Origin of the sequence: Rhodoferax aquaticus (assembly GCF_006974105.1) — a bacterium.
Classification (GTDB): Bacteria; Pseudomonadota; Gammaproteobacteria; order Burkholderiales; family Burkholderiaceae_C; genus Allorhodoferax; species Allorhodoferax aquaticus_A.
In genome coordinates this window covers 4231571-4689430 of record NZ_CP036282.1, presented here as the reverse complement: position 1 = coordinate 4689430, position 457860 = coordinate 4231571, and the positions used below count along the sequence as shown (strand labels likewise).

Here is a 457860-nt window from a genome sequence, read left to right as displayed (position 1 = left end):
CTCTTGGGGCTGCGGCTCTTTGACCTTGACCACCATGTCTGCCTGGGCAAACACAGTGGCTGCATCGGCCACGATCTGCGCGCCCGCCGCTTGGTACTGTGCATCCGCCAAACCGATGGCGGCCCCCGCCCCGGCCTGCACCAGCACCTGGTGCCCGTGGGCGACTAGCTCGCGCACGCTCGCAGGCGTGAGCCCTACGCGGTATTCATGGTTCTTGATCTCTTTGGGTAGTCCGATACGCATGGTGTCTCCTGTTTTGGTGTTGTAGGAATGCGCAGTGTGTTCCTGACCCACAGGAATGAAAACAGAGATCAGTGCGTCAGCGGCAGTATTCGATTGGCTAATGCCTTTCGGGCACAAACATGGCAAAAAGTGGCTATTGCGCCCATGGGTATTGCCCAAGCAGCTATCAAATAAGAAGCAAAAAAGGGGATGCAATGGCATCCCCTTTTGTGATTTGCTTGGAACGTTCAGCCTGCACGCTCCTAGGGCTCACGCCACGGCCGGTTCCTGCTGCGTCGTGCAATGGATTCCACCACCCCCAGCGGCGACGCCGTCGACGTTGAGCTGCACGACCTCGCGCGTAGGAAAGAGGTCTTTGAGCGTGTCGCGCGCGTTGGCATCGGCAGCGCGGTCACCAAATTGGGGTGCAATGACCGCGCCATTGCACACGTAGAAGTTGATGTAGCCCGCTGCGAAGTCCTTGCCCGCGTAGTGTTCACGCACGGTTGTGGGCGCTTCCATCACGACCACTTCCAGTGGCTTGCCTCGCGCGTCTGTCATCTCGCGCAGCATGGCTAAATGCCGCGTAGTCACCGCATGGTCGTAGGAGTCTGGGTCTGGGTCATAGCCCGCGAGAACCACGCCTGGGGATGCAAAGCGTGCGTAGAAATCGGTGTGGCCGTCGGTGATGTCTTTCCCCTTGATGCCCGGTAACCAGAGAATCTTTTCCAGCCCCAGAAGGCGCTTGAGTTCAGCCTCGCAGGCGGCTTTTGAAACGCCAGGGTTGCGGTTGGCATTGAGCACGCAGCTCTCGGTGATGATGGCCGTGCCGTGTCCATCTACCTCGATGCCGCCCCCTTCTAGGACCAAGCTGGTGCGCATGCGTTGCGCGCCTGCTCGGCCTGCAACGAAGGCGGCTACCTTGGCGTCGTGTGTGTGCTTCTGCTTCTTGCCCCAGCCATTGAAATTGAAGTCGACTGCCGCCTTCTTGCCTTGCGCGTTGGTCACGAATACGGGCCCTGAGTCGCGCATCCAGAAGTCATCCACCATTTGTTCGACCAGTTCGACGCGCGATCCCTTCAACAGGGAGGTCGCCTTAGCCATATCGCTGGGGCGCACCAGCATTGACACGGGCTCGAATCGGGCAATCGCCATGGCGATGTTGGCCAAGTCTTGTTGTACAACGGGCAACAGCTCTGCACCCCAAATGTCAAGTTGCGCACCAAAGGCCATCCACGTTCGCGCGTGCGGCTCTCCTTCGTCGGGCATTCGCCAAGCGGCTGTGGCGGGCGTGTTCGCCAAGCTCGGCAGCGCCTGCGTCATGGCCATGGATAAACCTGCGAGCGATTGGAGTGTTCTGCGGCGGTTGAGCATTTTTGTCACTTAGCTTTCTTGAAAGCTACGAAGGCTTGCTGCATGCTGCTGCGCGCTTCCGCGCTGAGCGCGCCAGTGAAAATGAGTCGTTTGATTGCTTCTTCGCTCATATTGATGCTCCTGTTCTGCTGCACATCGGGTGTGAGCAACGCTGCGGCCGCGGTGTTGCCCGTAGGGTAGTTAAACCCATTGGTCATGGCCGCAGCGTACTCTGGGCGCAGATAGAAGTCCACAAAAGCCATTGCGTTTTTCACATGCTTGGCTTCTTTAAGAATGCCCATGGCGTCATAGAAAAAAATGCCACCGGTTCGGGGAATCAGTGCCTCGATGACATCGTTGGAGCCGTTCTCTTTGATTCTGGAAGCCGCCATATTGATTTCGCTGGACCAACCGATCGCGACGCACGCTTTGCCGCTGGCCAGGTCGTCAATCATGCCGCTCGAAAACATCCGTATGTCGGGGCGTACTTTGGCCAGCATGTCCGTTGCGGCCTGTAAATCCGCTGCATCGGCTGAGCTGGGGTTCTTCCCGACATGGTGTAGCGCCAGCGGGATCACGTCGGTCGAAGAGTCTTGAAAGGCAATGCCGCAAGCCTTGAGCTTGCGGGTGTAGACGGGGTTGAAGACAAGGTCCCACGCGTTCTCTGGCATGGGCAAGCCGCCTAGGGCTTTTTGGGCTTTGCTTGTGTTGATGCCCACCGTTGTGAAACCCCATGCCCATGGGATCAAATGGCGATTGCCCGGGTCATCCAGTGCCAGCTTGGCCATCAGGTGCTTGTCCAAGTTTCCGTACCGGGTCAACTTGCCAGTTTCCAAGGCTTGCATGATGCCCCCTGCAACTTGCTGCTTGGCAAACACGTTCCCTGTGACCGCAATGTCATAGCCCGTGTTGCCTGCAGCGACCTTGGCGTGCATGGCCTCGTTGCTTTCGTAGGTGTCGTAATTGACCTTGATGCCAGTCTCCTTCTCGAAAGCTGCAATCGTTTCTGGCGGTATGTAGTCGGGCCAGTTGTAGATGTTCAGCACCTTCTCTGCGTCTAAGGCTAGAGGCGGTGCGGCCGTATCCATGGGTGCCACGGTGGTGGACGATGGTGCGGGTGCAGGTGAGCAGGCGCTCAGCAGGGCGGCCATTGCCCCTATGCACAGAATGGGGGAGAGTTGCATGAAAAATTCCTTTGTGTCAAAACCACGGCGTCAGCAAGCGAGCACGCCATCGCTGGTTAGCAGCGTGCGGTACATGGCAGGTCGCCGGTCACGGAAAAATCCCCAGCTTTGGCGGTCGGCGCGCATGGCATCAAGGTCCAGTGTCTGGATCAATATGGCTTCTTCCGTCCGCCCTGCTTCCTGCAGCTTGGCGCCCGTGTGGTCGGTGATGAAGCTGCTGCCATAGAAGGTGCTGGTGAGCGGCGCTTGCTGTGCGTTGCCATTGCCCAGCCCCGTCTCCGTACCAATGCGGTTGGCCGCTACCACCGGCACCATATTGGCGGCTGCGTGGCCCTGCATAGTGCGCTGCCAGTGGCCGCTAGAGTCATAGGCGGGGTCCCAGGGCTCGGAGCCGATGATGGTGGGAAAGCACAAGACCTCTGCGCCCATCAGCGCCAAGCTGCGTGCGGTCTCGGGAAACCACTGGTCCCAGCAAATGCCGATGCCGATGCGCCCAACCTGGGTGTCCCACACCTTAAAGCCGGTGTCACCGGGTGCAAAGTAAAACTTTTCTGTGTAGCCGGTTCCGTCGGGAATGTGGGTTTTGCGGTAACGCCCAAGTACCCGCCCGTCCGCGTCGGCCACGGCCACACTGTTGTAGGCCACGTTCCCTGCGCGCTCGAAGAAGCCAATGGGGATCACCACTTTGAGCTCAGCCGCGAGGCGGGCAAAATGTGCAATGCCCGTGTGGCCTTCAAACGGCTCAGCCAGCGCCAAGTGCTGGCCGTTTTGGTCGATGCAAAAGTACGGCGACATGAACAACTCCGGGCAAAGCACCAGCTGTGCACCACCGCTAGCAGCCTCTCGGATCAGCCGCTCGGCTCGCGCCATGTTGTCTTGTAGGTTCCAGCTTCCAGAGGCCATTTGGACGGCGGCAACCGTTAGTTTTCGGGTCATGGGTGCGCTCCGGGTGAAGACCTTGAAATGCAGGCAGGTTGTTGTTGGGTCGAGCAGTGCAAGCTACCGCCGCCCATCGAAATGGCGGTCACGGGCAACAACTCCACGGCTCGCCCGGGGAAGGCTTGGGCAAACACTTTGCGTGCAGCGTCGTCCTCAGGCACGCCGAAAGCGGTGGACACCACTGCGCCATTGAGCAGCACGTAGTTGGCATAGCAGTCGCAATAGCGTTCGGAGCCAAACCGCTCGCTCACGATAGGGGAGGGAAGTTCCAAAAACTCGAAGTGTCGACCGGCAGCATCGGTCGCAAGCGCCAACGCGCGGCGGTTTTCTCGCATCACGCGGAAATACTCGCCCTGGTCGGGGGACGCCGACTGCACCAAGACACGCCCTTGGCCGATGAACGACGCGATGCCGTCCACATGCCCGTTGGTTTCTACTTCGCCAGGGTTGCCTGGCAGCCAAATGACTTTGCGGACACCCAGCATGCGGCCTAGTTCTTCCTCAATCTCCCGGCGATTCATGTGGGGGTTGCGGTTGGGGTGCAACAGGCAAGACTCGGTTGTTAACAGCGTGCCCTGTCCGTCCACGTAAAACGACCCCCCCTCTAGCACCATGGCGGAGTTGACGATCCGTACCCCTGCGGTGCGCGCCATGTCTTGCGCCAGCTGTTGGCAGCCATCGTGTGGTTGGTACTTTTCGCCCCATGCATTGAAACGGAACACCGCCGCAAGCAAGGAGCCATCTTTGCCACGCAGGAAGACAGGCCCACAATCGCGGATCCAATTGTCCTCAGCCGCCACTTCGACCACTTCTACCGTGGGTCCACACAGGCGCCGTGCTTGCTCGGCCCTGGAGTGGTGGGCGGTGACTTTGCAGGGTTGGTAGCGGGCAAAGGTTTGGGCTGCTAAAGCAAACTCTTGTTCAACCCGCGGGTAATGCGCACCCCACAAGGTTTCCCGGTCCTGTAGCACTGGCCAGCCCAACCACATGGCGGCCATGGGTTCCCATTCAGCGGGCATGTGGTAGCCCTGCAGACGGGCATCGAATCGACGCATAAAGCACTTCCAAAGTTGATGTGCTGCGAGTCTAAAAAGCATCAGATACAAATAAAAGCGAAGTTTTTTGCCTTTATTGATCAATAATTTTCATATGTTGCTGCCACGTGTTCCCTCCATGAAGTTGTTGATCGGCTTTGAAGCGGCCGCTCGCTTGGGCAATTTTTCTCGCGCTGCCGATGAACTGGCCCTCTCGCAAAGTGCGATCAGCCATCAAATTCAGTTGCTCGAAGCCCAGCTCGGCCAGCCGGTGTTTCGGCGCATTGGCCGGGGGGTGGAGTTGACCGTGGCTGGCAAAATTTTGCTCAGCAGCGTGCAAGGGGCCATCAACACACTGCGCAATGGCATGGGCCGTATCAACAGCTACCAAGATGAAGGCTTGGTGGTGTTGGTGTGTCCGGCGCCGCTCATGCATGGTTGGTTGCAAGCGCGCATGGTGCGGCTAATGGCCGACCTACCCGGTCTATGTCCCTTGTTGTCGACCGACGTTACAGCCCGCTATGTGGATGAGATTGATGTGGACATTTCCATTAGCGAACGCCCTCTCGCCCAGAGTGGACTCAAGGAGTCACCCCTGATGACTGATAGCTGGGTGATGGTCGCATCTACCGCACTGTTACCGAGCTTGGAAGGCGTTGCAGTTGATCAGCACCATGCGCATGTGGGGCTGGTTTGCATGGAAGATGCATTCACGGGCCAAGCAACGGCGGATGTGTTTCGCGAACATCTGCACCGCTTTCGCAAAAGAGTCATCTACGACGACGAACGCCTGCTGTTAGACGCAGCCCAGCGCGGACTAGGGCTGGCCTTCTTGCCACGTTCGCTTGCCCAAGAAGCGATGGATGAGGGGCGATTGCATGCGCTTGACGGGTACCCAGTGGTACCTGGCAAGACGTGGTGGATTTCTCGGCGGGCCGACGAACCGCGCAGCGAGCGCATTACCCAAATGCATGACTGGCTGCTTCGGGAGGGGCAAGCTGCGTCCTGAGAAGCCTTCAGATAAAGGCTGAAACGAGGATGCCGCCAAAAGCCGCGCCCAATCCCACCATGTACATCTTGAGCGTGACACGGTAGTGGGCCAAGGCGTCTTCCTGCGGCACGCTGGGCTGAAGCATGCGAAACAGCGCAGCGAACAGCAGCAGTGAGCCTACAAAACAGCCCACAAATACCACCCAGTCTGACCATGTGCGCAATGCGAAATCTGGCTCCGTCACCCATTGGCCTAAAAAGCCCACGATAAAGCCGAGGATCACGCCCAGTGAAGTCACAACGGGTTGGCGGTAGTCTTTGAGTTCGAAGGCCTGTGGGCTCATGGTGCTTTCTCCAAGGTGGATGGGGCGGTAGCGTGTGCGTCATGCATTTGCGACCGCTCCATGTTTTATCGATCTATTGCGCGGCTCATGCCCCGGTGGGCGATTCAGGTGTGGGATAGCCCGGGATATCGCGCAGGGCAGGGTAGCCGCTGATGGCGTGGGCGGCGAGCTTGCCGCCCATGACGGCACCTTCTACGCTCCCTACGTTCAGGCCGGTGTAGATCCAGTCGCCTGCGATGGCGAGGTTGCTAAAACCGCTGCCCCAGGCTTTGAGACGCGCGGCTGTGCTGCCGGGAGGGGATGTCACATAGCTCTCGGTGGGGTCGATGTTGGCGCGCCAGAATTGTTGGTTAAAGCGCTGCACGCCCAAGCCCGCGTTGGCATCGTCATAGCCTTGTAGCAGGCTAAAGTCCAGGCCCACGGGGTCGCCGGGAGGGCTGATCACGTTGGTGGTGGACTTGGGCAGCAGGGGCCCCATGCTGGCTTGCAGGTACTGGATGCACTGGGCCTTGACGCGGGCGTGGGCGCGCGCTGGGTAGTCGGTGTCGGTGAACGGCGGGGGCGCTTCGTACTCGGCCATGGCACCGCTGAAGTACCACAGCGATTTAGGTTCTTGGTCAGCGGGCCAGCTCTCCCAGGGCAGCAAGTGGGTGAAGTCCACCTGGCCGTCCAAGGGGTTGAGGTAGGTCGCACCGATCACGGTGTCGTGGGGGTTTTTGAACTCGATGTCCCAGCCCAGTTCGGTGGTGCTGCGGTTCATCCACAGTTGCATGGTTTGCGTTTGCACGGTGGTGACTTTGTCCACCATGTTTTGCCACTCAGGCTTGGCCGCCAACAGCTCTTTGCACAGGTAAGGCACTGCGCCTATGGAGATGGCGAACACAATTTGGTCAAAGTCTTGGCCAGCGACCAACTGGCGTTTGGCGACAGGCTGCCAGCCATTCCAGTAGGACTCCAAATCCACCTTGCCCGCCTTGAGTGCGTCGCCCTGCACAAGCTGGTCGAACATGGGCGTGGCGGGCCATGAAGGCAGACCTTTGACCATGAACAGCGGCTCGTACACCGCCTGCGGGTTCTTCAACGTGGCTTGCACGTCAAAGTTGATGGTGGCCACCGAGCCTTTGTCGGCGCTCAGGCCCAAGGACTCGACCTTGTGGAAGAACTCAAACTTCACACCGCGTTTGCGCAGCACTTCGTACAAAGGCGCAATGATGGTCTCGCCCGTGCCTGCCTCAAACAGCCACGCGAATGCACCCATATAGGCAAAGCTGCGTATCGTCCAGTGCAAGTAGCAGCCCGCGCCCATGAGCGCAGTGCGTGCGGTGTCGCCTTGGGGGTATTGGTACGACAGGTTGACGGTGTTGAGCGCCATCGGCGACGAGGCCACCATGACGGAAGCGCCGTGGCGGATCAACCAGTCGCTGAAGTTCTCATCGTCCAAGTGGTCAAAGCCTTTGGTGGCCACTTCGTCCTTGATGCATCCACGGATGATGGCCAGCAGGTACTCCCCCACGATGAGCAGGCGGCGAATCTCGGTGTTGTCGTCCAGCAGGTCCACCGCAGTGTCGCGAACCCAATCCCAGGCTTTTTCCAAAGCGTGGCTGACGCCGGATTCTTCCTCATGCAGATTGGTCTTCGCTTTTTCGATGCTGCTCAGCGTGTGTTTGATCACTTGGCGGCCCACGGCCCACTTGGCTTTGTCCAACAGCCCTTGCGCGCCGTGTGCCGCTTCATGGTGGTCGAACAAGCCTTCTAGCACCGCAGCGGTGGATGCAATCCAATGTTCTACAGAGCGCAGCTTGTCCAATGACGCGGGGTCGCTGGGCAACAAGCTGTTGGTGGGCGAGGTAAACGGCCAACGGATCATCTTGCCGTCGATGTACTCCCACATCAAGACAAAACTCTCGGGCTTAAACGCCTCTTCAAAAGTGGCCAAGGGCTGGCCCGGTGCGCGGCCCAGGGCGGCATAGCAGTCGCGCATCATGGGCAAGGCGTTGTAGTAGCTGCCCAAGAAACCGTGGATGCCGTGCTCTTCAATACGGTCATTGGGCCCACGGGCGGTGGCGCACTTGCCGCCCAAACGCCAACCCATTTGGTACAGCGTGATGTCTAGGGAGTCTTGCCACTGGGGCTGGCTGCTTAGTTCGAACGCGGTGGCGAGTGCCGAAATGCCGCCACCAAGAATGGCAACTTTGCGTTTGGCGTTGCTGCTGGGCAGTGTCGTAGGGTCTTGGGCCATGCAGGGTCTCTCTCTTTTTGGGTTGGTTGGGAGGTCAGGACCGCCTCCTTTAAGCCCGAAAAGTTTAAGGCTGCCAACCGGCCAAACTGAGTGCGTGCAAAAATTTATCCCGGTGCTTCGGCTCCACAAAGGGATGACCCAAGTGAAAGGCCCCCAAGTTGTAGGGCCGGTTGGTGAGCGCAGTGTTCAAACTCGCCTGTGCAGCCGGCAGGTTGTTGAGCATGGCGTAGCAAGCGGCCAGCAACAGATGGTTAAAGAACCAGTCGGGGCGTTTGGCAACCGCTTCTTTGGCGTAGCGCAATGCGTCCACATAATTCTCTTGGGTGAACTTTGCAATGGCGCGTGTGCGCACCCACAGGCTTAAGTGGGGGTCGTGCGGGCTGGAGTCTATAGCCTGCAAGACAAGCTCTTCTGCCTCGTCAGGCCGCGCAGAAAACGCCAGCAAACGACCCAATTCACCTGCGGCAGCCGCAAATTGGGGGTACAGGCTCAAGGCCCGCTCTAGCTCACCAATAGCAGCATCCATTTGGCCGCACAGTGACTGCGTAGTCCCCAAGGTAAAGTGGGCGTAGGCGTCACGGTCGTCATTGCGTACCGACATCATGGCCAGGCGGTAGGCCTCCCCTACCGCGGCTTTGGGGTCTTGGGACCAGCCACCCCACAGTTGGGCCAAGTAGGTAAACGCCATGAGCGACAGGGTGGGCGAATCGTCAGGTTTGCGCTCCAAAGCTTGGCGCAAAAGGTTTTGTGCCTTCAAAACGTGGTCGGGGGTAGAGCGCCAAAAATGCCAACGCGCCCGCATGAGCATGTCCCAATGCTGCATGTCTTGCTGCGCCACTTCGGAGGCCACGCGTTCTTCCCGGTGCAGGTATACCGGTTCGATGGTGCTCACCACGTGGGCAGAAATCTGGTCTTGTAGCGCAAACAAATCCGCCAAAGGCCGGTCGTAGCGGTCAGACCATAGCGTTTCTTGGGTAATGGTGTCCACCAATTCGGCCGTCATGCGCAAGGTGGTGCCCGCTTTGCGCACACTGCCCTGTACCAAATAGCGCGCACCCAAGGCCAAGCCAATCTGTGCATTGCCGAGGCTGCTACCCCGGTAGGTAAACGAGGAATTGCGTGACACCACCAACAACCACGGTGAACGGGTCAATTGGGCGATGATGTCCTCGGCCAAACCATCCGAGAAATACTCTTGGTCTGCATCGCCATTCAAATTCACAAAGGGCAGCACCGCAACGGTGCGCCTGTGGGCCATCAGGTCTTGGGCGCGGCGTTGTCCATGCACGCCTGCAGGCTTAGGGGCTTCTACGGCCCCCTCCACAGGAGCCGCCGCTGGCGTGACCGATGAAATTCGGGCCGTAAAGCGATAGCCCCGCCCGGATACGGTTGCAATCGTCTCGTTGCCCAGCAAACGCCGCAGCGTAGACACGTGCACCTGCAAATTGTTTTCTTCGACCGCAACGCCAGGCCATACGGCGTCCAACAGCTGCTGCTTGGTCACCAACTTGCCAGCGTTGTCAACCAGGGCAGACAGTACATCAAAAGCGCGCGCGCCCAAACTCACCGCTTTGTCATTGCACAGCAAGCGCCTTTCGTGGCGTTGCAGCACAAACGCACCAAACACACTGTCAGTAAGGGGAGAAGAAGGCACCTAAGAGAAAACTTTCGCGATACACCGGGTTCAGTGTGTAAAAAAATGTAGTTCCTTAGAACTCAGGGGCGGATTTTGGCATGTCAGCATGCATTTTTCAGGAATTTTCAGGTTTTCTTTGGGACTTTTGTCGCGTGTACGACGAAACTGCATGTCATATTTTTGACAAATGGCCCCCTAGTGGCCAATGGCACAAGGACTAACGATGCTGTCACACACCCAAACCGCTCCACGCGCTGCAGCGCGTAGTGAAAAAGCCTCGCGTTCTGCCGTCCCGGCCCAGGCCACGCCCGCAGCAACAGCGCAGCCTTTGTGGCGCCAAACCTGTTTGGTAGACAACCGATACGGTCGTGAAGAGGCCTTCACGATAGGGCCGGATGGCTGCGTGTGGAGCTTTTTTCCAGATGCCTTGGCGCAAGCCTTCGATGTGAGCTACTGCTTGGAGAGCCTGGGCATGCCTGCGGATGTGCTGGCTGTAGGCAAGGACGAATTCGGTAATTTGGTCGCAGTGGCGGCCAAGGGCCTGCAAGTCCAGTACCGCGTAGAACTGCCCCATGCCCAAGGCGCGCAAGCCCCGGCGGCGGCGGCACGCTGGTCAGAAGTTCGCCACGCCAACTTGCCGGCTATGCCGGGGGCCATTGCCATTGAACGCTTGTACACGCAAGACGTGTTTGGTAGCCACCACATTGCGGCCATGGTCAGAATGGATGCCTCGGTCGATGAGTCCACCGTGCGCTTGTTGTATTGCAACTGGACCGAACAAAACCCAGAGTTCTTTGCAAGTAACGAAGCGCGCGAACTGGGGCAACTCGCCCGCATACAAAACGCGCATTGAGCGCGGTACACGGCGGCCAGTACTAAGCCGCAGTGCGCCTTGCCTGCGTTAGGCATTGCCCGGCGCGCCCCTCAGTTTCCAGCACCCTTCGCGCGTTGAGGCTGCTAATAGGAATGCTGGCATCTTGCGGAATTCCGCCTGAGAGTTGCAGCGCCATGTAGCGACCGCAGCACACCCGCAAAAAAGACGCAAAGTTGTCTACCTCGCCGCGGTCTTGCACCAGCTCGTCATATAGCTTGGTGCACAGCTGGGGCACGCTCATGCCATCGCGCTGGGCAATCTCTAACAGCACCTGCCAAAACAGGTTTTCCAGTTTGATGCTCGTGGCCACCCCGTGCAAACGCACAGAGCGGGCACGGCTTTCGTACAAATGTGGGTCAGCACTGATGAACACTTGGCACATGACAACTCCCCATGAACACCCCTTAGGCAACGGGCCATATTGTCCCGCCGCATTAGCGCTGTCAATGCTGAATACGCGTACCCAGTAGCACCAAGAATTGCGCAATCCACGCCGGGTGCGCTGGCCACGCGGGGGCTGATACCAAGTTGCCCTCAGTGACCGCACTGTCCACGGCAATGTCGGCATAAATGCCGCCAGCCAACTCCACCTCAGCCCGGCAGGCGGGGTAGGCTGAGCAGGTGCGCTCTTTCAAAACCTTGGCCCCGGCCAAGAGCTGTGCGGCATGGCAAATGGCGGCGACCGGCTTGTTGGTGTCAAAAAAATGCCGCACCATGGCCACCACGGCAGGGTAGGTGCGCAAGTACTCCGGGCCACGTCCGCCCGGCAAAACCAGCGCGTCATACTGGGTCGCTTGCACCTCCGCAAAACTGGCGTTCAGCACAAAGTTGTGGCCGGGCTTTTCGCTGTAGGTTTGCGCGCCTTCAAAGTCGTGGATGGCGGTTTTGATGTGGTCGCCCGCCTTTTTGTCCGGGCACACCGCATGCACGGTATGGCCCACAGCCAGCAGCGCCTGAAACGGCACCATGGTCTCGTAGTCCTCGCAGTAGTCACCGCAAATCATCAAAATCTTTTTAGCAGCCATCGTGGTCTCCTCGTTGTAGTTGGGAGTTCCATTGTTGGGCGGCTCAAAGCGGCTTGGGTGTTAGCCGGTTACTACATGTTCAGATACAAAAAAGCCGGGCTAAAGGCCCGGCTTGGATGGCGACCAAACAGCGTCGGCTTACTTGGTACTCGGAAAGCTAAACACCGCCCCTTCGCGCACACCAGCACTCGGCCAGCGTTGGGTGATGGTCTTGCGCTTGGTGTAGAAGCGCACGGCGTCGGGGCCGTAGGCGTGTAGGTCGCCGAACAGGCTGCGCTTCCAGCCGCCAAAAGAGTGGTAGGCCACGGGCACGGGCAAGGGCACGTTCACACCCACCATGCCAACCAAGATGTTGTCGGTGAAGTAGCGGGCGGCTTCTCCGTCGCGGGTGAAGATGCAGGTGCCGTTGCCGTATTCGTGGGCGTCGATCATGTCCATGGCCTCTTGCAAGGTTTTGACGCGCACCACGCCCAGGACGGGGCCGAAGATCTCTTCTTGGTAGATCACCATGCCGGGTTTGACGTTGTCAAACAGGCAGGGGCCGAGGTAGTAGCCTTCTTCATGGCCGGCCACTTTCAGGCCACGGCCGTCTACCACCAAGGTGGCGCCTTCTTTTACGCCCTGGTCCACATAGCCCTTGACCTTTTCAAAATGCGGCTTGGTGACCAGCGGGCCCATGTCCATGCCGGGGGCGGTGCCGGGGCCGACCTTCATCTTGGCGATCTCGGCCTTCAGGCCTTCAATCACCGCGTCGGCGGTGGCATCACCCACGGCCACCACCAGCGGAATGGCCATGCAGCGCTCGCCGCAGGAGCCATAGGCCGCGCCCATGAGCGCACTCACGGCGTTGGCTACATCGGCGTCGGGCATGACCACCGCGTGGTTCTTGGCGCCGCCCAAAGCCTGCACGCGCTTGCCGTGCTTGCAGCCTTCGGCGTAGATGTACTCAGCAATCGGGGTAGAGCCCACAAAGCTCACGGCCTTGACGCGCGGGTCGGTGAGCAGCGTGTCCACGGCTTCCTTGTCGCCGTTGACCACGTTGAGCACGCCGGGTGGCAGGCCGGCTTCGAGCGCCAGTTCGGCCACACGCAGGGTGGAGCTGGGGTCGCGCTCCGACGGTTTCAGGATGAAGGTGTTGCCGCAGGCCACAGCCATGGGCCACATCCACAGCGGCACCATGGCCGGGAAGTTGAAGGGGGTGATGCCGGCGGTGACGCCCAGCGCCTGGAACTCGGACCAGCTGTCGATGGCGGGGCCCACGTTTTTGCTGTGCTCGCCTTTGAGCAGCTCAGGCGCATAAGACGCGTACTCCACGTTTTCAATGCCGCGTTGCAGTTCGCCCAAGGCATCAGAGAGCACCTTGCCGTGTTCGGCGGTGATCAGGGCGCAGAGTTCGTCAGCGTGCTTTTCCAGCAAGACTTTGAGGTTGCCCATCACGCGGGCGCGTTTGAGCGGAGGCGTGTTGCGCCAGGCCGGGAAGGCAGCTTGCGCGTTGGCAATGGCTTCTTCTACCGTGGCTTTGGGGGCCAGCAGCACGCGCTTCTCGGCTTTGCCGGTGGCGGGGTTGAAGACGTCTTGCGCGCGTTCGCCGGTGGTGATGATCTTGCCGCCGATGAGGTGGCCGACTGTAGGGAGTTGAGACATGGGTTGTTTAAGTGCCAAATGGGCTGCTTGCGCCCATGGAATAAGCGCAAGCAGCTATAAAAAGAGGAGTGAATCAGAATTGCCGCGTGGCAGGGTGTCAGGCCGTTTGGTTGAAGGTTTCGCCCAAGGCGTTGACCAAGCTGTCGATCTGCGCGGGGGTCGAGATAAATGGCGGTGCCAGCTGGATGGTGTCACCGCCGTAGCGCACGTAGAAGCCTTTTTGCAGCATGGCCATGGCGATTTCGTAGGGGCGGCGCGCGGGTTCGCCGGGCACTGCGTCAATGGTGAAGCCTGCTGCCAGCCCGTAGTTGCGGATGTCGGTCACATGCTTGCTGCCTTTGAGGCTGTGCACGGCGTTTTCAAAGTAGGGCGCCAAGGCCTTGACTTTGTCGACCATGTTTTCGCGCTGCAAGATGTCCAGCGTGGCAAGACCCACGGCGCAGGCCATGGGGTGTGCGGAGTAGGTGTAGCCGTGGGCAAACTCCAGCATGTAGTTGGGGCCGCCTTGCGCCATGAAGGTGTCGTAAATGTCCTTCTTGGCCAGCACAGCGCCCAAGGGTTGGGCACCGTTGGTGATTTGCTTGGCCACGTTCATGATGTCCGGGGTCACGCCAAAGGCCTCAGCACCTGTCCAAGCGCCCATGCGGCCAAAGCCGGTGATCACTTCGTCAAATATCAGCAAGATGTTGTTGGCAGTGCAGATGTCGCGCAGGCGTTGCAAGTAGCCCTTGGGCGGGATGATCACGCCGGCTGAGCCTGACATGGGTTCCACAATCACGGCGGCGATGTTGCTGGCGTCGTGCAGGGCAATCAGGCGCAGCAAGTCGTCGGCCAAGTCAGCACCTTTGTCGGCCATGCCGCGTGTGAAGGCATTGCTGGCCAGCATGGTGTGGGGCAAGTGGTCGGCCTGAATGCCTTGGCCAAACATCTTGCGGTTGGCCACCAAACCGCCTACCGAAATGCCACCAAAGTTCACGCCGTGGTAGCCTTTTTCGCGGCCAATCAGCAAGGTCTTGCTGGCTTGGCCTTTGGCGCGCCAGTAAGCGCGTGCCATTTTCAAAGAGGTGTCGGCAGACTCCGAACCCGAGCCGGTGAAGAACACATAGTCCAGCCCAGCAGGGGTGAGTTCCTTGAGCTTGTTGGCCAGCTCGAACGACAAGGGGTGGCCAAACTGAAACGCCGGGGAGTAGTCCAAGGTGGCCATCTGGCGGGTGACCGCATCCACCAACTCTTGGCGGCCGTGGCCTAAGCCGCTGCACCACAGGCCTGATAGACCGTCAAAGATTTGCTTGCCGTGTTGGTCGGTGTAGTAGCAGCCTTTGGCGCCCACCATGATGCGCGGGTTGGCTTTGAAGTCGCGGTTGCCGGTGTAGGGCATCCAATGGGCATCCAGCCAAGCGGCGTCGGTGCGGGGGGCGGCCAAGGGGGCTGCGTCATTCATGTTCATGGGGTGGCTCCAGTAATGGTGGTTTTCGCAGCATTGTTATGCCATCTGTTACTCTTATAAATGTTTATGTATCAATATTTGGTTGCTAGTTTATGCAAGTAAAAAGCCGAGCCGCCTTAGGCCAGTTGAGCGATATGGACATACGCCTCTTGCGCGTGTTCAAAAGCGTGGTGGAGTGCGGCGGCATGGCGGCGGCGGAGCTGGAGCTCAATATCGGCACCTCTACGGTGAGCCGCCATGTCAAAGACTTGGAGACCCGCTTGGGCTTGACCTTGTGCCGCCGTGGGCGTGCTGGGTTTTCACTGACCACCGAGGGCGAGCAGATTTACCGCGAGACCTTGCGTTTGCTCGCCGGGGCCGATGCCTTTCGTGCCAGTGTGGACGAGATCCACCGCCGCATGGGGGGCGAGTTGCATATTGCCGTGTTTGACAAAACCGCCAGCAACCCAGCCGCGCATATTGGCGACGCCATTGCCAAGTTTGCGGCACTGGCACCGGATGTGGGTTTGCACCTGCATGTGGCGCCCATCAACACCATTGAGCGCGGCGTGATCGACGGGCAGTTCCAAGTGGGCGTCATCCCGGGCCACCGCAGCTCGGAAACGCTGATTTACGAGCCCTTGTTTGACGAGACCATGCTGCTGTACTGCGGTGCCCAGCACGCGCTGTTTGGTGCAAAAGCCAAAGCCAAGGCTGCGGCCATGGGCTGGGACGACCTGCGCGCCCACCATTTCGCGGGGCTGGGCTACCACTCGCCCAATATGGACTTGAGCCAACAAGTGCGCCTGCCACGCAAAGCCACGGGCTACGACCAAGAGTCCATTGCTACGCTGATTTTGTCGGGCCAGTACCTGGGTTTTTTGCCCGACCATTACGCAGAAGCTTTTGTGCGCACAGGGCAAATGCGGGCCTTGAACCCAGCCGTGTTGAACTACGCCTGCAGCTTCTTCGGCATTGTGCGGCGCTCGCCCCAGGCATCGCGGGTGACACGGGCGTTTTTGTCGTGCTTGGCAGAGGCCCATGCCGCTGAGCAAGCCAAGCAAAACGGGTGCTAGCGCCCATGTAATATGCGCAGACAGCTATGTTTGTTGTAGCTGTCTGCGCTTTTTCTATGCGGGGTCCGGGCCTATTTCAATCAGCTTTCTGCGGGGTGTGTAGCAGCAAAGACAACAAGCCAGCTAGCGCGACAAAGCCCGCCGTGGCCCCAAACGCGGCTTGAAAGCCTTGTAGTTGCGCAAGAAGTTCTGTTTGCAAGGGGCTGTGTGCGGTCACACTGTGGGCCAGGGTCGACAAGATAGCGACGCCAAATGCTGCGCCCAGTTGTCTGGCGGTGTTGAACAGGCCGGAGGCCAGGCCCGCGTCTTTGGCGGGTACGCCATCTATCGCCGTGTGGGTCACGGTCATGACCATCAATCCCAGCCCCAAGCCCATGAGCACCATGGGGCCCAAGATGTCCGCCACGAAACCAGGTGCCAGTGGCAACACCGCCATCCAGCTGGCACCCGCCGCGCAGATCAAGCCGCCGTACAGGGGCAAGCGCTTCACACCACGGTCCATCCAGATGCGTGACATCACAGCCGCCGCCGCAAAGGTCACACCCAGGGGCAAGATCGCCAGGCCCGCGTCCAGCGCGCTATAGCCCACCACGCCCTGCAGCACCACTGAGCTTAAAAACGTGGTGGCGGTCATGGCAACGCCCATGCACATCACCAGCACATTGCCCACCCGCACGTTGTGCACTTTGAAGATGTCCATGCGCACCAAGGGCTGCGCTGCGCGCATTTCCACGCCCACAAACCAGTTCAGCAGCACCGCCGCCGCCAGCAAGCAGCCCAACACGGTGGCAGAGGTCCACCCTAGGTGCGCAGCCTGCGAAATTGCAAACAGCAAGGTGCCCATGCCCAGTGTGATGCCCACCGCGCCGGGCAAGTCCAGGCTGGGTTTGGGGCTGCGAATGGCGGCAGGCGCCAGGCTCAAAGCAATGCCGGCCATGAGCGCCACGCCAACGGGCACGTTCACATACATCACCCATCGCCAACCGGCTTGGCTGGTCAGCCAGCCGCCTAGCACCACACCCATGGCGGAGCCAATCGAGCTGGTGGCTGCCCACCAAGAAATAGCTTGCGCCCGTTGGCGCCCGCCGGGGTACACCGCGACGATGACCGCCAAGGTCGACGTGGCCAGAGCCGATGCGCCCAAACCCTGCACCGCCCGCGCTAGCAAGAGCGCGGCGCCGCTTGTAGCGATGCCGCCGCCTAAGCTGGCCAAAGTAAACACGGCCAGACCCGTTTGCAACACGGCTTTACGACCGAACAAGTCGCTGGCTCTGGCGGCCAACAACATGAAGCCGCCCAGGGCGAGCAGGTAGGCATCTATCACCCATTGCGTGGCCACGGCAGACAAATGCAGGTCGGCGCGCATGGCCGGAAGCGCCACATTCACAATGGCGCCGTCCATCACCACCATAAAGGAGGCAATGCAGGCGATGGCCACGGCCACCCACGGCGCAACGTGGGGATAAATTAAAGACGGCGCGCTGTGCGCCACAGTGGTAGAACTCACGAAATCACTCCTGTTGTTTGAACACAATGCAGTGTTGATCCGCACTGGAAAAATGAGATAACGTTGTTTGGACAAAAAATACTGAAAACAGGTCATGGCGCACGCACATCCCACTTCGTCTGAGCCTCCCTACACCCCGGCAGAAGCCCAGTTGGTGGAGGACAGCGAGCGCGCCGACGGTCCAGCCGTGATTGCCTTCGTGGGCGACCACGAGCCCGACAGCGACTTCCCCTTGGACAACCGCGAGCACGACTGGCACAGCCATGTGCGCGGGCAGCTGTTTTGTGTGGAAAGCGGCTTGGTGCATGTGCGCAGCGCCCATGGTTCGTGGATGTTGCCGCCCCACCGCGCAGGGTGGATTCCGCCTGGCGTGCCGCATTGGGTCAGCATTACAGGGGTGCTTAGCGGCTGGGGCGTGCTCATAGCCCCGCATGCCAGCCAAGTGCTGCCCACCACGCCCTGTGTGATCGGTGTGAGCGAGCTCTTGCGTGCACTGGTGCAGCGCTGCGTGATGTGGGCGGGCACCGAGCACTTGAGCCCGGAGCAAGACCGCATGACGGCGGTGCTATTGGATGAGCTGCGCAACACGCCGCACCAGCCCTTGCATTTACCCATGCCCACAGATAGGCGCTTGCTGCGCGTTGCCAACGCCGTGCTCAAAAACCCAGGCGATGCCCGCACCTTAGAGCAGTGGGCGCAATGGGCAGGCATGTCGCCCCGCACTTTGAGCCGCTTGTGTGTGACGCAAACGGGCAGCAGCTTTGCCCAGTGGCGCCAGCAAGCCGGCCTCACCCATGCGCTGGAATTGCTCGCCCAAGGCCGCAGCGTGGCTGACGTGGCCGATGCCTTGGGCTACGCAAGCCCCAGCAACTTCATTGCGATGTTTCGTCGCAGCTTTGGCGAATCACCCGGTCGCTTTTTTGCCCAAACACCCACCCGCCGTACACCACCATGACCCCAAACGATCTTCAAAACCGACTGGCGTTTTTGCGCGAGGCCGAGCAACTCAAAGACGTGCTGCGCAACGCCTACACCGCGCAGGGGCGCCAAGAAAGCACGCCGGAACACACTTGGCGTCTGTGCCTCATGGCCATGGTGTTTCAAGATGCGCTGCCCACGCTTGATTTCCAAAAGGTCTTGAAGATGTGCGTGCTGCACGACTTGGGTGAGGCCATTAACGGCGACGTGCCCGCGCCTCTGCAGGCCAGCATGCCCGACAAGTCAGCCCGCGAGCGCCAAGACTTGCAGCACCTCATGCGCGCCTTGCCCACACAACTGCAAGCCGAATTCTTGGCGCTGTGGGATGACTACGAAAACGCCACCAGCCCCGAAGCCCAAGCTGTGAAAGCCTTGGACAAACTAGAAACCATACTCCAGCACAACCAAGGCGCTAACCCCGCCGACTTTGACTACGCCTTCAACCTCGAATACGGCAAAAAGCACACCGCCACATCGCCCCTGTTTGCCCAAATTCGAGCGCTGTTGGACCAGGAGACAAAGGCGAAGTGCTAGCCCCCATGCAAAAAGCCCACACGCATGAAGCGTGTGGGCTTTTAGGAGCTGCTTAGCGGCAGTTTTTGCTTACTTCGAACGCGCCGCCATGATGGCTTCGGACACGTTGCGTGGGGCTTCGGCGTAGTGCTTGAATTCCATGGTGTAGGTGGCACGACCTTGGGACATCGAACGCAAGGTGGTGGAGTAGCCAAACATCTCTGACAAGGGCACTTCGGCCTTGATGGCTTTGCCGCCGCCCACCATGTCGTCCATGCCTTGCACCATGCCGCGGCGGGAGGACAGGTCGCCCATCACGTTGCCGGCGTAGTCTTCGGGCGTTTCCACTTCAACCGCCATCATGGGCTCCAGAATCACCGGGTTCGCTTTGCGGCAGCCTTCTTTGAAACCAAAGATTGCGGCCATCTTGAACGCCAGCTCGTTGGAGTCCACATCGTGGTACGAGCCAAAGTGCAGCGTGACCTTCACGTCCACCACCGGGTAGCCCGCCATCACGCCTTGGGTCACGGCTTCGTTGATGCCTTTTTCTACCGCAGGGATGAACTCGCGCGGCACCACGCCACCCTTGATGGCGTCAACAAATTCCACGCCTTTGCCCGCTTCATTGGGTTCAATTTTCAGCACCACATGGCCGTACTGGCCCTTACCGCCAGACTGGCGCACGAATTTGCCTTCAGCGTCTTCCACCGTTTTGCGTATGGTTTCGCGGTAAGCCACTTGGGGCTTGCCCACATTGGCTTCCACGCCAAACTCGCGCTTCATGCGGTCCACGATGATTTCCAAATGCAGCTCACCCATTCCGGCGATCAGTGTTTGGCCTGACTCTTCGTCGGTCTTCACGCGGAACGACGGGTCCTCTTGCGCCAAGCGCTGCAGGGCAATGCCCATTTTTTCTTGGTCGGCCTTGGTCTTGGGCTCTACCGCTTGGGTGATCACGGGCTCGGGGAAGACCATGCGCTCCAGCATCACGATGGCACCTGGATCGCACAAGGTTTCGCCCGTGGTCACGTCTTTGAGGCCCACGCAAGCGGCAATGTCGCCCGCGCGGATTTCAGACACCTCTTCGCGGTTGTTGGCATGCATTTGCACGATGCGGCCAATGCGCTCCTTTTTGCCGCGAATGGGGTTGTACACCGTGTCGCCCTTGAGCAAAACGCCGGAGTACACGCGCACAAAGGTCAGCTGGCCCACAAAGGGGTCGGTCATCAGTTTGAAAGCCAAGGCGGAGAACTTTTCGCTGTCGTCTGCTTGGCGCACCACGGGGTGGTCGTCCTCATCCACACCGCTCACGGGCGGAATGTCGGTGGGTGCGGGCATGTATTCAATGACCGCGTCCAGCATGGCTTGCACGCCTTTGTTCTTAAACGCTGAGCCACACAACATGGGCTGGATTTCACCCGCCAGCGTGCGTTTGCGGATTGCGGCCTTGATTTCTTCTTCGGTGAGCGCTTCGCCCTCCAGGTATTTGTTCATCAGCTCTTCCGACGCTTCGGCGGCGGCTTCGACCAGCTTTTCGCGGTACTCGGCGCACACATCGGCCAGGTCGGCGGGAATGTCACCGTAGACAAAGGTCACGCCCTTGTCTTCGTCCCAAATAATGGACTTCATCTTGACCAAGTCCACAATGCCTTGGAACTTGTCTTCCGCGCCAATCGGGATTTGAATGGCCACGGGGTTGGCCTTGAGGCGCAAGATCATCATCTCGCGCACGCGCAAAAAGTCGGCCCCGGTGCGGTCCATTTTGTTCACAAAGGCCAGGCGTGGCACCTTGTATTTATTGGCTTGACGCCACACGGTTTCCGACTGCGGCTGCACGCCGCCCACAGCGTCGTACACCATGACTGCACCGTCCAGCACGCGCATGGAGCGCTCCACTTCAATCGTGAAGTCCACGTGGCCGGGGGTGTCAATGATGTTGATGCGGTGCTCAGGGAAGTTGCCCGCCATGCCTTTCCAAAAGCAGGTGGTGGCGGCTGAGGTGATGGTGATGCCGCGCTCTTGCTCTTGCTCCATCCAGTCCATGGTGGCCGCGCCGTCATGCACCTCACCAATTTTGTGGTTCACCCCGGTGTAAAAAAGAATGCGCTCGGTCGTGGTCGTTTTGCCCGCGTCAATGTGGGCCGAAATACCGATGTTGCGGTAGCGTTCGATGGGGGTATGGCGTGCCATGGTGAATCCTTGGTGGGTAAACTGCACACAGAGATGAGGACGACGCGCGCCATCTCAAGGGTGCAGCTGGTGGTGCGCGAAGCATCCTATCCTACGCTTGTTACAAAAATATGTGGGCTTAGCGGACAATTGCTCACGACTTCTTGTGCCCCCATTTGCTCCTGCATTTCACCTCCATGCGCCCTCTATCACCTACCCCCCAAGACCCTGTGTCAACGCCCCTCACCGGTGCCGCGGGCTACGCCATGCCCGTTCGTGTGTACTGGGAAGACACCGACGCCGGCGGCGTGGTGTTCTATGCCAATTACCTGAAGTTTTTTGAACGCGCCCGCACCGAGTGGCTGCGCGCGCTGGGGGTGGAGCAGCAAGTCCTGCGCGATGCCACAGGGGCGATTTTTGTGGTGGCTGATGTCACGCTGCGCTACTTGGCCGCCGCGCGCTTGGACGACTTGCTCACCGTCAGCGTGCGCATGGTGGAGCGTGGCCAGGCCTCCATGCTGCTGGAGCAACAGGCGCTGCGGGGCGACACCGTGTTGGTGAGCGGCCAAGTTCGGGTTGGCTGTGTGCATGCCGACACCCTCAAGCCCAGGCGCATGCCCGCCCAGGTGCTGAGCGCGCTGGAGCGTCCATGATGGGTGTACACATCCCCGCTGGCTTGGTTGATTAACACCCACTCCCCCAGCCCCTCGCCCCGTCGGCGAGGGGAGTCCTGAACTGCCGATTGGATGGTTTTCCCCGGCAACAGGGCTACCCAAGCACCGTAGCCAACAGGGGTGGTGCACCACGGCCAGTGCATGCGGTTGTAGGGCCTCGGATGGGTGTGTACGCCCCCACTGGCGCGCTTCGCCGCCAGCGTTGGCAGGCCAAAGTGCATGAATTTGCAACGGTTTGCACTCGCTGTTGAAGAGTTGGCTTACTGGCTTGATCGTTTAACACCCACTCCCCCAACCCCTCGCCCCGTCGGCGAGGGGAGTCCTGAACTGCCGATTGGATGGTTTTTCTCCGGCAACAGGGCTACCAAAGCACCGTAGCCAACAGGGGTGGTCCACCACGGCCAGTGCATGCGGTTGTAGGGCCTCGGATGGGTGTGCACGCCCCCACTGGCGCGCTTCGCCGCCAGCGTTGGCAGGCCAAAGTGCATGAATTTGCAACGGTTTGCACTCGCTGTTGAAGAGTTGGCTTACTGGCTTGATCGTTTAACACCCACTCCCCCAACCCCTCGCCCCGTCGGCGAGGGGAGTCCTGAACTGCCGATTGGATGGTTTTTCTCCGGCAACAGGGCTACCAAAGCACCGTAGCCAACAGGGGTGGTCCACCACGGCCAGTGCATGCGGTTGTAGGGCCTCGGATGGGTGTGCACGCCCCCACTGGCGCGCTTCGCCGCCAGCGTTGGCAAGCCTAGGTGCATGAAATATCTACAACCGCATCGCATGCGCCGTGGCAAACCACAACGTCGGCAGCGCCACCCCTGTAGACGCGCGTCCGGCGACCAAAACCCAAATTGGCAGTTCAAGACTCCCCTCGCCGACGGGGCGAGGGGTTGGGGGAGTGGGTGTTCAAAAGGAGTGGGTGTTCAAAAACCAAGCGCCCCAGCCACCTACGCCAGCCCGTGGGCCAAGGCGCCTAGGCGTTGCAGGCTGTTGTCTACCGCGTCGCTCCAGGGGTAACCGGCGTTCAGGCGCAGGCAGTGTTGGTAGCGGTCGGTGGTGGAGAACATCAGGCCCGGCGCTATGCCTATGGACTCTTGCAGGGCCAGGTCAAACAGGGTGCGGGCATTGCGACCATCGGGCAGTTGCACCCAGAGCAGATGGCCGCCTTGGGGCATGTCGCACTGGGTGCCCGGTGGGAAGTGCTGGCGCACGGCTTGCACCATGCGGTGGGTTTGGCTCAGGTACGTCTGGCGCAGGCGGCGCAGGTAGCGTTCATAGCCGCCGGTTTGCAGGAAGGCGGCAATGGCGGCCTGCGGCAGCTCGGGCGTGGCAATGGAGCTGGTGAACTTGAGCATCTCGACCTTGGTGCGCCAGCGTCCGGCGGCCAGCCAGCCGATGCGCATGCCTGGTGCCAGCGTCTTGGTGGCCGAGCCACACAGCATGACGGTGCCTGCGTCACCCGCTGCATCCCAGGCCTTGGCGCAGCGCGGGCGGCGGTCTAGCGCGTGGTAGTGCAGGTCGCCAAACACATCGTCTTCAATCAACGCGATGTTGCGCTCGGCCATGAGCGCCACCAAGCGCGCCTTGTGGGCGTCTGGCATGAGGCTGCCCAAGGGGTTTTGAAAATTGGGCGTGACCACCACCGCCTGCACCGCACCCGGCGTGCTGGTGGCAAGTTCAAGCGCGTCCAAGTCCAGCCCGGTCACGGCATCGGTAGGCAGCTCCAAAGCGCGCAGTTGCAGGCTTTCCAAAATTTGCAGCAGCCCAAAGTAAGTGGGCGACTCCACCACCACCGTGTCGCCGGGCTGGGTGCAGGCGCGCAGTGCCAGGTTCAGCGCCTCGGTGCTGCCGTGGGTGATGAGCAGCTCGTGGGGGCGCAGCTCGCAGCCAGCGGCCAGCGCGCGGCGGGCCAGCTCACTTTGCAGCGCAGGCCAGCCCGTGCCAGTGCCGTACTGGGTGAGCAGCTCGGGGTGCTGGCGGCTGATGCGCGTCATGAGCCGCTGTAACACCGGCGTGGGGTAGACCGAGGGCGGGCCGGTGGCAATGTCCAGCCGCAAGCGGCCATGCGCGCGCGCCAAATAGGTGATGTGGGTGATGTCGTGGTTGCGGCCCACGTACTGGGCGGTAGGCAAGGGCGCGGCGAGCGCGTGGAGCTTGGCGATGGTGGCCGGCCGTGCCGGTGGTGCCACAAAGTAGCCCGACTTGGGTTTGGCCACCACCAGCCCTAACGCCTCTAAGTGGCGGTACACATGCAAGGCAGTGACCAAGCTCACGCTGTGCTGCTGCGCCAACTGGCGTACCGAGGGCAACCGCGCGCCCACGGCCAAGGCACCGCTGGCCATGGCGTCTTGCAGGCGTTGGGCCAAGCTTTGGTACAGAGGGCGCGGTGGGGTGGACATGGAGCGGTCGGGGTTGAAAAGGCAAATCGGCCAACTGTTATACCTAACAAAAGGTATTTGTGTATCTGTTAAACCTGCCGCGCATTTTCTACCATGCAGGGCTTGTGACTACCCAGGACCTCTGCATGACCTCCACCGTACCCATCCCCTCTGACACCCCGCCACCCCAGACCAGCGTGTGGGCCGATATGTCGCTCTCAGCCGTAGTCGCGGGCCTGATTGCGGTGGCGGTGTCCTACGCCGGGCCGCTGGTGCTGGCGTTTCAGGTGGCCGACAGCGCGCATTGGTCGCCCGCCATCGTGTCGTCGTGGGTGTGGGCCATTTCTACCGGGGCGGGTGTGACGGCGCTGGCCTTGAGTTGGTACTACCGCGCGCCAGTGATCACGGCCTGGTCTACGCCAGGCGCGGCCATGTTGGTTGGCGCTTTGGCGGGCGTGCCGTTTGAGCAAGCGGTGGGGGCTTACATCGTCAGCGCGCTGGTGGTGCTGCTGTTTGGTGTGACTGGCTGGTTTGGCCGGGTGATGGAGCTGTTACCTAAGTCCATTGCGGGGGCCATGTTGGCGGGCATTTTGTTGCGCTTTGGCACTGAAGCCTTTGCCTCGGTGGGGCGCGTGCCGCTCTTGGCGGGCAGCATGTGTGCCGCGTGGCTGGTGCTGCGCCGCTGGTCGCCGCGCTACGCCATTCCAGGTGTGCTGGCGCTGGGCGTGTTGGTGGCTTGGGCGCAGGGCGATTTGTCGCACGCGCAGGTCAGCTTGCAATGGGCCCAACCCGTGTGGACCACGCCGGTGTTCACCTGGTCAGCCGCGCTGGGCGTGGGCCTGCCGCTGGCGGCGGTCACGCTGACCGGGCAGTTTGTGCCGGGCGTGGCGGTCATGCGGGCTGCGGGCTACACCACGCCCGCCAACCCGCTGGTCACCAGCAATGGCTTGGTGTCTTTGGTGCTGGCACCGTTTGGGGCGCACGCCGTCAACTTAGCCGCCATCACCGCTGCCATTTGCACCGGCCCTGAGGCGCACCACAACCCGGCCAAACGCTACATCGCAGGCATGGCGTGCGGGTTCTTCTACCTGCTGATTGGCGCCTTTGGCGGCACCTTGGTGGCCTTGTTCACCGCCTTGCCCAAAGCACTGGTGGCCTGTGTAGCGGGGCTGGCTTTGTTTGGAGCCATCTTGAACGGCTTGTCCACCGCCATGGCGGATGAGAAGGAGCGCGACAGTGCCTTGCTGACCTTCTTGGTCACCGCCTCTGGCGTCACACTCTTGGGGCTGGGCGCGGCATTCTGGGGGCTGGTTGCCGGGGTGGCGATGACGGTGTACGGCCGCCGCAAGGCTGTGCACGCCTAAGGTTTGCTACGGTTTATATAGCTGCTTGCGCAGTATCTACGGCGCAGACCGCCTGTTTTACTCAAAACTCTCTCTGGCCGAGGCAACAAAGCGCTGCCAGACTGTGGGCGCAAAGGCCAAGCATCCTCGGCCCACGGGTGGGGGCTTGTCGCCCGCAGGACTTGGCGTTTGGCGCAATGTGCTCATACTTTGCGGCTGTACCGCGCGGCCTGATCAAGGTAGCGCCGCGCTACAGTGGCAAACACACACAACAACGAGGAGACTCCATGGCCATCATTTCCCCCGCAGCGGCGGCTGACCCCGCGCGCATGCAAGCGGTTTTTGAACGGCAGGCTGCTACGGCCTTGCGTTTGCGCGGCTCTAGCGCCCAAGAGCGCATTGCCAAGATCCGCAAGCTGCGCGATGCCGTCATTGCCAACACCCAAGCTTGGTATGACGCCGCCTATGCGGACTTCAAAAAGCCGCAGGGCGAGGTGGACTTGGCAGAAATTTTGCCCGTGTGCGTGGAAGCGAATGACGCCATCCGCAACCTCAAAAAATGGATGAAGCCCAAGCGCGTGTGGCCCACCATGCTCACCATGGGCATGCGCAGCTATGTGCAATACACGCCGCGCGGGCGCTGCCTGATCATTGGGCCGTTCAACTACCCGGTCAACCTCACCTTGGGGCCTTTGGTGTCAGCCATCGCTGCGGGCAATACCGCCATCGTCAAGCCGTCGGAGTTGACGCCCCATCTTTCCGCCTTGATCTGCAAGGTCGTGCGCGAGGTGTTCACCGAAGACGAGGTGGCCATTTTTGAAGGCGAGGCCGATGTGTCGCAGGCCCTGCTGGCACTGCCGTTTGACCACATCTTCTTCACCGGCAGCCCGATGATTGGCAAGTACGTCATGGGCGCAGCTGCCAAGCACCTGAGCAGCGTCACGCTGGAGCTGGGCGGCAAGAGCCCCACCATCATTGACGAGACGGCTGACCTGCAGCTAGCTGCTACCAACGTCATGTGGGCCAAATTTGCCAATTCCGGCCAGACCTGCATTGCGCCGGACTATGTGTATGTGCATGCATCGGTCAAAGACGCCTGGGTGGAACACTGCCGCGCGCAACTCCAAAAAGCCTATGGCACCAGCTTGGCCGAGCAACAAGCCAGCCCGCACCTGGCCCACATTGTTAATGCCCGCCACACCAGCCGTGTGAAGGGCTTGTTGGACGATGCCAGCGCCCACGGCGCACGCGCGCTCATTGGTGGCGGCACCAACGAGGCCGACTGCTTTATCCAGCCCACCTTGCTGGACCAAGTGGGGCCCAAGGCACGCATCTTGGAAGAAGAGATTTTTGGCCCTGTGTTGCCCATCATCAGCTACCAAGACATCAACGAGGTGATCGGCAACATCAACGCCGGGCAAAAGCCGCTGGCCTTGTATGTGTACAGCCGCAACAATGCCACCATTGACAAGGTGCTCACCCACACCGTGTCGGGCGGTGCCTGTGTGAACCATGCGCTCATGCAGTTCTTGCACGGCAACCTGCCGTTTGGCGGCATCAACAACTCCGGCATTGGCAACGCACACGGCCACTACGGATTCAAGGCCTTCAGCCACGAGCGTGGCGTGGTGCGTACCCAGTTCTCGTTTGTGGCCACGCTGTTTGCCGCTGGCGAGGTGCCTGGGTTGGTGCGCAAAGCCATGAAGTCGGCGTTTAAGTTCTTGTAGCCCGACTGCTGCTCCAGCCTACTGACACTACGTTGTCAGTAGGGGGTTTTTAGACTTCTCGTCATACCAACCCAAGGAGCTATCCATGTTTTTCCGCGAATTCAAAACTACCACCACGGCTTCCCGCGCTACCGTCTGGGCCCTGTGGTCTGACGTCAACCGTTGGTCCACCTGGAACCCCGGAGTCGAGCAAGCGACCCTGGTCGGCCCCTTTGCCGTTGGCAACAGCTTCAGCATGACGCCCAGCGGTCAGGACGCACTCACCACCCGGTTGACCCATGTGGAAGAAGGCTTAGCGTTTACCGACGAGACCGTGCTGGGCGACATCAGTGTCACAGTGGAGCACCGCATCGTGCCCCAAGACCCAGGCCTCTTGTCCATCGTCTACAGCGCCCGCGTCACCGGCCCTGGTGCCGAGCACATAGGCGCAGCCATTACCAGCGACTTTGATGAGGTGCTGGATGCGTTGGTGAAGTTGGCGGAGCGCGAGGTCGCCACAGCCTGACGCTTGCCAGTCCCCTGCAGCTGTTGCATGGGGCTGGTGATGTCGATGGAGGACAAGCCCGTGATGCGGGCAGCCCTTAGTAGCGTGTTGTCAGGTCAATGAGCCACATCGGCATATGGCTGGTTAGCACGGATTCAAGCCCCTTGTCCCCGCCGGTAAGCACCAAGCCACCGACCAGCAGCAGTCCCACGCCCATCATTTGCTTGCCGCGCTGTCCCACAGCGGCCATGGTTTTGCGTTTGTCGCCGATGGCAGCGCGTGAGCCGTAGGCCAGCAGACCCATGGGAACGGCAGCCCCCACTCCAAACGCGAACATGGTGACCAAGGCTTGTCCGGCCGAATGCCCGCCAGCGGCCATGGTGACTGCTGCTCCCAAGGTGGGGCCCACACACGGCGACCACACCAAGCCCAGCATGACGCCGAGCAAGCCTTGGCCCAGCACACTGTCGCCCCGAAACCCCGCAAGCTTGTTGTTGGCGCCGTCGGTCAAAGGCGCTACCAAGCGCACAAAGCCGCGTTGCATGGCGGGCACCAAAAACGTAGCGCCAAACAGCAGCATGAGCACGGCACTGGCCATGCGTACATGGCTGGTGTCTAGGCCTAAGCTGGTGCCAAACAAGGCCAGTAGCGTGCCGACCACGGTGTACGACAGCGCCACCCCCGCAAGTAAGGCAGCTGGCCCCAGCCGTGCGGTTTGCAGCGCGCTGGACATGAGGATGGGCACGATGGGCAGCACGCAAGGTGACAAGGTAGACAAAGCGCCTGCAATGAAGCTAAAGAACAAGGTAATCATGGTGCTGTGCCTACGCGCAGAGCCAATTACAGGGCCTTGCGGATGAACTGGCGAATTTGCTCTTTGTCGGTAATGCCGGTGACACGGTCAATCTCAAGCGGACCTTTGGCAGCAATCAAGGTGGACTGCATCTTGACGCCGAGTTGTTCCACCAAAGCTTTGTCGGCATCAAAGTCGATCTTGAACACCACCACGTCTTTGAACTCGGGCTCTTTCATCAGCTGTTCAATAACGGGGTTTTGCTTGGCACAGTAAGGGCACCATGTGGCGTGCACATGCATGATGATGGGCTTCTTGGCCGTGGCGGCGACTTTGTAAGCCTCCATATTGGCGGGAACGATCTCGCCAGCAGTGGCGGCACCTGCAGCAAGCCCAGCAAACATCACGGAAGCGGTCAGCGCCAAGACGTTGAAAGCACGGCGGGTGGTTGAAGTGGCAGTAGTGAATGACATCGTGTGTAAATCCGTAAACGAGTTGAAAAGGCACTTGCTTCGCTCTCTATGAACTAAGACAAGGTGGGTTTGGGAGCGCCTGGGCAATTGCCACGCGCTCTCCATGACCTAGAGGCGGCAGCTGCGCAAAAGGGTTCGCGCCAGGCAAACTTTTTGCGAACCAAGTTTTTTTTGCAGTTTTTTCGAGATGTGTGAATCCATTGCTTGATTTGCCGCCTCTAGGTAAGCGTCATCAACTTGAAAGCAGGAATTCACCATGTTCTTTTTAAAGCGTAATCTCCCCACGTGGGAGCGTGCTACCCGTGTTTTGGCTGGCGCAGCCATCGTCGCGGCGGTTGCCAGTGGCCTCACCCCGGCGGGTGTGGTGATGTGGGTAGCATTGGCCAGTGCAGCCACTTTGGTGCTGACGGCATTCGTCGGCTTTTGTCCCGCATGTGCCATGGTGGGGCGTCGTTACCTGGACCAATAACTATGCGAGCCCAAGCGCACCTGATAGAAGCGGCCCGGCAGGGCGACTCGGGGGCTATCTCCGAGCTGCTGACCGTTTGCCAGCCTGACCTCAAACGCTTTGCCCGGCGCACATGCTCTACCACCGAAGACGCAGAGGACGCAGTGCAAATCGCGCTGTGGCAGCTGTACCGTAAGGTGGGTCTTTTGCGCTGCGCTGCGACGTTTACTACCTGGATCTTTCGCATCGTAGAGCGCGAGTGCTACCGCCTGTATCGCACGGCGCGAGGCACCGAGCCCTTGGACGAGGTGCTGGAGCACGACCTTCCCCAGGCAGCCCTTGTGCCCACTGACCTGAGGCTGGACCTAGCCCGTGCCATGGAGCGCCTCACTCCGCCCTACCGAGAGGTGCTCTTGTTGCGCGATGTGCACGAGCTCACCGCACCTGAAGTTGCGGCCCAATTGGGCCTGAGCCTAGAGGCTGTAAAAAGCCGTTTGCATCGAGCCCGCACCCAAGTGCGCGAGCAGCTCTTGGCCAGTGGCTACTGGCTCAAAGACGGGGCGCCTGAGCCTCTACACAATGTGAAGGATTGATATGTATTGCAGCTCTTCCATCACCGTGCACCTCCTGCGTGGCGCCGCCGCCCTGGCCCTGCTGGTGTTTGCCTTGTTTTTCAACCCTTACGGCATGGTGCTGTCAGGAGTGGCGCTGGTTGGTGCTGTGGTCTTGCTGCGCGGCTGCCCGATGTGCTGGATGATGGGGCTGGTGGAGACCATGCGAAAGGGCAAGGGCCCGGCGTCTACATAAAGAAGCGCTGGGCGGCCACTTCAATCGCGGCCATCCTCAAATCTTAGGAATCCGAATCCGGCTGATCATCAGTGAGCCGGAGACGGCGAACATCAGCACCAAGGGATGGAGCTGGAAGCCGGCGATGTGGACTACGCCAAACCACATGTTGTCGCCGATGGCGTTCGCAGCGGTGGCCCAGGCCAGCACGCCGACCAGCACCAGCGAGGTGGGGATGGGTGTGCCTTCAAAGTACTTCACCTTGTCGCTGCCTTGGGACAGTTCTTCGGCGGTGATGTTGTAGCGCGCCAAGCGTGAGACGCCGCAGGCCACAAAAAACACCAGCACGATGCGGTCATACAAGCCCTGCATGCCGCAGCCGTAGGCAATGACGGCGGGCGCCACACCAAACGAGATGATGTCGGCCAAAGAGTCCAACTCGCGCCCCAGCGCCGAGCTTTGGTTGCGCCAGCGGGCAATGCGCCCGTCCAGCACATCAAACAAGAGCGCAAAGGGGATCAGGCCACACGCAAACCACAGGTGCATCACCTCTTTGGTTTGCAAATAGCTCATCACCGAGAACAGCGCACCCACGCCGCAAAACGCGTTGCACAGGGTGAACCAGTCCGCAAGATGGAACTCGCGGATCATCGAAAAAGGCTTTTGGCGTGGCATGGTGTGGTGCTCTTAAATGGCAAAAATGCAAGAACCCTAACCTTACACCGTATAGGTGGTCGATGCGGTGTTTCCGCCGCGCCCTGTCCAGTTGGTGTGGAAGAACTCGCCGCGCGGCTTGTCAGTGCGCTCGTAGGTATGGGCGCCAAAGTAGTCACGCTGGGCTTGCAATAGGTTGGCGGGCAGACGCGCGGTGCGGTAGCCGTCAAAGTAGCTCAGGGCCGAGGTGATGGACGGCGCTGGAATGCCATTGGCAATGGCAGCGGCCGCCACACGCCGCCAGCCGCCTTGGGCTGCGTGCATCGCGTCTTTGAAGTAGTCGTCGAGCAGCAGGTTTTGCAGATTGGGGTTGGCATCAAATGCCGTCTTGATCTTGCCCAAAAACGCCGAGCGGATGATGCAGCCCCCGCGCCACATGAGCGCAATACCGCCGTAGTTGAGGTTCCAGCCGTACTCTTTGGCCGCCTCGCGCATGAGCAAGTAGCCTTGCGCGTAGGAGATGATTTTGGAGGCCAACAAAGCGTGGCGCACATCGGTGATAAAGGCTTGCTTGTCACCCTCAAACTTGGGCGTGGGGCCGCTCAAAATGGTGGACGCCAACACGCGCTCGTCTTTTTGCGAAGACAGGCAGCGGGCAAATACGGCTTCTGAAATCAAGGTCAGCGGAATGCCCAAGTCCAGCGCGATCACACCGGTCCATTTGCCGGTGCCCTTTTGGCCCGCGGTGTCCAAAATCTTCTCCACCAGCGGCTCGCCGTTTTCGCGGTAGCCCAAGATGTCGCGGGTGATTTCGATCAGGTAGCTGTCGAGCTCGCCTTCGTTCCACTCTTTGAACACCTGGTGCAACTCGTCGGCGTTCAGGCCCACATACTCTTTGAGGATGTGGTAGGCCTCGCAGATGAGCTGCATGTCGCCGTACTCAATGCCGTTGTGCACCATCTTCACAAAATGGCCGGCACCGTTTTCGCCTACCCAGTCGCAGCAGGGGCTGCCGTCGTCCACCTTGGCGGCGATGTTTTGGAAAATCTCTTTCACAAACGGCCAGGCCTTGGGCGAGCCGCCGGGCATGATGGACGGGCCAATCAGCGCGCCCTCTTCGCCGCCAGACACACCGGTGCCGATGAACAGCAGCCCTTTGCTTTCCAGGTATTTGGTGCGGCGGTTTGTATCGGGGAAGTGGGTGTTGCCCCCGTCCATGATGATGTCGCCGGGTTCTAAGTGGGGGATGAGTTGCTCAATAAAGTCGTCCACCGGTTTCCCTGCTTTGACCATCAGCATGATCTTGCGCGGCTTGGCCAGGGAGGCTACTAACTCTTCGATGGAGTGCGCGCCGCGAATGGTTTTGCCCTGCGCGCGGCCTGCCAAGAAGTTGTCTACCTTGTCTACCGAGCGGTTGTAAGCGGTGACGGTGTAGCCCTTGCTGGCCATGTTGAGGATCAGGTTTTCGCCCATGACGGCGAGGCCTACCAAACCGATATCGGATAGATTTTTCATTGAAGCGGGTGCTTGTGGCACGTGTTTGACAGGCCGCCATTATTCACACCTCGGGCCTGCGGTGGTTACAGCCCGGGTTCAGGGGGGGTGGCAGGTAGCCAATGCGCCCACTAGCAGTACGCCTTGCGCTGCAAGCGCAAGGCGTCACGGTCAATGCTGGCCTGCAGGCGCTCCATATCGGCTGGGCACACGCCATGTTGTGCAAAGTGCTGCGGCCACTGGTCCACCGTGCGGGCTACTTGGCGGATCAGCTCAACGGCGCGCGGCTTTTTAATGCTGAACTCGCTGAGTTGGGACAGCGCATTCTCCAGCGTGGACTCTGCGCCAGACGCGCCGACGATGAGCGCCTGGTAGCCCAAATTTTGCAAGCTAGGCACCACGTCATACGCCGGAGACAGCGCGTAGTAGCCATCAAACTCTAGGCGCAGGGCGTGGTTGCGCTCATGGTCGTCGGTGTTGTCCATCAAGATGTTGAACACCATGCGCTGGAACAACTCTTCGCGCATGCGCACTTGGTGGTCTGGGTGTGCCAGGCGCAACACCACCGTGGCCAGCGCGGCATAGCTCTCAGGCAAGCTGGCAGCGCGCAGCACGGTGTTGGCAGACACGCAGTGCAGGCGCAAGTTCTCTTGGCGGTCAAACCGTTGGATCGTGAGCGCATGGCGTGCTTTGCCGTAGCGCGGCGCCAAGGGCAGCGTGCCGGTGCGCGCCACGGTGATACCCGCCAGGGCGGCCAAGGTCATGGTGGCGTGTTCAATCAGCGGTGTGTCTACCGGGTCATCCAGTTCGCTGAGCTTCACCACACACGGGCCGTCTGCCGTGTGCAGCAGGGCCTTGGGGTGTGCACCGCCTAGGCTGGCGCCGGGTTGCAGCAGGCGCTGCATGTCGGGGGCAATAGGGGCTTGCAGCTGAACGTCTTCAACGGCTTGGGCAAGCTCCGCCAGCTGGTTCAGCTGCGGATAGGGCCCCAGCTTGCGCGGTAGGTAGCGCTGTGCCGACACAGAAACCCCTAGCGCGCCAAAGCGGTCATCGCCCGCAAACAGCAGCATCTCCAAAATCGACAAGCGCGCTGGGCGGTCCACATGGCGAATGATGCGTTCGCCCCAGCGGTCTGGTCGGGCGTCGTCCAGCGCGCCGGGTGCACTACCACGCTCACCCGCGCTGTAAGTTTGCCCCGCAATGATCGGCAGGTCTTCGCTCAAAGCAAAGTGCCACCATGCCGGCGCATAAGTGAACATGGCACAGTCAGCAAGCAATCGCGACAGGCTAAGTTCCCCTACCAACACAGGGTTGCTCGGGTCCACCAGCGCCCAGACATACAGTTGGTCTTGCGGTTGGTAGGTGATAGGGTCAACGCCCAGCGCAGGGTCTTTCATAGCTTGCGAGATCCTGGTACTTTTGCTATCAACGCAGCCAGACCGGTGGCGGTACGAACAGAGCTTTCAGCGGCGCTGGCAAGGCGCTGTTGCTCTTTGAACTCTTCCAGTGCACCACGAGACCCTAAGCCTAGCTTTTCAGCAGCGCTGGCAAGGCGCTGTTGCTCTTTGAACTCTTCCAGTGCACCACGAGACCCTAAACCTAGCTTTTCAGCGGCGCTGGCAAGGCGCCGTTGCTCTTTGAACTCTTCCAGTGCACCACGAGACCCTAAGCCTAGCTTTTCAGCAGCGCTGGCAAGGCGCTGTTGCTCTTGGAGCTTTTCCAGTGCACCACGAGACCCTAAACCTAGCTTTTCAGCGGCGCTGGCAAGGCGCTGTTGCTCTTTGAACTCTTCCAGTGCACCACGAGACCCTAAGCCTAGCTTTTCAGCAGCGCTGGCAAGGCGCTGTTGCTCTTGGAGCTTTTCCAGTGCACCACGAGTCCCTAAACCTAGCTTTTCAGCGGCGCTGGCAAGGCTCTGTTGCTCTTTGAACTTTTCCAGTGCACCACGAGACCCTAAGCCTAGCTTTTCAGCGGCGCTGGCAAGGCTCTGTTGCTCTTTGAACTTTTCCAGTGCACCACGAGACCCTAAGCCTAGCTTTTCAGCAGCGCTAGCAAGGCTCTGTTGCTCTTGTAAGCTTTGCCGCATCTTGGTATGGCTGTCTGCTCTCTTCACGGGGTTATCTGCCTCTTTTGCGCGTGCGACTTCTGTATCTGCTGGCGTACTAGGGAGCGATTTCGATACGTTTTGTACACGGGCACGCGGCCGCACCTTGGCGACCTCGCGCTCTAGGGCAATGGCGTCATGTTGCGGGGCAATGAGATTGGCTATGGATGCGCTTGGGTTGATCAACCACACACACATCACGTAGGACGCCATGGCGACGGATGGGTCGCCTTTTTCAATGCGCGCCATGGTGGGCTGCGACACCCCAAGCCGCTGGGCCCATTGGGCTTGGGTTTCTTTGCGGCGTTTGCGCGCGACCACAATGTTTTGTGCCAACAGTTGAATCTGTTGGATAACCGCCTGCGGGTAGTCGGAAGCGCTGATATTTTGCTTTGGCATTCATAGATGTTACTTAATTTATCAATTTATGCAAATCTATGAATTTTTTATAGCGATTTCCCCGACTTTGCCGCGGGCGTTTGCAATGTCAATTTATTCATAAAAATAGCAAAATTCTATAAAAAAACAATACTTATGAATAGATTGATCAATTGCCGCTGACTGAATCTAGCGCTTCTGCGCCCCATCACAGGTGCTTAAAGGTAGCTGCCCAAGCGCAGGCCAACAACTAGGAACGTAGGGCTTAACTAGAGCGGCCACACACCGCACCAAGTGTCCAAGCGCCAAATCCAAATCAGCCTCCCGCATATGCCCATAGCCCAGTAGCACGCCGTGGTGGGGGCTGGGGGCGTGGGTGAAGCTGCTCAAGGGGTAGAGCTGCACGCCGCTGGCGCGCAGCGCGTCTTCTAGTTGGCGGCTGGCGGCAGGGGTGGGCATTTGCAGCAGCACATGCAGGCCTCCTGCGTCGCCTTGTAGGTGCAAGCCATGCGTCTGTAGCGCTTGCACTTGTGTGCGCACCAAGGCGCGCAAGGCCGCAAAGTGGCGTTGCAGACGGCGTAAATGGCGCTCTAGCTCACCGCTGGCCAAGAGCCAGGCCACTGAGCGCTGCACGGGCCAGGAGCAATGGCGGCGTTGTGACTCCACCAAGTCGCCCAAGCGTGCAGCAATGGCCGCTGGTGCCACCACAAAGCCCAAGCGCAGCGCGGGGCTGATGGCCTTGGCAAAGGTGCTCACCAAAATCACTTGCTCGGGTGCTTGCGCCAACAGCGGCAAGCTGTGCTCGCTGGCAAACGCAAACTCATGGTCGTACTCGTTCTCTAGCACCATGGTGCCGTGGCGCTGTGCCAGGTGCAGCAGCTGGGCCCGCCTGTGGGCGGCTAGCGGCACACCCAAGGGGTAATGGTGGGCAGGGGTGACATGCAGCAACGCAGGTGGTGTGTTGCCTTCAAACACCGCTTGCACCTGTGCGCCATGTGCGTCCACTGGCAAGGGCACCACCTGTGCGCCTTGTGCGGCAAATGCCTGGGCCGCGCGCAGGTAGCCGGGGTTTTCTACGGCGCACACATCGCCGGGGCGCAGGAGTAGCTGGGCTAGCAGCTCAATGGCTTGGCCCGCGCCTTGGGTAACCACAATTTGCGCGGGCGACACGGCAGCCCCGCGCTTGCGCTGCAGCCAGGTGGCAATTTCGTGGCGCAAACCCAGGTCGCCCATGGGGTCGCCATAGCCTGCAGGCGGCAGGGTGCGCCCCGCCTCTTTGCAGGCCGCGCGCCACACGCGCAGTGGTAGGCCCACCGTACAGGCTTGGCCCAAGCGCCAATCCAGCCCGGGGGCGACGGTTGCGGGCGCAGCGGCCGCCAAGCGCCGGGCAAGGTGCGGTGTGGGGGCAGTGTTGGGCTCAATGCCTAAGGTGTGACTGGGCAGTGGCGCCACAAAAGTACCCTTGCGGCCTCGGGCCTGTAGCAGGCCTTGGGCGCATAGCTCGGCATAGGCTTGCACCACCGTGTCGCGCCCCAGCTGCGCTTGCTCCGCCAGCGCGCGGCTGGGCGGCATGCGCCAATGGGTAGGCAGCGCACCACTGCGGATGGCACGGCTCAATTGCGCCAGCAGCTGGTGCAGCTGCGCTTGGCTGGGGTCCAGCTGCAGGGCAATGGGAAGGCGAGGGTCCATGGCGCGAGTATGCCCTTGCACGCTGTTTGGTGGGTAAATTTGCAGCCGTTTTGGTGGGTATTGGTGGGCCGAGGCCCGCACACTGGCGGCATGCAGATACGAATCATCACCGACGATTTCACCAGCGCCACCGACGGTGTGGCCGCCTTTGCCCAGCGGGGCTGGCCCACCGCAGTGGCCATGGGCGAGGCCTATGACCCCACCCTGCCAGTGCTCAGCGCCGACACCGACAGCCGCCTGTGTGCTCCTGAGGTGGCTGCCCAGCGCGTGGCGGCGTGGGCTAAGCAGTGGGCCACAGCGCCCGTGTTGGTCAAACAGTTTGACTCCACCTTGCGCGGCCCTTTTGCCGCAGAGTGCGCCAGCGCATGGACGCACAGCGGCAAGCCGCGCATGCTGGTGGTGCCCTCTTTTCCGGCGGCAGGGCGCACCATGCAGCACGGTGAAGTGCTGCTGCACGGCACACCGGTGCACCGCTCCGCCTTTGGCCAAGACCCGCACAACCCCGTGCGGCACAGTGGCTTGCTGGGCTACTTTGCCCCAGTGGGTATTGCGCTGCACCTCGTTGCCACGGTTGGCGAAGCGCAGGCGGCCTTTGCCGCAGGCCACACCGCCGTGGCGTTAGACATTGCTACCGACGAAGAACTGCAACACGCCGCTCGGCAATTTGTGGGGGATGCCGGCCTGCTGTGGGCTGGCTCTACCGGCATTGTGCGGGCCTTGGCGCAGGCGCTGGCCCCCGCGCAGCCAGTGGCTCCCAGCCCGTGGCGTGTCAGTGCAGCCCCGTGGGTGTTGGTGGGCAGTGTGAACCCCGTATCGCACGCGCAGGCCGCCACATTGGCTTTAGCCTGCCCAACCGTGCCACTGTTGCTGACCCGCCTGGTGCGCAGCGACCCATTGACAGCCACGCAGGCCTTGGTAGCCCAACTGGCGCAGGCCATTCAGAGTGGCCAGTGCGACGGCGTGGTGGTGACTGGCGGCGAAACCGCCAAAGCCTTGGCGCAGGCGCTGGGCGCCACGCAGCTGCGCGTGCTGCAAGACCTAGAACCCGGCGTGCCCCTGTGCCTGATGCAGGTGGCGAACCAGTGGGTCCCCCTTATTTCCAAAGCCGGTGGCTTTGGCGACTCCCACACCTTGGTGCGCTGTGCCCAAGCATTGATGAAAGGACAGGTATGACAACCGTCGCAGTGACCTTGGGCGATGCCGCTGGCATTGGCCCCGAAATTGTGGTTAAGGCTTTTGCCGACCCCGCGATCAACCCGGTCTGCTCCGCCTTTGTGGTGGGGCACGCAGCTACGCTGGAGCGCGCAGCACAGCGTTTCGCGCCTGGCTTGCAAGTGCGCCGCATCACCCACGCTGCGCAGCACCGCACCGCTGCGGGCGTGGTGGACGTGCTGGATGTGGGCGAGCTGCCGGATGACCTCCCCATGGGGCAGGTGAGCGCGCTGGCGGGCCAAGCGGCTTTTGAGGCCATTGACTGCGCCATTGGCATGGCGCTGCGGGGCGAGGTGGCGGCCATCTGCACCGCGCCCATCCACAAAGAGGCGCTGGCCGCTGCAGGGGTGCCTTACCCGGGCCACACCGAAATGCTGGCCGAGCGCACCGGCAGCACCGACACCGCCATGATGCTGGTCAACCCCCAGCTGCGCACCATACTGGTCACGGTGCACTGCGCCATGCGCCAAGCCCTAGAGCTGCTCACGGTGGAGCGCGAGTTGCGCATCATCTTGCTGGCCCACCGCAGCCTGCAAGCCATGGGCATGGCCCAACCGCGCATCGCGGTGGCAGGGCTCAACCCCCATGCAGGCGAAGGCGGCCTGTTTGGCAGCGAAGATTTGCAGATCATTGCGCCCGCCATTGCCCAGGCCCGAGCCATGGGCGTAGACGCCAGCGGCCCCCACCCGGGTGACACCGTGTTCATGCAAGCCCGCCGGGGGCGCTACGACATCGTGGTGGCCCAGTACCACGACCAAGGGCTGATTCCCATCAAGCTCTTGGGCGTGGAAGACGGCGTCAACGTCACCGCAGGCCTGCCCTTTGTGCGCACCAGCCCAGACCACGGCACCGCGTTTGACATTGCGGGCCAGGGCATTGCCGATGCCAGCAGCCTTAAGACCGCCCTGCGCGCTGCCGTGCAGCTCAGCCAAGGCGCGGCAGCGCGGTAAGCGCGCTCATTCATTCATCACTTATTTGAAAAAAAGGACACCCCATGAGCCGCTTCATCCTCATGCTCACCCATAGCGACCGCACTGTGGCAGACGCCCACGCCGTGTACCAAGGCCTGCGCGGCTGCCGCTTGGACTGTGTGGGTTTCAAAGACATTGGCCTGCCGATGGAAGACTTGGCCACGCTCACCCAGGCCATCCACGACGACGGCCGCACCGTCATGCTGGAGGTGGTGAGCAGCACGCGCGAAACAGAGCTGGCGTCCATCCAAGCGGCGGTGGAATTGGGGGTGGACTATGTGCTGGGCGGGCGCCATGCCGCCGAGGCCGCAGCGCTGCTGCGCGGCACGGGCATTCGCTACTTTCCGTTTGCGGGCCACACCGTGGGCCACCCCACGCGCTTGGTAGGCAGCATTGACGAGATCGTGGCCGACGCCCAAGCCCTAGCCGCTATCGAAGGTGTGCACGGCCTGGACTTGCTGGCCTACCGCTTCGACGGCAACGTGCCCGAACTCACCCGCCGCGTGGTGCAGGCCGTCAACATTCCCGTCATTGCCGCAGGCAGCATAGACCGGCTAGAGCGCATTGAAGCCATGCAAGCTGCAGGCGCTTGGGGCTTCACGGTAGGCAGCGCCCTGTTTGACGCCACCTTCGCCGTAGACCCCATCGCCGCCCAGGTGAACTGGATCTTGGCGCAAGAGGGAGTTGAGGTCTAAAACTGGCTGCTACGCCCATGGCATATGCGCAAGCAGCTATCAAAAATGTAGTGATCGAGCGGCGTGGATTGCCGCTGGCTTGCGGGGAAACGCTGGTTTCGCCCATTTTGGGCGGCTGAGTTTGCAAATTCACTCATATTTCCTTCACTGCACGCCACAATTTCACCTCGTATTTCCAAAGTGAATATCAAGGGTATTGCGCCCTGACAGATCGAGGGGAGCAATGGGCAGTCAAGCAAACAGTAATAGGACTCCAAAGTCAGCACTTGCCTTGGCGACTGCCATTGTCGTGCTTGCCTGTTGGTTGCAGGTTCGATTGCACCCCGAGGCCGAACACGCGGTGCTCCTACAGAACATTCAGTGGACTTTGGCATTTGCTGTGGGTGCATGGATGGCATGGAGCGGGTATCGGGCGTCCAGTCCCGAGTTGGCGATTGCCAAACGCCATCAATTCTTGGGCTTGCTATGCCTTGGTCTGGGGCAAGTGGTTTGGGACGTGCAGGCCTACGTAGCTTGGACGCCTTTTCCGGGGCCGTCGGACCTGGTCTTTTTCCCTTCCACGGTTTTCTTCCTTACAGGCTTTCTGGCATTGGTCCGCCGCGATAGGTGGACGCAGGTGCTTGCCGATGTTGCGGGCTTCGCCTTGGGTGCTGGGATACTGACCTTGACCTTGTACCTCTCCGTAGCGGGGGAAAGTCGGAAGTTTCAGCTGTTTGTGCTGTGCAGCTATCCCGTCGGTATGCTGAGCGCAGGAGCCTGTTTTGTGATTTTGCAACTGCATGACAGGCAACGGTGGCGGGTGGGCTCGCTCGCTCTAGGTATCGGTATCTGTGCACTTGGTTTGACATGGATGTCTTGGAACCTAGGGCAACTCAAGGGAGAGCAGCAACTTGGCACCATGACCAGCCTGGCGTTCTCTCTGTCAGCACTGACGATTGGTTGGGCGAGTTACGTTTGGCGGAGCCATGTGGACACGTCCGCCAGCTATGACCGTTTGTGTGAAGGAGTCCTGCGCCAGCTGCCTCTGGTGATGGTGGCACTTACGACCAGCACCTTAGGTCTCTTGGCCGTTGGTGATACGGTTCCGCATATTCTGCGCACTCCGCTGGTGTGGGCGGCCTTTCTGGTGTTGGTATTCGCTGTGTATCGGCAGACACGCTCGCTGAGCGAAAGAGACCGTCTGTTGGCGGCGGAGCGGGTGGTGCTGGAGAGCCAGGCGAAACTGCAGCATTTGGCCCACCACGATCCGCTCACGGGCCTGCCCAACCTCACGCTCTTGCGGGACCGGGTGGACCAGGCCACAGAAACCGCGGGTCGGCATGGCACCAAGTTTGCGTTGATGTTTATTGATCTGGACAATTTCAAAGAGGTCAACGACACACTGGGGCACGATGCCGGAGATGCGCTGTTGTGCACCATCGCCGAGCGATTTCAGTCACTGCTGCGTGCCACCGACACGGTGAGCCGCCAAGGCGGCGATGAGTTTTCGATTGTTCTTCATGAGGTACAAGACCTAGCGCAAGTCTCGAGCGTTGCCGAAAAGCTCAGTGAGCTTGCCAATGGGTATCTCTCCATTCAGCACCAGGAGATACCCTTGTCGTTTTCAGTGGGCATTGCCATGTTCCCAGACGACGCCAGCGATTTCGCCGGTTTGATGCGTTGTGCCGATACCGCGATGTACAAGGCGAAGGCGGCTGGGGGGCGCACGTACCGGTTTTACGATGCCAAAATGAACGACGAAGCCGCATCTCGCATGCGCATTCGATCCCATTTGGCACGTGCCGTCGAAAAGAACGAATTGAGCCTGCTTTGGCAGGCGCAGGTGGATTTATCCAATGGTTCTTTTTGCGGTGTAGAGGCCTTGGTGCGCTGGACTCACCCTGAGCTCGGACAGGTATCGCCGGCCACTTTTATACCGGTTGCAGAGACGACAGGACACATTCTTCCCATCGGAACCTGGATTCTCCATACCGCCTGCCGGCAGGCCGCGGCTTGGCTTGCACAAGGGCTGCAGATTTCCTCCATATCGGTCAACATTTCTATGGTGCAGTTCATTCGTGGCAATGTTGAACTCCAAGTAGCAGAGGCCTTGCGCAGCTCCGGCTTGCCCCCGTCGCTGCTGAAATTGGAGATTACAGAATCAGTGTTCATGCACGATAAAGACACTGTGCTGGAAACCGTCGATCGCTTGGTGAAATTGGGCGTGAAACTGTCTATTGACGATTTTGGAACAGGGTATTCGAGCCTTTCTTGTGTGCAGCGCCTCAAGGTAGATGCCATCAAAGTCGACCAGTCTTTTGTTCGTGGCCTACCTGGCAATGCAGGTTCTTGCGCCATCGTCAAAGCGGTCATTGACATGGCCAAAGCCATGGAATTGGCCGTGGTCGCAGAGGGTGTGGAAACACAGGAACAGTGCGATTGGCTCCGTCAAAACGGCTGCGGCATTGCCCAGGGCTACCTTTTTTCAAAGCCCCTTGGGGCTTCAGATTTTGAAAACTTGTGGGCTCACGCGGCATGGCGTAGCGCTAGTCAAAACAGGCTGCAGTACGGTTAACGCCTTCTTGGTCGTGCGAGGGATGTAAGCGCTGTGCGATGCTCGTGTGTGTCGTCAAACCGGTGAAGAGGGTTTGATGCACTCACCGTGGGGACCAAAGCCTTGGCGCCTTGCTCAAATGACGCAGTGAATATGGGGTCAAACACTGCGCTGGACCTCAAAGCGCTTTGTGTGGGCGACAATTTTGTTTTTGTTCTATCAAGCCCTCTATGCCTGGTTCATTTGACGAGCAGTTCGAACGCTCATTCGGTGCGGTTGCATTCATTGCCAACCGGCACATGATGGATCACATGCGTCGCCTGTCTGTGGAAATGGAAATGGATTTCGAGTCTGTGTATGTGTGGGGATTGGTCGCACATTTGGGTGCCATCAAGTACTTCGGCACCGGGAGAGACTCCGCTCAGGAGACGCCTGTCAACAGTGTTCCTCAAGAGGCGTTGCAGGGGGTGCGGCTTTCAGATCTGACCGCGATATCAGGCTTGCCCAGAGAGACATTGCGACGCAAGCTCGAGGCCTTGCAAGCAAGCAAAAGGCTTTTGCGGGATGACAAGGGTCTATGGGTATTGCATCCAGATGGGATTGAAGAGCGGACCAAGGAATTCACCAAAGAAACGGTGCGGCGCTTGTTGAATGCGGCCCGAGATATTGAACAGCTGCTATCGCGCAGCTAGCCAAGCGAGAGCCCCATGTAAGTCAATGCTGAAGGTCTGCTTCAGTGGAGTGGTGCGACCTTAGTTCCGGCTCGCCCTGGAGCTTTCGCAAGGTATGGGTTTATGCCACACTGGTGCTATTCCAGTTACGGAGTGCAGCACATCCATGTGGTCTGAAATCAGTTCACCCGAGGCATTCGCGCAGGCTTGCGGCCTGTTGCAGGCCGTGCTTGCCATCTTGATGTGGCAGCACCGCGCCATGCGACGCGGTTGGGGTTTGGGCTGGTTAAGCCTGTCCATGGCCACCGGTGCATTGCTGAATCTGGCGGCTCCTTGGTTGATTACGCCACTGCTAGTGCCCGATGCGCTGCGCCAGTCCTCACGGTGGTTGTTGGCCGTCGCCATGCTAGCGGGCTTTGGCAGTTTGGCGGCCATGGTGGCTGGCTTGCGCGCCTTCTGTGAGCGCCCGGGCTGGAAGCCAAGCACGGTTTTCCTTCTGGTATGGCTTACTTTGCCAGTGATGGTCATTCTGGCAGGCATGCTCAGAATTTCAGGCGTTGCAGATTGGGCGACCTTGGTGCTCTTTGCCTATGGTGCCCTGCTCTGTATGGACGCGGCTAAAGATGAGCGGGGTGTCGGGCATCCGTTGCTGGCGGCTGTGCTGGTGCTCCACCCCGTGATACTGATTGCCATGGGGTTTGCCTCCATGGATGTGGCTAGCGCGCGGTATTTCTCCTCTGCACCGTACACCATCATTGGCGTCGTGCTGTTCTCCGTTGCGCTGAACCGTATGCGCTTAGAGCGCGAACGCGCGCAGCAAGAGTTGCATGCGCTCAATGGCGCGTTGGAACAGCGTGTTATCCAACGTACGCAGGAAATTGCGCAACGCAATGAAGAGCTGGCATTCAGTCTGGAGCAACTGGAGCGGGCCCGTGAAGAACTTGCCAGCAGCGAGCAGCGCTTGCAGCATGTGATGACCGCCAGCGGTGAAGGCATCTGGGACTGGAACGTCCGAGACGGAACGATGTACAACAGCCCGCGCTTAAGTGAAATGATGGGCTTTCCGCTCGAAGAGCAGCACCGCAACATCTCTGTGTTTGACACGCTGACGCCCCCAGAGGAGCGCGCTGCCATTCAGGCGGCTATCGGCCATTGCCTGGAGGGGCACGGGCCCTATCGGTTGGAGCACCGCATGCGGCGAAAGGACGGTGGCATGTTGTGGGTCGATGACCGGGGTGATGTCGTGGAACGCGACGCCAATGGCGCGGCTTTGCGGATGGTGGGTAGCGTTGCGGATATCACGCCGCGCAAAGAGGCTGAGCAGGCGTTGCGAGCGGCCCAGGAGCGACTGGTCCACGCTGAAAAATTGGCTGCGCTGGGTGGGCTTGTGGCCGGTGTTGCCCACGAGCTCAACACTCCCTTGGGCAACGCCTTAACGACGGTCAGTGCATTGCACGATGGCCTACGGAACCTCTCCAATGCGCAGACCAGTGGCACCTTGCGCCGTTCCCAGCTAGAGGCATTTCTGGATGAAGGGCTGGCTGCAGGGGAGTTGGTCATGCGCAATGTGGACCGTGCGGCCCGGCTGGTTGAAAGCTTCAAGCAGGTCGCAGTGGATCAATCGAACCTGCGTCGGCGGACCTTCGATTTTGGCCTTGTCGTGCAAGACACGATCGCCATGTGCAGGCCCTCCTTTAAGACGAAACCGGTGACGATTGAGGTAGATATTCCAGCCGGTATGACGATGGACAGCCATCCGGGGCCGCTGGAGCAGGTGTTGACTAACCTCATTCAAAACGCCGTGGTCCATGGCTTAGGCGACTTGCCTGCGCTGCATCTGCGCATCACCGTTCAAGCTTTAGCACACGACGGGCAGCAGGGCGTGGAAATGGTCTTTGCAGATGACGGACAAGGCATGACCAGCGAAGTGGTCAAGCAGGCCTTTGACCCCTACTTCACGACGCGCTTTGGCCAGGGCGGCTCGGGGCTGGGGCTCTACATTGTGTACAACCTGGTGCAAAGCGCTTTGGGTGGGACCATTGCGCTGAAAAGCACCCCAGGTCACGGCGTAAAGTTCACCCTGTGGTTGCCCACCGTGGCACCCCAGTCTGTGCCAAGCGCGATCGATGACATGCCGTGATACTTTCCTTGACATGCCCTCAAGGGATGACTGATTTGAGCCATTCAATGCCGGTGTTCTGCTAGCTGGATGGATCTTTGCCAAGAATAGGGCGTGGTGCTATCCTCTTTTGACCCCACCTTGAAAGGCTCTCATGACAGTTCTGCGACGCAACAATGTGCATGTCTTAGAGGGCTCTGGCCCGACCTTGGTCTACGGGCATGGGTTTGGCTGCAGCCAGAACATGTGGGACCGCATTACCCCCGCCTTTGTGGGTGAAACCCAGCAGGTGTTGTTTGACTATGTGGGCAGTGGCCAGTCTGACATAGGCGCTTTTGACCCCCAACGCTACGCATCGCTGCAGGGCTACGCCCAAGATCTGATCGAGGTGTGTGACGCCCTGAGCCTGAAGGGCGATGTGATCTACATCGGCCACTCTGTCAGTTGCAGCATTGGCGTGTTGGCCGCCATTGCCAGGCCCGAGCTGTTCCGTAAGTTGGTGCTCTTGGGCCCCAATCCGTGCTTTGTGAATGATGCAGAAGGCTATGTCGGTGGATTTGAGCGCGCGGACCTAGAGGGCTTGCTGGCGTTGATGGATCAAAACTACATCGGTTGGGCCAACTACCTGGCGCCCGTCATCGCGTCACAAGACGAGTCGGGCGCAGTGACACGGGAACTCTCCAACAGCTTTTGCTCTACCGACCCGGTGGCTGCACGGGTGTTTGCACAGACCACGTTCTTTTCCGATAACCGGGCCGACTTGGCCAAAGTGGGCCAAGACTGCCTGGTCATTCAGCACCGACACGACACGCTCGCGCCCTTGGCCGTAGGCGAATTTGTGCATGCCCATTTGCGCAACAGCACCTTGAAGGTGTTGGACGTGTCGGGCCATTGCGCCCACATGAGCCACCCGCAAGCGGTGATCGAGTTGATTCGTGCATTCATTTAGGCACCGCTTACCCCTTGCAATCCTTCGACACACTGCCTTGCCCGGTATTGGTCACTGATCGATACGGACGTATCGCGACGGTCAACGCCAGTTTGCTGGACTTGGTGGGGGGTGACAGCCAGCGGTGGTGCGGCCAGTCCATGGAGGGCATGCTTCCGGTGCCCAGTCGCATCTTCTTGCAAACCCACTTGTTGCCCATGGTGCTGCACGACGGGCACCTTCAAGAAATCAAGCTGGAGGTGCTGGACCGGCAGGGTGCGCGTACGCCGGTCTTGGCCAACTGCAAACGCTGGCTCGATGGGGACATGGAGTTCTACCACTGGGTGCTGTTTGTATCGCGTGAGCGCAGCCGGTTTGAAGCTGAATTGCTAGAGGCCCGCAACCGTGCTGAGGCCAGCGCGCGTGCCCTGGCTGAGCGAGAACGTGCGCTGACCGCCTTGTCCAGTGAGTTGCTTGCGGCGCAAGAGAAGGTGCGATTGGCCACAGAGAGCAGTGGCATAGGTGTTTGGGACCTCAATTTGGTGACGGGGGAACTCATTTGGGACGCCCAGAGTTACCGTTTGCACGGCTTGGAGCCCTGCACAGAAGCCCGTGATTACGGCTTTTGGGCGGCTCATGTGCACCCTGACGATATAGGCGCGGCTGATGCTGCTTTCCAACGGACCTTGTTGACAGGGGCTGACTTTTTCAGCGAGTTCAGGGTCGTGTGGCCAGATGGCACTGTACGCCACATGCGCGGTTTTGGTCGACTCGGGAGAGACGCACATGGCCAAGCGGTGAGCGTGGTCGGCACCAACATTGACGTCACCGAGGCTGTTCACCATGCCCAATCGCTCAAAGAGGCCCGTGACCAGGCGGAGGCCGCCAGCCAGAGCAAAGGCCAGTTTCTGGCCAATATGAGCCACGAGATTCGCACCCCTATGAATGCGATCTTGGGCATGCTCGCCCTGCTGCAACACACCGACTTAACGTCGCGCCAAAGAGACTACGCCAGCAAGACCGAGGGCGCTGCCAAGTCGCTGTTGGGCCTACTCAACGACATTTTGGACTTCTCCAAGGTGGACGCCGGCAAGATGACGCTGGAGCGGGAACCCCTGCGGCCTGATGCCCTGTTGCGCCAACTGGCGGTGGTGCTCTCAGCCAATGTGGGTGCCAAAAACATTGAGGTGCTGTTTGACGTAGACCCTGCTTTGCCTGAGGTGGTGTTGGGCGATGCGATGCGCTTACAGCAAGTGCTGATTAACCTGTGCGGCAATGCCATCAAGTTCACCACGGTGGGGCAGGTGGTGCTGGCACTGCAAGTGCAGGCGTGCAGTGCCGAGGAGGTCACCGTGCAGTTTTCAGTGCAGGACACCGGCATTGGCATTGCCCCGGAGCACCAGCAACACATTTTTAGCGGTTTCTCGCAGGCCGAGGCGTCCACCACCCGCCGTTTTGGTGGCACCGGGCTGGGCTTGGCCATTTGCAAGCGCTTGGTCGAGCTCATGGGCGGACAGATTGGCATCAACAGCACGCCCGGTGTGGGCAGCACCTTTTTCTTCACCATCACGCTGCCGGTGGTCGCTGACCTGGAGGACGCGGAAAACGCGCAGGGCACCCAGTCGGCGATGCGCCGCGCATTGGTCGTGGATGACAACCCGATTGCCGGGGCTTTGCTGGTGCGCATGGTGCAGTCTCTGGGCTGGACTGCCCACCTGGCAACCAGCGGGGCGCAGGCCCTGGCCTTGGTTGCTGCTACCCATGGGCCCAACAGTGAGCCACCCTACGACGTGGTCTACATGGACTGGCAGATGCCTGAGATGGACGGCTGGCAGACAACAGCCGCTTTGCAGCAATGGTGTGCCCAAAGTGGTCTTGCGCCACTGCGCACCGTCATGGTGAGCGCCCATGGCCGAGAGAACCTGTCGCAGCGCTCGCCCGACGAGCAAGCCCTGTTGCACGGCTTTTTGGTCAAGCCGGTCACTGCTTCTATGTTGCGGGAAGCGGCCGATGAGCAAGCCCCGGGCCACTCTAGGGTCAGGCAGTCGGCGCGCGGGGGCAGCAGTTTGCGCCAGCTCAACGGCATGCGCATTCTGGTGGTGGAAGACAATCTGATCAACCAACAGGTGGCCGAGGAATTGCTGACCATGGAGGGGGCCGTGGTGTCCCTGGCCGCCAATGGGCTGCTGGGCGTGGAGGCGGTGCGCGCTGCCGCGCCCCCGTTTGATGCGGTGCTGATGGACATTCAGATGCCCGTGCTCGACGGCTATGGCGCAACCCAACGTATTCGCGAAGACTTGGGGTTGACAGCGCTGCCCATTGTGGCCATGACCGCCAATGCCATGGCCGGTGACCGCGAAATGTGTCTGGCCCGTGGCATGACTGACCATGTGGGCAAACCCTTTGACATGGCGCAATTGGTGTCGCTGTTGATTCGCACCACTCGGTTTACGCCAAGTAGAGGGGATACACATGGCGCTGTGCCAGAGGTATTGGCCGAAGCGGCCCTGTCCATTGCGGGGCTGGACGTGGGCACCGCGATTGCGCGCATGTCGGGCCTCAGGTCCCTGTATGTGCGCACCGCGCGCGATTTTTCTAAGGGGCTGGGCTCTGTGGTGGCGGACTTACGGGCGTTGGTTGAGACAGGTGCCCACCCGCAAGCCTGCATGCTGCTGCACACCCTTAAAGGCAATGCCGGCACGGTGGGAGCCACGGCGCTTGCCCAAGAGGCTGGCCGACTGGAGACCCTGTGCGCAGATGCCAGACCTGACACCAAGCCCCTGCCACTGACCACGCTGGAAGCCTTGGTCATCAGTACCGCCGCGTCGCTGCACCAAGCAATGGAGGCGCTGGAACCGGCGTCAGCCCCAACGTCGCCATTGGCTCTGGCAACCCCACAAGCGCACGCCGCTTTACAGGAGTTGGTCGGTTTGCTTCAAGCGTCGGATCTGGCGGCCTTGCAGCGCTTTGCCGAATTGCGCACCACGCTGCAGAGCCTACCTGCGGAGTCGCTCGACGGTCTGGACGAAGCGTTGCAGAACTTGGACCTGGACACGGCGCTGGCGCTGTGTCTCGCCTGCATGGGCAAGGGATAAGCCTCAGACATAAAGACGGTGATTTTGCTTTGCAGCCCTGCGGTGGCTGACAGCCCAACTCCACCGCTCACTCGGATGACGCTTCACCAGAACCTGCTCACGGCACCCAAGCCGGAAAGTAGCCCAAAGCGCCTTGCACTGCGCTGTCGTGTGCGGGCACTACTACCAAGTTGGGCTCTGCCTGCATCAGTGCGCGCACCTTTTCTAGGCTGCTTTGGGTCTGCTGCGCGTCGCCGTCCACCAGTTTGCCGGCCACCCAAAACTTGGGCTCGCCCTGCTGCAAAGCGGCCACGGTCCACGCCACGTCGCCTATGAAGAAGTACTGCGTGCCCGAGTCAGTGGTCACAAACAGGCCCATGGAGCCCGGGGTGTGGCCAGGCATGGGTACCAGCACTACTTTGCCGTCTTGGTACAGGTCTAGGCTTTCGGGATAGCCCTTGAATGGGACCGGTTGAAACGCCAGTGCGTCCCACTGGATGGAGGCGGCGCTGATTTGCGACTCCCAGGTGCCGCCAGGGCCGGTGCTGGGATGGCGAATGAGCGCCAGTTCTGCCGCAGCAACGCCTACTTTCGCTTCGGGAAAGTCTTGCACCCCGCCCGCATGGTCCCAATGGCTGTGGCTCAGGATCACACGTTTCAGCGGGGCGATGCCAGCCTTGTCGAGCTGCGCACGCGCAGGGACTACGGGCTTGTCGTACTTAAAAAACGGGCGCCACCAAATGGGCATGCCTTGTTGGTATTGGCCGTCAATCTGGCTGCCCATGCCGGTGTCAAACAACAGGTAGTCCTTGCCGTGCTTGATCAAAAAGGCTGAGAAGTTGGAGTCCACTTGTTGGGTGAGGCTGCCACCAGGTACCAGCAGCGCCTCCACCACGGCCACTTGCGATGTTTTGATGATGGCAACCCCCACTTCAGGCGCGGCGCTGGGCTTGGGGTTTGTGGTTTGGGCGTGCAGCGCGGCTGTTAAAACAACCGGCAACACGAGCGTGAGCAAAAGCTTGAAAGGGTGCAACATGGCTTGTCCAATGGGGTAAAAGAACCGAGCGTAAAGCTTGGTCTATGCTCCAATGTCAAGCATTCATCGTTCAGCGGTGTCGCCATGCCACATCGCCAACTCACCACGCATCCGCCACCATGAATATCAGTCAACTCGCCAAAGCCGTGGGGGTGTCCACCGACACCGTGCGCTACTACGAAAAACAAGGTCTGATTGGCGCGCCACAGCGACAAGCCAACGGTTATCGCAGTTACACCGAGGCGCATGTGGGTTTGCTGCGTTTTGTGCGCGGGGCGCAGGGGCTGGGCTTTTCATTGGCCGAGATTCAAACCATCTTGCCGCAGGTGGCCCAAGGTACCTTTGGCCGCACAGAAATTGAGCAGCAACTCAAAGCCAAGATGGCGCAAATCGACGCGCACATGGCCCAACTCAAGACCTTGAAGAAAGAGCTAAACGCCACCTTTGATGCCCTGCGCTGTGCGCCCACACAGCCGGTGTCCACCGCCCACGCCACCGCACCAGACAGCGGCAGCGGAGCAGGTGCTGCTACGGTGCGCCGCACGTTTGCCAAGCGCGGTTGAGGCGTGCCTCTGTGGCTTTGAACACTCCTAGGTTGCGCTAGCAGGTGATGCTTGAAGGCGGGTTTACATCGGGCATTGCAGGCTCACCGCCTGTAGCGGGGCGTTGGTCTGCACATCGCTGAGCACCAGGTTCACTTGCCGGGGGTGGTCGGCCTGCTGTGGGATGGCGGTGAACTGTAGCGTTTGCTTGCCCGTGTAGCGCCCCACCGGCACGTACTGGCGCACCACAAAGTCGTGCTGCAAAGTCTCGCCCGCGTTTTCTCCGGCCTTGACTTGTGAGCTGTGTCCGTGCTCAGTCACCGTCCAATACGCGGACCAGCGGCGGTTGGGGTCCAGGGGTTGCACCTGCGCTTCAAAACTAATGTTGTCGGCACTACGGCGCAAGGTAATTGTGGCCCCTGCCGGGCCTTCAGCTTGTGCAGCAGAGCCTTGCCGCCAGTTGCGCCAATCCAGCCCATCGCGAACCAATTGCGGTGTGTAAATACTGTTTAAGCCTTGCGTGGCCGCCTGGTCGCGTTGACGCTGGGTGAACTCGGGGGACGCAAAGCGGTCCTTCCAACCAATGTAGTCCCAGTAGGCCACGTGAAAGGCTTGCGCCACCACGGCCTTGCCCTTCAAGGTGGACAGCCACTTATCCGCCGGTGGGCAGGAGCTGCAACCTTCCGATGTGTACAACTCAATCACCGGCGTGCGCTGTGCACCAGACGTCATGCTGCATGCCAAGGGCGCAGCCATGGAAGCAATCGGCAGTAGCCAAACGATAGCGATGCCCGCTCGCCGCCAAGGCGGGTGTACGGGTGGCTTGTGCGTGCCGTGTGTTGATGCCCGTGTTGTCATGCCACTCACCCTCTTGAAGATTATGGCCTTTGGTCGTAGATGGGCGTGGTTTATTACAGGGGGCTGCAGACCATGGGGGGCTTCAGAGCAGTCTAAGTGATGCCGATGCGTTGCGTAGGCATGGGTATGGCAAAGCAAGGCGACTGCCTTTGCACGCGCTTTACATGCACGGCATACACTGGCCTAACAAGCGCAAACGATGCAGCTAACCGTGTGCAAATCATTACGGTAAATCTGGAGGTCACCATGAGAAAACAACGGGGTATGCGGGGCTTGGTTTGGGCCACTGTGGTGGCGCTTAGTGGCGCGGCCGTCGCGCAGACAGAGCCTGTGCAGCGCAGCGCTGGGGGCGGGTTGATGCCGGGCGCCATGGCGCCTCAGCGCGCCGATACCTCGGGCATCCATAGCAAGTTCTTGGATGTGCCGTATGCAGCCATGTCGCCTGCGCAGACGCTGGACTTGTACCTACCCAACGACGCCCAAGGTCCTTACCCTTTGATCATTGAAATCCATGGCGGCGGTTTTATGCTGGGCTCCAAGTCTGCCGACATCGGGCCTATGTTGCTGGGGCTGCAGCGTGGCTATGCACTGGCGTCTATCAACTATCGCTTAAGCAGCGAAGCAAAGTTTCCTGCTGCGGTGAATGACGTAAAGGCCGCCATACGCTTTTTGCGTGCCAATGCGGCGAAGTACCAACTAGACGCTAACCGCTTTGCCACCTGGGGAGGCTCTGCCGGCGGCAACCTGTCGGCCATGGCGGCTTTGTCTGGTGGGGTTCAAGCCTTGAGCGACCCTGCGCTGGGGCTGATGGATACCTCTGACAGAGTGCAGGCAGCCATTGTGTGGTTTGGGCCCATCGACTTTGGAGCAATGGATGCAGAGTTTGCTGCGCTGGGCACCAGCGGCAGAATGGGTGCTACCAACGCGCCATCTTCCGCCGAGTCCCGCTATTTGGGGCAGGTCATAGGCACCCCGCAAGCGCAGACACTGGTGCAAGAGGCCAATCCATTGAGCTACCTCACACCCGACGACCCGCCCTTGTATGTCCAGCACGGTACCGCTGACCGCAATATTCCGATCACCCAGTCCGTCAACTTTGCGGCCAAGGCAGGCGCTGTCTTGGGCAAAGACCAGGTACGCTTTGAGCCCATCGAGGGCGCAGACCATGGGGGTGCCCGATTCAACGCGCCTGACAACGCAGGCAAGATCTTGGACTTTTTAGACCAAGCCCTCAAGCGGCCGCGCGTGCCCGGCTGATCAGCTTGCCGTGCGGCAGGCTCGATAGGCGGCGATACAGGTGCCCACAGTAGCCTTTGATGGCCAAGCATTTGTTGATTTCGTCCACCGGCAGTGGACCGGAGACCACCACAATGTCATTGGCACTGTCATGTGCGCCGGATGCGCGCAACCGCCGCCGTGCCGAAGTCGCCCACGACTGAATGCGCCCAGGCGCCCCATGGTCGTGCAGCTTGCCGGTGCTGGCGTCAAAGGCAATGGCCACGGTGTCGGTCTTCAAGCGCAGCCGGTGCTCCCCTGTGGCCACACTTTGCGGTGTGCTCAGGTCATACAAACAATAGCTGCCCTCTTTCAGTTGGTATTGCAAAGCCATGCGATCTCCTCAGTTGCGCAAATTCTGAGGTTCCACCGCCAAAACTAAAGCGAGAACAAGCGGGGCATTGGGGGGGCTTTTTGAGAGTGATGGGGTTTTGTCTTGCCCCATAGCGACTACGACGCCCGCTTTATTTATGTCAACCGGCCCGTTAAGCGCCCTCCAGCACCTTCAACGCCTCCAGTGCCCAGGCGATGCTACCTTCCTCATACAGGATCCCCTTCTTGAGGATCAGATGCTGGAGTCGCGCAGCCCGGGACATCGCGTCGCCCCGTGAAAAGTCGCGCGCCTCAATAGCCCGGTAGTGCGCCAGCTTCTCGGTGTGCTGTGCCATGCGGGCGCGCAGCTCGGCACTCAAGTCCACCTCGTCCAGCGCCGCATCGGCACGCAGTTTTACGATGAATTCATCGCGCAAATCCATGGGCGCTGCGGGTTCGCGGGTCCAGCGCACCAGCTCGGCGCGGCCCGCAAGCAGCACCTTGTATTCGCGCTTGCGGGTGGCGCCGGCGTCGGGGGCGGAGTCGGAGACGATCCAGCCTTTTTCTTCCATGCGGGCCAGTTCGCGGTAGATCTGCTGGTGGGTGGCGTGCCAGAAGTAGCCGATGGACTTGTCAAACCGGCGCGCCAGTTCGTAGCCTGAGGACGGTTTTTCGATAAGGGAGGTGAGTACGGCGTGGGCAAGCGACATGGGGGTGAGTCTAAGGGTAGCTCTCTAGCTATGCAACCAGTTGCATAAACTTCGCTAGACTTCTACACTACTGCAACTGGTTGCATAGTTGCACCACAGCCACCTAACAACAACGGAGACCGCCCCATGACCACCGCCCCCACCTACCCGCACATGCTCCAGCCCCTGGACCTGGGCTTTACCACCCTGAAAAACCGGGTGCTCATGGGCTCCATGCACGTGGGCCTAGAAGAAGCCAAAGACGGCTTCAACCGCATGGCTGCCTTCTACGCCGAGCGCGCCAAGGGCGGTGTAGGCCTGATCGTGACCGGTGGCATTGCCCCCAATGACCGCGCCCGCCCCATGCCCGGCGGTGCTGCCATGACCACGCAAAAAGAAGCCGACAAGCACAAGGTAGTGACCGATGCCGTACACGCCGCAGGCGGAAAAATTTGCATGCAGATCCTGCACTTTGGCCGCTACGCCTACCACCCCGAGCTGGTGGCACCCAGCGCCCTGAAAGCGCCCATCAGCCCCTTCCGCCCCCATGCGCTCACCACTGAGGAGGTGAGCCAGACCATTGAGGACTACGCCAACGCAGCGGCACTGGCACAAAGCGCGGGCTACGACGGCGTGGAGATCATGGGTTCTGAGGGCTACCTGATCAACGAGTTCATTGCCAAGCAGACCAACCAGCGCGACGACGAATGGGGCGGCTCTTATGAAAACCGCATCCGCTTCCCGCTGGAAATCGTGCGCAAAACGCGCGCACGGGTAGGCGCCAACTTCATCCTCATCTTCCGCCTCTCCATGTTGGACTTGGTAGAAGGTGGCTCTACCAAGGAAGAAGTAGTGCAACTGGCGCAAGCGCTGGAGGCCGCGGGCGTCACCATCCTGAACACCGGCATCGGCTGGCACGAGGCCCGCATTCCCACCATCGCCACCAAAGTGCCGCGCGCCGCGTTTGCCTGGGTCACCGAGCAGCTCAAAGGCAAAGTGAAAATTCCGCTGATCGCCACCAACCGCATCAACACGCCGGAGGTGGCTGAGCAAATTCTTAGCAGCGGCCAAGCCGACATGGTGAGCATGGCCCGCCCCTTCCTGGCCGACCCGCTGTTTGTGCAAAAGGCCGCCGAGGGCAAGGCGGACCAGATCAACACCTGCATAGGCTGCAACCAGGCCTGCCTGGACCACACCTTTGGCGGCAAGATCACCAGCTGCCTGGTAAACCCGCGCGCCTGCCATGAGACGCTGATGGTGGACAGCCCCGCCCCCAGCAAAGAGCGCATCGCCGTGGTGGGCGCAGGCCCGGCCGGTCTGGCCTTTTCTACCGAAGCGGCCAGGCGCGGCTTTGAGGTGACGTTGTTTGATGCGGCCAGCGAAATCGGCGGCCAGTTCAACGTAGCCAAGCAAGTGCCCGGCAAGGAAGAGTTTTACGAGACGCTGCGCTATTTCGGCAAGCAAATTGAGCTGACGGGCGTGAAGCTGCAGCTCAACCAAAAAGTCAGCGCCCAAGACCTGACAGCGGCTGGTTTTAAGCACGTGGTGCTGGCTACCGGCGTGACACCGCGCATGCCTGAGATTGAAGGCATCACCCACCCCAAGGTGCTGGGCTACCTGGACGTGCTGCGCGACAAGAAGCCGGTAGGCAAGACCGTGGCGCTGATTGGCGCAGGCGGCATCGGCTTCGACACTGCCGAATACTTGCTGCACGAAGGCACTAGTCCAAGCTTGGACCAGGTCAAATTCTTTGCCGAGTGGGGCGTAGACACCACGTTTGCCCAAGCTGGCGGCATCAAGCCCGCACACATTGAGAAAACCCCACGCAAGGTTTACCTGCTGCAACGCAAGACCAGCAAAGTGGGCGACGGCCTGGGCAAGACCACAGGCTGGATTCACCGCACCTCGCTCAAGAACCGCGAGGTGGAAATGATCAACGGCGTGACCTACCGCAAGGTGGACGATGCCGGCCTGCACATCACCGTGGGCGGCAAGGACATGGTGCTGCCGGTTGACAACGTGGTGGTTTGCGCAGGCCAGGACCCGCAGCGCGCGCTGCAGGCTGAGCTGCAAGCCGCAGGCGTGAACGTGCACCTGATAGGCGGTGCCGATGTGGCTGCCGAGCTGGACGCCAAGCGTGCCATCAAGCAAGGTACCGAGCTGGCTTTGGCCTTTGGCGCTAAGCCTGCTCAGGCAGCTGAAGCCGGCGCTGCACCCACGCTGGCGCAAACGCTGCCCGCACCCGTGGCCGCCAGCCTCAAGCTGTGGCACCAGATGATTGCCGAGAACAACCTGGCCGAGCTGCCCACCATCTTGCACCGCAAGGCCGTGTTCCGCTCGCCCATGGCGCATACGCCTTACCCCAGCGCGCAGGCAGTGCAAGTCATCTTGACCAATGTGGTGCAGGTGTTTGAAGACTTCAAATACCACCGCGAGCTGGCCAGTGCCGACGGCCACAGCCTGGTTCTGGAGTTCAGCGCCAAGGTCAACGGCAAAGAACTCAAGGGCATTGACATGGTGCAGTTCGACGCTGAGGGCAAGATCACCGACTTTGAAGTGATGGTGCGCCCCATGAGCGGCCTGCAGGCGCTGGGGGACGAGATGGGCAAGCGACTGGCGCCCTACATGGCCATGATGAAGCCAGCCAAGACCTGAGCTTCTGATTCATCAATACTATAAAAATAGTAGCAGCTAGCGCACATTCCAACTGCGCTAGCAGCCTATTTGCCACCTAAAAGGAGACACGCATGGAGTTTGAAACCCTGAAAGTCACGCTGGACGCACACATTGCCACCATCCGCCTGAACCGCCCCGACAAAGCCAACGCCATGAACGCCACCATGTGGCAAGAAATCCGCCAGGCTTTTGAGTGGGTGGACCGCACCCCCGAGGCGCGGGTGGCGGTGTTGCAAGGCGAAGGCAAGTTGTTCTGCGCGGGCATAGACCTACAAATGATGATGGGCATAGGCCCGCAGATTGCCAACGACTGCGACGGCCGCATGCGCGAGAGCCTGCGCCGCATGATTCTGGATATGCAAGACACGCTCACCAGCCTCGAGCGCTGCCGCAAGCCGGTGCTGGCGGCCATCCATGGCGGTTGCATAGGAGGTGGCATCGACCTGGTGACCTGCGCCGACATGCGCTACGCCAGCACCGATGCGTTTTTCACCATCAAGGAGATCGACATCGGCATGACCGCCGACGTGGGCACCCTGCAGCGCCTGCCTAAGCTGGTGGGCGATGGCATCACCCGCGAGCTGGCCTACACGGGCCGCAAGATGGACGCCACTGAGGCCAAGAGCATCGGCCTGGTGAACCGCGTGTTTGAAAGCCGCGAAGCGCTCTACGCTGGGGTGCAAGAGATTGCCGCCACGATTGCGGCCAAGTCACCGCTTTCCATTCGCGGCACCAAGGAAATGATCACCTACGCCCGCGACCACAGCGTGGCCGACAGCCTGAACTACATCGCCACCTGGAACGCTGCCATGCTGATGAGCCAGGACCTGACCGAGGCTATGACGGCGAACATGCAGAAACGCTCGCCCGTCTTTAGGGACTGACCCGCCGCAGCGGCTACGCCTACCCAACATTGCTGGCAATGTATGAGCCGCTGTACGGCGCGAATAGATGCAAAAACCTACCTTGGCGCCCGTGGAATATGCGCAGAGAGCTACATTATTTGTAGCTATCTACGCAGAACCCACGGCCCTTGCCAGCGCTGCGCGGGCCAGTAGGCTGGTGGAATCTAGCTAAAGTTTTCAATCGCGGTTTGAAAATAGGCCACGCGTGTCGCTTGGATGGTGCCTGGCACCCTCGGCGCAAATGGTGCGATAGCACAAGGCAGCCCCTTAGTCGGAGCAGCCCACGATGACTATGTGTTGGGTCATGGTGTGCGATAGAGAGTTGAAACTGTCTGACTACGTGGCATAACGTTCAACGCAATGCCCATCATTTGAATCGTTACACCGCATGGCACTTAGCCTGAGTGGGCTCAAAATAGCGCCATTTACCACCGAGGTCTTTGTGAATTCACCCACTGCCCATGCCGCACTCATTGGCGCTTTCAAACGCGTGCAGGCCGATGCCACGCATAAGTTTGGTCTGATCCAAACCGTGGCCAAGAAGGGGCCCAAGGCCATACAGGCCGCGACGGACACCGCCGCCAAAGCGGCCAAGCGCAGAGATGCCTACGCCAAAAAGCTCAGTGATCTGGGCCTTGCGCTGCCAGAGTGAGTGGAATGCGTGGGGGCGAGCAGGTGGTGTCGGCCACCTCGCTGGCAACGCGAACACCGCAAAGCGCCCTTCACTGTTGCATTTCTAGCAATGGTGCCTTCGTGGCTAGCCCCTTTTTGCCAAAGGGGCGCAGACCTACAGTCACTCCATCGATTCCCGCCCCCACTTTCCTTGGAGCTCCCCATGACCTTGTTGTCTTCTCTGTTGCTTGTTAACCCGCGCACCTTGCGCATCGTGTCCGCAGCAGCCTGTCTGTTGGCCGCGTCCTTATCGCATGCACAAATGGCCCCATCGGCCCTGGCAACGCTGGAGGCCTTGCAAACATCGCCTGATGTCTGCGGGGGCTTTGGTGTACCGCGGTGACACGTTTGCCCAGCGCACACCCGCAGGGGACCCGCTGTACCGCTACGAGCGGCGCGTGTTGGCCGTCTCAAACGGCCTGTCGGCTAGCCACATCACCCGCGACCCCGCCGGGCGCGTGATCATTGTGGAGTCGGCACAGGTGTCGCCCAGCTACGCGCTGCGCAGCTTTGTCGCCACCAACCAGCAAGCGGGTTTTTCAGGCCGTGTGCAGATCAGCAGCGATGGACGCCGTGTGAACTACGAGCTCAATGACAACGGCAAGCTGAGCCAAGCGTCTGAAGAAGTGACAGACCCCGTTGTCAGCGGCCCCTCCATGTTCGGCTTTATTCTGAAACACTGGGAGCCACTCGTCGCAGGTGCCAAGGTGCCCGTGCGCATGCTGGTACTCCGCGACAAAACCACCTACGGCTTTGACGTGAAGCTTGAAAAGCAAGACAGTGGTCAGACCGCCTTCACCATCACGCCCAGCAGTTTTTTGATTCGCATGGCCATTGCGCCGCTGCGGGTGGTGTTTGACACCAGCAGCAAGACCGCTGTGCGCTACGAAGGCCGCGTGCCCCCCATGCAAAACGTGTCTGGCAAGCTCAAAGATTTGGATGCGCGGGTGGAATACACCACGCTTGCACCCACGTACCGCTGATTCCGCCCCCTACCGTGGACTGATGATGACTCACTTTTTTGCAGCGGTGCACCACCTGGCCGTGCTGACTCTGTTGGCCTGCGTGCTGATTTCTTTGCACCAACTGGGGCAGCCTCTCACGGTGCCCCATGCGCGCCGCTTGCGCGCCACCGATATGGCCAACGGCCTAGCCGCTACGGTGGTTCTGGTGGTCGGGTTGGTGCGCGTTTTCTATTGGGAAAAGGGCGCAGCGTTTTACTTTCACAATGGGCCATTTTTGGCCAAGTTGGGTCTGTATGGGCTGGCAAGCGTGCTCTCGCTCGTGCCTACGGTCGAGATGCATCGCTGGCGAACCGCACTCCAGCGTGGCCTGTTACCGGCCGTGAGTCGCCAAAAAATAGCTCTGTTGCGCGCCACTGCGATGCTGCAGCTGGCCTGCCTACTGGCCATGGCGATGTGCGCCTACTTGGCCGCCCGTGGGCGGGAGTGGCCCAGCTTGGGATAGTGGCTCATGCGATGTGTAGCGCCTTGGCGGGTCAAGGTAGGGCAGCTTGTGGATATGCTTGGCCCAAACTTTGATTTGGCAAACGTATGGCGAAACTTCCGATCCGCATCTTGGGCTGCCTGAGCGCCCTGCTTCCTGTCTGTGCGTGGGCATCCACTGTGGCTGGCACGACCACTTTGTACTGGGGCTTACCGGGGCTGTTGCTGGCCAACGGGCTGGCGCTGTGGCTGCGCACTATGCGCCCCACACGCCTGCGGCAAACCACCATCAAACTTGTGTACTACCCGGCGCTGTTTGTCGCCGCCCTGGTGGCTTTGGATGCAGTGGCCAGCGCGGTAAGCCGTGGCTGGTACGGTCTTTTGGTGGGGGCGCTGTATTTCGCACTTTTTGCTGGTTTGCTGTATCTGTTGCGCCAGCTGCTGAGTGCCGAGCTCGTGACCGACGCTTCGTCCACGCCGTAGTGCTGGGTTGCCCCGGGGCCGCATGGCGCTTGCCCAAGCGCAGTTGTAGGCGGCATGGGTGCCGCGCGAGGACCCTTGATCTGTAGCTTGCCCAAACGCGTGCGGGCCGACCAGTTTTTTATAAAACGTTGAGCGGAATCTTCAAGTAGGCCTTGCCATTGGGTTCGGGCGGGGGCATGGCCCCGGCGCGGATGTTGATCTGCACCGAAGGCAAGATCAGGTTGGGCATGGCCAGCCCTGCGTCGCGCTGGCTGCGCATGGCGACAAAGGCATCTTCGCTGACCCCATCGCGGATATGGATGTTGCTTGCGCGCTGCTCTGCCACAGTGGACTCCCAGGCGGGCTCGCGTCCGTCTGGCGGGTAGTCGTGGCACATGTACAAGCGTGTGGCGTCGGGCAGCGCCATCAAGCTGCGCACGCTCTTGTAAAGGGCGTGTGCGTTGCCGCCTGGAAAGTCGCACCGCGCGGTACCCACATCGGGCATGAACAGGGTGTCGCCCACAAACACGGCGTCACTGACCTGGTACGCCATGCAGGCCGGTGTGTGGCCGGGAACAGGCAGCGCATGGGCGCTCAGTGTGCCAATGGCAAAGGCTTCGTTGGCTTGGAACAAGTGGTCAAACTGGCTGCCGTCGGGGTGAAATTCGGGCTCTAGGTTAAAGATGCCCTTGAACACGCTTTGCACATCGGTAATGGCCGCCCCAATGGCAATTTGGCCACCGAGGTGTTTGCGCAGGTAGTGGGCTGCGGACAGGTGGTCGGCGTGGGCATGGGTTTCCAAGATCCATTGCACGCGCAGCCCTTGGTCTTGGATAAAGGCCATTAAGGTGTCTGCCGATGCGGTGCTGGTGCGGCCCGACTTGCTGTCGTAGTCCAGCACGCTGTCAACAATGGCGCAGTGGCCCCCCGGCTGGTCATACACCACATAGCTCACGGTCCAGGTGGCGGGGTCAAAAAAGGCCTGTACTTTGGGTTGTGCTGGGTCTGTCATAAAAGCTCCTGCAAGTTGGGTGTCGTTAATTAAGATGTGTATAGTTTATTGACAAATAGATTGTTTGTAAATAGAATATCGACATTGAAATTCAAAACGGAATCTTGACCATGCTCGCTGCACCCGAAGTTGCACCACCGCCCTCCCTCGATGTAGAGGCACTGCGCCAGTCTGCCAATGCGGCCTGTCGCCTGATGAAGGCCCTGTCCAACCCCGACCGATTGCTCTTGCTGTGCCAACTCAGCCAAGGCGAAAAAAACGTGGGTGAGCTCGAAGCCTTGGTCGGCATTGCACAGCCCACGCTTTCGCAGCAACTGGGCGTGCTGCGGGACGAGGGCCTGGTTACCACGCGGCGCGAAGGCAAAAACATCTACTACTGCATTAGCAGCACGCAGGCCTTGGCGGTCATGAACGTGTTGTATGCCCAGTTTTGCAAGACCTGAAAACGACTTACCTGGAGTACCTCTATGACGATTGATTGGAACCATTTCACCCCCTGGGCTTCGCTGGTGGGAGGCATCTTGCTGGGCTTGGCCTCTGCGGCATTCATCTTGGTGAATGGCCGTATCTTGGGCATAAGCGGCATTGTGGGCGGCTTGCTGCGCCCCAAAGCGGGAGACGCTGGCTGGCGCATCGCCTTTGTGCTGGGCATGTTGGTCGCGCCTTTGCTGTACATGCGGGTCGCTGGCCCAGTAGTCGCCACCATCGACGCCAGCTGGGGCGCTGTGGTGCTGGCGGGTCTGCTGGTGGGCGTGGGTACGCGCTATGGCTCGGGTTGCACCAGCGGCCACGGCGTCTGCGGACTTTCCCGTTTGTCGCCACGGTCGTTGGCAGCCACCCTGTCTTTTATGGGCGCGGGCTTTGCCATCGTTTTCGTCATTCGTCACCTGATCGCCTGAGCACAGGCCCATCCCTACCCATGGAAGGAGTATTGCAATGCAACACCGTGTCACCGAGTTTTTTGTGGGCTTGCTGTTTGGCCTGGGGCTGATCGTGGCGGGCATGACAGACCCTAGCAAAGTGCTGGGATTTCTGGACCTTGCGGGCCATTGGGACCCCTCCTTGGCCTTTGTCATGGGCGGGGCAATCTTGGTGGGCTTGGGCGCGTTTGCGGTGGCCAAGAAGCGCACCACCAACTTTTTGGGCGGCGCGTTGCACCTGCCGACGTCCACCGATATTGACAAACGACTGATAGCAGGCGGCTTGTTGTTTGGTGCGGGTTGGGGAATCGCGGGCTTTTGCCCAGGTCCTGCCATTGTTTCGTTAGGCGCGGGGCAACCGAAAGCCGCAGTGTTTGTAGTTGCCATGCTGGCCGGTATGGCCTTGTTTGAAATTTTGGAGCGCATGCAAGCGCGTAGAACAGCAGGAGCACAGTGATATGCACATTCCTACCCAATCCATCGCACCCGGTTTTGCCGTGGCCGCTCAGTTGTCTGAGGATCACATGGCTGCCGCAGCGGCCCAAGGGTTCAAATCAGTGGTCAATAACCGCCCCGACGGAGAAGGCGGTTCTAGCCAACCCTTGAGCCAGGCACTTGCAGTTGCGGCCCAGGCCCATGGTCTGCACTACGTGTACTTGCCCGTGGTCAGTGGTGCCATTACCCCTGAGCAAGCCTTGGCCATGCAAGAGGCCCTGAAGACAGCGCCCCAACCCGTGCTGGCGTTTTGCCGATCAGGCGCGCGGTCTGCGCAGCTGTACGCCCTTGCCCAAACGGCGGCCTGAGCCGCACCAAGGCCAACCATGACCCCGCGTAACGCCTCGTTGGTGTCTCTAACTCCCCAGTGGTTGCGCCACTACCAAAAGGCCTGGCTCGCGGGTGACCTGACCGCTGGACTGATCGTGACGGTCATGCTCATTCCACAAAGCTTGGCTTACGCCTTGTTGGCGGGTTTGCCGCCCGAAGTGGGCCTGTACGCGAGCATTCTCCCCATCGTCGCTTACGCCTTGCTGGGCTCTAGCATGACGTTGGCGGTAGGCCCTGTGGCTGTGGCTTCGCTGATGACCGCAAGCGCGATCGCCCCCTTGGCGGTGGCTGGTACTGCGGAGTACGCGGCTTTAGCAGTGCAGCTGTCTTTGATTTCGGGTGCCATGTTGCTTGCCTTTGGCGTCATGCGTCTGGGGTTTTTGGCGCACTTTTTGAGCCATCCCGTCATCAGTGGCTTCATTACCGGGTCGGCCGTGGTGATCGCCATTGGCCAACTCAAGCACCTGTTGGGTGTGCGGGTGCCCTCGTCCTCCACGTGGGAGACCCTCAAGGGTTTGGTCCTCGCACTGCCGCAAACCAATGTCGCTACCTTGGCGCTGGGTCTAGGTAGTTTGATTTTTCTGGTGGTCGCGCGGCGCTACCTGAGCGGGTGGTTGGTACGCATGGGCATGCCTGCCAAAGTGGCAGAACTGCTGACCAAGCTGGCGCCAATGGTTGCAGTGATTGCGTCCATCGCCGTGGTGGCACTGGCTCGCCTAGACCTCAGTGCCAAGGTGAGCGTTGTGGGTGTGGTGCCACAGGGCCTGCCGCACATGGAGCTGGCATTGCCGGGGCTTAGCACCGTGGGCCAGTTGTGGTTGCCTGCATTGCTTATTGCGCTGGTGGGCTTTGTGGAGAGCGTGTCCGTCGCGCAATCCTTGGCGCTGAAACGCCAACAACGCATTGCCCCCAATAAGGAGTTGCTGGGTCTGGGCGCGGCCAATATTGCCAGTGCGCTGTCGGGGGGCTACCCGGTGACGGGTGGCTTTGCTCGCTCGGTGGTCAACTTTGCGGCGGGTGCCAACACGCCCTTGGCAGGCGTAGTGTCCGCTGCACTCATGGCGCTGGTGATTGCATCCATGACGGGCGCCTTCTACTACTTGCCCCATGCGGTTCTGGCGGCCACCATCATCGTGGCCGTGGTGTCCTTGGTGGACTTTGACACGCTGAAAGAAGCGTGGCACTACGACCGGGCCGATGCGCTCTCCCTCATGGCCACAGCCTTGGGCGTGATTGCCATGGGAGTGGAGGTAGGTATTTTGATGGGCGTGGCGCTTTCATTGGGTGTGCTGGTGTGGCGCAGCAGTCGCCCCCATATGGCGGTAGTGGGACGTGTGCCAGGTACAGAGCACTTTCGCAACATCGAGCGCCACTCTGTGGAAACGGTCCCCGGATTGCTGGCCCTGCGCGTGGACGAGAGCCTGTTCTTTGCAAACGCCTCTGCCCTAGAAGACCGGGTGGAAGACTTGATACGTGCTGACGCCACAGTGCGCCGTGTCGTGTTGGTGTGCTCTGCCGTCAACCAAATCGACACCACCGCCTTGGGTGTGCTGACTGAGCTCCATGCGAGTTTGGCTAAACGCGGCGTCTCGCTAGCGCTTGCAGAAGTTAAGGGCCCGGTCATGGACCGACTGCAACACACTGCGCTGGGCCGAGCTTTGCAGGGGCGGGTGTTTCAGAGTGTGCATGCAGCATTCACAGCGCTACGTGCTGCGTAGCGCTTCTATCGCGGCCCCTTGCGCCCAGCGCCTCAGCGTGTGCGCTGGCCGGTTTAAGACAAGGCGGTGTAGGCGGCAACCAGCACCATGCTCAAACCGAACGCTATGCCTTGGGCCCGGATGGAGCGCGCACTTTGGATGCGGCTAAACAAAACTTGGCCACCGTAAATCCAGGCAAAGTGACACACCAAGCCCACAGCCACAAAGACCAGTGCAATCTGTGTCACCTGCATGGCAAGCGGCAAACTCGGCGTCAAAAACTGGGAGTACATCACCAAGATCATGGTGTGGATCTTCGGGTTGAGCGAGAGCGACAAGAAGCCATCCATAAAGCCCATGGGGGCTTGGTCTTGTCTCTCCGCCATGGATGTCGATTTGAAAAACCCCCACGCCAGATACAGCACATACAGCGTGCCGCCCCACTTTAAAAGGTCGTAGGCCACGGGGTAGGTTTTGAACAGCTCACTGAGCCCAAAGCCATACACCAAGCACCACACAAAGTTGCCCAACTCAAAGCCCATCCAAAAGGGCACGGTGCCACGCACGCCAAAGCGCCCACCCAAGGCGGCCAACACGGTATTGCCCGGGCCGGGGCTCAAAATCATAGGTACTGCAAACGTGAGCAGCAGACCCCAAACTTTCCATTCGATCATTTCCAAACGCTCCAAAGAAGGCGCTACGCAGGAGGGTAGCCAGGAGCCGCAATTACAAGCGGCGCAGCACGTTTTTCAAAACCATGGTTTTTCATGGGCTCGATTAGTTATATTGGGGGAATGTCACGCCGCTTACCCCCGCTCAACGCCATCCGTGCCTTCGAAGCCGCAGCGCGTCACGGTAGCTTTACCAAAGCGGCTGTGGAGTTGTATGTGACGCAAGGCGCGGTCAGCCACCAAGTCAAATTGCTGGAGCAGTGGTTGGGCCTACCCCTCTTTGAACGCTTTGGCCATTCCCTGACACTCACGGCACAAGGCCGCAGCTACTTGCCTGCGCTAAGCAAGGCCTTGGATGCCGTGGCCAGTGCGACCGAGCGCCTGGGGGCGGACGTTTTGGCGGGGCCTTTGCGGGTGACTGTGTTGCCTTCGCTGGCTAGCAAGTGGCTGATGCCGCGCTTGGGGGCATTTCAGACGCAATACCCCGAAATTGACCTCCACATCAGCACCAGTGCAGAGCTGCATGACTTTTCGGCGGATGCCTTTGATGTAGGCATTCGTTCTGGCCTTGGGCGCTGGGCAGGCTTGCGTGCCGATCTGATTGCCCACGAAGCACTCACGCCCGTGCTCAGCCCTAAGCTCGCAGCCACCCATGCGCTGCAAGTTCCCGCCGATCTGGCCAGCTTCACCTTGCTACACGATCAGCCGCGCGACCTATGGCCCCGGTGGTTGAATAGGGTGGGTGCCCATGAGATCAATGCCGCACAGGGCTTAAGTTTCAGCGACGCAGCGCTGGTGTTGCAGGCTGCAGTGGACGGGCATGGCATCGCCATGGGGCGGGTGTTTTTGGCGGCGAATGACCTCGCGGCAGGCCGACTGGTGCAACCGTTTCCGCAGACACTGGCCAATGACTTTAGCTATTGGCTGGTGTGCCCGAAATCAACAGCAGCCAAGCCACGCATTGCCGCATTTCGAACATGGTTGCTTGCCGAAGCGGGCGCTTCGGCATGGACCGGCTGACTGGCTGTGCGCAAGCAAACCAAACTGCGTGCCCCCCAAAGCCCTAGAGTTCAGTGCGTTGGATGAGTTCGATCTTGTAGCCGTCTGGGTCTGTGACGAACGCAATGACGGTATTGCCCCCTTTCACCGGGCCAGCCTCACGGGTCACTTGGCCGCCAGCGGCTTTGATTTTTTCGCAGGCGGCGTAAGCATCGGGCACACCCAAGGCAATGTGACCATAGGCGGTGCCTAGCTCATAGCGGTCCACCCCCCAGTTGTAGGTCAGTTCAATCTCGGCATGGTCTGGGTTTTTGCCGTAGCCAATGAAGGCTAGCGTGTACTTGTACTCAGGATTCTCTGAGGTTCTCAGCAATTGCATGCCCAGTACGTGGGTGTAGAAGTCGATGGAGCGTTGAAGATTGCCAACGCGCAGCATGGTGTGGAGTAGTCGCATGCGCGCATTGTGCCTTGGCGCAGCAGTTCCGTCCTAGGCTGTTTCTGTCACTTCCACTCGGTTGCGTCCAAGGCGTTTGGCCTCATACATGGCGGCGTCGGCCCGTTTCACGAGGGAGTCCATACCTTCATCAGCCCGAAAAACCGCTACGCCAAAACTGCCTGTGACCGCAATGGTTTTGCCCTCATAGAGCAAGGGGTTTTCGTCCAACATCTGCCGGATACGGTTGGCAGTTTCGCGGGCGCCCGTGAGGTGGGTGTTGGGTAGCAACAGTAAAAACTCTTCGCCCCCAAATCGCCCCATGGCGTCTACATTGCGTATCACCCCTTGGGTCAGGTGCACGGCGTGTTTGATCGCAGCGTCACCCGCATGGTGGCCATGCTGGTCGTTGATGTGTTTGAATAAGTCTAGGTCAAACAGAATACAGGTCATCTGTTCACCAAAGCGAACACACCGCTCGCGATTGAGCACAAAGCGGGCTTCAATGGAGCGCCGGTTCAGGCAGTTGGTGAGGGGGTCACGCTCTGCCAAGTCCTTGATGCGCATAACAAGCCGTGTTCCAGTGAGCATGCCCAGGGTGTAGTTGAGCAGTAAAAGCAGACCCAGCATGCTCCAAAAGAAGGGGGCTTCGCTGGCGTGCATTTCGACGGGTGATCCGTGTAGGCCAAGCGCACTTGCGCTGAGCAACAGCGCGCGCAGCAGCATGACACAGGCAACCACAAGGCAAGGCAATCCAATGGCGAGGCGGGCACTTAAGTGAAAGCGGTCAGCGTCCATGCCTTTGAAGCCGTCGGCAAAACCGGTCGCTGCAATCCATGCTCCTGCGAGTGACCAAACAATGCCCATAGCATGGTGAGACTCCGCGCTTGGGGACAGGGGCGCTGTGAAGATGATGACCAAGCCCAGGGGAAGCCAGTGTGTCCACGGTGTGTCATGCTGTTTAAACACCAGCTGATTGATGCCACTGCGAAACAAGGTCATGCCGGCCAACACAAGCCAGTCGGCTAGGTGAAAGTGCAGGTGGTCAGGCTGCGTTTGTCTGCCCAAGGTGAGCCATACCCCTGCGACCAGCAGCAAATTGGCCGTCGCAATGCGGTAAGCGGCGCGAGGCGCTAACTCCAGCACGGAGGCCATGATGGCCCAGTACGCGGCGCTGATCAAGGCGACCACCACCAGCACTTGCATCAACGTTTGATCCATGCAGCTCCCTTGCGCTTTTTCCTTGCACAGGTGTGCAGTCTGCCACTGATTCAGGCAAGTAGAAAGGGCTTTCTGGCCATGGGTTCATGGGTCTCTCTCTTTCTGCGCGACACGGTGCCCTTGGCGGCAAACGACTGCGAAACGCACAGGGGTTTTGCACTAACGATGCGATGCTGGGGTAGGATAGAACCGCCATACGCGGTGGGGCTTTGTAACCCTCCGTAGCATTCTGGAGATTGGTCGTGCTTCTGTTGTTCTTGCAAAAGCGTTGCGCAGTCCAGCTGAGAAGGGTGCTGCTAGTCATTGCGGCTTGCTTATGCGCCGGATGGGCCGGGGCCTCCCCGCCACCAACCCTGCAGTTGAGTGCAGAAGAACAGTCTTGGCTCACTGCCCAGCAGGGGAAAACTTACACCGTTGGTTTTGATCCGTTTGCCGGGATGGATAGCTTCGAGTTCCGCGGCAAGCGGGTCGGATTGCTGCACTCCTTGCTTGCTGACGTGCGTGGGCAGTTAGGACTTAACGTGGTGCCAGCCCAAGTGAAGGGGTGGGACGATGCCTACAGCCGTTTCGTGGCGGGACACATCGACATCTTGTATGGTGCCAACGTGACACCTGAGCGTGAACGCATCATGCGCTTCACCCGGCCTGTGTGGAAGTACCCGTACACCGTTTTTGCGCGCAATGACACTGCAGTGCAGACCTTGGGCGACCTCGATGCCAAACGCGTGGGCTTTATACGCAACGACTACGTGATCGGACAACTCCCCAAGGAGTTTCCCAATATTCGAGTTCAGGCCGTAGAGTTTGACGAACAAGGGCAGGGCCTGGCCGCATTGGAGAGCGGCAAGCTCGATGGTTTTGTTACGGCGGGCGGCGGCTTGGAGTATGAATTTTTGTACACGCACCCGAAGTTGGTGCTGGTGGCCGAGTTGCGGGCCATTACTTCGGACATGACCATGGCGGTTGCCAAAGACCAGCAGATCTTGGCAGGTTTGCTGGACCGCTACATTGCGCAGCGCGAGGCTTCCATACGCGACATGAAAGGCAGCGCCCAGCGCCTGTATAACCGCAAAATCTTGCGCCTCAGTGAGGCCGAGTTGCTCTGGCTTGAGAACAGCGCCAGCGCTGTGGTGGGCGTGGCGGAGGACTACCTGCCCTTTGACCATTTCTATCGCGGCGAGTACCGGGGTATTGCTGGCGAAATGCTTAAACGTATCGGCGACACGGTCGGTATCCGCTTTGAGGTGGTCAGCGCCCCTTTTGCCGACATCATGCAGAAAGCCACCCAAGGCGGGGTCGATGTGGTGAACATGGCCAAGACAGAAGACCGACAGAAAGATTTTCTATTTCCGCATGCCATCAGCACCGAGCGCGACATCATTGTGGGCATGAAGAGCAGCGCGCCAGTGCAAGATGTGTACGGTTTGGACGGGCGCAAGGTCGCTGTGATTGACGGTTTTTGGCACGAAGAGTACTTGCGCAAGAACCTAAAGAATCCCCACATTGTGCGCACGGCGGACATCATGGAATCGCTGCGCCTTGTGCGCAATGGAGATGTGGACTACATGATTGAAAACCCTACCGTGGTGGAGTTTTACATCAATGGTTTGGGCTATACCGATGTAGTCAAGCGGGGAAATACGTCCAAGGACTCGTTTGTGTACTTTGGGGTCAGCCGCCGCCAGCCGGAACTGGCCGCCATCATGGACAAAGTGATTCCGCTGATTCGCTTTGAAGACGCCAAGTACGCCGGAATTCAAAGTGTGCCGGCCCTGCGCAACGAGGCAAACCGCCGTTTGATCGTGATCGTGGTGGTTTTGGTGTTGGCATTGGTGGGCATCTTGGCGCTCGTCATCAAGGTGGTGCGCAACCTGGCCGAGCAAAAGGCACGCACCCAGTTTTTGACCGAGCGAGAGCATTTCCTTTACACCGATACATTGACGGGTTTTCACAACCGCAATTACTTCAGCCACAAGGCCGGTCACGGTATTGCGTCTCACTATCCCCAAGCCGTGGTCGTGGCGGATTTGAACAACCTCAAGCGTGTGAACGACAGTTGTGGCCACGCTGCTGGGGACGCCTTGTTGGTCCTGTTTGCCGCCTTGGTACGCCAGCAGTGGCCCGGTGGACATTTTTTTCGGATGGGCGGCGACGAGTTTTTGATTGTTTTGCCGGGCGTTGATGAAGCACGGGTGCAAACGGAGCTAGACCATTTGCGTCAACTTTGCCAGCAAACCAGTTTGCCGGATGCCCCCGGTGAGTGGGCTCAACCCAGCGCCGCTATGGGTTATGCCATGCGTGCCAGCGAAGAGGTTTCTGTGGACCTGTGCATTGCCGAGGCCGACCAACGGATGTACCGCGCCAAAGCCAGCATGAAGAAGCGCCGCACGGATGTGGACGCCGACTCTTTGGCCGCTCCCATCTGAGGCATGGCGTAAGCGCCAAGCAAAACTTGACTGCGTCAGACATTCACGAACCCCCTGTCCTGCCAAACCCACAGGCACGCGCACCGGGGCTAGAGTTTGCCCAGTACTGCCAGCCGGGGCGTGCAGGTGTAGAGATATTTACCGCGCGTTTTGTGCACCATACGTTTGACCCCCATACCCATGAGGCGTTTGGCTTGGGCGTCATTGAGCAAGGCGTAGAGCGCTTTCGCTACGCCGGGGCGGAGCATTTGGCACCGGCCAATTCTTTGGTGATGATTCACCCCGACGAAGTGCACACGGGCCGCGCTGAGACGGTGCAAGGTTGGCGCTACCGCATGGCGTACATTGACCCGCAGGTTTTGGAAAACATCAGTGGCCAAACGGGGTGGTGGTTTGCGCAGGCTGTCGCGCCAACGAGCGCGGCCCAAGCACACGCCGTTGCGCAAGTGCTGGAAGCTCTTTCCCACGCCGCAGAACCCTTGGCGGTTGACTGTCTGTTGCACCGCTTGGTGGACCACATGCGCCCTTATGCGCGCACGGCCTTGGAGCTGCCAACGCACGGCCGCCTGCGCTTTGCCCCGGTGCTCGATTACTTGCACGCCTACTACGCCGAGCCGCAAAACCTAGAAGGTTTGGCCCAGTTGGTGGGTTTGAGCCCCTTCCATTTTTTGCGGCAGTTTCAAAAGCAGTTCCATGTGACGCCACAGCAAATGCTCATGGCCATTCGACTGCACCGCGCCAAAGGGCTTTTGGCCCAAGGCGAGCCCGCCGCACAGGTGGCGGCTGCCACTGGGTTGACCGACCAAGCCCATCTCACCCGCACGTTTGCACGTCGCTATGGCATCACCCCGGGGCGCTACCAGCAGCAACTGAATGGCGCAGACCGCAATTTGGTACAAGACCGGATGTGAGGGCGTTTCTAGAATCGCAGCCAAGTCAGCTTTAGAAAGTGTGCAATGGTGCGTGGCGTCTTGTTTGCCCTAGCGGCCGGAATGATGTGGGGGCTAGCGTTTATTGCGCCCTTGTTGCTGCCTGGGTATCCAGCAGTTCTGCAGTCCTTAGGCCGTTACATCGCGTTGGGTGTGCTGTGCATACCGCTTGCCTGGATGGACCGCGCAGACCTGATGCATTTGCGTTGGAGCGACTGGAAGCAGGCTTTGGCGCTCTCTGTGGTGGGCAACTTGCTGTACTACTTGCTCTTGGCTAGCGCGATACAGCAAGCCGGTGCCCCCCTACCTACCATGCTGATTGGTACCTTGCCGGTGGTGCTGACGATTGCCGCCAAATTGCGGGCACGCCATGAAGATGGTCGGATGGCCTGGCGCAGCATCTTGCCATCGCTGGCCTTGATTGCTGCGGGTATTGCGTGTGTCAATGCAGCCGAACTGCGGGCTTTGGGGGACAGCTCCTCCCAGAACCTGATGCAGTACGCATGGGGCGGACTCTTGGGCGTGGGAGCCGTGGCTTGCTGGACTTGGTACCCCTTGCGCAATGCCGACTGGCTGCGCGAGCACCCGCAGCGCAATGCGCGGGCATGGGCCACTGCACAAGGTTTGGTGACTTTGCCATTGGCGCTGCTGGGCTATGCGGTATTTGCCTGGTATACCCATGGCCAAGCGAGCGAATTTGCAATACCTTGGGGGCCGCAGCCGGTTGTGTTTGGCAGCATCATGCTGACGATGGGTCTGCTAACTTCGTGGTTGGCCACGGTGTGCTGGAATGCTGCTAGCAGGCGGCTACCTGCGTCTACCTTGGCCCAGCTCATCGTGTTTGAAACTTTGTGTGCGCTGACCTACGCGTACACGCTGCGCGGTGAAAGGCCTGAACTTCTGACCTTGCTTGGCGTTGCCCTCTTAGTGGTGGGCGTGGTCATTGCGGTGCGTAGCAGCACCAAGGCTGCACGCACTGCTTGAGCAAAAAATGGCGTTTCCGCCCGTGGGGTATGTGTAAACAGCTATCAATTAAGTAGCATGACACGCAGCCATCTATCCTGAGATGGCGCATGCGCCCCTCTACACGCCGTAGAAGTTGAACTGCATCTCGGGGCGCTTGCCGTTGATCAGTTCGGCTATGGCTTTGCCTGAGCCTGCGCCATGGGTCCAGCCCAAGGTGCCGTGGCCCGCGTTGACCCACAGCTTGCCCACTTTGGTTTTGCCAATGTACGGAATGTTGGTAGGGGTTGCAGGGCGCAGACCTGTCCAGAAGTTGGGTTGGCCGCCTTGTGCTTCTAGGCGCGTGTCGCACACACCGGGAAACACTTCTTCAACGCGGCGCGCCAGCATAGCGCAGCGGGCGCGCGCCAAGCTGCTGTTCAAGTCCAGGTCGTAGCCACCCACTTCAATGGTGCCCGCAATGCGCAGCTCGTCGCCCAAGCGGCTCATGGCGCATTTGACCGAGTCGTCCAGCAAGCTGACCGTGGGGGCCAGTTCGGGTTTCAAAATTTTGAAAGTCGCGCTGTAGCCTTTGCCAGGGTAAATGGGCAAATGCACGCCCACGGTGCGCAACAGGGGCGCGGTATAGGAGCCCATGGCCAATACAAATTGGTCGGCCTGAAGTTGGGCCAGTTTTCCGGTGTTGCGGTCCCGTACGCTGACGGTTTGAACGCTATGACCTTGTGTGTTGAGGGACTCTACATCGTGGTTCCACAAAAACTGCACACCCTTGGCGGCGCAACGCTTGGCCAGTTCTTGGGTGAATACGCGGGCGTCGCCACTTTCGTCGCTAGCCGTGAAGGTGCCGCCAATGATGTGGTCGGCATATTGCTTGAATGCTGGCTCAATGGCGAGCAGCTCTTGTTGGCTGACCACGCGCCTTTTTACGCCGTACTTGGACATCAGGGCGGCAGCATCGGCCGCGGTGTCAAACGATTTTTGGTCCACGTAGTAGTGGGCAATGCCTTTTTCCAGGCGGTTGTAGCTGATGCCGGTGGCGTCGACCACGTCTTTGAGTGCTTGATGGCTGTAGGAGCCCAGTGCCACGAGCTGCTGCACATTGCGCTCGAAAGCCTTGTCGTTGCAGTTAGCCAAAAACTCCAAGCCCCAGCGGTATTGCAGCCAGCCCTCGCCCAACGGGTTTTGGGGTCTAAACAACAAAGGGGCTTCTTTGCTGAACATCCATTTCAGGGCCTTGAGGGGTGCGTCACGGTTGGCCCAAGGCTCGCAGTAACTCACGGAGATTTGGGCTGCGTTAGCAAAGCTGGTTTCTAGGGCGGCATCGGCCTGCCGGTCTACTACGGTGACCTCGTGACCCTGCTCCACCAAATGCCATGCGGTGCTCACACCAATAATGCCTGCGCCAAGTACAGTAATTTTCATGGTGGCAGTGTCGCGGAATCTTTCACTTTGTAAAAGTTAAATGAAAGTGTTTGCGAAAACATTAGGTTTGTTAATAATCTAAACCATGAGAAATTTTGATACAGATGCGTTGGAGTGTCTAGCATCCATTGTGGAAGAGGGTGGTTTTGAGCGAGCGGCGGTGCGCTTGTCCATCACGCAGTCTGCAGTGTCCCAGCGCTTGCGGGCATTGGAGGCGCAGGTCGGCACAGTGCTCTTGGTACGCAGCCGTCCGGTCAAGCCCACATCGGCCGGGCGATTGCTCATCAAACATGCCATGCAGCTCCGTTTGTTGCGCGCCGACTTAGACACGGACCTCAAAGACTTGGCCCCAGGCTCAGGTGCCACGCGCGAGGAAGACCGTATCTCTATTGCGATCAATGCCGACAGCATTGCCACTTGGGCACTATCGGCCCTAGACCCGTTGGTGCACGCGGGCTTGCCCATTGAGATCATTACTGATGACCAAGACTTCACCCACGACTGGCTGCGTGAAGGCCAAGTGCTGGGTTGTGTGACCACGCTCAAGCAAGCGCTGCGTGGTTGCAAGGTGTTGCCCTTGGGTGCGATGGACTACGTGGCCGTGGCAAGCAGTGCATATGCCAAGACCCATTGCCCCGCGGGTCTGACACCCCACAACTTCAGGCAAATTCCGTTTATTGCGTTTAACCGCAAGGACGATTTACAAACCGATTTTGTGAGCCGGGCACTGGGGCTTCGCCGCGTGACCTTGAGCCAACGTTTTGTGCCCAGCTCCGAGGGGCAAGTGCGCGCGGCCTTGGCGGGGTGGGGGGCTTCGGTGCTGCCGGAGTTGGCGGTTGCCCCTCTGTTGGCCAGTGGTGAATTGGTGAACTTGGCACCCACGGTGAGCTTGCCTGTCAACTTGTATTGGCACTGCTGGAACTTGGACTCGGAAGTGATAGACCAGCTCACCGCAGCGTTGTCTCAAGCTGCAGTCTCGGCTTTGCGGGTGAAAGATGTGTAGCGCCCATCAAATAGGCGCAACAAGCTACGAAAAATGTAGCGCAGATTGCTAACGGACTAGCAATACTGGTACTTTGCAGTGTGCCAGCACCTGCGTGGCTACCGAACCCATCACCAGGTTGCCGATCGCGCTGTGGCCATGCGAGCCCATGATGACCAAGTCAAAGTCCCCCTTCTCTGCAAACTTGGCAATGCTTTCACCTGCGCTGCCCACTTCAAAGGCGCTTTTGGCATCGATGCTATGGCGCAGCAAAAACTTGGTAACTGGCGCCAGCACCTTCTCGCACTCATCTGAGTAATACGCTTTGACAATGTCCTTGCCTACCGCCGCGCGTGCGCGTGGAGGAAGCGGTGGTTGTGCCGTGAACACGGTGTAGGCATTGCCTGCATTGAGAAATGTCTCGTGGGTGGTCAAGTAAGCCAGCATTTTTTTGCTGTAGCTGCTGCCGTCGACTGCGAGTAGTATTTTCATGGGGTATCCAAGTGTGTGATGGCTCAGTTTAAGTACGTCAAAGATTGTGCATTTTGCGCCACATCAAATCAAATGCAGGCGGCTTTTGAGCCTGTGTGTCACAGGGAAATAGTGTGGTTTGGCAAGAAATGGTCTTGCTCACTTTTGCGCGCATATCCCAAGGGGTTGGCAATCACATGGCAACCGTGGTACTGGTAGTTGCTGGGCGCATGCAGGTGCCCGTGCAACCACATGGTGGCGTGTGGCAATAGGTGGTCAAGCGCATTACAAAAACCTGCGGTGCCAGGGACCAGACCATAGCGCGGGTCCGCGCTGCGCAAGCTAGGTGCAAAGTGGGTGACCACCAAGGTGCTGCCCTCAAATGGGGTGAGTAGTGCTTTCTGCAGCCATGCTTGGCAGACCAAAGCCTGTTGTCGCATTTCTTCCGCCAGAAAGGGGGCCCCATGGCGGGTGGTTGCGGCCTTCTTGAGGTAGTAGTTGGCGGCGCGGTACGCTTTTTCACGCGCTTTGAGCTGATGCGCCAAGGGGTTGATGCCGTGGGGTGATGGGGCAGCAGCAGCTGGCGTGCTCAAGGCATCAAAGTCGCTCCACAGTGTGGTGCCGAGTATGCGGACGGGGCGTCCCTGCTGGTCGTGCCATGTCCCCAACACAGTCTGTCGTTCTAACCATGTAATGCCTAGGCGCTCGCAGGTGTCTTGCAGCCTTTGGTGGGTGGCATCAAAGTCTAGCCCGTCGTACTCGTGGTTGCCGGGTATGTAGAGCACTGGGGTGGGCCAACCCGCCTGCTTGGAAAACTGGCCTAGCCCGAAGTCCGCATCTTGCAGTTGTGAGCCGGTTTGGTAAGAGCCAACGTCGCCTGCGAGGACCAGGAGATCGGCGTCTGGTGCGGGTGTTGCGCGCCACTGGGGGTGGGTCTCTAAGTGCAGATCGGAGAGCAGTTGGATCTTCATCCGCTAAGTCCTTCTTTGGCGATCTCGATCACGCGGTCGCGCAGCCACGTATGGGCGTGGGAGTCGTCTTGGCGTTGGTGCCACAGTGCGTCCACCTGGATGGGGGGCACGATTAACGGAAGTTCGCGCAGAACCATTTGGCTGGCAAAGCCTGTGACATCGACAAAATGTCGTGGTAGCACCGTCAGCATGTCAGAACGGGTTACGACCTTGCCGGCGGTAAAGAACTGGTTCACGGTGAGCACGACACGGCGGCTGCGCCCCATAGACATCAAGGCTTCGTCAATAAAACCAAAGGCTCTGCCCGAGAAGCTGACAAGCATATGGCTTGCGCCACAGAAGCGGTCCAAGGTGAGCGGCTCATGCGCCAAGGGGTGGCCTTTGCGCATGACGCACACATAGTCACCCACGAACAAGCGGCGGTGCAGGTAAGGGACGCTGCCACCCGCTTGCGCGCGCGCTGTTAGATCCGCAATGACGGCAGGAAAGTGGCCAATAGCCAAGTCGGCGTGGCCTTCTTCCAAGAGGCGGCGTGGGTCTCGGGTGGTCAGGGGCACCACCCGCAAGGACAGGCCCGGGGCTTGTGCGGTCAGCACTTCAACCAACTGGGGCATGAGCTGCGCTGCGGTGGCGTCAGCCATGGTGAGCACAAAGGTATGGGTTGCGGTGGCGGGATCGAATACGTTGGGTAACAGGCAGGTGTGTAGGCGTTGCAGCGCGTCACGTACCGCGGGCCACAGCTCCAAGGCACGGGTCGTGGGTTCTAGGCCTCTGCCCTTACGCACCAGGAGTTCGTCGTCCACTGCGTCACGGAGTCGCCGCAAGGCGTTGCTGACGGCGGGCTGCGTGAGTGACAAGAGTTGCGCTGCCCGTGTGAGGCTGCGTTCTGCCATGACTACATCGAACACCTTCAGCAGGTTGAGGTCGAAGGTTCTCAGGTTAAGCGGGAGTGGCTTATTCATAAATTTGGTGAATACCAAATATAAAAAAGATAAAGTTGAACAATATTAGTGAAAACCCTAAGATTCACCCCTATCAAGCGTTTTCTTTCACCATTCACCTCACAAAGGAGTTGGCCATGACCAGTTTTGCATCGCCCCAGTTTTCTACTTTTTCCGCAACTAGCTACGGTTCCGCAGCACAGCGCATCGAGGCACGCAAGGTCAATGGCTCTAAAACCCTCGCAGGCATGTTGCTCGCTGCAGTGCTCGCGGCTTTGTTGGTAGTGGCCAACCAAGTGATTGACAGCTGGGCCAATGGCCACCTGTTGGCCGGTTGGGTCGCCTTGTGGGTGGTTGTGTTTGCCACCATTGCATTGTTGGCACCTACACTGCGCAAAACCTCGCATCAGTTGGCGGGCTTTATTTCCCGCTCGATCCAAGCTGCCGCACAGCGCAGCATGGAAGAAAAAATGTGGGAATACGCCAAGCGTGACCCACGTGTAATGGCGGAGTTGCAACACGCTTGGTTGCGTAGCCACCAAGATGCGTAATGCCTGCTGAACAGCAAAACGCTCCATAGAAAAAGCCACCCCTAGGGGTGGCTTTTTTATGTCCGCCCTTTATTCTTAGGCAGCCAAGCGCTGCTCTAGATGGGCTTTAGTCTCTTCGAGTTCCTTTGGCAAATGGTAGGCGAGCTGGGTGAACAGCTCCGTATGAAGCGCAATTTCTTGCTTCCAATCCGATGTGGTGAGGCTGGTGACAGAATCAAACTGGGCTTGGCTGAAGTCAAGCCCAGACCAATTGATTTCTGCATAGAGTGGGGCGACGCCGAAGCCTGTCTCCACCCCAGCAGCCGTACCTTCTAGGCGGTCAATCATCCATTTCAATACACGCATGTTCTCGCCGTAGCCAGGCCAAACGAACTTGCCGTCTTCGCCCTTGCGGAACCAATTGGTCGTGAAGATGCGAGGCAGGGTCGCTCCAGTTGCAGACAGCTTGGAGCCAATCGTGAGCCAGTGTTGGAAATAGTCACTCATGTTGTAGCCCATGAAGGGCAACATGGCAAACGGGTCCCTGCGCACCACGCCTGCTTGGCCCGTTGCCGCCGCTGTGGTTTCAGAGCCCATCGTAGCGGCCATGTAAACGCCTTCAGTCCAAGTGCGCGCCTCTGTGACCAAAGGGACGGTGGTGGAGCGACGGCCACCGAAGATAAACGCGTCAATAGGCACGCCAGCTGCATCGTCCCATTGGGGATCCAATGCGGGGTTGTTGCCTGCTGCCACCGTAAAGCGCGCATTGGGGTGCGCCGCTTTAGCGCCAGTTTCTTTGGCAATGGCGGGTGTCCAGTCTTTGCCTTGCCAGTCAATCAAGTGGGCTGGCAGACCGCCCGTGTCTTTCTCCATGCCTTCCCACCACACGTCGCCGTCATCGGTGAGGGCCACGTTGGTAAAGATCACGTTCTTATCCAAGCTGGCCATGCAGTTGGGGTTGGTGTGGAAATTGGTACCCGGCGCAACGCCAAAGTAACCCGCCTCTGGGTTGATGGCGTACATTTTTCCGTCGGCATGGGGCTTGATCCACGCAATGTCATCGCCGATGGTGGTGACTTTCCAGCCCTCGAACCCTTGGGGAGGAACCAGCATCGAAAAGTTGGTTTTGCCGCACGCGCTCGGGAAAGCCGCCGCAACATGGTACTTTTTGCCTTGTGGATTCGTAACACCCAGAATCAGCATATGTTCGGCAAGCCAACCTTGGTCGCGCCCCATGGTGGACGCAATGCGCAGGGCAAAGCACTTTTTGCCTAGCAAGGCGTTGCCACCGTAGCCAGACCCGTAAGACCAAATCTCGCGGGTTTCAGGGTAATGCACGATGTATTTGGTGGTGTTGCAGGGCCACTTCACATCCGTTTGACCCGCTGCCAAAGGAGCGCCCACCGTGTGCACGCAGGGGACGAAGTTGCCGTCTACGCCTAAAACATCAAAGACCGCCTTGCCCATGCGGGTCATGATGCGCTGGTTGACCGCCACGTAGGGGCTATCCGAGAGCTCAATGCCGATGTGGGCGATGTGTGAACCCAACGGCCCCATCGAGAAGGGCACTACATACATGGTGCGGCCCTTCATGCAGCCGTTAAACAGTGCGGGTGTGCCGTCCGCTTGGCCTTGCTCAAGCAGCGCGCGCATCGCCGCAGGTTCCATCCAATTGTTAGTTGGGCCCGCATCTTCTTTGCGAGCGCTGCAGATATAGGTACGGTCTTCCACCCGCGCGACGTCACTGGGGTCAGAGTTCGCAAGAAAGCTGTTGGGGCGCTTGGCGGGGTTCAGTTTTTTGAACGTGCCTGCATCGACCAATTGCTGGCACAGGCGTTGGTACTCCTCTTCCGAACCGTCGCACCAATACACGCTGTCAGGCTTGCACAGGGCCACCATGTCGGCCACCCAGGCAATGACATTGGCATTTTTGACATATTTCGGGGTGTTCAGGTGCAAGCCCTGCATCATTGGCGAGTTCATGAAAAGCTCCTAAGTTAAAAATCGTCTTTTCAAAATCAAGCGCAACGCTTGCAACCCCGCACTTTGAAAAAACGTTTTCAGCAACCATCTCGCCGCGTCAACATGCTGATCGCCACCGCCGAGGGTGCTAGTTTAAGAAGTGGTACTGAAGTTACCAAGCGTTTACGTCCAAAAGATATGCAAAAAAATCATTGAGAAATGCAAAAAAATACTTCCGACGGATGGCGATCATTGCTAACTGAGTCGGGAAAACCAGCGATGACGAGAAAGGGGCGTCCGCTTGACAGCTCGCACGCATCGACCTGCTATGCAATCAGGAGCGGTCTATCGAGATACACCGAGTGCAGAGTGATGTTGCCCGCCGTCGGGCATAGAAGACCCAGTTGGGTTCCGCAGTGCGGAGGAATGGTCTCAAGGAAATAAAGAACAGGACGTGCGAGGGCAGAACCCAGCAATTCTGAGAAGGCGAAAAAAAAGAGGCCTAAAGCCTCTTTTTTTTGCGGCGGTTGCAACAACCACCAAAGACCCACTAGCTTTACGCCATGAAGACCGCAATAAACGCCAACAAAAGCATCATGACGCCACCGACGATGGGTAACACGATGGGCATCAAAGGGACTACCGCGTCAACCGGGTCGACATGCGGTTCGGCGTGGTGAGAATCTGGAGCTGACATCGTGTTTCCTTCAATCAATCAAACGGGTTGTGTATTCGCGGATTTTAATGCGTGCCGGCTCCAAGTGCTCACTAATTAGGCCAAGCGCGCGTCAAAACCTGCATCGCGCAGCACGGCGAGCACGTCGTTAACGTGGGCGTGCCCACGGGTTTGAACCACCAGTTCAATCTCCGCATTTTGCACAGACAAGGTCGTAAACGCACGTTGGTGGTGCACTTCGTCAATGTTAGCGCCCGCTTCCGCCACCATGGCAGTGATGCGGGCCAATGTGCCCGGCACATCGCGAGCGCCTACACGAATGCGCGCTAAGCGCCCCGCACGTACCATGCCGCGTTGAATGATGGCCGCCAAGAACAAGGGGTCAATGTTGCCACCACACAAGACCAAGCCCACCCGTTTACCTTTAAAGCGCTCTGGGTACTTCAACAATGCCGCCAAGCCCGCCGCGCCGGCGCCTTCCACCAAGGTTTTCTCGACCTCGAGCAACATGACCAAGGCCTGTTCAATGTCGCCTTCGTCCACCAGCAAGAGGTCGTCCACCCTCGCCTTAATGACGTCTTGGGGCAACTGTCCAGGCGTCCCTACCGCGATACCTTCTGCGATTGTGCTGCTCCCCTGCGGATGGGCGGTGCCCTTGATCGCGTTGAACATGGCCGGAAATCGCACCGTTTGCACCCCGATGACTTCAATCCCAGGCTTCAGCGCTTTTGCCACCGTGGCCATGCCCGATATCAAACCGCCACCGCCGATCGCAATCACCAAAGTGTCTAAGTTTGGCACCTGCTCTAGCATTTCCAGTGCGACGGTGCCTTGCCCGGCCATGACTGCCTCATCGTCGTAGGGGTGTACAAAGCACAACTTTTCGGACTCCGCCAAGGCATAGGCATGGGCGCGGGCATCTTCCAAGCTGTCACCGTACAAAATGACCTCGGCGCCAAAGCCGCGCGTGCGCTCCACCTTCACGCCTGGCGTAAAGCGCGGCATGACGATCACCGCGCGTAACCCCAAGCGTTGCGCGTGGTAAGCCACTCCTTGCGCGTGGTTGCCAGCGCTCATCGCGATCACGCCCCGGGCCGACTGCTCCTTGGTCAACTGCGCCAACTTGTTGCACGCGCCACGCTCCTTAAACGAAGCGGTGAACTGTAAATTCTCGAACTTTAGGAACACTTGGGCACCGGTAATGTCCGACAGCGTTTGTGATGCCACACAAGGGGTATTTAGCAAATGGCCTTGTAGCCGCTGGGCAGCTGCCAACACATCTTCGTATTCAACCATGGTCATTGTTCCAATCTTCATAGAGGTGCACTGGCATATTGCGTGCACTTTCGTCACAAATACGCGACTTTGCAGTCACTTAAGGGTATGCAAAATCGAAACTGGGGGCGCAAGGTCGCAAATAAATGTGCGATCGGTACTTCCATCTTGCGCCTGACTGCGCTATCGTAAATCCGGCGCAACTCAGCGTCGGAGGCACTTGATGGCCAAGCGTTTGCTTTTTCAGCCCTTGGGGGGGCATCTTATTTCATCACCGGGTTTGCAGGACGCACCGGTGTTGGATCTGATGTGCTCGCACTTTGTGCTGACCTTGGCCGTTCGCCAAGGTGCAAACTTTAATGTGCGCCGCGACCTCAATGGGATCGTCGGTTTGGCCGGGCGCCACTTGATGTGGCCCGTGTCGGTGCTGGCTCGGTTGCGCGACTTTTTGCAGCGCCGTTGCTTAGGTAACGAGTTGTGGCGTGGCCACGAACAGCTGGCGGCTCAAGAATTTATGGCCCGCCACGGAACCTGGCGAGGCCAATATGACGAAGCCACCTTGTTCTTCTTCTTAGATGAGTACGCCAAAGAGCATGCAAAAGACCTCATCTCCGTACTGAGTGCAACTGCCGAAGGCTTAGCGGCCTCACTCAAGAAACAATCCACGATGGTGGAAAAAAACATCAACGCTCTGGCGGGGCTGTTGAAGCTCAACAAAGCCGAGCGTGCCTTGCTGCTCTATGGAACCTTGGCCCGTTACCAGCGCGAAATGCGCAGCATCTTGGTCGAGTTCAAGGTCCAAAATGCGCCCGAAGCCTTTGCTACCATGGCCCAAGTTGCCGGAGTGGACGCTCAAGAGCTAGGCGACGCGCTGCGCGCAGGCTCTCGCCTCGAACGTATTGGACTGGTAGAAAACCTGATCTCTGAGCACAACATTACCGACCTTGCCGACCTCATGAAGGTCAGCGAAAAGCTCCCCCCAGTTCTGATGCGCCATTACCGCGACCAGTCCGAGCTCATGGCGGTCTTTACCCGCCTGTCATCCAAGAGCACGCTCACCATGGGGGACTTTGCCTTTGTGGCTGAGGATGCCTTGGTCTTGTCACATCTTTTGGCGCGCGCAGTCGAGTGCAAGGAGCCGGGCGTCAACATCCTGCTGTATGGCCCACCCGGCACCGGCAAGACAGAACTTGCCAAAGTGGTGGCGCAGCATGCAGGCCTAGACCTGTTTGAGGTGGAGTACGCCGACCGGGATGGCAACTCCTTGAGCGGACGTGACAGATACCGATCTTTGCAAATTGCTCAGGTCTTCTTGAAGGGCAGCACCCAAGCGGCCCTGCTCTTTGATGAAGTGGAGGATGTGTTCCCTCCACTCTCAAGCGAAGCGGCGCAACTGTTGGCACGCTCGGACGCAAGTGCAATCCCAGTGGGAACCAGCGTCAACGGAAAGGCCTGGGTGAACCAGATTCTGGAGACGAATACGATCCCGACAGTATGGGTGACCAACCGCATCGAACAAATTGATCCGGCCTTTCGCCGAAGGTTTGCGTACCACCTTGAGCTTAAGTCTCCTCCTCCAGGAGCCCGGGAGGCGATCGTGCGGAAAACGCTCGCGGGAATTAATGTGTCCGACGCGTTTGTAGGCCGACTCACCGCGCGCAAGGGCCTGACACCTGCACAAATACGCACCGCCGCACGCTTTGCAGAACTCGCCCGCCATTCCAAGCAAGCTGGCGGTGCGGAGCACTTAGAGCAGCTCATGGAGCGCCAATTGCGTAATGCGGACATAGCGCTTGGCACGCGCAGCACACCCGTATATCCGCCTAGCATCACCCAGTACAAGCCAGCGCTGTCTCATATTGAAAGCCGCTACCAAATTCCGCGGGTGGTGCAAGCCTTGCAGGCGCGTGGGCATGGCACACTGTGTTTTTATGGCCCGCCCGGCACAGGTAAAACCGCGCTGGCGCAGCACATTGCCAACGAACTTGCTAAGCCACTCATGGTGCGCCAGGCAAGTGATCTGAGTAGTAAGTACATCGGCGACACTGAAAAAAACATGGCGCACATGTTCAAGGATGCCGAAGCCGATGGAGCCGTCTTGCTACTGGACGAAGCCGACAGCTTCTTGCAAGACCGCAGGAGCGCCCAGCGTACCTACGAGGTAACAGAAGTCAACGAAATGCTGCAGGGCATGGAGCGCTTTGCCGGCATCTTCATCTGCACCACCAACCTGATGGACCGCATTGACCAAGCGGCATTGCGCAGGTTCACGTTCAAGATTCAGTTCAAGCCGCTGACACGCGTCCAGCGCGAGGCATTTTTTATTGCCGAGGCCTGCTCTGACCAGTGTGAGCGCCTGACGCCCCCGCTATTGACGCGCCTGACCGCGTTGGATCAGTTGTGCCCGGGGGACTTTGCCGCAGTGAAACGCCAAGCCCATCTCTTGGACACTATCTTGGAGCCAGAGGAGTTTTTGGAGCAACTAGAAGCGGAACACCGCATCAAACCGGAGGTCCGTGAACAGCGGAGCATGGGGTTTTTGCAATAGATAGACCGCGGCTAACCGGGTTTGCGCCCCACGCTTCCCCAAAAACAGCCCCGCCAAGGGGCATTTTTTCGCGGTCAAGCATAGACCCGCGCACCTAAACCGTGATTTTTTGGGCTAGGTGTCAACCAAACCAAGCCCTCACGCGTGAAAGGTACAGGCAGGTACCAAAGCTGCTAGCTCCTCAAACCCCGAGCTGGCAGTTTTGAACCCGATGCTGAACGATTGTTTAACAAAAAGTTGGTGCAAATGCGTAAAGACCTCATTCAAGTCCCCGAAAAAGGAACTTACAAGTGGCAGCTGTTCAATTACTGGTCTGACGAGTTTCGTCAAACCCACGCAGACCATTCAGCCTATATTGCGCTGAACTTTGCGGGTGCGTTAGACGCCTGCCGCAACAAATTGCATGCGCTAGTACAACAGCACAGCCAGTTGGCACGCACTGCACCTAATGGTGCTCGCCACCAGCGCGCGATTGAGCGTTTGCAAAACACCATGACGGGTGCGGCTATCTCGTACGAGAGCTGCTTTCGCCGCCACTAGGCGTTCTGGGTCCAAGCTAGCTACTGTTTAGCAGTGCCTGCTTGGCTTGGCAGCAGGATTACTGGCTCTGCGCGAGCACACGCAGCACCTCCTGCGCATAAGCTTCCAGCTTTTTTGCCCCAATACCGCTGATACCTTGCAAGTCTTCTAGCGATTGGGGCGAGCGCTGCGCAATAGCGGCCAGCGTCGCATCATGGAAAATGACATAAGCGGGTAGGTTGTGCTCCTTGGCGACCTCAGCGCGCCAGGCCTTCAGCGCTGAGTACCGCATCAAAGCCTCGCTGTCCAACTGAATCGGGGCTTTCACAATGGCACCCAAGCGGGGGTTACGCTTAGACTTTCGCTCCGCCGGGCTAGACACCGACTCCCGTAAGCTCACTGCAACCTCACCCTTCAAAACGGCGCGGGCCTGCTCTGTAAGTTGCAGGGTGTTGAATGCTTGGGCATCTACGGTTACCGCACCCATCGCGATGAGTTGCCGTAAAACCCCTCTCAGTTGCAGTTCACTAAAGTCGGCACCGATGCCAAAGGTGCTCAAGCTGGCGTGGTTGTACTGGGTCACTTTGTCAGTGACTTTGCCCCGCACAATGTCCATCAAATGCCCTGCACCAAAGCTGATGCCACTCATCTGCTGAATGCGGTAAATGGTTGACAACAGCTTGCGTGCGGCGTCGGTGCCATCCCATACTTCAGGCGGGTTCAAGCAGTTGTCGCAGTTGCCACACGGCGTGCTGCTCTCGCCGAAATAGGCCAACAAGCGCACGCGGCGGCAGTCTGACGCTTCGGCTAGGCCCAAGAGCGCATCGAGCTTGCCACGCATGACTTGCTTGAATTCCTCGCTGGCCGGGCTCTCGTCAATCATGCGGCGCTGGTTCACCATGTCTTGCAAGCCGTAGGCCATCCACGCTTGGGCGCTCAGTCCATCACGCCCGGCGCGGCCTGTCTCTTGGTAGTAGCCTTCGATATTTTTGGGCATGTCCAAATGCGCCACAAAACGCACATCGGGCTTGTCGATACCCATGCCAAACGCGATGGTGGCCACCATCACGATGCCCTCTTCGCGCAAGAAGCGGTCTTGGTGCGTTTGTCGGATCTTGGTGTCCAGCCCTGCGTGGTAGGGCAAAGCGTTCAGGCCTGCATCCACCAGCGTTTGGGCAATGTCTTCGACCTTGCGGCGGGACTGGCAATACACAATGCCCGCATCACCCTCATGCTCCCGGGCAATAAAGCGCAAGAGCTGCTGGGTGCTGTCTTTCTTCTCGACGATGGTGTAGCGGATGTTGGGCCGGTCAAAGCTGCTGACAAAGGCGCGGGCGTCTTGCAGCTGCAAGCGCTCCAAAATGTCGGCCCGCGTCAGGTCATCCGCCGTGGCCGTGAGCGCCATGCGCGGCACGCCAGGGTAGCGCTCATGCAAGACCGTGAGCGCGCGGTACTCAGGGCGAAAGTCGTGTCCCCATTGGCTTACGCAATGGGCTTCGTCAATGGCAAACAGGCTGAGCGTGCCGCGCTCGAACATGGAGTCGAGCTGGGCCAAAAAGCGTGGAGTCGTGACCCGTTCCGGTGCGGCGTATAGCAGCGTGATCTCGCCGCGCAGCATGCGCTGCTCCACTTGGTATGCCTCATCACTGCTCAGTGTGGAGTTCAAAAAGGCAGCGCTCACGCCCGCTTCATGCAGTGCACCCACTTGGTCGTGCATCAGCGCAATCAGCGGCGAAATCACCACCGTGACCCCATGCCCGGCTTGCTGGCGGGCAATAGCCGGGATTTGGTAGCACAAGGATTTGCCACCGCCCGTGGGCATGAGTACCAGCGCGTCTCCGCCTGCGCCCACATGCTCAACAATGGCTTCTTGGGGCCCCCGAAACTGCGCGTAGCCAAAAACGTCGTGAAGAACCTGAGCGTAGGACAAAGTGATTGCTATATAAACAGTAGCTGCTTGCGCAGTATCTACGGGCGCAGAAGGCCAAAACTGCCTAAAGTCATACCGCAAACCAGCCCAAGCTCGTGGTTTGCAAGCGGGTGGTTAAGTGGCCTATTGTCTTCGACCTTGGCGTGACAGCGTTTGTTTGGCAAGACGTAAAGCAATTGCCTGCACTAAAATTCACGCTCCCAAGGGGCGCTGCAGCGGCTGAAGTGTGTTGCCACACTCCCCGCCAGGCTTGGGTTGGACAACCGCGCTCACTTGTTTGACATTCACCAGGTGAGCCCGCATGAAAAACATCACATACACCCGCGCCCAGCAATTGCCCGGCATCTTGGCACAACGCATTGCCATCTTGGACGGTGCCATGGGCACCATGATCCAGCGTTTCAAATTGGGTGAAGCCCAGTACCGTGGCGAAGGCTACACCGGGCCCGGTGGCCAAGGTGACCGGTTCAAAGACTTTCACCGGGACATCAAGGGCAATAACGAATTGCTGAGCCTGACCCGGCCAGACGTGATCAGTGACATCCACGAGCGTTACTTGGCGGCCGGTGCTGACCTGATTGAAACCAACACCTTTGGTGCCACCACCGTGGCGCAAGCGGACTACGACATGGGCGAGTTGGCCTATGAAATGAACGTGGTGTCGGCCAAGTTGGCGCGCGCAGCGTGCGACAAATACTCCACGCCCGACAAGCCCCGTTTTGTGGCCGGTGCCTTAGGCCCCACGCCCAAAACCGCCAGCATCAGCCCCGACGTGAACGACCCCGGCGCACGCAACGTCACGTTTGAAGAGCTGCGCGCGGCCTACTACGAGCAAACCAAAGGCTTGGTCGAAGGTGGCGCCGATGTGATCTTGGTGGAAACCATTTTTGACACCTTGAACGCCAAGGCGGCCTTGTTTGCGGTGGACGAATACTTTGAAGCCAGTGGTGAACGCCTGCCTATTTTGATCAGCGGTACGGTAACCGATGCCTCCGGCCGTATCTTGAGTGGCCAAACCGTGACCGCGTTTTGGCACAGCGTGCGCCACGCGCAACCACTGGCGATCGGGCTGAACTGCGCTTTGGGCGCTGCGCTCATGCGCCCCTACATTCAGGAGCTGCACAAAGTGGCACCGGACACGTTCATTAGTTGTTATCCCAACGCCGGTTTGCCTAACCCCATGAGCGACACCGGCTTCGATGAAACCCCCGATGTCACCAGCCGTTTGGTGCGTGAGTTTGCTGCCGAAGGCCTGGTCAATATCCTGGGCGGTTGCTGCGGCACCACGCCCGACCACATCGGCGCCATCGCCCAAGCCGTTGCCCCCGTTGCCACGCGTTCGCTGAATCGAAACTATTTCTACAAAGACGCGGCCTGAGGCTAATTCCGCTGATTTTCCCATGTAACAATGCATCCCTTTTTTCAGGGGGATAGATGAAAACTAAATTGTTAGCCCTTGCATTGGGGCTGGGCGGTGCACTGGCGCATGCGGATACTACCAATTGGCGCTTCTATGGTATGGCTGGCACGGGCTTTGGCGGTGAGTCCATCCTCAAGGGCGGCTACACAGATGGCTCAACTTGGAATGTGAAGACCGGTCTTGGTTTGCTGTACAAGGTTGGCATGGATTACCGTGTAGCACCAAAGTTCACAGTGCAAGGAACTTTAGGTCGTCAACGCACAGCCACCAATGCGTCGGACGCCGAACTCGCTCTGACTACTAACTCAGCGGAATTGATGGGCTTTTACGACATGGCGCCTAGCTGGCGTCTGGGGGCCGGTGTGCGTGTACTCACATTGGCTGAGGTGACTGGCACAGGTCTGGCTACGGGCCTTCCGGTTGTTGGTCGCTATGAGAGTGAGCCAGGCGCAGTGCTTGAGTTGCAGTACGTCTTGGACTCTACGCCCCCTAAAAAAGGCAATGATCCTGGCCAATTTGGTATCAGCTTGCGCTACGTGAGTGAAACCCTCAAGCCTGTCGCGGGCGGTGCCAGTAAAAATGGGGACCATTCCGAGCTCGGACTGTTCCTGTACTACTAAGCCATCAGAACCTATCCACGGTGTAACTGCAACCCCACTACCAAGGCAATTTTTCATGCAAAAAGTTCAGTGGGGCGTGCTCAGCACGGCCAAGATCGGGGTTCAAAAGGTCATCCCGGGCTTGCAAGGTAGCCAATGGTGCGAGGTGCGCGCCATTGCCTCGCGCAACGCCGCGTCTGCACAAGCGGCGGCTGACAAACTCGGAATCGCCCATGCGTATGGGTCCTACGAGGCCTTGTTAGAAGACCCCGCCATTGAGGTGGTCTACAACCCCTTGCCCAACGATTTGCATGTGCCGTGGACCTTGGCTGCTGCCCGGGCTGGCAAGCATGTGCTGTGCGAAAAGCCGTTTGCATTGACTGCGAACGAGGCCGCGCAACTGCGTGAAGTGGCGGACAAGGTGCACATCATGGAAGCCTTTATGGTGCGTTTCCATCCCCAGTGGCTGCGTGCACGTGAGCTGGTGCGCAGCGGCGCATTGGGTGAGGTGCGCGCCATTCAGTTGTTTTTCTCCTACTTCAACCGCGATGCGGCCAATATCCGCAACCGTCCCGATGCGGGCGGTGGGGCTTTGTATGACATCGGGTGCTATGCCTTGGTGGCGGGGCGGTTTTTGTTTGAAGCGGAACCGTTGCGCGTCATCACACTGCAAGACCATGACCCGCAGTTTGGTACAGACCGGACCACCAGTGCCTTGATGGACTTTGGCCAGGGCAGGCATTTGACGTTCACGGTGTCTACCCAAACATGCCCCTACCAACGGGTGCAAGTCATAGGCACCCAGCAAAGACTGGAGATTGAGATTCCGTTCAACGCCCCGCAGGCGGAAGAAACCCGTCTGTGGGTGCACGACGGAAAAAGCCTGCGCGATGGTGCCCAGCAGGTGGAAAACCTGCCCGCGGCCGACCAGTATGCGCTGCAGGGGGATGCGTTTGCGCAAGTGGTGCGCGGTCTGGTGGCCTTGCCTTACGGGGTGGAAGACGCCATTTTGAACATGCGCATATTGGACGCCATGGTGGCTTCCAGTACTTCGGGAGCTTGGGTGCGCGTTTAGCCCCCAAGTTCGCGCCCCTTGCGGCGCGTTAGCCCTTAAAATCGCGCCATCCAAGGAGCGTTGCAGCGGGAAACTTTGTTCCCGTCAGGCTTGGACAGTGCTTGACCCACCGCAACGACGCTCACCTGGCAAGATGTTTTTTACAGGTGAGATGCATGTCTTCTACAAGTTCCCCCTCTTTAGCTACGTCCGTTGCGCCCATGCTGCTTTCCGGCCTGGAGCCCGTGCGCATTGACGCCAGCTCTTTGTTTGTGAATGTGGGCGAGCGCACCAACGTCACGGGTTCCAAGGCGTTTGCCCGCATGATTCTGAACGGCCAGTTTGAAGAAGCCTTGGCCGTGGCGCGCCAGCAGGTCGAGAACGGTGCGCAAATCATCGACATCAATATGGACGAGGCCATGCTGGACAGCCAGGCGGCCATGGTGCGGTTTTTGAACCTCATTGCCAGCGAGCCTGATATCTCTCGCGTGCCGCTCATGATTGACAGCTCCAAGTGGAGCGTCATTGAAGCAGGCTTGCGCTGTGTGCAGGGTAAGGCGGTGGTTAACTCCATCAGCATGAAAGAAGGCGTAGAAGAGTTCAAACGCCAAGCCAAGTTGCTACGCCGCTATGGGGCCGCCACCGTGGTGATGGCGTTTGACGAGCAGGGCCAAGCTGACACCTACGCCCGCAAGATCGAGATTTGCGAGCGCGCGTACCGCATCTTGGTGGACGAGGTGGACTTCCCCCCAGAAGACATCATCTTCGACCCCAATATCTTTGCCATTGCTACAGGCATTGAAGAGCACAACAACTACGCGGTGGACTTTATTGAAGCCACCCGCTGGATCAAGCAAAACCTGCCCGGCGCCAAGGTGAGTGGCGGTGTGTCTAACGTGTCGTTTAGCTTCCGCGGTAACGACCCGGTGCGCGAGGCCATCCACACCGTGTTCCTGTACCACGCCATTGCTGCGGGCATGGACATGGGCATCGTCAACGCCGGTATGGTGGGCGTGTACGACGACCTGGAACCTGTTCTGCGTGAACGTGTGGAAGACGTGGTGCTCAACCGCCGAGCTGACGCCGGCGAGCGCTTGGTGGACATTGCCGAAACCGCCAAGAGCGGCGCTAAAGACGAGAGCAAGAAACTGGAGTGGCGCGGCACGCCTGAAGCCCCGGCTACGGTGGGCCAACGCCTAAGCCACGCCATGGTGCACGGCATTACCGACTTCATCGTGGCGGACACCGAAGAGGCATACCAAGAAGTGCTGGCCAAAGGCGGACGTCCTTTGCATGTGATCGAAGGCCCGCTCATGGATGGCATGAACATCGTGGGTGACCTGTTTGGCCAAGGCAAGATGTTTTTGCCCCAGGTGGTGAAAAGTGCCCGGGTGATGAAGCAGGCCGTTGCCCACCTGATTCCCTATATTGAAGAAGAAAAACGCCTGGACGAAGCCGCAGGCCGCGATGTGAAGACCAAGGGCAAGATCGTCATTGCCACGGTCAAGGGCGATGTGCACGACATCGGCAAAAACATCGTGACCGTGGTTTTGCAGTGCAACAACTTTGACGTGGTCAACATGGGCGTCATGGTGCCTTGCCATGAAATCTTGGCGAAAGCCAAGGCAGAGGGCGCGGACATCATTGGCCTCTCAGGCCTGATCACACCCAGCTTAGAAGAAATGCAGTACGTGGCGGGCGAGATGCAAAAGGACGACTACTTCCGCATCAAGAAGATTCCGCTGTTGATTGGAGGCGCGACCACCAGCCGGGTGCACACCGCCGTCAAAATTTCGCCCCATTACGAAGGGCCAGTGGTCTATGTGCCCGATGCCTCGCGCAGCGTGAGCGTGGCGCAAAGCCTGTTGGGCGACGGCGTGCAAACCTATGTGGACGAGCTCAACGCCGACTACGACAAGGTGCGCCACCAGCACGCCAACAAAAAGCAAACGCCCATGTGGCCGCTGGCCAAGGCCCGTGCCAACAAAACGCCGGTGGACTGGGCCAGCTTTGCGCCCACGGTCCCCAAGTTCATTGGGCGGCGCGTGTTCAAGAACTTTGACCTGACCGAGTTGGCGCAGTTCATTGACTGGGGCCCGTTCTTCCAGACCTGGGACTTGGCCGGGCCCTTCCCAGCGATTTTGAAAGACGAGGTAGTGGGCACCGAGGCCAGCCGCGTGTTTGAAGATGGCAAAGCCATGCTTAAGCGCCTGATAGAAGGCCGATGGCTGACCGCCAACGCCGTGGTGGCGCTGTACCCGGCCAACAGCGTGAACGATGACGACATCGAGTTCTACACCGACGAGAGCCGCAGCACCGTTGCACTCACCTGGTACGGCCTGCGCCAGCAAACCGAGAAGCAAGAGATTGACGGCGTGATGCGCCCCAGCCGCTGCCTGGCCGACTTTGTGGCGCCCCAAGGAGTTAAGTCAGACTACGCAGGCATGTTCGCGGTGACCGCGGGCATTGGCACCGAAAAGCGCGAAAAGATCTTCTTGGATGCGCACGACGACTACTCCGCCATCATGCTCAAAGCCATTGCAGACCGCTTGGCCGAGGCTTTTGCCGAGTGCTTGCACCACCGCGTGCGGACCGACCTATGGGGCTACGCACCTAGCGAAGCCTTAAGCGCTGAAGAGCTCATTGCCGAAAAATACCAAGGCATTCGTCCAGCCCCCGGCTACCCTGCGTGCCCTGACCACAGCGTCAAGCAAGACATGTTTGCGCTGCTGCAGTGCGAAGACATTGGCATGGCCGTGACCGAGAGCCTGGCCATGACGCCAGCCGCCAGCGTGAGCGGCTTCTACCTGGGGCACCCCGACGCCACCTACTTCAACGTGGGCAAGATTTCGGATGACCAACTCCAAGACCATGTGCGCCGCCGTGGCCGCACTGCCGCCGAGTTGCAGCGTTTGCTGGCACCGAACCTGTAACACAGACGGGCGCACCGTTGATCGGTGCGAGTTGGCGTTGCACGCGGCTGAATCGGTCTAGACGGCACATGTACTGTGCGCAATTAGCTATCAATACTGTAGCTTGCTGCGCCCGATTAGCGGGCGCTTTGGCTTGGTAATTGTCATGACACAAGCCATGGCAACGTGCTATTATTTTTGCCACAGCTCAAACAGGACTTGCGCATGACAACTGCCACCAGTCGCCCGGAGAAACTGCGCTTAGGCGATGTACTGGTGCAGCAACGCCTGATCTCGCAAGAGCAGCTCAAGCAAACCTTGGAGTTACAGCGGACCACCGGCAAGAAAGTGGGGCGCTTGCTGATAGAGACCGGCATCATCACCGAAGAGTTGTTGGCCAACGGCTTGGCGCGGCAGCTGCGCATTCCGTTCGTGAATCTGAAGACCTTTCCGTTTCGCGCGGAAGTCGTCAAATTGCTGGCTGAAGCCAATGCCCGCAGGTTCAAGGCGGTGGTGCTTGAAGACAAGGGCGACCAGTTGCTGGTGGCCATGTCTGACCCGCTCGACCTGTTTGCCTTTGACGAGCTCACGCGCATCCTCAAGCGCAACATCGCCATAGCCGCCGCACCAGAAAGCCAGCTGACCTTAGCGTTTGACAAGCTGTACCGCCGCACCGAAGAAATCAGCGGCTTGGCGCGGGCGCTGGAAAAAGACATCGGAGATGCGGTGGACTTTGGTGAACTCACCGCCAGCGTGGGGCTGGAGGGTGCACCGGTGGTGCGTTTGTTGCAGTCGCTGTTTGAAGACGCCATGCAAGTCGGTGCGTCTGACGTGCACATTGAGCCCCAAGAGGCGGGCTTGCAAATTCGGGTGCGGGTCGACGGTGTGTTGCAAACCCAAACCCAAGCTGACAAGCGCATTGCGGGTGCGCTGACCCAGCGCCTCAAGCTTATGGGTGGTTTGGATATCTCTGAAAAGCGCTTGCCGCAAGACGGCCGCTTCAGCGTGCGGCTCAAAGAGCAAACCATTGATGTGCGTCTGTCGACCCTGCCAGCCACCTATGGCGAATCGGTGGTGATGCGCTTACTCAACCAAGGCATCGGCATGCGCCGCCTCGATGCCATTGGCATGCCTGCGGCCATGCTGGCGCGGTTTCGTGAAGTGTTGGCTCGGCAGTCGGGCATGGTGCTGGTCACCGGGCCTACGGGCTCAGGAAAAACCACCACGCTGTATGCGGCACTGGCGGAAATCAATGCGGATGAACTCAAAGTCATCACCGTCGAAGACCCCGTGGAGTACCGCTTGCCCGGTATCACCCAAGTGCAGGTGAATGACAAGATTGAACTCACGTTTGCCAAGGTGCTGCGCTCCTGCTTGCGCCAAGACCCCGACGTGATCTTGGTGGGCGAAATGCGCGACTCTGCAACAGCCGAAATTGGTCTGCGCGCGGCGATTACTGGGCATCTCTTGCTATCTACTTTGCACACCCGTGACGCCATGAGCACGCCGTTTAGGTTGATGGACATGGGTGTGCCGTCTTACATGGTGGCCACTTCTTTGCAGGCCGTTATTGCACAGCGTTTGCTCCGCTTGAACTGCACCGAGTGCGCGGCTGCGCACACCCCAAGCGCCCAAGAGCAATCATGGCTGGACTCCTTGCAGGTCGGTACACCCACATGGCTGCCCCAAAAAGGCCTGGGATGTTCGGCATGCAACGGGTCTGGCTACTCGGGTCGCCAAGGGGTGTATGAGCTCATGGAAATGGATGTGGAACTGGCCCACAAGGCCACCTTGGCGGATCCCGGTGACTTTATGCGCAGCGCGCGCGAACGCATGCGCGGCCAAAGCATGGCCCACCATGCCTTGGAGTTGGTGAAGGCCGGGCGTACCACCCTTGCGGAAGCCATGCGGGTTGGGTATGACGTTGACGACTTGGATGTAGCAGGCACCCCCTGATGGCCATCTACGCATGGAAGGGGCGCAACAAACGCGGTGAATCCGTGAGCGGCAAGCTCGAGGCCCTGACCGAAGGGGGGGTGGCCGATCAGCTCCTATCGATTGGCATTGCCCCTGTGCAGATTGCTGTGGCAGCCGCTGAGCAAGACGCCAGCACGGAGGGGTGGTGGACCCGGCTGAACCGCCGCCCCGTGGTACTGGAGGATTTGCTGCTGTTCTCCCGCCAGATGTACACGCTGAACAAAGCGGGTGTGCCCATACTGCGCGCGTTTGCCGGTTTGCAAGCGTCGGCCAGCAAGCCTGCCATGGTGGAGCTGCTCCAGGACATACGGGCCAGCTTGGACCAAGGGCGTGAACTCTCTGCGGCCATGGCCAGACACAAAGATCTGTTTGGCAGTTTTTACATTTCCATGATCAAAGTGGGCGAGATGACGGGGCGCCTGACGGAGGTATTTTTGCGGGTGACCGAGCACATGGAGTTTGAGCGCGATGTGCGTGAGCGCATTCGCCAAGCCCTGCGTTACCCCACCTTTGTGCTGATCGCGATGGGCGTCGCGGTGGTCATCCTCAACCTCTTTGTCATCCCTGTGTTTGCCAAAGTGTTTGCCGGTTTCCATACCGAGCTTCCTGTGATTACGCGGGGTTTGTTGGCTTTTTCGGGTTGGATGATTGCTTGGTGGCCCGCGCTGATCGTCGGCATGGTGGGGGCCGTGTTTGCGGTTCGGGCCTATTTGCGTACCCCCAAGGGGCGCTACCGGTGGGACGCCCGCAAGCTCAAACTGCCCATCGTGGGTGAGATCGTGCGCAAGGCTACCTTGGCGCGGTTCGCCCGCAGCTTTGCGCTGTCTAGCCAAAGCGGGGTGCCCTTGGTGCAAGCCTTAACCGTGGTTGCGCAAACGGTGGACAACGCCTTCATTGGCAGCCGTGTAGAGGAAATGCGCGATGGCATTGAGCGCGGCGAGAGCATTTCGCGCTGCGCTGCGGCGACGGGCGTTTTCACACCCGTCGTGCTTCAAATGATTGCAGTGGGTGAGGAAACCGGCGAGCTCGATAGCTTGCTGTTTGAGATTGCAGATATGTACGAACGAGACACCGACTACAGCATCAAAGGGCTGTCCGCATCCATTGAGCCTGTGCTGCTGGGCATTATCGGTGTGCTGGTTTTGCTCTTGGCGCTGGGTGTCTTTTTGCCTTTATGGAACATGGGCGGGGCTGCCATGGGGCGGGGTGGCTAAGGCCACAGCCATGCGCCCCAATCGACTGTTAGCCCCGCTGTGGACCGGGCGTTTGAGAGAGTTGGCTGCTATTCAAACCACGGTAGGCGCCCTGCGAACGGCATTGGCAATGGACTACATGGAGCGTACGGCGCGATCCATGCCTATGTGTGGGGGGGGTGGACTAGTGGCGTTAAGCCCAAATCAAGGGGTTAAACACCGGTCAAACGCACAATGCGTTGGGTCAGCTTAGGTGAAAACGTAGACTTGAATTAGGATGTAGCTTAGCAATCACTTAGGCACCGAGTGTGCGGCTATGCCAAGGGCACGTAGCGGTTTTGAGGGCAGTCGGTTTCATCACATTTATCAACTTGGTGGGCACTATGAAAACAACACAGCGTGGCTTTACATTGATTGAGCTGGTCATGGTCATTGTGATCTTGGGCATCTTGGCAGCGGTGGCGATTCCGAAGTTTGTGGACTTGTCGTCCGATGCTAAGCAGGCAGCACTCAGTGGAACCGCTGGCGCACTTTCATCAGCGGCCTCGATCAACTATGCAAGCTGTGCTGCCAGTAACAATGTCGCTGTGGCAAACAAATGTGTCCAAGTCGCCAAGTGTTCGGACGTGGGTGCCTTGTTGAATCCGAGCGTGACGTTGGCTACCACTTGCAGCACCTCTTCTAACTATTTGACTGCCGACACTGCAGTGACGGGAACAGGTGCCGAGAAGAATGGTGTTTCTCAAGTCTGCACCTTGAACTATGGAACTGGTTCTACCTGTGCTTCGGGTGGGACAGCCACCTTCACGATCATTGGCGCTGCGAACTAACACCGACATGTCTTCAGGCCAAAGCCAGTGAGCGCAACCTCACTGGCTTTGGCTTTTTGCTTGGGGTTGCGCAGTGCATGCACCATCCGTACACGCTAGGTGTGCGGGGGCCGTTGAATGGCGCTGAATGTGTGGCTGGGTTCGCCCGGGTCACGGCCTGTGCAGGTCCTTGTATTTGGAGTCAAAAGAGCCTCTTATTCCTGATGCAATATGCGTAAGCAGCTACTAAACTCATAGCGTTTATCGACCCTAGCATGCCTCAGCCAACTCACGCAATGCATCCTATCCAACGCTGCGGCAGGCGTAGGGCCTTGCAGTGGGGCTTTACCTTGGTCGAGCTGGTCATGGTCATGGTGCTGCTGGGGGTTCTGGCGGTGTTTGCTGCCCCTCGACTGAGCAACACCAATAGTTTCAGCGCGCGAGGGTTTCACGACGAAACGCTCGCCCTGTTGCGCTATGCGCAGAAAACGGCGATTGCACAGCGCCGCAACGTGTGTGTGCAGCTTGACGACACAGGTCTTAGCTTGCGCATTTTTGCGTCAAACCCTGCGGTCGGCACATGCAGTGCGGCCGCGGTACTGCCGCCGCCCAGCACATTGCGCGGCGGCAGTGGTTTGGCGGGGCAGTCCGCTGGGGCTGCGCTCACGGGGTTTCAGTTCACCCCTTTGGGCAGCACGGACCAAGCGGGTGCCATCACCATTTCCATTGCCGACAGCACCCACATCATTGTCGAGGCCAGTACCGGCTATGTCCATGAATAGGCCTCAGCAGCATGGCTTCACGTTGGTGGAGCTGATCATTTTTGTGGTGGTGGTGAGCTTGGGCATGGCGGGCATTTTGTTGGTCATTCAGACCAACGTCAAAGCCAGTGCAGATCCCATGGAGCGCAAGCAGGCCATGGTGTTGGCCGATGCCGTCATGGAAGAAATATTGCAAAAAAGTTTTGCCCGTGACCCCAGCGCCCCGGTGGGTACCAATCGGGCCAGCTTTGACAACGTAGACGACTACAACGGCAAAACGCAGGCGGACTTTACCGATCTTCCTGCTGCCTTGGCAGGCTACACCCTGGCCATTGCAGTAGCTCCGGCGACACTGGAAACTGGAGTCAGTCTGAAAAAAGTGACCGTCACGGTCGCTAGGGGCAGTGCGAGCCGTATCACGATGGTGGGCTACCGTGCGAACTACTAAGCAAGCCGGATTCACCTTGGTCGAGTTGGTCATGGTGATCGTGATACTGGGTGTGCTGGGCAGCATGGTGGCCGTGTTCATGCGCGGCCCCATAGATGCCTACTTTGCCGGTGCCAGGCGCGCTGCCCTGACCGATGTGGCCGATACGGTGGTGCGGCGCATCGCGCGCGATGTGCAAGTGGCCTTGCCCAACAGTGTGCGCCAAACCAACAACCAGTGCCTAGAGTTCATCCCTACCCGTACTGGGGGGCGCTACCGAACGCAGCCCGATGGCACAGGAGCCGGTGACGCCTTGGACTTCTCCACCGCAGATGCCAGCTTTGACATGTTAGGGAGCAACAGCGCAGTCAGTGCGCAGGCCATTGTGGCTGGTGACGTGGTGGTGGTCTACAACTTGGGGATCAGCGGTGCGGATGCCTATAACGCGGACAACACCAGCCCTGTGCTGGGGGTGTCAGCAGGCAGCCTAGCTGGCGAGACCAAGATTCAGATCACGCCCAAGCAGTTTCCGCTGGCGTCTGGCAGTCACCGTTTTCAAGTCATTCCTGCAGACGAAAAAATCGTAGCCTATGTGTGCCGGGGCGGCAACCTGTACCGCGCCACCCACCATGCTTACAGCAGCAGTTGCCCGTCTACAGGCGGAACGCTGATCGCGCAGAACGTGAGCTGTGCCATCACCTACAACGGCTCGGACCTGCAGCGCAATGCCTTGGTGCAACTCACGATGGGCTTCACCGACAGCAGTGGTGAGGTGGTGAGCCTCTACCACGAAGTACACGTGAACAACACGCCATGAGCTGCTGCACTCCCGCCACATGGTCCTCCCGTGCGCAGCAGCACGGTTTTGCAGCGATTGCTGCTATCTTTTTGGTAGTGGTATTGGCCGCTATGGGGGCGTACATGGTCACGTTCTCCAATACCCAGCAGCTCACCTCCGCGCAAGACTTGCAGGGCTCTCGCGCCTATTGGGCTGCGCGGGCTGGCTTGGAGTGGGGTATTGGAGCCGTAGCGCCACAGGCCAGTGCGACTGCCACGTGCCCCAGTTCGCCACAAGCCTTGCCGGCTACGGGCACCTTTGATGGCGGCTTTACGGTGGTGGTGACCTGCACGATGACGAGCTTTAACGAAGCTTCGGCCACTGCCAACGTCAAACTGTTCCAGTTCACCGCAGTGGCGAGCAGTGGCGGATCGGTCGGTAGCGCAGGCTTTGTAGAGCGCAGCCTGAGCGCTGCCTTGGAGAAATAGCAATGCACCTTCTGCCGTCTCTGTCCCACGCCGCGTACTTGCTGTCGCGCCTGCACTGGCTGGTGTGGCTTTACTTGGCGGCGGCAGCCACCCCGGCAGGCGCGGCTACCTATGCCTATACCTCCACCACATTTACCTATGTCACGCCTTCCGCAACGGCGGGCACCGCAGTCTGGAATACCACCAGCAACTCCCCCGGCTGCACCCAGTTTCCCTATGGCGACGATGACTGGGCTGACGTGAGTTTTGGCAGCGGGTTCAAGTTTCGTTTTGCAGGCACAAGCTACAGCGGTTTGCGCATTTACGCCAATGGCATCTTGGCGTTTCCGCCCGATGTGTCAGGCTTTCACCGGGTGTACAACGCATCTGCACTGCCCATTACCTCAGCTTCACCGGTCTTCGGCTGGGGGTGCAGCTTGAGCGCTGTACCCAAAAACATCATGGTGCCGTATTGGCGTGACATCGTGGCGGGTACCGCCCAGAGCACGAGTGGTGCTGCGGTGCGCTATGAGTTGGTGGGCACTGCGCCTAACCGCCGCTTCATCGTGACCTGGAGCAACGTCAAGCTGTATGGCCAAACCGACCGCTACAACTTTCAAGTTCTGTTGCTAGAGGGGCCCAGCAGCCTAGACGGTAACTTCATCTACCAATACACCGTGGGGGCCTCTGATGGGACAGGTGCCTCCGTGGGGGTGCAGGTCAGTAACACCGACTACACCGCGTATTCCTTCAATCAGCCGTTCATTGACCCCTTGCGCGGCACCGCCATACTGTGGTACCCGTCCAACCAACTGGCTGGCAAAGGCGCGGAGTACCGGTTTGACGAGAGCTCATGGACCGGAGCGGTGGGTGAGGTGCGCGATATTTCTGGTAATTCGCAGCATGCCTCGCGACAAGGAGCCGTCACCAACGTGGCCGGCGGCGCTTTGTGCCGAGGGGCTTCGGTTCCGAGTAATACCTCCAACACGGTCATCGATGCCATAGCAACTCCCTTGGTCCCGGGCAGCAAAGGGTCGGTCAGCTTTTGGTACCGCTCCAACGTCAATTGGAATGCAGGCTCCAGCGATGCCATGCTCTTAGACGCCACTACTACGGCATCGCGCCCCTTCTACTTGATGAAACTTGCCAGCGGTGCCTTGCGTTTCACGATGAGTGACAACACCACCCCGAATGCGATCGTGAGCACCGCACAAACCAGCACCAACTACAGCTTTGCGTCAGGCACCTGGCAGCACATTGCGATTACATGGAGCTTCAGTGCCGGGACCAACCAGACCGTGCAACAGATCATTGTGAACGGCGCCTTGGCTACCACCACAGGGAGCACACCATTTCGCAGCACCACCAGTGGCGTGATCGCGGGGCTAAGTACACTGTATGTGGGTGATAACCGCACCTCCGGCGTGACCCCCAGCAACGGCACTCCCAACAGTGCCAATGGCATTGTGGACGAGGTGTACATCTACCCCACTGAAATCAACGCCAGCCAAGCCGCCGCCGACCGCAGCCTGACCCGCACGACCTGTACCAGCCTAGACCACTTTCATATCTTGCATGGCGGAGAGACGGTGAACTGTGGTGGTGCGGCTGCGAGTGTGACCATAACCGCGCACGACAGCGCCCACGCGCCCATTAGCCTGGCCGGTACGACGCTGAACTTGGCGACCAGCACAGGGCGCGGCACATGGTCCAACATCAATGCCATCAACCCGGTCAACACTACGGGCGCTGCCAACAGCGGTACGGCCACCTATGTGTTTTCGGGAGAGTCTCGCGTTGTGTTGGGGCTGGCCAACACCGTATCTGAGAGCGTGAACGTCAACCTGAGTTCAGGCGGGGTCACGGAGCGCTCGGGTACCGCTAGCAGCTGCACAGTACAGGATTACACCTATGGCAGCAGTTGTGACGCCGACCTGTCCTTTGTGGACGCTGGTTACTTGTTCAACGTGCCCAACCACGTGGCCGAGACGCTGCAAACCGTGGCATTCAAAGCCGTCAAGAAGTCTGATAGCAGCACCGCTTGCGTGCCCACGTTTGCCAACCAAACCCGAAGTATCACCTTCACCTGCAGCTACCAAACGCCTGCCACGGGCAGTAGGCCTGTGCGCATCGGTGGATCAGCGCTCAACAGTGGGGCCAGTGCAAGTGCCGCATGTGACAGCACCGGACAAAGCCTTAGCCTGAGCTTTGACTCAGCGGGTTCTGCCAGCTTGGCGGTGCAGTACGCCGATGTGGGCCGCGTCACCCTGAATGCCAGCGAAACTACGGCGGGCGTGACCATGGCGGGCACCGACACCTTTGTCGCAGCGCCCGCGAGTTTTGCCATCTCAGGGGTGACTGCTAGTCCCATCAAGGCAGGGGCAGACTTCAGTGCCACGGTCAGCGCGCGCAACAGTGCAGGGGTCACAACCCCCAACTTTGGCAATGAAACGCCCAAAGAAACAGCCACGCTGTCGTTCACCAAATACCAGCCGACCGGCAGCGCGTCATCCAACGGCGTTTTTTCCGGGGCCTTGGGCAGTTTTGTTGGGGGCAGCGCCAGCGCTAGCAATCTGTCGTGGACAGAAGTGGGGTCGCTGGACCTCACGGCCAGCTTGACTAGCGGCAGTTACTTGGGCAGTGGGTTGACCGCCACGGGCACTACCGGCAGCACGGGAGCCGGGGGGCGATTCATCCCCAATCACTTTGACACCTTGCTTACCCAAGGGTGTGCCGCCGGTGCCTACACCTATTCAGGCCAAGCATTTGCAGTGCAGGTGGTGGCGAGAAACAAGGCCGGCAACACCACGGTGAATTACGACGGCAGTGCCAACACCAGCCCCAATTTCGCCAAAGCAGTCGCGTTGTCGGATGCCAATTCAGCAGCTGGCACCATGGCGTCTAACAGCCTTGCCGCAGGCGCATTCACGGCGGGGGTAGCCAGTGCCAGCCCGGTGTTTACCTTTGCCACCAAGCAAACAGTACCTGCCAGCATCAAGGTCCGAGCGACTGAGACCGCAGCAGACTCGGTAAGCTCCGCTCCGGGTTCTGAAGGGCTGGCCGCACTGCGCAGTGGCCGGGTGCGCTTAGGCAATGCTTATGGCTCTGAGCTCTTGGATCTGCCCGTGTCGTTGCGAGCGGAGTACTGGGGGGGCAGTACCTCGGGTTGGCTGCTCAACACGGCGGACTCTTGCTCCACCACGGTCTTGCAATTTACGCCTGTAGGGACAGATATCACCGCATCGACCTGCGTGCGGGATGCAGTGAATTACAGCGGCAAAGGCTGCTCCGGGGCTGTGCCGGTAAGTAATCGCAGCTTTCTTGAGGGCGGCGTCGTGGGCACCGACAGCAATGGCGTGGCAGGGTTTGCGGGCAATTTCAACTTATGGCTTAAAGCCCCTGGGGCTGGCCGCTCTGGCTCCATCGACATCAGTGCCACGGTGCCCAGCTGGCTGCAGTTTGACTGGAAGGGGGCTGGCCCTGCCAACCCCACAGCCCGTGCCACATTCGGGGTTTACAAAAGCCCATTGATCTATAGACGGGAGAACTACTAGGTCTCTATCAAGAAATAAACGACACAATCCATTACGCCTTTGCGTGCCATGCACACAAGGGTTGGTTAGCTATATAAACTAGAGCAACTGTAGGCATTGGTTCACAACGCATGAAACACACGTTAAGCCTTTTAGTGGTGCCGACCTTCTGGAGGCAGCCTTGAGTCTGCGCTGGCCTTGGAGTCGCTCCAGCTCGACAGACCAGCTGGTGGTGTCTTGGGCCTCTGGCGCATTGGCGTTTGTGCGTGTTCGCCCGCGCAAGGGGGGTGGTTTCGACCTCGTGGCTGCGGGTATAGCGCACCAAGGTGAGCATGGCCTTGACGGCCTAGTCGACCAGTTGGAGGCCCACGATCTCAGAGGACTTAACGCCGCAGTGATGTTGCGGCCTGAGCAATACCAGTTCCTGCAGATTGATGCACCCGCTGTGGCCCCAGAAGAGCTGCGTGCCGCCGCACGCTACCTGATTCGCGACATGGTCCCCACCCACTTGGACGACATCACGCTGGATGTTTTGCGCGTGGGCGACGGTCAGCAAACCGGCACGCGGCATTTGTTTGTGGTGGCCACCACCAACGCAGTCATTCAAGAACTTATGCAGTTGGCACAACGCATGCAATGGCCTGTGCAGGTGATTGATGTGCAAGAGACCGCGCAGCGCAACCTGCAAAGCCTGGGTGCTTCGGGCCAGGCTACGCAGTCCATGGCGAGTGCCGCCTTGGTTTTGACGCCAGAACACCAAGCCATACTCACCATTTCGGCGAATGAAGAGTTGTTTTACACCCGTCGGTTTGATTTACCCGATGGGTTTTTAAGCCACGCATGGGGTGAAGTTGTAGATTCTGAAGTCAGTGCTATCGACGCCTTCACACCGGTCGAAGAGTACGTGCCGGACTATGCGGCACCTAGCCCAAGCGTTGACCTGGGCGTTGCGCCGTCACCCCTGACGGCAGACGATGGCCTGCAGCGCTTAGTGGTGGAAGTGCAACGCTCGCTGGATTTGTGGGAGCGCACGTGGTCCAGCAAACCACTCAGTGGCCTGCGTTTGTACGCAGGCGAGCGCAGTGCCGAGTTGGCAGACAAGGTTGGCCAGCAACTGGGGCAAACGGTGGGGGTGCTAGCCCTAGGCGCAATGTTTGCGGGTTGGTCAGACCTAGCGCCAGCGACCCAGGCGGCGTGCATGCCTTTATTGGGTGTGTGTCTGCGCACGGAGCCGCGAAAGCTGTAAGCCCAGTCCTATGCCACAGCAAATTAATCTCTGTACCCCTGTTTTTCTGATCCAGAAAAAGTACTTTTCTGCGCAAACCATGGCCGCCGCGTTGGGGGCGTTTGTGCTGCTGGGTGGTACTTTGTGCGCGGCATGGGTGTGGAGGCTGGACCACACGCGTGCAGGCTACCTCGGCACGATGGCTGCGCAGTCCAAGGAGATTGAGAGTCTGCAAACTGCAGTGCGTGTCGCCAAGGCTGGGGCAGGGCCTGTCGATAGCAGCTTGGTGCAGCAGTTGCAGACGCAGCGCCTTGCTGTTGAGCAGCGCACTCACCTCTTGCAGGTCTTGCAAGAAGGGGTTTACCGACCCGGGGCCGGGCATTCAGACCGCTTGCAATGGGTGGCGCGGAGCATTCCTGATACGGTGTGGATTACCCAGCTTACGGTGGATGCCGGGCGCTTTGAACTCATGGGCAATACGCTAGAGCCTGCCGCACTGAACGCCTGGGTAGAGCGCCTGGCCCAAGGTCCGCTGCTGCGCGGCTTGGAGCTGAGCAATGTCAAGGTCGAGCGTGTGGACACGTCTAGCCCTGTGCCCGCGGGTGGCGCGGCCACCCCGGGTGTGCGTCGTCCTATGTGGAGTTTTGTGTTGCTCCATGTGCAACCTGAGTTGCGGGTCACCGAAGGGAGCACGCCATGAAACAAACGCTGCTGATGTGGTGGACCCAGCAGGCCGCGCGCATTGATGCATTAAGCCAGCGCGAGCGCCTTGTCCTCTTTGTTACGGTGATCGTCAGTTGCCTAGCAGTGGCAGACTTGGCTTGGCTGTCGCCTGCGCAGTCGCAATACAAGCAGGCTGTCCAGCGTTTTGAGCTACAAAACGCCGAGCTTGCCAAGTTGCGCAGTGAACTGTCCAGCATTCCGGTAGCCTCAGATAGCAATCAGCCAGTACGTTCAGAGCTCGCCACAGCAGCGGCCAAGCTGCAAACGCTGGAGTTGCAGATACAAGCCTTGGCACCCCAAGCGCAAGGAGCGCCAGCCTTGGAGCAAGTCTTGGTACAGTTTTTAAAGCGGCAAGAGGGCCTGACCTTGTTGGGTCTGCGCACGCTTGAGCCGGGAGGAGCCGCTAGCGCGCCAGTCAATGCATCATCTCCTCACCCTTTGGCAAGCATGGCTTCAGCGCCGCCGGGCGTGATCCCCACTGCTGTGGGGCAGCCACAACTCGGGTCTGCCGTTAGCAAACGCGGCGTGGAGTTGCGTGTGTCGGGGCCGTATGCAGAGTTGGTGCGCTATGTGCACGTGCTAGAGCTTGCACTTCCCGGACTGCGGTGGGGACGCATGCAACTTAAAGCAGACAACAGCGCTCCGGTGTTGACCGTGCAAGTATTCTTGCTAGGGTTGGATCCATGAAGCTGCATCCTGTTTGCTTGAGTGTCTGTGGCCTTGTGCTTTGCATGGGGGTGTCTGCACAGGCTTTGCGTGACCCCACCCAAGCGCCTGTGGAGCAGCAAGCCCCTATTGGTGGCGCTGTGGGGGGCATAGACCCCACCGCTGGCGTGGCGGTGTTGGTGCGCAATGGTGTGCCCTACTTGGCTTTGGACACCCGGATTTATGCGGTGGGGCAATCGGTAGGCAGCGCGCGCATTGAGCGCATCACCGAGACCGAGGTCTGGCTCAAAGAGGGCGGCAAGGTGTACAAACTGCCCCGTTTTGCGGGCGTGCAGCGCAGCGCAGTGGGTCCAATGGGCCAAGAGAACGCTGTGAGCTGTGCTGCCGTGCCTAGAGCGGCAGCTGTTGCAAAGGCCCAGCCATCCCCTGTGGGTCCCACTGGGTCAACACGTCAAGTGACGGTGAGCAAGCCCGATCGTTCCAAGCCCGCTGTGCCTAAAACGGACCACTCTGACGCGGTGCTGCCACCCTGTGCAGCGCCATCCCCCTAAGAAACGCGAACATGCTTCAAAAAGTGAACACCATGAACGACACCCTATGCCGTACGCGTTGGCTCGGAGCCCTGGTGGCCCTCGGGCTGCTGTCTGCATGCGCCAACGACAGACCTTTACGCACACCCGATGTCAGCGCTGCAGTGCGAGCGGAGCTACCTGCTGCGCCGTCCAAACCCAGCAGTGTGGTGCCCGCACGGGTAACCGATGCCTTGGCCGAGCCTGCCCCCGCGCCGCTGGCCTTGCCGCCTGAGCCTCGGCTGGACTTGCTGGTGAACAATGCCCAGGCCCGCGATGTGTTCTTGGCCATCGTGGCAGACACCCGCTATAGCATGCTGATGCATCCCGACGTGACTGGCACACTGTCGGTCACTCTGCGCGGTGTGACCGTCACCGAGGCACTAGAAGCCATTCGTGATGTCTATGGGTATGACTTCAAGATCGATGGCCGGCGCATTGTGATTTATGCGCCCACGTTGCAAACCCGCATCTTCACCCTCAACTACCCTACCTCACAGCGCGCAGGAACGAGCGAGCTGCGGGTGTCGTCGGGGGCCAGTTTGCAAGGCTCCGGCACGAATTCAGGGGGGACAAGCTCCGCAAGCTCCAGCAGTTCGGGCGCACAGCCGGAGAGCAGCCGGGTCTCTACCAGTTCACGTTCAGACTTTTGGAGTGAAGTGTCTGCCGCTGTGAAAAGCCTGGTCGGTAATGGGGAAGGCCGTAGCGTGGTGTCTAGCCCGCAGGCAGGCATTTTGGCGGTGCGTGCCATGCCAGAAGAACTGAGGCAGGTGGAAAAGTTTCTCAAAGCCACGCAAATTGCGGTAGAGCGCCAGGTCATGCTGGAAGCCAAAGTCATTGAAATTGAACTCAGTGATGGCTACCAAAGCGGTGTGAACTGGGGCGCTTTTGGTAGCGACGTGAACGGACAGGCCGCGTTGGGGGTCATTGGTAGCAACATCAGCAATGGCAATGCGTTTTTGCAGGGCACTACGGTGGCCAAAGGCACCGTGCCCTTCCCTGCGGCGGCAAGTGGCAGTGGTTTGTTTGGTTTGGCACTGGCGACGTCTCAGTTTGGTGCGGTGTTAGGTTTTCTGGAAACCCAGGGCGATGTCCAAACCCTCTCCAGCCCGCGCGTGGCTACCCTGAACAACCAAAAAGCAGTGCTCAAGGTGGGTTCTGACGAGTTTTTTGTCACCGGAGTGACGGGCGGAACCGTCAGCAACAGCAGCAGTAGCACCAGTGGGGCCAACGCCAGCACCACCATGCCTACGGTGACGCTGACCCCGTTCTTCTCGGGCATCTCGTTGGATGTCACGCCGCAAATTGACGACGGCATCAATATCACCTTGCATGTGCACCCCAGTTTGACGACGGTCACCGAGAAGACCAAGCAGGTGGACCTGGGCAGTGTGGGCAACTACCGCTTGCCCTTGGCGTCTAGCAGCGTGAATGAGACTGACACTTTGGTGCGCATCCAAGACGGCACCATTGTGGCTATTGGGGGGCTCATGCAGCTGGAGTCCAGTCGCAATGCCTCGGGCTTGCCCGGCACGACCAGCATGCCAGGCTTGGGGGCTTTGTTTGGGAACCGCGCCACCGCAGGGCGCAAGAAAGAAGTGATTGTGCTGATCAAGCCCACCATCATTCGGTCTGCAGCCGATTGGGAGGCGCAAGCCCGACGCACCCGCGCAGCCCTCGATGAGATGGATGCGGCCCGCGCGCGGGTGATCCAGATTGACGGTAACGTCGCCAAGTAATGTATCTGGGCCATTTTTCGCTGCGAGAAGCTCCTTTCGCGATCACGCCCGATACCGAGTTTTTCTATCCGCACGAGGGAGTGCAGGCCTCATTGAACATGCTCCTGGTAGCGCTGCGCAGCGGTGAAGGCTTCGTTAAAGTCGTTGGCGAGTTAGGCTGCGGCAAAACCGTTCTGTGCCGCCAATTGCTCAAACTCTTGCAAAGCGAGTGCGTGACCGCCTACATCCCCAACCCCGATATGGGGCCCGATGACTTGCTCATGGCCTTGGTCCAAGAGTTGGGCATGGTGGTGTCGCGCCCCTTGTCACGCCACAAAATACTGGGTGCCTTGCATGCCTGCTTGTTAGGCCATGCCGCGCAGGGCCGCTCGGTGGTGTTGTGTATTGATGAGGCGCAGGCGATTCCCTTGCGCACGGTGGAGAGCATTCGCTTGCTATCGAATCTGGAAACTGAAAAACGCAAGCTCTTGCAAATCGTGCTTTTGGGCCAACCCGAGTTGGAGCAAAAACTTGCGCTGCCCGAGATACGTCAACTGTTGCAGCGCATCACGTTTAGTGAGTACCTAGGCCCCATGCATGCGAGCCGCGTGCCCGTGTACTTGCAGCATCGTTTGCAGGTTGCGGCCCTTAACGCACACACGGACACCGAGGTGTTTGTACCTCAAGCCGCAGAAGCGCTCGCACTGTGGAGCGGCGGCGTGCCGCGGCTTTTGAACATCATGGCGCACAAGTGCCTTATGTTGGCCTACGGAGAGGGCGTGTACCGGGTCAGCGCCCGGCATGTCTTGCTGGCGGCCCAAGACACGCCGGGCGTTCGGCGTTCTCCGCCACAGGCCAGCCCTTGGTGGCAGCGCTGGCGCGCCCACTGGGCGCTCAGGAGCAAAAGCGTATGAGTGTGATCAACACCATGCTGCGCGACCTAGACCAGCGCCGCGCTGAGCTGCGCTTGGCCGAAGGCGGGCTTTTGCAGTCCCCTGAACTGCAACCCTTGGGGCTGGCAGGCCATGCACAGACCGGCCCTCGGTTTGCCGTGCGGCGTCTAGTGCCGTGGCTCTTGGCAAGCGCCGTGGTACTGGGACTGGTCTATGCCTGGCTCACTCCATCTGCGCACCCTGGGGAGCAGCAGGTGCGGCTGGACCATGCCGCCGCGCCCCCTGAAAATGCGCAACCCACGGTGCCAGTGCCCGCCGTGACCATTGCACACGCTGCTGCTGCGCCACCCCAACACGCGCAAGCTGCCGCGCCCGCCAAGGCCGAACTTGTCAGCACTTCTCCTGACGGAGCGAGCAACCGTGCGAGCGCTGGCGCCGCAAAGCCCAGCGCAACGCCAATGGAGTTGGGCCTGCGGCTCAATAGCCAGGTGAACGCCCCTGTATCCAAACCTGCGCCGGTAGAGACCCACCCTGCCGAGCCCACAACCACTTTGGCGAGCAGCAAACCAGTCGGACCTGACTCGGCATCGGCCACCCAAGCCCCAAAGGCGAGTAGCACTGCCGGAGGTGCCATACCTGTCACGCCAGTGCCTGCGGCTGCCACACTCAGCCCGACTAAGCACAGTGCCAGTGCGTCCACCGCGTCAGAGCCTATGCCAACACAACGCCAAAACCAAGCTGCGCACGATGCATTGGCACAGGCGCAAACCTTGTGGGTGTCCGGTGCCCAAGAGGCCGCTATAGGTACTATGCAAGAGCTTTTGGTCACTACCGAACGGCTGGCAACCGCAAGCCCTACCGACAGCAACAGCCAGCTACTCATTAATGTCGTGCGAGAGCTCACGCGCATGCAGATGGCCATGGGCCGCACGGCCGCAGCTTGGGAGCTACTGAGCCGCTTGGAGCCTGCGCTCAACAGCCAGCCCGATCTCTGGGCTTTGCGTGCCAATGCGGCGCAAAGGCTGGGTCGCCACCAAGACAGCCTCAACGCTTACACGGCGGCGTTACAAGCCCGGCCTAACGAGCAGCGCTGGCTTTTGGGAATGGCAGTGTCCCTGGCGGCGTTGGGCCAGACCCATGACGCCAGCACCATGACCGACAAAGCACGCCAGCAAGGGCCTATTGGCAAAGACATTGCCGCCTACTTGCGTCAAGCCGGGGTGATCGTGAACGAGTAAGGCCGCAACCCGCATAGACTAAGCGCAAGATGCTACTTAATGCATAGCGCTGTGCGCTTTCGGTCCTGGTGCTGCGGGGGCTTCTAGTGGCTGGCGCGCAGAGCCCGGCGGTACTGCATGGCTTCGGCCACATGGGTGAGCAGCGTGGTCTCAGAAGCTGCCAAGTCGGCAATGGTGCGGGCGATCTTCAAGGTGCGGTGGGTGCCTCGGGCTGACCAGCCCAGCTGTGCGGCGGCGGACTGCAAAAATTTGGCGGCATCGGGGGCGAGCAAGCAATGGGCGTCTATGTCTTGGCCGGCCAAGGCGTGGTTGGGCTTGCCTTGGCGGGCATGCGCGCGTTCTCGCGCTGCGGTGCAGCGGCTCTGCACGCTCGCGCTGGATTCGCCCACGGTGGCGCCTAGAAGTTCGGGCGCGGGCAGGGCGGGTACTTCAATGTGCAGGTCAATGCGGTCCATCAAGGGGCCGCTGAGCTTGCTCTGGTAGCGGTGCACCTGGTCGGGTGTGCAGCGGCAGGCCCGTGTGTTGGAGCCCTGGTAGCCGCAGGGGCAGGGGTTCATGGCGGCTATGAGCTGAAAGCGCGCCGGAAACTCGGCCCGCCGCGCTGCCCGTGCGATGGTGATGGTGCCGGTTTCCAAGGGCTCACGCAGCGCTTCTAAAGCGGCTCTGGGGTACTCTGGCAGTTCGTCTAAAAACAAAACCCCATGGTGGGCCAGTGGTTGCGGACAATAAAGTCCTGTCCTCGAGCCGCAGCCAATTACAGGGAGATTTTGAAAAGTGACTTTTTGCTATGACAAAACAGTCTTGACCCAATTCTGCCGCTGCCTCGGGTTGCAGTGACAAAAGAGTTCTGACCTCAGATTGACGTCTCCCCCGGCGGCCTTTAGCCTAGCCCAACACCGCATTCAAGATGCCGTCAGCAGCATCTGAACGCGTCGGTCAATAGGACTGCCAGCAGCGAGCACCTGTTCCGCTTGAAGAAGCCACTCCCGCGCTGCCTCAGGGAGCATTGAGGAATCCCCGAGCCGGACCTTGATGTGTTTCAGGTATTCGATGCAAAGCTCAGCATCTCTCCAGGCGGTTGCCTCTTTGAGTAACTGCGCTCTGAGCTCTTCTTCCTTACGGCGCTTGCGCTCCCTCTCTTCGCGAATGCGGGCTTCCTCCTCCCAGCGGGCTTTCTGGCGAGCGTGTTCCTCGTTTCTGGCGCGTATGCTTTCAATGGCGGCGGCCAGGCCAGTTACGAAGTCCGCGAGCTTGTCGTCCAGGTTGTCGCGCTTGCCGTCTGCCCAGGACTTCTGACCGTCAAAATAGCCTTCGATTTGGAGGGACAGCTGACCGGTCATCGTGTACGTGTAAATCTTCCGGTCCATCCAACTGTACTTTGGGTCCTTGAGAACCTCGAAGGTCGAGGTGCACTTTTCAAACAGCTTGAAAGTCACAGCCACGCCTCCGCGCTCCACCTGGAGGCGGTTCTCCTTCGGCGACTTGTTCAGCTGTGCCCCAATCTCGGGCATTGCCAGTTCGATGGCATGCAGCAGTCGTGCTGCCCTCTCCACTGACGCAGGTGACACCTCGCAGCTGAAAACGTCTTCCCCATGACACGAGACGATGCCGCGCCCGTCTGGCTTAGCCTTGAAAAGACGCTTGAACGTGGCTGCCGAGAACGGTGCCAAGTGTTCGGTCGTGGAAGGCGGTCGAACTGTCAGGCGAGTACGCTTTAACTCTGCCACTGGTTCGGGAAGGGGCGGTAGTCGATAACGACTGGCGTCCAGGACGACGACAGCGTCGTCGCCCTTGGGCAGCGGCGGTTTAGATACAGGCTTGCCGTGCTGCACCTTGGTCCAATGGCCAACCGGCGGAATCGGAATCGCATGCTTCCGGCAGGCCTTGGCCAATCCAACATCCGAAATGTCGAACTCCTTGGCCAGGGTCCGGATAGGAGTCTCCCAGACCCGACGGTAGAGTTCAGCGCGTGAGATTTTCATTGGCGTCTCCTGGATAGCCACCAGCATATCGACACCAAAGTAACGGGCTTACATCAACGCCAAACTGATAGTTCCAGTCTATTCCACCGGATGCACGCAAATCTGCGCGCATCCGGTGGAAACTTATAAAAATCAACAAGTTACGAAGCGAAAAATGCGCTGTCGAGTCCCTTTGGCGGTATGTATTCCAATCCTCCTCCTTCCCGAACGTGCTTCAGCCGTTCCAAGACTTGGTCAAGTCGACCATCTCGTTGCCACCGCCTGAACGTCGTCGACAAATTCGTCTGGCTGAAGCCCGACGCCTGCGACATTGCTTTCCAGGAGCTGCCGCTAGAGAGCTTGTGCAGAATGACATCCAGCAATGCGCGTCGGGAGTGTGCTCTCTCTTTACGGCTATTTCCGTTCAGCAATGGCTCGATATCCACCCACTCGGTGCAAGACAGGGTGACCGTCCCGACAGCCCTAGAGGGGATTGAAGGAAAGGGGGATAGGGTCGTCACCTTGTGCCTAGCATTGAACTTTCGGTGGAAGACATAGGCCAGTCCCGCTCCGGTGACAGAATCTTCTGCTTCGACACTCGCCGCAATCATCGTTACCTTGGTCACGAAAAGGTCGTGTCCAACACGTCGTCCATGCATGACCAGTCGGAACTGCCCCAGGGGAAGAGCCAAGTCCAATCGCCCGCTCAGCGCGTTCATGAAAACGCTCTGGCAGCAGTCGCGGGCGGAACGTGATGAGTGAAGCCAGCGCAAGGGCTCATACCGGCTCTCAACTTCCCGCCGGTCAAGGTACTTCTCACGCTCCCTGCTCAAGACGATGACCGGTGGGGTGCTGGCATAGTTCACAAAGCCCAGCACATCAATATTGCCAGGGGAGAAGACGACGGGAAGAACCAATCGGTGGGGCTTGAACAGCGCACGAATGAGTGCGAGTGCGGGCACATGTACGGTTGTCCCATCATCAAGCGCATGGCAATAGACTGGATGTCCCGCTGTTAGCTGGTCTGTTGGCGAGAAGCCAAAAGCCTTCAGGTACTGCTCGGATGACGAGCGGACCCAAGTGGATAGGTCCCCTGTGTAGACCACGCGTTCTAAGGGGCCGGCGGTTGGAAGCCCCGCGCTGGCCAACGAACCGGCTTGAACATGCTCCGCGGAGCCATCTTGTGAAACCACCGAAAAATGCAACTGCCCGCCCATTTGGCGAGCGCTTGTGACCCAATCCATACGTCTCTCCTGTTAGAAAGACGTATAGGAAATTTAGACCGGCATAAATGGCCTGATGTATCAGCGGCGAGGCCGTCTGCCAGGAATCCGTGTTGATTGAGGCGACTTCTTGAATTGCTCAATCCAGGCCATCAGCGCGGGAATCCGGTGTTTCTTGGTTTTGACAATCGAATGGATGCCGGCGATGTCGTAGAGGTCTTCCAAATTCACCCGCGTACCGGCCTGTCGATGTCGTGACACTTCAGCGGTGAGGCATTCAATGGCTTCCCGCTCGATTTGCGGCCAGTCGCGCGTCTTCGGCTGACGCCGCCCCTCAAAGTCAATGCGGTTGTTTGATGGCGTCGGCTTGCTGTCCAAGAAGACTTGCAGCAGGATGTGCTTGAACGTGGTGCTGTTGTGAGCTGATGCTTGGAACATCTTTCCTGGCCAGCGCAGTCTCGGGCCGGTGTCCTCCAAACAGCCGTATCGACGCAAGAAGTCGGTGCCGTAGAAATTCAGCATGTCATGGGCTAGCAGCGCACCATGAACCTTTCCGCCCATGTAAACGTACCCAAGCTCTCTTGCACGCTGTCGATAGGTCTCGGCCAGACTGTGGGCGTCATAGACACGCCAAAGCGCTGCGGTCGAGGCCATCGCAATGGCAATTGAAATGGTGGGTGACGGCTCGGGGCTGGTCGTATGGGAGTTGACCATCTCATGGGGCGGCGGGATGCGTGGTGCGCGGGAAATCGCTGCGGGTGACGTGTACAACCCGACTTTGTGGTCGGAACAAATTGAAACCCCGCAGAGTTGGTGCATCCGATGCCAATAAGACTCGCCGTACCGCTTCAGCTCAAACTCAACGCACACTGGGCAGAACCGCAGCCACGCTTCACCAATCACCGCCCTTCGGACCAGTGACGCCGTCGCACGCAAAACAGTGTGACTGCGCTCCAGCTCCGCTACCAGCCGTAATCGCTCGTCCTCCTCCTGGAAAGCGGTCAAATAGGGAAAGACCGTGTGCTGACCCAGGAATGTCTCAAACGACATTCCGAAGGCGTGCGCGATACCAGCGTATTGGGTTATCAGAAAGGAATGTGCCGACAGCTTATGGCCTGTCAGTCTCCATAAGAGCGGCTCACGTCCGATGCCCAAAATCCGTTCCGTTCGGTGCAGCATGCTGCCGACGAGCTCATCCGGATAAGGGCGAGGGAGATACATGCTCAGATTTCGAGAACGTCCTCAAGCTGGGGCGCCATTCCGAGGCTCTTCAGCTGATGAAGAACCGTGACATTGGAGGTTTTGGCATGGGCAATGGCACGCCGATAGTCGTTTGGACGTTCGTCGAACCTGTCGACAGGCAGTTCCACTACGACCTTCCCTTTACCCCGGGCCTTCACGGGCTTGGGCTTGGTAAATTCAGCTACGACCTGCTTTATGCCATCAGCCAGATTGGCGCCAGGAGTCTCCGCGGCAAAATTCTCAGCAAGGCGGTTCGCCTCTTCCGCCTCTATTCCCACGGATTCCAAGCTAGACGCCAGGCGGGGGGTAAATGTCGGGTCGCTAGCCTTTACGCCGTAGAGTGGGGAGGTCATCCGGTCAATCTTGCGACGCACACTGTCTAGGTGCTCCTTGAAATTCAACGGAGCAATATCGTCGTACTTGGCGAGCATTTCAAAGTCGTCATCCCGAAGTGCTGAAATCATCGGGTGTAGCAGCTGGAACTCTTTCCGGTAGACGTCTTGTAAGAGTTCGGGGGTCAACGTCTCGCTGCCATCCCACATAGCCCGAGCCTGGGCTGAGACAAAGAGTTTGATGGCAAGGTCAATAACACCCTGACTCGCGTCGTACATGTAGTGAGCGAGCAAGGGCGTCAGCGCCACAGGACGCTTCATCCATTGAAATTGCCACAGGATTTCGAGGAAGACGTCCCACTCATCTGGCTCGGCAGCGGTGCCGGGTTGAAGGCGGTCCCAGGGGGCCAAACCAAACCCACTAGAGCGACGAGCCTGTCGGAACTCAATCCCCAAAATTTTGATGGCCTTGTTCGTGCCGACGAAGAGAGTGGGTACCTTGGTTATGTTGCATGCCGACACCAGTTCGGTCATCAGGGTTTGAGAGCCCTTGGGCGAGTTCGCGAGATTCTGCACTTCGTCGCCGATGAGAATCCCGACAGAATGCAGGCTCATCACGTGGGCCGCACTCTTCATTAACGCGTCGGTACCGCTTCGGCCGCTCTGCGAATACATCTTGTAGTAGTTGGAGCCCGGCAGAAGCTCGTCAATCTTGTGCAATATCCCTGTCGCAAGGCCATTGCTAGACCTTCCATCGGACGGCATCTCAATGTGGAGCGCTGGAATTTGATAACGGTGAATGTCAGGGTGATAAATCACCTTCGGTAGGTGCGCAAGCCAGCGTTCAACTGTCGTCGTCTTACCCATTCCTGAAACGCCAATCAGTGCGGAAGAGAGCTGTGAAGTCCGCGAATCCGCAGCCTGAGAAAAGGACTCCCCTGCCATCTGCTTGTCGTACAGCGCCTGAAATATTGCTGCGTCTCCAGGCGTTTTCGGGGCTCTGCCAACGTACCCACTGCGGAGTAATGAGTCCAGCGCACGACAAAGCTCCCTGTGCCTATTCATTGGCATCATGAAGTTTTGCAAGGTCTCAAGCATCATGAGCCGGTCAGCCGCAGGCCAAGCGCGCTGGGACTCGTGAAAGTCGGGCATCAAGGTCAGCGATTCTTCGAGGCCTTGATTGGTCATTGGCGGGGGCAGTGCTTCAATCAGCGGGTTGCCCTTGAACTGAGGGAGACGTTGCTCAAGGTACTGGGCATAGACGGTTTGTGCAGATGGAAGTGGGTGATTCATTTGTATCAAATTCGGAAATGATTTAGCGGGCGCTCATACGGGCAAGGATGGCTTTCAGGCGGTCCTGTTGGTCGCGATTGGCGGACGTTATTTCAAGGCGTGCAACCGACTCAAGTGCCGCATCAGGCTGCGGAACTGCAGCTTGCAGCTGCGCCGACTCTTGGCGCTCGAGTTGGCGTTCCTTAGCACGGGCAGGCTTTGTATCGGCCCTACGAGCTGAGCGGGACTTCTTGTTGCCCAGGGCCTTCAGTTCAGCCTTGGCGTTGTCGACCACAAGTGCCGTGCGATTGCGCAAGTCCAGGCGGCCCTGGAGGCGCTGCTCATCCGCTTCGGCACGTACCTTGTCGCGTAGGTCCTCGTAATATTTGACCTCTTCAAAGCTAAGCCCTGAATAGGCCTCGCTGCGCGTGGTCAGTGTTGCAATGTGCGGTTGGGATTTCCCATCTAGCGCGTGTACGTAGATTTGGTCGACCAAGCGGGTGTCGAAAGAGACCGTGACCTGAAAACGGTGTTTGCGGGCAGTCTCAAACCACTTTTGGGCAATCGCCTCCTGAGAACTGTAGAAGCACCCACGAAACTCGATGCCACGTTCCGTCACTCTAGCCCTTTCCTTTCGAAGCAGAGCAAAACGCACAGTCTCTTCGGAGAAGCGAGTCAGTAGGCCCGAGCGGGTCACAATGCCGTGATTCCACAGCTCAATCGGGCTGGGACGTACGCCGCCCGATAGTTCAGAGAGAGATAAGGGGTAGTCTTTCATTTCCCGCCGATTCGTCATGATGATGGCGTTCAAAATGAGATTGCCAAACTCCTTTACTGTGAGACAGGCATCTTTCTCATAATGCCTTCCGCGACGGCGCGTGGCATTCCAAGGTGGGTCATATGCCGGGGTGATGGGTCTGAGTACGCAATGTTCGATGCGGAAGCCGGATTCCACAGTAGGCTTCCAGTCGGGGCGCAAGCCCGGCACGTTTGTGACCGTTCCCTGAAGTCCTTCGCAAATATTCGTGCTCGGTTCGGAAATCATTTCTCCCATGTCGGCCAAAAATTCCACCGGGAACACCTGATGCGCCGGCCAGTCGTCAGGGTCGTACTCAACGCCATAGCGCGCACATAGAGCACGCTTATCTTCTGAGATAGTCAAAATTGCCGACAGTGCTGCAGCCCAGCTCGCGTGCTCAAGGCCGATATAGAAGCCCACAATGAGGCGGGATTTCCGGTCGATGATGAGGTAAAGCGTGGGCTTGCCAACAATCTTGCTACGGTCCTCAGCCGCAACGAGGAAAACGTCGGCGATGGTGGCGTCGATTTCGTAGAAGTGGCCGACACCTAGGCAGTCAGCCAGGACGGTGCCAATGACCTTGCGGTGGTCACGTTCGAAATCCTTGTTGCCTTCGCGACCGCGCAGTCGAACTTCAATGTTGTAGTTCTTCTTCAGAAAATAGAGAAACTGCCGAAGGCTGGGGCGTTCTCCTCTATGGTTTGCGAAAAGCGTTTGATTCCCGTCCGCATGTCGGAAGTGCTTGTTAATAAGTTCTGTATACGCATCGACAACCGTGATGCGCTTATCTACTAGATACGTGGCTTCGAGGACCCGCTTCATATGGGCAGCGTCGGCCGAAGTCAGCTGATATACCTTGTGTCCAGCTTTTGATTTACGGCCACGGCCAGCAGTGACGGGTAGCAGTCCGTCGCCGTCAGTCCCTTGGCGGCGCCCAGACTTGTCGTAGCCAGGCATCAAAGCAAGCTTGTTCTGGCCGCGTTGCCAATAGCGTCGCAGGTCTTTGCGCAGAGTACCGACCGAACATTTCTTCTCCTGTGCGTATTCGGCAATGAGGCGGTTGCGACGGCGTGGGTCATAGAGGTCATGCTCATGTGCTCGAAGGAGTGGCGCCAGTCGTGCCCATGACGCATCACATTTACGAATACGAGCTTCGCTAGGAGTCCCGTGCGTTACCTCTCCCTGTGCAAGGGAGGGTAGGTTGACGATTTCCAATTCGGGCAAGCGGACTGGCCAGGCAAATTCGCTATCCAGGGAAATGCACCAGATGGACTTGCTTCCACTATCCGGATGAAGGACGCGGTATCTCTCGCCGTCCAATTCAAACACATCGTTCTTGAACAGCATTACGCACCTCCTACAGCGCGCAGCTGACCAGCGCGTGAGGACATCAGGAACGCGCCGACAGGCTCGCGAGTCAAGTCCTTTGAATTCAAGTCGACCATCAATGCGCGTTCCTGCATCAGCAGGCGAGCAACACGTAAGCCTGCGCCTGGCTCAAGACCGTGGCGCGCGTCAAAGGTCTGGCAATAAGCTGCAAGAGGTACGTTCGCATCTGCGGGCGCCTGAAGTTCGCGTCCCATTCGGGATGCGAGTGCTGCGTAGTAGCCCTCACTTGGCTCAATCTCGCCATCTTTGACTTGGGCATCGCGAATCCAGGCAAGGTTCTTCACCTTCTGTTGGGGAATCTGGGAGTGGTAAATCAGGTGATGTGGTTTTCCGAGCAATTCGAAATAGGTACGTTGAATCTCGAGTTTCTGCAGAGACACCTCGTCCTCTGCCTCCTCATCGCGCTTGGTGTTCAGCGCCATGAAGTGCTCAGCGCCGTCTTTTACGATGGTGACGAGAAAGTCGACGGTCATGACGGTCGGTACATGTGTTCCCGGATAAAAGGGGTGGCGAATCTTCAGCTCGCTCGCGACCGTCTGGGTCAAGCCGCGGTCCAGCGGGTATTGCTCACGGATGTCGACAACCGACCGGGACCATTCACAGGCAAGAAATAGTCCGTACTCCACGTCCGAGAACGTGTGGTGGACACGTCCGGTTTTTAGGCCGTAAATGCGCCTTGACCTTCCCATGCTGCTGAAGTCGCCGACTTCAAGCCACGGCTTGTATTCCGGCCCGCTGCCCTGCCCGTACCCTTCTTTTTCCCAGTCGGCAATCTTCTTTTCAGTCCACTTGTGGCGTCCCATCTCAACCTCCAATCATTCCTATCAGTCATGGCCGCTGGCATGCACCAGCTTGAACTCAGCCCCCCACAAAATTTGTTGGGTCAGGAGTAAAGCGTCGGATTAGATGGAGGTGACAGATTTGTCACCTTCCTAGTAACATTTCCTGGGGGTGCCTTGGCGAAAGCTCCCAGTGCCTCGGGTAGATTTCGAAGAAGCACGCTTGACGAACATTTTTTGAAAGCCTGAGCATGGAAACAGACTTGGATGACCCCTGGAAGGAATTCGCGCGTCGACTTCTTTTGGATGCCGCTGCACTGCGGGGGTTGTCCACCGCGCGTCAGTTGGCCGACGTGCTGGCTGAGCAGGGCATAGTGATTGCGCCGCGAACACTGGCTCGCCGCATCAGTCGAGGCAGTTTCGACGCCGGGTTCTTCCTGCTGTTTCTGCAGGCGTTGGGAGTCAGCGAGATTGCGTTTCAAGGTCAGCAGTCGGCCGACGTTGAAATACAGAAGAAGCTTCGTCCACGGAAGCGGTGAAGGTGCGGGTTGGCGCAGTGCGTAATGACTGCGCTTCACCAGGCAACCACACAGGCTGGCTGTTGCCAGTCCAACTGCAATCGGCAATGCACGACATTCCATCTGCGTACCCCTTTCATAAAAAGGGGCCGTGCCTCTTCAATAAGAGACGCGGGCAGAGCTCAGCCGATGGTCACACGAAAATCCTACAGGGTTTCGCAGTCATTGAACAGTTCCGGAATGGGGCCTTCTGCGCTATAGAGCTTCGCAAATGAATCAAAGTTAAGTTCTCAACATAGACCGACGCTTAACTATTGCTGCGTCGTGTAGCGCCGAATGGCCTGTTTTGGAACTTCACAGGGGAATCAAAAAACAGTAGCCTCAAAGCTCGATTGACGAGCATGTGAGGAGGTCTCGATATGACAGCGGAGAGCGATGTCCCAGAGGACTTCCCGCGAGATTATTTTCTTGGCGGGGTATCTGGTTTTCAGCCCAAGTTGTTGGCTCGGCAGATAGATGGACGCTTTGTTGTTGGGCCCACGCTAGACGAAGTCAGGGAGCGTTGGAGCTGGGTAGAGGAGAAAGCGCAACAACTGGCAGAGGACACTCTTGAAGGCATGCGGATTGGCGAGATTCGCTTCCTGAGGGGGCACTACCATTCCTTGGAGCGTGGAATTCTGGCGGCTGGATGGGATATCACCCCGAAGGAGCGAGCTTGGTTGATTGAGCGTGTCAGCCAGCTTGTGGATGCGCAAGCTGACGGTGCCAGTGGGTGAAATCAGCTCTCTTGAATCCATGAATGAAAAGCCCTCGCAAGGAGGGCCTTTCCCGGGCACATCAATTAATCGCGCCGAGCCTAGTGCCAGTAGCGGTCCAAGTGATGTTGCCGTTGCCTACAACTGCAGCCCCGCCCATACCGCCAGCGCCGCCAGCGCCGCCATTACCAGCCACGCCCGTTGACCCAGTAGCTCCTAGAGCCCCACCATTTCCGCCTGAGCCACCATAATACGTGCCACCACCACCGGAGCCGCCAGCTCCGAAAGTAGATTTGGTGCCTGCCGTCCCTGCAGTTGCATTCGTCCCCCCGTTTCCCACCCCCGGAGAGCCCCCCGCGCCGCCGTTAAGCCCCATGCCACCCCCACCACCGCCTCCAGCCCCGTTTACCGCGAGAAGCGACCATACTTGAGTGCCGCCACCGCCTCCTCCACCGCCTCCTCCCCCGCCTATAGTGCCGTAGTTGGCTATGCTGGTAGCGTAAGAGGCTTGTAATGCCGGGCCACCTGCTAACCCAGCCGCACCCCCAGTTTGTCTCCCGCCTCCGGCGCCTCCGGCACCTCCCATACCAAGGATGTAGCCGTTGTTGGTGAGGGTAATCGTCGAGCCGCCAGGGAATCCTGTGCCTGTGTCAAAAGCTGGGGTGGCTGTGGTGTTGGCTGAAACCACCACCCCGCTGTTGATGGTGATATTGGCTGTCAACTTCTTCGTGCCGTTCCAGCCCGCAGCCAATGCCGCACTCTTCACGTTGTAGTTGGTGGCATCAGCAGAAATCGTGGGGCTGAACACGAAAGCGTCCACCACGCCGTTGCCATTGAGGTTTAAGGAGGCCGAAGCACCCGAAGCGGTAACCGTCAGAACGCCAGCTTGCGCGAGGCCGACCATCGCCAACGACCCGTAGAGAAGAACGGCTTTTAGCGTCCTCCGAAGCGACGTATTCACAACAGAGGCGGGGCTGCAGGCGAGGGTAGACGCGGAAGCAAGACGGGGTATGCGAAATTTCATGGGCGTACTCAACAAAGTGGATTGATACGTCGCGCGACGGGGCACTGTGCACAGCGCGCGATGGTCGTTTTACGTATAGGGTTGGACGACACCCATAAATCGCAAAAGCCTCGCGAGGCAGCGCTGAAAGTCCTCTTGCGCTCGAAGAACACCGTCAAAGCAGAAAAGCCCTCGCAAGGAGGGCTTTTCCGTGGCGTCTCTCTGGCACGTCAATTAATCGCGCCGAGCCGAGTGCCGGTCGCTGTCCAAGTAATGTTGGCGTTGCCTGTAACGGCAGCGCCGCCAGCGCCACCCGCTGAGCCAGAGGATGATGTAGCGCCAGCTGCGCCCAAGCCGCCGCCATTGCCAGCGGTTTGCCCGGAAGGGTTGCCGCTGGCATTGCCGCTGTAGCCCCCAGCCCCTCCGGCTGTAAGCGTTCCGGCAGAACCCGGCGCGTTGTAGGAGTTGCCATCGGAGTTCAATCCACGGCGCCCTGCCGCGCCTGCCGTGTTACCGGCGCCCCCGCCCCCACTCCCACCTGAATTCATAACGCCATAGTCGCCGCCACCACCACCACCACCGCCCCCAATGGTTCCATTGTTGGTAACCGAAATCGTGGCCTGGGCGCGAAACGCAGGCCCTCCTGGAAAACCTGCTTGCACCGACCAGATATACGGCGACTGGGTGCTGCGGCCATCCCCCCCAGCACCCCCGCGGCCCACGATGTAGCCGTTGTTGATGACCGACAGCGTCGTGCCGGCCGGGAACGTGACCCCGGTATCAAAGGCATACGCTCCCGTACTGCTGGAGCCCACCACCACCCCAGAAGCGACCGTCACCGTTGCCTTGAGTGGCTTGACTTGGTCCCAACCAGCGACAACAGCTGCTGCACGCAAGTTGTAGTTCTGCGTGTTAGCCGAAATCGTCGGAGAAAAAACGTAGACATCTGGTGCCCCGTTACCAGTGAGGGCCAGGGAAGCTGAAGCACCCGAAGCGGTAACCGTCAGAACGCCAGCTTGCGCGAGGCCGACCATCGCCAACGACCCGTAGAGAAGAACGGCTTTTAGCGTCCTCCGAAGCGACGTATTCACAACAGAGGCGGGGCTGCAGGCGAGGGTAGACGCGGAAGCAAGACGGGGCATGCGAAATTTCATGGGTGTTCTCAACAAAGTGGATTGATACGCCGCGCGACGGGGCACCTGTGCACAGCGCGCGATGGTCGTTTTACGTATAGGGTTGGACGACACACATAAATCGCAAAAGCCTCGTCGAGGCAGCGCTGAAAGTCCTCTTGCGCTCGAAGAACACCGTTAAAGCAGAAAAGCCCTCCTTGCGAGGGCTTTTCCGTGGCGTCTCTCTGGCACGTCAATTAATCGCGCCGAGCCGAGTGCCGGTCGCTGTCCAAGTAATGTTGGCGTTTCCAATCACTGCTGCTCCTCCTGCACCTGGCGTGCTTCCGGAGCAGGACTCGTCACCTCCTGCTGCTCCCCAAGCACCTCCTCCGTTATAGTAACCAGGCCTTGCGAGCCCAGCAGTGCTAAAGGTACCTCCGGCCCCAGAGAGCCCGCCGAATGTGCCGTCGCTGTACCCACCGGCAGAGTTCGTTCGTCCAGACCGACCGCCGCCACCGCCGTTTATGCAGCCCTCGCCGCCGCCGCCACCGCCGCCAATGGTGCCGGTGTTTGATACCGTCATAGCGTATTGAGCCTTAAGCGCTGGACCGCCAGCTCCACCAGAACCAGGCCCACCAATAAAACTACCCCCGGCACCCCCCATACCAATGATGTATCCGTTGTTGGTCAGGGTAATCGTCGAGCCGCCAGGGAATCCGGTGCCTGTGTCAAAAGCTGGTATGGATGTGGTGTTGGCTGAAACCACCACCCCGCTGTTGATGGTGATATTGGCTGTCAACTTCTTCGTGCCGTTCCAGCCCGCAGCCAATGCCGCACTCTTCACGTTGTAGTTGGTGGCATCAGCAGAAATCGTGGGGCTGAACACGAAAGCGTCCACCACGCCGTTGCCATTGAGGTTTAAGGAGGCCGAAGCACCCGAAGCGGTAACCGTCAGAACGCCAGCTTGCGCGAGGCCGACCATCGCCAACGACCCGTAGAGAAGAACGGCTTTTAGCGTCCTCCGAAGCGACGTATTCACAACAGAGGCGGGGCTGCAGGCGAGGGTAGACGCGGAAGCAAGACGGGGCATGCGAAATTTCATGGGTGTTCTCAACAAAGTGGATTGATACGCCGCGCGACGGGGCACCTGTGCACAGCGCGCGATGGTCGTTTTACGTATAGGGTTGGACGACGCCCATAAATCAAAGAAACCGCATTGAGGGTGCCTAAAGGCCGAGCAGAAATCCCACTGAGCTGGACAGTCAGTTTCAAAAAATCCAAGCCGTTCAGGTAGATTTGCCAATATGGCCGCAGAAATAAACAAAACTTGGGGGGCGTCCAGTTTCGGCAAGCTCTTTACTGGAGCACCTGACTGGCAACTCACCTTGCAAGGGGAGCAGTTCACTTTGAAGGTGAATCAGTCGACTCTTGCCGGAAACGTCTTGGAGCTCTCAGACGTCACGGTCAAGCGGGGAATCATCTGGTCGGCTATTGGCATGTCGAGGTCAGGAGGTCGGCGAATCAGCCTGGATGGAATTCCGAACAGCAATGCCGAGAGGCTGCGGCAAGAAATCCAAACAGCAGTAGAGCGCATCCGATACCAAGCACGGGTTGCCGAGCTGCTCCGGACTTTCAAGTCCTCCATCACGCCAGTGATGACCTGGGCAGCACAAATGATTCAGGCTGCGAAAGCGCAGCTGCAATCGAAGGGATGGCTCACGAGGGAATTCGTAGAACGACAGCAGAGGGACAAGCCAACCGGCTTGAGCGACCTGCTATCCGCACCCGAGGTGGTGAGGCATATTGAAGGTGAATCTGAGCAAGTCCAGAAGGCCTTTAAGCTCTGGAAACAAGACCTACAGGAATTCGCCCATGACGCTAATGAGCGTCAGCTTGCGAAGCAGCTCAGCGCCTCAAAGCAGTTTTTCGAGACGGTTGAAAAATCTCCCCTTACCCAAGAGCAGGCCAAGGCCGTAGTCTGCCTCGATAACCGTGTGCTCCTGGTTGCCTCCGCCGGGTCGGGAAAGACCTCCACGATGGTCGCCAAGGCGGGCTACGCGCTGAAGAACGGCTATTTCGAACCGGAGCGCATGCTTCTACTGGCGTTCAACTCTGACGCCGCCGAGGAGCTTGGGCAGCGCATCAAGGAACGGCTGACGCCTCTTGGACTGCCGGCAGAGCGCGTCGTGGCAAAGACATTCCATGCCTTTGGCCTCGATGTCATCGGGCAGGCGACCGGTAAACGACCCTCGCTGGCGCCTTGGGCTGAGGACAGCGGCAAGGACCTGGAGCATCTGTTGGCAATCGTTGATGACCTCAAGGACCGAGACGTCGTCTTCCGCGCCAGCTGGGACATCTTCAGAATCGTTCTGGGCCAGGACCTTCCCAAATTTGGGAAGGAGGAAGAGTCTCCGGATTCATGGGACGGAAATAGCAAGCAAGAGGGCTTCAGGACGCTGAACAACGAAGTGGTCAAGAGCCGCGGCGAGCAGGTACTTGCAAATTGGCTCTTCTACAACGGCGTCAAGTACGTCTACGAGTCAGATTACAAGGTCGACACCGCTGATGCGCAGCATCGACAGTACAAGCCGGACTTCTACTTTCCCGATGCCGGCGCCTACCTGGAGCACTGGGCGGTGAATGAAAAAGGCGAGACCCCTCCCTCATTCGTGGGCTACAAGGAGGGCATGACGTGGAAGCGGGAAATCCACGCCAAACACAAGACCAAGCTCCTTGAAACGACCATGGCTGACCTTTGGTCGGGCAAAGCCTTCCAGTACCTTGAGACAGAGCTACCGAAGCTTGGCATAACGCTGGACCCGAACCCCGAACGACCAGTACCAGGGCGGGCACCCATCGAGAACCCACGGCTTGCCCGAACCATCCGTTCATTCATCACGCATTGCAAGAGCAATCGCCTGTCGCAAAGTGAGCTGCGCGCTCGATTAGATTCCGGCGTTGCGGGGAACTTCAAGTTCCGGCATACACTGTTCCTCAGGCTGGCAGAGCGGATTTCCGAGGAATGGGAAGCTCGCCTGAAGCAAGCCAACTGCATCGACTTCGACGACATGCTGAACCTCGCCACCGATTGCATTGAACAAGGTCGGTGGACCAGTCCATATGACCTGGTGATGGTGGATGAGTTCCAGGACGCTAGCCAGGCCCGAGCCAGGTTGGTCGCGGCACTGGTAAATGCCCCGAATAAGCATCTGTTTGCAGTGGGCGATGACTGGCAGAGCATCAACCGGTTTGCAGGTGCTGACCTGGGCGTGATGACTGACTTCGAAAGTAAGTTCGGACGCGCGGTCACGCTGAAGCTGGAGACCACCTTCCGTTGCCCGCAGGGGCTGTGCGATATCAGCAGTGCGTTCGTTCAGAAGAATCCAGCTCAGCTGCGAAAGGTGGTCCGGTCATCACAGCCGAAGGTGGATGACCCTGTGAGCATTGTCCGGGTCGACGATGAGACTCAGATTCGAACGGCTGTGGCCAAGAGGGTTGCGCAAATCGCGGAAGCAGTCAGCCCGGGCCGCAAGCAAAAGGTCTTACTTTTGGGGCGATACCGGAAAGACAGAAGCTATCTACCGCTGGACTATGACCAGACTCGTATTGAGCTGGAGTTCATCACGGTTCACTCTTCAAAGGGGCTTGAAGGCGACCATGTCATCCTGCCGAGAGTGACTTCGGAGACTCTGGGCTTTCCGAGCGGCGTGGCTGACGACCCTGTGTTGCGGCTGGCGATGCCTGGAGGTGACGGGTATGAGTTCTCTGAGGAGCGTCGGTTGTTCTATGTCGCGCTGACCAGGGCTCGCAAGACGGTGACGCTGGTCACCGTGGCGCACAGGGAGTCTCCCTTCATCACAGAGTTGGTGAAGGAGCACCGGATTGGGCTACGGAAACTTGACGGGTCGGTCGGTTCCGAGGAGCTGTGTCCCCAGTGCGGCAAGGGATTCATGGTGCAGCGCCGGGGCAAGTATGGTCTGTTCATGGGGTGCAGTGCATTCCCAAAGTGCAAGCACACGCAGAAAGTCCAGCACGGCTCAGACAAATCTTCCGTGAGGCAACGAAATCGGTAGGGGGTGTCGCTGCACTTGAGACGTTCGCGCCACCAAACGGCAAATTTTTTACTAGGGGTTTACCCTGGGTAGACAGCGATAGGCCGTTTTGTCAAGCGTGCCACGCGGCATAAGTGTTACCGTCGCTCCCCCTCAGAACATAAGGAACATTTTGTGGATGGAGTGAAGAGAGCGCCTGCAGATTTCCCCCGAAAGAGCGCGCCAGTAAGCCTCAGTGGTGAGCAGTTAAAACAATTGCGACTCCCACCAGCCGACCGATTTAACTCAGGGGTAGTCGATGAGGCTGCTGTCTATCGTCGTTGGTGGTTTTGTGAGGACCTCGTTCAACAGCTAGTGACAAATACGGTCAATCGGATACGAGCAGGCCAAGTCACGAGCCTAGACGATTACGTCAACAAATTACACCAGTGGGTGATAAAACAGGAGTGGGCGCGGTTGAGTGTGACCGAACCAGAAGCGCTATGGATACGGGACAGAATTAGGACGCTGGTTGAGGCGAAAAGAAAGGCTGAGGTGATGCAGTTCTAACCAGGGAGTAACCTTGGTTTCCGATAGGCCATCGACCTAACTCGCTTCTCCGTGCGAGTTGTCAGGGCTCAGAAGGCACACTGCCAAGAAAACCGTAGTCAGTTGTAAACGCGGCTCAACTCACCCACTACTGTTTATGGCTGAGCCTAGATGGGCTGGCATCTTCACGCATTGCGGCATGCATCTTCTGAAGCAATGGCTCGACAACCAACTCAACTCCAGCCCATTCTTCCTCGTTCAGCAGCGAGTATTGTTTGTCGAGGACAAGTTCCTTGTCGAAAACAAAATCAGCTGCAGACTCGAGGCCAACAATGAGTTGCATGTCTTTCGGTAGTTCATTGGCAATGAACTTCAGAACTGTAGGCAGGTTGACATCGTCCTGCCCTTGCTGGTTTGGCGAGTCGATGACAACGGGGACGCTGTACGCTCCCAGGCTGCCGCTGCATGTGCGCCACAGCGCTGCGTAATAGGCCAAGATTGAACGTGGACCGCCGCTGCCGGAGAGGTCGGGGCGGCTGGTAAGCCGTATTTTGGCCATCTCTACGCTTGGCAGCGCCAACGAAATCCTGCCCGCAGCGTAGTAATCTCGAAATGCATCAAGGATGGCCTTGGACCTCTTTTTGCTCCGAAGCTCCTTCATGCGCTCATCCAAGGCGTCGACTGCCCCAAGGCGTTTGTCAATTTCCGTCTGGAGTTCTTTACGCTCTGCTTCAAAGGCGGCAAAAGCGCTTTCGGCACCCATGCTGTCAACGACATCTTTAAACTTGAGCTCACCCTTCCGGGTGTCCAAGACTTTTGAAATCCTCAAATAGTTTTCGTTAAGTGCGCCGAGTGCAGCTGCTGTAACTGCGTATCGACGTCGTACTTCATCAGCATCTGTGCGAAGTCGAGCGACTAAGTCTCTCAGCACCCGCGCATCTTCTGCATACGATAGAACGTCAAGAAACGACTTGCCATGTTCAGCGTGGCATACCGGGCAAACCAGGGGTTCATCCGGTTCCGCTCGTAAATACGTCGAGTCCCGGTCGTAGGAAGCCAATGCTTCTTCAGCCAGCCGAATTTGTTGCTGCAAGCTGCTCAGTAGGTCCTGCTCGCGCAGAGCTGAACTTCTCAAGCCTTCTTGCTGCTTATTGAGGATAGTGACCTCGTGGGTGAGTCGTTCAATTTCATGTTCAAAGTTTTCAGATTGCACCTTAGGGCCGGAGAGTGCCAATGTGCGACCAAAGCGCTCGCGAGTACGCTCCAGTAACTTGGCTTCACGCTTTTGTTCGTCAAGTTGTCGAGCTTCCTGGTCACGTTCCGCCTTTGCGCGGTAATACTCAGGTGGGCAGACGCCGGTGAAGTATTCGAGGATGGCTCCCCATGGAGCGCGGAACCTCTGCATCCCTCGAAAGGTATTCCATTCGGATTGCCAGCTTCCATCTTGATTAATGTAGAACGGCAGGAAGAAACAGTCAGGGGCCGCCGGCTTGACTTCAGATTCTTTGTCCGAAAACACCAAGTTGAATTCTGTTATCTCGCAAAAAAGCGCTGACCACTCGGCAAAGTTTGATGTCGTCGCAATTAACTCATTGTTCGCGTTGAACATTGCGCGGCGACCATCTTGATGCAAAGCGAAGTAGTGCTTTTTATCTACAGAGAATTCCACCAGCGACACTGAGCTTTCATCCCAAGACTCAAGCTTTCCTTCGGGTTTGGCTCCAAGGGTCTCAAACAGGCTTCGTATTAGGCTCGTCTTGCCTGTGTGATTCCGCCCCAGAATCAGGTTCCGGTGTGGATGAAAGTTGACCTGTCTCGCTCGCTTGTCGCGGTGCGAGAGCAGCCATATGTTTTCGAAGCGAAAGCTTTTCATAGTTTTTTGTTCTCAAACTCCGTACCAAGAGTCTTAAGTCGGGTCCACGCATGATTTGATTGCCCTCAGCGCGAAACGCGCCATTAATTCCGCATCCCTAAATCCAGTGAATTTGGTCTTCAGTGCTGCAAGGCCTGTTTCGAAGAAGGGAAGCAGTTTCGGCCCCGGTGGACTGGTCTTAATCCATTGGTCGCAGAATTCATTGATAGACTGGATGGTCGGCGTCGTAGTTGCTAACAATTTCTCGCTGTAGAGCCGAGCAGCTTGGCTACGAATTCCTGTTGCCAACATGAAGTCCATACCCTCCGTCTGCAGCTGCTTCAACCAATCCTCGAGGTACGCCAAATAGTCCGGAGTCGCTTCAAGTGCGCCTAAGGCGGCGACAAAGTCGCTTCTCGCAAAACCACGCTCTTTGACCAATTCTTCAAAGGATGCGCACACATCGGTGTGTCTGCCGAGTGGGGACACCTGAGTTACCAGAGATTCTGCGAATGACGCAGCTTGACCAGCATGTCGTGGGCTTCGATTTCTAAGGAAGTCCAAAGCAACATGAATTACATGGCTATTGGGAACATCAGGGTGAAGCGGAACCTTCTTCAACTTCAACCGGTGAAGGTCGGGCGGTTGCGCCCCTGTCCCGCACAAGAGTTGCAATGCATCTGTGAGCTGCGCCACATGCTGGGGAGCAAGGTCAGCTAACGTGCAAGGCATCGAAGTTGCAGCATTCCCGCCAGTCGCCAGGGGAAGGTCAAAGCCTGCATTTGAGATGAAATATCCATCAACGGGTAGTTGAGGAAAGGCTTCAAGGCTTAGATGGAGTTTCCCTAGAGGGCTACCTTCTACTTTTGTCTTTATCGGTGGTGTCGGCTTGGATTTACTGGACTTTGGGACAGTGGTTCCGGTTAGGTCGTTAAATGACCATTCGTTCCGGTCCTTCTTCTTTACTTGGTAGATGTGAGCGAATGTGGGTGTTGAAGCCGAATCAAGCTCCGTAACGTCCTGCACTGACTCAAAGAGGAGGAGGAAGTCTTCTGCACCGGATTGCTCAAGTTCGAGCATGCGAAGCACTGACCACCAACGTTGGAAGTCAACTCCTTTAGCTCCATGGCCACCGCCCGACTCAGTAAGTCCAGGTTTGTTAGCGACATGCAGTACTTCAGCGGCTCCACTAGATGTGGTCACAATGCTCCTCTCATTGGGGCTAGCATCTTGGTGCTAGGCTTTTTGAGGCCATTGTACGCAGAGGTGGAACAGGAAGATTTACCAGCGGCCTAGTGATTAGTGTTCAAGCTTGGGTGAAAAGTTTTTGATTCTTCTCTTGGAAGTGGCCGCCCCGATGGATGCCCTAAATCCGGTATGCGTGCTGGACAGGAGACCTGGCCACGAACAAAGCGCTATGGCTCATATTTCCCCACCAAACTCAGCACTCTCGAGCGCAGCGTGCAGGCGTTGCCAGTTAGGCATATGCCGAGCCACCAGCGACCAAAACGCCTTGGTGTGGCTTTTCTCGACAGTGTGACATAGCTCGTGGACGATGACGTAGTCCTGCACGCTGGTTGGAAGCTCCATCACTCGAGGGTGGAACTCCAGCACATTGTGGGCACTGCAACTAGCCCAACGGCTCTGGAACAGGCGAATGCGCGCCCCCCGTGCTTGCAAGCCGGTCTGTCGTTCCCAGTGACGTACTCTAGCCAACAGCTTCTCATGAGCTCGCTCACGATAGAAGCCCTCCATTAGGGGAGCGAGCGCTTCCGGCTGGATGCTCGGACCATCTGGAGTCTCGATGACGAAACGCGACGCAGTGAAAGTCAACTGCGGGCTATCCAGGCTTGGGGAATGGCGTACCTCGGTGAAGTAGCTCCTGCCGCAATAGCGCAAGCGACTTCCGGTGACGATGGCTTCATCGGTCCGAGGTTGATTGACCAGAAAGAGCTTGTCGCGAATCCAGCGAGCGCGGCGGCGTACCAGAGCTTCCTGTTCGGCCGTGTCCACCACCGGCCCGCGCAGCAGCACTGGCCGCCCACGCTCGACGGTCACGTAGTGCCGTTTCAGCTTGACTTCGGGCTGGAAATGCCACTCGATGGTGGATTGGCCGTACTGGAGAAGCGGCATCGTCAGTTCTTCAAAAGAATGTCGAAGATGCGCTTGGCATGTTCTCTAGCAACTGAACGCTCCCACCCAGCAAGTGGAATCAGCAGCTTGTGTAACAGCGACCGTAACTCGGGGTGTAGGTCATGCATCTGTTTCCAGTTAGCCGCTGCCATCGTGCGGCTTAGTTCGGCATCCTCGAACAGCTTGGTCGTGGCAATGCGGGCCGTTTCCTCGCTGAGCAGCGACGCCAGATAGTGATAGACCGCCGAATGGGCCGGGTGCTCGAAGCCGGTCTTGTCCTTGTCCGCGATGCGCTGCCCGAACAGGTCGAGCTGCTCCAAGAACTGGGCCTGACTGATGCGCCCGGCAGCTTCCTCAGCCAGCAGCTTCTCCAGTTCCTCAGCCAGCTTGTCGAAGAAGGCTGGGTCCTTGTCTCTGCCGGTGGCAATCGTGTGCTTCAACTGATTCTTCATGACCAGCGCTTGACTGCCGGGACTCGCCAGCTTCTTCAGGCGAGCCATGTCGCTGGCGTCCAGAATGGAGACCTCTTTGCCCAGCAAGCTCTTGGCCGGGCTGGCGTCGATGTACTCGTCCAGCAATTGCTGCAGCAGCGCGGATTCCAGTCGCGTGATGCGCTCGCGATGGGTCGCACCGGGCAGCTTGTCGCGCAGCATCAGCCGGATTTCAGCGAACAGCGTGAAGTAAGGCTTGAACGGCACGCCCCGCACGTCCGGCAGGATGATGTCGATGCTGCGGTTGAAGCGCTTCACCAAGTCGAGGAAGTCCTCTACCGCATCCAACCGCGTGGTGGGGTCGAGGAAACGCTCCGCATCGTCCTTGTAGTCCTCGCGCTGGCTGACCGGGTCGCGCTTCTTGGGCAGCAGGGTCAGGATGCGGTCAAGGGTCGCCTGCAGCTTGGGCAGTTCGCTTTCAACCCCCTCCCACACTTGGGCTGGTTGAACCTCACCGCCGTAAATCTTCAGCGCATGGTCGAGGTGCTCCACCACGCCGTGGTAATCCACGATGTAGCCCGCGTTCTTGCCTGCCATCGTCCGGTTCACCCTAGCAATGGCCTGTAGCAGCGTGTGCTCCTTCAGCGGCTTGTCGAGGTACATGGTGCCCACGATGGGGGCGTCCCATCCCGTGAGAAGCATGTCGGACACTATGCAAAGGCCGATGTTGTTCGCATGGGGCTGTCCGTCCTTGCCCTTGGACTCATCGCCGTAGGGCAGCGGGAACAGCTTGGAAACGAAGTTGGCAATCTGCTCGGTTGGCAGTGCGACGGGCTGCTTGCCCGCCTTGATTTCAGCCTTGACCCGCTCTTCGATGGTCTGAACCGCTTCCTTGTCCGCCCCACGGTCTGCGGCCTCTTCATGTTCGCTGGCGCCCGAACGTGATGCCGTGGCACTGGCCAGCGAGATGACGACGCGGCTTTCAAAGGTCGGCAAGCCCTTGGCCTTCCGGTCCTGCATCAGCCCATCCAACAGGTCCTTGTACTTGACCGCCATGTCGCGGCCGTCGCAAACCAGCATGGCTTTCAGGCCCTTGGCTTGCACGTTGGTGATGAAGTGCTCCACCAAATGTGCCGCCACCTGCTCCATGCGGTCTCCGGCCTGCCGCCACCGGGCCAGCAGTTCCTTCTTTAGGGCCTGCTGTCGCGCTTCATCTTCCTGCGCGAACTGGTCCTTGAAGGCTTGGTCCAGCTTGCTGCTGGGCGCGAGCTTCACCCATGCGTCTTGGTACTTGATGGGCAGCGTGGCGCCGTCAGCCACAGCCTCGTGCAGGCGGTATTCGTCGATGTAGGTGTCGCCACCGAACTCGGCCAAGGTGTGCTTGTCGTCGTTCAGCAGCGGCGTGCCGGTGAAGGCGATGAACTTGGCATTGGGCAGGCTGGCCCGCATGAAGGCCGCCAAGAAGTCGTACTGGCTTCTATGTGCTTCATCCACCAGCACATAGAAGTTCGGCTTGGCGCTCAGTACCCGGAAGTTCACCTTCTCCCGGCTGACCTCTTCCCACTTGGCGTCCAGCAGCACGCCGTCCTCATCGTGCTGGCCGTAGTTGGCATTGCGCTCCTCCAACATGAAGAAGTCCTTGCCCTCGCGCACCCGTCTATGCCGAGTGGCTTGCAGGAGGTCATCTTCCTCATCCGCCGCGCTGTCGCTGGCATCAGCGGCCGGCTCGTTCTCTTGGAACTTCTGCACCGTGCTGGTGAACACACTGCCGTAGTCATTGCCCAGCAGCTTTACCAAGCCGTCAACCGACACCGCCTGAATGGCCTTGATGCCCACGGCGTGGAAGGTGTCGAAGATTTGCTTGTCGAGGTCCTTGCGGTCGGTCAGCACCAGCACGGTCGGGTTGTTCAAGCCCGTGCTGTCCGCTCGCAGCATCCGAGCCAGCAGTGCCATGGTCAGCGATTTGCCGCTGCCCTGCGTGTGCCAGACCACCCCGCCGATGGGCTGGGTCGCCGTCAGCCGGTCGATGGTCTTGCGTACCGCACGCCACTGCTGATAGCGCGGCAGCTTCTTGACCGTCCTGCCATCACGAGTCTCGAACAAGACGAAGTGGGAGATGAGTTCCAGAAACCGGCTCGGCTCGAACAAGGCCCACAGCAGTTGGTCCTGCTCGCTCGGGTCAGCGCCCAGCACAGCGGTCACCGCCGCCAGTTCGGCGTCCTGCAGCCGGTAGCGTGCATAGAAGGCGGGCTTGGTCAGGATGGCGCCATACAAGCCTTGCCTGCGGTTGAGGCCCACACAGACCTGGTTGAACACGAACTGCGCCGGGAAGCTGGCTTGGTAGCCATCCAGTTGCGCCAGAGCTTCATCCAGCCGGTGGTGGCTGGCCTTGCATTCGATGGTCGCCAGCGGCAGGCCGTTGACGAAAAGCAGCAGGTCCGGCCGGAACATGTCGCCATCGGCATTCCTGCCGACGTACTGGTCCACCACATGGAAATCGTTGTGGGCGACCTTGCCTGCGTCGAAGAAGCGCACGCTGCGCGGCTTGCCGTCGGCATCCTTCACCTGAATGTCCGAGCGGTGCACCACCTGTTCCCAGAACGCCTTGTTGGCCGGGAGCAGTTCGTCGTTGACACGCTTGCGCAGTTCAATCAAGGCCGCATCCACCCCGCCGGGTGCCGTGGCCAGCCACGGGTTCAGGCTCAGCAGCCGGGGCCGGAGCACATCGTCAAGTACAGGGGCGAGGTGGCGGTGTTCCACCTGCACCGCATTGCCGGGCAGATGGGTGTAGCCCAGCTTGAGCAGCGACTCGATGGCAGGCGTTTCGACGCCAGTCTTTTCAGGTGACTGGCTCATGGACTTTTGTTCCCTTGCATGCTGGCTTCCTCCTGATGGCTGCGATACCAAACCTCGCCGCAGCCTTGTTCTATGTTCACCGTCCTGCGAATCTCGAACTGCCGAGACTCGTGGATGACTTGTCGCCAACTACCGCAGCCGTAGCGCTGGGGATGCTGGTCGGGGTGTTGTGCGCGAATCCAATTGGTCGCGGTGCTGAGCAGGGTCCAACCTTCAGTTGCAAGCCGATTTTCAGCATCTCGCAAGCAGCGCACGGCCCCGCTGGCAGACCAGTCCACCGTTCCATCTGGGGCTATGCCGTTGACCAGCAGGTCTTCGAACGTTGCCGTGCTCATAAACGATGCCATCAATGCTCGGGCCTCGTCCATGCCCTGCGCCCAGCCGCGCAAGGTCAGGTAGTGGCCGTCGATGGCCTCGTAGCAGGCGTCCAGATAGGCGTCCGCGTCTATGCAGCCCTGACTCTCCCAAATGTTGAATCTCTGCAAGAAGTGGTGAACTAACTCATTGCGCAGGTCCACCAACTCCTTCAATGCCGCTGTGGTGGCTTGATGTTGGCTGGCGTCGAGCCCCACCTGAAAACGAAATCGAAACCAAATGCCACCATCACCCTGCGGCTCATCGGTGCTGTCTTCCTCCTCGGCCGAGGTCAGATGGCGCTCGGTCAGCATACCGACCAAAGTGCCTAAGGTCTTCTTTTTGGCGCAGGCCAGCTGTGCGTCTCGCACCGCCTGCAGCCCTGCAGGTGGTCCTGCAATGTCGCCATGAGCCACTAATGCCTTGAGCAGGATTTCGTATTGCTGCAGACGAAGCAGGCACTGCCCCAGCTTGCGCTGCACATCACGCTGCAGTTCAAGCGGTGTGGCTGGGGTGAGCAATGCCTGCGACGCCATGCCGGTCCTTACGTTCCGGCCGCGCTGGCGTCCACGCTGACCCGCCATTCGCCGGTGAGGAGTTTTTGCATCAGGCCTCGCTTCACTTGCTGCAATTCATTCTGCTTGGCGCTCAGTGCGTTCAGCTTTTCGTCCGCAGTGGCAAGCACATCCGCTATTCGGGCTTGCTCCACGACGGGAGGGACCGGCACCAGCTTCTTGAGCCAATCCTTGGGCTTGAAAAGGAACTTCTCGATGTCCACGCCCTGACTGCACAGCATGAAGTACTTCGCGTACTTCAACTGCTGAACAAGGTAATTGAAGTACCGGACATCAACGGAGGGTTTCGCCTTGAGCACCAAGTACTCGTTGGACACCAATGCTCCGGCGAGCCAACTGGGAACAATGCCGCAGGCGCCATGAACAATCTGCCGCTCCGAAATCAGGAAATCACCCGCCTCCAGCGCAAACTGACTCTTGACCTTGATGTCGCTGCCTCGCTGTTCATCGCGAAGCTCAATGCCGCCGTACCGACGTTTTACCGTTACACGGCGATAGCTCTGTTCGTCGGCCATCCTGATTGCACGTTCGACTACCTCGAACAGTGAGCCAATAGACGAGACGCTCCATGCGGCTGGAATTGTTCCTAGCTCACAGTCCTTGAACTCAGCGTGCGGCACCCAGCGGCCATCAGCATCGTTGGCGCCGACACCCCGGCTGAACAGAGTCTGCATCAGGCCCTGCTTGAGGGTCTGGGTAGCTTCAATCTGGCGCGCAATTACGTCCAGCTTGTCGTCCAAGGCCATCAGGATGGCGGCAATTCTTTGTTGCTCAGGCAACGGCGTTCGCGGAATGGGCAGCGACAGAACCGTCTCTTTCGAGATGTTCTTCATGCTGTTGCTGGTTCCGGTTGCACCAGAAGCAATCAACCGGCGAATGCTTGAATGCTGCAACCAGTACGCCAGCCACCTTTGGGAATGTGGTCGTGGCGACGGCTCGGTTTGCCACAAGCGGTCTGGCAAGAACAGATTTGGCTCATCTGCGGTCACATAGCCCGATTCACCGACCAGCGCTGGCGTATTCATGCGACTGATGATGATTCGGTCCGCAACAACACTTGTTGCAACTCTATTAACATCTTCAGGCACAACTATTTTGTGCTGCGCTGGGAAGAACTTGCCCCGCAGCACTGCGCTTGTCTTCAGGACACCGACTTCGCCCTGAGCGCAGCCGGTGTCGGTCTCAACTGCGTTAACGCTCACGCCAGCCTGCAGCGCAGCCACAAAGTCACCGACAACGCCCATCTCCCAATCTGATGTGACCAGCCCGACAGACGTATCCCTGAGCGAATCGCCTCCCGGTGCTCTCATGCCCCGGTCTCCAGCAGCCCCAACTCGGCCAGATAACCATTCAGGCGCGCATCAATCTGCGCTTCTACCTCAGCCAGCGTCGCCAGTTGCGACAAGGTGGCTGCCACATCGACGGGCTCTTCGGTCTCGCCGTTGTCGATGTACCGGGCAATATTGAGGTTGCCGTCGTTGCTGCGGATTTCGTCCAGCGTCACCACGCGGCAGTAGTTCTCCACCTCGGACTGGTGCTCAAACGCTGCTTTGTGCGTGCTGGCGATGTGGGCGATGTCCTCCGGACGCAGACTGTTCTGGGCCTTGCCTTCAAGGTAGTCGCTGCTGGCGTCGATGATGATGACCTTGCCCTTGAGCGCAGCGGGCTTGCGCTTGTTCAGGACGAGCACGCAGGCCGGAATGCCAGTGTTGTAGAACAGGGCGGAGGGCAGACCAATGACGGCCTCGATGAGGTCGCCGGGTTGATTGCCGCTGGCGGCGTCGGTGCCGAACAGCAGACCCTCGCGAATCTTGCCTTCCTCGCCGCTGCGGAACAGCACCCCGTGCGGCAGGATGATGCCCATGCGGCCGTCTGCCTTGAGGCTGGCTAGCATGTGCTGGGCGAAGGCGAGGTCGGCATAGCCACGAGGTGGGATACCGTAGACAAAGCGGCCGTAGGGGTCGCTGACCTGCTTATAGTTTGGTGCTTTGGGTTTCTTGTCGCCCTCTTGTTCCGCCTCGTTGGCCAGTTCCAGTGGGGACCACCATTGCTTGGCCGAAAACGGCGGGTTGGCGATGACCCGGTCAAAGGTCCTCAGGTAGTCGCCATCAAGGTGCTTGGGTTCGACCAAGGTGTCGCCGCGCTCAATCTCGGCCCGCATGTTGTGCAGGTAGAGATTCAGCTTGGCGATGGCCCATGTACCGAGGTTCTTCTCCTGCCCGAAGAGCAGCACATTGGGCTTGTCGCCGAGCAGAGTGCCGCCAGGTAGAGTGGCGACGTGGTGGGCACTTTCCACCAGCATACCGCCGCTGCCACAGGTCGGGTCGTACACGCTGTGGCCGGGCTGCGGGTCGATGAGTTCCACCACCAGTTGCACAACGGCCTTGGGCGTATAGAACTCGCCGCCCTTCTTGCCGGCGTCGTCAGCGAACTGCTTAATCAGGTACTCATAGGCGTCGCCCAGCATGTCTGCCTTGTAGAGGTCGGCATTGCCCAGCTTGTATTGATTGAAGTGGCGTAGCAGACGCTGCAGGGTGGCATCCGACAGCACGCGCTTGTCACCGTACTGGGCGGCGGTCAAAACGTGCTGTAGCTCGGTGTTGTTCGCTTCGATGGTCGCGAATGCCTTGTCTAGAGCCTCGCCGATGTTCTCGGTTCGGGTAATGAGTTCAGGCCACCGTGCCGTGTTTGGGAAGTGCCCCCACTTGTCCTCGACCTCTTCTTCAGCTGCAGCAGCGCTCAGGCCTTCATCCTTCATCAACTGAACGACGCGCTCCTCGAACACGTCGTTGAAGCGCTTGAGGAACAGCAAGCCAAAGATGTAGTTCTTGAAGTCCGATGAGTCAATAGAGCCACGCAGGATGTTGGCGGATTCCCAGAGCCATGATTCGAGGGTGTCGAGAGTCAGTTGATTTGCCATATGTCACTGATTCTAGGGAGGGAAATAGACGAGACGTCCGATGTATTGCTGCGAACCGTCAAATCAAGCAGGGCTGGATACAGGCATTGCGCTGACGAACCGCTAACGACACTTCTGGTGTTTCTTTCGAAGTTGCCGACACTCGCTAGGCGGCATTGGGTCGGGATGGGCCCAGAGTCCTCTCTGTGTTGCCCTTGCCTCGCCTTCGAGGTGGGCGTAGAGCGCTCTCTCATCGGGCGTCTGTTCGCTTACAAACCTAACCGCATGCCAGGCCATGCCTTCGCGAATCATCGTTTCAGCGAGGTCGTTGCCCCGAGGGGACCTTAGTCGGCAAACCTGCCGTCCGTATTGGTCGGTCTTGTAGCACTCAGCGACCGTTCCTGGTGCCGCAATCTCGCGCAACTTGTCTCGAGCAACTCGCCAGTGAGCCTGTCCGGTTTCCGGCGCATCAAGGCCTGCGAATCTGACGACAAACGTACCTCGCTCGGAGTTGCTGACACATGTCAGGGTGTCGCCGTCGTGGAAGCCCTTAGTTTGGTCGCAGGTCGTAGTCCATATTTCGTGCTTGTAATCGCTGCCGAACGCTGACGGAGAGACCCAACCAAACGCGAAAATGAATAACAGAGCGAGGTGCCATCTCATAACCAAGACATCCATCCATGCTTTGGTATCCAAGGCATCCGCCCGTCATTCAAGATGCGATGGCCCCTCGCACATCGACCTCAATCTAGCTGCTGAACAGGGCACAAACGAGTCCAACGAGACCTAGGACCGCGAGGCCTGTGATTTGTGCGCTTTCCGGTCTGGCCGCACCCGCGATGAAGTTAGCGAAGTGCTCACAGTTGAAATCGAGTAAGTGGTAGGGCCGGACCTGCCCTGGAGCAGTTCTAGCGCGCCAGTGCGCCTGCCTGACTTCTTCCGCGGGGATGAGCCGTTCAACCTTGCACGCCCGGCCCTCCAAGAATCCCTGGATTGTTGTGTATCGGACGCCGGCGGGATGGAAGTCCACGACCTCTCCACCTGGAAAGTGCACGCCGAAGTGTCTGCCGCCACCGTTTAGCTTGTCCCGCGAAATGACGGCGGCGGTGTGGATGGTCAGGGGAAAAAAAGAAGGGTTCATTTCTTGGCTCCTAGCAACCAGATAAGTGCCGCAACAACCCCGGCACCGACCAGCAGGTTCTTGACGGTTTCCTCGGCCTGAGCTTTTTTGACGTCGGCAGTTTGGCGGAACTGATGCATGAGTGCGAGCTGGTAGGGGGTCGGCGTAGCTTTATCACGCTCCCATCTGCTGACGGTCATGGAATGAGCGCCAAAGAGCTGCGCGAATTCAGGCTGAGAAAGGCCCAAGTCCGTGCGGAGCTTTTGTATTTGCTGGCTGTTCATGTGAAGGACAATAACAGATGACTAATCTTTAGTCTAGTTTTTGGAGTAACTTTTTGTAGGATTTTGGGCTTTCCAGGTCTTTTGCCCAAAAGACTGGTGCTTGTGCGATTGGTCGAGGTGGCGTAGAGACTCCAGAGCTTGAGAATCGTGGCTCCAAAACCAGCCTGAGTTCGGGATGGAGCCAGGAAAAAGCCCCGCAGGATGCGGGGCTGAAGGGTGTCGCTGGTTAGAGCTTCACGTGCTTGCTGAGCAAGCGAAGGATGGCCTCGTAGTCTTCCTTTGCCTGCGAGTCGAGGTTGCCCTCGGGGCCGGCCATGAGCTCTTGCAGCGAGGCCTGCAGCTGGTCAGTCACAGGCGCAACGTAGCTCTGGCTGGATGTGTTGAAAACCAGGTCTTCAGCCCATGCCTTGCGCTCAGCATCCGTTTCGCAACCGGAATAGGATTTCTCAGCCATTTCCTGCGCAACCAATGCCTTAGCCTCGTCAGGACCAGTTGCCCAGGCCGTACTTTCGTACGTACCGTACTCGGGGTCGCGGGGGTGCCAGGGCAGCGTGACCGAGTAGAGCCTCAACTGGTCCTCATGGGAGTTAGATTTCACGGTTTTCGGCATGGTGTTTCCTTTCTGGGTGTAACCCGTTGATGTGCCTAGAACCGTATAGAGGTACATACGACGCAAAAACCAGCATGAGTTCGGGATGGAGCCAAGAAAAAGCCCGCGCTCGACATTGGTCGTGCGCGGGCTTCAAGTTGTTAAAACCTCAGCGAACCCGGGTGTAGTCAGCTGCCAGTTCAAATGGTCGAGATGACTCAGAGAGCCATATCTCCAAAAACTCCCCGTTTTCAGCTTGAACCACGGCACCCGTCACTGCCGGGTCAGCCGCACCAACAATCTTGGTGACCTGCTCAATGTCTTCAACAGACTGAACAAAGGTGTACTTATCGCCTTGCAGTTCGCTAAGTTTTCTCAGGTCACCAATTTCCGCGTTCACTGAGCCAGTGAACTCGCCACCCCCCGGGCCGCCAACCTGGAGGTCTTCATCCTTCTTTCTCGTTTCAGACATTTGTTTTTCCTTTTAGGGCGTAATTGCCTAATAGGTATAGGTCGATGCAGTGGTACAGACGCGAAGCCCGTGGAAAACCGCGTTACTCACACAAATACCGCAGCCCTCAAAGGCGCTCAAGTTTCTAGGACAGAGCTTTAATGTCACTCACGTTTTTAGGGCAGAACTTATTGTCAGAAGACCGCCAAAACGCCGGCATTGATGCCCAAAACCGAGTTTTTGAAACGCAAGGCGGAAAAGGCTGCTTGCGGGCGTAGGTTGCTGGATTTAGGGGGCAGTCCGATGCGTCAGACGGAGGACAGAACTATTTGTCAGCGCATTTGCCCGCTTTTGGTGGCTTGGGGACAGAACTATTTGTCTCAAAAGCACCAGAACAGAACTTATTGTCACAGGCCAGGACTTTATTGTTCGTAACCACCAGCGAGATTTCACCGGGTCTGGGCGGTGAGCCTCCACCTACTAGAGCCACGGCGCTGGCGGAGTGGTGTGGTGCACACGTGGGCCGTTGCCCCCAAGTTTCAATAGAGAACCTCCCGCTCAAGCTGCCAATGGCCGCACTTTCCAGCGCCTCGTCGGTGCTCATCTCCGGGAGCAAACCCGCAAAACGTTGCGCCAGCATGGATTTGCCAGACCCCGGTGGCCCCATGAGCAGCACGCTATGGCCGCCTGCCGCTGCAATTTCTAAGGCGCGCTTGGCGCCTGCCTGGCCTTTGACGTCGGCCATGTCGGCGATCGGGGATTTGCGCACTACCGGAGTGGCCAGCACCCGACACCAGCCCTCGTCTTCTAGCGTTTCTGGGGTGAGCACATCGCCTGCAATTGCGGAAGGCGCTGGGTCACCGGGCTCGCCCACAGTAGCAGGCGCTGGGCTGAAATGGCGCACTACATCGAGCAGGTGCTTGGCACTGTAAACCTGCGCGCCCGGCACCAAGGCTGCTTCTTGGGCACTCTCGGGCGGGAGTACCAGCTTGCTTTCCACCTTGCCTTGGTGCAAAGCCAAGGCCATCGCCAGTGCGCCACGAATGGGGCGCAAAGCACCGGACAGCGACAACTCGCCTGCAAACTCGTAGTCCGCCAAACGGTGGCCTTCTATGGCGCCGCTGGCCGCCAAAATACCCAAGGCAATGGGCAGGTCCAGCCGCCCCGAGTCTTTGGGCAGGTCGGCGGGCGCTAGGTTGACGGTGATGCGCTTGTTGTTCGGAAACTCCAGCCCCGAGTTCTGAATGGCGCAGCGCACGCGCTCACGGGCTTCTTTCACCTCGACATCGGCCAAACCCACCAAGGTAAAGCTGGGCAAACCATTGGCCAAATGCACCTCAACGGTCACTTCTGTGGCTTCAAGCCCCAGCAATGCGCGACTACGCACCAAAGATAAGCTCATTTCCGGTTCTCCCAACTTGGTGCGCCTGTGTCTTGTGCACCGCGCGGCGTAGCACTGTTATGGTGCGAACTGGTTATTCATACAGTTATCTTAACGCAGTCACCGGGTTTTAGGTTCACAAGCCTGTCATCCATCTGGCCTACAAGGTTGGCACGGAGCATGCTTTATGGGTGTATCTCCCGCATTCAGGAGAAACAGGAAAGCCAGCCCCGGCACCTGCAAAACCAACGTAATCAAGCTGAGGTGAACACATGAAACTCGTAACGGCCATCATCAAACCGTTCAAGCTCGACGAGGTGCGCGAGGCCCTGTCGGACATCGGTGTACAAGGCATCACCGTGACTGAAGTCAAAGGCTTTGGTCGTCAAAAAGGACATACCGAGCTGTACCGCGGCGCTGAGTATGTGGTCGACTTCCTGCCCAAGGTCAAGATTGAAGCAGCGGTCGACGAAGCCTTGGTAGACCGCGTCATCGAAGCCATCGAAGGTGCAGCCCGCACCGGCAAGATCGGTGACGGCAAGATTTTTGTCTACAACTTGGAACAAGTTGTACGCATTCGCACCGGCGAAACCGGCAACGACGCACTCTAAACCGCAAGAGAGTACTTCCATGAAAAAACTTCTCCTCTCCCTCACACTGGGCTTAAGCCTGCTGGGTGCTGCCACTTGGGTCCATGCCCAAACCGCCGCTGCCCCTGCCGCCACCGAAGCTGCGGCTCCCGCAGCAATGGCGGCTCCTGCTCCAGAAGCGAAACCAGCAGATGCCGCAGCCCCCGCTGCTGCGCCCGCTGCCGCAGAAGCCGCGCCTGCAGCCCCTGCCCTGGTGCCCAACAAAGGCGACACGGCGTGGATGATGGTGTCCACCATCTTGGTGATTTTGATGACCGTGCCTGGTCTGGCTTTGTTCTACGGCGGCTTGGTCCGCAGCAAGAACATGCTGTCGGTGCTCATGCAGGTCATGGTCACCTTCTCCATGATCGTGGTGCTGTGGTTCATCTACGGCTACAGCTTGGCGTTTACCGAGGGCAATGCCTTCATTGGTGGGCTAGACCGCTTGTTCATGAAAGGCATTTGGGACAACGCAGCCGGCACGTTTGCCAATGCAGCCACCTTCTCCAAGGGTGTGGTGATTCCTGAAATCGTGTTTGCCGCCTTTCAAGCGACTTTTGCGGGTATCACCTGTGCGCTGATCGTGGGCTCGTTCGCCGAGCGCATCAAGTTCTCTGCGGTACTGGCTTTCATGGTTTTGTGGTTCACGTTCTCCTACGCTCCTATGGCCCACATGGTCTGGTTCTGGATGGGACCTGACGCTTACACCGGCAAAGAAGTGGTGGACGCTATGACTGGCAAAGCTGGTTTGATCTGGCAGTGGGGCGCTCTGGACTTCGCCGGCGGCACCGTGGTGCACATCAACGCAGCGGTGGCTGGCTTGGTCGGTGCCTACTTCATCGGCAAGCGCGTGGGTTACGGCAAAGAGTCCATGGCTCCTCACAGCCTGACATTGACCATGGTGGGTGCGTCCTTGCTGTGGGTAGGCTGGTTTGGCTTTAACGCAGGTTCTGCGTTGGAAGCGAACGGCTTTGCAGCCTTGGCCTTCATCAACACCTTTGGTGCTACCGCTGCAGCCGTGTTGACCTGGTGCTTGGGTGAAGCATTGCTCAAGGGCAAAGCCTCTATGTTGGGCGCGGCCTCTGGTGCGGTGGCTGGCTTGGTGGCTATCACGCCTGCCGCAGGCAACGTGGGCGTCGGCGGTGCTTTGGCCATCGGCCTGATCTCCGGTTTTGCTGGCCTGTGGGGCGTGACTGGCCTGAAGAAAATGCTGGGCGCAGACGACACCTTGGACGTGTTTGGCGTGCATGGCGTATGCGGCATCTTGGGTGCTTTGCTGACTGGCGTGTTTAATAGCCCATCCTTGGGTGGCCCTGGCTACGTGGCTGACTGGGTGACTGCCACCATGGTGACTGCTGCGGATTACTCCATCGCAGCCCAAGTCTTGGTGCAAGCCAAGGCGGTAGGCTTGACCGTGTTGTGGTCTGGCGTGGTGTCTATCGTGGCTTACTTCATCGTGGACAAGACCATCGGTCTGCGTGTCAGCGAAGAAGACGAGCGCGAAGGCCTGGACATCTCTTCCCACGGCGAGACCGCTTACAACCGTTAATCTTCAGCAGCGCACCACGGTGCGCTTGCTACCCCAACAACAAGTGGTGTTGTGACTTTGGCCCGGCAGAACTTAGGTTCTCGCCGGGTTTTTTTATGGTCACGCACGCAGTGCACAATGCGCTCCCACCCACTCACTCCGAGGCCCACGCCATGACCGACTTGCTCACCCTGCAGTGCGACGCGCTGCGTTGCGAAATCAAACCTGCTTTAGGCGGATCGGTCGCGGGCTTGTGGTGGGGTGAGGTCCCTGTCTTGCGCTCGGTGGCGGGCGCCAGCATGCATTCGGTGCGGGATTCGGCCAGTTTCCCATTGGTGCCGTTTTCTAACCGCGTGGGCTACGGGCAGCTGCAGTGGGCGGGCACTGGCCACCCGCTGGTCAAGAACTTTGCGCCCGAGCCGCACACCATCCACGGCATTGGCTGGGAGCGGCCTTGGCAGGTGCTGGAGTCGGGCCCGCAGCTGGCGCTTTTGTCGCTGGAGCACAAAGCCGACGCCGCTTGGCCGTTTGACTTGGATGCCTCGCAGGCCTTCAAACTCAGCGCCACGGGTTTGGAGATGAGCTTGAGCTTGACCAACCAGTCCCACGCACCCGCCCCCGTGGGGTTGGGCTGGCACCCTTACTTTGCCAAGCGCCCCGGTATGCGGGTGCAAATGGGCACCACAGGCCGCTGGGAAATGGGGGATGACAAGCTCCCCACCCACCGCATCGCCCACCCCGGCTTGGATACCGACTTTGCAGCCCTCACGGTCGACCATTGCTTCGACGGCTGGGACGGCACGGTGGTGCTGACCGATGCTTTGATGCGAACCACCGTGCGCTCGGGCCTTGGCTATGTGGTGGTCTTTACCAACCCTGAGCGGGACAATATTGCCGTTGAGCCGGTGAGCCACGTGAACAACGCGCTGGCCTTGGCTGCGCAGCTGGGCGTGAGCCCTGAGTCGTTGGGGGTGCGTGTGCTGCAGCCCGGCGAAACCTTTTCTTGTGACATGACGATAGATGTGGAGCGCTTTGCATGACCAACCCTTGGCAAACTTTCAGCCCTGACTGCTACGCGTTAGGCGAGTCGCCCTTTTGGCACCCCCAAGAGCAACAGCTCTACTGGGTGGACATCCCCGGCAAAAAGCTGTTGCGCAGTGCAGGCGCAGGCGCTGCCGTGCAGGTGTGGGACATGCCCAGCGAGCCCGGCTGTATTGCCCCTGCCGCCAGTGGCGGTTTGGTCGTGGCGCTGCGCCACGGCATCTTTAGGGCGCGCCAATGGGGCGGCGCTTTGGAGCCCATGGCCACGCTGGACTATGACCCCGCTACCGTGCGCGCGAACGACGGCAAGTGCGACGCCCTAGGCCGCTTTTGGGTCAGCACCATTGACGAGCCCAAAGCCAAGCGGGCAGCCGCCCTGTATTCCATCGACTGCCGTGGCGGGCGTACTCCGCAGGTGGTGCGCCACGCGGGCGACGCGCTCACCGGCAATGGTTTGGCCTGGAGTGTGGACGGCCGCACCACCTACTGGTCGGACACCCCCAACCACATCACCCATGCTTGGGACTTTGATGTGCAGGCCAACACCCTGAGCCAGCACCGCAGCTTCAAAGACCACGCGCCCAAACCCGCAGGCTGGACTTTTGAAGACACAAGCTATGCAGGCCGCCCCGACGGTGCCACCGTGGATGTGCAAGGCAACTACTACGCCGCCATGTTTGAAGGGCGGCGCATCTGCAAGTTCGCGCCCGACGGCCGTTTGCTGGCCGAGTACCCCACGCCCGCCCAGTGCCCCACCATGCCTTGCTTTGGTGGGCCTGACATGAAAACCCTGTTCGTGACCACCGCCCGACACGGCCGTAGCGCCGCTGAGTTGGCCCAGTTTCCGCAGTCCGGCGCAGTGTTTGCCATGGCCATGGATGTGGCTGGGCTGCCTGTGAACAGCTTCGTGGATTAAATTTCTGCAGGGCTTGCGTTCAAAAAATTCACGCCGGCCGATGCACTCTGAGACCGGTAGCCCGCTTACCATTTGGCCCATGCACACCATGGACTCCGGGCTCGCCCTTATTCGACAGCAAATTCAAGACGCAGTGGCGGCCAAGACGCCACTGCGCATTCGCGGTGGCGGCACCAAAGACTTCTACGGCAACACACTGAAAGGCGTGGTGCTAGACACCCACGTGCTGTCGGGCGTGCTGGCCTATGCGCCCAGCGAGCTGGTGGTGACCGTGGGAGCGGGCACCCCCCTGCATGAGCTCGAGGCCCTGCTGGCAGAGCATGGGCAATGCTTGCCCTTTGAGCCGCCCCACTTTCGCTGGTCACAAGCACGGGATGCCACGTCGCAGGCCACCGTCGGCGGCATGGTGGCCGCAGGCCTGGCAGGCCCAGCCCGTGCCAACGCAGGGGGCGTGCGCGACTACGTGCTGGGCCTAGAAATGGTCAACGGCCGTGGTGAACACTTGACCTTTGGCGGGCAGGTGATGAAAAACGTGGCGGGCTATGACGTCTCGCGCTTGATGGTGGGGGCTATGGGCACTTTGGGGCTGATTACTTCGGTGTCCCTGAAAGTGCTGCCCGTGGCACCGGCGCACGCCACACTGGTCTTTGACATGGATCAGACGGCCGCCTTAGAACAGTTGCACCGCTGGGGCGCCCAGCCCTTGCCCTTGAATGCCAGCCGCTGGCAGACCGCAGAGGGCGTGCACGGTGCGAATGCAGCACCGGCAGGTACCTTGCACCTGCGCTTGGCTGGCGCAGTGGCTGCGGTGGAGGCGGCGTGCACCCAGCTGCTCGCCCAAATCCCCGGCCAACGCCTAGACGCCACCGTTGCTGATGCGCAGTGGGCCGCCGTGCGCAACCAAACGGCCGCCTTCTTCGAACGCCCTTCGCCGGAGCACGCCTTGTGGCGTGTGAGCGTGCCGCAAACCGCGCCCGTTTTGCCATGGGATGGTGCGCAGCTGGTGGAGTGGCATGGCGGCTTGCGCTGGGTGTGGGTGCGGCCTGAAGCCGCAAGCCCGCTCCAAGCGTGGGCCACGCAGCAGGGTGGAAATGCTATGCAATTTGTAGCTGCTAACCCAGTATTCATGGGCGCAGAAGACCAATTTGCCTCTAAAAATGTGGCTGAAATGGGCATTTCCCGTGCCTTGAAGGCCAGCTTTGACCCCCACGGCGTGTTCAACCCCGGCCGTTTGTTTGCAGACTTTTAAGCCCACGCCCCACCATGCAAACCCAGCTTGCCCCCGAATACCAAAACACCGCCGATGGCGAGGCCGCGCAGGCCATTCTGCGCAAGTGCGTGCACTGCGGTTTTTGTACCGCCACCTGCCCCACCTACCAACTGCTGGGTGACGAGCTAGACGGTCCGCGCGGCCGCATCTACCTCATGAAGCAAGTGCTGGAGGGGCAGGCCCCCACGCGCGCCACGCAAACGCACTTGGACCGATGCCTCACCTGCCGCAACTGTGAAAGCACCTGCCCCTCGGGCGTGGAGTATGGCCACTTGCTCGACATTGGCCGCAAGCTGGTAGACGCCAAGGTGCCCCGCCCACTCGGTGAGCGCGCGGTGCGCTGGGCCTTGAAAGAAGGCTTGCCCTCACCCCTGTTTGGCCCCGCCATGCAGTTGGGCCAAATGGTGCGCCCCCTGCTGCCCAGCAGTCTGAAAAACAAAGTGCCCGCGCGCCAAGACGCAGGCCGCTGGCCCAGCTCCACCCATGGCCGCAAAGTGCTCATGCTGGCGGGCTGCGCGCAGCCCTCTATGGCCCCCAACATCAACAGCGCCACGGCGCGCGTGCTCGATGCCGCCGGCATCAGCGTGGTGGTGCCCGAGTCCGCCGGGTGCTGCGGCGCGGTGAAGTTCCATTTGAACGACCAAGCCGGCGGCTTGGACCATATGCGCGCCAACATCGATGCCTGGTGGCCGCACATCGATCCGCAAGCGCCAGGCAGCACGGGCGTGGAGGCGATCGTCATGAACGCCTCGGGCTGCGGGGTCACCGTCAAAGACTACGGCCATTTGCTGCACGCCGACCCGGCCTATGCCGCCAAGGCAGCGCGGGTCAGTGCGCTGTGCAAAGACCTCAGTGAACTGCTGCCGGGGCTGGTGCCCAGTTTGCAAGCGCGCGTGCAGGCCGCCGGCGCGCCGCGCTTGGTGTTTCATCCGCCCTGCACCTTGCAGCATGGCCAGAAACTGCGCGGTGGGGTGGAGACGCACATGGCGGCCCTGGGGTTTGCGGTGCGGGTGGCGGCCAGCGAGTCGTACCTGTGCTGTGGCTCTGCCGGTACCTACTCGGTGTTGAACCCCGACCTGGCTTACCAGCTGCGCGACCGCAAGTTAGGCCATTTGGCCGCGCAGGCTGACGAGGTCATCATCAGCGCCAACATTGGCTGCATCACCCACTTGCAAAGCGGCAGCAGCACGCCGGTGAAGCATTGGGTTGAGGTGCTCGACGCTGCCTTAGCAGGCTAAAGCCTCCCACCCCATATTGCGCTTAGGCGGCCAGACGCTTAGGCCGCCAGCGCCGCCTCAATGTCGCTGGCCATGCTCTCGGGCGTGTCGGTGGGGGCGTAGCGCTTGAGCACTTGGCCGTCTTTGCCCACCAGAAATTTGGTGAAGTTCCATTTGATCGAGGTGCTGCCCATGAGCCCAGGCGCTTCTTTGCACAGCCACTGGTACAGCGGGTGGGCGTTGCTGCCGTTGACCTCAATCTTTTCCATCATCGGAAATGTGACGCCGTAGTTCAGCTGGCAAAAGTCGGCAATCTCGTCATTGCTGCCGCTGTCTTGTGCGCCAAACTGGTTGCACGGAAAACCCAGCACCACCAAGCCCTTGGGGCCATAGCCTTGGTGCAGCGTCTCTAGCCCGGCAAACTGCGGGGTAAAGCCACAGGCGCTGGCCGTATTGACGATGAGCATGGGCTTGCCCTTGAACTTTTTGAGCGCCACTTTTTTGCCATCAATTTGCAATGCGTCAAAGTCGTACACGGTAGACATAGGTGAGCCTTTCAAAGTTCAGAAGTTGCTCCGAGTGTCGCACTGCCGCGCTGCCCCTTGGCGCAGTGCGGTTGAATGCTGCAAATTCACTTGGAATACGGCGTGAAAGCTGGCAGTATTGCGCCACCACAGCACTCCACAGGGGCCAATGATTCGCACCACGCTGACACTGCAGGCATTGCGGGACAGGCTGCGCAGCACCCTGCAGCAATACCAAGCGATTCAGCCCGAAGCCACCTTGGAGTCGTTGCGGCGCTTTCGCGTGTTTGCCATGGTCACCTTGGTGATCAACGTGTTGTACGCCGTCCAGTTTCTTACCCATGCCGATGTGGCGCTGGGCCCAGCACCTTACGCGTGGACCATGGGTATTGGCCTATTGCACGCGGCCATGGCGTGCCTGATGGCCCTGCTGGGCTTTTTCAGTCACCGCGCCGTAAGGCATCCCCGGGCGAGCGCACGGTGGGGCTTCGCTCTGCAAATGCTGGTGTGTGCCACTGCCTTGGCGTTTGCCTGCGGGCTTATGGTGCTGGACCAATGGGTGCTCAAAAACAGCACGCCCTTTGTGCTCATTTGCCTGGTGGTGGGCATGATGTCGCTCATGCGTCCGCGCTTTGCGGTGCTGCTGTTTGGCGGCGCGTATATTGGGTTGTACTTTGCGTTGGCGCACACCCAGCCCAATGCAGAGATGCTGGCCCAAACGCGTGGGGATGCCCGTTTGGTGTTCATCATCAGCGCGGTGGTGTCGTATGTGGTGTGGCGTCAGTACGTGGTGGCCACTTTGTTGCGCCAAGAAGTTGCCACGGCCCAAAAAGCCTTGGCCGACAAACAAACAGCCTTGGAATACCTGGCCACGCACGACCCGCTGACCGGATTGTTCAACCGACGCGAGTTCTCGCGTTTGGCCGAGCAAGAGCTAGCCCGCGCCGCCCGTTACCCCTGCCCCACCAGCGTGGTGATGGTGGATTTGGATTTTTTCAAAAGAATCAACGACCAGTATGGCCACCCGGTAGGTGACCACGTATTAGTGCATGTTGCAGCCATTGTGCAAAAAATGGGCCGCAGCGTGGATGTGGCGGCCCGCTTTGGCGGTGAAGAGTTCATTGCGCTGCTCCCCAACACCACGGTGGAAGGGGCTATGACGTTTGCTGAAAACTTGCGCCAAGCCATTGAAGCCAGTGCCTTGCAGGCCGGAGAATTCACCGTGCGTGCAACTGCGAGCATGGGGGTGACTTGCCTACCCCTGGGTGCCACAGCATCGCTCGACACGCTGTACGCCGCCGCTGATCGTGGCCTGTACGCTGCCAAGCAAGCTGGACGTAACCGCGTGGAATTTTGTGCGTTGGCAAGGCTTGCGTAAACGATCTCAGGTGTTAACTGTGCAAAGCCTTGTCGTTGGCACTGGGCAGCGCTGACAGCAGCGCAGCCATTACCACCAGACCGCCACCCAGCAGCGTGCGGGCGTCCCATTGGGCAGCACCCAGCAGCACCGCCGACACGCTGGCAAACACGATTTCCGTCAGCATGACGATCGAAGTCACATTGGCCGGTAGCCGCGAGGCGCCGTACTGCAGGCCCAGATTGCCCGCCAAAATCAACACAGCCATGCCGCAGAGCCACAGTAGCCAAGGACCAGCCAAGCTGGGCAGTGCGCTCACCATGCCGGTTTGCAAGCCCAGCACCGCAGCCAAGGTTGCCATGACTGCGCCACCTCCGAACATGGCCAGCATGTGGGCGGCTGGGGGCGCAGCGTGCAGCTTACGCAAGAGCACATTGGTCAGGGCAAAGCTGAACCCGCCCATCAATGCCAACCAGTCGGGCAAGCTCTCAGGCACAGGCCAATCGGTGCCAGGCTTTTTGAGCACGATGACTACACCTAGCAATGCGAGCAACAAGCGTCCTACCGATGCGGCGCTTGGGCGTTCGCCCAAGATGGGCCACGCCAATAGCACCACCCATGCAGGCATGAGGTAGAACAAGAGCACCACGCGCACCACGTCGCCCACGGTCACCGCCCAGTTGAATCCCACGTTGGTGAGCCCCGCACTCAGCAGCAAGCACCACAGCAAAGGCGTCTTCAGCATGGGCTGCCAAGCGCGCGGTCGCACAACGGCAAGTGAAACCAAAGCAATGCAGTAAATGAGAGCGGTCGCCCATAGCGGATGCACGCCCAAGGCCTGCAACTCGCGAAATGGCCACCACGAGACGCCCCAAGCAAACGCGTTGGCCACCAGGCCCAACGCGGCCAGCAGCTTAGCCATGCAGGTTGTCGTTGCGCGCGATGGCTAGCAGGTGTTCTACCTCTGCACTGTGTTCACGGCAATTGCGTGCATGCCAGCGTTTGATCAGCCACATGAAGCCGGCCACGATCACACCAAACAGCGTAATGGCACCGAACGCCGAGAGGCCAAAACGTGTGGAGAAGGTAAACACCGCCCCCAAGCCCAAGATGCAGGCTTGCTCATTGAAGTTTTGGACCGCAATCGACCGCCCCGCCCCCATGAGGTTGTGGCCACGGTGCTGCAGCAATGCATTCATAGGCACCACCAAAAACCCGCCCAAGCCGCCTAAGAGCACCAAAAACGGTGCCGCCAGCCACACGTTGTCAATGAAGTTGAGCAATATCACCAGTACGCCCATGGCAATGCCCAGGGGTAGCAAGTGCACGGCTTGGTGCAGTCGCAAACGCATCGAGGCGGCCACCGCACCAATTGCGGTGCCCACGGCCACCACGCCTACCAAGGCGGAACCTTGTGTGTAGTTGTAGCCCAAAGCGGCGGCCGCCCAGGCCAGCACGATATAGCGCAGGTTCCCACTCACGCCCCAGAACAAGGTGGTCGTGCTGAGCGAGATCTGGCCCAAGCGGTCGCGCCACAGGCGCATATTGCAGTTCCAGAAGTCGGGCAGCAAACTCGCAATGTTGCGCGGCAAGGCCCGCATGGGCACACCGGTCAGAGGAATACGGGTGTTAAACCAAGCCGCCAAGAGATAGAGGGAGATCAGCACCGCAATGGCCGCTTCGGCCGGTGTGTCAACGCCGGTATCCAAGAACGGAAAGTTAAACGACAGCAACCAGGTCGAAATGCTCGGCCCGACCAACTGCCCTCCCAGCAGCACACCCAAGATGATGGAGGCAATGGTCAGTCCTTCAATCCAGCCATTGGCCTTGACCAATTGCGACGCTGGCAAAAGCTCGGTCAAGATGCCGTACTTTGCTGGAGAGTAGGCCGCAGCGCCCAAGCCCACAATGGAGTACGCCATCAAGGGGTGGGTGCCAAACAACATCATCAGGCAACCGATCACCTTGATCGAGTTGCTAAACAGCATGACCTTACCTTTGGGGTACGCGTCGGCTATGGCCCCCACAAAAGGCGCTAACACCACATAAAACAGCGCAAAAATAGGCACCAAAGCGGCTTGCTGCCAGCTCGGGGCACCTGCGGTCTTTAAGAGTTGAAGCGCGGCCAGAAACAGCGCGTTGTCGGCCAGCGAGCTGAAAAACTGCGCTGACATGATGGTAAAAAAGCCGCGTTTCATGGATCAATCTGGCGCGCATTAGTAGGCCTAATGCTTTGGGTTTTATGGTGGGACTTCAAATCTGCTGCGGTTATAGCACGCCCCCAGTGTCAAAATCTACGTTCAACTTCAGAGACCCTATCGCCCATGCCGCGTCCCATACTCGCCACGATTCACACCCAAGCGCTTCGCCAGAACCTGCAGCGATTACGCCTCGCGGCACCCGACGCCCGCGTATGGGCGGTGGTCAAAGCCAACGCATACGGACACGGCATAGAGCGTGCGTTTGAAGGCTTGCGCAGCGCTGACGGTTTTGCCTTGTTGGACTTGGCAGAGGCGCAACGCGTGCGAGCCTTGGGCTGGCGCGGGCCTATTTTGCTGCTGGAGGGGGTGTTTGAGTTGCGCGATTTAGAGTTGTGTTCGCGCCTTGACCTGTGGCACACCGTGCACTGCGATGCCCAGATCGACATGCTGGCGGCGCACAAAACCACGGTGCCTATGCGGGTGTTTCTCAAAATGAACTCGGGCATGAACCGCCTAGGTTTCCGGCCTGAGCACTACCGCTCGGCGTGGAGCCGTCTCAATGCCTTGCCACAGGTCGACGAGATCACCCTCATGACCCACTTCAGCGATGCCGATGGCCCCAAGGGCGTGCAAGCGCAAATGGCTACCTTTGCCGCCATCACCCACGATTTGCCTGGCGAGCGCACGCTGAGCAACAGCGCTGCCACCTTGCGCCACACGCTGGACGCGCAGCACGTGGCCGCACAAGCCCAGACCCTGGTCGCCTCCGACTGGGTGCGCCCCGGAATTGCCACCTATGGCAGTGCACCTGACTATCCGCTCCACACCGCGGCGGATTGGGGCTTGCAACCCACGATGACACTTGCTGCAAAAATCATAGCTACACAAGACCTATCGGTGGGCGACACTGTGGGTTATGGCTCTAGCTTTGTAGCCGATAAGCCCATGCGTATCGGGGTCGTTGCATGTGGCTATGCAGACGGTTATCCTCGCATTTGCCCAACAGGTACACCCGTCTTGGTGGATGGCACGCGCACGCGCACGGTGGGGCGCGTCAGCATGGACATGATTACCGTGGACTTGGACCCCGTGCCACAGGCCCAAATGGGCAGCGTGGTCACCCTGTGGGGCCGTGCGGCCAACTCGGTAGTGTTATCGATAGATGAGGTGGCGGCATCTGCGGGTACAGTTGGTTACGAATTGATGTGTGGTTTGGCGCAAAGAGTGCCCGTGGAGGTTACAGATTGAAATTCTTCCCTATCCCAGTCGCGCTGCTTGAGCTTGGCAAGCCACTGCCCGTGGACGTGTGGAGTGCGTCGGGCAAGCTTTTGCTGAAAAAAGGCCAGTCCGTCGACACTGAAGAAGACCGCGAGAAGCTGCGCGCACACAACGCGTCATCCACTTTGGCCGACGCACTGGCCTGGCAACGCAGCTATGAGCGCACGGTGCGCATGCTCTTGCGTGAGGGCGCTGACGTGCAAGAAATCGCCCGTCTTTATATGCCCACCGACATCCCCGAGATCGACCGCGTGGTCGATGCCGAGGTCAAGGGCGGCTGGCTCGATATGCAAGAAGTCTTGCGTGGCATCTTGTACCAGTGCGGCTTGGCCATCAATCCGATTCCACGTTTGGTAGGTATCGAGAAAAAGGTGTTCGATCTGTTGCAGGCGGACGTGGACGAAAGCCTGTTTTGTCTGTTTCAAGCCCTGGCGGATGACACGCTGGGGTATTGCGCTACCCACGCGCTCTTGTGCGCAGTGGTGTGCAACCTCACCGCAAATAAGCTGGGCCTAGACCCTGAGCAAAGCCATGTGCTGTTGCGCACCGCACTCACCATGAACATTGGCATGGCCCGCGACCAAGACCGCTTGGCACGTCAAAGCACGGCCCCGTCCGAGTCGCAACGTGAAATCATCCGCGACCACTCTGAGAAAAGCGTCGAGATCTTGCGTGGCTTTGGCATCGATGACGAAAACCAACTTGATATTGTGCGTTGGCACCACACGGCCCAGTCGAACGAGGGGCTTCCCCAAACGCTATCGAGCCGCCGCATTCTGGCCATGACCGACGGATTCGTAGCCAAAATGGCCGCGCGCAAAACCCGCTCGCCCATGTTGCCAGTGACTGCCGTGCGCTCCATGATCGTGGGCGCTCAGGGCGATGCCATAGGCGTGGGCTCCGCCATGGCCCAGGCGGTGGGCTTTTATCCGCCCGGCACTTATGTGCAGCTGGTCAACGGCGAAACCGCCGTGGCCGTGCAACGCGGTGCCCGTGCCAACACCCCGTGGGTGGTCAGCATCGTGGGCAAAGACGGCATACCCTTGGAAAAGTATGTGTGCAAAGACACTTCCAACCCCGCCTTCGCCATTGAAAAGCCCCTGAGCTTTGAAAAAGTGCGCGTCATGGTTAGCCTGGAAAAAGTGCGCAAAGCCCGCGCGGCTATCCCGCGTTAAACAGCCTTAGACCCACTGCACGCTTGGGAGCGGCGTCACCCCCTAGCCGCTTTAGCTGCGTTCAGCCCCTGCGCCATACCAGTCCACCCGGCGTGTGCCCAGCATGAACGCTGCCAACACCAAGAACAGCAAGACTGAGCCCAGCAACAAGGCGTTCTGCTCGGACTGCAAAATGCCATAGAGCGCGCCATACAGCGTGGCCATGGCGGCACCAAACCCCATGGCGCGCGGCGTGCTGCGCAGCACTGAGGCTAGGTAAGTTCCCACCAAGCCCACAGAGGCCACCGCCGCTGCGCCGTAAGCCGCTGCAAACGACAAGTGCTCCGACAAGCTGGTCAGCAGCAAGAAAAACACCGCCTGTGCCAAGCCCACCAAGGCGTACTGGATGGGGTGGATGCGCAACTGCTTGATCTGCTCAAACAAGAAGAAGCTCGCAAAGCTCAGCGCAATGAACAAAAAGCCGTACTTCACCGAGCGCATGGCTTGCTGGTACACGTCCACCGGCTCAATCAGCTTGACCTGAAAGCCGCGCGCCTCATGGGTACTGTCTGCCACACCGGTGGACGCCAAAGCGGTAGTACCCCACTGCGCGGTAAATGTGTTTTTGTCCAAGGTGCGGCTGCGCGGCAAAAAGTCGCCACCAAAGCTCGGGTGCGGCCAGTTGCCCGACAGCGTGGCAGTAGACACCTCGCCGGTGGGCACAAAGCCAAACGCGCTGGTACCGGCCAGCTGCATGTCCACGCTAAACGTCAGCGCCGTAGGGTTGCCGTCAACTGCCGTGGGGCCTGAGGCGTGAAACCCTGTTTTGAATGCCTCCGCCACGCTGCCACGCGCCGTGCTCAACTCCCGGTTGGCGAGCAACACCTTGGGTGCACCAGAGATGCCACGCGTGTCTGCCACGCCCACCGACAGCACGGGCACGCCCCACTTCAGCGTGGCGTTGGGGCCCAGTGCAGGCAAGGCACGCACACTGGGGGTCACAAACTGGCCGCTCAGCACCGCGTGCAACTCATAAACCGGCGTGCTGTACAGACCAAAGGCACGCTTCTCCACCACCATGCTGCCCTGAAAGTCCACCGACTCGGGCTGCACAGTGATCACGTGCGAGCGGCTGCGCCGGGCGTAGCCCTTCTTGCCATTCACCGGCGTCCAGCCGGAAATCTCTTCGTCAAACTCCTCTTCCACCTGCACCGTGAGCACAGGCCCCCACAGCTTTTGCTCACCCGCAGAACTGGCTGCAATGGCGTTGACCGCCTCCGCGCGGTAGCGGGTGCGCTCCTCAATGGTGTGCTCAATCATGCTCAGCGGCACCCACAAAATCAGCGCCAGCAAAGACACCAGCAGCCCCTTCATCAGCAATGCATTTTTCACTCTCAACTCCTATTCGGTCATGGAGCTGGCAGTGTCCGCAGCCGTGGTGAACGCAATGTGCGCTGCCTGTGTGGACGGTGTGAAGTGCGTGTGAAGCTCTGATTTTCTGAAATCATGTCCAAAAGTGCTACTGATGCCCATGGATATTGCGCAAGCAGCTATCAAAACTCTAGCAACCGGCGCTAACGGGTAGTTCTGAAGACAGCTCGCCCCTGATCCGTCGTCCCAAGTCGCCACGCGCTTGCATCATTTCTTCCAAATGGCCAAAGCGCAAGGGGCAAGCTGCGTACCAGCGGGCGCACACATAGCAAAGCACTCAACAGCAATTGCAAAGCCGTTTTTACAAAGACACGCCGTTAGCTTCCTCACAATGGCTGATTGCGACAGAACCGCTGCGACCTGCATCCGGTGATGCGCGATGAAGACCTAGGTTTGCTGCAAGGCAGCCTCAAGGCCAAAACCATCGGAATCATCACCAGCGGGCGGCGCGAGGGCGGTGGCTACTTTTTACCGCGTGCGGTATTTGAATGAAGGGGCTAACGATGCAACGAACGACTCAACGCGCATTCACTTGCGCAACCTTGGCCCGGTCCACCACGGATAAGCCACGGAGCTAAGCTATGCCCACCCCCAGTCTCACCAGCCTCACCACCCTCATCCCCGCAGAGCGCATCCTCACCATTAGCAGCGCCAGCCTAGAGGCCCAAGCCGGTCACGCCCAACTTCAAGCCGTGCGCTTGGAAGGCCACGAAGGCATCAACCAACTCTTTCGCTACCAACTCACCCTGCAAACCCCGGACACCTCGGTCCCGGGTGGCCTGGTAGAGCTGGACCTCCAAGCCCTCATGGGCCAGGCCATTAGCTGCCACATCCAGCTCGAAGGCATGGGCACGTTTGAGGCGGGCAGCATCGGTGGGGTCGTCAAGGGCCAACTCGCCACCCCCCACCAAGGCAGCGGAGCGCGCCAAATCAGCGCCCTCATCACCGCAGCCACCCTCGTGCAAGAGACCCCACGCCAGCGCGTCTACCAACTCACCCTGGAGCCCTGGCTAGCCCAGGCCCGGCTCAAGAGCGACTGCAAAGTCTTCCAAGACATGAGCCCGGTCGACGTGATCGAACACGTGCTGGCCAACTACCCCCAGCCCAGTACCAAAAGGCTCATTGAGAACTACCCCGTGCGCGACTACTGCGTGCAGTACAACGAAACCGACCTGCAATTCATCACCCGGCTCATGCAAGAGTGGGGCATCAACTACCACTTCGAGCACAGCGGCGAGGCCCACCGTCTCATCTGGAGCGACCACAACGGTGCCTTCCAAATCCGGCAACAAGACCTGCAACAAAACAGCGCTGATCCCGGCCTCAACCCCTACCACACCATCCCCTACTACCCGCTGGGGCACAAGACCGACCGCGAGTACATCCACCGCTTCAGCCCGGTGCAGCGCCTGACTGCCAGCGCCTACGCCAGTGCCGACTACGACTACACCCGCCCCCAAGCCAGCCTGGCGGTGCAAGCCAGCAGCGACCATGCAGGCAATCACCCGGCCCACCAGATCTACCTCTGGCGGGGAGCTAATAGCGGGGTGGGTGGTGGAGCAAACACCTCCCTCTCTTCCTCCGACTACAGCCAACCCAACGCCGGGGCCGGAGCAGGAGCCGACGCCGCCAACCAAACCGAACCCCAAGGCCAACACCTGGCCCGCTTGCGCCTGCAAGCCCTGCGCCAAGGTGCCTTGCGTGCGCGGGGAGCCGGCCACATCCGCGGCATCGTGCCCGGCAGCAGCTTCACCCTGGCCGAGCACCCCCAGACCAGCGCCAACACCGAATACATCGTCTTGCACACCACACTCGATATAGAAAACCCGAGTGAGCACAAAACAGGTAGCAACAACACCCAAGACACCCCCCAAGGAAAATGGCGCGTCCACACCGAATTCGAGGTCCAGCCCAGCACCATCGCCCTGCGCCCTGACGGCACACAGAGCAAACCCCTGATCCCCGGCCCCTTGAGCGCCTTGGTAGTCGGCCCCGCAGGGGCCAACCACCACACCGACTACCTCAGCCGCATCAAGGTGCACTTCCCCTGGGATAGGCATGACGCGCGCGACCAACGCAGCAGCTGCTGGGTGCGGGTGGTAAGCCCTTGGGCGGGCAACCAGCTAGGTGCCATCCATATTCCCCGCATAGGGCAAGAAGTGCTGGTGAGCTTTGAAGGCGGAGACCCGGACAAACCCATCGTGATCGCGGCTGTCTACAACCAGAACAACCAGCCGCCCTGGGAGCTGCCCGGCCAACAGGCCCTCTCTGGCATCCGCAGCAGGGAACTCACAGCCGGCCAAGGCAACGCCGCCGCAGGAAGAAGCAACCATGTGCTCTTGGACGACACCGCAGAGCAAATCCAGGTGCAAGCCAAAAGCGACCATCAGCACAGCAGCTTGAGCCTAGGCCACATCACCCGCATAGAGAGCAGGGCAGGCCGTCAAGAACACCGGGGCGAAGGCTTTGAGCTGCGCACGGATGGCCACGGCGTCCTCCGCGCCCAAGACGGCCTGCTCATCAGCACGGAAGGCAGGCCCAACGCCCAAGGCCATGTCAAAGCCCTGAGCGAAACCGCTGCGCGCCTAAGCCAAGCGCAAGAGCAACACCACAGCTTGGGGAACTTGGCCGCTCAGCACCAGGCGCAAGACGCGGGGGAGGGGGCTGATCAAGGTGAAGTTGCCAGTGCACTGCAAGTGCAAAACGAGGCCATCAAAGGTAAAGAAGGAGTGCACCCCGAACTGGCAGAGCCTCACTTGGTGCTGACAAGCCCAGCCGGTATTGAGAGCACCACCGCAGGCAGCACGCACCAGCACAGCCAGGCGCACCACGCCATCAGCGCGGGGGGCCTTGTGAGCACGTCTACCGCCAAGAGTTGGCTGGTGAGTGCCAAAGAAGCCATCAAACTGTTTGCCTACGGCAAAGGCAAGAAAGACCCCAAGCACAGCGGCATCAAACTGGTAAGCGCCAAAGCAGACATCGACATCCAAGCCCTGCAAAAGAGCTTGAACCTGCTCTCCAAGCTGGACATCACCGTCACCGCCAACCGGGTCAGCATCATGGCCAAAGAGCGGCTGGTCATCAACGGCGGCGGCAGCCAAACGGTGTGGAGTGCAGCCGGCATCCACAGCCAAACAGCCGGCAGCCATGTGGCGCATGCGGCCTACCACGGGCTGGCACCGGGCAAGGCGGGGAGTGTGAGCATGCCGGAATTGCCCACTGGCACACCCGCCGCCAAACGCAGTTTCTCCGCATAAAGAAAGTCCCTCATGTTGATTAGCCCTCCCTTCTTAAAGTCCGGCACCCCGCAAGACAACAACCCAAACATTCAATTGGCGTTCACGGGTCAGTACCCGGTTACGTCCCACCTGGAATGGCACAACGGCCAGCACCTGATTGCACCGCAAGAAAACAGCAGCTATGTTGAAGTGCGCGCTATTGCTGACGGCAAAGTGATTTACCTCAGCCCACCCGATGCCCAGCCCAGCTCCGACAAAGACCACCCCCAAAACTACGCCGCCTTTGGCAGTGGCCCGGAGTGGACTGATAAAGGCATGCTCATCTTGGAGCACACCACCGAAATCGGCGCCAGTGGCAATACGCCCACTGCCATTACCTACTACAGCGTGTACGCCCATCTCAGTGCGATCAACAAAAGCCTCAAAGCAGGCGACAAGGTGTACCGCAAAGACAGCCTAGGCAAGCCCGGCCACATCTATGCCCAGCCTGGGCACATGCACTTTGAGATTTGTTTGAACGACGACAACCTCAAAAAGCTGCTCGGGCAAGACCCCTCCACCTGGCCCAACGCGGATGCCGCCCCCAGCAAAGATGGCCGCACCGATGCGGTGTTCGGCAGCACCTACATCTACCTGCCACAGAGCACACCGGTACAAAGCACGGTGCCCACCCAGCACCTGCAAAGCGCAGCCGCGCAAACCTTGGGCACAGCCCAATGGGTGCAAATCAGCTACGCAGGCAATGCAACGCTTACCAGCTACACGGTGCAGGGCGCGCCTATCGGCAGCCCGCGCAGCGACACAGAAGCCGAATACAAGCTGTACCAGGAAGCTAACACCCGCCACAACAGCCTGCCAGCGGCAGACAAGGCCAGCAGCAGCCCCAGCGGCTGGTACGAACTCTTGCGCTTTGGGCGCAACCTAGGCTGGGGGGATGCAGCCACCGACAAAGACCCGCTACCCACTAACGCAGCCCACTGGAGAAAGATAGTGACACCCGCAGGCGAGGTGTGGGCAGACCTGAACGCCACTGGCAGCTACAAATTCAGCGATGCAGACTTCCCATCGGTGCTAGGCTGGAATTGCATAGGCGATGACACCCGCACCACCGACCAGCGCTGTGACAGTGCCAAACTCAAGACCCTTCTGACGAGCGAGATAGAAGGGGCGCAGGCCAAGCAAGAGGCACGGGCCAAGCCCACACGCCTGTTTGAGCAAACCAGCAAAGCGGCGATTGCGCACAAGCTGCGCAAAGCCATCTGCAAGTTCCCCACGGAGTTTGACCAAGGCGACTTTGAAGCGCGCTATGGGCACATCAAGGAGGAGGACTACTTCAAGAGCGACGCTACCGGGGAGAACTGGAAAAAGCTGTCAGCACACATCAAGGCGCTGACCATGACGGACTTGCCGCAAGCCTACAAGGATGCGCAGTGGCATTTGCATCCCTTGGAGTTCATTGAGCAGATGCGTAGGTGTGGCTGGTTGAGTAAGAGTGAGTTCACACAACTGCTGCCCAGTTATGCGGTGCGTAGCGGGCAATGGAAAGATACCCAAGGTGGCAGGCATCCGGGAGTGTTTTGGGAGAAAGTCAACGTTTCCGATCAAAACTTAGAAAGTGGGTTGATCGCCAACCACCGCATCCCGATGAATCGCACCCTGCGCAAGTACGGCATCCACACTCCTCTGCGCATGGCCAGCTTCTTTGGCAACGCAGTACAGGAGTCGAACTGGTTGAGTAGCTTGCAAGAGAATGCGGGAAGTAGCCTGTGGTACGAGCCGTGGTTCGGACGAGGCTTTTTGCAACTGACATCGCCGGGTAACTACTTTGCATACTGGCGCTGGCGCGGTCGTAAGCTTGACGTGGCCTTGGACACCCAGCTCAAGAACACCTATGACGACATGTACAAGAACACGGCCAAACGAGCACAGAAGCTGCTCGATGATGCGTACTTCCCCCAGGTGACACAAGAAATCAAAGACTGGCGTTCGCAAGTGAACGGTGGTGCTAGGTCTGAGTTGCCCGAAGAAAAGTTAGCACCCTCAGACAGCGCGGGCTTCTATTGGGCAGCACTGATGATCAAGCATGCCGACGGCCAGCACGTACTGGAGCGCCGCAGTGTTGCCATCGTGGACAGCAACGGCCAGTCCAAGGGCGACAAGGTGTACTACCGCAGCCCCACGTTCTGGAAAGTCTCGGCCTCGGTCAACTTGCCGGGTGCGGTGGATAACATCAACTACGCCGGAATTAACGGCTTTGATGCCCGTTGCAGTGCCTACGGCGTGGCGCTGGCGGTGTTGACGGAGATGAGGTTTGCAAGTGGTACTGGCATAGCGTTGGACTACCCAGAGGGATATATACCGAGGCGGGCGCAATGAAGTACGTACTTGCAATAGCTTCTTTGGTGCTAGCCCCAACACTGTGGGCTGGAAATGCAAATCTACTGCCATTGATAAAAGTGACTGCAAGAGTTGATGCAGGTTGCCATGTCGGTATGGAATTACCCGACTTGACTCCCCTTAATGGCGGGCTATCAAGATTGTTCAAAGGTGGGTTCACCATTGGCGATCCACTTCCTAGAAGATGGCGGACCATGTTGAATGAACTGGAATTCAATTTAACCTGCTATGACAAAGATGATCCGGATGCCGATGGGGCACCTACCAACTACTCTGGGGCCCGGTATGAAAAGTCAAAGAAGATCTGGGTCAAGGATTTAGAGCGGTGGTTTAACTCATGGAATCCAACCCCTGAAGAGCGCGTTATTGGCGACAAGGCAACTCGCGTTGTCAATATCCAGGCTGCTAACTCACGAGGTTACGTGCAACTCACGGACGACACTACGGGAGAGGAAGGCGGGCGACGCCGAAACATGAGCTTTTGCTTGTTTCACCCACCCAAAGCGCTGTGTGGCTACGGTACTGTGGCTTATCTGGCTGACGGCCCAAAAGGTGACCTGACCCCCTACGCGCTAGAGATGATTCGCAGCATTGAATTCCTGAACGATGTTGCAACCGAAGCAGCGGGCAAATAAGTGGTGCAAGCGATTGCATCGAGCTCAGCAGTGCTCGTCTATCCCACTAATCGCAAACACACCACACCGCACACAACTGCGGCTAAGCGGGGGCGATTAATGCAAGCTGCTTTATTTAGGCCCAAAAGGCCGATAGCGACCGTGGAATTTGCGCTAGCCGCTATCAAAAAAGGAGCTTCTGAGAATAGGAAAGTCCTCATCAGTGTCTCCGCACTCGTGCAAGTAATCCCACGGCAGCGCGTCTACAACGTGTTCGCGTACCTGAGCCACATCTATGCCCAGCCTGGGCACATGCACTTTGAGATTTGTTTGAACGACGAAAACCTCAAAAAGCTGCTCGGGCAAGACCCCTCCACCTGGCCTAACGCGGATGCCGCCCCCAGCAAAGATGGCCGCACCGATGCGGTGTTCGGCAGCACCTACATCTACCTGCCACAGAGCACACCGGTACAAAGCACGGTGCCCACCCAGCACCTGCAAAGCGCAGCCGCGCAAACCTTGGGCACAGCCCAATGGGTGCAAATCAGCTACGCAGGCAATGCAACGCTTACCAGCTACACGGTGGAGGGCGCGCCTATCGGCAGCCCGCGCAGCGACACAGAAGCCGAATACAAGCTGTACCAGGAGGCCAACACCCGCCACAACAGCCTGCCAGCGGCATACAAGGCCAGCAGCAGCCCCAGCGGCTGGTACGAACTCTTGCGCTTTGGGCGCAACCTAGGCTGGGGGGATGCAGCCACCGACAAAGACCCGCTACCCACTAACGCAGCCCACTGGAGAAAGATAGTGACACCCGCAGGCGAGGTGTGGGCAGACCTGAACGCCGCAGGCAGCTGCAAATTCAGCGATGCAGACTTCCCATCGGTGCTAGGCTGGAATTGCATCGGCGATGACACCCGCACCACCGACCAGCGCTGTGACAGTGCCAAACTCAAGACCCTTCTGACGAGCGAGATAGAAGGGGCGCAGGCCAAGCAAGAGGCACGGGCCAAGCCCACACGCCTGTTTGAGCAAACCAGCAAAGCGGCGATTGCGCACAAGCTGCGCAAAGCCATCTGCAAGTTCCCCACGGAGTTTGACCAAGGCGACTTTGAAGCGCGCTATGGGCACATCAAGGAAGAGGACTACTTCAAGAGCGACGCTACCGGGGAGAACTGGAAAAAGCTGTCAGCACACATCAAGGCGCTGACCATGACGGACTTGCCGCAAGCCTACAAGGATGCGCAGTGGCATTTGCATCCCTTGGAGTTCATTGAGCAGATGCGTAGGTGTGGGTGGTTGAGTAAGAGCGAGCTAAAGCAGATGGTGCCCATGAAGGTCATACGGCACCAGAAATACAAAGCCAATGCATCCAGCCCGTTGGAGCATCGCTATCACTGGGAGCCTTTGAACTTCACGCCAGCAAGCGCTTTGATTGATGCGCAGGCTGATCCGCTCAATCGCATGATGCGCAAATTTGGCATCACGTCGCCCAAGCGACAGGCTTCGTTCTTCGGCAATGCGATTCAGGAAACCGCTTGGCTGAGCGCCTTGCAGGAAGGTAGCCCAACGGGCTACTGGTACGCGCCATGGTTTGGGCGTGGTTTCTTGCAGCTGACGCATGCGAGTAACTACATTGACTACTGGCAGTGGATTGGGCGTAGTGTTCCTGAGTCATTGAAAGCGGCTCTCCAAGCCGCAGCCAAACAGGCCCACAGCGCCAATAGCAATGCGGGTTTGCAAGACCCTCACTTTCCGGCATTGACTCAGGAAATGAAGGGGTGGCGCGATGACGTGAATGACAGGCGTTTAGCTGACGCCGCCAACAGCGCCGGCTTTTATTGGGCGATGAAGGACGCCAATCGCAATGCGGACGGTGCGCATGTGCTGGAACGTCAAACGGTAGCGCAGTACGCCGCACCTCACGCTACGCTGAGCTACTACCGCAGCGTTTCATTCTGGGAGGCGTGCGCCAAGGTCAATTTACCGGGAGCGGTCAATACGCCCTGGAGCTTGAGCCTGAATGGCTTTGTGGACAGGTGTTGTGCTTATACGCAGGTGCTGATGGTGGTCAGCGAGATGCAATTCCCCACCGCAAGCGGCACCTCGCTTCTGCCTGAAACCATGACACCACGGAGGGTCTGAATATGCGTTTAGCAACTGTCAGTGCGATTGTTTTCAATGTGCTTTGCGTACATATCTGCTGGGCGGATGCAGGTGTTTCCCGGGCTGCTGCACCGATAGTGCAAGCAAAGGTCGGCGACTGTCGTTTCAAGTATCAAGATTTGTATAACGGGTTTCGTGAGGACCGTCTGTCCTATCGGGGTATGAATCCTTTCTATCCCAGTGTCACCATGATGCTGAACTTTGATTGCCGCCCCTTTGCAGAGTCAGACAACGGCAAACCTGCGCAGTCCTATGCCTACATGGACATCGACAAAGATGTGAACAACGGTGCCATGCGTGACCCTGTGTCCGGTAAATGGGTGATCCATCCCATCGAAGTTGGCCCTGCGGATGAAGCATTCATCGATAACCCTGTGCAGGCCAAGTTGCTTGCAAAGTCGCGTTTTGGGGGGCAACTTGATGCGGTTAACGCCACCGGGTATTACCGCGTGGAGAACGTCACCATAGGCGAGGAGACGCGGCGTGAGCGCATGTTTTCAGCGTGTCTGATGCGTACCCCGGTGGTGCTGTGTGCAAGTACTACAAATGCCGGTGCGCTAAGAGAACCTAAAAAGAGTTTGGTGCCCTATCTCATCAAGTTGTTGCAAACCGTGGAGTTTGTGGATTAGTTGTGCCTTTTCGCCATCAGAACGTCTGACTTGAGCGCGGATGCGTGTCATGCAAGCTGACTTTTACAAGAAAAAAGGGCGATCACGCACGTTGGATGTGCCTGAACAGCTATCAAAAAAAGAGCGACTTCAGTGAGCAAACCCCTGATCGCCGGCCCCTTGATTGAGAGCACCACCGCAGGCAGCACGCACCAGCACCGCCAGGCGCACCATGCCATCAGCGCGGGTGGGCATGTGAGCACGTCTACCGTCAAGAGTTGGCTCTTGAGTGCCAAAGAAGCCATCAAGCTGTTTGCTTACGGCAAAGGCAAGAAAGACCCCAAGCACAGCGGCATCAAACTCGTAAGCGCCAAAGCAGACATTGACATCCAAGCCCTGCAAAAGAGCGTGAACCTGCTCTCCAAGCTGGACATCACCGTCACCGCCAACCGGGTCAGCATCATGGCCAAAGAGCGGCTGGTCATCAACGGCGGCGGCAGCCAAACGGTGTGGAGTGCAGCCGGCATCCACAGCCAAACAGCCGGCAGCCATGTGGCGCATGCGGCCTATCACGGGCTGGCACCGGGCAAGGCGGGGAGTGTGAGCATGCCGAGTTTGCCGTTTGTGCCGGAGAACTTGCCCAAGCCGTACAGCATTCAAATCAACGCAGTGGGAAAAGTGGGGGTGGTGGGCAGTCAGACCAAAGCGGCAGCGCTTCCAAAGTTCAGGGCCTACAACGACACAGGCGAACTTCTTGCGCAAGGTTTTTTAGACAGCAAAGGCAACACGCCACCCATCTACTCGGACAAACCAGAAACCGTGCGCGTGGTATTGGGTGATGGTCCATGGGGCAAAAGTGCTGACGTCAAACACGCATAAAGAGAACACGCATGACAACTGAAACACCAACTGTTCCTAGCACCGAAGCGGCGGTCACCGCTCCCACGACCGCCATCAACTTCTTGGGTTTGGATGGACTGCCCATCGCCCATCTGGATGTGCTGATTAAAGTGGGCGAGCAGGAATATCAAAAAACTACGGACGCTGACGGAGGCTTGCCACTTCTTTGGTCATGGCCTGAAACACCTATTGAGATTTCCGTCAAGCGCATGGACGGCAGCTACAAGCTGATTGACAGTTGCACGACCAGCAGCGCGGATGCCTGTTGGACCTACACCAGCCCGGCCGTGGTCTTGGAAGCGAAAACCCAGCTCCACGCGGGCGAGCCGGGAGAGATAGAGGCGCAGATTCCGCGCTTTGAGCCGGAAGATGCTGGCGTAGTCAGCAAAGAGCCCGCAGAACCTGCAGCACCCGCCGATTCGGAGCCCGCAGTCAGCCCCAGCTACCGTGATGAGGGGCGCAATCAACCAGCGCCAATTGCAGCCGCCACCAACATGGCTGCTGTGCCCAAACCCGTGAGCAAAAAGCTGCCTGACCCCCAACGTGCCGCAGCGCCTAAGACAGGCGCATCGGCCCCGCTTGCCACCGGTCGCAACCGCAAGGGCGAGCCAGTAGCTGTCTATACAGAAAAGTCGCGCGACTGGTGGGGCCGCTGGCTCATGAGCACCTTGCATCTGTTTGGGCTTGGTGATGTGAATGCGGCACAAGCAAGGCCATCAAGTCCAGCGGCCAAGGCGGGTGGCGCATCCGGCAAACAAGGGGCATCCAAAGCAGCGCCCGCAGCAGGTGCCTCCAGCGCCATTGCAACCTTCGATACAACGGTGGCCTACAGCGGCAGCATGAGCGAGCAAGTGAAGCACTTGATAGAGATTGCCACCGAGCAAACGGCCTATGAAATCACCGGTGGCACGCACAATTTTTTGGCCAAAGAGAAAAACGGTACCAAGAAGTTGCAGGACTACCCGGTCAAAGGAAGTGACAAAGCAAAAGGCTATTGCTATGCCTACGTCAAGATTGCGCTCATGCGGGCCAACGTCATCCACACAGCGCCGGGCAACGAGGCCGCCAGCGATGCAGGGGCTGAACTGCTGAGCCGTGGGTTTATGGACGTGACCGACTCGGTGCCCGACCCGCGCTGGGCCGCTGCGGGCGATGTGATTGTGTATGCCTGGTCCGCCCAAACCCTAGAAAAAGAGCGTCGTAACGACGCGTTTGCAAAGAAGGTCAAGGAATACAAGACCCAAGGGAAGAAAATTGACTTTAAGTTGGCAGATGTGTCACCTGCAGAGAGCAATAAACCCAACTTTGGGCATATTGATATACGTAGCTACGACGGGTATATCAGCGACCATATTCCTCCAAAGAGCGTTAAAGACCCCAGTCCCGGTGAACCTAATTGGCTTCGCTACAACCCCCACCCGCGCATTTACCGCAAGGTCTATGACCCCATGCCCACTCTGCGCATCTTGGCGTTTTTGCGTTGCTTGCGCGAATATGAAGGCCAAGAAGAGCCGGATGACACCAAGCGATTCAACATGCTGTTTGCAGCCCTGCCTAACAACCCCGGTTCACGGCGCTTTGTCTCCTACAAAACCCACCCCTGGGAGGGCAACGGCAATTCTGAGAAAGGCTCTACCGCTGCGGGTGCGTACCAAATTCTGTACGGTACCTGGAAGGAGAAGTTTGATCTCGGCTTGATTGTTGTGCCTGCAGGCAAAGACAAATTCAGCCCCGAGATACAGCACCGCATTGCCGTCATGAAACTGTATGACCGGGGGGCGTTGAACTTCATCCGAAAGGGGGACATCGAGAAGGCCATTACCGACACCACCTTGCCCGGCGAGTGGAGTAGTCTGCCCGGTGGCAAGCACAACGCGAAACGCAAAACAGCAGAAGGCAAACCTATGGATTTGGCTTACGTTATGGGTTTGTTTAACCAGTATTTGGACGAAGAGAAACGAAAGGCGAACCTGAAATGAAGTTATCTATCAAGGCTTTGCGTGGCCTCGCTGCGTGTGTGTTGGGTCTGATGCTCACCCACGGATGGGCGGCCACGCTGACGGAGGATCAGAAGGCGGTCAAGCAGCTCATGACGAAGATGTATTCGTACTCCATTAACAATTTTGAGTACGCTGAATACAACGGAAAATATGACCTGAGTCGATTGTGCAAGTTGCAATCTCAGTTTTTTGATGCGTCTTTATTGGTTTCGCAAGATAAAAAGAAACCATGCCAAAAAAGTGGACGTTACACAGTTGGTAGCAGCGAACTCCTACGTGATATGCAGGACACCGCCCTACCCACCAAAATCGCTACCCCAGTGGTTGAGGGCGATGTAGCCGCTGTCGAAGTCATCACGGATTTGCGTCATTTACCGCTGCCAGAGGGAAGGGGGCGCATCGTATGGTTTTTGAATAAAACCCCAGTGGGTTGGCGCATTGTCAATAGCCTAGATTTTGAAAACTGGCCCATTAAAGATGGCAAGTGCTGGGGGGACTTCGGCAGCCCCCCAACCCCATGGCAAAAGCAGTTTGAAGCGCCGCAATGCAAGCCTGGGTTTGTTGATAAACAAATTCATTAGCCTCAAACACATACCGTTCCGGGCGTTGCTGCGCCCAAGCGGAGGCGACTCATGCAAGCTGCTTTATTCAAGCAGCGGATTCAAGTACGCAGTGCAACGTTTTAGAAACGGGTTGGGCCAAGAGTGAATAGGATGCACTTTTGTGACCGGCCAGTCTCAATCGTTGCACCATGACCTATACACACTTGGTCCAAGAAAGAGCCACAGCGCGACAGAGGCAGCGTCGCAACGCCCGCCAGTTCGATCCACAGCAGTGGCAGCTCGTTGAGCTGTATCTGCGCTTGAGCCTCTCACCCCAGCAAGTCAGTGACTGCCTACCTACTCAATCACCGGCCGCGCAAATGCCTAGGCTACCGTACCCCACATGAGGTCTTCTACAACCTACCCGTAAGACCTCTTACCCTGCATTCCGTTGCACTTTGTACTTGAATCCACCTCCAAAAGTGCCACTGACGCCCATGGATATTGCGTAAGAAGCTATATAAACCATAGCAAATGCCGTTTGTGCAGAGTTTTCCTCTGTGGTTTTGTACAGTACCATTGCGCTATGGCCAAAGACAAATCTATCTATGTGTGCTCCGAATGCGGGGGCACCAGTCCTAAATGGTTGGGCAAGTGCCCTAGCTGCAATGCGTGGAACACGCTGGTGGAATCGGTGGCGCAGTCGGATGCGCCTACCAAAAACCGCTTTGCCTCCTTGGCCAAGACGGCAGAAATTGCGGTGCTGTCAGACATTGAAGCCTCAGACGTAGAGCGCACGCCCACAGGCCACGAAGAGTTGGACCGTGTGCTGGGCGGCGGCATGGTCGAAGGCGGGGTGGTGCTCATTGGCGGCGACCCCGGCATTGGCAAGTCCACCTTGCTCTTGCAAGCTTTGGACTCGCTGCAACGCTCGGGCAAAAACACCTTGTACGTGACGGGCGAAGAAAGTGGCGCGCAGGTGGCCTTGCGCTCGCGCCGCTTGGGGCTGGACCACTCCCAGGTCAAGGTGCTGGCCGAGATTCAGCTTGAGAAAATTCTGGCCACGCTAGACGCCACCCAGCCCGATGTGGCGGTGATTGACTCCATCCAAACCGTGTACTCCGACCAGCTCACCAGTGCGCCGGGTTCGGTCGCGCAGGTGCGGGAATGTGCGGCGCACCTCACGCGTGCGGCCAAGTCCAGCGGCACGGCCATTGTGCTGGTGGGCCATGTCACCAAAGAAGGCGCCTTGGCCGGCCCGCGCGTGCTAGAGCACATGGTGGACACCGTGCTGTACTTTGAAGGCGACACCCACAGCCAGTTCCGGCTGGTGCGCGCCATCAAAAACCGCTTTGGCGCAGTGAACGAAATCGGCGTGTTCGCCATGACCGAAAAAGGCCTCAAAGGTGTGAGCAACCCCAGCGCTATCTTCTTGAGCCAACACGCCGAGCCCGTGCCCGGCAGCTGCGTGATGGTCACCTTAGAGGGCACGCGCCCCATGCTGGTCGAAATTCAGGCCTTGGTAGACAGTGGCGGCCCCTCTCCCCGGCGCTTGTCGGTGGGGCTGGACAAAGACCGCTTGGCCATGCTCTTGGCCGTGTTGCACCGCCATGCGGGCGTGGCGTGTATGGACCAAGACGTGTTTGTGAACGCCGTGGGCGGCGTGCGCATTACCGAGCCAGCGGCCGATTTGGCCGTCATGCTGTCCATCACCTCGTCCCTGCGCGGCAAGCCATTGCCCAAGGGCTTTATTGCCTTTGGCGAAGTGGGGCTGGCTGGCGAAGTGCGGCCTGCCCCGCGTGGGCAAGAGCGGCTCAAAGAAGCGGCCAAGCTGGGCTTTAGCGTGGCCATCGTGCCCAAGGCCAACGCGCCCAAAAAGCCCATTGAGGGCCTGACCATTCACCCCGTGGAGCGGGTAGAACAAGCCATGGAAGTAGTGCGCGGCCTGCTCTAGCGCGCGTGAGAGAGTTTGAATGTTGAACGCACACGATTTGTTTGCCCTGGGCGCAGCCGCCTGCTGGGCCATGGGCGCCATGCTGTCGGTAGAGCCCTCGCGCCACTTGGGCGCATTTGCCTTTACTCGGCTGCGCATGTTGTTGGTCTCAATCATGCTGTGGAGCGTGGTGGCCTACACCGGGGGCTGGCGCACCTTGCCGCTGGAGTCGGTGGGGTGGGTGGGCTTGAGCGGCTTGGTCGGCATCTTTGTGGGCGACACGGCCATGTTTGCGGCCATGAACCGCTTGGGGCCAAGACGCTCTGGCGTGCTCTTTGCCACCCACGCGGTGTTCAGCGCCCTGCTCGGCTTTTGGCTGCTCAATGAACGCATGAGTGTGCAGGCCACGATTGGCGCGGGCCTCACCGTGGCAGGCGTGATGTCGGCCATTGTGCTGGGGCGGCGCAAAGAAGAAACCCACGACTGGGAGGCCGACCGTGGCCACGTAGGCGCAGGCGTGGCCTTAGGGCTACTTGCCGCGTTTTGCCAGGCCTTGAGCTCCTTGCTCGTCAAACCCGTGCTGCAAGGCGCGGTGGACCCGGTGGCCGCATCCGCGGTGCGCGTGTCGGTGGCGTGCGCGGCGCAGTTTGTGTTGCTGTGGAGTGGCTTTGCCGCCTCTAGGCCGCAGGCCGCGCCCACCCTGCGCGTGGTGGGGCTCACCGCCATCAACGGCTTCTTGGCCATGGGCGTGGGCATGACGCTGGTGCTCTTGGCCCTCAAGGGCGGCGACTTGGGCATGGTGGCCGTGCTGTCCTCGGTGTCGCCGGTGTTGGTCTTGCCCCTGCTGTGGCTGCGCGTGGGCCGCCCGCCCGCACCCGGCGCATGGCTAGGCGCAGCGCTCACCGTGCTGGGCACTGCGCTGGTGTTGCTGCGGTAAGGGCGGGGGCGCACCCAAAGCCAGCTGCGCAACGCATATACGCACGTAGCTGTCACTCTGTTGCGGATGGTGCAAGCTATATATTTGATAGCTGCTTGCTCATATATGATGGGCGCTAGAACGTTGTTTGGGTTACTTTGTAGAGGGAAAATCGACGTTGCAGTACTTGTCTAGTCTTCTGTTACCTGGTAACCTGGTTGTGTAGTAGGTTGACGTGTATGCACTCGCCAAGCATTGGTTGGAGAAATTCGGCACCCTAAGTGCATCAAAATAAATGAGCAAGCTCCTGAACCTATGTTCAGTTGAGTCAAATAAGCATGAGTTACAAAGTCATTGATCTGTTTGCAGGCCCCGGCGGCCTTGGCGAAGGTTTCGCCTCACTAAATGGTGGAAAAGCCTTTGAAATCGTAGTTTCGGCAGAAATGGAAGAGAGCGCTCACAAGACATTAACTTTGCGCAGCTACTTTCGACATGCGAAGCGTGGACAGGACCGCAATGCACTCAGTGCCTATTACGACTTTTGCCATTCATCTTCCGCCCCTCATCCAAAAGACGTTGCCCCTGACCTTTGGGCCAAAGCTACATCTGAAGCGCGGCAACTTACCCTAGGTAGCCAAGCTGGTAACGAAGAACTAGACAAAATTATTGCGGCAGCCAAACTCTCTTCAGACAAGACAGTGGTAATTGGCGGCCCGCCATGCCAAGCCTATTCGCTGGTGGGTAGAGCTCGGAATCTCGGCAAGGCAAACTACAAAGCCGAGGATGATCACCGGCACTTTTTGTACAAAGAGTACTTGCGGATCTTGCAAAAAGTATCGCCAGCGGTCTTTGTCATGGAAAACGTTAAAGGCATCTTGTCGTCAAAGGTGAACAACAAGCTGGTCTTTCATGACATCTTGCGTGACTTGTCCAATCCAAGCATTGCGACGCAATCAGGTGACGGCCCGGAGTACGTCATTCATTCATTGGTCACGGACACTGCTTTCAGTTATGGCATGGATCCTGAAAGCATTGATCCACGCGACTTCATCATCTATTCAGAGCGATATGGAATTCCGCAAGCGCGACATCGCGTCATTCTTTTGGGCATTCGAAAAAGCGAGTTGGGAGGGAAATCTTTTGCTCGCCTTTCTCGTGCAGATCACACAGTTACGCTAGAGCAGGCGCTTTTCAATTTGCCTAAGTTGCGTAGTAAGTTAGGGCGGTCCGACTCAGCGAGCACATGGGCCAAAACAGTCTCGGACTTGTCTGTTCGTTTGGCTCAAGAAGCACGAGATGCAGGTGAACTGCAGATGGCAACGGCACTGTCAAATCTGAAATCCCGTTTCTCTGATGAATTGGGAACAGGTGGACTTCGCATTCCACATACACAGCCAGCTGAGAACTCACAAAATAGGTATTCGGAGTGGGTGACAGATACGCAGCTTGATGTTTGGTTGAATCACGAAACGCGATCACACATGACCAGCGACTTAGGTCGCTACCTGTTTGCCTCTACCTTTGCTGATACTTTTGAGCGCTCACCTAAAGGCCATACAGACTTTGCACTACCTAGCCTTGCGCCTGCGCACGCCAACTGGGAATCAGGCAAGTTTGCTGACCGATTCAAGGTGCAGTTATACACACGGCCTAGCACTACAGTAACCAGCCACATATCTAAAGATGGGCACTACTTCATTCATCCGGATCCCTCGCAATGCCGCAGTCTCACTGTGAGAGAGGCTGCGCGATTACAGACTTTTCCTGATAACTACTTTTTCCAAGGAAACAGAACTCAGCAGTTTCATCAAGTTGGAAATGCGGTGCCTTCGCTACTGGCGAATCAAATAGCGACCATTTGCAATGACTTGCTTGCGAGTCGAAAGAAATAGACACTGGCCCACTATTCAACATACTTACCGAATTCCTTTGGTAGAACTCTTTTCATTTGGGATGCCAACATTTCCTCAGTGTCGAAGGTTAGGTCGAGTCGTTGCAACGCAATAGCTAGTCTCCTGACACTACCAAGACCAGTCCGTTCACCAGGGTTGCGGTCTTTTGGCTTTTTGGGTTTTGATGAGGCGCCGCGCTTTAAGACCCCATTCTTGATATACAACTCACTAGCAGTCTGAAAAAAACCCTTGTTGTGCGCGATTGATTGCCTAGACGCAAGTTGTTCAGTCATATCGCCGAACGTATGCATTGGTGTACTCAAGCAAATCTCAGCGCTTTCGCCGTGTATGAACACCAGTTCATAAGGAGTGCGTACGGCATGCCGATAGGCAAGTGACCCCGTCGACCCCTTGCGCTTCACAATGTAATGCTCACTACGACGTATGCCCTTGGCCGTTAACTGGTTGAAATAGACTAACGCTAACCATGCCCAGAAGCCATCTGAATCTGAGGACATAAGTGAATGGAAATCTGCGCTTGCAAACCATTCATTTAGCTTGCTGCCGAACTCTAGGCGCGACGCGAACAGTAGGTCGGGATCAATTTGCAAGTCAGCAAACTCATCCAAATAGGCGTTGTCGGCCAATAGTGCCGATGCAGTCTCGCCTTCGGGATGTTCTAACCATTTCTCAAATACCGCGATACCTGCTGAATTAAGTGACTTAGTTTTGATCACTGCTTGCCCCCTTTAGTAAGTTTGCTTGCAACGTGGTGGCAAATCGACTGCGAGTGCAAAAACGATCAACTACGTCATCACACCAATTTGATGATTTTTCCGCATCGTCGAAGCTAGGCGGTCTTGACGCGCCAATCGCATCCAGCCACTTTGCCCATGGATGCCATGGACTGTCATCGTCGTCTAAGTCAGCTGGGTCTTCCGCAATTTTTTGCATTACTTGGCGAAGTGCTTCAGGAAGCACTAATGAAGAAAATGGTAAAAAATTCTCCGCTCCTGCAGCACTCGGAAACACGACAGAATTGAACTGCAAAATGGGTCCGTCGTCAGTAATCAGCAGTCGCCAAACACGTTCACCAAGATGTGCTGATTCCATTGGGAGCAAGCTTTCGCTTTGTGATTCGTCTCGTGCCCTCAAGTTCTCAACTGAACCGACAAGTTTCGGACTGCCTTCTTCATGCAAAAGTATTCGAAATCGCAATGGATGAGATAAATCTAAATTTGCAATTGCATGTGGTTCGCGAGAAAAGCTATCAGTCGTTCCCAACTCGAAACGCGCGCTTGTGTTGCCGGCACGAGCGATCACGACGACTTTCAGCCGCTCTTTGAACTCGGTTTTTGATAGGTCCAAGCGCTCCAAAGAAAAGGCCTGGCGGTTGCCGATGTCGGAAATAGCTAGGGTGACTTTACTTCGATCGATTTCTCGAAGACCCGTTGGATTACTCCGCGCTGATAGTCGTGCCATTGGTTTTTTCCGTGTAGTTCAAGCGGGCCCGCAGTCGGATGTTTGCGTCAAAACCTGGAACCTCTAACGCGAACTCTGGGTCAACTATCGAAAACCGAATGCGATTCTCCTTTCGGTCAATTAGAGTTATTCCAGCACTTTCAATCTTGTGCGCTTTGGTGTCCGCCAAATCAAAGTCAAATGGGTCATAGGCTTTGAAGGGATCTTGGTCCAGTCCTTCATACGCAAGTTCAAGTGAGCACTCAATGGGCAAATCACTAACGTGTGGTGCAGCTGTGCCATTGGACTTTACGATCACGAAGTCAGGACCAGTGTGAATTTTGAATGGCTTACGAACAGACACTTCTGTTGGTGGAGTGTCACTTGGATTTCTATCGCCATGTTTTGGCCCCCCTGGTGACTTTGGCTTGCCGTCCTCTGCGGGTTTGGAGAAATGCCTCGCCAGCGCTCGAATATCTCTTTTGACTACTCCGTTTGAAACGAGAGCCAAAATTCTCGGTGCGGCGTTCCTTACTGCGCGAAGTGTCGCTTGGGGATTTGAATAAACCTCCGCTAAGCGTGGTCTGCTCCCATTCCATTTGAGGTGGGTTGGCTCTTCAGCGTCCGCAAGAAAAGCGGAGAGATCATTATTCAAGACAAGAGTGAGGCCGCGTGACTTTTGCAGATAAGAACTGCCGACCAAATGGCTTTCTGAGCCAATCAGTAAGTCGCGCCTGACGTAGGCTTCTTCAGTACGGTCTAGATCCTCTGGTACTTCAAGATGTACGTCGAAAGAAGTTTGAATTACTTCGCCCTTTTTGGGCCGAACACTCACCGGGCATCGCACAGAAATTCTTTCGCCGGTTTCCATTCGAGCTCGGAGTTTTGTCAAGACGCCTTCTTCAAATGCATCATCCTTCAAGGACGGTGTCTTATCCCACCCGGGTTTCAATTGAGGGAGGTCAACGCCCAATTTTTCATCCTCAATGACGGCGCGTACTAGGGCTCGGAACCCTTGACTGAAACTTGATTTCTTTTCTTTTGCGGCTTTGTCTGGCAGCACTCGCATGGCGATTTCTTCAACGTTATCCGCACCAATTGACTCGCCGTTCAGCGTCACTTCAAGGTTTCCCTTGGCAATGGGATAGTAGAACTCCGTGATGACTGTTGTGAGTGCGTTACCGATGTCAAAGTCAATCGGGAACGGGATTACCAAACTAAGTCCCGGTTCAAGTTTTCGGGTTAGATGAAAGGCGTTGGAAAACCTCGTGATTTCATTGCTGTTGACCACAGGCAGAGGTTGTTCAATGCCGGTACCCCAAAATGAATGTCTTGAATACTTTGAATCGTTGTAGGGATAGACACGGCGAAATGCACTGCGCCCCATTAAAAGTGTCTTGCCGTCTGACTTGCGAATAGTCATGCCGAATACAGACCGCGCTGCGCCGACGCGGTAATAAGTGATCTTGCCTTGGCCGGCTCTGCCATTGCTGCCAGTAGCCGACTTCGCTCCTTCTCCTTCTCGAAACCAAAATGCGTTCCAGTTTTCGCCAGGACCATCAGCGTTTGGGTTTTTCCATTGCCCTTCTAATCCTGTTGTGCCAAAGTCTTCGATGACGAGTACCGAGGCTACGGAAATCGGTGGCAGCGGGTCAGCGTCAGAGGCAAGTAGTCGCTCCCTAAACTCCTTGCTCATGAGATCGCTGAGGTACCCCACGTCGAACTCGCCGGGCTTAAGAACATTCACGCAAACCTTTACCGGGCCGGTGTTGTCTAGTGAGCGCGCATCCAAAGGATTTTGAAGCGCTTCACGAATCAAAATTTCTAAGTTACTGCGCTCTTCCTGCGCAAAGTTGTCCTCCGACAGGTCTCTTCCTTGGACTTGAAATGGTGATGTTTGTGGGAACACCCAGTTTGTTGTCATTCGCCCTCCCTTGTTTATTCTTTAAAGTGTGAAAACAGAATCCTCGTCACCGTCGTCGCCTCTAAAGCGAGCCTTAAGCGCATCCATTTCTCGTTGCAAAGCGCGAATCACTTTCTTTGCATCAGCGTCGTCATATTTGTAGTTGCGCTTGTTTGCTAAGTTGCCGATGAGTCGAAGGTCTTTGATGGTACGGGTGACTCGCTTGTTGGCTAGTTCAACAAACTTTTCCCTAGCATCTCGCTTATCCGATTCAGTCACCATTTTCTTCCTACGCAATTCAAAGGGGATCCCTGATCTACCAGATCTCTTTGGATCGTTTTTTAATGCCTTAATTCTTCTACAAATTAGAAATGTAGTCAAGTTTATTGTTCATGTATTCAAAAATAGGTGCCATAGAAGATGGTTTTTAGCGATATCTATGCGAAATAAATCTTTGTTCGCGTTCCAGCGGAGGGATGTTTGAGCTAGACCTAGGCGCAACATGTAAGACGTTGATTTGCGCTCTACCGACTGCTTCTCCGCGAACTCCGTGCTGAGCGCGCACTGATGTCGCTGCGCTAAGCGCGCGCCAGGCCAGAGTTGCCTCGCCAACACCGCCCCGATAATCGGCGCACTTCAAGCCCACGGTGGCTTTTGTTTTTTGAATCTTTGTGGACGTGTCTCGCATGACCTCTTTTGCGCAAACCCCTTTTGAAGCTGGCAACGGCAACCAAACCACCACCTGGGCTCCTTGTATTGCTTGGTATGAGGCCTTGGCCCTGCAATACCCCACGGTGTTGCGCTTTTTCGAGATTGGCCGCTCTGACGGGGGCTGGCCGATCCACGCAGGCGTCATCAGCGCGGACGGGGTGCTCGACCATGCCACCTTGAAGGCGCAAGGGCGTCCCGTGTTCTTCAACAACAACGGCATTCACCCCGGCGAGCCTGAAGGCATTGACGCTTGCATGGCCTTGGTGCGCGACCTGTGTACCCAGCCAGAGCGCTTGGCCGCTTTGGGGCGCACGGTGTTTTTGTTCATTCCTATCTACAACGTAGACGGTTGCCACAACCGGCAAGCCACCTCGCGCGTGAACCAAGTGGGGCCTGAGGCCTTTGGCTTTCGGGCCAATGCGCGCAACCTAGACCTGAACCGCGACTTTTTGAAATGCGACAGCCTGAGCGCCCAAGTGTTCAACCGCTTCTTTACGGAGTGGGACCCCGATGTGATGGTGGACACGCACACCTCTAACGGGGCGGACTACCAGTACACCATGACCCTGATCCAAACCCAGGCCGACAAGCTGGGGGGCGGCTTGGGTGCCCTGCTGCGCGACACCATGCAGCCCGCTATTTTTAGCGCCATGCAAGCCCGTGGGTGGCCGACCTGCCCCTACGTCAACCCGCGCAAGGACACGCCCGACGACGGCATCGTGGACTTTTTGGAGGTGCCGCGTTTTTCTACCGGCTATGCGGCGCTGCACCACACCATTGGTTTTATGCCCGAGACCCACATGCTCAAGCCCTATGCGGACCGCTTGGCGTCTATGCGCGCCTTGGTAGAGGTGGTGCTGGAGTTCACGGTAGAGCACAGCGAGCAGATTCAAACACTGCGCGCCCAAGCCAAGCAGGCGGCGGCCACGCAGACCGACTGGCCGGTGCAGTGGCAGGTGAACTGGGACAAGCCCACGCCGTTTCGCTTCAAGGGTTACCAAGCCGTGCGCAGCCCTAGCCGCTTAGGGCTTTACCAGCGCCTGAGCTACGACCGCAGCCAGCCTTGGGAGCGTGACATTGACTACTTCAACCACTTTGCGGTGCAAACCCGCGTGCGCACCCCGCGCGCCTATCTGGTGCCGCAGGCGTGGCGTGAGGCGGTGGAGCGCTTGCAGTGGAACCGCGTAGAAATGCAGCGTGTGGATGCCGACCAGCTGCTGCAAGTGCAGGTGTACCGCATCCGCGCGGTGGAGCCCCGCGCCACGCCGTATGAGGGCCATATGTTTCACGACACGGTGGAGCTCACGCGCCATGTGGAGACGGTGCAAGCCTATGCCGGTGACTGGGTGGTGCCACTGGCCCAAGCCCGCGCACGCTATGCGGTGGAGACCCTAGAGCCTGAGGCACACGACAGCTTTTTCCGCTGGGGCTTTTTCAACAGTGTGTTGGAAAAGAAGGAGACCTTTTCTGACTACGTGTTTGAAGACACCGCACTGGAGATGCTAGAGGCCGAGCCCGGCCTGCGGGACGCATTGGAGGCGTGGAAGCAAGCCAACCCTGAAGCCTGCGGCGACGCGCAGGCCGTGCTGCAATTCATCTTTGCCCACGGCCAGCGTTTCCATGAGCCGGAGTGGATGCGTTACCCCGTGTTTGGCCTTGTGTAAGGCACCTAAACGTGCCTTTTTTCACGGACCTGTAACAAAGGGATAGTCCAATCGCGGTCTCTGTTGGATGGATGGCGATCATGAGACTACAAAAAACTGAAAAAGCACGTTTGGAATTGCAGCCCGGTGGTCGCACTCTAGGGCAGCGCGAGCGCACGCTCTTGCTGCTGGCGGATGGGCAAAAAACCATCCACGACGTGAGCCCGTATTTTGATGGTCAGGTCGAGCAGCTGGTCACCCGCTTGGTGAGCGAGGGCTATCTAGAGGGCATTGCGCTCAACCGCCCCTTGGGTTCCACCAAACCCGCGTCCCCGAGCAAACCAGCGCCTACATCGTCGTCCAGCTCCAGCAGCAAGCGTTCCGAGAGCAGTAAGCGGTTTGAAGATAGCAAACGCTTTGAAGACAGCAAGCCGGCACCCGAACCTGTGGCGGCGCCCGCCAAGTCTGCGGCTGACACGTTTGAGGGCAAGCGCTCCTTGGCCACCACCCGCATGTTTTTGTTTGACCTGTGTGAGCGCATGTTCGCGCGCCGTGCCCCCGAGCAGGCTGACGGCTTTCGCGAAGCATTGCGCAATGCCAAAGACCGCGATTCCATGCTGGCAGTAAGCCGTGACATGCTGACCGAGATTGAAAAAGTTGCCGGCCATGAGCGTGCTGACTCCATCAGCGAACGCATTGCCATGCTGCTGCCTGTTGAGGGCTGAGCAGGCGTTCGGGGCCGCGTGCCCATTTAAGAATCACTTAATCTAGGCTTTCTACAGTTCACTCCAACCAGGAGTGACTATGCAAGCAAGTTGGCAATCCACACTGCGGGGCGTGTGCCTCGCCAGTGGCCTTTCCCTAGGGTTGTGGGCGAGCGCCCACGCCACCACACCCGCAGACCAGTTAGCCGCCTACAGCGCGCAGGTAGGCGCAGCTGCGAACCCTGCGCGCGGCCAGCAGTTTTTCACCAGCAAACACGGCAAAGACTGGGCATGTGCTTCATGCCACACCGCCGTGCCCACGGTAGACGGCAAGCACGCAAGCACGGGCAAGGTCATTGGCCCACTGGCGCCCGCATTCAACCCCGAGCGCTTTACGGACACCGCCAAAACCGAGAAGTGGTTCCGCCGCAACTGCAACGACGTGGTCGGGCGTGAATGCACGGCGGGCGAAAAGGCCGATGTGTTGGCGTGGCTGACGTCGCTCAAGCGCTAAAGCAGCCCGTTCATTCGTCGCGACTACGAGGAGAAATTCATGAACTTATTCAGTCAATCAGCCATGCGCCACGCCTGTCTGTGGGTCTTGCTGGGAAGCGGCTTGGCCTTGGGCACCGCCCATGCGCAAACCGCAGGCAGCGCCCAAGCAGCCGCCAAATACCGCCAAGAGTGCGCGGCCTGCCACATCGCCTACCCGCCCGGCATGATGCCTGCGGCTTCGTGGCAAAAGCTCATGTCAGGGCTTACCAAGCACTACGGCGCAGATGCGTCGCTCGATGACGCTACGGTGCGCGAGCTCAGCACCTGGCTGGGTGCCAATGCAGGCACCTACCGCCGCGTGAGCGAGGAGCCGCCGCAAAACCGCATTACCCAAACCGCCTGGTTCTTGCGCAAACACCGCGAGGGCGAGGTGCCTGCCGACGTGTGGAAGCGTGCCTCGGTGCGCAGCGCATCCAACTGCATGGCCTGCCATGCCGGTGCCGACAAAGGCATTTTTAACGAAGACGCAGTACGGATTCCCAAATGACAGCCGCTACTACTTCAAGCCAATCGATCCGGGTGTGGGATGCGCCGGTGCGCGTGTTCCACTGGCTCATGGTGCTGAGCTTTGCGGGGGCTTACATCACGTCTGAGTCAGAGCGCTGGCGTTTGGTGCACATCAGCCTAGGCTACACCTTGGGGGGCTTGGTGGCATTCCGGCTGGTGTGGGGCTTGGTGGGCACCCGCTATGCGCGCTTTGCCAGCTTTGTACGCGGTCCGCAGGCGGTGGTGCAGTACGTGCGCAGCCTTGGCAGCGCTGAGCCTGAGCACCATGTGGGTCACAACCCGGCGGGCGCTTTGGCCATTGTGCTGATGCTGGTCAGCAGCGTGGTCATTGTTGCCACTGGCTGGGCGTTGTACAACGATGTGGGTCCAGAGGGCTTAGACGGCATCCATGAAGCAGCGGCCAACACCCTGTTGTTTTTGGTGGGGGTGCATGTGGCAGGTGTGGTGGTGGCCAGTTGGCTGCACCATGAAAACTTGGTGCGGGCGATGGTCACTGGGCGCAAAATGGGCACGCCGAGCCAAGGCATTGCCCGCGTGTGGGGCTCCTTGGCAGCGGTTGTACTGGCCTGTGTGCTGGGTTTTTGGGGGTGGCAGTGGCAACACGCACCCAGCGCCGATGCCGCGCAAACCAGCAGCACCGCCAGTGGGAAACAGAGTAGCGAAGACGATTAGTTAAGGTTCAGCACGATGCGTATTTTGTTGGCGGAGGACGATGCCTTGCTGGGTGACGGCTTGCGTGCCGGGCTGCGCCAACAGGGCTTTCAGGTGGACTGGGTGCGCGATGGCGATGCAGCCCAACGCGAGTTGTGCAGCGGCGACTTTGCTGCCGCCGTGCTGGACTTGGGCCTGCCCTTGAAAGACGGTATGGATGTGTTGCAGGCCGTTCGCGCACGCAATGTGCGCACACCCGTGTTGGTGCTGACAGCGCGCGATGCGGTGCCTGAGCGCATACGCGGCTTGGACAGTGGGGCGGACGACTACGTGGTCAAGCCTGTTGACTTGTTTGAGCTGGGTGCGCGCCTGCGCAGCTTGGTGCGCCGCGCCCATGGCCAAGTGCAAGAGGTGCTGCGTTGTGACGCTGTGTGCTTGGACCCGGCGGCACGCCAAGTGCGCTTGCATGAGGCGGTAGTCAGCTTGTCCACCCGCGAGTTTGACTTGCTGCACGCCCTGATGCTCAACATCGGTAGGGTTTTGTCGCGCGAGCAGCTGGAGCAGCAGCTCTACAGTTGGGGTTATGAGGTGGACAGCAACACGATTGAGGTGCATATCCACCATCTGCGCCGCAAGCTGGGTGCCGACACCATTCAAACCGTGCGCGGCATTGGCTACACCATGCAGCGCACAGCGCCAACCCCATGATGGCGCTGCGCTTGGCGTCTTTGCAATCGCGCGTGCTGGTCTTGGTGCTGGCCTTGGTCAGCGCCATTTGGCTGGCCGTGGCTGCCGTCATTTGGATGGAAGCCCGCCACGAGATTGACGAGTTGCTGGACGGCCATTTGGCCCAGGCCGCAGCGCTCTTGGTGGCACAGCAAGCCCGTGTGGATGCCGAGGAAGAGGATGTGGCAGACGCCCCCTCGTTGCACAAATATGCACCGCAGGTGGCGTTTCAGGTGTTTCATGAGGGCCACCTGAGCTTGCGCTCAAGCAATGCACCCAGCGCCCCCATGGCTGACATTGCCAGCGGGTTCACCACGGTGCAACTGGGCGATGGCGCGCGCTGGCGGGTGTTTGCCACCACGGGTGCGGAGGCCGATGTGCGGGTGTATGTGGGCGAACAGACTAAATCGCGCAACTCCATTTTGTGGGTGGTGCTACGCAGTGTGGTGGTGCCCATGGGCTTGGCACTGCCTGTGTTGGCATTAGCGCTGTGGTGGGCCGTGCGCCAAGGCTTGCGCCCTTTGCGCCTAGTGAGCCAGATGCTGGGCGAGCGCAGCCCGCAAGCGCTGGCGCCCTTGGTGGTCTCGCCCATGCCCAGCGAGGTGCGCCCCTTGGTGGATGCGCTCAATGCCTTGTTTGTGCGTATTGACCGCATGGTGCATGCGGAGCGGCGCTTCACGGCAGATGCCGCCCATGAGCTGCGCACGCCCATTGCAGTCATTCGCACCCAAGCCCAAGTGGCGCAGGGCGCACAAGACAACGCAGCCGAGCGCCAACATGCACTGCAAGCCACGATTGCAGGCTGCGACCGCGCCACCCGCTTGATTGATCAGTTGCTCACACTGGCGCGCTTGGAGGGTGCGTCCCACGCAGACGCCGCCAGCAGACTGGCCGCCAAGCCGGTGGACTTGTCTGCCGTGGTCCGCAGCATTGGTGCGCAGCTTGCGCCCGTCGCGTTGGCGCGCCAGCAGGTGCTGGAGCTAGAAGCCAGCGCGCCCTGTTGGGTGCAGGGTGATGAGGTACTACTGGGCGTGCTGGTGCGCAATCTTTTAGACAACGCTTTGCGCTACAGCCCCACGGGCGCGCAGGTGCAGCTAGAGGTAGGGCAGCAGGCCGGGCAGGTGTTCTTATGCGTGCAAGACAGTGGGCCTGGCTTGGATGAGGCGCAGATGGCGCGCTTGGGTGAACGGTTTTTCCGCGTGCTCGGGCAGGATGCGTCAGGCAGCGGCTTGGGCTGGTCGATTGTTAAGCGACTGGTTGAAGTATTTGGTGCACAGATACAGGTGCGCCGCGCCTGGGCTCTAGGGGGTTTGGCGGTGCGCATTGAGTGGCCGCCTGTCTCTGCGCCATAGGGATCAGAAGCGTGGTGGGGTGAAAACCCACCATGTTGCTAGGTGTATGCGCCTAATGGCGGCCCTACTGGTTTGCCCAGCTTGCCGTGGGGCCTTGGCCCGCTCACAATGGCGGGGTGCTTCTTGGCACGATCCCCCGAACCTTTTTTGCCACTGCGGAGCACCATGCGCACACTGTCCCTTCTCGATCTTGGCTTTTTTGTTGCCGAAACCGAGGCCAGCCCCAAACACGTGGGCGGGTTGATGATGTTTTCGCGCCCCAAGGGCGCCAAGGCCAGTTTTGCCAAAGACCTATGCAACGAGTTTCGTGGCTTCACCGACGTGCACGCCCCGTTTAACCGTGTCATCCACTTCTCGTTGAGTGCCATGCCGCGCTGGCAAAAAGCCGAGTCCATTGACCTGGACCAGCACATTTTTTATCACAAACTGCCGCGCAGCCTGAACGACCGGCAAGCGCTGTACGACTTTGTAGCCAAGCTGCATGAGCCCATGTTGGACCGCTCCCGCCCACTGTGGGAGATGCACCTGATTGATGGTTTGGAAGGTGGCCACTTCGCGATGTACCACAAGGTGCACCATGCTTTGGCCGACGGAGTCACCATGGCACGCTGGATGGCCAGTTGCTTGGCTGACAGTGCCGCCAGTGGCGATATTCGCCCCGTGTGGACGCTGAAGCACGGCGCACGCAACCAGCAGCACCGCAGCGCCAGCCAAGTGGTCATGCAGTCGGTGTGGAAAGAGGTGGCGGGCAATACCTCGCGCCTGCTGGGCATTGGGCGCTTGGCAGCCATGCTGCTGCTAGAGAGCGTGAACCTCACCAAAAATGCGATTGCCTTGCCCTTTGTGTCCAGCGCAAAAACGCCACTGACCGGTCAGGTGACCTCAGGGCGGCAGTTCACGACCGCTGCGGTGTCCATGGAGCGCGTCAACAAGATCCGCGAGCGCACCCGCTCTACGGTGAACCATGTGGCGCTGACCTGTCTGGATGGCGCTTTGCGCCGCTACTTGCGGGACCAAGGCGTGGAGCTGCGCCAGCCCATCACCATCCAAATGCCCGTGAACTTGCGCAAAGAGGGTGAGAAGACGGGGGGCAACAAGATTGGCATCATCCAGGTTGAGCTGTCAGCACCCACGGACGACCCGTATGTGCGGCTGCGCAACATCGGGTTTTCGCTGCGCAATGTGCGCACCATGATCGATAACGTGGCCCCCGAGGGCATTGAGTCGTACACCATCATCACCGGCTTAGTGGCGCAAATTGCCGAGCTGCTCAAGCTCAGCAATACCTTGCCCCCTATGGGCAACACCTTGGTCTCCAACGTGCCCGGACCCAAGGATTACCTGTACCTCAAGGGCTGCCGGCTGGAAGAGATGCACCCCATCAGCACCTTGCCGCCCAGCAATTTGCTCAACATCACCTTGTTTAGCTACGCGGGTGAGCTGTTTTTTGGCCTGATAGCCACCAACGAACTCCCCAATCTGCAGCGCCTAGGCGAGTATGTGGACGAGGCTTTTACAGAGCTGGAAACCTCCGTACAAGATGCGCACGCGGCGGACTGAAGACGTTCTGACATGCGGCACGGCACAGGCAAAATAGCCTGATGCATTTTCAAAAACTATGGGTTCCTGCGCTGGCGGTGTTGGCCGTCGGCTTGTCTTACCAGCGCTGGGGCTGGCCGGGTGTGGCCATGGCGCTAGGCGCTTTGGTGATGTGGGCTTTGCTGCACTTTACGCGCATGCTGCAAGTGCTCAAACGCGCGGCCCACCGCCCCGTGGGCTATGTGGACAGCGCCGTCATGCTCAACGCCAAGCTGCGCAAAGGCATGCCGCTGTTGCATGTGGTGGCCATGACGCGCGCGTTGGGCGCACTGCAAAGCCCCACCGACACGCAACCCGAGGTCTACGCCTGGACCGATGGCTCCCAATCCACCGTGACGGCCGTTTTTTTGGCCGGCAAGCTGCAAAGCTGGGACTTGGTGCGCCAACAGCCTGAGGCGTCGCCATAAGCCTCATAGGCTTCGCAAACAGTGCGCCCGGGTCCTGAGCGGCCCCGTAAAATCAGCGTTTTGCCAACCCGCAACCGATTCACTACAAGGACTGCTTCCATGACCGTAATTCCTCCCTCCATGTCAGACCGCGACGGAAAAATCTGGATGGACGGCCAGATGGTGGATTGGCGCGACGCCAAGATCCATGTGCTCACCCACACTTTGCACTACGGCTGCGGCGCGTTTGAAGGGGTGCGTGCCTACAACGGTGTCAATGGCACCGCCATCTTCCGCTTGGAAGAGCACACCCAGCGTTTGTTCAACAGCGCCAAAATTCTGCGCATGGCGATTCCGTTCACCCAAGAGCAGGTGAACGAGGCCCAAAAAGCCGTGATCCGTGAAAACAAGCTGGAATCCGGCTACTTGCGCCCCCTGACCTGGATTGGTGACCGCAAGCTGGGCGTATCGCCCAAGGGCAACACCATCCATTTGATGGTGGCTGCATGGCCATGGGGCGCTTACTTGGGCGAAGAGGGCATGAAGCGCGGCATTCGCGTCAAGATTTCTAGCTACACCCGCCACCATGTCAACATCACCATGACCCAGGCCAAGGCGGTGAGCAACTACACCAACTCGATTTTGGCCAATATGGAAGCCACCGACGACGGCTACGACGAAGCCATGTTGTTGGACAGCTCGGGCTTTGTGTCTGAAGGCGCGGGCGAAAACCTCTTTGTGGTGAAAGACGGGGTGGTCTACACCCCCGACTTGTCGGCCGGTGCCCTGAACGGCATCACCCGCAACACCGTGCTGCACATATGCAAAGACCTGGGGCTGGAAGTGGTGCAAAAGCGCATTACCCGCGACGAGGTTTACATCTGTGACGAAGCCTTCTTCACCGGCACCGCCGCTGAGGTCACGCCCATTCGCGAGCTAGACCGCATTGAGCTGGGCAAAGCGGGCTATGTGGGCAGCCGTGGCCCGATCACCGAGAAGATCCAAAGCGCCTACTTTGACATCGTCAACGGCCGCAACCCCAAATACGCACACTGGTTGTCTGCAGTTTGATCTGCACACCCCATAGCCTCACAGGAACACCTTATGTCTACCTCTGCAATTGAACTGCTGGCCAAAGACCTGAACCACCAAGGCGGCGTGTTTTGCCCCAGCCCCTTGGCGGCCATGCAAACCTGGAACACCCACCCCAAGGTCTATCTGGATGTGGCCAAGACCGGTGAAGCCAAGTGCCCTTACTGCGGCACGGTGTACAAGCTCAAAGACGGCGAGCACTTCGACGGCCACCACTGAGCCCGCGTTTGCCTAACCGCCCGCGTGCGCTAGTCATCGCGCCCCAATGGATTGGGGACGCGGTGATGACCGAGCCCTTGCTGCGCCGCTTGCATGCGCGCGGTGAGCGCTTGACCGTAGGCGCCTTGCCTTGGGTGGCTCCGGTCTACCGCGCCATGCCCCAGGTGAGCACTGTGGTGGAGTTGCCTTTTGCGCATGGTGGCTTGCAGTGGGCGGCTCGGCGTGCTTTGGCGCGCCAGTTGCGCGGGCAGTTTGACGTGGCCTATGTGTGCCCCAACTCCCTGAAAAGTGCGCTCTTGCCTTGGTGGGCGGGTGTGCCCAAACGGGTGGGCTACCAAGGCGAGTCGCGCTATGTGCTGCTCAATAAGCGTTTGCCCAATCCACCCGAGGGCGAGCGCCCGCCCATGGTGGCGTTTTATTCCGCCTTGAGTGGGCAAACGGGGCTGGAGCAAGACCAACCCCATTTGCAGTTGGACCAACACGCTGTGGCGCAGGCCTTGCAGACCTTGCAACTGCAGCCCCAAGGCTTTTATGTCTTTGCGCCCGGTGCCGAGTACGGCCCGGCCAAACGCTGGCCCGCGCGCCACTTTGCTGCCTTGGCGCGCCAATTGCAGTTGCCGGTGGTCTTGCTAGGGTCGGCCAAAGAGGCCGCGCTGTGTCACGAAATTGCCACGGCGGTGACTGCCGCCAAGCCCGGCCAGTGTGTGGACTTGTCAGGCCGCACCAGCTTGGACCAGGCCTTGGCCCTGATTGCCGCCGCCAAAGCCATGGTGAGCAACGATTCTGGCCTCATGCATGTGGCCGCCGCGTTTGGCGTGCCCCAGGTGGCGGTGTTTGGGTCGTCCAGCCCCATGCACACGCCGCCCTTAAGCGCCAAAGCCCAAGTGCTGTGGCTCAAAACCGATGCCAGCTACCACCCCCCCTTGGACTGTGCCCCTTGCTTTGCCCGCGAGTGCGCCTTGGGCCACACCCGCTGTCTGAACGATATTCAGCCCAGTGACGTGCTACGGTATTTGTAGCTGCTTGCGCAGTATTCATGGGCGATAGGCCCACTTTTTCCTTGTATTCATTGAATTTCCAGCGTGCTGCGGACAAAAAAAAGCCACCGTGAGGTGGCTTTGTAAAGTTCCCGAAGGAACGTCGTTGGAACATTTGAAGTGGCCTATTGCTTGGCGTTTCTTCGATCCGTTTGAACTGTGACAGCAGTTGGATGTACTGTACCTAGTGTGTGCCACTGCAGGTATCCCCCATTCGGGTGAATTTTCCTGAATTGTTATGAATCCGGGGCTTTGGGGCCCCACTACGTACCCAAAAGTTTGATTTGGCTCAAGCTTTTTCGGCGCCTTGCATCGGAAGTTGGATCTCAATACACAGCCCACCGTCCGGGCGGTTAAAGCAGCGCACCTGGCCCTGGTGGCGTATGACGATGGATTTGACCAAGGCCAAACCCAAGCCCACACCGCCTTCGCGCTCTGAGGCCCCGGGGATGCGGTAAAAAGGCTCAAAAATGCGGTCCAACAAGGCGTCGGGGACACCCGGCCCCCGGTCGCAGACCTGAACAATCGCCACCGCACCGGTTTGCCGCGCGATGGCCGTGACCTCGCCCGAGGCATAGCGGTTGGCGTTTTCCAACAAATTGCGCACCACACGCCGTAAGAGCTTGCTGATTCCGGGGACCAGCAGCGTGGCTTGTTCTACGTCTAAGCTCGCATGGCTGCGTGCACATTCTTCGGCGAGCAGGCCCACAAGCTCCACCTGCTCCACCGTGCCCATGTCGGCCTGTTGGGAGTCCAAGCGGCTGGCGAGCAATATCTCCTCAATCAGCTGGTCTAACTCACTGATGCTGCGTGCGATTTCTTCACGGCTTGCGCTGCTGGCCCCACCCATGAGCTCTAGCCCCATGCGAATGCGGGCCAAGGGGGACCGCAGTTCATGCGAAGCATTGGCTAGCAAAGACTTTTGGGAGGCCAGCAAGGCGTCACGGGCTTTGACCAGGGATTCAATCTGCTGCGCGGCATGGTTAAAGCCTTGCGCAAGGTCTGCTACTTCGTCCGTGCCCTGTGCGTTTACCCGCACACTTAAGTCGCCATCACCCCATTGGCGCACACCCCGCTGCAGCGATTCAAGCCGGCGGGTGAGTCTGCGCACGATGGGGTAGGTGGCTAGCGCGACCGCCACAGCCACCAGCCCAAGGGTCCACAAAAAGCCAAAAGGTGCCCGCCAAGGCGAGGGGTTGGGTCGAGGCAGGTGCAAGTGCAGCACCTGCCCGTCTTGCATACGCACTAGGAACTCGGGGCCCGCGCCAAAACTGCCTTGCGCGCTGCTTGGCCGGACTTCCGCCTCAGCGTCGTTATCGTCCGTCTCGGCCTCCGTGGTGAATGGCGGGCGCATGGGCTCGCCTTGCATATGCCGTTTGTGGGGGGTGGGCCGGTCGCCCGGCGGGCGCATCATGCGTGCCTGGCCGCTGCCTATGACATCGCCGTTGGGGTTGCGCACCACCACTTGGCGCAACGGAGGTTCTGCAGCCATGCGCCAAGCCCAACCTACTAAGAGCGTGAGTACCGCCACAGCCAACACCACGGCCAGCCAAATGCGTACGTACAGCTTTTGCAACACGGGTGCTAGTCTTGCTGGCGTGCGAACACATAGCCCACGCCCCGCACCGTGAGGATGCGCCGTGGGTCTTTGGGGTCTGCCTCGATGGCGGCACGGATGCGCCCCATATGCACGTCGATGGAGCGGTCAAACGCATCGAGTTCCCGTCCGCGTACGGCCTCCATGATGTGTTCGCGCGTGAGTACGCGCCCGGCCCGCTCGGCCAGCGTGACCAAGATGTCGAATTGGTAGGAGGTGAGCTCGCAGGGCTTGCCACCGACGCTGACGATGCGGGCATCGCGGTCGATGCTGAGCGTTCCAAAGCTCAGTATCTGTGACTCACGCTCCGCCGGCGTGTCCCCCTTGCGCCGTAATACCGCCCGAATGCGCGCGAGCAGCTCGCGGGGCTCAAAGGGTTTGGGGAGGTAGTCATCGGCGCCAAGCTCCAGCCCAATGATGCGGTCCATGGGGTCGCCTTTGGCGGTGAGCATCACAAGCGATGTTTGGGCCACTGGGCTGGGTAGGGTGCGGATGCGACGGCAGACTTCCAAGCCGTCGATGTCAGGCAGCATCAGGTCTAACACAATGAGGTCCACAGGGGCATCCGCCGGGGTGCTGCTCAGCAGGGCGAGGCCGGTGAGGCCATCGGGTGCATGGCGCACCGTGAATCCGTTTTGCCCCAAGTACTCGGCCACCATGTGGGCCAAGCGGGCATCGTCTTCAATGATCAGGAGGTTGTGCGGCATGCCAGAAGTCTAGCGCGCAGGCCTGCGCGCGTGTGTACTTCTTGCGTCAAGCCTCTGTAAAGTTAGGTAAACCAGTGCTATCTATTTGGTAGCTGCTTGCGCAATATCTGTGAGCGCTGCAGCCAGTTTATGGCTTCTTGATATCTGTGTGCAGTTTGGCCTTGGACGCCAGCCACACCAGCGCCAATACAGGAATACCCAGCAGCGCGGTGCCCGTGAAGAAGGTGTCAAACCCATACGTTTCTACAAAAACGCCGGAGTAGCCGCCCAGCAGTTTGGGCACGAAGACCATCACCGAGCTGAGCAGGGCGTACTGGGTCACGGTGTATTTGATGTTGGTCAGCGCCGACAAGTAGGCAATGAAAGCGGCTGTGGCAATGCCGCCTGCCAGGTTGTCAGCAGAGATGACCACAGTCAGCGCTGTGAGGTCATGGCCTTGGTGGCCCAGCCACACGAACAAAAAGTTGGTCAATGCACTGAATACCGCGCCCAGCATCATGACCCGCATCACGCCCACGCGGGGGGCAATGGCCCCGGCAATAAAGGCGCCCACCAGCGTCATGATCACGCCATAGACCTTGGTCACACCGGCCAGTTCCAGGTTGGTGAACTTGAGCTCTACGTAAAAGGGGTTCGCCATGACGCCTAAGACGACGTCGCTGATGCGGTAGGTGCCGATCAATGCAAGGATCAACATGCCATGGCGGCCATAGCGGCGCAAAAAGTCGGCAAGCGGGGTGTAACCCAGCACGTTGAGCCAAGCAATGGGGGCTACGAGCGCCTTGGGCAGTGGAAGGCGTATCAGGTGCTGAGTCCCTATGCTGCGGTCCAAGCACACGCAGCCGACAATGGCCAAGCCCGCGCCCAACCACACATAGGTGCTGGAGAGGGCAGACAGGGCACCTAGCACCAAGGAGAAGAGCAGGGTGAAGATACCCAGCACCGTGAGGCCTAAGGGGACCGAGAAGGCGAGGCCTTGAGAGGCGAACTGAGCACTGACTTGGGCGACCTCGTTGGACTGGGCCACCAAGTCGCGCGGCACAGGTTCTTTGGAGAATGCCACGGCCACAATGCCGACCAACATGCTGGCTGCCATGGCGTAAAAGCCATACTGCCAGGCGGAGGCCAAATAGTTGGCTTTATCGGGTGAGCCCATCATGCCCACGATGCTGAGCAAGAAGGCACCTGACCAAATGGCTGCCAGTCGGTAGCCCATCAGATAGGTGGCGGCCAGGGCCGCTTGTTCGGTCTCGTCTGCGGATTCGATGCGAAACGCGTCGAGCGCCAGGTCTTGGGTGGCTGAACTGAAGGCCACCAGCAGCGCGCACCAGACCATGGGCGTCAGCAGTGTGAGTGGCTCGGTGCTGCCCATGCCGGTGAGCCCCAGCATGATCAAGATTTGGGCCAGAATCAACCAACTGCGGCGTTGCCCCAGCCAGCGCGTCAGCCTAGGAATGGGCAATCGGTCCACCAAGGGGGCCCACAACCATTTCAAGGTGTAGGCCAGCGTGACCAAGCTCAGCTGACCAATGGTGGCCTTGTTCACGCCCGCTTGTGCCAACCATGTGCCCAGGCCCCCATAAACCAACCACAGGGGCAAACCCGCCGCAAAGCCCAGCGCGAGCATGCGCAAAGGCCCCGGTTTGAGGTAGACGGCTATGGATTGGGCCCAGCTGAGCTTGGGAGGGGCGGCGGGAGAAGGAGAGAGCGCTTGTGTCATGCCGCAATGGTAATGGGGTCGTGTGAACAGATGCGTGGGTAGATACACCGAGGGGTGCTTGCGTGGCTGCTCGCACCACCGTTTGGCTTATGCTTCCACGCAGAGAGATAGACGCAAGAATAGTACCTATTGCTTTGGTCCCAAGTCGCCTCATATCCCTTAGAAAGCCGAAAGCCATGCCCCATCCAGCCATTAGCACCCAGCCCCGCAGAGCTCTTGCGCAGCTGCGCCGGGCAAGTCTTGTCGTGTGTTTGGTCTTACCGCTGACGCTGTCAGCCCGCGACGGGGTCGATGTAGGCAACAACTCTGCCTTCACTAAGCTGGTGTCGGCTGAGCAGTTGGAAGAGTCGGCAGCGCAGCAGTACCAGCAGATGCTGCGCACGGCCGCGCAAAGCAAAGCCTTGGCGTCAGACCAGAGTTTGCAACTCAAGCGCTTGCGCGGCATTGCGCAACGCATCATCCCTTTCACTTCGGAGTGGAACCCACGGGCGAAAGAATGGCGATGGGAGGTCAACTTAATTGGCTCTCCGCAAATCAATGCGTTTTGCATGCCTGGCGGAAAAATCGCGTTCTACAGCGGCATCTTGCAAACCCTGAAGCTCAGTGACGACGAGGTGGCCATGGTCATGGGGCATGAGATCGCACACGCCTTGCGCGAGCATGCCCGCGAACGCATGGGTAAGACTGCCGTGACGCACAGCGTGGCCCGTATCGGTGGAGCGTTGATATCGAGTTACTTTGGGATTGATCACCGCATTACCGACACGGTGGCCAGCGGGGGCGCAAATTTGCTGACCTTGGAGTTCAGCCGCAGTGACGAATCAGAGGCTGACCTGGTGGGTATGGAGCTTGCGGCCCGCGCGGGGTTTGACCCCCGAGCAGGTGTCAGCCTGTGGAAGAAGATGAGCGCCGCCAATAAAAATGCACCGCCTCAATGGCTGTCTACGCACCCATCCGGCTCCACCCGGATTGCTGAAATAGAGGCCAACCTGCCCAAGGTCTTGCCTTTGTACGAGCGCGCCAAAAAAGGGTAACCGCAGCCAGTCAACGGGTTGAAGCCGTCGCTGCCATGACTGGCTTGAGCTGGTACTTGGCGATCAATGTCTCCCTTTTGCGCGGGTCAAAGTTGATGCGCTCTGGGTCATGGTTCACCGCAGCCAGCAAACGCTTGTCCATCACGGCAAACCAGAGCGGCGGAATGTAGGCCACGGGGAACATGCCAAAGTAGCCGTTGGGCAGCTGGGGTGCTTGTGCAAAGTGGCGCAGGGATTGAAAGCGCCGCAGCGGATGCGCATGGTGGTCAGAATGGCGTTGCAAATGGAACGTGGCCCAGTTGGAAAACACGTGGTTGCTATTCCAAGAGTGTTGAGGCTTGCAGGTCTCCAGCCGACCGTTGGCGTCACGCAGACGCAGCAAGCCATAGTGTTCAATGTAATTGGCAGACGTGAGCTGAAAGTTGGACCAGAGGGCTGCGGGTATCAAAAACAAGAGCACTTGGGGCCCTAGCCACACGCACAGCGCACTCCACAGTGCCACCGTAATCAATGCGGGTTGCAAGATTTCGTTACGCAGCGACCACAAGGCTTGGCCATCCACCCGCATGCGTTCTCGCTCCAGGGCCCAAGCGCGCTTGAAGGCTCCTGGCATCTCACGCCAAACAAAGCGCCAAATGGTTTCGCCCATGCGTGACGATGCGGGGTCTTCGGGCGTCGCGACATCGCGGTGATGGCCCCGGTTGTGCTCCACCGTGAAATGCCCATAAAAGCTAGGCGCCAAGATCAACTTGGCGAGCCAGCGCTCCAGAGGGGCTCGCTTGTGGCCAATTTCGTGCCCTAGGTTGATGCAAAAACCACCCACGCCGCCCGTGGCAATGATCAGGCCGAGTTGGCCCGCCCAGGTGAGGTCTGCCGTCTGGCTAAACCACGCGGCATAGATAAACGCCGCCCACAGCAAGGGAACCAGTGCGAACGTCACCCGCCGGTAGTACGGATCTGCCTCTAAGGCAGGAACGGCTGATTCGGGCGGATTGCTGGTGTCCGTGCCAAGCAACCAGTCCAAGCAAGGGGCAATGCAATAGGTAAAGAACACCGGCAGCCACAACACCCATGTCTGCGGGTGCCATAGCCAGATGACCGGGCCGGCGGCGATGGACAAAGGCACCAGCAGCGACAAAATCCAGGCAAAGCGTTTTTTGTCTGTGTAGGGCGTGGTGGGGGGCTCCTGGGAAGGGCTGGTGGCAAACGTGCTCGACATGGGCGGGTCTCCTTGTAATGCGCCCTGCAGCAAGCACTGCGCAGGGCATGGGGCCAGTGTGGTGGCTAAAGACCGGGGTAACCACCGATGGCGCTGCCAAACAGTCGTCATAAACTGCCAAACACCGTGTTTGCGACACGGTTTAAGGGAAAACACCAAGCAGGTTTTCTTACCCACAACACCCATGCCAGCAACCCCCCCCATGCAGTCTCTCGCCGTGGTGCACCCCGTTTACGCACGGCTCTTGCGCATGCTCTTGCAGAAGGCCGAGGTGGACAGCGACCGTGTGTTAGCCAGTGCCCAACTGGCATGGGACACGCTGCAGCGCGATGGCGCTGGCTTGCCCCGCGATACCGTGATTCCATTGGTGCGTGCAGCCATGGCCGCGACGGGCAAGCCTTGGCTGGGGCTGGATTTGGGCTGGCAAGCCCCGGTGTCAGCCCATGGTCCTTTGGGCTACGCCGCAGTGACAGCGCCCGATTTACACCATGCCTTGGCCGCCTTGGCGCGCTTCGGCGCGGTGCGCGATGACTCGTTTGCGTGGACCTACCAAGCCACTGCACAGGGGGGTGTTTTGCAGGCCACTGCGCGGCTGGATTGGGGCGATGCGCGCACCTTTGTCATGGACACCGTCATTGCCGCATTCATGAGGGTCATTGAAAGCGCGTTGGGCCAGTGGCCTTGCGGGGTGCGCTTAGAGCTCCCGGTGCCGAAGCCGCCTTGGGCTTCCCAGTACCTGCGGGTGCAACCGCTAGAACTCTTGTTTGACCAACCCAGCCTACGGTTTTGCTTTAGTGCGCGCACATTGGCCCTGCCTTGCATAGGGGCAGACGCCCATGCCCATGCCAATGCCTGCCATGAGTGCGAACTCGCCTTGCGTCCGATCGCCCAGCGCAGCTATCGTGAGCAGGTCAATCGTGTGTTGGAAGATGCAGCCACGGGCCGCTATCCGCAGCTCACGGAAGTGGCAGCGCAGTGCGGCGTGTCCTCCCGCACGCTCATGCGCCAGTTGCAACATGAGGGCACCTCGTTTCAACAGCTGCTGGACACCCACCGCAAAGTCCGCGCCCTGGCCTTGCTGCAGCACAGCACCCACACCGTCGAAGAGATTGCCGCCCAACTGGGCTATGTGGATACCTCCAACTTCAGCCGCACGGTGCGGCGTTGGTTTGGGGTGTCGCCCAAAGCGATGCGCCAGACCCCCAGTGCCTAAGCAAAGGGGTGGCGTAGGCAGCGCTTACAGCGTGAAGTCGTAATGGATGGTGAGCGGCGCGTGGTCTGAGAACTTGTCCGCTTTGTGAATACCGTGGCTGCGTGCTGTGGCAGCGATCGTGGGGCTGGCCAGGTGGTAGTCCAAACGCCAGCCCACGTTCTTGGCATAGGCTTGGCCCCGGTTGCTCCACCATGTGTAGCAATCATCCGTTGCAGTGGGTTCTAGCTGGCGGTAGACATCCACAATGCCGCCCTCGGTGGTGAGCCGGGTCATCCAAGCGCGTTCTTCGGGCAAGAAGCCCGAGTTCTTTTTATTGCCTTTGAAGTTTTTGAGGTCGATTTCTTGGTGCGCGATGTTGATGTCACCGCACAAGATGAACTCGCGTTGGCCTTTGAGCCCTTGCAGATGGGGGTAGAACTCGTCCAAGAACCGAAACTTGGCCTGTTGCCGCTCTTCGCCCGAGGAGCCACTGGGAAAGTAGGCGCTGATGATGGAGAACTTGCGTGACGGCGTGTCAAATCGGGCTTCCACGTAGCGCCCTTCACTGTCGAATTCGGAGGATCCATAGCCAATGATCACGTCGCTGGGGGTGTGCCGGGTATAGACGCCAACGCCCGAGTAGCCTTTCTTCTCCGCAAAATGGAAGTGGCCTTTGAGGCCCGAGAGGTGTTCAAAGCGACCCTCTACGTCAGGCGCTTGGGCCTTGACTTCTTGCACACAAATACAATCAGGCTGGGCCGCAGCAAGCCAGGCCTCTAGGCCTTTGGTGGTGGCAGAACGTATGCCGTTAAGGTTCAGGCTGGTCAGTTTAAACAAGGAATTCCCCATGTCAGAAAGTATTGCAACATCCCATGAACAAGCGCCAACGCATGACGCTTTGGCCGAAGACTTTGTTCAGTTTGCCCTAGATTGTGGCGTACTGCGGTTTGGGGAGTTCAAAACCAAAGCGGGCCGCCTGAGCCCCTACTTCTTTAACGCGGGCCTGTTCGACGATGGCGCCAAACTGGGCCGATTGGCCGAGTTCTATGCGCAGCGTATTTTGGACAGCGGTATCGAATTCGACATGGTGTTTGGCCCTGCGTACAAGGGTATTCCGCTGGGGGCTGCGCTGGTGGTGGAGTTAGCGCGCCGTGGCCGCAACGTGCCTTACGCCTACAACCGCAAAGAGGCCAAAGACCACGGCGAAGGCGGAAGCTTAGTGGGTGCGCCGCTGCAAGGGCGGGTGCTCATTGTGGACGACGTGATGTCCGCAGGTACCGCGGCACGTGAGTCCATTGCGATCATCAAAGCGGCAGGCGCCACACCGCATGCGGTGTGCATCGCACTCGATCGCCAAGAAAAGGCCACTGAGAACGGCCAAGACGTGGACTACAGCGCCGTGCAATACGTAAGAAGTTACTTAGGGTTACACGTGTGCGCCATTGCGAAGTTGAGTGATTTGATGCACTATTTGGCGCGCCGCGGTGGTGCGGCTGACGCGGCAGACCACCAAAGGGTGTCGGCCTACCGCGAACGGTACGGAGTTGAATAAGGGATGGAATGAAACGAGCAGCGGGATGGGTTTTTGTAGCGGCAAGCGTTGGGTGTGTGGCGGGGAACGCACTGGCGCAAACGCTACCAGAGCCGGGTGTTTACACCTGCATTGACGCCAAAGGCCGCAAGCTCACTGCGGATAGACCCATTCCTGAGTGTATTGACCGCGAGCAAAAAATCCTGAACCCCAGCGGTACCGTGAAGGCCAAAGTGGGGCCAACCTTAACCGCGCTGGAGCGCATAGAGCAGGACAAAAAAGACAAGCAGGCCGCTGATGAACAGTTGCGCATTGCAGAAGACAAGCGCCGCGACAAAGCGCTGCTGATTCGCTACCCTGACCGCGCTGTGCACGACCAAGAGCGCGCCGAAGCCCTGAAGCAAATTGCGGTTGTCACCAGTGCCGCTACCAACCGCCTCGATGAGCTCGCTCGCCAGCGTGTGGCGATTGACCAGCAGATGGATTTCTACAAGAAAGACCCGAGCAAGGCCCCTGCCTATTTGCGCAGGCAGGTGGAAGAGAACAACAACAGCCAAGCCGTGCAAAAGCGCTTTATCAGCGACCAAGAAGCCGAAGCGCGGCGCGTGAACGTTCGCTTTGATGACGAACTGATTCGGCTGCGCCGGCTTTGGTTGACGGTGTCTAAATAGCCAGTTTGGCGCGCAGCAAGTCGTTGACTTGTTGCGGATTGGCCTTGCCCTTGCTGGCCTTCATGATCTGACCCACGAGCGCGTTAAGCGCCTTCTCGTTGCCCGCCTTGAACTCCGCCACGTTCTTTGCGTTGGCTGCGATGACTTCGTCCACGATGGCTTCTAGCGCACCGGTGTCGTTCATCTGCTTGAGATCCTTATCTTGGATGATCTTGTCGATCATTTCGATATATGCAGCTAGATCTGCAATTTCCTTGTGCGATCTCTCGCACAAGGCTTGAAAGGCGGTTCTTGCTCCTCCGCCATTGATTTCCCCACTTGCGATGCGTTTGATCAATTCACCAACAGCAACCGGGTTTGGAACCTCTACATCATCAATGGCAATTGCCTGCTTGTTGATGAATGCCGAGACTTCACCTAGCACCCAGTTTGCGGCCAGCTTTGCTTGTCCGCTAATCTGTGTTGCTACTTCAAAGTATTTGGCCAAAGCTTGGCCTTGGGTGAGTTGGGTAGCGTCGTACTCGCTCAACCCGTAGTCTGCTACGAAGCGCGAGGCCATCACGCGGGGCAATTCGGCCATTTGCGCCCGTACCGTATAGATCCACTGCTTCGAAATGCATAGCGGCGGCAAGTCTGGATCAGGGAAGTAACGGTAGTCTGCGGCATCCTCTTTGGTGCGCATGGCACGCGTTTCGCCCGTGTCGGGGTTGAACAGCACCGTGGCTTGTTCAATGGCGCGGCCATCTTCAATTTGCTCGATTTGCCAGCGCACCTCATAGTCAATCGCTTGCTGCATGAACTTGAAGCTGTTCAAGTTCTTGATCTCGCGGCGCGTGCCTAAAGGGCTACCGGGTTTGCGCACCGACACGTTGGCGTCGCAACGGAAAGAGCCTTCTTGCATATTGCCATCGCAAATGCCAATCCAAGTCACGATCTTGTGCAGCTCTTTGGCGTAGGCCACGGCCTCGGCGCTGGAGCGCATGTCGGGCTCGGTCACGATTTCCAGCAGTGGGGTGCCCGCGCGGTTCAAGTCAATGCCGCTCTGGCCAATAAAGTCTTCATGCAAGGACTTGCCTGCGTCTTCTTCCAAGTGGGCGCGCACCAAACGTACCGATTTTTTCTCTTCGCCCAAGAAGAACTCCACCGCGCCGCCTTGCACCACAGGAATTTCAAACTGGCTGATTTGGTAGCCCTTGGGCAGATCGGGGTAGAAGTAGTTTTTGCGCGCAAAAATGCTGCGCGGCGCGATGTGGGAGCCCACGGCCAAGCCAAACTGAATGGCACGCTCTACCGCGCCCTTGTTCATCACCGGCAGCGTGCCGGGCAAGGCCAGGTCCACGGCGCAGGCTTGGGTGTTGGGTTCGGCACCAAACGCGGTGCTGGCGCGCGAAAAAATCTTCGACTGGGTCGAGAGCTGGGCGTGGGTTTCAAAGCCAATAATGACTTCGTAGCCATGCACCAGCGGGCCGGTGGGGCGGCCTTTTTGTTGTGCTTCGAATGTGTTCACAGTCTCACTCATAGTCAGAATCCTGCAGGCTTGGCCAGGTGGTAATCGGTGGCTTGTTGAAAGCGGTGGGCTGCGTTGAGCAGACGGGCCTCTTGGCAGTAATTGCCCAACAGTTGCATGCCAATGGGCAGGCCTTTGTCAGCGGCATTCGCGGCAAAGCCCACCGGAATGCTCATGCCGGGCAAGCCCGCCAAGGAGCCTGGCAAGGTGAAGATGTCGGCCAAGTAGTTGGCCACGGGGTCGTTAGATTTTTCACCCAATTTCCAAGCCACGGTAGGCGCCACGGGGCCTGCAATCAGGTCGCAGGACTTGAAGGCGTTTTGGAAGTCGTCGGCAATCATGCGGCGGATTTTTTGGGCTTGGAGGTAGTACGCGTCGTAGTAGCCGTGGCTCAGCACGTAGGTGCCAATCATGATGCGGCGCTTGACTTCATCGCCAAAGGCTTCTGCGCGCGTCTTCTTGTACATGTCGGCCAAGTCGCCATGTTGGGCCGCACGGTGTCCAAACTTCACACCGTCAAAACGGCTCAAGTTGCTCGATGCTTCAGCGGGCGCAATGATGTAGTACACCGGGATGGACAGCTCGGTGCGCGGCAGGCTGATAGGCACCAACTTGGCGCCCAGTGCTTCGTACTGCTTGAGTGCGGCGTCAACACTGGCGCGCACATCGTCGGACAGGCCTTCGCCAAAAAACTCTTGGGGCACGCCAATGCGCAAACCTTCAATCGAGTCATCCAGCGAGCGGGTGAAGTCTTCGGCCGCTACGTCTAGCGAGGTGGAGTCACGGTCTGGGTCGGGACCACACATGGCACTTAGCAGCATGGCGCAGTCTTGGGCGCTGCGTGCCATCGGGCCTGCTTGGTCTAAGCTGGATGCAAAGGCCACCATGCCGTAGCGCGATGCGCGGCCGTAGGTGGGCTTGATGCCGGTGATGCCGCAAAACGAGGCGGGTTGGCGGATAGAGCCACCGGTATCGGTGCCGGTGGCAGCAGGCGCCAACCGCGCAGCGACTGCCGCAGCGCTGCCGCCAGACGATCCGCCCGGAATGCGTTGGGTATCCCACGGGTTGCGCACAGGCGCCCAGCTACTGTGGCCGCTGGGCACGAGGGCGGAATTTTCGTTGCTGGAGCCCATGGCAAATTCATCGCAATTGAGCTTGCCCAAGGTCACGGCACCAGCCTCTGCCAGCTTGTTGACCACGGTGGCATCAAAAGGCGATTGGTAGCCTTTGAGCATGCGCGAACCTGCGGTAGAAACAAAGTCGCGGGTCACAAAAATGTCTTTGTGCGCAATGGGCACGCCGTCTAGCGGGCGGGCTTGACCAGCGGCAATGCGTGCATCGGCAGCGCGGGCTTGGGCCAGCGTGGCTTCGTGGTTGAAGTCCACAAAAGCGCCGAGATCGGCGTGGGCGTGGCTGCGGTCCAGAAAGTGTTGGGCCAGTTCCACGGCCGATATTTGGCGGGCAGCCAGCGCCGTGCTCAGTGCATGCACCGTGAGGTCATGGGGGGCGAGGGTAGAAAGAGGTGACGTCATGGGATGGGAAATGGGTTACTCAATGACCTTGGGAACCAAGAACAGGCCGCGCTCGACCGCAGGTGCACTGCGCTGGTTGGCCTCGCGTTGGTTGGTTTCGCTCACTACGTCGTCGCGCAAGCGCAATTGGATGTCGTTGATCACCGCGACAGGGTGGGCCAAAGGCTCGATGCCTTGGGTGTCCACGGCGCGCATTTTCTCCACAATGTCGAAGAAATCATTCATTTGGCCCAAGATTTTTTGGCTCTCATCGGGCTGAAGTTCAAGCCGCGCAAGATTGGCAATACGGGCGATGTCGGTGGATGTCAGTGACATGGTCTAAAAAGAGTGTGATTCAAAGGAAAATCGCCTCCGAAACGGCGTTTCAGGGCGAGTTATTCACAGGGTTCGGTTATTATCCTGCCTTTGGTGCATGTTCCGTAAAAACGCGGACTTTCGCACTGAACTACCATTTTTTTGTAACGATAAAACCATGGTGACGGGAGGCCGAAGTGCCTTCAGTGCCTGAGAGGAATAGTGATGTTTGGGTCTTTTCGTCGGTACTTTTCTACCGACTTGGCAATCGATTTGGGAACCGCCAACACCCTGATTTTCGTGCGTGACAAAGGTATCGTGTTGGATGAGCCTTCCGTGGTTGCCATTCGCCACGAAGGCGGCCCCCAAGGCAAGAAGACGATTCAAGCCGCGGGTAAAGAAGCCAAGGCCATGTTGGGCAAAGTACCCGGCAACATCGAAGCCATTCGCCCGATGAAAGACGGTGTGATTGCCGACTTCACCGTCACAGAGCAAATGCTCAAGCAGTTCATCAAGATGGTGCATCCCCGTGGCGTGTTCAAGCCCAGCCCGCGCATCATCATTTGCGTACCCTGTGGTTCTACCCAAGTGGAGCGTCGCGCCATTCGCGAATCCGCGCTGGGCGCTGGCGCCAGCGATGTCTACCTGATTGAAGAGCCTATGGCTGCGGCCATCGGCGCGGGCTTACCAGTCGCAGAAGCCAGCGGCTCCATGGTGGTCGACATTGGTGGTGGTACTACCGAAGTGGGCGTGATCTCCTTGGGCGGCATGGTCTACAAAGGTTCTGTGCGCGTGGGTGGTGACAAGTTTGACGAAGCCATCATCAACTACATCCGCCGCAACTACGGCATGTTGATTGGCGAGCCCACCGCAGAAGCCATTAAGAAAAAAATTGGTTCTGCGTTCCCTGGTTCTGAAGTCAAAGAGATGGAAGTACGTGGCCGCAACCTGTCTGAAGGTGTTCCACGCAGCTTCACCATTTCTTCCAACGAAATCTTAGAAGCATTGACCGACCCGCTGAACAACATCGTGTCGGCGGTGAAAAACGCATTGGAGCAAACGCCTCCTGAGTTGGGCGCAGATATCGCCGACAGAGGCATGATGCTCACCGGTGGTGGTGCCTTGCTGCGTGACTTGGACCGCCTGCTGGCCGAAGAAACTGGCTTGCCAGTGTTGGTGGCCGAAGATCCTTTGACCTGCGTGGTGCGTGGTTGCGGTATGGCGCTCGAACAGATGGAGCGTCTGGGTTCCATTTTCACCAGCGAATAACCCCCCGTCAGCGATGCCCGTACCATGCCATTAGGTACGCTGGACAGAGATCCCCCTCCCTTCTTTCGCCAGGGCCCGTCGGCCCTGTCCAAGCTGGCCGTCTTCAGCGCTTTGGCGCTGTTTTTGATGGTGGCTGATGCCCGTTTCAAAATGATGCAACCCTTGCGTCAGGTACTGGCTACTGTGCTCTACCCCGTGCAGTGGTTGGCTCTGCAGCCCGTTGCTTTGGTGGAGGGCAGTGTCCACTACTTTGACAGCCTGGCCACGGCCCAACAAGAGCAAGCCCAAGCGAGAAAGCGCCTCAACCTGCAGTCGCAACGGGCCAATCAAGTTGAGCCCTTGCTGCTTGAAAACGAACGCTTGCGCAAACTTTTGGGTTTACGTGAACGCTTGAGCTCACCGGCCTTAGCTGCGCAGGTGATCTATGACGCCGCAGACCCTTACACCCGCAAGGTGGTGATCGACAAGGGCATGGCCGATAACGTGGGGCTGGGTTCCCCGGTCTTGGACGAGCTAGGTGTGCTTGGTCAAGTGACGCGGGTTTATCCCTTTGTGAGCGAAGTGACCCTGGTGACCGACCGGGACCACGCCATACCCGTGCTCAACGTTCGCACTGGCGCACGTGGCGTAGCGTTCGGTGATACATCCACCCACGCGGATGCGATGGAGCTGCGCTTTATGGCCGCCAACGCCGATGTCGCGGTGGGTGACCTGTTAACGACCAGCGGTGTAGATGGTGTGTACCCACCAGGACTGCCGGTAGCCCGTGTTGAAAAGGTAGAGCGCCGTGTCGACGCTGTGTTTGCACGCATTTACTGTGTCCCACTCGCACTGGTTGCCGGTGCTGGCCATGTGATGGTGTTAGATCCCATTGCTGCAGCGGTTCCGCCCAGACCCGTTCCAGATGCGCCCACGGTCGGTGCCAAACGTGGAGATGTGCGATGAATGAACGATGTGTTAGGGGCCCGGAGGTGTTGACATGATCATGCGCCAAGGCCAGCAGCTGTTGCTGCCCGCGAATCCCTTGTTTGTGTGGGGTAGCTTGGTGGCGGCCTTGTTGCTCAACATGCTGCTGAACATGGGACCTTTGGGCCGCGCACCATGGAGTCCCGACTTATTGGCGGTCGTCTTGGTGTTTTGGACCGTACACCAACCCTTGCGCGTAAGCATTGGCGCAGCGTTTGTGTTTGGTTTGTTGGTCGATGCGCACCAGGGCGGGCTGTTGGGGCAACACGCGATGTCCTACACCGTGTTGAGTTTTCTTGCCATCACGATCCACCGGCGCTTGCTGTGGTTTTCTGTGCCGTCGCAGGCGGCGCAAATACTGCCCTTGTTCTTTCTTGCCCATCTCGTGCAGCTGGTGTTGCGCATGTTAGGTGGTGGTACGTTTCCTGGCATGTGGATGTTTTTGGCACCTTTGATTGAAGCAGTGCTGTGGCCCGTTGCCAGCGTTATCTTGTTAGCGCCGCAACGCCGTGCCCCTGACCCAGACGCCAACCGTCCCTTGTGACCATGGTGCGCGTGCTGCCCTTGTTTGTGTGCGTTGTTAGCCCCGCTGTTGCGGTGCCAATGGTTTTGCGGGGCCGTCGATGACCGAGCTGCGCAACGTAGAGATTGACCTCGCGCGGTTCAGATTGCGCGTGTTTGTGATGAGCTTGGTGGTGATCAGCTGTTTCTTGCTGCTGGCCGTTCGCTTGGTGTACTTGCAAATTTGGCGTCATGATGACTTGCGTGCCCAAGCGGAAAGCAACCGCACGTCGATCGTGCCTATCGTGCCTAACCGTGGCCTGATTTTGGACCGCAACGGCGTTGTGTTGGCCACTAACTATTCTGCTTACACCTTAGAACTCACGCCCTCAAAAAGCATTAACGTGGAGCAAACCTTGGACGATCTCGCCAAGGTGGTGGACATTACACCTCGCGATCGGCGGCGATTTAAGAAGCTGATGGACGAGTCCAAAAGCTTTGAATCATTGCCCGTGCGCAGCCGCCTGACCGAGACAGAGGTCGCGCGGTTTGCGGCGCAGCGGTTTCGCTTTCCTGGGGTGGAAATCAAGGCACGCTTGTTTCGCAACTACCCCTATGGAGAGCTGGCCAGCCATGTGGTGGGTTACATCGGGCGCATCAACCAAGCCGAGAAAGCCAAGATTGAAGACAACGATGACCAAGCCAATTACCGAGGCACCGAGTACATAGGCAAGCTAGGGGTAGAGCAAAGCTACGAAAGCACCCTGCATGGAACCACCGGGGTCGAGCAGATCGAAACCTCTGCAGGGGGGCGCGCCGTGCGCAAGCTCGCAAGCAACCCAGCTTCACCGGGCAATGTGGTTATTTTGTCCATCGACATCAAACTGCAAAAGCTCATCGAAGACATGTTTGGTGAGCGTCGCGGTGCCTTGGTCGCTATAGATCCAAAAACTGGCGAGGTGCTGGCTTTTGTGAGCAAGCCCACGTTTGACTCCAACTTATTTGTCGAAGGCATTGACCAGGAAAACTGGCAGTCCTTGAATGAGTCACCAGACAAGCCCTTGCTCAACCGGGCCTCGCGCGGGACCTATCCCCCCGGGTCTACCTACAAACCGTTTATGGGTCTTGCCGCGTTGGAGACCGGCACACGCGCAGCCACCACCATCATCAACGACCCTGGCTTTTACATGTTTGGGGGTCACCGTTTCGGTAGTCCGGAGAATGAGCGTGGTGGCCCCATGGACATGCACCGCTCCATCGTAGAGTCCAGCAATGCCTACTACTACTCGTTGGCCAACGAGATGGGCGTGGACGCCATGCATGACTTCATGGCCCCCTTAGGGTTTGGGCAGTTGACGGGCATCGACATTCAGGGCGAGGTGCGTGGGGTTTTGCCCAGCGAAGCCTGGAAGCGCAAGTACTACAAGCGCCCAGACCAGCAAAAGTGGTATGCAGGGGAAACCATTTCCTTAGGTATTGGACAGGGCTACAACAGCTTCACCATGTTGCAGTTGGCGCAAGCCACGGCGACCTTGGCCAACAACGGCGTGAAGCACAAACCGCAATTGGTCGTCGCCACGCAAGATGTATCCACCCGTGTGCGTGTGCCCGTGGCGAACGAGCCCCCGGTGGATCTCGGGTTCAAACCTGAAAACATCGCGATCATTCGCAAAGCCATGGTGGGCGTCACCTTAGCCGGTACCTCGGCCAAGGTGTTTGCCGGGGCGGGCTACACCAGCGGCGGCAAAACGGGTACTGCACAGGCGGTGGGCCTGAGTCAAAAAGAAAAGTACAACGCCGCCAAGATGGAAGAGCGTCAGCGGGACCATTCGCTGTATGTCGCCTTTGCACCCGCCGAAGATCCCAAGATCGCCTTGGCGGTGATTGTGGAAAACGCGGGTTTTGGTTCTGCTTCGGCTGCGCCGATTGCGAGGCGCGCTTTTGACTATTGGTTGCTAGGACAGTACCCCAGCGAAGAAGACCTCGCAGCTGTCAGCAAAGGCTTGGCTACGGTGCCAACCGGCACGCCACGCGTGGCAGCAGAATTGCCGTGGCCACCGCCACCGATTGCTCGCTAAGGCACTCTGAGCTCCCCTAGCGCAAGAATGCGTCGTAGCTGGTTTTGACAATCAAGGCCGAAACGACCGTAATGAACACAGCCCGCACAAAGCCCGTGCCGTGCTTCAAGGCCAAGTGCGTACCCGCCAAGCTGCCAAGCAAATTGGCAATCCCCATCGCAAGTACAAAATGCCACCAGATATAGCCCTTGAGGCTAAACAGAACAATAGCGGCCAAGTTGCTAGCCGTGTTGAGTAGCTTGGCACCGCCCGAGGCGTGCAAGAAGTCATAGCCCATCCAACGCACTAGCAAAAACACAAAGAAGCTGCCCGTGCCGGGTCCAAAAAAACCATCGTAAAACCCAATGCTGGTGCCCACCACGCAGGCCATCAGCAGCTCACGTCTGCCGCTAAAGCGCGGCGCATGGGTGCGCCCCAAGTCTTTTTTGAGCAGCGTGTAAGCCAATACGCCTACCAAAATCAGTGGGAGGAGCTTGCGTAAGAATTCTGGCGACACCACGGTCACCAACCAGGCCCCAGCAAGGGACGCCATGAAGGCCGCAAGGGCTGCAGGCAGCAAAGCCGCCCACGGTAGTTGCACCCGCCGGCTGTACTGCACGGTGGCCATGGCGGTACCCCAGACGGACGCGCCTTTGTTGGTGCCCAAGAGTGTGGCAGGGTGGGTCGTGGGAAAGACGGCAAACAAGGCCGGCACCAGAATCAAGCCGCCGCCGCCCACTATGGAATCTACAAAGCCTGCCAACATGGAGGCTAGCGACATTACAACGAGTTCCATAGGAAACCTTGTCTAGCAAGCGCAGTGTGCTATCAATAACGTAGCGTTATGCGCAATATGAATGGGCGATGCGGGCTGATTTGCCCATAAAAAAAGCACTGGACCAGCCAGTGCTTTTGAATCTGCATCTCTAGGTGCAGTGATTGTAATTTGTTGTTAGCCGTCTCCTCGGCGTCACTTCGTGTCGGTTCAGCTTGTTCAATCGTCTGCAGTTGCCGCCGCATCCATAGGATTAATGTACCTCTTCGGTAACTGCAGACACATTAGGACTTACCCTTCATGACGCAAGATGCGCGTGCGTAATCCACTGCGCCGCTTTCTCCGCAATCATGAGCGTGGGCGAGTTGGTGTTGCCGCTGGTGATGCTGGGCATCACGCTGGCGTCAACCACGCGCAAGCCCGCCACCCCATGCACCTTGAGGCGTGCATCTACCACCGCCATCGCATCGCTCGTTCCGCCCATTTTGCAAGTGCCCACGGGGTGAAAAATGGTGGTGGCAATGTCGCCGGCAAGCTTGGCAAGCTCTGCGTCCGTCTGGAACTGCACGCCCGGTTTGTACTCTTGCGGCTGGTACTTCTGCAAGGCGGGCTGCTCTACGATGCGCCGGGTCAGGCGCAAGGAGTCTGCGGCAACTTGGCGGTCTGTATCGGTGCTCAGGTAGTTCGGTGCAATGTGCGGCGCATCGCCAAACTGCGGGCTGGTGATGTGCACCGTGCCCCGGCTGGTTGGGTTCAGGTTGCACACGCTGGCGGTGAATGCGTCAAAGCGGTGCAGCGGCTCGCCAAAGGCGTCCAAGCTGAGCGGTTGCACGTGGTACTCCAAGTTCGCATAGGGTTGCGCTGGGTCGCTGCGGGTGAACGCGCCCAGCTGGCTAGGTGCCATGCTCATAGGCCCGGTGCGCTTGAACGCATACTCCAAGCCAATGCGCGCTTTGCCCAGCCAGCTGCTGGCCTGTGTATTGAGCGTGCTGGTGTTGCTCACCTTGAACACGGCGCGAATCTGCAAATGGTCTTGCAAGTTGCTGCCCACACCTTCCAACGCATGCTGCACCGCAACGCCCTTGGCTTGCAACAGGTCTGCAGGCCCAATGCCCGAGAGCTGCAGCAACTGGGGCGAGCCAATGGCACCTGCGCACACAATGACCTCTAGGCGCGCATGGGCCTGCACCATGGTGCTGCCGTCCCACACCTCCACACCGGTGCAGCGCAAGGGTGCAGCGGCGTCGGTGGTGTTGGGGGCCGTCAACAGCTTGGAGACTTGGGCGCTGGTCCACAGTTCAAAGTTGGGGCGGGCATAACAGGTGGGGCGCAAAAACGCTTTGGCGGTGTTCCAGCGCCAGCCCGCTTTTTGGTTCACTTCAAAGTAGCCTACGCCCTCGTTGTCGCCCCGGTTGAAGTCGTCGGTCGCGGGAATGCCCGCTTGCACCGCCGCTTGCGCGAAAGCGTCAAGCACATCCCAGCGCAGTCTTTGTTTTTCAACGCGCCACTCACCACCCGCTTGGTGGTGGCGCAGCACATGCCCGTACTGGGTGGTATCGGCGGTCAGTACCTCGGATGGCGTGGTGCGTGCGCCGTGGTGCGCATTGGCACCCTTGTAATGGTCTTCGTGGAGCTTGAAGTAGGGCAGGCTGCTGGCCCAGCCCCAGCTGGGGTCGCCTACCAGTTGGGCCCACTGGTCGTAGTCGCGGGCTTGGCCGCGCATGTAAATCATGCCGTTAATGCTGCTGCAACCACCCAGCGTTTTGCCACGCGGATAGCGCAGCGCGCGCCCGTTGAGCCCCGGTTCAGCGGCTGTGTTGAACAACCAATCGGTGCGTGGGTTGCCAATGCAATGCAGGTAGCCCACCGGAATGTGAATCCAGTGGTAGTCGTCCTTGCGGCCCGCCTCGATGAGCAGCACGCGCTTCGATGCGTCAGCGCTTAAGCGGTTGGCCAGCAGGCAGCCCGCTGTGCCAGCGCCCACAATGATGTAGTCAAACGTGGTGTCTTGCATGGTGCCCTTGGTGTCTATCGCAACAGAATTACAGCCAAAAAAATGCAGCAGCGGCTACGGCGGTGGGCAGCAAAGCCCCCAGCAGCAAGCCGCCTGCACCGATGGATTGCTCGGCAAAGCCTTTTTTCAACAACGCCACCCCCGCAGGGTTGGGCGCGTTGGCAATCACGGTCAGACCCCCGCCCGTTACCGCACCGGCTACCAGCATGTACTTGGCAGGGTCTGACATGCCCTCAATCAAAGAGCCCAAGTAGGTGAGGGCCGCGTTGTCGGTAATGGCCGTGAGCCCTAGCGCGCCAAAGAACAGGGCCGTGGGTGCTAGGCTAGACACAATGGGCTGCAGCCACCACTGCTGCATGCCGCCTAGCAGCACCAGCCCGGCCAAGAAAAAGCCCACAAGCAAACCCTCTTTCAAAATCAAAGGCGCTTGGAAGCGTTCGTAGGCCTGCGTGTAGCCCAAGAAAAACAAGAACAGTCCCAAGAACAAGACCGGGTGGTGCGCCAAGGTCACTACCGCCGCCAAAAAGGCCAAGTGCACTGCGCTCACAAACCAAGGCACATGGACCGCATTGGTGTTTGTTTCTGCAGGTACTGGGCCCAGGTGTTTGCGCAGCATCCACACCACAGCGGTGGCATTCACGACGACTGCGATGGTGGCTTTCCACCCAAAAGTGCGGGCCATGAAGGCAGAGTCCCAGTTCCAAGCGCCCGCAATCATCAAGACCGGGGGGGCCGCATACGAGGTGAGTGTGCCGCCTATCGAAATGTTCACAAACAGCACGCCCAGTGCCGCGTACTTGGTGCGCTCAGGCATCTCGGGGCGAAAGATCTGGGGTGCCAACATCAGCGCCGCCAGCGTCATAGCAGCTGGCTCGGTGATGAAGGAACCCAACAACGGCACGACCGCCAAGCCCATCCACGCCAAGACCACAGGCGTGGGCAAGGGCACCCCGCGGGCCACTGCGCCCAAGGCGTTTTGTACCGCCACCAGCACCGGTTTAGAAGCAGCTACCACCATCACCACAAAGACAAACAAGGGCTCGGTATAGTGCCGCGACTCAGCGTAGGCAATCGCCTGGGTGCTGCCCGCCAGCATGGCCATGCAAGCGATCAGCACAAAGGCCCAGAAGCCAAACACCACCTCCACCTCACCCAGCAGGTGAAACAGCCCGCCATGCGACGGGTGCTTGTGCGCCAACGATTCAAAAAACTTGGCGCAAAAGGTGTGCACCAAGGCAATGCCAAAGATGATGGCGCCAATGGTTTGAATGGTGGCGCTGTGGGTGATGTCGGTATTCACGGTGTATTTACTTTCCAGCCCATTGCGGCTTGCGTTTTTCTTGGAAGGCCAACTGGCCTTCGCGAGCGTCTTCGGTCAAGGTGAAGAGGGCAATTTGGCTCTCGGTGAATGCCATGGACTCTTCAAACGCCATGGCCTCTACGCGCTTCATGGTGTACAAGCCCCGGCGGATGGCTGCGGGTGATTTGTCCAACAGGCGGTCCAACAGCCATTGCAGCTTGGCGTCCAAGTCGGCATCGGCGTAGTTCACCAGCCCGTACTCCACGGCTTGCGCGCTGCTGATAGGCTCGCCCGTAATGCACATTTCCACCAGCTTGCGCCTAGGAATCAGGTGCTGCAGCACGCTCAGCACCTGCGCGGGAAACACGCCCACCTTCACCTCGGGCAGTCCAAAGATGCTGTGCTCAGCGGCCACCGCCATGTCGCACATGGACAGCAGGCCCATGCCGCCCGCCATGCAGGCGCCATTGACCCGCGCAATCAACGGCACATAGCTGGCCTTGGCGGCGCGCAGCACCTGGGCCAAATGGCCATGGGGTTCTGAGTAGTCGGTGGTAAACGCGTTAGCGCTCTGTAAGTCGGCCCCCGCACAAAAGGCCTTGCTCCCTGCACCGGTGAGCACGATGGCGCGTATGTCGCGCAAGGCTTGGGCTGCGTCAATGGCTTGCGCCAAGCTGGCCAGCACCTTGTGGCTCATGGCGTTGCGCCGCTCTTCGCGGGTGATGGTGAGCCACAGCACCGGGCCGCGTTGCTCAATGGCCAGTTCCTCGTGGGCAAAGCTGCTGGGGTGAACGGCGCTGGTGGTCATGGTGGGGGTGTCTCCTTTGTCCTATTTTGCGTGCAATGGGTTTTAAAACATGCCTGGGTCTTCACAGGGTGCGAGTACCATCCGCTACACACTATTTTCACAGGGAACTATGACCGCGGAGGATTGCACGCCACGCCTTGCATTGGAGCACACGCCACAGGGCCTGTGCGCAACGCTCTATGGTCGCTGGACAGCAGCCGACCTGGCCGACCCCGCTCAGTGGGCCGCCACGCAGCAGGCCCTCCAACCCGCGCAGCAGCCCGCCCACTGGGACCTGCGCAACCTGGAGCGCCTAGACCATGTGGGCGCCCAAGTGCTGTGGAACGCCTGGGGCCGTGCTTGGCCTGCGCATGTGCTCACCGAGGCGGGCCAGTTGGCCACGCTCAAACGCGTGGCGCGCTTCAGCGTGCCGCCCCCCAAGCACCACCGCATGAGCGTGTGGCGCGCGTTCCTGAAACTGGGCGAATGGCTTTACAGCATTGAGGGCCACGCCGTGGGTGCCGTGCGTTTGCTGGGCCAGCTGTTTTTGGACCTGCTCAAGCTCCTGCGCAGCCCGCACACCGGCCCGTGGCGTGACATCTCAGGCCATATGTACCGCATTGGCGCCACGGCCTTGCCCATTACTGCGCTGGTGGGTTTTTTGATTGGCGTGGTGCTGGCGTATTTGATGTCGCAGCAGCTGCGCCAGTTTGGTGCCAACGCCTTCATCGTCAACATCTTGGGCATCTCGCTCATCCGCGAGCTAGGGCCGGTGCTGGCCGCCATCTTGATCGCAGGGCGCTCAGGCTCGTCCATTGCGGCACAAATTGGCGTCATGCGGGTGACCGAAGAGCTAGACGCCATGCGCGTCATGGGCATCCCCCGTGGCTACCGCTTGGTCATGCCACGCGCATTGGCCATGGCGCTGGCCATGCCACTTATCACCGTGTGGACCACGGTGGCTGCCTTGCTCGGTGGCATGTTGGCAGCAGACGTAGTCTTGGGGCTCACCCCCGCCTATTTCATTGAGGCCATGCCCAAGGCGGTGCAGCTGGGCAACCTGTGGTTGGCCTTGTCCAAGTCGGTGGTGTTTGGCTTGTTGATTGCGCTCATTGGCTGCCACTTTGGCCTGCGCGTGCAGCCCAACACCCAAAGCCTGGGCAAAGGCACCACGGCGGCGGTGGTCACCTCCATCACCATGGTCATCTTGGTCGATGCCTTGTTTGCCGTGGTGTTCAAGAGCGTGGGGGTATGAGCATGAACTCAGCCCTCAACCCTAAGCCTCCCGTGGTGCAGATCGACAAGCTGTGGAGCGTGTTTCGCACTAATGGGGTGGACGCCTTGGTCCACAAAGACCTGGACCTCACCATCGAGCAGGGTGAGTTGCTCTCCATCGTAGGCGGCTCCGGCAGTGGCAAAACCGTGCTGCTGCGCCAGATCTTGGGGCTGGAGACGCCCAAGCGTGGCACCGTGACCGTGCTGGGGCGGCCCGCATCTGAGCTGGGCCGCGCAGGGGCTGCGAGCCGGGTGGGCATGTTGTTCCAACACGGCGCCTTGTTCTCGGCGTTTACGGTGCTAGAAAACATTGCGTTTCCGCTGCGTGAACTGCACACCTTGCCGGACGACTTGGTGCGGGACGCCGCCATGGTCAAGCTGCAAATGGTGGGCCTAGACCCCGCCCACGCCAACAAAATGCCCGCTGACTTGTCGGGCGGCATGATCAAGCGCGTGGCCTTGGCGCGCGCCCTCATCATGGATCCGCCCTTGCTCTTGCTAGACGAGCCCACCGCTGGTCTAGACCCTGACCGCTCCGACGCGTTTTGTACCCTGCTGCGCACGCTGCACCGCGAACTGGGCCTCACCGTCGTCATGGTGACGCATGACCTCGATACCATTTACGAAATCAGTACCCGCGTGGCCGTGGTGGCCGAAAAGCGTGTCATCGCCAACGCACCACCCAAAGACGTGATTGCGCTAGACCACCCATTTGCCCGCCAGTTCTTCTTGGGCGGGCGTGGCCTGCGCGCCATGGAGCTATTGCGTGCCCAGCCCGATGCGGTGTACAAAGACAACCCCTAGAAAGAACCATGGAAAACAAATCCCACGCCCTTGCAGCTGGCGCTTTTGTCTTGGTGATGACCGCACTGGTGATTGCCTTGGCCGCCTGGCTCACACGGGACACCACCGAGCAACGCCAGTTTGAACTCTCCAGCCGCGAAAGCGTAACTGGCCTGCAGCCCCAAGCCGGTGTGCGCTACAAAGGCGTCTCGGTAGGGCGCGTCACCTACATCGGCTTGGACAAAGCCACGCCCGGCAACGTGCTGGTGCGCATTGCCGTGAGCGACAACGCCCCCATCACCGAGTCCACCTACGCCAGCCTGGGCTTCCAAGGCGTAACCGGCTTGGCCTTTGTGCAGCTGGACGACCCCGGTACCTCCACCCAACCGCTGCAGGCCGCTGGAGCGCAACTGCCCCGCATTCCTATGCGCCCCGGGATGATGTCGCGCCTGACCGACCAAGGCAGCAACCTGCTGGGCCAGCTAGAGCAAGCCAGCCAGCGGGTCAATGGCTTACTGGCATCAGACAATCAAAAAACGCTCATGGTTGCTATCGACAACCTGGGCAAAGCCGCTGCCAACGTGGGCCAACTCACGCACCGTGCCGACCAAATGCTGGCCGCCCAAAACGGGCCTGACGGCATGAACCTGCCTCGCATGGTGGAGCAAGCGGGCACCACGCTCAAAACCATGCAAACCACCGCCGAGCGCCTGGCCGTGAGCGCCGACACCGTGCGCACCTCTGCCGCCGAGTTTCAGCGCACCAACCGCCGCATGAACGAACCCGGTGGCACCTTGGACAAAATCGCCCAAAGCACCGAAACCATGGCCGCTGCAGGCCAAACCCTGAACGCCACGCTGGTGCCCCGCATCAACCGCACGGTAGACGACGCCTCGCGCACCGTGCGCCAAGTGGGCCGCATTGCCGACTCGGTGAACGACAACCCCCAGTCTCTGCTGCTGGGCAAAGGCGCAGCCGCTCCCGGCCCGGGCGAAAGTGGCTTTGTGCCACCACCGCCCGCCCGCTGACGCACAGGCCCCGCGCCCCATTTGTGATGAATACTATGAAAAATATAGCTGCTTGCGAATATCCCATGCGCGCCAGAGCCCGATTTGCCTCTGTTTTGCCGCATACCTTGCGTGTTGGCCTCGTGGCGGGCTTGCTCTGGGGGCTGGCGGGCTGCTCGGTGTTGCAAACTCCCGCGCGCCCTGCCGTGTATGACTTTGGCCCCGGCGCCACCGCGCCCGTTGCCAGCAACCGCATGGCACCGTTGCCACCGCTGCTGCTCTCGGGCGTGCAGGCGGCATCGGCCTTAGACAGCACCGCCGTGCTGTACCGCCTGGCCTATAGCGACGCCCAGCAGCTGCGCCCCTACTCCCTGGCCCGCTGGAGCATGCCGCCCGCAGAGCTGCTGCGCCAGCGCCTGCGTGACCAGCTAGGCCAGCGCCGCGCGGTGCTCAACCCTGCCGATGGCGTGGTGCAAGGCGGCGCGGTGCTGAGCCTGCGCATTGAAATTGACGAGTTCAGCCAATGGTTTGAAGCCCCCGACCGCAGCACCGGCCTGCTGCGCCTGCGTGCCACCTTGGCCCAAGCCGGCCACGGCCCTGAGCGCTTGGTGGCCCAACGCAGCTTTGTGGTCCAAGAACCCAGCCCCACCCCCGACGCCCCCGGCGGCATCAAAGCCCTGAGCCTTGCGGCCGACGCCGTGATTGCCGAGATCGACCAGTGGGTGCAACAGTCGCAGCCTTGAGGGGTGAATGGTTGGCGTGAAGGCTGACGCGAGGCTAGTTCCGCGATGGGCTGGAACCCGACTTTCAAATCGTCGCCATGATTGGCAGTTCCCGACCCAATGTGGGTGCTTACCGTGCCAAAAGTCTCGCCACAAAGCTGCCGGTTGTCTTCGGTTGCCAACGACCGGTTTGGATGCAGCGCCACTGGGAAGCCAAAGCATTTGATCCGTGTCCAGTGATCTTGCTAGTGCGGGCAGACAGCTTTTCTACCCCACATTGGCAGCATTAATGCTCCAGCTAGTACAAACTGAGCAGCACAACATCTTTGGATTACCGGATGCGCCGGATGTCAGCTTGGGCAGCCGTTCACCGTTGACCGTTCAAGTAGACCGGCAGCCGGAACATTGGCTATTTCGATCTCTGTCGGAATCTGCAAAATATTTTTAAATCCGATGTCGATCGGCCGTTTGGCTGTGCATCACCCTTTCAGGAATGCGCAAGGTGCGCGGGCCGCTACCAATAGTTCCCGAAAGGATTTTCATGACATCAACCACCTTGGTGATTACCTCCAGCCCAGTCGGCAAACACAGCGTGTCGACCCTTCTACTGGATGACCTCTTGGAACGGCGCTCCAAGACCCATCCGCATGAGCGGGTCGTGGTCCGTGATCTTGCTGCAATGGGGGGGTCATTGCCGCATGTCGATGGCACGTTCGCAGACGCCATCTTCATTACGCCGGATCAGCGCACTGTTGAGCAGCAACAAGGGCTGACGCTCTCGGACGAATTAGTCAACGAGCTCATTGCCGCTACAACCGTCGTCATCGCAAGTCCCATGTACAACCGTACGGTCCCATCGTCCCTAAAGGCCTGGATTGACCACGTCGTGCGCCCTGGGCTCACCTTCACTTACGATGAGAAAGGTCGCAAAGGGCTGTTATCCGGTAAGAAGGCCATACTTTTATGTGCCACCGGTGGTGTGTATTCAAAGGGTGACGGCGTCGCCGAAGACTTTTTGGTCCCCTATTTGCGTTGCATTCTCGAGTTTATGGGTGTCAAAGACGTAAGTGTTTACCGTGCAGAGGGACTGGCTATTGACTATGAAGGCGCTGTCAGATCGGCGAAGGAACTTTTAGCCGTCGAGAACTGAATGAAGGTAAGTGAGCTGGCGTAAATCAAAGCCTTTAACCCGCGGCTGCTCTCTAAATGACAAGGTCGGCATGACTGCTTCAAAAAAGTTTTTGAAACAATGTCGATCGGAAGAGTGGTCGCGCATCACCTAATCAGGAACGCGTATGGTGCGCGGTCCCAACCTGGAGAACCCAATGCAATTCATGATTGTTTTTAAAGAGACCGATGCCGAAGTCGCACGCAAGGATGACCCCACTGCCGCGCCCGCCTACTGGGGTGCCTGGGGTGCATATATGAACGCCATGCAAGACAGCGGAATCATGGTCAGCGGTAATGCACTTCAACCTCCGCGCACGGCCACCCACATCCGCGTGGAAGGTGGCAAACGGCAAGTACAAGATGGACCATTCGCCGACACATATGAGCATCTTGGTGGGTACGTCATTGTTAAAGCGGACAGCCTCGATGAGGCATTGGAGTGGGCATCGCGCGCGCCTTGTGCGTCCGCCGGCAGTGTCGAAGTACGCCCCGTACTACCTCCCCCGACGGCCGCATGAGGGTTCACAGGAGCCACTGGAAAAAGATGAACCAATTCCTGACCTACTGCGCGTGAGTCACGAAGCGAAGGCTGCCGCCGAGCGGGTCGCAAGAGACTGTTACGGTCGTCTTGTTGCTCGCCTGGCTTGGCAGTGGCGCGACCTAGCCGCGGCCGAGGATGCACTGTCCGACGCGTTCGCGGCTGCTTTGCGGCACTGGCCCGAGCAGGGTGTGCCAAATGCGCCCGAAGCATGGCTGGCCACTGCGGCCCAGCGCCGCCTGCTTCATCATGCCCGCCACATCCGATTGACGCTTGATCCGCGCGTAATCGCTCTACTAGATGAAACTGAGCCCGAGGCGCCAGAGCCACAAGCAGTTCCCGACGCACGTTTGCAACTGATGTTCGTATGTGCGCATCCTGCTATTTTTGCCAACGTACACGCGCCGCTCATGCTGCAGGCCGTGTTGGGACTTGACGCTAAGGTCATTGCTAGCGCGTTTCTCGTCTCCCCGACAGCAATGGCCCAGCGCCTCGTTCGCGGAAAGGCCAATATTCGCGATGCTGGACTGAGGTTCGAAACCCCAGAAGCACATGAGTTACCCGCGCGACTGGCGGCGGTATTGGATGCAATATATGCCGCGTATACCTTGGGTCGCGGAGTTGTGGACAGTCCTGCGGAAGACCTGCGCGAAGAAGCTCTCTTTCTTGCCAAACTAACGGCGCAATTGCTGCCTAGCCAGGCTGAAGCCTGGGGGTTGCTAGCTCTTTTGCTACACGCTGAAGCGCGTCGATCAGCGCAATTCGATAGCGAAGGTCGGTTTGTGCCCTTGCATATGCAGAACCCTAAAGAATGGCGAGAAGAACTGATCTCTGAGGCAGAGGAAGCGCTTTGGACTGCTGCAGGGCTGCGACAACCTGGCCCGTTTCAGATTGAAGCGGCTATCCAGTCTGCACATGCCCAGCGCCGTGCCACAGGGCAGACGCCCTGGCGTGCCATTGCCCAGCTCTATGGAGTTTTGGTGCAGCACCACCCTAGCCTCGGTGCACGTGTCGGTGAAGCCGTGGCCCGCGCTGAGGCTGGCGATCCGCAATTCGCGGTGGGGTTGCTGGATGCGCTGCCCGCGGATGCCACCACTTACGCACCCTATTGGGTCGCCCGAGCACATGTCCTGAAAATGGCCGACGCTGACGGTCAAAGGGCTGCGCTTCTGAAGGCCATTGGACTCACTAGCGATCCGCGCGTTCGAGACTTCCTAGTTGCCCAATTGGGTTGAAGTTACAAGCTGGAAACTGCAAAAGATCAGAGTTCTGAACCAGCGAGGTCTCCCCTCGGTTTCAGTAGCACTGAGCTTTGGAGTCCTGAATCGAACCAGAATCCTGAGACTCCAAAGTAGTCACTCGTCAACGGCCGCTGCTGGCCTACTCCGGCATTTAACCTGTCCCAAATCTAAGACCGCAATCGCGGTAATGGCGACTAAAAAAGTCGCCAAAAAGGTATGCAAAACAACAGCCCAGATTGCGGCTCTCGCCTTACCTCCCCAACATCGGAAACAGCTTCACCAACCCATCCGACATCACCTCTACCGACAAGGCGGCCAAGATCAAGCCCATGAGGCGGGTCATGACGTTGATGCCGGTTTTGCCTAGTACGCGGGCAATGGGTTCGGCCAAGGAAAAGCAGATGGCGGTCGCGGCTGCGATGACGACGCCGTAGCCCAGCAGGGCGCTGAGTTGGAAGATGGTTTTGGCCTTCTCGGCGTAAATCACCACGGTGGACATGCTGGCGGGGCCGGTGAGCAGCGGTATGGTCAGCGGCACCACGGCAATGCTGGCGCCCATGGCGGCTTTTTCGGCACCGTCTTCGAGTTCGTGGGTGTTGGTCTTGGCTTCAGCGGGTTGGGCGTTCAGCATGTTCATGGCGCTGATCAGCAGCAACATGCCGCCGCCTACCTGAAAGCTGGCCAGCGAGATGCCAAAAAAATCCAGAATGTGCAGGCCTGCCAACGCGCTGATGGCAATCACTACAAAGCAACTGAATGACGACACCCACACGGTGTGGCGGCGCTGCTCTAGCGTGAACCCCTGCGTGTAGTGGATGAAGAACGGCACGATGGCCAGCGGATTCACAATGGCCAAGAGGGTGATCAGCGGTTTCAAGTCCATGCGGTGCTCCAAGTGTTACCGGCACAGACTGTGCCACAAGGCAGTCGCTCTGCGCTGTGGCGCGCAGCGCTTTCATACAAATATTTTGGCGTGTGGCTGAGGGGCTAGCGCCCGCCAGATACGTCGAGCAGCGCGCCTGTGGTGTAGCTGGCTTCTTGGCTCAGCAGCCATGCAATGGCGTTGGCCACTTCTTGCGCGGTGCCGGGGCGGTGCATGGGCAGTTGCGGTGCCAAGCGTTGCGCCCGGTCGGGCTGGCCGCCGGAGGCGTGGATATCGGTGTCAATCACGCCGGGGCGCACGGCGTTGACGCGAATGCCCTCGGTCGCCACCTCGCGCGCCAGGCCCACGGTAAAGCTGTCGACCGCACCTTTGCTGGCTGCGTAGTCCACGTACTGGCCGGCTGCGCCTAAGCTGGCGGCGACGCTGGACACGTTCACAATGCCGCCGCCCGCGCCCCCGTGCAAGGTGCTCATGCGGCGCACGGCTTCGCGCGCGCACAGCAGGGTGCCCAGCACGTTGGTGTCTAGCATCCGCTTGAGACGTGCCAAGTCCATGGCGTCCACCCGGCTGGCAGGGGCCACCACGCCTGCGTTGTTTACTAAAGCGGTCAGTGGGCCGAGCTTGGCGTCAACCTTGGCAAACATGGCCATGACCTGGTCTTCCATCGCCACGTCGGCCTGCACTGTGATGGCCGTGCCGCCTATGGCGCGTATTTGGCGCACCACCTCGTCGGCGGCCAATGAGTTGCGGGTGTAGTTCACCGCAACAGCGTAGCCTGCGTGGGCCAAGGTGAGAGCGGTGGCTGCGCCAATGCCGCGAGAGCCGCCGGTGATCAAAGCAATGTTTTGCATGGGGGTGTGTGCGCAGACGCGGGTTTCAGGTTACAAATATCAGGCTTCATACCTTACACCCTTGGAAGAAAACCTGGCATGCCCTCCACCATCACACTGACCGCCGCAGACGGTTTTGCTATTCCCACTTACGTCGCCCAACCGCAGGGCACTCCGCGTGGTGCCATCGTGGTGCTGCAAGAAATCTTTGGGGTGAATAGCCATATTCGCGCATTGGCCGACAGCTACGCTGCCCAAGGCTACGTGGCCATCGCCCCTGCCATGTTTGAGCGCCTGCACCCTGGCTTAGCGCGGGGCTACGAGGCAGCCGACATCACTTTGGGCCGTGAGCTCAAAGCTGCGGCAGAGACCTTGCCCGCGCCGGGCGTGTTGCAAGACGTGGCTGCCGCCGTGGCGTATGGCGCTAGCTTTGGCCCGGTGGGTGTGGTGGGCTACTGCTGGGGCGGTTTGCTGGCATGGCGCGCGGCTTGCGGCTTGAGCGGCGTGCGCGCTGCGGTGGCGTACTACGGCGGTGGGGTGACCACACCGGCTGAAGTGGCGCGCCAAGCGCAGTGCCCGGTGATGGCGCACTTTGGCGAGCAAGACCACGCCATTCCACTGGACGGCGTGCACGCGTTTGCCAAAGCCCACCCGCAGGTGCTGGTGCACACCTATGACGCAGAGCACGGCTTTAACTGCGACCACCGGGGCGCCTACAACGCCCCCGCTGCTGCCTTGGCGCTGGAGCGCACGCTGCAGTTCTTTGTCCAGCACTTAAGGGGGTGATATGCGAGCGCTAGACAGGTTTTTTGAGAAAAAATGGCCTCTAGCGCTCATGGATATTGCGCAAGTAGCTATTGTTTGTATAGCGATGGTGGGTGGCGTGGCCGCCAAGGCGGCGGACTACACAGGCCCCATTCTGGATGCCCACTTGCACTACAACGTCGAAGCGTGGGACGGCCAAGCAGGCCCCCACCCACCGGCGGATGTGCTGGCCCGCATGCAGCGCAACGGGGTGCGTGCCATCGTGTCTAACAGCAGGCCCAACGACGGCACCAAGCTTTTGGCGGCCAGCCCCTTGGCGCGGCAAGCGGGCGTGACGGTGGTGCCTTTCATTCGGCTCTACCGCAATCGGGCGGACTACGACAGCTGGTTCAAGGACGACAGCATTTACGACATGGTGCTGGCCGAGTACGCGGCGGGCACGGCCAGCGGGCCGTTCAAAGGCATAGGCGAGTTTCATCTGTACGACAGCGCCAACGCCAACGGCCCGGTGGCCAAAAAGCTCATGGCCTTTGCCGAAGCCAAGCAGCTGGCGGTGCTGGCCCATGTGGATGACGCAGCCATTGACTTGCTGATGGCCAACGCGCCATCAAAGGGCCAGGCCTTGCGTTTGGTATGGGCGCACACCGGCATTGGCGGCGCACCGGTGGCGCGGGTGGACGCACTGCTGGCCCGCTACCCCTTGCTCATGGGCGAGCTGTCCTACCGACCGGGCCTCACCTGCCCGGACACGCAAGGGCGCGAGGCCTTGTGCCCCGAGTGGCGCGCCTTGTTGCTCAAGTACCCGGGGCGCTTTGTGCTGGGGTCTGACACCTGGATCAACCAGCGCTGGCAATACTACGACCCGCTGATGCAGGGCTACCGGCAGTGGCTGGGTGATTTGCCACCCGAGGTTGCCCGCCAAATTGCCTGGGGCAATGGTGCCAAATTGCTGGGCTTGCCGGACCCTGCGCCGTAGTTTTGCTCTGATGGGTTTGCTTGTTGTATCGTGTACGTTCTGCCGCCAAGGTGTGCGCTGCTTGGGCCACGCTAAAGGCTTGTTGTTTCACTGTTGCGAGGAGTTTCTTAATGCTTGGTTTTTCAGCACCGCGTGTGTCGCACGTACTTCGTAGAACCCTGTTGTTGGCCGCGTTGGTAGCGGGTGGCGTGGCGCAGGCACAAAGCACGGTCAAGATTTTGGTGGGCTTTCCACCCGGTGGCGGCACCGATGCCATTGCCCGCATCTTGGCCGACAAGCTCAAAGACCCGCTGGGCGTGAGCATGGTGGTGGACAACAAGGCAGGCGCGGGCGGGCAGATTGCCGCGCAAGCGCTCAAAGTGGCCCCCGCAGACGGCAACACGCTGTTTATGACGCATGACCACACCATCTCCATCTTGCCCTTGGTCACCAAGAGCCCCGGCTTTGAGCCCAGCAAGGACTTTGTGCCCGTGGCTGGGTTTGCCACCTTTGTGAACGCGCTGGCCGTGTCCGGTGGAACGCCCGCCAAGTCGGTCAATGAGTACGTGGCCTGGGTCAAGTCTCAAGGCGCAGGCAAGAGCACCGTGGGCGTGCCCGCCCCGGCGTCAACGCCCGAGTTCTTGGTCAAGGTAATTGGACAAAAGTACGGCTTGGATTTGCAAGCCGCACCCTACCGTGGCAGCGCCCCCATGATGGCGGACATGCTGGGCAACCAAATCGCTGCGGGCACGGGCTCGGTGCCTGACTTTATTGAAAACCACAAGGCAGGCAAAGTGCGGGTGGTGGCTGTGCTGGGTGCCCACCGACAAGCGGCACTGCCCGATGTGCCCACTTTTGCAGAGCTGGGGCTGGTGGGGTTTGACGACATGCCTTACTACGGCTTTTATGCGCCCGCAGGCACGCCCAAGGCCGTGATCGACAAGTTCTCAGACGCTTTGGCCAAGGTGATTGCGCAGCCCGATGTCAAAGAAAGGCTGAGCGCCATGGGCTTGACCGTGGGCTTTATGAGCCAGCAACAACTGGCGAGCCGCGAGGCGGCTTACACCCAAGTGTGGGCCAAGATCATCAAGACCAGCGGCTTCCAAGCGCAGTAGTCAGCGACATGCAGCGAAGCGCCATGCTTCGCTGTGCCGAGCCTCAGCGGCCTGTGCGCGAGATGTAACGCTTGCGCCAAAAGAGGATGGCCATGACAGCAGCAATCAGCGACATGGCTCCGAGCGCCCACCAAAAGCCACTGTGAATATGCAGCAAGGGGATGAACTCGAAGTTCATACCAAAAATGCCCGCAATCAGGTTCAGTGGCAAGAAAATGGCCGTTAGCGCGGTGAGGGTGCGCATGATGTCGTTGGTGCGGTTGCCTTGCACATTGAAGTGCATTTGCACCGCTGTCTCAATGCTTTGCTCTAGGCGGCGCACGTGGTGCACCACACGCTCAATGTGCTCCAGCACATCGCGGCTGCGCACTTGCAGCAGCTCGTAGTCTCGGGCGAGGCCAGGGGTATCGGGCTCGGGCCAAGTTTTCAGGGCCTCAATCCAGTCTTGCAGCGCTGAGCGTTGCTCTTCACAGATCTCATCCAAATGGTGCAATGCCAAACGTGCGTCCAAGAGCGTGGACCAGTTGTTAAACCGGGTACGCGGGTTGAGCAGCTCGGTTTGCCAGTGGTCCAACTGGTGGGTGAGTTCGCGGCGCAATGCCAAGTAGCCGTCCACCATGTGGTTGATGACGCGCAGCATCAGGTCTGCGGGGCTGGTGGGCAAGCGTGCGCCCGCTGCCGCAGCCTCGCTGGCCGTGGCTTGCAAGATTTTGGCGGCATAAGCATCGCGCACGGCGCAGTCTGCGGGGTGCACGGTCAGGATGACGCGGTCAAACACGGCAAAGCCCACGGGGCTGGTGTCAATGCGCCGCAGAATCGGTGGGCCGCCAGTAGGCGGCGCATGCGGCAAGGGCTGGCCTGGATTTTTGAGGTCGGTGGGCGTGCTGCCGGCAGCGAGACGGCGAAACACCAAAACGTCGTATTGCGAGGTGTAGTCGTAGTGCGATGGCAGCTGGTTGTTCAGCAGGTCCGAGATGTGCAGGTCTAGCAGCTGCGTGCCGCACAGCGCTTGCAGCGTGGCTTGCACTTGCAGCTGGTGCACTTCAAACTCACGCCGCCCGCAGGCGATCCACACATAGCCGTCGGCGGGCAGGCCACCTTGGGTCCAGTCTTCTAAACTGGTTCCCTCGGTAACCCCTTGATTGCGTATATGGAATATGCGCATTCCGCTACTTTTTTTGCAGCAATCTGGCGGCTTCTAGGGCAAAGTAGGTGAGCACCCCGTCAGCCCCCGCGCGCTTGAAGGCCAACAGGCTTTCCATCATCACTGCGTCATGGTCGAGCCAACCGTTCTGGGCTGCGGCCTTGAGCATGGCGTATTCGCCGCTGACTTGGTAGGCAAAGGTGGGGACTTTGAACTCGTCTTTGACGCGGCGCACCACGTCCAAATACGGCATGCCCGGTTTGACCATGACCATGTCTGCGCCTTCGGCAATGTCCATGGCCACTTCGCGCAAAGCTTCGTCGCTGTTGGCGGGGTCCATTTGGTAGACCTTTTTGTTGCTCTTGCCCAGGTTGCTGGCCGAGCCTACCGCGTCGCGGAAGGGGCCGTAAAACGCAGACGCATATTTGGCGCTGTAGGCCATGATGCGGGTGTGAATCAGGTTTTCAGCTTCCAGGGCGGCACGAATGGCACCAATGCGGCCGTCCATCATGTCGCTGGGCGCCACCATGTCCACACCGGCGCGGGCTTGGGTCAAGGCCTGTTGCACCAACTGGGCTACGGTTTCTTCGTTCAAGATGTAACCATCGCTGCCGGGACGTTGGTCAGGCAAGCCATCTTGGCCGTGGGTGGTGAAGGGGTCCAGGGCCACGTCGGTCATGACGCCTAAGTCAGGAAACTCTTTTTTGAGCGCACGCACCACGCGGGGAATCAACCCATCGGGGTTCAGGGCTTCGCCGCCATCGTAGGTTTTGAGCGATTGGTCAATCACGGGGAACAGCGCCATGACTGGAATACCCAGCTTCACGCACTCTTCGGCCACGGGCAGCAACAGGTCCAAGCTTAAGCGCTCGACGCCGGGCATGGAGGCAATAGGAACACGCTGCTGGTGGCCATCCACCACGAAGACGGGATAAATCAAATCATGGGGTGTGACTTGGTTTTCGCGGACTAGGTTGCGGGTAAACGCATCGCGGCGCAAGCGCCGTGGGCGGCCATGGGGGAAAGGGGCGTAGGCAGTCATGGGGAAAATTGTGCCTGAAGTTTTCAGAGCCCCGGCACCAACCGCTGAGGGTCTGCCAGCCGCCGTGGGCATTCGCGCCGCGTAGGTTGACGAACGTACAGACGCAATTTACGTTTTAGCAGCAAAAAGTTACATATTTTTGAATTGAGGGCTTGCACCCGCAAAAGTTATTTGTTAAATTCAACCCCGGGTAGCTTGCTACCTTCCGCTTTTCCTCCCTGAGCGGAGCCTTGATGTGTGACAGCAAATAGGCTTGCAACCCCAGACCAGTTCTGGGGTTTTTTTTTGCCCCTGCATTTCGGCCATTACACTTTCCACATGCTTTGGGTTAAATCACTCCACATCGTCTTTATCGCCAGCTGGTTCGCGGGCTTGTTTTATTTGCCGCGCATTTTTGTGAATCTGGCCATGGTGCCGCCTGGCTCTGAGGCGGAGCGGGCACGGTTGCTGCTCATGGCGCACAAGTTACTGCGCTTTACTACTTTGCTGGCGGTGCCGGCCCTCGGGCTTGGCGCTTGGCTATGGTTGGGCTATGGCATTGGTTTTGGGCCGGGCAACGCGTGGATGCACGCCAAGTTGGCTTTGGTGCTCCTGGTCATGGGGTACCACCATGGTTGCAGTGTGTTGCTGCGTAAGTTCCGCGCAGGCACAGTGCAGCGCAGCCATGTGTGGTTTCGCTGGTTTAACGAGATACCGGTTTTGCTATTGCTTGCCATCGTGATTTTGGTGGTCGTTAAGCCCTTTTAATACACCCGCCGCCAAGCCATGCACAAGACCACTGCGTCACCGTTGGCGCTCATGTATGTGCTCTTGGTGGTCTATGCCAGCCTGTATCCGTTTACTGAGTGGCGCGATCCAGGCTTAGCGCCGTGGCATTACGTGTCTGCACCGCTTCCCAAGTATTGGACGGGGTTTGATGTGGGCATCAACATCGCGGGTTACGTCCCATTGGGGAGCCTGCTGGCACTTGGCGCAGTGCGCAGTGGACGGTCCCGCCACGTCATCATCCGTTCGACTCTTTGGGCTTTTTTGCTAGCCGGCTGTATGGAAGCTTTGCAAACCTACCTGCCCGCCCGTGTGCCTTCCAAAGAGGACCTGTTTTTCAATACCGTAGGGGGGCTCTTGGGTGCTGGTGTGACAGTGCTGTTGGAGCGCTGGGGAGCAATTGACCACTGGAGTCGCATTCGTGCCCGGTGGTTCGTGCCGGAAGCGCGTGGCGGCTTGGTATTGCTGGCCAGTTGGCCTGTCGCCCTGCTGTTTCCTGCCGCCATACCATTTGGCCTAGGGCAGGTGTTGGAAAGACTCGAAGGGGCCTTGGCAGATACGCTGGACGACACTCCCTTTTTCAACTGGCTGCCAGTGCGGGACGAGGCTTTGCTGCCTTTGGTGCCGGCGGCCACGATGGTGTGCGTGGCATTGGGTTTGCTCATTCCGTGTTTGCTTGGCTTTTGCGTAGTGCGTTCGCCACTGCAGCGCATCAAGCTAGTGCTTGGGCTGTTTGGTCTGGGAATCGCAGTAACCAGCCTGTCTGCCGCCTTGAGTTGGGGGCCGGCGCATGCTTGGGCTTGGTTGGATTTGGCGACCCAAGTGGGGATGGGCGTTGCTTTGCTGGCAAGCCTGGGCATGGCTTTTGTACCTTGGCGCGTGGGGGCTTCACTGGCATTGGTGGCTATTGCCTTGTATCTCAATATGCTCAATCAAGCGCCAGAGAACCCGTATTTCGCAGCCACGCTTCAAGCCTGGGAACAGGGGCGATTCATTCGTTTTCAGGGGCTTGCGCAGTGGATTGGGTGGCTGTGGCCCTATGCGGCATTGGTGTATGTGTTGTCACAGGTCGCCCGGCGTGATACAAAAACCTAAAATGGGCCGATGAACCAAAGTACGCCTGAACCCACTAGTTATTACGAACGCCATATTTTCTTTTGCTTGAACGAGCGCAAGAACGGTGAAGACTGTTGTGCTCAGCACAAAGCCCAAGAAGGTTTTGAGCGCTGCAAGCTGCAGATTAAAGAGGCCGGTTTGTCCGGCAAAGGGCACGTTAGGGTCAATAAAGCGGGTTGTTTGGACCGTTGCGCAGCGGGGCCCGTGGCCGTGGTCTACCCTGAGGCGGTCTGGTACACGTTTGTCGATGCGGCTGACATTGATGAGATCGTCGAGTCTCATTTGAAGAATGGCAAAGTGGTGGATCGTTTGGTGGTGCCCGACCACTTGGGACGCTAGACACTTTCTTTGCGTCAGAGCTGGCGTATGGGGCAAAAAAGCCATTGACGCCCATGAAAGTTGCCTATTTAGCTATTATTTACATAGCATTTAAATGAATTCAAGAACCCAAAAAATACAATTGGATGGGGCAAGTGGTGCGATTGAAGCGCTCTGCGACTTGCCTGACCCCGACGTTTGGTCGGCCCCCTTGGGTGTGGCGGTGATTGCCCATCCACATTCCTTGTTTGGCGGCACGATGGACAACAAGGTGGTGCAAACCATCGCCCGCGCCTTTGTGATGTGTGGCTGGCAAGCGGTGCGCTTTAACTTTCGCGGTGTCGGGGCCAGTGCCGGCGTCTACGACGAAGGGCGCGGCGAAATGGAAGACTTGCTTGCCGTGGTCGCACAGCAAGCGCCAAGCGGTCTGCTGGCCTTGGCGGGCTTCTCATTTGGCGCCTTTGTCACCAGTCACGCGGTGCAGGCACTATGGCCAGCGCGTCCGTTGGAGAAGCTGGTGCTGGTGGGCACAGCGGCCAGTCGGTTCACGGTGGCCCCTGTTCCATCGGACTTGCACGCACGAACTTTAGTGCTGCATGGGGAGCAAGATGAGACGGTGCCCCTGATTGATGTAATGAACTGGGCACGCCCCCAAACCCTGCCAGTGACCGTGATCCCCGGGGTGGAGCATTTCTTTCATGGACAATTGGGGCTGCTGCGCCAGTTGCTCGTCCGTCATATCCAGGCCCCAGTTGCGGCCTGAGCGTTGCGTATTTGTTTGGTGCAGTCTCGACTGCACTTGTTTTTGATTGAGTCCCATGAAACTGTTTTTTGCTGCCTTAATGGCTGTTTTTTCTCTGACGGTGTCGGCCCAGGCCCCGCAAGCGCCTGAAGTTGCTGCACGTGCCTACTTGCTCATGGATGTAACCAGCGGACAAGTGCTGGCGACTAAGGATGCAGATGCGCCTGTAGAGCCAGCCTCTTTGACCAAGCTGATGACTGCTTACCTAGTGTTTGACGCGCTGCGGTCCAAGAAAATTGACCTTAAACAGACCTTGTCTGTCAGCGAGCGTGCTTGGAAAATGCCGGGATCTCGCATGTTCATTGACCCTAAGATGCAGGTGCCAGTGGAAGACCTCATTAAAGGCATGATTGTGCAGTCGGGCAACGACGCGACGATGGCCTTGGCGGAAGGCGTAGGCGGCACTGCCGAACACTTCGTGCAGTTGATGAACGATCAAGCCCAAGCCCTTGGCATGAAGTCGACCAGTTACAAAAATCCTGAAGGTTTGACCGAAGCGGGCCACACCACGACTGCCCGTGATTTGAGTATTCTCGCCACGCGCTTGATGTCCGACTTTCCCGATTACGTCCACGTCTACGCTATCAAGAAGTATCGCTACCCCGGTACACCCGCGGCCAATGACAGCAATCGCAATTTACTGCTGTTTCGCGACCCCACGGTGGATGGTCTAAAGACGGGCCATACGGACGCCGCAGGCTATTGCATGGTGGCAACCGCCAAGCGCACGGTGCCGTTTTCTTTGTTGGCGGCAGAAGGTGCTGTTCCAGCGCCTTCCAGTGGAACTCGCCGCTTGTTGTCCATAGTTTTGGGCGCTGAAAGTGAAAATGCACGGGCTAATGAATCGCAAAAGCTTCTGAACTGGGGTTTTACGGCGTTTGAAATGGTCAAGTTGTACGATGCAGGTCAGGCTGTGGTGACCCCCAACGTCTGGAAAGGACTGGCGTCTACGGTCAAACTGGGCCGCACACAGCCTATCGTCATTGCAGTTCCCAGCGGTTCCTCAGTGAAGCTCAAAACCCAAGTGGTGCGCGCTGACCCATTGGTAGCACCTATCGCGAAGGGCGCGGTAGTAGCAACTCTACGTGTACTGTCGGGCGAGCAATCCGTGGCTGAAGTCCCGCTGGTCGCCCTTGACGGTATTGAACAAGCAGGTGTTGTTGGCCGTGCGTGGGACGCCATGCGCCTTTGGATTCGATAAGTTACGCGACCCATGCTTGCGTGAAAACCCTTGCTCTGCTACATTAGAAGGCTTTTCGGAAATTCCGAAGGGATTCACGTTTTCGTAGTTTTTTAGTTATCAAACGTTTAGGGACGTTTTCAATGCCAACCATTAACCAATTAGTACGTCAGGGGCGCGAGGTCGAAACGATCAAGTCCAAGAGCCCTGCGATGCAAAACTCTCCACAGCGTCGTGGTGTGTGCACCCGTGTGTACACCACAACGCCTAAGAAACCTAACTCCGCTCTGCGTAAAGTTGCCAAAGTGCGCTTGACCAACGGTTTTGAGGTGATCTCCTACATCGGCGGTGAAGGCCACAACTTGCAAGAACACAGCGTTGTGCTGGTTCGCGGCGGTCGTGTCAAGGATTTGCCAGGTGTGCGTTACCACATCGTGCGCGGTTCGCTCGACTTGCAAGGCGTGAAAGATCGCAAGCAGTCACGTTCCAAATACGGTGCAAAGCGTCCAAAGGCTAAATAAGCCATTCGTTCGTTTGAATACAAGGTGTTTGTTTGCTGCGTGGCGCAGTAGATGAACGAAGTGACCCGCTGTTTGGGTCGAGTAAGTGAGAGTCTTATTAGTTAACTCTCCCGGTGTCTGAATAAGATGCCAACTGAAGCAAAGAGGTGAAAAAATGCCACGTCGTCGCGAAGTCCCTAAACGTGAAATTCTGCCGGATCCAAAGTTCGGCAATGTAGAGCTGTCCAAATTCATGAACGTGATCATGGAAGGCGGCAAAAAAGCGGTTGCAGAACGCATCATTTACGGTGCTATCGAACTGATCGCTAAAAAGCACCCTGATAAAGACCCAGTCGAAGCTTTCACTGTTGCTATCAACAATGTGAAGCCCATGGTCGAAGTGAAGTCCCGCCGCGTTGGTGGTGCTAACTACCAGGTGCCAGTTGAAGTGCGCCCTGTCCGTCGTTTGGCTTTGTCCATGCGCTGGATTAAAGAAGCTGCGCGTAAGCGCGGTGAAAAGTCCATGGCTCAACGCTTGGCTAACGAGTTGCTCGAAGCAACCGAAGGCCGTGGCGGCGCCATGAAGAAGCGTGATGAAGTTCACCGTATGGCTGAAGCCAACAAGGCTTTCTCGCACTTCCGCTTCTAAAGCACGCTGCCGCACATGGCTTGTGTGCGGCAAAAGCCCATTTGGTGATTTGCTTTCGCACATTCGCCAAGTGGGTTTTGTTTAATTTGAAGGTTGCGCTGCGCCGCGTTGTGCGGGTGGCGTTTCAAAGACACAGATCAATCAAGGATCCATCATGGCTCGCACTACCCCCATTGAGCGCTACCGCAACATCGGTATCTCTGCGCACATCGACGCTGGCAAAACTACCACGACCGAGCGTATTCTTTTTTACACAGGCGTAAACCACAAAATTGGTGAAGTGCATGATGGCGCGGCTACCATGGACTGGATGGAACAAGAGCAAGAGCGCGGTATCACGATCACTTCCGCTGCCACCACTTGCTTCTGGAAGGGCATGGATGCATCTTTCCCAGAGCACCGTATCAACATCATTGACACCCCCGGACACGTTGACTTCACGATTGAAGTAGAGCGCTCCATGCGCGTGTTGGACGGCGCTTGCATGGTGTACTGCGCAGTGGGTGGCGTGCAGCCTCAGTCTGAAACCGTGTGGCGTCAGGCAAACAAGTACAAGGTTCCACGTTTAGCTTTTGTGAACAAGATGGACCGCACCGGTGCCAACTTCTTCAAGGTCGTGGAGCAGATGAAATTGCGTTTGCGCGCATCTCCCGTTCCTGTCGTTATTCCAATCGGCGCTGAAGAAAACTTCACCGGCGTGGTCGATTTGCGCAAGATGAAGGCCATCATTTGGGACGAAGCTTCCCAAGGTATGAAGTTCACCTTCGAAGAAATCCCTGCGGAACTCTTGGCGACCGCCAAAGAGTGGCGCGAAAAGATGGTGGAAGCTGCTGCTGAAGCCACCGAAGAGTTGATGAACAAGTACCTCGAAGAAGGTGACTTGACTGAAGAAGAAATCACTGCGGGTTTGCGTGCACGCACGATTGCAGGCGAAATCCAGCCTATGTTGTGTGGCACCGCGTTCAAGAACAAGGGTGTGCAACGCATGTTGGACGCCGTGATCGAACTCATGCCCTCTCCTTTGGACGTGAAAGCGATCAAGGGCTTTGATGAAGACGAAAAAGAAACAACACGTAAAGCCGACGATAGCGAAAAATTTGCTGCATTGGCATTCAAATTGATGACTGACCCGTTTGTCGGTCAGTTGACTTTCGTGCGTGTGTATTCCGGCGTTCTGAAAAAGGGCGACACCGTTTACAACGCGGTGCGTGGCAAGAAAGAGCGTATCGGCCGTATCGTGCAAATGCACGCAAACAACCGCGAAGAAGTGGATGAAATCCGTGCCGGCGACATTGCTGCCTGCGTTGGTTTGAAAGACGTCACCACAGGTGAAACTTTGTGCGATCCAGCTGCTGTGATCACGCTCGAACGTATGGTGTTCCCTGATTCCGTGATTCGCCAAGCGGTGGAGCCAAAGACCAAGGCTGACCAAGAAAAGATGGGCATTGCCCTGAACCGTCTGGCTGCTGAAGATCCATCATTCCGTGTCCAAACTGACGAAGAATCTGGTCAAACCATTATTGGCGGCCAAGGCGAATTGCATTTGGAAATTATTGTTGACCGCATGAAGCGCGAGTTCGGCGTGGAAGCGAACGTGGGCAAGCCCCAAGTCGCCTACCGCGAAACCATTCGCAAGACTGTGGAAGATGCCGAAGGCAAGTTCGTGCGCCAGTCCGGTGGTAAGGGGCAGTACGGCCACGTGGTTCTCAAGATCGAACCCAATGAAGCCGGTAAGGGCAACGAATTCGTGGATGCGATCAAGGGTGGTGTGGTTCCGCGCGAATTCATTCCAGCGGTAGAAAAAGGCTTCCTGGAAGCTGTGACGCAAGGCGTACTGGCTGGCTATCCCGTGGTTGACGTCAAGGTGACGTTGCACTTCGGTTCTTACCATGACGTTGACTCCAATGAACTGGCGTTCAAGATGGCCGCGATCTTTGGATTCAAAGAAGGCTGCCGTAAAGCGAACCCCGTCATCCTGGAGCCCATGATGGCCGTGGAAGTGGAAACGCCTGAAGACTACGCTGGTAACGTGATGGGCGACTTGTCCTCACGCCGTGGCATGGTGCAAGGTATGGACGACATGATGGGTGGCGGCAAAGCTATTAAGGCGGAAGTACCCCTGTCTGAAATGTTCGGCTATTCCACCACCCTGCGCTCTATGTCGCAAGGTCGTGCAACCTATACGATGGAATTCAAACATTACGCGGAAGCCCCGCGTAACGTATCCGAAGCCATCATGGCTGCACGCGCGAAGTAATTTGAAGTTGTCTGCGACGGTGTGCCGCCCTGTTTCCCGTGCGGGGCGAACCAGCAATATCGTGCAAACATTAAACCAATACACGGGAATAAGCTCTTTGGAGAATTGAAAAATGGGAAAAGAAAAATTCACGCGTACCAAGCCCCACGTGAACGTGGGCACTATTGGTCACGTTGACCACGGTAAGACAACGCTGACAGCGGCGATCACTACCGTGTTGGCGTCAAAGTTTGGCGGGCAAGCGAAGGCTTACGACCAAATCGATGCGGCACCTGAAGAAAAAGCGCGCGGTATTACCATCAATACCGCTCACGTTGAATACGAAACCGCTAACCGCCACTACGCCCACGTGGACTGCCCTGGACACGCTGACTATGTGAAGAACATGATCACTGGCGCGGCTCAAATGGACGGCGCGATCTTGGTTTGTTCCGCAGCTGACGGCCCAATGCCCCAAACACGTGAACACATCTTGTTGGCTCGCCAAGTGGGCGTTCCTTACATCATCGTGTTCTTGAACAAGTGCGACATGGTCGATGATGCTGAGTTGTTGGAACTGGTCGAGATGGAAGTTCGCGAACTGTTGTCCAAGTACGACTTCCCAGGCGACGACACACCTATCATCCACGGCTCTGCAAAATTGGCTATGGAAGGCGACAAGGGTGCGTTGGGTGAAGAAGCCATCATGAAACTGGCTGATGCCTTGGACACTTACATCCCCCTGCCAGAGCGCGCAGTGGACGGTGCATTCTTGATGCCTGTGGAAGACGTGTTCTCCATCTCCGGTCGTGGTACCGTGGTGACGGGTCGCGTTGAGCGCGGTATCGTCAAGGTCGGCGAAGAAATCGAAATCGTTGGTATCGCTGACACACAAAAGACAACCTGCACCGGCGTGGAAATGTTCCGCAAGTTGCTCGACCAAGGTCAAGCTGGTGACAACGTCGGTATCTTGTTGCGCGGCACAAAGCGTGAAGACGTTCAACGCGGTCAAGTGTTGTGCAAACCCGGCTCCATCAAGCCACATACACACTTCACAGGCGAAATCTACGTTTTGTCCAAGGACGAAGGCGGACGCCACACACCTTTCTTCAACAACTACCGCCCACAGTTCTACTTCCGCACAACGGACGTGACAGGTGCGATCGAGTTGCCAGAAGGCAAAGAAATGGTGATGCCTGGTGACAACGTCTCCATCACCGTGAAGTTGATCAACCCCATCGCGATGGAAGAAGGCTTGCGCTTTGCTATCCGTGAAGGTGGTCGTACTGTCGGCGCCGGTGTGGTTGCTAAGATCATTGCGTAATTCTCAGTACTAACAGGAATTACCATGGCTACAAAGCAAAAAATCCGCATCCGCCTGAAGGCATTCGATTACAAGTTGATCGACCAGTCCGCTCTGGAAATCGTGGACACCGCAAAGCGTACGGGCGCGATTGTTAAAGGCCCCGTGCCTTTGCCAACACGCATGAAGCGTTTCGACATCTTGCGTTCACCTCACGTGAACAAGGCAAGTCGTGACCAGTTCGAAATCCGCACACACCAGCGTTTGATGGACATCGTTGACCCAACAGACAAAACTGTTGACGCGTTGATGAAGTTGGACCTGCCTGCTGGTGTCGACGTCGAAATCAAGTTGCAATAAATTGATGGGACGCGCAGTCTAACAGCGTGTCTTGCCAAGAGAGCTGTAACGCGACCACTTGTGTAAAAAACAAGTGCGCGTTATACTCGCAGGCTCGGCCAAAGGTGGTATCACTTTTGGTCGGGTTTTATTAACAGTCTCCCAGGTAAAACACGGCAGCCAATTGAAGTTGTCGTGGTGGGAGTTACGGAGAAAATAATGAGTCTTAGCAATCACTTAGGGTTGCTGGGCCGCAAGATTGGCATGATGCGCCTATTTACGGATGACGGGGACGCAGTTCCTGTGACCGTGGTAGACGTATCTAACAATCGTGTGACTCAGGTGAAAACCCAAGAGAATGACGGCTACGTTGCGCTGCAAGTAACGTTCGGTTCACGCAAAGCATCGCGTGTTACCAAGCCAGTAGCGGGTCACCTCGCTAAAGCAGGTGTTGAAGCCGGCGAAATCATTCAAGAGTTCCGCGTTGCCGCTGACAAGGCTGCAAAATACGCTGCTGGTGCCACAGTGCCGGTCGCTGATGTATTTGCTGTCGGTCAAAAAGTTGATGTGCAAGGCACTTCAATTGGTAAGGGTTACGCAGGTACTATCAAGCGCCACAACATGAGCTCTCAGCGCGCATCGCACGGTAACAGCCGTTCGCATAACGTGCCTGGATCCATCGGTATGGCCCAAGATCCTGGTCGCGTGTTCCCTGGTAAGCGCATGACTGGTCATTTGGGTGACGCGACGGTGACAACTCAAAACTTGGACGTGATTCGTATTGATGAAGCACGTCAATTGCTGATGATTCGTGGCGCTGTGCCTGGATCTGCTGGCGGTTTTGTTACAGTGCGCCCGGCTGTTAAGGCCAAGTCTGAATCTGCAAAAGGAGCGAACTAATGCAGCTCGAACTCCTGAATGACCAAGGTCAAGCAACTTCCAAAATCGAAGCTTCAGAAGCGGTTTTTGGTCGTGCATATAACGAAGATCTGGTTCACCAAGTCGTAGTCGCGTTCCAGGCCAATGCGCGCCAAGGTACACGCGCTCAAAAAGACCGTGAACAAGTTCATCACTCAACGAAGAAGCCATTCAAGCAAAAGGGTACTGGTCGTGCTCGTGCTGGTATGACCTCTTCTCCATTGTGGCGCGGCGGCGGTCGGATTTTCCCGAACATGCCTGATGAAAACTTCGCCCAAAAGATCAACAAGAAGATGTACCGTGCTGGTATGGCTGCTATCTTGTCCCAGCTGGCCCGTGAAGGTCGCTTGGCAGTAGTAGAGTCTTTGACCGTTGATACACCCAAGACTAAGGCATTGGCCGCTAAGTTCAAAGCAATGAACTTGGATTCCGTCTTGGTGATCGCCGATCAGGTTGATGACAATCTTTACCTCGCTTCACGCAACTTGGTCAACATCTTGGTTGTTGAGCCACGCTATGCAGATCCCGTGTCGCTGGTTCACTATCGCAAGGTACTGGTCACCAAGGCTGCAATGGACCAACTCAAGGAGATGTTCGCATGAGCCACGGTACCCAAGTATCCAAGTTCGACGAAGGTCGATTGATGAAGGTTCTCGTTGCGCCCATCGTGTCTGAAAAAGCCACTATGGTTGCTGAAAAGAGCAACGCGGTTACTTTCAAAGTGCTGCAAGACGCAACTAAATTTGAAATCAAGGCCGCTGTGGAATTGATGTTCAAGGTTGAAGTCAAAGGCGTTTCCGTTGTAAACACCAAAGGCAAGACCAAGCGTTTCGGTAAGTCTGTAGGTCGTCGCGACAATGTTCGCAAGGCATACGTGACCTTGAAACCCGGTCAAGAGCTGAACCTCGGTGGGGAGGCTGCGTAATCATGGCTGTTATTAAAATGAAACCAACTTCCCCAGGCCGTCGTGGCGTGGTGAAGATTTCGCGTGACCACCTGTACAAAGGTGCTCCGCACGCAGCGCTGTTGGAACCTCAGTTCCAAAAAGCTGGACGTAACAACAACGGTCACATCACCACACGTCACAAGGGCGGTGGTCACAAGCATCACTACCGTGTTGTTGACTTCCGTCGTGTTAAAGATGGTATTCCAGCCAAGGTTGAGCGTATTGAATACGATCCAAACCGTTCCGCGCACATCGCCCTGGTGTGCTATGCGGACGGTGAGCGTAGCTACATCATCGCTCCACGTGGCTTGGAAGTCGGCGCAACGATCATGAGTGGTTCCGAAGCTCCTATTCGTGTTGGCAACACTTTGCCGATTCGCAATATTCCTGTCGGTTCTGTGATCCATTGTGTTGAATTGCAAGTTGGCAAGGGTGCTCAAATGATCCGCTCTGCGGGTTCATCGGCAACACTGTTGGCTCGTGAAGGCACCTACGCGCAAGTTCGCGTACGTTCCGGCGAAGTTCGTAAGATTCATATCGATTGCCGTGCGACCTTGGGTCAAGTGGCGAACGAAGAGCACAGCCTGCGCCAACTGGGTAAAGCCGGTGTCAAGCGCTGGATGGGTATTCGTCCTACCGTTCGCGGTGTGGTTATGAATCCTGTCGATCACCCACACGGTGGTGGCGAAGGTAAGACCGGTGAAGGCCGTCATGCAGTCGATCCTTGGGGTAATCTGACCAAGGGCTACCGTACCCGTAACAACAAGCGCACGCAGGTCATGATCGTGTCGCGTCGCAAGAAGTAAGGGGTAGGTAAATGACTCGTTCACTGAAAAAAGGTCCCTTTGTTGACCATCACCTGATTGCCAAGACTGAAAAGGCCGTGGCAACCAAGGACAAAAAGCCGATTAAGACTTGGTCCCGTCGTTCAATGATCTTGCCCGAATTCATCGGCTTGACCATCGCCGTGCACAACGGCAAGCAACACGTGCCTGTCTATATCACCGATCAAATGGTTGGCCACAAGTTGGGTGAGTTCGCGCTCACACGTACTTTCAAGGGTCACCCTGCGGACAAAAAAGTCCAGAAGAAATAAGGAGGTGACCATGGAAACTCGTGCAACCCTTCGTGGCGTCCGTTTGTCAGTAGACAAAGGTCGTTTGGTCGCGGACCTGATCCGTGGCAAAAAAGTTGACCAAGCTTTGAACATCTTGCAATTCACACAGAAAAAAGCTGCCGTGATTATCAAGAAGGTTCTGGAGTCAGCCATTGCAAATGCTGAGCACAACGACGGCGCTGATATCGACGAATTGAAGGTGAAAACCATCTACGTCGAGCAAGGTGCTTCGTTGCGTCGCTTCACAGCACGTGCAAAAGGTCGCGGTAATCAAATTCGCAAACCCACGTGCCATGTGTACGTGACGGTTGGAAACTGAAAAAGGCCAGGAAGATATGGGACAAAAAATCCACCCAACCGGCTTTCGCTTGGCGATTAGCCGTAATTGGTCATCACGCTGGTACGCGAACAACCGTGACTTTGCCGGCATGCTGGCAGAAGACATCAAGGTTCGTGAGTACTTGAAGCTGAAACTGAAGAGTGCTTCCGTTTCACGCATTTTGATCGAGCGTCCTGCCAAGAACGCACGTATCACTATTTACTCGGCTCGTCCTGGTGTGGTGATCGGCAAGAAGGGCGAAGACATTGAAAACTTGAAGCGCGATCTGAGCAAGCAGCTCGGCGTGCCAGTGGCAGTGAATATCGAAGAAGTGCGTAAGCCTGAAATCGATGCGAAGCTGATCGCTGACAGCATTACGCAGCAATTGGAAAAGCGGATCATGTTCCGCCGTGCCATGAAGCGTGCTATGCAGAACGCAATGCGCTTGGGCGCATTGGGTATCAAGATCATGTCGTCGGGCCGCTTGAACGGTATTGAAATCGCACGTTGCGAATGGTATCGCGAAGGTCGCGTTCCACTTCACACCTTGCGTGCTGATATCGATTACGGAACCTCTGAAGCCAAGACAACTTACGGCATTATTGGCGTGAAGGTGTGGGTCTACAAGGGTGACACCTTGGGCCGCAACGATCTGCCCGCTGCTGTAGAGCCTCGTGCTGAAGAAGAGCGTCGTCCACGTGGTCCTCGTCGTGATGACCGTGGCGGTGCACGCCCCGGTTCAGATCGTCCTGCTTCCCGTGGTGCGCGTCGTCCAGCCGGCAGCAATGCCGCTCCGGCCGATGGTAGCGACAAGCCTGCTGAAGCCACTGGTGCTGACGCTAACAAACCCGCCGTTAAGCGCGTACGTTCAGTCGCCGCGCCAGCTGCAGCAGCTGACGGCAAAGGAGAATAATCATGTTGCAACCCGCTCGTCGCAAGTATCGCAAAGAGCAAAAGGGCCGTAACACCGGTATCGCGACCCGAGGCAGCTCGGTCGCTTTCGGTGACTTCGGTCTGAAGTGTACTGATCGTGGTCGTTTGACCGCACGTCAGATTGAATCTGCACGTCGTGCGATTTCCCGTCACGTGAAGCGTGGTGGACGCATCTGGATTCGTGTGTTCCCTGATAAACCGATTTCCCAAAAGCCTGCTGAAGTGCGTATGGGTAACGGTAAGGGTAACCCTGAGTACTACGTCGCTGAAATCCAGCCTGGCAAAATCGTATTTGAAATTGTTGGTGTTCCCGAAGAGTTGGCCCGTGAAGCGTTCCGCTTGGCAGCTGCCAAGTTGCCGTTGCGTACCACTTTTGTCAGTCGTATGATTGGCCAGTAATCAGGAGAATGAAGAAATGAAAGCTACTGAACTACGCCAAAAAGACGTTGCTGGTTTGGAAACGGAAATCAAAGCTTTGCAAAAAGCTCACTTTGGTTTGCGTATGCAAAAGGCCACCCAACAAGTTACCAACACCGCTTCACTGCGCTCCGCGCGCCGTGACATTGCTCGCGCCAAGACTATTCTTGTCGAGAAGCAAAGCGCAGACAAATCCGCCAAATAAGGAGCGATAAATGACGGAAGCTAAAAAATCCCTCAAGCGCACCTTGATTGGCAAGGTGGTCAGCGATAAGCGTGCTAAGACTGTGACAGTTTTGATCGAGCGCCGTGTTAAGCACGAGCTCTATGGCAAGATTGTTGGTAAATCTAGCAAGTACCATGCTCATGATGAAAAGGGTGAGTACAAGTTGGGCGATGTGATTGAGATCACTGAAAGCCGTCCAATTTCCAAAACCAAGAACTGGGTTGCGACCCGCTTGGTTGAAAAGGCAGCGGCTGTATAAGTCTAATTTAAGCAGACAAAGCAGCGAAATAGAAAACGGCCCACAATGTGGGCCGTTTGCATTGGTGCGTACCATTGATGCTTTAGCTTTAACCCACAGATTTTAGGAAACCTCCCATGATTCAAGTTGGCGATACGTTGCCCCAATCGCAGTTGATGGAATTCGTTGACATCGAGACCGAGGGCTGTAGCCTTGGTCCCAATCCGGTGGATGCTGTCGCGGCAAGCGCTGGAAAGCTAATCGCAGTGTTTGCATTGCCTGGTGCGTTTACGCCGACTTGCTCAGCGAAGCATGTGCCAGGGTATGTACAGCACTATGAGGCGTTTAAGTCTGCAGGTGTAGACGAGATCTGGTGCATTAGCGTCAACGACGCATTTGTAATGGGTGCCTGGGGCCGGGAGCAGCAGACTGCAGGTAAGGTACGCATGCTAGCCGACGGTAGTGCTGTGTTCGCCCAAGCGACAGGACTGACGCTGGACCTTACGAGCCGCGGCATGGGTCTGCGCAGCAACCGCTACTCTATGTTAGTTCGCGACAGTAAGGTAGTTGCTTTGAACGTTGAAGGACCCGGCAAGTTTGAAGTGAGCGACGCTGAAACTCTTTTGGCACAGGCACGAGCGGCGTAGCAACAGCGCGAGTGTGATTGCCGCCGAATTACAAGCTGACCCTGAGGTAATGCGCCCCGGCAATTGGGTTGTAGTAGTACGGCGGCACTTCTTCAAATCCAAGGTCTTGGTAGAGGCCTCGGGCTGCCTCCATGTCATCCAATGTGTCTAAGAGTAGATACTTGTAGCTTGCCAATCTGGCATAGTCCATCATAGATTCTGCGAGCTTTCTGCCCAGTCCTAAGCCTCGGAACTCGGGAGACACATAGAGCCGCTTCATCTCACACGCGTTTTCATAGTCACTGGTATCAATGGGGCGCAAAGCACAGCACCCCGCCGGTGTCTGGGCTACATAGGCAAGCAAGAGGGCCCCGCGTGGTGCTTCATAGTCGCCAGGAAGGGACTCTAACTCGGACTGAAAGCCTTGGAAGCACAGATCAATCGCCAAGGCTGATGCGTACGACTGGAACAACGCACGCGCGTGGCTAACTCGTTCCACGTCAGCGGAGGCCACTTGTTGCAGAACAATAGGTTGCATAGACCAACAGCGGCAATGCGCTGGCTAACCTGCCCAGCCCACGAGCGTGAATACACCCGCGAGAGAGACAACAAAAATTGCCAAGGCGAGCAGTCGAGAATATTTGTCGTCTCTCGCTGCCGGAGCGGAAAAGTCCAAGATTTTGTCCCCAGTAAGCATTGGGGTTAGAAGGTCCTCGCGTTTCTTGAAGCGATACACCAGCACCGCCACCACGTGGAGAGTAACCAAACCTATCAATGCCAATTTGCCAACCTCTGTGTGGAAGAAGGTCGCCAACTCAACCCAGCGGCTCGACACCAGCTTCGCAAATGGTCCCGCGTTTGAAATTTCGTCGTCACTTAGCATTCCGGCAGAAGCTTGCAGGACAAGCGCCAATAAAAGCGCATAGACCGAGAGGGCACCGAGAGGATGGTGTCCAACGTGAGCGCTCGGCTCCGACTCTCCTTGTGCGTACCGCAGCAGACTGCGCGGCGAATAGGTAAAACTTGAGAAGCGGGACCATCTACCTCCCACGAAGCCCCAAACTATGCGAAACACTAGCAAGGAGAGCACCGCAAACCCGAGCCTGAAATGCCACTCCATTGCACCGCCGCCAATCTGTCCCGTGATCACCAAGCCGACCACACATGCGGCAAGTCCCCAGTGGAATAGGCGAGTGGGTAGATCCCACACTCTCACTTTGACCATGTCTCTAATCCTCAATCTAAGCTGAAGGAACAGTTTTTACACTGTGGCTGTCTTCGAAACCAAGACCCGCAAGCAATATTTTCCGCCTACCCCTACACTCTACCCGGTGTCGCCCGTTGTTCCAACTCACCTAGGAGATCTCATGCGCATTTTGGCTACCCTGCTAATCGTCGCTTCTGCCGCAAGCCTTACTGTTCCTGCCCATGCACAGTTCGCTAAGCCTGAAGATGCCATCAAATACCGCCAGTCTGCCCTGTTTGTCATGCAGCAGCAATTCGGTAGGGTGGCCGCAATGGCTGCTGGCAAGGCTCCCTTCGACGCCAAGTTGGCTGCGGAAAGCGCAGCAACTGCTGAGTACATGTCCAAACTACCTTGGTCTGCTTTTGTTGAGGGAAGTGACAAGGGCAACACCAAAGCCAAGCCTGAAATCTGGAGTGACAAAGCCAAATTCACCGAACTCAGTGAAAAAATGCAGGCAGATATGTCCAAGCTCAATGCAGCTGCCAAAACAGGCAGCCTTGACAGCATTAAGGCTGCGGTCGGCGCAGTTGGCGGCTCTTGTAAGGCCTGCCACGACGCATTCCGTTCATAATCAGCTCAACATGGGGCGCGAACCAAGCGCGCTCCACTAAGCCTCTTTGAGCAGAGTCTCAATCAGCTTGTGAAGCTCTGCAAAATTAGGCTCACCGACATACCGCTTCACAATCTGGCCGCGCTTGTTCACCAAGTAGCTTGTTGGAGTAAGTTGTACTTGTCCCCAATCTCGCGCTAGCGCACCAGTGTTGTCAATGGCAATGGCATACGGCACCTTGCGGGTATCCACAAAATTCACCACGTAGCTAGGTGGGTCGTACTGCATTGCCACGCCAAATGTCTGGTATCCCTGCCCTTTGTACTTCTCAAAGGTAGCTATCAATCTGGGCATCTCGGCGACACAGGTCACGCAGCTCGTCGCCCAAAAATTGACCAAGGTCACTCGCCCTTTCAAGTCTTGGCTTGTCTTGGTGCTCCCATCGAGCAAAACAAACTTCGACTCCGGCGCTACGTCATTGGCCGCTAAAAAGTATGTCGAGGCAACCCCCGCGCAAGCAGCTAGGATGGCGACAATCGCAATATTACGTTTCATAAAGAGGTGTACCCATGGATCGACGACAGTTTAATTTCATTCAGGCCTTTACGCTTGCGACCCTCGCAGGAATGCAGCTCCAAGCCCATGCGTTGACACTGGCAGATCTCACCAACATGGATGCATCCAAAGGCCTTAAAACCGCTCTGGAAAAGGGAGCATCGTCTGCCATCAGCGTACTCAGCGCCCCTAATGGATACCTTGGCAATGAAAAAGTTCGAATTCCTTTGCCCGGCTACCTCCAAGACGCCGCGAACATGCTCCGCACCTTAGGGCAGGGTGCGCGTTTGGATGAACTGGTTGAAGCTATGAACCGGGGTGCCGAGGCCTCTGTTCCGCTGGCCAAGGACCTGCTGACCAAGGCAGTGCAAACCATGACGGTTACCGATGCCAAGGGTATTCTCCAAGGCGGCGACACCGCAGTCACCCAGTTTTTTGCAGACAAAACGCGTGTGGATCTTGGCGTAAAGTTTCTACCGGTGGTCACTAAAGCTACCGCCAAAATTGGCTTGGCCGAAAAGTACAACCAACTTGCTGGCAAGGCATCTGAGTTTGGCTTGATCAAGAAAGAGGATGCGAATATCCAGCAGTACGTCACAGGAAAAACGTTGGACGGTCTCTACTTCATGATCGCCGAAGAGGAAAAGAAAATACGCCAAAACCCGGTGGCCTACGGCAGTTCCATCCTCACGAAAGTATTTGGCGCGCTCAAGTGAACCGCGTCTTGAAGGCGCTGCTACTGTGCGTCGCTGGAGGGCAACTGGTCGCATGCAGCCCGACTTACAACTGGCGCACGGTGAGCCTGAAGCAGCTCAGCATGAATCTGCCATGCAAACCTGACCGCGCAGAGCGACCTGTGCAATTGGCCGGCCAAACCATGGTCATGAGCATGGCAGGTTGCGAAACGGGTGGGGCCATCTTTGCGGTGAGCCATGTGCAAGTCAATGCCGTGACCCAGACCCGTAAGGTGCTAGAGGCCTGGCAGATCGAGTCACTGGCCAACCTGCGCGCACAAGTTTCCGCTGCCACTCCCATTAGCCAGTTGCCCAGTCCGCCGGGCAATGGACTCGTGCCCGAGCTAAACATGACCGTGCGGGGGCAATCGCCAGCAGGAGAACCATTGCAAGCTAATCTGCGCTGGTTCGTCCGTGGCGCAGAGGTCTACCATGTTGCCGTGTACGCGGCAACCATCGAACCTGCGGTGTTGGAGGCGCTCACTGCAGAGCTGCAATGGAAATGAGCTCTGGAACCTGTTCTCATACGTGCCACTCACGTTGCTTCGCGCCACTATTAACTTGATAGCGCGAAGCGTAATCTAGTCATGCGCTATGCCACATTTCGGCTTGGCTTTTGCGCTACAGGCCTCCAGATTCAAAGCTTCAAGAGTGCATGTGTTTCGACCGAATTGCTGCGCTGCGTCATCTCTGTACGTGGCGGACGCAAAGAAGCCATAATCACAGGCCCTACGCCGCTTTATCTTCACTATGAACACAGGCATTTTGATCGTTGCCCATGCACCCTTGGCCAGTGCACTACGCGCCTGTGCACTGCATGTGTACCCTGATGCGGCAGGGCATGTGATGGCCTTGGATGTAGAGCCCAGCGAGTCGCCTGACCACACCAAGCACAAGGCCTTAGGCTTACTCGGCCAACTCGCAACGCCCAACACCTTGGTTTTAACAGACGTATTTGGCGCCACGCCGAGCAATGTGGCGCAAAAAATAGTAGACGGCACGCACTCCAAACTAGTGGCCGGGGTGAACCTGCCCATGCTGCTGCGTACCATGAACTATGCCCATGAATCATTAGACGCCTTGGTGGCCAGAGCCCTTGTCGGTGGCACCCAATGCATCATGCAAGTTTCCGTGACCGCACCCCAAAATCAAACACGAGCTCCCAATGATCAACACATCCACGACCATCATCAATAAATTGGGTTTGCATGCACGTGCGTCTGCCAAGCTCACTAAGCTGGCTGGTAGCTTCCCCTGTGAAGTATGGATTAGCAAGGGCGAGCGCCGTGTGAACGCCAAGAGCATCATGGGGGTCATGATGCTGGCGGCTGGCATTGGCTCTACCGTCACACTGGACACCGAGGGTGAGCGGGAACAAGAGGCTATGGATGCCATGCTAGCCCTGATCGCGGACCGTTTTGGCGAAGGTGAGTAGCCTCGCGTTGTTCCTCCCTTATTGCCCTCCCTTTGACGTCGCCTCCCAATGACATTTGCAATTCATGGTCTTACGGTATCGCGTGGTATCGCGATCGGTCGTGCTGTATTGGTTGCGTCAAGCCGTGCAGATGTCGCTCACTACTTCATTGAACCCCATGAAGTGGAGTCGGAAATCAACCGGGTTCGCGCAGGCCGCGCTGCGGTGATTGACGAGATTCATCGTTTGCAAGCCAACGTGGCACACATGGGGCCCAAAGAAACATCGCATGAGCTGGGCGCTTTGCTTGATGTGCATCTGATGCTCCTGCAAGACACGGAGATCAGCGGGGGTGTCAAGCACTGGATCACCGATCGCTTGTACAACGCCGAATGGGCCGTTACGACGCAGCTGGAAATCATTGGTCGCCATTTCGATGACATGGAAGACGAATACCTGCGCGAGCGCAAGGCAGACGTCGAACAAATCGCCGAGCGCGTTTTGCGCGCCATGAAAGGCACAGCGTCGGCCATTGCCGCCACAGCACCGCGCGCCGCGCGCAAGACCTCTCAGCAAGACCTTTTGCTTGACGACACGGTGGACGTGCCCCTGGTTCTCATTGCGCACGATCTGTCTCCCGCTGACATGCTGCAGTTCAAGCAAAGTGTGTTCGCTGGCTTTATTACAGATGTAGGCGGCAAAACTTCCCATACTGCCATCGTGGCGCGCAGCATGGACATACCTGCGGTGGTAGGTGCTCGTTCAGCCAGTCAATTGGTTCGCCAAGACGATTGGGTCATCATCGATGGCGACGCTGGCGTCATGATCGTGGACCCGTCGCCCATCATCTTGGCAGAGTATGGCTTCAAGCAACGCCAAGGGGATCTTGAGCGTGGACGCCTATCCCGTCTCTTGCACACACCCGCAGTCACGATGGACGGTGAGAAAGTGCTGCTGCTGGCCAACATTGAAATGCCTGAAGATGCCAATGCCGCGCTTAAGGCGGGGGCCTTGGGTGTGGGCTTGTTTCGAAGCGAATTTCTGTTTATGGGGCGGCAAAACAACCTGCCCGATGAGGAAGAGCAGTACCACGCGTATCGGCGCGCCGTAGAAGGCATGCAAGGCCTACCGGTCACCATCCGAACCGTCGACGTCGGAGCAGACAAGCCGCTGGACAACTCCACCCGCGACAACTCACACCTCAACCCCGCTTTGGGCTTGCGCGCAATTCGGTGGAGTCTGGCTGACCCGGCGATGTTCTTGACCCAGCTGCGTGCCATCTTGCGGGCCGCCGCGCATGGCAAAGTGAACTTGTTAGTGCCCATGTTGGCGCACGCCAGCGAGATCCGTCAAACCCTGGCCCATGTGCAGCAAGCGCGCGCCCAACTGGACCAAAAAGGCCTTGTCTACGGTCCTGTGAAGTTGGGTGCCATGATTGAGATACCCGCTGCAGCCTTGAGTGTGAAGTACTTCCTCAAGCACTTTGACTATTTGTCCATCGGCACCAACGACCTTATCCAATACACCTTGGCCATTGACCGCGCCGACGAGTCTGTGGCGCATTTGTATGACCCATTGCACCCAGCTGTCTTGCGTTTAGTGTCCGAGACCATCGCCGAGAGCATTGCGCAGGGAAAAGAGGTCACCGTTTGCGGTGAGATGGCGGGCGACATTAGCCTCACCCGCTTGTTGTTGGGCATGGGCCTGCGCACCTTCTCTATGCATCCTGCGCAGATCCTCGCCGTCAAACAAGAAATACTACGGGCAGACACCACACGCCTCGCCCCATGGGCCAAACGGGTGTGCGCCGCCGATGATCCCGCTCAGGAAATGACCACTGCGGCCCGCGGCCACCGCACAGCCTAATGCACGCTGCATGCTGAGTGTGCTTTAGGGCTTGGCGCGTGCGCCCAAGATGGCAGCACCCACAATCATCGCCGTCGCTAAAAACACCGAGGGACTGGGTGGCTCGGCGCGTACCCATAGCAGTGCCAGCGTGGACAACAGCGGCGTGAGAAACGACAGCACGCCAATCTGACGTGCATCGCCTTTCTTAAGCGCCATATCCCAGAGGTAAAACGCAGCACCCAAAGGCCCCGCACCCATGACCAGAAGCAGTGCATAGTCTCTGGGCTGCAAGTGCACCGGAGCTTCCAGCAAGACGTGGCACAGCAGAGCCAACAAGCCAGCAACCAGCCCAAACAACCCTATGGCCGCGCTTGGAAAGGCTGCCACGCGGCGGGTCAGCAAGGAATAGCTGGCCCAGACAAATGCGGACCCCAGCGCGGGTACATAGCCCCACGCAAAGCCCCCGGTGAGCGCTTGACCACCCACAATGGCCACCGCCGCACCGGAAAATCCCAACAGGGCTGCGAATACATGCGTGGGCCGCAGCCTGACGCCTGGCAAGAACCAAGGTGCCAATAGCACCATCCCCAGTGGCCACAGGTAGTTCACCAGATTCGCTTGCACGGGCGGCGCATGCCGCAGCGCAATGAACAACAGAAAATGAAAGCCAAACAAGCCGTACACCCCGAGCGCTAGGGTCGACAGTGGAACCCGCCATGCGGCCAGCTTAAAGCCTGACAGAGGGAGGCCAATCACACTCCCGACCAACAGGCCGAAACCCGTCAGTAGGAAAGGCGGGATGTGTTGGAGCGACACCCCCAGCGGGGCCAAGCTACCCCACAAAACGATGGCGGCCAAAGCATAAAAGTTTGCGTGCATAGGTACCAACTGTACCCAGCCGTCAGACGCTGAACACGCGCCAGTTGTCGCCAAACAACGGCCAAGGCCAGCCAGAAACCTTCTACGTAGAGTGCCTGCTGAACTAAGCGGCCTGTCGCAAGGCTGCTGCGAGTGCCGATGCACTGGCGTAGCCACAACGCTCGGCACTGCGGCTTAAGTCCCAACCGCTTGCCCTCAGCGCTTGGGCGCGGGCCAAACGTTGTGCTCGCACCCACTGCATCGGGCTCTGGCCTGTTTCTACTTTGCAGCGTTGCGCAAACTGGCTTGGACTTAAATGGACTTGGGTCGCCAAGTCATGCACTTCTAGGGGCCCGTGCAAGTGGGTTTGGCACCACTGCGACAAGGTGAGCCAATCAATAGCCCGTGCTTGCCGCTTTGCCGCTGGCTGCACGCTAGCGCGCCAGCAATCCAGCAGCAGGGCGGGGCCCACTCTTTGGAGCGTGGCATTCGGCTCTTGGAGGGCCACATGCAGGTACCGGCTCAATGCATCTGCAGAAACCGTATTGACAAGGCTTGTGGTGCACCCTTCCCATGCCGCAGAACGTGTGTCCAAGACAACACACTGCGCACCGCCCTGGGCTTCGAAGTCGTGCTTTTCGCCGGGCGCAATCACGCAGCCTTGGCCTGCACCAATGCGCCGACCTTTGCCCTCAAGTTCCAGCTCCAAGGTCCCACTGACCCCCAGTAGCACTTGAAAAAAATCGTGCGCATGCCCACCCGCCGCCGGCCCGTAAGTCCGCAATGACAAAGGCATCGTCAGCGGGTGTTGCATCATTTACGCGGGGCGTTGGTCTGTTGAGGGGCGTTTCCAGAGATTGATGCCGCCATCCACCGCATGTTGGTCAATCGCGGCAAACTCTTCGGTGCTGAACGCCAAGTTCTGCATGGCACCCGCCAACTCGGTGATTTGTTCAGGCCGGCTGGCACCAATCAAGGCGCTGGTGACGCGCGCATCGCGTAGCACCCAGGCGGTCGCCATTTGCGCCAAGCTTTGGCCGCGCGCGAGGGCAATCTCGTTCAAGGCGCGCACATGGGCGAGGTTGGCATCGCTCAAGTGGTCTGCGGTAAACGAGCCGCCACCTGGGCGATTTATGCGCGCATCGGCCGGAACACCGTTCAGGTACTTATTGGTCAAAAGACCTTGCGCCAGTGCGCTAAACGCAATGCAGCCCATGCCCGTCTCGTCCAATGCGTCCAGCAAGTCTTCCTCAATCCAGCGGTTCATCAGACTGTAGGAGGGTTGATGGATCAACGCCTTTACGCCCATGCTCTTCAAAATTGCTGCCGCTTCGCGCGTTTTGGTGCCTGAGTAGCTGCTGATGCCTACGTACAGCGCTTTGCCCTGCTGCACGGCAGTGGCCAAAGCACCCATGGTTTCTTCGAGTGGCGTGTCGGGGTCAAAACGGTGCGAGTAAAAAATGTCCACATAGTCCAGGCCCATGCGCTTGAGGCTTTGGTCTAGGCTGGCCAGCACATACTTGCGCGAGCCTCCACCTTGGCCATAAGGGCCAGGCCACATATCCCAACCCGCCTTGCTAGAAATGATGAGTTCGTCACGGTAGGGCTTAAAGTCGCGGCGCAAGTGTTCGCCAAAATTGGTTTCTGCGCTGCCATAGGGCGGGCCATAGTTGTTGGCCAGGTCGAAATGGGTAATGCCTAAGTCAAACGCGGTACGCAGCATTTGGCGTTGGGTCTCCATGGGAGTCGCATCGCCAAAGTTGTGCCACAGACCAAGAGACACAGCGGGTAGCTTGAGCCCACTTTTGCCGCAAACGCGGTAGGGCATGGCGTCGTAACGAGAGGGGGTTGCGTGGTAGTTCATGGCACCAGTCTAGCCCAGTCGGGTGCGCACATACCCATTTCCATGCACCATGGCCCGCTAAGCATGGTCTGTTCACCCTTGTCTCTGTGCGCAGTGCATAGCCCTCGGTTCACGGTACGTGGGACCAGGAAGGTAGGCTTTTGAAGAATCTCCCTCTGTAATTTTCTGCTGGCAAAGGGCCCCCAAGCCCCGTATCTTCCAACCCGCATTGCGCAGATCCCATAGACCCTTCGCCAAGCCACGCTGCTTGGTCTTTTCAGGAGATATTTCATGTTTTCAAGCACGCCAGAACTCTGGGTAGGTGCCTTGTGCTTAGGCCTCGCCATTTTGTATGGCGCGTGGCATGAAGGGCGCGCTGACAATGCCAGAGACGCAAAAATGCTGGGTGCCCTTGGGCTCGGCGGCGTTCTAAGTGCCGTGGCCGCAGCGCTGTACTGGTGAGTTCTCGTGTAGCATCGCCGCCTAGATGCAAAGCTTTCTCGACCCCGCCATTCTGTTCTTCGTGTTTGGAATTTTCGCGGGTACGCTGAAATCCAACCTCGAAATCCCCGCACCCATCTCTCGGTTCTTGTCGCTGTATCTGCTCATGGCCTTGGGCCTCAAGGGCGGGTTCGCTTTGGCCAAGTCTGGGTTTACTTTGGAAGTGGGTTTGAGTCTGAGCGCGGCTTTGCTAATGGCGTGCATCGTGCCCATGCTGGGCTACCTGTTGCTGCGCCGCTTTCTCAATGGCTTTGACGCAGCCGCTATTGCGGCAACCTACGGTTCGGTGAGTGCCGTTACCTTCATCACCGCCGTTCAGTACCTAGACAACCACGGCGTGGCGTATGGTGGTCACATGGCCGCGGCCATGGCCTTGATGGAGTCACCTGCCATCATCATGGCCGTGGTCTTGGCTAACTACGTGCGCCAAAAAGCAGGTACGACTGCGGTGGGGCATACCTTGGGCAAGACCCTGCACGAGTCACTCACCGATGGGGCGCAGCTGCTGCTCTTGGGCGCCATGGCCATTGGTGTCATCACGGGGGAGTCGGGGCAGGCCATCATGAAGCCGTTTTCGGTGGACCTGTTCAAAGGCATGCTCGCGTTCTTCTTGTTGGACATGGGGCTCTTGGCTGCGCGCAACATGGGTGAGCTCAAAGGCAAATCTCCTTGGCTCATTGCCTACGCCATCCTAGCGCCGCTTGTACACGCGAGCTTGGCGCTGCTGCTGGGCAAACTCTTGGGTTTGGAGGCGGGCAACGTGGCCTTGCTCATGGTGTTGGCTGCAAGTGCGTCTTACATTGCGGTGCCGGCCGTGGTCCGCTTGGCGATTCCTGAGGCCAACCCTTCACTGTACTTTGGCATGTCACTGGGGCTAACCTTTCCGTTCAATATTCTGTTGGGCATTCCTTTGTACGTGGGGGTGGCTACAGCCATGGTGTAAGGCGCAAAAAACCGCTAGCCTTTATTGGGGGACTTCAGCTAAGATGATTTTCCCCCCCCCGTTGCAAAGGCTGTGCATGGCGTTTTGGAGTCCTTCCTTGCGATCTGTCCGCAGTGCACCGGCAATGGTTTTGGCCGCAGGTCTTGCCGTTTCAGCCTTAGGCGCTTGGGAGATGCAGCGCAGCATCCAGCAGCGGGCTGCGCAAGATTTTGACTACTTGGCCCAGCGCACTGCAGCCGAGCTACAGCGGCGGTTTTACCTGCCGCAATATGGTCTCAATGGTGTAAAGGGTATGTACGCGGTTGGCAAGCAGGTGGGGCGTGCCGACTTTAGTGCGTACGTGAACGCGCGCAGTTTGCCCGCCGAGTTTCCTGGCGTGCGTGGCATAGGCTTTGTGCAACCGGTCTTACGCGAAGACCTCCCCGTTTTTGTCAAAAAAATGCGCGCTGACGGTGCGCCGGCGTTCGCTGTGCAAACCCTAGGCGGGCCTGTATTTGACGATATGTACATTGTCAAATACATCGAACCTTTATCCAGCAACTTAGCCGCGTTGGGGCTAGATCTGGGCTCAGAGCCCCAACGTCGGGCTGCGGCGGAGCGCGCAATTGCCACGGGTGAGGCCACCGTTTCGGGGGCGTTGACCTTAGTGCAGGACGACCGAAAGCAAGCCGCAGTCGTCTTGTTTACGCCCATTTTTGCCAAGGGCAGCAATCCGAGAACGGCCCAAGAACGGCGTGACGCGTTGGTTGGCCTGCTGTATGCACCCATCGTCGTGTCCGAACTACTGCGCGACTTGCCCGATGTGGTGACCGGAGTGCTGGACTTTGAGATGTATGACTCGGCCTTGGGGCAGCCGCTAGGTCGCAAAATGTTTGACGCCAATGACCGTCACAGCGACACCAATGCTGGGTTTGGCGGGCAGGCGTCTTTAAGTACGTGGCAAGCCTTGCAGCTTCCTGGCCGAGAGTTCTCGCTGGAGCTTCACCGCACGGCGGCGTTTGCGGCAACTGTCAACACCAGTGCCGCCTGGCTGGCGCTGGTCGGTGGGAGCATGGTGTCCTTGTTACTAGCCCTCCTGTTGCGCGGCTTGGCTACGGGGCGCGAGCGCGCCGAGCGCTTGGCCGACAGCATGGCGCAAGAAGCGCAGCGCTTGGCCAAGGTGGTACAACACACCAGCAATGCGGTGACCTTGGCCGATGCCCAAGGCCGCATCACCTGGGTCAACCCCGGGTTCACGCGGGTCACGGGCTATAGCCTGGAGGAAGCTGTAGGCAAAACGCCCGCAGAGCTGGTGGGCAGTGGCAAAGCCAGCCCGCAGACTCTGGCCACGCTGGCCCGTTCGGCTAGCCAAGGCGTCAGCTGCAAAGTAGAGGTCTTGAACCGGGCCAAAGACGGGCACGAGTACTGGACCGCCACCGAGTTGCAGCCCCAGCACGACGCCCAAGGGCGCTTGGTGGGCTTTATGGAAATTGGCATTGACATTACGCCACTGCGTTCCATCCAAGCACGCTTGGAAACCGCCTTGCGTGAAAACGATGCCTTGCTGAGCACGCTCAACCTGCATGCCATTGTGTCGGTGGCCGACGCCACGGGGGCCATTGTGGATGCCAACGAGGCTTTTTGCGACATCAGCGGCTACACCCGTGAAGAGCTGATTGGCAAGAACCACCGCATCGTGAACTCTGGTACGCACCCTCCCGCGTTTTGGAAAGACATGTGGACCACCATTTCGACCGGGCTCCCTTGGCGCGGCCAGGTCTGCAACAAAAGCAAAGACGGGCACTTGTACTGGGTAGACACCTTTATCGCTCCCTTCATTGGCGACGACGGACAAATCGACAAGTACATCTCTATTCGCACGGACATCACCCGTAACGTGGCGGCGCAAGAAGAACTGCGTATTAGCCAAGAACGCTTTGCTTTTGCCATTGAAGGCAGTGGTGACGGCGTGTGGGACTGGGACCTCAAGGCCGGTACCGTGCAGCTGTCCAAAACGTGGAAAGAGATGCTGGGCCACAGTGAAGACGAGATAGGTAATGATCTGACCGAGTGGAGCGGTCGCCTGCACCCTGATGACGCGGCCCGCGTCTTTGCCGACGTACAGGCCAACCTCGATGGCGTGACCACCAGCTTTGCCAATGAGCACCGTGTCTTGTGCAAAGACGGCAGCTACAAATGGATCTTGGACCGTGGCACTGTGGTCAGGCGCGACGCAGAAGGCGCCCCGCTGCGCATGGTGGGCACCCATACCGATGTGTCCCTCCAAAAGGCTACACAGCTTGCGTTGCAGCAGGCCACAGATGCGGCCCAATCCGCGTCCCAAAGCAAGAGCCAGTTTTTGGCCAATATGAGCCACGAAATTCGCACGCCCATGAACGCCATTTTGGGCATGCTCACGCTGCTGCGCAAAACCCAGCTCACGCCTAAGCAAGCCGACTATGCGGCCAAGAGCGAAGGGGCTGCGCGGGCACTCTTGGGACTCATCAATGAAATTTTGGATTTTTCCAAGATAGAAGCCGGCAAGATGACCCTAGACCCCCATCCTTTTGGGGTCGACCAACTGTTGCGCGATCTCTCGGTCATATTGGCCACCTCGGTGGGCGGCAAGCCCATTGAAATGCTCTACCAGTTGGACCCCGCTGTGCCCAGCCATTTGGTGGGTGACGCCATGCGCATCCAACAGGTCTTGCTCAATTTGTGTAGCAATGCCATTAAGTTCACTGAGCGTGGCGAGGTAGTTTTGTCGATTGTGCAAACGCAAAGTACCGCTGACGCAGTGACCCTGCAGTTCAGCGTTAAAGACACCGGCATTGGCATAGCCCCCGAAAACCAGGCACGCATCTTCAGCGGCTTTACCCAAGCGGAATCGTCTACCACCCGGCGCTTTGGGGGCACCGGTTTGGGGGTTGCCATTAGCCAGCGCTTTGTCAACATGATGGGCGGCGAGTTAGAGCTGCAAAGTGCGCTGGGCGAAGGCAGCCGTTTTTACTTCACCGTGACCTTGCCCATCGCACAGGCGCCCGCCCTCACTGCCGAAGTGCCAGTGCCCTTTAACAGCCCGCTGCGCGTGTTGATGGTGGACGACAACCCCTTGGCCTTGTCGCTCCTCAGCGCCATGGGCCAGTCTTTGGGCTGGGAGGTGGACCTTGCTGTCAGCGGCGAGCAGGCCCTCGAGCACATTCAAAGCACGGTGGACCACGGGCAGTCGTACCAAGCCGTGTTTGTAGACTGGAACATGCCGGGCCTAGACGGCTGGCAAACCAGCCTGCGCATACGGGCCTTGGGGGCTGCGGGCGCAGTGCCTCTGTTGGTGATGGTTACCGCCTCAGGCCGTGAAATGCTAGCCAAGCGCTCTGGGCAGGAGCAAGCGCTGTTAGACGGCTACCTGGTCAAACCCGTGACCCCGCACATGCTGCTGGAGGCCTTGCAGCAAGTACGCCCTGCGCCGACCAGCGAACCATTGGCCCTTGCGACAGAGCCTTCTGCACCATCCGAAGGGCAGCGCTTGCTCAATATGCGCCTGCTCGTAGTGGAAGACAACCTCAACAACCAGCAAGTCGCCCGGGAACTCTTGGAAGGCGAAGGTGCGTGGGTGCAACTCGCCAACCATGGCCGCGAGGGCGTGGAGGCCATTGCGGCTGCAAGCCCCCCCTTTGATGTGGTGCTCATGGACCTGCAAATGCCGGTGATGGATGGCTTTGCGGCTACCCGCCATGTGCGCGAGCATCTTGGCATGCCCCAGCTGCCTATTGTGGCCATGACCGCCAACGCCATGGCCAGTGACCGCGAGGCCTGCCTCGCAGCCGGCATGAACGACCATGTGGGCAAGCCGTTTGACTTGCAGCACTTGGTGCAAGTGCTCAGGCGCCAAGCGGGGTGGTTTGATACTGGGCGCAGCACGGCAGCGCAGACGCCAGCCCTGAGCACGTCCTTGGCGGACACAGCGCAGGCCGCGGGCGTCGATGTCGTCACCGCCTTACGCCGCTTAGGCGGCAAACAAGAGGTGTACCAGCGCATGCTCTCCACGTTTGTGGCTGATTTGCAAAACGTGCCGGCCCAACTGCAGGCCCACATTGCACAGCGCGACCCCACGGGCTTGGCGCGCGACATGCATACCCTCAAAGGCTTGGCCGCCACCTTGGGGGCCGATGGATTGGCCCACCTTGCAGGCCGCTTGGAGAAAGAAAGCTCCGCCACATCAGATGTGGCCACCATGGTGCAGCAGGTGCAAAGCATATGCGAGGCCATTGCCCAAGTGACACCTGCCCTGCAGGCCTTGGTGCAAGCCTGGGGCACCGATGCGACGCAAGCCCCGGCAGCGCTTGCCGAGTTGACTTCTACGGAGCGCGCCGAGATACTGACACTCTTGAAACACTTAGCCCTTCAATTGGCCGACAGTGACATGGAGGCCATGCACACCATGGCCTTAGTCCAGCAGCGCTATAGCAAGCACCTGGGCGCGGCCATGGCTCCTTTAGAGGCTGAGATGAGTGCTCTTGAATTTGAGGCCGCCATACTCGAATGTGAAACGCTGATTTGCAGTTTGGAGACATGAGCCACACCATGCCCATCAGCGCACCCGCGATTAAGCCCAAAATCCTGATCGTGGACGATCAGCCTATCAACGTCCAAGCCTTGCACCAGGTGTTTGCCGATGGGTACCAAATATTCATGGCCACACGGGGCGAGCAAGCCTTGAGTGTGTGTGCCAGCAAGCAGCCTGATTTGGTGCTCTTGGATGTAGAAATGCCGGGCATGGATGGGTTTGAAGTGTGTGAGCGGCTGCGCGCAGACCCACTTACCCGCGATATCCCGGTGATATTTGTCACCGCCCACCGTGACGAAGCGTCTGAGACGCGGGGCTTGGAACTGGGCGCGGTGGACTTTATCTCTAAACCCTTTAACCCCAACATCGTGCGCGCCCGGGTCAAAACCCAGCTCACCCTCAAGGCGCAGGCCGACCTATTGCGCAGCTGGGCCTACTTAGACGGCCTGACCGGCATTTGCAACCGCCGCCACTTTGACGAACAGCTCAAAGCCGAGTGGGAGCGCTCGCTGCGCGAAAAAACCCCTTTGAGTGTGCTGATGCTGGATGTCGACTTTTTTAAGCGCTACAACGACCGCTACGGCCACCAAGAGGGTGACAAATGCCTGCGCTTGGTGGCCTGCTGCATCCAAAGCAGCCTCAAAAGGCCCGCCGACATGGCTGCGCGCTATGGGGGCGAAGAGTTTGTGTGCCTCTTGCCCAACACCGACCTAGAAGGCGCTATGCAACTGGCCCACGCGGTGGGCCAGTCGGTGATGGACCTCAGTATTCCCCACTCGGACTCGCTGGTGGCCCCCGTCATCACGATCAGCATTGGCGCGTGCGCCAAACCCGCGGAACTGACCAGCGTGGTGCCGCATGCTGCCGCGCAGGAGCCCACGCCACCGAGCTTAGAAGACTTGATGCGCAAGGCCGATGGCCATTTGTATGCGGCCAAGGTCGCGGGGCGAAATAAGGCCCTTGGAGGCGTGCTTTAAACGCTTTAAGCGTGAGGGGTTTTTCGAATAATGGGCGTACCGCTCAATTGCCAGAAGGAACCGAATCCATGCCTGTTAGAAACCTTGCCATGGCTCTGCTCATGCCTTTGCTGGCCAGTGCCTCGCTAGCGCAACACGGCCCCTGGGCGGTGGGGGTGCATGTCGGTTCTTACCATGACGCAGGCGAGTTCAAAAACTTCAACCCGGGGCTGTACCTGCGCTATGGCCCGTGGTCGGTAGGCGCCTTGCACAACAGCGTGGACAAAGACTCACGCTATGTGGCCTACACCTTGGAGACTAAAGCGCCCGTTGCGTGGGCCGACACGGTGGCTCTCACCGTAGGCGTGATCGACGGCTACTACGACTCGCAGTGGGTGCACAACGGCATTGCCCCGTTGGTAGCGCCCAGCGTGAGCTTCAAAGCGTTTGATAAGACCCGGGTACGCGTGGCCTTGCTGCCAGGCATCAAAGTCACCACCACCTTGCATTTGACGCTGGAGTGGGCGCTGTAGCACCAGACTAGCGTCTGCGTTTGGGCGTCGCTTTGCCTCTAGGGGCTTGCTGTGCGGGTGACTGCGCCATGTGCGCCTCAAGCGCCAGCAGCAGGCTGGTGCGGTGTTCGCGTGCCACCACCTGCCAATGCAAACCCGTGAGTGCACCTTCCAAAGCCCATAGCAAGTTCACACTGGCGCGTGCGTCATGGCGCTTCACTTGGGCATAGGCCGCCACCGCGCCCAGCCCTTGCAGTTGTGCCACGTGGGTAATGCCCGCGGCAGCCAGCATCTGCGCGGACTTGGGGCCCAGGTTTGCCAATGCCGCCAAGGTAGCGGTGTCGGGTGCTAGGTGGGGAACGGTTGGCATGGTGCAGTATAAATTTTTGCGCTGGGTGTGTAAGGAAAATTCGCCTGGAGCGCCCGTCCCTATTGCGAGGGTAGCTATTACAAACATAGCATCTCTCGCAGTCTCTGTGCGACTTGTCTAAGGGCCGCGCACAACATGTCTCCACTTTGAGGCGCGCTTGCCGATAAAGAAGGCAAGAGACCATTCCCCAAGGAGCGCACCATGAACCACCCTGCACAGTTGCTATCGACCCAAGAATTGGCGGCACGCTGGGGCCGCACGGAGGCGTCCATTGCCATGGCCCGCTCGGTGGGTGTGGGCCCCTGCTTTACCAAAGTGGGTGGGCAGATTCGGTACGCGGTGGATGAGGTGCAGCGCTTTGAGCGCGCCTGCCTGTTCTTTGAACCGGCTGAGGTGGCGCTGCAAACGGTGCGTTAGCGCCAGCAGTCGAGCCACCGTCACGCGTGCTGCTGAAGCGGATGGCGTGTAAGACTACAGCGCATGCGCCGACCAAGTGCATATCTTCACCACTTGGAGCGGTCCCCATGCGTAGACGTCAACTCTTCTCTCTTTTAGGCGCCTTAGGTTTAAGCCCCTACGTGGCGGGCGCCGCAGACGCGCCGCGCCTGGACGTGCTGGTACTCACCGAGGCGCAGTGGAAGCAGCGGCTCACAGCGCCCCAGTTTGCCGTGTTGCGCCAAGAGGCCACCGAGCGCGCGGGCACCAGCCCCTTGAACACCGAGAAGCGCAAAGGCACATTCCACTGCGCGGGTTGCGACTTGCCTCTGTTTAGCTCAGAGATGAAGTACGACAGCGGCACCGGCTGGCCCAGCTTTTTTGCCACGCTGCCTAAGGCGGTGGACACCAAGGTGGACTTCAAGATGGTCTTGCCCCGCACCGAATACCACTGCGCCCGCTGCGGCGGCCACCAAGGCCATGTGTTTGACGACGGCCCCGCGCCCAGCGGCAAGCGCTATTGCAACAACGGTGTGGCGCTGAAGTTTGTGCCCGCGTAGAGATGCGTAGGTGCTTAGCGAGGCAGCTTAGGCGGCGTAGCCAATGTCACGCACATCCTCGCGCAGCGCAGCGCGCTCCCCGGCGTGCAAAGGCAGGCTCACCAAAATCTCAATGCGGTTGCGCAGCGAGTGCAGCACTTGCAGCACCTCGCCATCAATGGCGGTTTTGCCAAAGGCGCGGCTCAGCACGTCGGGGTAGCTCCACAAGGCCGTCTCCGGCTGGCCGGGCCAGCTGGGGGTGAGGCGTTTCACATCTTCATCCAAGGTAATGACCCAGTCCATGCGCGGGCTGCTGTGCTTGGTGAACTGGTCCCAGCCCACACCCAGTGGTGTGGGGACGGGTAACCCAGCTTTGCGTAGCGCTTCCAAAGTAGCTGGATTGGGCTGCTTGTGCACCTCCACCGGTACGCCGCACGAGTACGCCGCAAACCTGCCTTTGCCACTGTGGGCCAAGCACGCCTGCGCCAGCACGCTGCGAATGGTGTTGCGTCTAGAGACAAACAAGATGTTGATGGACGAATGGGGCATGGGTGACAGTTCTAGCTCCAACGGTAGGCCGGCAACGGCTAAAGCGCCGTCAGGCAAATTTATACCGCGTGAGGGCTAGGCCTGCTTAGGTGTTCGCCACTAACCCTTGGGGGCAGCCAGGTATCTTTGGGGGGCGCGCGGCAAGCCAGGGCGTGTCGCATCGTCGCGCAGCTTGAAGGTGGACACATCCCCCACCAAGTCATCGGCCTGGCTTTTGAGGCTGCTGGCCGCAGCGGCCATTTGCTCTACCAAGGCCGCGTTTTGTTGCGTGGTTTGGTCCATGCGGCTCACGGCCTCGCTCACCTGGGCCACACCCATCGCTTGCTCTTGGCTGGCGGCGCTGATCTCGCCCATGATGTCGGTCACCCGTTTAATCGCTCCCACCACCTCGCCCATGGTGTTGCCCGCTTGGTCCACCAGGGCGCTGCCTTGCTCCACGCGCTCTACGCTGTTGTTGATGAGCGCTTTGATCTCGCGCGCCGCATCGGCCGAGCGCCCGGCCAGCGAGCGCACCTCAGAGGCCACCACCGCAAAGCCGCGCCCTTGTTCCCCCGCACGCGCGGCCTCTACGGCGGCATTGAGCGCCAAGATGTTCGTTTGAAACGCAATGCCGTCAATGACGCTGATGATGTCGGCAATCTTGCGCGAGGCCTCGTTAATGCCCTTCATGGTGTCCACCACCTGCGCCACCACGGCACCGCCTTGCACGGCGACCGTGCTGGCGCTCACCGCGAGTTGATTGGCTTGGCGCGCGCCCTCCGCGTTTTGCTTGACGGTGGCGCCCAGCTCTTCCATAGACGATGCCGTCTCTTCCAACTCGCTGGCCTGCTGTTCGGTGCGTTGCGACAAATCGTTGTTGCCTTGCGCAATTTCGGCCGAGGCATTGGCCACACTGTCAGCGCCACTGCGCACATTGCTCACCACGCGGGTCAAAGCATCGCCCATGCGCTGCAGAGCTGCCATTAGGCGGGCAACTTCATCGTTGCCTTGACTTTGGATGGTGTGCGTCAGGTCGCCAAGGGCTACCGCATCGGCCACAAGCACCGCCTCTTCCAGCGCGCGCGACAGGTTGCGAATCAGCACAAAGGCAAACCACCCGGCCAAAGGCAGGCCGAGCAGCAAGGAGCCAAGGGCCACGTTGCGAATCAGGGCGTAGCGCTGCACCGCGTGGTCATACTCACTGTGGGCCACGTCGAGTTGCAGCTTGAGCAGGGGGCTCAAGGCGTCTTTGATCTTTTCGGACATGGGCTCCACCACATTCACGCCTACCGCCTGCGCTTCGGTAAAGTCATTGGCCTTGATGGCGGCCACTGCTTTGTCTACACCCTCGGTCTGGAACTTGGCTTGTACCTCGGCAAAGGCTTTGGCCAGCACTTTCTCTTCTTCTGTGAGGTAGGTGGCAAGGTAGGCGTCGAACTCCGCGTTGCCTTTGCTGGTGTTGACGGCAACTTCGGCCATATTGCGCGCCACCTTATCGGGCGCGGGGTCGGCCAGCGAGCTGGCAATCAGCAAGGCGTTGCGGGTGTGGGTGCGTGAGAGTTCGGCCAGTTGCCCCAGCGGCACCGTGCGGTCTTCGTACACCGTTTGCAGCGAGCGGTTGGCCTGCGTAATGCCATACAGCCCCATGGCCGCACCGACGATCAGCATCACGGAGAGTAGTGCAACCAGCAGCGTAAGCCGCGTGGAAATCTTCAGCTGGTTCATGCGGGGAGTCCTTTGCATCGGAAGCGCAAACCTTGCACGGGATGGTGCAAGTCGCCAAATCCTAATGTAAGCGCGTTCGTTTGAAAAGGCATCGCGTCGCGGAAATAGCGGATATTTGCGAGCAATTTAGGGTGCGTTGGCTTCGTTTTTCACAGGGTTGGCGGGTAGCAGGAAAACCACAACTCCTGTACGATGAAGAGCAATAACACAGACAGGGCGGAGCATGTCGACATCTGACGGTGATACACCACAGCGCGCTTCCAGGCTTTCATCGGCCGACTTGTCCGCTGTTGCGGACTGGGTTGTAGAGAGCAGCCAACGCGACCCCCAGCAGGACTTGAGCGAGGCCACGTTTCGTGCGCTGAGCGAGGCGTCACCCTTGGGTATTTATGCAACCGATGCCCAAGGTGGCTGTACGTACACCAACGCCCAGTGGCAGACTATTTACGGGCTAAGCGCCGCGCAAGCCTTGGGCACGGGCTGGACCACGAGTATTCATCCGGAGGACCGGGCCAAGGTGTTTGCGCACTGGCAAGCATGTGCCGATGCAGGGCGCGAGTTCGCCATGGACTTTCGGCTGCAGCAAGCGGGCAGCCCCTTGCGTGTAGTGCATAGCACGGCCCGCCAAATCCTCAATGCACGCGGGGAGCGCACGGGCTTTGTCGGTGCAGTGGAAGACATCACCGAAAAAGAAGCGGCCAAGCAGGTCAATGAGTCTTTGCTGGCCATGATATGGAAGCACCGCATCGTGTCGTTTACTGACCTTGACGGCACCATCACCAACGTCAATGACGCGTTTTGCGCTATCAGTGGTTACAGCCGCGCCGAACTCATCGGGCGGAACCACCGGCTCATCAAATCAGACGCCCATCCCACGGCATTTTTTACGGCCTTATGGCGCACACTCAAACGTGGCGAATCGTGGCAGGGTGAAATTTGTAACCGTGCCAAAGATGGTCGGCTCTACTGGGTGGATAGCATCGTTGCCCCCCTGCGCGGAGCGGATGGTGCCATTGAGCAGTACGTCTCGATTCGCAACGACATTAGCTTGCGCAAGCAACAGCGCGAAGACTTGCGCAAAAGCCAAATGTTCTTGGACCGCACCGGGCGCCTTGCGGGCGTAGGGGGCTGGGAGGTCGATATTGTTGCGGGTACGGTGTACTGGTCCGATGAGACCTGCCGTATCCAGGGCGTGGAGCCTGGCTATAGCCCTGCTTTGGCCGAGGCCATTAACTTTTATGCGCCAGAGGCGCGCCCCGTCATTGAAAAAGCGGTCCAAGACGGCATGACCTTGGGGAAAAACTGGGACTTGGAATTACCTCTTATCAAAGCCACGGGTGAGCGCATCTGGGTGCGTGCCGTGGGGAGCGTGGAGTTTGAAAAAAACCTACCCAGGCGCATCGTCGGTGCGTTTCAAGACATCAGTGCCAGCTATGCCCAACGGCAAGTGGTGGCGGATATTAAAAACCGGTTTCAGCTGGCCACGCACTCGGGCGGCATTGGGGTGTGGGACTTCAATGTGGTCGACGGCAGTCTGGTGTGGAGCCCAGAGATGTACCTGCTCTACGGGCTGCCGATTACCGATCAAACAGGGGCGTATGAGCTGTGGGCGCGACACCTGCACCCTGACGACAGAGCCGCGGCAGAGACAGCGTTGCAAGACGCCTTGGCAGGAAAGGCGGAGTTCCGCAATGAGTTTCGCATCATCTGGGCGGACCAGACCGTGCACTACATCCGCGCGGCGGCCCTCGTTGAGCGTGATGCTCTGGGTGCGGCGGTACGCATGGTGGGGGTGAACTGGGACGTGAGTGCGCAGCGCAATGCGGAAGCCGAGTTGGCGCGACAAAACGAGCTCTTGCGGGTCACCATGCAGTCGATTGGCGACTCCGTCATTACCACCGATGGGCAAGGACGCGTGACATGGCTCAACCCCGTTGCGGAGCGCATGACCGGCTGGAGCAGCGCAGAGGCCAGTGGCCGCCTTTTGGCGCAGATCTTCCATATCGTCAATGAAGAAACACGCATGCCCACTGAAAACCCGGTGGACACCTGCTTAAAGCAAGGCAAGATTGTGGGCTTGGCCAATCACACGTTGCTGATTTCGCGCCATGGCGAAGAGTTTGGCATCGAAGACTCGGCCGCCCCGATACGCAGCCAGACGGGCGAGATATTGGGCGTGGTGCTGGTGTTTCATGATGTGACCGAGCAGCGTCGTATGTCGGGCGAGATGAGCTACCGCGCTACCCACGATGAGCTGACAGGCTTGGTCAACCGCGCCGAGTTTGAGGCCCGCCTGCGCCGCTTGCTGCAAAAAACCCATGAAGACGGCAGCACGCACGCGCTGATGTACATCGACCTCGACCAGTTCAAGTTGGTGAATGACGCCTGCGGCCATACGGCGGGCGACCAGTTGCTACAGCAGGTGAGCAAACTCATGGGCGACGCCGTGCGTTCGCGTGACACGCTGGCCCGCTTGGGGGGCGATGAGTTTGGGGTGATTTTGGACCACTGCACCAGCGAACAGGCCCAGCGCGTGGCGCAGCAAATATGCGACCGCATGGAAGAGTTCCGTTTCTTGCACGATGGCCGGCGCTTCCGGGTGGGCACCAGCATTGGCTTGGTGGCGGTCACCAGCGCGTTTGCCACCACGGCTGCCGTGATGCAGGCAGCCGACACCTCGTGCTACGCCGCTAAAGAAGCGGGGCGCAACCGGGTGCATGCATGGTTTGACACGGATCAAGCCATGCGCGAGCGCCATGGCGAAATGCAATGGACCACCCGCATCGAGCAGGCGCTGGACGAAGACAAGTTTGTGCTCTATGCCCAGCGCATCAGCGCCCTGGGCGAGGGAAGCCACGGCCTGCACGCCGAGGTGCTGTTGCGCATGGAAGACTTTGATGGCGGCATCATCAGCCCCGGTGCTTTCATTCCGGCGGCGGAGCGCTTTAACTTGGCGTCACGCATTGACCGCTGGGTCTTGCGCAACGCCATCGCATGGCTGGAAATGCACGTAGACAGCATCAACATTCAAACGCTCAGCATCAACCTCTCGGGCCAGTCGGTGGGCGACCGTGCCTTTCATCGGCAAGTGATCGAGAAGTTGCAGGCACTGTCCCCCGAGGTGTGCAAACGCCTGTGTTTTGAAATCACTGAGACGGCGGCAGTCACCAACTTGGCGGATGCCGCGCTGTTTATTGAGCAGGTGCGCGCCTTTGGCGTGCGCATTTCGCTAGACGACTTTGGCGCAGGCGCATCGTCGTTTGGCTACCTCAAGTCCTTGCATGTGGATTACCTCAAGATCGACGGCCAGTTCATCACCGACTTGGTGGATGACCCTCTAGACGATGCCGCTGTGCGTTGCTTTGTCGATGTGGCGCGCGTGGTCGGCGTTAAAACCGTGGCTGAGTATGTGGACAAAGACACGGTGCTTGCGCGCGTCAAAGCGCTGGGCATTGACTACGCGCAAGGCTTTCATCTGCACAAGCCAGAACCCATTGGCAGGCTCTTGCCGGTGTTTCACGCCGCAGCGGTGTAGCGCAACTCCTAGTCGCTCAAGGGTTTGAGCAACTCTGCCAAGTCGCTCTCGGTAAACAAGGGCTCCTTGCGCCCCGTGGCGCCGCTGTACAGGCTGTCGGCCAAGCTGGCTTTGCGCTCTTGCAGGTCCAAGATGCGCTCTTCAATCGTGCCCTGTGCTACCAGCTTGTAGACAAACACGCTTTGGGTTTGGCCAATGCGGTGGGCGCGGTCGGTGGCCTGGGCTTCGGCGGCGGGGTTCCACCAGGGGTCGAAGTGGATCACCGTGTCGGCCTGCGGCAGGTTCAGGCCCACGCCACCAGCCTTGAGGCTGATCAGAAACAGCGGCACCTCGCCACTGGTAAAGCTGGCAATGGCCTCTTCGCGCTTTTGGGTTTGGCCCGTGAGCTTGGTCCAGCGCAACCCGGCCTTTTTGAGCTCTTGTTCAATGCGGCTGAGCATGCCGGTGAATTGCGAGAACAGCAAAATGCGCCGCCCCTCGGCAATCATTTCGGGCAGCATGTCCATCAGCTGCTCTAGCTTGGCCGAGCTGGTCACGGCTTGTGCGGCGGGCATGTCCAGCAGCTGCGGGTCGCAGCACACTTGGCGCAGTTTCATCAATGCGTCCAAGATGGTGATGTGCGACTTGGCCAAGCCCTTGGCGTTGAGTGCTTCACGCACCGACTTTTCCATCCCTAAGCGAATGGTTTCGTACAGGTCGGCCTGCTGGCCTTGCAGCTCCACGCGCATGACGGTTTCCACCTTGGGGGGCAGCTCGTGGGCCACCAAGGCCTTGGTTCGCCGCAGCATGAAGGGGGTGATGCGGGCGCGCAGCTGGCCCAGGCGCTCCGGCTCGCCCTGGCGCTCAATGGGCGTGCGAAACAGCTGGTTAAACCGCGCTTGGCTGCCCAAGAATCCCGGCATCAGGAAGTGGAACAGGCTCCAAATTTCGCCCAAGTGGTTTTCAATGGGAGTGCCCGAGAGGCACAAGCGGTGGCGCACCTGCAGCTGGTTCACCACTTGGGCGGCGTTGGTGTTGGCGTTTTTGATGTTTTGCGCCTCGTCCAGCACCACGATATGCCACTGGGTCTCTAGCCAGCGCTCGCGGTCGCGCATCAAGAGGGAGTAGGGCGCAATCACAATGTCGTGCTCGGCCATGTTGGCGGCCACGGTGTGGCGCTCTTTGCCATGCAAGACCAGGGTGCGCAGCTGCGGGCAAAAGCGCTGGGCCTCGCGCAGCCAGTTGCCCATCAAACTCACAGGCGCAATGATGAGCGCGGGGGCGGTTAGGCGGCCTGCGTCTTTCTCCACCTGGATATGGGTTAGCGTTTGCAGGGTTTTGCCCAGGCCCATGTCGTCGGCCAAGATGCCACCCAAGCCATGGCTGCGCAAAAACTGCAGCCAGTTCAGGCCTTGCTGCTGGTAGGGGCGCAGGCTGGCTTGCACGCTGGCAGGCACGGGCACCTCGGGCAGGGCGGTGGCACCCGCGAGCTGCTTGACCATGGCCTGCAAGGCGCTGGCGCCCTCCCACAGCGCGCCCTCGCCCAAGGAAGCCGTGGTGCGCATGGCGTCTAGGCGGTTTAGGCGCAAGCTCTCGGCGGCAAAGTCTTTGGGGCGCTCGCCCACCATTTCCAAAAGCGCCGCCATCCACGGCTTCAAGGCCTCGGTGGGCAGGCGCAAAAAGCCTTTGCTGAGGCTAGAGGGCAGGTATACATAGGGCGGAATTTGGGGCTGGCCGGTCTCGGGGTCCAGCGGGCTGTTGGCGGCCGCCGCAATCAGCTCGGGCAGCAGCGGCAAGATGTTGTGGCGCTGGCCGTTGATCTCCATGCCCAGTGAGAGTTCAAACCAGGGCGATGTGGCCTCGTCCTCGCCTTCGGGGCGCATGCGCACATCCAGCGCGTCGGCATGGGTGATCCAGTCGGTGAGTGTGTCGTCCACCGAGACGGCAAAGCCTGCGTCACGCAGGGCTTGGTAGCCGGTGTCGGCCCAGTGCAGCCAAGCATGTTGGGCCTGGTCGCCGGGAATGCCAAACACGCCGTTGTCACCGGCTTGCAAGCCCAAGTCGAACAGGCGTGTGACGGCGTCGAGCTCGGCGGCGGTGTCGCGGTGTAGCAGGTAGCGGCCCTGCGCGTTTTCTAGCACCACGGTGTTGCCGTGGCCCGCCCACCAGCCCACATGGCCCGCGTAGTCAAAGCGCAGCTCGGCTTGAATCATGCCCACCTCGGGCACGTCTTCGGGTAGGTTGGGGCGCAGGTGCAGGCGTGCGGTGGGCACCACGTCTTTGAGCGTGATGAGGGTGTCCAGCACTGGCGGCAGCGGCACGGGCCCCAAGCGCTCCATGAGTGCGGCTTGGTGGGTTTTGAGTGCCGAGGGTTTGAGCGCAGGCGCGTGCAGCAGCACATGCAGCTGCGCGGTGGACACACCGGGCGCTTGGGCCAGACCCACCACGCCGTGGTTGGCGTCTACGTAATAGGGGGGCTTGTTCAGACACAGCTTGGCGCTGCCAGTGGCTAGGCGTGCGCGCAGCGTCCAGTTGGGCTCGGGGCTGTTGGGGCTAGGCACCTCTTGCCAGTGCCATAGCAGCTCTTGCACCGGGCCCATTTGCACCTGGGTGCCCGCGCTGCCTTTGCCGTCGTCCATAAACAAGCGCCCCGTGCTGGCCGCCAGGGTGAGCGCGATTTCACCCACTGTGCCTTGCAGCGCAGCCTGGGCCGAGTAGGTGTAGCCAAAGCGGTAGTTATTGGCGTCTGGCATGGCGCGCAGCAACTGCAACACCTGTTTGTCGTTGTCGGTCGCCCGGTCGTAGACCACTTGCCCGGGGGAGGGTGCGGTTTTGATGGCCTTGGGCTTGGACCAGCCGCCCGTCACTTTGGGGTAGGCCACCACCGCCTCGAGGTAGAGCACGGGGCGCAGGGTTTGCGCCCCTTGGATGGTGAGCAGGTACAGGTACTGCTCGGGTTTGATGTTGTCGCGCGCACGCGCATCGCTGGGCACGGGGGCGTTGGCAGGGACGGCACCGCCAGCTTGGTCCAGCGCGTCTAGCCAGCCCATGAGTTTTTCTTCGGCCAAGCGGCGGGTGGCCTCATCGGCGCGGGCTTGGGCTGCTTGGCGGCTGGCTTCTAGCTCTTCGGGGCTGGGGCCGTGGCGCAGGCCTTGCGCGCGGGGTTGCAACTCGCCGCCGTCTTCGCTGAGCACCTGCAGGCCGTGGTAAGCGGCCTTGAGCATGAGGGCCACGCCGTGTTTGCAGTCGCTGCCCACGGCGCAGCTGCATTCGCAGTCCCAAAAGGCGATGCGGTTGTCGGGGGTGAGGGCGGTTTCTACATGGACCTCGTAGGGCTCAGCCTCAGTGCCTTGCACCTCGCCTTGCACGATCCAGTGGCCCGCGTCGGGGTCAATCTCGATCGACAGTACTTTTTGGTTGCGGTACAGCCCTAGCCCGCGCGTCCAGTAGCCATCGGGCACCAGCTTTTGCAAAGAGCGTGGATCGAACCACAAACCATTCGGTAGATAAGAAATTTCCATGCAAATAGGGCTGTAGCGCCCATGCAATAAGCGTGGGTAGCTACTCAATGTATAGCGTTATACGGTCCGTTGGCCGGCTTTTGCACTGTTTTTGCCAGCAAAAGCCGAACGGCCAAAGCGCGATTGTCCTCGCTTTTGGAGGCGTGCGGCGCGGGGGCTATTGTTTTTTGCGGCCTGCTTGTGGGGTTGGTCGGGGGGCGTTTCTTTAACACCCACTCCCCCAACCCCTCGCCCCGTCGGCGAGGGGAGCCTTGAACTGCCAATTTGGGCATTGGTCGCCGGATGCGCGTCTACAGGGGTGGCGTTGCCGACGGGTTGGTTGGCCACGGCGCGTGCGAGGCTGTTGTAGGTACTTCCTGCACTTTGGCTTGCCAACGCTGGCGGCGAAGCACGCCAGTGGGGGCGCACACACCCATCCGAGGCCCTACAACCGCATGCACTGGCCGTGGTGGACCACCCCTGTTGGCTACGGTGCTTGGGTAGCCCTTTTGCCGGAGAAAAACCACCCAATCGGCAGTTCAAAGGCTCCCCTCGCCGACGGGGCGAGGGGCTGGGGGAGTGGGTGTTCAAAACCCAAGCAAACCAAGTCTTCAACAATCTATGCAAGTGCCGGCAGATGCCATCTGCACCCCAGGCAAGCAGCGCTGAGTGCGGTTCAGGGCACGAGCTTGAGCACTTCCCAGAAGGCGGCTTTGGGTTCTTGCTCGTCGTCAAAGAGCAGAGGCTTCTCGCGGCGCCACCATTCCAGTCCTTGGGTCAGGTGGGTATGGTCGTCCGAGATGCCCCAAAAGGTGACGCTGTCAATTTCAGGGTGGGCCAAGAACACCTGCATCAGCTCGGCATAGCGCTGGGCCTGTAGCTCCAGCAAGTTGGCGATGGTGTCGTCTAGCAGATAGGCGCGCCGGGGGTACAGGCTCATGTCCAGCTCGGTGATTTGGTTGCCCAAACCCATGTGGGCAAAGGTGCTGAGGGTCTCGTCAACCTCTTGTGCAGTGGGCTCGTACACCGACACATGCATTTGGTGGCCCACGCCGTGCACCGGCACGCCACGGTCCAAGAGGCCTTGCACCACCTGGACCAAGCAGGCGCGCTTGTCGTGGCGGGTGGTGGCAAAGTCGTTGATGAACAGTTTGGCCTTGGGGTCTGCGTCATGTGCGTACCTGAAGGCCCAGTCCACATAGTCAGGCCCCACCACACGCAGCCACGCGTTGTCGCGCAGGCAACCGGGTTGGCTGGGGTCAACCACTTCGTTCACCACATCCCACACACCAATGGTGCTCTTGTAGCGGCCCACCACAGTGGCAATGTGCGATTGCAGGCGTGCCAACACCAGCTCACGGGTGGCCGGCTCGCCGCTCGCGTCTTTCCAAAACCAGTCGGGCGTGCGCTGGTGCCACAGCAGGGTGTGGCCACGCACGGCCATGCCTTTGGCTTTGGCATAGGCGACGATGGCGTCGGCCTTGGCAAAGGTGAATTCGCCTTCATTGGGCTGCAGGCGCGAGGGCTTCATCACATTCTCGGCCGTCAGGCTGTTGAATTGCTGCGCCAGCAGCGGCGCTTCCGAGCCGGTGAGCTGCCAAGGCTCCACCGCCGCCCCAATTTTGAAATGCCCCGCAAAACGCTGGGCGAGCGAGGCAGGCGTCTTCTCCGCTGACCCAGCCACTGGGGTGCCGACGACCATGGCGGCGAGGGCGGCAAACCTGAGCAGTGAACCTATCGACATCAAGAGTGTTCCTCCAAGAAAGTAGAGGCAGGGGCAGGGCGGCCGAATAGGTAGCCCTGCAGGTAATCGCACTGTTCCGCGACCAAGAACGCTTGCTGTGCGGGCGTTTCGACACCTTCTGCCACCACGGCCAAGCCCAAGCTGTGCCCCATGGCGATGATGGCTTTGACCAAGGCCTGGCTGCGTGCATCGGTTTCCAGGTTGGTGATGAAGCTGCGGTCGATTTTGATCGTGTGCAGGTTGAAGCGCGCCAGATAGCTCAGGGACGAGTAGCCGGTGCCAAAGTCGTCCAAGGAGATGGAGAACCCACACGCACGCAAAGCCTGCAGGTGCAAAGCAATCGCCGGGTTGTCTGCCACCAAGGTGTATTCGGTGAGCTCCAGCTCAAAGGCGCTGGGCTGCACGCCATGGTGCTGGGTGGCAGCCAGGAGCATGGGCACAAAGTTTTCTTGGGCAAACTGGCGGGCCGACACGTTGATGCTGATGATGGGCGGGTGAGCGGTTTGCTGCTGCCAAGCGGCGCGTTGGCGCATGGCTTCGTGGATGACCCAGTTGCCCAGCTCCACAATCAAGGTGCTTTGCTCGGCCATGGGAATAAACCGCGCAGGGCTTACAGGTCCAAGGCTTGCACTCGTCCAGCGCAACAAGGCCTCAAGCTTATGCAGCTTGGCAGTGCCCGCCACCACGATGGGCTGGTAATGCAATGTCAACTCGCCCTGGGGAACTGCTTGGTGCAAGGCCCCCTCTAGGCGCAGCGCGTCGGTCAAAGCGTCGTTCATGGTGGCATCAAAAAAGACGTGCGAACCGCGCCCCCGTTTCTTTGCCTCGTACATGGCAAGTTCCGCTTGTTGCAGCAGGTCTTGTGCACTGGTGCTGGTGGCACTGACCGTGGTTACGCCAATGCTTACGCCCAAGCGAAAGCTCAGATCGCCTTGGTCAACAGACTGGACGAGCGCTTGGCACAGGGCTTGTGCCCTGCTGTCCCACGTGCTGTGTGGGTCCGTTGCCAAGCTTGCCTGCGTGAGCAGAGCAAACTCATCACCGCCGAGGCGCACCAGCAATTCGTCAGTGGTGCATTGGGCCAGCAACTGCTGCGCCAAGGTCTTGAGTACCACGTCCCCTTGGCGATGTCCAAAGGCATCGTTGAGTTGTTTGAAGTGGTCCACATCGATGAGCAGAAGGGCGTACTGGCCACCGTTTTCCTTGCAAAGATGGAGCGAAGTTTGCAGCTGCTGCTCTAGGTAATTGCGATTGGGCAAGCCCGTGAGATCGTCGGTCGTGAGCTGCCGGATGCGCGCGTTCTCCGCGTTTTTGCGCTCACTCAAGTCCCTGATTTGGGTGATGCGCACGGCGCTGCCAAAGTCATCAAAGTGTGAAAAGGTGATTTCGGCGGGGAAGCTGGTGCCCTCAGGCGGACACAGTTCGATCTCACGGATGAGCGTGTTACCCATGGGAACAGGCGTGGCGGTGAACTGAATCAATTGCATCAGCTGCAGCGCCCATGGGTTGTTGTCCATGTGGTTTTTTAATTGCTGAATATGGGGTGCCTTAGCCAAGCGCAAGAAAGCTTCATTGCAAAACACCACAGAGTTGTCCGCTCTTTGGGCAACGATGGCGTGTGGCAGATGCCTTAGCGCTTGGTTTAAGCGCCGGCTCGATTGCTGCACCGCTGCATGGATCAGCACGGTGCCCAAGTACACACTGCTGAGCCATCCCAACACCGTGGCCCATGAGGCTATGGGCAGGTCTGCAAACGGCGCAAAGTTTTCGAGCTTGGGTAAGTAGGTCAGGCAGCGAATGGCAAAAGCACCCGCAACCCAGGGCATCTTGAGCTGCCAGAAAAAGAGGTAGGCGGAGTAACCGTAGGACCACACCAACAGGCAAAACACGTACAGGCGCCCCCACGGCTGTCCGCCAAGCAGCCAGGCCAAGAGCAAGCCCAAGGTGATTGCCAGCCCATGGAGAGCCCACTGTTTGGGCGTGGTGTCTTGTTGTCGTAAGGCAGCGTTGGCGGCCCACAAGAACACCAAAAACACAATCGTCCCCACCGTAGAGATGGCCACCCACCCCAGGTTTTGGGTTTCTTGGTACCGAAATCCAGTGAACGAGGACGCCGCCAGCGAGAAGTGCGCAACGCACCAGTACAGCGCAGCACGGTTGGTTCGGTCATTCAGCCAAACCGCGGCGAATGCCAGCCCCAGGATGGCGATGGCAAAGGAGCCTACCTCGTAAGCAGCAAACATCAGCACCTCGGTGTACGGTTGCAATTGGGGGGATTGTGCCCGTAGTTGTCGCGGCTCACCACCATGCGTTTTCAAGAGTACGGGTGCTTAGTCACCTATGATCATCGGCCCATGCCCCATTCCAACACTACCCATTGGCCACGCATCTTGGTGCTGTGGCTGTGCGGCATTTTTGCCGCCATTCAGTTCGCCAAAATTTCGTTTGCCTTTAGCCCGCTGCGCGAGTGGTACGCGGTCAGTCCTGCACAGATGGGGTTGGTCTTGTCCACCGTGGGCATGGTGGGGCTGGTGGCGGGGGTGACGGTGGGCTTGTATGCCCATGCTATTGGCTACAAGCGTTTGCTGCTGGGAGGTTTGTGCTTGGGCGCGGTGCTGGCCTTGGTGCAATCGTGGTTGCCGCCCTATGGGTGGTTTTGGGCGACGCGTGTGCTTGAAGGGGCTTCGCACTTGGCGGTGGTGGTGAGCGCGCCCACGCTCATTGCGCAGAGCTGTGCGCCGCGCCACCGCTCCATTGCCATGGGCTTATGGAGCACCTTTGTGGGTGTGGCCTTTGCCCTCACCGCAGCCGTGGGTGCTGCAGCCTTGGCCCAGTTTGGGCTGCCCGGTTTCTTGCGGCTGCATGCGGGGGGCATGGCGCTCATGGCGCTGGCGGCCTATGCCTTGGTACCCGCTGATCCCTTGGGGCGCGTGCGCCAGTGGCACCACCCTTCTGCCGTGCCACGCCAGCATGTGCAGATTTACACGCAATGGGCCACCGCCTTACCGGGCCTGTGCTTTAGCTGTTACACCATCATGGCGGTGGCCTTGCTGACCTTTTTGCCGCAATTGGCCGGGGCTGACCGTGGGTGGCTGGCGGTGGTGCTGCCGCTCATGAGCATTGCCGGCAATTTTTGTGCGGGCTGGTTGGCACAGCTGTGGCTCTCGCCCTTGGTTTTGGTGCGTGTGGCTTTGGGCGCTGTGGGGGCGTCGGCACTGGCACTGTGGCTGGCCAGCGCGGTGGGGTTCAGCATTGCGCCGTTTGCCATGGCCTTGATGTTGATGGCGGGCCTCGCGGGGGGCTCAGCGTTTGCCTTGATTCCTTTTTTGAGCCATGAGCCTTTGGTGCAGTCGCGCGCCAACGGGGCGGTAGCGCAAATGGGCAATTTAGGCTCTACCTTGGGCCCGCCCTTGTTTGCAGCGCTCATTGCGCAGCTGGGTGTAGCGGGCTTGGCTTTGGCCGTGGTGGTGTTCGCGGGGCTGGGCATAGGCTTGGCCACCGTGGGTGCGCGCCAGCACAGTGGAGCGCCATAAAGCCCCCCTAGAATGCCTGAGGCTTGTTGCCGCGTGCACACCGCTGGGGTGTGGCACAGAACAACTCGATAGGAGTGGCCCCATGAAGGCATTGCGCTGGGTAGGACTTGGTGTCGCGGCTGTGCTGGTGTTGCTAGCCGCGGCCGTAGCGATTTTGTATGCGCTGTTTGATGGCGACAAGGTCAAGGCAGAACTCAGCCGTGCCATGCTGCAAGACAAGCAACGCACCTTGGTGATTGCGGGCAAACCCCAGTTATCCGTCTGGCCCGATGTGGGCATTGCACTGGACGGCGTGAGCCTGACTGAGCGCAACAGCACGGCGCAGTTCATGAAGCTGGACTCGGCCCGCGTGTCGGTGGCGCTTATGCCATTGCTTTCCAAGCGTGTCGAAGTGCGCGCCTTAGAACTCAATGGTTTGCAAGCGACGGTGGTCAAGAAAAAAGACGGCACGCTGAGCATTTCCGACCTGCTTGGCGACACCCAGCACGACCACGCATATGACCCTGCCAAACCCGATGCCAACACACCCCGCAGCCCACTGCAGGTGGATGTGGCATCCATCCGCATGAGCAACGCCCAGTTCACATGGCGCGATGAAAAAGCGGGTACCAGCACCGCAGTGTCTAACCTGAGTTTGTCCACGGGCCGGGTGCAGGCCGACACGGGCCAAAAAACGGCACAGGTGCAATCCCTGCTGCTCAGCGTGAAAGGCGAAAGCAACAAAGAGGCGTTTGACTTGGCACTGGATGTGCCGCGCTTGGTGGTGGCCGCCGACAAGTCCAGCGGCGAAGCCGTGAAGCTGCGCGCCAGCCTCAACGGCGTGGGCCGCAAGGCCGATGTGTTGCTCACCCTGAGCGGCGTAGAGGGCAATGCACAGGGCTTCAAAGTAGGCAGCTTGAATTTGGGGCTAGACGCCCTGTCGGGCGAGGCCACGGTAAAAGGGCAGCTCAGCTCCCCCGTGGCAGTCAACATGACTGCGCAAACCGTGTCTTTGCCCACCTTGACCGGCAGCTTGGACATTGCCCACCCCGCCATGCCGATGAAGCAGCTGCGCTTGCCACTGAGCGGATCTCTAAGCGCTAACTTGGCACAGCAAACCGCCAACCTTGCGCTCAACACCCAAGTGGATGCCAGCAAGGTGCAAAGCAAGGTGAACGTGACCCAGTTTTCGCCGCTTGCGCTGGCGTTTGACCTGGGTGTGGACCAGCTCAATATCGACACCTACCTGCCGCCCAAACCTGCAGCGGCGGGTGGTGCCTCTGGTGGCGCATCTGGCGGTGCGGCGAGTGCCGCTGCCTCTGAACCTTTGGATTTGTCGGCCCTGAAAGGTCCGCGTGTGGGTGGTGTGCTGCGGGTGGGGGCTTTGCAAGTGTCGGGCTTGAAGCTCAGCCAACTCAACGCCACCCTCAAGCTCAGCGGTGGCCGCCTAGACGTGGCACCCCTGAGCATGAATCTGTACGAAGGCACGGCCAACGGCGCGCTGTCGGTCAACGCTGCGGGCAATGCGGTGTCGCTCAAACAAACTTTGGCGGGCGTGCGCATCAACCCCCTGATGCAAGACCTGCTGCACAAAGACTTGCTGGAAGGGCGCGGCAATGTGGTCTTGGACGTGCAAACCCAAGGCCCCCATGTGCTGGCCATGAAGAAGGCGCTCTCTGGTAGTGCCGCGTTGAGTTTGAAAGATGGCGCGGTCAAAGGCATCAACCTGGCGCAAAGTCTGCGTGACCTGAAAAGCAAGCTCGGCCAAGCCGACAGCACGCAACAAGCCAAAGCGGGCGAGAAGACCGACTTTTCGGAGCTGAGCGCCAGCTTCAAAATCGCCTCAGGCGTGGCGCACAACGAGGACTTGGCCATGAAGTCACCCTTTATCCGCCTAAGCGGCGCGGGCGACATCGATGTGGGCTTGGGCCAAATGAACTACCTGGCCAAGGCCACGGTGGTGGGCAGCGCCGAGGGCCAAGGCGGCAAAGACGTGAGCCAACTCAAGGGCCTGACCGTGCCCGTGCGCGTCAGCGGCCCGTTTGAGCAGCTGTCGTACAAGCTCGAATTTGGCAGCATGGTCTCTGACTTGGCCAAGGCCAAAGTGGAAGAGAAAAAAGAAGAAATCAAAACCCAAATCAAGAACCAAGTCGAAGACAAAGCCAAAGACTTGCTCAAGGGTATTTTGGGCAGGTAGCACGTATTGAAGGGTGGGCCGCTGCAGCGCTTTTTTGCCCCAATCACCCCCGCCGCCACAGCGTCTCAAACGCGGCAAACCCCAAAGGCCCGATGCGGGCGCCGGCTACGTGGGGGGCGACTGCTAACACTTGGGTCTCATGGGTCAGAGGCAGGGCCAGGCCCTGGTTGACGATGCGATAGGCCATGTCTTCAAACAGTTGCATGCGCTGGGCCTCGTTGGGTTCGGTTTGGGCGCGGTGCAAGGCAGCGTCTAGCAGGGCCACTTCGGCGGGGGGCATCCAGCGGCGCAGCATGATGTCGGCGCTGAACCAGTCAAAGCAGCCAAACTGCGGGTCGTGGTACATCACCTCGCCTGCCAGCACCAAGTCAGCGTCGGCAAAGTGCGCGGGGTTCACCCATTCGTGGATGGGTAGGCTGGCAAATTCCAAGTGCACACCGGCCGCGTCAAAGCGGGCTTGCAGGTCTTGGGCCATGCGGCAAATGCTGGTGCGTGGCCCGGTGACCATGCGCAAGTGAGTGCCCGCCGGAACGGGGCACTCGGAGGGGGGCGGCTCAGGTCGGTGCTTCCACTGCGGCAGCAGGCCACGGGCGGGCGTGTGCGTGAGATCGTCAGCCGCCAGCCACGCGCTGGTGGCGACCCAGTCACCCAAGGCCAGGCGCTGCGCCACCGTGTGAAACAGGGGGGACGTGGGCTTGCAAATCAAGTAGGTGCAGCCAGCCAAAGGCTCGCTCAAATGGGTGTTGGTGTGGGGGCCCACGCTTGCGCCCGCATCATGGCCGGTGGAGTTGTAGCCAAACTGCAAGTCAAAGCTCGGGGCCGGGCCTTGTGCCTCCATGACCCAGAGGTCAATCTCGTCCAACAAGGGCCGCTCGCGGTAGTAGTCTTTGAAGGCGCGAAAGGTGAGCTGGTAGCTGTTGTTGCGCACCAGCCGAAAGGGGCCGCTGCCCACCGGCATATGGCTGAAGTTGGCAGAGCGATTCAACGGCACGATGGACGAGTTGCCGTTGGCCGTGCACCGGGGCCACAGGTAGTGCGGCTCGGTGAGGTGAAAGCTCACGCGCTGGTCGTCACCCACCTCAACGCGCGCAATGCGTGAGTACAAGCGCTGGTAGGTTTTGCACTCCGCCCGCAGGCGCTCGAACGTGGCTGCCACATCGTGCACGGTGAGTGGTGTGCCGTCATGAAAGCTCAAACCCGGACGCAGCCAAAAGTGCCACAGCTGCGCGCTGTGCGCAGGCTCCCAGTGGTGCGCAAGCCCTGGCACCACGCGGTGCGAGTCGGCGTCAAACTCGGTCAGGCGGCCAAAGATTTGGCGCACCAAATAGGCCTCTAAGCGCGAAAACGCGTCCAGTGGGTCCAGGCTTTGCACCTGCCGGTACACAGGCATGCGCAAGCTGCGCTGGCTGGCGTGGTCGGCCTCCAAATACTCTGGCAAGCGGGCACTTAAGGCGCTGCGCTGTGTGGGGTTGAGTTGGGCAAAGGCTTGCTCCAAATCGCCTTCGCGCAGCAGCTCGCTCATGTGGTCCAAGGCCAGCGCATCGGGTGTGGTGTGCCACACCAGCGCGGAGTGACGGCCACGCCCTTGGCCTGCAGTCCAGGTGAGCCAGCCTTGGGCCTGCATCTTGGCCAAGAGGTTGCGCATATTGCGCTCGCTGCAATGCATGCCCTGCGCCAATGCAGGCAAGCCCGGTTGGTGCCCCAGGCTTTGCACCAAAGCGTGGAGGCGGCGGTACTGCGCAAGAAGTTTCATAAAAGGGGAAATTTTGCTTTGAACTTCATCCATTTTAATTTTCACCTTTATTGCGCACACTGGCACCCTGTTGTCTCTGCTTGTTGGGTGTTGTTGTATGAAGTCGTATCCCCCCGCCGTGCGGCGCTTGTTGCTCAGTACCGTGGTGTTTGTGATGGGCCGCTCGGTGGGCATGCCCTACTTGGCCATTTACCTCACCGAGCGCATGCAGGTCTCTGCGCAAACCTTGGGCTGGCTCCTGGGCGGCAGCGTGTTCTTTGCCACCGTGTTTGGCTTGTACGCAGGCTACTTGGCCGACCAATTCAGCAAGCGCAAACTGCTGCTCGCCGCCTGCGCCATGATGGCTTTGGCCTGTGTGGGCGTGACCGTGACGACCCAGTTGGTGCTGGTGTTTGCCGCGCTGTGCTGCGTAGAGGCCGCGGTAACCATGCAAAAGATTGCCCTCAAAGCGCTGTTGGCAGATTGGTTGGCACCTACCGAGCGTGCCAAAGCGTTTTCGATGAACTACACCTTAACGAACGTGGCGTTTTCACTCGGGCCCGTGGTGGGCGCATGGGCTTTTGGCATGGAGCATGCCGCGCCTCTGTGGCTATCCGCCGGGTTTGCGCTCATGGCCAGCCAGGTGGTGACACACAGCACCGTGAAGGCAGATGCGGGTAGCCAAGGTGGCAGCGCGCCAGTTCCCAGTAGCTTCAAAGACACCTTGCGCGACTTGCGCAACGACCACCAGTTGGTGTGGCTCACGCTGGGAGGCGTGCTGGCAGCCTTTGTGTTTGGGCGCTTTGTGACGGGCTACCTGTCGCAGTACCTGATTCAAACCCAAGGCATTGAGGGCGCGGCCCACACCATGCCCGCCATTTTGTTGACCAACGCGCTGGTGGTGATCTTGCTGCAGTACCCCGTGGGTCGAAAAATCGCTCCGCCCCACCTCTTTCGCTGGGTGGCTGCGGGCGTGGCGTTTTATGTGCTGGGGCTGTGGGGCTTTATGCATGCCAATAGCGTGCTCACCTGGGTGCTGGCCACGGCTGCGTTTACGGTGGGCGAGGTCATCACCATCCCCACGGACTATTTGTTTGTGGACCGCATAGCGCCTGCACACAAGCGCGGCAGCTACTACGGGGCGCAAGGCTTGTCGCTCTTTGGGGCATCGCTCAGCCCTGTGGTGTGCGGCTATTTGTTGGCCAGCTACCCCCCAGCGGTGATGTTTTGGGTGTTGATTGCTGCGGCAGTGGCAAGCCTTTGGTTCTACTACCAAGGCGCACGGCCCCAACCGGGCCAAGTGTTTGCGGCTGTCTAGGGTGCGCGTGGTTCGAGGTGAATGCCATGCAGCGCTTGCTGGGTGCGCATGTACGCAAACTCCGCGCTGATGAACGCACGCACCGCCACCACCGGTGACAGCTCGGCGGTGCGCTTGTGGCACACCATGTGCAGCTGGCCCACGGCGCGCGGCCCAAAGTCCAGCGGTAGCGCGCACAGCTGCCCCAACTGGGTGTAGCGGTGCTGCACCTGCGCCATCAGCAAAGCGCCCACGCCCGCGCGGCACGCCGCAAACTGCACGTTGTGGTCGTCTGAGGTAAATGCCGCTTTGAAGTTGGGAATCAGGGCCCGCAGTTCTTGGTTGATCTGCACCTCGTCATACGGGGCGGCCCAGCAAATCCAATCCAAATCTTTGGCTTCGTAGTGCGCGGGCAGGCTTTGCGCATAAGTGTGTGACGCATAGGCTTTGATGGGCGCGCTGATGCTGTCTAGGCACAGCAAATCGGGGTCTTGTGGCGCGAAGGTGCGCAGCGCAATGTCCGCCTCGCCGCGGCTCAGGTTGAGCAGCTTGACCGACGACAGCACATCTATTTGCAAGCCCGGGTGCGCCTTGCGAATGTCGGCGGCCATAGGGGCCAAAAAGTCATAGGCAATGCTGGGCGGGGCAGCCACCCGCACTTTGCCTTGCATCGCACTGGCGTGGCGACTGCCGCTGTGCTGCACCTGCGCCTCGGCCGCCCACACCGCCATGGCTTGGGCCGAGGGCAAGAGCTTGCGCCCCATAGGTGTGAGCTGCACGCCTTGGGTGCTGCGTTCAAACACGGGCTCGCCTAAGCTAGCTTCAAACTCTGCCATGCGACGGCTCAGCGTGGCTTGGCCCAGCTTGAGCAGGCGCGCAGCAGCACTCAAGCTGCCCTGCTCGGCCACAGCCAAAAACAAGCGCAAGTCATCCCAGTTGGTTGGCGCGGTCATAGATGCAAGTCCTTGCTATTCAAATATGGGTGGTGTCATCAATATTTAGCCAATTGTCATTCTAAAAATGGATGGACACAATGCAGCCTTCGATCAAACACAGAGGGTTTTATGCAATTACGGAAATGGGTGCAACGCAGCGCCCTTGCTTTGGCGATAGGCGTCTTGGCAGCTTGCAGCAGCACCACACACCCGACAGAACTCGCCACGCTGGGCAAAAACGTGAGCGATGCGGTGATGGAGCAGCAGCTGGAACTTGCAGGGCCCGTGGCGTTGGAAACCGTGGTCAGCGCCAACTGGGCGGTGCCCTTGTCGGGGCTGGTGAACCTGAAAGACCCCCAAGCCGCGGGGTTGAAAGACCATGACGAGCCCATCAAAGTGTTTGCGCATGTGCTGCGCCACCCCACGTACGGCAACTTTTTGGTGGACACCGGCGTGTCGGCCAGGTTGGCCCAAGACCCCAGCAGTGTGGGCTTGAACTGGCTGGTGCAAAAAGCCATGAAGCTGGACCAAATGAAAATGGCCCAGAGCACTGCCGATATCGTGGCGGGCTTGCCCGGCCCGCTGGCGGGCGTGTTCTTCACCCACCTGCATATTGACCACATCTCAGGCATGCCCGACATCGATGCCAAAGTGCCTCTGTTTGTGGGCACGCACGAGTCCACGGGCAAGCAAGCGATTCAGGTGTTTACCCAAGGTGCCACCAATGCGCTGCTAGAAGGCAAGAGCCCGCTGCAAGAATGGCAATTTGCCATGCGCCCACAGCCCTTGGGCCAAGACAGTTTTGAAGCGGTGCTGGACATCTTTGGCGACGGTAGCGTGTACGCCATCTACACCCCCGGCCACACCGACGGCAGCACCGCTTACCTAGTGCGCAGCACCCAGGGGCCTGTGCTGTTGGTGGGGGACACCTCACACACCCAGTGGGGCTGGGACCACGGCGTAGAGCCCGGTGACTTCACCCGCGACCCAGTGCGCAACCGCACCAACTTGCGCAAGCTCAAGGCCTTGGTGGCCCGCCACCCCAACATCCAAGTGCGCCTCGGGCACCAGTAAACATGGCGTTTCCGCCCGTGGTTATTGCGCAAGAAGCTATTGAATAGATAGCATTTTCTGGAGGTCTGGGCAATGCAGGTTGCCTGGCATCCCTTAGCGCTACGAAGTGTTCCCGCTGCTGTGCCATGGATTTCGGCAAGTGTTGGAAGACCTATCGGTTGTAATTCCAGCAAACGGCACAGTGCTGGCCAGTGCAACTAGTTGCCAAGAGGAAGATATAGCGTCATTGGAGAATCGAGACACCCAATGAAGCCATAGGCTTCATAAAAAGACTTTGCCTTTTGGCTCTTGGCATCCACCAATAATGCATAGGCTCCAACCTGGCTGCGGGCGTGCAAACATCGGTTGACGGCACATCCAACGAGGAGTTCTCCCAACCCCTCTCCACGGTTGTCAATATGGCGAGCAAGCCGCCCCAAGCGAAAGCATGGAATGGGGTAACGGGGAAGCTTTTTCCGCTCAGCGCTACTGAGTTGCAGCACATCCACCTGGGCCGCGCTTAGCGTGTAATAGCCCAATATCTTGCTAGGCTGCGTGTCGTTCACCAGAACAAAGATCGAACAGAGTCCCTTCGCACTTTGCTGTGCTGCATATTGGTGAAGATATTCGTCCAAAGGAGGTTCACCACTGGTGAAACCTGCACGGTCATGGACCTTGGCATTAAATACTTGCTCCTCAAGCACGCTTGACCTTTGAGGCCGCTTTCAGCGCACTTTGCAATACTGGATTTGGACTAAAGGCACCCTGGATAGCAGCATTGAAAGCAAGTAAATCTCGCTTAGAAAGCGTTACACGCGACTCCTGCTCCAACAAGATTTGCGCTTTTTCTTTTGCAGCACTGCGAACAAACCCTGCCATGGTTGTCCCCATGAGACTGGCCGCACGAGAAAGCAGGTCTTTGTCATCCGCGTCAAGCTTCAAATCAAATCGGGCTATGGTTGTCATAGTGAACTCCAAAAGATATACGGTATTTTACCGTACCCGTCAAAGAAATAAATTTGCAAGGCGCCGCACCCAAGGGCCTGTGCTGTTGGTGGGTGACACCTCACACACCCAGTGGGGCTGGGACCACGGCGTAGAGCCCGGTGACTTCACCCGCGACCAAGTGCGCAACCGCACCAACTTGCGCAAGCTCAAGGCCTTGGTGGCCCGCCACCCCAGCATCCAAGTACGCCTCGGGCACCAGTAAATATGGCGTTTGCGCCCGTGGTTATTGCGCAAGCAGCTATTGAATATGTAGCGTTTGCTAGAGGCCTGGGCAATGCAGGTTGCCTGGCATCCCTTAGCGCTACGAAGTGTTCCCGCTGCTGTGCGCGCTGTTCCAGGCTCAAGGAGTTGGATGTATAGCCTTTGGAATACGGCTAACGGCGGCGGTCAAATCCTCTTTGCGCAGGGGTTTGGACAAAAAGTCATTCATGCCTGCAGACAGGCATTCCTCTCGGTCCGATTCCATCGCGTTGGCTGTTAGCCCAATGATCCACCCACCCTGGTTCTGTCCGGTACCTTGGCGGATTGCGCGGGTTGCTTCCAAACCATTCATCACCGGCATTTGCACATCCATCAGGATGGCATCGTAGCGTTGTCGTTCTGCCATATCCACACCCAACGAGCCGTCTTGCGCGATATCGACCTCAAAGCCCATACGTTGCAGCAACGTTGCCGCCAGTTTCTGATTCACCGGATGGTCTTCAACCAGCAGCAGTTTGCCCTTGACCATCGGAGCGGCTGAAACAAGCATCACCTTTGGTGCCGCGTCAGAAGGTGCTGCTGCAGGCACCGCCATAAGGGACTTGGGGGCATTGGCGGCAGGCGCTGATCGCATCACCGCTGAACGGCTTGGATCTATCTGAAGCGGCAGGTCAAAGTAGAAGGTGGTGCCCACACCTTTGTGGCTGTCTACCCCGATCGCGCCCTGCATACCTTCCACCAATTTTTTGGAAATGGCCAGCCCCAGCCCAGTTCCACCGAAACGCCGTGTTGCGGAGCCATCGACCTGCGTGAAGCTCTGAAACAGCTGCGCGACTTCCTGAGCGTCCATTCCAATACCCGTATCACTGACCGAAAAGCGCACCCCTGCGGCCTGGCGTTGCACGGTGATATTGACCTGCCCATGGTCGGTGAACTTGACCGCATTGCTGACCAGATTCAGGAGAACTTGCCGTGTGCGCAAAGCGTCACCCACGAAACAATGCGTACTTGCATCATCCAGGTCCACGTGCAGGCCAATGCCTTTTTGATCGGCGCGAAGCATGAGCAAGGCGTGCACGCTTTGTACGAGTTCGGGTAAGTCAAAGGTCGCGTGCTCAAACTCCATCTTCCCCGCTTCGATCTTGGAAATATCCAAAATGTCGTTGATGATGGCCAACAGCGATTCACCAGAATTCACAATATCGTGCACATAGCCCGACTGCACCGGGGTCAGCGGTGTTTCCGCCAGAAGATGCGCCATTCCAATGACTCCATTCATGGGCGTCCGAATTTCATGGCTCATGGTCGCCAAGAACTGCGACTTCAGGCGGGTGTTTTGCTCAGCTGCCAGTCTGGCTGACTCGTTCTGGGTGGCAAGTTCCTGCAGAGACCCCACATGGCGCAAGCGTGCCCTCTCACTGCTCCAAAATACAAACAACAGCACGACATACAACACCACATAAATCGCCCCAAGACCCAGCAAGAGCCCCCACTGCTGAGCCCTCATGTGCGCAAACTCGGACGAGCGGTCGGTATAGATCTCCAGCACCGCCACGCGGTTCTCCCCCTCCACCACGGGCACATACGAGGAAACCAGATTCACCTCCTGCAGGGTGCGACCGAAGCTCTCGAAACTCTGCCTGAAACTTAGTTCGCTGGTGGCAACCCCCTGCACTGCGCTGGAAAAACCGGAAGAGGCTGCCTTGTTTTCACCTATCTGGCGAAACTCGGAGGAGTACTGCGTCACCCCCCGGAGGTCAAAAATCTTGACTTTGACAATGTCGGTTTGACGGCTGAACTTGCGCACAGCGGCGTCTATTTGATCCATATAGGGATTGGCCTTGATGGCAACGACGGACTCTTCATCCAATAGCAGCAGCGGCCGGATTTCATTCCAGGCTTCAGACACCATGACCTCGGTAATCGCCATGCTGGCGGCCTTGGTGGCATTGACAATGCCTTCTTGGTTGGACTGAACCAGCAACTTCCAAGTTAACGCCAGTGCCACAGAGAGTACGACAAACGTCAATGCTGCAAACGCACGTGTAGTGTGGTTCTTCAAAGCCGACCACAGCAATACAGCCAGATTCTTGGATTTGAGTTGCATGTGATTCCAAGTGAGACGGACGGGACAGCGCGCCACGCCTCCATGCTACCCAAGGACATTCATCACCGCAACGGCGAAATGCGCAAGGGACAAATTCGGCCCCAATGTCAGGCGTAATTGCCATGCGCCCGCCACCCCAGCATTCAAGCGCGCCTAGGACACCAGTAAATGGGGCGGTGGAACGTGGCGATTCCCTTAACCGACCAAATCCGCCGCAGTGAGTGCATACGCTTTGCCAAACCCCGCGTTCAGGCTGGCACGCTGTGGCACGAGGCGCCAGAAATAGAAATCGCTGAAGTCTGCGTACATCTCTGCACCTGCATGCCGCTTGATGAATTCGGTCTTGGCGGCGGCACGGTGCTCTGGGGGCACCTTGTGCGCTTTGCATAGGACGGTGATGCGCGGATGGCGCAGCGGGTCCCCATCGCCTGCTTCGCCCAGCAGCAGCGAGCAACGTGCATCGGCTTCTAGCGCACCGTAGTGCGCGGACAAGCGCGAAATCAAGATCAATGGCGTTGCGTCAGCATCCACGGCCAGCGACACACGTGAGGCCAAGGGCCAACCAGTGTGCGGCTCCAGGGTTGCCAAGGCGCCGTGCGCACTGTCGCGCACAAAGGCGCGCGCCTGTGCCCGCGCGGCATCGTCCGTTTCGCGCAGGACCTGTGGTTTGTCGGGGCTATTCGACTGCGACATGCTTCGCTCCCCTATTCAACAGTGAGCGCTGAGCCGACCTCATCGGGCGCATTGCGAATCGCCAGCTCGAAAGCCTTGAGCCGCTTGTAGACGGAAATCAGTTCAACAATGGTGCTCCAGCTGTTGACCAAGAATTGGAAAGAGCTTTCGACCCGTTCAAACACGTTGGTGATTTGCTGCATGAGCCCCAGTGTGATGGTTCCGGCGAGCAAGCCGGGGGACATGGCAATCAAGGGAATCAGGCCGCTGTACTGCAAGTAAAAGAAGCGCGCCACATCGAAATAGGCGTAGTGAAAGAACAGGCGGAAATGGTTGCTGCGCACCTGTGTCCAGATGTCGGCCAGGGTGGGCGGTGTGGCGCGCTCAGGGTTGTCTTCGCCCAGCACCAGTTCCTTGCGATACGCCGCCTCAACCCTTTGGTTGTTGAACTCCAGCCCTGGCAGCTTGATGCCCACGCTGGCCAACAACACGGTGCCAAAAATGGCCGACATCAATGCCGTCCACACCAAGGACTGGCTCACGGCCCCCACAAAAGGCAAGTCCGGAACCTTGGCCGAGAGCGTCCACAAAATAGGCAAAAAGGCCACCAGTGTCATGACCGAACGCATGAGGCTCACCCCCAAACTCTCCATGATCTTGGCGAACCGGTAGGTATCGTCTTGCACGCGCTGCGATGCGCCTTCAATGTGGCGCACCTTGTGCCAGTTGGCGCTGTAAAACTCGGTCAGGGCGGTGCGCCACCTGAACACCCAGTGCTTGACGAAGAACTCCAGCATGACCGCAACACCCACAAAGATGCCCGCGATCTTGGCGAAGACCAGCACTTGGGCGAAGAACTCTTGCGCGTTACTGCTCCCGGGCTTTTGCAGAATCCCTTGGATGTAGTCATAAAACGATCCGTACCAGCTATTGAGCTCAACCGTGAGCTGCACCTTGTACCAAGTCACCCCCACAATCAAGGCACCCCCCACCCAGGCCCAAAGCCACCATTGGCGGTTGCGAAAAAAAGACTGAAACATCGATGGCGCTCCTTGTGAATAAACCGTAAACCTAGCGTCGAATTTAACTGGCTTGCGGGGGATTCGCTGCACCACGCAAAAACGAAAAAACCGCTACCAGCCGGGCGTTGTGGGAACAACGCGGCTGGTAGCGGCTTGTGTGGACGATTGCGTGTGGGCTTAGTTGCCCAGTGCGTGCCCGGCTTGTACGTCGGCGTGGTAGCTCGACCTCACCATGGCGCCTACGGCGGCGTGTTTGAAGCCCATTTCGTAAGCTTTGGCTTCGAACATCTTGAAGGTGTCGGGGTGCACGTAGCGCTTGACCGTGAGGTGCGAGGTGCTGGGCGCGAGGTACTGGCCGATGGTGAGCATTTCGATGTTGTGGTCGCGCATGTCTTGCATGACTTGCAACACTTCTTCGTCGGTCTCGCCCAAGCCGACCATGATGCCGCTCTTGGTGGGCACGTGGGGGAACAGGGCTTTGAACTTTTTGAGCAGGTTCAAGGAGAACTGGTAGTCGCTGCCGGGGCGGGCTTCTTTGTAAAGGCGCGGGGCCGTTTCTAGGTTGTGGTTCATCACGTCGGGCGGGGCGGCCTTCAGGATCTCGAGCGCGCGGTCGTCGCGGCCCCGGAAGTCGGGCACCAGCACTTCGATTTGCGTGGTGGGCGAGAGTTCACGGATGCGGCTGATGCAGTTCACAAAATGCTGGGCACCGCCGTCGCGCAGGTCGTCGCGGTCTACGCTGGTGATGACCACGTATTTGAGTTTGAGTGCGGCAATGGTTTTGGCCAGGTTTTCTGGCTCGTTCACATCCAGCGGGTCGGGGCGGCCGTGGCCCACGTCGCAAAACGGGCAGCGGCGGGTGCATTTGTCGCCCATGATCATGAAGGTGGCCGTACCTTTGCCGAAGCACTCGCCAATATTGGGGCAGCTGGCTTCTTCACACACGGTGACCAACTTGTTGGCGCGCAGCACGTCTTTGATTTCGTAGAAGCGCGTGCTGGGGGAGCCCGCCTTCACGCGAATCCAATCGGGCTTTTTCAAGATTTCGCCGGGCACAACCTTGACCGGTATGCGTGAGAGCTTGGCCGCCGCTTTTTGCTTGGCGGTGGGGTCGTAGTTTTCCGCAGTTTGGACTTCGCGCACGGTGGCGTTGGTAGCTTCGGTTGTGTTCATAAAGTGTCCCGCTGGCGAGCTGCGGTGTTGAAAGTAGCGGTTGTAAGGGTCAAGGGGCGAGGTAGCTGGCCAGTTTGTCGCCCAACACATGGGCGACATCATCCCATGCCACGCTGACCCCGATTGTAGAAAGGTCTACCGTTTGCAGGCGGGCGTAGCCACAGGGGTTGATGCGGGAGTAGGGTTCCAGGTCCATGGCCACGTTCAGCGCCACGCCGTGGTAGGTGCAGTTGCGGCTGACTTTGATGCCTAGCGCGCCAATTTTGCCTAGGCCGGTGAAATCGGGCTGAGCGCCGCTGGCCTTGTCTTTTTGGGGGCGCTGTGCCAGTGGGCTGTGGCCGCTGGGGTCGTCTAGGCGCACATAAATGCCGGGGGCCCCAGCGACCCGGTGGCCGGTCACGCCAAAGTGCAGCAGGGTTCTGATGACCGCCTCTTCAATGCGGTACACATACTCTTTGACAAAGTAGCCCGCGCGCTTGAGGTCGATCAGCGGGTAGCCCATGACTTGACCGGGCCCGTGGTAGGTGACCTGCCCGCCCCGGTTGGTTTGCACCACCGGGATGTCGGCGGGGTTGAAAATGTGCTCGGCCTTGCCCGCCAGCCCTTGGGTGTACACCGGTGGATGCTCACAAATCCATAGCTGGTCACGCACATCAGATGCGCCCGGGAGGCATCTTTCGTCCGTAAATGCCTGCATGGCCGCATAAGTGGGCGCGTAGGCCGTATGGCCTAGGTGGCGGATGTCGATGGGCGTGGACACGGCCTTACAGCACCACTTTCACCATGGGGTGGGTCGACAAGGTGCGGTACAGCTCGTCGAGTTGTTCGCGGCTGGTGGCGGTGATGGTGACGGTCACACCCAGGTACTTGCCGCCTTTGCTTTCGCGCAGCTCGATGGTGGAGGCGTCAAACGCGGGGTCAAAAGCCTTGGCAATCTCGGTCACGGCGTGGACCATGCCCTCGACCTTCAGGCCCATAACCTTGATGGGGAACTGCGAGGGGTACTCAATCAGCGACTCCGCGCGGGAGGGCGTGAGGCCCTCGCCGATGACGGTGGGGGTCGCAGGGTTGGACGGTGTGGGGGGCGTAGGAGCTTGGGTCACGGTAAGTGCTTTGAGAGGTTGAATTGCGCCGGGGGGTTGCGGATCAGGCAGCCACGAGGGACTGCGCGGGGTCGGCTTTGAGCTGCTGGTATCCGGCATACAAGGCTTGGTAGATGGGGCCGGGCAGGCCTTTCGCAAGGTGGCCCACGGGCTGGCCGTCTAGCAGCGTGACCGGCAGCACTTCTTTGGTGGCGGAGCTGAGCAAGAGCTCGTCGGCGTCTAGCACTTCCGCGCGGGTGATGGGGCGCAGCACAAAGGGAATGCCTTGGGCGCGGCAGATGTCTTCGAGCACGCCGTAGCGAATGCCTTCTAGCACCAAGTTGTCTTTGGGCGGGCCATAGACCGTGCCGTTCTTGACCACCCAGACATTGCTGGAAGAAGCCTCACTCAAGTGCTCGCCTCGGAACATGATGGTCTCTACCGCGCCTGCGTCCACGCTGATCTGGCGGGCGAACACGGCGCCTAGCAAGCTGGTGCTTTTGAGCTGGGCTTTCTCCCAGCGGAAGTCGTCTGCTGTGACGCAGGCCACCCCTTGGCTGCGCTGCTCGGCCGTAGCCAGCTTCATCACATTGCTCATGGCAAACACCGTGGGCGTGAGCCCTTCCAGCATGGCGTGGTCACGCATGGCCACACCCCGGGAGATTTGGATGTACACCAGCTGATTAGTGGCTTGGGCTGTAGCGCCCGTGGATTGTGCGTAAGCAGCTACTAAATTAGTAGCTATCTGCGCCCATTCTGCGCGGGTGTGGGGCTGGGGAATGCGGGTGGCGTCCAGGCTGCGCTGCAGCCGGTCCATGTGGGAGTCAAAGCGAAACAGCTTGCCTTGGTAAACGGGAATCACCTCATACACCCCGTCACCAAAAATGAACCCACGGTCCATCACGCTGATTTTGGCGTTGGGGAGTGTGGTGCTTTCGCCGTTGAGGTAGCAGGGGAGTGGGGGCAGTGCGTGCATGCCCCAATTATCGCAGCCGGGTTGCTGCACCGGCTGTGCAGTGGTTACTGGGGTAACTCTAGGTAGTGCTTGGCCAGGGACACAAAGGCCGCCACCTCGGGGTCGATGCCGGTTTCTTCTTGCAAGATGGCGCCCACGCGCTCTGCCAAGGTGCTGGCTAGGCGGGCGTCCAAGAAGAGCAAACGGGAGCGGCGGGCCAATACGTCTTCGACTTTGATGGCGTATTCATAGCGCGCAGCAAAGCGCACCATGGCCTCGGTCAGGCCGTCGCACAGGGGTTTGTCGGCACCGGGCAGCGCTTGTACCGCCGCTTGTTCATCCCCGTAAGAATGCAGCCCGGGCGCTTTGCTGATGGATTGCACCGGCACCGGCGCGCCGTTGGCACCCACCAAACGCAGGTGTGTGGTTACGCCCTTGGCAGTGGCTTTGAGCAGGCCTTTTTCTTCGCACTTGCTCAGCACGTCTTCGGCCATGGCGCGGTAGGTGGTCCATTTGCCACCGGTGACGGTGACCAAGCCGCTGCGGCTGACCAAGACGGTGTGCTCGCGGCTGATGCCCTTGGTGTTGTCGCCGTCGTCGTCCTGGGGTTTGACCAGCGGACGCAGGCCCACCCATACGCTTTTCACGTCGGCACGGGTTGGGGCGCGGCGCAGGTAGCGGGCCGACTCACTCAGGATGAAGTCCACTTCTTCTTTGAAGGGTAGGGGCTCGCGCGCCAAGTCGTTGCGGGGGGTGTCGGTGGTACCCAAAATGACTTTGCCCAGCCATGGCACGGCAAACAAGACGCGGCCGTCGGCCGTTTTGGGCACCATGAGGGCGACCTCGCCACCCAAAAACTCGCGGTCCACCACAATGTGCACGCCTTGGCTGGGGGCTACCATGGGTTTGGTGGGGCGGCGGCCATCGGCACCGTTGGCCGCGCCGTCTTTTTGGCGCAGTTCGTCCACCCACACACCTGCCGCGTTGACCACGCAGCGTGCTTGGATGCGGTAGGTGGTGCCGGTTTGGGTGTCTTCACACACCAAGCCCGCTACCTTGCCATCGGTATAAAGCAAGTCGTTGGCGCGGCAGTAGTTGAGCAGCAGTGCGCCCTTGCCCACTGCTGTGCGGCCGATGGCCAGCGCCAAGCGCGCGTCGTTAAATTGGCCGTCCCAGTACTTCACGCCACCTTTGAGGCCTGCAGGCAGTGCCGTAGGCAGGGCGCTCAGGGTTTGGTCGCGGTTTAGAAATTCGGTGCTGCCCAGGCCCGCTTTGCCGGCCAGTGCGTCATACATCTTGAGGCCAATGCCATAGAACGGCGTCTCCCACCATTGGTAGGACGGCATGACAAAAGGCAGCGGTTGCGCCAGGTAGGGCGCGTTGTTCAGCAGCGTGGTGCGCTCGTGCAATGCCTCGCGCACCAGAGAAATATTGCCTTGCGCCAGGTAGCGCACGCCGCCGTGGACCAGCTTGGTGGCACGTGAGGAGGTGCCTTTGGCAAAGTCATGCGACTCGACCAAAACCACTTTAAAGCCCCGGGCCGCTGCGTCCAGTGCCACGCCAAGTCCGGTGGCGCCGCCGCCTACGATGGCGATGTCATACGTCTGCTCTGGTCCCAACTGGGCGAAGAGCTGCGCGCGGGCGGTAGACAGGGGCTGGGTGGTGGTGGCCATAGGTGGAAATTCAGTGGGGTCTACAAAGGGTGCGCTAGGTGCCCAAGATGGCAATAGTGACTACAAATTAAGAAGGCCGTGTGGCACACCGTGTGCGCCCACGGCCTTTGTTAGAGGCGCTTGCCTCAGGGAACTACGGGGCATTTAACCGCAGTGCAACCAGGGTTGAACCGAGGAAAAATGCCCTTTTGCCTTGGCTTAGCGAACCTTGCCGGCCTTCCATGCGCTCAACAAAGTGTCGTACGCAATGGTTTCACCCTTTGGCTTCTCGTTGGCCAGCTTCTTCCAAGGTGCGCCTTTGTCGCTCAGCCACTTGTCGGGGCTGCTCTTGGCGTTGAGCTTGGGTGGGCAAACGGCCATGCCGGAGCGCTCCAGACGGCCCATAACGGCGTCCATTTCTTCAGCCAGGTTGTCCATCGCGGCTTGAGGTGTCTTCTCGCCAGTAACGGCAACCGCCACGTTCTTCCACCACAGTTGGGCCAACTTTGGATAGTCAGGCACGTTGGTACCAGTCGGTGTCCAGGCCACGCGCGCGGGGCTGCGGTAGAACTCCACCAAGCCACCCAATTTAGGCGCCATGTCGGTCATCGCTTTGGACTGGATGTCGGACTCGCGAATCGGTGTCAAACCAACGGTAGTCTTCTTCAAAGACGTGGTCTTGGCGGTCACGAACTGGGCGTAGAGCCAAGCAGCGGCCACTTTGTTGGCATCGTGGTCTTTGAAGAAAGTCCATGAGCCCACGTCTTGGTAGCCGTTTTGCATGCCTTGCTTCCAGTAAGGGCCGTTAGGTCCAGGAGCCATGCGCCACTTAGGTGTGCCGTCTGCGTTCACAACAGGCAAGCCAGGCTTGATCATGTCGGCGGTGAAGGCGGTGTACCAGAAGATTTGCTGGGCGATTTGGCCTTGTGCGGGCACAGGGCCGGCTTCGCCGAAGGTCATGCCGATGGCTTCTTTGGGCGAGTACTTCTTCATCCAGTCGATGTACTTGGTCAAAGCGTACACAGCTGCTGGAGAGTTGGTCGCACCACCGCGTGACACGGAGGCGCCTTGGGGCGTGCAACCGTCAGCGGAAGCACGGATACCCCACTCGTCCACTGGCTTGCCGTTAGGAATGCCAATGTCTGCAGTACCGGCCATGGACAACCATGCGTCGGTGAAACGCCAGCCCAAGGATGGGTCTTTCTTGCCGTAGTCCATGTGGCCATAGATGGGCTTGCCGTCGATGGTCTTGACGTCTTCGCTGAAGAAGGCGGCGATGTCCTCGTAGGCGCTCCAGTTCAAAGGCACGCCCAAGTCGTAGCCGTATTTGGCTTTGAACTTGGCTTTGAGCTCTGGTTTTTCAAACAAGTCAGCGCGGAACCAGTACAGGTTGGCGAATTGTTGGTCAGGCAGTTGGTAGAGCTTGCCGTCGGGTGCAGTGGTGAAGCTGGTACCGATGAAGTCTTTGATGTCGATGCCAGGGTTGGTCCATTCCTTGCCATTGCCCGTCATGTAGTCGGTCAGGTTCAGGATCTTGCCGTAGCGGTAGTGGGTACCGATCAGGTCGGAGTCGGTGATCCAGCCGTCATAGATGGATTTGCCAGACTGCATGGAGGTTTGCAGTTTCTCCACCACATCGCCTTCGCCGATCAGGTCGTGCTTGACCTTGATGCCGGTGATTTCTTCAAAGGCTTTGGCCAGCGTCTTGGACTCGTACTCGTGGGTGGCAATGGTTTCTGACACCACGGAAATCTCTTTGATGCCCTTGGCTTGCAGTTTTTTGGCTGCATCGATAAACCACTTCAACTCAGCGGTTTGCTGGGCTTTGGTGAGGGTCGAAGGCTGGAACTCTGCGTCAATCCATTTTTTCGCTGCGGCTTCGTCAGCCCAGCTAGGTGCGCCTATGGCGCAAGCCATGGCCACCGCCAATGCGGAATACTTCAATTTCATTATTAATCTCCTCGGTCTGATTAACCCCTGTGGGAACAAAGCGTCGGCTCCAGGGGGTACAAGCCGTTGCTCGGGAACACGGGTTTAGCCTTTGCGCATGACCAGGCCCAGGAGGGCCATGGAGGCGACAAAGCTGATCCAGATAGACGGTTCTGCCTCTAGGCTCATCCATTCCATCATTCGGCCACTGAGGCCAATGAAAGCCAAGTTCACGTAAGCCGCGCTGAGCAGGCCTACAAACAAGCGGTCGCCACGCGTGGTTTCCATGGGCAAAAAGCCTTTGCGCATGGTGGTGGGTGATTTGATTTCCCACACCGTCATGCCAATAAGCATGAGCACGATGCACGAGAAAAACACGGCCACGGGGGTGGTCCAAGCCATCCATTCAAACATGGGCTACTCCTATCAAACGCGACCCATCGCAAAGCCTTTTGCGATGTAGTTGCGAACAAACCAAATAACGATGGCGCCTGGCACGATGGTGAGTACACCCGCAGCGGCCAGGGTGGCCCAGTCCATGCCAGAGGCCGACACGGTGCGGGTCATGGTGGCGGCAATGGGCTTGGCATTCACGCTGGTGAGCGTGCGGGCCAAGAGCAGTTCTACCCAGCTGAACATGAAGCAGAAGAAAGCCGCAACGCCAACGCCCGCCTTAATCAAGGGAATGTAGATGCGGATGAAGAAGCGGGGGAAAGAGTAGCCGTCGATGTAGGCGGTCTCGTCAATCTCACGCGGAATGCCACTCATAAAGCCTTCCAAAATCCACACGGCCAAGGGCACGTTGAACAGCAAGTGCACCAGTGCCACCGCAATGTGCGTGTCCATCAAGCCCACCGAGGTGTAGAGCTGGAAGAAGGGCAGCAAAAACACGGCCGGTGGTGTCATGCGGTTGGTGAGCAACCAAAAGAACACATGCTTGTCGCCCAAGAAGCTGTAGCGAGAGAACGCATAGGCTGCGGGCAGTGCCACGGTCAAAGAAATGACGGTGTTGATGGCTACATAGATCAAGCTATTGATATAGCCCGAGTACCACGCGGGGTCCGTCAGAATGGTTCTGTAGTTGTCCCACGTAAAGTGGTCCGGGAACAAGGTGAAACCCGCCAAGATTTCGTTGTTGGTCTTGAATGACATGTTGATCATCCAGTAGATGGGCAACAAGGCAAAAATGAGGTACGCCAGCAAGAACAGCGAGCGTTTTTGGAACTTGGGTTTAGACATGTGACCCCCATGCGATGCACGTTATGTAATCGCAGCCCCCCAAGGGGGTGCGAGCTTGTTTGGGACGGCCCGGCACTGCGCTCATTGCCCACCCTCCTTGGCTTGGGTGCCAACGCGCTGCATCCAGTTGTACAAGATGAAGCACATCAACAAAATGATGAGGAAATAAATGAGGGAGAAGGCTGCCGCTGGCCCTAGGTCAAACTGTCCCACCGCTTTTTGGGTCAGGAACTGGGACAAGAATGTGGTCGAGTTACCAGGGCCACCGCCGGTCAGCACAAAGGGCTCGGTGTAAATCATGAAGCTGTCCATGAAGCGCAGCAGCACCGCAATCATCAGTACGCCGCGCATTTTGGGCAGCTGCACGTACCAGAACACGTCGAGCTTGCTCGCGCCATCAATGCTGGCGGCTTGGTAGTAGGCGTCCGGAATAGAGCGCAAACCGGCGTAACCCAGTAGCGCCACCAAGGGCGTCCAGTGCCATACATCCATCAGCAGCACGGTGAGCCATGCGTGCGTGGCGTTGCCGGTGTAGCTGTAGTCAATACCCATGCCCAGTAAGGCTGCGCCCATCAAGCCAATGTCGGTGCGTCCAAAAATCTGCCAAATGGTGCCCACGACATTCCATGGAATGAGCAAGGACAGCGACACGATGACCAAGACAGCTGAAGATTTCCAGCCTTGTGCTGGCATGGACAGAGCCAGCAAAATTCCCAGTGGGAGCTCTACAGCCAACACGGCGAACGAGTAGGTGAGCTGGCGTAGGAGTGCACCATGCAACTCTTCGTCGCGCATGATGGCGGCAAACCATTCGGTGCCTACAAACACACGGCGCTCTGGCGAGATGATGTCTTGGACCGAGTAGTTGACGACCACCATCAAAGGCAAGATGGCCGAAAACGCCACACAAATCAGCACGGGAAGTATGAGAAACCAGGCCTTCTGGTTGACGGGTTTGGTGGTGGTGCTCATGCCACGATCTCCTCGTTTTTGTAGAAGCAGGTGTGCTCACCCATAAGTTGCAGCCACACAGCATCTCCCGCGACCAGTGGGGTTGAGTCGGCGGGTAGGCGGGCTTTGATGAGGTGTTGCTCGCGCGTGGCCGTCAAAATGGTGTGCGTCCCTACATCCTGGACTTGGACGACCGTCATGGGCAATGCGCCTGGCGCGTCAGCTGCGGCAATGCGCACATATTCAGGCCGCACGCCTAGCTTGAACGTGCCATCTGGTAAGCCTCTATCCGTCGGCATACGCATCTGGGCGCCGCCGATACTGAAGGTTTCGTTGTGGACTTGGCCGGACAAAAAGTTCATGCCAGGTGATCCAATAAAGTGGCCTACGAAGGTGTGGCTAGGGCGTTCAAAAAGATCGGCCGCAGTTCCCACCTGCACGGCACGCCCACGGGTCATGACCACCACTTGGTCAGCAAAGGTCAATGCTTCCACTTGGTCATGCGTGACGTAGATCAGAGTGAGCTTGAGCTCATGGTGAATCTGCTTAAGTTTGCGTCGCAGTTGCCACTTCAAATGGGGGTCAATCACCGTTAAGGGTTCGTCAAACAAGACGGCGGATACGTCGGGGCGCACCAGTCCACGGCCCAAAGAGATTTTTTGCTTTGCATCAGCCGCCAAACCTGAGGCGCGCTGGTTGAGTTGACCACTCATTTCCAGCATTTCGGCGATAGCGCCTACGCGCTTCTTGATTTGCTCTTGCGGCATCTTGCGATTGCGCAAAGGAAAGGCCAAATTCTCAGCAACCGTCATGGTGTCGTAAATGACGGGAAACTGGAACACCTGCGCGATGTTGCGCTCTTGGGGGGTGGCGCGGGTGACGTCTTTTCCGTCAAACAGCACGCTTCCCTGTGAAGGGGTGACCAAGCCTGACATGATATTGAGCAAAGTGGTTTTGCCGCAGCCTGAGGGACCCAGAAGTGCGTAAGCACCGCCATCCTCAAAGGTCATCTTGAGAGGGAGCAGAGCGTAGTCGCTGTCCTGCTGAGGGTCACGCCGGTACGCGTGGGCGAGGTCGAGTTCAATACGTGCCATATCAGCGTCCTTTGCCGCGCACGGGGGCCAAAAGCAGCAAGCCCTCAGCATCAAATACGTAGATGTGGGCGGGGTTGAAGTAAAAGGTGACGGATTCACCGAGGTCGAAGTGATGCACGCCTGTCAGTTGGGCTACAAGCTCGCCCAACGCCGTTTCAAAGTGCACAAAGGTGTCCGTTCCAGAGATTTCTGCTAACTCCACCTTGCCTTGCAGCGCCACGTCTCCTTCCATGGATTCGGTGTGCAAGGCGCTTGCGCGCATGCCGACAGTGAGAGCAGGTGAGGGGCGTGCTGGCAGTGCCAAGCGGAGTTGCGGTCCGTTGGCGAGTTGCAGTCCAGCGCCCGTGCGACTGGCCTCGATTAAGTTCATGGGCGGGTCACTGAAAGCCCTGGCTACGCGCAATGATTTGGGCGCATGAAATACCTCGGAGGTTGGGCCGTACTGCAGGAGCTCACCGGCATCCATGACAGCGGTGTAACCCCCTAAGAGCAGAGCTTCTCCAGGCTCTGTGGTTGCGTAGATCACGGTCGAGTTGCCAGCAGCAAAAAGGGCAGTGAGCTCGTCACGCAGTTCTTCGCGTAATTTGTAGTCGAGGTTGACCAAAGGTTCGTCCAGCAGCATCAAAGGTGCGCCTTTTGCCAAGGCGCGTGCCAGCGCCACGCGTTGTTGTTGCCCGCCAGATAGTTCCGCAGGGTAGCGGTCAAGGAACATCTCAATGTGCAGCTTTTCTGCCAACTCGCGTACGCGTTTTTCAATGTTTTGTTCCCCGCGCAGTTTCAAGGGCGAGGCGATGTTGTCGCGCACTTTGAGCGACGGGTAGTTGATGAACTGTTGATAGACCATGGAGACATTGCGCTGGCGCACTGGGACTCCAACGACATCCACGCCATCCACTTTGACGCTTCCTGAGGTGGGCGCATCCAGCCCGGCCATCACCCGCATGAGGGTGGTCTTACCAGCTTGTGTGGCACCCAGCAAAACTGTGACTGCGCCGCTGCGAGGGGCGATGTCCATGTTGTAGAGCCAAGTTTGGGGGCCGACCTTTTTGCTGATGCCTTCAAGTGTTAGCTGCATCGCTTGCCTTTTTCTTTCTGTTTGTTTTGTGATCTTTTGAATTCATTATTGTTCGTTTTATTTCCTTTCGTGTTGGTAATTACCCTATAAAAGTTCTTTTTGATTCGTTTTAAAGTTGGATTGCATTGTTTCTCCACGGCAAAATACAAAAATGAAAACCAACCCACGCCAACTCACATTGCTATCAGTCGTGCAAGACAAGGGGGCGGTGACCGTTGAGCAGTTGGCCGAGACGCTGGGCGTTACTCTGCAAACCGTCCGTCGGGATGTGCAGCGCTTGGCCGATGAGGGCTTGCTCGCGAGATTTCACGGGGGAGTGAGGGTGCCGAGCTCTACGGTGGAGAACATTGCCCATCAACAGCGAGAGAGCTTGCACGCCGAGGGCAAGCAGCGCATTGCGCGGTGCATTGCGGACGCTGTGCCCAATGATTGCTCTTTGATCTTGAACATCGGTACGACCACGGAGGCGATCGCCCGGGCGCTGCTCAAGCACACAGGTCTGCGGGTGATTACGAACAATCTCAATGTGGCATCCATTCTGAGTGCCAATCCTCGGAGTGAAGTGATCGTGGTCGGTGGCGTGGTCCGCGGGTTGGATCAAGGCATCGTGGGAGAGGCGGCGGTCGACTTCATTCGTCAGTTCAAGGTGGACATTGCGCTGATTGGCATCTCCGGCATTGAGGCCGATGGCACCTTGCGTGACTACGATTACCGCGAGGTGAAGGTGTCCCAGACCATCATGTCCCACGCCCGAGAGGTGTGGTTGGCGGCGGATGCGAGTAAGTTCAATCGGCCCGCCATGGTGGAGGTGGCGCGCCTGTCTCAGATTGACCGTTTGTTTACCGACGCCGAGCCTCCCGAGCCGTTTCCAGCGCTATTGACGGAAGCCCAAGTCCGCCTCGATGTCGCGCGGTAATGAATGCTTCGCTCGATTTGTTAACCGCACTCCTGCGCCCAAGTTTTTGCCCTACTGAACTTTCCATCCATACTTCATGACATACCTCTTAGCCCTAGACCAAGGCACCTCCAGTTCGCGCAGCATAGTGTTTGATGCGCAGGGTCGAACCGTTGCCCACGCGCAGTTGGAGCTGCCGCAGATGTACCCTCAGCCCGGATGGGTGGAGCATGATCCACTGGAGATCTGGAGAACGCAGGTATCAACCGCGCGCGAGGCGCTTTTGAAGGCCGGGATCACTGCTGCACAGGTTAGCGCGATTGGCATTACCAATCAACGCGAGACTACCGTGGTGTGGAATCGTCTGACCGGCGCGCCCATTCACCATGCCATTGTTTGGCAGGATCGCCGGGCAGAGCCCACGTGCGTTGAGCTTAGAGAGCGGGGTCTGGCGGGCACGATACAGGCCAAAACTGGGCTCTTGGTAGACGCCTATTTCTCCGGAACCAAGCTGAAGTGGATTTTGGATAACGTGGCAGGCGCAAGAGGTTTGGCGGATGCAGGCGAGTTGGCGTTCGGAACGGTAGATTGTTGGCTGATGTGGCAACTCACCAAAGGAAAGGTTCATGCTACTGATGTGAGTAATGCGTCCCGCACCATGCTGTTTAACGTGCACACGAACACGTGGGATGCCGACCTGCTAAAAGAACTTGGTATTCCCGCAAGCATGATGCCCAAAGTGCAGCCTTCCAGTTCTCTATTTGGTGAAATCCATCCGGATGTGCTGGGTCATCCAGTGCGTATCGGTGGTGTCGCCGGAGATCAGCAAAGTGCGCTCTTCGGGCAAGCTTGTTTCAAGGCCGGAATGGTGAAGAACACCTATGGCACGGGATGCTTCATGTTGATGCACACCGGCTCTGAGTTTCAGACGTCAGGCAACGGGCTGATCACCACAAGCGCGGCACAGGTAAGTCTTACGCCTGAGTTCGCCATTGAGGGGAGTGTCTTTGTTGGGGGCGCTGTCGTGCAATGGTTGCGCGATGGTCTACATGCGATTAAGACGAGCGATGAGGTCCAAGCTTTGGCGGAAAGCGTTCCAGACTCCGGTGGCGTTGTCGTAGTGCCGGCCTTTACGGGACTGGGTGCGCCATACTGGAAGCCCGATGCACGAGGGACCATTACTGGACTGACGCGGGGGAGCACGGTGGCGCATATTGCCCGCGCCGCATTGGAAAGCATTGCGTTTCAGAGCGCTGCCCTATTGAACGCAATGGGCCGCGATCTGAGTGCTGCCAACGGCGCTGCAGTGCGGGAGCTCCGCGTGGACGGCGGCGCGAGCGGCAACGACTTCCTTATGCAATTTCAGGCAGACCTGCTAGGCATTCCGGTGGTGCGGCCCGAGACCACGGAAACGACCGCTTTGGGAGCCGCCTATTTGGCGGGACTCTCCACCGGGGTGTTTCATAGCTGCGAACAGTTGAGTCAGCTCTGGCAGGTAGAGCGCAAGTTTGAGCCCAATCTGCCGAGTGCTCGGGTGGCTGAGCGCATGTTGCAGTGGGAGCATGCCGTAGCACAGGCGACCCATTAGGGTGCGCAACCATGCCCCATTTGGGGATAATCGCTACGCTCGATTTCAATCTGGGCGGGTTTCTACGTATAATCAGAGGCTTTGTGGCTATACGCTTGTAACATTCCGAACGCAATGATGACCGTCCCCAACACTTTTGGTGCAAATGACGAGTCTGAGGAGCGAGAGGCGCCAATCAAGGTTTTGACGGCGCAGGAAGTGCAGCAGTTGGTTGCGAAGCAGCCTAAGCAATCACCTTGGATGGTGGTTGGTTTGCAGGTGGTGGTCGGTCTGGTGATTTCAATGGTGTCTTATGGCATTTATTCGGATTTGCTGGTGGCTGCATCTGTTGCGTATGGAGCTATAGCGGTGATAATGCCGACCGCCGTGTTTGTGCGTGGCTTGCAACGGGCGGTGCGTAAGGGTGAGCAGGGTTCCGCAATCACTAATTTCGTGGTTTGGGAATTGGCAAAGATTTTGTTGACTGTTGCAATGTTGTTTGCGGCGCCGCAGTTGGTAGTTGGGTTGAATTGGCTGGCCCTTGTGGCCGGGTTTGTGGTGACATTGAAGGTGTATTGGTTGGCCGTGTGGCTGCGACCAAGCGACCCAGTGTCAGCAATTCGGTAATTTTTGAAACATTTATTGGTGACACATGTCTGCAACTGAAAGCGCTGGAACACATGCCCCCTCAGCTGGAGAGTACATCCAGCATCATTTGCAGCATCTGCAAAAGAACTTCGACTTTGAAAGCGTCAAGCAAACGAGTATTGTCGATTTCAGTGTCTTTAACTTAGATTCGGTGTTCTTTTCTGTGGTGCTTGGCATCGTGGGATGTTTGGTGCTGTGGAGCGCAGCTCGTAAAGCAACGTCGGGCGTGCCTGGTCGCTTCCAAGCGGCTGTTGAGCTTTTGTCGGAAATGGTTGAGAACCAGGCGAAGGGCGTCATTCATAACGCTAAAAGTCGTAAGCTGATCTCTCCACTGGCGTTGACCGTGTTTGTTTGGATATTCTTGATGAACGCGATGGACATGCTGCCTGTGGACTTGATTCCGCAGATTTGGCATGCCGCCGGCCCTGCAATGGGTTTCACAGACTACATGCGCGTCGTGCCTACTGCAGACCTCTCAACCACTTTGGGCCTTTCTTGTTCGGTTTTGTTGATTTGCGTGTTCTACAACATCAAGATCAAGGGATTGGGTGGCTGGGCGCATGAGTTGATTGCAGCGCCTTTTGGCGACCATTGGGCTCTGTATCCCATTAACTTCTTGATGCAAATGATCGAGTACCTTGCTAAGACGGTGTCTCACGGTATGCGGTTGTTTGGCAATATGTTTGCAGGTGAGTTGGTGTTTATGTTGATCGCCTTGATGGGTGGCGGCTGGGCACTGTCGGCAACTGGTGTTGGATTGGCCATCGGTCACATCATCGCCGGAACCGTATGGACACTGTTCCATATCCTGGTGATCACTTTGCAAGCCTTCATCTTTATGATGTTGACGCTGATCTACACAGGTCAAGCGCACGACGCACACTGATGTAACTTTTCCCCGGTTTCTTTTTTCTTTTCTTAATTAGGAGTTTTTCATGGAACACATTCTCGGATTCGTAGCTTTGGCTTGTGGCTTGATCGTTGGTTTGGGCGCTATCGGTGCTTCCATCGGTATCGCTTTGATGGGCGGCAAGTTCTTGGAGTCTTCCGCACGTCAACCAGAGTTGATGAACGAACTGCAAACTAAGATGTTCATTTTGGCTGGTCTGATCGACGCGGCTTTCTTGATCGGTGTAGCTATCGCTTTGCTGTTCGCATTCGCCAACCCCTTCGTTCTGAAGTAATCAGCGGCCCCTTCACGCTAGAGAAGGAATAGACCGTGAACATTAACTCGACACTGTTCCTGCAGGCCGTCGTGTTTGGTATCTTGGTGTGGTTCACGATGAAATTCGTGTGGCCACCCATAACCAAAGCGTTGGACGAGCGGGCCCAGAAAATTGCAGAAGGCTTGGCCGCTGCAGACAAAGCTAAATCGGAACTCGCTAGCGCTAACAAGCGCGTTGAGGCTGAGTTGGCAACTTCAAGAAACGAAACCGCTACACGGTTGGCTGATGCTGAGCGTCGTGGTCAAGCCATCGTTGAAGAAGCCAAGGCAAAGGCGATTGAAGAAGGCAACAAAATTATTGCTGCTGCCAAAGCCGAAGCTGAACAGCAGTCTGTGAAAGCCCGTGAAGCATTGCGCGAGCAAGTTGCTGCGCTGGCCGTTAAGGGTGCTGAGCAGATTCTTCGTAAAGAGGTCAATCCAGCCGTACATGCTGACTTGCTAGGCCGTTTGGCCACTGAGCTGTAAGAGGGAACTATGGCTGAACTTGCCACCATCGCCCGGCCCTATGCAGACGCTTTGTTCAAAGCAACTGCTGCGGATCTACAGGGTGCTGTGGCTTGGGTGGAAACTCTGAAGGCAGTCGCGCTCAATGCGCAACTGCAAGAGTTTGCAGCCAGGCCCAATGTCAATGCCGAACAGGTGTTTGACGTAATCGCCAACATTGCAAAAGACTCTTTGCCTCCCATGGCAAAGAATTTTTTGCTAACGGTAATTCAGAATGGGCGTCTGGCGGTTTTGCCGGAAATTGCCGATCAGTTTCGCGGTTTGGTGAATGCCCACAGTGGCGCATCCGATGCTACTGTCTTCAGTGCGTTCGCCATTGATGCCGCGGAGTTGAACAACTTGACCACTACGCTTGAGAAGCGTTTTGGCCGTAAGCTCAATGTGACCGTCGAACTCCAGCCAGAGCTGATTGGTGGTGTTCGTGTGGTGGTGGGTGACGAAGTCTTAGACTCCTCCGTCAAAGCCCGTTTGCAACAAATGAAAGTGGCTTTGACAGCGTAGGCTTTGTGCCTCCCGCTATCAGCCCAACTAACGAAAGAAGGAAAGAGCCATGCAACTCAATCCCGCAGAGATTTCTGAACTAATCAAGAGCCGTATTGAGGGACTGTCTGGCAGTTCCAATATTCGGAATGAAGGTACTGTCGTATCTGTAACAGACGGAATTTGCCGCGTACACGGTTTGTCCGATGTAATGCAGGGCGAAATGCTTGAGTTTCCCGCTGACGCTGACGGACAGCCTAGCTACGGCTTGGCTTTGAATTTGGAGCGCGACTCCGTAGGTGCCGTTATTTTGGGCGCTTACGAGCACATTTCTGAAGGCGACACCGTCAAGTGCACGGGCCGTATTTTGGAAGTTCCAGTTGGACCCGAGCTCAAAGGTCGCGTAGTAAACGCCTTGGGTCAACCCATCGACGGAAAAGGCCCGATCAACGCCAAGATGACTGATGTCATCGAGAAGGTGGCTCCTGGCGTTATCGCCCGCCAGTCCGTTAGCCAGCCCATGCAAACAGGTTTGAAGTCTATCGACTCCATGGTGCCTGTAGGCCGTGGCCAACGTGAATTGATCATTGGCGACCGTCAAACCGGCAAGACTGCCGTAGCGATTGACGCCATCATCAACCAAAAGGGTCAGAACATGACCTGCGTCTACGTGGCGATTGGTCAAAAAGCGTCATCCGTAAAGAACGTCGTTCGCGCTTTGGAGCAAGCTGGCGCGATGGAATACACCATCGTTGTGGCTGCTACCGCATCCGAATCTGCAGCGATGCAGTACGTGTCCGCCTACTCTGGTTGCACGATGGGCGAGTACTTCCGTGACCGTGGTGAAGACGCGTTGATCGTGTACGACGATTTGTCTAAACAAGCGGTGGCGTATCGTCAAGTTTCGTTGCTGTTGCGTCGCCCACCAGGTCGTGAAGCATATCCAGGCGACGTTTTCTATTTGCATAGCCGTTTGTTGGAACGTGCTGCTCGCGTGAACCCCGACTATGTTGAAGCATTCACCAAAGGTGAAGTAAAAGGCAAGTCTGGTTCCTTGACCGCACTGCCAATTATTGAAACGCAAGCTGGTGACGTATCCGCATTCGTTCCAACCAACGTGATCTCGATCACAGACGGCCAGATCTTCTTGGAAACGTCACTATTCAACGCAGGTATCCGCCCCGCTATTAATGCTGGTATCTCCGTTTCCCGCGTTGGTGGCGCTGCTCAAACCAAGTTGATTAAGAACTTGTCCGGTGGTATCCGTACTGACTTGGCGCAGTACCGTGAGTTAGCTGCTTTTGCTCAATTCGCGTCTGATTTGGACGAGTCCACACGCAAGCAGCTCGATCGTGGTGCGCGTGTTACTGAGTTGCTGAAGCAGGCGCAATACAGCCCGCTACCAGTCAGCTTGATGGGCGCGACGCTGTTCGCGGTCAATAAAGGCTTTATGGACGACATCGAAGTCAAACGCGTATTGGCGTTCGAACATGGTTTGCACGCTTACCTCAAAGACAAGCACGCAGCTTTGTTGGCCAAGTTAGAAGCGAACAAAGCGATGGACAAGGACGCCGAAGCTGAGTTGACTGCTGCAGCCACCGCGTTCAAAAAGTCTTTTGCCTGATCCGCACCTGAAGACACAAGGAGTCATTCATGGCAGCAGGTAAGGAAATACGCGGCAAGATCAAATCGGTGGAAAACACCAAGAAGATCACAAAAGCCATGGAGATGGTTGCCGCGAGCAAAATGCGCAAGGCGCAGGACCGCATGCGTGCGGCCCGGCCTTACAGCGAGAAGATTCGCAATATTGCAGCCAACTTGGGTCAAGCCAACCCTGAGTATGTCCACCCTTTCATGGTCACTAATGACGCTAAGTCAGCAGGCATGATTGTGGTGACTACGGATAAGGGCCTATGCGGCGGGATGAACACCAATGTTTTGCGAGGCGTAACTAACAAGCTGCGCGATTTGCAGGCTGAAGGTGTCTCCACACAAGCTATCGCTATCGGAAATAAAGGCTTCGGCTTTTTGAATCGTATTGGTGCAAAAGTGGTGTCTCACGCAACTCAGTTGGGTGATACGCCACATCTCGAGAAGCTGATTGGTCCAGTTAAGGTGTTGCTCGACGCCTATACACGAGGCGAAGTCAACTCTGTGTATCTTTGCTATACGCGATTCATCAATACGATGAAGCAGGAACCCGTGGTGCAGCAGTTGCTACCGTTGTCTGCAAGTGCTATGCAAGCCGACGCCAAAGCAGATGAAGCAGCAACTGGTGCTAAGCATAGCTGGGACTACATCTATGAACCAGACCCGCAGGCGGTCATTGACCAATTGCTAGTCCGTTACGTAGAAGCATTGGTCTACCAAGCCGTAGCGGAAAATATGGCGTCAGAGCAGTCAGCCCGCATGGTTGCTATGAAGTCTGCCACCGACAACGCAGGCAGCGTCATAGCAGAACTCAAGTTGGTCTACAACAAAACGCGTCAAGCGGCGATTACGAAAGAGCTTTCGGAAATCGTGGCGGGTGCGGCGGCCGTTTAAACGTTATTTAATTTGGAGCAAAAAATGGCTCAAGTACAAGGCAAGATTGTTCAGTGTATTGGTGCGGTCGTCGATGTGGAGTTTCCACGCGACAAGATGCCAAAAATTTATGACGCGCTCAAGATGGAAGGTTCCAGCTTGACTTTAGAGGTGCAGCAGCAATTGGGTGACGGCATTGTCCGCACGATCGCGTTGGGTTCCTCTGACGGTTTACGCCGCGGCATGATGGTGCAAAACACTGCGCGCCCTATCACAGTGCCAGTTGGAAAGGCGACGCTGGGTCGCATCATGGACGTGTTGGGCTCTCCCATCGATGAGCGTGGCCCAGTCAGCAACGAAATGCAAGCATCCATTCACCGTTTGGCACCCGCTTACGACGAACTGAATCCTTCCCAAGAGTTGTTGGAAACTGGTATCAAAGTGATTGACTTGGTTTGCCCGTTTGCAAAGGGCGGCAAGGTTGGTCTGTTCGGTGGTGCCGGTGTGGGCAAGACCGTGAACATGATGGAGTTGATCAACAACATCGCTAAAGCTCACAGCGGTTTGTCCGTTTTTGCTGGTGTTGGAGAGCGGACCCGTGAAGGTAATGACTTCTATCATGAGATGGCCGACTCTGGTGTTGTGAATCTTGAAAAGTTGGAAGACTCCAAGGTTGCCATGGTCTATGGTCAGATGAATGAACCCCCAGGCAACCGTTTGCGCGTTGCTTTGACGGGTCTGACTATTGCTGAGTCTTTCCGTGATGAAGGCAAAGATGTGCTGTTCTTCGTGGACAACATCTACCGCTTTACATTAGCTGGTACCGAAGTTTCTGCTTTGTTGGGCCGTATGCCTTCCGCAGTGGGCTACCAGCCAACTCTGGCTGAAGAAATGGGCCGTTTGCAAGAGCGTATTACTTCAACTAAGGTGGGCTCAATTACTTCCATCCAAGCGGTTTACGTTCCCGCGGATGACTTGACCGATCCATCCCCAGCAACGACGTTCGCTCACTTGGACTCAACTGTCGTGTTGTCACGTGACATTGCATCCTTGGGTATCTACCCTGCGGTGGATCCTTTGGATTCCACAAGCCGTCAGTTGGATCCTTTGGTCGTGGGAGAAGACCACTACAACACTGCCCGCGCAGTACAGGGTACCTTGCAACGCTACAAGGAGTTGCGCGACATTATCGCCATCTTGGGTATGGACGAGTTGGCACCCGAAGACAAACTGGCCGTAGCACGTGCCCGTAAGATTCAACGCTTCTTGTCCCAGCCATTCCACGTGGCCGAGGTGTTCACGGGTTCTCCAGGTAAGTACGTCAGTTTGGCTGAAACCATCCGTGGATTCAAAATGATTGTGGCTGGTGAGTGCGACCATTTGCCAGAGCAGGCGTTCTACATGGTTGGTACCATCGACGAAGCGTTTGAAAAAGCAAAGAAGCTCTAAGCAAGGTCCAAAATGAACACCATCCACGTTGATGTGGTCAGTGCGGAGGAGTCGATCTTTTCAGGTGAAGCCAGATTCGTGGCCTTGCCTGGAGAGGCCGGAGAACTTGGCATTTACCCTCGCCACACACCATTGATTACACGCATTAAGGCGGGATCAGTGCGGATCGAGAAGGCCGACGGCAGCGAAGAGTTTGTCTTTGTGGCTGGTGGTTTGTTGGAAGTTCAGCCAAACTGCGTCACAGTGCTGTCCGATACAGCCATTCGCGGCAAGGACTTGGACGAAGAAAAGGCCAACGCGGCCAAGATGGCTGCAGAAGAAGCCCTCAAGAACGCCAAAGGTGAGCTCGATATAGCGCGTGCTCAGTCTGAGCTCGCCGTCATGGCTGCTCAGATAGCCGCATTGCGTAAATTTCGAGCAAAGAAGTAACGTTTTCTCCATTCCAAAAACCGCCTTCATGGCGGTTTTTTTATTTCCGCAGCGGATGAAAAAGACGCTCCTACTAAAGCAGTCACAATAGCACGATACACACGACCCATTGAGCATGAAAAAAGCCGCACACCAACACGCTGTATTGGGAGGTAGTCCAGACGAGATAGAGGCTGCGTTCTATGAAGCTTTGCAGTCAGCGGATATCGAGAGAATGATGGCGTGCTGGGCAAATGAAGATGAGATTGCCTGCATCCATCCCGGAGGGCCTAGGGTCATCGGAGCTGGCGCCATTCGTGCAGCATTCGAAGCCGTCTTCGCGCATTCGGGTGCTGTGTCGGCGCGTCCTGAATCTATCCGCAGAGTTGATTCGCTGACCAGCGCTGTTCACCACGTACTCGAACGGGTTGAAGTGCTAACGCCTGATGGGCTGGTTCATGCTTTCGTCTTGGCCACCAACGTTTATCAAAAAACCCCTGAGGGTTGGCGTATGGTCGTTCACCACGCCAGTCCCGGCTCGCAAGATGAGCATCATGAAATTGACCCCACTCCCCAGGTACTACACTGACTCTTTGGGGCGAGGCCCTCTGTGCAGGGCATCTGTATGAAGTATGTCGCCCCCTGCTGGCTGCCAGGCGGCAACTTACAAACCATTTGGCCTGCATTGTTTTCAAGCCGATTTGTGGGGGATCGACCCCTTTACGTGCGGCAGCGGTGGCACACCCCTGACCGGGACTTTATTGATGTTGACTGGCTATCTCTATCGAATACTGAGCCGCGCCCTTCGGTTCTACTCGTCCTATTTCATGGCCTAGAAGGCTCATCCCGAAGCCATTACGCGGAGGCGTTTGCCAGTGTTGCCAGAGCACATCGAATGGATTTCGCTGTCCCTCACTTTCGTGGTTGCAGCGGTGAGTTGAATCAAGGGCCAAGGGCCTATCATTCCGGGGATCACCAGGAGATCGCTTGGATCTTGGAAGAGCTACAAAAAAGACACCAAGGCCCCATCTTGGCAGTGGGTGTGTCCTTGGGCGGCAATGCCCTTTTGCGCTGGGCCCAAGAGCAAGGCAACCAAGCAGCCCATACCGTCAGCGCTTGTGTTGCCATCAGTGCTCCGTTGGACTTGGCCGCAAGTGGGCAGGCAATCGCACGAGGCTTCAATCGGGTGTACACGAACATGTTCCTACGCACGATGAAGCCGAAAGCGCTGCTAAAGCTGAACCAACACCCTGGGCTTTTTGATCGTTCAAAGCTCATGGGCACAAAGACGCTTTACGAATTTGACAATGTCTTCACGGCACCTTTGCATGGATTCAAGGACACCGAGGACTATTGGTTGCGCGCGTCAGCCAAGCCGAGAATGCAGGACATTCAAGTCCCCACTTTGGTCATCAACGCGAAAAATGACCCGTTTGTGCCTGCGGCTTGCCTACCTACTCAGAAAAACGTTGGCCGACATGTAACACTGTGGCAGCCTAGTGATGGTGGGCACGTTGGTTTTCCTCGGGGACGTCCGCCGGCACACGTGATGGAGATACCCGAACTGGTGATTCGTTGGTGCAAGGATCACCTCCCGGTTGTGGAGTCCGCCTATGGATGATCTGGTGATGCAAGCAATGCAGAAGTGGCCAAACGTGCCGGACTGCTATGAATGGTTGGGTTTGGACACCCGAGGCAACTGGTACATGCGCGATGACCAAGCGCAACACAAAGGTGACTTTGATTCAGGGGTAATTGGTGCCAAAGGCTCCCTCATTACGCACGCCAAGCTGATCTCCTTTATCGAGCGGAACTACAGCTGTGACCCCATCGGACAATGGTACTTTCAAAACGGACCCCAGCGCGTCTATGTGTCCCTAGCAGCTACGCCATGGATAATTCGGATCGACTCCAATCACAGCGTCAGTACCCATACAGGCAGACCAGCCCAACTCCGATCGTTTCTTCTAGATGAAAATGGAATGGCTTACGCCAACACCGACTTAGGGCTTGGCTTGGTGCACACCCAAGACATGTTCAATCTAAGTCAGTGGCTCGAACAAGACTCTTGGTCTCCATTGGAGATACATTCCAGCGAGCTTCCCAAGCTGTATAAATTCATTAAGAAGCCAAGTCCCAACCCGAGCCCAAACACGTAAGCGCGCTGCAGGGCAGCCCAAAGATACTGGTATAAAAAAGGACGCCCATGGCGTCCTTTAACTATCGCTGTTGAAGCTTACTTCGCCGCCTCGGCCGCTTTCTTGGGCTCGTCAAACTTGGCCCCACCAGCGTTTGCCATATAGACCACCGCCCGAGCGACTTCAAAGTCATCCAAGTCGCCGCCACCTTGGGCACCCATGGCACCTTTGCCCTTTAGCGCAGAATTGAGTAGCGATTCAAAACCAGTCTTAATGCGAGGCCCCCAAGCGGAAGCGTCTCCGAACTTGGGAGAACCAGCAGCCCCAGTGGTATGACAGGCGGAACATTGGGCTTTGAATGCTTGTTCACCACTGCGCATTTCGCGGTTGGCATCGCGAATCTCGACCATGCCCACTTTCTGAATGCGCTCGGCAATGGCGCGCTCAGGATTGACAGACCCAGCTGCGGGCTTATTGTCCGAAACCACGTAGTAGACCAGTCCAATAATGACAAATATCGGGACTATGAACGAAAACAAAGAAGCCAACAAAAGCTGCTTAGGTGTCTTTATGGGGCCGGTGTGGGCCTCGTCGTGCGCATTAGTGTGGCTGTTATCGCTCATGTAATCCTCGAAAAGTCAGAGTCTGCAAGTGCAGCGGGGAATTATAGCTGCGCCCACTCTGAAAACACCTACAATCGCAGGGTAACGTAAGTGTGGAGACTGCCACACGAAGGCGAATCAGCGGTCCGACAAGGATGTCGCGACTTCACCCTCAAGTAATTTACACCGTGCGGCTGTAGCTCAGTGGATAGAGTATTGGCCTCCGAAGCCAAGGGTCGTGGGTTCGATCCCCGCCAGCCGCACCACCAGAGGAGAACCAGCAATACTTGGTCTCGGACAATCAAGAAATCCACTTGATGAGCAATAGTCACAATGAGTTTTGGCCCCAAAGAGTCCAATAGTCATAGACAGTCTGCCCTTTTTCCATGGCCCAACCATGGCCCAACGCTTTTATTGCAGTTTCGAAATGGACTATCAGCCCACTGGCCCGATTGCTTCACGCTGACCATCACAATTCAACGGCTCCAGAATGCATAGAGCGCGCAAAGGAACATCCCATCCATGCATGACGAAGGCATTGATCAACTTAGGACTCGCGTACTGACGCCAAGAAGTGGCGACAAAGTCTCGATCGAGAAACGTCTCAAGGCCGAGATCGTGTTGATGCGAAGCCACGCTCGTATCGTTGAAGACAGGTCAGGCTACTTGGTATGTGAGGGGAAGTACGGTCGGGGAGTGGCGGACCTGAAGGAAGCAAGCCTCTTCAACGTCGCTAACCAAAAACCTAGTCGTTGGCACCCCTTCAAAAGCCATCTGTACGCTGTTCACGGTGTTCTGTGTTGGGCGGTATTGGGCGTTACAACTGACTGAAAGGACCTGCTCTATGGTGATCTTCCTGATTGATGCTGACAACCTTTCTTCTCCAGCTTGGATCGAGGAAGCCTGTGCCGGACTTGAATCAACAGAGGGCACACTCACCGTGCGACGGGCTTATGGCAGTGCAGAAAACCTCAAAGGGCTCGCACAGACCATGCTGGGTAGGGCCATCCGCCCGTTTGTGAATCTCTCACTGAGCAAGAACACCACCGATGTGGCGCTTGCCGTTGACGCCATGGAGTTGGCCTGCCAGTTACCCAAACCAGCCGTCATCGCCATTGGCTCAGGCGATGCTGATTTCGTACCGCTCGTAGTGCGCTTGCGTGAGCGAGGCATTCGCATGGTGTGTGTATCGGAGAGAACCAAAATGGCCGCTGAGGCGGTACATGCCTATGACGCAGTGATCTTTGTCGGCAAAGACACGATCAAGCAAGCTGCAGAGATGGAAGCTCCGTCTCCGACCAAGAAGAAGCCTGCACGGAAAGCCGTTGTAAAACAAGTTGCCGTTGCGAAGGCGTCTGCGGCAATTCCAAAGACCGTGAAGACGAAGGGGCAGCCGAAATCTGCGACTGCGGGGGGCAAGGGGGAAGTCACGCTGGTCCAAGTGTTAGAGGCTGCACCCGCGCTCAAGACGGGACAAGTGCAGCCGCTAGGCGATATTGTTCAGCAATTGCACGCTGCAAAGCTGATTGGGAAAAATGCAACTTCGACGCGCCTGTTCAAGAAGTTCCCGGACAAGTTTGAGTTGATCCCAGACAAGCAGCCTAATCAGGTTCGGTATGTGTCAGCATAAGCAATCCACTACTTCGTCAGCCAAGCACCATGGATGAGTAACGCGCTGACGTGTGGTCCATCCACCTGCAGACTGTGCGTACAACGGGCGCAGACGCATGGCCCATGCCTACGCTGCTACCGCCTGTAGAGACTTTATTTGGCTGTAAACCCCACGCTAAGGGGCATCAGGCGCAAAAGGTCGTGCCGAGTGAATGGGACGGATTTGCCTGACAGCGCCAAGGAAGCCGCCACCACCCAGGAATGCGTCTGGGCGGCTGGCGCATAGAACGGGGCAAAGGCGAACCAAGCCACCACTGCAATGGCGAGCGAGCGCTTCTTGGGGAGCTTGGCTAAGTGCGAGTTGCGCATCGCAAAGCCACTCACCATCAGGCCAAGCGCTAAGCCGGCCAGCACTTCAGAGATGGAATGCGCTTGCACGGCGACACGAGAAACGGCAATTAACACGGCCAAACCCACGCCAACACCAATAGCCAAACCCTGTTGCCAGCGTGACTTCTTGGAGGTCAGTACGTCGAAAAGCACTGGGTAGATGGCCGCAGAAAACATGGTGTGGCCAGAAAAGCCCGTGAAGTCCAGCCGCGCAATTCCGATGCCCCAGCCGAAAAAAGCAATCTTGCTGGCCGTCGTGACGACGGTAGCGACAGCCAGCGCTGCCATCCACGACCAAGCATACGTGCGGCACGCGGGAGTCCGGCGCAGCATCCATAAGGCCAGCAGCAGCGCAGGTGCCAAAATTTGAATTTCACCCAAGCGGGTGACGATGGGCCACATGTTCAGTGCCAACAATGCCTCAACCATGGTCAGTAAACGTCATAAAAACCGAAAAATCAGCGGCGGGGAATGGACTCGCGCATCGCAATGGCGCGGTGCTCTGCCCTCGATCATAGGTCTTTCTGGGTTGTGCATCTAGTAGTAACCCGTAGACGACTGGGGCGGACAGCGGCACCCCAATCGCCTGCGTGCGGCCGATCAGGGGGTGGCGGTTGCCGCTTTCGTACCCTGCATTTCCACATCCACGCGCCGATCAGGTTGCAGGCACGCGATGAGCGGGGCTCCTTTTTTGTCAGCGCAGTCTTGGTGCGTGGTGACAGGGTTGGACTCTCCCTGCCCACTGGTGCTGATCTTGGTGGCCGCTACGTCTTTCTTGAGCAAATAGGCTTGCACGGTTTGGGCTCGACGCTCCGAAAGCTTCTGGTTGTAAACCGCTGAGCCAATACGATCGGCATCCCCGGTCACCATCACTTGGTCGTAGTTGCTCACTTGCAGTTGGGCCACCAAGTCGTCCAGCATTTGCGTCCCCTCGGGCTTTAGCGACGACTGGTCAAATGCAAACAGTGCATCCGCCGAGAACGCTGTTTTCATCGGCGGCGGTGCAGCAGCCACTGCGGCCACGGGCGCAGCGCCGGATGCAGGCAAAGCATTCGGCTCAAACGCTGGTTTGGGCGTGACCGCCGCAGCCACCTTGGCTACGGGGTCACATGGTGCCTGCGCCAAGGCTGGAGTCCACTCGGCCGTGTGCCAACACTGTCCCGGTGTTGCTGAGCCTACAAAACGCCCGGAACTATCGACGAGATAGCCCTCTATCGGTACGGCTTGCGCGCAAACCAAGGACGGCAAAAGCGCGGCAAGCACCAGGGAGTAAACCAGCGGTAGGTGATGTGATTTCATGATGGGTGTTCCTCGGGTGAGTGGAAAAAGTGCTTCGCAAGTGCATGGCTACCTGTCGGCGGGCGCACTTGCAGGACAAGGCGTTTGCTCCATCAACAGCCACGCGCGTTTACTACGTGCAAGGTCAGCGGTGACACGTCGGCCTTGTCTGCGGCGCGCCCATCTCCACAGCATGCGACCGCAACGCAGGCGCCGTCCGTGCGCTGGGCAACCCGGGCTGCCAACTGCCCCGATGGCGGCCCTACACGCATTAAGAAGATGGCGTGCGCTGACGCACTGACAAGCCTGACCCCACGCCGATAAGGTGGGTACCAGGCTTGCCCAGAAGCACTCCTGAGGGCCTGCGCCACGGACCCCCTTTTTTTCCTCAACCTGAAAGCCCACCATGTTCAATACCAAAGCCATCGACCAGACCCTGGACCCATCCATTGCGCAGGGCGGCCAATTGGCCACGCAAGCGGTAGACAGCGTCACCCATTCGGCCCAAGACGCCCTGCGTGCCACGCAGCATGTCGCCAACGAAGCCGTGCACGCTTTGTCAGATGCCACACAACAGGCCCGACACAGTGCCCAACATGCATCAGATGCCACGGTGGTCTACATCAAAGAAAACCCGCTCAAGGCGGTGGCCATCGCCGCTGCATCAGGCGCCGCGTTGATGGTGTTGGCGCGCTGGCTCACGCACGCGACCCGCTAAGCACGCAGACCGCCAAAGCCGAATGGCCATGCCCCAAGCGCTGTTGCAAATCTTGCTCACCAAGCCTGAGCTGCTAGAGGGGCATGCGCAGGCCTATGCAGCGCTCATAGCCCTACAAAGCCGCCGCGCTGCCCAAGCATTGGGGCGCGGTGCGCTGTGCTACGCGATTGCGGTAGGTGCGGGCTTTACGAGCGTTGTCTTGGCAGGCACTGCAGCCATGTTGTGGATTTTGGCGGCCAATGTGAGCGCCCTGCAAACCAGTTGTTTGATCTCCATACCCATGCTGCCCCTTGTACTGGCGCTGGGTGCATGGCGTGCAGCGTGCCAAGCAGACGCCTATGCCCCATTGCAGCAGATGTGGCACCAAGTCCAGCAAGACCTTGCCATGTTGCGAGAAACCCCCGTGCCATGAACCATTCCGACACCCTTATCTATGCGCAACTTGCGGTCTCGCGCGAGCGCCTGCGCCAGGCCTTGGGCGCCGCTTCACAAGCCACAGGCACCCATGCCAGTGGCGGAGGTGGCACGCCGGCCGGTGCGAGTTCCATTCCAGCCTGGCTCATGGCGGTGCTGCAAACCCCCAACCCAGACATGGTGCGCACCCTCGTGACAGCGTGGTGGGCCCAACATCCCTGGCGCACCGCCGCAGGGGCAGCGGTGGGTGTGGCGCAAGGCGCACTAGCACCCATCGCTCAGCGCAATCCTATGGCCCTGGTCAGTGCGGCTGTTGGCGTGGGCGCTGTTCTGGTGCTGGTCAAGCCTTGGCGCTGGACGGCGCTGTTGCCCATGGTGCTGGGTTGTGTGCCACCTTTGCTGGCGCGCACGGCAGCACCCGCAAGTACACCAGAACTGCCGCCATGGGCCGCCGCTCTTTTGGGAGTTTTGCTGCGTACCAAACCCTGAGGGGCTGGGCTGCTCCAACCGGGGAGCAGCCGCCCGTCGTTACTGCAGCGTGGCCGTGGTGTTGGGGTTGTAGTCGTGCTCAATAAACGCAATCAAACCCTCCACGCTAGGAATGGCAATATTCCTGCGCCCTTGCTGCTCAAAGCGAATCACACCACAGCGCGATAGTTGACCCAAAGCCCGGCTGACCGTCTCTAAGGTGAGTCCCAAATAACTGCCAATGTCTGCGCGGGTCAGTGGCAAGGCCAGTTGGTCGCTGCGCAGGTTGCGCTCAGTCAAAGCCTGCACCCAAAAGCGCAAGAAATACGCAACACGCCCTTCGGCCGACAGCATGCCCAGCGCCACTCGTGGTGGCGGCGCAGCTCATCGCCCATGGCAATGTGCAGGGTACGGGTGAGCTCTGGGAGGTGCCCGCAGGCACTCAGCACGCTGGCGTAACACACGCTCCAAATCTCGCTGGGCTCCATCGCATAGGCGTCGCATGCAAAGCGGCCGCTGGCCAAGGCGTCTAGCCCCACCCAGTCCCCGCGAAAGTGCAAGCCCACGATCTGCTCGCGGCCGCTGGCTGTTAAGTGCACGGTTTTCACAGTGCCCACATTCACAATTTGCAGATGGGTGAACACATTGCCCGCTACCTGAATCATCTCGCCGGCCCCCACGGTGCGCCGTGCAAAGCCTAAGTTCACGGCCACCAAATGCAAAGACGCCAGCCAACGTGGCGCCCCCAGCATGCCGACGCCGTACTGCACCGTGGTCCCCGCATGGGCCGTAGCAGCAAGTCCGGTGCTGCCCTCAGCAGGTGGGTGCCCCAGTGCATGGGCGTTGGCAGGGGCGTCGTTCATACGCAGGCACCCGCGCTTAGAACTGCGCTTTGAAGTAGTGGAAGGAGTGCGTAAAGGCGTCTCGCACTTTTTCCATGTCGTTGCGCATGGTGTCCCACGAGTCTTCGCTGGCGGTTTTGAGCTCGTTGAGTTTGTTCAAGGCCAGTTGCGATTGGTGGCGCAGTTTGGCCATTTCTTCCTTGTACTTGTCTTGGGCGTCCAAACGCGCCTGCTCGGTGTGTGACTCCAACGTGCCCATTTTTATGTTGAGGTCGTCGAGTTGTTTTTTCATGTGGGCGATATAGATGTCACGGTCTTGCATAGAGGCTCCTTGAACAAAAGCAGGTGCGCTAGCGCGCAGCTGGCCGCACACAAGAGCGTGGCGTCAGGCTAGGGGTTCAAGCGTAAGGAGCCAAGTACGCCCCGTCCGTGCGGTTTCACACATTGACGGGCGTGCGCCAAAGCGGGGCGCGGTCGCTGCGGTAGGCCTTAGTTGGGGCTTGCGGCCGAGCGCCCACCGCCACTGGTGGACGCGGAACGGTTCGGGCTGAACGAGGGCGGAAACACCACAACGTTGTTGGCCACAGGGGCTGGTGCTTGGTTTTGCAAACCCGCCGCAGGGGCGGGCAGGTTGGACACGTTAGTGCCCACTTCGGTGCTGCTAGTCACCGTTTGCTCTGTAGCCAAGAGCGTGCTTGGCGTGGTTGCGTCGGTGGTTGAAGGCACTTGGGCGTTGGAGTTAGTGCCAGAGGTGGAGCTTGTGGTGTCTCTGAAAATGGAGGCAGGGATGTTTTGCTGTAGTGCTTGGTTTCGCGCCACAGCTTGGGGCGCAGTGTTGGCAGTGCGGGATAGCCCAAAGCTGCCTGCCCCCAACAACAACTGCGCGCCGCCGCTGTTGAGCGCGACCAAACCTTGGATAACTTCCACATGGGTGCCGTTGGGCGGCGGTGGCGTGTTGGGTGGCGCGTCAGACGGCAAGAGACCCGTGCAGTCGTTATTGCATTGCTGTATGCCCACAATGGTTCCGCGAATTCCGACCGTGGCGGTGGCGGTCTTGAACGAAACTTGCTGCGGGTTGCGTTTGCCCAGCAAGCCGGTGATGGAGCGCAGCCCTCCGCGCACGAGGGTAATCAACGCGTTGTCTGCGGTAGGGGCGTTGGGCTTGTAGCTGTACTGGGTGATCTCGGCTTGGGAGTTGGGGCGCAGTACCAGTTCAGCGCCGTCCACCATTTTGAGCCGCGCAAACGTACCAGCGCCGGTGTTGAGCACATCGCCCTCTTTGACAGTGGCGTTTACCGCCAACGGACGGGTTGCTGTGCCGGGCTTGCCGGTGTTCAGGCTGCCTTGCAGGTTGGTGACGATGCCGACCGCGCCGGCAGGCAGGGTGTTGGCCGCCGCCGTTGTTTGCGCTTGCACGAGGGAAGCGCTGAGCAACAGTACGGTTGCAATACCGAAAACACGATGTAAAGACAGCATAGAGTCCCCTTGGCGGTACTTCTTGGGGTTGGTTGAGGCAGTGGCTACGGTTGGAAAAGAGGGCCAATTATCGCATTGGCCTCGAAATGTGGCCTATAGGTATGCGGGTGAAAAGTAAAAACAGTGGTGCATGCCGCCACTAGACTGCTGCCACTAATCGCTAGGCCCGAGGTCTACAATGGCTCCCCCGCAGCGGGTAATGGATCTGCTCGGTGGCGTACAGGCTAAGTGCCGCAGAGGAAGATTGATGTCGACAAATCCCCCCGAAAACACCAATACCAGCAAAGCTGAGAAACGTGCCGAATTGCGCCGTGCGGCGCTGGAGTACCACGAGTTTCCTACCCCGGGCAAGTTAGCAATTGCAGCGACTAAACAATTGGTCAACCAGCACGACTTGGCCTTGGCTTACTCACCCGGGGTGGCTGCACCGTGCGAGGAGATCGTGAAAGATCCGAACAATGCGTTCAAGTACACCAGTCGGGGTAACTTAGTCGCAGTGATCACCAATGGCACTGCGGTGCTGGGTTTGGGTGATATTGGGCCATTGGCGGCCAAGCCCGTCATGGAGGGCAAAGCGGTTTTGTTCAAAAAGTTCGCGGGTATTGATGTGTTTGACATCGAAATCAACGAAAAGGACAACCTGGACAAGCTTGTCGACATCATTGCTTCCCTAGAGCCTACGTTTGGCGGCATCAACCTCGAAGACATCAAGGCCCCTGACTGCTTCTATGTGGAGCGTAAGCTGCGCGAGCGCATGAAGATCCCTGTCTTCCATGATGACCAACATGGAACCGCCATCACTGTCGGCGCAGCCATGCTGAACGCCTTGAAGGTGGCTGGCAAAGACCCGGCGGCGGTCAAACTGGTGACCTCTGGTGCCGGAGCCGCCGCTTTGGCGTGCCTAGGGCTATTGGTCAAACTCGGGATTCGCCGTGAAAACATCTTTGTAACTGACCTTGCAGGGGTGGTCTACGAAGGGCGGACGGAACTGATGGACGAAGACAAGATCGTGTTTGCCCAAAAAACCAGCGCTCGGACCTTGAGCGAAGTGATTGAAGGTGCCGATGTGTTTCTGGGCTTGTCAGCGGGCGGGGTGCTCAAGCAAGACATGGTCCAGAAAATGGCGGCGAACCCCATCATTTTTGCGCTGGCCAATCCCAACCCTGAAATTCTTCCGGAAGAGGTCAAGGCAGTGCGTCCCGACGCCATCATCGCGACCGGCCGAACAGACTATCCGAATCAGGTCAACAACGTACTGTGCTTCCCCTATATTTTCCGCGGTGCCTTGGATGCGGGGGCTTCCACCATCACTTTGGAGATGGAAATTGCCGCGGTGCATGCCATTGCGCAATTGGCCCAGGCCGAGCAAAGCGAGGTAGTTGCCGCCGCCTATGCGGGTGAGCAACTGGCCTTCGGCCCCGAGTACTTGATTCCCAAGCCCTTTGATCCTCGGCTCATGATGATGATCGCACCGGCAGTGGCCAAGGCCGCAGCCGACAGCGGTGTGGCCACCCGCCCGGTGGTCGACATGGATGCCTACCGTGAAAAACTGCAGAGTTTCGTGTACGCCTCCGGAACCACCATGAAGCCCATCTTCACGGCTGCCAAAAATGCGTTGAAAAAGCGTGTGGCCTATGCGGAAGGCGAGGAAGAGCGGGTGCTGCGCGCGGCTCAAATCGTGGTCGACGAGCGCCTAGCATTGCCCACCCTGATTGGCCGCCCGGCCGTGATTGCAGAGCGCATCCAAAAGTTTGGCTTGCGCATGAAACAGGGCGTTGACTACGAAGTCGTGAATGTGGAAGACGACCACCGCTACCGCGATTTTTGGCAAACCTACCACCGCATGACCGAGCGCAAAGGGGTGACCGTTCAGATCGCCAAGATTGAGATGCGCCGTCGCCTGACCCTGATCGGGGCCATGCTGCTGCACAAAGGCGATGTGGATGGGCTGATTTGCGGAACGTGGGGCACCACAGCGGTCCACCTCAACTATCTCGACCAAGTCATAGGCAAGCGCCCCACCGCTGCTGCAGATGCCGCCGGCAGCGCGGGCATATATGCCTGCATGAATGGGTTGATGCTCCCTGGTCGCCAAGTGTTTCTGGTGGACACCCATGTCAACTATGACCCCACCGCGCAAGAACTTGCAACGATTACGGTGATGGCCGCCGAGGAAATGAAGCGTTTTGGCTTCAAGCCCAAGGCCGCGTTGCTGAGCCATTCCAGTTTTGGCAGCAGTGACCAACCCAGTGCGGTAAAGATGCGCCAGACGCTTGCTTTGCTGAAAGTGCAGGCGCCTTGGCTAGATGTGGATGGCGAAATGCATGGTGATGTGGCCTTGGATGGCGCTGCGCGCAAAGTCCTGATGCCCAACAGCACGCTCACTGGCGACGCTAATCTGTTGGTGCTGCCAAACATTGATGCAGCCAATATTTCTTACAACTTGTTGAAAACCGCTGCCGGCGGAAACATTGCGATTGGCCCCGTACTTTTGGGAGCAGCCAAGCCTGTCCACATCTTGACCGCAAGCACAACAGTGCGTCGAATTGTAAATATGACCGCCTTAACGGTTGCTGATGCAAACGCGGTTCGATAGGGCCATTTTGATAAGTTAGCACTCGCTTCTTTACCTAAAAGTCCCATTTGGCCTTGCCGTTTGCCTTGGCAAGGCCTTGCTTTTTTCGGCCAAATCAATGACACTAGCCGCTTGGTGGTTTTTTGCCTTGCCTAGAGTTAGCCTGAAGGAAATTGCGTTGCGCAAGCTTGTTTTTAAGTCGGTACTTACTTACTTGCTGTGCATTGCAGCTGCTTGTTTTGGCTTAGCACATGCTAAGGACAACAATGCCTTTTGGAAGGACGAGGCGATTGCACTCAGCGCGATGCCTCTGCAAGGCCAGCAGACCTACCAACTGATTCTGAGTGGGGGGCCTTTCCCGTACGAGAAGGACGGGACGGTGTTTGGTAACAGAGAGCGGTTGCTACCAAGCCAGAAACGTGGTTTTTACCTAGAGTACACGGTGAAAACGCCGGGAGCTTCAAACAGAGGAGCGAGGCGTATTGTATGCGGTGGTCCACGTACCAAGCCCGAAGCATGTTTTTATACGGCCGATCATTACGCGAGTTTTCGCAAAATTGTGCCTTGAGTTTAGTGTTTGTTTATTGTGGAAAGTGAAGGGGAAATGAATATGCCACTTCGTCAAGAAGCGGTGCCTGTTGGCACTGGCGCGGATGTTCCGCTGAAAGGGGTTAGGGCCAATATAGTCCAATCCATTCGTGCTTTTAGGGTGGAAGAGCTTCAAAACTCGGCCCGTTCCTTAGGGCACCATTTTTTGTATGCCAATCTGGCAGAGGCTCAAACTAAGCAAGATGTCTTGGACCTGATCAGCCAACAGTTCATGTTGTCTGTGCCAGTCGGCAAGAATTTTGATGCTCTGTACGACAGCATGACAGACCCCGTGCATAAGTCTGGCCCGCAGCCTGGGTTCATTGTCGTTCTGGAACACATTCCTGCAAACGTCAAGTTTGACAAAGAAGCCCGTGAGCAACTTCTCGATATCTTTAGAGACACTTCAGATTACTGGGGGGACCGGAAAATTCCATTCCGATGCTTCTATTCTTTTCTGTAGCCCGTTCTGCACAAACCAGCCAAGCAGAACGGGCTAACGAGGCAAGCAACGAAGTTGCAAAAGTTGACGCAGAGGGTGTACTCACCGCGACAGCTGAAAATGGGGAAAAAATGCCCACAGATAAGCTTTTGGATGTGTCTCCATTGGCTCTTCGAATGAGCAGCCCCTTCAATGCGGGGTATTGGTTAGCTGCTGCATAGCATTGCAGCAATGCGCCCCTCAGGGGAGCGCAGTGTTTAATCTCCCATCAAAAGCCCATCCTTGTGATGGGCTTTTGCATTCTGGGATGGGGCTATGGTTTTGCTCCATAGCAAAGGCTTGGCGCACTGACGATGTCTCTAGATGGCGAACATTGCCAGCGCGCTCAGTGCGGCCGTCTCAGCGCGCAATGTCCTTGGCCCTAAGGATGCAGCGGCAAACCCAGCGAGCAGCGCGTGTTCTTCTTCCGCGCCAGACAACCCACCTTCTGGCCCTGACAAGAAAAAGACGGACGGTTTCGACATGGATACTTCAGCGTGCGCGCTCGCGATTTTCCGCAAAGGCGTACTACCATCCCGCAGTGAAAGAACCCAATGCGATGTGAGAGCAGGGCCCACTGTTTCCATGCCTCGGATCCACGCGGGCAACGTAGTCACGGGATGAATGATGGGAACCATATTGCCGCCACACTGCTCGCACGCTGCAATAGCGACGCTCTGCCAGTGCTGGGTCTTCTTATCCGCGCGGTCCCCGGTTAAACGCACCACACTGCGCTCTGTCATGAGCGGCTGAATACTGGCTACCCCTAGCTCGGTGGCCTTCTCCACGAGCCAATCCATTCGCTCATTGGCGGGCATACCAACCAACAGATGAACATCAACAAAGGGTTGCCGTTCAATAGCCATGTGGGACCCTACTTGTACCTCAACATGGCTACGCCCCATCTCGGTAATGCGAGCGGAGTACTCCCCGCCTTCTACGCCCACTTGGTCCCATCCTGGTCCCGCATTGAACAGCTGAATCATGTCACCCGGTTGTAGCCGAAGTACTTGCACATGGCGAGCTGGGCCCGGGGGAAGGTGCAACATCAACCCAGGGCTCAACTGAGTGGGACAAAAAAAACGTGGCATAGACGGTAAAGAGTGGATTGCAACAAGTGAAACGGGGCGTCCTAGCTGGGCCGCGGTCACACACGCCCGAAGGCGTAGCCGCTGGGAACCTCGATCCCTTCCACACGCTCGATCAGCCTTAGCAGTGGGCCTAGCTCTCGATAGCGTGCGCAGGTCGCGCGCATGTACGCGATGAAGCGCGGGGTATCTGCCAAATACTTGGCCTTTCCGTCACGCAAAGTCAGTCTCGCAAACAAGCCAGTGATTTTCAAGTGGCGTTGAAGCCCCATCCACTCGACGCCGCGATAGAACTCACCGAAGTCGTCCCCCACAGGCAAGCCCGCTTTGCGCGCCTTTTCCCAGTAGCGCACGGTTACATCAATGCAAAAACTTTCATCCCAGGACAAAAAGGCATCGCGCAAAAGGCTTGCAATGTCATAGGTGATGGGTCCGTAGACCGCATCTTGAAAGTCCAGCAATCCCAAGCCCAGTGGTCCTCTTGTGGAAGCTAAAGGACTGGCATGTCCAGGAACCATGAGATTGCGAGGCATGAAATCACGGTGCATAAACACACTCGGCCAAGCCAAAGTGTTTGCTTGTATGTGTTGGAAGGCGTCATCTAGCGTCTTGCGCATGCTCTTGTCGATGTCGCACTTGCGGTATTCCCCGATATACCACTGTGGAAACAGTTCGAGCTCACGCCGGACGAAGGCCTCGTCATACACAGGAAGGACGCCTGGAACAGAAGCCAATTGCCATCGAATCAGCATGTCCACGGCCTCCAAGTAGCCGTCAAGAGAAGGGGTGGCGCTGTTTTCCATGCTCTGGGCGAAGGTCTGTGCTCCGAGATCGGACAGCAACATGAAGCCGTCCAACTCGTCCCATGCAAGAATCTCAGGCACCTTAACCAACGCCCCTTGCAAAAGTTTTGCGACCTTGACAAAGGCATGGCAGTTTTCCTTGTCTGGGGGCGCATCCATAATCACGAAGCTGGTAGTTGGGCTAGTGACTCGCAGGTAACGGCGGAAACTTGCATCCGCAGACGCCAGGTGCAAGGTCTCTTCGGCCAGTTGGTATTGCGTTTTTACGCTAGCGAACCAGGCCGAAAAGGCCTGTTGCCGCTCCGGGGAGCTCCATTCAATCCCTGGGCGTAACTGGTAACTGCTGTCGGACGATTGAAGCGGTGTGGATGTCATCTTGGTTGAGCTCATGGATAATCCATTCTACAAACGCCAACTGCCTCCTTGCACAATGGCATCAATGGCTTTGGCCAGCGCTTCCAATATCGAACACTTTGCCCCTCTACAGCTGACCTGCATGCGACCCCATCCGCGCCGATTGAAACCCAGCAGGCAAGCCACTGCCCACCCCCTATCCCGCGTAGCCATTGTGGTTTTCCTGTATTGCAGCCATTTGGGTGCGCAAGCACAGGAGGCGAGGGAAGGTGTTCCAACTGCTGAAGATGCAATTGGCCTAAAAGCCAGTAGCCTCATGGAAGAGGGCATTTCCGTCAAGCAAAAGCAGGGTGCGCCCACATTTTTGATCGGTGATCGCATCTCGGGGCATCCCGACTTGGAGACCGTGATTGAAGGCGATGCAGTCTTTCGTAAAGCGGGTACGGTGATTCATGCGGACCGCCTTGAATACGACCAATCTACGGATATCGCCAAAGCTGAAGGAAAGGTTCGCGTGAACCGGGGGGGCAATGTCTATGAAGGCACACACCTTGAACTCAAAGTGGAGGCATTTGAAGGCACATTTGAAAACCCGGTGTATCAGTTCCTGCAAAACGACGCCCATGGCCAAGCGAGCAAAGCGACGTTCTTGGACGAAAGCCACACGGTAGTCTCTGCCGCGACCTACACCACATGCCGCCGCATTCCCGGCCCAGACTGGATGCCCGCTTGGGTACTTCGAGCCACCACGATCAGCATCGACAATGATGAAGACATCGGCATCGCACAGGGTGCGGTCCTTGACTTCCAAGGCGTGCCCATCTTGCCGATTCCCGCATTGAGTTTTCCTTTGAGCGACAAGCGCAAGTCGGGATTTTTGCCTCCCACACTGGCACTGGACATTGGAGCAACCTCCGCGAATGGTACGGAACTGGCCGTCCCTTACTACTGGAGCATTGCGCCCAACCGTGACGCGACCATTACCCCCAACCTCATGACCAAACGGGGCGTAGATTTGGGCGCAGAGTTTCGTTACTTAGAGTCCACCTACTCAGGTACTGTGCGTGGCAATTACATGCCCTCCGACACGCTGCGCAATGCGGACCGATGGGGTTTGAATGTGAACCACACTGCGTCGATACAAACGGACCTTGCATACGCCGCAAACCTTGGGCTGACGGTGGATGTCAACCGGGTCAGCGATGACAACTATTGGCGTGACTTTACGAGGGCAAGTGGAGTGTTCACCCAAAGGTTGCTTCCCAGCACGGTATCCACCACGTGGAGTTCGGGTGGTTTTAGCAACACCATTCAAGTCCAAAAATGGCAAACGCTCCAAGATGTGACCGCGCCCATTACGCCACCGTATGACCGGGTTCCGCAGCTCAATACACGCTTTAGCAAGGCGAATGTGAATGGGTTTGACTGGTCAGTGGAGGGGGACTACACCCAATTCGATGCCGACCGAACGCGAACGCTGCAGCCCAACACACAGCGTTTGTATACGCTCGTTCAGTTGAGTAGGCCTTGGCTTGCTCCGGCCGGCTTCTTTGTCCCCAAAGTGCAGCTGCACGCTGCCAACTACCAGTTCGATGCGCCGACCAAAACCGGGGCCATTTACGAAAGCAGCGTAGTCCCCACATTCAGTCTAGATACTGGCTTGGTGTTCGAACGCGAAACGGCAGTGTGGGGACGCGGCTTTACGCAAACCTTGGAGCCACGCGCGTTCTATGTGAACACCCCGTATCGCAACCAAAGCATGTTGCCCAACTACGATACCGCTGCCAATGACTTCAACTTCGCTAGCATCTACACAGAAAATGCGTTTGTAGGGCACGACAAAATATCCGACAACAACATGCTCACCCTTGGCCTCACGACGCGTTTTCTAGATTCGGACACTGGGGCACAGATATCGAGGTTCTTGGTCGCGCAGCGCCTGAGGTTTGACGAGCAAAAGGTCACCCTCAACCCGTCGTCTGCGCCGGCCGCAGCAGGTCAAAGTGACATCTTGCTAGGTGCTTCGGTCAACGTGGCAGACCGCTGGGCTGTCGACTCCACCGTGCAATACAACCCCCTAACCGACCAATCTGCACGCTCAACTTTGGGCACACGTTACAGCCCTAGCGACTACCGCGTGGTGAACTTCGCTTACCGATTTCAGCGCCAAGTCAGCGAGCAAGTTGCTGTCAGCTGGCAATGGCCACTCAATGATCTGTGGGGAGACCAAGGGCGTGACATGGGGCCTGGGCGTGGTCAAGGCGAAGGACGCTACTATGGCGTGGGACGCATGGACTACAGCTTAGATGAGCGTCGGCTCGTCAACACCGTCTTGGGCGTCGAGTACGATGCCGGGTGTTGGCTGGGACGGGTGGTGCTGGAGCGCGTACAGACCAGCACTGAAACCGCATCACAAAGATTGATGTTCCAACTCGAGTTTGTGGGATTCACTAAACTTGGCATTAGCCCTCAGCGCGCTCTTAGCTCCAATATCTCACGCTACAAAAACCTGCGCGAAGCGGGCACATCTAACAGCCGTTTTAGCACGTACGATTGAATTCAAATGACACAGTCACTTAGAAGCCGGGCCCTTGCCCTCGCCTTTTCCGTTGCCCTGCTGGCTCCGGTCGCCATGGCTCAAACAGCCCCAACGGGTGATTTCATCGTAGCCCTGGTGAATTCGGAACCCATTACCAATGCCGAACTGCGGGCTGAAGTGCAGCGCGTCACCGAGCAATTGCGAGCTCAAAGGCAGGCCTTGCCGCCGCCCACGGAGCTCAACGCCTTGGTACTCGAGAGGCTTGTCAATGACCGTGCTCAGCTGCAATTGGCCCGAGAAACGGGTATTCGAGTAGACGCAGGTGCAGTTGACAACGCCGAGCAAGCTGTGGCGCGCCAGTACCAAATTAGTCTAGATGAGCTGCACAAGCGCTTGGCAAAAGAAGGGCTCAGTGTTGCCGCCTTTCGCGAGCAACTCCGCAACCAACAAACGCTGACCCGCCTCCATGAGCGTGATGTGGAGCGACGTATTGTGGTCACAGAGCAAGATATCGACCAATATTTGGCAGACCCCAAGAATGCCAACACGGATCCATTGGCCATAGAAATCAATCTAGCCCAAATCCTGATTGCGGTGCCAGAGAAAGCCTCGCCCGAACGTGTGGCTGCGCTGGGACAGGTGGCCCAAAAAACGTTGGACAGGCTGCTTAGTGGGGAAGACTTTGTGAAGCTCATGCAAGAAGTCTCCGCAGGCGATGCCAAAAATGGCGGCCAGTTGGGTCTGCGTCGTTCAGACCGTTATCCACAGTCCTTTGTGGCGGCTACTCAGAAATTGCCGGTCGGTGGCTATTCCGAGATCATCCGCAGTGCCGCTGGTTTTCACATATTGCAGCTGGTGGAACGACGGATACCGACTGCCTCGGAGCAAACCATGGTCGTGACCCGAGCCTCGCATATTCTGTTGCGACCCACACCGCAGGAGCCAGAGGCTGCTGCGGTGAGCAAACTCAAAGACTTCAAGCGACGCATTGTTGCTGGGAGTGTCACGTTTGCATCCTTGGCCCGTGAGTATTCCCAAGACGCAAGTGCAGCTGCGGGGGGCGACTTAGGCTGGGCTAATCCCGGCATGTTTGTGCCCGAATTTGAAGACGCCATGAATCGCTTGGCGGAGGACGACATCAGCGAGCCCGTGGTGTCGCGTTTCGGCGTGCACTTGATCAAAGTCACAGAGCGGCGCCGTGTGGCCTTGAGCCCCAAAGAAGTGCGTGATTCCGTGCGCAACCAGCTGAAGGGCATGCGCTATGACGACGCTTTTGTGAACTGGGCCCGAGACGTGCGCTCCCGCGCGTTTGTTGAGTTGCGTGACGCACCCCAATAAACCAACGACCGCCCCATGAAACACATTGCCCGCAAACGGTTTGGCCAACACTTCTTGTCGGACGGCGGCATCATTGACGCCATTGTTGACGCTATCGCACCGCAGCCCAGCGACAGCATGGTGGAAATTGGCCCAGGTTTGGCCGCCTTGACCCAACCACTGGTGGAACGTTTAGGGCACCTCCATGTGATTGAGCTGGACCGTGATCTGGCGCAACGTTTGCGCAGCCACTCTCAGCTGACAGTCATTGAGTCCGACGTCCTACGGGTGGATTTTTCTCAGATACCTGTTAAAGCGGGCAAGCTGCGGGTTGTGGGCAATTTGCCTTACAACATCTCGACACCGATTTTGTTTCACTTGCTGGACTACGTGCACATCGTGCAAGACCAACACTTCATGCTGCAGAAAGAAGTGATTGACCGCATGGTGGCACTGCCGGACAGTGCGGACTTCAGTCGCCTAAGCGTGATGCTGCAGTGGCGCTATGCCATGGACAATGTGCTTTTCGTGCCGCCGGAGAGCTTTGACCCACCACCCCGGGTGGACAGCGCTGTGGTGCGTATGGTGCCCTTGGCGCAGCCGCCCGCCATTGACGTGCGCTTGTTCAGCGAAATGGTGCAAGTGGCGTTTAGCCAGCGCAGAAAGCTGTTACGTCACACGCTAGGGCATTGGTTGGAGACAAAGGGCTTCAGTGGAACCTTCGATTTGCAGCGGCGCGCCCAAGAAGTTCCGGTGCAGGCTTATGTGGACTTGGTCCAACAGATTCAGCCCCTCGCCTAGAGCAAAGACCTTAATTCAGCACGGTCGCACGCAATAGCGTGTGCCCTGCGACGCAATGGTCACCACCGCCGCTTACACTGCGCGATATTCCAACTTTGGGGCGGGTCAGCTATGCAGCATGTAGTGTTCAATCAAAAAGGCGGCGTGGGCAAGTCCACCATCACGTGCAACTTGGCCGCTATCAGCGCCAGTCAAGGGCTGCGCACTTTGGTCATTGATCTGGACTCGCAAGGCAACTCCAGTCGCTACCTCTTGGGGGCCGAAGCTCCCGCTGACTTGCCCAATGTGGCTGAGTTTTTCGAGCAAAGCCTGAAATTCACCATTCGCGACAAAGCCGCCGCTGAGTACATCGTGCACACCCGGTGGGAGGGCTTGGACCTGATGCCTTCTAGCCCCACTTTGGATGAGTTGCATGGCAAGTTGGAGTCACGCCACAAGATCTACAAACTGCGTGATGCCCTCGAAGTGCTGGCCAAAGACTACGACCAGATCTACATTGATACCCCGCCCGCTTTGAACTTTTACACCCGCTGCGCCTTAATTGCGGCACAGGGGTGCCTGATTCCGTTTGACTGCGATGATTTTTCGCGCCGTGCGCTCTATACCTTGCTCGACAACGTGGAGGAAATCAAGGCGGATCACAACGCGCATTTGCATGTGGAAGGCATCATCGTCAACCAGTTCCAGCCGCGCGCCAATTTGCCCCAGCGCATGGTTCAAGAGCTCATCGACGAAGGACGTCCGGTGTTGCAACCCTACCTCAGCGCGTCAGTCAAAATTCGCGAGTCGCATGAGGCTGCGACCCCCATGATCTTCTTAGAGCCAAAGCACAAGTTGACCTTGGAATTCGTTGCGTTGCATGATGCCTTGATTGCCAAAGCTGGTAAGAAGAAAAAAACCAAGTAAAACTAGCTGGACTGCCCATGTGATATGCGCAGTCCGCTATTGAAACCGTAGCATTCTTAGCCGCGTCTGCGGCACTGGCCACACGCACTATGACCCAAGGCAGCAGCTCAATGCACAGTTTGTACCCGCCCATTGAACCCTACCGAAGTGGGTACTTGCCGGTAGACGATGTTCACACCCTCTACTGGGAGGAGTGTGGCAATCCCCAAGGTGTACCAGTGTTGTTTCTGCATGGGGGACCGGGGGCTGGCCTTTCACCTACCCATCGCCAGTTTTTTGACCCTTCGTACTACCGCATTGTGCTGTTTGACCAGCGTGGTGCGGGTCGGTCCACACCTTTGGGGTGTTGGGAGGACAACACCACCCAACTCTTGATCCAAGACATTGAGCAGATTCGATTGTTGATGGGCTTAGAGCAATGGTTGGTGTTTGGGGGGTCGTGGGGCTCCACCTTGGCACTGGCTTATGGGCAAGCCCACCCAGAGCGTTGCACAGGGTTCATCTTGCGGGGCGTGTTTCTGTGCACCCAAACTGAAATCACATGGTTTATGGAGGGCATGGGCCAGTTTTTCCCGGAGGCCCGGGCCCCCTTTGTGGACCACATCCCTCTTGAAGAGCGCGGAGATCTATTGGCCGCCTATTGCACGCGGCTGTTTGGTGACGACGCGCAGGCCAGTCTAGAGGCGGCCCGCATTTGGAGCCGCTATGAGGGCAGTTGCCTGCACCTCTTACCCCATCCGGAGGTGGCCGACACCTTTGGCACCGATGCGGTGGCCTTGGGAGTGGGGCGTCTAGAGGCGCATTACTTTCGGAACCGTGGTTTCTTGGCGGAAGACCAACTCATTCGCCAGATGGGCCGCATTAGCCACTTGCCCGCCATCGTGGTGCAAGGGCGATACGACGTGGTCTGCCCACCGCAGGCCGCATGGCGTTTGCACCAGGCGTGGCCAGGATCGCGCTTGGACATCGTAGAAGACGCAGGGCATGCCGCCTTGGAACCGGGTACGGCAAGCGCCTTGCTTGCGGCCACGGAGCAGTTCAAACAGGTCCTTACTCCCTAGGCGCAGCCGTAAGGGCGCTAGGATCTGCTGGGCTCAACGCGGTAGGCGTAGTTGCCGTGCAATAAACCAGACACCGCCGATGGCAATGCACACAAAGCTAACAAAGGACCAGTTGGCAATGGTCCCGCCAAGAAAGGTCCAGTCCACCTTGCTGCAGTCCCCGCTGCCCTTGAACACCATGGGGATGATGCGTTGCAGCGGGAAGTTTTCAATCATTCCGTACAGATCGCGCCCACAGGACACAATCTCTGGCGGGTACCACTGCAGCCAGCTTTGACGGGCGGCTACAAACGCCCCACCCAAGGCCACCAACACGGTCAGGGCGCTGCCGCCTACCCGCAAGCCTTTTGAGCCGGTAAGCGCTGTCAATCCAGCGAGTACAGCGACCGAAAGAAGCGCGTAGCGCTGCACGATGCACATGGGGCAAGGCTCCAGGCCCACCACATGTTGCAAATACAAGCCAAACAACAGCAGCGCCACGCAAAGGGCACTCACAAGCGCCAGTGTGCGGCGTGGGTGAAAGTCAAGTTGGCTGTTCAGAAAAGGGATCAGCATGAAAGGTTCCGAGGTAAGAGGGAGAGGCGATTGTCAGCCTTGTTGGAGTAGAAAACCCGGGAAAGTTCCCGAAAGCTGCCTTTACACCCCTCCGCCATAGGGCGGTTGTACTGTGTCGGGCCCTGTGTTGGGGGGAGTCGGCTGCCCCTCACGGGCAATGTGGCTGGCCAAGAAATCCAGAAATGTGCGCACGGTGGGGACCATCCCCCTGCGCGACGGAAAGACCGCATGGAACAGCCCAGGGCGCGGAGCCCAACCGGGCAGTGCCTCTTGCAATTGGCCTTGCGCCAACTCTTGGGTGCACATGTAGTCGGGCATAAAGCACATGCCAAGGCCTTGCAAAACCGCAAGCTTGAGCGTGTGCAGATCATCCGCAATGTAGCGGGGGTAGTGCACAAACTCATGGGTAGCACCGCCCGGGCCGATCAGATGCCACGTCATGCGCCCGTCCGAGGCGGACATGCTGATGGTGTCCAGAGTTTGCAAACTGGCAAGGTCTGTCGGCTGCCCTTGTCGCTCGATTTGTTGGGGGCTGCACACCAGCAGCGTTTTGCTCTGTCCGAAACTCTTGATGACCAAGCTGCCGCTGTCATCCAGGGTGGGGCGCACACGCAAAGCCACGTCAAAGCCCTCTTCCACAAGGTCCACCGCGCGGTTGCTTACCCGCATATCAACTTTGACCAAGGGATAGCGCGCCATGTAGGCAGGCAAAAGCACGCCCAGTGTGGATTGGGCCAGCGTCACCGGGCAAGCAATGCGCAGCAGGCCTCGGGGCTCGGTTTGTGCTTCGGCGACCGCTTGCTCTGCGGCGGCGGCTTCATCGCGCATCGCCACACAGTGCCGGTGGTAAACCTCTCCGACTTGGGTCAAGGACAGTTTGCGGGTGGTGCGTTGCAATAGGCGCAGCCCCAAGCGCGCCTCGAGTTCAGCAACCCGGCGCGATAGCTTGGACTTTGGCACGCCCAAAGCCCGTCCCGCTGCGGCAAAGCCACCCCGCTCGACCACTTCGGCAAAGTACAGCATGTCGTTCAAATCTTGCATACGACGTCCTCTCTGCGCAATGATTCACGGGACTATTGTCCCATAGGTAGGACGATGAAGTGCAAATACGCCCACTTATCAGAGTATTGGCTAGCTGGAACAATCCATTCACCGCCAAGCATGGCGCTTTAACGACATTGAATAGGACGAACACCATGAAACTACTGCGCATTGATTCCAGCATCTTGGGCCAATACTCCACCACCCGCCAATTGACCGCTGACATCAGCGCCCAATGGCAAGCCAGTCATCCCGGGACCACGATCGAGGATCTGGACCTCGCCGTGGACACGCCTAGCCATTTGTCCGCCGACGCCTTGGCGTCGCGGCAAGGCATCGCGGACGCCGCCATGACCGAGGCGCAGCGCGCGGAATCCGTGGTGAGCGAACGTCTGGTGCAACAGTTTTTGGAGGCGGATGTGGTGGTCATCGGTGCTCCGTTGTACAACTTCTCCGTGCCCAGCCAGCTCAAGGCCTGGATTGACCGTGTAGCCCAAGCGGGTCGCACCTTCAAGTACACCGACAAAGGCCCTGTAGGACTTGCGGGCGGCAAGACCGTGATCGTTGCGTCGGGCCGTGGTGGTGTGTATTCCACGACGGAAGGCGCGCGCGCTATGGAACACCAAGAGAGCTACTTGGCCGTAGTCATGGGCTTTTTGGGCATCACCGATGTGCGTTTTGTGCGCGCTGAAGGCCTGGCCATGGGGGATGCCAGTAAGGCGCAAGCACTGGCCAGCGCTGCGCTTGAAATCAAAGCGGTGACGGCCGTAGCCGCCAACCAAAACGTGTTGAGCCAAGCGGCCTAAGGCGTGCGAGAGTCGGCGTCACTGGCACTGCAGCACGGCACTTACCTGGGCCGGTGTGGGCAGTGGCGCAACAGCCCCAAAGCCCTGCACGGCCAGCGAGGCGGCGGCGTTGGCGTACCGTGTGGCGTCCACCAGGCTGTCACCTTGCGTGATGCGGGCCAGCAAATTGCCGCAAAAACAGTCGCCCGCACCCGTGGCATCTACCGCGGCCACGCGCCTGCCTGGTACATGCACTCGGTGCAGGCCATCACTGACCAAAGCACCATCAGCGCCCAGCTTGAGCACCACCTGCCGGGCTCCTAGATCGTGGCTCCATTGCACGATAGCCTCAGGATTTTGCATGCCCGTCAGGGTCTGGATGTCTTCCAAACTGGGCAAAAACACATCGCACAAGCCCATCGCCTCTGTCAGGCAGGAGCGTGCGTCTTCCACACTCCACAGCTTCAGACGCAGGTTGGAGTCTAGGCTGACCTGTGTTGCATGGCTTTTGGCAGAGCGCATGGCTGCCAAAACCGTATCGCGCGCACCGTGAGAAATGGCCAAAGAAATACCCGAGACGTGCAGCACTTTGGCTTGCGCAATCCGGCTTTGCACCGTGGGGCTTGCCAACCACTGCGCGTCCATGCGGCTGGCGGCAGACCCCGCCCGCAAGTAGCTGAACGCATGCCCCTGGGGGGTATGGGTCACGAAGTACACCCCGGTGTGGGCATGGATGTCGCGCCCTATCGCACCCGTGTCTACCCGCTCGGTACGCCACAAGTCCATCAGTGCATCGCCAAAGGCATCGTGGCCTAGGCGGCTCAGGTACGCGGTAGTCGCACCCGCCCGCGAGGCTGCGATGACCGCATTGCTGGTGTCGCCACCAAAGCCTTGGAGGTAGTGCGGCTCGTGGGGACGTGTCTGGTTGAACTCGACCATGGCTTCTCCCATGGCAACCACATCGAAGGGTTTTGTGGGCAGGTGGACAGACGGCATACGCGGTTTAGCGGGGTTTGTAGGCGGTCACGTCGATCTCCACCTTGGCATCGACCATCAAACGTGACTCCACAGTAGACCGCGCTGGGCGATGGTCGCCAAAGCACTCCATGTAGACCCGGTTAAAGCTACCAAAGTCACGCGCGTCGTCTAGCCACACACTCACTTTGGCCACATCGGCCAAGGTGCAATCGGCCAGGGCCAGGGCCTGTTCTAGGCGTTTGAACACCTGGCGGGTTTGCGCCTCGATGCCGCCCACAATGACCTGTCCTTGCTCGTCTGTAGGGACCTGCCCCGACACAAACACAAAGTCACCCGCTCGCACGGCGGGAGACAGGGGACGGGCTTGGCGGTCCGACGCTAGCGGCGACTGGCCTAGCAATTCAATCTTCGACATACAAACTCCTTTTGTAATGAATTTACAGAAAATAAGGGAAAATTGGTTTGACTTTTGTATTTTGCTAAATTAGCATTCAATTTCTGTAATGTTATTACTTTTGGAGACGGCATGCAAACAAATACAACACGCGTCACGCGCCATAGTTCGCAGGTTCCCGCTATGCTGCGGCGCCGCTGGTTCGCGGCACTGGCACTGATGGGTGCCATGACAGTAGTAGGCGCACCTGCCTCAGCGGCTCCCGCCAAAGGTGGGGCAGCCAACCTCGCCATGGTGGGTGAGCCACAGGGATTAGACCCGATGACCAGTACCGCAGACTTGGTCGGCACCATCATGCAGCACGTGTATGAGCCTCTGTATACCTTTGATGCCAATTGGAATATTGCGCCCATGCTGGCTGAAAGCATGCCAACGGTTGCTAAAGATGGTTTGACGTACACCATCCAGCTGCGCAAAGGGGTCAAGCTGCACAATGGCCGTGACTTGAATGCCGATGACGTGGTCGCCTCGCTCAAACGCTGGATGGACGTGTCCCCACGGGGCAAGGCCGTTGCCAAAGTGGTGGCCGCGCTAAATGCCAAAACAGCCCACAGCGTGGAGCTGGTACTCAATGCACCGTATGCCCCCTTGCTCGCACAGCTTGCCTTGCCCAGTGGCATGGCCGCCATCATGGCCAAAGAAAGCATTGCCCCGCAAATCACCGACTTTGTTGGCACAGGGCCCTACAAGTTCAAAGAGCGTCGCCCCGATCAATTCACGGTACTTGTTCGCCACGATGCATACACTGCGCGCAAGGAAGCGCCTAGCGGCTATGCGGGACGCCGTGAGGCCTTGTTGGACGAGCTGCGTTTCGTGCCAGTGCCCAACGCCAATACCCGGGTGGAAGGCGCGTTGTCGGGTCAATTTCAGTATGCAGATCTGCTTCCTGTAGAAGCAACGAGCCGAATTGAGAAGGCCGGTTCAGCGGTTGTGCCTATCGTGACCAAGAACTTCGGATTCCCTTACGTGGTGTTTAACACCAAAGAAGGCGTTCTGAATACACAGCCTATGCGCCGGGCGGTACAAACCGCAGTCGGCCAAGGGGAAATGATGGCAGCGGCGTTTGGCGACAACCGTTTCTTTGTGGTTGAGCCCAACTTCTTCCCTAAGGGCACACCCTATTACTCAGCGGCCGGCAGTGCGGTCTACAACGAGCGCAATCCTGCGGTCGCCAAAGAGCAAGCGGCAAAAGCGGGTTACACCGGCCAACCGATTCGCATCATGGCGAGCCGGCAGTATGAGTTCCACTACAACATGGCCTTGGTGATGGCTGAGCAGTTGAAAAAAGCGGGCTTTAAAACCGAGCTGCAAGTGGTGGACTGGGCTACCTTGGTGCAGCGCCGAGGTGACTCCAAACTGTGGGATGTGTACTTTACGCACTCCGGCCTGTTGCCTGAGCCGATGCTGTCGCCACCCCAGTTGGGTGACGGAGCCCCCGGCTGGTGGGACACCCCGGCCAAAAAGGCCACGCTGAGCGCATTCAACCAAGAGACCAATTTGGCCAAGCGTGGACCCTTGTGGGGCGCGGTGCAGCAAACGGTGTACGACGAAGTGCCTTTCATTGAGGTGGGCAAGTTCAACGCACTGTCCGCGCGCTCTGCCAAGTTGGAAGGCTACATCCCTTCCGTCTGGCCCTTCTTTTGGAACACGGGGCTAGCCAAGTAAACACGCACCGTACCTCACTATGCGTTTCTTGTTGAATCGATTGGCTGGCGCCGCTGTGGTGCTAGCCCTCGTTGCAGTGCTGGTGTTTTTGCTCACCCGACTGGCGTCGGGTGATCCCATGGCACTCATGCTGGGTGACCAGGCCACTGTCGAAGACATTGCCAAAGCCCGCACCCAGTATGGCTTGGACAAGCCCCTGCCAACGCAGTTTGTGCTGTGGGTGGGGGAACTGTTGCAAGGCAACCTAGGGCAATCCATATTCCTGCAGCGGCCAGTGGCCCAGGCCTTGTTGGAACGTGCAGAACCTACGCTATTTCTTGCCTTGTTTGCGGTGAGCATTGCCGCGGCTATTGGTGTGCCCTGCGGTATGGCTGCCGCAATTTGGCGTGGCAGTGTGGCTGACCAAGCCCTGAGTGGCTTAGCCATGTTGGGTGCCAGTATTCCCAGCTTTTGGATGGGGCTATTGCTGATTCAGTGGTTTGCCGTGCACTTGGGCTGGTTCCCCGCGTCAGGCTACGGTGACCCAGGCATGGCGCTGGGGCAGCGGCTTTATCACTTGGCATTGCCTGCCTTGGTGTTGGGTGTGCTGAACTCTGCCTTGGTCATTCGCTTCACGCGCGCATCCATGCTCGACATCTTGGGTGAGGACTACGTGCGCACGGCCCGCGCCAAAGGCTTGTCGGAGTCGGTGGTCATGGTGCACCACGTCTTGCGCAATGCGCTCGTGCCCATCATCACGGTGCTTGGCCTGACCATGGCGCTGATGATTGGCGGTACGGTCGTGACGGAGACCGTGTTCAACCTTCCGGGGGTGGGCAATCTCGTCGTGCGCGCAGTGCTGCGAAGGGACTACCCGGTGATTCAGGGAACCTTGTTGGTCATTGCCGCTATCTATGTAGGAATCAATTTGGTGATTGACTTGCTGTACACCGTGGTAGACCCACGCATTCGTCTGGGAGGCGCGTAATGACGGTCTCCGCTTGGGCGCACCACCGCTGGCCGGATGCCATGCGTCAAATGTCTCGATTGTTTGCCCGCAAAATCGTACTCCTTGCCGCGTTGGTACTGGGTGCAGTGTTGGCAGTCGCTATCGTGTTACCCATGGTGTCGGATGCAGACCCCAATGCCATTGCGGTGACCGAGCGCTTGATGCCACCGTCCCTCGCGCACTGGGCGGGCACCGATGAGTTGGGCCGCGATGTGGCACTGCGCATCGTGCATGGCGCACGCTACTCACTCATGATTGGTGCCATTACTGCAGCCGGTGCCGTGGTGTTGGGGGCACTCTTGGGCATATTGGCGGGCTTTTTCCAAAGACTGGATGCCCCACTGATGCGCTTGGTCGACGCCATGATGTCATTCCCTGACATCTTGCTGGGCATCGCCCTAGTTTCTATTCTGGGTGTCTCGCTATGGAACGTGATGCTAGCCCTGGTCATTGTGTACACGCCGCGCGTAGCGCGGGTGGTGCGTGCTGCAACCCTGGTGCTGCGTGAGCTGCTGTTTGTAGACGCGGCGCGCGCCCTAGGTGTGCGCACCCACCGCATTTTGTGGGCACATGTGTTGCCGAACCTGATGTCTCCGGTGTTGGTGCAGCTGACATTCATCTTTGCCTACGCCATATTGGCAGAAGCAGGGCTGTCTTTCTTGGGCGTTGGGGTTCCACCTGACATTCCAACCTGGGGCACCATGATTGCTGGAAGCTTGGAGTACTCTGACAAAGCGATTTGGACCTTGCTTTTCCCGGGGCTGGCCATTGTGTTGACCGCAGTGTCTTTGCAAATGCTGGGTGACGGCGTGCGTGACATGTTAGACCCCAAACTTAAGAAAGCCGTATGAGCACCGTTGTCACACCCAGCGCACGTTTAGAAGTGCGTGGCTTGTCCACTTCTTTTGCCACAGACGCAGGCCGCGTGCAAAGCGTGGCCGATGTCTCCTTCTCCATTGCGCCAGGCCAAACGCTGGCACTAGTGGGAGAGTCTGGTTCAGGCAAGTCGGTGACCAGCTTGTCCTTGATGGGCTTGCATGCCAAAACATCCCAGGCGCAGATGCAAGGCGAAGCATGGTTTGTGCGCCGCGATGGTGGCAAGGTCAATCTGATCGGATTGGCAGAGCCTGAGCTGCGGGCATTGCGCGGCAATCAGATGGCCATGATCTTCCAAGAGCCCATGACCAGCTTGAATCCTGTGCTAACCATAGGCTCCCAGATCGCCGAGTCTGCGCGCCTGCATTTGAAGCTAGATGCCAAAGCCGCGTCTGCCCATGCCTTGCGCATGCTGGAGTTGGTCGAAATACCTGCCGCAGCCCGCAGGTTGCATGAGTACCCTCACCAGTTGTCGGGCGGTATGCGCCAGCGCGTGATGATCGCGCTGGCCATGGCCTGCAACCCGAGTCTGCTGATTGCGGATGAGCCCACCACCGCTTTAGACGTGACGATTCAGGCGCAGATCTTGGCGCTCATGGGGCGGCTGCAAAAGGAAACGGGGATGAGCTTGCTGTTTATCACGCACAACTTGGGCGTGGTTGCGCAATACGCAGACGCAGTCGCGGTGATGTACGCCGGGCGCATTGTGGAGTCCGCGCCAGTGCACGACTTGTTTGCCAGCCCCGAGCACCCCTACACCCGTGGCCTCTTGGCGTGCCTGCCGGGCGTTGCACGTCAGAAAGCCGCATTGTCCAGTGCAGCCTTGGAGCCAGTGGGGACTTCCGCGCCTAAGCGGCCACGCTTGGTGGCGATTGCGGGCCAGGTATCCAGTCCCTTCGCGCAACCTCCTGGCTGTGCCTTTGCTCCCCGATGCCCGCAGCGCACCGAGGCGTGCGAGATACAAATGCCCACCTTGCTTCCATGGGGGGCAGACCGCATGGTGCGCTGCCCAGTGACTGCGGCCACAGTGCGTAGCAGCCAGGTGCAGCGCACTGCAGAAGGAGTGCCAGCATGAGCACGCATGACAACTTAATCGACATCCACCAGCTCAGCAAGCACTTTGGCACTGGTCCGCACCCAGTGCGCGCGGTCAACGATGTGAGCTTTGCCATTCGGCGTGGCGAAACACTGGGGCTGGTGGGCGAGTCGGGTTCGGGCAAGAGCACCATTGGCCGTTTGCTAACCCGGCTGGTGGAGCCCACCTGTGGGCAGATGCACTACCGGGACAGCGCCACGGCGCCTGCGCCGGGGCTGGATTTGGCGGGGCTGTCGCAGGCCCAATACAGGCCGCTGCGGTCCAAGATCCAGATCATTTTTCAAGACCCATACGCCAGCCTGAACCCCCGGATGCGGATTCGCCAGGTGTTGGATGAGGCCTTAGACACCCATGGGTTGGCCAAGGGGCGTGAACGCCTGCCTCGCATCCATGCCCTCTTGGAGCAAGTGGGGCTGCGCCCGGAACACGCGCAGCGTTACCCGCATGAGTTTTCAGGCGGACAACGCCAGCGCATTGGCATTGCGCGGGCCTTGGCGGTAGAGCCCCGATTTATCGTTGCGGATGAGCCTTTGTCGGCCTTGGATGTGTCCATCCAAGCGCAAGTGGTCAATCTACTCGGCGACCTGAAGGAGCAACTGGGCCTCACTATCCTGTTCATCTCCCACGACTTAGATGTGGTCGAGTACATCTGCGATCGGGTGGTGGTGCTGTACTTGGGCCGGGTGATGGAGATCGCGCCTACGCATGCCTTGTATCGGGAGCCGCAACACCCCTATACCCAGGCGTTGCTCGCTGCTGCGCCAGTGCCAGACCCCAGCCAACGGCGTACCATTGAGTTGCTCAAGGGTGACCTGCCAAGCCCAGCGCATCCGCCCTCTGGCTGTGTGTTCAGGACCCGGTGTCCACACGCCATAGAGCCATGTGCAAGCCACGAAACTCCACTGCGTGCCATAGGCCCAGACCATTGGAGTGCGTGCTGGAGAACCGATATTCCTGTAAACCGATGAATCACACCTTTACCCTGTCCGCTGCTTGCAAAAGCTACCCCTACGGCGAGCCGCCTATTGCGTCGAACCAAGTGGCCGATAAAGGCTGGAACGTGCTTGCCAACGACCTTCCCATGCCTTTGGCCGTCATACGTCGCAGTGCTTTGGTGCACAACATCGCTTGGATGCAGGCTTTTGCGCAGCGCAAAGGGGTTGCCCTAGCTCCGCATGGCAAGACCACCATGTCCCCCGAGCTTTTTGCCATGCAGTTGGCGGCGGGTGCTTGGGGCTTGAGCTTTGCCACCGTGTTTCAAGCCAGCGTGGGCGTGGCCGCGGGTGCGCGCCGCATCGTCATTGCGAACCAAGTGGTCTGTGATGCAGATTTTTCATCCTTGGCGCGCTTGTTGGACGCGCACCCTGACTTGCGAGTCTGGTTCCTGGTGGACTCTCTAGCCCAACTGGACGTCATCCAAGACTGGTTTGCCCGGCAACCGCAGGCGAGACCTTTTGACGTACTGCTTGAAATGGGCATTGCAGGCCAGCGCACCGGGTGTCGCAGCTTTGAAGATGCGATGGCGCTGGCCCACGCAGTTACGCGCTGCGCGGCAACACGCCTAGGTGGCATAGAGTGTTACGAAGGCGGTGTGGCTACGTGCGACAGCGCCCAAGATGCACAGGCGGTGAGCGATTTGGTGCGCCGTGTGAACGATGTGGTACGCGCTTGTGATGCTGCGCAGATGTTTGTGGACGAGCAGATTGTGGTGAGCGCGGGAGGGTCGGCCGTGTTTGATTTGGTGCTGCCCATGCTCCGCGTGCAGGGGCTGGGCAAACCGTTATTCGGCGTCTTGCGTTCTGGCTGCTATGTGACCCATGACCATGGTAACTACGCCCGTTTTCTCACACAGCTCGAAAAGCGCGAAGGCTTGGCCAGTTCATTGCAAGCCGCCTTGGAGGTGTGGGCCATGGTGCAATCTGTGCCAGAGCCGGGACTGGCGCTGCTGACGTGTGGGCGTCGTGATGTGTCGTATGACTTGGAAATGCCCATTCCCCAGCGCTGGGTGCCGCGCGGCGGTGTGGCGCAGCGCGATCTCCCGCCAAGTTGGAAAATCAGTGCATTGAACGACCAGCACGCATACCTGCGGTTTGACCCATCTGCTGAGGCACCGCAGGTAGGTGACCGGGTAGCGCTAGGGATCTCGCACCCCTGCACTACGTTTGATAAATGGCGTTGGATTCCCGTAGTGGAAGACAACTGGGACATTAGTGGCGCGGTACACACCCAATTTTGAAAGCGGCTGCTGTGATCAATTCACCCCAAGGACTGTTGCGCCAATTGCGCGAGGCGCTACCTGGCTTGTCGTCTGCTCAGCAAAAAGTGGTCGAGGTCTTGCTGGCCGATCCGGCTGCTTCGGCCGCAGCCACTGTGGAACAGTTGGCTGCGACGGCGCAAGTCTCGATGCCGACGGTGGTTCGAACCTGCCGCAGTTTTGGCCACGACACGGTGCGCGACTTCATGCTCGCCTTGGCCCAGGACCTGGCGGTGTCGGGTTCACATTTGCACCGCAGTGTGGCGGATGGAGACACAGCGCAGCAAGTGACCAGCAAAATCGTGCAGGCTGCAGTGTCATCGCTCACAGAGCTGGGGCGTCGGATAGACACCGAGGCCATTGACCGTGTCGCCGCGCATTTGGCCAACGCGCAGCGCATTGACTGCTACTCTGTGGGCGCGGCCTCTACGTTCATGGCCAACGAGCTGCAAAGCCGCTTGTTCCGATTGGGGCGGCCTGCCCATGCCATTTTTGATGCCCACCAACAGTTGGTGTCTGCCAGCACCCTAGGACCGCAGGGCGTGGCCTTTGTCATTTCGCACGTGGGCAGCATGCCTTACACCTTGGAAGCGGCCAGGTTTGCGCGTTCGCAGGGCGCCACCGTCGTGGCACTGACGCAGCCTGGAACTCCTTTGGCCGAAATTGCCAACGTGGTGTTGTCTGTGACCGTGCCACCCGATGCCGTCATGCGGGTGGGTACAGAGGCCTATTTGGCACACCTGCTGGTGATTGAAATACTCATGGTGCGTCTTGCGCAACAGCTGGGTCCGCGCGTTGCCCATGGCTTGCAGCAGTTCAAGCAACTGCTGCAGACACACGGTTTCGACAGTGCGGAGTACGCTGGGTTTACCGAAGGTAAAAAGAACACGGCGGAAGGCGCAGAGCATGTGCCCCACGTACCCGGGCGCAGCGATGCGAAAGGTGCTTGATGGCTGGGGCGACTTTGTTGGTCAATGGCCGTGTGGTGGACGGTGACAACACCCCGGCATGGGTGGGCGATGTGCTGCTTGTGGGTGACCGCATTGCCGCTATGGGGCCTGTGGGTTCCATCGATATCGCTGCTTTTGTTGCGCCTGGCGCGCAGGTGGTGCATGTGGATTGCAGCGGAAAGATTGTGGCCCCCGGCTTTATCGACGTGCATACCCATGACGACGCCGTGGTGCTGGATATGCCAGACATGTTGCCTAAAGTTTCTCAGGGCATCACGACAGTGATTACAGGCAACTGCGGGATTTCGCTGGTGCCCATGGTAAGCCTTGAACCCATGGCGCCTTTGTCCTTGCTTGGCAAAAGCCAGTTTAAGTTTCAGGGCATTGCGCCCTATGCGGAGGCCTTGCGACGCGATCCGCCGGCTGTCAATGTGGCCGCGCTGGTTGGCCACACAACACTGCGCATGTGCCATATGGCGGGCTTGGACAGACCTGCTTCTCAAGACGAAATCACTGCCATGGGCCACGACTTGGCGCTGGCAATGCAAGACGGCGCGCTGGGCTTGTCCTCAGGCGTTTTTTACAAAGAAGCCTATGCCGCTGACGCGCAAGAGCTCACGGCTTTGGCCTGTGTCGCAGCTAGGGCTGGCGGCATCTACGCCACCCATATCCGAGACGAATTGGCGGGCATTCTGCCTGCGCTGCAAGAAGCTGCGACTACTGCCAAGCAAGCGGGGTTGCCCCTGGTGTTGTCGCACCACAAATGCGCTGGGCCTGCCAATTGGGGCAGAACCCGAGAGACACTGCCGTTTATTGAGGCCTTGGCTACGCAGCAAGACCTCGCGATGGATGTCTATCCGTACACCGCCGGCTCGACCGTGCTGCGCGAAGACTTGGTCGATGGGGTGATCGACATTTTGATCACCGGCAGCCAAACCCATCCAGAAATGACAGGCCGGTATCTGGCCGAGATTGCCGCACTGTGGGGCATAGGGCAAAAAGAAGCCTGTTTGCGCCTGATGCCGGGTGGTGCATGTTATTTTCAGATGCGGGAAGACGATGTAGAGCGTGTGATTGCGCATCCCTTGTCCATGATCGGGTCCGATGGACTTCCGCACGATGAACGCCCCCACCCACGCCTATGGGGCGCGTTTCCCCGGGTACTGGGGTCCTATTGGCGCGACAAGGGCATCTTGGCTTTGGAGCAGGCGATTCACAAGATGTCGGGGTTGTCAGCCAGGCGCTTCAGGCTGGGCCAGCGCGGCACGCTCAAAGTCGGCCATTTTGCTGACGTCGTTGTGTTTGACCCCTTGTTGGTGCGCGACATGGCGACTTACGAAAACCCCAAGCAAATCAGTGCCGGTATCGAGGGAGTGTGGGTGAATGGTGTGCTGAGCTATAGCGCTCAAACACAGAGAACTCAAGCACGCGCCGGCCGGTTTGTGCGCCGCCAGTCCAGCACTCACGCATAAAAAAGCGCCTGAGTCAGGCGCTTTGTGAACGGCAGGTGGTGGCACTACTTGCCGAGCATGGCGTCTTTGAGCTTCCAGTCAGCAGGGCTTTCACCAAACCAGATAGACATGATGGCCTTGAAAAATTCGGGTTCTTTAAAGGGTTCGCCTTGCTGCTTTCCTTTGGCCGAGACGACCATACCGACATTGGGAATCCAGTCCAAGTGAATGACGTCACCCGGCTCCAATACTTTGTTGGCTGAAAAAATATCGCCCATGCGAATCATTCCGGGCACCAACTTAGACATGGCATTTTTGGGTACGTTGTCTTCAACGCCGCGGGTGAGCAGCTTGCCAAAGGGACCAGCTTCCATCTCGCGCAAAAACACCATACTTAAACGTTTCGGTCCTGGTGCGGCAATCAGCTCCTCCAAGTTGGACACCTTGGTCGTGGTGTACAACTGGCCAACGTAGACCTTAAACACCGCTTTGTAGCGGGTGCCCGCACCGTTCAGCTGCAGCTTGCTACCGCCAACCACCGCGCTGTCTTCTACTTTGACGCCGTTGATGTCCATGGTGGCGGCGGTGGCACAGACTTGCAAGGTGAGCGCTGCCAATAATCCGATGAGGGCTGTTGTGAATCGCATGGGGTGTTCCTAGGTTCCTAAATAGAACGATCGTTCTTTTATTGCGAATAATTGTGTCTGAACGATGTCAAGGGTAAATAGGGGTTTTCGCGAGGACCCACAAAACGTGCGACGTACGGCGAACGTCGGCGAAGGTTTGCTACACTGGTTGCATGTTTATTCACCGCATCAGCATTACGGGTTGTAGCGACCGGGGAGCCTGGCCCTGGCGTACCATGTCCCATATGCCTGAGCTACGGTAATTGCCAACTCGCTGCGCGAGTGACCTCGGCAACTGCACTGGCTAAGCGCTGCCAAGTGGCACGGATTTATCCGACTTATTGCGCGCACCTTCCCACTGGGTTTTGGGTCTGTTTTGAATAGACCCTTAGAAACAAGCGCTGCACCGCGTTGCAGCGCAACGGGGGCGTCACATCCGGATGGCACCCTGTGGCACGTTGGCACTAGAAAGGCACGACTGTTGTGATATCTGAACTTGAATTTCAAAGCCTGAGCGCTCAAGGCTTTAACCGTATTCCTTTGATGGCGCAGGCCTTTGCGGATCTGGAAACGCCCCTCTCGCTGTACTTGAAGTTGGCCCATAACCCGGTCGACGCTTCCACGCCAGACAGCGGTAAATACTCCTTCTTGTTGGAGTCGGTCGTCGGTGGCGAGCGCTTTGGCCGCTATAGTTTTATTGGCTTGCCAGCCAAAACTTTGCTCCGTGCCAGTGGCTTTGGTGCCAACGCCCGTACAGAGGTGGTGACCGATGGCGTGGTGGTGGAAACCTCAAGCGCAAATCCTTTGGATTTCATTGCCAGCTACCAACAACGCTTCAAAGTCGCCCTGCGGCCAGGTTTGCCCCGTTTTTGTGGCGGTTTGGCCGGCTATTTCGGCTACGACGCGGTGCGCTACATCGAGAAAAAGCTGCAAGACACCTGCCCGCCGGACGAGCTGGGTTGCCCAGACATCTTGCTATTGCAGTGCGAAGAACTCGCAGTGATTGACAACCTCTCCGGCAAGCTCTATCTCATTGTTTATATTGACCCCGCCCAGCCCGAGGCCTATGCCCGCGGCAAGCGCAGACTGCGCGAACTCAAAGAGCGCCTGGGTCAGGCGGTCAGCGTGCCTGCGGTCAAACCCACATCGAGCCATCCCGTGCAGCGTGACTTTGCCAAGGCGGACTACATCGCAGCAGTGGAGCGCGCCAAAGAGATGATTGCGGGCGGCGACTTCATGCAGGTGCAAGTCGGACAGCGGTTGAAAAAACGCTATACCGAGTCCCCCTTGAGCCTGTACCGCGCGCTGCGTTCGCTCAACCCAAGCCCTTATATGTACTACTACCACTTTGGGGACTTCCATGTGGTGGGCGCAAGCCCCGAGATATTGGTGCGCCAAGAACAGATCACCCAAGACGGGCAGGCGCAGCAAAAGGTCATTATTCGCCCGCTAGCAGGCACCCGGCCGCGCGGTGCAACCCCTGAGCTCGATAAAGCAGCTGAGCAAGAACTCGTGGGTGACCCCAAAGAGCGTGCCGAACATGTGATGTTGATTGACCTTGCGCGCAACGATATTGGGCGCATTGCGGAGGTGGGCAGCGTCAAAGTCACCGATGCATTCTGCGTGGAGCGTTACAGCCATGTCATGCACATCGTGAGCAACGTGGAAGGTACGCTGTCTTCAGGCGCCAATGGCAAGCCGCTGGGCAATATGGACGTGCTCAAAGCCACCTTTCCTGCGGGCACGCTGACGGGGGCGCCCAAAGTCCATGCGATGGAGGTGATTGACAGCTTGGAGCCCACCAAGCGTGGTATCTATGGCGGTGCGTGTGGCTACCTCAGCTATGCCGGCGACATGGATGTTGCCATTGCGATTCGCACCGGCATCATCAAGAACGAGACCCTGTATGTGCAAGCCGCGGCAGGCGTGGTTGCCGACAGCGTTCCCGAGTTGGAGTGGAAAGAAACCGAGGCCAAAGCGCGTGCCCTGTTGCGGGCCGCCGAGTTGGTGGAAGAAGGGCTGGAGTAAACCCATGCAAGAGACATTTGAAAATACCCCGGCTGAGTTCGGCGTGGCACCGCAGGCCCACGGCGGCCTGCGCATCCCTGTGACTTACTGTCACACGATGGCTGACGTGCGCCAGCACATTGACGCGTTGGACGACCGCATCGTGGCGCTCATGGCCGAACGCAGTGGCTATGTGGCGCAGGCGGCGCGCATCAAGGCGACGCCGGATTTGATTGTGGACGTACCGCGCATCGAACGCATTGTTGAGCGCGTGCGTGAAATGAGCCGTGACTTAGGCGCGCCCGAGGCTGTGGCCGAGGCCACCTACCGCGCCATGATTGCGGCATCGATTGATTTTGAGACCGGCGAGTTTGCTCGCCTCAAGCCTGGGAGTGCAGCATGAAGCTCACCATGATCGACAACTACGACAGCTTTACCTACAACATCGTTCAGTACTTTGGCGAGCTGGGCGCGCAGGTGGATGTGTTTCGCAACGATGAAATCACGGTAGCTGACTTGGCCGCGCGCTTTGCCGCAGGCGAGATGGAGCGCTTGGTGGTGTCGCCCGGGCCTTGTTCTCCGGCAGAGGCGGGCATTTCTGTTGCAGCTATTCAGCATTTCATGGGCCAGCTACCTATTTTGGGTGTGTGTTTGGGGCACCAAAGTATTGGGGCTGCGCTGGGTGGCAAGATCATTCGTGCGCAGCAGCTGATGCACGGCAAAACTTCCCAAATCACCACGACCCAAGAGGGCGTGTTCGCGGGATTGCCAAAGCAATTCACGGTGAACCGCTATCACTCCTTGGCCATAGAACGGGAGACTTGTCCGGCAGTGCTTGCTGTTACTGCTTGGACAGACGACGGCGAAATCATGGGTGTGCGCCACAAAGAGCTGCCCCATGCGGTGCGCATGGAAGGCGTGCAGTTCCACCCCGAAAGCATCTTGACGGAACACGGCCACGCCATGCTTAAGAACTTTTTGGTCTAATCGATTGCTATATTAAAGATAGCTGCAAGCGCTTATTCTATGGGCGCAAGAGGCTTAAATTGCCAATAAGTAGTTCGCGTGCAATCTACGGGTCTCATGGTTGCGATGGGGCCGAGACCTGGCAAAGCGGATCGACTGGAGCAAGTGTGCAAAGGAGTACAAATGCCGGATACCCATAGTCTGTTGTTGTTCGTGGTGGCCGGGTGGATTTTGAATCTCACGCCCGGTCCTGATGTGCTGTACGTGGTGCGCAATGCTTTGCGCTATGGTGCGCGGGCCGGTGTGGTTGCTGGCTTGGGCATCACCGGTGGCTGCTTTGTCCACGTTGCCGCAGCTGCAGTCGGTATGGGCGCTTTGTTAGCCAGCTCCGCCTGGGCGTTCAACGTGGTGAAGTGGGTGGGGGCAGCCTATCTTGTGTGGGTGGGCGTCAAACTGCTGTTGACGTCTGCAGGTGCAAGTCCATTGGCGCTGGCCGCTGAGGAGCGCGGTGTTGCAAGCGCAGCGCCAGATATGGGCCAGATTTTCACGGGTGGTTTTTGGACCAATGTCTTGAACCCCAAAGTCGTTTTGTTTTTCTTGGCCTTTGTGCCGCAATTTATTGCCCCCGAGGCGGACAACAAAACGTGGGCTTTCGTCGCCTTGGGCGTGATCTTTAACCTCAACGCCATTCCCATTAACACTGCGTGGGCCTTGGCAGCCGCTTGGCTGGCTGGACGCGTGGCCTTGGTGCAGCGTGCCATGCACTGGCTGGACCGCGTTGCCGGCCTCATGTTTGTAGGGTTTGGCGCCAAGCTGGCGCTGACCCACACCCCAACCCCATAACACTAGGAGATAGCGATGCCCATTACCCCTCAAGAAGCCTTACAGCGCACCATCGAACACCGCGAAATTTTCCACGACGAGATGCTGCACTTGATGCGGCAAATCATGTCGGGCGAAATGTCCCCGGTGATGATGGCGGCCATCATCACCGGCCTGCGCGTGAAGAAAGAAACCATTGGTGAAATCACCGCCGCCGCCCAGGTGATGCGCGAGTTTTCTACCAAGGTTGAAGTGGCTGACACCACCCATTTGGTCGACATCGTGGGCACTGGCGGTGACGGTTCGCACACCTTTAATATTTCCACGTGCTCTATGTTCGTAGCAGCGGCCGCAGGCGCCAAGGTCAGCAAGCACGGCGGACGCAGCGTGAGCAGTAAGAGTGGAAGTGCCGACGTGCTGGAAGCCTTGGGCATGAACATCAATTTGCCGCCCGCGGCAATCGCCCAGTGCATCACCGAGCAGGGCGTGGGATTCATGTTTGCCCCCAACCACCACCCCGCTATGAAAAATGTGGCACCTGTGCGCCGCGAGATGGGCGTTCGCACCATCTTCAATATCTTGGGCCCTTTGACCAATCCTGCCAGCGCCCCCAATATTCTGATGGGTGTTTTTCACCAAGATTTGGTGGGGATTCAGGTGCGTGCCTTGCAGCGTCTGGGCGCTGAGCACGCCATCGTGGTCTACGGCCGCGACGGCATGGACGAGGTGAGTCTGGGGGCGGCCACCTTGGTGGGCGAGCTCAAAGATGGCAAGATTTCTGAGTACGAAATCCACCCTGAAGACTTCGGCATGGTGATGTCAAGCAACCGCAGTTTGAAGGTGGACACGGCAGAAGACTCCAAGGCGATGTTGCTGGGTGTGTTGAACAACCAAGCTGGTCCAGCCAAAGACATTGTGTTACTCAACGCTGGCGTTGCTCTGTACGCGGCAAATGTGGCAAAAACCATGGGCGACGGCATAAAGCTTGCGCAAGCAGCTATCGAATCGGGAGCAGCACTGCGCAAGCTCGAGCAGTTGGTGGCTTTGTCCCAACAGCTTAAATCTGCCGCCTAGGGCTGTGCCTGCACAATAATCCGCAAAAGAAAGTGGTGATGCCGTTTAGTTTGGCGTCAACCCAAGTTGAAAGAATGAAATGACGGATATCTTAGAAAAAATTGTGACAGTCAAGCGGGCTGAAGTCGCCGCTGCCATGAAGCGCAAGTCGCTTGCCGTAGTGCGCGAAGATGCGGAGTCACGTGTGCTGACGCGCGACTTTGTGGGGGCAATCAAGGCCAAGTTGCAAGCCGGACGTCCCGCAGTCATTGCAGAAATCAAGAAGGCCAGTCCATCCAAAGGGGTTATCCGCCAAGACTTCATTCCGGCAGATATTGCCCAGTCCTATGCGGAGCACGGCGCTGCATGTTTGTCGGTGTTGACGGATGTGCAGTTCTTTCAGGGTAGTGTGGACTACCTGAAGCAGGCACGAGCCTCATGCCAGCTCCCGGTGCTACGCAAAGACTTCATGATCGACCCGTACCAAATCTATGAGTCCCGCGCCATGGGGGCTGACTGCATTTTGTTGATCGCAGCGTGCTTGGATGACGCTCAGATGCAGGACATGGAAGCCATCGCGCACAGGCTAGACATGGCCGTGCTGGTGGAGGTGCATGATCAGCCGGAATTGGAGCGGGCGCTTAAGCTTAAAACGCCACTCATCGGTATCAACAACCGCAATTTAAAGACCTTTGACGTTTCTTTGGATACCACTTTGAGCTTGCGCCCACTCGTGGATAGTGACCGCATTTTGGTCACCGAAAGTGGGATTCACCAACGCGAAGATGTCTTACGCATGGGCGCAGCAGGTGTTGGCGCATTTTTGGTGGGCGAAGCCTTCATGCGAGAGGCCGAGCCAGGAGAAGCCTTGGCCCGCTTGTTCGGAACCCCGTGAGCAAGTCTGCATTAGCTGAGCGGGTCCAAGTGCCGGTGCCGCAGGCATCTGCGGCCGAGTTGCTCAATAAATTTGCAGTCTACGGTCGGTTTTACGAAAAACACATAGCGCAAACGCCCGAACTCCTGCGAGATCGGCTGGAGATAGCGCCCGCTCACTGGGCGTTGGACGAGGTTATCCACCGAGAGCCAGACTTGCTGGTTGTCATGATGAATCCAGGGGCGTCACGTCCATTGGATGCCTTGTGGGATGGGGGCAGCCGCAATGGTTTCGTGTCCGCGCAGCCGGACAGAACGCAGTACCAAATCATGCGCTTGATGCTGCTGGCACAGGGCAAGGGTGTTCAGTGGCAGCACGCGCGAATTCTCAACTTAAGTGATTTGCGCACGCCCAAAAGTGCCGTGTTTATTGAGAAGCTGCAGACTTATCAAAGTGATGACAGTCACAGTTTGTTTTCTGCAGCGCGGTCCCAGGAGTGCGCGAAAGTCTTTGCTACGAAGTCGACCCCTATCCTGCATGCATGGGGGCTTTCTGCAGCGTTAACTGCATGGGCATTGCGCGCATTGCAGGCCAGCGAAGGCCATCCGCAACTGGGTATCACCCAAGACAAAGTCTTATTTCGCCACCCTTTGCCACAGCGTTTCGATCTGCAACAACAATGGCTTGTAGACATAGGGCTTCAAATCGACCAATTTACAGGCTAGAATACTAGTCGCGAACATTTTCGAATTTCGTGCCACGCAAAAGTGCAATTTGCATGGCATAATCGATGGTTCACCATTGGAGAGGTGGCCGAGTGGTTAATGGCAGCAGACTGTAAATCTGCCCTCTTACGAGTACGCTGGTTCGAATCCAGCCCTCTCCACCAGTGATGAATTAATGAAGGTTTGCGGAAGTCTAGGTGGCTACCGCAAATTTTCGAGTGGGTCGATGCGGGGTTCGTATAGTGGTAATACCTTAGCCTTCCAAGCTAAAGCGAGGAGTTCGATTCTCCTACCCCGCTCCATGGTTAATGTGAAGCTTTAGAAGCCCATTTGGCTCAGTGGTAGAGCACTCCCTTGGTAAGGGAGAGGTCGCGGGTCCGATTCCCGCAATGGGCACCAATATTTTGTGCACCCATCTAATGTTGGATGGGGCGACATTTGATTGTTTGACCTCATTAATTTCGGAGTTCGGAAATGGGAAAAGAAAAATTCACGCGTACCAAGCCCCACGTGAACGTGGGCACTATTGGTCACGTTGACCACGGTAAGACAACGCTGACAGCGGCGATCACTACCGTGTTGGCGTCAAAGTTTGGCGGACAAGCGAAGGCTTACGACCAAATCGATGCGGCACCTGAAGAAAAAGCGCGCGGTATTACCATCAATACCGCTCACGTTGAATACGAAACCGCTAACCGCCACTACGCCCACGTGGACTGCCCCGGACACGCTGACTATGTGAAGAACATGATCACTGGCGCGGCTCAAATGGACGGCGCGATCTTGGTTTGTTCCGCAGCTGACGGCCCAATGCCCCAAACACGTGAACACATCTTGTTGGCTCGCCAAGTGGGCGTTCCTTACATCATCGTGTTCTTGAACAAGTGCGACATGGTCGATGATGCTGAGTTGTTGGAACTGGTCGAGATGGAAGTTCGCGAACTGTTGTCCAAGTACGACTTCCCAGGCGACGACACACCTATCATCCACGGCTCTGCAAAATTGGCTATGGAAGGCGACAAGGGTGCGTTGGGTGAAGAAGCCATCATGAAACTGGCTGATGCCTTGGACACTTACATCCCCCTGCCAGAGCGCGCAGTGGACGGTGCATTCTTGATGCCTGTGGAAGACGTGTTCTCCATCTCCGGTCGTGGTACCGTGGTGACGGGTCGCGTTGAGCGCGGTATCGTCAAGGTCGGCGAAGAAATCGAAATCGTTGGTATCGCTGACACACAAAAGACAACCTGCACCGGCGTGGAAATGTTCCGCAAGTTGCTCGACCAAGGTCAAGCTGGTGACAACGTCGGTATCTTGTTGCGCGGCACAAAGCGTGAAGACGTTCAACGTGGTCAAGTGTTGTGCAAACCTGGCTCCATCAAGCCACATACACACTTCACAGGCGAAATCTACGTTTTGTCCAAGGACGAAGGCGGACGCCACACACCTTTCTTCAACAACTACCGCCCACAGTTCTACTTCCGCACAACGGACGTGACAGGTGCGATCGAGTTGCCAGAAGGCAAAGAAATGGTGATGCCTGGTGACAACGTCTCCATCACCGTGAAGTTGATCAACCCCATCGCGATGGAAGAAGGCTTGCGCTTCGCTATCCGTGAAGGTGGTCGTACTGTCGGCGCCGGTGTGGTTGCTAAAATCATTGCGTAATTCGCATATAGGGGTATAGCTCAATTGGCAGAGCGTCGGTCTCCAAAACCGAAGGTTGTAAGTTCGATTCTTACTGCCCCTGCCACCAGGATAGCAAGGTGGCAATGAACTCCAAGCCCGCTACTGTGTAGCGGGCTTCGGTGCCTTGAAAAAGGCAAATTTAGAAGAGATTGTTGCGGAAACGCATTTGGAAAATATGGCGACTACTCAAGTTCAAACCGTCAACTCCGGGGCTGATACCGCAAAGCTGGTGCTTGCTGCCGCACTGTTAGTTGGGTCGCTGGTAGCTTTCTATCTTTTGGGTAAGCAAGGTGTATTGCTGCAGTGGCTTGTCTTGCTATTGGGAGTTGCTGCTTCATTGATCGTTTTCTTTCTGACGGAGTCAGGGCGGCAACTTATTGCCTTTGGCAAAGACGCTTGGCGAGAGGTTCGCAAGGTCGTTTGGCCTGCACGAAAAGAAGCAATGCAAATTACCGCCTACGTGTTCGGTTTTGTCTTGATCATGGCTGTTTTCCTGTGGCTTACCGATAAGACCTTGGAGTGGCTCTTCTACGATTTGTTTCTGGGCTGGAAAAAATAATGACTGATCAATTGGAAGTTTCCTCTGACGCGCCTTTGGCAGCTTCTGCGACAAATCCAGACCTGCGCTGGTATGTGGTTCATGCTTACTCGGGAATGGAGAAGGCAGTCGAACGCAACATATTGGAAAGAATTGCACGCGAGGGAATGCAAGACAAGTTTGGGCGCGTCTTGGTTCCGATGGAAGAGGTTGTAGAAGTAAAAAACGGACAGAAAAAGACCACCGAGCGGAAATTCTTTCCAGGATACGTGTTGGTCGAAATGGTGATGAACGATGACACTTGGCATCTCATCAAAAATACGAATAAGGTCACGGGATTCGTTGGTGGGGTGAAGAATCGGCCCGCCCCGATTTCCGAGGCTGAAGTGATGAAGATTGTGAACCAAATGCAGGAAGGCACTGAGAAGCCTCGGCATAAAATAGAGTTCATGGTTGGCGAGTTTGTTCGAGTGAAAGAGGGGCCATTCACAGACTTCAATGGCTCCGTTGAAGACGTGAACTATGAGAAGAGTAAGGTTCGCGTGTCTGTCACCATTTTTGGTCGTTCAACACCAGTAGAGCTTGATTTTTCACAAATCGAAAAGACTTAGCTGGCTATTTGATTGAAAATATGCCGCATTTCCCGACTCGGTGCGGACATACTAATTTAGAGTCGTTAACCCCCGGGGAGCGAAAACTTGTTACCACAAGCTGAAGCGTTAGAACCCGTAAGGAGAAAACATGGCGAAGAAAATCGTCGGATTCATCAAGCTGCAAGTGCCTGCTGGTAAGGCGAATCCGTCCCCCCCAATTGGCCCTGCGTTGGGTCAACGTGGTCTCAATATTATGGAGTTTTGCAAGGCATTCAATGCGCAAACTCAAGGTGTTGAGCCTGGCCTGCCACTACCAGTGGTCATCACTGCATTTGCGGATAAGAGCTTTACGTTCATCATTAAGTCGCCTCCATCGACTGTATTGATCAAAAAGGCCGTGAAGATCGACAAGGGATCTTCAACGCCCCACACTGTTAAAGTTGGCAAGATTACTAGAGCTCAGCTTGAAGAAATCGCCAAGACAAAAATGAAAGACCTGACTGCAGCTGATATGGATGCAGCCGTCCGTACTATTGCCGGATCTGCGCGCTCCATGGGCGTGAATGTGGAGGGCGTGTAAATGACTAAGCTCACAAAGAAACAAAAATCCCAAGCTGGCAAAGTTGATACCAATAAGTTGTACAAATTGGGCGACGCACTTGGATTGGTAAAAGAGTTTGCCAACGCCAAATTTGACGAGTCTATCGATGTTGCTGTGCAGCTAGGGATCGACGCCAAAAAGTCAGATCAAGTTGTTCGTGGTGCGGTTGTGTTGCCAAACGGCACCGGTAAGACAAAGCGCGTTGCTGTGTTCGCCCAAGGCGCAAAGGCCGAAGAAGCGAAGGCCGCTGGTGCCGATGTTGTTGGTATGGACGATTTGGCTGCAATGGTCAAGGCCGGTGATATGCCCTTTGACGTCGTAATCGCGGCGCCTGATGCCATGCGTATTGTGGGTACATTGGGTCAAATCTTGGGCCCACGCGGCCTGATGCCTAACCCGAAGGTTGGCACGGTCACTCCGGATGTGGCTACCGCTGTTAAGAACGCAAAAGCCGGTCAAGTTCAGTTCCGTGTCGACAAAGCCGGTATCGTCCACTCGACTATTGGTCGTCGTTCATTCGAAGCAGAGAAGCTGCAAGCGAATTTGGCCGCCTTGGTCGATGCGTTGAACAAAGCAAAACCCGCCACAAGCAAAGGCGTGTACTTGAAGAAGGTTGCGGTTTCATCGACGATGGGCGTAGGCGTCCGCGTTGACTTGCAAACTATCGCAGCCTAATCGAAGATTTGAGCTACTCGCAAGAGTAGCGCAAAGTGGTGGGCTGTCCGCTCGCGAGAGTAGGCAGGTCATCCAAGACCGTTGGTGGAAGAGGTTTGGAAGCAAGCCTCTGTCCTTAATCAGAGAAAACCAACGCAGATGGCGATTCCGCTGCTCATGGAAATAACATCCAAAACAGTTGATCGCTGCAATGTGGCGTACTTAAGTGCCTTAATTGGCATGAAAGTACATTTTTAAGGAGTAGACCTTGAGTCTTAATCGCAGTGAGAAAGAAGCGGTCATCAGTGATGTGACTGGCCTCGCCGCAAAAGCTCAAACGCTCGTGATGGCGGAATACCGCGGCATTACGGTCGCTGACATGACGAAGTTGCGTACAGCAGCGCGAAGCAATGGCGTAAGTCTCAGTGTTTTGAAAAACACTTTGGCCCGTCGTTCCGTGGCTGGAAGTTCGTTTGAAGTCGTGTCCGACATGATGACCGGTCCGTTGATCTATGGCTTCTCTGAAGATGCAGTTGCTGCGGCCCGTGTGGTTGCAGACTTCGCGAAAACCAATGACAAGTTGGTTATTCGCGGTGGCGCATACGGAGGCAAAAGCCTAGACGCGAATGGCGTTAAGCAGTTGGCAAGCATTCCATCCAAGGAAGTGTTGCTTGCTCAATTGTTGGGCTTGATGCAATCCCCAATTTCCCGCACCGCTCGTGTGCTGGTAGCTGTGGCAGAGAAAAAAGGTGCTGGTGCAGTAGAAGCTCCCGCAGAGGCTGTAGCGGCTTAATTGACCGTTGCACATACAAATCAATATTGTTAGGATAAAAAATGGCATTCGATAAAGACGCATTTTTGACCGCATTGGATAGCATGACGGTCATGGAACTCAACGACTTGGTGAAAGCCATCGAAGAGAAATTCGGCGTAAGCGCAGCTGCAATGGCTGCTCCTGCTGCTGGTGGCGGTGCAACTGCTGCAGCTGCTGAAGAGCAGACAGAATTCAACGTAGTTTTGCTCGACGCTGGTGCAACTAAGGTTTCTGTGATTAAGGCTGTTCGCGAAATCACAGGTCTGGGCCTCAAGGAAGCTAAAGACTTGGTCGATGGCGCACCCAAGAACGTCAAAGAAGGCATTGCTAAGGCAGATGCTGAAGCTGCTGTTAAGAAGCTGGTGGAAGCTGGCGCTAAGGCAGAACTCAAGTAAATTCAACTTGTGTGATAGGCTGGGAGCCCGTAAAAGGTTCCCAGCCTTTTTGCGCTGTAAAGAGCGCACTGAAAAGCAAACCAGTGGTTTGTTTTTCAGTGTCTTCTGATTCCGACTGCAGAAGATGCCTTGGTTCGGGCTGTGCGCAATGTACAGCCGTCCGCCAATGGTTGGTAGTGGCCAATCACCAAGCAGTATTGACGGAAAAGCTCAATACGACAGTCGCCTAGGACCCCCAGGATTCCTCAGTCTTTGCCCGGAGATCTAATGGCTTACACATTCACTGAACGCAAACGTATTCGTAAAAATTTCGGAAGCCGCGATAGCGTGCTCGAAATCCCCTACTTGCTGCAGATGCAGAAAGACGCATATGTTGCGTTTTTGCAAGCAGATGTCGCGCCAAAGAAGCGCACAGCAGAGGGCCTTCAAGCGGCCTTTGAGGCAGCTTTTCCGATAGTCTCCCACAATGGCTTTGTCGAGATGAAGTACCTTGAGTACAACTTGGCCAAACCCACGTTTGATGTTCGTGAATGTCAGACGCGCGGTTTGACATTTGCCTCCGCTGTCCGAGCCAAAGTTCAGTTGATCATCTATGACCGCGAGTCTTCTACAACACAAAACAAAGTTGTAAAAGAAGTGAAGGAGCAAGAAGTCTACATGGGCGAAGTCCCGTTGATGACAAGCAAAGGTTCTTTCATCATCAACGGAACTGAGCGCGTGATTGTGTCGCAGTTGCACCGATCTCCTGGCGTATTCTTCGAACACGATAAGGGCAAGACGCACAGCTCTGGAAAGCTGCTTTTCTCTGCTCGGATCATTCCGTACCGCGGCTCCTGGTTGGATTTTGAATTTGATCCTAAAGACCTGTTGTATTTCCGTGTGGACCGCCGCAGAAAAATGCCGGTCACGATTTTGCTTAAGGCGATTGGTCTAAACAACGAATCTATCTTGGCCAATTTCTTTGTGAACGACAATTTCCGTCTGATGGACAGCGGCGCACAAATGGAGTTTGTGGCTGAACGTTTACGAGGTGAAGTTGCTCGTTTTGACATTACAGACAAGAGCGGCAAGGTCGTTGTCGCCAAAGACAAACGTGTCACCGCGCGTCATACACGTGAGCTAGAGCAATCTGGCACTAGCCATATCAGCGTCCCTGAAGACTTCCTCATCGGTCGTGTTGTGGCACGCAATGTAATCGATGGCGATACCGGTGAGATCATTGCAAAAGCCAATGAAGAACTGACAGAAACGCTCTTGAAAAAGTTGCGGTCCGCCGGTATTTTGGACTTGCCTTGCATCTATACCAATGAGTTGGATCAAGGTGCCTACATCTCTCAAACTCTGCGTACTGACGAGACAGCGGATGAGTTTGCAGCGCGGGTTGCCATCTACCGCATGATGCGTCCTGGCGAGCCGCCAACGGAAGACGCGGTGCAAGCGCTATTCCAACGGCTGTTCTACAACCCTGATACCTACGATTTGTCACGCGTTGGCCGCATGAAGTTCAATGCAAAAATGGGACGCCCTGACTCTAAGGGTCCTATGGTGTTGACCAACGAAGACATTTTGGCTGTGGCAAAAATCTTGGTGGATCTGCGCAACGGTCGTGGTGAAGTCGACGATATTGACCATTTGGGAAATCGGCGCGTTCGCTGCGTAGGTGAATTGGCTGAGAACCAGTATCGCACCGGCTTGGCGCGTATCGAGAAGGCTGTGAAAGAGCGTTTAGGTCAGGCGGAGCAAGAGCCCTTGATGCCACACGACTTAATCAATAGCAAGCCAATCTCCGCAGCCCTGAAGGAGTTTTTTGGCGCGTCTCAGTTGTCTCAGTTCATGGATCAGACGAATCCTCTGTCCGAGATTACGCATAAGCGACGTGTGTCTGCCCTTGGCCCAGGCGGATTGACACGGGAGCGTGCAGGTTTTGAAGTGCGTGACGTTCACGTCACGCATTACGGTCGCGTTTGCCCGATTGAAACTCCAGAAGGACCAAACATTGGTCTTATCAATTCGCTGGCTTTGTACGCGCGCTTGAATGAGTATGGCTTCATCGAAACGCCATACCGTCGAGTGGTTGATGGTCAAGTAACCATGGACATTGACTATCTTTCAGCGATCGAAGAAGGAAAATATGTCATTGCCCAGGCGAACGCGGCCTTGGATGAGCAGGGCAAGTTATCTGGCGAGTTGATCTCTGCACGTGAGGCAGGCGAATCCATCTTGACTAGCGCTGACCGCGTTCAGTACATGGACGTGTCGCCTGCCCAGATTGTCTCTGTGGCGGCGTCTCTCGTACCGTTCCTCGAACATGACGATGCAAACCGTGCCTTGATGGGTGCCAATATGTCTCGCCAAGCCGTTCCAGTACTGCGTCCTGAAAAGCCTATGGTTGGCACCGGTATTGAACGCGTAGCAGCAGTTGACTCTGGCACTGTGGTAACCGCCTCCCGGGGCGGGGTTGTCGACTATGTGGATGCAACCCGTGTCGTGATCCGTGTGAATGATGCGGAAGCCCAGGCTGGTGAAGTTGGTGTGGACATCTACAACCTGATCAAGTATCAGCGTTCTAACCAAAACACCAACATTCACCAGCGTCCAGTTGTGAAAAAAGGCGACAAGCTGGCAAAGGGTGACGTCATTGCTGACGGTGCATCCACTGACCTAGGCGAATTGGCGCTTGGTCAGAACATGCTGATCGCGTTTATGCCGTGGAATGGCTACAACTTCGAAGATTCGATTTTGATCAGCGAGCGCGTTGTCGCTGAAGATCGTTACACATCGATCCACATTGAAGAGCTCGTCGTGATGGCGCGAGACACCAAGTTGGGCGCTGAAGAGATAAGTCGTGATATTCCGAATCTGAGCGAACACCAGCTCAATCGCCTTGACGAATCCGGCATTATTTATGTCGGTGCTGAAGTTGAACCTGGCGATACCTTGGTTGGCAAGGTGACGCCTAAGGGCGAAACCACCCTTACGCCCGAAGAAAAGTTGCTGCGTGCGATCTTCGGAGAAAAGGCCAGCGACGTTAAGGACACTTCTTTGCGTGTAGATCAGGGGTCCAAGGGGACTGTGATTGACGTTCAAGTCTTCACGCGTGAGGGCATTCAGCGTGACCGCCGTGCACAGCAGATCATCGATGACGAACTGAAGCGTTTCCGTCTCGACTTGAACGACCAAATTCGTATCGTTGAGTCCGATGCATTTGATCGTATCGAAAAACTATTGATCGGCAAGGTTGCCAATGGTGGTCCGCAGAAGCTCGCCAAAGGCACGAAGATCGACAAAGCGTACTTGTCAGCTGTGGACCGTTTCCATTGGTTCGACATTCGCCCTGCTGATGACGAAGTGGCAACACAGCTCGAAAGCATCAAGAATTCGCTTGAGCAAACACGACACAGCTTCGACTTGGCTTTTGAAGAGAAGCGCAAGAAACTGACGCAAGGCGACGAGCTGCCAGCGGGCGTTTTGAAGATGGTGAAGGTGTATATCGCTGTCAAGCGTCGCCTGCAGCCTGGTGACAAGATGGCGGGCCGACATGGAAACAAGGGTGTGGTCTCAAAGATCGTCCCCGTGGAAGATATGCCTTACATGGCAGACGGCACACCGTGCGATATCTGTCTGAACCCCTTGGGTGTGCCTTCACGTATGAACGTGGGTCAGGTGTTGGAAGTTCACTTGGGCTGGGCTGGCAAGGGTATTGGACAGCGCATTGGCGATATGTTGCAAGAACAAGCCAAGGTTGCTGAGATTCGTACATTCATGGAGAAGCTCTACAACGGCACTGGCCGCAAGGAAGATCTCACTCAACTGAGCGACCATGAAGTCTTGGAGATGGCGCACAACCTGAAATCTGGCGTGCCTTTCGCCACACCAGTGTTTGACGGTGCCTCTGAGCAAGAAATTCGCTCTATGTTGCAACTGGCTTACCCGGACGAAATCGCTGCACAGAAGGGCCTTACAGCCACACGTACGCAAGCAAACCTGTTCGACGGCCGTTCTGGCGAGCCCTTCGATCGTCCCACCACTATCGGCTATATGCACTTCTTGAAGTTGCACCATTTGGTGGATGACAAGATGCATGCCCGCTCAACTGGACCTTACAGCTTGGTGACCCAACAACCATTGGGTGGTAAGGCGCAGTTCGGTGGACAGCGTTTTGGTGAAATGGAAGTTTGGGCGCTGGAAGCCTATGGCGCTTCCTACACCTTGCAAGAAATGTTGACTGTTAAGTCAGACGACGTTCAAGGTCGCACCAAAGTTTACGAGAGCATTGTCAAGGGCGAGCACTCGATTGAAGCGGGCATGCCCGAGTCGTTCAATGTGTTGGTCAAGGAAATTAGATCCTTGGGCATTGATATTGAACTTGAGCGTAACTGATCACGAACAAGAAAAGGATTTAACCCATGAAATCATTACTAGACCTGTTCAAGCAGTTCACGCCCGACGAACATTTCGAAGCCATCAAAATTGGAATGGCTTCTCCAGAGAAGATTCGTTCCTGGTCGTTCGGTGAAGTTAAGAAGCCTGAAACTATCAATTACCGCACGTTCAAACCCGAGCGCGACGGCCTGTTTTGCGCCAAGATCTTTGGACCTATCAAAGACTACGAATGCTTGTGCGGTAAGTACAAACGTCTGAAGCACCGTGGCGTCATTTGCGAAAAGTGCGGCGTCGAAGTGACCCAAACCAAAGTGCGCCGTGAGCGCATGGGCCATATCGACTTAGCAGCACCTTGCGCCCACATCTGGTTCTTAAAGTCATTGCCAAGCCGTTTGGGCTTGGTGTTGGATATGACATTGCGGGACATTGAGCGTGTGTTGTACTTTGAAGCATACGTGGTCACAGATCCAGGCATGACGCCACTGAAGAAATTCAGCATCATGTCGGAAGACGACTTTGATGCGAAGTTCAAAGAGTATGGCGATGAGTTTCAGGCCAAAATGGGCGCGGAAGGCATCAAAGATTTGCTGCAAAGCATTGACATTGATGGTTCTATTGAAAAGCTGCGCAACGATCCTACCGGCTCGGAGCTCAAGATCAAAAAGAACACCAAGCGTCTGAAGTTGCTTGAAGCGTTCAAAAAATCTGGTATCAAGCCCGAATGGATGGTGTTGGAAGTGCTGCCTGTACTCCCACCAGATCTACGTCCATTGGTGCCGCTGGATGGTGGTCGTTTTGCAACGTCCGACTTGAACGACTTGTACCGTCGTGTGATCAACCGGAACAGCCGCCTGCGTAGATTGCTGGAGTTGAAGGCCCCAGAAATTATTGCGCGCAATGAAAAGCGTATGTTGCAAGAAGCCGTGGACAGCTTGCTGGACAATGGCCGCCGTGGTAAAGCCATGACTGGCGCAAACAAGCGTGCTCTGAAGTCATTGGCCGACATGATCAAAGGTAAGAGCGGTCGCTTCCGTCAAAACCTTTTGGGCAAGCGTGTTGACTACTCTGGGCGTTCCGTCATTGTGGTGGGTCCAACACTCAAGCTGCACCAGTGCGGTTTGCCGAAACTGATGGCCTTGGAGTTGTTCAAGCCTTTCATCTTTGCTCGCTTAGAAGCCATGGGCATTGCGACAACGATTAAAGCTGCCAAGAAAGAAGTCGAGTCAGGCACACCGGTGGTCTGGGACATCTTGGAAGAGGTGATCAAAGAGCACCCCGTGATGTTGAACCGCGCACCTACGCTACATCGTTTGGGTATCCAAGCCTTTGAGCCTGTGTTGATTGAAGGTAAAGCGATCCAATTGCACCCACTGGTCTGTTCGGCGTTCAATGCTGACTTTGACGGTGACCAAATGGCCGTACACGTACCTTTGTCTGTGGAAGCGCAGATGGAGTGCCGTACTTTGATGCTTGCGTCGAACAACGTCCTGTTCCCATCCAATGGCGAACCGTCCATTGTTCCGTCTCAAGACGTCGTTCTAGGCCTGTACTACACGACACGTGACCGTATCAACGGCAAAGGTGAGGGCCTGATCTTCTCCGACACCGGAGAAGTTCAACGCGCGTTTGATGCGGGTCAAGTGGAACTGAACGCCAAAATCAACGTTCGTCTAACTGAGTACACCAAAGACAAAGAAACGGGCGAGTTTGTGCCCTCTGTAAAGCTGTGGGAAACCACCGCAGGTCGTGCACTTTTGTCCGAAATCTTGCCGAAAGGCTTGCCCTTCTCCAACATCAACAAGGCGTTGAAGAAGAAGGAAATTTCGAAGCTTATCAACGTCTCTTTCCGTAAGTGCGGATTGAAAGAAACCGTTGTTTTTGCTGACAAGTTACTGCAATACGGCTTCCGTCTCGCGACCAAGGCAGGTATTTCCATCTGTATCGACGACATGTTGGTGCCAACCGAAAAGCCTGGGATCATTGAGCGTGCTGAAAACGAAGTTAAGGAAATTGCGCAGCAGTACACGTCTGGCTTGGTGACAACCGGCGAGCGCTACAACAAGGTGGTGGACATCTGGGGTAAGGCCGGTGACGAAGTCTCCAAGGTGATGATGTCCCAGTTGTCCAAAGAAATGGTGACTGATCGTCACGGCAATAAAGTGCCGCAAGAGTCTTTCAACTCCATCTACATGATGGCTGACTCGGGCGCTCGTGGTTCTGCAGCCCAGATTCGACAAGTTGCTGGTATGCGTGGTTTGATGGCTAAGCCTGATGGCTCGATCATCGAAACACCTATTACTGCGAACTTCCGCGAAGGCTTGAATGTGTTGGAGTACTTCATCTCCACCCACGGCGCTCGTAAAGGTTTGGCTGATACGGCTTTGAAGACAGCTAACTCAGGCTACCTCACTCGCCGTTTGGTTGACGTTACCCAAGACTTGGTTGTTACCGAGCAAGACTGCGGTACGCACAACGGGTACCTCATGCGCGCAATCGTTGAAGGCGGTGAGGTTATTGAGTCTTTGCGTGATCGCGTATTGGGCCGTACGACTGCTGACGATGTGATCCATCCAGAGAACCGTTCGGTATTGGCTGTCGCTGGCACCATGCTGGACGAGGACATGATTGACGACTTGGAAGCTGCAGGCGTTGATGAGTTGAAGGTACGCACAGCCCTGACTTGCGAGACTCGCTTTGGTATTTGCGCCAAATGCTACGGCCGCGATCTGGGCCGTGGTGGCTTGGTGAACGGTGGTGAAGCAGTGGGTGTGATCGCTGCGCAGTCGATCGGCGAGCCAGGTACACAGTTGACCATGCGTACGTTCCACATCGGTGGTGCGGCATCGCGCTCTGCGATTGCGGCCAGCGTAGAAGCGAAGTCCAACGGTACCATTGGCTTCAACGCAACGATGCGTTATGTAACCAACGGCAAGAAAGAATTGGTTGTAATTTCTCGCTCCGGTGAAATCGTGATTCACGACGAGCATGGCCGCGAACGTGAGCGCCATAAGGTTCCATACGGCGCTGTGTTGACCGTGAAGGCCGACCAAGCGATCAAAGCTGGCGCGATTTTGGCGAACTGGGATCCATTGACTCGTCCAATCATTACCGAGTTTGCTGGACGTGCTCACTTCGAGAACGTCGAAGAAGGCCTCACTGTTGCGCGCCAAGTGGACGAGGTCACTGGCCTGTCAACCTTGGTCGTGATCGATCCGAAACGCCGTGGCTCTGCCAAGGTGATTCGTCCCCAGGTGAAACTGATTGATGCTTCCGGCAATGAAGTCAAGATCCCTGGCACCGATCACTCTGTGACGATTGGTTTCCCGGTCGGCGCCTTGGTTCAAGTACGCGACGGCCAGGATGTTGGTTCTGGTGAGGTGCTGGCACGTATCCCGATTGAAGGCCAGAAAACTCGCGATATTACCGGTGGTCTCCCACGCGTGGCCGAGTTGTTTGAAGCACGTACACCCAAGGACAAAGGTGTGTTGGCCGAAGCCACAGGAACTGTTTCCTTCGGTAAAGAGACCAAAGGTAAAGTTCGTCTGCAAATCACGGATCCTGAGGGCCGCGTGTGGGAAGAGCTCGTGCCAAAGGAAAAGAACATCTTGGTGCATGAAGGCCAGGTGGTCAACAAGGGTGAGTCCGTGGTGGACGGACCGGCAGATCCGCAAGACATCTTGCGATTGCTGGGTTCCGAAGAGTTGGCCCGTTACATCGTCGACGAAGTGCAGGATGTCTATCGCTTGCAAGGCGTGAAGATCAACGACAAGCACATTGAAGTGATTGTTCGCCAAATGTTGCGTCGCGTCGTTGTGGAGAGTGCCGGTGACTCCACTTACATCAATGGCGAACAGGTCGAGCGTTCCGAGATGCTCAATACCAACGATGCTCTGCGAGCGGAAGGCAAGATCCCAGCGACGTACACCAACTTGCTCTTGGGTATCACCAAAGCATCGCTGTCCACGGATAGCTTCATTAGCGCAGCGTCCTTCCAAGAAACGACGCGCGTGCTGACTGAAGCCGCAATCATGGGCAAGCGTGATGAGTTGCGTGGTCTCAAGGAAAACGTGATTGTTGGGCGTTTGATTCCCGCGGGCACAGGCTTGGCTTACCACGAAGCCCGTGCAGTGCGCGAGAAGATGGACGACGCAGAGCGCCGCGCTATCGCCGAAGCCGATGCTGCGGAACTCGCGGGGACTGCCGAAGAAGACGCAGACCACTCTACTAGCGAAGGTGCTGCTGCCGAATAGTTCGACGTAGAACTAAAATAAAAACGCCCCAAGACGTCGAACGGCGCTTGGGGCGTTTTGCATTGAATCAGCCAACCAAGGACGAAATCCGCGATGACAGGCCCCGTAGTTTTGTGGATGTTTGCAGCCGTCTGCATGTTTTGGGCAATAGGTGCTTACAACCGTTTAGTTCGCCTGCGCGCCCGTGGAGCGGATGCATGGGGCTCCATGGAGAAACAAATGCGAAAGTATTTGCCCTTGGTTCTTGCCCACTTAAACCTCACATCGGTACCCGAAGTCCCAGACCCATCTCAACTAGAGGCTCTTGACCTTCCATTGTTGTGGCACCGCCTCCTTAAGGAGCTGCTGCAACTTGAACAGACACTGAGGGCCACCCGCCACTTTCCTCTCAAAGAGGGTGCGTCAAAAGGTCTTAAAGCGGCGTTCGACAGCGTGCTGACCACGTGGAACGAGCTTTGTTGTGCTCCAGGTGATCTAGCGGGTGCGCAAGTGCCTTTCGAGTTGCACCAAGAGTGGGATGCGATCACTGAAAAGACGAAGTCTTCAGTCGGAGGCTTGAATCAGATCTTGGAAAGATACAACGAAGCTATTCATCAATTCCCTGCAAGTTTGATTGCCCAGGCGATGCGCTTTCATTCAGTAGAAAAAATATAAAAAATGCTTACACCTTCCCCTAGAACGCCCTTATGGACTCAACTGCAGTTAGCGGCACAAGTGGTACAAGCAGTGCGCACCGGGGCATCTGGTACTGCAGCCATTGACGGGATTCCTGCTGATCTAAGGCCCGGCGTACAGGCTTTGGCGTTCCATGTCTGGAGACATCTTGGCCGTGCTGAATTACTCCTCAGCCAACTTGTGACCAAGCGACCAACCCCTGCAGCGCATGCGTTACTGTGCACCGCATTGGCACTTGTTGCGAGTCCTACTCAGACTTTGTACGATCCACATACGCTGGTCAACCAAGCTGTTGAAGCGGCGAAGCGTAGCCAGCAACTCCGCCAGCAGGCTAACTTCATTAACGCTTGCTTGCGGAGGTACTTGCGCGAGAAAACCACTCTGGACGCAGTGGTTCAAGATACGCCCGTAGCCCAGCACAATCACCCGCAATGGTGGATTGACCGTTTGCGCCAAGAGTACCCCGACGCGTGGCAGGGCATTCTTTCCGCCAACAATGCAGCTGGCCCTATGACTTTGCGTGTCAACCACCGCCAAACGACCCGGGATCGCTACTTGGACGACCTCATTGCGGCAGGGCACGACGCTATCGCCGTTGGGCCGGTTGCCATTAGGCTGCAGAGCGCTGTGCCGGTAAACAAACTTCCGGGGTTTTGGGATGGAATGGTTTCCGTGCAAGATGCCGCAGCCCAACTAGCTGCTCCCCTATTGCTCAACGGTCTACAGCATTCAAAAACGACACGCATACTGGACGCTTGTGCTGCCCCTGGCGGAAAAACTGGGCATTTACTGGAACTGACCGACGCTGAGGTAAGCGCACTGGACATAGATCCCAAACGCTGCGAACGCATACGTCAAAATACCGGGCGGCTCAAGTTACGTGCTGAAGTGCTGAGTGCTGACGCCTCTCAACCAGAACGTTGGTGGGACGGGCGTCAGTTTGACGCGATCTTGCTGGATGCCCCTTGCACAGCATCTGGCATCGTGCGTAGGCACCCGGACGTAAGGTGGCTGCGGCGTGAGACCGACATTGCACAACTCGCAGCTGAGCAAAAGGCTCTCCTAAGCACCCTATGGCCTCTAGTTAAAGTGGGTGGGCGACTGCTGTACTGCACGTGTTCCGTCTTCAAAGCCGAGGGTAGTGAGCAAATCGCAACGTTTCTCTCACGCAACACCGACGCGAGCTTACTGCCATCTCCAGGCCATTTACTGCCGCAAAGCTACAACGCTGGCCATCCTGTCCCTGACAATCAGCCGAATGACCATGACGGTTTCTATTACGCACTCTTGCAAAAGCAGCTGGGCTGAACTACGGCGGGTATTCGCTATAGCTTTACTGGTGCTCTTGACCGTGTTTTCGGCGAAGGCACAAGTCTCTACAGATGCGCAGCTCTTGCGTGTCGAACGCGTTGATGACGAGGTCTCAATTTCCACGGTACTCCCCATCGAAATTCCCAGTGCCGTCGAAGAGGCCTTGCAAAAAGGCCTGCCCTTGTTCTTTATCGCGGAAGCCGAGCTGGTGCGGGAGCGTTGGTACTGGTACGACAAGCGGGTCGTTTTGGTGGAGCGGCACACTCGATTGGCGTTTCAACCCTTGACCCGCAAGTGGCGCGTCACCGTGAGTTCAGGCCCTACCAAGGCGGGAAGTACCGGTTTGTCTCTTAACCAAAACTTTGAGACCCTGTCCGATGCCCTAGGCGTGGTGCGTCGGGTGTCCCGTTGGAAGATTGCAGACGTTAGTGACCTTGATCCTACGGTGAAATACAAAGTGGACTTTAGATTCAGACTCGATTTGAGTCTGTTGCCTCTCCCTTTCCAAATCGGCACCCTCGGGCAGACCGATTGGGACCTTGCATTCAATAGGACAGCGTCGCTTCCAGCGGAGCTTAGTAAGTGAGATCAGCGACCGAGCCTATTGCACCAACAGTAGCCCAGAAGGCGACTTCCCGGGTAGTCAGGCGGACAATTGCCGCTGGCGCTGCAGCAATGGTTCTCATTGGCTTGGTGCTGTTGTTCTTGCTCACGCAAGCCACCAACAATCGGGAACTGTACGAGCGCAATTACGCTTGGCTCTTCACGATCAATGTGGCCGTCGCAGCCATGCTCCTGTGCGGAGTTGCGTGGGTCGGCTTTCGTCTGTATGCACGCTTAAGAGACGGCAAGTTTGGTAGCCGGCTGTTGGTGAAACTCGCCCTGATCTTCGCTTTCGTTGGATTGGGGCCAGGGCTCTTGATCTATGTGGTGTCGTACCAGTTTGTTTCTCGTTCGATTGAGACTTGGTTTGATGTCAAAGTCGAGGGTGCCTTAGAAGCGGGACTGAACTTGGGACGGGTCACACTGGATGCGCTCGCGAGTGACTTGAGTGGAAAATCAAGGTCCGCGGCGCAGCAACTTGCAGAGAGCCCGGCAACCACAACTGGCCTCGTGTTGGAGCGGCTGCTGGAGCAATTGAATGCTACCGATGTCGCAGTTTGGAGCAGTTCTGGTACTTTGATTGCTAGCGCAGGCCAAGCCAGTTTTAAGCTGACCCCCGATAAGCCGACACAGGCCCAGTTCCGTACCGCACGACTTGAACGGGCTGTTTCGTGGGTGGAGGGTTTAGAAGACTTTAGCGCTGCCACATCATCCAACGCCCGCGTCAAAGTTCTCCTGCCAATCGCAAGTGCCAGTATCGGCCTGCAGCCAGATCAACGTTATCTATTGGTATCGAGGGCGTTACCTACTAACTTGGTAGCCAATGCGTTGGCTGTTGATGCTGCATACCGCGAGTACCAAGAGCGAGCGTTGTCAAGAGACGGCCTCAAGCGCATGTACATTGGTACTCTGACCTTAAGCCTCTTCTTAGCAGTCTTCGGCGCAATTTTGCTTGCCGTTATCTTGGGCAATCAAATTGCCAAGCCTTTGCTTGTGTTGGCAGAAGGCGTTAGCCAAGTGGCTGCGGGTGACCTTACGCCCAAGCTGGCGATGCAGGGCAAAGACGAACTAGGTGGGCTAACACGTGCGTTTGCCTCGATGACACAACAGCTCGCAGAGGCCCGGCTGACGGTGCAACACAGCATGGAGCGCGTGGACGCCTCAAGAGCCAACTTGCAGACCATCTTGGATAACCTAACCGCTGGCGTGATTGTGATGGGCGCTAAAGGGGAAATACGCAGTTCGAATCCGGGAGCCACACGCATTTTGCAAATCCCGCTACGTGAGCATCAGGGTCAAAGACTGACCGATATCGACGGGCTGCAGGTGTTTGGAGCCGAAGTCGCAAGCCAATTTGTGGAGTTCTTGGCGCAGAGAGCAGAAACCGGCGCAGACCATTGGCAGCAATCCTTTCAGCTGAGCCCCAGCGGCGAGCAAAGTGAGTATGGAGCCTCAGAGAAGGCCATTACCTTGGTGGCACGGGGCGCCGAGCTACCGGACAAGGCCACTCTGCTGGTTTTTGATGACATTTCCGAAATCGTATCAGCGCAGCGTGCACAAGCGTGGGGGGAGGTGGCGCGTCGACTCGCCCATGAAATCAAAAACCCACTCACGCCCATTCAACTATCCGCCGAGCGGCTTGAGCATAAACTGGCCAGTAAGCTGCAAGGCACAGAGCTTCAAATCTTGGTGAAGTCTGTCAAGACCATTGTCGACCAAGTGGACGCGATGAAACGACTGGTCAACGAGTTTCGCGACTATGCCCGGCTACCAGCGGCAGACCTCAAGGCGGTAGACATCAATACCCTAGTTTCGGACATCCTACAGCTGTATGAAACTGGACCAGAACGATGCCCTGTGCGCATGGAGTTAGATCCTAGCTGCCCCTTGGTTCAAGGAGATGCGCAGCAACTGAGGCAGGTCATTCACAACTTGGTGCAAAACGGTCAAGATGCCTCTGACATAAGTGCGCAGGGCAATGCAGTCATTGTTCGTACGCAATGGCTAGAGAAGTCTGGGCGCGTGCGACTGGCAGTTTTAGACCATGGCGCAGGATTTTCTGAGAGCATTCTCAAACGAGCCTTCGAGCCCTACGTGACCACGAAAGCACGTGGTACTGGCTTGGGCTTGGCGGTCGTCAAAAAGATCGCTGATGAGCATGGCGCGCGCATTGACATCGGCAATCGAATACAAGATGGAGTGGTCGTGGGGGCGCAAGTCTCGTTATCATTAAACACCTACACAAACGCGTCTGCATAAGCTAACGCGCACTGTATCCTTGGGATCCAAAACAACACTATGGCTAACATTCTGGTAGTAGACGACGAGCACGGCATTCGTGATCTTCTTTGGGAGATATTGAATGACGAAGGCCATACCGTTGAGCTTGCCGAAAACGCACAGCAAGCCCGAGTAGCCCGCACACGCGAAAAACCAGACCTTGTCTTGCTCGACATATGGATGCCCGATACAGATGGCGTGACCTTGCTCAAGGAGTGGTCTTCAACCGGACAACTCACCATGCCCGTGATCATGATGAGTGGTCACGCCACGATTGATACCGCGGTAGAAGCCACCAAAATTGGGGCCATGGCTTTCTTAGAGAAACCCGTTACTTTGCAAAAGCTCCTCAAAGCCGTTGAGCAAGGATTGGCACGAGGCCTACCCGTGCGTGCGCCAGTACCTACCCAGCCTGCAGTCGCAGTGCCTCCCAGCTTTTACGTGCAAGACACAACGCCGACGGTTTTTGCAACCGCTCCTGTCGCACCAGGTCCCGTCGCTGTACAGTCTTTTGAGCTAGATAAACCGCTACGGGAAGCGCGAGACGAGTTTGAGAAAGCTTATTTTGAGTTCCACTTGGCCCAAGAACACGGCTCCATGACCCGGGTTGCTGAAAAAACGGGGTTAGAACGAACGCATCTGTACCGTAAGCTCAAACAGCTCGGCGTAGACCTTACACGCGGTAAGCGAAGCGGAAGTTGATGGCAGTTTGCGTTCTTGAGAAAAATGGTGTTATACTTGCAGGCTTAGGCCCGGTAGCTCAGTCGGTAGAGCAGAGGATTGAAAATCCTTGTGTCGGTGGTTCGATTCCGCCCCAGGCCACCAAATGACCATTTCGGTGGTCACCATGCGGGAATAGCTCAGTTGGTAGAGCGATACCTTGCCAAGGTATAGGTCGAGAGTTCGAGCCTCTTTTCCCGCTCCAAATATTAAAAAGCCCTTTAGCTCACAAGCTAGAGGGCTTTTTTTATTGCCCGTTTACTTTTCAGAGCTTAGTGCAAGGTTGGTTTGCTTTTGCTTGACAGTGTTGCAAACACGTCCCTCCATGCATCATGGTGTTTTTGCGAAAAGTCGTCCCCCATCACTTGTTGCAAGGTTTGAATGAGCACGCTGCCAAACGTATCGAAGTTGGCCGACTCCACACCGCCACAACTGTAAATGCGCTCCAGTCTATGGATGCAGCCTGAGGCAGACGACTCGTTGGCGATCGCCTGCACAGCAGCGCCAAAAGACTGCCCAATCATGATGTCACGCTTGTCGACGCCTCCGGTAAACAGGCTTGCAAAACGTGGATCCACGCGCAGAAGGTTATTGTGGAAAATGCCGACCACGACAGGACCAATGGCATCGATCCGTTTCCACGACTCCTGCACCAGCACCGCTGATTGATGATTCACGCTCGCCTCACTTTGCTCAGCCCAAGCAGAAATGCGTGGACCTTTTTGCACAGTGTCCAGTGAAACGCGGCTAGCGTCTATCCCCCAAATGGGGGAATCGTTGGCACCTTCCGCGTCACGCTGTTGCAAGGCTTTGGGCATACCACCTTCACCCTATAAATCACCTGTCAGTGTGTTTTGAACATGTACGGGCGCAGCACTGCGCAGATAGTCCGCCAAGGTTTTCCCTGCCTCATCCGCAAATCGATGGTTGGGCTCATCCAGCGGACGAACGTGTGACAAGCGGTCCAGCCTGAAGCTGCGAAAGCCCTGGCGCGTTTCGCACCAGGCCGCGAGTGTCCAAACGCTGCCCCAAAAAAAACAGCCCAGCGGGCGAACGGTACGCTGCGTATGCGCAGACTTACCGTCTTGGTAATGCAGGTGCAACTTGGTCTGCGACTGCACCGCTTCACGCAGCATTTGCAAGCAGGGCTGCAAGGTGGGATCTAAGCCAATGGGCGGAGCGTAGACCGCCATGCCCTGCGCCGCCACGCGTGCCGCAGGAGGCAGTATCGACAAAATCTTGCTCAACACGCTTTGCGAGGCTTGGGCAAGCGCCGGGTCTTGCCAGACCTGCGCCATGCGCACCGAGGCCACCAGTGCTCTGGCCTCATCCAGGCTGAACATCAAGGGAGGCAGCTCAAAGCCTTTGCCCAAGCGATAGCCCACTCCCGCCTCGCCTTCGATGGGCACCCCTTGCAGTTGCAGGTCAGCCACGTCACGGTACACCGTGCGTTCGGACACCTCCAACCTTTGGGCCAGTTGGGCGGCTGTGGTCAGCCGCCGCCCACGGATGAACTGCACGATCTGGAAAAGACGGTCTGCACGGCGCATGGCAATAAGTGGGTTAGGTGAATGACTCGCTATCGCCCATCATACTTGCGTACATTGCTCTCAAAACAGTAGCGATTCAAACTGTAGCAGCGCGAGGTCAACCTGCATAGCCTGCGCGATCCGGCGCATGTCAGCGTCGCTCACCTTAAACAAACCCAACCGGAACTTGTAGCCCCAGCGGCTGCGGTCTTCCACGAAGTCAAACATGTCTAGCAGCGGCGCGATAGGTGTCTCTTGAGCCGGTACATACGCAACGTCGCGTCGAAACGGTACAAACCCACCGCCCATGTCAAAGGGGTAGGGGCTACCTTCCTTCACCAGACCAATCGACACAAACTTTTGCAAGGTGTCTTTGCCCCCCATGGTCACCGTGGGCGCGTAGTAGGCCACCCTGTCACCCGGGGCCACACGTTGCAAGGGCGCACGCTTGCCGTGGCACACCTGCATATAGCCGCGTTCCGGTATGGCACAGCCGCGCCGCGCATGCTGTGCGCTTGCCACTGCGATCCAATTGTTGCGTGCCACGCTGTCATCACAGAAGGTGAAAGGGTTGGCAAGACTATGCATCGCTGATTCCTAGAAGCTGTTGAACACGCGTGCATGATGCGGCCCCCTTGCTGACACCGTGGTGTCAGCAGGCTTTAGCGCCTAGGGCAACCGACACCATCAGGCCATGGCCAAAGCGGCACGCCGTCCGGCCTGCGTCTGCCCACCAAAGCCCCAGTTCGCGGCAGGAAGTTCGCGCACCACCACATAGCTCGCCTGCGCCAGCGAGCCCCAGGGTGCCAATACCGCTTGTATGGCCGCATAGGCCTTGGCAACGAATGCGGCCTTCTCTGCGTCGGTGTTGGTGCCAGCGGTAATGCTGATCTCCAGAAACGCAGTGGGCCTATCCACCACCTGGCCGCCAATATGCCAACGCGCGGCCGGAATATCTTCAATGATGACCACCGTCACGCCGCGCAGCTTGTGCAGCACCTCGGCCGTCAGCTGTGTCAGCTCAGTAGCCAAGGCGTGGTACTCGGCGGGGTTTTGCAGCGGTGAGACTTTGAGAAGCAAAGTGGGCATAACCGTGCTCCTTACTGGGTGAGGCTGGAACTGAGCCGACCCAACGCACCCTGGCTTCGGCGCAATCCATAGGCCAGCGCATTGCGCGAGGCCGTGTAGCCCCTGACCCATTGGCTTCCTAGGTAATGCCAAAAGGCATCTTGTGCTTGCGATCTGGCCGAAGCGGCTTGGGCGCGCGCTAGGTGGTGGATACGGGCAAGTTCTGCGGCTGAGTAAGTCATGGTGTTTCCTGGTGGTTTTGACAGTGACTTCACTGTATTGAAATACCAGAGCCTTAGAAACCGCCTAAAACAGGTAATGGTTTTGCAGTAAGTGCAAAACCAATCACAATACTGCGATGCAACTCCAACTTGACGACATCGCTTTGTTCATCCGCATCGCAGAACTGGGCACGCTGTCTGCAGCCGCCCGCGAGCGCAATGCGCCCGTCAGCCAAGTCACGCGCGCATTGGCGCGGCTAGAGGCCGGCTGTGGGGTGCGCTTGCTGCATCGCACGACCCACGGACTCAGCATGACGGATGAAGGCGACACTTTCTTGTCCTATGGCCGCAAGCTGATGGACACCACCGCTGAGCTAGGCAGTGAAATCTCCGGCAAGCTAGCCGGGCCCAGCGGCTGGGTGCGCGTGAGCGCCAGCCCCATCATGTCCGACTGCGTATTGGCACCCAGCATCAACGGCCTGTATCGCCGTTACCCGGCCTTGCATTTGGATATCAACGCGGATGACCGCATCGCCGACATGGCGCGCGACGGCATCGACGTGGCCATCCGCAGCGGCACGCTCAACACCGACACCTTGGTGGCCCGCAAAATCGGAGAGCATGGGCGCATCGTGTGTGCTGCGCCTGACTACTTGGCCACCCATGGCACGCCGCAACGCCCGGAGGACCTACAACACCACCGCCTGATCGCCAGCAGCGCCAGCCCCACGCTGAACCGTTGGTCATTCGCAGATAGCCAGGGGCCCGGCGAATACCAAGTCAAGGGCTACACCCGCACGGACAACACCGCTTTGCTGCTGAGCATGGCGCTGCAAGGCGTAGGTATTGCGCGCATCAATGACCTGTACGCCTTGCCCCTCATCCGCGAGGGACGACTTGTTCCCATCTTGCAAAGCTACTTTGCCAGCCCACGCATCCCCATCTACGCGGTCATGCTGCAAGAGCGGCAACGCCTGCCCAAGATACGCGCTTGCATCGACTACTGGGCCGAATGGTTAGCGGCCAGTGGCGCCGGGTAAGGCATAGGTAACCTATGGGTGAGGGCCAAAGCCCACCCAATTCAACTGGCGGAACATGTAACAGTGGAGTAACATTCGGCAAAAAATGGAGGACTGCATGTTCAGCTGGTTGCGAAGCAAGCGCGAAAAAGACGCTAAATCACCCCCTGCGGCGGTGAATTCGCGTGGGTTGGAGGTGATTGAAGACGACCCGGAAACCGTGTGGAGCATGTGGGAAGATGCGGTGGCTGTGCAAGACTCCAAGTTCAGTGCCTCCACCCTGGGGGACTTGTCCACACCAGCGAAAGCACGTACGCCAACGCCTGCAGTGGCTCCTGACGCCGCAGACACCACGCCTCTGAGCTTAGAAGACCTGCGTGCATTTGAGCAAGCCACCAAGGAGCCCGCGCAATCCCGCAAGCAGCGCCTGAATGAGGCCATGCGCGTGCTAGAACTCCGTCATAAGCGGGTGGCAAGTACCGTGCGCACCTTGTGGGGTCACCAAGAGTGTGGCCTGTATCTGCATCGGCTGATCAGCAATGGCGAAGACGGCGTGGAGTTTTCGCAAGATCTCTTGCAACAAGACGTGACGGACGCTTTGACCGTTTTGTACGAATTGCACCAAGCGCGCCACGGCAGCAAGGACGCTTAGCCGACGCCCCGCCGAGCGCACTGCCAGCCGCGCAGGGTTCGGCTACCAATCCAGCAACGTCAGGCCCACGCTCAAGACCGTGCGTTTGCGGTTGTAGTCCAAGAGCGAATCCCCATAGCCGCTAAACAACTCTGTGTGAAACCGCAGACCGCTGCGCTCACCCGCAGCACCAGCGGTGCCCAACTTGTGCCACCAGGCCACACGCACCGAGCCATTGGCATTGGCGGCCAGTGAGTGGCGCACCGTCATGCTCAAGGCGTTGAGCGGGTCCACATTCCACACCGCCGCCACTTCCGCGCGACCCACCAAGTCCGCAATCTCAGGGTTATCGTCTCCGGCGGCATCTTCGGGAATGCGCTGCCACAGGTTGGCGTTGATGGCAAAGTCATTGCCATACTCCCAGCCCGCTTTGGCGATGATGCGGTTCCAGCTGCGCGACAAAGGCAAGCTTTGCCCGTTGGACTGGTGGTTGGCGCTCACGCCCGCGTAACGCAGGCGCCAGGTGCCAAACTGCGCGCTTTGCAGGGGGTAGATGTAAGTCAACTCAGGCTCATGGTCGGTCGAGCGAAATGGGCGCGACAGCGTGGGGTTAAACAGCTGCCAGTACGACTGCTGGCTGTACGAAAACCACAGCGAATCCAGCCGGTCCGGCGCACCACCGGTGAGCAGCCCTTGCGCCACCTTGGTCCGCACCGAGAGCTGCATGCGTGTCTCGCTCGTGGTGTACGGCAAAGGCGTGGCCGTGTGGTCCGCCGTGGACGATGAGGGCGCCAAGTTCACACTGTCTGAGCCAATGACCGAGAGGCTGATAGGCCGGTAGCCCCGCAAGCCAAAGGTGCCGCAGTCGCTGGCGGGCTCTAGCTCCCAAAACCTGGACAAGCCCGTGGCCTTGGGGTTCTTGCAGCCCACATCCACAGCAGGCGCTGGCGCGCTGGCTCCCACGGGGGCGCTGACAGCCGGTGCGGCAGCGGTCGGGTTGTTGGTAGCGGATGCTGCGGTGCTTTCAGGGGCATTTTGGCCTCTTGCGCCCATGGATATTGTGCAGAAAGCTATCAATGTAATAGCGGAGCAAAAGAAAGGTTTCATCGTACTTTGGCCGCTGCGGCAGCCGAGGCTTGGGCTTTGAGGGCGAACTCGGCACGCAGGGCGCGCAGTTTTTCGCGGGGGTCTTCTTTCACCGTGTTTTGGTCCAAACCCATCTCGGCAATGAAGCGGCTGGGCAGGGCGGCCACCAACTCGCGCCCTTTTTTGCGGCGCTTGGTCCAGCTCACGGCCAAGGTGCGTTGCGCGCGGGTAATGCCCACGTACATCAGGCGGCGCTCTTCTTGCAGGCGTATGGCCATCTCAGCGTTGACCGACTCCGCCGCGCGGTCTGAACCACCCAGTGAGTCCGCGCCGTCGTCCATCTTGAAGGGCAGCATGCCCTCGGTCACGCCCACCAGCAACACATGGGGCCACTCCAAACCCTTGGAGGCGTGCAGGGTGGACAGCGTGACCACGTCTTGGTCTTTCTCGCGCTCCGAGATGGTGGACAAGAGCGCAATGTTTTGCGCCACTTCCAGCAGGTTTTTGATCTCGCGCTGGGTGGTGGTGCCGGCGCTGTCGTCGATCTGACCGCCGCAGCGCTGGGCCATCCAGTCGCAAAACTCCATCACGTTGTTCCACTTGGCGGCGGCTACTTTTTCGCTGTCCTCGCCGTCGTAGAGATGCTTTTCATAGTCAATCTCTTTGAGCCATTCGTTCATGTAGGCCCGGGCGGCCTCCGCGCCCTCGGTCTTCTTGGCGCGAAACTCTAGCTCGTTGATGTAGCGACCAAACTCATGCAAGCTGCCTAATGCTTTGGCGCTGATCACACTGGCCAGCGAGCTGGAGAACAGGGACGCAAACAGGCTTTGCTTGTACTGGCTGGCAAACTGCCCCAGGGCCCCCAGCGTTTGGTGCCCAATGCCGCGCTTGGGCGTGGTCACGCAGCGCAAAAACGCCGGGTCGTCGTCGTTGTTGCTCCACAGGCGAAACCAGGCGCACAGGTCGCGAATCTCCGCGCGGTCAAAAAAGCTTTGCCCGCCCGACACCTTGTACGGAATGTTGGCGCGGCGCAGCGCTTTTTCAAACGGCTTGGCTTGGTGGTTGGCCCGGTATAGCACCGCAAAGTCGCGGTACTCCTTGTACTGCTTGCCTTGCTGTGGCGTGCCGTCAGCGCGCAGGCTTTGGATGCGTGCCACCGCGCGCTCCGCTTCATGCTCTTCGTTGTCCGCGTCAATCACGCGCACCGGCTCGCCTTCGCCCAGCTCGCTGAACAAGGTCTTGGGGTAGAGCTTGGGGTTGGGGCCAATCACGTTGTTGGCGGCCCGCAAAATGGCGCTGGTGGAGCGGTAGTTTTGCTCCAGCTTGATCACCCGCAGCGTGGGAAATTCCAGCGGCAAGCGCTTGAGGTTGTCTAGGGTGGCGCCGCGCCAGCCGTAGATGGACTGGTCATCATCGCCCACGGCGGTAAAGCGGGCTTGTGCTGGGTTGTCTGCCCCTACCAAGAGCTTGAGCACCTCGTACTGTGTGGCATTGGTGTCTTGGTATTCGTCCACCAGCACATGGCCCATTTGGCGCTGCCATTTTTGGCGCACATCTTCATGGTCGCGCAGCAGCTTGAGCGGCAGGCTAATCAGATCGTCAAAGTCCACGCTTTGGTAGGCCGTTAAGCGCTCTTCATAGCGCGCCATCACCACGGCGGTAATGCGCTCGTTGTCGTCCGCAGCTTGGGCCAGTGCTTGCTCAGACGTGAGCCCTGCGCTTTTCCATCCGCTGATGGTCCACTGCCACTGGCGGGCGGTGGCCACATCGGTGCTGCCGCCTGCGTCTTTCAAAATGCTGGTCACATCGCCTTGGTCCAAGATGCTGAACTGGGGTTTCAGCCCCAGCGCTGCGCCGTCTTGACGCAGCATGCGCACGCCCAAAGCGTGGAAAGTGCACACCAGCACGTCTTGGGCGGCCCGCCCGATCAGGCTCTTGGCGCGCTCGCGCATTTCTGCTGCGGCCTTGTTGGTAAAGGTAATCGCTGCAATGCGTTGCGGCGGCATGCCTGAGTTAATCAGATGGCCAATTTTGTGCGTAATCACCCGGGTTTTGCCCGAGCCCGCGCCCGCCAGTACCAGGCAGGGGCCACTGACGTAGTTGACGGCTTCTTGCTGGGCGGGATTCATACCGTGGGACGATGGGGCAGACATGCAGGGGGCAAACAGTGGGGTTGGCAAGCCGCCGGGTGCGTAGCGCCTGTGGCAGGCGGTGCGGCAACCCTTGCGGCCTAGGCGTGGCTTAGGTCAGGGCGCCATCTTAACGGCTTGCCGTGCAAATGCCCTGACAATGCCAGCGTGCTGCAAATCCTCAACATCACCTTTCCCTTTTTCGCGCTGGTCTTGTGTGGCTACCTGGCCGCGCGCCGTGGCATGCTCCCATTGCCCGCGATTCCGGGCCTCAACGGCTTTGTCCTGTTCTTCGCCTTGCCGTGCATGCTGTACCGCTTTGGCGCGTCTACGCCCATTGCCCAGTTGCTAGACCCTAGCGTGGCGCTCACCTATTTGCTGTGCGCCGTGGTCATGGTGGGCTTTGTGCTGGCCGTCACCCTGCGCGGGCGCATCGGCTGGAACGACGCCGCCTTTGGCGCGCTGGTGGGCGCTTTCCCCAACACCGGCTTTATGGGCGTGCCCCTGCTGGTCGCCTTGCTGGGCCCCACCGCTGCGGGCCCGGCCATCGTCACCATCTTGGTGGACATGGTGTTCACCACCTCGCTGTGCATTGCGCTCTCGCGCCTGGGGCCCCATGCCCACCCCGCCGCAGGCAGCCCGGGCGCTGCGCTCGATGTGTCCGCCGCCACGGCGCTGAAAAACGCGCTCAAAGGCGTGGCCGCCAACCCCATGCCGTGGTCTATCTTGGCGGGTGCCTTGGTGTCGGCCTTGCAGCTGGACTTGCCCAAGCCAGTGGTGGCCACCGTAGGCCTGTTGGCCGACGCCGCCTCGCCTGTGGCCCTGTTCACCATTGGTGCAGTGCTGGCGCGCTCGCAAATGCAGGCCCAAAGCGGCGAAGCCCATGCCGTGCCTTGGCAGCACTATGTGCCGGTGGCACTGATCAAGCTCTTTTTGCATCCGCTCTTGGTGCTGCTGGTAGGTGCCAGCGCTATTGCGCTGGGCGTGCCGCTGAGCCGGTTTGCGCTCACCGTGCTGGTGCTTTTGGCCGCACTCCCTAGCGCGAGCAATGTGTCGCTCTTGGCCGAACGCTTTGGGGCCGACAACGGCCGCATCGCCCGCATTATTTTGGTGTCCACGGCAGCCGCATTTTTCACCTTCTCCGGCGCGGTCGCGCTGATGAAGGGCGCTTAAGCGCACATCCGCTAAAGTGTTTGTAAGGGCTGCTTGGCTAGCCCTGCAAAAAATAGAGGAGACCCCATGCCATCTACCCACAAGGCCCTGTCGGCCATCACTGCGGCTTTGGCCCTTGCACTGCTGGCTAGCTGTGCAAGCACCGATGCTGCGTTCACCTACACCGTGCCTCAGCAGCCTGAGGGCGCGTCTGGCTACACCGACAAACCGGGCTGGAGCACGCACACATTTGCCGTAGCGGCGGCCAACCCGCTGGCTACCGACGCGGGCTACCAAATCTTAAAAGCCGGTGGCTCGGCCATTGACGCCGCTATTGCCGTGCAAATGGTGCTCACCCTGGTGGAGCCGCAGTCCAGCGGCATAGGCGGCGGCGCGTTTTTGCTGCATTTTGATGGCCGAGCTGTGGAGGCTTTCGACGGCCGCGAAACCGCACCCGCCGCTGCCACCGAAACCCTGTTCTTGAAGCCCGATGGCAAGCCCATGGCGTTTATGGAGGGCGTGGTGGGCGGGCGCTCTGTGGGCGTGCCGGGCACGGTGCGCATGCTGCACATGGCCCACCAAGCCCACGGCAAGCTGCCTTGGGCGCAACTGTTTGCGCCCGCCATTGCGCTGGCGGAGCAAGGCTTCAAAGTCAGTGCCCGGCTCAACACCTTGTTGGCGGCTGAACAGGCCTTGCGCAAAGACCCCGTGGCCTTGGCCTACTTTTACGACCCAGCCGGCCAGCCTTGGCCCGTAGGCCATGTGCTCAAAAACCCCGAGCTGGCCCAGGTGCTGCGGGCGCTGGCCAGCAGTGGGCCCAGCGCCTTGTACCAAGGCCCCGTGGCCCAAGCGGTGGTGGACAAAGTGCGCGCCCACCCCAGCAACCCCGGTCTCTTGAGCATGGCCGACATGGCGGCCTACCAGCCCAAAAAACGCGCAGCCCTGTGCAGTGACTATGCGGCGCAGGGCCGCAGCTACCGGCTGTGCGGCTTTCCGCCCCCCAGCTCGGGGGCCATTGCCATTGCGCAAACGTTGGGCATCTTGCAGCACACGCCCGCTGGCACGCTGCCGCTGGCAGACGGTTTGCCCTCGGCCCCGTGGTTGCACCTGTACACCGAGGCCGCGCGGCTCGCATTTGCAGACCGAGCCCAGTACGTGGCCGACCCCGACTTTGTGGACCCACCGGCTGGCACTTGGATGAGCTTGCTAGAGCCGTCTTACTTGGCACAGCGCGCGCAGCTCATTGGCGCGCAGTCTATGAAGGTGGCCAAACCCGGCGTGCCGGGTGCTACCAAAACCAGCTACGCGCCCATGCCCAACCAGCCCGAGTACGGCACCAGCCACATCAGCATTGTGGATGCGCAAGGCCACGCCGTCGCCATGACCACCACTATTGAAGACGCCTTTGGCGCGCGGCAAATGGTTAAAGGGTTTTTGCTCAACAACGAGCTCACCGATTTCAGCTTCGCCCCCACAGACGCCAGCGGCACGCCCATTGCCAACCGCGTGCAGCCTGGCAAGCGGCCACGCTCGTCTATGTCACCCACACTGGTGTTTGACCAAGCCACGGGCAAGCTGCTCATGAGCGCAGGCAGCCCCGGCGGGGCCTTGATCATTCATTACACCGGCAAAACGCTGTACGGCACCCTGAACTGGGGGCTGAACGCACAGCAGGCCATCAAGCTGCCCAACTTTGGCACCACCAACGGCCCCACGCTCTTGGAGCAAAAGCGCTTCCCAGCTGCCACCGTAGACGCTTTGAAGGCTATGGGCCACGAGGTGCGCGAGCTCGACATGACCAGCGGCCTGCAAGCCATCCAAGCCACGGCCAGTGGCTACTTCGGTGGCGCTGATCCTCGGCGTGAGGGCATGGTGATGGGGGATTGACGGGGCTTGGCTTTAAGTCTGCGCCCCCATGTGTTGAAGGCAGCTTGGGAGCAAAGTCAGCCCACAGCCCTGTACCCAGTTAGACTGCACCAAAGGAAACATCACTATGGCCGGCGTATTTGGAAAAGATCCCAACATGAAACGAAAAGGGAGCCAGCAGGAGCTGGACCGCATCATGGGCGAGCGTGCTCGCAACAAGGAGGCGGCGGCCGCCAAGTTCCGGCAAAAGAAGCCCGCACCCGCTGCACCCCAGCAGGCCGAGCCCCTGAAGACCTGAACCACCCCACGGCGTAGGCAATGCCCGCCGTTGGATTGGCGCTCTGCCTACATCGCAATGCAGTGCAGGTAACATACATTCCATCAAAAAAACGGGAGCCCCGCGATGACCTCGAGTACGACAACAACGGCTTTTGTGACGGGTGGTGGTTCGGGCATAGGCAAAGCAATATCCAAAGCTTTGTCCGCGCGGGGCGTGTCAGTCTGCGTTGCGGATATTGATGGGGCTGCCGCCCGAGAGGTTGCGTCAGAGTGTGGACCTCGCGCATCCCCTCTCGCCTTGGACGTGCGTGATGCGCAAGCCGTTCGCAGTGGCATCGAGACGTTTGCGGGCGAACACGGCAGACTGGACTACGTCTTCAACAATGCAGGCATTGGCACCTCGGGTGAAACCAATGACATTCCCTTAGAAGCTTGGCGGCGCATCGTGGACATCAACTTATATGGTGTGTTGCATGGCGTTCTCGCGGCCTACCCCCTGATGCTCAAGCAGGGGTATGGGCACATTGTGAACACGGCGTCGCTTGCGGGTTTGGGGCCCGCACCACTTTTTTCCCCTTACGCACTGACTAAGCACGCTGTGGTTGGGTTAAGCAACAGCCTTCGGATCGAGGCTGCAGCGCGGGGCGTGCGGGTGAGTGCGTTTTGCCCGGCAGCGATTGAGACGCCCATCTTGGACACCATGAACCCGGCAGAATTCAAGATAGGTACAGCGCCAGATGCTCGCCGATTTCTTACCGCGCTGGCAGGACCACCTTACTCCGTGGAGAAAGCCGTTGACGAGCTACTGGTGGAACTAGGCAAAAACAAGGGGGTGATCGTGCTGCCGGCGCGGGCGCGATTGGCGTGGCGCTTGGGAAGGTGGTTTCCAGCGTTAGTTGAAATGGTGAGCAAAAGCGCAGTAGCGGCCGAAAGAAAAGCGCTTCAGTGATCGCATAGAACGGATGCGGCATCCTTTGCATCTATCCACATGTCTTTCTTTATTGATATCTCTTTTTCCCCAAAGGTCTGCACATGGCATTTCTCTACACGCTGCTGCTGATTGGCATATGCCTGTTGGTGTTTATCCAGTTGAAGCCCCACACCGCATCTCGCTGGGGTTTGGGTTTAGAGCGCCAGCGCAGCGGGCTGGAACTGAAGTCGCAAGCGATTGCGGGCTTTGACATCCCCTACCTGGAAGGCGGACAGGGCGAGGTGCTCGTGCTGGTGCACGGCTTTGGCGGCGATAAGGACAACTTCACGCGCATGGCGCGGTTTTTAACACCGCATTTTCGGGTGATACAGCCCGACCTGCCGGGCTTTGGCGATGCCACGCGCGACCCGGCCGCGCGGTACCGCATGGCCGATCAGGTGGAGCGCCTGCATGCGTTCTTTCAGGCCCTGGGCGTGCAAAAAATGGTGTTTGGTGGCAACTCCATGGGTGGTTTCATTGCCTGCGAATATGCCGCGCGCTATCCCGAGCAGGTCAAGGCCCTCTGGCTGCTGGATGCCGCGGGTACGGCCGCAGCCCACGCTTCCCCCATGCTGAAGCAGTACCTCGCCACGGGCGACTCGCCCCTGCTGCTGCGCAGCCAGGCCGATGTGGCCCGCTTGATCCGCACCACCATGGCCCGCCCGCCGTACTTCCCCGGCTTCTTGAAGCGCACGCTGGGCGCACGCGCCATCGCGGATTACCCGCTGCATTGCGAGATCTTCAAAGACCTCAGCCAACATTCGCCCATGCTCGAAGCCCGGTACACCACCCTGCCCACCCCGGCGCTGATCGTGTGGGGGGCGGAGGATGCCATCTTGAATCCGGCGGCAGCCCAGACCCAAGAACGGCTGTTCCCACATCACCAGACCATCGTCATGCAGGGAATTGGGCACTTGCCCATGCTGGAAGCGCCCGCCCAAACCGCCCAGGATTTCCTGAAGTTTGCGCGAACCCTGCCGGCCTAACGCTGCTGCACAAACTCCAGTGCGCCATCGTCAAGGGGTTCGTCCAGCAGCAGGGTTTTGTCCACCTCGTAGGCATGGGTCACCCGCCAAGGCCCGCTGAGTCCCTGGCGAGGCAATTCGTTTGCGTCGCGCAGGATGTAGCCCGAGGTGAGTGAACTCATCACATTGCCCTCGCCCCGTTGCCCGTCCGGTGCGCGCGGAGTTACGCGGGCGATGCCCTTGGCATCCATGTAGTTGAGCAGCCGGCAGACATAGCGCGAAGCGATGTCCGCCTTCAGCGTCCACGAGGCATTGGTGTAGCCAAAAATGAACCCCATATTGGGCAGGTTCTGCATCAGGACGGCACGGTAGCTCAGCAGTTCATGGGTTGATACTGGCGCGCCGTCCAGGGTGATGTCCATGCCGCCAAAGGTCTTGAGGCGTATGCCGGTTGCAGTCACCACGATGTCCGCGTCCAGCGTCTCGCCCGACTTCAACAAGATGCCGTGCTCGGTGAACGTGGCAATCTCGTCGGTGACGATAGCGGCCTTGCCCGACTTGATCGCTTTGAACAGGTCGCCATCCGGCACCACACACATGCGCTGGTCCCAGGGCTTGTAGTTCGGCGTGAAGTGGCGCATGTCGACCGTGTCGCCCAGCTCTTTTTTGATCGGGCGCAGCATGAACTTGCGCATGGCGTCGGGCCAGCGTTTGGCACCCTTGTAGAGCGCGCGCTGCAAGGCGATATAGGTGCGGCGCAATGCGCCGTAAATCCAGCGTGCGGGCAAGATTCGCCCCAGCAGCGCAATTGTTTTTTCCAGCGTGGGCGCGATGAAGTAGTAGGTGGGCGTGCGCTGCAACATGGTGACATGCGCGGCATCGGCCACCATGGCCGGAACGATAGTGACCGCCGTGGCGCCGCTGCCGATCACGACGACCCGTTTACCCCGATAGTCCAAGTTTTCGGGCCAAAACTGCGGATGAAGGGTCTGCCCCTTGAAGCGCTCCACACCGGGGAACACAGGAAGGTGTCCCTGGTCGTAATCGTAGTAACCGGTGCAACTCATGAAAAAGTGGCAGGTGTAGCGGCGGGTTTCTCCGGTGGACTCCTGCAGCGCCGTGATCGTCCAGCGGTTGTGCTCGCTGGACCAGTCGGCCTTGAGGATTTTCAGGCCGAAGCGGATGTGCTGGTCCACCCCATATTCCCGCGCGGTCTCCTTGACGTACTCCCGCACCAGCCGCCCTTCAGACAGCACCTTGGGGGACATCCAGGGCCGAAAGGCATAGGCAAAGGAAAACATGTCAGAGTCGGACCGCACGCCGGGGTAACGAAAAAGATCCCAGGTGCCGCCAATGGCATTGCGCCGCTCCAAGATGGCGTAGCGCTTGCCCGGCGATTCCTTCTGCAAATGGCACGCCATACCGATGCCGGAAATACCTGCGCCAACAATTAGCACATCAAAATGTTCGCTCATAGATCTCCCTGCCGAGTACCAGGTGCAATGCGTCCCCCAAGCGGGCCATTGTCTTGAAAGTCAGTGTAAACCTTCACCCCCAAAGCCCTTGCACGGTGCAACGTCATTGCCCCTTAAACATGGCGGCTTAGAGTACGAAGCGCGGTAAGGGGCGAGGCTCTTGGAGCAAAAGCGCTTCCCCACTGCCACGGTTGACGCATTGAAGGCCATGGGCCACGACGCGCGCGAGCTAGACATGAGCAGCGGCCTGCAAGTCATCCACGCCACCCCTGGTGGCTACTTTGGTGGTGCTGATCCACGCCGTGAGGGGATGAGAAAAACCTAGTGAAATCAAGCGTGACAGGCTATTTTTGACGTTTGATACACGGCGGTCAGCCAGTATATAAGTCGCTTTTGCCGCGTATCAAGACGGCTAGGGTTGCCTCGGCTCAGTCAGCCTGAAGAATCCGGTTATAAATCAACGACATGGATATTCAGTTTTCTCCAGTCACCAGTTCAGTGCCGCGATACGTAGCGGATTCAACTTTCATAACACGTTGGGCGTCAGCAACCATGCAGCGCATCGTATTTACCATACTCCTTCTTCCCACCTTGGCTATTGGCGCGGGTTTCGACTGCAAGATGGCGGCTACTCGCGTGGAGCGCCTGATTTGTGCCAACACTGAACTTTCCTCTCTCGACGACGCGCTCTCCGAAGCGTTCTCATTCGAAGTGGAAAGGACAGAATTCTCTGCCCGCCTTCGGGCCACACAAAAGGTATGGCTTGCCAACAGAAACGGCTGCTCCGACGTTTCTTGCATACGACAACAGTACGAACATCGGATTGCCGAACTGTCCTGTGACCCCAAAAGTGCAATGGCAGGTTCCGCCATTGGGGCCAATCAATGCGCCTACTTCTCGCGTCGAGAACTTGATCGGGAGCTTTCGTTAGTCGAAGAGAGCTATATCCGCAGAGTGTCCACAGAGGATAACAACCCCGACTACCTCGCTCGCACCTTCAAAGACGAGCAGAGCGCATGGCGAAATTACCGTGCCGCTTACTGCGCACACTATGGCGCAATGGAAGGTGGTTCCGATGGATGGAAGAACGCCTTCGCTGGAATGTGCGAAGTTGACGAAACCAAGAAACGCATTGCGCGCCTGAAGAATGAAATCGGCGCAAAGTAGATTGAAGGGGCCGACGCCCAACCCAGCGGTCAACCGGACCTTGCGCATAAGGCCGCGCATGGCCGGTTACCTTGAACGTCAGACTTACTTTTGAAACTCTCCTTTGGAGGGCGGCATCTGATCGTTTTCACCCCAAAAAACAGTCGCCCACCCGACCTTAGACCTATCCCTCATAACCCCCGACTCCCCACAGGGCCTTGAAGTCATCCCCTCTCGGCCCAAGCTTCAGCCCTAGGCACAATACCCCCATGAACCCTTTGTCGAAATTTCTCTCTGGCCTCACGCGTGCGGTGGTCAAGCTGGTGTTGGTAGGGATGGCGGCCATCTTTGGTTTGAGCCTTCTTGTTGCGGTGTTGGTCGCGGTGCTGGTGACGGTGGTGTGGTCGCTGCTGACGGGGCGCAAGCCAGCGATATTCACGACCTTCACCCGCTTTCGGCAAGCGGCGCAGGCGTTTAAAACGGGCCGTGCTTCTTGGGGCCAGCGCAACGGCCATGCGCCGCAAAGCGCGGCAGATGTGGTGGATGTGCAAGCGCATGAAGTGCGCCCCGCCACTGCGCAAATTGAAGTGCGGCCAGCGCCACCGGCAGACTCTGGCGCGCCGCGCTAAGCGCTTAGCCGCTGTTACTCGCCTGCACAGGCAGGGCTCTGCCCCGCATGGGGCAAACGCGGGCAGCTATTGAATCCATAGCTGCTTGCGCACATTCCATGCGCGGCGCGGCCACTTTTTGCCTCCCTACAAAAAGGTATCTGCCTCAGGGCGGCAGCGGATCAGCCCTGCGGCTGCGCAAGCCGCTGTGCTACCAAGTGCACCAGCGCGCGTGCGTTGGCGCCTGCGGTGTGCACCGGCAAGGTGAGGGCCTGCACGCAGTCGCCTTCGGCAATGGGCAGGTGCCAGTCGGGCAGCACGTTGTGCAAACGCCCGGCCGCTAGGTCTTCTTGCACGCAGAAATCAGGTGCCAGCACCACGCCTTGGCCCATGCGCGCCAGCGCTACCAGGGCTTCCAGGCTGTCGGCGCTGATGTGGGGCTGCAGCTCCACGGTCTCGCGTGCGGGGCTGCTGCGGCTGTGCCACTGCAAGGGCCAGATTTGTGCGCCGCCCTCCAGCATGAGCAAGGGCCATAGCTGTAATGCCTGCGGGCTGGCCAGTGGCGTAGGTGTGCTGCTGTAGGCCCCAATGCGGTAGCGCAGCACCGGCTGGGCCACGCAGTCTTCCGGGGGCTTGCGGGTGATGCGAAAGGCCACATCCACCCCCTCACGCACCAGGTCTACCCGCCGCTCCGTGAACATCAGCTCCATGGCCACGCCGGGGTGCGTGCGCCCAAACTCGGCCAGCAAAGGCAGCAGCACGCTGTAGCCAAAGGCGCGCATGCTGGTGATGCGCAGGCGGCCTTGCAGGCTGTCCCCCTCTTTGCGCAGCGCCATGCGCGCCGCCGTGGCGGCCTCCAACACCACTTGGGCCCGCGCAGCCAGCGCGCGCCCGGCCTCAGTAAGCCCCAGCGAGCGGGTGGTGCGTGCCAGCAGGGTTTGGCCGCTTAACTGCTCCATGGCGGCCACGCGGCGGCTCACGGCCGCCCGCGTGAGCCCCAGTTGGCGGGCCGCGCGTGAAAAGCTCCCGGCGGCCACCACACGGGCAAACAGCTCCAGCGCGTTGGCGTCCAAAGTGGACGCCTCGCGGTGGCGGTGCAGCTGCGTTGCCGACAGGGTGGGCGGGTCTTTTGGTGAGTTCATGTAAACAGTGTGGTTCTGAAAGCGGATCTATTCAAGCAATTGGCACCAATCTACCATGCAGCATCACGAATCACTTGCTTGGAGACGCTATGTCTTTTGCCCCCACCGCTGCAGCCGCTTATTCACCCTCTCGGTTTGCGAGGACTGCTTTGGAGTCCCCCGACCAAGGGCATTTGCATGCCCATTTGCCCTTCCAAGACGCACCCAACCCGCAGGCCGAGGTGGTGGGCAAGGTGGCGGTGCAGTTTGCCGCCACCGATGGTCACCCTGTGCATGGGCACTGGTTTGCGCCGCAGCACCAGGCCGCCCACGCGGTGGCGGTGATGGCGCCCGCCACCGGCGTGCCGCAGCGCTACTACCACGCCTTTGCCCGCTGGCTGGCTGCGCGTGGCTACGCCGTGCTGTGCTTTGACTACCGGGGCATGGGCCAGAGCGGCAACGCCCGTGGGCGCACCGGCATGCGCGAATGGGTGCGCCACGACCTCTCGGGTGCTTTGGCCTGTGCCAAGGCGCATAGCACCCAAACCGACCCACACCTGCCTGTGCTGTGGGTGGGGCATTCCTTGGGCGGCAATGGCTTGCCGCTGGTACAGGGCATTGAGCACATTGATGCGGCCATTACCTTGGGGTCGCAGTTTGGGTACTGGAAGCTGTGGCCACGCGGCTGGCACCGCCAAGTGACCCGTGTGTTTTATGGCCACTGGGTGCCGCTGTGTGTGCGCCTGACCGGGCGGCTACCCGGCTGGGCGCTGGGCGGTGGCGAGGCGCTGCCCGGGCCCGCAGCGCTGGACTGGTCCCGCTGGGGCATGTCGCCGGGTTACTTTCGCGATGACGCGGGGTGCCAAGGCTGGTACCAGCCCGAGCAATTCAAGGGTCATATGCAGCTGTGGAGCATTGACGACGACAAGACCTTTGGGCCGGTGGATGCGGTAGACGCACTGGCGGCGTGCTATGCCGAGAGCGCGGGCCAGGTGGAGCGCTTGCACCTGCACCCACGCGCGGTGGGGCGCAAAGCGATTGGGCATTTTGGGGTGTTCCAACGCGCAGCTGAGAAAGAGATCTGGCCTCTGCTGATGCAACACATTGAGGCCAAGGTGCCCCGCTTGCGCCCTGCGGTGGGCGCGGCGTCCTAGGCCTTGCCCGCTATGCAGTAGGCGCAAAACGCTACGGAAAAAGTAGCTGATTGCGCATGCGCGATGCGCGCTACAGCAAGTTTTTGCCCTAAATAGCCAAGGGGTCTACGTCTATGGCCCAGCGGATCAGGCCTTTGCAGTCGGGCTCTGCGCGGGTGGCGTGCAGCAGGCTTTGCCAGCCGCTTAAAAACTGTTGCAGCGCTTGGCGTGAGGGGCTTTCCACCAGCATTTGGGCGCGCTCTACATTGGCAATGCGCTGAATCGTCATGGGCACGGCGGGGTACAGCGTGATCTGCGCCAAGACCTCGGCCCAGCCCTCCCACTGCGGCATGTGGGTGTGGGCACTGGCGCTTGCCAGGTTGAGAAAGGCTTGCGCGGCTTCTTGGGTGCGGGCTTCGGCGCGCACCAAGGCCTGGGCGCTAAACGGCGGCATGGCGGCTTGCTCGCGCTCTAGGAGCTGCTGCTCGGCAAAGGCGGGGTAGTCGTACTGCTTGAGCGCGGCGTACAGCGGGTGCGCGGGCTGGAAGGTTTGAATCCACACCTCACTGGTGGCACCCAAACTGGCCTCGCGCCCCGCCCGCCCTGCGGCTTGCATGAGCAGGCTGAACAGGCGCTCCGGCGCTCGAAAGTCGCTGGAGAACAAGGCACCGTCGGGGTTGACGGCGGCCACCAGCGTGATGCGGCGAAAGTCGTGGCCCTTGGCAATCATTTGCGTGCCGACCAGCACATCCACATCGCCCGCATGCACGGCGGCCAACTGGCTCTCTAGCGCGCCTTTGAGGCGGGTGCTGTCAGCGTCAATGCGGGCCACGCGGGGCGGCTCGCCCTCGGGAAACTCGGCTGACACCGAGTGAGGGCGGCGTATGTCGGCCAGCAATTCGGCCAAGTGCTCTTCAATTTGTTCCGTGCCTCGGCCCAAAGGTGTGATGTCGGGGTTGCCGCATTTGGGGCAGGCGCGGGGCACGCGCTCGGTAAAGCCGCAGTGGTGGCAGCGCAGCGTGCGGTCGATTTTGTGGAACACCCGAAACGCGCTGCAGTGCGGGCATTCGCTCTTCCAGTCGCACTCGCCGCAGTGCAGCACCGGGGCATAGCCGCGCCGGTTCAAAAACACCATGCATTGCTCGCCACGCAGCACGCGCTCTTTGATGGCGTCTAGCAAGGGAATGGAAAACACGGCCTTGCGGTGCTGGTGGTTCATGTCCACCCGGCGCACCAGGGGCAAGCCCAACACCGCGCCGGGGCGGTTCACCGGGTTGGCCACCGCGCCAATGCGGCTGGGCATGTGCAAGCGCACATAGCGCCCGCCCTGGTCCGCCGGGCGGCTCTGGTGCCAGCTTTCTAGCGACGGCGTGGCCGAGCCCAGCAGCACCTTGGCACCGTCTAAGCGGCCCCGGTACACCGCCAGGTCGCGGGCCGAGTAGCGCGCGCCCTCGCCACTTTTGTAGCTGGGGTCGTGCTCTTCATCGACCACGATGAGGCGCAGCTTGGGCAGCGAGGCAAACACCGCCATGCGCGTGCCCAACACAATGCGCGCCACGCCGCTGTGCGCGGCCAGCCAGCTTTTGAGGCGCTGCGGGTTGGTCATGCCGCTGTGCAGCGAGACCACCGCGTCTTCGCCATAGAGCGCGGCAAAGCGGGTTTTGAAGCGCTCTTCGAGCTGCGGGGTGAGGTTGATCTCCGGCACCATGACCAAGGCCTGCGCCTGCGGGTCTTGCGCCAGCACTTGCTGCACGCAGTGCAGGTACACCTCGGTCTTGCCGCTACCGGTGGAGCCAAACAGCAAAAACGGGCCAGCGGCGGCCTCGATCTGCGCGACGACCGTGGCTTGCTCAGGGCTCAGGGCGGGGGCTGGGTGTGCGCTGGCTTCTTGCGCCTTCGCTGCTTGGGGCTTGCGCGCCAAGCGGCGCTGCATTTGCTCGGGGCTGAGTTCACGCAGTTGGGGGGGCAGGGCCGCCAAGGCCACTTCACCTACGGAGCGCTGGTAATAGTTGGCAGCAAATGTAACGAGTTGTTGCCATGCACTGCTCAGGGGCGCAACACCTTGCAGGGTGCCCGCAATCGCCCGGATCTTGCCGGAATCGAGCTCACCGGTGGCGTCCGACGGCGCTACGTTCCACACCACGCCCAAGGTCTCACGCTTGCCCAGGGGCACGCGCACCAGGGTACCGGGCGCGAGTGCATGCTCACTTTGGTAGGTCAGCACCGGCCCCAGTTGCGCGTGGGCAGGGGTGTTCACAAGAATGCTGAGCCAATGCGTCATGGGGTGGGGGATAGGGCGGTGTGGAGAGTGGATACGCAAAAACGAGGATTAGCGTGGTTTTCTCATGTTTATTGTCGGAATGCTGGCTAAGTGCTTGATTTACATCACTTTTGGGATAAACCCAAGATTTCTGTGGATAACTTTGTGGATAGGCGGGGTGAGACCCCCACAACCCCGCATAAAACAAGGCTTTCTTTACATTGCCCATTTTTTAAGCTCATGGGCATTCTCTATATAAATCAAGGACTTACGATCGCTATTTGTTTTGTAGCGGGCTTCCCCCGAATGGGGGAGGGGTTACTCCCTAGGGCCCAAATTTTGTGCATAAGTAACAAACCGCAGCACATAAACGGGCGCAAAAAAGTGCTAGGAATTGGTGCGGGCCCATTTAGCGGGCTGCCACACGCATGGCGCGTGAGTGCTGGTGCACCGCCTCCACCAAGGCTGCCACATGCTCAGGCGGTGTGTGCTGGCTGATGCCGTGGCCCAGGTTGAAGATATGGGTGGGGCCACTACCGTTGCCTTGGTAGGGCAGGCCAAAGCTGTCCAACACGCGGTGCACTTCGGTGGCGATGTGGGCCGGTGGGGCAAACAAGATGTTGGGGTCGATATTGCCTTGCAGCGCTTTGCCGGGGCCGTTCTCCACGCCACCCACTGCAGCGCGCGCGCGGGCCAGGTTGACCGTCCAGTCCACACCCAGCACGTCGCAGTCGAGTGCGGCCATCTCGTCCAGCCACAGGCCGCCGCCCTTGGTAAACACAATGCGGGGAATGGTTTCACCCTTGGGACCTTGGCGCTTGAGTTGGGCCAGCACCCGCGCGGTGTAGGCCATGGAGAAGGTTTGGAACGCGCCGTCTGACAGCACGCCGCCCCAGCTGTCAAAAATCATCACGGCTTGGGCGCCCGCGTCAATTTGGGCGTTGAGGTAGGCGGCCACGGCGTCCGCGTTCACGGCCAAGATGCGGTGCATGAGGTCGGGGCGGCTGTACAGCATGGTTTTGACCAGGCGGTAGTCGTCAGAGCCTGCGCCTTCCACCATATAGCAAGCCAGGGTCCAGGGGCTGCCAGAAAAGCCGATCAGCGGCACGCGGCTTTTGCCGTCCGCTTGGGTGAGCGCGGTGCGGATGCTGCTCACGGCGTCAAACACGTACTGCAGCTTGGCCATGTCGGGCACTTCCAGCTGGGCCACAGCGGCTTCGTCACGCACGGGGGTGGCAAAGCGCGGGCCTTCGCCCATGGCAAAGGACAGGCCCAAGCCCATGGCGTCGGGCACGGTCAGGATGTCGCTGAACAAAATGGCGGCGTCCAGCGGGTAGCGGTCTAGCGGCTGCAGGGTGACTTCGGTGGCGTAATCGCGGTTGGTGGCCAGGCCCATGAAGCTGCCTGCTTTGGCGCGGCTGGCGCGGTACTCGGGCAGGTAGCGCCCCGCTTGGCGCATGAGCCACAGCGGCGTGTAGTCGGTGGCTTGGCGCAGGCAGGCGCGCAAAAAAGTGGCGTTGTGCAGGCCGCCAAAGGTGGCTTCGGCACTGGCAGCGGTGAGTGGGGGCTGTTGCTGTGGGTTCATGGTGCCATTGTCGCAGCTTGGCCTTGGTTTCAGCGGCCGGCCACACCGTGACCTTGCACACCTGGCGGTGAAACCTCAGGGCGCTTGCGCTAACGCAAGGGCGGCGCAAAAAGGGGGCGTGTGGGCGATCTCGGTTTAAGCTTGCAGGCCACGCCACTGTTTTCCCATTAGGACCTCGCTATGCCAACACCGCTGGACTCAGACACTATTTCCCATGGCATTCAGCTGGCGGTGGCGCCGGTGTTTTTGCTCACTGCGGTGTCGGGAATGATTGGCACCGTGGCCCAGCGCTTGGCGCGCATCATTGACCGCGCCCGCACCCTGGAAGAGCGCATGCTGGCCAATGCGGGCGACTTGGATGTGATCGCCACGCTCAAAGAGCTGGCCGAGCTGCGCACACGCGGCCTGCTGGCCAACACCAGCATTGGCTTGCTGATCTTGTGTGCGTTCTTGGTGGGCGTGACCATCATTTCTCTGTTTCTGGGCGAAGCGCTGGACATTCAGGTGATGCGCGTGTCCATCAACTGCTTTTTGGCCAGTGTGGGGAGCTTTTTGCTAGCGCTGGTGTGCTTTATGGCCGAGACCCTGATAGCCACGCGCTTGCTCAACTTTGGCAAGGCCAAGCGCTGACGCCTACCCTTTGGTCGAGTGAGCCACTAGGGCTTTTTTTGCTGCATTTTGAATAGCAGTTTGCGCAATAGGGCAGCGCGCAAGCGCGTGCTTTTCATGATGATGTGCGTGACCACCGCTCTTGGCACCGTTGGCGCGCACTACACCATTGCATTCCCGTCCCCTAGCAATAGGCATTCGTAGGTCAGCCCATTTCTTTGATGGACCGCGATGGACAATGGCGCTATCCTGTCTCGCAATGAAAACCTCGGGTTCTAAATGGTGAAGAATTCCCTTCGCATGCTGCTGGCAGGTTTGGGGATTGGGCCCCGGATCGTGTTGATTTTTGCCTTGGTTTTTTCAAGCATGGGAGGCTTGGGCTTGGTGCTGATGCGCAATAGCCTTTTGCCTGCTTTTGAGCGCATGGAGCGTGATGTTGCCCTGCAAAGCGCGTGGCGGGTAGTCAGCGGGTTTGAGCAGCACATGAGCTCTCTTGCGGACATGAACCGTGATTGGGCTCTTTGGGATGAGCTGTACTTTCACCTGCAACGCGCTGACCCCGTATTTGAACGCAGCAATTTCGGGCCGGAAGCCATGCAAAGCGTCAAATACCATGCCGTCCTGTTGTTGGATCTAAGTAACCAGGTGGCTGGCTTTGGTTCCCGGGCTTTTAGCGGGGGCATGCAGGCTCAGGTACAAGACCTTGCCGTCCCCTTGCTAGAGCGCCTCACTGTGTCGCCCGTGCAGCCCCAGCGTACCGAATGCGGATTGGCGCGTGTGGCCCGTGTGCTGAGCGCCGTATGTTGGACCGGCATACTCCAAAGCAATGGTCAAGGACCCATGGTGGGAACGGTGGTCATGGCTCGGGAATTGGATGCCGATTCGCTTAAAGACATAGCCCGCTTCGCCGGTGCGACCTTCACATTAGAACAACTGGGTGCTAACCATACGCCGGTGTCTGCGCAGGGCGCATGGACCTTGCCGGCGCTTACATACTTGTCAAACACGCAGTTGCCCGCTCAGTTTTCTGCCAACGCCATTGCCATGCAGTACCTGCTGCACGACTTGAATGAAAAGCCACTCGCACAGGTGCGAATCCACATGGGGCGGGAGCTTATGACCCATGGCCGCAACGTGATTCAAGACGTACTGTTCCAACTGGCGACCGTGGCATTCGCCACCGGGCTGGTGCTGTTACTCACTGTGCACTGGTGGTTGGTGCATCCCGTTTCCAGGCTGCGCCGCGCCCTGGCAAAAATTAGTCATACCAAGCGCTGGGACAAGCCATTGGTGGTGGATCGCCCCGATGAAATTGGTGCGCTCACCCAAGGCATTAACAGCCTACTGTCGGTGTTGCGTAAACAAGTAGATGCGCTGGAAGAAACCTCCAGTACCGATGCACTGACCGGTATTTCCAACCGGCGGCGCTTTGACCTGCGCTTGGACGACGAATTGGCGCGGCTGGGTCGCCGTACCGGCGCACTGTCGTTGCTGTTGTTGGATATCGACCATTTCAAGCGTTACAACGACCGTTACGGTCATCCACAAGGCGATGCCGTGTTGCGCCAATTTGGCGCCCTGCTGGGTTCTTCTTGCCGGCGACAAGACTTACCTGCCCGGGTGGGGGGGGAAGAATTCGCCCTGATCTTGCCCGATACCGATGAGGCCGGTGCGAAAGCCATGGCGGACAAAATCATGGAATCTTTGGCAACCTTGGCTTTGGAACACGATGCTTCGCCCACGGCTTCCGTGGTGACCGTCAGTATGGGGGTTGCCACTTGGTCTGTGTTACAGGCTGGAGGCGATGAAACTTTTTATGCCCAGGCCGATAAGGCCTTGTACGCTGCTAAACACCTGGGACGCAATCGCGTGTGTGCGTATGGATCTCCCTACGTGCCTAGCCTTTAAGTGCGTCGGAATCACAAAACCCCCTAAACCTCGCAGCCAGCGTGGGGGTGCGTGTCTTTCAACCTACATCCACCGGACACCCATGGCATATTTGGTGCTCACGCACACAGAACCTTGGCTTCCTGCCAGAATGCGGCACCCACGCTTCACCGGAGTTTGAGATGACCCATGCCTACCCCGCAACGCTCAAGACCTTCAAAACCGCGTCCGGCAAAACCGGCCAGCTGTATTCGCTGCCCGCGCTGGCCAAGCAATTCCCCAATATTCTGAGCCTGCCGCTTTCCTTGCGCATCGTGCTGGAGTCGGTGCTGCGCAACTGCGATGGCCAGAAGCTTACGCAGGCCCATGTGGCGCAGCTGGCCAATTGGCAGCCGCGTGCCGAGCGCAGCTTGGAGATCCCGTTTGTGGTGTCCCGCGTGGTGCTGCAAGACTTTACCGGGGTGCCATTACTCGCGGATTTGGCCGCCATGCGCAGCACCGCGCAGCGCCTGGGGCTGGACCCCAGCCGCATTGAGCCCCTGGTGCCGGTGGACCTGGTGGTGGACCACTCGGTCATGGTGGACTCTTACGGCAAGAAAAATTCGCTAGACCTCAACATGAAGCTGGAGTTCCAGCGCAACCGCGAGCGCTACGAGTTCATGAAGTGGGGCATGCAGGCGTTTGACACTTTTGGCGTGGTGCCCCCGGGCTTTGGCATCGTGCACCAGGTGAACCTGGAGTATTTGGCGCGCGGCGTGCACAAAGCCAAGCAGCCCAAGGCGGCGGACGGCAGCAAGACCAAGCCTCTGTACTACCCCGACACCTTGGTGGGTACCGACAGCCACACCACCATGATCAACGGCATTGGCGTGGTGGGCTGGGGTGTGGGTGGTATTGAGGCCGAGGCTGCCATGCTGGGCCAGCCGGTGTACTTCTTGACGCCTGATGTGGTGGGCTTTGAGCTCGCAGGTGCCTTGTGCGAAGGGGTGACGGCAACTGATTTGGTGCTCACTGTCACCGAAATCTTGCGCCGCGAAAAAGTGGTGGGCAGCTTTGTGGAGTTCTTTGGCGAGGGCACGCAAAACCTCGCCTTGCCCGACCGCGCCACCATTGCCAATATGGCCCCCGAGTACGGGGCAACCATGGGCTTCTTCCCGGTGGATGAGCGCACCATCGACTACTTCAAAGGCACCGGCCGCAGTACGGCCGAGATTGAGGCCTTTGAAGCCTATTTCAAAGCGCAAGGCCTGTTTGGTGTGCCCGGCACGCCAGATGCGCCCAAGAGCATGGCACAGATTGCCTACACCCGTGTGGTCAAGCTCGACCTGCGTGACGTTACGCCCAGCTTGGCGGGCCCCAAGCGTCCGCAAGACCGCATCGAGCTGGGCCATGTGGCCGAGCAGTTCACCACACTGTTTAGCCAGCCCAGCGCCCGCAATGGTTTTGACAAAGCCGCTGACACCTTGGACACGCTGTACCCCGCGCCGGTGCCCGCGTCTGCTGGCAAAAAGGCCAAAGACACCACGCCCTTGCTGGTGAAAAACGGCGACGTGCTTATTGCCGCCATCACCAGCTGCACCAACACCTCCAACCCCAGCGTGTTGCTGGCCGCTGGCTTGCTGGCCAAGAAGGCGGTGAAGGCGGGGCTGACGGTGGCACCCCACATCAAAACCAGCTTGGCGCCGGGCTCGCGCATCGTGACCGAGTACCTGAGCGAAACCGGGTTGCTGCCCTACCTCGAGCAGCTGGGCTTTACCTTGGCGGGCTATGGCTGCACCACCTGCATTGGCAACGCAGGCGATTTGGCACCTGAGCTCAACGAAGTGATCACCGCCAACGACTTGGTGTGCGCGGCCGTGTTGTCGGGCAACCGCAACTTTGAGGCGCGCATCCACCCCAACATCAAGGCCAACTTCTTGGCCAGCCCGCCCTTGGTGGTGGCCTACGCGATTGCCGGCACCGTGACGCGCGACCTGATGACCCAACCCGTGGGCCGGGGCAAAGACAGCAAAGGCCGCCCGCGCGATGTGTACCTGGGCGACATCTGGCCCAGCAGCGATGAAATCTACAAGCTGCTCAAGTTCGCGATGAATGGCAAGGCCTTCCGCAAGAACTACGGTTTGATTGAAACGGACCCCGGCAAGCTGTGGGAAAAAATCAAGGGCGTGACCGGTGCCACCTACAGCTGGCCCCACAGCACCTACATTGCGCAGCCTCCGTTTTTTGACGCGTTTGCTATGGAAAGTGAAGCTGCTAACGCCCAATCCACGGGCGGTACAGGCCAAAAAACATCAAAAAACACGAGTGCCAGCCGTGGCGAGCAAGTGCTGGGCGCGCGCATCATGGCGCTGTTTGGCGACTCCATCACCACCGACCATATTTCGCCCGCAGGCTCTATCAAAGAAAGCTCGCCCGCCGGGCAATGGCTGTTGGCCCATGGTGTGCAAAAGGCAGACTTCAACTCCTACGGTGCGCGCCGTGGCAACCACGATGTGATGGTGCGTGGCACCTTTGCCAACGTGCGCATTAAAAACCTCATGCTGCCTGCCAAAGCCGATGGCGCGCGGGAGGAAGGTGGCTACACCCTGTACCAAGGCGCAGAGGCTTCCGCAGAAAAGCTCTCGATCTACGAGGCCGCCATGCGCTACCAAGCCGAAGGCGTACCCACCGTGGTGTTTGCGGGCGAAGAGTACGGTACCGGCTCCAGCCGCGACTGGGCGGCCAAAGGCACCCAGCTTTTGGGCATCAAGGCGGTGGTGGCGCAAAGCTTTGAGCGCATCCACCGCTCCAACTTGGTGGGCATGGGCGTTTTGCCTTTGCAGTTCTCTGCGGGCACCAGTTGGGCCAGCTTGGGGCTCACCGGCAACGAGCGCATTGACATCGTGCCCGACGCCAAGCTCACACCGCAAAGCGATGCCCGTCTGGTCATCACCCGTGCGGACGGCAGCCAAAGCACCCACACCTTGCTACTGCGCATCGACACGCCGATTGAGGTGGACTACTACCGCGCAGGCGGCATCTTGCCCTATGTCTTACGCCAGTTGCTCGCAGCGTGAGCGCGGGGTGCTCTGGCGTCTGGCGCTAGGGCTTGCCTGGCTCACGGTGGGCGCGTGCCGTGTGCATGCGAGCGAAGTGCTGCCGGTAGGCGTGTCGGATTTCCCTCCGTTTGAGTACAAAGATGCGGAGGGCAAAATGATGGGCGCGGACACCGAGATCGTGGAGGCCGTGCTGCGCCGGGCAGGCTATGTGCCAGACATCAAAATGCAACCGTGGGCCAGGGTGCAGCAAAGTGCGGAGCGCGGCGCGTTTGCGGTGGTCTACAGCATGACCAAAACACCGGAGCGTGAGGGGCTCTACCTGTTTAGCGACCCCATCAACATGGTGCGGGACGTGTTTTTTAAGCGCAAGACCACCGCACTGAACTGGAAAACCTTTGAGGACCTCAAGGGCATGCGCATGGCCAGCAGCGGTGGCTATGGGTATGACGCAAGTTTCAAGCAGGCCATTGCGGACAAGCGCTTTGCCAGCGCGGCGGAGGTGTGGGACGGCTCGCCTGAACTGTCCGGTTTGCGGCTCTTGACCTTGGGAACCGCCGACATCTTTGTGTGTGAGGTCAGTGTGTGCCAATATCTGATCAAATCCAACGCGCCCAAGTTTGATGGGCTTGATTTTTCCCCCACCCCCATAGGTCCGGTGCGCCCGTACTACGCCGCGTTCCCCAAGTCATGGCCCCACGCGGAAAAGCTGCAGCGCGAGTTCAATGCCGGCTTGGCGCGGCTGGTGCAAGACGGCGAGCGGCGCAAGATCTTGCTGAAGTACCGCATGGACCCCAACCTGCCTTGAGCAGTGCGCTTGCGCGTCCTAAGCGCGTGGCATCTTGTCAAAATGCGCGGCCAGCAGGGCTAGCGCGTGGCGTACTTTGGCAGGCTGCTCGCCCCGGCGCGGGGTGATGGCGAAGACCGCGTAGTCAGGTAGCTTCCAGTCTGGCAGACGGGCACCAAACGCCCGTCTGCCAGGGCGCGGCGGTCATCGTCGCTCACCACCACACTGATGCCCCAACCTTGTTCACACAGCGAGTGCAGGGCCGTGACTTGGCTGGCTTGCACGCGGCTGCTGACGGTTACCGTGGCTTGCTCGCCGTGCGTGTTGCGCAGCATGAGTTGGGTCTGGGCACTGGCACCCGATGGGCGGCCGCCCAACCAGTCATGGGCCAGCAGGTCTTGCGGTGTGCGCGGCCAGCCCCGGTCTGCCAAATAGGCGGGCGCCGCGCAGAGTTGCGCGCCCATGCTCCCGATTTTGCGGGCGACCAAACTGGAGTCGGGCATGCTGCCCGCGCGCAAAGCAATGTCAATGCGCTCTTCAATCAGGTCAATGAGCGCATCGTCCAAAAACAGGCGCAGCGTGAGCTTGGGGTGGCTGCGCAGCGGCGCCAAAGCTTGCGCCAGCAAGCCCCCAAAGCCAATGGGGGCGGCAATGCGCAACTCGCCCTCAGGCTCGTCCCGGTGACGGGCCAAGGCTTGGTCCGCCGAGCGCGCGGCGGCCACCATGGCGGTGCAGCCTTCTACATAGCGCGCACCCGCCTCGGTGAGCGTGAGCTTGCGGGTGGAGCGGTGCATCAGGGCCAGGCCCAAGGCGGCCTCTAACTGGCGCAAGTGCTGGCTCACGGCCGACGGAGTCATGCCCAGCTGGCGTGCGGCAGCGCTCAGAGACCCTGCGGCCACCACTTCGGCAAATACCGCCATGCGTTTGAGTTGGTCCATACGGGCTTGGTGTGGGTTGAGTGCGGTGGTGAATCGGTTGGTTGTGAAGTTTTACTTCACAGTGTTAGCGAAATTTACCGTCTATTCAAGACTTTGTGAAGCAATCAAACTACAGGCTTCACACACCGTTTTGGAGATTGAGATGAAAGTTGCATTGATTGGCGCTACGGGTTTTGTTGGCAGCCCCCTGTTGGCTGAGTTGTTAAGCCGTGGCCACCAGGTCACCGTGTTAGCCCGTAACCCCGGCAAACTGCCCGCCCAAGCGGGCCTGACCGTGGTGGCCGCTGATGCATTGGACGCTGCCCAAATTGCCCAAGCTGCTGCAGGCCATGACGCCGTGCTCAGCGCCTACAACCCCGGCTGGACGGAGCCCAAGATTGGCGAAATCTTTTTGCAAGCGACGCACGCGATTTTTGCGGGCGTCAAACAGTCTGGCGTGAAGCGCTTTGTGATGGTGGGCGGCGCAGGCAGCCTGTTTGTGGCCCCGGGTGTGCAGCTGGTGGACACGCCCGAGTTTCCCGCCGAGTACAAAGTGGCCGCCACTGCGGCACGCGATGCACTGACTTTGATCCAAAAGGAAAGCAGCTTGGATTGGACCTTTGTGTCCCCTCCCATTTTGCTGAACCCCGGCGTGCGCACCGGCCAGTACCGTGTGGGTGCGGACGCGCCTTTGTGGGCGGAAGGCGGCGCGCCAGGCAGCATCTCGGTGCAAGACTTGGCCGTGGCGATTGTGGATGAGCTGGAAACGCCCCAGCACATCCAAAAACGCTTCACTGTCGCCAACTAAGCGGCAGACAAGGCTTCTTGCTTCGATGCGTGTGGGGTGGCGCTATCGCGCTCCACCTGCACCGCGCAGTCGTAAAACGTGGGGGCCCGCCCCATGTCGGTCAGGGCTTGGCTGGTGAGCTCGTTCACATTGCTGCCGTCCATGCCCAGTTTGCGCCACCAAATGCCCAAGCCATGCACCACGCCTGCACGGGCGCGTGCGCTGACCTCGGCCACGCAGCGGTAGCTTCCGCGTGTGTTGAACACCCGCACCACATCGCCCGAGGCGATGCCGCGCGTAGCCGCATCGTCCGCGCCGATTTCCAGCAGGGGCTGGCCCTCTATCGCGCGCAGGCTTTTCACGTTCACAAACGTGGAGTTCAAAAAGTTGCGCGCGGGTGGCGAAATCATGGCCAAGGGATACTCCGGCTGGGCTCCCATGGGCTCCCAGTTGGGGATGTAGTTGGGCAGGCCGTCTAGGCCTTGCTGCGCCAAGCTTTGGCTGAAAAACTCGCACTTGCCCGAGGCCGATGGAAAGTCCCCTTGTGCAAAAGGTGCCTCGGGTTGCGCGATGGTGCAAAACCCGTGGTCTAGCAGCGCCTGGAAGTCAATGGCATCGCCAAACGCGGTGCGGCACAGCGATTCATCGTCTTCGGCAAAGCAGGGGTCGGTGAACCCCATGCGCTGGGCCAGCTCGCGAAAGATTTGGCTGTTGGGCTTGGCCTGGCCTAGGGGCGCAATCGAGGGGCGGTTGAGCAACACATCGGTGTGGCCATAGCTGGTGTGGATGTCCCAGTGCTCCAGCTGCGTCGTGGCGGGTAGCAGGTAGTCCGCGTAGTCAGCCGTGTCAGTTTGAAAGTGCTCTAGCACCACGGTGAACAAGTCCTCGCGGGCAAAGCCTTGGACCACCTTGCTGGAGTCGGGCGCTACTGCCACGGGGTTGCTGTTGTAGACAATCAGCGCCTCCACAGCAGGGCCAAAGCTGGGGCTGGCGGGGCGCAGCAAGTCGTCACCAATGGTGGACATATTGATGGTGCGCGGGTTGCGCCCTGCTAACAAGTCTGGGCGCTGTAGCGCATTGCGCTTGGTGGGAAACGTGCCCGAGCTAGACAGCAGCACGCCGCCCGCACGGTGACGCCAAGCGCCTGTGAGCGCAGGCAGGCAGGCAATAGCGCGCACCGCATTGCCACCACCCCGCGTGCGCTGCAGGCCGTAGTTCATGCGAATGGCGGCGGGCTCACCGCGCTGCATCGCCTCTCCATAGTCACGCGCCAAGGAACGCACTTGCGCTTCGGTGAGGCCGCACACGGCGGCGGTGCGCTCAGGCGTCCACTCCAACGCCCGCGCCCGCAGTGCGTCCCAGCCCAAGGTGTGTTGTTCAATGTAGTCGTGGTCTAGCCAGTCGTTGGCAATGAGTTCGTGCATCAAACCCAGCGCCAGGGCGGCGTCGGTGCCGGGCAAGAGGGCCAGATGCTCATGGCATTTGTCGGCGGTCTCGGTCTTGCGCGGGTCTATGCAAATCAGCTTGGCACCATTGCGTTTGGCCACTTGCACATGGCGCCAAAAATGCAAGTTGCTGCCAATGGAGTTGCTGCCCCAAATGAGGATGAGTTTGGACTCGGCAAAAAACTCCACCCGCATGCCCACCCGCGAGCCCAGGGTTTGGGTAAGGGCTTCTGCCCCTGCGGAGGCGCAGATGGTGCGGTCTAAGCGAGAGGCGCCCAACTGGTGGAAGAAACGGGCCGCAATGCTCTCGCTTTGCACCAAACCCATGGTGCCTGCGTAGCTGTAGGGAAGAATGGCTTGCGCGGCCTCTGGTCCACGGGCGTAGATGGTTTGGAGGCGATGGGCAATGTCGTCCAAGGCGGTATCCCAGCTCACGGGCTCAAATTGGCCAGACCCTTTGGGGCCCACGCGGCGCATGGGTTGCAACAGGCGCTCGGGGTGGTAGGTGCGCTCGGGGTAACGCGACACCTTGGTGCACAAAGCCCCGTGGGTGTGAAAGTGCAGGGCGTTGCCATGCACTTTGGTCACCACACCGTCTTGCACGGTGGCGACCATGGAGCAGGTGTCAGGGCAGTCATGGGGGCAGGCGCCGATGACTTCGTGGGTATTCGGGCTTGCGGCGCTGGCAGAGGGTGACATAGCGAAGGAATGTGTGTGATCCGGATGGCCCATTTTTGCACGCGACGATCTGCGCCGTTGCGAATACGGGTTTGTAAGTAGATGTGTAAAAGCACGACGCTGTCTATAGAATGGCTCACATTCGGCCCAGCAAGGGCGCCTCTGGGTGAGCTAGCACTCACAAGAGGTCATCAAAAAAACGAGTGAGACGGCTACACATGGATGTAAAGCTTGTTGGTTTCAGGCGTGCCCTCGTTGGTGCATGCCAAGGCCTCGCCATCTTGGGTGGCATGGTAAGCATGGCCCAAGCGCAGCCTGTGGCCCAGGTGCGTGCGTACAGTGTGGTGGACAACACGCTGCTACCCCAGGCGTCCATCGATGCGGTCTTGGCGAGTCGCACGGGAACCCTGAGTTTTGCAGATATCCAAAAGTCAGCCCAGCTGCTGCAAGAGGCCTACCGCCAAGCAGGTTACGGGGCAGTGGTCGTGCAAATTCCCGAGCAAAACTTGAGCGCAGGTGTGGTCAAGCTCGAGGTGGTGGAGGGGCGACTGAGCTATGTGAACGTCACGGGTCTCAACGTCTTGGGCAAAGACAACATCTTGCGCAGCTTGCCGGCCTTGCAGCTCAAGGCCACGCCACAGCTGCATGCGCTGGACCGTGAACTACTCATGGCCAACGAAAGTCCGGCTAAATTCACACGCGTGGTGTTTCAGCCCGGCGAGAAGCGCGGGGAGATTGAAGCGCTGGCCATTGTGGAGGAGCACATGCCCCTCAAATGGCAAACCTCTTTAGACAATACGGGTAACGACGCCACAGGTCGCTACCGCTTGGCCCTCTCGTACCAAAACCCCAATGTGGCAGATACCGACTCTGTGCTGTCGGTGCGGGCTACGACCTCGCCCACTGACAGCTCGCAAGTGGGCTTGATGAGCGCGTCGCTACGCGTGCCCTTGTACGACTACAAGACCTTTCTAGAGTGGTCGGCCATGGTGTCTAACACCAAAAACAGCCCCAACACCACACCTGCTGGGGAACTGCGCTTCTCCGGCGAAGGCGCATCTATGGGTGTGCGCGCCATCTGGATGGTGCCCACCTTGGGTGAGTACAAGCAACAAGCGGCGGTAGGTGTGGAGAGCCGTCGCTCGAAAAACAGCTGTAGCTTGGGAAGTTTTGGGGCTGCCGGTTGTGGAACGGCTGCGGCCTCGGTCGATGTGTTTCCATTGACCTTGGGCTATGGCGTACAAAAGCCGAACGTTTGGCTGGGTGCCGTGCAATGGGTGCAAAGCCTGCCCTTGGATCCGGCAGGCAGCGATGACGCGCACTTTGCGGCAGTGCGCCCGGGTGCCAAGAGTGACTACGGCTATCTCAAAGCCAATGGGCAAGGCGTTGTAGGACTGACAGAGCGTTGGAGCCTGGCTTGGCGCGTGGAGGGCCAAGCGTCGGCACAGGTCTTGGTGTCTGCCGAGCAGTTTGGTGCGGGCGGGGCCAGCAGTGTGCGCGGTTACCAAGAGCGTGCCTTGTTTGGTGACTCAGGTGCTGCAGCCTCGCTGGAGCTACGAACACCTGTGGCGAGTTGGCTAGACGCCAAAGACACCGCACCAAATCTCACCGTGGCGGTGTTTGCCGATGCCGCCCAGGTGAGCAACCAGCGCGGTACCGCATGCACCACAGGGCGCACGCAGTGTGATATTTGGAGTGTGGGCACCGGTCTGTCTTGGCGCCCCACGGCGCAAAGCAATCTGCGCGCAGATGTGGGCCGTGCGGGCTTGGCCTTGGGTGACACCGCAGTAGGCAATTGGTATTTGCACTTCACGATGAACCATAGCTTTTGATATGTCCTATACAGACCACCACCAAGGGCCCCCGTTTATTACACTCACTAGGCCAGTGAGCGCGGCCGTATGGATATGGGTGGCCACCATGGCGTTGCCCTGGGCGAGTGGAGCACAAACCCTGCCGAGTGGCATGACGGTGGCGCATGGACAGGCGAGCAGCAGCCAAGGTGCAGGCGCCATGCAGATTGTGGCCAGCGACAAGGCAGTGTTGCAGTGGCAGCAGTTTTCCATTGGCGCATCTAACAAAGTCGTGTTTCAGCTGCCCAGCAGCACCAGCCAAGTGCTCAACCAAGTAACGGGGCAAGACCCCTCGACCATCTTGGGCAGCTTGCAGAGCAACGGCAAGGTGTGGCTGCTCAACCCCAATGGGGTGGTGTTTGGTGCGGGGGCGCGTATCGATGTTGCGGGGCTGGTGGCGTCCAGCTTGCACATGCAGCCTAGTGACTTTGTGGCTGGCAACTACGTGTTGAAATCCAGTGCTTACAGCGCATCGGTCATCAACCAGGGCACGATACGGACACCCTACGGTGGGCAAGTGCTGCTGATGGGGCCCAGCGTACACAACAGCGGCACAATTGAAACCCCCGGCGGTCAGTCGGCCTTGCTTGCTACATCCCAAGTGGAGTTGGTAGACACGGGTACGCCCTTCATGGCGATGCGTGTACCCGTGGCCGCAGGGCAGGTGCGCAACAGTGGCTCGGTAGCGGCAGGGCGCATTGATATTTATGGCGCGGTGGTGAACCAGCAAGGCAGCTTGGTCGCCACCGGTATGGGCACCAATGCCCAAGGTGAGATGGTGCTGCGCGCTAGCGGCAATGTGGATCTGACCGCAGGTAGCGAAACCCGTGCCGCAGGGGGCAAGGTTACGGTGGAAAGTGACAACGGCACCATCGCGGTCCGTGGCCTGGTAGATGTCAGTGCACCTAGTGGCAATGCAGGCAGCATTGACATGCATGCGCCCAACTTGGAGGTGGGTAACACAGGCGAGGTGACGGCCAATGCGCTGGCTTCAGGGGACGGCGGACGCATTGTGTTGTGGGGCTATGACTTGATGCGAACCAAGGGATTGATCGCAGCGCGAGGCGGGCTGACGCGTGGCGATGGTGGGTTTATTGAAACGTCTACCCACGGCGCCCTGGACATCCAGCGCGCACCCAGTGCTGCAGCGCCTTTTGGTAAGGCTGGCAAATGGTTGATTGACCCGTACGACATCACCTTGGTGGCGGGGGCCGGTAGCAGCAATATCGGCGGTGGCCCTTTTTATACGGGTGCCGGCAATACTGCCACGTTAGGCGTTGATCTCATCACCACAGCCTTGATTGCAGGAACCAATGTGTCTGTGGCCACCGGTGGTGTTGGAAGCCCTGGCACGCAAGCGGGCGACATTACTGTGGCGGCGCCTATCACGGCGAATCTGACGGGCGGCAACGTATTTTTTGAGCTGAATGCCGCACGGGACATCTACCTGAATCAACCCATGACGTTTACCGGGCCTAACTCGGTGCTTCTCATTCTGTTTACTGGAGCGGTATCTTCCAATGCATTCGTACGCCTGAACACCACCCTCAACCTGAACGCGAACAGCCTTGCCTCCATGAATAACGCGGGGCGAGGAACACTAGTCGGTTCCGGCGTCATCAATGGGAATACCGCGCTTGCCAGTACCTATGGCATTGCCCCGGGGGGCGTTGGAGGAATTGGCTCGATTACGATCAACGGCGACCTCTCTCTCTTTCCGGGTAGTTCGTTGCAAATTGATATTGGCGGCACCACCCCGGGAAGTGGTTACGATCAGCTCAACGTCTCTGGCAATGTGCTCAATGGCAGTGACCTAGTGATTCGCCAAGTGGGCGGCTTCGTCCCTCAAGCTGGGGCGAGTTTCAGCCCTCTAACTTTTGGCAGCGTATCTGGTGACTTCAACAGCGTGAGCTTTGACGCGGCAAGTACCTCTTGGGGGCTAACGACCAAGGTGCAAGCAGGACAAGTCCAGCTGGTTACCACCAACATGGCTTTGCCAGGTGGGGTGCCTACAAGCAGTTCCACGCCTGCAGATTTATGGCCTGGCTTTAGTTTGGTCGAACCTCCGGTGCGTGAACTCGCAGGCAAAAGCAAGGCTGGTGCGGGCGGGTTGAATGATGATGCTAGCGCACGGCCTGACGGCTTGCTCAAGAAAGCCAACTACAGCGGAACCTCCGGGTCGATTTTGGACTTCATTCCCGTGACGGGGCTGCCCGGCACCCGTGTGGTGGCCGCCAACCCTGATTTGGACTTGCCCCAAGTGCCCAGTGCGGCGGCAGCGATGCCTGGCTACCGTTACATCGTTTCAGACAAAACCAATTCTTACTTCCGGGTGCTGCCTGTGGCCTCTGTTGCCCCCGCCGAGCTAGACCAAATCTTGACCGCACGGCGTGAATACAAAGAGGCTTTGTTTTCAGATGCGGTGCAGCTGTTACGCAAAGACCCAGCCATTGCCGATTTGCCTTCGTGCAGTTCTGCTGCGGAAGCAGTCGCTGGCAAATGCCTGGCCCAAGCGTCACAGCCAGAGGTGACGCCTGTCTCGATGCCCAAAGCTAAGGCTGTAGATAAGCGCAAGATGCTGGCCGCCTTGCCCAAAATAACGCGCAAGCTGGCCTTGGTGATTGGCATCAACAAGTATGGTGATAAACGTATTCCCCAGTTGGTTGGTGCATTGCCTGATGCGCGTGCCGTCACCGCGCTCTTGGATGAAGAGCTAGGCTATGACGCGGTGACCTTGAGCAACCCTAGCAAAGCGGAAATCTTTGCGGCGCTGAACGGGTTGACCAGCGAGTTGGGCGAAAACGATAGCCTCTTGGTGTACTACGCGGGCCATGGCGAAATGGTCGACTCCACAGGGATGGGCTACTGGATACCGAGCGACGGCGTCGCTGATAACCCCAATGGCTGGGTGTCGAACTCGGACATTAACAAGCTGCTTGCACGTGCCAAGAGCCGCCAAATGGCGGTGATTGCAGACAGTTGCTACTCGGGCAGGTTCACGGCAGAGAGCAAGTTTTCGGGCAATAAAACGTCTAAAGCCATTGATGAGCTTTTGGTCAAGCGGGCGGTGACCATGATGTCATCGGGTGGCGACGAACCAGTGGCGGATACCGGCAAAGAGGGGCATTCGGTGTTCGCGTGGAACCTTATGCAAAAAATGCGCGAGGTCAGCGGTTGGTCCAGTGGCGGCACGGTGTTTGAGGCCGTGCGCATCGGCGTAGAAAGTGAGCTGCCGCAAACACCGCAATACGGAGCCTCGCTTGCGGCGGGCCATGAAATGGGCGCCGACTTTTTGTTTGAAAAACGCGGCGTTGCCAAGGTAGCGCCGTGAAGCGCTTGTTCCACTACTTTCAAGCGACCTTTTTGGCGGAAGGTTTGCTTTCGTTTCTGCGGCTCTCGCTGTTGTGGGGGGGGCTGGGGTGGCTGCTTGCCACATCAGGGATCGGGCAGTATTTCACCAGCACCTTGTATGCCCATGACTTGCAGCGCAGTGCGCATTGGGCGCAAGAGCGTAGCAACATCTCTCAGCCGCTACTCATTTTGATTGATGACACCGCGTACGCGACGTTCTTTCAGGGGCGTTCGCCGGTATCGCGCAGCCAAATGCGTGCGCTCTTGCAAACCGTGGCTGAGCACACACCCGCCACTACGCGGGTCGTGTTGGACATTGACCTCTCGCCATCGCCCAGTGCGTCCGAGGGGCAAGAAGAGCTGGATGCCTTTTTGCAGCGGCAACCCCAGCGCTGGGTGTTGCCTGCCAGTCAAACAGGTTTGGCTGAAGCCACAGAGCGCGAGCGTGTGTGGCGCAGTCGTTTGTGCCAGGCTGGCGTGGGGTTTGGTTTGCCCTACGTGCCAACGGAGTTTGGTTACCCCGTGGTCACGCACCAATATGTCAACAGCTTGGCCCATGCGGCCAGCGCGGTGCAGCTACCGTGTGCGGACCCCTCATCGCCCATGGTGCGAACAGCCATGCCGCTGCAAGGGGCCGCTTTGCAAGCTGGGCTCACCTTGCCTTTTGGCGGCGACCTTGCACAACTAGCCGCAGCGCTGGATGCCATGGAGCCTTCTGCGGTCGTGATTGGTGGCGCATGGGGCCAGTCGGATGTGCTGGGCACACCCTTTGGTGAGCGCTATGGCGTGCAAGTCCATGCTGCGGCCATAGCGGGCCATATGGACGGAGAGAAGCTGGCCTCCAGCTGGGTCGAGCTGGTGGTGATTTGGGTGTTCGTGTCATTGCTCTCGACCCTGCGCGGTTTTCTCTATGAGCGCGTAGACAGCATGGACGGGCATCCCATTGCCAGTTTGCCTGGCCATGCATTTTTCAAACAGACGGGCGGGCCGGTGGTGTTTTTGATCTCCATGTTTTTGCTCATCATGGGGTTTTCAGAATTACTGGCAGTGCTGCATGCCTACACCGGGTACTGGATTAGCACTGCGAGTGTTGCCAGCTTTTCGATCTGCACGATTTTGCTCACCTGGGACATGGGACGCATTCAACCCGTGCACTACCCCAACTTTGCCGCAGCGTGGGACGATGTGGTGGTACGGCCTGTGAAGAGTGATGTGTTGAGTCTGCACCATGCCGTATTGCGCATAGGGGGCCGTCCTGCTAACTGGGGACGATGTGAGCCAGGCTTTTCACTGACACGCTTGCAAGCCCTTCGCGAAGGGGGCTTGGCGCTGGCTAGCTTGCTGTCGCAAACGGCCCTGCCCTTGTCATCTTTGGTATTTGGTTTGATGGAGTAAATATGCACCGGCTGCGCCACCTTTGGCAGGCATTTGCCAGCCATTTTTTGCATGAAGTTTTGCTGCACTCGCTGCGCGGGTCATTGCTGGTAGGTGGAATGGTGATGTTGATTTCAGGCACCGGTGCTTGGAAGTACGTGGGCAACAGCATGCAAGCCCATGACATGCGCAGGGCCGCCGCTTGGAGCGCCCACGTGGAACCATCCAAGGTGCTGGTGGTGGCCATCGATGACACCGGATTTGACGCGTTTTATGGCGGCAAGTCACCCTTAGACCGTTCGCAACTGCAGCGCATGTTGAATGTGGTGGCGAGCAGTGCGCCACACGCTAAAGGCATCGTGCTCGACCTCGATTTGTCCCCAGTGCCTGGTGATGCACAAGAGGATCTGCTGGCATTTTTCAAGCAGCAGCCTGCGCGCTGGGTACTGGCGGAGCCTGTGCGAAAGGTTGAAGACGACAGCCCCACGCGCAAAGCCTGGCGAACCTCCTTGTGCAGTGCGGGCGTGCGCATGGGTTTGCCGTACTTGCCTACCGAATTTGGCTATGTGCTCAGCACCCAGCAGTTTGGTGGCGCTTTATCGGATGTGGCGCTGCGCGGCGACGCGGGGTGCTCCCTGTTGCCAACTGAATCACCGGCTGTGGCTGGTGCGCTGGCGCGCCATACTGTGCTCATGTCGCCCGACTACATGCAGCAGGGCAATGTGCTGCCATTTCAAGGCGATTTGGCACTCTTAGGCGCCAGCATTGCAGCCTTGGACCCCACCTGGGTGGTGGTGGGTGGCACCTGGGGGAGTAGCGATTTGCTCAATACGCCCATGGGCGAGCGGTATGGGGTGCAACTCCATGCGGCGGTATTGGATGGGGTGGAGCGCGGAGAGCACCAGTCCTCCTTCTTGGTCCAGTTGCTGGTTGCTTGGCTGGTGGTGTCTATGATTGGTTTGCAGATCGACTGGGTGCAGGGCTTGATGGGCACGTATGTGGACCCGTGGGTGGCAAGCTTGCCCGGCCACCGGTTCTTGAAACTGCGACTGTGGCCGATTGCACTGGCCCTGCTTGTGTTTTTGCATGTAACCCTGGTGTCCGAGTTACTGGCCATCTTGCATGCCCATACCCAGTACTGGATAGGTTCCGCAGAAACCGTGGTGGTGGTTATGGGAACCTTGATGTTTGTGTGGAACTGGGGCTTGACCGAGTCCAGCGCGCACCATACGGTGTCACATGTGTGGCACGCGAGTTTTTTGGAGCCGGTGCTGGAAGACTGGCGTAGCCTTAAGCAGGCCTTGGGCATGCTGTTTGCGCGCATACGGCGGTCGGGGGGCGACAATACGCCGCCAGTTGGCAAGCTGCGCGCTGGTTTTGAGGTGCTATTGGCGGGCGCCAGCCTATGCGGACAAACCGTTTTGCCAACCGCGGTGTTTGTGCACCATTTGTTTTTTGCGGGCGCGCATTAACCGACGCGCAGATTTCTTTTACCTCAAGGAGTTAGCCATGAAAACCATCACCCTGAGTTGCCTGCTGGCCGTGGCAACTTTGACCCAAACAGTGGCCTGGGCGGCCGGTTCCACCTGCATGGTGTTGGGCGCGAGGGATGCCAAGGTCTCGGCGGCCGAGGGCGAAAAATCGCCAGTGTTCATGACCAAGGACTGCGCGGCCTTGCGCTTGGTGAGTGGCAAGGCGCAAGCCAGTTGGGTGGGGCAAGACGGAAAACCCAAGCTCATTCCCATTACTGCAAGTGGCGTGAGTGCTTTGCCAGCGCCGGGGGCGGAAGAGCGCTCAGTCAATGTGGTGTGGTCTGAGCTGACCACCCGGCGCGAACGCCAACAAGCGGCCTATATGCGCAGCGTAGGCTTTGAGCGTGCACAAAAAATCTATGTGCCTGCCAATGGCTTGCTCTTGGTAGAACGCTCGGAGCTAGATGCAGAGTTAACCATTCAAAAAGTGGCTGAGAGTGCTACCGTACCCTTGCTCACGCAAGCCGTCAAAAAGGGCGAGGCCATCCACGTTCCACGCGCGGCGTTGGAGCTAGACCAAACCTATGTGTTTACCATTCGCAGGGGGGACACCACCGAAACCTGGCGCTGGAAAACTGCCGCCGCCACTGAAACTGCCGCATTGGACGAGCAACTTAACGCAGTGCAAAGCACAGATTTAGAACCCGACCAACGCCTCTTGGTACAGGCCATGTTGTATGACCAGCTCAAGCTCAAGGGCAATATGGAGCTGACCATGCAGGCCTTGAAATCATTGGATGATGCGAAAGCCAACAAACCTTAATTGCGCACTGTAGGTGCGTTGTATGTATGAATTTGATTGACTCTCTTGTAAGCCAAGCGCCCGATATCGCGGCGCTGCGCCGTGATATCCACTCCCACCCAGAGCTGTGCTTTCAAGAAATTCGCACGGCTGATTTGGTGGCGCAAAAGCTCACCGAGTGGGGCATTCCTATTCACCGTGGCTTGGGCACCACGGGCGTGGTGGGGATTGTGAAAGCGGGGACGTCGTCACGCGCTATTGCCCTGCGGGCGGATATGGATGCGCTGCCCATGCAAGAGTTCAACACCTTTGCCCACGCCAGCCAGCATGCCGGCAAGATGCACGCATGCGGCCATGACGGGCATGTCGCCATGCTGTTGGCTGCCGCGCAGCACTTGGCCAAAGAGCGCAATTTTGATGGCACGGTGTACCTGGTGTTTCAGCCAGCCGAAGAAGGCGGCGGCGGTGCCCGCGAAATGATCAAAGACGGCTTGTTTGACACGTTCCCGGTAGAGGCTGTGTTTGGCATGCATAACTGGCCCGGCGCAGCGGTCGGCACATTTGCCGCCAGTGCGGGCCCGGTGATGGCGTCTAGCAACGAGTTCAAGATCACCATCCACGGTAAAGGTGGGCACGCCGCCATGCCCCACAACGCGATGGACCCGGTGGTGGTGGCCTGCCAGATGGTGCAGGCTTTCCAAACCATCATCAGCCGCAACAAGAAGCCCATTGATGCTGGTGTGATTTCAGTCACCATGATCCATGCGGGCGAAGCCACCAATGTGATCCCTGATAGCTGCGAGTTACAGGGCACGGTGCGCACGTTTACGCTGGAGGTGTTGGGCATGATTGAGCAGCGCATGCGCGACGTGGCGCAGCACACGGCAGCGGCGTTTGGCGTGCGCTGCGACTTTGAGTTCGAACGCAACTACCCGCCCACCATCAATTCAGCCAAGGAGGCAGAGTTCGCGCGCAAGGTGATGGCAAGCATCGTAGGTGAGGCCAAGGTCTTGGACCAAGAGCCCACCATGGGGGCTGAAGACTTTTCCTACATGCTCATGGCCAAGCCGGGCTGCTACAGCTTTATTTCCAATGGGGATGGTGACCACCGCGCCATGGGCCATGGCGGTGGGCCTTGCATGCTGCACAACCCCAGTTACGACTTTAACGATGCGTTAATCCCTTTGGGCGCCACCTACTGGGTGCGCTTGTCCGAGCAGTGGTTGGCGCCGGCACAGACCAGCGCCTAAACCTCAGGCGTGCTGGGCAAAGCGGCGCTGCGCCATTTGCAGCAGGCCTTCAAAAATGAGGTTGTCCACCAGCTCAAAGGGTACTGACATGCTGGGGGCCATCTTCCACCCCGCACCACCCGTCATGATGCATTTGGGGGCCGCACCGCAGTGCGCCGCCACATGCTGCACCATGCGCTCTACCGCGCCGGCGATGGCAAACGTGCCACCACTGGTGAGCGCGTCGCTGGTGTTGGTGGGAAATTTGCGCACCTCGCCCGTGGGCACATGCAAGCCCGCTGTGCCGGACTCCAGAGCGCGCAGCATGATGCCGTGACCGGGCAAGATCAAGCCACCCAAAAACTTGCCGTCGGGGTCTATGGCCTCCACTGTCACAGCGGTGCCTACCATCACAATCACCATGGGGCGTGGGGCGCCTTGGGACAGCATGCGGTGGTAACCGCCAATGATGGCCACCCAGCGGTCTGCCCCCAAACGGGTCGGGTGGTCGTAACCATTGCGCAGGCCCGCTTCCGACTCGCTAGACACCACCCACTGCGGGGTGACGTCCCAAATTTCCATTTGCTCTTGCACGCGGCGTTTGACCGCATCGCCTGCCACCACGCAACCCAAGATGTGCTGCGGGGCCTCCAAGCCGCTCCATGGGCCCTCGGCGAGTTTGTCGATGTTTTCCAAAAACTCAGCGCCTTCTGCCAAGAGTTCGGCGCCAGGATGGGGGGCCGCATACAAGGCCCATTTGAGCCGGGTGTTGCCAATGTCGAGTGCGAGAAAACCCATGTTTTAGCCTTGACGCCAGGGCAGGCCACGCATGCGCCAGCCGCCTTTAACGCCCCGGTGCGCTTGTGCGTCGGGGTCACCTTCAAAGCCTTCTAAGATGTTGTAAGCCTCTAGCCCCAACTCGGTCGCACGTTTGGCCGCTGCCACAGAGCGCACGCCACTGCGGCATAGCAGCACAGCTTTTTTTCCAGCGGGCACAGCGGCTTGCAAGCCCGCGTCAAAGTCAGGGTTCATGGCCATGCCGGGCCATTGTTTCCAAGCCAGCGCCACAGCGCCGGGCACAAAGCCGACCCACTCCCGTTCTGCATCGGTGCGCACATCCACCAGTACCGCGTCGCCACTTTGCCACCAAGCGAAAGCGAGAGCGGCTGACACATCTCCTGCATAGCCGCTGGCAGCTTTCACGGCATTGCTGCCTACGCCGTCTGCGTCGTGGCGAACACCGGAGGTCAGGTTGGCGGGCACCGCCTCGTCCATGCGTTTGGGGCGGGGCAGGTTGAGGGCTTCCATGATGGCAACGAACTCGGCCTCGCTCTTGCCTGCGATGCGGGCATTGCTGCTTTTTTCAATGCCAATGCTGCTGTGGGTGCGGCCTTGGTAGTCGTGCCCCGGCCACACGGTCGTGGTGTCTGGCAGCGCAAATAGCACGTGGGTGATGCTGTGGTACAGCGCTTGGGCACTACCGCTTTGGAAATCGGTGCGGCCACAGCCGCCAATGAGCAGGGTGTCTCCGGTAAACACGTGGCTGTTCCATGTGAAGCTCATGCTGCCACTGGTGTGGCCCGGTGTATGCAAGGCGGTGAGGGTTTGGTCGCCAAAGCGCAAGACATCGCCATGCGCCAACTGCAAGGCCGCGGTGGTAATGCCACACCCTTGCGGCGCGGCGGTTTTGGCCCCAGCGTGTTCGGCCAAGTGCCCCGCGCTGGTGATGTGGTCGGCGTGGGCATGGGTTTCCACCGTCCATTGCAGCTTCAAGCCGTATTGGCGCAGCACCGACAAGTCGCGCTCTAACTGATCGTCCACGGGGTCGATGATGAGCGCGTCGCGCGTGCGTTCGTCAAACAGTACGTAGGTGTAGGTGCTGGACGCAGGGTCAAAAAGCTGAATGGGCTGCATAACGGTCGGGTGCGCAGATGCGCTGGCGCGGTGATTCACAGAGCCACAACTATAAGAGGTTTCCAAAGGGTGCTGCCACGCGACCGTGACAATACGATGAACGGTTTTTGACACACTGCAACGCGAGGGCCCTTTGCCCCAGTCCATTGGCCGTGCAGACCCCGTTGCGACGAGGTGCTGGCATATGGTCCGGGAAATGGTTTACAGTTGACGTTTACGTAAACGTCAACTCCGCGTTTCCATCGTTTCACTTTGTTCTTACGGATGCCACCATGACCGATTTGTCTGCCGACTTCAAAGCCTTGGCCAACTACCGCCCTACGAACAAGGTGCGCTTTGTCACTGCGGCCAGCCTGTTTGACGGCCACGACGCTGCCATCAACATCATGCGGCGTATCTTGCAGGGCATGGGTGCCGAAGTCATCCACCTGGGCCACAACCGCAGCGTGGACGAAGTCGTGACCGCCGCTTTGCAGGAAGACGTGCAGGGCATTGCGATTAGCTCCTACCAGGGTGGACATGTGGAGTACTTCAAGTACATGGTGGACCTGCTCAAGAGCCGGGGCGGGGCGCACATCCAGGTGTTTGGTGGTGGTGGTGGCGTCATCGTGCCGCCGGAAATCCGCGAGCTGCATGCCTATGGCGTGTCCCGCATCTACAGCCCGGAAGACGGCCAACGCATGGGGCTGCAAGGCATGATCGGCGAGATGGTGATGCGTTGCGACAAGGACATCACCGCACTGGCTCCCTCTGACTTGTCAGCCATCCAGGGCCATACCGAAGCCAGCTGGCGTGCTCTGGCCCAGTTACTTACTGCGATTGAGGCTTCCAAGCTGAATCCGGCCCTGGCGCAGGAAATACGTGCGCAAGCAGCTACTAAAAAGATAGCGACCATCGGCATCACCGGCACTGGGGGTGCGGGTAAGTCCAGTCTGACGGACGAGCTGATCCGCCGCTTGCGCCTCGACCAGAACGATGCCTTGCGCGTCGCTGTCATCTCCATCGACCCGAGCCGCCGCAAGAGCGGGGGCGCGCTGCTGGGCGACCGCATCCGGATGAATGCCATCTCGCCATGGCAACAAGGTTCCCGCGTCTTCATGCGCTCGCTAGCGACCCGTGACTTCGGGTCTGAGATCAGCGCTGCACTGCCCGATGTGATCGCCGCTTGCAAGGTGGCGGGTTTCGACCTGATCGTGGTGGAGACCTCCGGCATCGGTCAAGGCGATGCTGCGATTGCCCCGCTGGTGGATGTTCCCATCTATGTGATGACGCCTGAGTTCGGCGCGGCTAGCCAACTCGAAAAAATCGACATGCTGGACTTTGCGGAGTTCGTGGCCATCAACAAGTTCGACCGCAAGGGTGCGAGCGATGCACTGCGCGATGTGTCCAAGCAAGTCCAGCGCAACAAGGAGGCATGGAACACACCGACCGACCAGATGCCTGTGTTCGGCACCATGGCCGCGCGCTTCAATGACGATGGTGTGACCGCGCTCTACCAAGCCATGCTGCCGCGTTTGAAGGCCTTGGGCGTGCCACTGCAAGAAGGTAGCCTGCCGCGCGTGAACGTACGCCACAGTTCCAACCAGACGCCGGTGGTACCTGCAGCGCGCACCCGCTATTTGGCTGAGATCAGCGACACCGTGCGCGGATACAAAAAACGCGCCAAAGAGCAAGCGAGGCTGGGCCGCGAAATCCAGCAGCTGCATGCCACGGCGCGCATGCTGCAAGCCGCCAATCCTGACAAGGTGAACGCGGTGCAAGCGGTGACGGACCTCGCCCAGCAGCGCGAAGAACGCATGGGTGCCGCAGAGCGCAAGCTGCTGGCCCAGTGGCCCGAGATGCAAAAGGCCTACGCCGGTGACGAGTATGTGGTGAAGATCCGGGACAAGGAAATCCGCACCGCACTCACCACCCAATCCCTCAGCGGCACCACCATCCGCAAAGTGGCCCTGCCTCAGTACGAGGACCATGGCGAGATTCTCAAGTGGCTGATGCTGGACAACGTGCCCGGCAGCTACCCCTACACCGCAGGTACCTTTACGTTCAAGCGCGAGGGCGAGGACCCGACCCGCATGTTTGCCGGTGAAGGTGATGCCTTCCGCACCAACACCCGCTTCAAGCTGCTCAGCAGCGGCATGGCGGCCAAGCGCTTGAGCACTGCGTTTGACTCGGTCACGCTCTACGGCAACGACCCCGACCCGCGTCCGGACATCTACGGCAAAGTGGGTAACAGCGGCGTGAGCATTGCCACGCTGGACGACATGAAGGTGCTCTACGGAGGCTTCGACTTGTGCAACCCAAGCACCAGTGTCTCCATGACCATCAACGGCCCGGCTCCAAGCATCCTGGCCATGTTCATGAACACCGCTATGGACCAGAACATCGACAAGTTCAAAGCCGACAACGGCCGCGAGCCTACCGATACCGAAGTCGCCAAGATCAAGGAATGGGTGCTGGCCAATGTGCGCGGCACGGTGCAGGCCGACATCCTGAAAGAAGACCAGGGCCAAAATACCTGTATTTTCAGCACCGAGTTCTCGTTGAAGGTGATGGGTGACATTGCCGAGTACTTTGTACACCACGACGTGCGCAACTTCTACAGCGTGTCCATCAGCGGGTACCACATCGCCGAGGCCGGGGCCAACCCGATTAGCCAGTTGGCGTTCACGCTGTCTAACGGCTTCACCTTTGTGGAGGCGTATCTGGCGCGGGGCATGCACATTGACGACTTTGCGCCCAACCTGAGCTTCTTTTTCAGCAACGGCATGGACCCCGAATACACCGTGATGGGCCGCGTGGCGCGCCGCATCTGGGCCGTGGCCATGAAGGAAAAGTACGGCGCGAATGAACGCAGCCAGAAGCTGAAATACCACATCCAAACCAGTGGCCGCAGCTTGCACGCGCAGGAAATCCAGTTCAACGACATCCGCACCACGTTGCAGGCCTTGATCGCCATCTACGACAACTGCAACAGCCTGCACACCAACGCGTTTGACGAAGCCATCACCACGCCCACCGAAGACTCGGTGCGCCGCGCCATGGCCATCCAGCTCATCATCAACCGCGAGTGGGGCCTGGCCAAGAACGAGAACCCCAACCAAGGCGCCTTTATCATCGAAGAGCTGACCGAGCTGGTCGAAGAGGCCGTGCTCAAAGAGTTTGAAGCCATTGCCGACCGTGGCGGCGTATTGGGTGCCATGGAAACCGGCTACCAGCGCGGCAAGATCCAAGACGAGTCCATGCACTACGAGATGCTCAAGCACACCGGCGAGCTGCCCATCATCGGTGTGAACACCTTCCGCAACCCGCATGGCGATGCCGTGCTGGACAAGCTGGAGTTGGCCCGCAGTACGGATGACGAGAAGCAAAACCAGCTCAAGCGATTGGCCGACTTCCACGCACTGCACGCCGCAGAGGCGCCGGCCATGCTCAAGAAGTTGCAGCAGGCGGTCATTGACAACCAGAACGTTTTCAACGTGCTGATGGACGCGGTCCGCGTGTGCTCGCTGGGCCAGATCACCAGTGCCTTGTTTGAGGTGGGCGGGCAGTACCGGCGCAATATGTAGTGGGGTTGAATAGCCCGTGCTGGTAGGCACTTAGCAGGGCACTACCGAGGCATCATCGGGTTTCTAAGTAGTTGCGCATGCAACTACTTAGCCTATATTGGATGGCATACACAGCAGGCCAACAGGTCCGACAAAGTCGCACTGTGCTGCTCATCATCCACCTTAGGAGTCTTATGCCATCCCTCTACCATTTGACCCGTCGGGCATTGACCATTGCCTTGTTCACTGCAACGCTCGCGTCGGCACAAACCTACCCGTCCAAACCCATTGAGTGGGTGGTGCCCTATCCGCCCGGCGGAGGCACGGACGTAGTGGCACGCTTGCTCGCCGAGTCCATGGGCAAGACCTTGGGCCAGAACATCATTGTTGCGAACAAGCCAGGCGCAGCAACCAATATCGGCGCTGAATACGTGTCGCGTGCCAAGGCGGACGGTTATGTGCTGATGTCTGCGGATACCGCGACGCTGGCCGCAAACCCGTCGCTGTACAGCAAGTTGACGTACAGCGCCGAGAAAGACCTCGCACCCGTCGGGCTGAGCGTGCGGTTTCCATTGATTCTTGTGGTCAACCCCAGCGTGCCAGCAAAGAACCTGAAGGAGTTTGTTGCTTGGGCCAAAACGCAAGACGGTGCCAATTACGCTTCGCCCGGTGCGGGTAGCCCGCACCATCTGACTACAGAGATGTTCCGCGAGAAAGCGGGCCTGAAAGCCACCCATGTGCCCTACCGTGGTGCCGCGCCGGCGGTGCAAGATGTGGTGGGCGGCCAAGTGCCGTTTATGTTTGTGGACACCGCTGCGGGCTACCAATTCATTGCCGCCGGCAAGCTGCGCGCGCTAGGGATTGCAAGCTTAAAGCGCGTCAAAAACTTTGAAGATATTCCTACCCTGGCGGAACAAGGCCTCAAAGGGTTTGAAGCGTTTGCATGGCAAGGCTTGGCAGTCCCCGCTGGAACACCGGCAGATGTTGTCGCCAAACTCAACCAAGCCCTGCTGACGGCCATGGACTCCACCGCGCTCAAGGCGCGCTTTCAGACCTTGGGCTTGGAGTCCACCTCCAGTAGCCCCCGCCAGATGGCTGACTACGCCGCAAGTGAGCGTGTGAAGTGGGCCTCCGTCATCAAGACCAATGGCATCAAAGTCGAGTAAGCCAAAGCCCGATCTTGAGCGGGCATTGAGCTATCGATTGCATTTGCTGCACAAGCTCACGGACCAAGAGAGTCAGCGCGCGTATTTGGCGGGGTCAGGGCTGAGCCTGAGTGATAGCCGTTGCTTGGGCGCAGTTGGCGCTTTTGAGCCCCTGTCGGTGAACGACTTGGCGCGGCGCGCATTGCTAGACAAAGCCCAAGCCAGTCGGGCGGCCCAGTCTTTGGTGGGGATGGGTTTGTTGCTCAAAGAGGACTGCCCCAACGACGGCCGCGGAGTGGTGCTGACCTTGTCCGATAAGGGCCGTACAGCATGGCGGCGCACCATGTCGCTGATTCAACAGCGCAACCAAGGTATTTTCGGCTGCTTGAGCGAGCCCGAGCAGGCACAGCTGAGTACCATGTTTGACCGTTTGATTGCGCATGCGCGCGAGACGGCTGCACCACTCACCAAACCCTAAGCGGGTGGGGTGTGAGACCCCACACTCGCTACCGAGTGGGGTAGGCGGCGTGGTGCGTTTCAGACTCCGCGAAAACTTCGCCAATGCCGCGTGGAAACCCGCGCGCAGGCGGGGTTGTCTAAGCGGAATGCGACACCCGCTTGTCTGGGTTGGACATGCATCGGCCAATTCAGCACTCGGCGGCGGTTGCGCAGTACCATGGCTTGGCCCTTCCTCTACTTGCAATGAAAGAGACTGATATGCGAACAAATTTCCCTCTTCTCCCGGTGCTTGGTGCGGTGTCTTTGGCCTTTGCTGCCAACGCATTTGCGCAAGAGCAGGTATTCAAAATCGGCCACACCGGCCCCATGTCTGGCCCCAACGCGTTTGCGGGCAAAGACAATGAAAACGGTGTGCGCTTGGCGATTGAAGAGCTCAACACCAAGAAGATCACCGTAGCAGGCAAAACTCTCAAGTTTGAATTGCAGTCGGAAGACGACCAGTGCGATCCCAAAGCAGGCGTCAGCGTGGCACAAAAGCTGGTGGACGAAGGCGTCAAAATTGTGATGGGCCCTTACTGCTCAGGCGTCGCCATTCCTGCTTCACGCATTTACAGCGAAGGGGGTGCCATTTTGTCCACCGTGGGCAGCAATCCCAAAGTCACCATGGGGGGCTACAAGAACCTGTTTCGCATCATTGCAGGCGATGACTTGATCGGCGGAGCCATGGCCAACTATGCGGCTAAGAATCTCAAGGCCAAAACAGTGGCAGTGATTGATGACCGCACCGCCTTTGGCCAAGGCTTGGCTGAAGAATTCATCAAAGAGGCGGACAAGCTGGGCATGAAAGTGTTGGGGCGCGAATACACCACCGACAAGGCGACCGACTTCAACGCCATTTTGACCAATCTCAAGGGCAAAAAACCTGATGTGATCTTCTTCGGTGGCTACACACCGCAAGCGGCCCCCATGACGCGCCAAATGAAGCAGCTGGGCATGAGCCAAAAGCTCTTGGGTGGGGACGCGATTTGTACGGGTGAGATGGGCAAGCTCGGCGGCGACGCTGTGACGGATACGGTGTATTGCGCGCAAGGTGGTGCGATCTTGGACAAAGTGGCCGACGGCCCTGCGTTCAAAGCCAAGTACAAGAAGCGCTTTAACCAAGACCCTGACGCCTACGCTGCGTCCTTCTACGACCAAGTCATGTTTATTGTGCAAGCCATGCAGAAGACCGGCTCACTGGACGCCCAAAAAATCGGCGATGAGTTGTACAAGGGGAGCTACAAAGGCATTGCCAGTACTTACGCCTACGATGAGAAAGGCAACCTGAAAAAAGCGCCGATTACTTTCTACTCATTTAAGGGCGGGGCTCCTGTGCCTTTGTCTACCAACTAGCACTTCATCGGGCGCGGGCAGAATAAGTCCGCGTTTGGTTTGACATCCACAAGGGCAGCGTAGACTGCCCTTTTTTGTGTGCGGGTGCGCCCTTGCAGTCGCACCCGCAGTGCGAGATATCACAACAGGATTGGGGAGTATGAATGGCAAAGGTCGCGGTAGTTGGTGCGGGATTTGTGGGTCTGTCGAGTGCCTACTGGCTGATGCAAGACGGTCACGATGTGACGGTGTTTGACCCCCAAGGCGTGGGTGCCAACACAGGCGGCGCGTCCTATGGCAATGCGGGTACTTTTGCCAACTACGCCTGCATCCCTGTCAACAACCCGTCGGTGTTTCGCGACTTGCCGCGGTATTTGCTCTCCAGCCAAAGCCCGCTGCGCGTGCGCTGGTCTTACCTGCCCATGCTGGCTCCTTGGCTGGCACAGTTTCTGTGGCACTCCACTCCCTCGCGCTACACCCATAGCGCCACCGCCTTAGCAGCCCTGCTAGGGCGCGCCCAAGACGGCTATACGGCCATGGTGCAGCAAGCGGGTTTGGCGAGCTTCATCCGACAGAAAGAATGCTTGTACTTGTACTCTGGGGCTGCGGCCTTCAAGGCCTCTCAAGGAACCTTGGCTTTGCGCGAAAGCTTGGGTGTGCCTACCCGCGTCGTGGACAGGCAAGAGGTGCAGGCGCTAGAGCCGCAGCTCAATCCCCTTTTTGACCGTGGCGTGCTGTTTCCTGGCTCCTGGCATTTGACCGATCCTGCTGGGTTTCTGATGAGCTTGTCGGCCTGGCTTGCACGCGGCGGCATGCAGTTGCGTGCAGAGGCTGTGCGCACCCTCAGCCCCCAAGCGCAGCACGTGGTGGTGGATAGCACCAGCGGCCCCGAGGCCTATGACCATGTGGCGATTTGCGCAGGGGCATTCTCCCGCGGCTTGGCCGCGCAGTGCGGGGACAAGGTGCCGCTGGACACAGAGCGGGGTTACCACCTTCTCTACCCCGGCGTGAGCGACCTCATTTCACGGCCCGTGGGTTGGGCAGAGCGTGGGTTTTACATGACCCCCATGGCGCGCGGCATCCGAGTGGCAGGCACGGTAGAACTGGCCGGACTCAATACCCGCAAGCATCCCGGCCTTTTGCAGCTGCTTACACACAGCTCGCAGCGCGCTATCCATGGTTTGGGCACGCCCACGGAACAGTGGCTGGGTTACCGCCCCACCTTGCCTGACGGTTTGCCGGTGCTTGGCCGTGCCAGCAAGAGTGCGCGGGTGATTTACGCATTTGGCCACCAGCACATTGGCCTTACCCTGGGCGGGCTCTCCGGCACGGTGGTGGCTGATTTGGTGGCCGGGCGATCCAGCACTATGGACCTAGGCCCATACGCAGCGAGCCGCTTTCGCTAAGCCCTGGCCTGCGTTTGCGAGTTAAGGCTCCAAGGTCACAGTTTCCTCTGCGCAGCGCGCATCAGCACAGGCCTTTGCGGTCTTTCCCAGAAAGCCAATGACAGAGGCCACGGTCACCGTGTTGATCTTTCCGTTCCAACGTAGCTCGTCGGGGTGGTCGTCAAATGCGATATTGGCGCGTGAGATCCGTGCGCCCAAGCGGGTCATGGCGTCGATGGTGAGCGTGGTGGGGACAAAGCCCGCAGTCTTGAGCCACGCTTGCGCGTCAGTACGTGTCGCGACCTCGTCTTCATTAGCAAGACCGTAGGCCAATACCTCCAGTACCCAGGCATTGGAGTTTTGGTACTTGGTGCTGAACGGGTAGGCCAGCATGTTGTACTTGGCTTCGTGCAAACGTTTGGCCGTTTTGCCGTTGATCGCTCTTAACAAGCGCTCTTGCACCGCCGCCTGCACGCGCCAAATACCTGCTTGGTACTTAAAGGGGGTGTCCGAGAAAAAGTCCACCATGCCTTGCTCGTACAGGGCGGATTGCGCGGTGCCACAGGTGTTGAGTTCGTGCACTACACTCCAACCACCGTCCGCTTGGCGCACCGCAAAGGCCATATGGGAATAGTCCAGGCCGTACGTGCTTAGGTCTTGGCCCGCGCGCCCGATAAGCACGAGTTGGTCAGGTAAGGCGTCTAACTTTTCTAGCGTGCGCTCGGCCATTTGGGTGGCTTTGATGGTCGCTTCTACGTTGGGGGCGGCCTCTTCACAAGGGCGGCCCGCCCACGCTGCGCCGCTGGTGCACAGGCATGCCAGCAGGTACAGCCCAGCCCAGCGCTGGCGAATGGTCAACGCGGCGCGCACTAGTTCAACTTCTTGGATCGCACCAAGCCCGCTTGGCTGTCGGTGACCACACCCAAGGGTGTGTTGTTGGACGCGATGGCAAAGCTGTGCTGGCCCAGGCGCTTGGCGTCTACGATTTGGTTGAGCCGTACATTGGCTTTTTCGATTTGCTTGGTGGGTACCGCCAGCGTGAGTGTTGCTTTGTTGTCTTGGCTCTTGAGCGTCATATGGGTTGTGTCCCCTTGGGCTTCCAAGCCGGTGACTGTCCAGCGGGTTTCTTGGTTCAGCGCATTGGACACATTGCCAAATGAGTTACCTACCGCAGTGGACCCTTCGACCGACACATACACTGGCAGCAAAACAATGACCGCGCTGGCTGCAGCTGAGTAGTTGGATTCACTGTTGCCTGCATGCGCTGCCCCCACCCAAAGGCTTTGGGCTGCGAGCAAGGACAACAAGAGTTTCGGTATGGGATGCATATGTGCTGTAGGACTTTCTAAGAGTGGGACACCGCGCCCCGTGGCGTACGCTTGAAACGATTTGCGCCACTGCCACGTTGACAGGGTGCTGCTTCACTATAGGGCCTTGGTCGTGGCCAGGGCTTGCGCGCTAGGGTGCGATACTCATCGCTTTGCGGCGGCTGTACCTGCCGTGCGCGTGATGCAAAGCGACGTTGTGACTGAAGAATCCCCAAAAATACAAGAAGCCCGCCTGTGGCGCGACAACGGGTGGACCGCCCGCGTGATCAAGAACGAAGATGACGATGGATGGGCAGTGGCCATGGTCAAAGATGGCGAGCCAGAACCCGCTCTGGTGGGGCCTTGGACCATGGGGCGCGACAAAAAGAACCCCAAGCCCTTGGATAGCACTGCGTTTAGCACCTTGGTAAAAACCGCGTCTGAGTTTGTGCGCCGCCATGAGCAGCAGCTGCACGCCAGCTTGCACCAGAGCATTGTGGTGACGGTCGCCCAGGGTTCTGGTCTAAGCGCCCGGGTGACGGTGCGGCTGGACATCGTGCCCGATGAAGACAACCCGTACGCAACACTGAGTGCCAAAGACGATGGCGATGCGCTGTTGGCCGAGCTGCGTGTTGCGCCTAGCTTCAAGCTCAACCGCGCCAGCGCGCTTGCGTGGGTGGAAAGCGACTTCGCGAAACCCGCGACCCGTTAGCGCATCAGTTCGTGGACGGTTTGGCGGGGCGTCCGCCAAAGATGGCGCTGCCCACCCGCACCATGGTGCTGCCCGCGCGAATGGCTGCCGCCATATCGGCACTCATGCCCATGGACAAAGTGTCTAAGCCAAGTTTTTGGGCGTTAAGGGTGCCAAACAAGGCGGTGGCCCTTGTAAACACTGCGCAAGCTGCTTCAAAATCAGGAGCGGGTTCTGGAATGCACATGAGGCCTCGCAACCTTAGGTGGGGGAGTTGAGCGACTGCCTGGGCCAACGCTAGCGCTTCCTCTGGGGGCACGCCGGATTTGGTGGGCCCACCGTCCACATTGATCTGAATGCAGATATTGAGTGGCCCTAGGTGCGGTGGGCGCTGCTCGCTCAGTCGTTGCGCAATTTTGAGGCGGTCTACCGTGTGCACCCAGTCAAAGTGCTCGGCCACCAAACGTGTTTTGTTGCTTTGGATAGGCCCTATGCAATGCCACTCTAGCGGCAAGTGCTGGAGTGCTGCAATTTTCTCCACCGCCTCTTGGATGTAGTTTTCGCCAAATGCGGTTTGCCCGGCGGCATGGGCTTGGGCGACCGCGTCAGGGCCAAATGTTTTGGATACGGCCAATAGCGTAACGGCATGGGCGGGGCGCCCAGCCTGTGTACAGGCGGTTGCAATGTCGGCGCGAACTTGGTGGAGCTTCTCGGCAATCGTGGTCATAATCGTGCGAGCGTACCAAACTAGCAACGAACTCCCAGAACGAGGCCTCCGTGGACATTACCCAATTACTCGCATTTAGCGTTAAAAACAAGGCGTCCGACTTGCACCTTTCGGCTGGCTTGCCGCCCATGATCCGTGTGCATGGCGATGTGCGCCGCATCAACGTGGAGCCGCTGGACCACAAACAAGTGCACGCCATGGTGTACGACATCATGAACGACGGGCAGCGCAAGCATTACGAAGAGTTCTTGGAAATCGACTTTTCGTTCGAAATTGACGGCTTGGCCCGCTTCCGGGTGAATGCCTTCAACCACAACCGGGGTGCCGGTGCGGTGTTTCGAACCATTCCTAGCAAGATTTTGTCTCTAGAGCAGCTCAACGCGCCCAAGATTTTTGGCGAGCTGGCCCTGAAACCACGCGGCATGGTGCTGGTGACTGGGCCTACCGGCTCCGGCAAGTCCACCACCCTAGCTGCCATGGTCAACTACCTCAATGAGACCGAGTTTGGCCACATTTTGACGGTGGAAGACCCGATTGAGTTTGTGCACGAGTCCAAGAAGTGCCTGATCAACCAGCGCGAGGTGGGGCCACACACCATGAGCTTTGCGGCGGCGCTCAAATCGGCACTGCGGGAAGATCCCGACGCCATTTTGGTGGGGGAAATGCGTGACCTGGAAACCATTCGCTTGGCCATGACGGCTGCGGAAACAGGTCATTTGGTGTTTGGCACCTTGCACACTTCTAGTGCGGCCAAGACCATTGACCGGATCATTGACGTGTTCCCTGCGGACGAAAAAGAGATGGTGCGTGCCATGCTGTCGGAGTCACTGCAGGCGGTGATTTCCCAAACGCTGTGTAAAACCAAAGACGGCCAAGGCCGGGTGGCCGCTCACGAAATCATGTTGGGCACCAGCGCGATTCGCAATTTGATTCGCGAAGCCAAAGTGGCGCAGATGTATTCCAGCATCCAAACCGGCAATGCCGTGGGCATGCAAACCTTGGACCAAAACTTGACCGACTTGGTGCGCCGCAATGTCATCAGCGCGGCTGAAGCCCGCACCAAGGCCAAGATTCCAGAAAACTTTCCTGGGTGAGCATGGCCCCCACGCTCCCGCACTTCGTGTGGTCGCTGCCCCCCAAGGGGGGCGCGATTTCCCTTGGGGCGGCCCGGCGGGAAATCATGGCACCCCCCCCGGCTTGCTCACTGCGTGTAGCCGCTTTCCCCCTTGCAGGGGGCAATGCCAGTGGCCCGGCAGAGCCGGTTCCACGGCATTCCTGATATGTGAGGGCCTGGCGCACTCCGGGTTGAATTAAAGAAAGGTAGGTGCTCTCATGGAGCGCGATCAAGCAACGAAATTTATCAATGACCTGTTGAAGCTGATGGTCAGTCGCAATGGCAGCGATTTGTTTATTACGGCGGACTTTCCGCCTGCGATCAAGGTCGATGGCAAGGTCACCAAGGTCTCACCGCAACCCCTGAATACAGCGCACACCTTGGCCCTGGCCCGTTCCATCATGAGCGACAAGCAAGTGGCCGAGTTTGAGCGCACCAAAGAAGGCAACTTCGCCATTTCGCCCGCAGGTATTGGCCGGTTTCGCGTGAATGCTTTTGTGCAACAGGGCAAAGTGGGCATGGTGTTGCGGGTGATTCCGGGCATACCCCCTACGATTGACGGCTTGGGTGTGCCCCACGTGCTCAAAGAGATTTCGCAGTCCAAGCGGGGCCTGTGCATCATGGTGGGGGCAACGGGCTCGGGCAAATCCACCACCTTGGCGGCCATGGTGGACTGGCGCAACGAAAACTCTTACGGGCACATCATCACGGTGGAAGACCCGGTGGAGTTTGTGCACATGCACAAGAACTGCGTGGTCACGCAGCGGGAAGTGGGCTTGGATACCGACAGCTGGGAAGCTGCATTGAAAAACACCCTGCGGCAAGCGCCGGACGTGATTTTGATGGGCGAGATCCGTGACCGAGAAACCATGGAGCACGCCGTTGCCTTTGCCGAAACGGGCCACCTGTGCTTGGCCACGCTGCATGCGAACAGCGCCAACCAGGCGCTGGACCGCATCATCAACTTCTTCCCCGAAGAGCGGCGTTCTCAGCTCTTGATGGACTTGTCTTTGAATCTCAAGGCCTTGGTCTCTCAGCGCTTAATCCCCAAGCAAGATGGCAAGGGCCGTGTAGCGGCAGTAGAAATCATGATCAATTCGCCGCTGATCTCCGACATGATTTTCAAGGGCGAGGTCGCCGAAATCAAAGAGGTGATGAAGAAGAGCCGCAACATGGGCATGCAGACCTTTGACCAAGCGCTGTATGACTTGTACGAGGCGCATGGCATTACCTATGAAGACGCGCTGCGCAATGCAGACTCGGTCAATGACTTGCGCTTGCAGATCAAACTCAACAGCCAGCGTGGCCGCTCTAGCGACTTGAGCGCGGGCACTGAAGGCTTCTCCATTGTTTAACCGACTGGCTTTGTCATGACTACACCCTATACCTCCACAGCCATTAACGCCAAGACCTATGAGCCCAGCACGCCCACCAGCGTGGCATTTTTGGGTTTGGGTGTCATGGGCTACCCCATGGCCGGGCACTTGGCGCGCGCGGGCCATCCCGTGACGGTCTACAACCGCACCACTGCAAAATCGATAGCATGGTGTGCAGATTTCGCGGGCGCTGCCGGCGAAAAGATCGTTAATTTCCATGCCCTCACGCCCAAACTCGCGGCGCAAGGTGCGGATGTCGTGTTTTGCTGCGTGGGCAATGATGATGATTTGCGCAGCGTCGTCCTCGGGCCTGATGGTGCCTTTGCAGGCATGAAGCCTGGTGCCGTGTTTGTGGACCACACCACGGCGTCCGCCAGTGTGGCGCGTGAGCTCAGCGCCGCTGCGCTTGCCTTGGGCTTGCAGTTTGTGGACGCCCCTGTGTCGGGTGGCCAAGCGGGAGCGCAAAACGGGATGCTCACGGTGATGTGTGGCGGCGATGAAGCAGCCTTTGCACTGGCCAAGCCGATTGCCATGGCCTTTTCCCGTGCCTTCACCCACTTGGGGGAAAGCGGTGCCGGCCAGTTGGCCAAAATGGTCAACCAAATTTGCATTGCTGGCCTGGTGCAAGGTTTGAGCGAAGCGATTGCCTTTGGCCAAAAAGCAGGGCTCGACATGAACCAGGTCCTCGACGTCATTGGCAAAGGCGCAGCCCAGAGCTGGCAGCTCGACAACCGCGGAAAAACCATGGTGGCCGACAAGTTCGACTTTGGCTTTGCGGTGGATTGGATGCGCAAAGACCTGGGGCTGGTGTTGGACGAGGCCAAGCGCAACGGCGCGCGTCTGCCTGTCACCGCCTTGGTGGACCAGTTCTATGGTGATGTGCAGCACATGGGCGGGAAGCGCTGGGATACGTCTAGCCTGATCAAACGGTTAAAGTGAAGCGCTAACGGGGCTTGTGCCCCGAAATGACAAAAGGCCTGCAGCACGTAAGCGCTGCAGGCCTTTTGTTTGGTGGCGGTCGCTTGGGTCAAGCGCCGCTAAGCCTTAGGGCTGTGTCGTGGACTTTTTGTTGGCGTCCGCTGCTTCCGGCTTGGGCATCATGGCGGCCAATTCATCTTCGGAGATGTACTCCAGCAAGCGCACCACTTTCTGCACGCCAGAGGTACTGCTGATGACATCGGTAGCGCGTTTACCTTCGCGCTGGGTGACGCGGCCCATCACATACACCGTACCACGCTCGGTCGTGATCTTGAAAGCATTGGCAAACAGGTCTTTCGCGTCGACAATGGCCGCCTTGACACGGCCAGTCACCAAGGCGTCCGATGAGCGCTGGGTCAGTGTGGCATTGCCCATGATTGCAAGCTCGTTCACGATGGAGCGTGCGTTTTCCACGCGAGACACGATCTGCTCGACCAACTGCTTGTCTTGGGCGTTGGGTACTTCACCCGTCAATAGCACTTGGCGGTTGTAGCTCGTCACATTGACGTGCACACGCTCGCCCAAGTTTTCTCGAATACGGTTGGCCGCTTTGAGTTCGATGGCGTTGTCTTCCACCACGGTTCCCGAGGTGCGGCGGTCTGACGCCACCATGCCGCCCATCACAGCGCCGCCCACCATCAGGGGGAAGCAGCCGCTCAAAGCAGCCAGACTGCCTGCCAAGAGCAGGCCTAAAGTAGTTTTACGGATCAAGGGTGTCATGTTCATGGGTTGCTTTCCAGGTCGCCCAGTAGCTGGGAGTCAACTGCATCACAAATGCAATGCAGGGTCAAAATATGTACTTCTTGAATGCGTGCGGTGCGCTCATGCGGAACGCAAATATGCACATCCGTGTCGCGTAGCAACTGGCCCATCTTGCCGCCGCCGCGTCCGGTCAGTCCGATCACCACCATCTCGCGCTCATGCGCAGCTTCAATGGCGCTGAGGACATTGCCCGAGTTGCCGCTGGTGGAGATGGCCAACAGCACGTCACCCGGTTGGCCAAGGGCCCGCACTTGGCGCGAGAAGATGGCGTTGAAATCGTAGTCGTTGGCAATTGCCGTGAGGATGGAGCTGTCGGTGGTGAGTGCGATGGCACCTAGTTCGGGGCGTTCCCGTTCAAAGCGCCCTACAAACTCGGCGGCAAAGTGTTGTGCGTCGGCGGCTGAGCCACCATTGCCGCAGGCCAGCACTTTTCCACCGCTGGTGACGCAGGCCAACACGGCCTGAACAGCAGCGGCAATGGGGATGCTGAGCGCTTGCGCTGATTGGTACTTAAGGTCAGCACTGTCAATAAAGTGCTGTTGAATTCGTTGTTCGAGCATGCTTCCAATGATACCTGCGCCCAATGTGGGCACTGTTACAGCTTCGTTGCGGGGGTGCTGTCGACGGTCAATGGGCATCAAAGGCTCCGGGCAGCCAGTCGATCTGGCCTTGTTCTATGGACACAATGTCAAACCGGCACGGGGGCTGTGTGGCCAAACGCATCAGATAGTGCCGGGCGGCGAACACAATGCGCCGTTGTTTGGTGCTGGTCACGCTCGCTGCAGCGCCCCCGAAGGCGGCATTTTTGCGTTGGCGCACCTCGACGAACACGACCGTGCCGTCAGGTGCGCGCATGATGAGGTCAATTTCCCCACCGCCACGCCCCGGCGTTCGATAATTGCGCTCCAGCAGACGCAGTTTTTCATTTTGTAAAAAACGTAAGGCCATGTCTTCTGCTGCATCGCCGCGCTGTTTGGTGGTGTCTGTGTCAGATTTGCGAAAAGGAAAAACCATTGATTTCAACCTATGCCAACGCTTTGCGCGCAGCGCACGATGCGGCGTCTGAGCAGCATTATCCTGCCGGCACCTTGTATGTCGTGGCGACGCCCATCGGCAACTTGGCCGACATTACCTTGCGCGCCTTGCATGTGCTGGGGTTGGTGGATGCTGTAGCTTGCGAGGACACGCGCCATACCCAAGCATTGCTGCGCGCCTACGGCATTGACAAACCCAGCAACCAATTGCTGGCCTTGCACCAGCACAACGAGGCGCAAGCCGCACAAGGTGTGATTGACTTGCTGCGCCAAGGCAAGCGCATTGCCTATGTGAGTGACGCGGGCACACCCGGGGTGAGTGATCCCGGTGCGCGCTTGGTGGCTGCGGTGCAAGCCCAGGGGCTGCGCGCGATGCCTTTGCCGGGTGCGAGCAGTGTGATTACGGCGGTGTCTGCTGCTGGACTGGTCGATGAGGGCGGCGACAGCGGTGGTTTTATGTTTGTGGGCTTCTTGCCATCCAAGGCCACCGAGCGCAGCTTCGCAGTACAGGCGCTAGCGTCCCAAGAGCGGGCCGTGGTGCTTTTGGAGGCACCGCATCGCATTGAAGCACTGGCAGCAGCCCTGGGCGCGTTGGGCACGCGCCGTGTGACCGTAGGGCGCGAGCTCACCAAGCAGTTCGAAGAAATAGCAACGGTGGCTGCGCAAGACCTCACCGCGTGGCTTGCAGCAGATGCCAATCGGGTTCGCGGCGAGTTTGCCTTGGTGCTACATCCCGCGCGCGCCCAGGCCCAAATGGGGCAGGGTGTGCGGGTGCTCAAGCTGCTGCTGGAGCAATTGCCGGTCAAAGTGGCGGTCAAGCTAGCGGCTGACATCACCGGCGAGCCTCGCAATGCCTTGTATGAGCAAGCGCTTGTGCTCAAGGCCGCGGCATCTGAGGGTGACTGAGGGTTTTTGCAGCTAAGCAGCGGTCAGCGCTTGCCAAGCCTGCACATAGGCTGCTGCACGCACCCCAACGTCCGCGGCTTGGCTACCCGGTGAAAACAATTGCCCCCCAATCCCAAAGCCGGTAGCGCCTGCTGCGCGCCATGCGCCCATGCTCTCGGGGGTGATGCCTCCAACGGGCCACAAATCGGTTCCCGCAGGTAACACCGACTTCAGCGCTTTGAGGCCACCATGCCCCACCATCTCTGCGGGGAACAATTTGAGCGCATGTGCCCCAGCTTCTAGGGCAGCAAATGCTTCAGTTGGGGTGGCTACACCCGGCGCGCACAGCATGCCCAGGCCAACCGCATGCCGAATCACGGCAGGTGCACAGTTAGGCGACACCATCAGCCGCCCACCGGCGTCGTAAACCGCTTGCACATCACTTGGGGTCAACATGGTGCCTCCACCGACCAGCGTATCTGCTGGCAAATGCTGCACTAACAGTTCAATGCAGCGCAGAGCGCCCGGCCGGTTGAGCGGCACTTCCAGGGTGCGAAACCCTGCGTTCACCAAAGCGTGGCCAATGTCCACAGCGGTTTCTGGTGTGAGGCCACGCAAAATGGCAACCAAGGGCATGGTGCGGGCATTTGCAACTAGGCGATGGGCGGGTGTGATGTCGGTAGGGGTCATGTGTTTTTCTGTGCGTGCTGGTACAAATGGCTGACGGCGGCCAAAAAGGCGGCCTTGGGGTCCAAGATGTTGAATTGCAGACTTAACAAATCTGCTGCGGTTTGGTAGTGGCGTGCCAATTCAGGCGAGCCGATGAGCTGAAAGCGCTGCTGGCTCGGTGACAGTGCGCCGGTGCCCGTGCTGGCATGGCTGTGCATGACGTCTTTGAGTTCCGTGCCAATGAGCAATCCGCTCAAGTACGACCGCGTGCTGGCCGCTGGCATGTCGCCGCAGACCACCAAGGCCCGACTGGCAAACAGCATATGGCTGAGTGCGCGCTGCCCTGACACCCGTACTCCATTTGCAAACGCGGTGGCATCCCAGACAGGGGTGCCCACGCCCGCAGCGGCTGCCAATGTGCCGTGGCGCCCCAAGAGGTCAAACAACTCCCCCGTCATATAGGTTCGCAGTTGGCGCACCCGTCCGTCTTGCAGCTCTACCCACTTGCTATGCGTGCCGGGCAGTACAAACCAACCGTCGCTGTGCCCTTGTACGACCGCGCCCAAAAGTTGAGTTTCTTCGCCGCGCATCACGTCAGGCTGCCCCCACGCGTTGCGCACACGGTATCCCGGCACAATAAAACGTGGTGGGGCAGTGGTACCGGCAGGCACGGCAAACAGGTGCTTACCCAGATCTTCCAGTGCGAGCTCTTGGTCGGCGTAAGGCACCTCGTGCCAGCCCAGCGCGCTGCCCACCATGCCCGCCATGATCACGCAGTCCGTGTCGGTGTTGAGCGCGCCAAGCGCTTGCTTTAAGGCGGCTTCGAAGTTTCCTTGGCTAGCGAGTGCGCCCTGGTCATCGGCCATTTCTTGGGTGCACGTGCCTTGGGCTGTGATGGCATAGGCGCGGCGGTGGGTGGTGCCCCAGTCAATTCCGACGAGAGGGATGTGCAAAGTGGTTTCCATAGTTTTTAAAATAGGAGATTGCGCGATTTAAACATATGATGATTAAATCGCAAAACTCGCGCCATTCGGCGTTTTAACCTCACCCGTCTGCCGTATGAAGCCTCAACTCAGTCCACCCGCCTCCGCTTACACGGGGCGCAATTTGCATGGACAGGTCGTGGGGGAATTGGGTAAGCGCATTGTGGGCGGGGCATACCTCGCGGGTGCGGTGCTGCCCAATGAGGAGCAGCTGTGCCAAGAGTTGGCGGTTAGTCGCACGGCGTTGCGAGAAGCGGTCAAGGTGTTGGCCGCCAAGGGCTTGCTCGAATCACGCCCCCGCATCGGAACGCGTGTGCGCGCCAAAGAGTTGTGGAACCTGTTGGACCCCGATATTTTGGCGTGGCGGTGTGCCACGGGGGCGGATGCCGAGTTTTTGCGGCACTTGACGGAACTACGCGAAATCATTGAGCCTGCAGCTGCGTCGCTAGCGGCCAGCAGCCGCACGCCAGAGCAGTTGGAGGCCATTGGCGCTGCGCTGCACAACATGGAAAACGCCCGTGATATCGGCCAATGGGTGGAGGCAGATTTGGAATTCCACACCGCCATCTTGAAAGCCACCAACAACCCTTTGCTCATGCCGTTGGCGGCCATTATCGGCAGCGCTTTGGAGTCGTTGTTGGGGGTCACCGCCCGGGGTGCAGGCGACTTCAAGCGGGGGCTATCGGACCATCAAAAAGTGTATGCGGCCATTGAAAGTGCCGACACCCAAAGTGCTCTGCACCGCATGGCGGGCATGCTTTCGGAGACCCGGGCGTTGATGAAGCGGGTCGCCTTCTAGTCTTTGGGGTCTTTTGCGTTTGCGAGGGGTCTTTTCGCGTGCGCGCGGGAAAACCCTAGTTTTCTTACGGTTTATTTGTATGACAATTAAAACCAAGAAACACAGCAATTGCTCGCAAAGCCATGACCGACCCCAAAGACAAGCTTCGCCGTTCCCAACATTGGTTTGGCGGCACCAGTAAAGACAATTTCATCCACCGCAGCTGGATGAAAAGCGAGGGACTGCCAGCAGACAGCTTTGACGGCCGCCCCGTCATCGGTATTTGCAACACATGGAGTGAGCTCACCCCATGTAACCAAACCTTCCGTGAGCTGGCCCAGCGGGTCAAGCATGGTGTGATGCAAGCGGGTGGGTTTCCTGTGGAGTTTCCCGTCTCCAGTCTGGGTGAAACCCTCATGCGCCCCACGGCCATGCTGTACCGCAACTTGGCGAGCATGGATGTTGAAGAGGCGCTGCGCGCCCACCCGCTCGATGGCGTGGTGCTGCTGGCGGGCTGTGACAAAACCACCCCCGCTACGCTGATGGGTGCTGCCAGTGTGGACCTGCCCACGGTCGTAGTGTCTGGCGGCGGCATGCTCAATGGCAACTACCGCGGCCAAGCCATTGGCTCAGGCACCCATGTCTGGAAGTTCTCGGAAGCGGTCAATGCGGGCACTATGACGCTGCCGCAGTTCATGCAGGCCGAAAGCTCCATGTCACGTTCTGCGGGGTCTTGCATGACCATGGGGACTGCCTCCACCATGGCTAGCTTAGTAGAAGCGCTGGGCGTGGCGCTGCCCACCAATGCGGCTATTCCAGCGGTGGATGCACGCCGCTACGAACTGGCGCAGCGCGCAGGCCGCCACATCGTGGACTTGGTGAATCGGGATGTCCGCCTGTCGCAGATTCTGACCCGCGAAGCATTTGAAAACGCCATTCGCGTGTGTGGTGCCATCGGGGGCTCCACGAATGCGGTGATTCACCTCTTGGCCATCGCAGGGCGCATGGGGGTTCCGCTGACCTTGGACGATTGGGACCGATTGGGGCGCGACATGCCCACCATCGTCAACCTGATGCCCTCCGGCAAGTACCTGATGGAAGACTTTTATTACGCCGGTGGCCTGCCTGTCGTGATGAAGCGCCTGCTGGACGCCGGAAAGCTCCACGGTGAAGCCATGACCGTGAACGGCCAAACCATTGCCCAAAACGTGGCCGACGCAGAATGCTTTAACGACGATGTGATTCGCCCCCTCGACAAGCCCTTGGTGGACCAAGGAGGCTTGGCCGTTTTGCGCGGCAACCTGGCGCCTAACGGTGCGGTCATCAAGCCCTCGGCTGCCACGGCTAGCCTGCTCAAGCACACTGGCAAAGCGGTGGTGTTTGAAGACATTGAACACTACAAGACACGCATCGAAGACCCTGATTTGGATATTGATGCCAACTCAGTCATGGTGCTCAAGAACTGTGGCCCACGCGGCTACCCCGGCATGGCCGAAGTAGGCAACATGGGCTTGCCCGCCAAGTTGCTGAAGTTGGGGGTGACAGACATGGTGCGCATTTCAGACGCCCGTATGAGCGGCACAGCCTTTGGCACGGTCGTTTTGCATGTGGCGCCAGAGGCGGCAGCAGGCGGTCCCCTTGCTTTGGTGAAGGACGGCGACATGATTGAGCTCGATGTGGCCCAGCGCAAGCTGCAGCTCCTGATCAGCGACGAAGAGCTCGCGCAACGCCGAGCCGAGTGGCAGGCACCGCCAGAGCCTGCTTCGGGCTACGTGCGGCTCTATCACCGCCATGTGATGCAGGCCGACCAAGGCGCGGACCTCGATTTTTTAGTGGGTTGCCGCGGTGACGCTGTGCCCCGCGAATCCCACTAAGCCCCAGGCAAGGAACACGACAACATGGCGCGTATCGAACTGAAAAAGGTCTTCAAGGCCTATGGTGACCACCCCCCGGTCATTCGTGATGTCAATCTAGACATTGGCACCAACGAATTTTGTGTGTTTGTAGGCCCCTCGGGCTGCGGCAAATCCACCTTGCTGCGCATGGTGGCCGGTCTAGAGACCATCAACAGTGGCGAACTGCGCATTGGTGAGCGCGTGATGAACGACGTCGCACCCGCGCAGCGTGGTGTCGCCATGGTGTTCCAAAGCTACGCCTTGTTCCCGCACATGACCGTGTATGAAAACATGGCTTTTGGTTTGCGGCTGTCTAAGGTGGACGAAGCCAGCATTCAGCGCCGCGTGGGCGATGCTGCGCGCATTCTGCAGTTAGAGCCACTGCTACAGCGCTTGCCCAAAGCCCTGTCGGGCGGACAGCGGCAGCGGGTAGCGATTGGCCGCGCGATCGTGCGCCAACCCGGGGTGTTTTTGTTTGATGAGCCGCTGTCTAACTTGGACGCAGCACTGCGCGTGCAAACCCGTTTCGAGATTGCAAAAATCCACCGCGACTTCGGCAAAGCCAGCACCGTCTATGTGACCCACGACCAGGTGGAGGCCATGACCTTGGCAGACCGCATCGTGCTCTTGAACTCGGGCCCCGCAGTGGCGCGCGACGGAAGCGTGGCACAGTTTGGCGCGCCGCTAGAGCTCTACCACCGCCCCGTCAATAAGTTTGTGGCGGGTTTCATTGGTTCACCCAAGATGAACTTTATTGACGGTACCTTGCAAGCCGCCACGGCTGACCTGGCGACCGTGGTGCTCAACACGGGTGAAACCGTGCAAGCACGGGTCAACGCCAGCCGCTTGAGCGCAGGTGCGAAGGTCACCCTAGGGCTGCGCCCAGAGGACGCGGAAGTGGGGACCGCCAGCCAGCATGTGCTGCGTACCGTCCAGTGGCAAGAGCGTTTGGGTGAGTCCACCTACCTCTACCTCGACAGCGGAGCGCCCAGCGACCCGTGTGTGGTCAAAGCCCCAGGCAACAGCTTTGCGCGGGCCGGTGAGCGCGTCGCCTTGAGCATGCCGCCGCAGCACCTGCATCTGTTTGATGCCGATGGCTTGGCCTTGCCACGCACTATTGCAAACGAAGAGCTGTCTTTGTCTGCGCCCGTGCAAGCCCCCGCAAGCCCCGCGTTTGCCTAAAGGACATGGCGATGGAACTCGGTGTTTGTTACTACCCTGAACAGTGGCCCCAAGCGTGGTGGGAGGATGATGCCCAACGCATGGTGCAGATGGGCATACGCTATGTGCGTATTGCGGAGTTTGCTTGGAGCCGCATCGAGCCAAGGCCCGGGCACTTCGAATGGTCTTGGCTGGACCAGGCCATTGAAACCTTGCACGCGGCAGGGCTCAAAGTCGTGATGTGCACGCCCACCGCTACGCCTCCCAAATGGTTGGTCGACAGCGACCCCACCATGCTGGCGGTCGATGCCTCGGGGCAGCCGCGCAAATTTGGCTCGCGCCGCCACTACTGCTTCTCCAGCCAGAGCTACCGTGCGCAGAGTGCACGCATCTCACTGGCTGTGGCAGAGCGCTATGGCAAACACCCTGCGGTCGCAGCGTGGCAGACCGACAACGAGTATGGCTGCCATCTCACGGTGCTCAGCTACAGCGATGCAGCCCAGCAAGCCTTCCGTGCTTGGCTGCAAAAGCGCTATGGCACGGTGGACGCGCTCAACACTGCGTGGGGCAATGTGTTCTGGAGCCAAGAATACGCAAGCTTTGACGAAATAGACGCGCCTGTGGGCACGGTGACCGAAGCCAACCCCGCGCACCGCTTGGACTACCGGCGCTTTGCGTCTGACGAAGTGGTGGCGTTCAACCGCATCCAGACCGACATCCTGCGCGCCCACTCGCCGGGGCGTGACATCACCCACAACTTCATGGGTTTCTTCACGGAGTTTGACCACCATGACGTGTCGCAAGACCTGGACGTGGCCACCCATGACAGCTACCCGCTGGGCTTTACCCAAGACTTCTTTTTAAGCCCAGACGAAAAGCGCCGCTATGCGCGCACCGGCCACCCCGACATTCCGGCCTTTCACCATGACCTCTACCGTGGCATGTGCAAAGGGCGCTGGTGGGTGATGGAGCAGCAACCGGGCCCCGTGAACTGGGCGCAGTGGAACCCCGCTCCGCTAGACGGCATCGTACGCTTGTGGACTTGGCAAGCGTTTGCCCACGGCGCAGAAGTCGTCAGTTACTTTCGCTGGCGCCAAGCACCGTTTGCCCAAGAGCAAATGCATGCGGGCTTAAACCGCCCAGACCGCACCATCGACCAAGGGGGCTTAGAGGCCACGCAAGTCGCACAGGAGTTGAAGGATTTGGGTGCAAATATGCCGCTAGCGCCCATGCGTACTGCGCAGACTGCTATTGTTTTTGATTACCCCAGTATCTGGATGGCACAAATCCAACCCCAGGGTGCCGACTTCAACGCCATGGAAATCACGTTCCGCGCCTACAGCGCGCTGCGCGCCATGGGGCTGGATGTGGACATGGTGTCCAGCAAGGCGGACCTCAGTGCTTACCGCATGGTCGTCTTGCCGGCGCATATGCGTGAGGACGCCCACTTGGCGAAACGCTTGGCGGAAAGCCAGGCCCAGGTCGTGTTGGGGCCGCGCAGTGGTGCCAAAAACCAAGCGCTCGCCTTTGCCGCTGGCATGCCGCCAGGGGCCTTTGCCCCCTTGGCGGGTCTGCAGGTGCAGCGCGTGGAATCTCTGCCGCCGGGCGTCCATGACCTGGTGCAGTGGGCCAATGGCGCGACCAGCAGCAACACCCACTGGCGCGAAGACGTCGCCAGCCAGGGCGCAACTGCCCTCGCTAGTTTTGCCGATGGAAAGCCTGCCGTGCTGCGCAATGGCAACAGCTGGTACAGCGCGGGCTGGCCCGATGCCGAGGGCTGGAACCAGTTGCTAGGCCAAGTGGCGCAAGCCGCGGGCTTGGTCACCCACACGCTGCCAACGGATGTACGCATCACACGCAACGGTGACTGCTTGTTTGTTCAGAATTTTTCGAGTTCCCCGGTGGAGTTTTCACCAAGCAACAGCGCGCACTGCCTACTGGGTGCGCGTGAATTGGCCCCCCAGGGCCTGGCCATCTGGAAGCTGCAAGCTTCCGCATAACGCGTCCCCCGACGTACAACTAGGAGATAGAAGACATGCGATTCAAACTTGTGCAACGCACTTTGGCCACAGCGGTGCTGATGGCTTGCGGCCTGAGCGCCTTTGCGGGCGACTTGGTGATCAACACCGATGCGTCAGACCCTGCACCTAAGGCAGCGTTTGAGGCATTGGTCAAGGGCTTTGAAAAGGCAAACCCAGACGTTAAAGTCAAGGTCAACACCTTTGACCACGAAGGCTACAAAACCTCCATTCGCAACTTCTTGGGCGCGGAAGCACCTGACTTGGCGACGTGGTACGCAGGCAACCGCATGGCTCCATTTGTCAATGCCGGTTTGTTTGAAGACGTGTCTGATCTGTGGGCTAAGGAAGGCTTGAACGATTCATTCAAGTCAGCCGCCGCATCCATGACCATCAATGGAAAGAAGTGGGGCTTGCCTTACACCTACTACCAATGGGGCGTGTACTACCGCAAAGACATCTTCGCCAAGCTGAAGATCGCTGAACCCAAGAGTTGGGACGACTTGGTGAAAGCATCCGCCACACTGAAGGCGAACAGCATTGTGCCGTTCGCCATCGGCACCAAAGCCACGTGGACCACAGGCGGCTGGTTTGACTATCTGAACATGCGCGTCAACGGCTATGAGTTCCATATGGACCTGACCGCTGGCAAAGTGCCTTACACCGACAAACGCGTGCAAGCGGTGTTTGACAAGTGGGACGACCTGGTCAAGCCTGGCTACTACTTGGCAAACCACCCGTCTTACCAATGGCAAGAAGCACTGCCGGCTTTCGTCAAGGGTGACGCCGCGATGTACCTCATGGGCAACTTTGCGGTCGCGCCTATGAAAGAAGCGGGCCTGAAAGAGGAGCAACTGGGCTTTATGCAGTTCCCTGAAATCACCAAGGGTGTGCCAAAAGCAGAAGATGCGCCCACCGACACTCTGCACATTCCGTCAAAAGCCAAGAACAAGGTGGACGCACGTCGCTTCCTCGCGTACATGGCCAAGCCGGAAGTTCAGTCAGAAATGAACGCGACCTTGGGTCAATTGCCGGTCAACAAAAACGCCAAGATGCCACAAGACACCTACCTGAAGGCTGGTTTCTCGATGTTGTCTAACGCGTATGCACTGGGTCAGTTCTATGACCGTGACGCACCGGCAGAAATGGCCAAGGCCGGCATGGACGGATTCCAAGAGTACATGCTCAAGCCACAGAACCGCACCGCGATTCTGGAGCGCCTGGAAACCGTGCGCCAGCGCGTTTACAAGTAAGGGCAAAGGACAGCCGTGGCACTGGCGGGAGACAGTGCCACCACGGACCTCCCCACGAAAAGAAACCTGCCAGTCTGTATTCCATGTTTAACAGCCCTGCCACGCAAGGTCAGCCCGGTCCTGAGCTTTGCACCGATGTGGCGTGGCTTCCCCACGTGGGGCACTGGCAGTGTTTTTGACCCCGCGGTTTTTGCTTAGCTACCGAGACGATTTTTATGACTTCTTCCAGCGCTACAAGCCCTGACAGCCTGGCCAAGCCCGGCTGGTGGTCGCGCCACCAAATGGCTTTGGTGCCATGGCTCTTCCTCACCCCCGCCATGCTGATGTTCATGGTCTACGTGATCGCGCCGATTTTTGAGTCCATTGCGATTAGCTTCTACGACTGGGACGGATTGGGAACCCCCAAATTCATTGGCTTGGGCAACTACATCGAGCTCATGGGTGACCCCGACTTCATGGTGTCGCTCAAGAACAATGTCATCTGGTTCTTTGGCTTCTTGCTCTCTATTCCTATGGGCTTGGGCTTGGCGCTCTTGCTCAACCAACAGGTCTTTGGCATTCGCTTGGCCAAGTCCCTGTTCTTCTTCCCGTTTGTCATTTCCCAAGTGGTGATTGGCTTGGTGTTCAGCTGGTTTTATGACCCCACCAATGGCCTGCTGCTCCATGTGATGGCGGCACTGGGCATGGACCCTGTGGCCATTTTGTCCGACGATCGTCTGGTGACGTACGGCATTGTGGTGGCGGGCCTGTATCCGCAGACTGCCTATTGCATGATTTTGTATTTAACGGGTTTGAATAACCTGCGCCCTGACCTGATTGAAGCCGCGCGGCTAGAAGGTGCCAAGGGCTGGACCATGTTGTTCAAGATCGTACTGCCGCAATTGCGCCCCGCGACCTTCATCGCCGTCGTGGTGACCATCATTGGCTCACTGCGTAGCTTTGACATGATCTCCATCATGACCCAAGGCGGACCCTACGGGCAGTCGCGGGTGTTGGCCTACTACATGTACGAAAAAGCGCTCAGCGAGTACGGCTACCGCATGGGCTACGGCACGGCCATTGCCACGGTGCTGTTTTTGCTCATGCTCGTCTATATTATTTTTGTCCTGTACCGTGTGTACAAACAGGAACAGGAGACCGATTAAATGTTCCCCACCCCTATTGCGAACACCTCGCTGCCCACCCGCCTGCTCTACAAAGTGGGCTTGCCCGTGGCCCTGCTGGTGTGGTTGCTGCCCATCATTGCGGTAGCGTTCACCTCGGTCCGAGGTTTAGGCGATCTTTCCAGTGGCAACTACTGGGGTCTGCCGACTGACTGGCGGATTATTGAAAACTACTCGGCCGTGTTCAACAACACGCCGCTGGCCACCTATATCTTGAACAGCTTCTTGGTCACCATTCCCACCGTGATTGGTGCGCTGACGTTGGCCTGTATGGCGGGCTTTGCGCTGGGGGTGTACCGGTTTAAGTTCAACCTGCTGGTGTTCTTCATCTTTGTGGGCGGGAACTTCATTCCCTTTCAAATCTTGATGGTGCCTGTGCGTGACCTCAGCCTGCGGCTGGGCTTGTACGACACCATCACCGGCCTGGTCTTGTTCCACATCGCGTTCCAAACGGGGTTTTGCACCTTCTTTATGCGCAACTTCATCCGTGAATTGCCACGCGAGTTGATTGAAGCGGCCCGCGTAGAGGGAGCGTCTGAAATCCAGATTTTCTTTAAGGTGGTGTTGCCCTTGGTGCGCCCGGCGGTCGCGGCGCTGTCCGTGCTGATCTTTACCTTCATCTGGAATGACTACTTCTGGGCCACGGTCTTGATTCAAGGTAGCCACGCCATGCCCGTCACAGGCGGCTTGAAGTCACTCAACGGCATCTGGGTTGCCCAGTGGCACTTGGTGTCGGCTGGCTCTATCGTGGCGGCTATGCCGCCGGTATTGATCTTCTTTCTCATGCAAAAGCACTTCATCGCCGGTCTGACATTTGGCGCTACCAAGGGCTAGCTGCGCCCTGCATTTCTATCCCACTATGCACCAACTGATTCGCCTCGATGGCACCCACAGCGCACTGGTGATTGAGTTTGCGGTGGGCCATATGCCCACTTGGCGCCACTACGGTGCGCGCTTGGGTTCTACCCCTTTGCTCAGTGCGTGGTCCACCCCTGCATTGCGACGCTTGCCACCGGGCAGTATGGACACCTTGTTAGGCGCGCCCATACTGCCTTGCTTTGGCCATGCGCAGCCCCACGCAGCGGCGCTGCGCAGCCACCGTGATGGGCTGCAGGGCATCCAGTCGCTGGTGGCACGGTCTTTCTCCCTAGAGAACAACGGGGACACGCACAGTGTCGTGTTCGTGCTGCACGACAGCAGCACGCAAGAAGCGGCTGCTCTGGAAGTGACCCTGCGCATGGACATGCATGTTCCCAGTGACGTCCTCACCCTGCGTACCACCTTGCGCAATACGGGCACCGCAGCGCTGCAAATTGACGCACTGGCCGCCGGCACTGTGGCTATGCCCGCTGCCTTGCAAGATGTCGGCTATTTCACAGGCCAGTGGGCCCATGAATACCAGTGGCAACGCCATGGGGTCAGCCCTGCAGGCTGGGCCCAGCTCAACCAGCATGGCCGCAGCTCGCACGAATCCCCGCCCACTTGCTTTGTGATGGCTCCCAATGCTGACGAGCACACTGGTGCCGTCGTTGCCGCCCATTTGGCGTGGAGTGGCAACCACCACTTTGCGTTGAACCGCAGCGACGACGGGGCTTGGATGCTGCAAGCCGGTGAGTGGCTGGCACCGGGCGAGTTGCGTCTAGGCGCGGGTGAGAGCTATGCCTCTCCCGCCTTGCACCTCAGTTGGTCGGACCAGGGCTTGAATGGGGCCTCGCAGCAGCTGCACCAATACACACGCCAAACCGTGCTCCAGTGGCACGGTGGTGCCATGCGGCCACGCCCCGTGCATCTCAACACCTGGGAAGCGGTGTACTTTGACCATGACTTGCTGGTTCTACAAGACTTGGCCACGCGCGCAGCTGCGGTGGGCGTAGAGCGCTTTGTACTGGACGACGGCTGGTTTCCTGGCCGACCCAACGACCGCAGTGGCTTGGGGGACTGGTGGCCTGACGCAGCCAAATACCCCGAGGGCTTGGGCCCCTTGATTGCCCATGTGCACCGCTTGGGCATGGAGTTTGGCCTGTGGGTAGAGCCTGAGATGGTCAACCCCGACAGTGCGCTGTTTCGCGCGCACCCAGACTGGGCACTGCAGGCTTCGGGCTACCCCTTGAGCTTAGGCCGCAACCAATTGGTGCTGGACATTGCCCGCCCAGAGGTGAGCGACTACTTGTTTGACAAGCTCAGTACGCTCTTACGTGACAACGCCATCGCCTACTTCAAGTGGGACATGAACCGTGACTTAGCCCAGGCCCAAAACGCCCAGGGGCGCATGGCCTATGGTGCGCAGGTGCATGCCTTGTATGCGCTGCTGGCGCGTTTGCGCCAAGCCCATCCCCACGTAGAAATCGAAAGCTGCGCCTCCGGTGGTGGACGCATGGACCTGGGGGTGCTGCGCCACACCCAACGCTTTTGGACCAGCGACAACAACGATGCACTTTCTCGCGTTGCGATCCAAAGTGGCGCGGCGCGGGTGTTCCCGCTAGAAGTCTTGGGTGCCCATGTGGGGCCCGCGCCCGCGCACTCTACGGGGCGTGCGCAAAGCATGGACTTCCGCGGTGCGGTTGCCTTGTTCGGGCATATGGGGGTGGAGGCCGATGTGCGCCACCTGAATGCGGCAGACCAGGCAAGCCTATCGCGCTGGATCGCACTCTACAAAGCCTGGCGTCATGTGTTGCACACCGGAACCTTCAGCCAAGGGCGCACCGCCCATGGCGTGTGGTGGCTGGTGCAAACCGCCACCCAGTGCGTGTTGGGCGTGTTTACCGATACCGCGCCGGCATTCAACCACCATGCGCCGTTGACCTTGCCTTCCTTTAAGACAGAGCATCTGTGGCGCGTGCGCTTGGTGGCGCAAGCCGGCCACGAGCGTGCGCGGGGCGATGCTATGTCGGCGGGCCTTGAGGCATTTGCGCACGAGGGGCTGCTGTGCAGCGCCTCCGAGCTGCGCTGCGTGGGCCTGCCGCTTGCCAATATGAACCCAGAATCGGCCTTGGTGCTGACCTTGGAGCTACAAACCTGAGGGCCTGCCTGCACCGTGCCCCTTGCTACCGACCTTTACTGACCCGCACCTGTGATCGACATGACTACCCACACTACCCAAGACGCGAAAAATTTTGCCCACTACCCTAGCCTGGCTGGCCGTACCGTGTTTGTGACCGGAGGCAGCTCTGGCATTGGGGGCGACATCGTGGTGGCCTTTGCCCGACAAGGGGCCAAAGTGGGCTTTACAGGGCGCAATGCACAGTCGGCGGCCGACGTGGTGGCGCGCGCCAGTGCAGTGGGGCCAACACCCCTGTTTTTGCAAAGCGACGCGACCGACGTGCCAGCACTGCAACAGGCCATACGCACGACCGCAGAGACCTTGGGTGACATCGCCGTGTTGGTGAACAACGTGGCTAATGACCAACGGCATGACCTCATGGCCGTGACCGAAGAAGACTTTGACTGGCGTGTAGCCATCAACTTGCGGCCCCACTTTTTTGCCGCGCAGGCGGTGGTGGAGGGCATGAAGCGCTTGGGTGGCGGTGCCATCGTGAACCTGGGTTCCACCAGCTGGATTGGCAAAAGCAAGGGCTACCCCGTGTACGCCACCTGCAAATCGGCCACCGTGGGCTTGACCCGAAGCTTGGCCAAGGAGTTGGGCGAGTTCAAAATTCGGGTGAACACCCTGACCCCCGGCTGGATCATGACCGAGAAGCAGCTCACCATGTGGGTGGACGAGGCCGGCGAGCGTGCCATGAATGAAAACCAATGCCTACCCGGTCGCATCGTCGGCAATGACGTGGCCAACTTGGCTTTGTTCTTGTCGGCGGACGACAGCCGCATGGTGACAGCGCAAGACTTCATCATTGACGCAGGTTGGAACTGAGCATGCCCGGCTATTCGGTGGTGATTGCCGCGCCCATGGACTTGGGCGAAGGCCCTTTGTGGCATGCGGCCTCGGGGCGGTTTTTCTGTGTGGATATTCACGGCCGCACCATCCATGCCTGGAATCCAGAAACGGATGTGCACCAGCAGTGGGCCACGCCTGAGCGCATTGGCTGGTTGATTCCCAGGCGCGACGGCGACGGCTTTATGGCGGGCTTGCAGTCCGGCTTTTACCGCCTGTGGCTGGAGCCACAGTTACGTTTGGAGTTGGTGGCCAACCCGCATGCGCACAACCCAGCGGTGCGCCTGAACGACGCCAAGGCCGACCCCTGGGGCCATATCTGGGCGGGGTCTATGAACAACGACACGCCCCAGCAGCCTGACGGCCAACTCACGCGCTTGGACAGCAATGGCAGTTTTGAGGTGGTGGAGCGCGGCATCCACATATGCAATGGCCCCGCCATTGCCAGCAACGGCCAGTGGATGCTGCATACCGACTCGCTCTTGGACACCACCTACCGCTATGACATGACGCCTGAGGGCAAGCTGGTCAACAAGACCGTATGGCGCCGATTTACCGCGCAAGAGGGCACGCCCGATGGCATGACCGTGGACGCGGACGGCCATGTGTGGCTCGCGTTTTGGGGCGGTAGCTGCATTCGCCAGTTCACACCCGATGGGCGCTTGCTGCGCAAGATAGAGCTGCCCGCCAGCCAAATCACCAGCATGGCGTTTGGCGGCCCTGATCTCGACACGCTCTTGGTCACCAGCGCGCGCAATGGCTTGAGCGCTGAGCAACTCGCCAAAGAACCGCTGGCGGGTCACGCCTTTGTGCTCAAACCCGGTGTGCGTGGCGTATTGCCCTGTGTTTTTGGCTAAAAGTGCCTGTGGCGCGCATGGGGTATGCGCGTAGGGCTACTATGTCTGTAGCAATACGCATGTAAACCTTGGCTGGCATGAATGCGGCAGCGAGAATCCAGAGGGGCAAGCGGCGGAATATGGAATTCCTTATCAGTCCGACCGAGAGGTTTGGACGCAAGCGCTTGAGAAGTAGGTGAGGCGCTGATTTAAAATAACTTCAAAATAAAGGTGTATATTGTTTTGGAAGTTGGATAATATTTTGTATATAAATACCAAGATGGTTTTTAAATTGTATTTAAAAAATCTAGTATTTTTCTTTTGTTTTTTACCGATTGAGGGGGCGGTGCAGGCGCAAATTATCTTGGATTCGATGGTTGCACGAAAATCCAAGGAGTGTGACGTTGTTGCTAATGCAAAAGTCAAAGATAAATTCAAGCAATTGTCGGCTATCTCAACGCCAACTGAGTTGGTAAAATTTATCAAACTAATCCATGATAAATTTCTCTTGCTAGAGCCTTCTTTTGCAGTGACCGTCGAACTTGACCGACTATTTGCGTCCACGCCGCTCAAGCAAACCTGGCCATTCAAAGTCCCGGACGACTCTAAATGGATGAAGACGGAGTTTGCGCCAGACAGTGCGCTTGCTGGGACCATCAGCTTTCGCACAGAGGAGAAAAATTGGTGGAGTGGAAATATTCACTATGTTTCACAATTGCAAAACTCCGGATTTAACTTTGAGTTGGTAGAGAGAGAACTAGGTCCGTATATTGTTGGTGCTGATCCTTTCGGTAAAGGGTTTATTCCCCCGAATCTAGAAACCCTTGATTCCGCCACTAGACGCCCTCCCGCTAGAAATTCACATGGATATTTTGAATATATACAAGTTAACTCAGATGCTCGTTGCAAATCGCACTTGATGGTTCGACTCAATGCTGATGGTAATGTGAGAGACATCGATTTAAAGCAGGAGAAGTTTTAGTTCGGAAAAGTTGGGTGAAACGACCATTCTGAGTATCAAAGCATGGGCCGAGCACGGTCCAATGTTTTTGAAAATAAGCATGAAATAGAGCGATGTTGCAGCCAAGGCAACAGCATCACATTTCGGCGACGGAGCAATAAAGGTTTTATCCACTACCGCAAAGCCAATTCCGGTTCGCAGGCTGATCACTGATTTATTCAGCGCGGACTGCATCCAAAGTTAATTGGGTTCTTTCTTTACTCAGCCGCTTCTCTTAGCGGGAAATCATGGGCTGGCGCCAATGCACGTCAAGGAGCCAGCCGTTGCTTCATCTCAACTGGCTTGGTGCTCAGCTCCCGTCAGGGCGGCAGGCATTGGCCACTGCATGAGTTCTGCCAAACGGCAAATCACCCACTGCGCCTCGGTGGGGGTCACCACTGAATCTTCTAAGAGCAGGCCTTGCTGGCAGCGCTCCAGCACATCATGCTCGGTGATTCCTAGGCTGAACTGCATGGTGCCTGCGGTCTGCGTGAGTAGGTTGGCCAGGTCTTCGCACAGCTCGTAGCTTGCATCATTTCTTCCAAATGGCGAAAGCGCAAGGGGCAAGCTGCGTACCAGCGGGCGCACACATAGCAAAGCACTCAACAGCAATTGCAAAGCCGTTTTTACAAAGACACGCCGTCATCGTCCTCACAATGGCTCATTGCGACAGAGCCGCTGCGACCTGCATCCGGTGATGCGCGATGAAGACCTAGGTTTGCTGCAAATCTGGGTCAAGGCCAAAGCCAAAGCCAAAGCCATCGGCATCAGCGGGCGGCGCGAGGGCGGTGGCTACTTTTTACCGCGTGCGGTATTTGAATGAAGGGGCTAACGATGCAACGAACGACTCAACGCGCATTCACTTGCGCAACCTTGGCCCGGTCCACCACGGATAAGCCACGGAGCTAAGCCATGCCCACCACCACCCTCATCCCCGCAGAGCGCATCCTCACCATTAGCAGCGCCAGCCTAGAGGCCCAAGCCGGTCACGCCCAACTTCAAGCCGTGCGCTTGGAAGGCCACGAAGGCATCAACCAACTCTTTCGCTACCAACTCACCCTGCAAACCCCGGACACCTCGGTCCCGGGTGGCCTGGTAGAGCTGGACCTCCAAGCCCTCATGGGCCAGGCCATTAGCTGCCACATCCAGCTCGAAGGCATGGGCACGTTTGAGGCGGGCAGCATCGGTGGGGTCGTCAAGGGCCAACTCGCCACCCCCCACCAAGGCAGCGGAGAGCGCCAAATCAGCGCCCTCATCACCGCAGCCACCCTCATTCAAGAAACCCCGCGCCAGCGCGTCTACCAACTCACCCTGGAGCCCTGGCTGGCCCAGGCCCGGCTCAAGAGCGACTGCAAAGTCTTCCAAGACATGAGCCCGGTCGACGTGATCGAACACGTGCTGGCCAACTACCCCCAGCCCAGTACCAAGAGGCTCCTAGAGAGCTACCCCGTGCGCGACTACTGCGTGCAGTACAACGAAACCGACCTGCAATTCATCACCCGGCTCATGCAAGAGTGGGGCATCAACTACCACTTCGAGCACAGCGGCGAGGCCCACCGCCTCATCTGGAGCGACCACAACGGCGCCTTCCAAATCCGGCAACAAGACCTGCAACAAAACAGCGCTGATCCCGGCCTCAACCCCTACCACACCATCCCCTACTACCCGCTGGGGCACAAGACCGACCGCGAGTACATCCACCGCTTCAGCCCGGTGCAGCGCCTGACTGCCAGCGCCTACGCCAGTGCCGACTACGACTACACCCGCCCCCAGGCCAGCCTGGCGGTGCAAGCCAGCAGCGACCATGCAGGCAATCACCCGGCCCACCAGATCTACCTCTGGCGGGGAGGGAACAGCGGAGTGAACAGTGGAGCAGGTGGTGGAGCAAACACCTCCCTCTCTTCCTCCGACTACAGCCAGCCCAATGCAGGCGCAAACAGTGCCGCCAACCAGACCGAACCCCAAGGCCAACACCTAGCTCGCTTGCGCCTGCAAGCCCTGCGCCAGGGGGCCTTACGCGCCCGAGGTGCCGGCCACATCCGCGGCATCGTGCCCGGCAGCAGCTTCACCCTGGCCGAGCACCCCCAGACCAGCGCCAACACCGAATACATCGTCTTGCACACCACACTCGACATAGAAAACCCGAGTGAGCACAAAACAGGTAGCACCAACACCCAAGACACCACCCAAGGAAAGTGGCGCGTCCACACCGAATTCGAGGTCCAGCCCAGCACCATCGCCCTGCGCCCTGACGGCACACAGAGCAAACCCCTGATCCCCGGCCCCTTGAGCGCCTTGGTAGTCGGCCCCGCAGGGGCCAACCACCACACCGACTACCTCAGCCGCGTCAAGGTGCACTTCCCCTGGGATAGGCACGACGCGCGCGACCAACGCAGCAGCTGCTGGGTGCGGGTGGCAAGCCCTTGGGCGGGCAACCAGCTAGGGGCCATCCACATTCCCCGCATCGGGCAAGAAGTGCTGGTGAGCTTTGAAGGCGGCGACCCGGACAAACCCATCGTTATCGCCTCTGTCTACAACCAGAACAACCAGCCTCCCTGGGAGCTGCCCGGCCAACAAGCCTTAAGTGGTATGCGTAGCCGCGAGCTCACCGCAGGCCAAGGCAACGCCGCCGCAGGAAGAAGCAACCATGTGCTCTTGGACGACACCGCAGATCAAATCCAGGTGCAGGCCAAGAGCGACCACCAGCACAGCAGCTTGAGCCTAGGCCACATCACCCGCATAGAGAGCAGGGCAGGCCGCCAAGAACACCGGGGCGAAGGCTTTGAGCTGCGCACGGATGGCCACGGCGCTATCCGCGCCCAAGACGGCCTGCTCATCACTACCGAAGGCAGGCCCAACGCCCAAGGCCATGTCAAAGCCCTGAGTGAAACCGCTGCGCGTCTAAGCCAAGCGCAAGAGCAACACCACAGCTTGGGGAACTTGGCCGCTCAGCACCAGGCCCAAGACGCGGGAGACAACGCAGACCAGGGCGAAGTCGCCAGCGCACTCCAGGTGCAAAACGAGGCCATCAAGGGTAAAGAAGGAATGCACCCAGAACTCACCGAGCCTCACCTTGTCTTAGCCAGCCCAGCCGGTATTGAGAGCACCACCGCAGGCTCCACCCACCAGCACAGCCAAGAACACCATGCCATCAGCGCAGGGGGCCATGTGAGTACGTCTACCGCCAAGAGCTGGCTCTTGAGTGCCAAAGAAGCCATCAAACTGTTTGCCTACGGCAAAGGTAAAAAAGACCCGAACCACAGCGGCATCAAACTCGTAAGCGCCAAAGCAGACATCGACATCCAAGCCCTGCAAAAGAGCGTGAACCTGCTCTCCAAGCTGGACATCACCGTCACCGCCAACCGGGTCAGCATCATGGCCAAAGAGCGGCTGGTCATCAACGGCGGCGGCAGCCAAACGGTGTGGAGTGCAGCCGGCATCCACAGCCAAACAGCCGGCAGCCATGTGGCGCATGCGGCCTACCACGGGCTGGCACCGGGCAAGGCGGGGAGTGTGAGCATGCCGAGTTTGCCTTTTGTGCCGGAGAACCTGCCCAAGCCGTACAGCGCACGGCTGAACCTTGCTTCCGTGTTGGGCGTGGACGCAATCAGCCGTAACGTGGTGGCATCGCTGCCCGTGCGGGCTTACACCGCTTCCGGTGAATTGATTGCTGCTGGCGGTCTGGATGCCAAGGGCAACACCCCCACCATCTACGCTGGCAAGGCCGAGAAACTGCGCCTCGTGCTGGGCGATGGACAGTGGGGCAAAACGACAGACACACAGCATGACTGAACGCCTCCACCGAACACCCGCACAACAAAACACCAAAGATTCACAGCATGACGACCGCCACAGACACCCAAGACACCAGCACCGCCACCCCCGCCGCTGCAACCCCTGCCCCGGTCGTAGCCACCACCGTGCAATTCATAGGGCTCGACGGTTTGCCCATTGCAGGCTTGACCGTGCGCATCACGATAGACGGCACAGCCACCATCTACCCAACTGACGACACCGGCTTCATACCGCAGCTGCTCGCCCCTCCCGATAAAGACGTGGAGATTGAAGTCCAGCGCTTGGATGGCAGCTACAAGCGCATTGACCAGTGCATCACGCCGGCCACCCCCAGCAACTGGACGTACACCAGCCCGAGCATGGTGTTTGAAGTCACCACTGAACTGCACCAAGGAGAGCCTGGGCAAGCAGAGAGCCAGATTCCGCGATGGAGTGATGATGACATGGGTGTGCTGGAACTCGTGGCGGCAGCCCAAGCAGAGCCGCCAGTCAGTGATGCGTATCGGGACGAGGGGCGCAACCATCCCAAGCCGCCCGCACCAGCAAAGCCAGGCCCGGCCAAGCAACTCGCCACCCAGAAACAACCCGACCCTGCCCGCGCCACAGCCCCCAAGACCGGGGCCCAAGCGCCCCTCCAAACAGGGCGCGATGCCCAAGGCAACCCGCTGATGGTGTATGCCGAGAAAGTCAAGGACTGGTGGGGGAGCTGGTCGTTTGCGTGGCTTACTAGTGCCCACGCACAAAGCCAGTCATCGGGTACTGGGGCCAACAAACAGGTGACCCATATTGGGGGTATGCAAAAGCAGGTACAGGCGTTGATAGATTTTGCGGAGGAACAGGTGACCTATGACTACGCCAAAAGCGAAGGCACGGCCACCATCTACGCGCAGATGAAGAATGGCACGTTCAAGCACAAGAAGGGGGAAAGAGAGAGGCCTCGCGTTGGCCCCGGTCGCTGCTACCAATGGGTGCGGCTGGCCTTGGCGCGCACGGTGGTGACACAGGGCTTTCTGGCCGACGACGGGACATACACAGAGCAGGAATCCGCCAGCAATGCGGACGAGCCGCTCAAGCGCAAGGGCTTCAGGGACGTAACCGCCGAACTCCCCGATGCCCGTTGGGCAGCGGCGGGCGATGTGATCGTCTATGCATGGTCAGACCGGGCTTGGGAGAGCCGCAAAGCCAAGAAGAAAGCCCTCACCATGCCCAACCACGGGCATATCGATATTCGTAGCTATGAGACCTACATCAGCGACTTCATTCCTGAATCTGGTCGCCCGAACTGGACGGACTACACCAACATCCGCATCTACCGCAAAGTGTTTGACCCCATGCCGACGATTTACATCAAGGCTTTCTTGCGCTGCTTGCGGGACTTTGAATGCACCGAAGAGCCGGATGACTCCAAACGCTACAACATGCTAAACACGGCGCTACCGAGCAACCCTAACTCACGCCGGTTTAGCAGTTACAAAACCCACCCTTGGCAGGAAGCGGTGAAGGTATTTGCAGCCAACAATAGTAAATCGGCAGCGGGTGCGTACCAAATTCAGCAGGCCACTTGGCAAGAAGCGATCAAGGAAGGTTTAACTGATTTGACCGCTCAGGATGATTTGTTCAGCGCTGCCGTGCAAGACAGAGTGGCTGTTCGCTTACTTGAAACGAGGCCGCTAAAAAGCTCCATAAAGGCGCTCCCACTGATTCGCAAGAATCAAATCGAAGATGCAGTGAAGGCATTGCAAACGACTTGGACCAGCCTGCCTGGCTCCACAGAGAACGCTAAACGCAAATTCCCCGACGGACGGCCTATGGATATGGCTTGTTTCATGAGCCAATTTAATAAGTATGTGACAGAAGAAAAGGCGAGGGGAAATATCAAATGATGAAGAAATTTATATCTATTGCCATTGCATGTTGTGCGCTTTCTATAAGTGTGTTTGCAGGCAGTTTGACGTCAGCGCAAACTGAAGTGAAGGAGTTTGCCGATAGGATGTATTCGTATAGTGCAAATGAGTTTGAGGGAGCTTTGTTTAATGGAAAGCAAGATGGGGCCAGAAACTGCAGAATATTGAAGATCTTTTTTATAGATGGTTTATTAACACCAGAGGATAAAAAATGGCGTAGTTGTGAAGTTGCAGGAGTAGGATATTTGCGTTATCCTAAACTTGGTTCTTATGATTTTGATTTATATGGAGAAAAAGGGGCAATCAAAGGCTTGAAAATATATGGCATTCAGGCGGATGGAGATAAAGGAACATTCACCGCTGAAACCACGAATTTTGGTAGTGTTAATTACTTTCTTCGAAAATTCAACAATCAATGGAAGATAGTAAATGCGTCCGCCTTTAATATTTCCGGCGAAAAAAATTCACACACTTACTGCGCGATGATTGAAATTCTGAACGATATCGAACCCTGGCAATTGAAATGGGTTCATCCGCTCTGTGTTGACGAAGTTTCAAAGTATCTAAAGAAATAGTCAGGGTCTGAGCTAGCAAAAATGGGCTTCAGAGACGTAACCTCTGAACTCCCCGATGCCCGTTGGGCAGCGGCGGGCGATGTGATCGTGTATGCGTGGTCAGACCGGGCTTGGGGGAGCCGCAAAGCCAATAAGAAAGCCCCGACCATGCCCAACCACGGGCATATCGATATTCGTAGCTATGCGTCGTACATCAGCGATTTCATTCCTGAATCTGGTCGCCCGAACTGGACGGACTACACCAACATCCGCATTTACCGCAAAGTGTTTGACCCCATGCCGACGATTTACATCAAGGCCTTCTTGCACTGCTTGCTGGACTTTGAATGCACCTAAGAGCCTGATGACTCCAAACGCTACAACATGCTCAACACGGCCCTGCCGAGCAACCCCAGTTCACGGCGCTTTGCCTCCTACAAGAGCCACCCCTGGGAGGGCAACGGCAATTCTGAGAAAGGCTCTACCGCCGCAGGTGCGTACCAAATTCTGTACGGTACCTGGAAGGAGAAGTTTGATCTCGGCTTGATTGTTGTGCCTGCAGGCAAAGACAAATTTAGCCCCGAGGTACAGCACCGCATTGCCGTCATGAAACTGTATGACCGGGGGGCGTTGAACTTCATCCGAAAGGGGGACATCGAGAAGGCCATTACCGACACCACCTTGCCCGGCGAGTGGCGCTGTCTTCCCGGTGGCATAGAAAACGCAGAACGCAAAACGGCAGAAGGCAAGCCTATGGATTTGGCTTACGTTATGGGTTTGTTTAACCAGTATTTGGACGAAGAGAAACGAAAGGCGAACCTGAAATGAAGTTATCTATCAAGGCTTTGCGTGGCCTCGCTGCGTGTGTGTTGGGTCTGATGCTCACCCATGGATGGGCGGCCACGCTGAGGGAGGATCAGAAGGCGGTCAAGCAGCTCATGACGAAGATGTATTCGTACTCCATTAACAATTTTGAGTTCGCTGAATTCAATGGCAAATATGACCTGAGTCGATTGTGCAAGTTGCAATCTCAGTTTTTTGATGCGTCTTTATTGGTTTCGCAAGATAAAAAGAAACCATGCCAAAAAAGTGGACGTTACACAGTTGGTAGCAGCGAACTCCTACGTGATATGCAGGACACCGCCCTACCCACCAAAATCGCTACCCCAGTGGTTGAGGGCGATGTAGCCGCTGTCGAAGTCATCACGGATTTGCGTCATTTACCGCTGCCAGAGGGAAGGGGGCGCATCGTATGGTTTTTGAATAAAACCCCTGTGGGCTGGCGCATTGTCAATAGCCTAGATTTTGAAAACTGGCCCATTCAAGATGGCAAGTGCTGGGGGGATTTCGGCAGCCCCCCCACCCCATGGCAAAAGCAGTTTGAAGCACCGCAATGCAAGCCTGGGTTTGTTGATAAACAAATTCATTAGCCTCAAACACATACCGTTCCGGGCGTTGCTGCGCCCAAGCGGAGGCGACTCATGCAAGCTGCTTTATTTAAGCAGCGGATTCAAGTACGAAGTGCCACGTTTTAGAAACGGGTTGGGCCAAGAGTGAATAGGATGCACTTTTGTGACCGGCCAGTCTCAATCGTTGCACCATGACCTATACACACTTGGCCCAAGAAAAAACGATACCAAATCCACAAGCTCAATCGCCAAGGCATACATCTGTCGCAAATTGCCTCAGAACTGGAGCGCAGCACTTCGACGATCAGCCGTGAGCTGCGGCGCAATGCAAGCACCCGTGGCTACCAAGCTGCACTGGCCCAAGAAAGAGCCACAGCGCGACAGAGGCAGCGTCGCAACGCCCGCCAGTTCGATCCACAGCAGTGGCAGCTCGTTGAGCTGTATCTGCGCTTGAGCCTCTCACCCCAGCAAGTCAGTGACCGCCTACCTACTCAATCACCAGCCGCGCAAGTACCTAGGCTACCGTACCCCACATGAGGTCTTCTACAAGCTACCCGTAAGACCTCTTACCCTGCATTCCGTTGCACTTTTTACTTGAATCCACCGCTAAATATGCCTCTGGCGCGCATGGGGCATGCGCAGCTAGCTATTATTTTTGTAGTAACGCGCTTGCTAAGCTTGAGGGCCCGTCACCGTCAGAGCGGCAGGCATTGGCCACTGCATGAGTTCTGCCAAACGGCAAATTACCCACTGCGCCTCGGTGGGGGTCACCACTGAATCTTCTAAGAGCAGGCCTTGCTGGCAGCGCTCCAGCACATCACGCTCGGTGATTCCTAGGCTGAACTGCATGGTGCCTGCGGTTTGCGTGAGCAGGTTGGCCAGGTCTTCACACAGTTCGTAGCGCGCGGCAATGTGCTCGCGCGAGGCGTTGGGCTTGGTGCGCCCCGGCTCCACAAACAAAGCGATGAAGGACTGGGGGATTTCAATTTGGGATTCGTCGGACATAGGTAGGCATTGTCCGCGTAAACCTTACGCGTAAGGCCCCGCCCATGGAGCGGGGCTGCGGACTAGTAAGGCTTGAAGTTGCCTTTGCCACCGCCACCGCCACTGCCTCTGACAGGTGCCGGGGTGAGCGTGTGGCCCATGCGCGCGGCGGCGGGGCTGCGGCGATCTGTCGGGATGCGGGCATGCCGGTCCGGGACCACATAGCGCTCTTCACCGGTCTTGAAAAATGCCACGGACTGTTGCAACTGCTCCGCCTGGCCAGACAGCTCTTCGCTGGTGGCGGCTAGCTCCTCCGAGGCCGAGGCGTTTTGCTGGGTGGCCTTGGACAGCTGCCCCATGGCCCCGCCAATTTGCACCACAGACTCACTTTGCTCCGTACTCGAAGCCGTTATTTCTTGCACCAATTCACTGGTTCTTTGGATGCTGGGCACCATTTGGTCCAACAGCTTGCCAGCCCGTTCGGCCGTGGAGACGCTGTGGACCGCGAGGTCGCCAATTTCCTTCGCCGCCTCTTGGCTGCGTTCTGCCAGTTTGCGTACTTCTGCAGCCACCACCGCAAAGCCCTTGCCGTGTTCGCCCGCACGGGCGGCTTCAATGGCTGCGTTCAGTGCCAAGAGGTTGGTCTGGTAGGCAATGTCATCCACGATGCCGATCTTGCTGGCAATCAGCTTCATCGCCGCCACGGTTTGGGTCACAGCGTCTCCGCCTTCTGAGGCTTCCCGGCTGGCGCTGGTGGCCATGTTGTCCGTCACTTTGGCGTTGTCGCTGTTTTGGCTAATAGAGGCTGACATCACCTCAATTTGGGCGCTGGTTTCTTCTACGCTAGAGGCTTGCTCACTGGCCGCTTGGCTGATGGACTGGGCTGTTGCACTCACTTGGCTAGCGGCTCCGGTGAGCGCGTCGGCGGCGGCCCCTACATCGCGCATGACGCGTGTGAGGTTGTCCGCGGTGCTGTTGGCGCTGTCCTTCACTTGGGCAAACAGACCCTCGTAGTCTCGCTCAATGCGGCGGGTCAGGTCACCCTCGGCAAAGGCAGCCAGCAAGTCGGCCACATCGGTAAGGCCCTGTTCGCTGGTGGTCATGATCTCATTCATGCCAGCGCTTAAGCCCGCATAAAAGCCGGTTTTCCCCTCTAGCGTCAGGCGTTGGCTGAATTCACCATGGGAAGCCGCTTGCACTACGGACGCAATCTCTTTTTCTATGCCCACCTCCGCCGTACGATCCGCCCACTCCACTACCGTGCCTAGGCGTTTTCCATCGGTGTTGACGATGGGGTTGGCGGTCAGACTGAAGTACAGCTCCCCCACTTGGATCTGTGTTTTGTGGGAGCTGGTGAGCCGGGTCAGCATGTCACGTTGGTGCTGGGGTTGGCGGTGGAACACGTCCATAGATTGCCCTATGAGTGCGCCTGCGTTGAATTGCGGCAACAGCTTTCGGAGCTCATGCTCATTGCGCTGCATCATCTGTGTCATGGTTTCGTTCATGTACAGAATGACGTGCTGATCGTCGGCAATCATCACATTGGTACTGGCCTTGTTCAGCGCTTGCACCACCCGCTCGTTCACTACCGCTGCCGCATGCGCGTCAGCCATTTGCTGGCGGGCCGCATTCACCACGTCGCTGATGCGGCGCTTTTCGCCGGGCAGGGCTTCCATGGTTTGCGCAAACGCGCCTTTGGCGTATTGGTCCATGAGGTCTACCGCACGCGCATTGGTGTGCACATGGGCTTGCACCATGGCGTTCACGCCTTGGGCCAAAGAACCAAATGCGCCTGGCAGTGCATCGGTTTCCATGAAGTGCGACATGTCGCCCGCATCATGCTGGCGTGCCATGGTGGCTTGGGCCGTTTGAAACGCGCCCAATACGCGATGCACGGTGATCAGGGACTGCAGCACCTGCGCCGTTTCGTCCCGCGCGGTGGGGGTGTCGGGGGTATGGCCCAAATCGCCGACCGACAGCTCTTCGAGGTGGCGTTGGATGGCGTTGAGCCCGCCATGGGTCACCAAGAAGAAGCTATAAAACATGTAGCCAGCCACCAACAGCACCAGCAGCGTGGTGATGGCCGCAACGGTGAGTTTGTGCTGTAAGGCGTGGATGCGCTTTGCCAGCAATGCGTCCAACACGGGCAGGCCCTTGGTATAGAACGATTGCAGACGTGCCAAGGCAGCTTGGCCTTGGTCAAAGTACTGCGCGGGCGTCATATGGGCCGCTTTCAGCAAGGCCTCCGGGTCTTGGGCGACTGTGAGAAAGCTGCTGGCATCGTCGAACACCGCCATATCAAGTTGCGCTTGGATGGCTGGCTCATAGGCAAACGCCTTGCCTAGAAAACCACGCGCTTGGGCAATTTGGCCCTTCACACCCGCAGACCATACGGCGTAGCGTGTCAGGTCTTTGGTCTCCGGCACTTTTTTGCTGCTGGCCTGGCGCGCTAAGTGGTAACTGCCCCAACCCCAGAGCTGCCCCATGTCTTCGGCCAGTTGGGGAATGAGCGCCATGGTGGTGTACAGGTAGTAGCTGTCGATGTCTGGATCAAGCACCAAGTTAGAGTTGTCACCAATGGCACCTTGCAGTGCCACCAAGCCTTCCGTCACGGGGCCAAATACCGTGCGGCCCTGCGCGTCTACCCCTGTGGGCGACTCTGCGGCTTTGTCCCACGCGGCACCGAGCTTGTCAAAGCTAGTGGTGAGGTCTAAAGGATCGCCAGACTGGGCGAGGTAGCTGCGAAAGCCTTTGATTGCATCCCTTGCCTCCGCTTTTGCGGACTGAAATTGCGCTTGGGTATCTAAGCCGCCCATACCAGCGCGCGTGGCATTGCGAATCTTGAGCACTGCGCTAGACACCGGCACCGCTGCTTGCAGAGCCGCAACGCCTTGGCGTTCTTTGCTAGCGAAGGCAATTTGCTCCGTTTGCGCGGCATACACGTAGTAACCCAATAGCACCACGGGTACGAGAAATATCAGGGAGATCAGCAGCGCTTTGGTCGGAAAGTTCACCGTTCCCATAAGGCGCATACCCGGACCCCACAGAAAACGCTGCGAAGTGCTAGGGGCGGTTGCCGATGCGGAAGTTCCATGTGCCATACGTGAATTCCCTTTCCAACGTAAGGTCTTTATAGCGGCATTCCCGTGCGATGTCCAAGGGTTTCTACCGAGCGTCGGAGCGGCTTAGTCCACGTGGACGACTTGCACCCCCAGTTGGGCAATAGCGATGGGGTCAATGGCTTGGGGCGTCCCATGCACCAGCAAGGTCGCAATGTCCTGCAAAGGCGTTACGAGAAAAGCAGACGCAGCGCCAAGTTTTTCATGCGATGCCATCACCACCGTTTCGGCCGCGTTCTTGTGCAACGCCCGCTTGACCGCAGCCTCTTCGTAATCGCCGGTGGTCAAGCCCATGGTGGTGTGCACACCGGTGACCCCCATGAAATACAGGTCTGCTCGGAAGGCGTTGGCCGCCTCCACCACCGCCGCGCCTACGTTGACCATGGAGTGTCGGTACAGCGTGCCCCCCAGCATGATGATCTGCAGCCGTGGCTTGTGGGCCAAGGCCAAAGCGACGCTGGGGCTGTGGGTCACAAAGGTGGCTTGGAGTGCGGGGTCTAGGTGGTGGGCGAGTTGCAGCGCGGTGGTGCCTCCGTCCAAAAAAACGAGTTGCCCCGGCAGCACCATGGCCGCCCCTGCGCGCGCCAGGGCTTGTTTCTCGGCAGGTGCTATCTGGGCCCGGGTGGGGAGATCCGCCAAGGCCGATGAGGCCGGAAGCGCACCCCCGTGTACCCGTTGCAAATGCCCGCTGCTGGCGAGTTCTCGTAAGTCTCGGCGAATCGTGTCTTCAGACACCCCTAGCTCTTGGCTGAGCGGAGTGGCCTGCACTTGGCCATCTCGGGCTAGGCGGTCAAGGATGAGTTTTTTGCGTTGACGTGTGAGCATGGCGAAAGGGGCTTGAATCTGTCGAAGATGCATATGAATCCGTGCACCGGTTTGCACGAAGTTGCATTACACTGCACGAAATTGCATGGAGTGAAGTATATGTCGACCTCTAGCCCCCGCGTGCGCATCGTGGAAGAGCGCTTGCTCTCTGATAACTGGTACACGCTCAAGACCACCAGTTTTGACTTGCAGCGACGCGATGGGAGCTGGCAACGCCAGCACCGCGAAACCTATGACCGGGGGAACGGCGCAGTGCTACTGCTTTTCAATGCCCGCACGCAGCGGGTGGTGTTGACGCGCCAGTTTCGGTTTCCTGCCTTTGTGAATGGGTGTGAGGACGGCATGCTGATCGAAGCTTGCGCCGGCCTCTTGGATGGTGATGACCCAGAAACATGCATTCGCCGCGAGGCCGCGGAGGAAACGGGTTACCACATACGCACGCCGCGCAAGTTGTTTGAGGCGTATATGAGCCCCGGCTCGGTGACCGAGAAGCTCCACTTTTTTGCGGCTGAGTACGAAGCCCAAGACCGCCTAAGCGAAGGGGGCGGCCATGCCCATGAGGGGGAAGACATTGAGGTGCTAGAACTACCCCTGCAAGACGCCCTGGCCATGGTGCAGCAAGGCGCCATTCAAGACGGCAAGACCATCATGCTCTTGCAGCATGCGGCCTTGGTGGGCTTGCAGGCCTTGTCCCTAGGCTAGGCCTCCCCAAGGGCTACTTGGCAAACCTGCGCGCCGCAAACACGCAGGCAATGATGCCCACGGTAGCCAGCAGCATCAACGCACTCACCGACTCATGCAGCAAGGTGGCGGCCAGCGCCAAGCCAAAAAAGGGCTGCAGCAGTTGGAGCTGCCCCACGGCAGCAATGCCGCCCTGGGCCAAGCCGCGGTACCAAAACACAAAGCCAATGAGCATGCTAAAGAGCGAAACATAGGCCAAGCCCAGCCACGCGCCGGTGCCCACGCCCTCTAGCGTGGCGGGTTGCAGCGCGAGGGCCAGGGCCAGCATCACGGGCAGTGAAATCACCAAGGCCCATGAGATCACCTGCCAGCCACCCAAGGTGCGCGACAGGCGCGCTCCCTCGGCATAGCCCAGGCCGCACACCACGATGGCCGCCAGCATCAGCGCGTCCCCCACGAACGAGGCACTAATGCCTTGCAGCACGGCAAAGCCCACCACCATGGCGCTACCCAAGCAAGAGAAAACCCAAAACGCAGGCTTGGGGCGCTCACCGCCGCGTAGCACGCCAAAGATGGCGGTAGACAGCGGCAGCAAGCCAATGAACACGATGGAGTGCGCCGAGGTCACATGGCGCAGGGCCAGCGCGGTCAGCAGCGGAAACCCCAGCACCACGCACAGCGACACCAAGACCAAGGGCAGCACTTGCGCACGGCTGGGCCGTTTTTCTTGGCCAATGAGCAACAAGGCTGCGGCCAGCAAGCCCGCAATGGCTGCGCGTGCCACGGTCAGAAACACCGGGTCAAACGCCTGCACGGCCACCCGTGTGGCTGGCAATGAGCCGCTAAAAATGAGCACGCCCAACAGCCCGTTGAGCCACCCGCTTGTTTGTTTGTCCATACTTGGCCTCAGAAATAAGCCTTGTTTATCCCATGCAGCGGCGCAAAGGTCCATGCACAATTCAACACAGTTAACCCAAACTGTTATGCCTACAAAACCCACACAGTTAGACGCAGCGGCACGGGCGGCCACGCCCATCGGCAGCCGCACCACGGCAGTGATGCAGGCCATCCACCAGCGCATGGCCGCGCGAAGCTTGGTGAGTGGAGACAAGCTGCCCTCGCTACGCGCGTTTGCGACCACCATGCAGGTATCTACCTCGACCGTGGTGGAGGCTTATGAACGTTTGGCCGCGCAGGGGCTGATTCGCTCGCGCCCGGGGGCGGGTTACTTTGTGGCTGGGCCATCGACGGCGGCGCCCATGCCCTTGACGCTGGCTGCCATGGAGCCGCGCCTAGACCGGGCCATTGATCCTTTGTGGATATCACGCCAGTCCTTAGAGGCCGATGCGGCCACCCTCAAACCCGGCTGCGGCTGGCTGCCTGCCGCGTGGCTGGCCGAGGGCGGCATACGCCAAGCCTTGCGCACCTTGGCACGCAAGGGCGACGCCTCCTTGGCAGAGTACGGCACACCGCTGGGTTTGCTGCCGTTGCGGCAACTGCTTTCCAGGCGCATGGCGGAGCATGGCATTGAGGCACCACCAGACCACATCGTGTTGACCGAGTCCGGCACGCAAGCGATTGACATGGTGTGCCGCCTGTTGATCTCGCCGGGGGATGTGGTGCTGGTAGATGACCCCTGTTACTTCAACTTCCACGCGCTCTTGCGGGCCCACCGGGCCAAGGTTGTGGGCGTGCCCTACACCCCCACCGGGCCCGATCTGGAAGCCTTTGCCAAAGTGCTGAGCGAGCACCAACCCCGCCTGTACATCACCAACTCTGCCATCCATAACCCTACCGGGGCCACGCTGTCCCCCGTGACGGCCCACCGGGTGCTCAAGCTGGCCGAGCAAGCAGGCATGACGATTGTGGAAGACGATATTTTTGGTGACTTTGAGCACACGCCTACGCCGCGCTTGGCGGCCTACGACGGCTTGGAGCGCGTGGTGTACATCGGCAGCTTTTCCAAGACCTTGTCAGCCGCGGCGCGCACGGGCTTTATTGC

418 protein-coding genes, 7 tRNA genes, 4 pseudogenes and 2 riboswitches (2 of these 431 only partly in view) are annotated in these 457860 nt (G+C 58.5%); of the genes and pseudogenes, 270 read left to right on the top strand and 159 right to left on the bottom strand.

Features of this window, described 5'->3' with window-relative positions; translation table 11 throughout:
• The 5 genes from ald to EXZ61_RS21570 form a co-directional block, all read right to left on the bottom strand.
• On the bottom strand, window positions 1-243 hold the 5' portion of the coding sequence (gene ald / locus EXZ61_RS21590; protein ID WP_142813975.1) for an alanine dehydrogenase. 873 nt of this gene lie to the left of the window's left edge; only the first 243 of its 1116 coding nucleotides appear in the window; the start codon lies at window positions 241-243; its stop codon lies off the left edge, out of view.
• 249 nt (window positions 244-492) lie between these two features.
• A complete protein-coding gene (locus EXZ61_RS21585) occupies window positions 493-1596 on the bottom strand; it encodes an agmatine deiminase family protein (RefSeq protein WP_142814363.1) in 1104 nt (367 codons plus the stop codon).
• A 5-nt stretch (window positions 1597-1601) separates the two neighbouring features.
• Window positions 1602-2759 carry an extracellular solute-binding protein gene (locus EXZ61_RS21580; RefSeq protein WP_142813974.1) on the bottom strand — a complete coding sequence of 386 codons (1158 nt, stop codon included), beginning with the start codon at window positions 2757-2759 and terminating at the stop codon, window positions 1602-1604.
• 30 nt (window positions 2760-2789) lie between these two features.
• Window positions 2790-3695, bottom strand: a complete 906-nt coding sequence (gene aguB / locus EXZ61_RS21575; RefSeq protein ID WP_142813973.1) for an N-carbamoylputrescine amidase — start codon at window positions 3693-3695, stop codon at window positions 2790-2792.
• Entirely contained in the window at window positions 3692-4753 is a 1062-nt protein-coding gene (locus tag EXZ61_RS21570; protein ID WP_142813972.1) for an agmatine deiminase family protein, read from the bottom strand. The genes aguB and EXZ61_RS21570 overlap by 4 nt, the downstream gene beginning before the upstream one ends.
• A gap of 118 nt (window positions 4754-4871) precedes the next feature.
• On the opposite strand from EXZ61_RS21570, the gene EXZ61_RS21565 reads away from it, so the two are divergent.
• Window positions 4872-5741 (top strand): LysR family transcriptional regulator, encoded by an 870-nt coding sequence (locus EXZ61_RS21565; protein ID WP_237219033.1) that lies wholly within the window; start codon window positions 4872-4874, stop codon window positions 5739-5741.
• A 7-nt stretch (window positions 5742-5748) separates the two neighbouring features.
• Here EXZ61_RS21565 and EXZ61_RS21560 read toward each other — a convergent pair whose 3' ends face one another.
• From EXZ61_RS21560 to EXZ61_RS21550, 3 genes are all read right to left on the bottom strand, one after another.
• The gene (locus tag EXZ61_RS21560; RefSeq protein ID WP_142813970.1) at window positions 5749-6066 is read right to left on the bottom strand and encodes a hypothetical protein; all 318 of its coding nucleotides are present in this window, start codon (window positions 6064-6066) and stop codon (window positions 5749-5751) included.
• A gap of 85 nt (window positions 6067-6151) precedes the next feature.
• Window positions 6152-8305 (bottom strand): NAD(P)/FAD-dependent oxidoreductase, encoded by a 2154-nt coding sequence (locus tag EXZ61_RS21555; RefSeq protein WP_142813969.1) that lies wholly within the window; start codon window positions 8303-8305, stop codon window positions 6152-6154.
• Window positions 8306-8369: 64 nt separating this feature from the next.
• A complete protein-coding gene (locus EXZ61_RS21550) occupies window positions 8370-9959 on the bottom strand; it encodes a winged helix-turn-helix domain-containing protein (RefSeq protein ID WP_142813968.1) in 1590 nt (529 codons plus the stop codon).
• Between the two features lie 205 nt (window positions 9960-10164).
• On the opposite strand from EXZ61_RS21550, the gene EXZ61_RS21545 reads away from it, so the two are divergent.
• A complete protein-coding gene (locus tag EXZ61_RS21545; RefSeq protein WP_142813967.1) occupies window positions 10165-10794 on the top strand; it encodes a hypothetical protein in 630 nt (209 codons plus the stop codon).
• Window positions 10795-10816: 22 nt separating this feature from the next.
• On the opposite strand, the gene EXZ61_RS21540 is transcribed toward EXZ61_RS21545, so the two are convergent.
• The 4 genes from EXZ61_RS21540 to aptA all read right to left on the bottom strand — a co-directional run bounded on the left by EXZ61_RS21540 (window position 10817) and on the right by aptA (window position 14931).
• A complete protein-coding gene (locus tag EXZ61_RS21540) occupies window positions 10817-11197 on the bottom strand; it encodes a ribbon-helix-helix domain-containing protein (RefSeq protein ID WP_142813966.1) in 381 nt (126 codons plus the stop codon).
• A 61-nt stretch (window positions 11198-11258) separates the two neighbouring features.
• Window positions 11259-11840 carry a DJ-1/PfpI family protein gene (locus tag EXZ61_RS21535; RefSeq protein ID WP_142813965.1) on the bottom strand — a complete coding sequence of 194 codons (582 nt, stop codon included), beginning with the start codon at window positions 11838-11840 and terminating at the stop codon, window positions 11259-11261.
• A 138-nt stretch (window positions 11841-11978) separates the two neighbouring features.
• Window positions 11979-13484: a CoA-acylating methylmalonate-semialdehyde dehydrogenase gene (locus EXZ61_RS21530; protein ID WP_142813964.1), complete on the bottom strand. Its 1506-nt coding sequence runs from the start codon at window positions 13482-13484 to the stop codon at window positions 11979-11981.
• Between the two features lie 97 nt (window positions 13485-13581).
• Window positions 13582-14931 carry an omega-aminotransferase AptA gene (gene aptA / locus EXZ61_RS21525; RefSeq protein WP_142813963.1) on the bottom strand — a complete coding sequence of 450 codons (1350 nt, stop codon included), beginning with the start codon at window positions 14929-14931 and terminating at the stop codon, window positions 13582-13584.
• Window positions 14932-15023: 92 nt separating this feature from the next.
• Between aptA and EXZ61_RS21520 the strand changes: the two genes are divergently transcribed.
• Window positions 15024-15986, top strand: a complete 963-nt coding sequence (locus tag EXZ61_RS21520; protein ID WP_142813962.1) for a LysR family transcriptional regulator — start codon at window positions 15024-15026, stop codon at window positions 15984-15986.
• 76 nt (window positions 15987-16062) lie between these two features.
• On the opposite strand, the gene EXZ61_RS21515 is transcribed toward EXZ61_RS21520, so the two are convergent.
• Complete coding sequence (locus tag EXZ61_RS21515) at window positions 16063-17493, bottom strand: MFS transporter (RefSeq protein ID WP_237219032.1); 1431 nt, start codon at window positions 17491-17493, stop codon at window positions 16063-16065.
• Window positions 17494-17587: 94 nt separating this feature from the next.
• On the opposite strand from EXZ61_RS21515, the gene EXZ61_RS21510 reads away from it, so the two are divergent.
• Together EXZ61_RS21510 and EXZ61_RS21505 are read left to right on the top strand one after the other, a co-directional pair.
• On the top strand, window positions 17588-18448 hold the full coding sequence (locus EXZ61_RS21510) for an AraC family transcriptional regulator (RefSeq protein WP_142813961.1): 861 nt from the start codon (window positions 17588-17590) through the stop codon (window positions 18446-18448).
• A complete protein-coding gene (locus tag EXZ61_RS21505; RefSeq protein WP_142813960.1) occupies window positions 18445-19005 on the top strand; it encodes an HD domain-containing protein in 561 nt (186 codons plus the stop codon). Before EXZ61_RS21510 ends, EXZ61_RS21505 begins: the two co-directional genes overlap by 4 nt.
• A 69-nt stretch (window positions 19006-19074) precedes the next feature.
• On the opposite strand, the gene fusA (EXZ61_RS21500) is transcribed toward EXZ61_RS21505, so the two are convergent.
• Window positions 19075-21174, bottom strand: coding sequence for an elongation factor G (gene fusA, locus EXZ61_RS21500; RefSeq protein WP_142813959.1), 2100 nt, complete (start codon window positions 21172-21174; stop codon window positions 19075-19077).
• Window positions 21175-21350: 176 nt separating this feature from the next.
• On the opposite strand from fusA (EXZ61_RS21500), the gene ybgC reads away from it, so the two are divergent.
• Window positions 21351-21806, top strand: a complete 456-nt coding sequence (ybgC, locus tag EXZ61_RS21495) for a tol-pal system-associated acyl-CoA thioesterase (protein WP_142813958.1) — start codon at window positions 21351-21353, stop codon at window positions 21804-21806.
• Between the two features lie 965 nt (window positions 21807-22771).
• Here ybgC and EXZ61_RS21490 read toward each other — a convergent pair.
• Window positions 22772-24223 carry an aminotransferase-like domain-containing protein gene (locus tag EXZ61_RS21490; RefSeq protein ID WP_142813957.1) on the bottom strand — a complete coding sequence of 484 codons (1452 nt, stop codon included), beginning with the start codon at window positions 24221-24223 and terminating at the stop codon, window positions 22772-22774.
• A gap of 125 nt (window positions 24224-24348) precedes the next feature.
• On the opposite strand from EXZ61_RS21490, the gene EXZ61_RS21485 reads away from it, so the two are divergent.
• Window positions 24349-25566 (top strand): benzoate/H(+) symporter BenE family transporter, encoded by a 1218-nt coding sequence (locus EXZ61_RS21485; RefSeq protein WP_142813956.1) that lies wholly within the window; start codon window positions 24349-24351, stop codon window positions 25564-25566.
• Window positions 25567-25623: 57 nt separating this feature from the next.
• Here the strand turns inward: EXZ61_RS21485 and EXZ61_RS22455 are convergent, their stop codons facing one another.
• Window positions 25624-25752: a hypothetical protein gene (locus EXZ61_RS22455; protein ID WP_281063815.1), complete on the bottom strand. Its 129-nt coding sequence runs from the start codon at window positions 25750-25752 to the stop codon at window positions 25624-25626.
• A gap of 80 nt (window positions 25753-25832) precedes the next feature.
• Here EXZ61_RS22455 and EXZ61_RS21480 point away from each other — a divergent pair, with 80 nt between their 5' ends.
• Together EXZ61_RS21480 and EXZ61_RS21475 are read left to right on the top strand one after the other, a co-directional pair.
• Window positions 25833-27272: an aldehyde dehydrogenase family protein gene (locus tag EXZ61_RS21480; RefSeq protein WP_142813955.1), complete on the top strand. Its 1440-nt coding sequence runs from the start codon at window positions 25833-25835 to the stop codon at window positions 27270-27272.
• Window positions 27273-27357: 85 nt separating this feature from the next.
• Complete coding sequence (locus tag EXZ61_RS21475; protein ID WP_142813954.1) at window positions 27358-27777, top strand: SRPBCC family protein; 420 nt, start codon at window positions 27358-27360, stop codon at window positions 27775-27777.
• Between the two features lie 76 nt (window positions 27778-27853).
• Here EXZ61_RS21475 and EXZ61_RS21470 read toward each other — a convergent pair whose 3' ends face one another.
• Entirely contained in the window at window positions 27854-28570 is a 717-nt protein-coding gene (locus tag EXZ61_RS21470) for a cytochrome c biogenesis CcdA family protein (protein WP_142813953.1), read from the bottom strand.
• Window positions 28571-28596: 26 nt separating this feature from the next.
• Complete coding sequence (locus EXZ61_RS21465; RefSeq protein ID WP_168224859.1) at window positions 28597-29022, bottom strand: thioredoxin family protein; 426 nt, start codon at window positions 29020-29022, stop codon at window positions 28597-28599.
• Between the two features lie 256 nt (window positions 29023-29278).
• Here EXZ61_RS21465 and EXZ61_RS21460 point away from each other — a divergent pair, with 256 nt between their 5' ends.
• From EXZ61_RS21460 to EXZ61_RS21450, 3 genes are read left to right on the top strand one after another with little or no spacing between them, the layout of a single operon-like run.
• Window positions 29279-29491, top strand: coding sequence for a YgaP family membrane protein (locus EXZ61_RS21460; protein ID WP_142813951.1), 213 nt, complete (start codon window positions 29279-29281; stop codon window positions 29489-29491).
• 2 nt (window positions 29492-29493) lie between these two features.
• On the top strand, window positions 29494-30063 hold the full coding sequence (locus EXZ61_RS21455) for an RNA polymerase sigma factor (protein WP_142813950.1): 570 nt from the start codon (window positions 29494-29496) through the stop codon (window positions 30061-30063).
• Window position 30064: 1 nt separating this feature from the next.
• Entirely contained in the window at window positions 30065-30277 is a 213-nt protein-coding gene (locus EXZ61_RS21450; RefSeq protein ID WP_142813949.1) for a hypothetical protein, read from the top strand.
• 36 nt (window positions 30278-30313) lie between these two features.
• Here EXZ61_RS21450 and pssA read toward each other — a convergent pair whose 3' ends face one another.
• The 5 genes from pssA to pdxR form a co-directional block, all read right to left on the bottom strand.
• Window positions 30314-30931 carry a CDP-diacylglycerol--serine O-phosphatidyltransferase gene (pssA, locus tag EXZ61_RS21445; RefSeq protein WP_237219031.1) on the bottom strand — a complete coding sequence of 206 codons (618 nt, stop codon included), beginning with the start codon at window positions 30929-30931 and terminating at the stop codon, window positions 30314-30316.
• A 42-nt stretch (window positions 30932-30973) separates the two neighbouring features.
• Window positions 30974-32425: a decarboxylating NADP(+)-dependent phosphogluconate dehydrogenase gene (gnd, locus tag EXZ61_RS21440; protein WP_142813948.1), complete on the bottom strand. Its 1452-nt coding sequence runs from the start codon at window positions 32423-32425 to the stop codon at window positions 30974-30976.
• 110 nt (window positions 32426-32535) lie between these two features.
• Window positions 32536-33801, bottom strand: coding sequence for a type II toxin-antitoxin system HipA family toxin (locus tag EXZ61_RS21435; RefSeq protein WP_142813947.1), 1266 nt, complete (start codon window positions 33799-33801; stop codon window positions 32536-32538).
• A complete protein-coding gene (locus EXZ61_RS22305) occupies window positions 33798-34907 on the bottom strand; it encodes a helix-turn-helix transcriptional regulator (protein WP_237219030.1) in 1110 nt (369 codons plus the stop codon). The genes EXZ61_RS21435 and EXZ61_RS22305 overlap by 4 nt, the downstream gene beginning before the upstream one ends.
• Before the next feature lie 168 nt (window positions 34908-35075).
• The gene (pdxR, locus tag EXZ61_RS21425) at window positions 35076-36575 is read right to left on the bottom strand and encodes a MocR-like pyridoxine biosynthesis transcription factor PdxR (RefSeq protein WP_142813946.1); all 1500 of its coding nucleotides are present in this window, start codon (window positions 36573-36575) and stop codon (window positions 35076-35078) included.
• 9 nt (window positions 36576-36584) lie between these two features.
• On the opposite strand from pdxR, the gene EXZ61_RS21420 reads away from it, so the two are divergent.
• From EXZ61_RS21420 to EXZ61_RS21385, 8 genes are all read left to right on the top strand, one after another.
• Window positions 36585-37748, top strand: coding sequence for a four-carbon acid sugar kinase family protein (locus EXZ61_RS21420; RefSeq protein ID WP_168224858.1), 1164 nt, complete (start codon window positions 36585-36587; stop codon window positions 37746-37748).
• Window positions 37745-38737 (top strand): 4-hydroxythreonine-4-phosphate dehydrogenase PdxA, encoded by a 993-nt coding sequence (pdxA, locus tag EXZ61_RS21415; RefSeq protein WP_142813944.1) that lies wholly within the window; start codon window positions 37745-37747, stop codon window positions 38735-38737. The genes EXZ61_RS21420 and pdxA overlap by 4 nt, the downstream gene beginning before the upstream one ends.
• A 44-nt stretch (window positions 38738-38781) precedes the next feature.
• A complete protein-coding gene (locus tag EXZ61_RS21410; protein ID WP_142813943.1) occupies window positions 38782-39453 on the top strand; it encodes a nitronate monooxygenase in 672 nt (223 codons plus the stop codon).
• A 271-nt stretch (window positions 39454-39724) separates the two neighbouring features.
• Window positions 39725-42007, top strand: a complete 2283-nt coding sequence (locus tag EXZ61_RS21405; protein WP_168224857.1) for a putative bifunctional diguanylate cyclase/phosphodiesterase — start codon at window positions 39725-39727, stop codon at window positions 42005-42007.
• Window positions 42008-42216: 209 nt separating this feature from the next.
• Window positions 42217-42678 carry a hypothetical protein gene (locus EXZ61_RS21400; RefSeq protein WP_142813941.1) on the top strand — a complete coding sequence of 154 codons (462 nt, stop codon included), beginning with the start codon at window positions 42217-42219 and terminating at the stop codon, window positions 42676-42678.
• A gap of 145 nt (window positions 42679-42823) precedes the next feature.
• Window positions 42824-44797: an ATP-binding protein gene (locus EXZ61_RS21395; RefSeq protein WP_168224856.1), complete on the top strand. Its 1974-nt coding sequence runs from the start codon at window positions 42824-42826 to the stop codon at window positions 44795-44797.
• Window positions 44798-44930: 133 nt separating this feature from the next.
• Entirely contained in the window at window positions 44931-45725 is a 795-nt protein-coding gene (locus tag EXZ61_RS21390; protein WP_142813939.1) for an alpha/beta fold hydrolase, read from the top strand.
• Between the two features lie 14 nt (window positions 45726-45739).
• The gene (locus EXZ61_RS21385) at window positions 45740-48799 is read left to right on the top strand and encodes a hybrid sensor histidine kinase/response regulator (RefSeq protein WP_168224855.1); all 3060 of its coding nucleotides are present in this window, start codon (window positions 45740-45742) and stop codon (window positions 48797-48799) included.
• 97 nt (window positions 48800-48896) lie between these two features.
• Here EXZ61_RS21385 and EXZ61_RS21380 read toward each other — a convergent pair whose 3' ends face one another.
• Window positions 48897-49814, bottom strand: coding sequence for an MBL fold metallo-hydrolase (locus EXZ61_RS21380; RefSeq protein ID WP_142813937.1), 918 nt, complete (start codon window positions 49812-49814; stop codon window positions 48897-48899).
• A 119-nt stretch (window positions 49815-49933) separates the two neighbouring features.
• On the opposite strand from EXZ61_RS21380, the gene EXZ61_RS21375 reads away from it, so the two are divergent.
• A complete protein-coding gene (locus EXZ61_RS21375) occupies window positions 49934-50377 on the top strand; it encodes a heavy metal-responsive transcriptional regulator (RefSeq protein ID WP_168224854.1) in 444 nt (147 codons plus the stop codon).
• A 63-nt stretch (window positions 50378-50440) separates the two neighbouring features.
• Here EXZ61_RS21375 and EXZ61_RS21370 read toward each other — a convergent pair whose 3' ends face one another.
• Window positions 50441-51214, bottom strand: coding sequence for a DUF1223 domain-containing protein (locus EXZ61_RS21370; protein WP_142813935.1), 774 nt, complete (start codon window positions 51212-51214; stop codon window positions 50441-50443).
• 246 nt (window positions 51215-51460) lie between these two features.
• Here EXZ61_RS21370 and EXZ61_RS21365 point away from each other — a divergent pair, with 246 nt between their 5' ends.
• Window positions 51461-52471, top strand: a complete 1011-nt coding sequence (locus EXZ61_RS21365) for an alpha/beta hydrolase (protein WP_201799098.1) — start codon at window positions 51461-51463, stop codon at window positions 52469-52471.
• Here EXZ61_RS21365 and EXZ61_RS21360 read toward each other — a convergent pair.
• Entirely contained in the window at window positions 52446-52823 is a 378-nt protein-coding gene (locus tag EXZ61_RS21360; RefSeq protein WP_142813934.1) for a hypothetical protein, read from the bottom strand. The genes EXZ61_RS21365 and EXZ61_RS21360 overlap by 26 nt on opposite strands.
• A gap of 151 nt (window positions 52824-52974) precedes the next feature.
• Window positions 52975-53511, bottom strand: coding sequence for a PadR family transcriptional regulator (locus tag EXZ61_RS21355; protein WP_142813933.1), 537 nt, complete (start codon window positions 53509-53511; stop codon window positions 52975-52977).
• 126 nt (window positions 53512-53637) lie between these two features.
• On the opposite strand from EXZ61_RS21355, the pseudogene EXZ61_RS21350 reads away from it, so the two are divergent.
• From EXZ61_RS21350 to EXZ61_RS21320, 7 genes and pseudogenes are all read left to right on the top strand, one after another.
• Window positions 53638-55656: pseudogene (locus EXZ61_RS21350) on the top strand (oxidoreductase); the annotation flags it as partial.
• 581 nt (window positions 55657-56237) lie between these two features.
• Window positions 56238-57050 carry a crotonase/enoyl-CoA hydratase family protein gene (locus EXZ61_RS21345; protein WP_142813931.1) on the top strand — a complete coding sequence of 271 codons (813 nt, stop codon included), beginning with the start codon at window positions 56238-56240 and terminating at the stop codon, window positions 57048-57050.
• 409 nt (window positions 57051-57459) lie between these two features.
• Window positions 57460-57723, top strand: a complete 264-nt coding sequence (locus EXZ61_RS21340) for a hypothetical protein (protein ID WP_237219029.1) — start codon at window positions 57460-57462, stop codon at window positions 57721-57723.
• Between the two features lie 183 nt (window positions 57724-57906).
• The gene (locus EXZ61_RS21335; protein WP_142813930.1) at window positions 57907-58086 is read left to right on the top strand and encodes a hypothetical protein; all 180 of its coding nucleotides are present in this window, start codon (window positions 57907-57909) and stop codon (window positions 58084-58086) included.
• Window positions 58055-58726, top strand: a complete 672-nt coding sequence (locus EXZ61_RS21330) for a hypothetical protein (protein ID WP_142813929.1) — start codon at window positions 58055-58057, stop codon at window positions 58724-58726. Before EXZ61_RS21335 ends, EXZ61_RS21330 begins: the two co-directional genes overlap by 32 nt.
• Before the next feature lie 22 nt (window positions 58727-58748).
• The gene (locus EXZ61_RS21325) at window positions 58749-59210 is read left to right on the top strand and encodes a DUF2214 family protein (protein ID WP_168224853.1); all 462 of its coding nucleotides are present in this window, start codon (window positions 58749-58751) and stop codon (window positions 59208-59210) included.
• Between the two features lie 86 nt (window positions 59211-59296).
• Entirely contained in the window at window positions 59297-59671 is a 375-nt protein-coding gene (locus tag EXZ61_RS21320; protein WP_142813927.1) for a hypothetical protein, read from the top strand.
• Window positions 59672-59789: 118 nt separating this feature from the next.
• Here EXZ61_RS21320 and EXZ61_RS21315 read toward each other — a convergent pair whose 3' ends face one another.
• On the bottom strand, window positions 59790-60662 hold the full coding sequence (locus EXZ61_RS21315; protein WP_142813926.1) for an MBL fold metallo-hydrolase: 873 nt from the start codon (window positions 60660-60662) through the stop codon (window positions 59790-59792).
• A 110-nt stretch (window positions 60663-60772) separates the two neighbouring features.
• Here EXZ61_RS21315 and EXZ61_RS21310 point away from each other — a divergent pair, with 110 nt between their 5' ends.
• The 5 genes from EXZ61_RS21310 to EXZ61_RS21290 are packed head-to-tail and all read left to right on the top strand — an operon-like array spanning window position 60773 to window position 64125.
• Window positions 60773-61105 (top strand): ArsR/SmtB family transcription factor, encoded by a 333-nt coding sequence (locus EXZ61_RS21310; protein ID WP_142813925.1) that lies wholly within the window; start codon window positions 60773-60775, stop codon window positions 61103-61105.
• A gap of 24 nt (window positions 61106-61129) precedes the next feature.
• Window positions 61130-61561, top strand: coding sequence for a YeeE/YedE family protein (locus EXZ61_RS21305; RefSeq protein ID WP_142813924.1), 432 nt, complete (start codon window positions 61130-61132; stop codon window positions 61559-61561).
• A 37-nt stretch (window positions 61562-61598) separates the two neighbouring features.
• On the top strand, window positions 61599-62039 hold the full coding sequence (locus EXZ61_RS21300) for a YeeE/YedE family protein (RefSeq protein ID WP_142813923.1): 441 nt from the start codon (window positions 61599-61601) through the stop codon (window positions 62037-62039).
• 1 nt (window position 62040) lies between these two features.
• The gene (locus EXZ61_RS21295; protein WP_142813922.1) at window positions 62041-62385 is read left to right on the top strand and encodes a protein tyrosine phosphatase family protein; all 345 of its coding nucleotides are present in this window, start codon (window positions 62041-62043) and stop codon (window positions 62383-62385) included.
• Window positions 62386-62403: 18 nt separating this feature from the next.
• On the top strand, window positions 62404-64125 hold the full coding sequence (locus tag EXZ61_RS21290; protein ID WP_201799097.1) for a SulP family inorganic anion transporter: 1722 nt from the start codon (window positions 62404-62406) through the stop codon (window positions 64123-64125).
• A 53-nt stretch (window positions 64126-64178) separates the two neighbouring features.
• Here the strand turns inward: EXZ61_RS21290 and EXZ61_RS21285 are convergent, their stop codons facing one another.
• Window positions 64179-64778, bottom strand: coding sequence for a LysE family translocator (locus EXZ61_RS21285; protein WP_142813921.1), 600 nt, complete (start codon window positions 64776-64778; stop codon window positions 64179-64181).
• A gap of 120 nt (window positions 64779-64898) precedes the next feature.
• On the opposite strand from EXZ61_RS21285, the gene EXZ61_RS21280 reads away from it, so the two are divergent.
• Window positions 64899-65795, top strand: coding sequence for a transcriptional regulator GcvA (locus EXZ61_RS21280; protein ID WP_142813920.1), 897 nt, complete (start codon window positions 64899-64901; stop codon window positions 65793-65795).
• Between the two features lie 43 nt (window positions 65796-65838).
• On the opposite strand, the gene gloA is transcribed toward EXZ61_RS21280, so the two are convergent.
• On the bottom strand, window positions 65839-66228 hold the full coding sequence (gene gloA / locus EXZ61_RS21275; protein ID WP_142813919.1) for a lactoylglutathione lyase: 390 nt from the start codon (window positions 66226-66228) through the stop codon (window positions 65839-65841).
• A 33-nt stretch (window positions 66229-66261) separates the two neighbouring features.
• On the bottom strand, window positions 66262-67428 hold the full coding sequence (locus EXZ61_RS21270) for a sensor domain-containing diguanylate cyclase (protein WP_142813918.1): 1167 nt from the start codon (window positions 67426-67428) through the stop codon (window positions 66262-66264).
• Between the two features lie 359 nt (window positions 67429-67787).
• Here EXZ61_RS21270 and EXZ61_RS21265 point away from each other — a divergent pair, with 359 nt between their 5' ends.
• Genes EXZ61_RS21265 through EXZ61_RS21255 form a run of 3 tightly spaced genes read left to right on the top strand, consistent with a single transcriptional unit; the run spans window position 67788 to window position 71767 of the window.
• Entirely contained in the window at window positions 67788-69854 is a 2067-nt protein-coding gene (locus EXZ61_RS21265) for a diguanylate cyclase domain-containing protein (RefSeq protein WP_142813917.1), read from the top strand.
• Window positions 69855-69880: 26 nt separating this feature from the next.
• The gene (locus tag EXZ61_RS21260) at window positions 69881-70765 is read left to right on the top strand and encodes an AraC family transcriptional regulator (protein ID WP_237219028.1); all 885 of its coding nucleotides are present in this window, start codon (window positions 69881-69883) and stop codon (window positions 70763-70765) included.
• A 45-nt stretch (window positions 70766-70810) separates the two neighbouring features.
• Entirely contained in the window at window positions 70811-71767 is a 957-nt protein-coding gene (locus tag EXZ61_RS21255; RefSeq protein ID WP_142813916.1) for a DMT family transporter, read from the top strand.
• A 99-nt stretch (window positions 71768-71866) separates the two neighbouring features.
• On the opposite strand, the gene EXZ61_RS21250 is transcribed toward EXZ61_RS21255, so the two are convergent.
• Complete coding sequence (locus tag EXZ61_RS21250) at window positions 71867-73168, bottom strand: D-amino acid dehydrogenase (RefSeq protein WP_142813915.1); 1302 nt, start codon at window positions 73166-73168, stop codon at window positions 71867-71869.
• 85 nt (window positions 73169-73253) lie between these two features.
• On the opposite strand from EXZ61_RS21250, the gene EXZ61_RS21245 reads away from it, so the two are divergent.
• A complete protein-coding gene (locus EXZ61_RS21245; RefSeq protein WP_142813914.1) occupies window positions 73254-74171 on the top strand; it encodes a LysR family transcriptional regulator ArgP in 918 nt (305 codons plus the stop codon).
• 48 nt (window positions 74172-74219) lie between these two features.
• Here the strand turns inward: EXZ61_RS21245 and EXZ61_RS21240 are convergent, their stop codons facing one another.
• The 3 genes from EXZ61_RS21240 to EXZ61_RS21230 all read right to left on the bottom strand — a co-directional run bounded on the left by EXZ61_RS21240 (window position 74220) and on the right by EXZ61_RS21230 (window position 76554).
• Window positions 74220-74642: a universal stress protein gene (locus EXZ61_RS21240; protein WP_142813913.1), complete on the bottom strand. Its 423-nt coding sequence runs from the start codon at window positions 74640-74642 to the stop codon at window positions 74220-74222.
• A gap of 98 nt (window positions 74643-74740) precedes the next feature.
• Entirely contained in the window at window positions 74741-75592 is an 852-nt protein-coding gene (locus EXZ61_RS21235) for a metallophosphoesterase (protein ID WP_142813912.1), read from the bottom strand.
• Window positions 75589-76554 (bottom strand): LysR family transcriptional regulator, encoded by a 966-nt coding sequence (locus EXZ61_RS21230; protein ID WP_142813911.1) that lies wholly within the window; start codon window positions 76552-76554, stop codon window positions 75589-75591. The genes EXZ61_RS21235 and EXZ61_RS21230 overlap by 4 nt, the downstream gene beginning before the upstream one ends.
• Before the next feature lie 116 nt (window positions 76555-76670).
• Between EXZ61_RS21230 and EXZ61_RS21225 the strand changes: the two genes are divergently transcribed.
• Entirely contained in the window at window positions 76671-77084 is a 414-nt protein-coding gene (locus EXZ61_RS21225; protein WP_142813910.1) for a hypothetical protein, read from the top strand.
• Window positions 77085-77159: 75 nt separating this feature from the next.
• Here EXZ61_RS21225 and EXZ61_RS21220 read toward each other — a convergent pair whose 3' ends face one another.
• From EXZ61_RS21220 to EXZ61_RS21215, 3 genes are all read right to left on the bottom strand, one after another.
• Window positions 77160-79046, bottom strand: coding sequence for a phosphoenolpyruvate carboxykinase (GTP) (locus tag EXZ61_RS21220; RefSeq protein WP_142813909.1), 1887 nt, complete (start codon window positions 79044-79046; stop codon window positions 77160-77162).
• A 535-nt stretch (window positions 79047-79581) separates the two neighbouring features.
• Complete coding sequence (locus EXZ61_RS21980; RefSeq protein WP_168224852.1) at window positions 79582-79722, bottom strand: hypothetical protein; 141 nt, start codon at window positions 79720-79722, stop codon at window positions 79582-79584.
• A gap of 75 nt (window positions 79723-79797) precedes the next feature.
• On the bottom strand, window positions 79798-80997 hold the full coding sequence (locus EXZ61_RS21215) for a threonine ammonia-lyase (RefSeq protein WP_142813908.1): 1200 nt from the start codon (window positions 80995-80997) through the stop codon (window positions 79798-79800).
• Window positions 80998-81199: 202 nt separating this feature from the next.
• Here EXZ61_RS21215 and EXZ61_RS21210 point away from each other — a divergent pair, with 202 nt between their 5' ends.
• Both EXZ61_RS21210 and EXZ61_RS21205 read left to right on the top strand, forming a co-directional pair.
• Complete coding sequence (locus EXZ61_RS21210) at window positions 81200-83524, top strand: ATP-binding protein (RefSeq protein ID WP_142813907.1); 2325 nt, start codon at window positions 81200-81202, stop codon at window positions 83522-83524.
• A 246-nt stretch (window positions 83525-83770) separates the two neighbouring features.
• On the top strand, window positions 83771-84064 hold the full coding sequence (locus tag EXZ61_RS21205) for a hypothetical protein (protein ID WP_142813906.1): 294 nt from the start codon (window positions 83771-83773) through the stop codon (window positions 84062-84064).
• 58 nt (window positions 84065-84122) lie between these two features.
• Here EXZ61_RS21205 and recQ read toward each other — a convergent pair whose 3' ends face one another.
• On the bottom strand, window positions 84123-85973 hold the full coding sequence (gene recQ, locus EXZ61_RS21200) for a DNA helicase RecQ (protein WP_425353594.1): 1851 nt from the start codon (window positions 85971-85973) through the stop codon (window positions 84123-84125).
• 197 nt (window positions 85974-86170) lie between these two features.
• Window positions 86171-86251: riboswitch (S-adenosyl-L-homocysteine riboswitch) on the top strand.
• 23 nt (window positions 86252-86274) lie between these two features.
• Here recQ and EXZ61_RS21195 point away from each other — a divergent pair.
• The 19 genes from EXZ61_RS21195 (at window position 86275) to EXZ61_RS21105 (ending at window position 108935) form a co-directional block, all read left to right on the top strand.
• Window positions 86275-87351, top strand: coding sequence for a homocysteine S-methyltransferase family protein (locus tag EXZ61_RS21195; RefSeq protein WP_142813905.1), 1077 nt, complete (start codon window positions 86275-86277; stop codon window positions 87349-87351).
• A gap of 56 nt (window positions 87352-87407) precedes the next feature.
• Entirely contained in the window at window positions 87408-88013 is a 606-nt protein-coding gene (locus EXZ61_RS21190; RefSeq protein ID WP_142813904.1) for a hypothetical protein, read from the top strand.
• A 55-nt stretch (window positions 88014-88068) separates the two neighbouring features.
• Window positions 88069-89067 carry a Gfo/Idh/MocA family protein gene (locus tag EXZ61_RS21185; RefSeq protein ID WP_142813903.1) on the top strand — a complete coding sequence of 333 codons (999 nt, stop codon included), beginning with the start codon at window positions 88069-88071 and terminating at the stop codon, window positions 89065-89067.
• A 46-nt stretch (window positions 89068-89113) separates the two neighbouring features.
• Window positions 89114-89197: riboswitch (S-adenosyl-L-homocysteine riboswitch) on the top strand.
• Between the two features lie 25 nt (window positions 89198-89222).
• Window positions 89223-91979: a methionine synthase gene (gene metH / locus EXZ61_RS21180; protein WP_142813902.1), complete on the top strand. Its 2757-nt coding sequence runs from the start codon at window positions 89223-89225 to the stop codon at window positions 91977-91979.
• A 204-nt stretch (window positions 91980-92183) separates the two neighbouring features.
• Window positions 92184-93914, top strand: a complete 1731-nt coding sequence (locus EXZ61_RS21175; RefSeq protein WP_142813901.1) for a GspE/PulE family protein — start codon at window positions 92184-92186, stop codon at window positions 93912-93914.
• Window positions 93914-95149, top strand: coding sequence for a type II secretion system F family protein (locus EXZ61_RS21170; RefSeq protein WP_142813900.1), 1236 nt, complete (start codon window positions 93914-93916; stop codon window positions 95147-95149). The genes EXZ61_RS21175 and EXZ61_RS21170 overlap by 1 nt, the downstream gene beginning before the upstream one ends.
• 362 nt (window positions 95150-95511) lie before the next feature.
• Window positions 95512-95958: a type II secretion system protein gene (locus EXZ61_RS22450; RefSeq protein ID WP_142813899.1), complete on the top strand. Its 447-nt coding sequence runs from the start codon at window positions 95512-95514 to the stop codon at window positions 95956-95958.
• 275 nt (window positions 95959-96233) lie between these two features.
• Window positions 96234-96719: a GspH/FimT family pseudopilin gene (locus tag EXZ61_RS21160; protein WP_168224850.1), complete on the top strand. Its 486-nt coding sequence runs from the start codon at window positions 96234-96236 to the stop codon at window positions 96717-96719.
• Window positions 96712-97146 (top strand): prepilin-type N-terminal cleavage/methylation domain-containing protein, encoded by a 435-nt coding sequence (locus tag EXZ61_RS21975; RefSeq protein ID WP_168224849.1) that lies wholly within the window; start codon window positions 96712-96714, stop codon window positions 97144-97146. The genes EXZ61_RS21160 and EXZ61_RS21975 overlap by 8 nt, the downstream gene beginning before the upstream one ends.
• The gene (locus EXZ61_RS21150; RefSeq protein WP_168224848.1) at window positions 97133-97942 is read left to right on the top strand and encodes a type II secretion system protein; all 810 of its coding nucleotides are present in this window, start codon (window positions 97133-97135) and stop codon (window positions 97940-97942) included. The genes EXZ61_RS21975 and EXZ61_RS21150 overlap by 14 nt, the downstream gene beginning before the upstream one ends.
• On the top strand, window positions 97939-98391 hold the full coding sequence (locus EXZ61_RS21145; protein ID WP_142813896.1) for a hypothetical protein: 453 nt from the start codon (window positions 97939-97941) through the stop codon (window positions 98389-98391). The genes EXZ61_RS21150 and EXZ61_RS21145 overlap by 4 nt, the downstream gene beginning before the upstream one ends.
• 2 nt (window positions 98392-98393) lie before the next feature.
• On the top strand, window positions 98394-101924 hold the full coding sequence (locus EXZ61_RS21140) for a LamG domain-containing protein (protein ID WP_201799096.1): 3531 nt from the start codon (window positions 98394-98396) through the stop codon (window positions 101922-101924).
• A 160-nt stretch (window positions 101925-102084) separates the two neighbouring features.
• Window positions 102085-103149, top strand: coding sequence for a hypothetical protein (locus EXZ61_RS21135; RefSeq protein WP_142813895.1), 1065 nt, complete (start codon window positions 102085-102087; stop codon window positions 103147-103149).
• Between the two features lie 10 nt (window positions 103150-103159).
• Window positions 103160-103828 carry a PilN domain-containing protein gene (locus EXZ61_RS21130; protein ID WP_142813894.1) on the top strand — a complete coding sequence of 223 codons (669 nt, stop codon included), beginning with the start codon at window positions 103160-103162 and terminating at the stop codon, window positions 103826-103828.
• Complete coding sequence (locus EXZ61_RS21125) at window positions 103825-104538, top strand: hypothetical protein (protein ID WP_142813893.1); 714 nt, start codon at window positions 103825-103827, stop codon at window positions 104536-104538. The genes EXZ61_RS21130 and EXZ61_RS21125 overlap by 4 nt, the downstream gene beginning before the upstream one ends.
• On the top strand, window positions 104535-105068 hold the full coding sequence (locus tag EXZ61_RS21120; RefSeq protein ID WP_142813892.1) for a hypothetical protein: 534 nt from the start codon (window positions 104535-104537) through the stop codon (window positions 105066-105068). The genes EXZ61_RS21125 and EXZ61_RS21120 overlap by 4 nt, the downstream gene beginning before the upstream one ends.
• An 11-nt stretch (window positions 105069-105079) precedes the next feature.
• Complete coding sequence (locus EXZ61_RS21115) at window positions 105080-106825, top strand: pilus (MSHA type) biogenesis protein MshL (protein ID WP_142813891.1); 1746 nt, start codon at window positions 105080-105082, stop codon at window positions 106823-106825.
• On the top strand, window positions 106825-107718 hold the full coding sequence (locus EXZ61_RS21110; protein WP_142813890.1) for an ExeA family protein: 894 nt from the start codon (window positions 106825-106827) through the stop codon (window positions 107716-107718). The genes EXZ61_RS21115 and EXZ61_RS21110 overlap by 1 nt, the downstream gene beginning before the upstream one ends.
• The gene (locus EXZ61_RS21105) at window positions 107715-108935 is read left to right on the top strand and encodes a hypothetical protein (RefSeq protein ID WP_142813889.1); all 1221 of its coding nucleotides are present in this window, start codon (window positions 107715-107717) and stop codon (window positions 108933-108935) included. The genes EXZ61_RS21110 and EXZ61_RS21105 overlap by 4 nt, the downstream gene beginning before the upstream one ends.
• Before the next feature lie 83 nt (window positions 108936-109018).
• Here the strand turns inward: EXZ61_RS21105 and EXZ61_RS21100 are convergent.
• The 7 genes and pseudogenes from EXZ61_RS21100 to EXZ61_RS21070 form a co-directional block, all read right to left on the bottom strand.
• Window positions 109019-109648, bottom strand: a pseudogene (locus EXZ61_RS21100) (ATP-binding protein); the annotation flags it as partial.
• Between the two features lie 189 nt (window positions 109649-109837).
• Complete coding sequence (locus EXZ61_RS21095; RefSeq protein ID WP_142813887.1) at window positions 109838-110917, bottom strand: hypothetical protein; 1080 nt, start codon at window positions 110915-110917, stop codon at window positions 109838-109840.
• A gap of 140 nt (window positions 110918-111057) precedes the next feature.
• Complete coding sequence (locus EXZ61_RS21090; RefSeq protein WP_142813886.1) at window positions 111058-112140, bottom strand: transposase; 1083 nt, start codon at window positions 112138-112140, stop codon at window positions 111058-111060.
• Between the two features lie 60 nt (window positions 112141-112200).
• Window positions 112201-113340: a TnsD family Tn7-like transposition protein gene (locus tag EXZ61_RS21085; protein WP_142813885.1), complete on the bottom strand. Its 1140-nt coding sequence runs from the start codon at window positions 113338-113340 to the stop codon at window positions 112201-112203.
• A gap of 2 nt (window positions 113341-113342) precedes the next feature.
• On the bottom strand, window positions 113343-114986 hold the full coding sequence (locus tag EXZ61_RS21080) for an ATP-binding protein (RefSeq protein WP_142813884.1): 1644 nt from the start codon (window positions 114984-114986) through the stop codon (window positions 113343-113345).
• Window positions 114987-115008: 22 nt separating this feature from the next.
• Window positions 115009-117111 (bottom strand): Mu transposase C-terminal domain-containing protein, encoded by a 2103-nt coding sequence (locus EXZ61_RS21075; RefSeq protein WP_142813883.1) that lies wholly within the window; start codon window positions 117109-117111, stop codon window positions 115009-115011.
• Window positions 117111-117956, bottom strand: coding sequence for a TnsA endonuclease N-terminal domain-containing protein (locus tag EXZ61_RS21070; protein ID WP_142813882.1), 846 nt, complete (start codon window positions 117954-117956; stop codon window positions 117111-117113). Before EXZ61_RS21070 ends, EXZ61_RS21075 begins: the two co-directional genes overlap by 1 nt.
• A 227-nt stretch (window positions 117957-118183) precedes the next feature.
• On the opposite strand from EXZ61_RS21070, the gene EXZ61_RS21065 reads away from it, so the two are divergent.
• Window positions 118184-118471 carry a DUF6471 domain-containing protein gene (locus EXZ61_RS21065; RefSeq protein WP_142813881.1) on the top strand — a complete coding sequence of 96 codons (288 nt, stop codon included), beginning with the start codon at window positions 118184-118186 and terminating at the stop codon, window positions 118469-118471.
• 398 nt (window positions 118472-118869) lie between these two features.
• On the top strand, window positions 118870-119226 hold the full coding sequence (locus EXZ61_RS21060) for a cytochrome P450 family protein (protein WP_142813880.1): 357 nt from the start codon (window positions 118870-118872) through the stop codon (window positions 119224-119226).
• Between the two features lie 61 nt (window positions 119227-119287).
• On the opposite strand, the gene EXZ61_RS22445 is transcribed toward EXZ61_RS21060, so the two are convergent.
• From EXZ61_RS22445 to EXZ61_RS22440, 3 genes are all read right to left on the bottom strand, one after another.
• Window positions 119288-120109: a hypothetical protein gene (locus EXZ61_RS22445; RefSeq protein WP_178084872.1), complete on the bottom strand. Its 822-nt coding sequence runs from the start codon at window positions 120107-120109 to the stop codon at window positions 119288-119290.
• Window positions 120110-120438: 329 nt separating this feature from the next.
• Window positions 120439-121104 carry a hypothetical protein gene (locus EXZ61_RS21050; RefSeq protein ID WP_142813879.1) on the bottom strand — a complete coding sequence of 222 codons (666 nt, stop codon included), beginning with the start codon at window positions 121102-121104 and terminating at the stop codon, window positions 120439-120441.
• 469 nt (window positions 121105-121573) lie between these two features.
• Window positions 121574-122302 (bottom strand): hypothetical protein, encoded by a 729-nt coding sequence (locus EXZ61_RS22440; RefSeq protein ID WP_168224847.1) that lies wholly within the window; start codon window positions 122300-122302, stop codon window positions 121574-121576.
• Window positions 122303-122624: 322 nt separating this feature from the next.
• Here EXZ61_RS22440 and EXZ61_RS21040 point away from each other — a divergent pair, with 322 nt between their 5' ends.
• The gene (locus tag EXZ61_RS21040) at window positions 122625-125393 is read left to right on the top strand and encodes a UvrD-helicase domain-containing protein (protein WP_142813878.1); all 2769 of its coding nucleotides are present in this window, start codon (window positions 122625-122627) and stop codon (window positions 125391-125393) included.
• 655 nt (window positions 125394-126048) lie between these two features.
• On the opposite strand, the gene EXZ61_RS21035 is transcribed toward EXZ61_RS21040, so the two are convergent.
• The 13 genes and pseudogenes from EXZ61_RS21035 to EXZ61_RS20975 form a co-directional block, all read right to left on the bottom strand.
• Window positions 126049-127773, bottom strand: a complete 1725-nt coding sequence (locus EXZ61_RS21035) for a hypothetical protein (protein ID WP_142813877.1) — start codon at window positions 127771-127773, stop codon at window positions 126049-126051.
• Window positions 127774-127806: 33 nt separating this feature from the next.
• Window positions 127807-128955, bottom strand: a complete 1149-nt coding sequence (locus EXZ61_RS21030; protein WP_168224846.1) for a dsDNA nuclease domain-containing protein — start codon at window positions 128953-128955, stop codon at window positions 127807-127809.
• Window positions 128956-129174: 219 nt separating this feature from the next.
• Complete coding sequence (locus EXZ61_RS21025) at window positions 129175-129885, bottom strand: YgjP family zinc-dependent metalloprotease (RefSeq protein ID WP_142813875.1); 711 nt, start codon at window positions 129883-129885, stop codon at window positions 129175-129177.
• A gap of 2 nt (window positions 129886-129887) precedes the next feature.
• Complete coding sequence (locus EXZ61_RS21020) at window positions 129888-133172, bottom strand: type I restriction endonuclease subunit R (RefSeq protein ID WP_142813874.1); 3285 nt, start codon at window positions 133170-133172, stop codon at window positions 129888-129890.
• Window positions 133169-134062: an OST-HTH/LOTUS domain-containing protein gene (locus EXZ61_RS21015; RefSeq protein WP_142813873.1), complete on the bottom strand. Its 894-nt coding sequence runs from the start codon at window positions 134060-134062 to the stop codon at window positions 133169-133171. Before EXZ61_RS21015 ends, EXZ61_RS21020 begins: the two co-directional genes overlap by 4 nt.
• Window positions 134063-134070: 8 nt before the next feature.
• Window positions 134071-135411 (bottom strand): restriction endonuclease subunit S, encoded by a 1341-nt coding sequence (locus EXZ61_RS21010; RefSeq protein WP_201799095.1) that lies wholly within the window; start codon window positions 135409-135411, stop codon window positions 134071-134073.
• Complete coding sequence (locus tag EXZ61_RS21005) at window positions 135408-137021, bottom strand: type I restriction-modification system subunit M (protein WP_142813872.1); 1614 nt, start codon at window positions 137019-137021, stop codon at window positions 135408-135410. Before EXZ61_RS21005 ends, EXZ61_RS21010 begins: the two co-directional genes overlap by 4 nt.
• 102 nt (window positions 137022-137123) lie before the next feature.
• Window positions 137124-137663 (bottom strand): thermonuclease family protein, encoded by a 540-nt coding sequence (locus tag EXZ61_RS22645; protein WP_425353633.1) that lies wholly within the window; start codon window positions 137661-137663, stop codon window positions 137124-137126.
• 85 nt (window positions 137664-137748) lie between these two features.
• A complete protein-coding gene (locus EXZ61_RS22640) occupies window positions 137749-138141 on the bottom strand; it encodes a lecithin retinol acyltransferase family protein (RefSeq protein WP_142813870.1) in 393 nt (130 codons plus the stop codon).
• Window positions 138138-138404 carry a helix-turn-helix domain-containing protein gene (locus tag EXZ61_RS20990; RefSeq protein ID WP_142813869.1) on the bottom strand — a complete coding sequence of 89 codons (267 nt, stop codon included), beginning with the start codon at window positions 138402-138404 and terminating at the stop codon, window positions 138138-138140. The genes EXZ61_RS22640 and EXZ61_RS20990 overlap by 4 nt, the downstream gene beginning before the upstream one ends.
• A gap of 226 nt (window positions 138405-138630) precedes the next feature.
• Complete coding sequence (locus EXZ61_RS20985) at window positions 138631-139014, bottom strand: hypothetical protein (protein ID WP_142813868.1); 384 nt, start codon at window positions 139012-139014, stop codon at window positions 138631-138633.
• A gap of 148 nt (window positions 139015-139162) precedes the next feature.
• Window positions 139163-139465: a hypothetical protein gene (locus tag EXZ61_RS20980; RefSeq protein ID WP_142813867.1), complete on the bottom strand. Its 303-nt coding sequence runs from the start codon at window positions 139463-139465 to the stop codon at window positions 139163-139165.
• A gap of 418 nt (window positions 139466-139883) precedes the next feature.
• Window positions 139884-140846 (bottom strand): annotated as a pseudogene (locus EXZ61_RS20975) (YifB family Mg chelatase-like AAA ATPase); the annotation flags it as partial.
• Between the two features lie 251 nt (window positions 140847-141097).
• On the opposite strand from EXZ61_RS20975, the gene glnK reads away from it, so the two are divergent.
• The 6 genes from glnK to glcF all read left to right on the top strand — a co-directional run bounded on the left by glnK (window position 141098) and on the right by glcF (window position 147447).
• Window positions 141098-141436, top strand: a complete 339-nt coding sequence (glnK, locus tag EXZ61_RS20970) for a P-II family nitrogen regulator (protein ID WP_142813865.1) — start codon at window positions 141098-141100, stop codon at window positions 141434-141436.
• A 19-nt stretch (window positions 141437-141455) separates the two neighbouring features.
• Window positions 141456-143003 carry an ammonium transporter gene (locus EXZ61_RS20965; RefSeq protein WP_142813864.1) on the top strand — a complete coding sequence of 516 codons (1548 nt, stop codon included), beginning with the start codon at window positions 141456-141458 and terminating at the stop codon, window positions 143001-143003.
• 95 nt (window positions 143004-143098) lie between these two features.
• A complete protein-coding gene (locus EXZ61_RS20960; RefSeq protein WP_142813863.1) occupies window positions 143099-144022 on the top strand; it encodes an aldose 1-epimerase in 924 nt (307 codons plus the stop codon).
• A complete protein-coding gene (locus EXZ61_RS20955) occupies window positions 144019-144939 on the top strand; it encodes an SMP-30/gluconolactonase/LRE family protein (RefSeq protein WP_142813862.1) in 921 nt (306 codons plus the stop codon). Before EXZ61_RS20960 ends, EXZ61_RS20955 begins: the two co-directional genes overlap by 4 nt.
• A 79-nt stretch (window positions 144940-145018) precedes the next feature.
• Window positions 145019-146188, top strand: a complete 1170-nt coding sequence (glcE, locus tag EXZ61_RS20950) for a glycolate oxidase subunit GlcE (protein WP_237219027.1) — start codon at window positions 145019-145021, stop codon at window positions 146186-146188.
• Between the two features lie 14 nt (window positions 146189-146202).
• Complete coding sequence (gene glcF, locus EXZ61_RS20945; RefSeq protein WP_142813861.1) at window positions 146203-147447, top strand: glycolate oxidase subunit GlcF; 1245 nt, start codon at window positions 146203-146205, stop codon at window positions 147445-147447.
• A 38-nt stretch (window positions 147448-147485) separates the two neighbouring features.
• Here the strand turns inward: glcF and EXZ61_RS20940 are convergent, their stop codons facing one another.
• Window positions 147486-147971, bottom strand: coding sequence for a glutathione peroxidase (locus EXZ61_RS20940; protein WP_142813860.1), 486 nt, complete (start codon window positions 147969-147971; stop codon window positions 147486-147488).
• 148 nt (window positions 147972-148119) lie between these two features.
• Here EXZ61_RS20940 and EXZ61_RS20935 point away from each other — a divergent pair, with 148 nt between their 5' ends.
• The gene (locus EXZ61_RS20935; RefSeq protein WP_142813859.1) at window positions 148120-149328 is read left to right on the top strand and encodes a GGDEF domain-containing protein; all 1209 of its coding nucleotides are present in this window, start codon (window positions 148120-148122) and stop codon (window positions 149326-149328) included.
• Window positions 149329-149341: 13 nt separating this feature from the next.
• On the opposite strand, the gene EXZ61_RS20930 is transcribed toward EXZ61_RS20935, so the two are convergent.
• Both EXZ61_RS20930 and lplT read right to left on the bottom strand, forming a co-directional pair.
• Window positions 149342-150229 carry a DMT family transporter gene (locus EXZ61_RS20930; protein ID WP_142813858.1) on the bottom strand — a complete coding sequence of 296 codons (888 nt, stop codon included), beginning with the start codon at window positions 150227-150229 and terminating at the stop codon, window positions 149342-149344.
• The gene (gene lplT / locus EXZ61_RS20925) at window positions 150222-151505 is read right to left on the bottom strand and encodes a lysophospholipid transporter LplT (protein ID WP_142813857.1); all 1284 of its coding nucleotides are present in this window, start codon (window positions 151503-151505) and stop codon (window positions 150222-150224) included. Before lplT ends, EXZ61_RS20930 begins: the two co-directional genes overlap by 8 nt.
• Window positions 151506-151631: 126 nt before the next feature.
• Here lplT and alr point away from each other — a divergent pair, with 126 nt between their 5' ends.
• The gene (alr, locus tag EXZ61_RS20920) at window positions 151632-152756 is read left to right on the top strand and encodes an alanine racemase (protein ID WP_142813856.1); all 1125 of its coding nucleotides are present in this window, start codon (window positions 151632-151634) and stop codon (window positions 152754-152756) included.
• Window positions 152753-153961 carry an HD-GYP domain-containing protein gene (locus EXZ61_RS20915; RefSeq protein WP_142813855.1) on the top strand — a complete coding sequence of 403 codons (1209 nt, stop codon included), beginning with the start codon at window positions 152753-152755 and terminating at the stop codon, window positions 153959-153961. Before alr ends, EXZ61_RS20915 begins: the two co-directional genes overlap by 4 nt.
• 51 nt (window positions 153962-154012) lie before the next feature.
• On the opposite strand, the gene creD is transcribed toward EXZ61_RS20915, so the two are convergent.
• On the bottom strand, window positions 154013-155332 hold the full coding sequence (gene creD / locus EXZ61_RS20910; protein ID WP_142813854.1) for a cell envelope integrity protein CreD: 1320 nt from the start codon (window positions 155330-155332) through the stop codon (window positions 154013-154015).
• A gap of 620 nt (window positions 155333-155952) precedes the next feature.
• On the opposite strand from creD, the gene EXZ61_RS20905 reads away from it, so the two are divergent.
• The 11 genes from EXZ61_RS20905 (at window position 155953) to EXZ61_RS20855 (ending at window position 172578) form a co-directional block, all read left to right on the top strand.
• A complete protein-coding gene (locus EXZ61_RS20905; protein ID WP_142813853.1) occupies window positions 155953-158628 on the top strand; it encodes a type VI secretion system Vgr family protein in 2676 nt (891 codons plus the stop codon).
• Between the two features lie 12 nt (window positions 158629-158640).
• Window positions 158641-160986 carry a M23 family metallopeptidase gene (locus EXZ61_RS20900; RefSeq protein WP_142813852.1) on the top strand — a complete coding sequence of 782 codons (2346 nt, stop codon included), beginning with the start codon at window positions 158641-158643 and terminating at the stop codon, window positions 160984-160986.
• Entirely contained in the window at window positions 160983-161642 is a 660-nt protein-coding gene (locus tag EXZ61_RS20895; RefSeq protein ID WP_142813851.1) for a hypothetical protein, read from the top strand. The genes EXZ61_RS20900 and EXZ61_RS20895 overlap by 4 nt, the downstream gene beginning before the upstream one ends.
• 216 nt (window positions 161643-161858) lie before the next feature.
• Window positions 161859-163766 carry a hypothetical protein gene (locus tag EXZ61_RS20890; protein WP_142813850.1) on the top strand — a complete coding sequence of 636 codons (1908 nt, stop codon included), beginning with the start codon at window positions 161859-161861 and terminating at the stop codon, window positions 163764-163766.
• Between the two features lie 182 nt (window positions 163767-163948).
• Window positions 163949-164416: a hypothetical protein gene (locus tag EXZ61_RS20885; protein WP_142813849.1), complete on the top strand. Its 468-nt coding sequence runs from the start codon at window positions 163949-163951 to the stop codon at window positions 164414-164416.
• A gap of 132 nt (window positions 164417-164548) precedes the next feature.
• The gene (locus tag EXZ61_RS20880) at window positions 164549-165274 is read left to right on the top strand and encodes a DUF2345 domain-containing protein (protein WP_168224845.1); all 726 of its coding nucleotides are present in this window, start codon (window positions 164549-164551) and stop codon (window positions 165272-165274) included.
• 11 nt (window positions 165275-165285) lie between these two features.
• Window positions 165286-167274: a hypothetical protein gene (locus EXZ61_RS20875; protein WP_142813847.1), complete on the top strand. Its 1989-nt coding sequence runs from the start codon at window positions 165286-165288 to the stop codon at window positions 167272-167274.
• Window positions 167271-167876, top strand: coding sequence for a hypothetical protein (locus tag EXZ61_RS20870; RefSeq protein ID WP_142813846.1), 606 nt, complete (start codon window positions 167271-167273; stop codon window positions 167874-167876). The genes EXZ61_RS20875 and EXZ61_RS20870 overlap by 4 nt, the downstream gene beginning before the upstream one ends.
• A gap of 547 nt (window positions 167877-168423) precedes the next feature.
• Window positions 168424-169791: a DNA repair protein RadA gene (gene radA / locus EXZ61_RS20865; protein WP_142813845.1), complete on the top strand. Its 1368-nt coding sequence runs from the start codon at window positions 168424-168426 to the stop codon at window positions 169789-169791.
• A 19-nt stretch (window positions 169792-169810) separates the two neighbouring features.
• Entirely contained in the window at window positions 169811-170707 is an 897-nt protein-coding gene (locus EXZ61_RS20860; protein ID WP_142813844.1) for a DMT family transporter, read from the top strand.
• A 317-nt stretch (window positions 170708-171024) separates the two neighbouring features.
• On the top strand, window positions 171025-172578 hold the full coding sequence (locus EXZ61_RS20855) for a DNA cytosine methyltransferase (protein WP_142813843.1): 1554 nt from the start codon (window positions 171025-171027) through the stop codon (window positions 172576-172578).
• 11 nt (window positions 172579-172589) lie between these two features.
• On the opposite strand, the gene EXZ61_RS20850 is transcribed toward EXZ61_RS20855, so the two are convergent.
• Genes EXZ61_RS20850 through EXZ61_RS20835 form a run of 4 tightly spaced genes read right to left on the bottom strand, consistent with a single transcriptional unit; the run spans window position 172590 to window position 176224 of the window.
• Window positions 172590-173315 carry a hypothetical protein gene (locus tag EXZ61_RS20850; RefSeq protein ID WP_142813842.1) on the bottom strand — a complete coding sequence of 242 codons (726 nt, stop codon included), beginning with the start codon at window positions 173313-173315 and terminating at the stop codon, window positions 172590-172592.
• Window positions 173302-174060, bottom strand: a complete 759-nt coding sequence (locus tag EXZ61_RS20845) for a hypothetical protein (protein ID WP_142813841.1) — start codon at window positions 174058-174060, stop codon at window positions 173302-173304. The genes EXZ61_RS20850 and EXZ61_RS20845 overlap by 14 nt, the downstream gene beginning before the upstream one ends.
• Window positions 174035-175963 carry a hypothetical protein gene (locus EXZ61_RS20840; protein ID WP_142813840.1) on the bottom strand — a complete coding sequence of 643 codons (1929 nt, stop codon included), beginning with the start codon at window positions 175961-175963 and terminating at the stop codon, window positions 174035-174037. The genes EXZ61_RS20845 and EXZ61_RS20840 overlap by 26 nt, the downstream gene beginning before the upstream one ends.
• A 21-nt stretch (window positions 175964-175984) precedes the next feature.
• Window positions 175985-176224, bottom strand: coding sequence for a hypothetical protein (locus EXZ61_RS20835; RefSeq protein WP_142813839.1), 240 nt, complete (start codon window positions 176222-176224; stop codon window positions 175985-175987).
• A gap of 404 nt (window positions 176225-176628) precedes the next feature.
• Between EXZ61_RS20835 and EXZ61_RS20830 the strand changes: the two genes are divergently transcribed.
• The 12 genes from EXZ61_RS20830 (at window position 176629) to waaF (ending at window position 187106) form a co-directional block, all read left to right on the top strand.
• A complete protein-coding gene (locus tag EXZ61_RS20830) occupies window positions 176629-178317 on the top strand; it encodes a M14 family zinc carboxypeptidase (protein WP_142813838.1) in 1689 nt (562 codons plus the stop codon).
• Window positions 178318-178397: 80 nt separating this feature from the next.
• On the top strand, window positions 178398-179021 hold the full coding sequence (locus EXZ61_RS20825; RefSeq protein ID WP_142813837.1) for a hypothetical protein: 624 nt from the start codon (window positions 178398-178400) through the stop codon (window positions 179019-179021).
• Window positions 179022-179100: 79 nt separating this feature from the next.
• Window positions 179101-179514: a DUF1924 domain-containing protein gene (locus tag EXZ61_RS20820; RefSeq protein ID WP_142813836.1), complete on the top strand. Its 414-nt coding sequence runs from the start codon at window positions 179101-179103 to the stop codon at window positions 179512-179514.
• 39 nt (window positions 179515-179553) lie between these two features.
• Window positions 179554-180042: a diheme cytochrome c gene (locus tag EXZ61_RS20815; RefSeq protein WP_142813835.1), complete on the top strand. Its 489-nt coding sequence runs from the start codon at window positions 179554-179556 to the stop codon at window positions 180040-180042.
• Window positions 180039-180734, top strand: coding sequence for a cytochrome b/b6 domain-containing protein (locus EXZ61_RS20810; protein WP_142813834.1), 696 nt, complete (start codon window positions 180039-180041; stop codon window positions 180732-180734). Before EXZ61_RS20815 ends, EXZ61_RS20810 begins: the two co-directional genes overlap by 4 nt.
• A 15-nt stretch (window positions 180735-180749) precedes the next feature.
• A complete protein-coding gene (locus EXZ61_RS20805) occupies window positions 180750-181421 on the top strand; it encodes a winged helix-turn-helix domain-containing protein (RefSeq protein ID WP_142813833.1) in 672 nt (223 codons plus the stop codon).
• Entirely contained in the window at window positions 181418-182791 is a 1374-nt protein-coding gene (locus EXZ61_RS20800) for an ATP-binding protein (protein ID WP_237219026.1), read from the top strand. The genes EXZ61_RS20805 and EXZ61_RS20800 overlap by 4 nt, the downstream gene beginning before the upstream one ends.
• A 165-nt stretch (window positions 182792-182956) precedes the next feature.
• Complete coding sequence (locus EXZ61_RS20795) at window positions 182957-184351, top strand: wax ester/triacylglycerol synthase family O-acyltransferase (protein ID WP_142813832.1); 1395 nt, start codon at window positions 182957-182959, stop codon at window positions 184349-184351.
• 41 nt (window positions 184352-184392) lie between these two features.
• On the top strand, window positions 184393-184797 hold the full coding sequence (locus tag EXZ61_RS20790) for a glycerate kinase (protein WP_142813831.1): 405 nt from the start codon (window positions 184393-184395) through the stop codon (window positions 184795-184797).
• 99 nt (window positions 184798-184896) lie between these two features.
• A complete protein-coding gene (locus EXZ61_RS20785) occupies window positions 184897-185847 on the top strand; it encodes a branched-chain amino acid transaminase (RefSeq protein ID WP_142813830.1) in 951 nt (316 codons plus the stop codon).
• A 33-nt stretch (window positions 185848-185880) separates the two neighbouring features.
• The gene (locus tag EXZ61_RS20780; protein ID WP_142813829.1) at window positions 185881-186087 is read left to right on the top strand and encodes a zinc-finger domain-containing protein; all 207 of its coding nucleotides are present in this window, start codon (window positions 185881-185883) and stop codon (window positions 186085-186087) included.
• A 65-nt stretch (window positions 186088-186152) separates the two neighbouring features.
• Complete coding sequence (gene waaF / locus EXZ61_RS20775) at window positions 186153-187106, top strand: lipopolysaccharide heptosyltransferase II (RefSeq protein ID WP_142814350.1); 954 nt, start codon at window positions 186153-186155, stop codon at window positions 187104-187106.
• 307 nt (window positions 187107-187413) lie between these two features.
• On the opposite strand, the gene EXZ61_RS20770 is transcribed toward waaF, so the two are convergent.
• The 3 genes from EXZ61_RS20770 to EXZ61_RS20760 all read right to left on the bottom strand — a co-directional run bounded on the left by EXZ61_RS20770 (window position 187414) and on the right by EXZ61_RS20760 (window position 191148).
• Window positions 187414-188700, bottom strand: coding sequence for a sensor histidine kinase (locus EXZ61_RS20770; protein WP_237219025.1), 1287 nt, complete (start codon window positions 188698-188700; stop codon window positions 187414-187416).
• 8 nt (window positions 188701-188708) lie between these two features.
• The gene (locus EXZ61_RS20765; protein ID WP_142813828.1) at window positions 188709-189428 is read right to left on the bottom strand and encodes a response regulator; all 720 of its coding nucleotides are present in this window, start codon (window positions 189426-189428) and stop codon (window positions 188709-188711) included.
• Window positions 189429-189555: 127 nt separating this feature from the next.
• Complete coding sequence (locus tag EXZ61_RS20760) at window positions 189556-191148, bottom strand: AmpG family muropeptide MFS transporter (RefSeq protein WP_142813827.1); 1593 nt, start codon at window positions 191146-191148, stop codon at window positions 189556-189558.
• 176 nt (window positions 191149-191324) lie between these two features.
• Here EXZ61_RS20760 and EXZ61_RS20755 point away from each other — a divergent pair, with 176 nt between their 5' ends.
• Window positions 191325-192182, top strand: coding sequence for a M48 family metallopeptidase (locus tag EXZ61_RS20755; RefSeq protein ID WP_142813826.1), 858 nt, complete (start codon window positions 191325-191327; stop codon window positions 192180-192182).
• Between the two features lie 10 nt (window positions 192183-192192).
• On the opposite strand, the gene EXZ61_RS20750 is transcribed toward EXZ61_RS20755, so the two are convergent.
• On the bottom strand, window positions 192193-193401 hold the full coding sequence (locus EXZ61_RS20750; RefSeq protein ID WP_168224844.1) for an alkane 1-monooxygenase: 1209 nt from the start codon (window positions 193399-193401) through the stop codon (window positions 192193-192195).
• 202 nt (window positions 193402-193603) lie between these two features.
• On the opposite strand from EXZ61_RS20750, the gene EXZ61_RS20745 reads away from it, so the two are divergent.
• Window positions 193604-194614: an AraC family transcriptional regulator gene (locus tag EXZ61_RS20745; protein WP_168224843.1), complete on the top strand. Its 1011-nt coding sequence runs from the start codon at window positions 193604-193606 to the stop codon at window positions 194612-194614.
• Between the two features lie 24 nt (window positions 194615-194638).
• On the opposite strand, the gene EXZ61_RS20740 is transcribed toward EXZ61_RS20745, so the two are convergent.
• Entirely contained in the window at window positions 194639-195430 is a 792-nt protein-coding gene (locus EXZ61_RS20740) for an exodeoxyribonuclease III (protein WP_142813824.1), read from the bottom strand.
• 10 nt (window positions 195431-195440) lie between these two features.
• Here EXZ61_RS20740 and pyrE point away from each other — a divergent pair, with 10 nt between their 5' ends.
• Window positions 195441-196145: an orotate phosphoribosyltransferase gene (gene pyrE, locus EXZ61_RS20735; RefSeq protein WP_142813823.1), complete on the top strand. Its 705-nt coding sequence runs from the start codon at window positions 195441-195443 to the stop codon at window positions 196143-196145.
• A gap of 8 nt (window positions 196146-196153) precedes the next feature.
• Window positions 196154-196795, top strand: a complete 642-nt coding sequence (locus EXZ61_RS20730; RefSeq protein ID WP_142813822.1) for a DUF4124 domain-containing protein — start codon at window positions 196154-196156, stop codon at window positions 196793-196795.
• Here the strand turns inward: EXZ61_RS20730 and gatB are convergent.
• The 3 genes from gatB to gatC are packed head-to-tail and all read right to left on the bottom strand — an operon-like array spanning window position 196788 to window position 200149.
• A complete protein-coding gene (gene gatB, locus EXZ61_RS20725) occupies window positions 196788-198314 on the bottom strand; it encodes an Asp-tRNA(Asn)/Glu-tRNA(Gln) amidotransferase subunit GatB (protein ID WP_142813821.1) in 1527 nt (508 codons plus the stop codon). The genes EXZ61_RS20730 and gatB overlap by 8 nt on opposite strands.
• Window positions 198315-198316: 2 nt before the next feature.
• On the bottom strand, window positions 198317-199834 hold the full coding sequence (gatA, locus tag EXZ61_RS20720) for an Asp-tRNA(Asn)/Glu-tRNA(Gln) amidotransferase subunit GatA (protein ID WP_142813820.1): 1518 nt from the start codon (window positions 199832-199834) through the stop codon (window positions 198317-198319).
• A 15-nt stretch (window positions 199835-199849) separates the two neighbouring features.
• A complete protein-coding gene (gene gatC / locus EXZ61_RS20715; RefSeq protein WP_142813819.1) occupies window positions 199850-200149 on the bottom strand; it encodes an Asp-tRNA(Asn)/Glu-tRNA(Gln) amidotransferase subunit GatC in 300 nt (99 codons plus the stop codon).
• 204 nt (window positions 200150-200353) lie between these two features.
• Here gatC and EXZ61_RS20710 point away from each other — a divergent pair, with 204 nt between their 5' ends.
• The 4 genes from EXZ61_RS20710 to mrdA all read left to right on the top strand — a co-directional run bounded on the left by EXZ61_RS20710 (window position 200354) and on the right by mrdA (window position 204942).
• Window positions 200354-201397, top strand: coding sequence for a rod shape-determining protein (locus tag EXZ61_RS20710; RefSeq protein ID WP_142813818.1), 1044 nt, complete (start codon window positions 200354-200356; stop codon window positions 201395-201397).
• Between the two features lie 24 nt (window positions 201398-201421).
• On the top strand, window positions 201422-202342 hold the full coding sequence (gene mreC / locus EXZ61_RS20705) for a rod shape-determining protein MreC (RefSeq protein WP_142813817.1): 921 nt from the start codon (window positions 201422-201424) through the stop codon (window positions 202340-202342).
• 34 nt (window positions 202343-202376) lie between these two features.
• On the top strand, window positions 202377-202907 hold the full coding sequence (mreD, locus tag EXZ61_RS20700) for a rod shape-determining protein MreD (protein WP_142813816.1): 531 nt from the start codon (window positions 202377-202379) through the stop codon (window positions 202905-202907).
• 79 nt (window positions 202908-202986) lie between these two features.
• Complete coding sequence (gene mrdA, locus EXZ61_RS20695; RefSeq protein WP_142813815.1) at window positions 202987-204942, top strand: penicillin-binding protein 2; 1956 nt, start codon at window positions 202987-202989, stop codon at window positions 204940-204942.
• Window positions 204943-204958: 16 nt separating this feature from the next.
• Here the strand turns inward: mrdA and EXZ61_RS20690 are convergent, their stop codons facing one another.
• The 4 genes from EXZ61_RS20690 to EXZ61_RS20675 all read right to left on the bottom strand — a co-directional run bounded on the left by EXZ61_RS20690 (window position 204959) and on the right by EXZ61_RS20675 (window position 209818).
• A complete protein-coding gene (locus EXZ61_RS20690; RefSeq protein WP_142813814.1) occupies window positions 204959-205717 on the bottom strand; it encodes a TSUP family transporter in 759 nt (252 codons plus the stop codon).
• A 277-nt stretch (window positions 205718-205994) separates the two neighbouring features.
• Window positions 205995-207710, bottom strand: coding sequence for a GMC family oxidoreductase (locus tag EXZ61_RS20685; protein ID WP_142813813.1), 1716 nt, complete (start codon window positions 207708-207710; stop codon window positions 205995-205997).
• A gap of 28 nt (window positions 207711-207738) precedes the next feature.
• Window positions 207739-209010: a putative Na+/H+ antiporter gene (locus EXZ61_RS20680; RefSeq protein ID WP_237219024.1), complete on the bottom strand. Its 1272-nt coding sequence runs from the start codon at window positions 209008-209010 to the stop codon at window positions 207739-207741.
• A 7-nt stretch (window positions 209011-209017) separates the two neighbouring features.
• On the bottom strand, window positions 209018-209818 hold the full coding sequence (locus EXZ61_RS20675; protein ID WP_142813812.1) for an enoyl-CoA hydratase/isomerase family protein: 801 nt from the start codon (window positions 209816-209818) through the stop codon (window positions 209018-209020).
• A gap of 109 nt (window positions 209819-209927) precedes the next feature.
• Here EXZ61_RS20675 and EXZ61_RS20670 point away from each other — a divergent pair, with 109 nt between their 5' ends.
• The 7 genes from EXZ61_RS20670 (at window position 209928) to EXZ61_RS20640 (ending at window position 216527) form a co-directional block, all read left to right on the top strand.
• Entirely contained in the window at window positions 209928-211052 is a 1125-nt protein-coding gene (locus EXZ61_RS20670; RefSeq protein ID WP_142813811.1) for an MlaE family ABC transporter permease, read from the top strand.
• A complete protein-coding gene (locus EXZ61_RS20665) occupies window positions 211049-211876 on the top strand; it encodes an ABC transporter ATP-binding protein (RefSeq protein ID WP_425353593.1) in 828 nt (275 codons plus the stop codon). The genes EXZ61_RS20670 and EXZ61_RS20665 overlap by 4 nt, the downstream gene beginning before the upstream one ends.
• An 8-nt stretch (window positions 211877-211884) precedes the next feature.
• A complete protein-coding gene (locus tag EXZ61_RS20660) occupies window positions 211885-212883 on the top strand; it encodes an MlaD family protein (RefSeq protein ID WP_142813810.1) in 999 nt (332 codons plus the stop codon).
• A gap of 35 nt (window positions 212884-212918) precedes the next feature.
• Window positions 212919-213605, top strand: a complete 687-nt coding sequence (locus tag EXZ61_RS20655) for an ABC-type transport auxiliary lipoprotein family protein (RefSeq protein WP_237219023.1) — start codon at window positions 212919-212921, stop codon at window positions 213603-213605.
• A gap of 520 nt (window positions 213606-214125) precedes the next feature.
• A complete protein-coding gene (locus EXZ61_RS20650; RefSeq protein ID WP_168224842.1) occupies window positions 214126-214734 on the top strand; it encodes an FMN-dependent NADH-azoreductase in 609 nt (202 codons plus the stop codon).
• A gap of 175 nt (window positions 214735-214909) precedes the next feature.
• Entirely contained in the window at window positions 214910-215272 is a 363-nt protein-coding gene (locus EXZ61_RS20645) for a YciI family protein (protein ID WP_142813807.1), read from the top strand.
• 52 nt (window positions 215273-215324) lie between these two features.
• Window positions 215325-216527 (top strand): RNA polymerase sigma factor, encoded by a 1203-nt coding sequence (locus tag EXZ61_RS20640; RefSeq protein ID WP_142813806.1) that lies wholly within the window; start codon window positions 215325-215327, stop codon window positions 216525-216527.
• 256 nt (window positions 216528-216783) lie between these two features.
• Here the strand turns inward: EXZ61_RS20640 and EXZ61_RS20635 are convergent, their stop codons facing one another.
• Complete coding sequence (locus EXZ61_RS20635) at window positions 216784-217416, bottom strand: MarC family protein (RefSeq protein ID WP_142813805.1); 633 nt, start codon at window positions 217414-217416, stop codon at window positions 216784-216786.
• 104 nt (window positions 217417-217520) lie between these two features.
• Window positions 217521-218267 (bottom strand): SDR family oxidoreductase, encoded by a 747-nt coding sequence (locus EXZ61_RS20630; RefSeq protein ID WP_142813804.1) that lies wholly within the window; start codon window positions 218265-218267, stop codon window positions 217521-217523.
• Between the two features lie 78 nt (window positions 218268-218345).
• On the opposite strand from EXZ61_RS20630, the gene EXZ61_RS20625 reads away from it, so the two are divergent.
• The 3 genes from EXZ61_RS20625 to EXZ61_RS20615 all read left to right on the top strand — a co-directional run bounded on the left by EXZ61_RS20625 (window position 218346) and on the right by EXZ61_RS20615 (window position 221081).
• Complete coding sequence (locus EXZ61_RS20625) at window positions 218346-219032, top strand: dienelactone hydrolase family protein (RefSeq protein WP_142813803.1); 687 nt, start codon at window positions 218346-218348, stop codon at window positions 219030-219032.
• 85 nt (window positions 219033-219117) lie between these two features.
• The gene (locus EXZ61_RS20620; RefSeq protein WP_237219210.1) at window positions 219118-219987 is read left to right on the top strand and encodes an amidohydrolase family protein; all 870 of its coding nucleotides are present in this window, start codon (window positions 219118-219120) and stop codon (window positions 219985-219987) included.
• 110 nt (window positions 219988-220097) lie between these two features.
• A complete protein-coding gene (locus tag EXZ61_RS20615; RefSeq protein ID WP_142813801.1) occupies window positions 220098-221081 on the top strand; it encodes a Bug family tripartite tricarboxylate transporter substrate binding protein in 984 nt (327 codons plus the stop codon).
• Between the two features lie 43 nt (window positions 221082-221124).
• Here the strand turns inward: EXZ61_RS20615 and EXZ61_RS20610 are convergent, their stop codons facing one another.
• Window positions 221125-222246, bottom strand: coding sequence for a magnesium transporter CorA family protein (locus EXZ61_RS20610; RefSeq protein ID WP_142813800.1), 1122 nt, complete (start codon window positions 222244-222246; stop codon window positions 221125-221127).
• 4 nt (window positions 222247-222250) lie between these two features.
• On the bottom strand, window positions 222251-223267 hold the full coding sequence (hemB, locus tag EXZ61_RS20605; protein ID WP_142813799.1) for a porphobilinogen synthase: 1017 nt from the start codon (window positions 223265-223267) through the stop codon (window positions 222251-222253).
• Window positions 223268-223585: 318 nt separating this feature from the next.
• On the opposite strand from hemB, the gene EXZ61_RS20600 reads away from it, so the two are divergent.
• The 21 genes from EXZ61_RS20600 to EXZ61_RS20500 all read left to right on the top strand — a co-directional run bounded on the left by EXZ61_RS20600 (window position 223586) and on the right by EXZ61_RS20500 (window position 238236).
• Complete coding sequence (locus EXZ61_RS20600; protein ID WP_142813798.1) at window positions 223586-224014, top strand: CopD family protein; 429 nt, start codon at window positions 223586-223588, stop codon at window positions 224012-224014.
• An 18-nt stretch (window positions 224015-224032) separates the two neighbouring features.
• Window positions 224033-225127 carry a VanZ family protein gene (locus EXZ61_RS20595; protein WP_142813797.1) on the top strand — a complete coding sequence of 365 codons (1095 nt, stop codon included), beginning with the start codon at window positions 224033-224035 and terminating at the stop codon, window positions 225125-225127.
• A 9-nt stretch (window positions 225128-225136) separates the two neighbouring features.
• Entirely contained in the window at window positions 225137-225487 is a 351-nt protein-coding gene (locus tag EXZ61_RS20590) for a (2Fe-2S) ferredoxin domain-containing protein (protein WP_142813796.1), read from the top strand.
• A 94-nt stretch (window positions 225488-225581) separates the two neighbouring features.
• Window positions 225582-226229, top strand: coding sequence for an alpha/beta hydrolase (locus EXZ61_RS20585; RefSeq protein WP_142813795.1), 648 nt, complete (start codon window positions 225582-225584; stop codon window positions 226227-226229).
• Window positions 226230-226284: 55 nt separating this feature from the next.
• Entirely contained in the window at window positions 226285-227469 is a 1185-nt protein-coding gene (locus tag EXZ61_RS20580) for a D-alanyl-D-alanine carboxypeptidase family protein (protein WP_142813794.1), read from the top strand.
• Window positions 227470-227591: 122 nt separating this feature from the next.
• Window positions 227592-227969 carry a 30S ribosomal protein S12 gene (rpsL, locus tag EXZ61_RS20575; protein WP_142813793.1) on the top strand — a complete coding sequence of 126 codons (378 nt, stop codon included), beginning with the start codon at window positions 227592-227594 and terminating at the stop codon, window positions 227967-227969.
• Window positions 227970-228123: 154 nt separating this feature from the next.
• Complete coding sequence (gene rpsG, locus EXZ61_RS20570) at window positions 228124-228597, top strand: 30S ribosomal protein S7 (RefSeq protein WP_142813792.1); 474 nt, start codon at window positions 228124-228126, stop codon at window positions 228595-228597.
• A 154-nt stretch (window positions 228598-228751) separates the two neighbouring features.
• Complete coding sequence (gene fusA / locus EXZ61_RS20565) at window positions 228752-230854, top strand: elongation factor G (RefSeq protein ID WP_142813791.1); 2103 nt, start codon at window positions 228752-228754, stop codon at window positions 230852-230854.
• Window positions 230855-230966: 112 nt separating this feature from the next.
• Window positions 230967-232157 (top strand): elongation factor Tu, encoded by a 1191-nt coding sequence (gene tuf / locus EXZ61_RS20560; protein ID WP_142813687.1) that lies wholly within the window; start codon window positions 230967-230969, stop codon window positions 232155-232157.
• A 24-nt stretch (window positions 232158-232181) separates the two neighbouring features.
• Window positions 232182-232496, top strand: a complete 315-nt coding sequence (gene rpsJ / locus EXZ61_RS20555) for a 30S ribosomal protein S10 (protein ID WP_142813790.1) — start codon at window positions 232182-232184, stop codon at window positions 232494-232496.
• A gap of 198 nt (window positions 232497-232694) precedes the next feature.
• The gene (gene rplC / locus EXZ61_RS20550; RefSeq protein WP_142814345.1) at window positions 232695-233375 is read left to right on the top strand and encodes a 50S ribosomal protein L3; all 681 of its coding nucleotides are present in this window, start codon (window positions 232695-232697) and stop codon (window positions 233373-233375) included.
• Window positions 233375-233995 carry a 50S ribosomal protein L4 gene (rplD, locus tag EXZ61_RS20545; RefSeq protein WP_142813789.1) on the top strand — a complete coding sequence of 207 codons (621 nt, stop codon included), beginning with the start codon at window positions 233375-233377 and terminating at the stop codon, window positions 233993-233995. The genes rplC and rplD overlap by 1 nt, the downstream gene beginning before the upstream one ends.
• Window positions 233992-234318 carry a 50S ribosomal protein L23 gene (gene rplW / locus EXZ61_RS20540; protein ID WP_142813788.1) on the top strand — a complete coding sequence of 109 codons (327 nt, stop codon included), beginning with the start codon at window positions 233992-233994 and terminating at the stop codon, window positions 234316-234318. The genes rplD and rplW overlap by 4 nt, the downstream gene beginning before the upstream one ends.
• 2 nt (window positions 234319-234320) lie before the next feature.
• Window positions 234321-235145, top strand: a complete 825-nt coding sequence (gene rplB / locus EXZ61_RS20535; protein WP_142813787.1) for a 50S ribosomal protein L2 — start codon at window positions 234321-234323, stop codon at window positions 235143-235145.
• Window positions 235146-235156: 11 nt separating this feature from the next.
• Complete coding sequence (gene rpsS / locus EXZ61_RS20530; protein ID WP_087495489.1) at window positions 235157-235435, top strand: 30S ribosomal protein S19; 279 nt, start codon at window positions 235157-235159, stop codon at window positions 235433-235435.
• 10 nt (window positions 235436-235445) lie between these two features.
• A complete protein-coding gene (rplV, locus tag EXZ61_RS20525) occupies window positions 235446-235775 on the top strand; it encodes a 50S ribosomal protein L22 (protein ID WP_075585605.1) in 330 nt (109 codons plus the stop codon).
• Between the two features lie 16 nt (window positions 235776-235791).
• On the top strand, window positions 235792-236688 hold the full coding sequence (gene rpsC, locus EXZ61_RS20520) for a 30S ribosomal protein S3 (protein WP_142814344.1): 897 nt from the start codon (window positions 235792-235794) through the stop codon (window positions 236686-236688).
• A gap of 2 nt (window positions 236689-236690) precedes the next feature.
• The gene (rplP, locus tag EXZ61_RS20515; protein ID WP_056178832.1) at window positions 236691-237107 is read left to right on the top strand and encodes a 50S ribosomal protein L16; all 417 of its coding nucleotides are present in this window, start codon (window positions 236691-236693) and stop codon (window positions 237105-237107) included.
• Window positions 237108-237123: 16 nt separating this feature from the next.
• Window positions 237124-237330 carry a 50S ribosomal protein L29 gene (gene rpmC / locus EXZ61_RS20510; RefSeq protein WP_142813786.1) on the top strand — a complete coding sequence of 69 codons (207 nt, stop codon included), beginning with the start codon at window positions 237124-237126 and terminating at the stop codon, window positions 237328-237330.
• A gap of 10 nt (window positions 237331-237340) precedes the next feature.
• On the top strand, window positions 237341-237610 hold the full coding sequence (gene rpsQ, locus EXZ61_RS20505; protein WP_142813785.1) for a 30S ribosomal protein S17: 270 nt from the start codon (window positions 237341-237343) through the stop codon (window positions 237608-237610).
• 116 nt (window positions 237611-237726) lie between these two features.
• Window positions 237727-238236 (top strand): peroxiredoxin, encoded by a 510-nt coding sequence (locus EXZ61_RS20500; RefSeq protein ID WP_142813784.1) that lies wholly within the window; start codon window positions 237727-237729, stop codon window positions 238234-238236.
• Window positions 238237-238264: 28 nt separating this feature from the next.
• Here EXZ61_RS20500 and EXZ61_RS20495 read toward each other — a convergent pair whose 3' ends face one another.
• Both EXZ61_RS20495 and EXZ61_RS20490 read right to left on the bottom strand, forming a co-directional pair.
• The gene (locus EXZ61_RS20495) at window positions 238265-238753 is read right to left on the bottom strand and encodes a GNAT family N-acetyltransferase (RefSeq protein WP_142813783.1); all 489 of its coding nucleotides are present in this window, start codon (window positions 238751-238753) and stop codon (window positions 238265-238267) included.
• 24 nt (window positions 238754-238777) lie between these two features.
• Entirely contained in the window at window positions 238778-239440 is a 663-nt protein-coding gene (locus tag EXZ61_RS20490) for a cytochrome b/b6 domain-containing protein (RefSeq protein ID WP_142813782.1), read from the bottom strand.
• 142 nt (window positions 239441-239582) lie between these two features.
• Between EXZ61_RS20490 and EXZ61_RS20485 the strand changes: the two genes are divergently transcribed.
• Window positions 239583-240032 carry a c-type cytochrome gene (locus tag EXZ61_RS20485; protein WP_142813781.1) on the top strand — a complete coding sequence of 150 codons (450 nt, stop codon included), beginning with the start codon at window positions 239583-239585 and terminating at the stop codon, window positions 240030-240032.
• A 36-nt stretch (window positions 240033-240068) separates the two neighbouring features.
• On the opposite strand, the gene EXZ61_RS20480 is transcribed toward EXZ61_RS20485, so the two are convergent.
• A complete protein-coding gene (locus tag EXZ61_RS20480) occupies window positions 240069-240566 on the bottom strand; it encodes a TlpA family protein disulfide reductase (protein ID WP_142813780.1) in 498 nt (165 codons plus the stop codon).
• Window positions 240567-240580: 14 nt separating this feature from the next.
• Here EXZ61_RS20480 and EXZ61_RS20475 point away from each other — a divergent pair, with 14 nt between their 5' ends.
• From EXZ61_RS20475 to ptsP, 5 genes are all read left to right on the top strand, one after another.
• Window positions 240581-241282 carry a DUF4197 domain-containing protein gene (locus tag EXZ61_RS20475; protein WP_142813779.1) on the top strand — a complete coding sequence of 234 codons (702 nt, stop codon included), beginning with the start codon at window positions 240581-240583 and terminating at the stop codon, window positions 241280-241282.
• Window positions 241279-241806, top strand: coding sequence for a hypothetical protein (locus EXZ61_RS20470; RefSeq protein WP_142813778.1), 528 nt, complete (start codon window positions 241279-241281; stop codon window positions 241804-241806). The genes EXZ61_RS20475 and EXZ61_RS20470 overlap by 4 nt, the downstream gene beginning before the upstream one ends.
• Window positions 241807-242050: 244 nt before the next feature.
• Window positions 242051-242497, top strand: a complete 447-nt coding sequence (locus tag EXZ61_RS20465; protein ID WP_142813777.1) for a PTS sugar transporter subunit IIA — start codon at window positions 242051-242053, stop codon at window positions 242495-242497.
• Complete coding sequence (locus EXZ61_RS20460) at window positions 242466-242735, top strand: HPr family phosphocarrier protein (protein WP_142813776.1); 270 nt, start codon at window positions 242466-242468, stop codon at window positions 242733-242735. Before EXZ61_RS20465 ends, EXZ61_RS20460 begins: the two co-directional genes overlap by 32 nt.
• Window positions 242736-242783: 48 nt before the next feature.
• Entirely contained in the window at window positions 242784-244580 is a 1797-nt protein-coding gene (gene ptsP / locus EXZ61_RS20455; protein WP_142813775.1) for a phosphoenolpyruvate--protein phosphotransferase, read from the top strand.
• Window positions 244581-244604: 24 nt separating this feature from the next.
• Here ptsP and EXZ61_RS20450 read toward each other — a convergent pair whose 3' ends face one another.
• The 3 genes from EXZ61_RS20450 to mgrA all read right to left on the bottom strand — a co-directional run bounded on the left by EXZ61_RS20450 (window position 244605) and on the right by mgrA (window position 247284).
• Entirely contained in the window at window positions 244605-245441 is an 837-nt protein-coding gene (locus tag EXZ61_RS20450) for a DMT family transporter (protein ID WP_142813774.1), read from the bottom strand.
• Window positions 245442-245544: 103 nt separating this feature from the next.
• A complete protein-coding gene (locus EXZ61_RS20445) occupies window positions 245545-246237 on the bottom strand; it encodes a helix-turn-helix domain-containing protein (protein ID WP_237219022.1) in 693 nt (230 codons plus the stop codon).
• Window positions 246238-247284 (bottom strand): L-glyceraldehyde 3-phosphate reductase, encoded by a 1047-nt coding sequence (gene mgrA / locus EXZ61_RS20440; RefSeq protein ID WP_142813773.1) that lies wholly within the window; start codon window positions 247282-247284, stop codon window positions 246238-246240.
• A gap of 270 nt (window positions 247285-247554) precedes the next feature.
• Between mgrA and EXZ61_RS21965 the strand changes: the two genes are divergently transcribed.
• The 5 genes from EXZ61_RS21965 (at window position 247555) to EXZ61_RS20420 (ending at window position 254742) form a co-directional block, all read left to right on the top strand.
• On the top strand, window positions 247555-247725 hold the full coding sequence (locus EXZ61_RS21965) for a hypothetical protein (protein WP_168224840.1): 171 nt from the start codon (window positions 247555-247557) through the stop codon (window positions 247723-247725).
• A gap of 25 nt (window positions 247726-247750) precedes the next feature.
• Window positions 247751-248707, top strand: coding sequence for a sodium-dependent bicarbonate transport family permease (locus EXZ61_RS20435; RefSeq protein ID WP_142813772.1), 957 nt, complete (start codon window positions 247751-247753; stop codon window positions 248705-248707).
• 97 nt (window positions 248708-248804) lie between these two features.
• On the top strand, window positions 248805-253262 hold the full coding sequence (locus tag EXZ61_RS20430) for a CHASE domain-containing protein (protein ID WP_168224839.1): 4458 nt from the start codon (window positions 248805-248807) through the stop codon (window positions 253260-253262).
• The gene (locus EXZ61_RS20425) at window positions 253259-254230 is read left to right on the top strand and encodes a diguanylate cyclase (protein ID WP_281063812.1); all 972 of its coding nucleotides are present in this window, start codon (window positions 253259-253261) and stop codon (window positions 254228-254230) included. Before EXZ61_RS20430 ends, EXZ61_RS20425 begins: the two co-directional genes overlap by 4 nt.
• 68 nt (window positions 254231-254298) lie before the next feature.
• On the top strand, window positions 254299-254742 hold the full coding sequence (locus EXZ61_RS20420) for a hypothetical protein (RefSeq protein WP_142813770.1): 444 nt from the start codon (window positions 254299-254301) through the stop codon (window positions 254740-254742).
• A 7-nt stretch (window positions 254743-254749) separates the two neighbouring features.
• On the opposite strand, the gene EXZ61_RS20415 is transcribed toward EXZ61_RS20420, so the two are convergent.
• Entirely contained in the window at window positions 254750-255091 is a 342-nt protein-coding gene (locus EXZ61_RS20415; RefSeq protein WP_142813769.1) for a TfoX/Sxy family protein, read from the bottom strand.
• Window positions 255092-255292: 201 nt separating this feature from the next.
• Between EXZ61_RS20415 and EXZ61_RS20410 the strand changes: the two genes are divergently transcribed.
• Complete coding sequence (locus EXZ61_RS20410; RefSeq protein ID WP_142813768.1) at window positions 255293-255508, top strand: DNA-binding protein; 216 nt, start codon at window positions 255293-255295, stop codon at window positions 255506-255508.
• A gap of 107 nt (window positions 255509-255615) precedes the next feature.
• Window positions 255616-256086, top strand: a complete 471-nt coding sequence (gene msrB / locus EXZ61_RS20405; protein ID WP_142813767.1) for a peptide-methionine (R)-S-oxide reductase MsrB — start codon at window positions 255616-255618, stop codon at window positions 256084-256086.
• Window positions 256087-256113: 27 nt separating this feature from the next.
• Here the strand turns inward: msrB and EXZ61_RS20400 are convergent, their stop codons facing one another.
• Both EXZ61_RS20400 and EXZ61_RS22435 read right to left on the bottom strand, forming a co-directional pair.
• A complete protein-coding gene (locus tag EXZ61_RS20400) occupies window positions 256114-256614 on the bottom strand; it encodes an arsenate-mycothiol transferase ArsC (RefSeq protein ID WP_142813766.1) in 501 nt (166 codons plus the stop codon).
• 99 nt (window positions 256615-256713) lie between these two features.
• Complete coding sequence (locus EXZ61_RS22435; RefSeq protein WP_281063811.1) at window positions 256714-258318, bottom strand: methyl-accepting chemotaxis protein; 1605 nt, start codon at window positions 258316-258318, stop codon at window positions 256714-256716.
• A 223-nt stretch (window positions 258319-258541) separates the two neighbouring features.
• On the opposite strand from EXZ61_RS22435, the gene EXZ61_RS20390 reads away from it, so the two are divergent.
• Window positions 258542-261853: a bifunctional diguanylate cyclase/phosphodiesterase gene (locus EXZ61_RS20390; RefSeq protein ID WP_142813764.1), complete on the top strand. Its 3312-nt coding sequence runs from the start codon at window positions 258542-258544 to the stop codon at window positions 261851-261853.
• 8 nt (window positions 261854-261861) lie between these two features.
• On the opposite strand, the gene EXZ61_RS20385 is transcribed toward EXZ61_RS20390, so the two are convergent.
• The 3 genes from EXZ61_RS20385 to EXZ61_RS20375 all read right to left on the bottom strand — a co-directional run bounded on the left by EXZ61_RS20385 (window position 261862) and on the right by EXZ61_RS20375 (window position 269319).
• Window positions 261862-265353, bottom strand: a complete 3492-nt coding sequence (locus tag EXZ61_RS20385) for a DEAD/DEAH box helicase (RefSeq protein WP_142813763.1) — start codon at window positions 265351-265353, stop codon at window positions 261862-261864.
• A 655-nt stretch (window positions 265354-266008) separates the two neighbouring features.
• Entirely contained in the window at window positions 266009-267076 is a 1068-nt protein-coding gene (locus EXZ61_RS20380) for an endo-1,4-beta-xylanase (RefSeq protein WP_142813762.1), read from the bottom strand.
• The gene (locus tag EXZ61_RS20375) at window positions 267076-269319 is read right to left on the bottom strand and encodes a putative bifunctional diguanylate cyclase/phosphodiesterase (protein ID WP_142813761.1); all 2244 of its coding nucleotides are present in this window, start codon (window positions 269317-269319) and stop codon (window positions 267076-267078) included. The genes EXZ61_RS20380 and EXZ61_RS20375 overlap by 1 nt, the downstream gene beginning before the upstream one ends.
• Before the next feature lie 111 nt (window positions 269320-269430).
• On the opposite strand from EXZ61_RS20375, the gene EXZ61_RS20370 reads away from it, so the two are divergent.
• Window positions 269431-270609, top strand: a complete 1179-nt coding sequence (locus tag EXZ61_RS20370) for an MFS transporter (protein WP_168224838.1) — start codon at window positions 269431-269433, stop codon at window positions 270607-270609.
• Between the two features lie 82 nt (window positions 270610-270691).
• Window positions 270692-272785, top strand: coding sequence for an AsmA family protein (locus EXZ61_RS20365; RefSeq protein ID WP_142813759.1), 2094 nt, complete (start codon window positions 270692-270694; stop codon window positions 272783-272785).
• A 43-nt stretch (window positions 272786-272828) separates the two neighbouring features.
• On the opposite strand, the gene EXZ61_RS20360 is transcribed toward EXZ61_RS20365, so the two are convergent.
• Entirely contained in the window at window positions 272829-274571 is a 1743-nt protein-coding gene (locus EXZ61_RS20360) for an ABC transporter substrate-binding protein (protein WP_237219021.1), read from the bottom strand.
• Window positions 274572-274635: 64 nt separating this feature from the next.
• Between EXZ61_RS20360 and EXZ61_RS20355 the strand changes: the two genes are divergently transcribed.
• Window positions 274636-275835, top strand: coding sequence for an MFS transporter (locus EXZ61_RS20355; protein ID WP_142813757.1), 1200 nt, complete (start codon window positions 274636-274638; stop codon window positions 275833-275835).
• On the opposite strand, the gene EXZ61_RS20350 is transcribed toward EXZ61_RS20355, so the two are convergent.
• Window positions 275832-276767, bottom strand: a complete 936-nt coding sequence (locus EXZ61_RS20350; protein ID WP_142813756.1) for a LysR family transcriptional regulator — start codon at window positions 276765-276767, stop codon at window positions 275832-275834. The genes EXZ61_RS20355 and EXZ61_RS20350 overlap by 4 nt on opposite strands.
• A gap of 111 nt (window positions 276768-276878) precedes the next feature.
• Between EXZ61_RS20350 and EXZ61_RS20345 the strand changes: the two genes are divergently transcribed.
• Window positions 276879-277823, top strand: coding sequence for an MBL fold metallo-hydrolase (locus EXZ61_RS20345; RefSeq protein ID WP_201799094.1), 945 nt, complete (start codon window positions 276879-276881; stop codon window positions 277821-277823).
• A gap of 197 nt (window positions 277824-278020) precedes the next feature.
• On the opposite strand, the gene EXZ61_RS20340 is transcribed toward EXZ61_RS20345, so the two are convergent.
• Together EXZ61_RS20340 and EXZ61_RS20335 are read right to left on the bottom strand one after the other, a co-directional pair.
• Window positions 278021-278506 (bottom strand): GNAT family N-acetyltransferase, encoded by a 486-nt coding sequence (locus tag EXZ61_RS20340; protein WP_142813755.1) that lies wholly within the window; start codon window positions 278504-278506, stop codon window positions 278021-278023.
• Window positions 278499-278768, bottom strand: coding sequence for a type II toxin-antitoxin system TacA family antitoxin (locus EXZ61_RS20335; RefSeq protein WP_142813754.1), 270 nt, complete (start codon window positions 278766-278768; stop codon window positions 278499-278501). The genes EXZ61_RS20340 and EXZ61_RS20335 overlap by 8 nt, the downstream gene beginning before the upstream one ends.
• A gap of 88 nt (window positions 278769-278856) precedes the next feature.
• Here EXZ61_RS20335 and EXZ61_RS20330 point away from each other — a divergent pair, with 88 nt between their 5' ends.
• Window positions 278857-279012 carry a hypothetical protein gene (locus EXZ61_RS20330; RefSeq protein ID WP_201799093.1) on the top strand — a complete coding sequence of 52 codons (156 nt, stop codon included), beginning with the start codon at window positions 278857-278859 and terminating at the stop codon, window positions 279010-279012.
• 138 nt (window positions 279013-279150) lie between these two features.
• Here the strand turns inward: EXZ61_RS20330 and EXZ61_RS20325 are convergent, their stop codons facing one another.
• The 14 genes from EXZ61_RS20325 to EXZ61_RS20260 all read right to left on the bottom strand — a co-directional run bounded on the left by EXZ61_RS20325 (window position 279151) and on the right by EXZ61_RS20260 (window position 293962).
• Window positions 279151-281118 carry an ATP-binding protein gene (locus tag EXZ61_RS20325; RefSeq protein ID WP_142813753.1) on the bottom strand — a complete coding sequence of 656 codons (1968 nt, stop codon included), beginning with the start codon at window positions 281116-281118 and terminating at the stop codon, window positions 279151-279153.
• 195 nt (window positions 281119-281313) lie between these two features.
• Window positions 281314-281811: a HugZ family pyridoxamine 5'-phosphate oxidase gene (locus EXZ61_RS20320; protein ID WP_142813752.1), complete on the bottom strand. Its 498-nt coding sequence runs from the start codon at window positions 281809-281811 to the stop codon at window positions 281314-281316.
• Between the two features lie 11 nt (window positions 281812-281822).
• Complete coding sequence (locus tag EXZ61_RS20315; protein WP_142813751.1) at window positions 281823-282830, bottom strand: putative transporter; 1008 nt, start codon at window positions 282828-282830, stop codon at window positions 281823-281825.
• Window positions 282831-282989: 159 nt separating this feature from the next.
• Entirely contained in the window at window positions 282990-283985 is a 996-nt protein-coding gene (gene lipA, locus EXZ61_RS20310; RefSeq protein ID WP_142813750.1) for a lipoyl synthase, read from the bottom strand.
• Between the two features lie 49 nt (window positions 283986-284034).
• A complete protein-coding gene (gene lipB / locus EXZ61_RS20305; protein WP_237219209.1) occupies window positions 284035-284682 on the bottom strand; it encodes a lipoyl(octanoyl) transferase LipB in 648 nt (215 codons plus the stop codon).
• A 67-nt stretch (window positions 284683-284749) separates the two neighbouring features.
• Window positions 284750-285088: a YbeD family protein gene (locus EXZ61_RS20300; RefSeq protein WP_425353592.1), complete on the bottom strand. Its 339-nt coding sequence runs from the start codon at window positions 285086-285088 to the stop codon at window positions 284750-284752.
• A gap of 43 nt (window positions 285089-285131) precedes the next feature.
• Complete coding sequence (locus EXZ61_RS20295) at window positions 285132-286043, bottom strand: D-amino acid aminotransferase (protein ID WP_142813748.1); 912 nt, start codon at window positions 286041-286043, stop codon at window positions 285132-285134.
• 44 nt (window positions 286044-286087) lie between these two features.
• Window positions 286088-287695 (bottom strand): glycerol-3-phosphate dehydrogenase/oxidase, encoded by a 1608-nt coding sequence (locus tag EXZ61_RS20290; protein ID WP_142813747.1) that lies wholly within the window; start codon window positions 287693-287695, stop codon window positions 286088-286090.
• Between the two features lie 198 nt (window positions 287696-287893).
• On the bottom strand, window positions 287894-289624 hold the full coding sequence (locus EXZ61_RS20285; protein ID WP_142813746.1) for an ABC transporter substrate-binding protein: 1731 nt from the start codon (window positions 289622-289624) through the stop codon (window positions 287894-287896).
• 84 nt (window positions 289625-289708) lie between these two features.
• Window positions 289709-290017: a DUF2160 domain-containing protein gene (locus tag EXZ61_RS20280; RefSeq protein WP_142813745.1), complete on the bottom strand. Its 309-nt coding sequence runs from the start codon at window positions 290015-290017 to the stop codon at window positions 289709-289711.
• Between the two features lie 12 nt (window positions 290018-290029).
• On the bottom strand, window positions 290030-290842 hold the full coding sequence (locus EXZ61_RS20275; protein ID WP_142813744.1) for a carbohydrate ABC transporter permease: 813 nt from the start codon (window positions 290840-290842) through the stop codon (window positions 290030-290032).
• 81 nt (window positions 290843-290923) lie between these two features.
• The gene (locus EXZ61_RS20270; protein ID WP_142813743.1) at window positions 290924-291814 is read right to left on the bottom strand and encodes a carbohydrate ABC transporter permease; all 891 of its coding nucleotides are present in this window, start codon (window positions 291812-291814) and stop codon (window positions 290924-290926) included.
• Window positions 291811-292887, bottom strand: coding sequence for an ABC transporter ATP-binding protein (locus tag EXZ61_RS20265; protein WP_142813742.1), 1077 nt, complete (start codon window positions 292885-292887; stop codon window positions 291811-291813). The genes EXZ61_RS20270 and EXZ61_RS20265 overlap by 4 nt, the downstream gene beginning before the upstream one ends.
• 1 nt (window position 292888) lies before the next feature.
• Window positions 292889-293962, bottom strand: a complete 1074-nt coding sequence (locus tag EXZ61_RS20260) for an ABC transporter ATP-binding protein (RefSeq protein ID WP_142813741.1) — start codon at window positions 293960-293962, stop codon at window positions 292889-292891.
• A gap of 151 nt (window positions 293963-294113) precedes the next feature.
• Here EXZ61_RS20260 and EXZ61_RS20255 point away from each other — a divergent pair, with 151 nt between their 5' ends.
• The 14 genes from EXZ61_RS20255 (at window position 294114) to EXZ61_RS20190 (ending at window position 305820) form a co-directional block, all read left to right on the top strand.
• Complete coding sequence (locus tag EXZ61_RS20255; RefSeq protein WP_142813740.1) at window positions 294114-294878, top strand: DeoR/GlpR family DNA-binding transcription regulator; 765 nt, start codon at window positions 294114-294116, stop codon at window positions 294876-294878.
• Between the two features lie 76 nt (window positions 294879-294954).
• Window positions 294955-296445, top strand: coding sequence for a glycerol kinase GlpK (glpK, locus tag EXZ61_RS20250; RefSeq protein ID WP_142813739.1), 1491 nt, complete (start codon window positions 294955-294957; stop codon window positions 296443-296445).
• A gap of 81 nt (window positions 296446-296526) precedes the next feature.
• Window positions 296527-297051: an ATP synthase subunit I gene (locus tag EXZ61_RS20245; RefSeq protein ID WP_237219020.1), complete on the top strand. Its 525-nt coding sequence runs from the start codon at window positions 296527-296529 to the stop codon at window positions 297049-297051.
• Window positions 297052-297076: 25 nt separating this feature from the next.
• Window positions 297077-297958, top strand: coding sequence for a F0F1 ATP synthase subunit A (gene atpB, locus EXZ61_RS20240; protein ID WP_142813738.1), 882 nt, complete (start codon window positions 297077-297079; stop codon window positions 297956-297958).
• A 49-nt stretch (window positions 297959-298007) separates the two neighbouring features.
• A complete protein-coding gene (gene atpE, locus EXZ61_RS20235; RefSeq protein ID WP_142813737.1) occupies window positions 298008-298256 on the top strand; it encodes a F0F1 ATP synthase subunit C in 249 nt (82 codons plus the stop codon).
• A 35-nt stretch (window positions 298257-298291) separates the two neighbouring features.
• Window positions 298292-298762 (top strand): F0F1 ATP synthase subunit B, encoded by a 471-nt coding sequence (locus EXZ61_RS20230; RefSeq protein WP_142813736.1) that lies wholly within the window; start codon window positions 298292-298294, stop codon window positions 298760-298762.
• Window positions 298763-298771: 9 nt separating this feature from the next.
• Window positions 298772-299302: a F0F1 ATP synthase subunit delta gene (locus tag EXZ61_RS20225; RefSeq protein ID WP_142813735.1), complete on the top strand. Its 531-nt coding sequence runs from the start codon at window positions 298772-298774 to the stop codon at window positions 299300-299302.
• Window positions 299303-299351: 49 nt separating this feature from the next.
• On the top strand, window positions 299352-300905 hold the full coding sequence (gene atpA, locus EXZ61_RS20220) for a F0F1 ATP synthase subunit alpha (protein ID WP_142813734.1): 1554 nt from the start codon (window positions 299352-299354) through the stop codon (window positions 300903-300905).
• A 29-nt stretch (window positions 300906-300934) separates the two neighbouring features.
• Window positions 300935-301825 carry a F0F1 ATP synthase subunit gamma gene (atpG, locus tag EXZ61_RS20215; RefSeq protein WP_142813733.1) on the top strand — a complete coding sequence of 297 codons (891 nt, stop codon included), beginning with the start codon at window positions 300935-300937 and terminating at the stop codon, window positions 301823-301825.
• A gap of 24 nt (window positions 301826-301849) precedes the next feature.
• The gene (gene atpD, locus EXZ61_RS20210; protein ID WP_142813732.1) at window positions 301850-303253 is read left to right on the top strand and encodes a F0F1 ATP synthase subunit beta; all 1404 of its coding nucleotides are present in this window, start codon (window positions 301850-301852) and stop codon (window positions 303251-303253) included.
• 12 nt (window positions 303254-303265) lie between these two features.
• Window positions 303266-303682: a F0F1 ATP synthase subunit epsilon gene (locus tag EXZ61_RS20205; protein WP_142813731.1), complete on the top strand. Its 417-nt coding sequence runs from the start codon at window positions 303266-303268 to the stop codon at window positions 303680-303682.
• Window positions 303683-303797: 115 nt separating this feature from the next.
• Complete coding sequence (locus tag EXZ61_RS20200) at window positions 303798-304250, top strand: YybH family protein (RefSeq protein ID WP_142813730.1); 453 nt, start codon at window positions 303798-303800, stop codon at window positions 304248-304250.
• 36 nt (window positions 304251-304286) lie between these two features.
• A complete protein-coding gene (locus tag EXZ61_RS20195; RefSeq protein WP_142813729.1) occupies window positions 304287-305282 on the top strand; it encodes a YheT family hydrolase in 996 nt (331 codons plus the stop codon).
• Window positions 305275-305820, top strand: a complete 546-nt coding sequence (locus EXZ61_RS20190; RefSeq protein ID WP_142813728.1) for a DUF2946 family protein — start codon at window positions 305275-305277, stop codon at window positions 305818-305820. The genes EXZ61_RS20195 and EXZ61_RS20190 overlap by 8 nt, the downstream gene beginning before the upstream one ends.
• 77 nt (window positions 305821-305897) lie before the next feature.
• Here EXZ61_RS20190 and EXZ61_RS20185 read toward each other — a convergent pair whose 3' ends face one another.
• Complete coding sequence (locus EXZ61_RS20185) at window positions 305898-306422, bottom strand: c-type cytochrome (RefSeq protein WP_142813727.1); 525 nt, start codon at window positions 306420-306422, stop codon at window positions 305898-305900.
• Window positions 306423-306591: 169 nt separating this feature from the next.
• Here EXZ61_RS20185 and EXZ61_RS20180 point away from each other — a divergent pair.
• Window positions 306592-306667, top strand: a tRNA-Arg gene (locus tag EXZ61_RS20180).
• Window positions 306668-307245: 578 nt separating this feature from the next.
• Window positions 307246-308031, top strand: a complete 786-nt coding sequence (locus EXZ61_RS20175; RefSeq protein ID WP_142813726.1) for an NYN domain-containing protein — start codon at window positions 307246-307248, stop codon at window positions 308029-308031.
• A 134-nt stretch (window positions 308032-308165) separates the two neighbouring features.
• Here EXZ61_RS20175 and EXZ61_RS20170 read toward each other — a convergent pair whose 3' ends face one another.
• Both EXZ61_RS20170 and EXZ61_RS20165 read right to left on the bottom strand, forming a co-directional pair.
• Window positions 308166-308831, bottom strand: coding sequence for a phosphatase PAP2 family protein (locus tag EXZ61_RS20170; protein ID WP_142813725.1), 666 nt, complete (start codon window positions 308829-308831; stop codon window positions 308166-308168).
• A gap of 171 nt (window positions 308832-309002) precedes the next feature.
• A complete protein-coding gene (locus EXZ61_RS20165; RefSeq protein WP_142813724.1) occupies window positions 309003-309701 on the bottom strand; it encodes an OmpA family protein in 699 nt (232 codons plus the stop codon).
• Between the two features lie 385 nt (window positions 309702-310086).
• Here EXZ61_RS20165 and EXZ61_RS20160 point away from each other — a divergent pair, with 385 nt between their 5' ends.
• The 3 genes from EXZ61_RS20160 to EXZ61_RS20150 are packed head-to-tail and all read left to right on the top strand — an operon-like array spanning window position 310087 to window position 311301.
• Entirely contained in the window at window positions 310087-310398 is a 312-nt protein-coding gene (locus tag EXZ61_RS20160) for a hypothetical protein (RefSeq protein ID WP_142813723.1), read from the top strand.
• A gap of 28 nt (window positions 310399-310426) precedes the next feature.
• Window positions 310427-310810, top strand: a complete 384-nt coding sequence (locus EXZ61_RS20155) for a hypothetical protein (RefSeq protein WP_142813722.1) — start codon at window positions 310427-310429, stop codon at window positions 310808-310810.
• Window positions 310807-311301 carry a hypothetical protein gene (locus EXZ61_RS20150; protein WP_142813721.1) on the top strand — a complete coding sequence of 165 codons (495 nt, stop codon included), beginning with the start codon at window positions 310807-310809 and terminating at the stop codon, window positions 311299-311301. Before EXZ61_RS20155 ends, EXZ61_RS20150 begins: the two co-directional genes overlap by 4 nt.
• Window positions 311302-311340: 39 nt before the next feature.
• Here the strand turns inward: EXZ61_RS20150 and EXZ61_RS20145 are convergent, their stop codons facing one another.
• The 4 genes from EXZ61_RS20145 to EXZ61_RS20130 all read right to left on the bottom strand — a co-directional run bounded on the left by EXZ61_RS20145 (window position 311341) and on the right by EXZ61_RS20130 (window position 313598).
• The gene (locus EXZ61_RS20145; protein ID WP_168224836.1) at window positions 311341-311580 is read right to left on the bottom strand and encodes a helix-turn-helix domain-containing protein; all 240 of its coding nucleotides are present in this window, start codon (window positions 311578-311580) and stop codon (window positions 311341-311343) included.
• On the bottom strand, window positions 311577-312143 hold the full coding sequence (locus tag EXZ61_RS20140; protein WP_142813719.1) for a Crp/Fnr family transcriptional regulator: 567 nt from the start codon (window positions 312141-312143) through the stop codon (window positions 311577-311579). Before EXZ61_RS20140 ends, EXZ61_RS20145 begins: the two co-directional genes overlap by 4 nt.
• A gap of 16 nt (window positions 312144-312159) precedes the next feature.
• Entirely contained in the window at window positions 312160-312444 is a 285-nt protein-coding gene (locus tag EXZ61_RS20135) for a sll1863 family stress response protein (RefSeq protein ID WP_142813718.1), read from the bottom strand.
• Between the two features lie 167 nt (window positions 312445-312611).
• Complete coding sequence (locus EXZ61_RS20130) at window positions 312612-313598, bottom strand: FecR family protein (RefSeq protein ID WP_142813717.1); 987 nt, start codon at window positions 313596-313598, stop codon at window positions 312612-312614.
• A 247-nt stretch (window positions 313599-313845) separates the two neighbouring features.
• On the opposite strand from EXZ61_RS20130, the gene EXZ61_RS20125 reads away from it, so the two are divergent.
• The 3 genes from EXZ61_RS20125 (at window position 313846) to EXZ61_RS20115 (ending at window position 317224) form a co-directional block, all read left to right on the top strand.
• On the top strand, window positions 313846-316194 hold the full coding sequence (locus EXZ61_RS20125; RefSeq protein WP_142813716.1) for an NADP-dependent malic enzyme: 2349 nt from the start codon (window positions 313846-313848) through the stop codon (window positions 316192-316194).
• 97 nt (window positions 316195-316291) lie between these two features.
• Complete coding sequence (locus EXZ61_RS20120) at window positions 316292-316741, top strand: ribonuclease (protein WP_142813715.1); 450 nt, start codon at window positions 316292-316294, stop codon at window positions 316739-316741.
• Between the two features lie 36 nt (window positions 316742-316777).
• On the top strand, window positions 316778-317224 hold the full coding sequence (locus EXZ61_RS20115) for a barstar family protein (RefSeq protein ID WP_178084893.1): 447 nt from the start codon (window positions 316778-316780) through the stop codon (window positions 317222-317224).
• A gap of 338 nt (window positions 317225-317562) precedes the next feature.
• On the opposite strand, the gene EXZ61_RS20105 is transcribed toward EXZ61_RS20115, so the two are convergent.
• Entirely contained in the window at window positions 317563-318333 is a 771-nt protein-coding gene (locus EXZ61_RS20105; protein WP_142813713.1) for a 16S rRNA (uracil(1498)-N(3))-methyltransferase, read from the bottom strand.
• 56 nt (window positions 318334-318389) lie between these two features.
• The gene (locus EXZ61_RS20100) at window positions 318390-319508 is read right to left on the bottom strand and encodes an aminoglycoside phosphotransferase family protein (protein ID WP_142814337.1); all 1119 of its coding nucleotides are present in this window, start codon (window positions 319506-319508) and stop codon (window positions 318390-318392) included.
• Between the two features lie 121 nt (window positions 319509-319629).
• On the opposite strand from EXZ61_RS20100, the gene EXZ61_RS20095 reads away from it, so the two are divergent.
• The 5 genes from EXZ61_RS20095 to pip all read left to right on the top strand — a co-directional run bounded on the left by EXZ61_RS20095 (window position 319630) and on the right by pip (window position 326111).
• Window positions 319630-322044 (top strand): LPS-assembly protein LptD, encoded by a 2415-nt coding sequence (locus tag EXZ61_RS20095; protein ID WP_142813712.1) that lies wholly within the window; start codon window positions 319630-319632, stop codon window positions 322042-322044.
• Between the two features lie 6 nt (window positions 322045-322050).
• Entirely contained in the window at window positions 322051-323364 is a 1314-nt protein-coding gene (locus tag EXZ61_RS20090) for a peptidylprolyl isomerase (protein ID WP_142813711.1), read from the top strand.
• Between the two features lie 15 nt (window positions 323365-323379).
• Window positions 323380-324144 carry a 16S rRNA (adenine(1518)-N(6)/adenine(1519)-N(6))-dimethyltransferase RsmA gene (gene rsmA, locus EXZ61_RS20085; protein ID WP_142813710.1) on the top strand — a complete coding sequence of 255 codons (765 nt, stop codon included), beginning with the start codon at window positions 323380-323382 and terminating at the stop codon, window positions 324142-324144.
• Between the two features lie 111 nt (window positions 324145-324255).
• Entirely contained in the window at window positions 324256-325050 is a 795-nt protein-coding gene (locus EXZ61_RS20080) for a ParA family protein (RefSeq protein WP_142813709.1), read from the top strand.
• A gap of 110 nt (window positions 325051-325160) precedes the next feature.
• Complete coding sequence (gene pip / locus EXZ61_RS20075) at window positions 325161-326111, top strand: prolyl aminopeptidase (RefSeq protein ID WP_237219018.1); 951 nt, start codon at window positions 325161-325163, stop codon at window positions 326109-326111.
• 33 nt (window positions 326112-326144) lie between these two features.
• Here pip and EXZ61_RS20070 read toward each other — a convergent pair whose 3' ends face one another.
• Together EXZ61_RS20070 and EXZ61_RS20065 are read right to left on the bottom strand one after the other, a co-directional pair.
• Complete coding sequence (locus EXZ61_RS20070; protein ID WP_142813707.1) at window positions 326145-326666, bottom strand: disulfide bond formation protein B; 522 nt, start codon at window positions 326664-326666, stop codon at window positions 326145-326147.
• An 81-nt stretch (window positions 326667-326747) separates the two neighbouring features.
• The gene (locus tag EXZ61_RS20065) at window positions 326748-327707 is read right to left on the bottom strand and encodes a LysR substrate-binding domain-containing protein (protein WP_142813706.1); all 960 of its coding nucleotides are present in this window, start codon (window positions 327705-327707) and stop codon (window positions 326748-326750) included.
• A gap of 155 nt (window positions 327708-327862) precedes the next feature.
• On the opposite strand from EXZ61_RS20065, the gene EXZ61_RS20060 reads away from it, so the two are divergent.
• On the top strand, window positions 327863-328513 hold the full coding sequence (locus EXZ61_RS20060; RefSeq protein ID WP_142813705.1) for an FMN-dependent NADH-azoreductase: 651 nt from the start codon (window positions 327863-327865) through the stop codon (window positions 328511-328513).
• Window positions 328514-328531: 18 nt separating this feature from the next.
• Here EXZ61_RS20060 and EXZ61_RS20055 read toward each other — a convergent pair whose 3' ends face one another.
• Window positions 328532-329488 (bottom strand): sugar kinase, encoded by a 957-nt coding sequence (locus tag EXZ61_RS20055; RefSeq protein WP_142813704.1) that lies wholly within the window; start codon window positions 329486-329488, stop codon window positions 328532-328534.
• A gap of 7 nt (window positions 329489-329495) precedes the next feature.
• Window positions 329496-329885 (bottom strand): RidA family protein, encoded by a 390-nt coding sequence (locus EXZ61_RS20050; RefSeq protein WP_142813703.1) that lies wholly within the window; start codon window positions 329883-329885, stop codon window positions 329496-329498.
• A gap of 111 nt (window positions 329886-329996) precedes the next feature.
• Here EXZ61_RS20050 and EXZ61_RS20045 point away from each other — a divergent pair, with 111 nt between their 5' ends.
• Genes EXZ61_RS20045 through EXZ61_RS20010 form a run of 8 tightly spaced genes read left to right on the top strand, consistent with a single transcriptional unit; the run spans window position 329997 to window position 339225 of the window.
• Window positions 329997-331589 (top strand): ABC transporter substrate-binding protein, encoded by a 1593-nt coding sequence (locus tag EXZ61_RS20045; protein WP_237219017.1) that lies wholly within the window; start codon window positions 329997-329999, stop codon window positions 331587-331589.
• Between the two features lie 19 nt (window positions 331590-331608).
• A complete protein-coding gene (locus tag EXZ61_RS20040) occupies window positions 331609-332556 on the top strand; it encodes an ABC transporter permease (protein WP_142813702.1) in 948 nt (315 codons plus the stop codon).
• Window positions 332557-332597: 41 nt separating this feature from the next.
• Window positions 332598-333428 carry an ABC transporter permease gene (locus EXZ61_RS20035; protein ID WP_168224871.1) on the top strand — a complete coding sequence of 277 codons (831 nt, stop codon included), beginning with the start codon at window positions 332598-332600 and terminating at the stop codon, window positions 333426-333428.
• Window positions 333425-334528: an ABC transporter ATP-binding protein gene (locus EXZ61_RS20030; protein ID WP_142813700.1), complete on the top strand. Its 1104-nt coding sequence runs from the start codon at window positions 333425-333427 to the stop codon at window positions 334526-334528. Before EXZ61_RS20035 ends, EXZ61_RS20030 begins: the two co-directional genes overlap by 4 nt.
• Window positions 334525-335517 carry an ABC transporter ATP-binding protein gene (locus EXZ61_RS20025; RefSeq protein ID WP_142813699.1) on the top strand — a complete coding sequence of 331 codons (993 nt, stop codon included), beginning with the start codon at window positions 334525-334527 and terminating at the stop codon, window positions 335515-335517. Before EXZ61_RS20030 ends, EXZ61_RS20025 begins: the two co-directional genes overlap by 4 nt.
• A complete protein-coding gene (locus EXZ61_RS20020; RefSeq protein ID WP_142813698.1) occupies window positions 335514-336785 on the top strand; it encodes an amino acid deaminase in 1272 nt (423 codons plus the stop codon). The genes EXZ61_RS20025 and EXZ61_RS20020 overlap by 4 nt, the downstream gene beginning before the upstream one ends.
• Before the next feature lie 11 nt (window positions 336786-336796).
• Window positions 336797-337753, top strand: coding sequence for a MurR/RpiR family transcriptional regulator (locus tag EXZ61_RS20015; protein ID WP_142813697.1), 957 nt, complete (start codon window positions 336797-336799; stop codon window positions 337751-337753).
• Window positions 337753-339225 carry an N-acyl-D-amino-acid deacylase family protein gene (locus tag EXZ61_RS20010; protein WP_142813696.1) on the top strand — a complete coding sequence of 491 codons (1473 nt, stop codon included), beginning with the start codon at window positions 337753-337755 and terminating at the stop codon, window positions 339223-339225. The genes EXZ61_RS20015 and EXZ61_RS20010 overlap by 1 nt, the downstream gene beginning before the upstream one ends.
• Window positions 339226-339269: 44 nt before the next feature.
• On the opposite strand, the gene EXZ61_RS20005 is transcribed toward EXZ61_RS20010, so the two are convergent.
• A complete protein-coding gene (locus tag EXZ61_RS20005; RefSeq protein ID WP_142813695.1) occupies window positions 339270-339851 on the bottom strand; it encodes a chalcone isomerase family protein in 582 nt (193 codons plus the stop codon).
• Window positions 339852-340313: 462 nt separating this feature from the next.
• Between EXZ61_RS20005 and EXZ61_RS20000 the strand changes: the two genes are divergently transcribed.
• The 27 genes from EXZ61_RS20000 (at window position 340314) to EXZ61_RS19870 (ending at window position 365985) form a co-directional block, all read left to right on the top strand.
• Window positions 340314-341858 (top strand): anthranilate synthase component I family protein, encoded by a 1545-nt coding sequence (locus EXZ61_RS20000; RefSeq protein ID WP_142813694.1) that lies wholly within the window; start codon window positions 340314-340316, stop codon window positions 341856-341858.
• Window positions 341859-341862: 4 nt separating this feature from the next.
• On the top strand, window positions 341863-342240 hold the full coding sequence (locus tag EXZ61_RS19995; protein WP_142813693.1) for a chorismate mutase: 378 nt from the start codon (window positions 341863-341865) through the stop codon (window positions 342238-342240).
• Window positions 342237-342824, top strand: coding sequence for an anthranilate synthase component II (locus EXZ61_RS19990; RefSeq protein WP_142813692.1), 588 nt, complete (start codon window positions 342237-342239; stop codon window positions 342822-342824). The genes EXZ61_RS19995 and EXZ61_RS19990 overlap by 4 nt, the downstream gene beginning before the upstream one ends.
• Before the next feature lie 162 nt (window positions 342825-342986).
• Entirely contained in the window at window positions 342987-343646 is a 660-nt protein-coding gene (locus tag EXZ61_RS19985; protein ID WP_142813691.1) for a LysE family translocator, read from the top strand.
• Between the two features lie 15 nt (window positions 343647-343661).
• The gene (gene trpD, locus EXZ61_RS19980; protein ID WP_142813690.1) at window positions 343662-344699 is read left to right on the top strand and encodes an anthranilate phosphoribosyltransferase; all 1038 of its coding nucleotides are present in this window, start codon (window positions 343662-343664) and stop codon (window positions 344697-344699) included.
• Window positions 344700-344778: 79 nt separating this feature from the next.
• Window positions 344779-345573, top strand: a complete 795-nt coding sequence (trpC, locus tag EXZ61_RS19975; protein ID WP_142813689.1) for an indole-3-glycerol phosphate synthase TrpC — start codon at window positions 344779-344781, stop codon at window positions 345571-345573.
• Window positions 345570-346277 (top strand): hypothetical protein, encoded by a 708-nt coding sequence (locus EXZ61_RS19970; RefSeq protein ID WP_142813688.1) that lies wholly within the window; start codon window positions 345570-345572, stop codon window positions 346275-346277. The genes trpC and EXZ61_RS19970 overlap by 4 nt, the downstream gene beginning before the upstream one ends.
• Before the next feature lie 78 nt (window positions 346278-346355).
• Window positions 346356-346441, top strand: a tRNA-Tyr gene (locus EXZ61_RS19965).
• Window positions 346442-346505: 64 nt separating this feature from the next.
• Window positions 346506-346579: transfer RNA gene (locus EXZ61_RS19960), tRNA-Gly, on the top strand.
• A 22-nt stretch (window positions 346580-346601) separates the two neighbouring features.
• Window positions 346602-346676 (top strand) — tRNA-Thr (locus EXZ61_RS19955).
• Window positions 346677-346751: 75 nt separating this feature from the next.
• Window positions 346752-347942, top strand: a complete 1191-nt coding sequence (gene tuf / locus EXZ61_RS19950; protein WP_142813687.1) for an elongation factor Tu — start codon at window positions 346752-346754, stop codon at window positions 347940-347942.
• A 9-nt stretch (window positions 347943-347951) separates the two neighbouring features.
• Window positions 347952-348027: transfer RNA gene (locus EXZ61_RS19945), tRNA-Trp, on the top strand.
• Between the two features lie 111 nt (window positions 348028-348138).
• Window positions 348139-348522, top strand: a complete 384-nt coding sequence (gene secE / locus EXZ61_RS19940; protein WP_142814335.1) for a preprotein translocase subunit SecE — start codon at window positions 348139-348141, stop codon at window positions 348520-348522.
• On the top strand, window positions 348522-349112 hold the full coding sequence (gene nusG / locus EXZ61_RS19935; protein ID WP_142813686.1) for a transcription termination/antitermination protein NusG: 591 nt from the start codon (window positions 348522-348524) through the stop codon (window positions 349110-349112). Before secE ends, nusG begins: the two co-directional genes overlap by 1 nt.
• Before the next feature lie 130 nt (window positions 349113-349242).
• Window positions 349243-349674, top strand: coding sequence for a 50S ribosomal protein L11 (rplK, locus tag EXZ61_RS19930; protein WP_142813685.1), 432 nt, complete (start codon window positions 349243-349245; stop codon window positions 349672-349674).
• Window positions 349675-350370: a 50S ribosomal protein L1 gene (gene rplA, locus EXZ61_RS19925; protein WP_142813684.1), complete on the top strand. Its 696-nt coding sequence runs from the start codon at window positions 349675-349677 to the stop codon at window positions 350368-350370. It begins immediately after the preceding gene.
• A 247-nt stretch (window positions 350371-350617) separates the two neighbouring features.
• Window positions 350618-351142 (top strand): 50S ribosomal protein L10, encoded by a 525-nt coding sequence (rplJ, locus tag EXZ61_RS19920; RefSeq protein WP_142813683.1) that lies wholly within the window; start codon window positions 350618-350620, stop codon window positions 351140-351142.
• A gap of 41 nt (window positions 351143-351183) precedes the next feature.
• Complete coding sequence (gene rplL / locus EXZ61_RS19915; protein WP_142813682.1) at window positions 351184-351558, top strand: 50S ribosomal protein L7/L12; 375 nt, start codon at window positions 351184-351186, stop codon at window positions 351556-351558.
• Window positions 351559-351825: 267 nt separating this feature from the next.
• Window positions 351826-355938: a DNA-directed RNA polymerase subunit beta gene (gene rpoB / locus EXZ61_RS19910; RefSeq protein WP_142813681.1), complete on the top strand. Its 4113-nt coding sequence runs from the start codon at window positions 351826-351828 to the stop codon at window positions 355936-355938.
• Window positions 355939-355964: 26 nt separating this feature from the next.
• Complete coding sequence (gene rpoC / locus EXZ61_RS19905; protein ID WP_142813680.1) at window positions 355965-360191, top strand: DNA-directed RNA polymerase subunit beta'; 4227 nt, start codon at window positions 355965-355967, stop codon at window positions 360189-360191.
• Between the two features lie 93 nt (window positions 360192-360284).
• Window positions 360285-360845: a LemA family protein gene (locus EXZ61_RS19900; protein WP_142813679.1), complete on the top strand. Its 561-nt coding sequence runs from the start codon at window positions 360285-360287 to the stop codon at window positions 360843-360845.
• 3 nt (window positions 360846-360848) lie between these two features.
• The gene (rsmB, locus tag EXZ61_RS19895; protein WP_142813678.1) at window positions 360849-362174 is read left to right on the top strand and encodes a 16S rRNA (cytosine(967)-C(5))-methyltransferase RsmB; all 1326 of its coding nucleotides are present in this window, start codon (window positions 360849-360851) and stop codon (window positions 362172-362174) included.
• Window positions 362131-362763 carry a DUF4390 domain-containing protein gene (locus EXZ61_RS19890; protein WP_142813677.1) on the top strand — a complete coding sequence of 211 codons (633 nt, stop codon included), beginning with the start codon at window positions 362131-362133 and terminating at the stop codon, window positions 362761-362763. Before rsmB ends, EXZ61_RS19890 begins: the two co-directional genes overlap by 44 nt.
• An 89-nt stretch (window positions 362764-362852) precedes the next feature.
• Window positions 362853-365039, top strand: coding sequence for a sensor histidine kinase (locus EXZ61_RS19885; RefSeq protein ID WP_142813676.1), 2187 nt, complete (start codon window positions 362853-362855; stop codon window positions 365037-365039).
• Between the two features lie 39 nt (window positions 365040-365078).
• The gene (locus EXZ61_RS19880) at window positions 365079-365762 is read left to right on the top strand and encodes a response regulator (protein WP_142813675.1); all 684 of its coding nucleotides are present in this window, start codon (window positions 365079-365081) and stop codon (window positions 365760-365762) included.
• A gap of 47 nt (window positions 365763-365809) precedes the next feature.
• A tRNA-Phe gene (locus EXZ61_RS19875) sits at window positions 365810-365885 on the top strand.
• Between the two features lie 24 nt (window positions 365886-365909).
• Window positions 365910-365985 (top strand) — tRNA-Gly (locus EXZ61_RS19870).
• A gap of 67 nt (window positions 365986-366052) precedes the next feature.
• On the opposite strand, the gene EXZ61_RS19865 is transcribed toward EXZ61_RS19870, so the two are convergent.
• The 5 genes from EXZ61_RS19865 to EXZ61_RS21960 all read right to left on the bottom strand — a co-directional run bounded on the left by EXZ61_RS19865 (window position 366053) and on the right by EXZ61_RS21960 (window position 368619).
• Window positions 366053-366598 carry a globin domain-containing protein gene (locus EXZ61_RS19865; protein ID WP_142813674.1) on the bottom strand — a complete coding sequence of 182 codons (546 nt, stop codon included), beginning with the start codon at window positions 366596-366598 and terminating at the stop codon, window positions 366053-366055.
• A 12-nt stretch (window positions 366599-366610) separates the two neighbouring features.
• Window positions 366611-367330, bottom strand: coding sequence for a helix-turn-helix transcriptional regulator (locus EXZ61_RS19860; RefSeq protein ID WP_142813673.1), 720 nt, complete (start codon window positions 367328-367330; stop codon window positions 366611-366613).
• A 60-nt stretch (window positions 367331-367390) separates the two neighbouring features.
• Window positions 367391-367897: an EVE domain-containing protein gene (locus tag EXZ61_RS19855; protein ID WP_178084870.1), complete on the bottom strand. Its 507-nt coding sequence runs from the start codon at window positions 367895-367897 to the stop codon at window positions 367391-367393.
• Between the two features lie 99 nt (window positions 367898-367996).
• Window positions 367997-368398 (bottom strand): tautomerase family protein, encoded by a 402-nt coding sequence (locus EXZ61_RS19850; RefSeq protein WP_168224835.1) that lies wholly within the window; start codon window positions 368396-368398, stop codon window positions 367997-367999.
• 11 nt (window positions 368399-368409) lie between these two features.
• Window positions 368410-368619 carry a hypothetical protein gene (locus tag EXZ61_RS21960; RefSeq protein ID WP_168224834.1) on the bottom strand — a complete coding sequence of 70 codons (210 nt, stop codon included), beginning with the start codon at window positions 368617-368619 and terminating at the stop codon, window positions 368410-368412.
• A gap of 116 nt (window positions 368620-368735) precedes the next feature.
• On the opposite strand from EXZ61_RS21960, the gene EXZ61_RS19845 reads away from it, so the two are divergent.
• Both EXZ61_RS19845 and EXZ61_RS19840 read left to right on the top strand, forming a co-directional pair.
• Window positions 368736-369638 (top strand): LysR family transcriptional regulator, encoded by a 903-nt coding sequence (locus tag EXZ61_RS19845; protein WP_142813671.1) that lies wholly within the window; start codon window positions 368736-368738, stop codon window positions 369636-369638.
• 97 nt (window positions 369639-369735) lie between these two features.
• Window positions 369736-370269, top strand: coding sequence for a hypothetical protein (locus EXZ61_RS19840; protein WP_142813670.1), 534 nt, complete (start codon window positions 369736-369738; stop codon window positions 370267-370269).
• Window positions 370270-370311: 42 nt separating this feature from the next.
• On the opposite strand, the gene EXZ61_RS19835 is transcribed toward EXZ61_RS19840, so the two are convergent.
• Complete coding sequence (locus EXZ61_RS19835; protein WP_237219016.1) at window positions 370312-371301, bottom strand: phospholipase A; 990 nt, start codon at window positions 371299-371301, stop codon at window positions 370312-370314.
• Between the two features lie 50 nt (window positions 371302-371351).
• Window positions 371352-373487: an ATP-dependent helicase gene (locus EXZ61_RS19830; protein ID WP_142813668.1), complete on the bottom strand. Its 2136-nt coding sequence runs from the start codon at window positions 373485-373487 to the stop codon at window positions 371352-371354.
• A 144-nt stretch (window positions 373488-373631) separates the two neighbouring features.
• On the opposite strand from EXZ61_RS19830, the gene EXZ61_RS19825 reads away from it, so the two are divergent.
• The 5 genes from EXZ61_RS19825 to EXZ61_RS19810 all read left to right on the top strand — a co-directional run bounded on the left by EXZ61_RS19825 (window position 373632) and on the right by EXZ61_RS19810 (window position 378716).
• On the top strand, window positions 373632-374636 hold the full coding sequence (locus tag EXZ61_RS19825; protein WP_142813667.1) for an AEC family transporter: 1005 nt from the start codon (window positions 373632-373634) through the stop codon (window positions 374634-374636).
• Window positions 374637-374702: 66 nt separating this feature from the next.
• Window positions 374703-376502 carry a gamma-glutamyltransferase gene (gene ggt / locus EXZ61_RS19820; protein WP_142813666.1) on the top strand — a complete coding sequence of 600 codons (1800 nt, stop codon included), beginning with the start codon at window positions 374703-374705 and terminating at the stop codon, window positions 376500-376502.
• A gap of 136 nt (window positions 376503-376638) precedes the next feature.
• Window positions 376639-376779, top strand: a complete 141-nt coding sequence (locus EXZ61_RS21955; protein WP_168224833.1) for a hypothetical protein — start codon at window positions 376639-376641, stop codon at window positions 376777-376779.
• A 105-nt stretch (window positions 376780-376884) separates the two neighbouring features.
• Entirely contained in the window at window positions 376885-377709 is an 825-nt protein-coding gene (locus EXZ61_RS19815; protein WP_142813665.1) for an SDR family NAD(P)-dependent oxidoreductase, read from the top strand.
• Window positions 377710-377792: 83 nt separating this feature from the next.
• Window positions 377793-378716 (top strand): alpha/beta fold hydrolase, encoded by a 924-nt coding sequence (locus EXZ61_RS19810; protein ID WP_142813664.1) that lies wholly within the window; start codon window positions 377793-377795, stop codon window positions 378714-378716.
• On the opposite strand, the gene EXZ61_RS19805 is transcribed toward EXZ61_RS19810, so the two are convergent.
• On the bottom strand, window positions 378713-380170 hold the full coding sequence (locus EXZ61_RS19805) for a flavin-containing monooxygenase (RefSeq protein WP_142813662.1): 1458 nt from the start codon (window positions 380168-380170) through the stop codon (window positions 378713-378715). The two genes, EXZ61_RS19810 and EXZ61_RS19805, sit on opposite strands and share 4 nt — an antisense overlap.
• Before the next feature lie 160 nt (window positions 380171-380330).
• Here EXZ61_RS19805 and EXZ61_RS19800 point away from each other — a divergent pair, with 160 nt between their 5' ends.
• The 3 genes from EXZ61_RS19800 to EXZ61_RS19790 all read left to right on the top strand — a co-directional run bounded on the left by EXZ61_RS19800 (window position 380331) and on the right by EXZ61_RS19790 (window position 381945).
• A complete protein-coding gene (locus EXZ61_RS19800) occupies window positions 380331-380495 on the top strand; it encodes a gamma-glutamyltransferase (RefSeq protein ID WP_142813660.1) in 165 nt (54 codons plus the stop codon).
• A 227-nt stretch (window positions 380496-380722) separates the two neighbouring features.
• Window positions 380723-381337: a lysozyme inhibitor LprI family protein gene (locus tag EXZ61_RS19795; RefSeq protein ID WP_168224832.1), complete on the top strand. Its 615-nt coding sequence runs from the start codon at window positions 380723-380725 to the stop codon at window positions 381335-381337.
• A gap of 248 nt (window positions 381338-381585) precedes the next feature.
• Window positions 381586-381945, top strand: a complete 360-nt coding sequence (locus EXZ61_RS19790) for a hypothetical protein (protein WP_142813656.1) — start codon at window positions 381586-381588, stop codon at window positions 381943-381945.
• A gap of 161 nt (window positions 381946-382106) precedes the next feature.
• Here EXZ61_RS19790 and EXZ61_RS19785 read toward each other — a convergent pair whose 3' ends face one another.
• On the bottom strand, window positions 382107-383066 hold the full coding sequence (locus tag EXZ61_RS19785) for a LysR family transcriptional regulator (RefSeq protein WP_142813654.1): 960 nt from the start codon (window positions 383064-383066) through the stop codon (window positions 382107-382109).
• Between the two features lie 89 nt (window positions 383067-383155).
• On the opposite strand from EXZ61_RS19785, the gene EXZ61_RS19780 reads away from it, so the two are divergent.
• Window positions 383156-384199: an alpha/beta hydrolase family protein gene (locus EXZ61_RS19780; protein ID WP_142813652.1), complete on the top strand. Its 1044-nt coding sequence runs from the start codon at window positions 383156-383158 to the stop codon at window positions 384197-384199.
• An 88-nt stretch (window positions 384200-384287) separates the two neighbouring features.
• On the opposite strand, the gene priA is transcribed toward EXZ61_RS19780, so the two are convergent.
• Both priA and hemE read right to left on the bottom strand, forming a co-directional pair.
• Window positions 384288-386459 (bottom strand): replication restart helicase PriA, encoded by a 2172-nt coding sequence (priA, locus tag EXZ61_RS19775; protein WP_142813650.1) that lies wholly within the window; start codon window positions 386457-386459, stop codon window positions 384288-384290.
• 388 nt (window positions 386460-386847) lie between these two features.
• Entirely contained in the window at window positions 386848-388023 is a 1176-nt protein-coding gene (hemE, locus tag EXZ61_RS19770; RefSeq protein WP_142813648.1) for a uroporphyrinogen decarboxylase, read from the bottom strand.
• Window positions 388024-388203: 180 nt separating this feature from the next.
• Here hemE and EXZ61_RS19765 point away from each other — a divergent pair, with 180 nt between their 5' ends.
• The 4 genes from EXZ61_RS19765 (at window position 388204) to EXZ61_RS19750 (ending at window position 394362) form a co-directional block, all read left to right on the top strand.
• On the top strand, window positions 388204-388653 hold the full coding sequence (locus tag EXZ61_RS19765; protein ID WP_142813646.1) for a DUF2721 domain-containing protein: 450 nt from the start codon (window positions 388204-388206) through the stop codon (window positions 388651-388653).
• Between the two features lie 258 nt (window positions 388654-388911).
• A complete protein-coding gene (locus EXZ61_RS19760) occupies window positions 388912-390540 on the top strand; it encodes a GGDEF domain-containing protein (RefSeq protein ID WP_142813643.1) in 1629 nt (542 codons plus the stop codon).
• Between the two features lie 161 nt (window positions 390541-390701).
• Entirely contained in the window at window positions 390702-393575 is a 2874-nt protein-coding gene (acnA, locus tag EXZ61_RS19755; protein ID WP_142813642.1) for an aconitate hydratase AcnA, read from the top strand.
• A complete protein-coding gene (locus EXZ61_RS19750; protein WP_142813640.1) occupies window positions 393547-394362 on the top strand; it encodes a substrate-binding periplasmic protein in 816 nt (271 codons plus the stop codon). Before acnA ends, EXZ61_RS19750 begins: the two co-directional genes overlap by 29 nt.
• A 59-nt stretch (window positions 394363-394421) precedes the next feature.
• Here EXZ61_RS19750 and EXZ61_RS19745 read toward each other — a convergent pair whose 3' ends face one another.
• A complete protein-coding gene (locus EXZ61_RS19745; protein ID WP_237219015.1) occupies window positions 394422-395279 on the bottom strand; it encodes a LysR family transcriptional regulator in 858 nt (285 codons plus the stop codon).
• Between the two features lie 142 nt (window positions 395280-395421).
• Here EXZ61_RS19745 and EXZ61_RS19740 point away from each other — a divergent pair, with 142 nt between their 5' ends.
• Entirely contained in the window at window positions 395422-396066 is a 645-nt protein-coding gene (locus tag EXZ61_RS19740) for an NAD(P)-dependent oxidoreductase (protein ID WP_142813638.1), read from the top strand.
• Here the strand turns inward: EXZ61_RS19740 and EXZ61_RS19735 are convergent.
• Complete coding sequence (locus tag EXZ61_RS19735) at window positions 396063-398189, bottom strand: molybdopterin-containing oxidoreductase family protein (protein WP_142813636.1); 2127 nt, start codon at window positions 398187-398189, stop codon at window positions 396063-396065. The two genes, EXZ61_RS19740 and EXZ61_RS19735, sit on opposite strands and share 4 nt — an antisense overlap.
• 197 nt (window positions 398190-398386) lie before the next feature.
• Between EXZ61_RS19735 and EXZ61_RS19730 the strand changes: the two genes are divergently transcribed.
• The 6 genes from EXZ61_RS19730 (at window position 398387) to EXZ61_RS19705 (ending at window position 408270) form a co-directional block, all read left to right on the top strand.
• Window positions 398387-400000 carry a ShlB/FhaC/HecB family hemolysin secretion/activation protein gene (locus tag EXZ61_RS19730; protein ID WP_142813634.1) on the top strand — a complete coding sequence of 538 codons (1614 nt, stop codon included), beginning with the start codon at window positions 398387-398389 and terminating at the stop codon, window positions 399998-400000.
• An 88-nt stretch (window positions 400001-400088) separates the two neighbouring features.
• Window positions 400089-403352 (top strand): two-partner secretion domain-containing protein, encoded by a 3264-nt coding sequence (locus tag EXZ61_RS19725; protein ID WP_168224831.1) that lies wholly within the window; start codon window positions 400089-400091, stop codon window positions 403350-403352.
• The gene (locus EXZ61_RS19720; protein ID WP_142813630.1) at window positions 403349-404767 is read left to right on the top strand and encodes a CHASE2 domain-containing protein; all 1419 of its coding nucleotides are present in this window, start codon (window positions 403349-403351) and stop codon (window positions 404765-404767) included. Before EXZ61_RS19725 ends, EXZ61_RS19720 begins: the two co-directional genes overlap by 4 nt.
• 2 nt (window positions 404768-404769) lie before the next feature.
• Window positions 404770-406218, top strand: coding sequence for a CHASE2 domain-containing protein (locus tag EXZ61_RS19715; RefSeq protein WP_142813628.1), 1449 nt, complete (start codon window positions 404770-404772; stop codon window positions 406216-406218).
• A gap of 37 nt (window positions 406219-406255) precedes the next feature.
• On the top strand, window positions 406256-407041 hold the full coding sequence (locus tag EXZ61_RS19710; RefSeq protein ID WP_142813625.1) for a hypothetical protein: 786 nt from the start codon (window positions 406256-406258) through the stop codon (window positions 407039-407041).
• A 26-nt stretch (window positions 407042-407067) separates the two neighbouring features.
• Window positions 407068-408270, top strand: coding sequence for a M20 aminoacylase family protein (locus tag EXZ61_RS19705; RefSeq protein WP_142813623.1), 1203 nt, complete (start codon window positions 407068-407070; stop codon window positions 408268-408270).
• 3 nt (window positions 408271-408273) lie between these two features.
• Here the strand turns inward: EXZ61_RS19705 and EXZ61_RS19700 are convergent, their stop codons facing one another.
• The 3 genes and pseudogenes from EXZ61_RS19700 to EXZ61_RS22270 all read right to left on the bottom strand — a co-directional run.
• Window positions 408274-409047, bottom strand: a complete 774-nt coding sequence (locus EXZ61_RS19700; protein ID WP_142813620.1) for a type III pantothenate kinase — start codon at window positions 409045-409047, stop codon at window positions 408274-408276.
• Window positions 409048-409050: 3 nt separating this feature from the next.
• Window positions 409051-409500: a rhodanese-like domain-containing protein gene (locus EXZ61_RS22275; RefSeq protein ID WP_425353632.1), complete on the bottom strand. Its 450-nt coding sequence runs from the start codon at window positions 409498-409500 to the stop codon at window positions 409051-409053.
• A 210-nt stretch (window positions 409501-409710) separates the two neighbouring features.
• Window positions 409711-410163 (bottom strand): annotated as a pseudogene (locus EXZ61_RS22270) (MBL fold metallo-hydrolase); the annotation flags it as partial.
• Between the two features lie 272 nt (window positions 410164-410435).
• Here EXZ61_RS22270 and icmF point away from each other — a divergent pair.
• The 5 genes from icmF (at window position 410436) to EXZ61_RS19670 (ending at window position 418089) form a co-directional block, all read left to right on the top strand.
• Window positions 410436-413729, top strand: a complete 3294-nt coding sequence (gene icmF, locus EXZ61_RS19690) for a fused isobutyryl-CoA mutase/GTPase IcmF (protein ID WP_142813618.1) — start codon at window positions 410436-410438, stop codon at window positions 413727-413729.
• 173 nt (window positions 413730-413902) lie between these two features.
• Complete coding sequence (locus tag EXZ61_RS19685; protein WP_142813616.1) at window positions 413903-414874, top strand: Bug family tripartite tricarboxylate transporter substrate binding protein; 972 nt, start codon at window positions 413903-413905, stop codon at window positions 414872-414874.
• A gap of 25 nt (window positions 414875-414899) precedes the next feature.
• Complete coding sequence (locus EXZ61_RS19680; RefSeq protein ID WP_342590560.1) at window positions 414900-415331, top strand: MarR family winged helix-turn-helix transcriptional regulator; 432 nt, start codon at window positions 414900-414902, stop codon at window positions 415329-415331.
• Between the two features lie 239 nt (window positions 415332-415570).
• Window positions 415571-416704: a branched-chain amino acid ABC transporter substrate-binding protein gene (locus tag EXZ61_RS19675; protein ID WP_142813612.1), complete on the top strand. Its 1134-nt coding sequence runs from the start codon at window positions 415571-415573 to the stop codon at window positions 416702-416704.
• A gap of 143 nt (window positions 416705-416847) precedes the next feature.
• Window positions 416848-418089 (top strand): NAD(P)/FAD-dependent oxidoreductase, encoded by a 1242-nt coding sequence (locus EXZ61_RS19670; RefSeq protein WP_142813611.1) that lies wholly within the window; start codon window positions 416848-416850, stop codon window positions 418087-418089.
• Between the two features lie 21 nt (window positions 418090-418110).
• Here the strand turns inward: EXZ61_RS19670 and EXZ61_RS19665 are convergent, their stop codons facing one another.
• Together EXZ61_RS19665 and EXZ61_RS19660 are read right to left on the bottom strand one after the other, a co-directional pair.
• Complete coding sequence (locus tag EXZ61_RS19665; protein WP_237219014.1) at window positions 418111-418938, bottom strand: DUF2145 domain-containing protein; 828 nt, start codon at window positions 418936-418938, stop codon at window positions 418111-418113.
• Complete coding sequence (locus EXZ61_RS19660; protein WP_142813609.1) at window positions 418938-419396, bottom strand: hypothetical protein; 459 nt, start codon at window positions 419394-419396, stop codon at window positions 418938-418940. Before EXZ61_RS19660 ends, EXZ61_RS19665 begins: the two co-directional genes overlap by 1 nt.
• A 181-nt stretch (window positions 419397-419577) precedes the next feature.
• Between EXZ61_RS19660 and EXZ61_RS19655 the strand changes: the two genes are divergently transcribed.
• Window positions 419578-420087, top strand: coding sequence for a hypothetical protein (locus tag EXZ61_RS19655; protein ID WP_142813607.1), 510 nt, complete (start codon window positions 419578-419580; stop codon window positions 420085-420087).
• 4 nt (window positions 420088-420091) lie between these two features.
• Here the strand turns inward: EXZ61_RS19655 and EXZ61_RS19650 are convergent, their stop codons facing one another.
• Complete coding sequence (locus tag EXZ61_RS19650) at window positions 420092-420793, bottom strand: YggS family pyridoxal phosphate-dependent enzyme (protein WP_142813605.1); 702 nt, start codon at window positions 420791-420793, stop codon at window positions 420092-420094.
• A 50-nt stretch (window positions 420794-420843) separates the two neighbouring features.
• On the opposite strand from EXZ61_RS19650, the gene EXZ61_RS19645 reads away from it, so the two are divergent.
• From EXZ61_RS19645 to EXZ61_RS19635, 3 genes are all read left to right on the top strand, one after another.
• Window positions 420844-421887 carry a type IV pilus twitching motility protein PilT gene (locus EXZ61_RS19645; protein WP_142813603.1) on the top strand — a complete coding sequence of 348 codons (1044 nt, stop codon included), beginning with the start codon at window positions 420844-420846 and terminating at the stop codon, window positions 421885-421887.
• 238 nt (window positions 421888-422125) lie between these two features.
• Window positions 422126-423262 (top strand): PilT/PilU family type 4a pilus ATPase, encoded by a 1137-nt coding sequence (locus EXZ61_RS19640; RefSeq protein WP_142813601.1) that lies wholly within the window; start codon window positions 422126-422128, stop codon window positions 423260-423262.
• Between the two features lie 15 nt (window positions 423263-423277).
• Window positions 423278-424222 carry an NAD(P)-dependent oxidoreductase gene (locus tag EXZ61_RS19635; protein WP_142813599.1) on the top strand — a complete coding sequence of 315 codons (945 nt, stop codon included), beginning with the start codon at window positions 423278-423280 and terminating at the stop codon, window positions 424220-424222.
• A gap of 105 nt (window positions 424223-424327) precedes the next feature.
• Here the strand turns inward: EXZ61_RS19635 and EXZ61_RS19630 are convergent, their stop codons facing one another.
• The 3 genes from EXZ61_RS19630 to EXZ61_RS19620 all read right to left on the bottom strand — a co-directional run bounded on the left by EXZ61_RS19630 (window position 424328) and on the right by EXZ61_RS19620 (window position 426037).
• Window positions 424328-424981: a BON domain-containing protein gene (locus EXZ61_RS19630; protein WP_142814331.1), complete on the bottom strand. Its 654-nt coding sequence runs from the start codon at window positions 424979-424981 to the stop codon at window positions 424328-424330.
• A gap of 2 nt (window positions 424982-424983) precedes the next feature.
• Window positions 424984-425583, bottom strand: coding sequence for a phosphoheptose isomerase (locus EXZ61_RS19625; RefSeq protein ID WP_142813597.1), 600 nt, complete (start codon window positions 425581-425583; stop codon window positions 424984-424986).
• A gap of 67 nt (window positions 425584-425650) precedes the next feature.
• Window positions 425651-426037 (bottom strand): YraN family protein, encoded by a 387-nt coding sequence (locus EXZ61_RS19620; protein WP_142813595.1) that lies wholly within the window; start codon window positions 426035-426037, stop codon window positions 425651-425653.
• Between EXZ61_RS19620 and rsmI the strand changes: the two genes are divergently transcribed.
• Window positions 426037-426963: a 16S rRNA (cytidine(1402)-2'-O)-methyltransferase gene (rsmI, locus tag EXZ61_RS19615; RefSeq protein WP_142813593.1), complete on the top strand. Its 927-nt coding sequence runs from the start codon at window positions 426037-426039 to the stop codon at window positions 426961-426963. The genes EXZ61_RS19620 and rsmI overlap by 1 nt on opposite strands.
• A gap of 12 nt (window positions 426964-426975) precedes the next feature.
• Here rsmI and EXZ61_RS19610 read toward each other — a convergent pair whose 3' ends face one another.
• Together EXZ61_RS19610 and EXZ61_RS19605 are read right to left on the bottom strand one after the other, a co-directional pair.
• Window positions 426976-427632 carry a 2-dehydro-3-deoxy-6-phosphogalactonate aldolase gene (locus EXZ61_RS19610; protein WP_142813591.1) on the bottom strand — a complete coding sequence of 219 codons (657 nt, stop codon included), beginning with the start codon at window positions 427630-427632 and terminating at the stop codon, window positions 426976-426978.
• Window positions 427629-428564, bottom strand: a complete 936-nt coding sequence (locus EXZ61_RS19605; protein WP_168224830.1) for a 2-dehydro-3-deoxygalactonokinase — start codon at window positions 428562-428564, stop codon at window positions 427629-427631. Before EXZ61_RS19605 ends, EXZ61_RS19610 begins: the two co-directional genes overlap by 4 nt.
• 106 nt (window positions 428565-428670) lie before the next feature.
• Between EXZ61_RS19605 and EXZ61_RS19600 the strand changes: the two genes are divergently transcribed.
• The 11 genes from EXZ61_RS19600 to EXZ61_RS19550 all read left to right on the top strand — a co-directional run bounded on the left by EXZ61_RS19600 (window position 428671) and on the right by EXZ61_RS19550 (window position 442569).
• Window positions 428671-429393, top strand: coding sequence for a FadR/GntR family transcriptional regulator (locus EXZ61_RS19600; RefSeq protein WP_142813587.1), 723 nt, complete (start codon window positions 428671-428673; stop codon window positions 429391-429393).
• A gap of 122 nt (window positions 429394-429515) precedes the next feature.
• Window positions 429516-431246, top strand: a complete 1731-nt coding sequence (locus EXZ61_RS19595; protein WP_142813585.1) for an IlvD/Edd family dehydratase — start codon at window positions 429516-429518, stop codon at window positions 431244-431246.
• A gap of 24 nt (window positions 431247-431270) precedes the next feature.
• Window positions 431271-432449 carry an ABC transporter ATP-binding protein gene (locus tag EXZ61_RS19590; protein ID WP_142813582.1) on the top strand — a complete coding sequence of 393 codons (1179 nt, stop codon included), beginning with the start codon at window positions 431271-431273 and terminating at the stop codon, window positions 432447-432449.
• Window positions 432450-432460: 11 nt separating this feature from the next.
• Window positions 432461-434428, top strand: a complete 1968-nt coding sequence (locus EXZ61_RS19585) for a beta-galactosidase (RefSeq protein ID WP_142813580.1) — start codon at window positions 432461-432463, stop codon at window positions 434426-434428.
• 35 nt (window positions 434429-434463) lie between these two features.
• Window positions 434464-435699: an ABC transporter substrate-binding protein gene (locus EXZ61_RS19580; protein ID WP_142813578.1), complete on the top strand. Its 1236-nt coding sequence runs from the start codon at window positions 434464-434466 to the stop codon at window positions 435697-435699.
• 215 nt (window positions 435700-435914) lie between these two features.
• The gene (locus EXZ61_RS19575) at window positions 435915-436844 is read left to right on the top strand and encodes a carbohydrate ABC transporter permease (RefSeq protein ID WP_425353591.1); all 930 of its coding nucleotides are present in this window, start codon (window positions 435915-435917) and stop codon (window positions 436842-436844) included.
• Window positions 436845-437696, top strand: coding sequence for a carbohydrate ABC transporter permease (locus tag EXZ61_RS19570; RefSeq protein WP_142813576.1), 852 nt, complete (start codon window positions 436845-436847; stop codon window positions 437694-437696).
• A gap of 25 nt (window positions 437697-437721) precedes the next feature.
• Entirely contained in the window at window positions 437722-439881 is a 2160-nt protein-coding gene (locus EXZ61_RS19565) for an alpha-galactosidase (RefSeq protein ID WP_142813574.1), read from the top strand.
• Window positions 439882-439941: 60 nt separating this feature from the next.
• Window positions 439942-440730 carry an SDR family NAD(P)-dependent oxidoreductase gene (locus EXZ61_RS19560; RefSeq protein ID WP_142813572.1) on the top strand — a complete coding sequence of 263 codons (789 nt, stop codon included), beginning with the start codon at window positions 439942-439944 and terminating at the stop codon, window positions 440728-440730.
• A 2-nt stretch (window positions 440731-440732) separates the two neighbouring features.
• Complete coding sequence (locus EXZ61_RS19555) at window positions 440733-441608, top strand: SMP-30/gluconolactonase/LRE family protein (RefSeq protein WP_142813569.1); 876 nt, start codon at window positions 440733-440735, stop codon at window positions 441606-441608.
• 229 nt (window positions 441609-441837) lie between these two features.
• Entirely contained in the window at window positions 441838-442569 is a 732-nt protein-coding gene (locus EXZ61_RS19550) for a hypothetical protein (RefSeq protein WP_142813567.1), read from the top strand.
• 312 nt (window positions 442570-442881) lie between these two features.
• Here EXZ61_RS19550 and EXZ61_RS19545 read toward each other — a convergent pair whose 3' ends face one another.
• Window positions 442882-443193 (bottom strand): hypothetical protein, encoded by a 312-nt coding sequence (locus EXZ61_RS19545; protein WP_142813565.1) that lies wholly within the window; start codon window positions 443191-443193, stop codon window positions 442882-442884.
• 91 nt (window positions 443194-443284) lie between these two features.
• On the opposite strand from EXZ61_RS19545, the gene EXZ61_RS22430 reads away from it, so the two are divergent.
• From EXZ61_RS22430 to EXZ61_RS19510, 8 genes are all read left to right on the top strand, one after another.
• Complete coding sequence (locus EXZ61_RS22430; RefSeq protein WP_281063810.1) at window positions 443285-443410, top strand: hypothetical protein; 126 nt, start codon at window positions 443285-443287, stop codon at window positions 443408-443410.
• An 89-nt stretch (window positions 443411-443499) separates the two neighbouring features.
• Window positions 443500-446379, top strand: a complete 2880-nt coding sequence (locus EXZ61_RS19540) for a type VI secretion system Vgr family protein (protein ID WP_142813564.1) — start codon at window positions 443500-443502, stop codon at window positions 446377-446379.
• Between the two features lie 47 nt (window positions 446380-446426).
• A complete protein-coding gene (locus EXZ61_RS19535) occupies window positions 446427-448265 on the top strand; it encodes a lysozyme family protein (RefSeq protein ID WP_142813562.1) in 1839 nt (612 codons plus the stop codon).
• Window positions 448262-448861 (top strand): hypothetical protein, encoded by a 600-nt coding sequence (locus EXZ61_RS19530; RefSeq protein ID WP_142813560.1) that lies wholly within the window; start codon window positions 448262-448264, stop codon window positions 448859-448861. The genes EXZ61_RS19535 and EXZ61_RS19530 overlap by 4 nt, the downstream gene beginning before the upstream one ends.
• Window positions 448862-448882: 21 nt before the next feature.
• A complete protein-coding gene (locus EXZ61_RS19525; RefSeq protein ID WP_142813558.1) occupies window positions 448883-449197 on the top strand; it encodes a hypothetical protein in 315 nt (104 codons plus the stop codon).
• Window positions 449198-449224: 27 nt separating this feature from the next.
• Window positions 449225-449668 (top strand): lysozyme family protein, encoded by a 444-nt coding sequence (locus tag EXZ61_RS19520; RefSeq protein ID WP_142813556.1) that lies wholly within the window; start codon window positions 449225-449227, stop codon window positions 449666-449668.
• Window positions 449665-450270 carry a hypothetical protein gene (locus EXZ61_RS19515; RefSeq protein ID WP_142813554.1) on the top strand — a complete coding sequence of 202 codons (606 nt, stop codon included), beginning with the start codon at window positions 449665-449667 and terminating at the stop codon, window positions 450268-450270. The genes EXZ61_RS19520 and EXZ61_RS19515 overlap by 4 nt, the downstream gene beginning before the upstream one ends.
• 177 nt (window positions 450271-450447) lie before the next feature.
• Window positions 450448-450786: a helix-turn-helix domain-containing protein gene (locus tag EXZ61_RS19510; RefSeq protein ID WP_142814329.1), complete on the top strand. Its 339-nt coding sequence runs from the start codon at window positions 450448-450450 to the stop codon at window positions 450784-450786.
• Window positions 450787-450921: 135 nt separating this feature from the next.
• Here the strand turns inward: EXZ61_RS19510 and EXZ61_RS19505 are convergent, their stop codons facing one another.
• The 3 genes from EXZ61_RS19505 to EXZ61_RS19495 form a co-directional block, all read right to left on the bottom strand.
• On the bottom strand, window positions 450922-451254 hold the full coding sequence (locus EXZ61_RS19505) for an ATPase with chaperone activity (RefSeq protein ID WP_142813552.1): 333 nt from the start codon (window positions 451252-451254) through the stop codon (window positions 450922-450924).
• 62 nt (window positions 451255-451316) lie between these two features.
• Entirely contained in the window at window positions 451317-454265 is a 2949-nt protein-coding gene (locus tag EXZ61_RS22265; protein WP_237219013.1) for a methyl-accepting chemotaxis protein, read from the bottom strand.
• A gap of 153 nt (window positions 454266-454418) precedes the next feature.
• Complete coding sequence (locus tag EXZ61_RS19495) at window positions 454419-455177, bottom strand: DeoR/GlpR family DNA-binding transcription regulator (RefSeq protein ID WP_142813551.1); 759 nt, start codon at window positions 455175-455177, stop codon at window positions 454419-454421.
• A gap of 99 nt (window positions 455178-455276) precedes the next feature.
• On the opposite strand from EXZ61_RS19495, the gene nudK reads away from it, so the two are divergent.
• Window positions 455277-455879 (top strand): GDP-mannose pyrophosphatase NudK, encoded by a 603-nt coding sequence (gene nudK, locus EXZ61_RS19490; RefSeq protein ID WP_142813549.1) that lies wholly within the window; start codon window positions 455277-455279, stop codon window positions 455877-455879.
• Between the two features lie 13 nt (window positions 455880-455892).
• On the opposite strand, the gene EXZ61_RS19485 is transcribed toward nudK, so the two are convergent.
• Window positions 455893-456756, bottom strand: coding sequence for a DMT family transporter (locus tag EXZ61_RS19485; protein ID WP_142813547.1), 864 nt, complete (start codon window positions 456754-456756; stop codon window positions 455893-455895).
• Window positions 456757-456841: 85 nt separating this feature from the next.
• Between EXZ61_RS19485 and EXZ61_RS19480 the strand changes: the two genes are divergently transcribed.
• On the top strand, window positions 456842-457860 hold the 5' portion of the coding sequence (locus EXZ61_RS19480) for an aminotransferase-like domain-containing protein (protein ID WP_201799092.1). Its footprint extends 433 nt past the window's final position; the window shows 1019 of its 1452 coding nt (coding positions 1-1019); its start codon is at window positions 456842-456844; its stop codon lies beyond the right edge, outside the window.

Excerpts from the sequence above, each read along its gene's own strand:
- EXZ61_RS21585 (WP_142814363.1), bottom strand. The coding sequence starts at position 1,596 with ATGCTCAACCGCCGCAGAACACTCCAATCGCTCGCAGGTTTATCCATG.
- EXZ61_RS21580 (WP_142813974.1), bottom strand. The coding sequence starts at position 2,759 with ATGCAACTCTCCCCCATTCTGTGCATAGGGGCAATGGCCGCCCTGCTG.
- aguB (WP_142813973.1), bottom strand. The coding sequence starts at position 3,695 with ATGACCCGAAAACTAACGGTTGCCGCCGTCCAAATGGCCTCTGGAAGC.
- EXZ61_RS21570 (WP_142813972.1), bottom strand. The coding sequence starts at position 4,753 with ATGCGTCGATTCGATGCCCGTCTGCAGGGCTACCACATGCCCGCTGAA.
- EXZ61_RS21565 (WP_237219033.1), top strand. The coding sequence starts at position 4,872 with ATGAAGTTGTTGATCGGCTTTGAAGCGGCCGCTCGCTTGGGCAATTTT.
- EXZ61_RS21560 (WP_142813970.1), bottom strand. The coding sequence starts at position 6,066 with ATGAGCCCACAGGCCTTCGAACTCAAAGACTACCGCCAACCCGTTGTG.
- EXZ61_RS21555 (WP_142813969.1), bottom strand. The coding sequence starts at position 8,305 with ATGGCCCAAGACCCTACGACACTGCCCAGCAGCAACGCCAAACGCAAA.
- EXZ61_RS21545 (WP_142813967.1), top strand. The coding sequence starts at position 10,165 with ATGCTGTCACACACCCAAACCGCTCCACGCGCTGCAGCGCGTAGTGAA.
- EXZ61_RS21540 (WP_142813966.1), bottom strand. The coding sequence starts at position 11,197 with ATGTGCCAAGTGTTCATCAGTGCTGACCCACATTTGTACGAAAGCCGT.
- EXZ61_RS21535 (WP_142813965.1), bottom strand. The coding sequence starts at position 11,840 with ATGGCTGCTAAAAAGATTTTGATGATTTGCGGTGACTACTGCGAGGAC.
- EXZ61_RS21530 (WP_142813964.1), bottom strand. The coding sequence starts at position 13,484 with ATGTCTCAACTCCCTACAGTCGGCCACCTCATCGGCGGCAAGATCATC.
- aptA (WP_142813963.1), bottom strand. The coding sequence starts at position 14,931 with ATGAACATGAATGACGCAGCCCCCTTGGCCGCCCCCCGCACCGACGCC.
- EXZ61_RS21520 (WP_142813962.1), top strand. The coding sequence starts at position 15,024 with ATGCAAGTAAAAAGCCGAGCCGCCTTAGGCCAGTTGAGCGATATGGAC.
- EXZ61_RS21510 (WP_142813961.1), top strand. The coding sequence starts at position 17,588 with ATGGCGCACGCACATCCCACTTCGTCTGAGCCTCCCTACACCCCGGCA.
- EXZ61_RS21505 (WP_142813960.1), top strand. The coding sequence starts at position 18,445 with ATGACCCCAAACGATCTTCAAAACCGACTGGCGTTTTTGCGCGAGGCC.
- fusA (WP_142813959.1), bottom strand. The coding sequence starts at position 21,174 with ATGGCACGCCATACCCCCATCGAACGCTACCGCAACATCGGTATTTCG.
- ybgC (WP_142813958.1), top strand. The coding sequence starts at position 21,351 with ATGCGCCCTCTATCACCTACCCCCCAAGACCCTGTGTCAACGCCCCTC.
- EXZ61_RS21490 (WP_142813957.1), bottom strand. The coding sequence starts at position 24,223 with ATGTCCACCCCACCGCGCCCTCTGTACCAAAGCTTGGCCCAACGCCTG.
- EXZ61_RS21485 (WP_142813956.1), top strand. The coding sequence starts at position 24,349 with ATGACCTCCACCGTACCCATCCCCTCTGACACCCCGCCACCCCAGACC.
- EXZ61_RS22455 (WP_281063815.1), bottom strand. The coding sequence starts at position 25,752 with ATGAGCACATTGCGCCAAACGCCAAGTCCTGCGGGCGACAAGCCCCCA.
- EXZ61_RS21480 (WP_142813955.1), top strand. The coding sequence starts at position 25,833 with ATGGCCATCATTTCCCCCGCAGCGGCGGCTGACCCCGCGCGCATGCAA.
- EXZ61_RS21475 (WP_142813954.1), top strand. The coding sequence starts at position 27,358 with ATGTTTTTCCGCGAATTCAAAACTACCACCACGGCTTCCCGCGCTACC.
- EXZ61_RS21470 (WP_142813953.1), bottom strand. The coding sequence starts at position 28,570 with ATGATTACCTTGTTCTTTAGCTTCATTGCAGGCGCTTTGTCTACCTTG.
- EXZ61_RS21465 (WP_168224859.1), bottom strand. The coding sequence starts at position 29,022 with ATGTCATTCACTACTGCCACTTCAACCACCCGCCGTGCTTTCAACGTC.
- EXZ61_RS21460 (WP_142813951.1), top strand. The coding sequence starts at position 29,279 with ATGTTCTTTTTAAAGCGTAATCTCCCCACGTGGGAGCGTGCTACCCGT.
- EXZ61_RS21455 (WP_142813950.1), top strand. The coding sequence starts at position 29,494 with ATGCGAGCCCAAGCGCACCTGATAGAAGCGGCCCGGCAGGGCGACTCG.
- EXZ61_RS21450 (WP_142813949.1), top strand. The coding sequence starts at position 30,065 with ATGTATTGCAGCTCTTCCATCACCGTGCACCTCCTGCGTGGCGCCGCC.
- pssA (WP_237219031.1), bottom strand. The coding sequence starts at position 30,931 with ATGCCACGCCAAAAGCCTTTTTCGATGATCCGCGAGTTCCATCTTGCG.
- gnd (WP_142813948.1), bottom strand. The coding sequence starts at position 32,425 with ATGAAAAATCTATCCGATATCGGTTTGGTAGGCCTCGCCGTCATGGGC.
- EXZ61_RS21435 (WP_142813947.1), bottom strand. The coding sequence starts at position 33,801 with ATGAAAGACCCTGCGCTGGGCGTTGACCCTATCACCTACCAACCGCAA.
- EXZ61_RS22305 (WP_237219030.1), bottom strand. The coding sequence starts at position 34,907 with ATGCCAAAGCAAAATATCAGCGCTTCCGACTACCCGCAGGCGGTTATC.
- pdxR (WP_142813946.1), bottom strand. The coding sequence starts at position 36,575 with ATGGACCCTCGCCTTCCCATTGCCCTGCAGCTGGACCCCAGCCAAGCG.
- EXZ61_RS21420 (WP_168224858.1), top strand. The coding sequence starts at position 36,585 with ATGCCCTTGCACGCTGTTTGGTGGGTAAATTTGCAGCCGTTTTGGTGG.
- pdxA (WP_142813944.1), top strand. The coding sequence starts at position 37,745 with ATGACAACCGTCGCAGTGACCTTGGGCGATGCCGCTGGCATTGGCCCC.
- EXZ61_RS21410 (WP_142813943.1), top strand. The coding sequence starts at position 38,782 with ATGAGCCGCTTCATCCTCATGCTCACCCATAGCGACCGCACTGTGGCA.
- EXZ61_RS21400 (WP_142813941.1), top strand. The coding sequence starts at position 42,217 with ATGCCTGGTTCATTTGACGAGCAGTTCGAACGCTCATTCGGTGCGGTT.
- EXZ61_RS21395 (WP_168224856.1), top strand. The coding sequence starts at position 42,824 with ATGTGGTCTGAAATCAGTTCACCCGAGGCATTCGCGCAGGCTTGCGGC.
- EXZ61_RS21390 (WP_142813939.1), top strand. The coding sequence starts at position 44,931 with ATGACAGTTCTGCGACGCAACAATGTGCATGTCTTAGAGGGCTCTGGC.
- EXZ61_RS21380 (WP_142813937.1), bottom strand. The coding sequence starts at position 49,814 with ATGTTGCACCCTTTCAAGCTTTTGCTCACGCTCGTGTTGCCGGTTGTT.
- EXZ61_RS21375 (WP_168224854.1), top strand. The coding sequence starts at position 49,934 with ATGAATATCAGTCAACTCGCCAAAGCCGTGGGGGTGTCCACCGACACC.
- EXZ61_RS21370 (WP_142813935.1), bottom strand. The coding sequence starts at position 51,214 with ATGACAACACGGGCATCAACACACGGCACGCACAAGCCACCCGTACAC.
- EXZ61_RS21365 (WP_201799098.1), top strand. The coding sequence starts at position 51,461 with ATGAGAAAACAACGGGGTATGCGGGGCTTGGTTTGGGCCACTGTGGTG.
- EXZ61_RS21360 (WP_142813934.1), bottom strand. The coding sequence starts at position 52,823 with ATGGCTTTGCAATACCAACTGAAAGAGGGCAGCTATTGTTTGTATGAC.
- EXZ61_RS21355 (WP_142813933.1), bottom strand. The coding sequence starts at position 53,511 with ATGTCGCTTGCCCACGCCGTACTCACCTCCCTTATCGAAAAACCGTCC.
- EXZ61_RS21345 (WP_142813931.1), top strand. The coding sequence starts at position 56,238 with ATGGAGTTTGAAACCCTGAAAGTCACGCTGGACGCACACATTGCCACC.
- EXZ61_RS21340 (WP_237219029.1), top strand. The coding sequence starts at position 57,460 with ATGGCACTTAGCCTGAGTGGGCTCAAAATAGCGCCATTTACCACCGAG.
- EXZ61_RS21335 (WP_142813930.1), top strand. The coding sequence starts at position 57,907 with ATGACCTTGTTGTCTTCTCTGTTGCTTGTTAACCCGCGCACCTTGCGC.
- EXZ61_RS21330 (WP_142813929.1), top strand. The coding sequence starts at position 58,055 with ATGTCTGCGGGGGCTTTGGTGTACCGCGGTGACACGTTTGCCCAGCGC.
- EXZ61_RS21325 (WP_168224853.1), top strand. The coding sequence starts at position 58,749 with ATGATGACTCACTTTTTTGCAGCGGTGCACCACCTGGCCGTGCTGACT.
- EXZ61_RS21320 (WP_142813927.1), top strand. The coding sequence starts at position 59,297 with ATGGCGAAACTTCCGATCCGCATCTTGGGCTGCCTGAGCGCCCTGCTT.
- EXZ61_RS21315 (WP_142813926.1), bottom strand. The coding sequence starts at position 60,662 with ATGACAGACCCAGCACAACCCAAAGTACAGGCCTTTTTTGACCCCGCC.
- EXZ61_RS21310 (WP_142813925.1), top strand. The coding sequence starts at position 60,773 with ATGCTCGCTGCACCCGAAGTTGCACCACCGCCCTCCCTCGATGTAGAG.
- EXZ61_RS21305 (WP_142813924.1), top strand. The coding sequence starts at position 61,130 with ATGACGATTGATTGGAACCATTTCACCCCCTGGGCTTCGCTGGTGGGA.
- EXZ61_RS21300 (WP_142813923.1), top strand. The coding sequence starts at position 61,599 with ATGCAACACCGTGTCACCGAGTTTTTTGTGGGCTTGCTGTTTGGCCTG.
- EXZ61_RS21295 (WP_142813922.1), top strand. The coding sequence starts at position 62,041 with ATGCACATTCCTACCCAATCCATCGCACCCGGTTTTGCCGTGGCCGCT.
- EXZ61_RS21290 (WP_201799097.1), top strand. The coding sequence starts at position 62,404 with ATGACCCCGCGTAACGCCTCGTTGGTGTCTCTAACTCCCCAGTGGTTG.
- EXZ61_RS21285 (WP_142813921.1), bottom strand. The coding sequence starts at position 64,778 with ATGATCGAATGGAAAGTTTGGGGTCTGCTGCTCACGTTTGCAGTACCT.
- EXZ61_RS21280 (WP_142813920.1), top strand. The coding sequence starts at position 64,899 with ATGTCACGCCGCTTACCCCCGCTCAACGCCATCCGTGCCTTCGAAGCC.
- gloA (WP_142813919.1), bottom strand. The coding sequence starts at position 66,228 with ATGCGACTACTCCACACCATGCTGCGCGTTGGCAATCTTCAACGCTCC.
- EXZ61_RS21270 (WP_142813918.1), bottom strand. The coding sequence starts at position 67,428 with ATGGATCAAACGTTGATGCAAGTGCTGGTGGTGGTCGCCTTGATCAGC.
- EXZ61_RS21255 (WP_142813916.1), top strand. The coding sequence starts at position 70,811 with ATGGTGCGTGGCGTCTTGTTTGCCCTAGCGGCCGGAATGATGTGGGGG.
- EXZ61_RS21250 (WP_142813915.1), bottom strand. The coding sequence starts at position 73,168 with ATGAAAATTACTGTACTTGGCGCAGGCATTATTGGTGTGAGCACCGCA.
- EXZ61_RS21245 (WP_142813914.1), top strand. The coding sequence starts at position 73,254 with ATGAGAAATTTTGATACAGATGCGTTGGAGTGTCTAGCATCCATTGTG.
- EXZ61_RS21240 (WP_142813913.1), bottom strand. The coding sequence starts at position 74,642 with ATGAAAATACTACTCGCAGTCGACGGCAGCAGCTACAGCAAAAAAATG.
- EXZ61_RS21235 (WP_142813912.1), bottom strand. The coding sequence starts at position 75,592 with ATGAAGATCCAACTGCTCTCCGATCTGCACTTAGAGACCCACCCCCAG.
- EXZ61_RS21230 (WP_142813911.1), bottom strand. The coding sequence starts at position 76,554 with ATGAATAAGCCACTCCCGCTTAACCTGAGAACCTTCGACCTCAACCTG.
- EXZ61_RS21225 (WP_142813910.1), top strand. The coding sequence starts at position 76,671 with ATGACCAGTTTTGCATCGCCCCAGTTTTCTACTTTTTCCGCAACTAGC.
- EXZ61_RS21220 (WP_142813909.1), bottom strand. The coding sequence starts at position 79,046 with ATGAACTCGCCAATGATGCAGGGCTTGCACCTGAACACCCCGAAATAT.
- EXZ61_RS21980 (WP_168224852.1), bottom strand. The coding sequence starts at position 79,722 with ATGTCAGCTCCAGATTCTCACCACGCCGAACCGCATGTCGACCCGGTT.
- EXZ61_RS21215 (WP_142813908.1), bottom strand. The coding sequence starts at position 80,997 with ATGGTTGAATACGAAGATGTGTTGGCAGCTGCCCAGCGGCTACAAGGC.
- EXZ61_RS21210 (WP_142813907.1), top strand. The coding sequence starts at position 81,200 with ATGGCCAAGCGTTTGCTTTTTCAGCCCTTGGGGGGGCATCTTATTTCA.
- EXZ61_RS21205 (WP_142813906.1), top strand. The coding sequence starts at position 83,771 with ATGCGTAAAGACCTCATTCAAGTCCCCGAAAAAGGAACTTACAAGTGG.
- EXZ61_RS21195 (WP_142813905.1), top strand. The coding sequence starts at position 86,275 with ATGAAAAACATCACATACACCCGCGCCCAGCAATTGCCCGGCATCTTG.
- EXZ61_RS21190 (WP_142813904.1), top strand. The coding sequence starts at position 87,408 with ATGAAAACTAAATTGTTAGCCCTTGCATTGGGGCTGGGCGGTGCACTG.
- EXZ61_RS21185 (WP_142813903.1), top strand. The coding sequence starts at position 88,069 with ATGCAAAAAGTTCAGTGGGGCGTGCTCAGCACGGCCAAGATCGGGGTT.
- metH (WP_142813902.1), top strand. The coding sequence starts at position 89,223 with ATGTCTTCTACAAGTTCCCCCTCTTTAGCTACGTCCGTTGCGCCCATG.
- EXZ61_RS21175 (WP_142813901.1), top strand. The coding sequence starts at position 92,184 with ATGACAACTGCCACCAGTCGCCCGGAGAAACTGCGCTTAGGCGATGTA.
- EXZ61_RS21170 (WP_142813900.1), top strand. The coding sequence starts at position 93,914 with ATGGCCATCTACGCATGGAAGGGGCGCAACAAACGCGGTGAATCCGTG.
- EXZ61_RS22450 (WP_142813899.1), top strand. The coding sequence starts at position 95,512 with ATGAAAACAACACAGCGTGGCTTTACATTGATTGAGCTGGTCATGGTC.
- EXZ61_RS21160 (WP_168224850.1), top strand. The coding sequence starts at position 96,234 with ATGCATCCTATCCAACGCTGCGGCAGGCGTAGGGCCTTGCAGTGGGGC.
- EXZ61_RS21975 (WP_168224849.1), top strand. The coding sequence starts at position 96,712 with ATGAATAGGCCTCAGCAGCATGGCTTCACGTTGGTGGAGCTGATCATT.
- EXZ61_RS21145 (WP_142813896.1), top strand. The coding sequence starts at position 97,939 with ATGAGCTGCTGCACTCCCGCCACATGGTCCTCCCGTGCGCAGCAGCAC.
- EXZ61_RS21140 (WP_201799096.1), top strand. The coding sequence starts at position 98,394 with ATGCACCTTCTGCCGTCTCTGTCCCACGCCGCGTACTTGCTGTCGCGC.
- EXZ61_RS21130 (WP_142813894.1), top strand. The coding sequence starts at position 103,160 with ATGCCACAGCAAATTAATCTCTGTACCCCTGTTTTTCTGATCCAGAAA.
- EXZ61_RS21125 (WP_142813893.1), top strand. The coding sequence starts at position 103,825 with ATGAAACAAACGCTGCTGATGTGGTGGACCCAGCAGGCCGCGCGCATT.
- EXZ61_RS21120 (WP_142813892.1), top strand. The coding sequence starts at position 104,535 with ATGAAGCTGCATCCTGTTTGCTTGAGTGTCTGTGGCCTTGTGCTTTGC.
- EXZ61_RS21115 (WP_142813891.1), top strand. The coding sequence starts at position 105,080 with ATGCTTCAAAAAGTGAACACCATGAACGACACCCTATGCCGTACGCGT.
- EXZ61_RS21110 (WP_142813890.1), top strand. The coding sequence starts at position 106,825 with ATGTATCTGGGCCATTTTTCGCTGCGAGAAGCTCCTTTCGCGATCACG.
- EXZ61_RS21105 (WP_142813889.1), top strand. The coding sequence starts at position 107,715 with ATGAGTGTGATCAACACCATGCTGCGCGACCTAGACCAGCGCCGCGCT.
- EXZ61_RS21095 (WP_142813887.1), bottom strand. The coding sequence starts at position 110,917 with ATGAAAATCTCACGCGCTGAACTCTACCGTCGGGTCTGGGAGACTCCT.
- EXZ61_RS21090 (WP_142813886.1), bottom strand. The coding sequence starts at position 112,140 with ATGGATTGGGTCACAAGCGCTCGCCAAATGGGCGGGCAGTTGCATTTT.
- EXZ61_RS21085 (WP_142813885.1), bottom strand. The coding sequence starts at position 113,340 with ATGTATCTCCCTCGCCCTTATCCGGATGAGCTCGTCGGCAGCATGCTG.
- EXZ61_RS21080 (WP_142813884.1), bottom strand. The coding sequence starts at position 114,986 with ATGAATCACCCACTTCCATCTGCACAAACCGTCTATGCCCAGTACCTT.
- EXZ61_RS21075 (WP_142813883.1), bottom strand. The coding sequence starts at position 117,111 with ATGCTGTTCAAGAACGATGTGTTTGAATTGGACGGCGAGAGATACCGC.
- EXZ61_RS21070 (WP_142813882.1), bottom strand. The coding sequence starts at position 117,956 with ATGGGACGCCACAAGTGGACTGAAAAGAAGATTGCCGACTGGGAAAAA.
- EXZ61_RS21065 (WP_142813881.1), top strand. The coding sequence starts at position 118,184 with ATGGAAACAGACTTGGATGACCCCTGGAAGGAATTCGCGCGTCGACTT.
- EXZ61_RS21060 (WP_142813880.1), top strand. The coding sequence starts at position 118,870 with ATGACAGCGGAGAGCGATGTCCCAGAGGACTTCCCGCGAGATTATTTT.
- EXZ61_RS22445 (WP_178084872.1), bottom strand. The coding sequence starts at position 120,109 with ATGGTCGGCCTCGCGCAAGCTGGCGTTCTGACGGTTACCGCTTCGGGT.
- EXZ61_RS22440 (WP_168224847.1), bottom strand. The coding sequence starts at position 122,302 with ATGGTCGGCCTCGCGCAAGCTGGCGTTCTGACGGTTACCGCTTCGGGT.
- EXZ61_RS21040 (WP_142813878.1), top strand. The coding sequence starts at position 122,625 with ATGGCCGCAGAAATAAACAAAACTTGGGGGGCGTCCAGTTTCGGCAAG.
- EXZ61_RS21035 (WP_142813877.1), bottom strand. The coding sequence starts at position 127,773 with ATGAAAAGCTTTCGCTTCGAAAACATATGGCTGCTCTCGCACCGCGAC.
- EXZ61_RS21025 (WP_142813875.1), bottom strand. The coding sequence starts at position 129,885 with ATGCCGCTTCTCCAGTACGGCCAATCCACCATCGAGTGGCATTTCCAG.
- EXZ61_RS21020 (WP_142813874.1), bottom strand. The coding sequence starts at position 133,172 with ATGAGCCAGTCACCTGAAAAGACTGGCGTCGAAACGCCTGCCATCGAG.
- EXZ61_RS21015 (WP_142813873.1), bottom strand. The coding sequence starts at position 134,062 with ATGGCGTCGCAGGCATTGCTCACCCCAGCCACACCGCTTGAACTGCAG.
- EXZ61_RS21010 (WP_201799095.1), bottom strand. The coding sequence starts at position 135,411 with ATGAGAGCACCGGGAGGCGATTCGCTCAGGGATACGTCTGTCGGGCTG.
- EXZ61_RS21005 (WP_142813872.1), bottom strand. The coding sequence starts at position 137,021 with ATGGCAAATCAACTGACTCTCGACACCCTCGAATCATGGCTCTGGGAA.
- EXZ61_RS22645 (WP_425353633.1), bottom strand. The coding sequence starts at position 137,663 with ATGAGATGGCACCTCGCTCTGTTATTCATTTTCGCGTTTGGTTGGGTC.
- EXZ61_RS22640 (WP_142813870.1), bottom strand. The coding sequence starts at position 138,141 with ATGAACCCTTCTTTTTTTCCCCTGACCATCCACACCGCCGCCGTCATT.
- EXZ61_RS20990 (WP_142813869.1), bottom strand. The coding sequence starts at position 138,404 with ATGAACAGCCAGCAAATACAAAAGCTCCGCACGGACTTGGGCCTTTCT.
- EXZ61_RS20985 (WP_142813868.1), bottom strand. The coding sequence starts at position 139,014 with ATGCCGAAAACCGTGAAATCTAACTCCCATGAGGACCAGTTGAGGCTC.
- EXZ61_RS20980 (WP_142813867.1), bottom strand. The coding sequence starts at position 139,465 with ATGTCTGAAACGAGAAAGAAGGATGAAGACCTCCAGGTTGGCGGCCCG.
- glnK (WP_142813865.1), top strand. The coding sequence starts at position 141,098 with ATGAAACTCGTAACGGCCATCATCAAACCGTTCAAGCTCGACGAGGTG.
- EXZ61_RS20965 (WP_142813864.1), top strand. The coding sequence starts at position 141,456 with ATGAAAAAACTTCTCCTCTCCCTCACACTGGGCTTAAGCCTGCTGGGT.
- EXZ61_RS20960 (WP_142813863.1), top strand. The coding sequence starts at position 143,099 with ATGGTCACGCACGCAGTGCACAATGCGCTCCCACCCACTCACTCCGAG.
- EXZ61_RS20955 (WP_142813862.1), top strand. The coding sequence starts at position 144,019 with ATGACCAACCCTTGGCAAACTTTCAGCCCTGACTGCTACGCGTTAGGC.
- glcE (WP_237219027.1), top strand. The coding sequence starts at position 145,019 with ATGCACACCATGGACTCCGGGCTCGCCCTTATTCGACAGCAAATTCAA.
- glcF (WP_142813861.1), top strand. The coding sequence starts at position 146,203 with ATGCAAACCCAGCTTGCCCCCGAATACCAAAACACCGCCGATGGCGAG.
- EXZ61_RS20940 (WP_142813860.1), bottom strand. The coding sequence starts at position 147,971 with ATGTCTACCGTGTACGACTTTGACGCATTGCAAATTGATGGCAAAAAA.
- EXZ61_RS20935 (WP_142813859.1), top strand. The coding sequence starts at position 148,120 with ATGATTCGCACCACGCTGACACTGCAGGCATTGCGGGACAGGCTGCGC.
- EXZ61_RS20930 (WP_142813858.1), bottom strand. The coding sequence starts at position 150,229 with ATGGCTAAGCTGCTGGCCGCGTTGGGCCTGGTGGCCAACGCGTTTGCT.
- lplT (WP_142813857.1), bottom strand. The coding sequence starts at position 151,505 with ATGAAACGCGGCTTTTTTACCATCATGTCAGCGCAGTTTTTCAGCTCG.
- alr (WP_142813856.1), top strand. The coding sequence starts at position 151,632 with ATGCCGCGTCCCATACTCGCCACGATTCACACCCAAGCGCTTCGCCAG.
- EXZ61_RS20905 (WP_142813853.1), top strand. The coding sequence starts at position 155,953 with ATGCCCACCCCCAGTCTCACCAGCCTCACCACCCTCATCCCCGCAGAG.
- EXZ61_RS20900 (WP_142813852.1), top strand. The coding sequence starts at position 158,641 with ATGTTGATTAGCCCTCCCTTCTTAAAGTCCGGCACCCCGCAAGACAAC.
- EXZ61_RS20895 (WP_142813851.1), top strand. The coding sequence starts at position 160,983 with ATGAAGTACGTACTTGCAATAGCTTCTTTGGTGCTAGCCCCAACACTG.
- EXZ61_RS20885 (WP_142813849.1), top strand. The coding sequence starts at position 163,949 with ATGAATCCTTTCTATCCCAGTGTCACCATGATGCTGAACTTTGATTGC.
- EXZ61_RS20875 (WP_142813847.1), top strand. The coding sequence starts at position 165,286 with ATGACAACTGAAACACCAACTGTTCCTAGCACCGAAGCGGCGGTCACC.
- EXZ61_RS20870 (WP_142813846.1), top strand. The coding sequence starts at position 167,271 with ATGAAGTTATCTATCAAGGCTTTGCGTGGCCTCGCTGCGTGTGTGTTG.
- radA (WP_142813845.1), top strand. The coding sequence starts at position 168,424 with ATGGCCAAAGACAAATCTATCTATGTGTGCTCCGAATGCGGGGGCACC.
- EXZ61_RS20860 (WP_142813844.1), top strand. The coding sequence starts at position 169,811 with ATGTTGAACGCACACGATTTGTTTGCCCTGGGCGCAGCCGCCTGCTGG.
- EXZ61_RS20855 (WP_142813843.1), top strand. The coding sequence starts at position 171,025 with ATGAGTTACAAAGTCATTGATCTGTTTGCAGGCCCCGGCGGCCTTGGC.
- EXZ61_RS20845 (WP_142813841.1), bottom strand. The coding sequence starts at position 174,060 with ATGGCACGACTATCAGCGCGGAGTAATCCAACGGGTCTTCGAGAAATC.
- EXZ61_RS20840 (WP_142813840.1), bottom strand. The coding sequence starts at position 175,963 with ATGACAACAAACTGGGTGTTCCCACAAACATCACCATTTCAAGTCCAA.
- EXZ61_RS20835 (WP_142813839.1), bottom strand. The coding sequence starts at position 176,224 with ATGGTGACTGAATCGGATAAGCGAGATGCTAGGGAAAAGTTTGTTGAA.
- EXZ61_RS20830 (WP_142813838.1), top strand. The coding sequence starts at position 176,629 with ATGACCTCTTTTGCGCAAACCCCTTTTGAAGCTGGCAACGGCAACCAA.
- EXZ61_RS20825 (WP_142813837.1), top strand. The coding sequence starts at position 178,398 with ATGAGACTACAAAAAACTGAAAAAGCACGTTTGGAATTGCAGCCCGGT.
- EXZ61_RS20820 (WP_142813836.1), top strand. The coding sequence starts at position 179,101 with ATGCAAGCAAGTTGGCAATCCACACTGCGGGGCGTGTGCCTCGCCAGT.
- EXZ61_RS20815 (WP_142813835.1), top strand. The coding sequence starts at position 179,554 with ATGAACTTATTCAGTCAATCAGCCATGCGCCACGCCTGTCTGTGGGTC.
- EXZ61_RS20810 (WP_142813834.1), top strand. The coding sequence starts at position 180,039 with ATGACAGCCGCTACTACTTCAAGCCAATCGATCCGGGTGTGGGATGCG.
- EXZ61_RS20805 (WP_142813833.1), top strand. The coding sequence starts at position 180,750 with ATGCGTATTTTGTTGGCGGAGGACGATGCCTTGCTGGGTGACGGCTTG.
- EXZ61_RS20800 (WP_237219026.1), top strand. The coding sequence starts at position 181,418 with ATGATGGCGCTGCGCTTGGCGTCTTTGCAATCGCGCGTGCTGGTCTTG.
- EXZ61_RS20795 (WP_142813832.1), top strand. The coding sequence starts at position 182,957 with ATGCGCACACTGTCCCTTCTCGATCTTGGCTTTTTTGTTGCCGAAACC.
- EXZ61_RS20790 (WP_142813831.1), top strand. The coding sequence starts at position 184,393 with ATGCATTTTCAAAAACTATGGGTTCCTGCGCTGGCGGTGTTGGCCGTC.
- EXZ61_RS20785 (WP_142813830.1), top strand. The coding sequence starts at position 184,897 with ATGACCGTAATTCCTCCCTCCATGTCAGACCGCGACGGAAAAATCTGG.
- EXZ61_RS20780 (WP_142813829.1), top strand. The coding sequence starts at position 185,881 with ATGTCTACCTCTGCAATTGAACTGCTGGCCAAAGACCTGAACCACCAA.
- waaF (WP_142814350.1), top strand. The coding sequence starts at position 186,153 with ATGACCGAGCCCTTGCTGCGCCGCTTGCATGCGCGCGGTGAGCGCTTG.
- EXZ61_RS20765 (WP_142813828.1), bottom strand. The coding sequence starts at position 189,428 with ATGCCGCACAACCTCCTGATCATTGAAGACGATGCCCGCTTGGCCCAC.
- EXZ61_RS20760 (WP_142813827.1), bottom strand. The coding sequence starts at position 191,148 with ATGACACAAGCGCTCTCTCCTTCTCCCGCCGCCCCTCCCAAGCTCAGC.
- EXZ61_RS20755 (WP_142813826.1), top strand. The coding sequence starts at position 191,325 with ATGCCCCATCCAGCCATTAGCACCCAGCCCCGCAGAGCTCTTGCGCAG.
- EXZ61_RS20750 (WP_168224844.1), bottom strand. The coding sequence starts at position 193,401 with ATGTCGAGCACGTTTGCCACCAGCCCTTCCCAGGAGCCCCCCACCACG.
- EXZ61_RS20745 (WP_168224843.1), top strand. The coding sequence starts at position 193,604 with ATGCAGTCTCTCGCCGTGGTGCACCCCGTTTACGCACGGCTCTTGCGC.
- pyrE (WP_142813823.1), top strand. The coding sequence starts at position 195,441 with ATGTCAGAAAGTATTGCAACATCCCATGAACAAGCGCCAACGCATGAC.
- EXZ61_RS20730 (WP_142813822.1), top strand. The coding sequence starts at position 196,154 with ATGAAACGAGCAGCGGGATGGGTTTTTGTAGCGGCAAGCGTTGGGTGT.
- gatB (WP_142813821.1), bottom strand. The coding sequence starts at position 198,314 with ATGAGTGAGACTGTGAACACATTCGAAGCACAACAAAAAGGCCGCCCC.
- gatA (WP_142813820.1), bottom strand. The coding sequence starts at position 199,834 with ATGACGTCACCTCTTTCTACCCTCGCCCCCCATGACCTCACGGTGCAT.
- gatC (WP_142813819.1), bottom strand. The coding sequence starts at position 200,149 with ATGTCACTGACATCCACCGACATCGCCCGTATTGCCAATCTTGCGCGG.
- EXZ61_RS20710 (WP_142813818.1), top strand. The coding sequence starts at position 200,354 with ATGTTTGGGTCTTTTCGTCGGTACTTTTCTACCGACTTGGCAATCGAT.
- mreC (WP_142813817.1), top strand. The coding sequence starts at position 201,422 with ATGCCATTAGGTACGCTGGACAGAGATCCCCCTCCCTTCTTTCGCCAG.
- mreD (WP_142813816.1), top strand. The coding sequence starts at position 202,377 with ATGATCATGCGCCAAGGCCAGCAGCTGTTGCTGCCCGCGAATCCCTTG.
- mrdA (WP_142813815.1), top strand. The coding sequence starts at position 202,987 with ATGACCGAGCTGCGCAACGTAGAGATTGACCTCGCGCGGTTCAGATTG.
- EXZ61_RS20690 (WP_142813814.1), bottom strand. The coding sequence starts at position 205,717 with ATGGAACTCGTTGTAATGTCGCTAGCCTCCATGTTGGCAGGCTTTGTA.
- EXZ61_RS20685 (WP_142813813.1), bottom strand. The coding sequence starts at position 207,710 with ATGCAAGACACCACGTTTGACTACATCATTGTGGGCGCTGGCACAGCG.
- EXZ61_RS20675 (WP_142813812.1), bottom strand. The coding sequence starts at position 209,818 with ATGACCACCAGCGCCGTTCACCCCAGCAGCTTTGCCCACGAGGAACTG.
- EXZ61_RS20670 (WP_142813811.1), top strand. The coding sequence starts at position 209,928 with ATGACCGCGGAGGATTGCACGCCACGCCTTGCATTGGAGCACACGCCA.
- EXZ61_RS20665 (WP_425353593.1), top strand. The coding sequence starts at position 211,049 with ATGAGCATGAACTCAGCCCTCAACCCTAAGCCTCCCGTGGTGCAGATC.
- EXZ61_RS20660 (WP_142813810.1), top strand. The coding sequence starts at position 211,885 with ATGGAAAACAAATCCCACGCCCTTGCAGCTGGCGCTTTTGTCTTGGTG.
- EXZ61_RS20655 (WP_237219023.1), top strand. The coding sequence starts at position 212,919 with ATGAAAAATATAGCTGCTTGCGAATATCCCATGCGCGCCAGAGCCCGA.
- EXZ61_RS20650 (WP_168224842.1), top strand. The coding sequence starts at position 214,126 with ATGACATCAACCACCTTGGTGATTACCTCCAGCCCAGTCGGCAAACAC.
- EXZ61_RS20645 (WP_142813807.1), top strand. The coding sequence starts at position 214,910 with ATGCAATTCATGATTGTTTTTAAAGAGACCGATGCCGAAGTCGCACGC.
- EXZ61_RS20635 (WP_142813805.1), bottom strand. The coding sequence starts at position 217,416 with ATGGACTTGAAACCGCTGATCACCCTCTTGGCCATTGTGAATCCGCTG.
- EXZ61_RS20630 (WP_142813804.1), bottom strand. The coding sequence starts at position 218,267 with ATGCAAAACATTGCTTTGATCACCGGCGGCTCTCGCGGCATTGGCGCA.
- EXZ61_RS20625 (WP_142813803.1), top strand. The coding sequence starts at position 218,346 with ATGCCCTCCACCATCACACTGACCGCCGCAGACGGTTTTGCTATTCCC.
- EXZ61_RS20620 (WP_237219210.1), top strand. The coding sequence starts at position 219,118 with ATGGTGGGTGGCGTGGCCGCCAAGGCGGCGGACTACACAGGCCCCATT.
- EXZ61_RS20615 (WP_142813801.1), top strand. The coding sequence starts at position 220,098 with ATGCTTGGTTTTTCAGCACCGCGTGTGTCGCACGTACTTCGTAGAACC.
- EXZ61_RS20610 (WP_142813800.1), bottom strand. The coding sequence starts at position 222,246 with ATGCGCATATTCCATATACGCAATCAAGGGGTTACCGAGGGAACCAGT.
- hemB (WP_142813799.1), bottom strand. The coding sequence starts at position 223,267 with ATGACTGCCTACGCCCCTTTCCCCCATGGCCGCCCACGGCGCTTGCGC.
- EXZ61_RS20600 (WP_142813798.1), top strand. The coding sequence starts at position 223,586 with ATGCTTTGGGTTAAATCACTCCACATCGTCTTTATCGCCAGCTGGTTC.
- EXZ61_RS20595 (WP_142813797.1), top strand. The coding sequence starts at position 224,033 with ATGCACAAGACCACTGCGTCACCGTTGGCGCTCATGTATGTGCTCTTG.
- EXZ61_RS20590 (WP_142813796.1), top strand. The coding sequence starts at position 225,137 with ATGAACCAAAGTACGCCTGAACCCACTAGTTATTACGAACGCCATATT.
- EXZ61_RS20585 (WP_142813795.1), top strand. The coding sequence starts at position 225,582 with ATGAATTCAAGAACCCAAAAAATACAATTGGATGGGGCAAGTGGTGCG.
- EXZ61_RS20580 (WP_142813794.1), top strand. The coding sequence starts at position 226,285 with ATGAAACTGTTTTTTGCTGCCTTAATGGCTGTTTTTTCTCTGACGGTG.
- rpsL (WP_142813793.1), top strand. The coding sequence starts at position 227,592 with ATGCCAACCATTAACCAATTAGTACGTCAGGGGCGCGAGGTCGAAACG.
- rpsG (WP_142813792.1), top strand. The coding sequence starts at position 228,124 with ATGCCACGTCGTCGCGAAGTCCCTAAACGTGAAATTCTGCCGGATCCA.
- fusA (WP_142813791.1), top strand. The coding sequence starts at position 228,752 with ATGGCTCGCACTACCCCCATTGAGCGCTACCGCAACATCGGTATCTCT.
- tuf (WP_142813687.1), top strand. The coding sequence starts at position 230,967 with ATGGGAAAAGAAAAATTCACGCGTACCAAGCCCCACGTGAACGTGGGC.
- rpsJ (WP_142813790.1), top strand. The coding sequence starts at position 232,182 with ATGGCTACAAAGCAAAAAATCCGCATCCGCCTGAAGGCATTCGATTAC.
- rplC (WP_142814345.1), top strand. The coding sequence starts at position 232,695 with ATGAGTCTTAGCAATCACTTAGGGTTGCTGGGCCGCAAGATTGGCATG.
- rplD (WP_142813789.1), top strand. The coding sequence starts at position 233,375 with ATGCAGCTCGAACTCCTGAATGACCAAGGTCAAGCAACTTCCAAAATC.
- rplW (WP_142813788.1), top strand. The coding sequence starts at position 233,992 with ATGAGCCACGGTACCCAAGTATCCAAGTTCGACGAAGGTCGATTGATG.
- rplB (WP_142813787.1), top strand. The coding sequence starts at position 234,321 with ATGGCTGTTATTAAAATGAAACCAACTTCCCCAGGCCGTCGTGGCGTG.
- rpsS (WP_087495489.1), top strand. The coding sequence starts at position 235,157 with ATGACTCGTTCACTGAAAAAAGGTCCCTTTGTTGACCATCACCTGATT.
- rplV (WP_075585605.1), top strand. The coding sequence starts at position 235,446 with ATGGAAACTCGTGCAACCCTTCGTGGCGTCCGTTTGTCAGTAGACAAA.
- rpsC (WP_142814344.1), top strand. The coding sequence starts at position 235,792 with ATGGGACAAAAAATCCACCCAACCGGCTTTCGCTTGGCGATTAGCCGT.
- rplP (WP_056178832.1), top strand. The coding sequence starts at position 236,691 with ATGTTGCAACCCGCTCGTCGCAAGTATCGCAAAGAGCAAAAGGGCCGT.
- rpmC (WP_142813786.1), top strand. The coding sequence starts at position 237,124 with ATGAAAGCTACTGAACTACGCCAAAAAGACGTTGCTGGTTTGGAAACG.
- rpsQ (WP_142813785.1), top strand. The coding sequence starts at position 237,341 with ATGACGGAAGCTAAAAAATCCCTCAAGCGCACCTTGATTGGCAAGGTG.
- EXZ61_RS20500 (WP_142813784.1), top strand. The coding sequence starts at position 237,727 with ATGATTCAAGTTGGCGATACGTTGCCCCAATCGCAGTTGATGGAATTC.
- EXZ61_RS20495 (WP_142813783.1), bottom strand. The coding sequence starts at position 238,753 with ATGCAACCTATTGTTCTGCAACAAGTGGCCTCCGCTGACGTGGAACGA.
- EXZ61_RS20490 (WP_142813782.1), bottom strand. The coding sequence starts at position 239,440 with ATGGTCAAAGTGAGAGTGTGGGATCTACCCACTCGCCTATTCCACTGG.
- EXZ61_RS20485 (WP_142813781.1), top strand. The coding sequence starts at position 239,583 with ATGCGCATTTTGGCTACCCTGCTAATCGTCGCTTCTGCCGCAAGCCTT.
- EXZ61_RS20480 (WP_142813780.1), bottom strand. The coding sequence starts at position 240,566 with ATGAAACGTAATATTGCGATTGTCGCCATCCTAGCTGCTTGCGCGGGG.
- EXZ61_RS20475 (WP_142813779.1), top strand. The coding sequence starts at position 240,581 with ATGGATCGACGACAGTTTAATTTCATTCAGGCCTTTACGCTTGCGACC.
- EXZ61_RS20465 (WP_142813777.1), top strand. The coding sequence starts at position 242,051 with ATGAACACAGGCATTTTGATCGTTGCCCATGCACCCTTGGCCAGTGCA.
- EXZ61_RS20460 (WP_142813776.1), top strand. The coding sequence starts at position 242,466 with ATGATCAACACATCCACGACCATCATCAATAAATTGGGTTTGCATGCA.
- ptsP (WP_142813775.1), top strand. The coding sequence starts at position 242,784 with ATGACATTTGCAATTCATGGTCTTACGGTATCGCGTGGTATCGCGATC.
- EXZ61_RS20450 (WP_142813774.1), bottom strand. The coding sequence starts at position 245,441 with ATGCACGCAAACTTTTATGCTTTGGCCGCCATCGTTTTGTGGGGTAGC.
- EXZ61_RS20445 (WP_237219022.1), bottom strand. The coding sequence starts at position 246,237 with ATGATGCAACACCCGCTGACGATGCCTTTGTCATTGCGGACTTACGGG.
- mgrA (WP_142813773.1), bottom strand. The coding sequence starts at position 247,284 with ATGAACTACCACGCAACCCCCTCTCGTTACGACGCCATGCCCTACCGC.
- EXZ61_RS21965 (WP_168224840.1), top strand. The coding sequence starts at position 247,555 with ATGTTTTCAAGCACGCCAGAACTCTGGGTAGGTGCCTTGTGCTTAGGC.
- EXZ61_RS20435 (WP_142813772.1), top strand. The coding sequence starts at position 247,751 with ATGCAAAGCTTTCTCGACCCCGCCATTCTGTTCTTCGTGTTTGGAATT.
- EXZ61_RS20425 (WP_281063812.1), top strand. The coding sequence starts at position 253,259 with ATGAGCCACACCATGCCCATCAGCGCACCCGCGATTAAGCCCAAAATC.
- EXZ61_RS20420 (WP_142813770.1), top strand. The coding sequence starts at position 254,299 with ATGCCTGTTAGAAACCTTGCCATGGCTCTGCTCATGCCTTTGCTGGCC.
- EXZ61_RS20415 (WP_142813769.1), bottom strand. The coding sequence starts at position 255,091 with ATGCCAACCGTTCCCCACCTAGCACCCGACACCGCTACCTTGGCGGCA.
- EXZ61_RS20410 (WP_142813768.1), top strand. The coding sequence starts at position 255,293 with ATGAACCACCCTGCACAGTTGCTATCGACCCAAGAATTGGCGGCACGC.
- msrB (WP_142813767.1), top strand. The coding sequence starts at position 255,616 with ATGCGTAGACGTCAACTCTTCTCTCTTTTAGGCGCCTTAGGTTTAAGC.
- EXZ61_RS20400 (WP_142813766.1), bottom strand. The coding sequence starts at position 256,614 with ATGCCCCATTCGTCCATCAACATCTTGTTTGTCTCTAGACGCAACACC.
- EXZ61_RS22435 (WP_281063811.1), bottom strand. The coding sequence starts at position 258,318 with ATGAACCAGCTGAAGATTTCCACGCGGCTTACGCTGCTGGTTGCACTA.
- EXZ61_RS20390 (WP_142813764.1), top strand. The coding sequence starts at position 258,542 with ATGTCGACATCTGACGGTGATACACCACAGCGCGCTTCCAGGCTTTCA.
- EXZ61_RS20385 (WP_142813763.1), bottom strand. The coding sequence starts at position 265,353 with ATGGAAATTTCTTATCTACCGAATGGTTTGTGGTTCGATCCACGCTCT.
- EXZ61_RS20380 (WP_142813762.1), bottom strand. The coding sequence starts at position 267,076 with ATGTCGATAGGTTCACTGCTCAGGTTTGCCGCCCTCGCCGCCATGGTC.
- EXZ61_RS20375 (WP_142813761.1), bottom strand. The coding sequence starts at position 269,319 with ATGTTTGCTGCTTACGAGGTAGGCTCCTTTGCCATCGCCATCCTGGGG.
- EXZ61_RS20370 (WP_168224838.1), top strand. The coding sequence starts at position 269,431 with ATGCCCCATTCCAACACTACCCATTGGCCACGCATCTTGGTGCTGTGG.
- EXZ61_RS20365 (WP_142813759.1), top strand. The coding sequence starts at position 270,692 with ATGAAGGCATTGCGCTGGGTAGGACTTGGTGTCGCGGCTGTGCTGGTG.
- EXZ61_RS20360 (WP_237219021.1), bottom strand. The coding sequence starts at position 274,571 with ATGGATGAAGTTCAAAGCAAAATTTCCCCTTTTATGAAACTTCTTGCG.
- EXZ61_RS20355 (WP_142813757.1), top strand. The coding sequence starts at position 274,636 with ATGAAGTCGTATCCCCCCGCCGTGCGGCGCTTGTTGCTCAGTACCGTG.
- EXZ61_RS20350 (WP_142813756.1), bottom strand. The coding sequence starts at position 276,767 with ATGACCGCGCCAACCAACTGGGATGACTTGCGCTTGTTTTTGGCTGTG.
- EXZ61_RS20345 (WP_201799094.1), top strand. The coding sequence starts at position 276,879 with ATGCAATTACGGAAATGGGTGCAACGCAGCGCCCTTGCTTTGGCGATA.
- EXZ61_RS20335 (WP_142813754.1), bottom strand. The coding sequence starts at position 278,768 with ATGACAACCATAGCCCGATTTGATTTGAAGCTTGACGCGGATGACAAA.
- EXZ61_RS20325 (WP_142813753.1), bottom strand. The coding sequence starts at position 281,118 with ATGCAACTCAAATCCAAGAATCTGGCTGTATTGCTGTGGTCGGCTTTG.
- EXZ61_RS20320 (WP_142813752.1), bottom strand. The coding sequence starts at position 281,811 with ATGTCGCAGTCGAATAGCCCCGACAAACCACAGGTCCTGCGCGAAACG.
- EXZ61_RS20315 (WP_142813751.1), bottom strand. The coding sequence starts at position 282,830 with ATGTTTCAGTCTTTTTTTCGCAACCGCCAATGGTGGCTTTGGGCCTGG.
- lipA (WP_142813750.1), bottom strand. The coding sequence starts at position 283,985 with ATGAACACAACCGAAGCTACCAACGCCACCGTGCGCGAAGTCCAAACT.
- lipB (WP_237219209.1), bottom strand. The coding sequence starts at position 284,682 with ATGCAGGCATTTACGGACGAAAGATGCCTCCCGGGCGCATCTGATGTG.
- EXZ61_RS20295 (WP_142813748.1), bottom strand. The coding sequence starts at position 286,043 with ATGCACGCACTGCCCCCACTCCCCTGCTACCTCAACGGCGAAAGCACC.
- EXZ61_RS20290 (WP_142813747.1), bottom strand. The coding sequence starts at position 287,695 with ATGGCCACCACCACCCAGCCCCTGTCTACCGCCCGCGCGCAGCTCTTC.
- EXZ61_RS20285 (WP_142813746.1), bottom strand. The coding sequence starts at position 289,624 with ATGAAATTGAAGTATTCCGCATTGGCGGTGGCCATGGCTTGCGCCATA.
- EXZ61_RS20280 (WP_142813745.1), bottom strand. The coding sequence starts at position 290,017 with ATGTTTGAATGGATGGCTTGGACCACCCCCGTGGCCGTGTTTTTCTCG.
- EXZ61_RS20275 (WP_142813744.1), bottom strand. The coding sequence starts at position 290,842 with ATGTCTAAACCCAAGTTCCAAAAACGCTCGCTGTTCTTGCTGGCGTAC.
- EXZ61_RS20270 (WP_142813743.1), bottom strand. The coding sequence starts at position 291,814 with ATGAGCACCACCACCAAACCCGTCAACCAGAAGGCCTGGTTTCTCATA.
- EXZ61_RS20265 (WP_142813742.1), bottom strand. The coding sequence starts at position 292,887 with ATGGCACGTATTGAACTCGACCTCGCCCACGCGTACCGGCGTGACCCT.
- EXZ61_RS20260 (WP_142813741.1), bottom strand. The coding sequence starts at position 293,962 with ATGCAGCTAACACTTGAAGGCATCAGCAAAAAGGTCGGCCCCCAAACT.
- EXZ61_RS20255 (WP_142813740.1), top strand. The coding sequence starts at position 294,114 with ATGAAAACCAACCCACGCCAACTCACATTGCTATCAGTCGTGCAAGAC.
- glpK (WP_142813739.1), top strand. The coding sequence starts at position 294,955 with ATGACATACCTCTTAGCCCTAGACCAAGGCACCTCCAGTTCGCGCAGC.
- atpB (WP_142813738.1), top strand. The coding sequence starts at position 297,077 with ATGTCTGCAACTGAAAGCGCTGGAACACATGCCCCCTCAGCTGGAGAG.
- atpE (WP_142813737.1), top strand. The coding sequence starts at position 298,008 with ATGGAACACATTCTCGGATTCGTAGCTTTGGCTTGTGGCTTGATCGTT.
- EXZ61_RS20225 (WP_142813735.1), top strand. The coding sequence starts at position 298,772 with ATGGCTGAACTTGCCACCATCGCCCGGCCCTATGCAGACGCTTTGTTC.
- atpA (WP_142813734.1), top strand. The coding sequence starts at position 299,352 with ATGCAACTCAATCCCGCAGAGATTTCTGAACTAATCAAGAGCCGTATT.
- atpG (WP_142813733.1), top strand. The coding sequence starts at position 300,935 with ATGGCAGCAGGTAAGGAAATACGCGGCAAGATCAAATCGGTGGAAAAC.
- atpD (WP_142813732.1), top strand. The coding sequence starts at position 301,850 with ATGGCTCAAGTACAAGGCAAGATTGTTCAGTGTATTGGTGCGGTCGTC.
- EXZ61_RS20205 (WP_142813731.1), top strand. The coding sequence starts at position 303,266 with ATGAACACCATCCACGTTGATGTGGTCAGTGCGGAGGAGTCGATCTTT.
- EXZ61_RS20200 (WP_142813730.1), top strand. The coding sequence starts at position 303,798 with ATGAAAAAAGCCGCACACCAACACGCTGTATTGGGAGGTAGTCCAGAC.
- EXZ61_RS20195 (WP_142813729.1), top strand. The coding sequence starts at position 304,287 with ATGAAGTATGTCGCCCCCTGCTGGCTGCCAGGCGGCAACTTACAAACC.
- EXZ61_RS20190 (WP_142813728.1), top strand. The coding sequence starts at position 305,275 with ATGGATGATCTGGTGATGCAAGCAATGCAGAAGTGGCCAAACGTGCCG.
- EXZ61_RS20185 (WP_142813727.1), bottom strand. The coding sequence starts at position 306,422 with ATGAGCGATAACAGCCACACTAATGCGCACGACGAGGCCCACACCGGC.
- EXZ61_RS20175 (WP_142813726.1), top strand. The coding sequence starts at position 307,246 with ATGGTGATCTTCCTGATTGATGCTGACAACCTTTCTTCTCCAGCTTGG.
- EXZ61_RS20170 (WP_142813725.1), bottom strand. The coding sequence starts at position 308,831 with ATGGTTGAGGCATTGTTGGCACTGAACATGTGGCCCATCGTCACCCGC.
- EXZ61_RS20165 (WP_142813724.1), bottom strand. The coding sequence starts at position 309,701 with ATGAAATCACATCACCTACCGCTGGTTTACTCCCTGGTGCTTGCCGCG.
- EXZ61_RS20160 (WP_142813723.1), top strand. The coding sequence starts at position 310,087 with ATGTTCAATACCAAAGCCATCGACCAGACCCTGGACCCATCCATTGCG.
- EXZ61_RS20155 (WP_142813722.1), top strand. The coding sequence starts at position 310,427 with ATGCCCCAAGCGCTGTTGCAAATCTTGCTCACCAAGCCTGAGCTGCTA.
- EXZ61_RS20150 (WP_142813721.1), top strand. The coding sequence starts at position 310,807 with ATGAACCATTCCGACACCCTTATCTATGCGCAACTTGCGGTCTCGCGC.
- EXZ61_RS20140 (WP_142813719.1), bottom strand. The coding sequence starts at position 312,143 with ATGAACGACGCCCCTGCCAACGCCCATGCACTGGGGCACCCACCTGCT.
- EXZ61_RS20135 (WP_142813718.1), bottom strand. The coding sequence starts at position 312,444 with ATGCAAGACCGTGACATCTATATCGCCCACATGAAAAAACAACTCGAC.
- EXZ61_RS20130 (WP_142813717.1), bottom strand. The coding sequence starts at position 313,598 with ATGCTGTCTTTACATCGTGTTTTCGGTATTGCAACCGTACTGTTGCTC.
- EXZ61_RS20125 (WP_142813716.1), top strand. The coding sequence starts at position 313,846 with ATGTCGACAAATCCCCCCGAAAACACCAATACCAGCAAAGCTGAGAAA.
- EXZ61_RS20120 (WP_142813715.1), top strand. The coding sequence starts at position 316,292 with ATGACACTAGCCGCTTGGTGGTTTTTTGCCTTGCCTAGAGTTAGCCTG.
- EXZ61_RS20115 (WP_178084893.1), top strand. The coding sequence starts at position 316,778 with ATGAATATGCCACTTCGTCAAGAAGCGGTGCCTGTTGGCACTGGCGCG.
- EXZ61_RS20105 (WP_142813713.1), bottom strand. The coding sequence starts at position 318,333 with ATGCCACGTTTTTTTTGTCCCACTCAGTTGAGCCCTGGGTTGATGTTG.
- EXZ61_RS20100 (WP_142814337.1), bottom strand. The coding sequence starts at position 319,508 with ATGACATCCACACCGCTTCAATCGTCCGACAGCAGTTACCAGTTACGC.
- EXZ61_RS20095 (WP_142813712.1), top strand. The coding sequence starts at position 319,630 with ATGCGACCCCATCCGCGCCGATTGAAACCCAGCAGGCAAGCCACTGCC.
- EXZ61_RS20090 (WP_142813711.1), top strand. The coding sequence starts at position 322,051 with ATGACACAGTCACTTAGAAGCCGGGCCCTTGCCCTCGCCTTTTCCGTT.
- rsmA (WP_142813710.1), top strand. The coding sequence starts at position 323,380 with ATGAAACACATTGCCCGCAAACGGTTTGGCCAACACTTCTTGTCGGAC.
- EXZ61_RS20080 (WP_142813709.1), top strand. The coding sequence starts at position 324,256 with ATGCAGCATGTAGTGTTCAATCAAAAAGGCGGCGTGGGCAAGTCCACC.
- pip (WP_237219018.1), top strand. The coding sequence starts at position 325,161 with ATGCACAGTTTGTACCCGCCCATTGAACCCTACCGAAGTGGGTACTTG.
- EXZ61_RS20070 (WP_142813707.1), bottom strand. The coding sequence starts at position 326,666 with ATGCTGATCCCTTTTCTGAACAGCCAACTTGACTTTCACCCACGCCGC.
- EXZ61_RS20065 (WP_142813706.1), bottom strand. The coding sequence starts at position 327,707 with ATGCAAGATTTGAACGACATGCTGTACTTTGCCGAAGTGGTCGAGCGG.
- EXZ61_RS20060 (WP_142813705.1), top strand. The coding sequence starts at position 327,863 with ATGAAACTACTGCGCATTGATTCCAGCATCTTGGGCCAATACTCCACC.
- EXZ61_RS20055 (WP_142813704.1), bottom strand. The coding sequence starts at position 329,488 with ATGCCGTCTGTCCACCTGCCCACAAAACCCTTCGATGTGGTTGCCATG.
- EXZ61_RS20050 (WP_142813703.1), bottom strand. The coding sequence starts at position 329,885 with ATGTCGAAGATTGAATTGCTAGGCCAGTCGCCGCTAGCGTCGGACCGC.
- EXZ61_RS20045 (WP_237219017.1), top strand. The coding sequence starts at position 329,997 with ATGCAAACAAATACAACACGCGTCACGCGCCATAGTTCGCAGGTTCCC.
- EXZ61_RS20040 (WP_142813702.1), top strand. The coding sequence starts at position 331,609 with ATGCGTTTCTTGTTGAATCGATTGGCTGGCGCCGCTGTGGTGCTAGCC.
- EXZ61_RS20035 (WP_168224871.1), top strand. The coding sequence starts at position 332,598 with ATGCGTCAAATGTCTCGATTGTTTGCCCGCAAAATCGTACTCCTTGCC.
- EXZ61_RS20030 (WP_142813700.1), top strand. The coding sequence starts at position 333,425 with ATGAGCACCGTTGTCACACCCAGCGCACGTTTAGAAGTGCGTGGCTTG.
- EXZ61_RS20025 (WP_142813699.1), top strand. The coding sequence starts at position 334,525 with ATGAGCACGCATGACAACTTAATCGACATCCACCAGCTCAGCAAGCAC.
- EXZ61_RS20020 (WP_142813698.1), top strand. The coding sequence starts at position 335,514 with ATGAATCACACCTTTACCCTGTCCGCTGCTTGCAAAAGCTACCCCTAC.
- EXZ61_RS20010 (WP_142813696.1), top strand. The coding sequence starts at position 337,753 with ATGGCTGGGGCGACTTTGTTGGTCAATGGCCGTGTGGTGGACGGTGAC.
- EXZ61_RS20005 (WP_142813695.1), bottom strand. The coding sequence starts at position 339,851 with ATGCGATTCACAACAGCCCTCATCGGATTATTGGCAGCGCTCACCTTG.
- EXZ61_RS19995 (WP_142813693.1), top strand. The coding sequence starts at position 341,863 with ATGCAAGAGACATTTGAAAATACCCCGGCTGAGTTCGGCGTGGCACCG.
- EXZ61_RS19990 (WP_142813692.1), top strand. The coding sequence starts at position 342,237 with ATGAAGCTCACCATGATCGACAACTACGACAGCTTTACCTACAACATC.
- EXZ61_RS19985 (WP_142813691.1), top strand. The coding sequence starts at position 342,987 with ATGCCGGATACCCATAGTCTGTTGTTGTTCGTGGTGGCCGGGTGGATT.
- trpD (WP_142813690.1), top strand. The coding sequence starts at position 343,662 with ATGCCCATTACCCCTCAAGAAGCCTTACAGCGCACCATCGAACACCGC.
- trpC (WP_142813689.1), top strand. The coding sequence starts at position 344,779 with ATGACGGATATCTTAGAAAAAATTGTGACAGTCAAGCGGGCTGAAGTC.
- tuf (WP_142813687.1), top strand. The coding sequence starts at position 346,752 with ATGGGAAAAGAAAAATTCACGCGTACCAAGCCCCACGTGAACGTGGGC.
- secE (WP_142814335.1), top strand. The coding sequence starts at position 348,139 with ATGGCGACTACTCAAGTTCAAACCGTCAACTCCGGGGCTGATACCGCA.
- nusG (WP_142813686.1), top strand. The coding sequence starts at position 348,522 with ATGACTGATCAATTGGAAGTTTCCTCTGACGCGCCTTTGGCAGCTTCT.
- rplK (WP_142813685.1), top strand. The coding sequence starts at position 349,243 with ATGGCGAAGAAAATCGTCGGATTCATCAAGCTGCAAGTGCCTGCTGGT.
- rplA (WP_142813684.1), top strand. The coding sequence starts at position 349,675 with ATGACTAAGCTCACAAAGAAACAAAAATCCCAAGCTGGCAAAGTTGAT.
- rplL (WP_142813682.1), top strand. The coding sequence starts at position 351,184 with ATGGCATTCGATAAAGACGCATTTTTGACCGCATTGGATAGCATGACG.
- rpoB (WP_142813681.1), top strand. The coding sequence starts at position 351,826 with ATGGCTTACACATTCACTGAACGCAAACGTATTCGTAAAAATTTCGGA.
- rpoC (WP_142813680.1), top strand. The coding sequence starts at position 355,965 with ATGAAATCATTACTAGACCTGTTCAAGCAGTTCACGCCCGACGAACAT.
- EXZ61_RS19900 (WP_142813679.1), top strand. The coding sequence starts at position 360,285 with ATGACAGGCCCCGTAGTTTTGTGGATGTTTGCAGCCGTCTGCATGTTT.
- rsmB (WP_142813678.1), top strand. The coding sequence starts at position 360,849 with ATGCTTACACCTTCCCCTAGAACGCCCTTATGGACTCAACTGCAGTTA.
- EXZ61_RS19890 (WP_142813677.1), top strand. The coding sequence starts at position 362,131 with ATGACGGTTTCTATTACGCACTCTTGCAAAAGCAGCTGGGCTGAACTA.
- EXZ61_RS19885 (WP_142813676.1), top strand. The coding sequence starts at position 362,853 with ATGGTTCTCATTGGCTTGGTGCTGTTGTTCTTGCTCACGCAAGCCACC.
- EXZ61_RS19880 (WP_142813675.1), top strand. The coding sequence starts at position 365,079 with ATGGCTAACATTCTGGTAGTAGACGACGAGCACGGCATTCGTGATCTT.
- EXZ61_RS19865 (WP_142813674.1), bottom strand. The coding sequence starts at position 366,598 with ATGCCCAAAGCCTTGCAACAGCGTGACGCGGAAGGTGCCAACGATTCC.
- EXZ61_RS19860 (WP_142813673.1), bottom strand. The coding sequence starts at position 367,330 with ATGCGCCGTGCAGACCGTCTTTTCCAGATCGTGCAGTTCATCCGTGGG.
- EXZ61_RS19855 (WP_178084870.1), bottom strand. The coding sequence starts at position 367,897 with ATGCATAGTCTTGCCAACCCTTTCACCTTCTGTGATGACAGCGTGGCA.
- EXZ61_RS19850 (WP_168224835.1), bottom strand. The coding sequence starts at position 368,398 with ATGCCCACTTTGCTTCTCAAAGTCTCACCGCTGCAAAACCCCGCCGAG.
- EXZ61_RS21960 (WP_168224834.1), bottom strand. The coding sequence starts at position 368,619 with ATGACTTACTCAGCCGCAGAACTTGCCCGTATCCACCACCTAGCGCGC.
- EXZ61_RS19845 (WP_142813671.1), top strand. The coding sequence starts at position 368,736 with ATGCAACTCCAACTTGACGACATCGCTTTGTTCATCCGCATCGCAGAA.
- EXZ61_RS19840 (WP_142813670.1), top strand. The coding sequence starts at position 369,736 with ATGTTCAGCTGGTTGCGAAGCAAGCGCGAAAAAGACGCTAAATCACCC.
- EXZ61_RS19835 (WP_237219016.1), bottom strand. The coding sequence starts at position 371,301 with ATGGGCGCAAGAGGCCAAAATGCCCCTGAAAGCACCGCAGCATCCGCT.
- EXZ61_RS19830 (WP_142813668.1), bottom strand. The coding sequence starts at position 373,487 with ATGTCTGCCCCATCGTCCCACGGTATGAATCCCGCCCAGCAAGAAGCC.
- ggt (WP_142813666.1), top strand. The coding sequence starts at position 374,703 with ATGCCATCTACCCACAAGGCCCTGTCGGCCATCACTGCGGCTTTGGCC.
- EXZ61_RS21955 (WP_168224833.1), top strand. The coding sequence starts at position 376,639 with ATGAAACGAAAAGGGAGCCAGCAGGAGCTGGACCGCATCATGGGCGAG.
- EXZ61_RS19815 (WP_142813665.1), top strand. The coding sequence starts at position 376,885 with ATGACCTCGAGTACGACAACAACGGCTTTTGTGACGGGTGGTGGTTCG.
- EXZ61_RS19810 (WP_142813664.1), top strand. The coding sequence starts at position 377,793 with ATGGCATTTCTCTACACGCTGCTGCTGATTGGCATATGCCTGTTGGTG.
- EXZ61_RS19805 (WP_142813662.1), bottom strand. The coding sequence starts at position 380,170 with ATGAGCGAACATTTTGATGTGCTAATTGTTGGCGCAGGTATTTCCGGC.
- EXZ61_RS19795 (WP_168224832.1), top strand. The coding sequence starts at position 380,723 with ATGCAGCGCATCGTATTTACCATACTCCTTCTTCCCACCTTGGCTATT.
- EXZ61_RS19790 (WP_142813656.1), top strand. The coding sequence starts at position 381,586 with ATGAACCCTTTGTCGAAATTTCTCTCTGGCCTCACGCGTGCGGTGGTC.
- EXZ61_RS19785 (WP_142813654.1), bottom strand. The coding sequence starts at position 383,066 with ATGAACTCACCAAAAGACCCGCCCACCCTGTCGGCAACGCAGCTGCAC.
- EXZ61_RS19780 (WP_142813652.1), top strand. The coding sequence starts at position 383,156 with ATGTCTTTTGCCCCCACCGCTGCAGCCGCTTATTCACCCTCTCGGTTT.
- priA (WP_142813650.1), bottom strand. The coding sequence starts at position 386,459 with ATGACGCATTGGCTCAGCATTCTTGTGAACACCCCTGCCCACGCGCAA.
- hemE (WP_142813648.1), bottom strand. The coding sequence starts at position 388,023 with ATGAACCCACAGCAACAGCCCCCACTCACCGCTGCCAGTGCCGAAGCC.
- EXZ61_RS19765 (WP_142813646.1), top strand. The coding sequence starts at position 388,204 with ATGCCAACACCGCTGGACTCAGACACTATTTCCCATGGCATTCAGCTG.
- EXZ61_RS19760 (WP_142813643.1), top strand. The coding sequence starts at position 388,912 with ATGGTGAAGAATTCCCTTCGCATGCTGCTGGCAGGTTTGGGGATTGGG.
- acnA (WP_142813642.1), top strand. The coding sequence starts at position 390,702 with ATGACCCATGCCTACCCCGCAACGCTCAAGACCTTCAAAACCGCGTCC.
- EXZ61_RS19750 (WP_142813640.1), top strand. The coding sequence starts at position 393,547 with ATGTCTTACGCCAGTTGCTCGCAGCGTGAGCGCGGGGTGCTCTGGCGT.
- EXZ61_RS19745 (WP_237219015.1), bottom strand. The coding sequence starts at position 395,279 with ATGGACCAACTCAAACGCATGGCGGTATTTGCCGAAGTGGTGGCCGCA.
- EXZ61_RS19740 (WP_142813638.1), top strand. The coding sequence starts at position 395,422 with ATGAAAGTTGCATTGATTGGCGCTACGGGTTTTGTTGGCAGCCCCCTG.
- EXZ61_RS19735 (WP_142813636.1), bottom strand. The coding sequence starts at position 398,189 with ATGTCACCCTCTGCCAGCGCCGCAAGCCCGAATACCCACGAAGTCATC.
- EXZ61_RS19730 (WP_142813634.1), top strand. The coding sequence starts at position 398,387 with ATGGATGTAAAGCTTGTTGGTTTCAGGCGTGCCCTCGTTGGTGCATGC.
- EXZ61_RS19725 (WP_168224831.1), top strand. The coding sequence starts at position 400,089 with ATGGCGTTGCCCTGGGCGAGTGGAGCACAAACCCTGCCGAGTGGCATG.
- EXZ61_RS19715 (WP_142813628.1), top strand. The coding sequence starts at position 404,770 with ATGCACCGGCTGCGCCACCTTTGGCAGGCATTTGCCAGCCATTTTTTG.
- EXZ61_RS19710 (WP_142813625.1), top strand. The coding sequence starts at position 406,256 with ATGAAAACCATCACCCTGAGTTGCCTGCTGGCCGTGGCAACTTTGACC.
- EXZ61_RS19705 (WP_142813623.1), top strand. The coding sequence starts at position 407,068 with ATGAATTTGATTGACTCTCTTGTAAGCCAAGCGCCCGATATCGCGGCG.
- EXZ61_RS19700 (WP_142813620.1), bottom strand. The coding sequence starts at position 409,047 with ATGGGTTTTCTCGCACTCGACATTGGCAACACCCGGCTCAAATGGGCC.
- icmF (WP_142813618.1), top strand. The coding sequence starts at position 410,436 with ATGACCGATTTGTCTGCCGACTTCAAAGCCTTGGCCAACTACCGCCCT.
- EXZ61_RS19685 (WP_142813616.1), top strand. The coding sequence starts at position 413,903 with ATGCCATCCCTCTACCATTTGACCCGTCGGGCATTGACCATTGCCTTG.
- EXZ61_RS19675 (WP_142813612.1), top strand. The coding sequence starts at position 415,571 with ATGCGAACAAATTTCCCTCTTCTCCCGGTGCTTGGTGCGGTGTCTTTG.
- EXZ61_RS19670 (WP_142813611.1), top strand. The coding sequence starts at position 416,848 with ATGGCAAAGGTCGCGGTAGTTGGTGCGGGATTTGTGGGTCTGTCGAGT.
- EXZ61_RS19660 (WP_142813609.1), bottom strand. The coding sequence starts at position 419,396 with ATGCATCCCATACCGAAACTCTTGTTGTCCTTGCTCGCAGCCCAAAGC.
- EXZ61_RS19655 (WP_142813607.1), top strand. The coding sequence starts at position 419,578 with ATGCAAAGCGACGTTGTGACTGAAGAATCCCCAAAAATACAAGAAGCC.
- EXZ61_RS19650 (WP_142813605.1), bottom strand. The coding sequence starts at position 420,793 with ATGACCACGATTGCCGAGAAGCTCCACCAAGTTCGCGCCGACATTGCA.
- EXZ61_RS19640 (WP_142813601.1), top strand. The coding sequence starts at position 422,126 with ATGGAGCGCGATCAAGCAACGAAATTTATCAATGACCTGTTGAAGCTG.
- EXZ61_RS19635 (WP_142813599.1), top strand. The coding sequence starts at position 423,278 with ATGACTACACCCTATACCTCCACAGCCATTAACGCCAAGACCTATGAG.
- EXZ61_RS19630 (WP_142814331.1), bottom strand. The coding sequence starts at position 424,981 with ATGACACCCTTGATCCGTAAAACTACTTTAGGCCTGCTCTTGGCAGGC.
- EXZ61_RS19625 (WP_142813597.1), bottom strand. The coding sequence starts at position 425,583 with ATGCTCGAACAACGAATTCAACAGCACTTTATTGACAGTGCTGACCTT.
- EXZ61_RS19620 (WP_142813595.1), bottom strand. The coding sequence starts at position 426,037 with ATGGTTTTTCCTTTTCGCAAATCTGACACAGACACCACCAAACAGCGC.
- EXZ61_RS19610 (WP_142813591.1), bottom strand. The coding sequence starts at position 427,632 with ATGACCCCTACCGACATCACACCCGCCCATCGCCTAGTTGCAAATGCC.
- EXZ61_RS19600 (WP_142813587.1), top strand. The coding sequence starts at position 428,671 with ATGAAGCCTCAACTCAGTCCACCCGCCTCCGCTTACACGGGGCGCAAT.
- EXZ61_RS19595 (WP_142813585.1), top strand. The coding sequence starts at position 429,516 with ATGACCGACCCCAAAGACAAGCTTCGCCGTTCCCAACATTGGTTTGGC.
- EXZ61_RS19590 (WP_142813582.1), top strand. The coding sequence starts at position 431,271 with ATGGCGCGTATCGAACTGAAAAAGGTCTTCAAGGCCTATGGTGACCAC.
- EXZ61_RS19585 (WP_142813580.1), top strand. The coding sequence starts at position 432,461 with ATGGAACTCGGTGTTTGTTACTACCCTGAACAGTGGCCCCAAGCGTGG.
- EXZ61_RS19580 (WP_142813578.1), top strand. The coding sequence starts at position 434,464 with ATGCGATTCAAACTTGTGCAACGCACTTTGGCCACAGCGGTGCTGATG.
- EXZ61_RS19575 (WP_425353591.1), top strand. The coding sequence starts at position 435,915 with ATGACTTCTTCCAGCGCTACAAGCCCTGACAGCCTGGCCAAGCCCGGC.
- EXZ61_RS19570 (WP_142813576.1), top strand. The coding sequence starts at position 436,845 with ATGTTCCCCACCCCTATTGCGAACACCTCGCTGCCCACCCGCCTGCTC.
- EXZ61_RS19565 (WP_142813574.1), top strand. The coding sequence starts at position 437,722 with ATGCACCAACTGATTCGCCTCGATGGCACCCACAGCGCACTGGTGATT.
- EXZ61_RS19560 (WP_142813572.1), top strand. The coding sequence starts at position 439,942 with ATGACTACCCACACTACCCAAGACGCGAAAAATTTTGCCCACTACCCT.
- EXZ61_RS19555 (WP_142813569.1), top strand. The coding sequence starts at position 440,733 with ATGCCCGGCTATTCGGTGGTGATTGCCGCGCCCATGGACTTGGGCGAA.
- EXZ61_RS22430 (WP_281063810.1), top strand. The coding sequence starts at position 443,285 with ATGCGCGATGAAGACCTAGGTTTGCTGCAAATCTGGGTCAAGGCCAAA.
- EXZ61_RS19540 (WP_142813564.1), top strand. The coding sequence starts at position 443,500 with ATGCCCACCACCACCCTCATCCCCGCAGAGCGCATCCTCACCATTAGC.
- EXZ61_RS19535 (WP_142813562.1), top strand. The coding sequence starts at position 446,427 with ATGACGACCGCCACAGACACCCAAGACACCAGCACCGCCACCCCCGCC.
- EXZ61_RS19530 (WP_142813560.1), top strand. The coding sequence starts at position 448,262 with ATGATGAAGAAATTTATATCTATTGCCATTGCATGTTGTGCGCTTTCT.
- EXZ61_RS19525 (WP_142813558.1), top strand. The coding sequence starts at position 448,883 with ATGGGCTTCAGAGACGTAACCTCTGAACTCCCCGATGCCCGTTGGGCA.
- EXZ61_RS19520 (WP_142813556.1), top strand. The coding sequence starts at position 449,225 with ATGCTCAACACGGCCCTGCCGAGCAACCCCAGTTCACGGCGCTTTGCC.
- EXZ61_RS19515 (WP_142813554.1), top strand. The coding sequence starts at position 449,665 with ATGAAGTTATCTATCAAGGCTTTGCGTGGCCTCGCTGCGTGTGTGTTG.
- EXZ61_RS19505 (WP_142813552.1), bottom strand. The coding sequence starts at position 451,254 with ATGTCCGACGAATCCCAAATTGAAATCCCCCAGTCCTTCATCGCTTTG.
- EXZ61_RS22265 (WP_237219013.1), bottom strand. The coding sequence starts at position 454,265 with ATGCGCCTTATGGGAACGGTGAACTTTCCGACCAAAGCGCTGCTGATC.
- EXZ61_RS19495 (WP_142813551.1), bottom strand. The coding sequence starts at position 455,177 with ATGCTCACACGTCAACGCAAAAAACTCATCCTTGACCGCCTAGCCCGA.
- nudK (WP_142813549.1), top strand. The coding sequence starts at position 455,277 with ATGTCGACCTCTAGCCCCCGCGTGCGCATCGTGGAAGAGCGCTTGCTC.
- EXZ61_RS19485 (WP_142813547.1), bottom strand. The coding sequence starts at position 456,756 with ATGGACAAACAAACAAGCGGGTGGCTCAACGGGCTGTTGGGCGTGCTC.